This is a genomic window from Micromonospora sp. NBRC 110037 (assembly GCF_001652995.1).
GTDB classification, from domain to species: domain Bacteria; phylum Actinomycetota; class Actinomycetes; order Mycobacteriales; family Micromonosporaceae; genus Micromonospora; species Micromonospora chalcea.
Genome location: NZ_BBVA01000007.1, coordinates 1 through 369,090, shown reverse-complemented (window position 1 = coordinate 369,090; position 369,090 = coordinate 1). Strand labels below are relative to the sequence as shown.

At 72.8% G+C, this 369,090-nt stretch carries 336 protein-coding genes, 3 tRNA genes and 3 pseudogenes; 190 read left to right on the top strand and 152 right to left on the bottom strand.

Going from position 1 to position 369,090, the window contains the following annotated elements; all coding sequences use genetic code 11:
- Nucleotides 1-661 (bottom strand): transposase (locus A4R25_RS22130; protein ID WP_197494948.1); only part of this gene is annotated, 661 nt, incomplete at its 3' end.
- A gap of 616 nt (nt 662-1,277) precedes the next feature.
- Between A4R25_RS22130 and A4R25_RS22125 the strand changes: the two genes are divergently transcribed.
- A complete protein-coding gene (locus A4R25_RS22125) occupies nt 1,278-1,724 on the top strand; it encodes an MmpS family transport accessory protein (protein WP_197494947.1) in 447 nt (148 codons plus the stop codon).
- Between the two features lie 746 nt (nt 1,725-2,470).
- Here A4R25_RS22125 and A4R25_RS22120 read toward each other — a convergent pair.
- Nucleotides 2,471-2,980, bottom strand: a complete 510-nt coding sequence (locus tag A4R25_RS22120) for a hypothetical protein (RefSeq protein WP_157539143.1) — start codon at nt 2,978-2,980, stop codon at nt 2,471-2,473.
- A gap of 204 nt (nt 2,981-3,184) precedes the next feature.
- On the opposite strand from A4R25_RS22120, the gene A4R25_RS22115 reads away from it, so the two are divergent.
- Both A4R25_RS22115 and A4R25_RS22110 read left to right on the top strand, forming a co-directional pair.
- A complete protein-coding gene (locus A4R25_RS22115; RefSeq protein WP_064447927.1) occupies nt 3,185-3,430 on the top strand; it encodes a hypothetical protein in 246 nt (81 codons plus the stop codon).
- 235 nt (nt 3,431-3,665) lie between these two features.
- Nucleotides 3,666-4,190, top strand: a complete 525-nt coding sequence (locus tag A4R25_RS22110; RefSeq protein WP_157539141.1) for a hypothetical protein — start codon at nt 3,666-3,668, stop codon at nt 4,188-4,190.
- A gap of 75 nt (nt 4,191-4,265) precedes the next feature.
- Here the strand turns inward: A4R25_RS22110 and A4R25_RS22105 are convergent, their stop codons facing one another.
- The 10 genes from A4R25_RS22105 to A4R25_RS22060 form a co-directional block, all read right to left on the bottom strand.
- Nucleotides 4,266-4,715: an NUDIX domain-containing protein gene (locus A4R25_RS22105; RefSeq protein ID WP_082931091.1), complete on the bottom strand. Its 450-nt coding sequence runs from the start codon at nt 4,713-4,715 to the stop codon at nt 4,266-4,268.
- Nucleotides 4,716-4,721: 6 nt separating this feature from the next.
- Complete coding sequence (locus A4R25_RS22100) at nt 4,722-5,441, bottom strand: DinB family protein (protein WP_064447925.1); 720 nt, start codon at nt 5,439-5,441, stop codon at nt 4,722-4,724.
- A gap of 143 nt (nt 5,442-5,584) precedes the next feature.
- On the bottom strand, nt 5,585-6,280 hold the full coding sequence (locus tag A4R25_RS22095; RefSeq protein ID WP_064447924.1) for a hypothetical protein: 696 nt from the start codon (nt 6,278-6,280) through the stop codon (nt 5,585-5,587).
- Nucleotides 6,277-7,155 carry an ATP-binding cassette domain-containing protein gene (locus A4R25_RS22090; RefSeq protein ID WP_043328404.1) on the bottom strand — a complete coding sequence of 293 codons (879 nt, stop codon included), beginning with the start codon at nt 7,153-7,155 and terminating at the stop codon, nt 6,277-6,279. The genes A4R25_RS22095 and A4R25_RS22090 overlap by 4 nt, the downstream gene beginning before the upstream one ends.
- Nucleotides 7,152-7,511, bottom strand: a complete 360-nt coding sequence (locus tag A4R25_RS22085) for a GntR family transcriptional regulator (protein WP_043328406.1) — start codon at nt 7,509-7,511, stop codon at nt 7,152-7,154. Before A4R25_RS22085 ends, A4R25_RS22090 begins: the two co-directional genes overlap by 4 nt.
- A 495-nt stretch (nt 7,512-8,006) precedes the next feature.
- Nucleotides 8,007-8,501, bottom strand: a complete 495-nt coding sequence (locus tag A4R25_RS22080) for a GNAT family N-acetyltransferase (protein WP_064447923.1) — start codon at nt 8,499-8,501, stop codon at nt 8,007-8,009.
- 84 nt (nt 8,502-8,585) lie between these two features.
- Entirely contained in the window at nt 8,586-9,317 is a 732-nt protein-coding gene (locus A4R25_RS22075; RefSeq protein ID WP_043328408.1) for a class I SAM-dependent methyltransferase, read from the bottom strand.
- 206 nt (nt 9,318-9,523) lie between these two features.
- Nucleotides 9,524-10,237 (bottom strand): vancomycin high temperature exclusion protein, encoded by a 714-nt coding sequence (locus A4R25_RS22070; RefSeq protein ID WP_064447922.1) that lies wholly within the window; start codon nt 10,235-10,237, stop codon nt 9,524-9,526.
- A gap of 23 nt (nt 10,238-10,260) precedes the next feature.
- A complete protein-coding gene (locus A4R25_RS22065) occupies nt 10,261-10,623 on the bottom strand; it encodes a PH domain-containing protein (protein WP_018784695.1) in 363 nt (120 codons plus the stop codon).
- Nucleotides 10,624-10,654: 31 nt separating this feature from the next.
- A complete protein-coding gene (locus A4R25_RS22060; protein WP_018784696.1) occupies nt 10,655-10,963 on the bottom strand; it encodes a 4a-hydroxytetrahydrobiopterin dehydratase in 309 nt (102 codons plus the stop codon).
- Between the two features lie 184 nt (nt 10,964-11,147).
- Between A4R25_RS22060 and A4R25_RS22055 the strand changes: the two genes are divergently transcribed.
- A complete protein-coding gene (locus A4R25_RS22055) occupies nt 11,148-11,591 on the top strand; it encodes a (deoxy)nucleoside triphosphate pyrophosphohydrolase (protein WP_197494946.1) in 444 nt (147 codons plus the stop codon).
- A gap of 80 nt (nt 11,592-11,671) precedes the next feature.
- Here the strand turns inward: A4R25_RS22055 and A4R25_RS22050 are convergent, their stop codons facing one another.
- The 6 genes from A4R25_RS22050 to A4R25_RS22025 form a co-directional block, all read right to left on the bottom strand.
- On the bottom strand, nt 11,672-12,781 hold the full coding sequence (locus A4R25_RS22050; protein WP_043328414.1) for a succinate dehydrogenase/fumarate reductase iron-sulfur subunit: 1,110 nt from the start codon (nt 12,779-12,781) through the stop codon (nt 11,672-11,674).
- The gene (locus A4R25_RS22045; protein ID WP_043328415.1) at nt 12,771-14,693 is read right to left on the bottom strand and encodes a fumarate reductase/succinate dehydrogenase flavoprotein subunit; all 1,923 of its coding nucleotides are present in this window, start codon (nt 14,691-14,693) and stop codon (nt 12,771-12,773) included. The genes A4R25_RS22050 and A4R25_RS22045 overlap by 11 nt, the downstream gene beginning before the upstream one ends.
- A 10-nt stretch (nt 14,694-14,703) precedes the next feature.
- A complete protein-coding gene (locus A4R25_RS22040; RefSeq protein WP_043328416.1) occupies nt 14,704-15,525 on the bottom strand; it encodes a hypothetical protein in 822 nt (273 codons plus the stop codon).
- Between the two features lie 228 nt (nt 15,526-15,753).
- A complete protein-coding gene (locus tag A4R25_RS22035) occupies nt 15,754-17,163 on the bottom strand; it encodes a TldD/PmbA family protein (RefSeq protein WP_064447920.1) in 1,410 nt (469 codons plus the stop codon).
- Between the two features lie 76 nt (nt 17,164-17,239).
- Nucleotides 17,240-18,676, bottom strand: coding sequence for a TldD/PmbA family protein (locus A4R25_RS22030; RefSeq protein ID WP_043328418.1), 1,437 nt, complete (start codon nt 18,674-18,676; stop codon nt 17,240-17,242).
- Nucleotides 18,677-18,823: 147 nt separating this feature from the next.
- A complete protein-coding gene (locus A4R25_RS22025) occupies nt 18,824-19,372 on the bottom strand; it encodes a Uma2 family endonuclease (protein ID WP_043330945.1) in 549 nt (182 codons plus the stop codon).
- Nucleotides 19,373-19,612: 240 nt separating this feature from the next.
- On the opposite strand from A4R25_RS22025, the gene A4R25_RS22020 reads away from it, so the two are divergent.
- The 5 genes from A4R25_RS22020 to A4R25_RS22000 all read left to right on the top strand — a co-directional run bounded on the left by A4R25_RS22020 (nt 19,613) and on the right by A4R25_RS22000 (nt 25,589).
- Nucleotides 19,613-20,716 (top strand): ABC transporter ATP-binding protein, encoded by a 1,104-nt coding sequence (locus A4R25_RS22020; protein ID WP_064447919.1) that lies wholly within the window; start codon nt 19,613-19,615, stop codon nt 20,714-20,716.
- On the top strand, nt 20,713-21,735 hold the full coding sequence (locus A4R25_RS22015) for an ABC transporter ATP-binding protein (protein ID WP_064447918.1): 1,023 nt from the start codon (nt 20,713-20,715) through the stop codon (nt 21,733-21,735). The genes A4R25_RS22020 and A4R25_RS22015 overlap by 4 nt, the downstream gene beginning before the upstream one ends.
- On the top strand, nt 21,732-22,736 hold the full coding sequence (locus A4R25_RS22010; RefSeq protein ID WP_064447917.1) for an ABC transporter permease: 1,005 nt from the start codon (nt 21,732-21,734) through the stop codon (nt 22,734-22,736). Before A4R25_RS22015 ends, A4R25_RS22010 begins: the two co-directional genes overlap by 4 nt.
- Nucleotides 22,737-22,749: 13 nt before the next feature.
- Nucleotides 22,750-23,736 (top strand): ABC transporter permease, encoded by a 987-nt coding sequence (locus A4R25_RS22005; protein ID WP_043328426.1) that lies wholly within the window; start codon nt 22,750-22,752, stop codon nt 23,734-23,736.
- A 107-nt stretch (nt 23,737-23,843) separates the two neighbouring features.
- Nucleotides 23,844-25,589: an ABC transporter substrate-binding protein gene (locus A4R25_RS22000; protein ID WP_043328427.1), complete on the top strand. Its 1,746-nt coding sequence runs from the start codon at nt 23,844-23,846 to the stop codon at nt 25,587-25,589.
- An 84-nt stretch (nt 25,590-25,673) separates the two neighbouring features.
- On the opposite strand, the gene A4R25_RS21995 is transcribed toward A4R25_RS22000, so the two are convergent.
- Nucleotides 25,674-27,818 carry a prolyl oligopeptidase family serine peptidase gene (locus tag A4R25_RS21995; RefSeq protein ID WP_064447916.1) on the bottom strand — a complete coding sequence of 715 codons (2,145 nt, stop codon included), beginning with the start codon at nt 27,816-27,818 and terminating at the stop codon, nt 25,674-25,676.
- A gap of 85 nt (nt 27,819-27,903) precedes the next feature.
- Between A4R25_RS21995 and mshB the strand changes: the two genes are divergently transcribed.
- The 3 genes from mshB (at nt 27,904) to A4R25_RS21980 (ending at nt 29,868) form a co-directional block, all read left to right on the top strand.
- The gene (gene mshB, locus A4R25_RS21990; protein WP_187693636.1) at nt 27,904-28,827 is read left to right on the top strand and encodes an N-acetyl-1-D-myo-inositol-2-amino-2-deoxy-alpha-D-glucopyranoside deacetylase; all 924 of its coding nucleotides are present in this window, start codon (nt 27,904-27,906) and stop codon (nt 28,825-28,827) included.
- Nucleotides 28,824-29,318 (top strand): hypothetical protein, encoded by a 495-nt coding sequence (locus tag A4R25_RS21985; protein ID WP_043328433.1) that lies wholly within the window; start codon nt 28,824-28,826, stop codon nt 29,316-29,318. The genes mshB and A4R25_RS21985 overlap by 4 nt, the downstream gene beginning before the upstream one ends.
- A gap of 85 nt (nt 29,319-29,403) precedes the next feature.
- Nucleotides 29,404-29,868 (top strand): hypothetical protein, encoded by a 465-nt coding sequence (locus A4R25_RS21980; protein ID WP_043328434.1) that lies wholly within the window; start codon nt 29,404-29,406, stop codon nt 29,866-29,868.
- 12 nt (nt 29,869-29,880) lie between these two features.
- On the opposite strand, the gene A4R25_RS21975 is transcribed toward A4R25_RS21980, so the two are convergent.
- On the bottom strand, nt 29,881-30,915 hold the full coding sequence (locus A4R25_RS21975) for a GNAT family N-acetyltransferase (protein WP_064447914.1): 1,035 nt from the start codon (nt 30,913-30,915) through the stop codon (nt 29,881-29,883).
- Between the two features lie 78 nt (nt 30,916-30,993).
- On the opposite strand from A4R25_RS21975, the gene fdxA reads away from it, so the two are divergent.
- Genes fdxA through A4R25_RS21950 form a run of 5 tightly spaced genes read left to right on the top strand, consistent with a single transcriptional unit; the run spans nt 30,994 to nt 34,741 of the window.
- A complete protein-coding gene (fdxA, locus tag A4R25_RS21970) occupies nt 30,994-31,320 on the top strand; it encodes a ferredoxin (protein WP_007464872.1) in 327 nt (108 codons plus the stop codon).
- Nucleotides 31,317-32,426, top strand: coding sequence for a succinyldiaminopimelate transaminase (gene dapC / locus A4R25_RS21965; RefSeq protein WP_043330946.1), 1,110 nt, complete (start codon nt 31,317-31,319; stop codon nt 32,424-32,426). The genes fdxA and dapC overlap by 4 nt, the downstream gene beginning before the upstream one ends.
- A gap of 1 nt (nt 32,427) precedes the next feature.
- Nucleotides 32,428-33,444 carry a prephenate dehydrogenase/arogenate dehydrogenase family protein gene (locus A4R25_RS21960; RefSeq protein ID WP_064447913.1) on the top strand — a complete coding sequence of 339 codons (1,017 nt, stop codon included), beginning with the start codon at nt 32,428-32,430 and terminating at the stop codon, nt 33,442-33,444.
- A gap of 5 nt (nt 33,445-33,449) precedes the next feature.
- Complete coding sequence (locus A4R25_RS21955) at nt 33,450-34,094, top strand: SIMPL domain-containing protein (protein ID WP_064447912.1); 645 nt, start codon at nt 33,450-33,452, stop codon at nt 34,092-34,094.
- The gene (locus tag A4R25_RS21950; protein WP_064447911.1) at nt 34,094-34,741 is read left to right on the top strand and encodes a nucleoside/nucleotide kinase family protein; all 648 of its coding nucleotides are present in this window, start codon (nt 34,094-34,096) and stop codon (nt 34,739-34,741) included. Before A4R25_RS21955 ends, A4R25_RS21950 begins: the two co-directional genes overlap by 1 nt.
- A 42-nt stretch (nt 34,742-34,783) precedes the next feature.
- Here the strand turns inward: A4R25_RS21950 and A4R25_RS21945 are convergent, their stop codons facing one another.
- Together A4R25_RS21945 and A4R25_RS21940 are read right to left on the bottom strand one after the other, a co-directional pair.
- Nucleotides 34,784-37,369, bottom strand: coding sequence for a hypothetical protein (locus A4R25_RS21945; protein ID WP_064447910.1), 2,586 nt, complete (start codon nt 37,367-37,369; stop codon nt 34,784-34,786).
- A gap of 83 nt (nt 37,370-37,452) precedes the next feature.
- A complete protein-coding gene (locus A4R25_RS21940) occupies nt 37,453-38,019 on the bottom strand; it encodes a sugar O-acetyltransferase (RefSeq protein ID WP_064447909.1) in 567 nt (188 codons plus the stop codon).
- Between the two features lie 140 nt (nt 38,020-38,159).
- On the opposite strand from A4R25_RS21940, the gene A4R25_RS21935 reads away from it, so the two are divergent.
- A complete protein-coding gene (locus tag A4R25_RS21935) occupies nt 38,160-41,534 on the top strand; it encodes a S8 family serine peptidase (protein ID WP_064447908.1) in 3,375 nt (1,124 codons plus the stop codon).
- A gap of 51 nt (nt 41,535-41,585) precedes the next feature.
- On the opposite strand, the gene dapD is transcribed toward A4R25_RS21935, so the two are convergent.
- Nucleotides 41,586-42,545, bottom strand: a complete 960-nt coding sequence (gene dapD, locus A4R25_RS21930; RefSeq protein ID WP_064447941.1) for a 2,3,4,5-tetrahydropyridine-2,6-dicarboxylate N-succinyltransferase — start codon at nt 42,543-42,545, stop codon at nt 41,586-41,588.
- Between the two features lie 105 nt (nt 42,546-42,650).
- Between dapD and dapE the strand changes: the two genes are divergently transcribed.
- Nucleotides 42,651-43,724: a succinyl-diaminopimelate desuccinylase gene (gene dapE, locus A4R25_RS21925; protein ID WP_043328442.1), complete on the top strand. Its 1,074-nt coding sequence runs from the start codon at nt 42,651-42,653 to the stop codon at nt 43,722-43,724.
- 46 nt (nt 43,725-43,770) lie between these two features.
- Here the strand turns inward: dapE and A4R25_RS31550 are convergent, their stop codons facing one another.
- Nucleotides 43,771-43,932, bottom strand: a complete 162-nt coding sequence (locus A4R25_RS31550; RefSeq protein WP_166457212.1) for a hypothetical protein — start codon at nt 43,930-43,932, stop codon at nt 43,771-43,773.
- 154 nt (nt 43,933-44,086) lie between these two features.
- Here A4R25_RS31550 and A4R25_RS21920 point away from each other — a divergent pair, with 154 nt between their 5' ends.
- The 7 genes from A4R25_RS21920 to A4R25_RS21890 all read left to right on the top strand — a co-directional run bounded on the left by A4R25_RS21920 (nt 44,087) and on the right by A4R25_RS21890 (nt 54,983).
- The gene (locus A4R25_RS21920) at nt 44,087-44,968 is read left to right on the top strand and encodes a TIGR00730 family Rossman fold protein (protein WP_043328443.1); all 882 of its coding nucleotides are present in this window, start codon (nt 44,087-44,089) and stop codon (nt 44,966-44,968) included.
- Between the two features lie 2 nt (nt 44,969-44,970).
- Nucleotides 44,971-45,516 carry a TIGR00730 family Rossman fold protein gene (locus A4R25_RS21915; protein ID WP_043328444.1) on the top strand — a complete coding sequence of 182 codons (546 nt, stop codon included), beginning with the start codon at nt 44,971-44,973 and terminating at the stop codon, nt 45,514-45,516.
- A 241-nt stretch (nt 45,517-45,757) separates the two neighbouring features.
- Nucleotides 45,758-49,393, top strand: coding sequence for an ATP-dependent helicase (locus A4R25_RS21910; RefSeq protein WP_064447940.1), 3,636 nt, complete (start codon nt 45,758-45,760; stop codon nt 49,391-49,393).
- Nucleotides 49,390-52,794 carry an ATP-dependent helicase gene (locus A4R25_RS21905; RefSeq protein ID WP_064447907.1) on the top strand — a complete coding sequence of 1,135 codons (3,405 nt, stop codon included), beginning with the start codon at nt 49,390-49,392 and terminating at the stop codon, nt 52,792-52,794. The genes A4R25_RS21910 and A4R25_RS21905 overlap by 4 nt, the downstream gene beginning before the upstream one ends.
- Nucleotides 52,795-52,998: 204 nt before the next feature.
- Entirely contained in the window at nt 52,999-53,202 is a 204-nt protein-coding gene (locus A4R25_RS21900) for a cold-shock protein (protein WP_013288421.1), read from the top strand.
- 178 nt (nt 53,203-53,380) lie between these two features.
- The gene (locus A4R25_RS21895) at nt 53,381-54,634 is read left to right on the top strand and encodes a DEAD/DEAH box helicase (protein ID WP_030503654.1); all 1,254 of its coding nucleotides are present in this window, start codon (nt 53,381-53,383) and stop codon (nt 54,632-54,634) included.
- A gap of 163 nt (nt 54,635-54,797) precedes the next feature.
- Nucleotides 54,798-54,983: a hypothetical protein gene (locus tag A4R25_RS21890; protein ID WP_064447906.1), complete on the top strand. Its 186-nt coding sequence runs from the start codon at nt 54,798-54,800 to the stop codon at nt 54,981-54,983.
- A gap of 150 nt (nt 54,984-55,133) precedes the next feature.
- On the opposite strand, the gene A4R25_RS21885 is transcribed toward A4R25_RS21890, so the two are convergent.
- From A4R25_RS21885 to A4R25_RS21870, 4 genes are read right to left on the bottom strand one after another with little or no spacing between them, the layout of a single operon-like run.
- Entirely contained in the window at nt 55,134-55,577 is a 444-nt protein-coding gene (locus A4R25_RS21885) for an Rrf2 family transcriptional regulator (RefSeq protein WP_043328446.1), read from the bottom strand.
- 4 nt (nt 55,578-55,581) lie between these two features.
- Nucleotides 55,582-56,466 carry an ABC transporter permease gene (locus tag A4R25_RS21880; RefSeq protein WP_030503657.1) on the bottom strand — a complete coding sequence of 295 codons (885 nt, stop codon included), beginning with the start codon at nt 56,464-56,466 and terminating at the stop codon, nt 55,582-55,584.
- Complete coding sequence (locus A4R25_RS21875) at nt 56,456-57,235, bottom strand: ABC transporter ATP-binding protein (RefSeq protein ID WP_030503658.1); 780 nt, start codon at nt 57,233-57,235, stop codon at nt 56,456-56,458. Before A4R25_RS21875 ends, A4R25_RS21880 begins: the two co-directional genes overlap by 11 nt.
- Nucleotides 57,232-58,293, bottom strand: a complete 1,062-nt coding sequence (locus A4R25_RS21870) for an ABC transporter substrate-binding protein (protein WP_064447905.1) — start codon at nt 58,291-58,293, stop codon at nt 57,232-57,234. The genes A4R25_RS21875 and A4R25_RS21870 overlap by 4 nt, the downstream gene beginning before the upstream one ends.
- A 148-nt stretch (nt 58,294-58,441) precedes the next feature.
- On the opposite strand from A4R25_RS21870, the gene A4R25_RS21865 reads away from it, so the two are divergent.
- The 3 genes from A4R25_RS21865 to nudC are packed head-to-tail and all read left to right on the top strand — an operon-like array spanning nt 58,442 to nt 62,036.
- Nucleotides 58,442-59,752 carry a pitrilysin family protein gene (locus tag A4R25_RS21865; RefSeq protein ID WP_064447904.1) on the top strand — a complete coding sequence of 437 codons (1,311 nt, stop codon included), beginning with the start codon at nt 58,442-58,444 and terminating at the stop codon, nt 59,750-59,752.
- The gene (locus A4R25_RS21860) at nt 59,749-61,092 is read left to right on the top strand and encodes a pitrilysin family protein (protein ID WP_043328450.1); all 1,344 of its coding nucleotides are present in this window, start codon (nt 59,749-59,751) and stop codon (nt 61,090-61,092) included. The genes A4R25_RS21865 and A4R25_RS21860 overlap by 4 nt, the downstream gene beginning before the upstream one ends.
- The gene (gene nudC, locus A4R25_RS21855; RefSeq protein WP_064447903.1) at nt 61,089-62,036 is read left to right on the top strand and encodes an NAD(+) diphosphatase; all 948 of its coding nucleotides are present in this window, start codon (nt 61,089-61,091) and stop codon (nt 62,034-62,036) included. The genes A4R25_RS21860 and nudC overlap by 4 nt, the downstream gene beginning before the upstream one ends.
- A 195-nt stretch (nt 62,037-62,231) precedes the next feature.
- On the opposite strand, the gene A4R25_RS21850 is transcribed toward nudC, so the two are convergent.
- The 3 genes from A4R25_RS21850 to A4R25_RS21840 form a co-directional block, all read right to left on the bottom strand.
- Nucleotides 62,232-62,501 carry a hypothetical protein gene (locus A4R25_RS21850; protein WP_064447902.1) on the bottom strand — a complete coding sequence of 90 codons (270 nt, stop codon included), beginning with the start codon at nt 62,499-62,501 and terminating at the stop codon, nt 62,232-62,234.
- 196 nt (nt 62,502-62,697) lie between these two features.
- Complete coding sequence (locus A4R25_RS21845) at nt 62,698-62,937, bottom strand: DUF397 domain-containing protein (RefSeq protein ID WP_064447901.1); 240 nt, start codon at nt 62,935-62,937, stop codon at nt 62,698-62,700.
- 71 nt (nt 62,938-63,008) lie between these two features.
- Nucleotides 63,009-63,989 (bottom strand): helix-turn-helix transcriptional regulator, encoded by a 981-nt coding sequence (locus tag A4R25_RS21840; protein WP_030503665.1) that lies wholly within the window; start codon nt 63,987-63,989, stop codon nt 63,009-63,011.
- Between the two features lie 205 nt (nt 63,990-64,194).
- On the opposite strand from A4R25_RS21840, the gene A4R25_RS21835 reads away from it, so the two are divergent.
- Nucleotides 64,195-65,448: an MFS transporter gene (locus tag A4R25_RS21835; RefSeq protein WP_043328456.1), complete on the top strand. Its 1,254-nt coding sequence runs from the start codon at nt 64,195-64,197 to the stop codon at nt 65,446-65,448.
- A 58-nt stretch (nt 65,449-65,506) separates the two neighbouring features.
- Here A4R25_RS21835 and A4R25_RS21830 read toward each other — a convergent pair whose 3' ends face one another.
- Nucleotides 65,507-65,749, bottom strand: a complete 243-nt coding sequence (locus A4R25_RS21830; RefSeq protein WP_043328458.1) for a mycoredoxin — start codon at nt 65,747-65,749, stop codon at nt 65,507-65,509.
- A gap of 91 nt (nt 65,750-65,840) precedes the next feature.
- On the opposite strand from A4R25_RS21830, the gene A4R25_RS21825 reads away from it, so the two are divergent.
- The 3 genes from A4R25_RS21825 (at nt 65,841) to A4R25_RS21820 (ending at nt 68,845) form a co-directional block, all read left to right on the top strand.
- Nucleotides 65,841-67,964 carry an ATP-dependent DNA helicase UvrD2 gene (locus A4R25_RS21825; RefSeq protein WP_064447900.1) on the top strand — a complete coding sequence of 708 codons (2,124 nt, stop codon included), beginning with the start codon at nt 65,841-65,843 and terminating at the stop codon, nt 67,962-67,964.
- A gap of 129 nt (nt 67,965-68,093) precedes the next feature.
- A complete protein-coding gene (locus A4R25_RS30755; protein ID WP_082931090.1) occupies nt 68,094-68,348 on the top strand; it encodes a hypothetical protein in 255 nt (84 codons plus the stop codon).
- A gap of 131 nt (nt 68,349-68,479) precedes the next feature.
- Nucleotides 68,480-68,845 carry a WhiB family transcriptional regulator gene (locus A4R25_RS21820; protein WP_030503670.1) on the top strand — a complete coding sequence of 122 codons (366 nt, stop codon included), beginning with the start codon at nt 68,480-68,482 and terminating at the stop codon, nt 68,843-68,845.
- A gap of 317 nt (nt 68,846-69,162) precedes the next feature.
- Here A4R25_RS21820 and A4R25_RS21815 read toward each other — a convergent pair whose 3' ends face one another.
- From A4R25_RS21815 to A4R25_RS31890, 3 genes are all read right to left on the bottom strand, one after another.
- A complete protein-coding gene (locus tag A4R25_RS21815) occupies nt 69,163-70,509 on the bottom strand; it encodes an AarF/ABC1/UbiB kinase family protein (RefSeq protein ID WP_030503671.1) in 1,347 nt (448 codons plus the stop codon).
- Between the two features lie 10 nt (nt 70,510-70,519).
- A complete protein-coding gene (locus tag A4R25_RS21810) occupies nt 70,520-71,632 on the bottom strand; it encodes a TOMM precursor leader peptide-binding protein (RefSeq protein WP_146074852.1) in 1,113 nt (370 codons plus the stop codon).
- Between the two features lie 169 nt (nt 71,633-71,801).
- Nucleotides 71,802-71,969: a DUF5679 domain-containing protein gene (locus A4R25_RS31890; protein ID WP_007464795.1), complete on the bottom strand. Its 168-nt coding sequence runs from the start codon at nt 71,967-71,969 to the stop codon at nt 71,802-71,804.
- Between the two features lie 471 nt (nt 71,970-72,440).
- Here A4R25_RS31890 and A4R25_RS21805 point away from each other — a divergent pair, with 471 nt between their 5' ends.
- Nucleotides 72,441-72,962 carry a M48 family metallopeptidase gene (locus tag A4R25_RS21805; RefSeq protein WP_043328464.1) on the top strand — a complete coding sequence of 174 codons (522 nt, stop codon included), beginning with the start codon at nt 72,441-72,443 and terminating at the stop codon, nt 72,960-72,962.
- A gap of 107 nt (nt 72,963-73,069) precedes the next feature.
- A complete protein-coding gene (locus A4R25_RS21800; protein WP_064447898.1) occupies nt 73,070-73,690 on the top strand; it encodes a hypothetical protein in 621 nt (206 codons plus the stop codon).
- A gap of 180 nt (nt 73,691-73,870) precedes the next feature.
- Here the strand turns inward: A4R25_RS21800 and A4R25_RS21795 are convergent, their stop codons facing one another.
- Nucleotides 73,871-75,142: a zinc-dependent metalloprotease gene (locus A4R25_RS21795; protein WP_082931089.1), complete on the bottom strand. Its 1,272-nt coding sequence runs from the start codon at nt 75,140-75,142 to the stop codon at nt 73,871-73,873.
- Nucleotides 75,143-75,257: 115 nt separating this feature from the next.
- Here A4R25_RS21795 and A4R25_RS21790 point away from each other — a divergent pair, with 115 nt between their 5' ends.
- From A4R25_RS21790 to A4R25_RS21760, 7 genes are all read left to right on the top strand, one after another.
- The gene (locus tag A4R25_RS21790; RefSeq protein WP_176722737.1) at nt 75,258-76,271 is read left to right on the top strand and encodes a PDZ domain-containing protein; all 1,014 of its coding nucleotides are present in this window, start codon (nt 75,258-75,260) and stop codon (nt 76,269-76,271) included.
- 127 nt (nt 76,272-76,398) lie between these two features.
- The gene (locus A4R25_RS21785; protein ID WP_231915599.1) at nt 76,399-79,389 is read left to right on the top strand and encodes a UPF0182 family protein; all 2,991 of its coding nucleotides are present in this window, start codon (nt 76,399-76,401) and stop codon (nt 79,387-79,389) included.
- A gap of 148 nt (nt 79,390-79,537) precedes the next feature.
- Complete coding sequence (locus tag A4R25_RS21780; RefSeq protein ID WP_043328470.1) at nt 79,538-80,047, top strand: RNA polymerase sigma factor; 510 nt, start codon at nt 79,538-79,540, stop codon at nt 80,045-80,047.
- Entirely contained in the window at nt 80,037-80,966 is a 930-nt protein-coding gene (locus tag A4R25_RS21775) for a hypothetical protein (RefSeq protein WP_064447895.1), read from the top strand. The genes A4R25_RS21780 and A4R25_RS21775 overlap by 11 nt, the downstream gene beginning before the upstream one ends.
- Nucleotides 80,967-81,016: 50 nt before the next feature.
- A tRNA-Met gene (locus A4R25_RS21770) sits at nt 81,017-81,090 on the top strand.
- A gap of 136 nt (nt 81,091-81,226) precedes the next feature.
- A tRNA-Met gene (locus tag A4R25_RS21765) sits at nt 81,227-81,300 on the top strand.
- A 108-nt stretch (nt 81,301-81,408) separates the two neighbouring features.
- Nucleotides 81,409-81,657, top strand: coding sequence for a hypothetical protein (locus tag A4R25_RS21760; RefSeq protein ID WP_043328474.1), 249 nt, complete (start codon nt 81,409-81,411; stop codon nt 81,655-81,657).
- 115 nt (nt 81,658-81,772) lie between these two features.
- Here A4R25_RS21760 and A4R25_RS21755 read toward each other — a convergent pair whose 3' ends face one another.
- Entirely contained in the window at nt 81,773-83,098 is a 1,326-nt protein-coding gene (locus A4R25_RS21755; RefSeq protein WP_043328476.1) for an ABC transporter substrate-binding protein, read from the bottom strand.
- A 124-nt stretch (nt 83,099-83,222) separates the two neighbouring features.
- On the opposite strand from A4R25_RS21755, the gene A4R25_RS21750 reads away from it, so the two are divergent.
- Nucleotides 83,223-84,056 (top strand): phosphoribosylaminoimidazolesuccinocarboxamide synthase, encoded by an 834-nt coding sequence (locus A4R25_RS21750; protein ID WP_043328477.1) that lies wholly within the window; start codon nt 83,223-83,225, stop codon nt 84,054-84,056.
- Nucleotides 84,057-84,059: 3 nt separating this feature from the next.
- Here A4R25_RS21750 and glpK read toward each other — a convergent pair whose 3' ends face one another.
- Nucleotides 84,060-85,544 (bottom strand): glycerol kinase GlpK, encoded by a 1,485-nt coding sequence (glpK, locus tag A4R25_RS21745; RefSeq protein ID WP_197494944.1) that lies wholly within the window; start codon nt 85,542-85,544, stop codon nt 84,060-84,062.
- 64 nt (nt 85,545-85,608) lie between these two features.
- Between glpK and A4R25_RS21740 the strand changes: the two genes are divergently transcribed.
- Nucleotides 85,609-86,547 (top strand): ribose-phosphate pyrophosphokinase, encoded by a 939-nt coding sequence (locus tag A4R25_RS21740; RefSeq protein WP_064447893.1) that lies wholly within the window; start codon nt 85,609-85,611, stop codon nt 86,545-86,547.
- Here the strand turns inward: A4R25_RS21740 and A4R25_RS21735 are convergent.
- Nucleotides 86,528-86,983, bottom strand: a complete 456-nt coding sequence (locus A4R25_RS21735) for an ATP-binding protein (protein WP_043328481.1) — start codon at nt 86,981-86,983, stop codon at nt 86,528-86,530. The two genes, A4R25_RS21740 and A4R25_RS21735, sit on opposite strands and share 20 nt — an antisense overlap.
- Nucleotides 86,984-87,098: 115 nt before the next feature.
- On the opposite strand from A4R25_RS21735, the gene macS reads away from it, so the two are divergent.
- Together macS and A4R25_RS21725 are read left to right on the top strand one after the other, a co-directional pair.
- Complete coding sequence (macS, locus tag A4R25_RS21730; RefSeq protein WP_064447892.1) at nt 87,099-88,220, top strand: MacS family sensor histidine kinase; 1,122 nt, start codon at nt 87,099-87,101, stop codon at nt 88,218-88,220.
- Nucleotides 88,221-88,231: 11 nt separating this feature from the next.
- On the top strand, nt 88,232-88,864 hold the full coding sequence (locus A4R25_RS21725) for a response regulator transcription factor (RefSeq protein ID WP_176722742.1): 633 nt from the start codon (nt 88,232-88,234) through the stop codon (nt 88,862-88,864).
- Here A4R25_RS21725 and A4R25_RS21720 read toward each other — a convergent pair whose 3' ends face one another.
- The 3 genes from A4R25_RS21720 to A4R25_RS21710 all read right to left on the bottom strand — a co-directional run bounded on the left by A4R25_RS21720 (nt 88,865) and on the right by A4R25_RS21710 (nt 91,244).
- The gene (locus A4R25_RS21720; RefSeq protein WP_043328485.1) at nt 88,865-89,437 is read right to left on the bottom strand and encodes a DUF5709 domain-containing protein; all 573 of its coding nucleotides are present in this window, start codon (nt 89,435-89,437) and stop codon (nt 88,865-88,867) included.
- 80 nt (nt 89,438-89,517) lie between these two features.
- Nucleotides 89,518-90,165, bottom strand: coding sequence for an ATP-binding protein (locus A4R25_RS21715; RefSeq protein ID WP_231915598.1), 648 nt, complete (start codon nt 90,163-90,165; stop codon nt 89,518-89,520).
- 80 nt (nt 90,166-90,245) lie between these two features.
- On the bottom strand, nt 90,246-91,244 hold the full coding sequence (locus A4R25_RS21710; RefSeq protein WP_043328486.1) for an SDR family oxidoreductase: 999 nt from the start codon (nt 91,242-91,244) through the stop codon (nt 90,246-90,248).
- A 194-nt stretch (nt 91,245-91,438) separates the two neighbouring features.
- Between A4R25_RS21710 and A4R25_RS21705 the strand changes: the two genes are divergently transcribed.
- A complete protein-coding gene (locus A4R25_RS21705; protein WP_064447891.1) occupies nt 91,439-92,707 on the top strand; it encodes a glycosyltransferase in 1,269 nt (422 codons plus the stop codon).
- Here A4R25_RS21705 and A4R25_RS30750 read toward each other — a convergent pair.
- The 5 genes from A4R25_RS30750 to aroA form a co-directional block, all read right to left on the bottom strand.
- Nucleotides 92,590-93,555: a hypothetical protein gene (locus A4R25_RS30750; RefSeq protein ID WP_176722743.1), complete on the bottom strand. Its 966-nt coding sequence runs from the start codon at nt 93,553-93,555 to the stop codon at nt 92,590-92,592. The genes A4R25_RS21705 and A4R25_RS30750 overlap by 118 nt on opposite strands.
- A gap of 60 nt (nt 93,556-93,615) precedes the next feature.
- On the bottom strand, nt 93,616-94,434 hold the full coding sequence (gene hisN, locus A4R25_RS21700) for a histidinol-phosphatase (protein WP_064447890.1): 819 nt from the start codon (nt 94,432-94,434) through the stop codon (nt 93,616-93,618).
- A 68-nt stretch (nt 94,435-94,502) separates the two neighbouring features.
- Nucleotides 94,503-95,195 carry a DUF6348 family protein gene (locus tag A4R25_RS21695; protein ID WP_064447889.1) on the bottom strand — a complete coding sequence of 231 codons (693 nt, stop codon included), beginning with the start codon at nt 95,193-95,195 and terminating at the stop codon, nt 94,503-94,505.
- 55 nt (nt 95,196-95,250) lie between these two features.
- Nucleotides 95,251-96,144: a ribosome small subunit-dependent GTPase A gene (gene rsgA / locus A4R25_RS21690; RefSeq protein WP_231915597.1), complete on the bottom strand. Its 894-nt coding sequence runs from the start codon at nt 96,142-96,144 to the stop codon at nt 95,251-95,253.
- A 204-nt stretch (nt 96,145-96,348) separates the two neighbouring features.
- A complete protein-coding gene (gene aroA, locus A4R25_RS21685; RefSeq protein WP_064447938.1) occupies nt 96,349-97,650 on the bottom strand; it encodes a 3-phosphoshikimate 1-carboxyvinyltransferase in 1,302 nt (433 codons plus the stop codon).
- Between the two features lie 102 nt (nt 97,651-97,752).
- On the opposite strand from aroA, the gene A4R25_RS21680 reads away from it, so the two are divergent.
- The 5 genes from A4R25_RS21680 to rsrA all read left to right on the top strand — a co-directional run bounded on the left by A4R25_RS21680 (nt 97,753) and on the right by rsrA (nt 101,098).
- Nucleotides 97,753-98,460, top strand: coding sequence for an SOS response-associated peptidase (locus A4R25_RS21680; RefSeq protein WP_064447887.1), 708 nt, complete (start codon nt 97,753-97,755; stop codon nt 98,458-98,460).
- A gap of 212 nt (nt 98,461-98,672) precedes the next feature.
- On the top strand, nt 98,673-99,065 hold the full coding sequence (locus A4R25_RS21675; RefSeq protein ID WP_030503699.1) for a WhiB family transcriptional regulator: 393 nt from the start codon (nt 98,673-98,675) through the stop codon (nt 99,063-99,065).
- Nucleotides 99,066-99,161: 96 nt separating this feature from the next.
- Complete coding sequence (locus A4R25_RS21670; RefSeq protein WP_064447886.1) at nt 99,162-99,773, top strand: alpha/beta family hydrolase; 612 nt, start codon at nt 99,162-99,164, stop codon at nt 99,771-99,773.
- A 228-nt stretch (nt 99,774-100,001) separates the two neighbouring features.
- Nucleotides 100,002-100,808, top strand: a complete 807-nt coding sequence (locus A4R25_RS21665; protein WP_043328498.1) for a sigma-70 family RNA polymerase sigma factor — start codon at nt 100,002-100,004, stop codon at nt 100,806-100,808.
- Between the two features lie 2 nt (nt 100,809-100,810).
- Nucleotides 100,811-101,098, top strand: a complete 288-nt coding sequence (gene rsrA, locus A4R25_RS21660; protein ID WP_043330951.1) for a mycothiol system anti-sigma-R factor — start codon at nt 100,811-100,813, stop codon at nt 101,096-101,098.
- 83 nt (nt 101,099-101,181) lie between these two features.
- On the opposite strand, the gene A4R25_RS32245 is transcribed toward rsrA, so the two are convergent.
- The gene (locus A4R25_RS32245) at nt 101,182-101,256 is read right to left on the bottom strand and encodes a 50S ribosomal protein bL37 (RefSeq protein ID WP_369752275.1); all 75 of its coding nucleotides are present in this window, start codon (nt 101,254-101,256) and stop codon (nt 101,182-101,184) included.
- A 238-nt stretch (nt 101,257-101,494) separates the two neighbouring features.
- Here A4R25_RS32245 and A4R25_RS21655 point away from each other — a divergent pair, with 238 nt between their 5' ends.
- Nucleotides 101,495-101,710 (top strand): biotin/lipoyl-binding carrier protein, encoded by a 216-nt coding sequence (locus A4R25_RS21655; RefSeq protein ID WP_043328500.1) that lies wholly within the window; start codon nt 101,495-101,497, stop codon nt 101,708-101,710.
- On the top strand, nt 101,707-102,219 hold the full coding sequence (locus A4R25_RS21650; RefSeq protein ID WP_064447885.1) for a GNAT family N-acetyltransferase: 513 nt from the start codon (nt 101,707-101,709) through the stop codon (nt 102,217-102,219). Before A4R25_RS21655 ends, A4R25_RS21650 begins: the two co-directional genes overlap by 4 nt.
- A gap of 6 nt (nt 102,220-102,225) precedes the next feature.
- Here A4R25_RS21650 and A4R25_RS21645 read toward each other — a convergent pair whose 3' ends face one another.
- Entirely contained in the window at nt 102,226-102,801 is a 576-nt protein-coding gene (locus A4R25_RS21645) for a TetR/AcrR family transcriptional regulator (RefSeq protein ID WP_064447884.1), read from the bottom strand.
- Between the two features lie 119 nt (nt 102,802-102,920).
- Here A4R25_RS21645 and A4R25_RS21640 point away from each other — a divergent pair, with 119 nt between their 5' ends.
- Complete coding sequence (locus A4R25_RS21640; RefSeq protein ID WP_064447883.1) at nt 102,921-104,513, top strand: MDR family MFS transporter; 1,593 nt, start codon at nt 102,921-102,923, stop codon at nt 104,511-104,513.
- A gap of 224 nt (nt 104,514-104,737) precedes the next feature.
- Here the strand turns inward: A4R25_RS21640 and A4R25_RS21635 are convergent, their stop codons facing one another.
- On the bottom strand, nt 104,738-106,336 hold the full coding sequence (locus A4R25_RS21635; RefSeq protein ID WP_043328508.1) for a tetratricopeptide repeat protein: 1,599 nt from the start codon (nt 106,334-106,336) through the stop codon (nt 104,738-104,740).
- 184 nt (nt 106,337-106,520) lie between these two features.
- Here A4R25_RS21635 and A4R25_RS21630 point away from each other — a divergent pair, with 184 nt between their 5' ends.
- Entirely contained in the window at nt 106,521-107,549 is a 1,029-nt protein-coding gene (locus A4R25_RS21630; RefSeq protein WP_043328510.1) for an SIS domain-containing protein, read from the top strand.
- Nucleotides 107,550-107,574: 25 nt separating this feature from the next.
- The gene (locus A4R25_RS21625) at nt 107,575-109,164 is read left to right on the top strand and encodes a PAS domain-containing sensor histidine kinase (protein ID WP_064447882.1); all 1,590 of its coding nucleotides are present in this window, start codon (nt 107,575-107,577) and stop codon (nt 109,162-109,164) included.
- Here the strand turns inward: A4R25_RS21625 and A4R25_RS21620 are convergent.
- Nucleotides 109,139-111,010, bottom strand: coding sequence for a glycosyltransferase family 39 protein (locus tag A4R25_RS21620; RefSeq protein ID WP_064447937.1), 1,872 nt, complete (start codon nt 111,008-111,010; stop codon nt 109,139-109,141). The genes A4R25_RS21625 and A4R25_RS21620 overlap by 26 nt on opposite strands.
- A gap of 657 nt (nt 111,011-111,667) precedes the next feature.
- On the opposite strand from A4R25_RS21620, the gene A4R25_RS21615 reads away from it, so the two are divergent.
- Genes A4R25_RS21615 through A4R25_RS21605 form a run of 4 tightly spaced genes read left to right on the top strand, consistent with a single transcriptional unit; the run spans nt 111,668 to nt 115,009 of the window.
- Nucleotides 111,668-113,377, top strand: coding sequence for a nitrite/sulfite reductase (locus tag A4R25_RS21615; RefSeq protein ID WP_043330952.1), 1,710 nt, complete (start codon nt 111,668-111,670; stop codon nt 113,375-113,377).
- Complete coding sequence (locus tag A4R25_RS31545) at nt 113,374-113,532, top strand: hypothetical protein (protein WP_013288361.1); 159 nt, start codon at nt 113,374-113,376, stop codon at nt 113,530-113,532. The genes A4R25_RS21615 and A4R25_RS31545 overlap by 4 nt, the downstream gene beginning before the upstream one ends.
- Nucleotides 113,529-114,278 carry a phosphoadenylyl-sulfate reductase gene (locus tag A4R25_RS21610; protein ID WP_043328516.1) on the top strand — a complete coding sequence of 250 codons (750 nt, stop codon included), beginning with the start codon at nt 113,529-113,531 and terminating at the stop codon, nt 114,276-114,278. Before A4R25_RS31545 ends, A4R25_RS21610 begins: the two co-directional genes overlap by 4 nt.
- Nucleotides 114,260-115,009, top strand: coding sequence for a sirohydrochlorin chelatase (locus tag A4R25_RS21605; protein WP_181373784.1), 750 nt, complete (start codon nt 114,260-114,262; stop codon nt 115,007-115,009). The genes A4R25_RS21610 and A4R25_RS21605 overlap by 19 nt, the downstream gene beginning before the upstream one ends.
- A gap of 63 nt (nt 115,010-115,072) precedes the next feature.
- On the opposite strand, the gene A4R25_RS21600 is transcribed toward A4R25_RS21605, so the two are convergent.
- Together A4R25_RS21600 and A4R25_RS21595 are read right to left on the bottom strand one after the other, a co-directional pair.
- Entirely contained in the window at nt 115,073-115,330 is a 258-nt protein-coding gene (locus A4R25_RS21600; RefSeq protein ID WP_013288358.1) for a WhiB family transcriptional regulator, read from the bottom strand.
- 448 nt (nt 115,331-115,778) lie between these two features.
- Nucleotides 115,779-116,729 (bottom strand): diacylglycerol kinase family protein, encoded by a 951-nt coding sequence (locus A4R25_RS21595; RefSeq protein WP_043328518.1) that lies wholly within the window; start codon nt 116,727-116,729, stop codon nt 115,779-115,781.
- A gap of 43 nt (nt 116,730-116,772) precedes the next feature.
- Between A4R25_RS21595 and A4R25_RS21590 the strand changes: the two genes are divergently transcribed.
- Nucleotides 116,773-117,174, top strand: a complete 402-nt coding sequence (locus A4R25_RS21590; protein WP_064447880.1) for a hypothetical protein — start codon at nt 116,773-116,775, stop codon at nt 117,172-117,174.
- 37 nt (nt 117,175-117,211) lie between these two features.
- Here A4R25_RS21590 and A4R25_RS21585 read toward each other — a convergent pair whose 3' ends face one another.
- Genes A4R25_RS21585 through sodN form a run of 3 tightly spaced genes read right to left on the bottom strand, consistent with a single transcriptional unit; the run spans nt 117,212 to nt 118,577 of the window.
- Nucleotides 117,212-117,619 (bottom strand): ATP-binding protein, encoded by a 408-nt coding sequence (locus A4R25_RS21585; protein ID WP_030503230.1) that lies wholly within the window; start codon nt 117,617-117,619, stop codon nt 117,212-117,214.
- A gap of 32 nt (nt 117,620-117,651) precedes the next feature.
- Nucleotides 117,652-118,176, bottom strand: coding sequence for a GNAT family N-acetyltransferase (locus A4R25_RS21580; RefSeq protein WP_064447879.1), 525 nt, complete (start codon nt 118,174-118,176; stop codon nt 117,652-117,654).
- A complete protein-coding gene (sodN, locus tag A4R25_RS21575; RefSeq protein WP_043328527.1) occupies nt 118,173-118,577 on the bottom strand; it encodes a superoxide dismutase, Ni in 405 nt (134 codons plus the stop codon). Before sodN ends, A4R25_RS21580 begins: the two co-directional genes overlap by 4 nt.
- A gap of 78 nt (nt 118,578-118,655) precedes the next feature.
- Here sodN and A4R25_RS21570 point away from each other — a divergent pair, with 78 nt between their 5' ends.
- The 3 genes from A4R25_RS21570 to A4R25_RS21560 all read left to right on the top strand — a co-directional run bounded on the left by A4R25_RS21570 (nt 118,656) and on the right by A4R25_RS21560 (nt 121,366).
- Nucleotides 118,656-118,994: a S24 family peptidase gene (locus A4R25_RS21570; protein WP_064447878.1), complete on the top strand. Its 339-nt coding sequence runs from the start codon at nt 118,656-118,658 to the stop codon at nt 118,992-118,994.
- A gap of 157 nt (nt 118,995-119,151) precedes the next feature.
- Nucleotides 119,152-120,327, top strand: a complete 1,176-nt coding sequence (locus tag A4R25_RS21565; protein WP_064447877.1) for an NADP-dependent malic enzyme — start codon at nt 119,152-119,154, stop codon at nt 120,325-120,327.
- An 85-nt stretch (nt 120,328-120,412) separates the two neighbouring features.
- Nucleotides 120,413-121,366, top strand: coding sequence for a zinc-binding dehydrogenase (locus A4R25_RS21560; protein ID WP_030503225.1), 954 nt, complete (start codon nt 120,413-120,415; stop codon nt 121,364-121,366).
- Between the two features lie 115 nt (nt 121,367-121,481).
- On the opposite strand, the gene A4R25_RS21555 is transcribed toward A4R25_RS21560, so the two are convergent.
- From A4R25_RS21555 to A4R25_RS21545, 3 genes are all read right to left on the bottom strand, one after another.
- Entirely contained in the window at nt 121,482-122,447 is a 966-nt protein-coding gene (locus A4R25_RS21555; protein ID WP_064447876.1) for a chlorophyllase, read from the bottom strand.
- A 41-nt stretch (nt 122,448-122,488) separates the two neighbouring features.
- The gene (locus tag A4R25_RS21550) at nt 122,489-123,022 is read right to left on the bottom strand and encodes a nucleotidyltransferase domain-containing protein (protein ID WP_064447875.1); all 534 of its coding nucleotides are present in this window, start codon (nt 123,020-123,022) and stop codon (nt 122,489-122,491) included.
- 113 nt (nt 123,023-123,135) lie between these two features.
- Nucleotides 123,136-124,209 (bottom strand): alpha/beta hydrolase, encoded by a 1,074-nt coding sequence (locus A4R25_RS21545; RefSeq protein ID WP_064447874.1) that lies wholly within the window; start codon nt 124,207-124,209, stop codon nt 123,136-123,138.
- Between the two features lie 181 nt (nt 124,210-124,390).
- Between A4R25_RS21545 and A4R25_RS31540 the strand changes: the two genes are divergently transcribed.
- Complete coding sequence (locus tag A4R25_RS31540) at nt 124,391-124,564, top strand: hypothetical protein (RefSeq protein WP_166457193.1); 174 nt, start codon at nt 124,391-124,393, stop codon at nt 124,562-124,564.
- Nucleotides 124,565-124,708: 144 nt separating this feature from the next.
- Here A4R25_RS31540 and A4R25_RS21540 read toward each other — a convergent pair whose 3' ends face one another.
- Together A4R25_RS21540 and pta are read right to left on the bottom strand one after the other, a co-directional pair.
- Nucleotides 124,709-125,821, bottom strand: coding sequence for an acetate/propionate family kinase (locus tag A4R25_RS21540; protein ID WP_064447873.1), 1,113 nt, complete (start codon nt 125,819-125,821; stop codon nt 124,709-124,711).
- Entirely contained in the window at nt 125,818-127,893 is a 2,076-nt protein-coding gene (gene pta, locus A4R25_RS21535) for a phosphate acetyltransferase (RefSeq protein WP_140946433.1), read from the bottom strand. The genes A4R25_RS21540 and pta overlap by 4 nt, the downstream gene beginning before the upstream one ends.
- A gap of 94 nt (nt 127,894-127,987) precedes the next feature.
- Here pta and A4R25_RS31535 point away from each other — a divergent pair, with 94 nt between their 5' ends.
- Both A4R25_RS31535 and A4R25_RS21525 read left to right on the top strand, forming a co-directional pair.
- Entirely contained in the window at nt 127,988-128,506 is a 519-nt protein-coding gene (locus tag A4R25_RS31535; RefSeq protein WP_069087363.1) for a hypothetical protein, read from the top strand.
- Nucleotides 128,499-130,835, top strand: a complete 2,337-nt coding sequence (locus A4R25_RS21525; protein WP_064447871.1) for a bifunctional polysaccharide deacetylase/glycosyltransferase family 2 protein — start codon at nt 128,499-128,501, stop codon at nt 130,833-130,835. The genes A4R25_RS31535 and A4R25_RS21525 overlap by 8 nt, the downstream gene beginning before the upstream one ends.
- Before the next feature lie 21 nt (nt 130,836-130,856).
- On the opposite strand, the gene A4R25_RS21520 is transcribed toward A4R25_RS21525, so the two are convergent.
- The 5 genes from A4R25_RS21520 to A4R25_RS21500 all read right to left on the bottom strand — a co-directional run bounded on the left by A4R25_RS21520 (nt 130,857) and on the right by A4R25_RS21500 (nt 137,662).
- Nucleotides 130,857-131,036, bottom strand: a complete 180-nt coding sequence (locus A4R25_RS21520) for a DUF6104 family protein (protein WP_030503218.1) — start codon at nt 131,034-131,036, stop codon at nt 130,857-130,859.
- Between the two features lie 63 nt (nt 131,037-131,099).
- Nucleotides 131,100-134,843: a multifunctional oxoglutarate decarboxylase/oxoglutarate dehydrogenase thiamine pyrophosphate-binding subunit/dihydrolipoyllysine-residue succinyltransferase subunit gene (locus A4R25_RS21515; RefSeq protein WP_064447870.1), complete on the bottom strand. Its 3,744-nt coding sequence runs from the start codon at nt 134,841-134,843 to the stop codon at nt 131,100-131,102.
- A gap of 258 nt (nt 134,844-135,101) precedes the next feature.
- Nucleotides 135,102-135,929: an ABC transporter permease gene (locus A4R25_RS21510; RefSeq protein ID WP_064447869.1), complete on the bottom strand. Its 828-nt coding sequence runs from the start codon at nt 135,927-135,929 to the stop codon at nt 135,102-135,104.
- Nucleotides 135,926-136,867, bottom strand: coding sequence for an ABC transporter ATP-binding protein (locus tag A4R25_RS21505; protein WP_369799327.1), 942 nt, complete (start codon nt 136,865-136,867; stop codon nt 135,926-135,928). Before A4R25_RS21505 ends, A4R25_RS21510 begins: the two co-directional genes overlap by 4 nt.
- Before the next feature lie 138 nt (nt 136,868-137,005).
- The gene (locus A4R25_RS21500) at nt 137,006-137,662 is read right to left on the bottom strand and encodes a hypothetical protein (RefSeq protein WP_064447936.1); all 657 of its coding nucleotides are present in this window, start codon (nt 137,660-137,662) and stop codon (nt 137,006-137,008) included.
- Nucleotides 137,663-137,837: 175 nt separating this feature from the next.
- On the opposite strand from A4R25_RS21500, the gene A4R25_RS21495 reads away from it, so the two are divergent.
- From A4R25_RS21495 to A4R25_RS21455, 9 genes are all read left to right on the top strand, one after another.
- Entirely contained in the window at nt 137,838-138,611 is a 774-nt protein-coding gene (locus tag A4R25_RS21495; protein ID WP_064447868.1) for a GNAT family N-acetyltransferase, read from the top strand.
- A 50-nt stretch (nt 138,612-138,661) separates the two neighbouring features.
- Nucleotides 138,662-139,636, top strand: a complete 975-nt coding sequence (locus tag A4R25_RS21490; RefSeq protein WP_082931087.1) for a 1-acyl-sn-glycerol-3-phosphate acyltransferase — start codon at nt 138,662-138,664, stop codon at nt 139,634-139,636.
- 87 nt (nt 139,637-139,723) lie between these two features.
- Entirely contained in the window at nt 139,724-140,563 is an 840-nt protein-coding gene (locus tag A4R25_RS21485) for a DUF4097 family beta strand repeat-containing protein (protein ID WP_064447867.1), read from the top strand.
- Complete coding sequence (locus A4R25_RS21480) at nt 140,560-141,180, top strand: PadR family transcriptional regulator (RefSeq protein WP_030503210.1); 621 nt, start codon at nt 140,560-140,562, stop codon at nt 141,178-141,180. The genes A4R25_RS21485 and A4R25_RS21480 overlap by 4 nt, the downstream gene beginning before the upstream one ends.
- A gap of 64 nt (nt 141,181-141,244) precedes the next feature.
- A complete protein-coding gene (locus tag A4R25_RS21475; protein WP_043328553.1) occupies nt 141,245-141,946 on the top strand; it encodes a response regulator transcription factor in 702 nt (233 codons plus the stop codon).
- Nucleotides 141,943-143,499, top strand: coding sequence for a cell wall metabolism sensor histidine kinase WalK (locus tag A4R25_RS21470; protein ID WP_043328554.1), 1,557 nt, complete (start codon nt 141,943-141,945; stop codon nt 143,497-143,499). Before A4R25_RS21475 ends, A4R25_RS21470 begins: the two co-directional genes overlap by 4 nt.
- A 62-nt stretch (nt 143,500-143,561) precedes the next feature.
- The gene (locus A4R25_RS21465; RefSeq protein ID WP_064447866.1) at nt 143,562-145,082 is read left to right on the top strand and encodes a trypsin-like peptidase domain-containing protein; all 1,521 of its coding nucleotides are present in this window, start codon (nt 143,562-143,564) and stop codon (nt 145,080-145,082) included.
- A gap of 133 nt (nt 145,083-145,215) precedes the next feature.
- Nucleotides 145,216-145,887: a BON domain-containing protein gene (locus A4R25_RS21460; protein WP_043328556.1), complete on the top strand. Its 672-nt coding sequence runs from the start codon at nt 145,216-145,218 to the stop codon at nt 145,885-145,887.
- Between the two features lie 139 nt (nt 145,888-146,026).
- Nucleotides 146,027-147,088 carry a glycosyltransferase family 4 protein gene (locus A4R25_RS21455; protein WP_176722745.1) on the top strand — a complete coding sequence of 354 codons (1,062 nt, stop codon included), beginning with the start codon at nt 146,027-146,029 and terminating at the stop codon, nt 147,086-147,088.
- 4 nt (nt 147,089-147,092) lie between these two features.
- Here A4R25_RS21455 and A4R25_RS21450 read toward each other — a convergent pair whose 3' ends face one another.
- Nucleotides 147,093-148,547 carry a serine/threonine-protein kinase gene (locus tag A4R25_RS21450; RefSeq protein WP_064447865.1) on the bottom strand — a complete coding sequence of 485 codons (1,455 nt, stop codon included), beginning with the start codon at nt 148,545-148,547 and terminating at the stop codon, nt 147,093-147,095.
- Between the two features lie 178 nt (nt 148,548-148,725).
- On the opposite strand from A4R25_RS21450, the gene A4R25_RS21445 reads away from it, so the two are divergent.
- Genes A4R25_RS21445 through A4R25_RS21430 form a run of 4 tightly spaced genes read left to right on the top strand, consistent with a single transcriptional unit; the run spans nt 148,726 to nt 154,409 of the window.
- Nucleotides 148,726-149,559, top strand: coding sequence for a patatin-like phospholipase family protein (locus A4R25_RS21445; protein WP_043328558.1), 834 nt, complete (start codon nt 148,726-148,728; stop codon nt 149,557-149,559).
- Nucleotides 149,559-150,581: a 1-acyl-sn-glycerol-3-phosphate acyltransferase gene (locus A4R25_RS21440; protein WP_064447864.1), complete on the top strand. Its 1,023-nt coding sequence runs from the start codon at nt 149,559-149,561 to the stop codon at nt 150,579-150,581. The genes A4R25_RS21445 and A4R25_RS21440 overlap by 1 nt, the downstream gene beginning before the upstream one ends.
- A 55-nt stretch (nt 150,582-150,636) precedes the next feature.
- Nucleotides 150,637-150,957, top strand: a complete 321-nt coding sequence (cutA, locus tag A4R25_RS21435; protein WP_030503202.1) for a divalent-cation tolerance protein CutA — start codon at nt 150,637-150,639, stop codon at nt 150,955-150,957.
- Between the two features lie 47 nt (nt 150,958-151,004).
- Nucleotides 151,005-154,409, top strand: coding sequence for an SCO7613 C-terminal domain-containing membrane protein (locus A4R25_RS21430; RefSeq protein ID WP_064447863.1), 3,405 nt, complete (start codon nt 151,005-151,007; stop codon nt 154,407-154,409).
- A gap of 59 nt (nt 154,410-154,468) precedes the next feature.
- Here A4R25_RS21430 and A4R25_RS21425 read toward each other — a convergent pair whose 3' ends face one another.
- Nucleotides 154,469-155,248, bottom strand: a complete 780-nt coding sequence (locus tag A4R25_RS21425) for an SDR family NAD(P)-dependent oxidoreductase (protein ID WP_082931086.1) — start codon at nt 155,246-155,248, stop codon at nt 154,469-154,471.
- Nucleotides 155,249-155,535: 287 nt separating this feature from the next.
- Between A4R25_RS21425 and A4R25_RS21420 the strand changes: the two genes are divergently transcribed.
- Together A4R25_RS21420 and A4R25_RS21415 are read left to right on the top strand one after the other, a co-directional pair.
- Nucleotides 155,536-156,588 carry an acyl-CoA desaturase gene (locus tag A4R25_RS21420; RefSeq protein ID WP_064447862.1) on the top strand — a complete coding sequence of 351 codons (1,053 nt, stop codon included), beginning with the start codon at nt 155,536-155,538 and terminating at the stop codon, nt 156,586-156,588.
- Nucleotides 156,589-156,708: 120 nt separating this feature from the next.
- Nucleotides 156,709-157,857: an FHA domain-containing protein gene (locus A4R25_RS21415; protein WP_064447934.1), complete on the top strand. Its 1,149-nt coding sequence runs from the start codon at nt 156,709-156,711 to the stop codon at nt 157,855-157,857.
- Between the two features lie 56 nt (nt 157,858-157,913).
- On the opposite strand, the gene rocD is transcribed toward A4R25_RS21415, so the two are convergent.
- The 5 genes from rocD to A4R25_RS21390 all read right to left on the bottom strand — a co-directional run bounded on the left by rocD (nt 157,914) and on the right by A4R25_RS21390 (nt 163,404).
- Complete coding sequence (gene rocD / locus A4R25_RS21410; protein ID WP_181373782.1) at nt 157,914-159,128, bottom strand: ornithine--oxo-acid transaminase; 1,215 nt, start codon at nt 159,126-159,128, stop codon at nt 157,914-157,916.
- Nucleotides 159,128-159,943 carry a dimethylargininase gene (gene ddaH / locus A4R25_RS21405; protein WP_181373781.1) on the bottom strand — a complete coding sequence of 272 codons (816 nt, stop codon included), beginning with the start codon at nt 159,941-159,943 and terminating at the stop codon, nt 159,128-159,130. Before ddaH ends, rocD begins: the two co-directional genes overlap by 1 nt.
- Before the next feature lie 289 nt (nt 159,944-160,232).
- A complete protein-coding gene (locus tag A4R25_RS21400; RefSeq protein ID WP_064447861.1) occupies nt 160,233-161,096 on the bottom strand; it encodes a DUF4190 domain-containing protein in 864 nt (287 codons plus the stop codon).
- A gap of 113 nt (nt 161,097-161,209) precedes the next feature.
- A complete protein-coding gene (locus A4R25_RS21395) occupies nt 161,210-162,649 on the bottom strand; it encodes an RICIN domain-containing protein (RefSeq protein ID WP_064447933.1) in 1,440 nt (479 codons plus the stop codon).
- Between the two features lie 5 nt (nt 162,650-162,654).
- Nucleotides 162,655-163,404: a cellulose binding domain-containing protein gene (locus A4R25_RS21390; RefSeq protein WP_064447860.1), complete on the bottom strand. Its 750-nt coding sequence runs from the start codon at nt 163,402-163,404 to the stop codon at nt 162,655-162,657.
- A gap of 277 nt (nt 163,405-163,681) precedes the next feature.
- Here A4R25_RS21390 and A4R25_RS21385 point away from each other — a divergent pair, with 277 nt between their 5' ends.
- Entirely contained in the window at nt 163,682-164,491 is an 810-nt protein-coding gene (locus tag A4R25_RS21385; protein ID WP_064447859.1) for an Fpg/Nei family DNA glycosylase, read from the top strand.
- A gap of 1 nt (nt 164,492) precedes the next feature.
- Here A4R25_RS21385 and A4R25_RS21380 read toward each other — a convergent pair whose 3' ends face one another.
- From A4R25_RS21380 to A4R25_RS21355, 5 genes are all read right to left on the bottom strand, one after another.
- On the bottom strand, nt 164,493-165,365 hold the full coding sequence (locus A4R25_RS21380; protein ID WP_064447858.1) for an aminoglycoside phosphotransferase family protein: 873 nt from the start codon (nt 165,363-165,365) through the stop codon (nt 164,493-164,495).
- Between the two features lie 545 nt (nt 165,366-165,910).
- Nucleotides 165,911-167,215 carry a hypothetical protein gene (locus A4R25_RS21370; protein ID WP_157539136.1) on the bottom strand — a complete coding sequence of 435 codons (1,305 nt, stop codon included), beginning with the start codon at nt 167,213-167,215 and terminating at the stop codon, nt 165,911-165,913.
- Between the two features lie 155 nt (nt 167,216-167,370).
- Nucleotides 167,371-168,792: a WGR domain-containing protein gene (locus A4R25_RS21365; RefSeq protein WP_064447855.1), complete on the bottom strand. Its 1,422-nt coding sequence runs from the start codon at nt 168,790-168,792 to the stop codon at nt 167,371-167,373.
- 131 nt (nt 168,793-168,923) lie between these two features.
- Nucleotides 168,924-170,303 (bottom strand): FAD-dependent oxidoreductase, encoded by a 1,380-nt coding sequence (locus A4R25_RS21360; protein WP_064447854.1) that lies wholly within the window; start codon nt 170,301-170,303, stop codon nt 168,924-168,926.
- A 41-nt stretch (nt 170,304-170,344) separates the two neighbouring features.
- Nucleotides 170,345-171,493, bottom strand: a complete 1,149-nt coding sequence (locus A4R25_RS21355; RefSeq protein WP_043328575.1) for a glutamate--cysteine ligase — start codon at nt 171,491-171,493, stop codon at nt 170,345-170,347.
- Between the two features lie 185 nt (nt 171,494-171,678).
- Here A4R25_RS21355 and A4R25_RS21350 point away from each other — a divergent pair, with 185 nt between their 5' ends.
- The 4 genes from A4R25_RS21350 to A4R25_RS32115 all read left to right on the top strand — a co-directional run bounded on the left by A4R25_RS21350 (nt 171,679) and on the right by A4R25_RS32115 (nt 176,043).
- Nucleotides 171,679-171,954, top strand: coding sequence for a DUF6412 domain-containing protein (locus tag A4R25_RS21350; protein WP_043328576.1), 276 nt, complete (start codon nt 171,679-171,681; stop codon nt 171,952-171,954).
- 131 nt (nt 171,955-172,085) lie between these two features.
- A complete protein-coding gene (locus A4R25_RS21345; RefSeq protein WP_043328577.1) occupies nt 172,086-172,832 on the top strand; it encodes a membrane protein insertase YidC in 747 nt (248 codons plus the stop codon).
- Between the two features lie 78 nt (nt 172,833-172,910).
- On the top strand, nt 172,911-174,335 hold the full coding sequence (locus A4R25_RS21340; RefSeq protein ID WP_064447853.1) for a carbohydrate-binding protein: 1,425 nt from the start codon (nt 172,911-172,913) through the stop codon (nt 174,333-174,335).
- 142 nt (nt 174,336-174,477) lie between these two features.
- Complete coding sequence (locus tag A4R25_RS32115; protein WP_064447852.1) at nt 174,478-176,043, top strand: cellulose binding domain-containing protein; 1,566 nt, start codon at nt 174,478-174,480, stop codon at nt 176,041-176,043.
- 13 nt (nt 176,044-176,056) lie between these two features.
- Here A4R25_RS32115 and A4R25_RS21330 read toward each other — a convergent pair whose 3' ends face one another.
- A complete protein-coding gene (locus tag A4R25_RS21330; protein ID WP_043328580.1) occupies nt 176,057-176,719 on the bottom strand; it encodes a DedA family protein in 663 nt (220 codons plus the stop codon).
- A gap of 70 nt (nt 176,720-176,789) precedes the next feature.
- Nucleotides 176,790-177,380, bottom strand: coding sequence for a DUF1349 domain-containing protein (locus tag A4R25_RS21325; RefSeq protein ID WP_043328581.1), 591 nt, complete (start codon nt 177,378-177,380; stop codon nt 176,790-176,792).
- Between the two features lie 53 nt (nt 177,381-177,433).
- On the opposite strand from A4R25_RS21325, the gene A4R25_RS21320 reads away from it, so the two are divergent.
- Nucleotides 177,434-179,086: an alpha-amylase family protein gene (locus A4R25_RS21320; protein WP_064447851.1), complete on the top strand. Its 1,653-nt coding sequence runs from the start codon at nt 177,434-177,436 to the stop codon at nt 179,084-179,086.
- A gap of 60 nt (nt 179,087-179,146) precedes the next feature.
- Entirely contained in the window at nt 179,147-179,905 is a 759-nt protein-coding gene (gene fabG / locus A4R25_RS21315) for a 3-oxoacyl-ACP reductase FabG (protein WP_043328584.1), read from the top strand.
- On the opposite strand, the pseudogene A4R25_RS21310 reads toward fabG, so the two are convergent.
- Together A4R25_RS21310 and A4R25_RS21305 are read right to left on the bottom strand one after the other, a co-directional pair.
- Nucleotides 179,878-180,355: pseudogene (locus A4R25_RS21310) on the bottom strand (hypothetical protein). The gene fabG and the pseudogene A4R25_RS21310 overlap by 28 nt on opposite strands.
- Entirely contained in the window at nt 180,348-180,761 is a 414-nt protein-coding gene (locus A4R25_RS21305) for a hypothetical protein (RefSeq protein WP_082931094.1), read from the bottom strand. The pseudogene A4R25_RS21310 and the gene A4R25_RS21305 overlap by 8 nt, the downstream one beginning before the upstream one ends.
- A 131-nt stretch (nt 180,762-180,892) precedes the next feature.
- Here A4R25_RS21305 and A4R25_RS21300 point away from each other — a divergent pair, with 131 nt between their 5' ends.
- Nucleotides 180,893-181,789, top strand: a complete 897-nt coding sequence (locus A4R25_RS21300) for a Gfo/Idh/MocA family protein (protein WP_043328587.1) — start codon at nt 180,893-180,895, stop codon at nt 181,787-181,789.
- Nucleotides 181,790-181,848: 59 nt separating this feature from the next.
- On the opposite strand, the gene A4R25_RS21295 is transcribed toward A4R25_RS21300, so the two are convergent.
- Entirely contained in the window at nt 181,849-182,046 is a 198-nt protein-coding gene (locus A4R25_RS21295; protein WP_043328589.1) for a DUF2795 domain-containing protein, read from the bottom strand.
- A gap of 159 nt (nt 182,047-182,205) precedes the next feature.
- Between A4R25_RS21295 and A4R25_RS21290 the strand changes: the two genes are divergently transcribed.
- Nucleotides 182,206-183,462, top strand: a complete 1,257-nt coding sequence (locus tag A4R25_RS21290) for an erythromycin esterase family protein (protein ID WP_064447850.1) — start codon at nt 182,206-182,208, stop codon at nt 183,460-183,462.
- A gap of 35 nt (nt 183,463-183,497) precedes the next feature.
- On the opposite strand, the gene A4R25_RS21285 is transcribed toward A4R25_RS21290, so the two are convergent.
- From A4R25_RS21285 to A4R25_RS21275, 3 genes are all read right to left on the bottom strand, one after another.
- On the bottom strand, nt 183,498-185,678 hold the full coding sequence (locus A4R25_RS21285) for an MMPL family transporter (protein ID WP_064447849.1): 2,181 nt from the start codon (nt 185,676-185,678) through the stop codon (nt 183,498-183,500).
- A gap of 28 nt (nt 185,679-185,706) precedes the next feature.
- Entirely contained in the window at nt 185,707-186,252 is a 546-nt protein-coding gene (locus tag A4R25_RS21280) for a TetR/AcrR family transcriptional regulator (RefSeq protein WP_043328594.1), read from the bottom strand.
- Between the two features lie 92 nt (nt 186,253-186,344).
- Nucleotides 186,345-186,746 carry a helix-turn-helix domain-containing protein gene (locus A4R25_RS21275; protein ID WP_043328596.1) on the bottom strand — a complete coding sequence of 134 codons (402 nt, stop codon included), beginning with the start codon at nt 186,744-186,746 and terminating at the stop codon, nt 186,345-186,347.
- 91 nt (nt 186,747-186,837) lie between these two features.
- Between A4R25_RS21275 and ligD the strand changes: the two genes are divergently transcribed.
- On the top strand, nt 186,838-187,797 hold the full coding sequence (ligD, locus tag A4R25_RS21270) for a non-homologous end-joining DNA ligase (RefSeq protein ID WP_064447848.1): 960 nt from the start codon (nt 186,838-186,840) through the stop codon (nt 187,795-187,797).
- A 95-nt stretch (nt 187,798-187,892) separates the two neighbouring features.
- Here ligD and A4R25_RS21265 read toward each other — a convergent pair whose 3' ends face one another.
- The 5 genes from A4R25_RS21265 to A4R25_RS21245 form a co-directional block, all read right to left on the bottom strand.
- A complete protein-coding gene (locus A4R25_RS21265; RefSeq protein WP_231915596.1) occupies nt 187,893-188,867 on the bottom strand; it encodes a hypothetical protein in 975 nt (324 codons plus the stop codon).
- 158 nt (nt 188,868-189,025) lie between these two features.
- Nucleotides 189,026-189,100: transfer RNA gene (locus tag A4R25_RS21260), tRNA-Arg, on the bottom strand.
- Between the two features lie 75 nt (nt 189,101-189,175).
- Nucleotides 189,176-189,871, bottom strand: a complete 696-nt coding sequence (locus A4R25_RS21255; protein WP_064447847.1) for a winged helix-turn-helix domain-containing protein — start codon at nt 189,869-189,871, stop codon at nt 189,176-189,178.
- Nucleotides 189,872-190,763: 892 nt separating this feature from the next.
- On the bottom strand, nt 190,764-191,438 hold the full coding sequence (locus tag A4R25_RS21250) for a DUF305 domain-containing protein (RefSeq protein ID WP_043328618.1): 675 nt from the start codon (nt 191,436-191,438) through the stop codon (nt 190,764-190,766).
- Between the two features lie 13 nt (nt 191,439-191,451).
- On the bottom strand, nt 191,452-192,288 hold the full coding sequence (locus A4R25_RS21245) for a DUF3105 domain-containing protein (protein WP_043328620.1): 837 nt from the start codon (nt 192,286-192,288) through the stop codon (nt 191,452-191,454).
- A 99-nt stretch (nt 192,289-192,387) separates the two neighbouring features.
- On the opposite strand from A4R25_RS21245, the gene argS reads away from it, so the two are divergent.
- From argS to prfA, 12 genes are all read left to right on the top strand, one after another.
- On the top strand, nt 192,388-194,055 hold the full coding sequence (argS, locus tag A4R25_RS21240) for an arginine--tRNA ligase (protein ID WP_064447846.1): 1,668 nt from the start codon (nt 192,388-192,390) through the stop codon (nt 194,053-194,055).
- Between the two features lie 2 nt (nt 194,056-194,057).
- Complete coding sequence (lysA, locus tag A4R25_RS21235; protein ID WP_043328622.1) at nt 194,058-195,443, top strand: diaminopimelate decarboxylase; 1,386 nt, start codon at nt 194,058-194,060, stop codon at nt 195,441-195,443.
- Entirely contained in the window at nt 195,440-196,744 is a 1,305-nt protein-coding gene (locus tag A4R25_RS21230) for a homoserine dehydrogenase (protein WP_043328623.1), read from the top strand. Before lysA ends, A4R25_RS21230 begins: the two co-directional genes overlap by 4 nt.
- Nucleotides 196,745-196,856: 112 nt before the next feature.
- Nucleotides 196,857-197,906, top strand: coding sequence for a threonine synthase (thrC, locus tag A4R25_RS21225; RefSeq protein WP_043328624.1), 1,050 nt, complete (start codon nt 196,857-196,859; stop codon nt 197,904-197,906).
- Nucleotides 197,907-198,195: 289 nt separating this feature from the next.
- Nucleotides 198,196-201,441 carry an efflux RND transporter permease subunit gene (locus tag A4R25_RS21220; protein WP_064447845.1) on the top strand — a complete coding sequence of 1,082 codons (3,246 nt, stop codon included), beginning with the start codon at nt 198,196-198,198 and terminating at the stop codon, nt 201,439-201,441.
- 115 nt (nt 201,442-201,556) lie between these two features.
- On the top strand, nt 201,557-202,375 hold the full coding sequence (locus A4R25_RS21215) for a polysaccharide deacetylase family protein (protein WP_064447844.1): 819 nt from the start codon (nt 201,557-201,559) through the stop codon (nt 202,373-202,375).
- Nucleotides 202,376-202,384: 9 nt separating this feature from the next.
- On the top strand, nt 202,385-203,629 hold the full coding sequence (locus A4R25_RS21210) for an MFS transporter (protein WP_043328629.1): 1,245 nt from the start codon (nt 202,385-202,387) through the stop codon (nt 203,627-203,629).
- Between the two features lie 64 nt (nt 203,630-203,693).
- Nucleotides 203,694-204,596, top strand: a complete 903-nt coding sequence (thrB, locus tag A4R25_RS21205; protein WP_064447843.1) for a homoserine kinase — start codon at nt 203,694-203,696, stop codon at nt 204,594-204,596.
- A gap of 338 nt (nt 204,597-204,934) precedes the next feature.
- Nucleotides 204,935-207,007, top strand: a complete 2,073-nt coding sequence (gene rho, locus A4R25_RS21200) for a transcription termination factor Rho (RefSeq protein ID WP_064447842.1) — start codon at nt 204,935-204,937, stop codon at nt 207,005-207,007.
- A gap of 144 nt (nt 207,008-207,151) precedes the next feature.
- Entirely contained in the window at nt 207,152-210,604 is a 3,453-nt protein-coding gene (locus A4R25_RS21195) for a phosphodiester glycosidase family protein (RefSeq protein WP_064447841.1), read from the top strand.
- 353 nt (nt 210,605-210,957) lie between these two features.
- The gene (gene rpmE, locus A4R25_RS21190; RefSeq protein WP_030504744.1) at nt 210,958-211,182 is read left to right on the top strand and encodes a 50S ribosomal protein L31; all 225 of its coding nucleotides are present in this window, start codon (nt 210,958-210,960) and stop codon (nt 211,180-211,182) included.
- Between the two features lie 89 nt (nt 211,183-211,271).
- A complete protein-coding gene (gene prfA, locus A4R25_RS21185; RefSeq protein WP_064447840.1) occupies nt 211,272-212,360 on the top strand; it encodes a peptide chain release factor 1 in 1,089 nt (362 codons plus the stop codon).
- 66 nt (nt 212,361-212,426) lie between these two features.
- On the opposite strand, the gene A4R25_RS21180 is transcribed toward prfA, so the two are convergent.
- On the bottom strand, nt 212,427-213,980 hold the full coding sequence (locus A4R25_RS21180) for a diguanylate cyclase (RefSeq protein WP_064447839.1): 1,554 nt from the start codon (nt 213,978-213,980) through the stop codon (nt 212,427-212,429).
- A 130-nt stretch (nt 213,981-214,110) separates the two neighbouring features.
- Between A4R25_RS21180 and prmC the strand changes: the two genes are divergently transcribed.
- The 4 genes from prmC to A4R25_RS21160 all read left to right on the top strand — a co-directional run bounded on the left by prmC (nt 214,111) and on the right by A4R25_RS21160 (nt 218,478).
- The gene (gene prmC / locus A4R25_RS21175; protein WP_043328636.1) at nt 214,111-215,001 is read left to right on the top strand and encodes a peptide chain release factor N(5)-glutamine methyltransferase; all 891 of its coding nucleotides are present in this window, start codon (nt 214,111-214,113) and stop codon (nt 214,999-215,001) included.
- A complete protein-coding gene (locus A4R25_RS21170) occupies nt 215,001-215,645 on the top strand; it encodes an L-threonylcarbamoyladenylate synthase (RefSeq protein WP_043330966.1) in 645 nt (214 codons plus the stop codon). Before prmC ends, A4R25_RS21170 begins: the two co-directional genes overlap by 1 nt.
- Nucleotides 215,646-216,257: a phosphotyrosine protein phosphatase gene (locus A4R25_RS21165; RefSeq protein WP_043328639.1), complete on the top strand. Its 612-nt coding sequence runs from the start codon at nt 215,646-215,648 to the stop codon at nt 216,255-216,257.
- A gap of 112 nt (nt 216,258-216,369) precedes the next feature.
- Nucleotides 216,370-218,478 (top strand): transglycosylase domain-containing protein, encoded by a 2,109-nt coding sequence (locus A4R25_RS21160; protein ID WP_064447838.1) that lies wholly within the window; start codon nt 216,370-216,372, stop codon nt 218,476-218,478.
- Between the two features lie 3 nt (nt 218,479-218,481).
- On the opposite strand, the gene A4R25_RS21155 is transcribed toward A4R25_RS21160, so the two are convergent.
- Nucleotides 218,482-219,108: a TetR/AcrR family transcriptional regulator gene (locus A4R25_RS21155; RefSeq protein WP_043328643.1), complete on the bottom strand. Its 627-nt coding sequence runs from the start codon at nt 219,106-219,108 to the stop codon at nt 218,482-218,484.
- A 109-nt stretch (nt 219,109-219,217) separates the two neighbouring features.
- On the opposite strand from A4R25_RS21155, the gene A4R25_RS21150 reads away from it, so the two are divergent.
- A complete protein-coding gene (locus tag A4R25_RS21150; protein WP_064447837.1) occupies nt 219,218-220,000 on the top strand; it encodes an SDR family NAD(P)-dependent oxidoreductase in 783 nt (260 codons plus the stop codon).
- Here A4R25_RS21150 and A4R25_RS21145 read toward each other — a convergent pair.
- Entirely contained in the window at nt 219,997-221,463 is a 1,467-nt protein-coding gene (locus tag A4R25_RS21145; RefSeq protein WP_064447836.1) for an SDR family oxidoreductase, read from the bottom strand. The two genes, A4R25_RS21150 and A4R25_RS21145, sit on opposite strands and share 4 nt — an antisense overlap.
- A gap of 35 nt (nt 221,464-221,498) precedes the next feature.
- On the opposite strand from A4R25_RS21145, the gene glyA reads away from it, so the two are divergent.
- The 14 genes and pseudogenes from glyA to A4R25_RS21075 all read left to right on the top strand — a co-directional run bounded on the left by glyA (nt 221,499) and on the right by A4R25_RS21075 (nt 234,017).
- Nucleotides 221,499-222,785, top strand: a complete 1,287-nt coding sequence (gene glyA / locus A4R25_RS21140; protein WP_064447835.1) for a serine hydroxymethyltransferase — start codon at nt 221,499-221,501, stop codon at nt 222,783-222,785.
- A complete protein-coding gene (locus tag A4R25_RS21135; RefSeq protein WP_064447834.1) occupies nt 222,782-223,219 on the top strand; it encodes a hypothetical protein in 438 nt (145 codons plus the stop codon). Before glyA ends, A4R25_RS21135 begins: the two co-directional genes overlap by 4 nt.
- Nucleotides 223,220-223,378: 159 nt before the next feature.
- The gene (locus tag A4R25_RS21130) at nt 223,379-223,600 is read left to right on the top strand and encodes a hypothetical protein (protein ID WP_030504733.1); all 222 of its coding nucleotides are present in this window, start codon (nt 223,379-223,381) and stop codon (nt 223,598-223,600) included.
- Between the two features lie 42 nt (nt 223,601-223,642).
- Nucleotides 223,643-224,422 (top strand): F0F1 ATP synthase subunit A, encoded by a 780-nt coding sequence (gene atpB / locus A4R25_RS21125; RefSeq protein ID WP_043328655.1) that lies wholly within the window; start codon nt 223,643-223,645, stop codon nt 224,420-224,422.
- A 93-nt stretch (nt 224,423-224,515) separates the two neighbouring features.
- A pseudogene (gene atpE / locus A4R25_RS21120) lies at nt 224,516-224,739 on the top strand (ATP synthase F0 subunit C).
- Between the two features lie 29 nt (nt 224,740-224,768).
- Nucleotides 224,769-225,296 carry a F0F1 ATP synthase subunit B gene (locus A4R25_RS21115; RefSeq protein WP_030504731.1) on the top strand — a complete coding sequence of 176 codons (528 nt, stop codon included), beginning with the start codon at nt 224,769-224,771 and terminating at the stop codon, nt 225,294-225,296.
- On the top strand, nt 225,296-226,117 hold the full coding sequence (locus A4R25_RS21110) for a F0F1 ATP synthase subunit delta (protein ID WP_030504730.1): 822 nt from the start codon (nt 225,296-225,298) through the stop codon (nt 226,115-226,117). Before A4R25_RS21115 ends, A4R25_RS21110 begins: the two co-directional genes overlap by 1 nt.
- Before the next feature lie 72 nt (nt 226,118-226,189).
- The gene (gene atpA, locus A4R25_RS21105) at nt 226,190-227,839 is read left to right on the top strand and encodes a F0F1 ATP synthase subunit alpha (RefSeq protein WP_064447833.1); all 1,650 of its coding nucleotides are present in this window, start codon (nt 226,190-226,192) and stop codon (nt 227,837-227,839) included.
- 4 nt (nt 227,840-227,843) lie between these two features.
- A complete protein-coding gene (locus A4R25_RS21100; RefSeq protein WP_030504728.1) occupies nt 227,844-228,773 on the top strand; it encodes a F0F1 ATP synthase subunit gamma in 930 nt (309 codons plus the stop codon).
- Entirely contained in the window at nt 228,773-230,218 is a 1,446-nt protein-coding gene (atpD, locus tag A4R25_RS21095; protein ID WP_043328657.1) for a F0F1 ATP synthase subunit beta, read from the top strand. Before A4R25_RS21100 ends, atpD begins: the two co-directional genes overlap by 1 nt.
- Before the next feature lie 216 nt (nt 230,219-230,434).
- On the top strand, nt 230,435-231,580 hold the full coding sequence (locus tag A4R25_RS21090; RefSeq protein WP_064447832.1) for an LCP family protein: 1,146 nt from the start codon (nt 230,435-230,437) through the stop codon (nt 231,578-231,580).
- A gap of 109 nt (nt 231,581-231,689) precedes the next feature.
- Nucleotides 231,690-231,968 (top strand): F0F1 ATP synthase subunit epsilon, encoded by a 279-nt coding sequence (locus tag A4R25_RS21085; protein ID WP_043328661.1) that lies wholly within the window; start codon nt 231,690-231,692, stop codon nt 231,966-231,968.
- A 12-nt stretch (nt 231,969-231,980) separates the two neighbouring features.
- The gene (locus A4R25_RS21080) at nt 231,981-232,436 is read left to right on the top strand and encodes a DUF2550 domain-containing protein (protein ID WP_043328663.1); all 456 of its coding nucleotides are present in this window, start codon (nt 231,981-231,983) and stop codon (nt 232,434-232,436) included.
- A gap of 1,005 nt (nt 232,437-233,441) precedes the next feature.
- Nucleotides 233,442-234,017: a hypothetical protein gene (locus tag A4R25_RS21075; RefSeq protein ID WP_064447831.1), complete on the top strand. Its 576-nt coding sequence runs from the start codon at nt 233,442-233,444 to the stop codon at nt 234,015-234,017.
- 57 nt (nt 234,018-234,074) lie between these two features.
- Here the strand turns inward: A4R25_RS21075 and A4R25_RS21070 are convergent, their stop codons facing one another.
- Together A4R25_RS21070 and A4R25_RS21065 are read right to left on the bottom strand one after the other, a co-directional pair.
- Nucleotides 234,075-234,491: a VOC family protein gene (locus tag A4R25_RS21070; protein ID WP_064447830.1), complete on the bottom strand. Its 417-nt coding sequence runs from the start codon at nt 234,489-234,491 to the stop codon at nt 234,075-234,077.
- Nucleotides 234,467-235,039 carry a cob(I)yrinic acid a,c-diamide adenosyltransferase gene (locus A4R25_RS21065; RefSeq protein WP_043328669.1) on the bottom strand — a complete coding sequence of 191 codons (573 nt, stop codon included), beginning with the start codon at nt 235,037-235,039 and terminating at the stop codon, nt 234,467-234,469. Before A4R25_RS21065 ends, A4R25_RS21070 begins: the two co-directional genes overlap by 25 nt.
- Between A4R25_RS21065 and murA the strand changes: the two genes are divergently transcribed.
- Together murA and A4R25_RS21055 are read left to right on the top strand one after the other, a co-directional pair.
- Nucleotides 235,038-236,459, top strand: coding sequence for a UDP-N-acetylglucosamine 1-carboxyvinyltransferase (gene murA / locus A4R25_RS21060; RefSeq protein ID WP_064447829.1), 1,422 nt, complete (start codon nt 235,038-235,040; stop codon nt 236,457-236,459). The genes A4R25_RS21065 and murA overlap by 2 nt on opposite strands.
- 69 nt (nt 236,460-236,528) lie before the next feature.
- Nucleotides 236,529-237,377: a 3-hydroxyacyl-CoA dehydrogenase family protein gene (locus A4R25_RS21055; RefSeq protein WP_064447828.1), complete on the top strand. Its 849-nt coding sequence runs from the start codon at nt 236,529-236,531 to the stop codon at nt 237,375-237,377.
- Nucleotides 237,378-237,417: 40 nt separating this feature from the next.
- On the opposite strand, the gene A4R25_RS21050 is transcribed toward A4R25_RS21055, so the two are convergent.
- The 3 genes from A4R25_RS21050 to A4R25_RS21040 all read right to left on the bottom strand — a co-directional run bounded on the left by A4R25_RS21050 (nt 237,418) and on the right by A4R25_RS21040 (nt 240,004).
- Nucleotides 237,418-238,227, bottom strand: coding sequence for an alpha/beta hydrolase family protein (locus A4R25_RS21050; protein ID WP_064447827.1), 810 nt, complete (start codon nt 238,225-238,227; stop codon nt 237,418-237,420).
- Nucleotides 238,228-238,313: 86 nt separating this feature from the next.
- Nucleotides 238,314-239,159, bottom strand: coding sequence for an ABC transporter permease (locus tag A4R25_RS21045; protein ID WP_043328679.1), 846 nt, complete (start codon nt 239,157-239,159; stop codon nt 238,314-238,316).
- Nucleotides 239,156-240,004 carry an ABC transporter ATP-binding protein gene (locus A4R25_RS21040; protein ID WP_043328681.1) on the bottom strand — a complete coding sequence of 283 codons (849 nt, stop codon included), beginning with the start codon at nt 240,002-240,004 and terminating at the stop codon, nt 239,156-239,158. Before A4R25_RS21040 ends, A4R25_RS21045 begins: the two co-directional genes overlap by 4 nt.
- 86 nt (nt 240,005-240,090) lie before the next feature.
- Here A4R25_RS21040 and A4R25_RS21035 point away from each other — a divergent pair, with 86 nt between their 5' ends.
- From A4R25_RS21035 to A4R25_RS21020, 4 genes are all read left to right on the top strand, one after another.
- Entirely contained in the window at nt 240,091-240,615 is a 525-nt protein-coding gene (locus tag A4R25_RS21035) for a PadR family transcriptional regulator (RefSeq protein WP_064447826.1), read from the top strand.
- Nucleotides 240,612-241,292, top strand: coding sequence for an ABC transporter ATP-binding protein (locus A4R25_RS21030; RefSeq protein WP_043328688.1), 681 nt, complete (start codon nt 240,612-240,614; stop codon nt 241,290-241,292). The genes A4R25_RS21035 and A4R25_RS21030 overlap by 4 nt, the downstream gene beginning before the upstream one ends.
- Nucleotides 241,289-243,442: an FtsX-like permease family protein gene (locus tag A4R25_RS21025; protein ID WP_064447825.1), complete on the top strand. Its 2,154-nt coding sequence runs from the start codon at nt 241,289-241,291 to the stop codon at nt 243,440-243,442. Before A4R25_RS21030 ends, A4R25_RS21025 begins: the two co-directional genes overlap by 4 nt.
- A gap of 103 nt (nt 243,443-243,545) precedes the next feature.
- On the top strand, nt 243,546-245,549 hold the full coding sequence (locus A4R25_RS21020; RefSeq protein WP_064447824.1) for a protein meaA: 2,004 nt from the start codon (nt 243,546-243,548) through the stop codon (nt 245,547-245,549).
- A gap of 105 nt (nt 245,550-245,654) precedes the next feature.
- Here A4R25_RS21020 and A4R25_RS21015 read toward each other — a convergent pair whose 3' ends face one another.
- Together A4R25_RS21015 and A4R25_RS21010 are read right to left on the bottom strand one after the other, a co-directional pair.
- Entirely contained in the window at nt 245,655-245,951 is a 297-nt protein-coding gene (locus tag A4R25_RS21015; protein ID WP_043328704.1) for a DUF1540 domain-containing protein, read from the bottom strand.
- Between the two features lie 59 nt (nt 245,952-246,010).
- Nucleotides 246,011-246,628, bottom strand: coding sequence for a DUF4126 domain-containing protein (locus A4R25_RS21010; protein WP_043328707.1), 618 nt, complete (start codon nt 246,626-246,628; stop codon nt 246,011-246,013).
- Between the two features lie 71 nt (nt 246,629-246,699).
- Here A4R25_RS21010 and nucS point away from each other — a divergent pair, with 71 nt between their 5' ends.
- Nucleotides 246,700-247,359 carry an endonuclease NucS gene (gene nucS / locus A4R25_RS21005; protein ID WP_030503891.1) on the top strand — a complete coding sequence of 220 codons (660 nt, stop codon included), beginning with the start codon at nt 246,700-246,702 and terminating at the stop codon, nt 247,357-247,359.
- A gap of 9 nt (nt 247,360-247,368) precedes the next feature.
- On the opposite strand, the gene A4R25_RS21000 is transcribed toward nucS, so the two are convergent.
- Nucleotides 247,369-248,871, bottom strand: coding sequence for an aldehyde dehydrogenase family protein (locus A4R25_RS21000; protein ID WP_064447823.1), 1,503 nt, complete (start codon nt 248,869-248,871; stop codon nt 247,369-247,371).
- 218 nt (nt 248,872-249,089) lie between these two features.
- On the opposite strand from A4R25_RS21000, the gene A4R25_RS20995 reads away from it, so the two are divergent.
- The 7 genes from A4R25_RS20995 to A4R25_RS20965 all read left to right on the top strand — a co-directional run bounded on the left by A4R25_RS20995 (nt 249,090) and on the right by A4R25_RS20965 (nt 255,887).
- Complete coding sequence (locus A4R25_RS20995) at nt 249,090-249,536, top strand: FHA domain-containing protein (RefSeq protein ID WP_043328712.1); 447 nt, start codon at nt 249,090-249,092, stop codon at nt 249,534-249,536.
- A gap of 453 nt (nt 249,537-249,989) precedes the next feature.
- Nucleotides 249,990-251,054 carry an alpha/beta fold hydrolase gene (locus tag A4R25_RS20990; protein ID WP_064447822.1) on the top strand — a complete coding sequence of 355 codons (1,065 nt, stop codon included), beginning with the start codon at nt 249,990-249,992 and terminating at the stop codon, nt 251,052-251,054.
- Nucleotides 251,055-251,177: 123 nt separating this feature from the next.
- Complete coding sequence (locus tag A4R25_RS20985) at nt 251,178-252,968, top strand: 3-hydroxyacyl-CoA dehydrogenase family protein (RefSeq protein WP_064447821.1); 1,791 nt, start codon at nt 251,178-251,180, stop codon at nt 252,966-252,968.
- Nucleotides 252,969-253,009: 41 nt separating this feature from the next.
- A complete protein-coding gene (locus A4R25_RS20980) occupies nt 253,010-253,504 on the top strand; it encodes a SigE family RNA polymerase sigma factor (protein WP_064447820.1) in 495 nt (164 codons plus the stop codon).
- Nucleotides 253,501-254,580: a hypothetical protein gene (locus tag A4R25_RS20975; protein ID WP_064447819.1), complete on the top strand. Its 1,080-nt coding sequence runs from the start codon at nt 253,501-253,503 to the stop codon at nt 254,578-254,580. The genes A4R25_RS20980 and A4R25_RS20975 overlap by 4 nt, the downstream gene beginning before the upstream one ends.
- A 97-nt stretch (nt 254,581-254,677) precedes the next feature.
- Entirely contained in the window at nt 254,678-255,010 is a 333-nt protein-coding gene (locus tag A4R25_RS20970) for a hypothetical protein (RefSeq protein WP_064447818.1), read from the top strand.
- A 67-nt stretch (nt 255,011-255,077) separates the two neighbouring features.
- A complete protein-coding gene (locus tag A4R25_RS20965; RefSeq protein ID WP_064447817.1) occupies nt 255,078-255,887 on the top strand; it encodes an alpha/beta hydrolase in 810 nt (269 codons plus the stop codon).
- Nucleotides 255,888-255,891: 4 nt separating this feature from the next.
- Here the strand turns inward: A4R25_RS20965 and A4R25_RS20960 are convergent, their stop codons facing one another.
- The 5 genes from A4R25_RS20960 to mce all read right to left on the bottom strand — a co-directional run bounded on the left by A4R25_RS20960 (nt 255,892) and on the right by mce (nt 263,166).
- Complete coding sequence (locus A4R25_RS20960) at nt 255,892-256,989, bottom strand: AI-2E family transporter (RefSeq protein ID WP_197494949.1); 1,098 nt, start codon at nt 256,987-256,989, stop codon at nt 255,892-255,894.
- A gap of 273 nt (nt 256,990-257,262) precedes the next feature.
- Nucleotides 257,263-259,359, bottom strand: coding sequence for a hypothetical protein (locus tag A4R25_RS20955; protein WP_064447815.1), 2,097 nt, complete (start codon nt 259,357-259,359; stop codon nt 257,263-257,265).
- A gap of 172 nt (nt 259,360-259,531) precedes the next feature.
- Entirely contained in the window at nt 259,532-260,782 is a 1,251-nt protein-coding gene (locus A4R25_RS20950; protein WP_043328731.1) for a DivIVA domain-containing protein, read from the bottom strand.
- A 263-nt stretch (nt 260,783-261,045) separates the two neighbouring features.
- Nucleotides 261,046-262,401, bottom strand: a complete 1,356-nt coding sequence (gene ccrA / locus A4R25_RS20945; protein ID WP_043328733.1) for a crotonyl-CoA carboxylase/reductase — start codon at nt 262,399-262,401, stop codon at nt 261,046-261,048.
- 300 nt (nt 262,402-262,701) lie between these two features.
- Nucleotides 262,702-263,166: a methylmalonyl-CoA epimerase gene (gene mce, locus A4R25_RS20940; protein ID WP_064447814.1), complete on the bottom strand. Its 465-nt coding sequence runs from the start codon at nt 263,164-263,166 to the stop codon at nt 262,702-262,704.
- A gap of 62 nt (nt 263,167-263,228) precedes the next feature.
- Between mce and A4R25_RS20935 the strand changes: the two genes are divergently transcribed.
- The 3 genes from A4R25_RS20935 (at nt 263,229) to A4R25_RS20925 (ending at nt 266,140) form a co-directional block, all read left to right on the top strand.
- Nucleotides 263,229-264,422: an acetyl-CoA C-acetyltransferase gene (locus tag A4R25_RS20935; RefSeq protein WP_043328737.1), complete on the top strand. Its 1,194-nt coding sequence runs from the start codon at nt 263,229-263,231 to the stop codon at nt 264,420-264,422.
- A gap of 78 nt (nt 264,423-264,500) precedes the next feature.
- Nucleotides 264,501-265,436, top strand: coding sequence for a methylmalonyl Co-A mutase-associated GTPase MeaB (gene meaB / locus A4R25_RS20930; protein WP_240925857.1), 936 nt, complete (start codon nt 264,501-264,503; stop codon nt 265,434-265,436).
- Between the two features lie 299 nt (nt 265,437-265,735).
- Complete coding sequence (locus tag A4R25_RS20925) at nt 265,736-266,140, top strand: Asp23/Gls24 family envelope stress response protein (protein WP_030503875.1); 405 nt, start codon at nt 265,736-265,738, stop codon at nt 266,138-266,140.
- A gap of 15 nt (nt 266,141-266,155) precedes the next feature.
- Here A4R25_RS20925 and A4R25_RS20920 read toward each other — a convergent pair whose 3' ends face one another.
- On the bottom strand, nt 266,156-266,572 hold the full coding sequence (locus tag A4R25_RS20920; protein WP_030503874.1) for a winged helix-turn-helix domain-containing protein: 417 nt from the start codon (nt 266,570-266,572) through the stop codon (nt 266,156-266,158).
- 265 nt (nt 266,573-266,837) lie between these two features.
- Here A4R25_RS20920 and A4R25_RS20915 point away from each other — a divergent pair, with 265 nt between their 5' ends.
- The 5 genes from A4R25_RS20915 to A4R25_RS31200 all read left to right on the top strand — a co-directional run bounded on the left by A4R25_RS20915 (nt 266,838) and on the right by A4R25_RS31200 (nt 270,396).
- Nucleotides 266,838-267,164: a DivIVA domain-containing protein gene (locus A4R25_RS20915; RefSeq protein ID WP_373888012.1), complete on the top strand. Its 327-nt coding sequence runs from the start codon at nt 266,838-266,840 to the stop codon at nt 267,162-267,164.
- Nucleotides 267,161-267,418 carry a hypothetical protein gene (locus tag A4R25_RS20910; protein ID WP_043328742.1) on the top strand — a complete coding sequence of 86 codons (258 nt, stop codon included), beginning with the start codon at nt 267,161-267,163 and terminating at the stop codon, nt 267,416-267,418. The genes A4R25_RS20915 and A4R25_RS20910 overlap by 4 nt, the downstream gene beginning before the upstream one ends.
- A 152-nt stretch (nt 267,419-267,570) precedes the next feature.
- Nucleotides 267,571-268,287 (top strand): FadR/GntR family transcriptional regulator, encoded by a 717-nt coding sequence (locus A4R25_RS20905; protein WP_223201326.1) that lies wholly within the window; start codon nt 267,571-267,573, stop codon nt 268,285-268,287.
- 191 nt (nt 268,288-268,478) lie between these two features.
- Nucleotides 268,479-269,930: a P1 family peptidase gene (locus A4R25_RS20900; protein WP_064447813.1), complete on the top strand. Its 1,452-nt coding sequence runs from the start codon at nt 268,479-268,481 to the stop codon at nt 269,928-269,930.
- Nucleotides 269,931-270,195: 265 nt separating this feature from the next.
- Nucleotides 270,196-270,396, top strand: a complete 201-nt coding sequence (locus A4R25_RS31200) for a hypothetical protein (protein ID WP_124778966.1) — start codon at nt 270,196-270,198, stop codon at nt 270,394-270,396.
- 156 nt (nt 270,397-270,552) lie between these two features.
- On the opposite strand, the gene A4R25_RS20895 is transcribed toward A4R25_RS31200, so the two are convergent.
- From A4R25_RS20895 to A4R25_RS20885, 3 genes are all read right to left on the bottom strand, one after another.
- On the bottom strand, nt 270,553-272,073 hold the full coding sequence (locus A4R25_RS20895; protein WP_064447812.1) for an ABC transporter substrate-binding protein: 1,521 nt from the start codon (nt 272,071-272,073) through the stop codon (nt 270,553-270,555).
- 124 nt (nt 272,074-272,197) lie between these two features.
- Complete coding sequence (locus tag A4R25_RS20890; protein WP_064447811.1) at nt 272,198-273,154, bottom strand: formylglycine-generating enzyme family protein; 957 nt, start codon at nt 273,152-273,154, stop codon at nt 272,198-272,200.
- A gap of 7 nt (nt 273,155-273,161) precedes the next feature.
- Nucleotides 273,162-274,250 carry a 3-isopropylmalate dehydrogenase gene (locus tag A4R25_RS20885; RefSeq protein ID WP_064447810.1) on the bottom strand — a complete coding sequence of 363 codons (1,089 nt, stop codon included), beginning with the start codon at nt 274,248-274,250 and terminating at the stop codon, nt 273,162-273,164.
- A 185-nt stretch (nt 274,251-274,435) separates the two neighbouring features.
- Between A4R25_RS20885 and A4R25_RS20880 the strand changes: the two genes are divergently transcribed.
- From A4R25_RS20880 to A4R25_RS20840, 9 genes are read left to right on the top strand one after another with little or no spacing between them, the layout of a single operon-like run.
- Nucleotides 274,436-275,962: a PLP-dependent aminotransferase family protein gene (locus tag A4R25_RS20880; RefSeq protein ID WP_064447809.1), complete on the top strand. Its 1,527-nt coding sequence runs from the start codon at nt 274,436-274,438 to the stop codon at nt 275,960-275,962.
- An 11-nt stretch (nt 275,963-275,973) separates the two neighbouring features.
- A complete protein-coding gene (locus A4R25_RS20875) occupies nt 275,974-277,209 on the top strand; it encodes a M20 family metallopeptidase (protein WP_043328753.1) in 1,236 nt (411 codons plus the stop codon).
- A complete protein-coding gene (locus A4R25_RS20870) occupies nt 277,206-278,648 on the top strand; it encodes an aldehyde dehydrogenase family protein (RefSeq protein WP_064447808.1) in 1,443 nt (480 codons plus the stop codon). The genes A4R25_RS20875 and A4R25_RS20870 overlap by 4 nt, the downstream gene beginning before the upstream one ends.
- Before the next feature lie 22 nt (nt 278,649-278,670).
- Nucleotides 278,671-279,615 (top strand): ABC transporter permease, encoded by a 945-nt coding sequence (locus tag A4R25_RS20865; protein ID WP_064447807.1) that lies wholly within the window; start codon nt 278,671-278,673, stop codon nt 279,613-279,615.
- Nucleotides 279,612-280,496, top strand: coding sequence for an ABC transporter permease (locus A4R25_RS20860; protein WP_043328759.1), 885 nt, complete (start codon nt 279,612-279,614; stop codon nt 280,494-280,496). The genes A4R25_RS20865 and A4R25_RS20860 overlap by 4 nt, the downstream gene beginning before the upstream one ends.
- Before the next feature lie 5 nt (nt 280,497-280,501).
- Nucleotides 280,502-281,488 carry an ABC transporter ATP-binding protein gene (locus tag A4R25_RS20855; protein WP_231915594.1) on the top strand — a complete coding sequence of 329 codons (987 nt, stop codon included), beginning with the start codon at nt 280,502-280,504 and terminating at the stop codon, nt 281,486-281,488.
- The gene (locus tag A4R25_RS20850) at nt 281,485-282,309 is read left to right on the top strand and encodes an ATP-binding cassette domain-containing protein (protein ID WP_030503861.1); all 825 of its coding nucleotides are present in this window, start codon (nt 281,485-281,487) and stop codon (nt 282,307-282,309) included. The genes A4R25_RS20855 and A4R25_RS20850 overlap by 4 nt, the downstream gene beginning before the upstream one ends.
- Nucleotides 282,306-283,061 carry an SDR family NAD(P)-dependent oxidoreductase gene (locus tag A4R25_RS20845; protein ID WP_064447805.1) on the top strand — a complete coding sequence of 252 codons (756 nt, stop codon included), beginning with the start codon at nt 282,306-282,308 and terminating at the stop codon, nt 283,059-283,061. The genes A4R25_RS20850 and A4R25_RS20845 overlap by 4 nt, the downstream gene beginning before the upstream one ends.
- A gap of 8 nt (nt 283,062-283,069) precedes the next feature.
- Nucleotides 283,070-285,370 carry an arylsulfatase gene (locus tag A4R25_RS20840; RefSeq protein ID WP_064447804.1) on the top strand — a complete coding sequence of 767 codons (2,301 nt, stop codon included), beginning with the start codon at nt 283,070-283,072 and terminating at the stop codon, nt 285,368-285,370.
- A gap of 75 nt (nt 285,371-285,445) precedes the next feature.
- Here the strand turns inward: A4R25_RS20840 and A4R25_RS20835 are convergent, their stop codons facing one another.
- The 5 genes from A4R25_RS20835 to A4R25_RS20815 form a co-directional block, all read right to left on the bottom strand.
- Nucleotides 285,446-286,741 (bottom strand): dihydrolipoamide acetyltransferase family protein, encoded by a 1,296-nt coding sequence (locus A4R25_RS20835; RefSeq protein WP_064447803.1) that lies wholly within the window; start codon nt 286,739-286,741, stop codon nt 285,446-285,448.
- Nucleotides 286,742-286,755: 14 nt separating this feature from the next.
- Nucleotides 286,756-287,730, bottom strand: coding sequence for an alpha-ketoacid dehydrogenase subunit beta (locus A4R25_RS20830; protein WP_064447802.1), 975 nt, complete (start codon nt 287,728-287,730; stop codon nt 286,756-286,758).
- 27 nt (nt 287,731-287,757) lie between these two features.
- Entirely contained in the window at nt 287,758-288,888 is a 1,131-nt protein-coding gene (locus A4R25_RS20825) for a thiamine pyrophosphate-dependent dehydrogenase E1 component subunit alpha (RefSeq protein ID WP_064447801.1), read from the bottom strand.
- 116 nt (nt 288,889-289,004) lie between these two features.
- Nucleotides 289,005-290,336 carry an aspartate aminotransferase family protein gene (locus A4R25_RS20820; RefSeq protein WP_064447800.1) on the bottom strand — a complete coding sequence of 444 codons (1,332 nt, stop codon included), beginning with the start codon at nt 290,334-290,336 and terminating at the stop codon, nt 289,005-289,007.
- Nucleotides 290,337-290,356: 20 nt separating this feature from the next.
- On the bottom strand, nt 290,357-291,889 hold the full coding sequence (locus A4R25_RS20815) for a CoA-acylating methylmalonate-semialdehyde dehydrogenase (RefSeq protein WP_051611371.1): 1,533 nt from the start codon (nt 291,887-291,889) through the stop codon (nt 290,357-290,359).
- A gap of 106 nt (nt 291,890-291,995) precedes the next feature.
- Between A4R25_RS20815 and A4R25_RS20810 the strand changes: the two genes are divergently transcribed.
- A complete protein-coding gene (locus A4R25_RS20810) occupies nt 291,996-293,639 on the top strand; it encodes a PucR family transcriptional regulator (RefSeq protein WP_064447799.1) in 1,644 nt (547 codons plus the stop codon).
- A 3-nt stretch (nt 293,640-293,642) separates the two neighbouring features.
- Here the strand turns inward: A4R25_RS20810 and A4R25_RS20805 are convergent, their stop codons facing one another.
- On the bottom strand, nt 293,643-294,011 hold the full coding sequence (locus A4R25_RS20805) for a hypothetical protein (protein ID WP_064447798.1): 369 nt from the start codon (nt 294,009-294,011) through the stop codon (nt 293,643-293,645).
- A gap of 319 nt (nt 294,012-294,330) precedes the next feature.
- Between A4R25_RS20805 and A4R25_RS20800 the strand changes: the two genes are divergently transcribed.
- The 3 genes from A4R25_RS20800 to A4R25_RS20790 all read left to right on the top strand — a co-directional run bounded on the left by A4R25_RS20800 (nt 294,331) and on the right by A4R25_RS20790 (nt 298,449).
- Nucleotides 294,331-296,019, top strand: coding sequence for a methylmalonyl-CoA mutase (locus A4R25_RS20800; protein ID WP_064447797.1), 1,689 nt, complete (start codon nt 294,331-294,333; stop codon nt 296,017-296,019).
- Nucleotides 296,020-296,198: 179 nt separating this feature from the next.
- Nucleotides 296,199-297,116, top strand: coding sequence for a tetratricopeptide repeat protein (locus A4R25_RS20795; RefSeq protein ID WP_043328779.1), 918 nt, complete (start codon nt 296,199-296,201; stop codon nt 297,114-297,116).
- Between the two features lie 58 nt (nt 297,117-297,174).
- Nucleotides 297,175-298,449 (top strand): arginase family protein, encoded by a 1,275-nt coding sequence (locus A4R25_RS20790; protein ID WP_043328780.1) that lies wholly within the window; start codon nt 297,175-297,177, stop codon nt 298,447-298,449.
- Nucleotides 298,450-298,461: 12 nt separating this feature from the next.
- Here the strand turns inward: A4R25_RS20790 and A4R25_RS20785 are convergent, their stop codons facing one another.
- The 4 genes from A4R25_RS20785 to A4R25_RS20770 form a co-directional block, all read right to left on the bottom strand.
- The gene (locus tag A4R25_RS20785; protein WP_064447796.1) at nt 298,462-299,346 is read right to left on the bottom strand and encodes a hypothetical protein; all 885 of its coding nucleotides are present in this window, start codon (nt 299,344-299,346) and stop codon (nt 298,462-298,464) included.
- A 2-nt stretch (nt 299,347-299,348) separates the two neighbouring features.
- Nucleotides 299,349-300,647 carry a methyltransferase domain-containing protein gene (locus tag A4R25_RS20780; RefSeq protein ID WP_043328781.1) on the bottom strand — a complete coding sequence of 433 codons (1,299 nt, stop codon included), beginning with the start codon at nt 300,645-300,647 and terminating at the stop codon, nt 299,349-299,351.
- On the bottom strand, nt 300,644-301,957 hold the full coding sequence (locus A4R25_RS20775) for a prenyltransferase/squalene oxidase repeat-containing protein (protein WP_158629869.1): 1,314 nt from the start codon (nt 301,955-301,957) through the stop codon (nt 300,644-300,646). The genes A4R25_RS20780 and A4R25_RS20775 overlap by 4 nt, the downstream gene beginning before the upstream one ends.
- 274 nt (nt 301,958-302,231) lie before the next feature.
- Nucleotides 302,232-304,196, bottom strand: a complete 1,965-nt coding sequence (locus A4R25_RS20770; protein WP_064447795.1) for a penicillin-binding transpeptidase domain-containing protein — start codon at nt 304,194-304,196, stop codon at nt 302,232-302,234.
- A gap of 288 nt (nt 304,197-304,484) precedes the next feature.
- Between A4R25_RS20770 and A4R25_RS20765 the strand changes: the two genes are divergently transcribed.
- Nucleotides 304,485-309,551 carry an NAD-glutamate dehydrogenase gene (locus A4R25_RS20765; RefSeq protein WP_064447794.1) on the top strand — a complete coding sequence of 1,689 codons (5,067 nt, stop codon included), beginning with the start codon at nt 304,485-304,487 and terminating at the stop codon, nt 309,549-309,551.
- Between the two features lie 64 nt (nt 309,552-309,615).
- Here A4R25_RS20765 and A4R25_RS20760 read toward each other — a convergent pair whose 3' ends face one another.
- Together A4R25_RS20760 and A4R25_RS20755 are read right to left on the bottom strand one after the other, a co-directional pair.
- Entirely contained in the window at nt 309,616-310,443 is an 828-nt protein-coding gene (locus tag A4R25_RS20760; protein ID WP_064447931.1) for a class F sortase, read from the bottom strand.
- Nucleotides 310,444-310,522: 79 nt separating this feature from the next.
- Nucleotides 310,523-311,806, bottom strand: coding sequence for a hypothetical protein (locus A4R25_RS20755; protein WP_064447793.1), 1,284 nt, complete (start codon nt 311,804-311,806; stop codon nt 310,523-310,525).
- 710 nt (nt 311,807-312,516) lie between these two features.
- Between A4R25_RS20755 and A4R25_RS20750 the strand changes: the two genes are divergently transcribed.
- Entirely contained in the window at nt 312,517-314,325 is a 1,809-nt protein-coding gene (locus A4R25_RS20750; RefSeq protein WP_043330970.1) for a glycoside hydrolase family 6 protein, read from the top strand.
- Between the two features lie 106 nt (nt 314,326-314,431).
- Here the strand turns inward: A4R25_RS20750 and A4R25_RS20745 are convergent, their stop codons facing one another.
- The 5 genes from A4R25_RS20745 to A4R25_RS20725 form a co-directional block, all read right to left on the bottom strand.
- Nucleotides 314,432-314,815: a hypothetical protein gene (locus tag A4R25_RS20745; RefSeq protein ID WP_043328785.1), complete on the bottom strand. Its 384-nt coding sequence runs from the start codon at nt 314,813-314,815 to the stop codon at nt 314,432-314,434.
- Nucleotides 314,816-314,884: 69 nt separating this feature from the next.
- Nucleotides 314,885-315,208: a hypothetical protein gene (locus tag A4R25_RS20740; RefSeq protein WP_043328786.1), complete on the bottom strand. Its 324-nt coding sequence runs from the start codon at nt 315,206-315,208 to the stop codon at nt 314,885-314,887.
- A gap of 17 nt (nt 315,209-315,225) precedes the next feature.
- A complete protein-coding gene (locus tag A4R25_RS20735; protein WP_064447792.1) occupies nt 315,226-316,884 on the bottom strand; it encodes a sodium:solute symporter family protein in 1,659 nt (552 codons plus the stop codon).
- A 135-nt stretch (nt 316,885-317,019) separates the two neighbouring features.
- Nucleotides 317,020-318,117: a hypothetical protein gene (locus tag A4R25_RS32240; protein ID WP_064447791.1), complete on the bottom strand. Its 1,098-nt coding sequence runs from the start codon at nt 318,115-318,117 to the stop codon at nt 317,020-317,022.
- A gap of 13 nt (nt 318,118-318,130) precedes the next feature.
- On the bottom strand, nt 318,131-318,748 hold the full coding sequence (locus A4R25_RS20725) for a hypothetical protein (RefSeq protein ID WP_064447790.1): 618 nt from the start codon (nt 318,746-318,748) through the stop codon (nt 318,131-318,133).
- 304 nt (nt 318,749-319,052) lie between these two features.
- On the opposite strand from A4R25_RS20725, the gene A4R25_RS20720 reads away from it, so the two are divergent.
- The 7 genes from A4R25_RS20720 to A4R25_RS20690 all read left to right on the top strand — a co-directional run bounded on the left by A4R25_RS20720 (nt 319,053) and on the right by A4R25_RS20690 (nt 327,560).
- Nucleotides 319,053-321,407 (top strand): nitrate- and nitrite sensing domain-containing protein, encoded by a 2,355-nt coding sequence (locus A4R25_RS20720; RefSeq protein WP_064447789.1) that lies wholly within the window; start codon nt 319,053-319,055, stop codon nt 321,405-321,407.
- The gene (locus tag A4R25_RS20715) at nt 321,407-321,829 is read left to right on the top strand and encodes a roadblock/LC7 domain-containing protein (protein ID WP_064447788.1); all 423 of its coding nucleotides are present in this window, start codon (nt 321,407-321,409) and stop codon (nt 321,827-321,829) included. Before A4R25_RS20720 ends, A4R25_RS20715 begins: the two co-directional genes overlap by 1 nt.
- Entirely contained in the window at nt 321,819-322,208 is a 390-nt protein-coding gene (locus A4R25_RS20710) for a DUF742 domain-containing protein (protein WP_030502282.1), read from the top strand. Before A4R25_RS20715 ends, A4R25_RS20710 begins: the two co-directional genes overlap by 11 nt.
- On the top strand, nt 322,189-322,791 hold the full coding sequence (locus tag A4R25_RS20705) for an ATP/GTP-binding protein (protein ID WP_043328792.1): 603 nt from the start codon (nt 322,189-322,191) through the stop codon (nt 322,789-322,791). The genes A4R25_RS20710 and A4R25_RS20705 overlap by 20 nt, the downstream gene beginning before the upstream one ends.
- Nucleotides 322,792-322,897: 106 nt before the next feature.
- On the top strand, nt 322,898-323,932 hold the full coding sequence (locus tag A4R25_RS20700) for a lactonase family protein (RefSeq protein WP_176722729.1): 1,035 nt from the start codon (nt 322,898-322,900) through the stop codon (nt 323,930-323,932).
- 178 nt (nt 323,933-324,110) lie between these two features.
- Nucleotides 324,111-325,865 (top strand): substrate-binding domain-containing protein, encoded by a 1,755-nt coding sequence (locus A4R25_RS20695; RefSeq protein ID WP_051611375.1) that lies wholly within the window; start codon nt 324,111-324,113, stop codon nt 325,863-325,865.
- A gap of 213 nt (nt 325,866-326,078) precedes the next feature.
- Nucleotides 326,079-327,560, top strand: a complete 1,482-nt coding sequence (locus tag A4R25_RS20690) for a sugar transferase (protein ID WP_043328795.1) — start codon at nt 326,079-326,081, stop codon at nt 327,558-327,560.
- 10 nt (nt 327,561-327,570) lie between these two features.
- On the opposite strand, the gene A4R25_RS20685 is transcribed toward A4R25_RS20690, so the two are convergent.
- Nucleotides 327,571-328,701, bottom strand: coding sequence for a PP2C family protein-serine/threonine phosphatase (locus A4R25_RS20685; protein WP_064447787.1), 1,131 nt, complete (start codon nt 328,699-328,701; stop codon nt 327,571-327,573).
- Nucleotides 328,702-328,796: 95 nt separating this feature from the next.
- Between A4R25_RS20685 and A4R25_RS20680 the strand changes: the two genes are divergently transcribed.
- Nucleotides 328,797-329,312: a MarR family winged helix-turn-helix transcriptional regulator gene (locus tag A4R25_RS20680; protein ID WP_064447786.1), complete on the top strand. Its 516-nt coding sequence runs from the start codon at nt 328,797-328,799 to the stop codon at nt 329,310-329,312.
- A 2-nt stretch (nt 329,313-329,314) separates the two neighbouring features.
- On the opposite strand, the gene A4R25_RS20675 is transcribed toward A4R25_RS20680, so the two are convergent.
- The 3 genes from A4R25_RS20675 to A4R25_RS20665 form a co-directional block, all read right to left on the bottom strand.
- Nucleotides 329,315-330,295, bottom strand: a complete 981-nt coding sequence (locus tag A4R25_RS20675) for a B12-binding domain-containing protein (RefSeq protein ID WP_064447785.1) — start codon at nt 330,293-330,295, stop codon at nt 329,315-329,317.
- Nucleotides 330,292-331,881 carry a PP2C family protein-serine/threonine phosphatase gene (locus A4R25_RS20670; protein WP_231915593.1) on the bottom strand — a complete coding sequence of 530 codons (1,590 nt, stop codon included), beginning with the start codon at nt 331,879-331,881 and terminating at the stop codon, nt 330,292-330,294. Before A4R25_RS20670 ends, A4R25_RS20675 begins: the two co-directional genes overlap by 4 nt.
- A gap of 210 nt (nt 331,882-332,091) precedes the next feature.
- Nucleotides 332,092-333,351, bottom strand: coding sequence for an ROK family protein (locus tag A4R25_RS20665; RefSeq protein ID WP_064447784.1), 1,260 nt, complete (start codon nt 333,349-333,351; stop codon nt 332,092-332,094).
- Between the two features lie 52 nt (nt 333,352-333,403).
- Between A4R25_RS20665 and xylA the strand changes: the two genes are divergently transcribed.
- The 3 genes from xylA to A4R25_RS20650 all read left to right on the top strand — a co-directional run bounded on the left by xylA (nt 333,404) and on the right by A4R25_RS20650 (nt 337,597).
- Nucleotides 333,404-334,591 carry a xylose isomerase gene (gene xylA, locus A4R25_RS20660; RefSeq protein WP_043328799.1) on the top strand — a complete coding sequence of 396 codons (1,188 nt, stop codon included), beginning with the start codon at nt 333,404-333,406 and terminating at the stop codon, nt 334,589-334,591.
- Between the two features lie 11 nt (nt 334,592-334,602).
- Nucleotides 334,603-336,057, top strand: coding sequence for a xylulokinase (gene xylB / locus A4R25_RS20655; protein WP_064447783.1), 1,455 nt, complete (start codon nt 334,603-334,605; stop codon nt 336,055-336,057).
- Nucleotides 336,058-336,166: 109 nt separating this feature from the next.
- Nucleotides 336,167-337,597 (top strand): MFS transporter, encoded by a 1,431-nt coding sequence (locus tag A4R25_RS20650; RefSeq protein WP_043328800.1) that lies wholly within the window; start codon nt 336,167-336,169, stop codon nt 337,595-337,597.
- 58 nt (nt 337,598-337,655) lie between these two features.
- Here the strand turns inward: A4R25_RS20650 and A4R25_RS20645 are convergent, their stop codons facing one another.
- From A4R25_RS20645 to A4R25_RS20625, 5 genes are all read right to left on the bottom strand, one after another.
- Nucleotides 337,656-339,302 (bottom strand): alpha-amylase family glycosyl hydrolase, encoded by a 1,647-nt coding sequence (locus tag A4R25_RS20645; RefSeq protein WP_064447782.1) that lies wholly within the window; start codon nt 339,300-339,302, stop codon nt 337,656-337,658.
- A 43-nt stretch (nt 339,303-339,345) separates the two neighbouring features.
- Nucleotides 339,346-340,416 (bottom strand): LacI family DNA-binding transcriptional regulator, encoded by a 1,071-nt coding sequence (locus A4R25_RS20640; protein ID WP_043328803.1) that lies wholly within the window; start codon nt 340,414-340,416, stop codon nt 339,346-339,348.
- Between the two features lie 62 nt (nt 340,417-340,478).
- A complete protein-coding gene (locus tag A4R25_RS20635) occupies nt 340,479-341,438 on the bottom strand; it encodes a carbohydrate ABC transporter permease (RefSeq protein ID WP_064447781.1) in 960 nt (319 codons plus the stop codon).
- Nucleotide 341,439: 1 nt separating this feature from the next.
- A complete protein-coding gene (locus A4R25_RS20630) occupies nt 341,440-342,486 on the bottom strand; it encodes a carbohydrate ABC transporter permease (protein WP_030502266.1) in 1,047 nt (348 codons plus the stop codon).
- Nucleotides 342,487-342,557: 71 nt separating this feature from the next.
- On the bottom strand, nt 342,558-343,898 hold the full coding sequence (locus tag A4R25_RS20625) for an ABC transporter substrate-binding protein (RefSeq protein WP_064447780.1): 1,341 nt from the start codon (nt 343,896-343,898) through the stop codon (nt 342,558-342,560).
- Nucleotides 343,899-344,134: 236 nt separating this feature from the next.
- Here A4R25_RS20625 and A4R25_RS20620 point away from each other — a divergent pair, with 236 nt between their 5' ends.
- The gene (locus A4R25_RS20620; protein ID WP_043328805.1) at nt 344,135-344,911 is read left to right on the top strand and encodes a M23 family metallopeptidase; all 777 of its coding nucleotides are present in this window, start codon (nt 344,135-344,137) and stop codon (nt 344,909-344,911) included.
- A gap of 43 nt (nt 344,912-344,954) precedes the next feature.
- Here the strand turns inward: A4R25_RS20620 and A4R25_RS20615 are convergent, their stop codons facing one another.
- The 5 genes and pseudogenes from A4R25_RS20615 to A4R25_RS20600 form a co-directional block, all read right to left on the bottom strand.
- On the bottom strand, nt 344,955-345,452 hold the full coding sequence (locus tag A4R25_RS20615; RefSeq protein WP_043328806.1) for a TspO/MBR family protein: 498 nt from the start codon (nt 345,450-345,452) through the stop codon (nt 344,955-344,957).
- A gap of 139 nt (nt 345,453-345,591) precedes the next feature.
- The gene (locus tag A4R25_RS31530; RefSeq protein ID WP_013288160.1) at nt 345,592-345,738 is read right to left on the bottom strand and encodes a GPGG-motif small membrane protein; all 147 of its coding nucleotides are present in this window, start codon (nt 345,736-345,738) and stop codon (nt 345,592-345,594) included.
- Nucleotides 345,729-346,509: pseudogene (locus tag A4R25_RS20610) on the bottom strand (metallophosphoesterase). The gene A4R25_RS31530 and the pseudogene A4R25_RS20610 overlap by 10 nt, the downstream one beginning before the upstream one ends.
- A gap of 10 nt (nt 346,510-346,519) precedes the next feature.
- Nucleotides 346,520-346,729 (bottom strand): hypothetical protein, encoded by a 210-nt coding sequence (locus tag A4R25_RS20605; RefSeq protein ID WP_225319459.1) that lies wholly within the window; start codon nt 346,727-346,729, stop codon nt 346,520-346,522.
- Between the two features lie 56 nt (nt 346,730-346,785).
- A complete protein-coding gene (locus tag A4R25_RS20600) occupies nt 346,786-347,367 on the bottom strand; it encodes a nucleotidyltransferase (protein ID WP_043328811.1) in 582 nt (193 codons plus the stop codon).
- 148 nt (nt 347,368-347,515) lie between these two features.
- On the opposite strand from A4R25_RS20600, the gene A4R25_RS20595 reads away from it, so the two are divergent.
- Complete coding sequence (locus A4R25_RS20595; protein WP_043328813.1) at nt 347,516-348,247, top strand: dTMP kinase; 732 nt, start codon at nt 347,516-347,518, stop codon at nt 348,245-348,247.
- On the opposite strand, the gene A4R25_RS20590 is transcribed toward A4R25_RS20595, so the two are convergent.
- On the bottom strand, nt 348,232-348,909 hold the full coding sequence (locus tag A4R25_RS20590; protein ID WP_043328814.1) for an SDR family NAD(P)-dependent oxidoreductase: 678 nt from the start codon (nt 348,907-348,909) through the stop codon (nt 348,232-348,234). The genes A4R25_RS20595 and A4R25_RS20590 overlap by 16 nt on opposite strands.
- Nucleotides 348,910-349,177: 268 nt before the next feature.
- Between A4R25_RS20590 and A4R25_RS20585 the strand changes: the two genes are divergently transcribed.
- The 3 genes from A4R25_RS20585 (at nt 349,178) to A4R25_RS20575 (ending at nt 352,498) form a co-directional block, all read left to right on the top strand.
- Complete coding sequence (locus A4R25_RS20585; protein WP_051611377.1) at nt 349,178-350,092, top strand: MurR/RpiR family transcriptional regulator; 915 nt, start codon at nt 349,178-349,180, stop codon at nt 350,090-350,092.
- On the top strand, nt 350,089-351,036 hold the full coding sequence (locus A4R25_RS20580; RefSeq protein WP_051611378.1) for an N-acetylmuramic acid 6-phosphate etherase: 948 nt from the start codon (nt 350,089-350,091) through the stop codon (nt 351,034-351,036). Before A4R25_RS20585 ends, A4R25_RS20580 begins: the two co-directional genes overlap by 4 nt.
- Nucleotides 351,037-351,508: 472 nt before the next feature.
- Complete coding sequence (locus A4R25_RS20575) at nt 351,509-352,498, top strand: RNA polymerase sigma factor RpoD/SigA (RefSeq protein WP_043330973.1); 990 nt, start codon at nt 351,509-351,511, stop codon at nt 352,496-352,498.
- Nucleotides 352,499-352,570: 72 nt separating this feature from the next.
- On the opposite strand, the gene A4R25_RS20570 is transcribed toward A4R25_RS20575, so the two are convergent.
- Entirely contained in the window at nt 352,571-353,536 is a 966-nt protein-coding gene (locus A4R25_RS20570) for a C40 family peptidase (protein WP_043328816.1), read from the bottom strand.
- 406 nt (nt 353,537-353,942) lie between these two features.
- On the opposite strand from A4R25_RS20570, the gene A4R25_RS20565 reads away from it, so the two are divergent.
- Nucleotides 353,943-354,452 carry a DUF6232 family protein gene (locus A4R25_RS20565; RefSeq protein ID WP_043328818.1) on the top strand — a complete coding sequence of 170 codons (510 nt, stop codon included), beginning with the start codon at nt 353,943-353,945 and terminating at the stop codon, nt 354,450-354,452.
- 7 nt (nt 354,453-354,459) lie between these two features.
- Here A4R25_RS20565 and A4R25_RS20560 read toward each other — a convergent pair whose 3' ends face one another.
- A complete protein-coding gene (locus A4R25_RS20560) occupies nt 354,460-354,789 on the bottom strand; it encodes a DUF3817 domain-containing protein (protein WP_043328820.1) in 330 nt (109 codons plus the stop codon).
- Between the two features lie 25 nt (nt 354,790-354,814).
- Nucleotides 354,815-355,246 carry a hypothetical protein gene (locus A4R25_RS20555; protein ID WP_064447779.1) on the bottom strand — a complete coding sequence of 144 codons (432 nt, stop codon included), beginning with the start codon at nt 355,244-355,246 and terminating at the stop codon, nt 354,815-354,817.
- Between the two features lie 125 nt (nt 355,247-355,371).
- Between A4R25_RS20555 and A4R25_RS20550 the strand changes: the two genes are divergently transcribed.
- The 3 genes from A4R25_RS20550 to A4R25_RS20540 are packed head-to-tail and all read left to right on the top strand — an operon-like array spanning nt 355,372 to nt 356,555.
- The gene (locus A4R25_RS20550) at nt 355,372-355,665 is read left to right on the top strand and encodes a DUF6158 family protein (RefSeq protein ID WP_030502251.1); all 294 of its coding nucleotides are present in this window, start codon (nt 355,372-355,374) and stop codon (nt 355,663-355,665) included.
- Nucleotides 355,665-355,982, top strand: a complete 318-nt coding sequence (locus tag A4R25_RS20545) for a hypothetical protein (RefSeq protein ID WP_064447778.1) — start codon at nt 355,665-355,667, stop codon at nt 355,980-355,982. Before A4R25_RS20550 ends, A4R25_RS20545 begins: the two co-directional genes overlap by 1 nt.
- Before the next feature lie 33 nt (nt 355,983-356,015).
- Nucleotides 356,016-356,555 (top strand): DUF1360 domain-containing protein, encoded by a 540-nt coding sequence (locus A4R25_RS20540; protein ID WP_030502249.1) that lies wholly within the window; start codon nt 356,016-356,018, stop codon nt 356,553-356,555.
- 62 nt (nt 356,556-356,617) lie between these two features.
- Here A4R25_RS20540 and A4R25_RS20535 read toward each other — a convergent pair whose 3' ends face one another.
- The 3 genes from A4R25_RS20535 to A4R25_RS20525 are packed head-to-tail and all read right to left on the bottom strand — an operon-like array spanning nt 356,618 to nt 358,225.
- Nucleotides 356,618-356,827, bottom strand: coding sequence for a hypothetical protein (locus tag A4R25_RS20535; protein WP_043328824.1), 210 nt, complete (start codon nt 356,825-356,827; stop codon nt 356,618-356,620).
- A 26-nt stretch (nt 356,828-356,853) separates the two neighbouring features.
- Complete coding sequence (locus A4R25_RS20530) at nt 356,854-357,087, bottom strand: hypothetical protein (RefSeq protein WP_018786980.1); 234 nt, start codon at nt 357,085-357,087, stop codon at nt 356,854-356,856.
- 40 nt (nt 357,088-357,127) lie between these two features.
- Nucleotides 357,128-358,225 (bottom strand): 3-deoxy-7-phosphoheptulonate synthase, encoded by a 1,098-nt coding sequence (locus A4R25_RS20525; RefSeq protein WP_064447777.1) that lies wholly within the window; start codon nt 358,223-358,225, stop codon nt 357,128-357,130.
- Nucleotides 358,226-358,481: 256 nt separating this feature from the next.
- Here A4R25_RS20525 and A4R25_RS20520 point away from each other — a divergent pair, with 256 nt between their 5' ends.
- Nucleotides 358,482-358,703 (top strand): hypothetical protein, encoded by a 222-nt coding sequence (locus A4R25_RS20520; protein ID WP_013288141.1) that lies wholly within the window; start codon nt 358,482-358,484, stop codon nt 358,701-358,703.
- Here the strand turns inward: A4R25_RS20520 and A4R25_RS20515 are convergent.
- Nucleotides 358,678-359,391: a hypothetical protein gene (locus A4R25_RS20515; protein WP_064447776.1), complete on the bottom strand. Its 714-nt coding sequence runs from the start codon at nt 359,389-359,391 to the stop codon at nt 358,678-358,680. The genes A4R25_RS20520 and A4R25_RS20515 overlap by 26 nt on opposite strands.
- A gap of 85 nt (nt 359,392-359,476) precedes the next feature.
- Here A4R25_RS20515 and A4R25_RS20510 point away from each other — a divergent pair, with 85 nt between their 5' ends.
- The 7 genes from A4R25_RS20510 (at nt 359,477) to A4R25_RS20480 (ending at nt 367,073) form a co-directional block, all read left to right on the top strand.
- Complete coding sequence (locus A4R25_RS20510) at nt 359,477-360,766, top strand: pitrilysin family protein (protein WP_043328830.1); 1,290 nt, start codon at nt 359,477-359,479, stop codon at nt 360,764-360,766.
- Entirely contained in the window at nt 360,766-362,109 is a 1,344-nt protein-coding gene (locus A4R25_RS20505) for a pitrilysin family protein (RefSeq protein ID WP_064447775.1), read from the top strand. The genes A4R25_RS20510 and A4R25_RS20505 overlap by 1 nt, the downstream gene beginning before the upstream one ends.
- A gap of 97 nt (nt 362,110-362,206) precedes the next feature.
- A complete protein-coding gene (locus A4R25_RS20500; RefSeq protein ID WP_064447774.1) occupies nt 362,207-363,229 on the top strand; it encodes an aspartate-semialdehyde dehydrogenase in 1,023 nt (340 codons plus the stop codon).
- A 101-nt stretch (nt 363,230-363,330) separates the two neighbouring features.
- Nucleotides 363,331-363,999, top strand: coding sequence for a TMEM175 family protein (locus tag A4R25_RS20495; protein ID WP_064447773.1), 669 nt, complete (start codon nt 363,331-363,333; stop codon nt 363,997-363,999).
- A gap of 65 nt (nt 364,000-364,064) precedes the next feature.
- Nucleotides 364,065-364,481, top strand: coding sequence for a CBS domain-containing protein (locus A4R25_RS20490; protein ID WP_043328834.1), 417 nt, complete (start codon nt 364,065-364,067; stop codon nt 364,479-364,481).
- A gap of 160 nt (nt 364,482-364,641) precedes the next feature.
- On the top strand, nt 364,642-365,013 hold the full coding sequence (locus tag A4R25_RS20485; RefSeq protein WP_043328836.1) for an SCP2 sterol-binding domain-containing protein: 372 nt from the start codon (nt 364,642-364,644) through the stop codon (nt 365,011-365,013).
- A complete protein-coding gene (locus A4R25_RS20480) occupies nt 365,013-367,073 on the top strand; it encodes a glycogen debranching N-terminal domain-containing protein (protein ID WP_043328837.1) in 2,061 nt (686 codons plus the stop codon). Before A4R25_RS20485 ends, A4R25_RS20480 begins: the two co-directional genes overlap by 1 nt.
- A 1-nt stretch (nt 367,074) precedes the next feature.
- On the opposite strand, the gene A4R25_RS20475 is transcribed toward A4R25_RS20480, so the two are convergent.
- Nucleotides 367,075-367,464 (bottom strand): VOC family protein, encoded by a 390-nt coding sequence (locus tag A4R25_RS20475; RefSeq protein WP_043328838.1) that lies wholly within the window; start codon nt 367,462-367,464, stop codon nt 367,075-367,077.
- Nucleotides 367,465-367,603: 139 nt separating this feature from the next.
- Between A4R25_RS20475 and A4R25_RS20470 the strand changes: the two genes are divergently transcribed.
- Nucleotides 367,604-368,356 (top strand): 1-acyl-sn-glycerol-3-phosphate acyltransferase, encoded by a 753-nt coding sequence (locus A4R25_RS20470; RefSeq protein WP_030502236.1) that lies wholly within the window; start codon nt 367,604-367,606, stop codon nt 368,354-368,356.
- Between the two features lie 110 nt (nt 368,357-368,466).
- Here A4R25_RS20470 and A4R25_RS20465 read toward each other — a convergent pair.
- A partial coding sequence (locus A4R25_RS20465; protein ID WP_197494943.1) for an integrase core domain-containing protein occupies nt 368,467-369,090 on the bottom strand: 624 nt, incomplete at its 5' end.

Here is a 369,090-nt window from a genome sequence, read left to right as displayed (position 1 = left end):
CGAGGACGGTGATGTGGTCGGCGGTGGTGTTCGACCCGGCCCGGCCCTCCCGCAGCAGGCCGGACAGGGCCTCGCGGGTGTTGTCCAGGAAGCAGAACAACGGGTGGTAGCCGAAGGTCTTCTTCCAGGTCGGGGTCGCTGATTCCTTGTCCGAGTGGCACAGCACGATCGAGGCGTCCAGATCGAGGACCAGGCCGGGGACCGGCTGGCCAGCCGCGGTTGTCTGCGGGAGCCCGCCGCGGGTCTCGGCCAGCTGGGCCCAGGCCAGCTGGCGAGCCCGTGCCCGAGCGTCACGCAACCGACCCAGTGCCTCACCGTCCACGCCGGACAGGAGTCGCCACGCCGTCGGGTCCGACGCGACCGGACCGAACAAGTCCGCCTGGTCACGCAGCACGGCCAGGTCCGAGATCGCTTCACCACCGTCGGCGAGCATCACCGCCAGGTCCACCGCGACCCGGCCCGGGTCGTGCTGGCCACGCCGCCGCCGCAGACCGGCGAGGGCGTCGCCGAACGCCTCGGTCAGCCCGGTCACCTCCGCGACATCAGCCAGGAGACGAGCGCCGGCATGGCCGACCACGCCACGCCCGTCGGCACTCACGATGATCTTCGGGCGCGCTCCGGTAGCCTTCACTCGGTAAGTGCCTTCCGTGCGGGCGATCATGGGCCTTCGACAAGCCAGATCATCCCAGATCGGGAGGCACTTCCTCATTTCTGATCATGAACCACAGGCGGCCTTACTGAACGGCCGAGGCTAACAGCGTAAGCCCAAGATGTGGCGTGACAAGCCTGCCGACTGGATCGCCGCCGGTCATGCGAGCGCCCGTCTATGTTCCGCTTCAACGTCTGAGGCGGTGACGTCATCACTTCCGCTTCTCAGGCCGCCCGGCCGCCCACATCGCTGCGACGATGCACAGCAGCAGCAGACAACTGAACCCGCCGCAGAGCAGTGCCCCGACGGCGAAGAGACCTTCCATGCGCATGATCGTAGAGTCGGCACAGCGCCACAGCGGCGATGGAGCTCAGGAAGATCAGCTTGGCGTTTCTGGGCCGTTCGGGCCGCCGAGGGCCGACCGGAGATGACCGACGACGACCAGCATTGCCCAGAAAAGAGCAGGTCAACCGCCACGTAGAGGCGGCTGACCTGGTGGGCGACGGACGAGTCGGCCTGTACGCACCGCTAGCAGTTGGCCGGCGAGGGAGAGACGCACCGGACGATCAGCCACCGCGGCCCTAGTGACGGATGACCAGAACGTGCCTGACATGCGCTAATCTGCCCCGTGATCAACAACCCTACCGATGCCAGCCGTCGTCGCCGGCGTGCCGCCATCCCCATCACTGTGGGCGTCGCACTGTGCCTGGTCGGGCTCGGTGTCTGGCTCACCTTCGCCGTGCGCGGCGAGGATGGGCGTGGCGAGGACGCTCGTGAAATCGAGCTGGAAGTCACCTCAGGGGCCGGTCAGGTGAAGGGCATTGTCTGGCGGTACCCGGATGACGGGAACAAGATCCATGACGTGAGCGACTCTTCTGGCATGATCAAGACGCCCTGGTCACGGCGGATCGACGTCAAGTCTCTGAAGGGGCCGATCATTCTCAACGTCATCCATGACCCGGACTCCACCGGGGCGACCTGCCGGATACTGGTCAACGGCAAGGTGACGGAGGAGCAGAGCGGCGTCTTTCCGCATTGCATGACCACGATCCAGCGGGCGTTCCCGGCGTCGTGACTTGTCAGCCTGCTTGGTCAGGCATGGCCGGGTCGCGCCCGTTGACCCCGGGGGCGAAGGCCGCACAGGTGAAGCTGGACATACTCGCCCGAGGTGAGACGGGGAGCTTGCAAGCGAGGGATCAGCGCGGGCCGGGGCGCACCGGCTGCGGCGGGTCGACGAGGACCAGCTCCAGGCCGCCGGATGTCGATCCAGAGTGGCCAACGACGATCACTGGTGACGACGTCTGCCCAGGTGACAAGGCGTGATGGGCCCGCTAAGCAGGGTTGGCCGGGGCCTCCTTGCCTGTAGTTGGTGAACTGGTGGGGCGCGTCGAAGGTGTACGGGCCAGCGCTCAAGGCGAGACAGGGGTGCAGATCCGGCACCAGTCCCAGCTCACAGCGCGGTTGGCTCGTAGGTCAATGCCTCTTCGATGAACCATGTAGTCGGCGACGTGCGGGCATTGAGGATGGTTCGAGTTCTTTGACCTTGTTGCCTACCTCCTCGTCGGGCGTGTGCAATAGCTCAGCCATGAGCGCCAAGGCGCGCTGTCGAGCCTGCGGGCGAAAGTCCTCACGCCAGCTTCCGCCTCCGGCAAAGGTTGGCAAGCAGCCGGCAGTACTGCGAGGTACCAACACCTCTTGACCTGGACCGCAGGCATGTCGGTGCAGGCCATCGGCGAGCCGGTCCAGGTTCCGCTTCGACGTCTGAATCCGGCCCGCTTTCTCAGGAACCAGGCTGCCGAACGGGCCGCAGGTGACGTCCGACTATGACGTGCCCGACGCGGCGAACCTCTTCACGTCCTGGAGCAGGCGGTCGAGGAAGGTGGCCAGGTCCGGGGCGGCCACGTCGAAGCGCGGGTCCTCCGAGGTGTAGACGCCGTCGAGGACGAGGTCGGGAGGGAGCCGGTAGACGGGCGACCCGTCCGGCATCGCCAGCGCGTACTGCGTGCCGCCGCCGTCGCTGGCGAACACGACGACATCGGCGTCGTGGCGGCCACGTACGTGCCAGAGGTCCCGTGCCTCGTGGACGTGGACCACGTGGGCGGCGCTGTGCAGGAAGAAGCCGTTGTCGATGTCGGCCAGGTCGACGGCGTCAACCACCGCGTACAGGTCGGCAAGGACAGCGGGAACGGCGGGACGGGCGGCGGCGATCAGCGCGGCGGAGGTCGTCGTGGGCTCACTGACGGCATTCTCGCCGGGCGGGTATCCGTAGCGGTCCTCGAAGTCGAGCACCGCGGAAGCGACAGCATTCCGCAGATCCTCTCGCCAGGTCACCAGGTCTCGTTGCATCACGGCAGGACACTGCCACCCTGAACCAGATCTGACCAGGAGCGCTGGGAGCGGGACGACCGTCCGACCTGTCAGACGTCCGTACGCCGGATTTCGGGTCTTTGATCTCTGGGCCGGCACTGCGACGATGCAGGCCGTCGGAGGCGGCCGTGTGCGGACGTCTCGTGTCTCACCGACCGAGGAGCCGATGTGCGTCTGCCCCGTGAGCCCCACCCGGTTGACCGGCCGGGCCTGCTCATCTCCATGATCGTCTGTGGTGGCCTCGGGACTCTTGCGGCGAGCGGATGGAACGGCGACGCAGGGCGGTTCCAGCCGATCGCGGCGGTGCTCGCCGTGGTGCTGTTCGCGTGCTTCCTGATCTTGTTCGCGGTGTTCTGGGTCGGCTGGCTGATGCGTGGGCACGAGTTGTGGCGCGAGGCGCGACGTGAGCGCTGACCGGGACCGTTACCGGCATGACCGCCCGGTGGCTCGAACATGCGGTGCACGAGCTTCCGGCCGGGGTGCTGTGGGGCGCCGACGGCGCGACACCCACTACCTGAGCCGCCGCCGTCATTTCGCGGACCACGCGACGTACATCAGGGACCGTCGCGCACCGATGCGGGTCTCGCCGCCGCCGCCGGACTGGCTACGACGTCGCTGACCACCGCCGGGCCCGTGCAACGATGTGGGCGTGTCGGGCACGGCGGTGGACAGGCTGGCGGCGCTGGTCGGCTGGAACGGCAGGTCCTCCCAGCGCCCGGACTGGTCGTCGTTGCACGCCGCGTTCGGCCACCGGTTTCCCACGGACTTCCAGCAGTACGTGGAGCGGTTCCCTCCGGGCGCCGTCGACTTCGTCCAGGTGTTCCACCCGTACGAACGGGCCTTCCAGGGGGATCCGGCTGTCTATGTCGAGCAGCTTCTGGCGCGCACCGATCCGGCCAACGACATCGAGGACTGGTACCGGTTCGGCAATGCGCCGGGGGAGCTGTTCTCCTGGGGCACGGTGAACGGCGAGTTCGAGCTCTGCTGGGAGCTGACCAACGGGTCGCCCGACACCTGGACGTGCGTGGTGGCCGACATCCGCTGTCAGACCGGGGAACGCCATCCCGGCGGCATGGTGGACCTGCTGCTGGACGTCCTGGGCGGCACCGGAAGGGTCAGCTCCCTGGACTATCTCCGTGAGATCCTGCCGACCGCCTTCGAGCCGTACCTGTAGTCGCGTGCCCACCCAGGCGACGACGCTTTTTTCAACGTCTGGTCCCAGCCTCGTGCCGAGACGTGTCCGTCGTGGTCAGGCGCGACGCTCAGCAAGAACCCTGCGGAACAGGGCGGGGTAGCTGGCATGAGCCAGCGGCAGCGCTCCGAGCGCGTCTTCGGTGAACCAGCCGATGGCGTCGTGTTCCTCCGGCGCGAGGTTGGCCGGATACCCCGTCCACGCTTCGACCAGCCAGATCCGCATGGAGAACGTGTCGGCGTGAACCTCGTGCACTGGTGGACCCGACGGCAACGCCGCGTCGACGCCCAGTTCCTCTCGAAGCTCACGGGCAAGTGCGACACGGGGCGGTTCCCTGGGCTCGACGTGCCCGCCGGGCAGGTCCCAGACGTCGGGCAGCACACGACGCAGGGGAGAGCGGTGGCACAGGAGTATCCGGTTGCCGTCGCACAGCAACCCGGTGACGATGCGCGCCTTGGGAGATCCGTCCGCCGAGGCCTCCGATGCGGGGCCGGTCCACGTGGACACCGGACGCTACGCCTGCGCGTCCAGGTCGCGCACCGCGAAGCGGAGGTGTTCCCACTCCTCGTCGAAGATGACGTGGAGGCAGTGCAGGACCGGCTTCTCGTGTTCGGGTGACCAGGCTGACGGCCGAGGCTCGGTGAGCAGCTCCGGAGTGACGCCCGTGAGGAAGTCCCGCACCATGGCCTGCCGCTCGGCGCGCAGATCGAGCACCTGGGCGAGACTCGGCCGCGCCGCGGGGAAGATCGACATGTCGAGTCCGTCCGTCTCGTACTCGGCGTGCGGCTGCCCGAGCGGATGGAAGGGCTGCGGCAGGCGCAGGATCGCCTTGCCGAGCCAGGCGTCGGTGGCGAACGCGAGGTGGCGCAGGGTCTGCGCGAACGACCACTCGCCGTCGATCGAGATGTCGGCGGCACCCTCGGGCATGGACACGACCCGGTCGACCGCGGCCGCCCAGGCTCGTTCGAGCGCCGCCCACGCCGCGCGCAGGCCGTCGGGATCCTCGGCACGCCTCAGCTCGCGCCCGGGGAACCGCCGGTTGAGTTCGGCCTCGACGAGCGGCACGACGTCGACACCGTTGACCAGCAGCGCGCCGTCGGTGAGCCACGGCGCGTCGATGTCGAGCCCGCGCACGTCGACGCCGCGCATCACCGCGCCGGCCAGCGTCGACCTGGTGAAGCGCGCGCCTTGCAGGTTCCGGTCCACGAACGTCGTGAGGTCGCTCTGGTCCACGGCGCACCCCTCTCGTCGGCGATCGCGGCAATGCTAGCGAGCAGGTCCGACAACAGCTGTCGATGCGACCGGACCGGGAAGCTGCTGGTGGCGGCCGACGACCCGCATCGCGCGGATCGTCGGCCGACCATCCGTGCCCGCCGTCAGGCGTTGGCCCGGCGGATGGCCGCCATCCCCCCGAGGGCGGCCACCGCGGCGATCAGGGCGGGCCACCCCACCAGCAGGCTGACCTGGTGCTGGCTGCTCAGCCACTGCCAGATGTCACCGAACCATCCCTGCCAGGTGATCAACGCGACGAGCAGGCCGGTCACCAGGATCAGGGCCGCGCCGGCCCCGAACAGGCCGTTCATGCCGAACCGGACGTACCAGACGGCGACGAAGACGGAGACGAAGTTCAGGAACAGGAACGGCACCGCGTAGACGGCGATCTGCAACAGCCCGTTGTCGACGTCGACGTACGGGATTCGGAAGAACCGCAGCTGGATCCCGAAGCCGCCGGTGGCGCCCTCGATCAGGTTGAGCAGGTAGAGCAGGACGCCGTAGACGACCGCCTGCACCACGTTGACGAGCACCGTGGCGAGGTAGAAGGTGCGCCGGGTGACGCCCATGCCGAGCGCGAACGGGAACACCTGGCTGATCGAGGTGGCGGCGACGATCGAGCAGACGATGTAGATACTGACCAGACCGCCCGTGGTGTTCTTGCCCGGCGCGGCCTCGTCGATCGAGGCGAAGATCAGCAGGTTGACGCCGAGCGAGATGGCCATGATGCCCCATGGCCAGGCCAACTGGCTGACCCAGGCGATGGTGTGCATCCGGGCGACGTCGAGGATACGAGTCATCGCGCGTTCGTCCTTTCCGTCGTCAGGCGCACCACGGCCTGTTGGAGCGACACCGGTGCCAGGTCGATGCCGAGCTTCTTGGCGCGCGTCCGTTCGGCGTCGTCGAACGACCCGCGCAGCGACGCGCGGACCGCGCCGCCGAGTTGCTCACGATGCAGCGCCTGGTGCGCGGCGGCGAACTCGTCCACCGCAGCGGCCGGGCCGGACGCCTCCACCACCTCGCCGCGCAGCTCGTCGCTGGGCGCGTCGAGCAGCAGCTTTCCGCGGTCGAGCAGCAGTACGTGCTCGATCAGGTCGGCCACCTCGTCGATGAGGTGTGTGGAGAGCACGACGGTGCGCGGGTTCTCGGCGTAGTCGGCGAGCAGCCGGTCGTAGAAGAGTTGCCGGGCGACCGCGTCGAGACCGAGGTACGGCTCGTCGAAGAAGGTCAGCGGCGCGCGTGCGGCCAGGCCGATCGTCACGCCCAGCGCGGACAGCATGCCGCGGGACAGTTTGCGCACCTTGCGCTTGCGCGGCAGGTCGAAGTCGTCCACCAGGGACTGCGCGAAGTCCTCGTCCCAGTTGGGGAACAGCCGCTTGGCCAGGCTCAGCACGTGCCGGACCTGGTACGCGGTCGGGTACGTCTGACTCTCCTTGATGAAGACCACCCGCGACAGCACCCGCTCGTTCTCGTACGGCCGCTCACCGAAGAGCATGAGGTCGCCGCTGGTGCCGCTGTTCTGGCCGGTGATCAGCTGCATCAGCGTCGTCTTGCCGGCGCCGTTGCGGCCGAGAAGCCCATAGATCTTGTCGCCCGTCAACGTGAAGGTGACGTCATCGAGAGCGGTCACCTCGCCGAACCGCTTCGTGAGCCCGGCTGCCGCCACGACGCTCATCGCTGTTCCTCCCCTGTGTCGATGAGCTTCTTCAGCTCCTCGGTGCCGATGCCCAACTTGCGTGCCTCCTCGATGAGGGGCCGCACGTACTGGTCGGAGAACTCGCGCCGGCGGCGTTCCCGGAGTGTTTCGACGGCGCCCGTTGCCACGAACATTCCGATCCCCCTGCGCTTGTAGAGAAGCCCGTCATCGACCAGGCGGTTGATCCCCTTGGCGGCGGTCGCCGGGTTGATCCGGTGGAACGCCGCAAGCTCGTTCGTCGACGGCACCTGGGTCTCCTCCGCGTACGTCCCGTCGATGATCGAGTTTTCGATCATCTCCGCGATCTGGACGAAGATCGGCCGGCCGTCATCCATCCTGGTTCTTTGGTTCATTACTCATGTAACTAACCTTGGCGCTCGCGGGCCGGGGCGTCAAGTCTTCTTCGGTACGCGTGGCCGATTACGGCTCGATCGAGTTCGCGCCGTGACACTGACGATCGACGAGAGCACCCGCCAGGTACGGCAGTCCGTCTGCGGCTGTTGCGACACCGCCGCGGAGCGGACCTGGGCCGACATGCATGCTGACGACGCGTCACCTTCGGCTGCCGGGTCGGGCCGGTGGCCGGCTCGCCGGGGCCGGCCGCGACGCTCGTCAACGGCGGTGAGGTCGCGGGGGGACAGCCCGATCTTCGGCCGCAAGCTCCCCGAGTTCCGGCAGATGGTTGACCTGATCCTGGAGCGTGTCCTGCCGCGACCTCACCCGGTGATCAAGGGGTTTACGTCTCCCGGACCGCGCCGACCGGACACAAACTCCTTGATCACCAGGCGGGCCGGGGCGGGCCCGGGCCGGGGCGGGCGGGGCGGGGAGCGTCAGGTGACGTGCGGGCTGCGGCGTTCGAGCAGGGTCACGTCGCGCCAGGTGCCGTAGTGGCGGCCCACCCGCTCGCGGGTGCCGACGACGCGGAAGCCGCACGTCGCGTGCAGCGCGAGACTCGCCGTGTTCTCCGGGAACACGCCGGACTGGATGGTCCAGATCCCGGCCGCCTCGGTCGAGGCGATCAGCGCCTCCAGCAGCGCCCGGCCGACCCCGCGCCCGCGCCCCCGCGGGTGCACGTAGACGGAGTGCTCGACCACACCGGCGTAGACGCAGCGGTCGGAGACAGCGGAGCAGGCCACCCAGCCGAGCACGTCGCCTGCCTCGTCGAGCGCCACCCAGCGGTGGCCGGGCAGCCGGGTGGCGGTGAACCGCGCCCAGTCCGGCGGCTCGGTCTCGAACGTGGCGTTGCCCTCGGCGATGCCCAGACGGTAGATCTCCAGCACGGCGTCGGCGTGCGAGTCGTCCATCGCGACGACGGTGACAGTCATCGGTTCCCCCTGTCCGGACCGGCGGTCGTCAGCGTAGTCGCGCGTCGAGGGGCCGGGACGACGCCCGGCCCCTCGACGTGAGCGCTACCGCCGCCGGTAGACGGAGATGTGCGAGCGGCTGTCCGCGTCGAACGGCGACCGGTCCCAGTCGGCGTACCGCTCGGTGAGCCGCAGCCCGGCCCGCTCCGCCAGCTCGTCGACCTGATCCGGCCAGGCGTAGCGCATGGCGAACGGCTTCAGGTGCACGCCGGAGGCGTCGAACGTGACGGTCTGCCGCACGAACGTCTGCGCCGCGCGGTCGTACCGGTGCACGCGGATGGTGGCCGAGTCCTCGGTCACCTCCCGCACCTGGACCTGCTCGTCCCGGTCGAAGTCCGCCGGGTCGGGCACGAACGTCTCGATGACGAACGCCCCGCCGGGCGCGAGCACCCGGGCGACGTTGCGGAAGCACGCCGCCTGGCGTTCCTCGGAGACCAGGTTGAACAGCGTGTTGAACACCAGGAAGACCAGACGGTACGGCCCGGCGACCGGGACGTCCGCCATGTCGCCGATGGTCACGGGCAGGTCCGCGCCGCCCGGCTTGGCGCGCAGGTGCGCGACCATCTCCGGGGACGCCTCGACGCCCTCCACGGTCAGACCGCGGGCGGCCAGCGGCAGGGCCACCCGGCCGGTGCCGACCGCCAGTTCGAGCACCGGGCCGCCCTCGGCCAGCGGTGCGAGGAAGTCGACGGCCGGGGCCGGGTCGGGATTGCCGGGGCCGTCGTAGGTGTCGGCCCAGAGCCGGCCGAACAAGCCGGGATCGTCGAAGACGGACATCACACGCCCTCCCGCCGGGCGGAAGGGACAGGACGCGGCGCGAGGTCAGCGACCTCCGCCGGAATGGGGTACGGAAACACGAAGCCTCGTTTCGGCAAGGGTGACGACGGGTCGGTTGGGCTTCGCAGCGTGTGACATGGCGGTGCTCCCTCCGGTCGGCTTCGAGGGGTCCAGCAGACCAGCAGCCGACCGGGGCGACAACCGGATTACGCCCGCAGCGCGTCGTCCACAGCGGTCTCCCGGCGGCCGAGGTGCACCGGTTCGCGCCCGCTGAGCACGTCCACGGCGGCCTTGACGCAGGCGGCGTGCTCCCGGGTGGAGCTGATCCGCCACTGGCCGGCGTACCGGCGGGCGGTGTCGTCGCCGACGCCGACGGTGTCGATGCCGGCGTCCCGGCAGAGCGCCACCGCGCGCGGCAGGTGGAACGACTGGGTGACCACAGTGGCCCGCCGGACCCCGAAGACGCGGTGCGCGCGCACGCACGAGTCGTACGTGTCGAAGCCGGCATGGTCCAGCACCGTCTTCTCCGCCGGGACGCCCCGCTCGACGAGCCAGCGCCGCATCGCGTCCGGCTCGTCGTAGTCCCAGTCCATGTGGTCGCCGGAGAGCAGGAGCACCTTGACCTTGCCGGCGGCGTACAACTGGCGGGCGATCTCCAGCCGGCCGGCGAGGAACGGCGCCGGGGTGCCGTCCGGGTCCACCTTGGTGCCCAGCACCAGCGCGACCGGCGTCTCGGGCACGTCCGCGGCGCCGAACAGGCGGCCCTCGGCGGCGCCGCGGACCCAGGTCACGCTGGCGGTCGTGGCGGCGCCCAGCAGCACCACGGCGGCCGTGGCGAGCAGCAGGAGCCGGCGGACCAGGCGTACGACCCGGCGACGGTCGCCCCGCCAGGCCCGCCAGCGCGCCGTCAGCCCTCGCATGGCGGCGATTGTGCCAGTGCGGGTCAGGAGATGTGGTGCAGGATCACGTTGTGCACGTGGTGGCTCTTCTCCGCGCCCCGGAACTCGACCTCGTAGGTGTGCGTGCCGACGTGCACGGCGATCGACCCGGTGGAGAAGAACGAGCCACCCCAGGACTTGTTGCTCACCACGCTCACGCTGGTGATCTTCGAGTACGGGATGCTGGTGATGGCGTACCGCTTGCCGACGAAGGAGCGGTCCTGGATGATCACCCGCCGGTCGGTCAGGCCGATGAAGCCGGTGCCGGTGCCCACCGCGTCGTAGACGGCGATGATCTGCTCACCGGGCAGCAGCCCGCTCTGGATCTGCTGGAACTGTTCCTTGCGGTCGTACGTGGGGCCAGACATGCATCTGAGGGTAGGCGGGGCGCGCCAGCGCTCAGGGCTCGGTGACCGCGCGGACCGCGTCCTCGATGCGCGCCGCGAGCAGCACCTCACCTTCGGTGAGTGGCTCGCCGTCGCCGTGGCCCAGCCGGATCTGGGTACGATCGGCCCGGCGGCTGATCTCCGGGCGCAGCCGCAGCGCGTCGGCGACCACCGCCACCCGTTCGGTGAGCGCGGCGTGCTGGGTGTCGTCGAGGACGATCGTGCGGCGGATCTGTTCGCCCTCGCGCGTCCATCCCGACAGCAGGGCCAGTGCGTCGCTGAGGTAGTCGTGCTTCGCACGGCCGCTGAACAGCACGCGCATCACCGCACCTCCCAGGCGTCGTTGCCGGCTTGTGGCCAAATCGTCGCCATCCCGTGTCCCAGTCGACGCTCTCTAGTCTCTCGCCACTCAGATGGTGTGTCCACGCCCACACTTCCGTGTTCTGCTGACCTGACGGCCGACGCAGCTACCCAAACCGCCGATTGATCTGGCACGCTGGTGGCCCGTGCGGACCGAACGGATTAGCGGGGGCGGACACGCCGACCGGCGGGAGCCGAGGGTGGTCGTCGGGGCCGCGATCATCGAGGGCGGCCGGGTGCTGGCGTGTGAGCGCTCCGCGCCCCCCGAGGTGGCGGGCCGGTGGGAGTTCCCCGGCGGGAAGGTCGAGCCGGGTGAGGCCGAGACCGACGCGCTGGCCCGCGAGTGCGCCGAGGAGCTGGGCGTACGGGTGGCTGTCGGCGCCCGCGTCGGCCGTGACGTACGGATGGCGCACGGCCGGTCCGTGCTGCGCGTCTACGCCGCCCGCCTGCTGCACGGCGACCAGCCGAAGGCCCTGGAGCACGCGGAGCTGCGCTGGCTCTCCGCCGCCGAGCTGGACAGCGTCGACTGGCTTCCGGCCGACGTGCCGATCGTGGCCGCGCTGCGCCCGCTGCTCGCCACGTCCGACTGAGGCTCCGGACCGGACAACCGGGCCGGAACGGGACGGGGGCCGGCGGCGTGTGCCGCTGGCCCCCGTCGTCGTGCTGTCGTTCAGTGCTTCGGCTCGTCCTGCTGCGGGTGGGCGAAGTTGAGGTGCTCCGGGGGCAGCGGGAACGTCACGTCGTCGCCGAACGGCGACGGCGCGGCGGCCCGGTTGAACGTCAGTTCGGTCAGCGGCAGCTTGCCGTTGGCGTCCACCGCCGGGGCGGTCGGGTGCGGCACCTCGCGGTGCCAGTTGACGCCCTGCTGGGCCTGACGCTCGGCGGCGCTGTCGTGCGAGCCGCCCGCGTGCGAGTGCACCCCGCCGTGCGAGTGCGTTCCGCCGGAGTGCGCGTGCGCCCCGCCGTGCGCCCCTCCGGACGTGACGGCACCGCTGGAATGCCCGCTGGTCGCGCTGGTCTGAGGCACCTGACCCCTCCGGAAGATCTTGTTACCGAGCCACACAAGGGGATCGTACCTGCGGTCGACGACCCGTTCCTTCATGGGGATGATCCCGTTGTCGGTGATCTTGATGTGCTCGGGGCAGACCTCGGTGCAGCACTTGGTGATGTTGCAGAAGCCGAGTCCCATGTCGGACTGCGCGTACTCCCGGCGGTCGGTACGCGCGTCCAGCGGGTGCATGTCCAGCTCGGCCGCCCGGATGAAGAACCGGGGGCCGGAGAACGCCGGCTTGTTCTCCTCGTGGTCCCGGATCACGTGGCAGACGTTCTGGCACAGGAAGCACTCGATGCACTTGCGGAACTCCTGCGAGCGCTCCACGTCGACCTGCTGCATCCGGTAGTCGCCGGGCGCCACGTCGGCCGGCGGCGCGAACGCCGGGGTCTCCCGGGCCTTCTCGTAGTTGAACGAGACGTCGGTGACCAGGTCCCGGATCACCGGGAACGTGCGCAGCGGGGTGACCGTGACGGTCTCGGACTCCTCGAACGTCGACATCCGGGTCATGCAGCCCAGCCGCGGCTTGCCGTTGATCTCCATGGAGCAGGAGCCGCACTTGCCGGCCTTGCAGTTCCACCGGCACGCCAGGTCCGGCGCTTCGGTGGCCTGCAGCCGGTGGATCACGTCGAGGACCACCTCGCCCTCGTTCACCTCGACCGTGTAGTCCTTCAGGTCGCCGCCGGTCTCGTCGCCCCGCCAGATGCGGAACTGGCGCTTACTTCCCATCAGTGTTCGCCTCCTCGGTGAGGGCGTCGAACTCGGCGAGTTCCTCGTCGGTCAGGTACTTGGCCAGCTCGGCCCGGTCGAACAGCCCGATCAGCTCCGGCCGCATCTTCGGCAGCGGCTTGTGGGTCAGCCGGACCGCGTCCCCGTCCAGCGAGCAGACCAGGTTGACCCGCCGCCACTTCGGGTCCATCGCCGGGTAGTCCTCCCGGGTGTGCCCGCCGCGCGACTCCTGCCGCTCCAGCGCCGCCATCGCGGTGCACTCCGAGACCACGAGCATGTTGCGCAGGTCCAGCGCCAGGTGCCAGCCCGGGTTGTAGCGCCGGCCGCCGACCGCGCTCACCTTCGCCACCCGCTCCCGCAGCTCGGCCAGCCGGCGCATGGCGTCCGCGAGCTCGCCCTCGCGCCGGATGATGCCGACCAGGTCGCCCATCACCGCCTGGAGGTCCTGCTGGAGCTGGTACGGGCTCTCGCCGGTGTCGCGCTGCAACGGCGCCAGCGCCGTCTCCACGGCGGCCTCCACCGCCGCCACCGACACCGCCGGGCGGCTGGTGAGCTGATCGGTGTACGTGGCCGCGTGCCCGCCCGCGCGCTTGCCGAAGACCAGCAGGTCGGACAGGGAGTTGCCGCCGAGCCGGTTGGAGCCGTGCATGCCGCCGGACACCTCACCGGCGGCGTAGAGCCCGCGCACCGTGCCGTACGCCGCGCCGGAGTCCGGGTCGACCTCGACGCCGCCCATCACGTAGTGACAGGTCGGGCCGACCTCCATCGGCTCCTTGGTGATGTCGACGTCGGCCAGCTCCTTGAACTGGTGGTACATCGACGGGAGGCGGCGGCGGATCTCCTCGGCCGACTTGCGGGAGGCGATGTCCAGGTAGACGCCGCCGGCCGGCGTACCCCGGCCCTCCTTGACCTCGCTGTTGATCGCGCGGGCGACCTCGTCACGGGGCAGCAGCTCCGGCGGACGCCGGTTGTTGTCCGGGTCGGTGTACCAGCGGTCCGCCTCCTCCTCGGTCTCCGCGTACTGCTTGCGGAACACGTCCGGGACGTAGTCGAACATGAACCGCTTGCCCTCGGAGTTCTTCAGCACCCCGCCGTCGCCGCGCACCGACTCGGTGACCAGGATGCCCTTCACCGAGGGCGGCCAGACCATGCCGGTCGGGTGGAACTGGAGGAACTCCATGTTGATCAGCGTCGCCCCGGCGCGCAGCGCCAGCGCGTGGCCGTCCCCGGTGTACTCCCAGGAGTTCGAGGTGACCTTGTAGGACCGTCCGACGCCGCCGGTGGCGAGCACCACGGCGGGCGCCTCGAAGAGGATGAACTCGCCGGACTCGCGGTAGTAGCCGAACGCGCCGGCGACGCGGTCGCCGTCGAGCAGTAACTCGGTGATCGTGGTCTCGGAGAAGACCCGGATCCGCGCGTCGTAGCTGCCGAACTCCTGCTTGTCCTCCTGCTGGAGCGAGACGATCTTCTGCTGGAGCGTACGGATCAGCTCCAGGCCGGTCCGGTCGCCGACGTGCGCCAGGCGCGGGTACTCGTGGCCGCCGAAGTTGCGCTGCGAGATCTTCCCGTCCTTGGTGCGGTCGAACAGCGCGCCGTACGTCTCCAGCTCCCAGATCCGCTGCGGCGCCTCCTTGGCGTGCAGCTCGGCCATCCGGAAGTTGTTCAGGAACTTGCCGCCGCGCATGGTGTCCCGGAAGTGCACCTGCCAGTTGTCCCGCGAGTTCACGTTGCCCATCGCGGCGGCGGCGCCGCCCTCGGCCATCACCGTGTGCGCCTTGCCGAACAGCGACTTCGAGATGATCGCGGTCTTCTTGCCGGCCAGCCGGGCCTCGATCGCCGCGCGCAGGCCGGCGCCGCCGGCCCCGATCACGACGACGTCGTAGTGGTGTCGTTCGATTCGCGTCTCAGTCATGTCCAGGCTCTCAGTTGATGAACCGCAGGTCGTTGATCCAGCCGGCGGCGACCGCCATCACGTAGAAGTCGGTGAGCGCCAGGGTGCCCAGGGTGATCCAGGCGAGCTGCATGTGCCGGACGTTCAACCAGGACACCCCGGTCCACGCCTTGTAGCGCATCGGGTGCTTGGAGAAGTGCTTGAGCCGCCCGCCGATGATGTGGCGGCAGGAGTGGCAGGAGATCGTGTACGCCCACAGCATCACCACGTTGCCGACCAGGATGATGTTGCCCAGGCCGAAGCCGAAGCCGTCGGGGGAGTGGAAGGCCAGGATCGCGTCCCAGGTGTTGATCAGCGAGATGATCGCGGCGGCGTAGAAGAAGTAGCGGTGCAGGTTCTGCCCGAGCAGCGGGAACCGCGTCTCACCGCTGTACGACTGGTGACCGTCCGGCACCGCGCAGGCCGGCGGCGACAGCCAGAACGACCGGTAGTACGCCTTGCGGTAGTAGTAGCAGGTCAGCCGGAACAGCAGCAGGAACGGCAGGGTGAGCGCCGCGTCCGGGATGATCCACCAGCCGGGCAGGAACTGGCCGAAGTGCGAGGAGCCCTCGACACAGCGGTCGGTGACGCAGGGGGAGTAGAACGGTGTCAGGTAGTGGTACTGCTCCACCCAGTACCACTTGTGCATGAAGACCCGGACCGTCGCGTAGATGACCCACGCGCTGAGCCCGACCACGGTGATCAGCGGAGCGAACCACCACCGGTCGGTCCGCAACGTCTTCGCCGCGATGGCGGCGCGCGCCCGCCCTCCCCGCGGCTGCGATCTCGGCGTCTTGGCCGACGTAGTTGTCATTCGAGTCATCTCCCTGACGTCACTGTCACGTCTTGCGCACGCACGAGGCCACACCGGCGAACCGGTGCGGCTAAGTGACACACGTTACGCCGATCTTCACGGCCCGGCCGCGCAACGCAGTGTCCCGTGTGTCCCGCAGCTTGGAAAGAGTCAGTTCATGATCAATGTGGCGGGTCGGTCGAACGGTGCGCCGACCGGCGCCGCGGGTGCGCCCGGCGACGCGCCGGATCACCCGGACGCGCCGCCGGTGAAGTGCCAGGAGGACAGCCGCAGCGTCGGCGCCTCGTACCAGGACCCGTCGACCCGGCCCGGCTGCCGGACCGGCGCCCGGCCCAGGCCCAGCACCCGCCCCGGCCCCAGCGCCCGCGGGTACGACTCGGTGAACCGGAAGTCGCGCACCGCCCGGGTCGGCACGCCGTCCTCGACCAGCCACACCCCGTTGCGCGTCAGCCCGGTGACCACCAGCTGCTTCGGGTCCAGCACCCGCGTGTACCAGAAGTCGCTCACCAGCAGCCCGCGCCGCATCCCGGCCACCAGCGCGGCGGTGTCCGGGTCGCCCACCGCTCCGGTGACGCCAGCGCTCACCGGCCCGGCCGCGACTGTCGTGCCCGCATCGGCGACGCCCGGATCCGCCAGCAGGCGGATGTTGTGCGGGATCGGCCCGAACGTCGCGCTACCCGGCATGCCGTGGCCGGTCGACCCGCTGCCCGCCTCCGCGCCGCCGCGCCTGTCGTACGCCACCGCCCCGGTGATGCCGCCCTCGACCAGCGGCAACGCCCGCCGCGGCGTGCCCTCCAGGTCGAACGGCAGAGTACCGGCGTGCAGCGGGTCGTCCACCAGCGTCACCAGCGGGTCGAACTGGGCGGTGCCCGGCTCGGCGAACGACTGCCGTTCGGCGTACCGCTTGCCGTTGAAGCCGAACCAGGCGAGGTTCTGCAGCAGGTCGGCGACGGCAGCCGGTTCGAGCACCACCTCGTAGTGCCCGGGCGGCAGCTCGACCGGGTCGGCCGCGGCCCGTGCCTTCGCCGCCGCGTGCGCGCCGAGCGCCGCGCCGTCGAGGTCGGCGAGCCGGTCGGCGCAGAGCCGCGCCACCCCGTCCGCGGCGCCGGCGCGGGCGATGCCGTCCATGGCCGCCTCGGCCGCGCTTCCGGCCGCCGTGTGCCCGGCCGAGTTGGCGAACGCCCCCGACCGGTACGCGGTGCGGCAGTAGCCGGCCGCCTCCAGCCCGTCGACCGCGTCCACGAACGCGCGTACCCGCTCGGCCCGCTCGCCGGGCGAGGCGAACGCGGTGGCCTCGTCGGTGGCCGGGCCGGACGGCACGGGCGTCGGCGCGGTCAGTCCCGGCCAGGCCGGGTCGGGCGGCGCGAGCCGGGCCGCGGCCCGGGTCCGCTCGACCAGGGCGGCCAGCCCGTCGGCGTCGACCCGGCTGCCGCTGCCGGTCGCGGTCCGCCCGTCCACGTGCAACCGCAGGTGTACGGAGACACCGGTCTCGGACACGTTCTGATGGATGAAGGAGTTGGCGAACCGGGTCAGGGCCAGGTCGGTGCGGGTCACCAGTACCTCGGCCTCGGCATCCGCCCCGGCGGTACGCCGGACCAGGTCCACCACCCCGGCGGCGATCCCCAGTTCGGCGCTCATGCCGGCACTCCGCTTCGCTCCGTGCCGTCATGAGGCACTGTCGCCCTGAGCCTACTGATTCGCTCGCTGCGCTCGCTCATGCCCGCACCCCCACCCGGACGCCGCGGAACCGGGCCGGCGCGGCCGGATGGCCGGTGTGCCCGACCTGGCCGGGCTGCCCCTTCCCGCAGTTGGGCGTGCCCCAGGCGACCGTCTCCGAGGAGAGCATGTCCATCGAGCGCCAGAAGACCGGCCCGATGCCGGTGTACGTCGGGTTGCGCAGCATCCGCCCCCGGCGGCCGTTCTTGACCTCCCAGCCGACCTCGCAGCCGAACTGGAAGTTGAGCCGCTTGTCGTCGATCGACCAGGACCTGTTGATGTCCATCAGCACCCCGTCGTCGGTGGCCGCGATGATCTCGTCCAGCGTGTGCGGGCCGGGCTCCAGGCCCACGTTCGTCATCCGCACCATCGGCAGCCGGGCCCAGCCGTCGGCCCGTACGCTGCCGCCGTAGTCCAGGCCGGCGACGGCGGCCGAGTCCCGGCCGGCGAGCACCCCGACCCACCGCCCCTCGCGGACCGCGTCCCGGGCCACGGCGGGGGAGCCCTCGTCGTCGTAGCCGAAGCTGCCCAGAGCCCCGGGGATGGTCGGGTCGATGGTCACGTTCATCAGCTCGGAGCCGTAGCGCAGCGAGCCGAGGCGGGCCAGGTCGAGCCAGGACGTGCCGGCGAAAGCCGCCTCCCAGCCGAGGATGCGGTCCAGCTCGATGGCGTGCCCGACCGACTCGTGGATCTGCAGCGCGAGCTGCTCGCCGCCGAGGATCAGATCGGTCTCGCCGGCCGGGCAGAGCGGCGCGGTCAGCAGCTCGCGGGACTCCTCGGCGATCCGGGCGGCGTGCGCGGCCAGGTCCAGCGAGGTGACCAGCTCCCAGCCGGTCGTGCCGTACTGCCCGCGGTAGCTCGGGTAGGACCGGCGCTGCGTCTCGCCGTCGCCGATCGACGTGGCCGAGATGCCGCCGCCGCACTCCCGGATGTGCTGGTCGATCCGGTGGCCCTCGCTGGAGACGAACCATTTCGTGGTGTCCCAGATCTGGTAGAGCCCTTCGGCCAGGTCGGCGCCGTGCTCGCGCATCGTCGCGGTGGCGCGGACCAGCAGGTCGCCCTTGTCCGACAGCGGCACCCCGAGCGGGTCGACGGCGCACTCCGAGGCCCAGCTCGCCACCGCCGCCTCGGAAGGCACCAGGTCGATCGGCGGGCCGGGAACCCGCGCGCTCGCGGTGGCGATCGCCGCGGCGCGCCGGCCGGCGTCGCGGGCCGCCGCGTCGGACAGATCGGGTACGGCGTGGAAGCCCCACCCCGAACCGACGAGCGCGCGTACGCCCAGCCCGATGCTCTCGTCCTGGCTCAGCTCCTCGATGTCGCCGTTGCGCGCAGACATCGACTCGTAGCGGCGGTGCATGACCCGGGCGTCGGCGTAGCGGGCGCCCGCGTCGAGGGCGGCTTGGACGGCGGCGGTCGCCGCGTCGAACTCGCTCATGCTGGCACTCCGTTGCCCTGCTGACGCTCGCTCATGCCGGCACTCCGCTGCGCTGCGTGCCGGCATGAGGCACCTTTGCGCTGCCCCGATGATTCGCTCGCTGACGCTCGCTCATGCGCCGACCCTAGGCGAGCCCACCGACATCCGTCAGGGGACGAGATCCTCCGGCCGGATCGTGGCGCGGACGGGCTCGGTCAGCTCCAGCAGGGAACCGGGCTTTGTCACCGACACCTCCCGGTAGTGCCGACCCTGCCGCCGGTGGAGGTGCAGCGTGCCTGTCTCCTGCTCCACCAGCAGGTACCACTCGATGCCCGCGGCGGCGTAGTAGTGCATCTTGAGCACCTTGTCGGTTGCCGCGTTACCAGGTGAGATGACCTCGCACACGAGCCGAACGTCCCGCGCCTCGATCATCGGCTGGTCGAAGTCGATCGGCTCGGTGACGACCAGGTCGGGAATCGGTATGCGGCCTGGCCGGAGCCGGACGTTCACCGTCTCCAGCAGTTCCAGGCCGACGTGCCGGGCCGCGGCCTCCAGCAGGTTGCCGAGGTTCCGCTGGATTCGCTGGTGCCGCGGAGTCGGTGCCGGTGTCACGTGCAGGCTCCCGTCGAAGAGTTCGACGCGTTGCCGCGTCTCGCCGAGGGCGAGGTACTCCTCTTCGGTCCACGGGCCGTCGTGGCCGAACACCGCCGCGGTCATGGTCGCCTCCACCTCGTGCCGACGGGAATCGTCCCTTCGTCGCCGGCACCATCGTCGCACTCCGGGTGCGGCGATGAGGCCGCGACGGCCAGTCGCGAGTGTGGATGTCCCAGGTGACGGGCGTGCGAGACGGAAACCCAGTCGTTACGCTCAGGCCGCTGACAGACCGCTCGATGTAGCTTATTTTCGCCTCCTGGGTTTTCCTGTAGGTTCTCTTCATCACCGAAGGGGAGGCGGTCAATGGGCAGGTCGGAGGCGGTGCCGTCCGGGGAGCCGGACCGCCCGGAGGTGCCGGAGCAGCGCTCCGGCGACGGGCCCTATCTCCAGGTCCGGGATCTGCGGGTGCGGTTCGACACCGAGGACGGTGTGGTGCGGGCCGTGGACGGGGTGTCGTTCGCCGTCGAGCGGGGTCGCACGCTGGGGATCGTGGGGGAGTCCGGGTCCGGCAAGAGCGTGACGTCGCTGGCGATTCTCGGTTTGCACAACGCGAAGCGGACGACCATCTCGGGGGAGATCTCGGTCGGTGGGCGTCAGTTGGTGGGTCTGCGTGAGGAGGAGATTCGTCGGTTGCGGGGCCGGGACATGGCGATGATCTTTCAGGATCCGTTGTCGGCGTTGCATCCGTACTACTCGGTGGGCAGGCAGATCGCGGAGGCGTACCGGGTGCACCACCCCAGAGCCGGAAAACGGGAGGCCCGCAGCCGGGCGGTGGACATGCTCGGCCGGGTCGGCATCCCGCAGCCGGCGAAGCGGTTCGATCAGTATCCGCACGAGTTCTCGGGTGGGATGCGGCAGCGGGCGATGATCGCGATGGCGCTGGTGAACGATCCGGAGCTGTTGATCGCGGATGAGCCGACGACGGCGCTTGATGTGACGGTGCAGGCGCAGATCCTGGACCTGCTGGCGGATCTGCAGGCGGAGTTCCGGTCGGCGATCATTCTGATCACGCATGACCTGGGTGTGGTGTCTCAGGTGGCTGATGACGTGTTGGTGATGTATGCGGGTCGGGCGGTGGAGCACGGGAGTGTCAAGCGGGTGTTGCGGGCGCCGCAGCATCCGTACACGTGGGGGTTGTTGTCGAGTGTGCCGTCGTTGCACGGTGACGCGGACGCGGACCTGGTGCCGATCCCCGGTAACCCGCCCAGCTTGATCAATCTGCCGTCGGGGTGTGCGTTCCATCCGCGGTGCCGGTGGGCCGGCGTGAACGGCGACCGGTCCCGCACCGAGATCCCGGAGCTGGGCCCTGCTGGTGCGCCGGGTCACCTGGTCGCCTGCCATCTGCCGGCGGGTGACCGGGAGCGGATCTACCGGGACGAGGTCGCGCAGGTGGGGGTGGCCCGATGAGCGCCGAGACCGAGCCGCTGCTGTCGGTGCGGGGACTGACCAAGCACTTCCCCGTCCGGCAGGGCCTGCGTAGCACGGGTGCGGTGCGGGCGGTCGACGGGCTGGACTTCGACGTGCGGCCGGGCGAGACGCTCGGCCTGGTCGGGGAGTCCGGGTGCGGGAAGACCACGACCGGGCGGATGCTGGTGCGTCTGCTGGAACCCACCGCCGGGACGATCGAGTTCGCCGGGCGGGACATCACCCACGGCGGACGCCGTGAGCTGCGCGCGCTGCGGCAGGACCTGCAGATCATCTTCCAGGACCCGTACGCCTCACTGAACCCCCGCCACACGGTCGGGCGGATCGTGGCCATGCCGTTGCAGGTCAACCGGATCACCCCGCCCGGCGGCGTGAAGAAACGGGTCCAGGAGTTGCTGGAACTGGTCGGGCTGAATCCGGAGCACTACAACAGGTACCCGCACGAGTTCTCCGGCGGGCAGCGCCAGCGCATCGGCATCGCCCGCGCCCTCGCGTTGAAACCGAAGCTGATCGTCGCCGACGAACCCGTCTCGGCGCTGGACGTGTCGATCCAGGCGCAGGTCATCAACCTGCTCCGCGACCTGCAACGCGACCTCGACCTGGCGTTCGTGTTCATCGCCCACGACCTCGCCGTCATCCGCCACTTCTGCCACCGCGTCGCCGTCATGTACCTCGGCACAATCGTCGAAATCGGCGACCGCGACGACATCTACACCCGCCCCCAGCACCCCTACACCAGGGCCCTGCTGTCGGCGATTCCGGACGTCACCACCCTCGGGCCCGCCGGCCGGATCCGCCTCACCGGCGACGTCCCGACCCCGTTGAACCCGCCATCGGGCTGCCGCTTCCGTACCCGCTGCTGGAAAGCCACCGACCACTGCGCCACCGAAGAACCCGCCCTGACCACCCGGGACGACGGCGGGCAGCTCACCGCTTGCCACTACCCGGAGAGCGGACCGGTCGGCATGCCGACCGGCGAACCCGTGGAGGTGTCGAAATGAGCCTGTCGCCGGTCGAGGGCGCGGCGCTCGCCGAGATCGAGTCCTCCGATCAGGAGCCGGACGAGAAGAAGCGGCTGGTCGGCCGCTCACCGGGCCAGCTCGTCTGGGCCCGGCTGCGGCGCGACCGTACCGCAATGGTCAGCGGTGTCGTGCTGGCCCTGTTCATCCTGGCGGCGGTGGCCGCGCCGCTGATCCAGCGGCTGTACGGCGTGTCGCCGAACCAGCAGTTCGGTGACCTGTTGGACGCCACCGGCATGCCGCTGGGCTACGTGGGCGGCGTCAGCGGTGACCACTGGTTCGGGCTGGAACCGGGCCTGGGCCGGGACATCTTCATCCGGATGATCTACGGCATCCGGACGTCGCTGCTGATCGCGCTCGGCGCCGCGCTGGTCACCACGACCATCGGCGTGGTGCTCGGGATCGTCGCCGGCTTCCTGGGCGGCGTGGTCGACTCGGTGATCAGCTGGATCACCGACGTCGCGCTGGCGCTGCCGTTCCTCATCTTCGCGCTGGCCGTGGTGCCGACGTTCTCGCTGCGCTTCTACGGCCCCCGGGACGCGGTGCCGACGTGGTTCGCGGTGACCACGCTGATCGTGGTCTTCGCCGCGTTCGGCTGGACCGGAACGGCCCGGCTCGTCCGGGGCCAGGTGGTGTCGCTGCGCGAACGGGAGTTCGTGGAGGCGGCGCGGGCCAGCGGCGCCGGGCTCGGGCACATGCTGTTCCGGCAGTTGCTGCCGAACATCTGGGCCCCGATCCTGGTGGCGTTCTCGCTCGCCGTGCCGTCGTACGTCACGGGCGAGGCGGCGCTGTCCTTCCTCGGCGTCGGGCTGCCCGAGTCGGTGCCGAGCTTCGGCCGGATGATCTACCGCAGCATCGACTACCTGCAGACCGACCCGGCGTACGTCTTCTTCCCCGGCATCACCATCTTCGCGCTCGTGCTGGCGTTCAACCTCTTCGGCGACGCGCTGCGCGACGCGCTCGACCCGAAGTCGTCACGGTAGGGGGTTCGACGACATGGTGCGGTTTCTGCTGAAGCGGCTGCTGCTCGCGGTCTCGGTGCTGCTCGCGGTGAGCATCGTCAGTTTCCTCATGTTCTTCGCGCTGCCCCGCGACCCGGTGACCGGCATGTGCCCGAAGAACTGCAACGCCGAGCGGCTGGAGCGGGTACGCACGGAGCTGGGGCTCAACGACCCGAAGCCGACGCAGTACGTCAACTACATGAAGGGCATCTTCGTCGGCCGTGACCTGGGCAGCGCGCAGGGCGGCAAGTGCGAGGCGCCGTGCCTCGGCTACTCGTACGTCAACAGCGAGGCGGTGACCGACACGTTCGCCCGGGTGCTGCCGGTGACGCTGAACATCGTGCTCCCGGCGGCGGTGCTCTGGCTGGCGCTCGGCGTGGGGCTCGGGATGATCTCCGCGCTGCGGCGGGGGTCGCTGCTCGACCGCATCTCGATCGGGTTGACGCTGACGTTCGCCTCGCTGCAGCTCTACTTCGTCGGCGCCGTGCTGCTGCTGGTCTTCGTGTACTCGCTGAAGATCCTGCCGACACCCCGCTACGTGCCGTTCCTGGAGAACCCGATCGAATGGGCGCGTGGCCTGGTGCTGGCGTGGGTGACGCTCGCGCTGCTCTTCTCCGCGATCTACGCGCGGCTGTCCCGGGCGCAGATGCTGGAGACGCTCTCCGAGGACTTCGTGCGGACCGCGCGGGCCAAGGGCGTGGCGAAACGCAATGTGTACGGACGGCACGCGCTGCGCGCCGCGATCACGCCGATCGTGACGATCGCCGGGCTCGACGTGGGCGCGGCACTGGGCGGCACCGTCATCACCGAGACGACGTTCGGCATCCAGGGGCTGGGGCGTACGGCGGTGGAGGCGGTACGCCAGGGCGACCTGCCGACCATCATGGCCACCGTCCTGGTGTCGGCGCTGTTCGTGGTGGTGGCGAACATCGTGGTCGACCTGCTGTACGCGTTCATCGATCCACGGGTGCGTCTGGGCTGATCCGGGCGTCGCCGGTGGTCGATCGTTGTGCCCCCGTTATCTGCTCGAAATTTACCGCGAGTGAAAGCTAGGCGAAGCTTTCCTTCATCGGACCCGAGGAGTTGAGTATGCGAGCAAGACTCGCCACCGCCGTGGGCGGTGCGATGGCACTGGTGGTCGCCCTCAGTGCGTGCAGCAAGAACACCGGCGACAACGGCGACACCGCGGACACGAACAAGCCCCGCAGCGGCGCCATCGCGACCGACCCGAAGGACTCGCTCGGCCCGGCGGCCGAGGTGCCCGGCGCGGCCAAGGGCGGAACCTTCTACATCCTGCGCGAGAGCAAGATCTCCCACCTGGACCCGCAGCGGGTCTACTCGTTCGCCGGCCTGATGGGCAGCCAGCTCTACGCCCGGTTCCTCACCACCTTCAAGGACGACGGCAAGGGCAACGTCACGCTGGTCGGCGACCTCGCCGAGACGCCCGGCAAGAACGTGAACAACGACTGCAAGGTCTGGGAGTTCACGATCAAGGAGGGCGTCAAGTTCGAGGACGGCCGCCCGATCACCTCCAAGGAGATCGCGTACGGCATCGCCCGCTCGTTCGACCCGGACCTGACCGGCGGCCCCACCTACCTGCAGGAGTGGCTGGCCGACAGCCCGCAGTACGACACCAAATGGGACTTCAAGAAGAACAAGACCTCGCTGCCGCCCGGCCTGACCACGCCGGACCCGCGCACGCTGCGCTTCGAGTTCAACAAGCCCCGCTGCGACCTGCCGTTCGCGGTGTCGCTGCCGGCCACCGCGCCGCTGCCGCCGGACAAGGACACCGGCGTCAACCTGGACAACATGCCGTTCTCGTCCGGGCCGTACCGGTTCACCAAGATCCAGCCCGGCGTGGAGATGGTGCTGGAGCGCAACACGAACTGGGATCCGGCCACCGATCCGGTGCGGCACGCGTACCCGGACAAGTTCGTCTGGTCGCTCGGCTCGGACAACACCACCCAGACCAACCGCGTCCTCGCCGGCACCGGCAACGACGCGGCGGCGGTCGCCACCGGTGGCGTGCCGCCCGAGCTGATCGCGAAGGTGACCGGCGACCCGGCGCTCAAGGCGCGGATGATCGTCGCGGCGACGCCCAACGCCTACCGGCTGAGCATCAACACCACCCGGGTCACCGACCTGTCCGTGCGGCAGGCGATCAACTACGCGATCGACCGCAGCAGCATCACCAAGAACCTCGGCGGCCCGTACGGCGCGGTGCCGCTGACCACGCTGCTGCCCCCGACCACGCTCGGGTACAAGAAGTTCGACGCGTACCCGGCCGGTGAGAGCGGCGACCCGGCGAAGGCGAAGGAGACGCTGGGCGGCAAGTCGGTGAACCTGGTGCTCGGCACCTCCGACGACACCGCCTCGCAGGAGACCGCCACCCAGGTCAAGAACGCGCTGGAGAAGGCCGGCTTCACGGTCACCGTCAAGCCGATCCCCGAGGACGGCTACCTCGACTTCGTGAAGAAGAAGAGCAACCCCTGGGACCTGTGGGTCGACTCGTGGGCGGCCGACTGGCCCAGCGGCGCCTCGATCCTGCCGGTGCTCTTCGACGGCCGCAGCCTCAAGGCCGAGGGCAACAGCAACACGTCCCAGCTCAACAACGAGGCGATCAACGCCGAGTTCGACCGGGTGCTGGCCCTCGACCCGGCCAAGCAGGCCGAGGAGTGGAGCAAGCTGGACGAGAAGCTGATGAAGGAGTCCGCGCCGGCGGTGCCGCTCTACAACGAGGTGGTCTCCGTGGCGCACGGCGAGAAGGCCGGTGGCATCTTCATCGGCAGCATCTTCGGCTGGCCCAGCTTCGTCAACGCGTACGTCAAGCAGTAGCTCTGCAAGGAAGGGCCCCTTGTTAACGCGCGGCGTTAATAGGGGGCCCTTCCTCTACCGCAGGCGTTAACAGGGGGCCCTTCCTTACAAGTAGCGGCGGAGGAAGTCCAGCTCCAGCCGGAGCAGGCGCTCGGACACCCCGCCCGCGGCCAGGTGGCTCGCCCCGGTCAGCGGCAGCACCGCGTGCGGGCGGCCCGTCGCCAGCAGCGCCGCGGACAGCCGCAGCGTGTGCGCGGCCAGCACGTTGTCGTCGGCCAGGCCGTGCACCAGCAGCATCGGCCGGGCCTGCGCCGGGTCGCCGAGCGGCTCGGCGGCCAGCTCGACCAGCGAGTGGTGGGCGTAGACGTCCATGCCGTCGTCGGGCATGCCGAGGTAGCGCTCGCTGTACGCGGTGTCGTACAGCGCCCAGTCGGTGACCGGCGCGCCGACGATCGCGCACTTGAACAACTCCGGGTGGCGCAGCACCGCGAGCCCGGCCAGCCAGCCGCCGAACGACCAGCCGCGCACCGCCACCCGTTCCAGGTCCAGGTCGGGGTGCTTGTCGGCGAGCGCGGTGAGCGCGTCCACCTGGTCGGTGAGGATCACGTCGGCGACCCGGCGGTGGATCGCCTTCTCGAACGAAGGTGCGATGCCGGGGGTGCCCCGGTTGTCGATGGTGACCACCGCGAAGCCCTGCTCGGCCCACCACTGCCGCTCCAGCCAGACGCTGCGGGCCGCCACCACCTCCTGGTGGCCGGGGCCGCCGTAGATGTCCAGCAGCACCGGCAGCCGGGTGCCTTTGACGTGCTCGGCCGGGTAGAGCACCGCGCTTGGCAGCCGCCGGTCGGTGACCCGGACCATCGTCGGGCGCGGCGCGTACGAGCAGGTGGCGGCCAGCGAGCGCAGCTCACCCACCTCGCGGTCGCCGTGCCAGACCCGCCAGCGCACGCCGGGGTGCTCCAGCGACGCGATGCCCACCGCCAGCGTGGAGCCGCCGATCGAGGCGGTGTGCCAGCCGGGGTCGCTGCCCATCCGGCGGGCGTCCATGCCGCCGCCGATGGTGGTCCGCACCCGGTAGAGGTGGCGCTGGCTCGGCTCACCCTCACTCGCCTCGACCAGCAGGTCCGCGGTCGTGCCCGGGCCGTTCGGCAGCCGCCCGACCACCCGCCGCACGTACAGCGAGGGCGGGGTGAGCAGCGTGCCGTCGGCGAACAGGCAGCGTGCGTCGTACCCGTCGTGGGCCAGCTCGCCGCCGACCAGCACCCGCCCGTCGGGCAGGTGGGCGGGGGTGCCGGGGATCGGTTCCACCCAGCGCGGGTCGGCCAGCTCGGCGTGCACCTGCGTCTCCCCGGTGCGCGGGTCCACCGCCAGCACCAGGCCGTGCTGCTGCGAGCGGCGCAGCACCGTGATCAGCGGCCCGCCGTCGGACCAGTCCGCCGAGCTCAGGTAGGGGTAGGTCTCCCGGTCCCAGTGCACGTCGACCCAGCCGCCGTCGAGGTCGAGCAGGTGCAGGCTGACCTCCGCGTTCGGGCCACCCGCGACGGGGTACGCCAGCGACGTCGGCGGGCTCGCCGGGTCGGCCGGGTCGTGCAGGTACCAGCGTTCCAGCCGGGACTCGTCGACCCGGGCGGCCAGCACGCTGCGCCCGTCCGGCGCCCACCAGTAGCCGCGGTAGCGGTCGAACTCCTCGGCGGCGATGTGCTCGGCCAGCCCCCAGGTCACGCCGCTGTCCTCACCGGCGAGCAGGTTGTCGGTACCGTCCGGCTCCACCACCCGCAGCTGGCCCCGGCGTACGTCCTCGGCGGCGTCGGTGACATAGGCCAGCCGCTCGCCGGTCGGGTCGGGCCGGGGGTCGATCACCGGCCCGCCGGTGGCCACCTCGACCACGTCGCCGTGCACCAGGTCGGCCCGGAACAGCCGCCCGGCCAGCGCGAACGCGGCCACCCGGCCGGCCGCGTCCAGGGCGTACGAGCCGATGCCGCCGGAGCTGAGCCGCAGCCGCTCGCGCAGCGCCCGCTCACCCGGGGACAGGCGGGCCGGATCGGCGTCCGCGCCCAGCAGCACCGCCGGATCGGCGACCAGGCGTTCCTCGCCGCTGTCGATGTCGAGCAGCCAGAGCGCGTCGGCCGGGTCCTCCGGTCCCGCGGAGCGCAGGAAGACGACCCGGGAGCCGTCGCCGGAGACGGTGACGGCGCGCGGCGCCCCGTGGCTGAACCGACGGGTACGGGCGGCCAGCTCGGGAAAGTCCACGCCTGCAGCGTAGGCGCGCGCCGGAGGTGATGTGGCCGACCTGAGCGGACGCATCACCGTCGAGCGGGCAGGACCGCCGGTTAGAGTGACGGGCGTGACGACGCTGCCCGACCGACGCCTTCTGCTGGTCCACGCGCATCCCGACGACGAGTCGATCGGCACCGGCGCGACGATGGCGCACTACGCCGCCACCGGCACCCACGTCACGCTCGTCACCTGCACGCTGGGCGAGGAGGGCGAGATCCACGTCCCGGCGCTGGCCCAGCTCTGCGCGGCCGAGGCGGACCAGCTCGGCGGCTACCGGATCGGCGAGCTGGCCGACGCCTGCGCCGCGCTCGGCGTCACCGACCACCGGTTCCTCGGCGGCGCGGGCCGCTACCGCGACTCGGGCATGATGGGCATGGCCACCAACGAGCACCCGCGGGCGTTCTGGCAGGCCGACCTGGACGTCGCCGCCGGGCACCTGCTGGAGGTCATCCGCGAGGTCCGTCCCCAGGTGCTCGTCACGTACGACCCGAACGGCTTCTACGGCCACCCGGACCACATCCAGGCGCACCGGGTGGCGATGCGCGGCGTGGAGCTGGCCGCGGCCGAGGGGATCGCCCCGGCGAAGGTCTACTGGACGGCCATGCCGCGCAGCGTGCTCGACGCCGGGCTGGAGACGTTCACCGAGTCCTCGGACAACCCGTTCGCCGGCATCGAGAGCGCCGACGAGCTGCCGTTCGGCACGCCGGACGCGGAGATCGCCGCCCGGATCGACGGCACCGAGCAGCACGCCGCCAAGGAGGCGGCGATGCGGGCCCACGCCACCCAGATCCCGGCCAACTCGTGGCTCTACTCGATCGCCGGCAACTTCGGCGGCGAGTTCATGGGCGTCGAGTACTTCACGCTCGCGGTGGGCGAGAAGGGGCCCGGCCATGGCCCGTACGGCTGGGAGGACGACCTCTTCGCCGGGATCGCCCCGGACGCCGCGGATCGGTCCCCGGTCGCGGCGACCGGTGTCCGGTGACGCTGCCGGCCGTACCCGTGTCGACAGTTGCCGAGCCGCCACCGGAGGCCGCGCCGCCGAGCCGGGCGGAGCGGACGCTCGACCGCGCGCTGCGGGTGACCGGCGGCGTGCTGACGGTCTGGGGCGGCGTGCTGCTCGCGCTGCTCGAACTGATCTTCTCGACCTGGGCCTGGGAGCTGGTGCAGGGCCGCTCCGGCGCGGCGCAGGCGCTGGTCGGGGTGGGCGCGGTGGTCGTCGGCGTGCCGGTGGTGGTGGCGGCGACGGTGCTGCTGGGCTCGTTCGGGCACCGGTCGACAGGGGGCCGCTGGGCGGTCGTGCTGGCCGCGCTGCCGTGGTTCGTGGTGATCGTGGCGGGCGGTGTCCGGACCGTCGAGGGTGATCTCGCGCTGGTCGGCGACAACGTGCTCGGCCTGGCGCTGATCGTGGCCGGCGCGGTCACGTTCGCGGTGGTCGGTTTCCGGCACCTGGTGACGCCGCCCCCTGTCCGGTGAGGTGCTGACGCCACACAGGCGACGGTGGTAGACATTCCTGCCAGAGGCCCGCCGAGGGAGCGGGCGGTACGGCGGGAGGCGTGCGATGGGTCAGCGGTGGCGTGCGGTCGGAGTGCTGGCGGCCGCGTTGTTCGCGGTGAACGTGGTGGCCCGGCTGGTCACCAGATTCGCGTTCCCGGACGACGACGCCGCGTCCGACCGGGTGTCGCTGGCGATGTTCCTGGTGATCGGGCTGATCCTGGCGGGCGTCGCGTTCCGGTGGGGGGCCGACCGTCCGCTCGGCCGCCTGGCCGGTGACCTGGCCGCCGCGGTGGGGGTGGCGCTGGCGCTCACCGTGTTCGTCGGTCCGCTGGTGGTCGGGGAGAACCCGTTCGGCGGTGGCGCCGGTCTCTTCTTCGCCCAGATCTGGCTCTATCTCGCCGCCACCGCCGCCGGTGTGCTGGTCGGCTACCTGATCCTCACCGCGCTCGGCCGGGACTACCGGTCCCGCCAGCTCAAGCGGTACGCCGAGATGAAGCGGTCCCGGCCGCGCCGGGTCGTCCGGCGCTGACCCTCCGGCCGTTCAGGCGGCCGGGGCGACCCGGGTCAGGTAGGTGTGGTGGGTGGTGAACCCGAGCCGGCGGTAGAGCTCGACCGCGCCGGTGTTGCTCTGCTCCACCTGGAGGAACGCCCGCGTGGCGCCCTCGGCCGCGCCCCAGCGGGCCAGGGCGCGGACGACCGCGACGGCGAATCCGCGCCGACGCGCCTCGGGCAGCACTTCGAGCAGGCTGACGCCGAGCCAGCGGCCTTCGCCGGTCACCGTGCCCCGGCCGACCGCGAGCAGCCGGCCGTCGATCCGCAGCTCCGCGAAGCGGACCCGGTCGACGGCCGTGAGCACGTGCCGCGCGGCGTCCGGCAGGCCTCCCTTGCGACCCGCGGCGATCGCCAGCCAGTCGTCGGCGGGCGCGCCGGCCAGCGTCACCGGCGGCGTGCCGTCCGGACCGGCGAGCGGCGGCGGGCCGTCCGGGCCGGCGGTCGGCGTGTCGGCATCCGGCGGCGTGTCGGCGAGCCCGGCGTCCGGCGGCGCGGCCAGGGCGCGCAGCGGCACGGTCTGCACCAGCACCGGGGGCCGGGCCGTCCAGCCGCGCGCGTCCAGTTCGGCGCCGACCGGGGCGGCCAGCGGCAGCGGGGTGTTCACCAGCGCGGTGCCGCCCCGCTCGGCGTACCAGCGCTGCACCGCGTCCAGCGCGGCGGGCAGGGGCCGGTCCGGGTCGCCGACCGGCAGCGCGCTGTTGGCCCGACCGGTCCAGCCGTCGGCCCAGCGCAGCCGCCAGTCGCCGAGCCGTCCGCGTACCGGTGCGGGCCACGCCTCGTCGGCGGCCAGCTCCAGCGCGACCACGGCGGCGGCGGTGGGGCGGCGGGCCGGCGGCACCCGCTTGGCCCGGTGCACCTCGGCGACCGGTACGCGCAGCGGGCCGGCGTCGGTGGCGAGGGTGATGTGGGTCTCGCTCAGCTCGACGAGTTCGCCGAGCGCGTCGGAGAACAGCGTGCGGCCCTCACGAATCCCCACAATCCGGCGGACCACGATCCGGTGTCCCACGTCCTGCTGTCGGAGCACGATCGACCCCCTCCCCGGCGAGATACTAGGCTCTTACCGTTGCGGGTGATCGCGACGAGTCTGCGGAGGAGAAGACCGGTGACCTACATCATCGCCGAGCCGTGCGTGGATGTGCTCGACAAGGCATGCATCGAGGAGTGCCCGGTCGACTGCATCTACGAGGGCAACCGGATGCTCTACATCCACCCCGACGAGTGCGTCGACTGTGGTGCCTGCGAGCCGGTCTGCCCGGTAGAAGCGATCTTCTACGAGGACGACGTCCCGGAGCAGTGGAAGGACTACACCGGGGCCAACTACGAGTTCTTCGAGGACCTGGGCTCGCCCGGTGGCGCCTCGAAGATCGGCAAGGTGGAGAAGGACGCCACCTTCGTCGCCGCGCAGCCGCCGCGCGGCGAGGGCCACTGAACCGGCGCTCGCCGGTCTCGGCACGGCTGCCCGACTTCACCTGGGACACCCTGGACGCCGCGGCCGCCACGGCCGCGGCGCATCCGGACGGTCTCATCAATCTGTCGATGGGCACGCCGGTCGACCCGGTGCCACAGCTGATCCGGCAGGCGCTGGCCGACGCGTCGAACGCGCCGGGCTACCCGCTGACCGCCGGCACCGCAGCGCTGCGGGACGCGATCGCGGCGTGGGTCGCCCGGGCCTGCGGCGCGGGCGTCGACGGGCTGGGCGTGCTGCCCACGATCGGCTCCAAGGAGCTGGTGGCGTGGCTGCCCACGCTGCTCGGGCTCGGCCCCGGTGACGTGGTGGTGGTGCCGTCGGTGGCCTACCCGACGTACGAGGACGGGGCGCGGCTGGTCGGCGCGACCACCGTACGCACCGACTCGCTGACCGCGCTCGGCCCGGATCCCCGGGTCCGGCTGGTCTGGGTCAACTCGCCGGGCAACCCGACCGGCCGGGTGCTGCCCGCCGCCCACCTGCGCAAGGTGGTCGAGTGGGCGCGCGAGCGCGGGGCCGTGGTGGCCAGCGACGAGTGCTACCTGCCGCTGGGCTGGGACGCCGAGCCCGTCTCGGTGCTCTCGCCCGAGGTGTGCGGCGGCTCGTACGACGGCGTGCTGGCGGTGCACTCGCTGTCCAAGCGCTCGAACCTGGCCGGGTACCGGGCCGGGTTCGTCGCCGGTGACCCGGCGCTGGTGGCCGAGCTGCTCAAGATCCGCAAGCACGCGGGTCTGATCGTGCCCGCGCCGGTGCAGGCCGCGATGGTGGCCGCGCTCGGCGACCAGGAGCACGCCGACGCCCAGCGGGAGCGCTATCGCGTCCGGCGGGAGAAGCTGCGTGCGGCGTTCACCGGGGCCGGCTTCACGGTCGAGCACTCGGAGGCCGGCCTCTACCTCTGGCTGACCCGCGACGAGGACTGCTGGGACACGGTGGACTGGCTGGCCCGCCGGGGCATCCTGGTCGCGGCCGGGATCTTCTACGGCCCGGCCGGCGCCCGGCACGTCCGGGTGGCGCTCACCGAGTCCGACGAGCGTGTCGACGCGGTGGCCGGGCGGCTCGCCGGGTCCTGACATGGCGGGCGAGCTGGCACGGGCGGCGGTGGTCGGCACCGGGCTGATCGGCGGTTCGCTGCTGCTCCGGTTGCGCGACGCCGGGCTCGACGTGACCGGCTGGGACCCGGACCCGGAGACCCGCGGGCGGGTACGCGAGCGGGGCGTCGTGGTGGCCGACACGGTCGAGGACGCGGTGGCCGGCCGGGACGTGGTGTTCCTCTGCGGCCCCCTGCCGACGTTGCCGGCGACGTTGGCCCGGGTCGCCGCCGTCACCGACGACAGGTGCGTGCTCACCGACGTCGGCAGCGTCAAGGCCGAGGTGAGCACCGTCGCCACCGTGCAGGGGCTCGGGCACCGGTTCGTGCCGGGCCACCCGATGGCCGGGGCCGACCGGGCCGGACCGGACGCGGCCGAGCCGGGCCTGCTCGACGGCGCCGCCTGGGTGCTCTGCCCGGGGCCGACCGGGCTGGACGCCTTCCGGCGGCTGGCCTCGCTGCTCGTGGACGTCTTCCACGCCCGGGTGGTGCCGATGTCCGCCCCGGAGCACGACGGAGCGGCGGCGCTCGCCTCGCACGTGCCGCACGTGCTCGCCGGGGCGCTGGCCGGCACCGTGCACCGGTCGGCGCTGCGGGACGCGGTTCTGACGCTCGCGGCCGGGAGCTTCTCCGACGGCACCCGGGTCGCCGGCGGGCCGCCCGAACGGACCGCGAACATGCTGCTCGGGAACCGCGACCGCGTCCTCGCCGAGCTGGACGCGCTCGGCGTCTTCCTGGGCGAGCTGACCGAGGCGCTGCGCGCCGGCGACGCCGACGCGCTGGCCGAGCGCCTCGCCGAGGGGCGGCAGACCCGGTCCACGCTGCGGGCGCGCGAGTTCACCGCGCACCGGCGGGAGTTCCCGTGCGCCGCCGACCACGTCGGCGAGCTGGCGTACCTGCGGGAGCTGGGCGCCGCGGGCGGTCACCTGACCGGGGTACGCGAGGCGGGCGGCGCGGTCACCTACACGGGGCACCTGCCGGCCACGCCGCCGTTAGGCTGAGCGGCATGGCGGACGCACCGGTCGTGGCGGTACGCGGTGAGGCGTACCGGGAGGTGGCGCCCGAGCTGGCGCGGTTCACGGTGACGGCGACGGCCCGGGACCGGGATCGCGAGACCACGCTGACCCGGCTGGCCGAACGGGCCGCAGCGGTGCGGGCGCTGCTCGACGCGGCCGAGCCGGCGGTGGAGCGCCGGGAGACCGGCCAGGTGCACGTCTGGCCGGTGACGAGGCGTTCCGGCGACCGCGTCGTGGCATACCAGGGCAGCGTGAGCACCACTGTCACGACGAGCGACTTCACCGCGCTGGGCGAGCTGATGCTCCGCCTGGCCGACCAGGAGCAGGTCGAGGTGGCCGGCCCGGTGTGGTCGCTGCGGCCGGACAGCCCGGCCTACCGGGAGGCGCGGCAGGCGGCGATCGCGGACGCGCTGGTCCGGGCCCGGGAGTACGCCGAGGCGCTCGGCGCCCGGGTGATCGCGTTGCGCGAGCTGTCCGACACCGGGCTGAGCGCGTCCCCGCCGATGATGGTCAAGGCGGCGTACGCGCGCTCCGGCGAGCAGCCGGAGCTGGAGTTGGAGCTGGACCCGGCGCCGCAGCCGGTGCAGGCGGCGGTCGAGGCGCGGTTCACCATCAGCGAGCCGGTGCTGGACTGATGCCGGCGGCGGAGGTGCTCGGGCTCGACGACCTGGTCGCCCGGGCGCGCGCGCTGGCCGAGGCCGGCCCGCGTCAGCTGCTCGGCATCGCCGGGGCACCCGGTGCGGGCAAGTCCACCCTGGCGGAAGGGATCGTGGCCGCGCTCGGCCCGGTCGCCCGGCTGGTCCCGATGGACGGCTTCCACCTGGCCGGGACGGCGTTGGAGCGGCTCGGCCGGTCGGGGCGCAAGGGCGCGCCGGACACGTTCGACGTCAACGGGTTCGCCTCGATGCTGCGCCGGTTGCGCCGGCTGGAGCCGACGTCGGTGTGGGCGCCGGAGTTCCGCCGTGACCTGGAGGAGCCGGTCGCCGGGGCGATCGAGGTCCCGCCCGAGGTGCGCCTGGTGGTCACCGAGGGCAACTACCTCCTGCTGCGGGACGACCCGTGGGAGGAGGTGCGGACGCTTCTGCACGAGGCCTGGTTCCTCGATCTGGAGGCGGAGGTGCGGGTGCGCCGGCTCACCGCGCGGCACGAGGCGTACGGGAAGTCGCCGGAGCAGGCCCGGGCCTGGGCGCTGGGCAGCGACGAGGAGAACGCCCGGCTGGTCGCGGGCACGGCCGTGCACGCCGACCTGGTGGTCCGCCTGGCCGACCCGCCGCCGGCGTGACGCCGGGCGCTGCCGCAGACCCGCCGCCGCACCGGCGCACGGTCAGCCGGCCCGCTGCCGGGGCGACGGCACGGTGCGGCGCAGCAACCGGGCCACCACGGCGCGCTCGCGGGTGAACTCCGCCGCCTCCGGGTAGCCGCTGTGGCTGCGGATGGGCGGGTCGGCCACCTCGCCGCCGGTCGGGTGCAGCGCCTCCGGGTCCGCCACCGGCACGTCCCGCTGCCCGGCGCTGACCTGCCAGCCGAGCGGATCCGTGTCCCGCCAGAAGTTCGTCCAGGCCACGTGGCCGCCGGGCCAGGTGAGCGCGCCGGCCAGCGTACGCAGCCGCTCCGGGCCGAAGTAGGACGGGAAGACCCGCCCGTAGAGCCGGGTGAGCTGGCAGCCGTAGGAGAAGAACCAGGTACGCAGCCGCCACCGGCGGGGCAGTTGCAGAAGCACTGCGGCGCAGATGACGGTGCCCTGGCTGTGCCCGGAGAGGATGACGCCGTCCATCCGGTCGCTGTGGTGCGGCGGTAGCGCCAGCAGGCCCGCGACCCGGGTCTGGAGTTCCGGTACGGCGCGCTCGGCGTAGCTGGGCGGGGCGAGCGGGTGCGCGGCCCGGGGCCAGAACGTGCACACGTCCCAGATCACGCCGACCGAGCGGCGTACCGAGTCGGTGCGGTAGACCAGCAGCCCGAGCGCCGCCATCACCACCGGCAGCCAGCCGAGGATGGCGTCTCCCCGTTCGGCGGTCCAGTGGATGGCGGTCTGCCAGCCGGAGGGGGACAGCGGGCTCGGCCGTTCGCCGGAGAGCGCGGCGGCGCAGCAGAGCGTGACCAGGACCGCGCAGAACGCGGCGTAGCAGCCCATCAGCCGGACCGCGTGCTCGCCGACCAGCCGGTGCAGCGCCCGGTACGTGCTGACGTCGCGGCAGCGTCGCCGGTCGTGCGCGGACAGGCCGGGGGCGGCGGTGAGCCGGGCGTACTCCACCCGGCGCAGGCGGTGCAGCAGGACCGCGACCCGGACCAGCAGCCCGATCAGCGCGAGCAGGCCGACCGCGCAGGCCAGCCCGGCCCAGAAGACGGCGAGCGGAGGTATCACCCGGCTCGGGCCGCTCGGCTCGGCCGACGCGTCCAGCCGGTCGCTGACCCAGTAGAGCAGTCCGGCGCAGTAGGCCGCCGCCATCATCCAGCCGAAACCGGCGATGACCGCCGGGGCGCAGCCCCGCCAGGCCAGATCGGTGTACGCGCCGAGCGGCTGGGTCGGCACCGTCGGGCGCAGGCGGGGCAGGAGCAGTCCGATGCCGGCCAGCACACCGGCCGGGCCGACGAGCATCCAGGTGCGCAGCGCGTCCGGCGCGTCGGGCAGGCCGGGCAGCCCGCGTTCGATCCAGGTCGCGCCCAGCGGCAGCAGCAGCGCCCCGGCGGCCGGACCGGCCAGTGCCCGCCGGCCGGAGCGGTTCGCCGCGGCGATGGCCACCAGCAGCAGCACCTGGTAGGCGACGAGCCAGGCGATGGCGGTGTCGTACCCGGGCAGTGACCGGTCGGCATGGCAGCCGGCGATCTCCGGCTGCGCCGCGCACCCGAGCGGCGGCCGGTACGCCGACAGCGGCTGGCCGGCCGGGCCCTCGGGCAGCAGCAGCAGGACGAACGTGCCGACCAGACCGAGCGCGGTGAGCGCCGCGACGGCGATGCTCCACCGGCCGAGCGGGGTGGCGCCCTGGCGCCGGCTCAACCAGGGCCGGGCCACCGCGATCACGGCGATCGTCACCACGGCGGCGAGCAGCGCGACGGTCGGCCAGGCGACAGCGGCCCGCAGGCCGCGCGGCGGATCCATGATGAGAACCGCGGTGACGGGTACGGCGGCGGCGGTGACCGCGCCCGTGCACAGGTGCAGCACGGCGGCGCGGCGCAGTTGCCCTTCCCCGTTCCAGAACGTCGGATCCTGGAGCGGGTTCTGCGGCGGCTCGCGCGGCTCCGGTGGTTCGACCGGCTCACCGTCTTCCTGGACGGGCGCATGGTGGTGCGGGTCGGCGGGCATCTGCGCCTCGTACTGGTAGGTGCGGAAGGCGACGAGTCCGATCGCGGCCAGCACGAGCAGCGGCAGCAGCAGTCCGAGCGCGAGCGCCCGGGTGCCCTGCCGCCACCAGGAGTCGCCGAGGAACTGCCACGGCCCGGGGAGCCGGCCGAGGCAGTCCGCCTCCACGCACTGCCAGCCGATCAGGTCCACGCCGACGCCGGTCACGGTCATGACGAGCGTGCAGGTCAGGCTCAGGCAGAACAGGCGGATGAGCCAGGCGGTGATGCCGGACCGGCTGGCCCAGCGCTCCTGGTCCGGGTCGGGCGGGATGCCCGCGCGGGCGTGCAGCGCGACGTTCGCCAGGGCGAAAGGGAGCAGCAGCGTCCACAGCGCCCGTTCCACGTCCCGCCGGGTCCGCGCGCCGGAGGTCAACTGCCCCCAGCTGTACGCCTCGACGGTGATCGGGTCGTCCCGGCCGGCTGTGGTGGACCGGTAGAAGCCGGTCACCTGACCGCCGGCGACGAGTGCTGGTTGCCCACCGTCACCGTTCGCGCCTGCCTTCAGGCCGAGCAGCTGATCCGGCGGGGTGTTCGACACCCCGTGCACCCGTAGTTCGAGGACCCGCTCCATAGTGCCTCCCGGTGAACGCCCTACTACTCAGAGTGCACGCCGGGGCTGGAGTCCGCATCCGCTGGAGCGGTTGTTCCCGCAGCTCAGGATGGCTGAGTCAGGCTTCTGATCGGACGAGCGGGGTTACCCACCGCCACCACATTGGCCGGCAGGTCGCGGGTCACGACAGCGCCGGCGCCGACCACCGTGTTCTCGCCGATGGTCACCCCGGCCAGGACGATCACTCCGCCGCCGAGCCAGACGTTGTCACCGATGGTGATCGGCTGTGCGGATTCCCACTTGGCCCGGCGCGCCTCCGGTTCGACCGGGTGGGTGGCGGTGAGCAACTGCACGTTCGGTCCGATCTGGACGTCCGCGCCGATGGTGATGCGGGCGACGTCGAGGAGGACCGCGTTGAAGTTGACGAACGTGCGCGGGCCGATGTGCGTCTGGTGTCCGTAGTCGCAGTGCAGTGGCGGCCGGACCCAGGCGTCCTCGCCGAGTGAGCCGAGCAGTTCGCGCAGCGCGGCGAGGCGGCCCGCCGGATCGTCGGCGGAGCTGCGGTTGAAGCGTTCGCTGAGCCGGGCCGCACGCGCCAGGTCGGCGATGATCGCGGGATCGTCGGCGATGTACTGCTCGCCGGCCAGCATCCGGTCCTTCATGGAGGTCATCGCTCGATCGTCCCGGCCGGTTCGGGAGTGTGGTGGCGGTTCCGTCGGATCGGCGACTTCCCGATGCATACGCGGTATGCAATGCTGATACCCGCATCGATGTGTCCCTCATCGATGAAACGTTCGACGAAGGAGGAAGGTTGCTCCGGAATCGCAGAAAACTGGGCGCGCTGGGCATGGCCCTGGCGCTGGCGCTCGGTCTGCCGGTGCCCGCGCGGGCTGCCGCGCCCACCGGCCCGACCGCGCCCACCGGCCCGACCGCGCCCACCGGCCCGACCGCGCCCACCGGCCCGTCCGAACAGGCCGGCAACCGCACGGCCACCGTCACCCTGATCACCGGGGACCGGGTCACCGTCACCGGCGGCCACGCCGCGGTACGCCCCGGCGCCGGGCGTACCGGCATCGAGTTCCTGGTCCGCCGCGAGCGCGACCGCCTCACCGTGCTGCCGCAGGACGCGCTCCCGCTGGTCCGCGCCGGCAAGCTCGACCGGCGGCTGTTCGACGTCACCGGGCTGATCGAGGCCGGCTACGACGACGCGCGGCGCGACACCGTACCGCTGCTCGTGACGTACCGGCCGGGGGTGGCCCGGCGCGCGGCGGCTCCGCTCGCCGGCGCCCGGGTGACCCGCGACCTGCCGGCGATCACCGGCGCGGCGGTCGTCGCGTCCAAGAGCGACACCGGCGCGCTCTGGAACGCGGTCAGCGCCGACAGTTCCGGTGCCCGGCTCGACGCGGCGGGGGGTGTCGAGCGGATCTGGCTCGACGGCCGGCGGCGGGTGACGCTCGACCACAGCGTGCCGCAGATCGGCGCGCCGACCGCCTGGGCCGCCGGATACACCGGCAAGGGCGTCCGGGTCGCGGTGCTCGACACCGGCGTCGACCTCACCCACCCGGACCTGGCGGGCAAGGTCGCCGAGTCGCGCAACTTCACCGAGGAGACCAACCCGGACGACATCGTCGGGCACGGCACCCACGTGGCCTCGACCATCGCCGGCAGCGGGGCCGCCTCCGGCGGGAAGTACCGGGGCGTCGCGCCGGACGCCACGCTGCTGTCCGGGAAGGTCTGCGAGGTCTACGGCTGCACCGAGTCGGCCATCCTGGCCGGCATGCAGTGGGCCGCCGCCGAACAGCACGCCACTGTGGTCAACATGAGTCTCGGCGGCGGCGACACGCCGGAGGTGGACCCGCTGGAGGAGGCGGTGGGGACGCTCACCGAGCAGCACGGGACGCTCTTCGTGATCGCCGCCGGCAACGACGGCGCCGACGGCTCGGTCGGGTCGCCGGCCAGCGCCGACGCCGCGCTGGCGGTCGGCGCCGTGGACCGCGACGACGCGCTCGCCGACTTCTCCAGCCGTGGCCCCCGGGTCGGCGACGGAGCGATCAAGCCGGACATCACCGCGCCCGGCGTGGAGATCGTGGCCGCCCGGGCCGCACACGGCGAGATCGGCGACCCGGTGGGCGACAAGTACGCCGCACTGTCCGGCACGTCGATGGCCACGCCGCACGTGGCCGGCGCGGTCGCGCTCCTCGCCCAGCAGCACCCCGGCTGGACGCCCGCCAGCTACAAGGCGACGTTGATGGCCTCGGCGAAGCCGCACCCGGAGCAGACCGCGTACCAGCAGGGCGCGGGCCGGGTCGACCTCGCCCGCGCGATCACCCAGCAGGTGACCAGCGACCCGCCGTCCGTCTCGTTCGGCGTGGCGACCTGGCCGCACACCGACGACCAGCCGATCAGCCGGACCGTCACCTACCGCAACGGCGGGACCGCCCCGGTCACGCTGGACCTGAGCACCGAGTTCACCGGGCCGGGCGGACGGTCCGCACCGGCCGGCATGCTCACCCTCAGCGCCCCCCGGCTCACCGTCCCGGCGGGCGGCAGCGCCCAGGTGACGGTGGTCGTGGACACCCGGCTCGGCGGCGCCGACGGCTACTGGACCGGCCGCCTGGTCGCCCGTGCCGGCGACGCGGTGGCGGTGACCCCGCTCGCGGTCGACCGCGAGGTGGAGAGCTACGACCTGACGGTGACGCACCGCAACCGCTCCGGCGCTCTGACCGGTGACTACTTCACCAGCCTGCTCGGGCTCGACGACGCCAGCTACCGCGACGTGTACGACGCCGACGGCGAGGCCCGGCTGCGGGTGCCAAAGGGCCGGTACGGCGTGCAGAGCCTGATCTTCGCAGCCGGCGACGAGGGCTGGTCGGAGGTCTCCTTCCTCGCCCAGCCGGAGCTGGTGGTGACCGGCAACCAGCGGCTCGTGCTGGACGCGCGGGCGGCGAAGCCGGTCCGTACCACGGTGCCGCAGCGCGGCGCGGCACCGCTGCTGATCGACCTCACCGCGGCCTGGAAGCTTGACGACTTCCAAGCCAGCTTCGGGCTCTGGGCCGACAAGTTCGACGGTCTCTACTCGGGCCAGGTCGGCCGCAACGTCTCCGCCGACCTCTTCGTCGGCGCGGTCGCCAGCCAGTGGACCGAGGCGAAGGCGCCCGAGCGCAGCCCGTACTTCTACGGCCTGAACGAGCAGTTCCCGGGCCGGTTCCCGACCGGTTTCGTCAGGCACTACCGGCCCGCCGACTTCGCCACCGTCACGAGCCGGTTCGCCGCCGGCTACACCGGGATGGACAACGAACGGGTCGTGTTCCCGGAGTCCGACTACGACATCGGCGGCTCGGCGATCGTCCTGCCGGTCCAGGTGCCCGGCAAGCGGATCGAGCACCTCTCCACCGCCAAGACCCGCTGGAGCGCCGAGCTGGACTTCGGTGAGCGGGGCGAGGACGGCTGGCTGGAGGCGCGGGCGGTGCTGCAGTCCGTGCCCACCCGCTACCGGGCCGGGCGCACCTACACCGAGGAATGGAACAAGGGCCCCTTCGGCCCGTCGTTCCCGCAGCCGCGCTGGCCGGAGGAGAGCATCACCCGCATCGGCGACAGCATCGTGGTCTCGCTGCCGGTGCACAGCGACGCGGCCGGCCACCCGGGCGGTTCGCTCAACGACACCGAGCAGACGCGGCTGTTCCGCAACGGCAAGCTGCTCGGCGAGTCGCCCTACCCGGGCTACGGCGAGTTCACGGTGCCGCCGGGCGCGGCGAACTACCGGCTGGAGACCACCGCGACCCGGGGCTTCACCGACCTGAGCACCGAGGTCTCGGCGAGCTGGACGTTCCGCTCCAAGCGGGTTCCGGGCGACGTGCCGGCCCGGCTGCCGGCCATGGCGGTCCGGTTCACCCCGCCGCTGGCGGTGGACAGCTCGGCACCGGCGGGCCGGACGTTCACCGTGCCGGTGGCGGTGCAGCGCCAGCCCGGCGCGCCGTCCGGCCGGGTCGTCGCGCTCACCGTCGACGTCTCCTACGACGGCGGGAAGACCTGGCGCAAGGCGACGGTGAAGAAGCAGGGCGGGGCGTGGACGGCCACCGTCCGGCACCCGGCCGGCCCGGGGTACGCGTCGCTGCGGGCCACCGCCCGTGACGACGCCGGCAACACCGTGACCCAGCGGATCATCCAGGCGTACCGCCTGCGGTGAGCCGGCCGTCCGGGTCCGCGCGGTGGGCGCGGACCCGGACGGGGGTACGGCTCAGTCGTTGGCGTGCAGCGCGGCGTTCAGTTTGATGCCCTGCCCGGTGCGGGGCTTCGCCTCCAGCGCGCCGGTCACCGAGTTGCGCCAGAACAGCAGCCCGTCGACGCCGGACAGCTCGCGGGCCTTGACCGTCCGGCCGTCCGGAAGGGTGATCTTCGAGGCGGCGGTGATGTAGCAGCCGGCCTCCACCACGCAGTCGTCGCCGAGCGTGATGCCGACACCGGCGTTCGCGCCGATCAGGCTGCGCTCACCGATGCGCACCCTCTCCGTGCCGCCGCCGGAGAGCGTGCCCATGATCGAGGCGCCGCCGCCGACGTCGGAGCCGTCGCCGACCACCACGCCCTGCACGATGCGGCCCTCGACCATCGAGGTGCCCAGCGTGCCCGCGTTGAAGTTGACGAAGCCCTCGTGCATCACGGTGGTGCCGGAGGACAGGTACGCGCCCAGCCGGACCCGGTCCGCGTCGGCGATTCGCACCCCGGACGGCACCACGTAGTCGGTCATCCGGGGGAACTTGTCGACCCCGTACACGGCCAGGTGGCGGCCCGCCGCCCGCTCGATGACACGCAGCTCGTCCACCCGCTCCGGCGGGCACGGCCCGGCCGACGTCCAGGCCACGTTCGCCAGCTTGCCGAAGATGCCGTCGAGGTTCAGCTCGTTCGGCCGCACCAGGCGGTGGGAGAGCAGGTGCAACCGCAGGTACGCGTCGGCCGCGTCCTTGATCGGGTCGTCCAGCGAACCGATCACCGTGGTCACCTCGACCGTGCGCAGACCGGGCAGCGCCCGCTCGCCGATCGCGCCCGGCGGCAGGTCGAGCACGTCGGCCTGGTCCTCGCCGGGCACCAGCGGCAGCTCGCCCAGACCCAGCTTGCCGGTCGGGTACCAGGTGTCGAGCACCTGGTCCTCGGCGGTGACGGTGGCCAGGCCGATGCCCCAGGCAGATGGTGCGGACGTCACGATGTCACCCTTCTCCTCCGGCAACGGCGTCCGCCGCTGCTCGCGGCCGCGGGCCTCGCCGAACGTGTTCCCTGGCCCGCCGAGGTTGACGGTACCGTGCGAGACATGCAGAACCCGTTGACCCCCGAGGTCCTGGCCGATCCGGTGGCGCTGACCCGCGCCCTGGTCGACATCGAGTCGGTCTCCCTCAACGAGAAGGCGATCGCCGACTGCGTCGAGGAGGTGCTGCGCCGTGTGCCGCACCTGACCACGTACCGGCACCAGAACACCGTCATGGCCCGTACCGACCTGGGCCGGGCCCAGCGCGTGGTGCTCGCCGGCCACCTGGACACCGTCCCGCTCAACGGCAACTTCCCCTCGACCATGCGCGGCGACCTGATGTACGGCTGCGGCACCTCCGACATGAAGTCCGGCGTGGCGTTCGCCCTGCACCTGGCGGTCACGCTGCCCGACCCGCGCTACGACGTCACGTACTTCTTCTACGAGGCCGAGGAGATCGAGTCGAAGTACAACGGCCTCACCCTGGTCGCGCAGACCCACCCGGAGTGGCTGGAGGCCGACTTCGCGGTGCTGCTGGAGCCGACGTACGGGATCGTCGAGGCGGGCTGCCAGGGCACCATGCGGGCGGTGATCACCACGCACGGGGAGCGGGCCCACGCGGCGCGTTCCTGGCACGGGGTGAACGCCATCCACGGCGCGAGCGAGGTGCTGCGGCGGCTGACCACGTACGAGGCGCGCCGGGTGACGATCGAGGGCTGCGACTACCGCGAGGGCCTCAACGCGGTACGGATCACCGGCGGGGTGGCCGGCAACGTCATCCCCGACCGGTGCGAGATCGAGATCAACTACCGGTACGCCCCGGACCGCGACCCGGCGGGCGCCGAGGCGCACCTGCGCGAGGTCTTCGCCGGCTTCGACCTGGCGGTCACCGACGCGGCGGCCGGCGCGCCACCCGGGCTGGACAACCCGGCGGCGCAGGAGTTCCTGGCGGCGGTGGGCGCCGCCCCGATCGGCAAGCTGGGCTGGACGGACGTGGCGCGGTTCGCGGCCATGGGCATCCCGGCGCTGAACTTCGGGCCCGGCGACCCGAACCTGGCGCACCACAAGGACGAGCACGTCGAACTGACCAAGATCCGGGACGGCGCGGCCACCCTGCACCGCTGGCTCGCCCCGGCCTGACGCGCCGCGATCCGGGGCCCGCACCCGCCTGGCGGGCCCCGGATCGTCAGACGCTGGTCGTCAGGGGCGCGTCCGCCTCGCCGGTCTCGCCGGTGAGGTCGGTGCGGTGGGTCTCCATCATCCGGGCGCGGCGGCGCTCGGCCACCACGTCGCGGATCCGCCGCTGCATCTGACGGCGAATCCGGATCATCTCGCTGTTACTGATCAACGCTGGCTCCTCCCCCGAAGGCGCGTCGCCCGGGGTATACCGGGTATGTGAATAGTAAGACGTACGAGCCAGCGATTTAGTTGCCCGTATCCCAGATTTTCTTCGGCTCCCGGGCCAGCGCGTCCCGCCGGATCCGCTCCATTACGGTGACCACATGGGCGAGAGCAGCGGGAAGACGGCTGGGCAGGGGCAGCGGGGGGAGACGCGTCGGGCGGAACGGCACCGCGGTGCGGTGACGCTGCGCAACCGGGCGATTCCGACGAGTACCGCTGATCAGCGACTGCTCGACTCCCGGGGACGCAGCGACTGGAAGACCAAGGACGCCTGGCGGGCCCTGCGGATCCTGTCCGAGTTCGTCGAGGGCTTCGACACCCTCGCCGACCTGCCCCCGGCGGTGAGCGTCTTCGGCTCCGCCCGCAGCAAGCCGGACAGCCCGGAGTGCCGGATGGCCGAGGAAGTGGGCGCGGCACTGGCCCGGGCCGGCTACGCGGTGATCACCGGGGGCGGCCCCGGCGTGATGGAGGCCGCCAACCGTGGCGCCGGCGAAGCCGGCGGCCTCTCCGTCGGGCTCGGCATCGAGCTGCCGTTCGAGCAGGGCCTCAACGACTGGGTCGACCTGGCCATCGACTTCCGCTACTTCTTCGCCCGCAAGACCATGTTCGTCAAGTACGCCCAGGCGTTCGTGGTGCTGCCCGGCGGCTTCGGCACCCTGGACGAGCTGTTCGAGGCGCTCACCCTGGTGCAGACCGGCAAGGTGACCCGGTTCCCGGTGGTGCTGATGGGCACCGACTACTGGCGCGGACTGCTCGACTGGCTGCGTACGACGATGGCCGCCGAGGGCAAGATCGGCCCGGCCGACCTCGACCTGATCCGGCTCACCGACGACGTCAACGAAGCGGTCCGGCACATCGTGGAGGCCGAGGCGGTGCTCTCCGCCGAGCAGGAGGCGGTACGCGAGGAGGCGGTCGCCCGGGTCGCCGCCGACCAGCGCGCCGCCGCCGAGGCCGCCCCCGAGGGCCCGGCCGGACGGAGCTGAACGTGGCGAACGTCTGTGTCTTCTGCGCGTCCTCCCGTACCCTCGACGACCGCTGGCTCGCGCTGGCCACCGAGACCGGCGAGGAACTCGCCCGGCGCGGTCACACGCTGGTGAGCGGCGGCGGCTGCGTCGGCATGATGGGCGCCGTGGTGGAGGGCGCGCGGGCGGCCGGCGGCCGCACCATCGGCGTCATCCCGCAGTCCCTGGTCGACCTGGAGGTCGCCGACCTGGACTCCGACGAGCTGCTGGTGACCGACAGCCTGGCCGACCGCAAGACGCTGATGGACGAGAAGTCCGACGCGTTCGTGGCGCTGCCCGGCGGCCTGGGCACGTTGGACGAGCTGTTCGAGGTGTGGACCACAGCCACCCTGGCCCTGCACGCCAAGCCGATGGTGATCGTCGACGTGGACGGCTTCTACCGGCCGCTGCTCGACTGGATCCGCGGGCTCGGCGAGCAGCGCTTCCTCAAGCCGGCCGCGCTGGACCTGCTGATGGTCGCCGACAGCGTGCCCGCCGCGCTCGACCTGATCGACGCCCGCCTCACCTGACGCGCGCCCGGCCACCCGTGCTTGTTCACCACCGTCTCGGCGTGCTTGATCGACACTACTTCGGGGAGGTGGTGGTGTCCGGGCGCGCGTGATGCGGCCACTTCGCCGAGGTGGCGTGAACGCATGGAGCCGGGCGTGGGGCGGAGCCGGCAATGGTGCGCGCCGCGGGCAAGGTGAGCTGGTGACGGGCGGGACGACTGTCGGTTTCCGGGTGTCGTACCGGCGTGGTGGGATGTCGGTGATGCAGGCGTACCGGTTGGTGCGCCGGCCCGGCGGCGCGGGGGCGGGGGTCACCCACGACGCCGGGGCGGGGCAGGGGGTGGGTCGGTCCGGTGGGCCGGCCGAGGCGGAGCCGCGATCCGGGGGGTCGGCGGGCGATGCCGCGCACCCACAGACCGCCACGCCGCACGACAGCGCTTCGCCGCAGACCGGGACCGGGGCGTTGTCACCGTCGGCCGCTTCGGCGGGGACCGGGGCCGGGGCGGGCACGAACGTCTCGCGCCGGGTCGATCCGGTGCAGGCCGAGGTGGTCGCGCACACCGACGGGCCGATGCTCGTCGTCGGTGGTCCCGGCACCGGCAAGACGTCCACGCTCGTCGAGGCGGTCGCCGCCCGGGTGGCCGAGGGCGTCGACCCGGAGCGGATCCTGGTGCTCACCTTCGGCCGGCGGGGCGCCACCGAGCTGCGCCACCGGATCGAGGCGCGTATCGCCGGGGACGGACACCGCGTGGTCCGCGAGCCGCTGGTGCGCACGTTCCCGGCGTACGCCTTCGGGCTGCTGCGTCGTGCCGCGGCCGAACGCGGCGAGCCCTCGCCGCGGCTGCTCACCGGCCCGGAGCAGGATCTGATCATCCGCGAGCTGCTCGACGTGGTGGGGGAGGAGCCCGGCGACGACCCGGTCGGCTGGCCGGAGGATCTGCGCCCCGCGCTGCGTACCCGGGCGTTCGCCCAGCAGCTGCGCGACCTGCTGATGCGGGCCGCGGAGCGCGGCGTCGGGCCGGTGGAGCTGGCCCGGCTGGGCGAGAAGCTGGGCCGCGCCGACTGGCCGGCCGCCGCGCGTTTCCTGCGGGAGTACGTCGCCGTGCTCGCCCTGCGCGACGTGAGCAACCGGGGCTCGGTCGCGTACGACCCGGCGGAGCTGGTGCGCGCCGCCACCGGCATGCTGCTCGACGATCCCGACCTGCTCGCCGCCGAGCGCCGCCGCCTGGCCCACGTGTACGTCGACGAGCTGGCCGACACCGACCCGGCGCAGCTCGACCTGCTCGCCGTGGTGGCCGGAGGCGGGCGGTCCCTGGTGGCGTTCGCCGACCCGGACTCGTCCACGTACGCCTTCCGGGGCGCCGACCCGGCCGGCGTCGCCACGTTCCCGCACCGCTTCCGCACCGCCTCCGGCGCGCCGGCGGCCCAGGTCACGCTCACCACCTCCTACCGGGCCGGGCCGGAACTGCTCGCGGCCACCGCCCGGCTGGCCCGGCGGCTGCGCGGCCCGGCGGCGCACCGGCGGCTGCGCCCGCTGCCCGATGCGCCGGCCGGAACGGTGGAGGTACGGACGTTCCGCTCCGCCACCAGCGAGTCGGCCTGGCTGGCGCACGCGTTGCGCGAGGCGCACCTGCTCGACGGCGTGCCGTGGTCCCGGATGGCGGTGCTGGTCCGCTCCACCGGCCGGCAACTGCCGTCGCTGCGGCGCGCGCTGCACACGGCCGGGGTGCCGACCGTCGTGCACGGCGAGGACCTTCCGCTGCACCTCCAGCCGGCGGTCGCCCCGCTGCTGCTCCTGCTGCGCTGTGCGCTCGAACCGGACCGGCTGGACGAGGAGGCCGCTGTCGCGCTGCTGCACTCGCCGCTGGGCGGGGCCGACCCGCTGGCCGAGCGGCGGCTGCGTCAAGGGCTGCGGGCGCTGGCGCTGGCCGGCGGCGACCGCCGTCCCTCCGGCGACCTGCTGGTGGAGGCGCTGCGCGACCCGGCCGAACTGTCCACCATCGAGCGCCGCTGGGCGGCCCCCGCGCAGGCCGTGGCGCACCTGCTGGAGACCGCCCGGCAGGCCGCCGCCACCCCGGGCGCGACGGTCGAGGACGTGCTCTGGGCGGTGTGGCGGGAGAGCGGGCTGGCCGAACGCTGGGCCGGGGCGATCACCAGGGGGCGGGCGGCCACCGGCGAGCACGAGACCGCCCAGCGGTGGCGGGCCGAGGCCGCCGACCGGGACCTGGACGCCGTACTCGTGCTGTTCGACGCGGCGGCCCGGTTCACCGACCGGCTGCCCGGCGCGCGTACCGAGGTGTTCCTCGACCACGTTCTCGGGCAGGAACTGCCCGCCGACACGCTCGCCGCCGCCGCCGACCGGGGCGACGCGGTACGCCTGCTCACCGCGCACGCCGCGAAGGGCCTGGAATGGGATCTGGTCGCGGTGGCCGGGGTGCAGGAGGGCGTCTGGCCGGACCTGCGCCTGCGCGGCAGCCTGCTCGGCTCGGAGCGCCTGGTCGACGTGCTGGCCGGTCGCGCCGACGGGGCCGGCCTGCGGGCCAGCCTGGTCGGGCAGACGTCGGCGTTGCTGGACGAGGAGCGGCGGCTGTTCCACGTGGCGATCAGCCGGGCGCGGCGGCGGCTGCTGGTCACCGCTGTCGCGTCGGCGGCGGTCGGCGGGGACGACCACGAGGAGCAGCCGAGCCGCTTCCTGCACGAAATCGCAGCCGCCGACCCACCCGCCACCGGCGCAGGCGGCACCGCCCCGACCGGCCCGGACCCGACCGGCCCGGACCCGACCGGCCCCGGCCCGGCCGGGAACGGACCGACCGGCCAGGTCACGCGCGGGCAAACCGCTGACGGGCCGGTGCCGCACGGGGACGAGCATCCGCAGGACGGGCCGCCCGCCGTACTCCCGGTCACGCTGCCGCCACGCGGTCTCACCCTGTCCGCGCTGGTGGCGGAGCTGCGTACCGCTGTCACCGACCCGGCGGCGCCGATCACCCGGCGGCACGCGGCGGCGGGTGAGCTGGCGCGGCTGGCCGCCGCCGGGGTGCCCGGCGCGCACCCGGACGACTGGTGGGGGCTGCGCGGCCTCTCCGACGACCGGCCGCTGGTCGACGAGGGCGAGCCGGTGCGGGTCACGCCGTCGGCGATGGAGAGCGCGTTGCGGTGCAGCCTGCGCTGGCTGCTGGAACGGCACGGCGGTAGCGGGCCGGCGAGCGCCGCGCAGGGCGTCGGCAACCTGGTGCACGCCGCCGCGATGCTCGCCGAGGACGCCAGCGTCGACCGGGAGGCGTTGCTGGAGTACGTGGCCGCGCGGTTCGACGCGATCGAGCTGGCCGCCCGGTGGATGGCCGGCCCGGAGCGGCAGCGCGCCGAGGCGATGGTGGACAAGCTGCTTCGCTGGCTGGCCGGAAACCCGCGCCGGCTGCTGGCGATCGAGCACGAGTTCGCGGTCCGCCTCGACGATCCGTCCCGCCCGATCGAGCTGACCGGCCGGGTCGACCGGCTGGAGGTCGACGCCGAGGGGCGGCTCGTGGTGATCGACCTGAAGACCGGCAAGTCGACGGCGGTCACCGAGCGGGAGGTGGCCGAGCATCCGCAGCTCGGCGCGTACCAGGCGGCGGTGGAGGCGGGCGGGTTCGCCGAGTTCGGCGAGGAACCGGGCGGGGCCGCGCTGGTGCAGCTCGGCACCGGCGCGCGGGACGCCAAGGAGCAGACCCAGGCCGCGGCCGGGGAGGGCCCGGAGGCCGGGTGGGCCACCGCGCTGGTGCGCCGTACCGCCGACACGATGGCCGCCTCGACGTTCGCCGCGGTGGCCAACTCCAAGTGCCGGGTCTGCCCGGTGCGCACCAGCTGCCCGGTCTCCGGCCAGGGCCGCCAGGTGGTCGAGCCGCCCCCGGAGAACTCATGAGCGTTCAGCCGGCGCTGTTCGGCGCCTCCGCCACGCCTGCGCCGCGCGCGGCCGACGCCGGGCCCCGCTACACGCCCGTCGAGCTGGCCCGGCTGCTGCGGCTGCCGGCGCCCACCCGGGAACAGGCCGCGATCATCGCCGCGCCGGTGGAGCCGCTGCTGGTGGTCGCGGGTGCCGGCTCCGGCAAGACCGAGACGATGGCCGCGCGGGTGGTCTGGCTGGTCGCCAACTCCTACGTGCGCCCCGAGCACATCCTCGGCCTCACCTTCACCCGCAAGGCGGCCGGCGAGCTGGCGCACCGGGTCCGCACGCGGCTCGACCAGCTCATCCGGCGGCTCGGCCGGCAGGGGCGGGACCCGCACGACGACCCGCTGGCGGGCGAGCCGACCGTGTCCACGTACCACTCGTACGCCGGGCGGATCGTCACCGAGCACGGGCTGCGCGCCGGGTACGAGCCGACCACCCGGCTGCTCACCGAGGCGTCCCGCTGGCAGCTCGTCGACATGCTGGTGCGCAACTACGACGGGGACATGTCCGAGGTGGACCGGATGCCGTCCACCATCACCGACGCGGTCCTGGCGCTCGCCGGTGAGCTGGACGAGCACCTGGTCGACCCGGACGAGCTGGCCGGCTGGACCGGCCGGTTCTTCGCCGAGGTGCAGTCGCGTCCCGGCCGGGTCTACGCCGACGTGCGCAAGGCGCTCCAGCTCCAGCGGACCCGGCTGAAGCTGCTGCCGCTGGTGCGCGCGTACGCCCGGCGCAAGGACGACTTCGAGGCGATGGACTTCGCCGACCAGCTCGCCCGCGCGGCCCGGGTGGCCCGCGACCACCCCGGCGTCGGCGTGATCGAGCGGGACCGGTTCCGGGTGGTGCTGCTCGACGAGTACCAGGACACCAGCCACGCCCAGGTGGTGCTGCTCAACGCGCTGTTCGGCGGCGGCCACCCGGTCACCGCCGTGGGCGACCCGTGCCAGTCCATCTACGGCTGGCGCGGGGCCAGCGCCGGCACGCTGGACCGGTTCCCGGCCGAGTTCGCCCGCACCGACGGCAGCCCCGCCGACGTGCTCAGCCTGACCACGAGCTGGCGCAACCGGCCGGAGATCCTCGGTGTCGCCAACACGCTGTCGGTGCCGCTGCGGGCGGCCGGCGCGCGGGTGCCGGAGCTGCACGCCGCGCTCAGCGTCCGCGACCCGATCCCGCACCGCACCCCGGGCGGGCAGGCCGCCGGCACCGTGCACTGCGCGCTGCTGGAGACGTACGCCGACGAGGCCGACTGGATCGCGGACAGCGTGCTGGCGGCCTGGCGGGGCGCGGCCGGGATGCCCGGCGCGCTGCCCGAGCACATCCCGGCCGACCGCCGCCCGACCACCGCGGTGCTGGTGCGGCTGCGCAGCCAGATCCCGGCGATCGAGGCGGCGTTGCGCGCCCGTGGGCTTCCTGTCGACGTGGTCGGCCTGGGCGGGCTGCTGGACACCCCCGAGGTACGGGACGTGGTGTGCACGCTGCGCGTGCTCGCCGACCCGACCGACGGGGCGGCGTTGCTGCGACTGCTCACCGGCGCGCGCTGGCGGATCGGCCCGCGTGACCTGGTCGCCCTGCACCGCCGCGCTCGCGCGATCGCCCGCAGCCGCCGGGAACTGACCGGCGACGAGGGCCCGGAGATCACCGTGGACGTGCTGGACGAGGCGACGCTCGTGGAGGCGCTGGCGGACCTGGGGCCGGCGCAGGCGTACTCGGCCGAGGGCTACGCGCGGCTGCGCTCGTACGGGATGGAACTGGCGCTGCTGCGCTACCGCCTGGACCAGTCGCTGCCGGAACTGATCGCGGACATCGAGCGGACCATCGGCCTCGACGTCGAGGTGGCGGTCCGGGCCGGCCGGGACGGCGCGGGCGACGCCGGGCTGGCCCGCGCGCACCTGGACGCGCTCGGCGACGTGGCGGCCCGGTTCAGCGGCGAGACGCCCGGCGCGACGCTCGCCGGTTTCCTCGCCTACCTGGCCGCCGCCGAGGACGAGGAGCGTGGGCTGGCGCCGGGCGAGGTCGAGGTGGTGGCCGGCGCGGTGCAGGTGCTCACCTCGCACGCCGCCAAGGGCCTGGAGTGGGACGTGGTGGCGGTGGCCGGGATGACCCGGGGCGTCTGGCCGGGGCCGGTGCGCAACTCCGACCACTGGCTGGGCGGGCTGGGCGTGCTGCCGTTCCCGCTGCGCGGCGACGCGGACGGGCTGCCCGAGCTGGCCCTGCCGGAGGCGGAGGACCAGCGCGGGGTGGCCCGGGCGCTGACCGAGTTCACCGACGACTGGCGGGCGCACGACGAGCGGGAGGAGCGCCGGCTGGCGTACGTGGCGGTGACCCGCCCCCGCCGCCTGCTGCTCTGCTCCGGCTACTGGTGGGGGGAGGGGACCAAGCGGTTCCGCGGCCCGTCGGTGTTCCTGCGGGAGGTGCACGACGCCTGCCTGGCCGACCCGGACGGCCGTGTGGTCGACGCGTGGATGCCCGAGCCGGCCGGGGACGCGGTGAACCCGACCACCGAGACGGTGCTGCGGGCCGAGTGGCCGGCCGACCCGCTGGGCGCCCGCCGGCCCGCGCTGACCGAGGCGGCGGCGCTGGTCCGCCGGTACCTCGCCGACCCGGAGGTGGCCCGGCGCGAGGCGGCGTTGCTCGCCACCACCGGCGCGGCGGAGGACGCCGAGGTGGCCCGCTGGCGGCGTGAGGCCGAGCTGCTGCTCGCCGAGCGGGCGGAGCTGGCCCGGCAGGCCGAGGCGGTCGAGGTCGAACTGCCCGGCCATCTCTCGGTGACCCAGCTGGTGGCGTTGCGCCGCGACCCGGAGGCGCTGGCCCGTACGCTGCGCCGCCCGATGCCCACCGAACCGACGCCGTACGCCCGGCGCGGCACCGCGTTCCACGCCTGGCTGGAGCAGCGCTTCGGCGCGGACCGGCTGCTCGACGTGGACGAGCTGCCCGGCGCGGCGGACGAGGACGCGGCCCCGGACGAGGCCCTGGTCGAGTTGCAGGAGCGCTTCCTGGCCAGCGAGTGGGCCGACCGGGTGCCGGTGGAGGTGGAGGTGCCGTTCGCCACTGTCGTCGCCGGGGTGGTGATCCGGGGCCGGATGGACGCCGTGTTCGCCCGCCCGGGCGGGCGCTACGACGTGGTCGACTGGAAGACCGGGCGGCAGCCCACCGGCCGGGAGGCCGACGCGGCGGCGGTGCAGTTGGCGGTCTACCGGCTGGCCTGGGCGGAACTGGCCGGGGTGCCGGTGGAGCGGGTCGGCGCGGCGTTCCACTACGTCCGGGACTCGGTGACCGTCCGCCCGGCCGACCTGCTCGACGCGGACGGGCTGGCCGATCTGGTGGCCGCCGTGCCGGAAATCCCGGGGGATCTACCGCAGCGCACGAGTCCGTGATACGCTGTCCGGGTTGCAGTTTTGGTTTCCAGAGACTCTGTGTGCGCCTGGCGGATTGTGGCCCCAGGCGCTCTTTGTTGTGTCCGGAGTTCTCCGGGCGGGGCGACCAGCAGCGACAGGCACGCCGCGTATTCCACGCGCGGGGTGCTCCTCTCCGGCCCGCAACACGTGCGGGCCGACCGTTCCGTCAAGGAGACGAAACACATGGCAATTGGCACCGTCAAGTGGTTCAACGCTGACAAGGGCTTCGGCTTCATCACCCCGGACGACGGCGGCGCCGACGTCTTCGCCCACTTCTCGGCGATCCAGACCTCCGGCTACCGGAGCCTGGACGAGAACCAGCGGGTCGAGTTCGAGGTGACCCAGGGCCAGAAGGGCCCGCAGGCGGAGAACATCCGCCCGCTCTGATCTTCGGATCAACCGGCACCACCACCGCGCCCTCTCGGGCGCGGTGCACGGGCCGGCCCGCCTCTGCCGGGCCGGCCCGTCCCTTTCGGTTCGTGCTTGTGACCACCGGTGACGCCGGTGACGCGCCGCAGCCCGGCGCCCTTCCTCGACACGTGCCGCCTCGAGGAAGGCTTTCCGCATGACCACGACCCTGCCCACGTTCGCCGCCACCGGCCTGGCGCCGGCGCTCGTCTCCGAGCTGACCGCGCAGGGCATCTCCGCGCCGTTCCCGATCCAGGCGGCCACGCTGCCGGACTCGCTGGCCGGCCGCGACGTGCTCGGCCGGGGCCGCACCGGCTCCGGCAAGACGCTCGCGTTCGGGCTGCCGCTGCTGCACCGTACGGCCGGCCGCCGGGCCCGCCCGGGCCGTCCGCTCGCGCTGGTGCTCGTACCCACCCGGGAACTGGCCGCGCAGGTCACCGCCGCGCTCACCCCGTACGCTGCCACGCTCGGGCTGCGCTGCGCCACAGTGGTCGGCGGGCTCTCCCTGACCCGGCAGGCGGCCGCGCTGCGCGCCGGCGCCGAGGTGCTGGTGGCCACGCCGGGCCGGCTGCACGACCTGATCGACCGCGGGGACGCCCGGCTGGACCAGGTGACCATCACGGTGCTGGACGAGGCCGACCAGATGGCCGACATGGGCTTCCTGCCGCAGGTGACGAAGCTGCTGGAGCAGGTCGCGCCGGGCGGGCAGCGGATGCTCTTCTCGGCCACCCTGGACCGGGGCGTGGACCGGCTGGTCCGCCGATTCCTGGCCGACCCGGTGACGCATTCCGTCGACCCGGGCACCGCCACCGTCACCGCGATGACCCACCACGTGCTGCACCTCGAGGCGGACGACAAGCAGGCCGCGCTGGCCCACATCGCCGCCCGCGAGGGCCGCACCATCGTCTTCATCGCCACCAAGCACCGCGCCGACCGGGTGGCCCGGCAGTTGCTCGCCAAGGGCGTACGCGCCGCGGCGCTGCACGGCGGCAAGTCGCAGCCGCAGCGCACCCGCATCCTGGAGCAGTTCCGCACCGGGCAGGTCACCGCGCTGGTGGCCACCGACGTGGCGGCCCGGGGCATCCACGTCGACGGGCTGGACCTGGTGGTCAACGCCGACCCGCCCGCGGAGGCCAAGGACTACCTGCACCGGGGTGGCCGGACCGCGCGGGCCGGCGAGTCGGGCACCGTGGTCACGCTGGTGCTGCCGGAGCAGCGCCGCGACGTCGCCCGGCTGATGAGCACCGCGGGCATCAACCCCAAGACCACCCGGGTACGCCCCGGCGACAGCGAGCTGAGCCGGCTCACCGGCGCCCGGGAGCCGTCCGGTGTGCCGGTGACCATCGCCGCGCCCGCTGCCGCGCACCCCGCCCCGGCGACCCGTCCTCGCCGGCGTCCGCGCCGCCGCTGACCGCGCCTGACCGGCTCGGCTTCGAGCGGGCCGGCCGACCGTCCCTGAGTCGGGAATCAGTCGACGTTCGGTCGGCTGTCCGACTGTCCGGCCTCGCCGTGGCGGCGATGCTGTCGGGCGGGGGACCGGTCGGGGGGTCGGCCGGACGCGGAGGGAGCGGTTCATGGCGGGGGAAGCCGGATCGGGTGGTGCACGGGAAGTGCTGCTGGTGCTCGCGGTGGCGGGGGCCGGCCTGGCGCTCGCCGCGGTGGCCGCGTTCGCGCCCTGGCGGCCCTCCGACGGCGGCTCGCCGGATCGCGGCGCCGCCCGCAGCTTCACGCCCGGGATGAGCGCCCCGCACGCTCAGTAGCCGCGCCGGGCGGATGATGCCCGGAAAGCGATATGACTCTCAGGTATAAATATGCCCGAGAGTCATATCGGCCAGGAGTCATGCCCTCTGTGGCCGACAACCGGCCGGGTCCGCGACGCCGCGCGCCGTCGCCCTGTGACCGGACGCGCGTCAGGGTGCCGTCGCCCGGTCGCTCAGCAGGTCGGCGAGCGTGGTCCGGTCCACGACCAGGGCGATCGCGCCGTCCACCGCCAGCCACACGTCCCGCAGGCCGGTGGCCACGCCGTGGTATCCGGCCCGGTCGGCGGGGATGCCCCGGACGCTGGTGATCGCGCCACCCACCGCGCGGAGCACGTCGCCCACGCTGATCTCGTCCGGCGGGCGGGTCAGCGCGTACCCGCCCTCGGTGCCGCGATGGCTGTGCAGCAGCCCGGCCCGCCGCAGGTCGAGCAGGATCCCCTGGAGGAAGCTGAGCGGGATGTCCTGGCTCTCGGCCAGGCTCGCCGCCTTGACCAGCTCGCCGCCGCCGGTCACCGCGTCGCCGGGGGTACCGGCGGCGTCGGCGACGGCGAGCATGGCCCGGAGCGCGTAGTCGGCGCGCGCGGAGATGTACACGACGTCAGTTGCCGGCCTGGTCCAGCACGCCCCAGCGGCGGCGGATCGCCTTGTCGGCGGCACCGAACGCGGTGTCCACGAGCAGGCCCACCACCAGGATGACGATCATGATGGCCATCAGCCGGGGCGCCTCGCTCAGTTCACGCGCGTACGTCAGCTGTGCGCCGATCGAGGTGCGGGTGGCGATGACCACCAGCAGCTCACCGGCCATCAGGCTGCGCCAGGCGAACGCCCAGCCCTGCTTGAGCCCGGCCACGATGGCTGGCAGCGCGGCCGGCGCGATCACGTACCGGTAGAGGTTGAGCCCCCGGGCGCCGAGGTTGCGGCCGGCGCGGACCAGCAGCGGCGGCACGTAGTCCACGCCGTGGATGACGCCGTTGGCGACCGACGGCGCGGCGCCGAGCACCACCACGAAGAAGATCGCCTGCTCGCTGAGCTGGAACAGCAGGATGGCCAGCGGGAACCAGGCGATCGACGGCATGGTCTGCAACGCGGTGATCATCGAGCCGAGCGCGGCCCGGAGCACCTTGACCCGGGCCACGCCGAGGCCGAGCAGCAGGCCGACCGCGACCGCGGCGGCGAACCCGACCGCCGCCCGCCGGGCCGTGGTGGCGAGGCCCTCCCAGAGCGCCGAGCTGAGCAGGTACTCCCCGAGGTCGCCGAAGACCACGGCCGGGCCGGGCAGCGCCCACGGCTCCTTCCACCCGGACCAGACCACCGCCTGCCAGATCGCCACCGCGAGCGCGAGCGCGGCGAGCTTGGGCCAGGTGGCCGACCACAGGCGGCGTACCCGGGACGGGCCCTTCTCCCGGCCGGCGATCTCCAGCGCGTCGAGCCCGGAGATCTCCGCGTCGGCCCGCGCCGACGCGGACAGGGTGTCACTGGCCATGCCGGCCCACCTCCTTGCGCAGCCGGTCGGTGACCTCGGCGGCGATGGCCGAGACCTCCGGCGAGTCGATCCGCCGGGGGCGCGGCACGGCGACCTCGGTGGAGTAGATGATCCGGCCGGGCCGGCTGGAGAGCAGCACGATGCGGTCGGCGAGCCGGGCCGCCTCGCGGACGTTGTGCGTGACGAACAGGACGGTGAGCTTGCGCTCGGTCCAGATCCGCTCCAGCTCGTCGTGCAGGATGTCGCGGGTCATCGCGTCCAGCGCGCCGAACGGCTCGTCCATCAGCAGCACCGGCGTCTCCAGCGCGAGCGTGCGGGCCAGCGCGACGCGCTGCCGCATGCCGCCGGAGAGCTGGTGCGGGCGCTTGCGGCCGAACTCCGACAGGTGGACCGTGCGCAGCAGCTCGGCCACCCGCTCCTTGCGCTGGTCGCGGGGGAGACCGCGCAGCTTCAGCGGCACCTCGACGTTGCCCTCGACGGTGAGCCATGGGAAGAGCGCCGGCTCCTGGAACATGAGCCCCGGGTTGACCCCCTCGCCCAGCTCGATGGTGCCGCCGCTGGCCCGGTCCAGGCCGGCGACCAGGTTGAGCAGCGTGCTCTTGCCGCAGCCGGACGCGCCGACCATGCAGACGAACTCGCCGGGCGCGATGTCCAGCGACAGTCCGTCCAGCGCCAGGACGGCCTGGTCGCCCTGGCCGTACACCTTTGTGACGCCGCGCAGCGCGACCGAGCCGGTCGCGCTGCGCGGGGTCGTGGTCGTCGACGTCACGGCTGGCTGACCTCGGCCTTGCCCTGCGCCTTGAGGACCTCGTTGAGGTACTTGAGGTCGTACAGGCCGTTCAGGTCGACCGGCTGGGTCAGCCCGACCGCGACGGCGTGGTCCAAGCCGGTCTTCAGTGAGGCCGGGATCGGGTCGTTTGTGAACTCCAGCGTCGGCCAGGCCTGCTTGATCAGCTTGAGGTCCAGCGGCTTGCCGGTGATCTTGCCGATGTGGTCGGAGATGGCCTGCTGCGCCTCGTCCGGCTTGGTGTTGACGAACTCGTTCGCCGCGACCTGGCCCTCGACCAGCTTCTTCACCACGTCCGGGTGTGCCTTGAGGAACTTGGTGCTGACCAGCAGGTTGGTGATGACGAACTTCTTGTCCGGCCAGAGGTCACGCTCGTCGACGAGCACCTTGCCGCCGGCGTTGACCAGCCGGGAGACGAACGGCTCGGGCACCCATGCGCCGTCGATGGCGCCGCTGCCGAACGTCTCGATCGTCTGCGCGTTCTCCTGCGGCACGATCTTGACGTCGCCGCCGCCCTCCTTGGTGGTCTCCAGGCCCTTCTCCTTGAGCCAGAAGCGCAGCGCCACGTCCTGGGTGTTGCCGAGCTGCGGAGTGGCGATCTTCTTGCCGCGCAGCTGCTCCACCGAGGTGATGCCGGGCTTGACCACGAGCGCGACGCCGCCGGACGCCGCGCCGGAGATGACCCGGACCGCCTCGCCCTTGGACTTGGAGAAGGCGTTCACCGTCGGGTTCGGGCCGATGTACGTGGCGTCGAGCGCGCCGGAGAAGACCGCCTCGATGGCGGCCGGGCCGGCGTTGAAGGTCTTGGTGTCCAGCTCGACGTCGCTGCCGAGTTTCTCCTTGAAGATCCCCTTCTCCACGCCGACCACGGCCGGGGCGTGCGTGATGTTGGGGAAGTAGCCCAGGCGCAGCGTGACCGGGCCGGACCCGCCGGCGGCGTCGCTGTCCTCGCCGCAGGCGGCGGTGGTGCCGAGCGTGGCCGCGCCGACCGCGGCCAGGGTCGCCAGGGTGACCAGGCGGCGCAGGGGAAGCCCTCTCATCGAATGTCCAATCCGCAGTATTCCTATTTAGTTGGTAGGAAGAGTGGGGCAAGTGGCCGTCGGCGTCAAGACCCGTCCCGCAACAGTCCACCGTTCGGCCAGGGCACACCGGCGATAGAGCCGGTACGGAAGCGCTAATGTCGATCTCGTGTCCACGCGGAGAGCGAAGATCCCAGCGACGAAGTACCCGGCCGAACGGTTCACCCTCGACAACGGCCTGCGTGTGGTGCTCACGCCGGACCGCAGCGCCCCGGTCATCGGGGTGGCTGTGGTCTACGACGTCGGCATCCGCTCCGAGCCGGAGGGACGCACCGGCTTCGCCCACCTCTTCGAGCACCTGATGTTCCAGGGGTCGGAGAACCTGGAGAAGCTGGCCCACTTCCGGCACGTCCAGGGCGCCGGCGGGACGTTCAACGGCTCCACCCACCTGGACTACACCGACTACTTCGAGACGCTGCCCGCCAACGCCCTGGAACGCGCGCTGTTCCTGGAGGCCGACCGGATGCGCGGCCCCCGGCTGACCGAGGAGAACCTGCGCAACCAGGTCGACGTGGTCAAGGAGGAGATCCGGGTCAACGTGCTGAACCGGCCGTACGGCGGGTTCCCCTGGCTCACGTTGCCCCCGGTCATGTTCGACACCTTCCCCAACGCGCACGACGGCTACGGCTCCTTCGACGACCTGGAGTCGGCGACAGTGGCCGACGCCGCCGACTTCTTCCGCCGCTACTACGCCAGCGGCAACGCCGTACTGGCGGTCAGCGGCGACATCGACGTGGCCGAGGCGACCACGCTCATCGAACGGCACTTCGGCGACGTCCCGGCCCGTCCCGCCCCGCAGCGGCCCGACTTCGCCGAGCCCGACCTGACCACCGAGCGGCGCAGCACGTACACCGACGCGCTGGCGCCGCTGCCGGCGGTGGCCGGCGCGTGGCGCGTGCCCGACCCGGTCGACGACTTCGCCGGCTACCTGCCCTACGTGGTGCTGGCCGAGGTGCTCACCGACGGCGACGCGTCCCGGCTGGTCGAGCGGCTGGTGCAGCGCGACCGGTCGGTCACCAGCCTCGGCGGGTACGTCGGTTTCATGGGCGACCCGTTCGACGTGCGCGACCCCACCGCGCTGCTGCTCCAGGCGCACCTGCCGCCCGGCGGCGACGTGGACAAGGTGCTGCGCACCATCGACGAGGAACTGGACCGGCTGGCGACCGACGGGCTGACCGACGGAGAGCTGGCGCGCACCCAGGCCCGGATGGCCACCCACCTGCTGCGCGACACCGACGCGGTGCTCGGCCGGGCGCTGCGGATGGCCGTGCTGGAACAGCAGCGCGGCGAGCCGGGCCTGCTCAACGAGCTGCCCCGGCTGGTTGGCGCGGTGACCGAGGACCAGGTCCGCGCCGCCGCCGCCACCCTGCGGCCCGAGCGCCGCGCGTCCGTCGAGGTCGTCGCCGGAGGAGCCCGATGAGCACGAGTACGACCACCGCCACCGCCGTCCGGCCGCTTCCGGCGCTGCGCCCGAACCGCCGTCTCAAGGTGCCCAAGCAGGCCGAGCGCACGCTGCGCAACGGCCTCACCGTGATCGCGGTACGCCGCTCCGCCGTACCGCTGGTCGAGCTGCGACTGTGGATGCCGTTCGGGCGCACGCACCTGGCCCGCGGCGCGATGCTGGCGCAGACCATGCTCGCCGGCACGCAGGCGCACAGCGCCACCGAGATCGCGGCCGAGCTGCAGAAGGTCGGCGGCGGACTGACCGCCGGGCTCGACCCGGACCGGTTGATGCTCTCCGGCGCGGGCCTGGTCACCGGCCTGGACCGGATGCTGGAACTGCTCGCCGAGGTGCTCACCGGCGCCAACTACCCGGCCGACTGGGTGGAGACCGAACGGGACCGGCTGGTCGACCGCATCCAGGTCGCCCAGAGCCAGCCCTCGCACCTGGCCCGGACCGCCCTGCTCAAGCGGGTGTACGGCCGCCACCCGTACGCCGTGCAGACGCCCGACCCGGACCAGGTCCGGGCGGTCCGCCCGGCCGCGTTGCGCCGGCTGCACGCCGAGCGGGTGCACCCGGCCGGTGCGGTGCTCGTGCTCGTCGGCGACGTGGCGCCGGAGCGGGCGCTGGACGCGGCCGAGCAGGCGCTCGCCGGCTGGCGCGGCGACGGCCACGTCGCCGAACTGCCGCCCGCGCCGCCGCTGGAACCCGGGCCGCTGCTGCTCGTCGACCGGCCCGGCTCGGTGCAGTCCTCGGTACGCCTCGCGCTGCCCGCGGTGCCCCGTACCCACCCGGACCACGCCGCGCTGCAACTGGCGAACCTCATCTTCGGCGGCTACTTCTCCTCCCGCTGGGTGGAGAACATCCGCGAGGACAAGGGCTACACGTACGGGCCGCACTCGCTCGTCGAGCACTCGGTGGCCGGTTCGGTGCTCATCGCCGGCGCCGAGGTGGCCACCGAGGTGACAGCGGCGGCGCTGGTGGAGACGAACTACGAGCTGGGCCGACTCGCCACGGTGCCGCCGAAGGCCGACGAGCTGGAGCAGGCCCGCCAGTACGCGCTCGGCACGCTCCAGCTCGGCATGTCGACCCAGGCCGGGCTCGCGTCGCTGACCAGCGCGTACGCCGGCAACGGGCTGCGGCTGGACTTCCTCGCCGAGCACGCAGCCCGGCTCGCCGCCGCGACTGTGGACGACGTGGCCGAGGTGGCCGCCCGCTACCTGGCGCCGGCCCGCGCGGTCACCGTCGTGCTCGGCGACGCCGAACGGGTGGCCGACTCGCTCGCCGCGCTGACACCGGTGCGTACGGAATCCGCATGAGCGGCGAGCCCGCGCCGCCGCTGGCCCGGTCCACGCTCGACCGGGCCGCCCACCGGCGTACCGACCCGGCCTGGCTGGCCGAGGCGTGGGAGCGGGCGCGGGTGCTGGTGCTCGACTCCGCCGCCGAGGGGCGTGCCCTGGTCCGGGGCGTGGCGAGCCCACCCGAACTGGTCCTGGTCGGCCCCGGCGACCTGCCCGAGGTGCCCCGGTCGGTGCCGATGTTCCTCGGCGTCGAGCCGGACGGCGTGCCGGTCTTCGCGGTCGACGGGCCGCTGCCGGCGCTGCCGGAGACCCGCCCGGCGCACCTGCGCGAGGTCGGCCACCTGATGACCGACCGGGACGCGGGCCTGTTCACCACCGCGCTGGCGCTGCTCAACTGGCACCTGCGGCACGGCTACTCGTCCACGACCGGGAAGGCGACGCAGGCCGACGAGGCCGGCTGGTCACGGATCGACCCGGGCGGCGACCGGGTCTGGCCGCGTACCGACCCGGCCATGATCGTGCTGGTGCACGACGGCATGGACGGCGCGGACGGCCGCTGCCTGCTCGGCAACAACGCGGCCTGGCCGCGCACCCCGGGACAGCGCCGCTACTCCTGCCTGGCCGGATACGTCGAGCCCGGCGAGTCGGCCGAGGCCGCCGTGCTCCGCGAGGTCCGCGAGGAGGTAGGCGTCCCGGTCGAGGAGATCGCGTACGTGGGCAGCCAGTCCTGGCCGTTCCCCGGCTCGCTGATGCTCGGCTTCCTGGCCCGCGCCGACGCCGACGCGCCGATCCGGGTCGACCTGGCCGAGATCGCGCACGCGCGCTGGTTCACCCGCCGGGAGATCGGGGCCGCGCTGGCCGGCGAGCCGGTGCCGGTGGGCGGGGGAGACCGGCTGATCCTGCCGCCGCCGTCGTCGATCGCGCTGTTCCTGGTGCACCGCTGGCTCGACGGCCACTGCTGACCCGCCCTGGTTCCGCCCGCCCGCCCGTCGGGTTGGGGCGTTTCGGCTGGCGGGCACAGGGCCGGGCGGGCACGGTCCCGGCCCGGACCGTCGTTGCCGCGACGGTCGCGGGCCGGGAACACGGGCCGTCGTGGCCGGGTGAGGCGATGATCGGCGGGGGAAGCCGGTCCGGCCACGACGGACGTCAGCGTCCGGTCATCCACCGTGCCAGCGGTACGGCTGCCCCGGTGCGGGCTCCTCGATGGGCAGCACCTTGACCCGGTGCCGGCCGGCGCGTACCGCCCCGACGGCGGACAGCGCTCGGGCGAGCAGGAGCGCGGCGTCCCGGTCCTCGGCGTGGACGACCTGGCGGCGGGGTTCCGGCGTGCTCGTCTCGTCCCGCAGGCGGCCCCCACCGGCCCAGGCGGCGGCGATGTCGGCGTCGGCGGCGGTACGGATCTCGGTGCGGACGATCAGGAACCGCATGGTGTCCCCCGGAGAGTGGACGGTTACCCGCTGGAACTTCCACGTCACTCCCGCGTCATGTTACGCCGATGTGTCCTCCCGACAAGTGGAACGCGCCACCTCGACCGATCGGGGGATGCCAGGTCAGCACCGTTGTCGGGGCCGGACACGCGAGGGGCCGCCGGCGTGACGCCGACGGCCCCGAACGTTCGCCGGATCAGTCCAGATCGAACTGACCGTTCTTCGCTCCGGCGAGGAAGCCGAGCCAGCCGGCCCGGTCGAACAGCAGGACCGGCCCGCTCGGGTCCTTGCTGTCCCGCAGCGCCATGGTCGCCGGCCCGGTGCCGAGCGGCGCGACCTCCACGCAGTTGGAGGTCTGGCTGCGGGTGCTCTTGCGCCAGGCGGCGCCCACGAGCTGCCCCGAGAGGGCGGTCGTGCTGGTACGGATCTCGTTCATGGTGCTTGCTCCTGGTGAGGTGCTCCGATGGGACCGAGCGACGCCGGAGCGCGGACGGTGTCCCTACCGGATCACCGCTCCGTGGTGAGGCGCCCCGAGTCCCGGCGGCGCTGGGTCGGCGCCGTTGCCGGCCCGTACACCGCCGTGGACTCGACTGCCGTGCCGGTCAGCCGTCCTGTCGCCTCGATCAACCAGGAGAGGGTGTCCGATGCGGAGAGTGCCGACGAGCATAGCCACTCGAACACCACTTTATAGCGATTTAGGGTGTTCACCTCGGTCGACATGACGTCGGTGAACCCACCTTCGATGGCCAATGTCTCCGGATCGAGCGGATCGGCGAACCGGTAGACCGAGAACGCGGTCGGCGGAAGGTACCAGTCGCCGACCCGGGTGTCCCGCAACAGCAGCAGCAACGTCACGTTCGGGAGCAGGGCCATCTCGCACAGGTGGACGAGCTGGTCGTGCAGCACCTCCGGCGGGCCGGCCCGCCGGCCGAGGGCGGCCTCCTCCAGCACGGCCGTGTACCGGGGCACGTCGGGGGAGCGGGTCAGCAACGACTGGCGGGCCTGCCGCGCGCGTACCTCGGTCTCCGGGTCCTCGTGCTCCTGGTCGCCGGCCTGGGCGGCGACCTGCGCGGCCGACATGATCCGGTGCCGGGCGTACCCCGGCGTCTGCAGCAGCCCCGGGACCAGCACCGGGTTGTACTCGGAGATCTCCGCGCAGCCGGCCTCCAGCTCGGCGAAGGCGCGCTGCTGCTGGGTCATCACCGGGAAGTTGCGCAGCCAGCCGCGCATGTCGCCGGCCTCGTGGGTGATGCCGGTCAGCTCCGCGCGCTGCTCCTCGTCGGCGCCGTAGAGCGTCAACAGCACGTCCACGTCGTCCGGGTCGGGCCGGCTGCGGCCGTTCTCCAGGCGGGACAACTTGGATGCGGAGGCCCAGCCGATCCGCTCGATGACCTGGTCACCGGTCAGACCGGCCTGTTCGCGGAGCCGGCGCAGCTCGATGCCGAGTCGACGGCGGCGCAGAATCGGGCCTGGTACGGCAGGAGGCACGGCGTCCTCTTTCCCGTCGACCGTCGCAGGACGCGACGGTAACTGTATGAAATTCGCCCCCCACGGTCAGTATGGACGTCGCGACCGGCGTCGGAGGTTCCGGCACGGGCGTGTCACGAGACAAAAAGAGGACTGTGGAGGGTGTCTTCACCAGCGCCCACCCCCGACGCGCCCCTGGTGGCGCACCCCTGCCGGAGGCAACCCGATGCGCACCGTCCTGCGCCGCCCCGACTTCCGTCTCCTCTTCGCCGCAGTGGTGGCGAGCATGGCGGCGGAGTCGGTGCTGCTGCTCGCCCTGGCCGTCTGGGTCAAGGATCTGACCGGGTCGGACAGCATGGCGGGGGCGACCATCTTCGCGGTCATCGCACCGATGGCCCTCGCCCCGCTCGTCGGCTGGGTGGTCGACCGCTACCGCCGGAAACCCTTCTTCATCGCCGCCAACCTGGTCGCCGCGGCGCTGCTCAGTCCGCTGCTCACGGTCCGGGACCGCTCCGACGTCTGGGTGATCTACGTGGTCGCGGCGTTCTACGGACTGTCGTACATCACCCTCGCCGCCGTGCTCAACGGACTGATCCGGCATCTGGTTCCGGCCGAGTCGCTGGCCGACGCGAACGGACTGCTGCAAACGGTCCGGCAGGGCCTGCGGCTGATCGGGCCGCTCGCCGGCGCGGGCGTCTACGCCGCCGTCGGCGGCTGGCTGCTCGCCGTCCTGGCCATGACCGGATTCCTGGTGGCCGCGGCGGTGGTCGGCCGGCTGCGGGCGCAGGAGCGGGAACCGTCCCGGTCCGGCCGCCGCGGGCCGTCCGAGCTGAGCGCCGGGCTGCGCCACCTGACCGGCGAGCCGGCGCTGCGCCGGGCGCTGCTCGGGTACGGGCTCGGCTCGCTGGTGATGGGCTTCACCGAGTCGCTGATCTTCGCGTACGTCGACCTGGGTCTGCGCCGCGAGGCCGCGTTCGTCGGCGTGCTGGTCATGGTGCAGGGCGTCGGCGGCCTGGTCGGCGGCCTGTTCTCGGCCGCCGTGGTCCGCCGGTACGGCGAAGTCGGGGCGCTGGCCGCCGGGGTGACGTTCTTCGGACCGGCCGCGCTGGCGCTCGCGTACCCCCGGTTGTGGCTCGGGGTGGTGGCGCTGCTGCTGGCCGGCCTGTCGCTGCCGCTGACCATGGTGGGGTTGAACACGCTGATCCAGCGGCGGACGCCGCCGCGGCTGCTCGGCCGGGTCACCGCGGCGTCGGAGGCCCTGGTCAGCGGTCCGCAGGCGCTCTCCATCGGCACCGGCGCGCTGCTCGTCGGGGTGTTCGACTACCGGCTGCTGTTCGCAGTGGTCGGGGCGGTCACCACGGCGGCCGGTCTCTACCTGTGGCGGGGCCGCGGGCTGAGCGCGCCGGTCGCCGGGCCGGTGCGGATCCCGGGGCCCCGGAAGCCGGCCGACGACGGCGTGCTCAGTCGGGGCGGCTCCTGAACGACGGCGAGCGGCCGTACCCCGGGTCGGGTACGGCCGCTCGCAGTGTCGCGGGAGATCAGCCGGGCAGCGCGGCAAGGTGCTGCTTGACCTGGTTGATCGAGGGGTTGGTCAGGGCGCTGCCGTCGGCGAAGCGCAGCGTCGGGACGGTCTGGTTGCCGCCGTTGACGCTCATCACGAAGTCCGCGGCCGCGGGGTCCTGCTCGATGTCGACCACCTCGTACGCGATGCCCTCCCGGTCGAGCTGCGACTTCAGCCGGTGGCAGTAGCCGCACCACGGGGTGGAATACATCGTCAGCATGGTCTGGTCCTCCAAGGGGTGGCTCGCGCCCGGTCCGATCAGGCCAGGCTAACCGCTGCAACGTCACACGATGCTGGGATGATTCCCTGCTGTGGGCGTTCACTCAGGTGCGGAACGGGTGCTGGCCGGGCTGGATCCGGAGCAGCGGTCCGCGGTGACCGCCCCGGCCGGGCCGGTCTGCATCCTGGCCGGCGCCGGCACCGGCAAAACGCGGGCGGTGACGTCGCGGATCGCGTACCGGGCGCTGACCGGCGACATCGCCGGCCGGCACGTGCTGGCGGTCACGTTCACCGCCCGCGCCGCGGCCGAGATGCGCAGCCGCCTCACCGTGCTCGGCGTGCAGGGGGTGCAGGCGCGCACGTTCCACGCGGCGGCGCTGCGGCAGGTCCGCTACTTCGCGCCCCGGCTGCTGGCCGGGCGGGCCATGCCGGAGCTGCTGGACAGCAAGGTGCGGGTGGTCACGCTCGCCGCCGCCAAGGTCGGGCTGCGCGCCGACCGGGCCGCCGCGCGCGACCTCGCCGCCGAGATCGAATGGGCCAAGTCGTCGCTGGTCGAGCCCGGGGAATACGTCGTCGCCGCGGCCAAGGCACTGCGCGAGACGCCGTACGAGCCGGCCCGGGTGGCCGACGTGTTCGACGCGTACGAGCGGCTCAAGCGCGGCAACGGGGTGATCGACTTCGAGGACATGCTGCGCGCCGCGGTCTGGGGCATCGAGGAGCATCCGGACGTCGCCGAGCAGGTGCGCAATCAGTACCGGCACTTCGTGGTCGACGAGTACCAGGACGTCAACCCGCTCCAGCAGCGGCTGCTGGAGGCGTGGCTGGGTGGCCGGGACGACCTGACAGTGGTCGGCGACGCCAGCCAGACGATCTACTCGTTCACCGGCGCGACCTCGTCGTACCTGGTCGACTTCCCCCGGCTGCACCGGGGCGCGACAGTGGTCCGGCTGGTCCGCGACTACCGCTCCACCCCGCAGGTGGTCGGGCTGGCCAACGCGGTGATCTCCCAGGCGCGGGGCACCGAGGCGCGGCTGCGGCTGGAGCTGCACGGCCAGCGCCAGCCCGGTCCGGAGCCGGAACTGCGGATCTTCACCGACGAGCCGGCCGAGGCGAACGCGGTCGCCGCCCGCTGCCGGGCGCTGGTCGCGGGCGGCACCCCGGCGCGGGAGATCGCTGTGCTGTTCCGCACCAACGCGCAGTCCGAGGCGTACGAGAAGGCGCTTTCCGAGGCCGGCGTGCCGTACGTGCTCCAGGGCGCGGAGCGGTTCTTCGAACGGCCCGAGGTGCGCCAGGCGATGATCGCGCTGCGCGCCGCCACCCGGTCGGCGTCCGTCGACACGCCGCTGCCGGCCGCCGTGGTCGAAGGGCTCTCGGCGGTCGGCTGGGCGCCCGACGCGCCCCCGCCCGGCGGCGCCGCGCGCGAGCGGTGGGAGGCGCTCGCCGCGCTGGTCCAGCTCGCCGAGGAGTACGCCGCCGACGCCGAGGCGGAGCCGGGGCTGACCGGGTTCACCGAGGAACTGGCCCGGCGGGCCGCCCAGCAGCACGTGCCCACCGTCGAGGGGGTCACGCTCGCGTCGCTGCACTCGGCGAAGGGGCTGGAGTGGGACGCGGTGTTCCTGGTCGGGCTGGCCGAGGGCACGCTGCCCACCACGTACGCGAAGACCATGGAGCAGGTCGAGGAGGAACGGCGGCTGCTCTACGTCGGGATCACCCGGGCCCGGGAGTGGCTCTGGCTGTCGTACGCCACGGCGCGCTCGCCGGGTGGGCGGGCCCGGCGGCCGTCGCGCTTCCTGCCGCAGCTCGACCGCTCCGGCGGCGGCGAGCGGGCCGGCGGCGGCGGACCGGCGCGGCGGGCCGAGCGGCGCCGGCCGCAGGTGGTCTCGTGCCGGATCTGCGGCGCGACGCTGCTCGCCGGCGCGGACCGCAAACTGGGCCGCTGCCCGACCTGCCCGTCTGACATCGACGAGGAGCTGTACGAGCGGCTGCGCGATTGGCGGCAGCGGGTCGCGGGAGCGCAGAAGGTGCCGGCGTACGTGGTCTTCACCGACGCCACGCTCACCGCGCTGGCCGAACGGAAGCCCGGTCGGACCGAGGAACTGGTGGCGATCGCCGGGATCGGGCCCCGAAAAGTCGGGCTTTACGGTGATACGGTCCTCGCCCTGGTGGCGGGCGCCACGGTGGACGAGGTCTGCTCACAGAAAACTTCTGAAAACTAGCCGTAAATCGTTTGCCCTCGCCCGAGGGCGAGGAATAGCCTCATGACACACCTCGCGAGCGGCGCTGTTCTGGCTGCTCAACGGGGATGAGTCCACGGTCGGCACGAGGAGAGTAGGGAGGTGGCACCAGTGAAGATCTTCAACTATGAGCGTCTCGCGGCGATGCCGTCTGCCGTCGCTCCGCTGTCGGCTGTCCGGGTGGCCCTCGCCGCTCGACCGTCGGCTCCGCAGGTGCACCAGGTCCAGGTTCAGGCCGAGCTGAACCTGACCGTTGCGCCGATCGCCGGAGTCGAGGGGACCAGTGGCTTCGCGGGCAAGGGCATCGATGGCGCCAAGAAGCGCACGGATGTCCGCGGCGTTCCACCTCGAGGTAGACCGGTCTGATCCATCAGACGCCGGCTCACCTCGAGGCCGCGGAACCCGCACACCGGGATCCGCGGCCTCAGTTTTTTGTCCCGCCGAAGTACGTCGGAATGCGATCCACGAGATCGAAGTGAGAGAGAGGTGACCGGAGGATGAGTCTGGCGTTGGCCCCCCTCGACGTGAGCGTCGACGTGGAGGCGAACCTGCCCTGCCGGAAGTTCGACCCCGACCTGTGGTTCTCCGACTCGCCCGCCGAGCTCGAGCTGGCCAAGTCGCTCTGCGGGGACTGCCCGCTGCGCGTCGAGTGCCTGGCCGGGGCGGTCGAGCGAGCCGAGCCCTGGGGCGTCTGGGGCGGCGAGATCTTCGAGCGTGGCGCGGTCGTTCCGCGCAAGCGGCCCCGTGGCCGTCCGCGCAAGGAGGACCTCGCCCGCGACGCGCAGCTCCGGGTCGAGGCGGAGGCGCGACTGGCGGCCAGCGGGCTGTCCGAGTCGCGTAGCGCCGTCCGGCTGGCAGCCTGACACACCTACGTTCCAAGACCGACCGATGCCGGTGTCCCTCCACCGGCCGACCTGAGAGAGAAATTCTGATGCTGAACCTGCCGAACGGATTCGAGATGCAACTACTCCACGAAGCGTTGTCCAGGGCCCGAATGCGCCGGCCTCAGGCCGGTCGCACCACCACGAGCACTGAGGCAACCCGTTCCGCCCGTACCGTCGCCATGCGGAGTCGCAGCCAGTCGGCACGCGACCTGGGCGTCCTGTAGAACGATCGCGTGAGGAAGGGGCGGTGACCTGCTGGTCACCGCCCCTTCGCCTGCTCCGTGCCCAGCCGGTGCTCAGGGCACCGGCGCGAAGCCGGGCAGCCAGCGTTCCAGGATCGACCGGTAGGACGCCTTCGCCTCCAGCTGGCAGAGCACGCCGATCGAACCCAGCGTGACCCGATGGATCATCAGATACGACGGGGGCAGGTTGAGCTGGCGGCTGAGCTGGTACGCGGGGGAGCGGGGACTGGCCAGCCGGGTCGCCTCGGCGCGCAGCCAGGCCCGGGTGAAGCGGAACTCGTCGGCCGCGATCGGCTCCAGCATCGGACGCAGGAAGTCGAGCACCGCCGGGGCGTCGATCGACTCGGTGCGGCTGACGAAGCCCTCGGCACGCAGCCCCTCCACCACGGCGTCGGCGTCGCCGTTCAGCGCGAGCGCCGCGATCCGGCCGATCGGCTCCGGCGTGCCCTGCGGCATCCGGGCCACCGCGCCGAAGTCGATCACACCGAGCCGCCCGTCCGGCAGCAGCCGGAAGTTGCCCGGGTGCGGGTCGGCGTGCAGCAACCCGGCCCGCTCCGGCGCGGAGAGGTGCAGCTCGGCCATCAGCCGGCCGGCCTCGTCGCGCTGCTCCTCGGTGCCCTCCCGGATGATCTGGGACAGCGGGATGCCCTCGACCCACTCGGTGATCAGCACCCGGGGCGCGGCGTCGAGCACCTCCGGGATGAAGATGTCCGGGTCGTCGGCGTACGCGGCGGCGAACGCGCGCTGCGACTCCGCCTCCAGCTCGTAGTCCAGCTCCTCGGTGATGCGCTCGCGCAGCTCGGCCAGGAGCGGCTTCACGTCCAGCCCCGGCTGGATCGCCCGGAACATGCCGCCGAGCCGGGAGAGCTGCTTGAGGTCGGCGAGCAGGGCGTCACCTGCGCCCGGGTACTGGATCTTCACGGCCACGTCCCGGTGCTGCGGGCCGCCGTTCGGGCCGTACCCGGGGTCGCGCCAGAGGGCGCGGTGCACCTGGCCGATGCTGGCCGCCGCGGCCGGGGTGTCGTTGAACTCGACGAACCGGTCGCGCCAGTCCGGGCCGAGCTGCTCGGCGAGCACCTTGTGCACCGTCGCCGCCGGCAGCGGCGGGGCGGCCTCCTGGAGCTTGGTGAGCGCCTGCCGGTAGGGTGCGGCCACCTCCTCGGGCAGCGCCGCCTCGAACACCGACAGGGCCTGGCCGAACTTCATCGCCCCGCCCTTGAGCTGCCCGAGCACGCTGAACAGCTGCTCGGCGGTGCGCTGCTGGATCTCGGCGGAGATGACGTCGGACGCGAGCCCGGTCACCCGCTTGCCCATGCCGAGGACGGTTCGACCGGCGAATCCGAGCGGCAGGGCGGCGAGTTTGGCGGTGCGGGACACGGCCCGGCGCGGGATGTCGGTCACCCGGCCATTGTTACCGACTCGGGGCCCTCGCTGCTGCCGTGCGGCCGGGAGCGGCCGGGGCCGACCGGATCGGGCGACGCCGGCAGCAGCCACAGGAGGGGTGCGGCGGCCACCGTCGGTGACGCACCCGGCCCGGGGCTGCGACCTCCACCGCGCCGCCGAGCGTCTCCGGGTGGCCGCCGTCGAGCTGGGCCAGCGCCTCGGCCGTGGCGAACGCGGCGGCGGCGAGCCGGGTGGTGGCGGCGCAGGCCCGCTCGCCCCGGTCGGCGGCGAGCTGGGCGGCGAGCGCCGGCCAGTCCGGGTCCCGGTCGCCGCGGTGCAGGTCGAGGCAGCGCAGGCACGGACCGACGGGTGGGCGGACCAGCGGGCCGATCACGGGTACGCCGCCGCGCAGGTCGAGCAGCAGGTGGGGCTGGCGTCGGCGGGCGTACCCGGTGGCCAGCAGCTCGGCCGGCCGGTCCACGCCGAGCTGCACCACCAGGTCCGGCCGGGCCGCCCGGATCGGGGTCGTGGCAGTGCCCGGCGCGCACCGCTCCAGCGCCGCGCGTACCGCCGGGCCCAGCGGCCGGCCCAGCTCCGCGGCGGTCAGGCCGGTCCCGACCAGGTCGCCGGCGCCGACCGGGCCGGCCAGATCGGGTACGACGTGCCCGACGCCGGCCTGGGCCAGCGCGACGGCGACCGCCGCGCCGAGTCGTCCCGTGCCGGTGACCAGCACCCGGGCGGACCGGCGGCGGCGCAGCAGCCGGGCCGGTGTGCCGGGCAGGTCGGGGCAGGTCAGCGCCAGCGCGGCGGCCTCGGCTGCCAACCGGGTCCGGGCCGCGCCGGCGAGGTCACGGGGGAACAGGGCCTGCGCGGGCACCACCAGGCCGGCGTCGCGGAGCGTGTCGAGCAGCGCGCGTGCCTCGTCGGGCGGCACCCGGGCGGCGCCGGCCTCGGCCAGCACGGCGCGTTCGCTGCGGGTGCCGTCGAGCAGGTCGAGCAGGCGGGCCGTGCCCGGCGAGGACATCTCCAGCAGCACCGCCCGGCCGGGCAGCTCACCGAGTTGGAGCGTGTGGCGGTCGCGCCAGAGCCGGGTCAGGCCGGGCAGCAGGATCGGACGGACGAGCGGTGTCGGATCGGTCACGCCACCGATAGTGACCGTCTCCAAGCGCTCCGTCGTTCGTTGTCCACAGGTGCGGCGAGCCGTGGCCAGCCTTGTCCACAGGATCTCGCCGGTTTTCCACAACTGGCGGGTAACTGTGTCGGTTACCCGACGGGGAGGGCGGCCGAGGGCCGCCCTCCCCGTGGAGCGGTCAGACCTTGGCCTTGCCCAGGATGCGGTTCACTGTTGTGCCGCACACCGGGCACTTGCCCTTGGCCATGTTCATGCCGGTCTTCGAGACCTCCACGTGCCCCTCGAAGTCCCGCTTCTCCTTGCACTTGACGCAGTAACCGTTGTAGGTCTGGGCCTGGTCGGCCACGGTAGCCTCCTCGTCTCGTCCGCCGGAGGTTGTCCCGGCGGTCTCCCTGCGGCCGAACGTGACGTCGGCGCCGGGGGGTTCTCCGCGATCAGTCACCTGACCGTGGTTGGCGGACCCTACCCAGGTCTGGGCGGTTCCATGTCAGCTGTACGCCGACTCTGTGAGCTAGTCGACGTCGAGAGTGTGCATGCCGAGTTACGTCGGATAAGTCAGTTTCGCGCGGACACGCCGGGTAAAAGCGCCCAGATCCCCTTCGTGTGCCCCTGACGCCGGTCACTCACCGTAGATCACTTAACGTTGCAGAGGGTCGGTTGGTGATGGTCATCTACCAGCGCAAAGAATTTTTTCTGGACTCCTGACAATCAACCGCCATTTTCCGGGCGCGTGTCGTCGTGTTGACTCTTGCGGAGTCCTGGTCAGTACGCATTAGCTTTCCATCGTGACAGTCAACCGAGGCTGCGCGGGCCGGTAATGGCCGTGACGCGGAAGCCCGTCGTCGAGGTACGGCGCAGTCAGCGCCGGCGGCGCACGGTGTCCGCGTACCGGGACGGGGAGCGCGTCGTCGTGCTGATCCCCGATCAGTTCTCCCGGGCCGAGGAGAGCGAGTGGGTCGACCGGATGCTGGCCCGGCTCGCCGCCCGCGAGGGCCGGCTCGCCCGCTCGGACGCCGAACTGCTCGCCCGCGCCCGCCGCCTGATCGACAGCTACCTTCCCGAGTACGGCTCGGCCGCCGTGCCCGCGAGCGTGCGCTGGGTGACCAACCAGAACGGCCGCTGGGGCTCCTGCACCCCCGCCGACCGCACCATCCGGATCTCGCACCGGATCCAGGACATGCCCGACTGGGTGATCGACTACGTCCTCCTGCACGAGCTGACGCACCTCATCGTGCCCAGTCACAACGCCGAGTTCTGGGCGCTGGTCGCCCGGTACCCGCGCTCGGAGCGGGCGCGCGGCTACCTGGAGGGCGTGGCCGCCACCGCCGCCATCCCCTGACCGCGCCCCCGGCCGTGCGCGGTTGATCATGAGGTTGGCCTGGTGATCCGTCCGTTTCGTCACCGTCAACTTCATGATCGCGTGTGGGGTGGGGTTAAGGTCGGCGGGTGTCCCGACGTGTGGTGGTGGCGTTGCTCGGCCCGGTGACCTGGACGCCGCCCGGAATCGAGCCGGCGCGATGGCGTACCGCCCTCGCCGAGGACGTGGTCGACCTGCTGGCCACGCTGAACGAGGTGGAGACCGCCGTCGCGGTCGCCGCACCGGACCGCTGGCTGGCCGACGCCGTGGTCTGGCCCGGCACCCCGGTGTACGAGGTGCCGGAGCCGACGCCGAACGCGGTGTTCGCGACGCTCGCCGCTGCCGGCCCGGAGGCGGTCTACGACCAGGTGGCAGTGGTGGCGGCGGACGCGCCGGACGTGCCGGGGCTGACGCTCGGCAAGCTGCTGCGGCCGCTGACCACCCGGCCGGTGGCGGTGGCCCCGGTCGAGGGAGGCGGAACCGGGCTGCTGGGAGTGGCTGCTCGACTGCCCGTACCGGCGTGGTTGCCGGCGCTGGACCTGGACACGACCGCGCCGGCCGAGGTGCGCCGGGCCGCGCCGAGCCCGGGGGACGTGGCGGTCACCGCCGGCTGGCGCCGGATGCGCGGTCCCGCCGACCTGGCCGCGCTCGACCCGGCCGTCGAGGGCTGGGAGGCCACCCGGGCCCTGCTGTCCGGCCGCCCCGTCTGACCCCTGTCCCTACTGCCTCGCCGCGCATCCGGCCTCGCCGCGCATCCGGCCACTCCGCCGATCTTGGAGTTGTGGTGCCTGACAAACGTCGCTACTCGGGCATCCTGGGCGCCACAACTCCAAGATCGACGGGCCGGGCCGGGCCGGGCCGGGCCGGGGCGGGCCCGGGGGTGTACTGCGTCAGCGCTTGTCGTCGTCCTCGCCGGGGGACTTCTCCTCCGGGGCGCCCGGCGCGGAGAAGTCGAAGTTCGCCAGCTCGTCGTCGAGATCGGTGCTGGTCGTGGCGAACGCCTCCGGCGCGGCGAAGTCGTCGTCGGAGGGCAGCAGGTCCGGGTGGCCCCAGATCGCGTCCCGGCCGGCGATGCCGCGGTGCTCGGTCAGCGCCGCCCACAGCACAGTGGCCTCGCGCAGCCGGCGGGGCCGCAGTTCGAGACCGACGAGCGCGGCGAACGTCTGCTCGGCCGGGCCACCCGCGGCGCGGCGGCGGCGGAACGCCTCGCCGAGGCGTACGACGTTGGGGAGGCGGTCACCGGCGGCGCTGTCGACGACGTGGCAGACCCAGCCCTCGACCAGGGCGAGTACGGTCTCCAGCCGGGCCAGCGACGCCTTCTGCGCGGGAGTGTCCTCGGGCGTGAAGATGCCCTCCAGCGCGATCGCCTGCATCGACTCCGGGTCGGTCGGGTCGACCCGGCCCATCGCCTCCTCGATCGCCTCCCGGTTGACCCGGATGCCCGCGGCGTAGTTCTCCACCGCGGTCAGCACGTGCCCGCGCAGCCACGGCACGTGCTGGAACAGCCGCTGGTGGGCGGCCTCGCGCAGGGCCACGTAGAGGCGTACCTCGTCCTCGGGCAGCTCCAGGCCCTCGCCGTACGCCTTGATGTTGGCGGGGACGAGCGCGGCGGTGCCGGCGGGGCCGAGCGGCAGGCCGATGTCGCCGGCGGAGAGCACCTCGGCGGCGAGCGAGCCGAGCGCCTGGCCGAGCTGGCCGCCGAAGAGCGCGCCGCCCAGCGTGGCGACCATCGACTGCATCGGGCCGAGCTGGGCGCGGGCCTCCGGCGGCACCAGGTCGCCCATCGCGCCGACCATCCGGCTGGCGACCGGGTCGCAGAGCTTGCGCCACACGTCGAGCGTCTTGAAGATCCACTCGTTGCGGTTCCAGGCGACCGAGGTGCGGATGCCGGAGGGCCACGAGGTCGCCGGCTCCAGCCAGAGGTCGGCGATACGCAGCGCCTCCTCGACCGCGTTGCGTTCGAACGGCGACACCGCCGGGTCGCCGGCGGCGGCGAGCTGGCTGGCGGCTACCTGCCGGGCGAGGTCCCAGTTGACCGGCCCGCTGCCCGGCGCCGAGAGCAGGTGCTGCAACTGCGACATGAACTGCTGCATCGCCGCGGGATCGTTGGGGTCCGGTGGTTGACCACCCGGGAGCGCGAAACCGAACGGAATATCAGGCACGACGTCTACGGTACGCGGGCCCCGCCGCAGGTCGTGCCACTCGGCGTTGCGCTGAGGGCGAAGTCCTCGGGTCACCGCGCCGGGCGGCGGGGCGCGGATCGGTACGCTCTGGCGCATGAGACGTCGCGGCGTGACCGTCCTGCTCGGTGCCCTGCTCACCGCACTGCTCAGCGTCGGTGTGCTGAGCGTGCCGCTGCCGTACGTGGTGCTCGGCCCGGGTCCGACGGTGAACACGCTGGGCAGCGAGGACGGCAAGGAGGTCATCCAGGTGACCGGCCGCTCGACGTCGACGTCCGCCGGTCAGCTCCGGCTCACCACGGTCGGCGTGCAGCCGACGGTGCGGCTCCGGTCGGCGCTGGCCGGATGGTTCTCCTCGGACGAGGCGGTGGTGCCGCGCGAGCTGGTCTACCCGCCGGGGCAGTCGCAGGAGGAGGTCGAGAAGCGCAACGCGGAGGACTTCCAGAACTCGCAGACCAGCGCCGAGACGGCGGCCCTGCGTGAGCTGGGCTACCCGATCAAGGTGCTGGTCAAGGCGGTCACGGCGGGCGGGCCGTCGGCCGACGTGCTGCGCCCCGACGACGTGCTCACCTCGGTCGACGGGGTGCCGGTGACGAGCGCGGCCAAGCTGACCGAGCTGATCCGGTCGAAGCCGGCCGGCACCGCGCTGCGGATCGGCTACACCCGCGGCGACACCCCCGGCACGGCCACGGTGACCAGCCAGGAGCAGGACGGCCGGCCGCGGATCGGCGTGGAGATCGACCAGCAGCAGCCGCACCCGTTCACCCTCAAGATCGACCTGGGGGACATCGGCGGGCCGAGCGCCGGGCTGATGTTCTCGCTCGGCATCATCGACAAGCTGGAGCCGGCCGACCTGACCGGCGGCAAGATCATCGCCGGTACCGGCACCATCGACGACGAGGGCCGCGTCGGCCCGATCGGCGGTATCGCGCAGAAGCTCGTCGGCGCCAAGGAGGCCGGCGCGAACGCGTTCCTGGTGCCCGCCGACAACTGCGCCGAGGCCGTCCGCAACCCGCAGCCGGGCCTGCCGATGCTGAAGGTCGCCACGCTGGACGAGGCATTGAAGGCGCTCGAGGCGCTGCGTACCGGGGGGCAGCCGACGCGCTGCTGAACCGGCCGGGACCACGACTGCTGTGCCGATCGTGACGTGACCTTGACCCGACGTGCTCAGGATGACCCCGTACTCTTGGTGCCTGGTCGGAGCCGATCACATCGAGCGTGCGGAGCCAACAGTGGTCATGCGTAGCAGTCCCTTGCCGAGGATGAGCCGACGCGGACGCGTCACCATCGGTGTCCTGATCGGGGTGTTCGTCTTGTTCACCCTGCTCGGCTGGGGCGTCAACGCATGGACGGACTGGCTCTGGTTCAACGAGGTCCGCTACACCCAGGTCTTCACCGGCGTGCTCGCCACCCGGCTGCTGCTGTTCCTGGTGGTCGGCGTCGGCATGGCGCTGATCGTGGCCGGCAACCTCTGGCTCGCCTACCGGCTGCGACCCCGGATGCGCCCGCACTCGGCCGAGCAGGCCACGCTGGAGCGCTACCGGATGCTCCTGAGCCCTCGCCTCGGCACCTGGATCGCGCTCGCCGCCGCCGTCGTCGGGCTGTTCGCCGGCCTGTCCGCGCAGAGCCGGTGGAGCCAGTGGCTGCTGTTCCGCAACGGCGGCGACTTCGGCGTGAAGGACCCCGAGTTCGGCATCGACGTCGGCTTCTACGTCTTCCAGCTCCCGTTCTGGCGCTACCTGCTCGGCGTCGGCTTCACCGCCGTCGTGCTGTCCCTGCTCGGCGCGCTCGCCGTGCACTACATCTTCGGCGGGGTGCGGCTGCAGGGCGTCGGCGACCGGATGACGAACGCCGCCCGCGCCCACCTCAGCTCGCTGGTCGCGTTCTTCGTGCTGCTCAAGGCCGTCGCGTACGTGCTGGACCGGCGGGCCATGCTGTTGGAGTACAACGACAGCGCCAAGCTCTACGGCGCCGGCTACGCCGACGTCAACGCGCTGCTGCCGGCGAAGGAGATCCTCGCCTGGATCTCCGTCCTGGTGGCGCTGGCGATCATCGTGTTCTCCAACGCGGTCATGCGGAACCTGGTTTGGCCGGGCATCTCGCTCGCCCTGCTCGGCGTCTCCGCGGTCGCGATCGGCGGCATCTACCCGTGGGCCGTGCAGACGTTCGAGGTCAAGCCGAGCGCCCGGGACAAGGAAGCGCCGTACATCGAACGCAGCATCAAGGCCACCCGCACCGCGTTCGGCCTCGAAGGCACGAAGACCACACCGTACGCGGCGAGCAACCTCGTTCCACCCGCCAGCCTGGCCACCGACACCTCGGTGGTGCAGAACATCCGGCTGCTCGACCCGCAGCTGGTCTCCGAGACGTACACCCAGCTCCAGCAGGTACGTGGCTTCTACGACTTCGGCTCGAAGCTGGACATCGACAGGTACTCGGTCAAGGACAAGACCTCCGACTACGTGGTCGGCGTCCGTGAGATCAACTACGGCGAGCTGACCGACCAGCAGAGCAACTGGATCAACCGCCACACCGTCTACACCCACGGGTACGGCCTGGTGGCCGCCCCGGCGAACCAGGTGGTCTGCGGCGGGCAGCCGTACTTCGTCTCCGGATTCCTGGGTGAGAAGGCGCAGGAGGCGTGTTCCTCGCCGGCCGAGGAGATCCCGGCCCAGCAGCCGCGGATCTACTACGGCGAGCGGATGGAGCCCGGGGACTACGCGATCGTCGGCCAGAGCGGCGACCGCAACGTCGAGTTCGACCGGCCCACCTCCACCGGTGGCGAGCAGTACTACACCTACAGCGGCGAGGGCGGCGTCAAGATCGGTTCGTTCCCGCGCCGTCTGCTCTACTCGATCAAGGAGCAGGAGCCGAACTTCCTGCTCTCCGAGGCGGTCAACGAGAACTCGAAGCTGCTCTACGTGCGCAACCCGCGTGACCGGGTGGAGAAGGTCGCCCCGTTCCTCACGCTCGACGGCGACCCGTACCCGGCGGTCGTGAACGGCCGGGTCCTGTGGATCATCGACGGCTACACCACGGCGGCGACCTACCCGTACGCCGAGCGGGTCAACCTCCAGGCGGAGACCGCCGACGAGCTGACCGGCCGGGGCACGTTCCAGCTCGCCCGGGAGAACGTCAACTACATCCGCAACTCGGTGAAGGCGACGGTCGACGCCTACGACGGCACGGTCAAGCTCTACTCGTACGACGACACCGACCCGGTCCTCAAGGCGTGGAACAAGGCGTTCGGCGGTGACCTGGTGCTGCCCAAGGGCGACATCCCGGCCGAGCTGGCCGAGCACTTCCGCTACCCGGCGGACATGTTCAAGGTGCAGCGCAACCTGCTCACCAAGTTCCACGTCACCGACCCCGGCGACTTCTACTCCGGCCAGGACTTCTGGCAGGTGCCGAACGTGCCGGACGCGCCGGACAGCGGGCAGAAGCAGCCGCCGTACTACCTCTTCACCCAGTTCCCCGGGCAGGAGGGGCCACGCTTCCAGCTGACCTCCGCGGTCACTCCGAACGGGCGGCAGAACCTCGCCGCGCTGGTCTCCGGCTCGTACGTCGACGGCAAGCCACAGCTGGAGGTGCTGGAGCTGCCGGACCAGACCCGGATCTCCGGGCCGACGCAGGTGCACCAGCAGATGACGAACAACGGCGACATCCGGCAGCAGCTCAACCTGCTCTCCTCGAACCAGGCCCAGGTGCAGTACGGCAACCTGCTCTCGCTGCCGTTCGCCGACGGCATGCTCTACGTCGAGCCGGTCTACGTGAAGAGCAGCAACCAGGACGCGTACCCGCTGCTGCAGAAGGTGCTGCTCTCCTACGGTGACGGCGGCTCGTACGTGGTGCTCGCCAACAACCTCAACGACGGCATCAAGCAGCTCGTCGAACAGGGCAAGCGGGCGCCGAACAACAACCCGCCGCCGAGCACCGACGACAACGAGACGCCGACGCCGACGCCGACCGGGGGTGACAACAACACCCCGCCGGCGACCGGCGAACTGGCCCAGGCGGCGGCCCGGGTGCAGACCGCGATCAGCGAGGTCAAGGCCGCGCAGGCGTCCGGCGACTTCGAGCGGTACGGGCGCGCGCTGAAGGCGCTGGACGAGGCGATGAGCGCGTTCCAGCAGGCACAGTCCGCGGCCGGCGGCTCGGGCAACCCGGCGCCGTCGGGCAGCGCCTCACCGCCGGCGCCCACGTCGCCCGCGCCCACGCCGAGCGGCTGACGCCGAGCCGACACCACGAGCCCGTGGTCCGGGACCGCAACGGTCACCGGACCCCGGGCTCGTGTCGTCTTCCGGACTCCCCGCCCGCAACCCCGGACCGCACTGCGCCGTCAACAGTGCAGGTGGACGTGTGGGGGCGGGAGGGCACATGCGGGACGCGAACAGCTTCGACGACTTCTACCGCAGCACGTCGGGGCGGGCCATCCGGTACGGCTACGCGGTGGCCGGCGACCCGGCCGAGGCCCAGGACCTCGTGCAGGAGGCGTACGCGCGGGCCTGGCGGCAGTGGGCGAAGCTCGCCGCCCATCCCGCTCCGGAGGCGTGGCTGCGGCTGGTGATCAGCCGGCTGGCGGCCGACCGGTTCCGGCGGCTGCGCGGGTGGCGCCTCGCGGCCAGCCGCACCGGGCCGCCGCCCGACGTCGGGCCGCCGGGCGAGGACACCGTGCTGCTGGTCGGGGCGCTGCGGCAGCTTCCGCCCCGGCACCGGCAGGCGCTCGCCCTGCACTACCTGTTCGACCTGCCGGTGGAGGAGATCGCCCGGGAGGCCGGGGTTCCCGCCGGCACTGTGAAGTCCTGGCTGTCCCGGGGACGGGCCCGGCTGGCCGAGCTGTTGCCCGGCGTCGCCGCCGAGGAGCTGGAGGTCAACGATGTCGCCTGAACTGCACCGCTACTACCGGTCCCTCGCCGCCGACACGGACGAGCGGGTGCTGCCGGCGCCGGACCGGCTGCGCCGCAGCGCCGACCGCTGGGCCCGCCGCCGGGCCGCGCTGACCGTCCTGGCCGCCGCCGGGCTGGTCGCGGGCACGGTGGCCGGCAGCCAGCTGGTGCTCGCCGCCGGGCCGGGCCCCGACCCGGCTCCACCGCCCGCGGGTACGCCCACCCCGCGGCCGTCGTCCGTCGCGCCTTCGGTCGTGCCGTCGTCGCCGCCCCCGCCGTCGCCGTCCGTCGGCCGTACCCCCGGCTCGCGGAGCCCGGCCGTGACCACCACGCCTCCGGCCGCGGCGACCCCGACCACGATCCCGGACCGGGCGTTCTTCGTGCTGCCCGCCGCGAACGACGCCGGTACCGGCAACTACTTCGGCCCGGGGCCGGTGCTGCCGGTGCTCTGCGGCGCGAGCCCCGGCGACGAGCGGGTGGTGGCGCGGCGGGCCCGGTCGCTGCCGTACCGGCGGGCCGGGGCCTCGGCCGACGAGGTGCCGTCGGGCAACTACCGGCACAGCATCACGATCTACCGGTCCGGCGGCGCCGGCGCCGCGCTGGCCGAGCTGCGCGCGGCGGTGCGGGCCTGCCCCGAGCAGCCCGCCCGGGGTACGCCGCCGGTGACGGTGCGGCAGCGTCTGCTGCCCGACAGCGGGTACGGCGACGAGTCGGTGCTGTTCGAGACGCGGACGCCGTACCGGGACGCGAACGGCGATCCGAGCGGCGGCGACGAGGTGCACCTGATTCGGGCGGTCCGCGTCGGTGACGTGGTGTCGCTGCTGTGGGAGCAGGGCTGGGAGAGCACCTCGACCGAGCGCGCCCAGTTCGACGCGGACAGCCGCCGGGCGGTCGAGGCGGTCCGGCGGTGGCTGGACTGAGTACCCGTTTTGCGCCTCCCCGGGTCGGTGCGCTACGGTTGTCGAGCCGACGCGGGGTGGAGCAGCTCGGTAGCTCGCTGGGCTCATAACCCAGAGGTCGCAGGTTCAAATCCTGTCCCCGCTACTCGTGACGAAGGGCCCCGGAGTTCTCTCCGGGGCCCTTCGCCGTTTCCGCCTGCCGCCGGTCCGCGCGGGCCGGCGGCAGGATCGGGGACCCGGCTGATCTCCGGGATCGGAGTGCGATAAGCTTTACGAGCCGACGCGGGGTGGAGCAGCTCGGTAGCTCGCTGGGCTCATAACCCAGAGGTCGCAGGTTCAAATCCTGTCCCCGCTACTCGTGACGAAGGGCCCCGGAATTCTTTCCGGGGTCCTTCGCCGTGTCCGGCGACATCCGCCCTCATCCGCCGTGCCCCGGTTGCGGGTCTCGGCGAGGATGGGGGGCATGTCTGCATGGAACAAGTGGTGGGGCCGCCTGGGCGCGGTCCTCGGTACGGTCGTGCTCTCGGTGTTCGTGCCGGTCGCGGCCTGGGCGTCGTCGGGCACCGGCGAGATCGTGGTGGAGGCGGCGCGCCGGCGCGGTCGCGGCGGGTTCGGCTTCCTCGGCCTGCTCTGCTGCCTCGTGGTGGTCGGCGGCATCGTGCTGCTGGTGCTGCTGCTCACACGCGGACGCCGCAACCGCCCTCCGCGCTGACCCCCGGGCCCGCCCGCCCCGGCTGATCATGAAGTTGGCGGTGCGCCGCGTCCGATTTGTCGCCGCCAACCTCATGATCACCGGGCAGGGCGGTCGGTCGGGCGCGGCGGGCGGGTCAGCTCGCCAGGGCGGCGTTGGCCTGGGCCATGAAGCGCGAGGTGGCGGTGCGGGCGCCGGAGCGCTTGCCGCGGATGCTCTCGGCCGCGTCGATCAGCAGGGTGCGGACCTTGGCGTGTCCCTTGGGCGGCGGCGCGGGTGACGGACCGGCCAGCCCGTCCAGTTCGGCGCCGAGCGCGGCCATGCGCTTCTCGGACCGGTCGGTCAGCTCGCCGGCGACGAACGAGCGCACCTGCTTGCTGGCGTTGAGGCCGCGCTCCACGCCGAGGAGCCGGCCGGCCGCCACGTTCGTGGTCAGGAAGTCGATCACGTTCGCCACCACCTCCGGGTGGCGGGTGCCCTGGAAGCCGGCCCAGTACATCGACGCCCGGGGCCACTGGGCGGCGGGCGTGCCCGGAAAGGCCACCGCCGCCAGCTCGTCGTCGGTCAGGCGTTGCAGCTCCGGCAACTGGTGCGACCAGGCGAACGAGGCCGCGGTGTGCCCGGTGACCACGAGCTGGCGGGCCAGCTCGCCGCTGTCCGCCTGCTCGACCAGCGCGGCGCTCGGGGTGGCCCGGCCGAAGCGGGCCACCTCCCAGAACTCGAACCAGTCGAGCAGCTCGGCCGAGCTGAAACCGAGCTGCCGCCCCCGGTACATCTCGCTGCCCTGGCCGCGCAGCCACAGCCAGAGCGCCCGGTAGTCGCCGGAGGCGTCCATGGTGCCAGCCACCCGGTTGCCGGAGGCGCGGGTCACGCGGGCGGCCCAGGCGACGTACTCCTTCCAGGGCATCCCGGTGCGCGGCTCGGGCTGGCCCAGCCGGCGCAGCAGCGCGCGGTTGAACACCAGCGCCGCGCTGGTCTGCGCGGCCGCCACGCCCACGGTCCGCTCGTCCACCTGGCCGTAGCGGGCCAGCTGCGCCGGCACCTCGCGCAGGTCGATCCGCCCGTCGGTGGCGTACGGGCTGAGGTCGAGCAGGATGTCCCGGCCGGCGTACTCGGCGAGCAGCGTGTCGTCGATCTGGAACAGGTCCGGCGGGTTGCCGCCGGTGGCCTGGGTGGCCAGCCGGTCGTAGTAGCCGCTCAACCCCTGCCAGGTGACCCGGAAGCTGACCCGGGGGTTCTGCTGCGAGTACAGGCGCAGCGCCTGCTCGGTGGCCGCCGCCCGCCGGTCGCCGCCCCACCAGAACACCGACAGCTCGACCGGGCCGTCGTCGACGGCCGCCTCCTCCGGGCTGCACCCGGCCAGTGCCGGCAGCCCGCCGCCGAGCAGCGGCAGCCCGGCGAGCGCGCCGAGAAGCCGTCGCCGGTCCAGGCCGGGACGGGGTACGGACTGCGCAGCGGGCACGGATCTCTCTCCGAACGTCGGTGGACGGATCATTTCACCGGCCCCTACGGCGGGGTGTCAACGCCGGGCGGGACCTCCGGTGGGCGCGCCGGGCGGCCCTCGCCGGTCATGGTGTACTAGCGCCGTGGAACTTCTGCATTCGGGCAAGGTCCGGGACGTCTACGCCGACGGCGAGGACCTGATCCTGGTCGCCACCGACCGCGTCTCCATCTACGACGTGGTGCTGCCGACCCCGATCCCGGACAAGGGCCGCCTGCTCACCGCGCTGTCGCTGTGGTGGTTCGAGCAGCTGTCCGACCTGGTGCCGAACCACGTGATCTCGGCGACGGACGTGCCGGCGGAGTTCGCCGGCCGGGCGATCCGCTGCCGCCGGCTGGACATGGTGCCGGTCGAGTGCGTGGCCCGGGGCTACCTGACCGGCGGCGGCTTCGCCGAGTACCAGCGCACCGGCTCGGTCTCCGGGGTGCCGCTGCCGCGCGGCCTGGTCGAGGCGTCGATCCTGCCCGAGCCGATCTTCACGCCGTCGACGAAGGCGCCGAAGGGCGAGCACGACGAGCCGATCACGTACGAGCAGGTGGTCGATAAGGTCGGCCCGGAGGTCGCGGAGCGGCTGCGGCAGATCACCATCGACGTCTACCGGCGCGGCGCGGAGATCGCCGCCGAGCGGGGCATCCTGATCGCGGACACGAAGCTGGAGCTGGGCTGGGCGGCGGACGGCACGCTGGTTCTCGGCGACGAGGTGCTCACCTCCGACTCGTCCCGGTTCTGGCCGGCCGAGTCGTACCAGCCGGGCCGCGCCCAGTTCTCCTACGACAAGCAGTACGTGCGGGACTGGGCCACGTCCAGCGGCTGGGACAAGCAGCCGCCCGCGCCGGAGGTGCCGGCCGAGGTGATCGAGGCGACCCGGGCCCGCTACGTCGAGGTGTACGAGAAGCTCACCGGCAACCGCTGGGACTGACGCTCACTCGGCCCAGTCGAGCGTGCGCTGGACCGCCTTGTGCCACTGGCGCAGCTCACGCTCCCGGTGCGCCGGGTCCATCGTCGACTCCCACTGCGCGTCCGAACGCCACTTCTCGCGCAGCGTGGCCAGGTCCGGCCAGAACCCGACGGCCAGGCCGGCGGCGTACGCGGCGCCGAGGCACGTCGTCTCGGTGATCCGGGACCGTACGACCGGCACGGCCAGCACATCGGCGAGGAACTGCATGAGCAGCTCGTTGCCGGTCATCCCGCCGTCGACCCGCAGCCGGCGCAGCGCCACGTCGGAGTCGGCGTTCATCGCGTCGACCACCTCGCGGGTCTGGAACGCTGACGCCTCCAGCACCGCGCGGGCCAGGTGCCCCTTGGTGATGTAGCCGGTCAGCCCGGCGATCACGCCCCGGGCGTCGCTGCGCCAGTGCGGGGCGAACAGGCCGGAGAAGGCCGGCACCACGTAGCAGCCGCCGTTGTCGTCGACGGTGCGGGCCAGCTCCTCGACCTGCGGGGCGGTGGAGATCAGGCCGAGGTTGTCGCGCAGCCACTGCACCAGCGAGCCGGTGACCGCGATGGCGCCCTCCAGCGCGTACACGGCGGGCTGGCCCTCGATCCGGTACGCCACGGTGGTGAGCAGGCCGTGCCGCGACGGCACCGGGCTGGCCCCGGTGTTGAGCAGCAGGAAGCTGCCGGTGCCGTAGGTGCACTTGGCCTCGCCGGGCTGGAAGCAGGTCTGCCCGAACAACGCGGCCTGCTGGTCGCCGAGCGCGCTCGCCACCGGCACCCCGGCCAGCACCCCCTGGGCGGTGCCGTACACCTCGGCCGAGCTGCGGATCTCGGGCAGCACGGCGGCCGGGACGCGCAGCGCGTCGAGCAGCTCCGGGTCCCAGTCGAGCGTCTCCAGGTCCATCAGCATGGTGCGGCTGGCGTTCGTCACGTCGGTGACGTGCCGGCCGGTCAGCTTCCAGATCAGCCAGCCGTCCATGGTGCCGAACAGCACCTCGCCGCGCTCGGCCCGCTCGCGCAGCCCGTCGACGTGGTCGAGCAGCCAGCGCAGCTTCGGCCCGGCGAAGTAGGTGGCCGGGGTCAGGCCGGTGCGGGCCCGCAGCCGCTCCTGGTCGTACGTCTCGGTCAGCTCCCGCAGCAGCGGGCCGGTGCGGGTGTCCTGCCAGACGATCGCGTTCGCCACCGGGCGGCCGGTCTCCCGGTCCCACACCACAGTGGTCTCCCGCTGGTTCGTGATGCCCACCGCGGCCAGCGACTCGGTGCCGATGTCGGCGCTGGCCAGCGCCTCGCGGACCACGTGCTCGACGTTCGTCCAGATCTCCTCGGCGTCGTGTTCCACCCAGCCCGGCCGGGGGAAGATCTGCCGGTGCTCGCGCTGGGCCACGGCGACGATCTCGCCGGCCCGGTCGAAGACGATGCAGCGCGACGACGTGGTGCCCTGGTCGATGGCGGCGACGAACTCTGCGGTCACGGCAGCACCGTACCCGCCGCGAGTGTCCACCGTCTCCTCCCGGCGGCCCGTACGATCATCAGACGTGCGTGACATTGCCGTGTTCAGCGGGTCGGCCCATCCGGTCCTCGCCGCCGAGATCTGCGCCCACCTCCACGTCCCGTTGCATCCGGTGCGGGTGTCCCGGTTCGCCAACGACTGCCTGGAGGTGCAGTTGCAGGCGAACTGCCGGGAGCGCGACGTCTTCCTCATCCAGCCGCTGGTGCCGCCGGTGCAGGAGCACCTGGTCGAGCTGCTGCTCATGATCGACGCGGCCCGGGGCGCGTCGGCCGCCCGGATCACAGTGGTGCTGCCGCACTACGCGTACGCCCGGTCGGACAAGAAGGACGCGCCGCGCATCTCCATCGGCGGCCGGCTCGTCGCCGACCTGCTCACCTCCGCCGGCGCGCACCGGGTGCTGGCCATGACGCTGCACTCGCCGCAGGTGCACGGCTTCTTCAGCGTCCCGGTGGACCACCTGCACGCGCTGCGGGAGCTGGCCGCCCACTTCAAGGGGCACGACCTGGGCAACGCGGTGGTGGTCTCGCCGGACCTGGGCAACGCCAAGGAGGCCGCCGCGTTCGCCCGGATGCTGGGTACGCCGGTGGCGGCCGGCGCGAAGCAGCGCTTCAGCGACGACCGGGTGCAGATCAGCACGATCATCGGCGACGTGACGGACCGGGACGTGATCGTGCTGGACGACGAGATCGCCAAGGGCAGCACCGTGATCGAGCTGATCTCGCACCTGCGCGAGCGGCGGGTCCGTTCGATCCGGCTGGCCTGTACGCACGGCCTGTTCTCCAGCGGGGCGCTGGAGCGGCTCAGCGCGCAGGAGGGCGTACTGGAGATCGTCTGCACCAACACCGTGCCGATCCCGGCGGAGAAGCGGGTGCCGAAGCTGGAGGTGCTGTCGGTGGCGCCGGCTCTGGCCGAGGCGATGCGGCGGATCCACAACGGGGAGTCGGTCAGCGCCCTGTTCGCCTGACGGTGGCGAGCGCGGCGGTGATCCGGACGACGGTGCCGGCGTCGCCGGTCTCCACCTCCATCGTGTCGCTCAGCTCCCGGGCCAGCCAGAGGCCCCAGCCGCCGGCGGTGTCCGGCGCCGGCCGGTCACGGTCGCGCAGCCGCCGCTCGCTGATCCCGGGCCCGTGGTCGGCGACCTGGCAGACCAGCTCGCCGTCGCGCTGCCAGAGTCGCAACCAGCCCTGCCCGCCGCCGTGCCGCACCGCGTTGGTGATCAGCTCGTTGACCGCCAGCACGAAGTCGTCCAGCCGTTGACCGGACAGGCCGGAGTCCTGCGCGCAGGAGGTCACCGAGTGCCGCAGCTCGGTCACCTGCGCCTGACCGAAGGCCGTGGCGAGAAGGAGGGAAGGTTCGATGGGCACAACCGTACGCGGTGCGGGGAGTTCTGCGTCTGTCATGACCCCGTCCCGACGATGGCTCTCGACGACTTTCGCGGCATTTCAACCGTACGTCAGGGTTTCTCGGGCCGCACCGGCCGGGGTCCCCTCGACCGGCTGTGACAGGGTGACGCACATGCCGTCGTCCTCCGGCCTCGAGGGCCCGTTCTGGCGCTCCATCGCGGTGTTCCGGTTCGCCGCGCTCGCGTACGTCGGGCTGGTCGTGCTGCGCGACGCGGACCGCTACGCGCACCCGGTCGCCGCGGGCGGCGTCCTGCTGGCGATGCTGGCCTGGAGCGGCGTGACGGCGGCCGGCTACGGCCGCCCGGCCGGGCGGCGCTGGCCGCTGCTGCTGGCCGACCTCGGCGTGGTGCTGGCGATCATCCTGGTCACGCCCTGGGTGGTCGGGCGTGCGGCGCTCGCCGCCGGCGTGCCGATGCTGACCGCCGCCTGGCTGGCCGGGCCGGTGCTCGCCTGGGCGGTCTCCGGCGGGCGGCGGCGCGGCGCGGTGGCCGCGCTGGTGCTCGGCGGCGCCGACCTCGCCACCCGGGACCGGATCAGCCCGTCCGCGCTGACCGGGGCGATCCTGATGTTGCTCGCAGGTGTGGTGGTCGGGCACGTGGCGCGGCTGGCGGTGCAGGCGGAGGAGCGGTTGCAGCGGGCGGTGGAACTGGAGGCGGCGACCCGGGAACGGGAGCGGCTGGCCCGCGACATCCACGACTCCGTGCTCCAGGTGCTCGCGCTGGTCCGGCGGCGCGGCGCGGACCTGGACGGCGAGGCGGCCGAGCTGGCCCGGCTGGCCGGCGAGCAGGAGGCCGCGCTGCGGGCGCTCATCGGCCGGGCGGGCGCGCCGCCGGACCCGGCCGGGGCCGAGCAGGACCTGCGCGACCTGATCGACAGGTACGCCTCGGCCACCGTCGTGGTGTCCGCGCCCGCCACCCCGGTGCCGTTGCCCGCGCGGACCGCCGGTGAGCTGGGCGCGGCGGTCGGCGCGGCGCTGGACAACGTGGCCCGGCACGCCGGTGGGCGGGCCTGGGTGCTGATCGAGGACGAGGAGGAGACGGTGACCGTCTCGGTACGCGACGAGGGGCCGGGCATCCCGGACGGGCGGCTGGCGGAGGCCGCCGCGCAGGGGCGGCTCGGGGTGGCGCAGTCCATCCGGGGCCGGGTGGCCGACCTGGGCGGCGAGGTGCGGATCGCGTCCGCGCCGGGCGCCGGCACCGAGATCGAGCTGATCGTGCCGAGGAGCCGCGGGTGAGCATCCGGGTGATGGTGGTCGACGACCACCCGATGTGGCGCGAGGGCGTGGCCCGCGACCTCACCGAGGCGGGTCACCAGGTGGTGGCGACCAGCGGCGAGGGGCGGCAGGCGGTACGGGTGGCCGCGGCGGCCCGCCCCGACCTGGTCGTGCTCGACCTCCAGCTGCCGGACATCTCCGGCGTCGAGGTGATCCGGGGGCTGCGCGCGGCGTTGCCCGAGGTGCGGGTGCTGATGCTCTCGGCCAGCGGCGAGCCGCAGGGCGTGCTGGACGCGGTCAAGGCCGGCGCCACCGGCTATCTGGTCAAGTCGGCCGCCCCGGCGGAGTTCCTGGACGCGGTGCGCCGCACGGCGGCCGGCGAGCCGGTGTTCACGCCGGGCCTGGCCGGGCTGGTGCTGGGGGAGTACCGGCGGCTGGCCGCGGCGCCGCCCGCCCCGGACGACGACGCACCCCGGCTCACCGAGCGGGAGACCGAGGTGCTGCGCCTGGTCGCCAAGGGGCTGTCCTACAAGCAGATCGCCGACCGGCTGGGCCTGTCCCACCGGACCGTGCAGAACCACGTGCAGAACACCCTGGGCAAGCTCCAGTTGCACAACCGGGTCGAGCTGACCCGGTACGCCATCGAGCGGGGCCTGGACGGCTAGCTAGCGGGCGTCCGGCGGGCGGGTCTCGTGCACCGCCAGCTCCTCCGCGCTGGCCCCGCCACCGGCCGCGCCCGCGTCGTAGGCGACGTTGTCGGTCTCCTGGTCGGTGTGCGCGCCCTCGTCCGGCTCGACCAGCCGGCCCACCTGGTGGTCGGCGACGGTGCCGAGCTGACCGTGGTCGTACACGGAGACGGGGGAGTCCGGGTCGGATACCGGGCCCGGGTCGATCACGTCGGCGTCGAGCTGGGCCTGCGCGGCGGCCTCCTCGCTGTCCGCCTCGGCGGCGATGTCCGGGTCGACCGGGCCGGCCAGCGGGTCGTCGGCGGGACGCTCGTACTGCTCGCGCTGGAGCTTGTAGTCCAGCGACTCGCCGTCGAGCTGCTCCTCCGCCGTGGTGCCGAACTCGTCCACCGCGACCGGCGTGCGGTCGCCGGGGAGCTGGGCCGGCTCGGGGCCGTCCGCCTCGCGCCCGGTCAGCACGTCGTCGTTGGCGGTGGAGTCGTCGTCGGCGGTGTCGGGCAGGCCCGCCGCCTCGGGATCGGACACGGGGGTGGGGTACTCGTCGTCGCGCATGCTCGGGAACTACCCACTGCGCTCCCCGCCCTAACCGCGACCGGCCGGGTGGATCGGGAGCAACAGGGCGAAAGGGCACCTCAGTTGCGGACCGCCGCCTCGTCCTCGACGTACAGCACGCACCACACCACCTTGCCGTCGGGCAGCGGAGTGCTGCCCCAGCGCCGGGCCACCGTGTCGATGAGCAGCAGCCCGCGCCCGCCCAGCGCGTCCGCCGCCGCCGGACCCGCGTACGCGGGCTGCCCGGCCGAGTGGTCGCGGACGGCCACGTGCAGCGCGTTGCCGCGCGGCGCCAGCCGGAGCGTCATCGGGGTCAGCGCGTGCGCCACCACGTTGTTGACCATCTCGGTGACCGCGATGCAGGCCGGTTCGACCAGCTCCGGCAGGCCCCACCGGAGGCACCCGGCGGAGACCAGCGACCGTGCCTCGCGCGCGGCCTCGACCACCGGGGGCAGTTCGACGCCGAGCGGGTCCGGCGGCGGGTCCGGCGGCGTGGCTTCCGGGTCGAGCAGCATCTCGCTGGCCGGCCAGTCGGACACCGCCCGGCAGACCTCGTCCAGCGCGTCGCGGGCCAGCGGGTCGGCGATACGCACCCCGGACAGGTCCACGAGCAGCAGGCCGGGGCGCTGCCACAGCCGGGCCAGCAGCGCGTCCCGCACGGCCTCCACCTCGGCCCGGTCGAGCACGCCGGTCAGCCGGACTCTCGCGGAGGAATCGTCGGTCTCCACCAGGCAACGCGCATCCGTCGGCATGATCGCCCCATTGTGCACCTCGGCCGCCGCCCGCGCACCGGTCCGGTCGGCGGGACTCACGGCCGGCCCGTCCGGGACCGGCGGCTGATCGCCGCCGCCGTGCCGACAGCGGTGCCGGCCGCCAGACCGACGGCCGCGGTGAGCCGCAGCAACTGACCCCGCCGCCCGGACCAGCCGTCGGTCCGCTCCGCCGCCGCGCCGGGGGTGAAGACGGCGCCGGTGGAGTCGGCGCGTACGCCGGGCCCGAACTGGGTGCGCGCGGTGTACCAGCCCATCACCCGCTCGGCCAGCGCCGGGGCGAGCCGCCACTGGAGCCCGATCAGCCGGGCCGCGCCGCCCGCGTACGCCTCCCGCCGGGGCCGGCGCAGCAGCTTCACGATCGTCTCGGCGACCATCTCCGGCGGGTACACCGGCGGTGGCGGGGTCAGTTCCCGGCCGGTGTGGTTGGCCGCGTGCCGGAAGAACGGCGTGTCGATGGTGGCCGGCAGCACCGTGCAGATCGAGATGTTGCCCCGCCCGGTCACCCGCAGCTCCTGCCGGACCGTGTCGGCCAGGCCGCGGATCGCGTGCTTCGTAGCGTTGTACGCCGACTGGTACGGCATCGCCACCTCGGCCAGCACCGAGGCGTTGTTGACCAGCACCCCGCCACCGGCGGCGGTCAGCCAGGGCAGCGCCGCGCGTGTCCCGTACACGGCCCCCAGCAGGTTCACGTCCACCACCCGGCGGAACTCGGCCACCGGGATCTCGTCGAACAGTCCCACGGTGCCGACCGCCGCGTTGTTGACCCAGGCGTCGATCCGGCCGAACTCGGCCACCGCCCGCGCCGCGAGCTGCTCCACCGCCTCCGGGTCGGTCACGTCGGTGGGCACCACCAGGGCCCGTCCGCCCAGTTCCCGGCAGCTCGCCGCCACCCGGCGCAGCGCCGACCCGGTCCGGGCGGCGAGCACCACGTCGGCGCCCCGCTGGGCCAGCGCGTACGCGGTCGCCGCGCCGATCCCGCTGGAGGCGCCGGTGATGACGACCGTGGCGTCGGAGAGGCTGCGGGTTAGCGGCATTCTCCGGCGGTACCCCCGGGCCGCCCGGTCATGCCGACCGATTTCGACGGTGATCGGGTTCGGTCGGCCGTCCCGCTCGCGGGACAGCGGTGGCCCGGTGACCCCGATCTGCCAGGTTTGGGCGCGCCGGACCTGGGTTAATGGGACGCTCTGACCGGAGACCCCGCTACGCGAGAAACGCATGGAGGTGCACCATGCGCGTCGGCCTTGTATGCGCGCACGCCGGCTCGTCCACCGACGGTCCCACCGTCGGGACGCAGGAGCACATTGCGCGCGTGGCGGCGGAACTCGCCGCCCGGGGCCACGACGTCCGCGTGTACGAGCGCCGTGCCGCCGCCGCCCAGCCCGCCCTGACCGAACTCGACGGCTACCGGGTGGAACGTGTGCCGGTCGGCCCGCCCGACGTGCTCTCCACCGCCGAGCTGGTGCCCTTCGTCGCCGAGTACGGCCGCTGGCTGGCCGGGCAGTGGGCCGGTGACTGGACCCCCGACGTGGTGCACGGCCACTACTGGGTCGGCGGGCTGGCCGCCGCCCACGCGGTACGCGCCACGGACATCCCGGTGGTGCAGACGTTCCACTCGCTCGGCGTCGAGCAGCTGCGGCACCTCGGGCCCCGGTACGGCGGCCCGGGCGAGCGCATCCCGCTGGAACGGGCGCTGACCCGGGCGGTGGACGTGGCGGTGGCCCAGTGCAACGACGAGGTGGACGAGCTGACCCGGATGGGCCTGCAGCGCACGTCGGTGGCGATGGTGCCGACCGGGGTGGACACCGGCCAGTTCCATCCGGACGGCGAGGCGGCGCCCCGCGACCAGCGGGCCCGGATCCTCTCCGTCGGCGGGCTCGCCCCCGGACACGGGCAGGACGACCTGATCCGGGCGATGCGGCTGGTCGGCGACGCGGAGCTGGTGATCGCCGGTGGCCCGCCGGCCGAGCGGCTGGACGGGCACGCCGAGGCGCGCCGGCTGCGGGAGCTGGCCGAGCGGGCCGGCGTGGCGGAGCAGGTGAAGCTGGTCGGCGCGGTGCCGCACGACCAGATGGCGACCTGGTACCGCTCCGCCGACGTGGTGGCCTGCACGCCGCACTACGCGTCGGCCGGGCGGGTGTCGCTGGAGGCGATGGCCTGCGGCGTGCCGGTGGTCGGTTACGCCATGGGCGGCATCGCCGACGCGGTGGTGGACGAGGTGACCGGCAAGCTGGTGCCGCCCGGTGACGTACGCACGCTCGGGGTCACGCTGCGCCGGCTGCTGTCGGACAACGCCGGGCGGTTCGCGTACGGGCACGCCGCGGTGGACCGGGTCCGGTGCAGCTACACGTGGGAACGTACCGCCGCCGCGCTGGAACGTCTCTACGAGCGGGTGATCGGGCGTCGCCGCCCGGCCACGCCGATCGAGCCGACGCCGGTCGAGGTGACGCCGCCGGTCGAGGTGGCCGTCTCGGAACGGGGACCGGTCGAGGCGGCCTGAACCGGCACCATCCCGGCGCCCACTATCGCCTTCTGGCGGGCGCTGGCGTGGTGGTGCTGCGGTTCGGCGTACCGGGTCAGGCCGACCACCGCCGCGAGCGTGACCAGGAAGCCCAGACCGGCCAGCCACTCCCGGCCGGGCCAGATCTTGTCGTTGAGCAGCAGCAGGCCGACGATCGCCGCGGGCACCGCCCCGGCGGCGTCCATCGCGGCCACCGCCGCCGTGGTCGACCCGCGCTGCATGGCCAGGCCGAGCAGCAGCTGGCCGATGACCGAGTGCACGATCAGCAGGTAGAGCAGCGGGTCGCGGACGAACGCCTCCACCGATCCGGCCGAGGCGAGCGGGCGCGCCGCCACCGCGGCGGCGGAGAACGCCATCCCGGCCAGCGAGCCGAGCACCACCGACCCGAGCGCGCCGTGCAGCCGGGCGGCGAAGAACCCGGACCCGGCGATCGCGAACACCGCCACCGCCAGGCCGACCAGCCCGGCGGTGCCGAGCTGCCGCGACGGCGCCGGCTGGGCCGACAGCACCAGCGCGGTGATGCCGGCGAACAGCAGCACCAGCAGCACCACCTCGGCGGCCGGCAACCGCCACTTGAGCACCAGCACGCCGAGTACGGCGGTCACCCCGAGCCCGGCCGCCACGCTCGCCTGCACCAGGAACAGCGGCAGGTCGCGGCGGGCCAGGAACGCCAGCACGAAGCCGACCACCTGGCAGGTCAGGCCGATCAGGTACGTCCGGTGCCCGGCCAGGCGCAGCAGCAGTCCCGGGTCGAACGTGTGGTGCACGGTTGTCCGCGCCGCGGCGACCGACTGGAGAAGGTTGGCGAAGCCGTACGCGACGATCATCGCTGCCAGGAAGCACCAACCGGAGGAAACCACCTGGCGAGGATAGAGGCTCTTCCCGGTTCAGCGCTCGGCTGGACGGCCGAGCCGGGCCAGGATGTCGTCGTGCAGCGCGCCGTTGCTGGCCACGGCGCTGATGTCGGCGGAGTCCGCGCCCGCCGGGGCCGGCCGGCCGGCCAGATCCGTGATCACGCCACCCGCCTCGGTGACGATCGGCACCAGCGCGGCGATGTCCCACAGCGACAGCTCCGGCTCCACCATCACGTCCAGCGCGCCCTCGGCCAGCAGCATGTAACCGTAGAAGTCGCCGTACGCGCGGCTGCGCCAGGTGTCCCGCATGAGCTGGAGGATCGCGTCCAGCCGGCCGGCCTGCTCCCACCCGGTCAGCGACGAGTAGCAGATGCTCGCGTCGCCGAGCGCGGTGACGCCGGAGACCCGGATCGGCGTGCCGTCCGCCGGTCCGGCGCCGGCGAACGCGCCCGCGCCGAGCGCGCCCCACCAGCGGCGGCCCAGCGCCGGGGCGGAGACCAGGCCGAGCACCGGCCGGTCGTGCTCCAGCAGCGCGATCAGGGTGGCCCAGACCGGTACGCCCCGGACGAAGTTCTTCGTGCCGTCGATCGGGTCGATCACCCAGCGCCGCCCGTCCGGACCGGCCGGCGGCTGCTCGCCGTACTCCTCGCCGAGCAGGCCGTCGCCGGGACGGTGGGTGGCCAGCAGCGCTCGGATCTCCCGCTCCACGGCGGTGTCCGCGTCGGAGACCGGGGTCAGGTCCGGCTTCGACTCGACGCGCAGGTCCAGCGCGCGGAACCGGGCCGAGGAGACCGCGTCCGCGGCGTCGGCGAGCAGGTGGGCGAGGGCGAGATCGTCGGCGTACCCGGTCATGACGGACACGCTAGTGGCGTGACCACGACCGTCGGTCGTCGGGGCGTCACCCGAGCGCTGTCACCGCCTCAGTCGGGGCCGACCAGGAGGACGAAGGTGCGTGCCAGGCCGGAACGGTCGGTGCGCGGCCAGTCCAGAGCGGCGAGCGCGGCGGCGGACGGCTCGTGCCGCCGGCCGTTGATCCGCACCTCGCACTCGGTGACGTCGCCACCCTGGCCGACCAGCATGCGAACGCCGTTGAGATGTGGACGGTCCAGCCCGGCCGCGATCACCGGCGCCAGGGTCGACCACGGCATCGCCTCGGCGAACCACTCCTGCTTGTGCTGCGATCCGTCGGCGGACCATCCGGTCACGCCGCCGACGATCGCATGCCAGCCGGCGAACCCGCCCTTGTCGCCCGACCTGAAGTGGCTCGCCAGTCGCCCTCGCTGCTCGATCATCTCCAGGACCGTCACCAGGCAGGTCTCGATCCACGCCCCGATCGCCTGACGGGCCGCCTCGACCGGGTCGGCCGCCAGGCCGAGCGTGCAGTCGACGATCGTCGGCACGTCCGGCCGGTCCGCGTTCAGCAGGAGTTCCAGGTCCAGGTGGCGGTAGTCGTCGCTGTCCGGTGGAAGGACCCGGACGCCCAGCGATCCCGACCGCAGCATCGGCCCGTCGGTCATCCGCCACTCGCCACCCACCTCGGTGAGCATCGGCGCGGCCAGCTCCAGCACCCGCTCGGCGGGCAGAGGCCGTGGGGTCGGCCGGGGATCGATCATGGTGGGTCAGCGTACCGGCGAGGCCCGGCGCCGTGGGCCCGGCCGGCGACGCCGGTCAGGACCCGGCGAGCGGATCGCCGGGGTTGCGCTCCGGCTCGCGCGGGTCGCCCTCGCCGCTGCGGGAGGCCAGCAACCGCCGGTACGAGGCGAGCCGGCGCGCGTCCGCCTTCCCGGCGGCCACCCAGGCGTCCAGCGCGCAGTCCGCCTCGTCGGCGGTGTGCGGGCAGTTGGCCGGGCAGTCCACCGTCGCCTCGACGAGGTCCGGGAAGCCGTGCAGCAGGCTCTCGGCGGACACGTGGGCCAGCCCGAAGCTGCGTACCCCCGGGGTGTCGACGATCCAGCCGGTGTCGCCGTCGGCGCCGGGCTCGGCGGGCAGCCGCAACGCCACCGCGCTGGTCGAGGTGTGCCGGCCCCGGCCGATCGCGCTGACCGTGCCCACCGCGCGTGCGGCGTCCGGGACGAGGCGGTTGACGAGCGTCGACTTGCCCACGCCGGAGTGGCCCACCATCACCGAGACCCGGCCGGCGAGCAGCGCGCGCAGCGCGGCCAGGTCGGAGTCCGGGCGGATCAGCACGTACGGCAGCTCCAGCTCGGTGTAGTAGCCGAGCACCGCCTCCGGGCCGCCCAGGTCGGCCTTGGTGAGGCAGAGCAGCGGCTCGATGTCGGCGTCGTACGCGGCCACCAGGCAGCGGTCGATGAACCCGGTACGCGGCGGCGGGTCGGCGAGCGCGCTGACGATCACCAACTGGTCGGCGTTCGCCACCACCACCCGTTCCAGCCGCCCCTCGGCGGTGGTCTCGTCGTCGTCCGCGGTACGCCGCAGCACCGAGGTCCGTTCGGCGATGCGCACGATCCGGGCCAGCGCGCCCGGCGCGCCGGAGGTGTCCCCGACCAGACCCACCCGGTCACCCACCACCACCGACTTGCGTCCCAGCTCGCGGGCGCGCATGGCGGTGACGAGCGGGGCATCCGGCCCGGCCCCGGGCAGCACGCAGGTGTAGCGGCCCCGGTCGACGGCGATGACGAACCCGTCGACGGCGTCGGCGTGCCGAGGGCGGGTGCGCGTACGCGGCCGCGACGACCGGCCCGGTCGGACCCGGACGTCGTCCTCGTCGTACTCGCGCCGCTTCGTCGCCAGGACGTCCCCCCGCTGTCAGTTCTTGCCGGTCACCATCCCCGACCATAGTGCCGGGAACTCCGGCATGGTCTTGGAGGTGCACGCCACGTCGTCGACCTCGATGCCGGGGACGGCCAGCCCGGCCACCGCCGCCGCGTGCGCCATCCGGTGGTCGGCGTACGTGCGGAACGTCCCGCCGCGCAGCGGGCGGGGCCGGATGTCCAGCCCGTCGGGGGTCTCGGTGATGTCCGCGCCGAGCGCGGTGAACTCCTTGGCGAGTGCGGTGACCCGGTCGGTCTCGTGGCCCCGGATGTGGCCGATGCCGGTGAGCCGGGACGGGCCGTCGGCCAGTAGCGTGAGCGCGGTCAGCACCGGGGTCAGCTCGCCGACGTCGGAGAGGTCGGCGTCCAGCCCGCGTACCGTGCCGGTGCCCCGCACGGTCAGGCCGTCGGTGCCGAGCGTCACCTCGCCGCCCATCCGGTGCAGCAGCTCCCGCAGCCGCTCGACCGGCTGGAGGCTGCTGCGCGGCCAGTCCTGCAACGTCACCTCGCCGCCGGTGACCAGCGCGGCGGCGAAGAACGGCGCGGCGCCGGAGAGGTCGGGTTCGATCTCCCAGCCCCGCCCGGACAGCGGGCCCGGCTCGACGGCCCAGACGTCCGGCGTGGTGTCGTCCACCGCGGCGCCGGCGGCGCGCAGCATCTGCACCGTCATCCGCAGGTGCGGCGCGGACGGGACCGGGGGACCCTGGTGCCGGACCACCACGCCCCGGTCGAACCGGGGCGCGGCCAGCAGCAGCCCGGAGACGAGCTGGCTGGACGCGGAGGCGTCGATGACCACGTCGCCGCCGGTCACCTGCCCGGCGCCGAGCACGACGAGCGGCAGGCTGCCCGTCGGCGGGGCGTCGATGCGGACGCCGAGCGCCCGCAGCGCGCCGATCAGCGGGCCGAGCGGGCGGGTGCGGGCGTGCGGGTCGCCGTCGAACGTGACCCGGCCGGCGGCCAGCCCCGCCACCGGCGGCAGGAAGCGCATCACCGTGCCGGCCAGGCCGACGTCGACGTGCGCCGGCCCGGCGAGCGGATGCGGGCGGACCAGCCAGCGGTCGTCGTCGGAGATGGACATGTGCGCGCCCAGCTCGCGCAGGCCGCCGGCCATCAGCTCGGTGTCCCGGGCGCGCAGCGGCCGGGCCAGTGTCGACGGCCCGCTGGCCAGCGCGCCGAGCACCAGGGCCCGGGCGGTCATCGACTTGGAGCCGGGCAGGCGCAGTGTCGCGGCGACCGGGTCGCTGGCGGTCGGCGCGGTCCACGGTTGCGGCTGACGGGTAGCGATCGGATTCCCCACGGTCACATTCTGCCAAGTTCCCGGCCCGGTGGAACCGTCCGTGGCCGCTGCTCCCGTTGGGCGGGACAGCCGAAACGTCCGGATGGGGCTAGCGTGGGCGCCATGTGCGGGAGGTACGCCACGACCCGGAGCGCCGGTGACCTGAGCGCGCTGTTCTCCTCGGCTGACGAGACCGGCGGGGTGGCGCCGGACTTCAACGTCGCCCCGACCGATCCGGTGCCGCTGGTCCGGCTCGCTCCGGAGGGGCACCGGCTGCTCTCCCTGGGCCGCTGGGGGCTGTTGCCGGGGTGGTCCCACAGCGCCGCCGGCGCCGCCCGCATGATCAACGCGCGGGCCGAGACGGTCGCGACCAGCCGGGCGTACGCGCCGTCGTTCGCCCGGCGCCGGTGCCTGGTGCCGGCCGACGGGTGGTACGAGTGGGTCCGGCTCGCCGGTGGCGGGCGGCAGCCCTACTTCATGACGCCCCGGGACGGCTCGGTGCTCGCCTTCGCCGGCATCTGGTCGGTGTGGGAGTCGGCCGGGGTGGCCCGGCTCACGTTCAGCGTGCTCACCACCGCTGCGGTCGGCGAGCTGGCCGAGGTGCACGACCGGATGCCGCTGCTGCTGGCGCCGGATCGCTGGGCGGATTGGCTCGGCCCCGCCGACGACCCGGCCGGATTGCTCGCGCCGCCCGACGCCGGCCTGCTCGCCGGGCTGGAGATCCGCCCGGTCTCCCGGGCGGTCGGCGACGTCCGCAACGACGGTCCCGAGCTGATCGCGCGGGTGTCTCCGGAGGGCGTGGAGGCGGTCTCCGGGCCGACCCTGTTCTGATCACGCTCCGCCACATCGACGCGCCCCGTTTGCCGGGGTTGCGCCGGAAAAGTCGCCCGGACGTTCAGTCAGTTTCATTGAAGACTCTTGTCCTTACGTATGCGAATGCGATAGAACACAGCGCCGGTGATGGGCGTTGGTTCGCACGGGGCGACGACACCCATCGATCTTGCTGAAAGATCTCTGCCGGTCCCACGGGGGAGGTGGGTGTATTGACACGGGCACGCATGCCCCGCCCGCACGAGGTCGCCGCGGCACGGCGCGACCCACGACTGCTGCGGGCTCTGCACGAACGACGCCAGGACGAGGCGTGGCGCACCAGAGGCACCTGTCAGAACGTCGATCCGGAGACGTTCTTCCCGGCGCCGAACGAGCCGGCCGACGCGGCGGTGGCGCTCTGCCGCACGTGCGACGTCCAGGGCTCCTGCCTGGCCTGGGCGCTGGAGGTGGGCGACTGCCACGGCGTCTGGGGCGGCACCACGCCGCGCGAGCGCCGAGCCATGCTCGTGGCCTGGCGCAGCGAGGTCCAGCCCGATCCGGACGCGATCGACGACGCCGGCCCGCCGGTGCGTGACCGCCTGCTCACCCTGGTGCCGCTGAGCTGATCCCTCGTCGCCCGTGGCCCGTCCGCGGGCCACGGGCGACGACCGGTTCGGCCCGTCCCGGCGCCGCCGGCCGACCGGCACGCGCAGAATGGGCCGGTGCGGCACGACGACGAGATCGACACACCCCGGGGACGGGCGCGGTTCCGCTTCCACCCGCCCGCAGACGGCTCGACAGTGCTGGTGCTGGGCCACGGGGCAGGCGGCGACGTGGACGCGCCGGACCTCACGGCGGTCCGGGACGCGGTGCGCGACGCCGGGGCCGGGGTGGCCCTGGTGACCCAGCCGTACCGGGTCGCCGGGCGGCGCGCGCCCGCTCCCGCCGGGCACCTCGACGAGGCGTGGACGGCGGTGCTGGCCGAGCTTCGCCAGCGCGCCCCGCAGGTGCGCGACTGGGTGGTCGGCGGCCGGTCCAGCGGCGCCCGGGTGGCCTGCCGCACCGCCGCCGCCGTCGGGGCGGCCGGAGTCGTCGCGCTGGCGTTCCCGCTGCACCCGCCGGGCCGGCCGGAACGCTCCCGGGCCGCGGAACTGCTCACCGGGCTGCCCACGCTCGTGGTCAACGGCGACCGGGACCCGTTCGGCGTGCCCGAACCCGGCCCGGGGATCGAGGTGGTGGTCCGGCCGGGACAGCGGCACGACCTGCGGGGCGACCCGGCCGGCACGGCCGCCGTGGTCCGGGACTGGCTGCGCGTACACGGATGGTTGTCCTGAGCGGCGGCGCGCGCCGTGACCGTCGCCCGCGGCGGGTCGTTGCACCGGTTGGTGCCGGCCGCCCGGTTCGGGTGCGCCGGGGCCACCCTCCCAGGCCCTTCCTGGTCCCAGCGGCGGTCGCGGCCGCCGCCGGGGCCAGGATCGGGTGGGACCGGTGGAATGCCGCACCCCGTACCTCGCGTTACCTCCCTGTGGACGACGACAGTGCCAGCGCGAGGGGGGTGACCGGTGCCGATACAGACACGGAGCCGGGAACGGGACGAACGGGACGAGCGGCAGCTCAGGCGGCTGCTCGACGCGCCGGAGTGGCCCGCGGCGTCGGTCGTGAGCACCGGCACAGACTCCGGAAGTGAATCTGCCGGAAAGTGGGTACGCGTATCCTCAGCGGGAAAGCATCCGACGCGAGGGGATGTGCGGTTGACCACCGAGAAGACGGACGAGCGCAGGGCCCGCTTCGAGCGGGACGCTATGCCCTTCGTCGACCAGCTCTACGCCGCCGGTCTGCGGATGACCCGCAACCCGGCCGACGCGGAGGACCTGGTTCAGGAGACGTACCTGAAGGCGTACGCCGCCTTCCACCAGTTCGAGCAGGGCACGAACCTGAAGGCCTGGCTCTACCGGATCCTGACCAACACCTACATCAACACCTACCGTAAGCGGCAGCGGCAGCCCATTCAGGCGCCGACCGAGGAGATCACCGACTGGCAGCTCGCCGAGGCCGAGTCGCACACCTCCAGCGGCCTGCGCTCGGCCGAGACGGAGGCGCTCGACCGGCTCCCGGACAGCGACGTCAAGGAGGCCCTCCAGCAGTTGCCGGAGGAGTTCCGCCTGGCCGTCTACCTGACCGACGTCGAGGGCTTCTCCTACAAGGAGGTCGCCGACATCATGGGCACGCCGATCGGCACCGTGATGTCCCGTCTGCACCGTGGCCGACGTAATCTGCGGAAGCTGCTCGAGCAGTACGCGGCGGAGCGCGGTTTCAGCGCCGCCTCGTCGAAGAAGGGTTCGACCGCCGCCGCCAGCCGGGAGGTGTGACCGTGAGCTGTGGACAACCGCACGAGACGGACTGCCGCGAGGTGCTCGCCGAGGTCTACCTCTACCTCGACCTGGAGTGCGGCGAGGAGCGCCGGCTGCTGATCCGGCACCACCTGGACGAGTGCGGGCCGTGCCTGCGCGAGTACGGCATCGAGCAGGAGGTCAAGGCGCTCGTGGCCCGGTGCTGCGGCAACGACTCGGCGCCGGAGAAGCTGCGTGAGCGGCTGCGTCTGCGGCTGACCGAGCTGGTGGTCTTCGAGACCACCGAGTCCCGCGAACTGGCCGACTGAACAAGCGACGGAACGGCCCGGGTCCGAATGATCGGACCCGGGCCGTCACGCGTTTCCGGCAGGTGCCGCGCTGTTCCCGATGATCAGGAGTTGGGGCGCTTGCCGTGGTTGGCGCTGCTCTTCTTCCGGGCCTTCTTCTTGCGGGCCTTCTTCGCCATGCTCTGCCTCCTTGTGCTGGTCACGGTTCCGTCCGCGGCTGGCCGCGGCGGAGGTCGCGGTGTGGCTCCCCGGCTCGCCGGTGGCCGACCCGCACGATGCTAGTGCCGACGCAGCCCGCCGGAGCGCGGTGGGGCGCATCGCGTGCCCGGTGGTGCGCGGCCCGGCGTGACCGGCGTCATGATTGGATACCGTTCGCAGGACTGTCGGGGAGTCGTCGGGGAGAGGGAGGGCCGGAAGATGGCCGAGGAGATCCGCGCCGAGATGGTGGCGAACGTCTGGAAGGTCGTGGTGTCGGCCGGCGACACCGTGTCCGAGGGCGACACGCTCGTCATCCTGGAGTCGATGAAGATGGAGATCCCGGTGGTCGCCGAGTCCGACGGCGTGGTGCAGCGCCTCGCCGTCAACGAGGGAGACGTGGTGCAGGACGGCGACCTGATCGCGGAGATCGGTTGACCGCCCTGCTGGTGCGCCGCGCCGAGCCGGCGGACTTCCCGGCCGTGGCGCGGCTGACTGTGGCCGCGTACGAGGCGGACGGCCAGCTCAAGGACGAGAGCGGGTACGCGCCGGTGCTCGCCGACGTGGCCACCCGCGCCCAGACCGGCGAGGTGCTGGTGGCCGTCGACGACACCACCGGCCAGGTGCTCGGCGCGGTGACGTTCGTGCTGCCCGGCACCCCGTACGCCGAACTCGCCGGCCCGGGCGAGGCGGAGTTCCGGATGCTCGCGGTGGATCCGGCCGCGCAGGGCCGGGGCGCCGGCGCCGCGCTCGCGGCCGCGTGCGTGACGCGCGCGACCGAGCTGGGATGCACGGCGGTGGTGATCTGCGTACGCGCCGGGATGGCGGCGAACGCGCACCGCCTCTACGAGCGGCTCGGGTTCGTCCGGCTGCCGGAGAAGGACTGGTCGCCGCTGCCCGGCATCGACCTGCTCGGTCTGCGACTGGACCTGACCGCGGCGGGCTGAACCGGCTCAGCCCTGGCCGGTCTCGCCGATCTTGGCGAGCAGCTCGTCGGCCACCTCGAGCGCGATCCGCTTCCGCTCGTCGTCGGTGATGCCGGGCGCGCGGACCGCGAACCAGCTGGTGTGCACCGCGAACAGCGTCAGCGTGGCGCGCAGCTGGGCGGCCGGCGAGTCGTCACCCCGGCACAGCTCGTGGGCCAGCCGCATCATCCGGTCCCGCATCTGCTGGCCGGCGACCAGGCTCTTGAGCACCGTCTGGTTCTGCTCGAAGAAGCGCATCACCTGGGGCAGGTCGCCGGCGAACATGCTGTCGGCGTACCGCCCGAGCAGGGCGCGGCGGGTCGCCAGGGTGGGTGGCTGGTCGGCGGCCCAGGCGATCAGCTCGTCCATCCGGCGCAGCCGGTCGTCGACGAAGCTGGTGACGATCTCGTCCTTGCTCTTGAAGTGGTAGTAGAGCGCCGCCTTCGTGACGCCGAGCCGCTCGGCGATCTCCCGCAGTGACGTCTTCTCGTAGCCCTGCTCGGTGAAGAGTTCCAAGGCGACGGCCTGGATGCGCTGCCGTGTGCCTCCTGTGGTCTCCCTCACCAGCCGACTTCCTTCCAATCCGCTTGACGTCCGACCGTCATCAGCTTACCGTCCGGCTAGTAAGCAAACTAGCCGGGCGGCAAGTAAGTTGATCACATGATCTGCGGGGGAGCCTACCGATGAGTCAACAAGCCCCGGTCGTCGCGAGACCGAACATCCGCGTCGTCCTGTTCGGCCTGATGATCGCGATGATGCTCGCGATGCTCGACAACATGATCGTCAGCACCGCGCTGCCGCGGATCGTCTTCGAGTTCGGGGGCGCCGACCACTTCACCTGGGTGGTCACCGCGTACGTGCTGGGCACTACTGTCTCCACGCCGATCTGGGGCAAACTCGGCGACCTCTACGGACGCAAGGCCGTCTTCCTCACCGCCGTCGTCGTGTTCCTGGTCGGCTCGGCGCTGTGCGGCATGTCCGGCTCCGGAGTCTTCGGCGGCGCCGACAGCGGCATGATCGAGCTGATCGCGTTCCGCGCCGTGCAGGGCCTCGGCGCCGGTGGCCTGATGGTCGGCGTCATGGCGATCATCGGTGACCTGGTGCCGCCCCGCGAGCGGGGCCGCTACCAGGGCATGATCGCCGGCATCATGGCCATCGCCATGGTCGCGGGGCCGCTGGTCGGCGGCTTCATCACCGACAACCTCTCCTGGCGGTGGGCGTTCTACGTCAACCTGCCGCTGGGCGGCGTGGCGCTGCTGGTCCTGGCCACCACCATGCACCTGCCGAAGTACCGCACCGAGCACAAGATCGACTGGCTGGGCGCGGCGCTGCTGTCCGTGGGCATCACCGCGATCGTGCTGGTCACCACCTGGGGCGGCAACCAGTACGACTGGGCCTCGCCGCAGATCCTCGGCCTCGCCGTGCTGGCGGTGGCCGCGCTCGGCGTGTTCGCTCTCGTCGAGCGGCGCGCGCCCGAGCCGATCCTGCCGCTGAGCCTGTTCGCCAACCGCAACTTCGCGCTGATCTCGGTGATCGGGTTCCTGCTCGGCTTCGCCATGTTCGGGGCGATGAACTTCCTGCCGCTCTACCAGCAGACCGTCCAGGGCGCCTCGGCCACCAACAGCGGCCTGCTGCTGCTCCCGCTCATGTTCGGCATGCTCGTGGTCTCGCTCGTGGTCGGCCGGACGATCACCAAGACCGGCCGCTACCGGGCCTTCCCGATCGTCGGCGGCGTCGTGATGGCCGCCGGGATGGGCCTGCTCAGCCTGCTCGACGTGGACACCAGCAAGGCGCAGTCCTCGCTCTACATGGTCGTGCTCGGCGTCGGCATGGGCTTCCTGATGCAGACCTCGATGCTGATCGCGCAGAACAGCGTCGAGCAGAAGGACCTCGGCGCCGCCAGCGGCGCCGCCACGTTCTTCCGGTCCATCGGCGGCTCGTTCGGCGTCTCCCTCTTCGGCGCGATCTTCGCCAACCGTCTCGCCGACTCGGCGGCCGGCCCCGCGTTCGCGGGCTCGGGTGGCGGCGAGGGCGGCGCGATGAACCTGGAAGCCCTCAAGAAGCTCACCGGCCCGATGCGCGAGGCGGTGCTCGGCGGCCTCGCCGACGCCATCTCGCACGTCTTCTTCTGGGCGGTCCTCTTCACCGTGGCCGTGCCGGTGCTCGCCTGGTTCATCAAGGAGGTGCCGCTGCGCGCGACGAACGACGTGCGGCCGGCCGGCCCCACGCCGGAGGACGAGGCCGAGGCCGCGCTCGGCAAGGCCCCCGTCGCCTGACTCACCCGCCGCAGCCCCGCGCCCCCACCCCGGGGGTACGCGGGGCCGCCGCGTATCCACCCCAGCGAGGCACCCGGTGCCTTCCGCCCGCTGCCCGCCACATCGGGGGAGTGGTGGGGTCGGAGGGGAGTTGATCGCGCCACCTCGGCGAAGTGGCGGCGCTCGGCTGGGTGGTGGGGGCCGGGGAGCCGGCCGGAAATGGGGCCCCGGAACGGTCCCGGCGCTCAGCCTCTGCGGAACAGGGCGGTGAGGCGTCGCCAGAGGCGGCGCAGCGGGCCTCCGCCGGCGCCGGCGATGAGCGAGTCGGCGGTGGCGCGGGCGGCCGGGTCGAGGGCCGGGGTCGCCCGCGCCAGATAGGCGAGCGACACCGCCACCGGGGTACGCCGGGCGGCGCCGGATGCCACCTCGGTGAGCCGCCCGGCCACCACGGCGGCCACGTCGGCGCGGGTGGCCGGGTCCACCCAGGCGGCGGTGACCAGGGCGAACAGCGCCGCCTCGGCGGCCGGGCCGGGATCGGTGGCCAGTTCGTGCAGCACCCGCCGCCGGGTCGACGACTCCCACGGCTCGTCGGTGCGGTGGTGCAGCAGGCCGAGGCAGGCCCAGACCTGCGCGCAGCGTCTCCACAGTGCCGGGTCCTGCCCGCCGAGCACGCGGCCCAGCGCGGTGGCGGGTGCCTCCGGCGGGTGCGCCAGCAGTGCGAGCAGGTCGGCGAGGTCCAGTGTGGCCAGCCCGACGGCGGCGTCGTACGCGGCCGGGGGGTGCGCCCACGCCGGGTGCGCCAGGTGCTGGAGGCGGCGTACCGCGGCTGCCGAGGGGGCGGGCCCGTCGGGGGACGGGAAATCGTCGTCTGCCGGTGTGACCTGACCCAGCCAGGGCCGCCCCCGGCAGCATTCGGCGAGGTCGCCGTGCTCGTGCGTGTCGTCCGGATGTTCCCGGACGAAATCGGCGAGCGCCACCAGGTGGTCCACGTCGCCGTCGCGCAGGTAGCGCAGCCGGTGCGCGGTGTGCACGGCACAGTCGAAGGTGGGGTCCTTCGCCAGCGCCCGGTCGATCCAGCCCAGCGCCGCGTCGAGCCGGCCGTTGTCGGCGAGCGTGCCGGCGATGTCCGCGTAGACGGCGAGGTCGTCGGGGTCGAGCGCGACAGCCCGTTCCAGCGCCGCCAGCGCCTCGCCGGTGCGGCCGGCGCTGCGGTACGCGTACCCGAGCCACACCTCGCCGAGTTTGGTGGGCTGTGCGCGTACCCCCCGGGTGGCCCAGGTGACGGCGAGGGTGACCTCGCCGAGGCGCCGGGCCAGCGCGGACGCCGCGCCCAGCAGCAGCGGGTGGGCCGGATGCACGGTGATCGCGTTGCGGGCCAGCGTGAGGTACGGCGCCAGCGGCTCGCGCAGCCGGCGCGGCGCGGGGTCGGGCGCCGCCGCGCAGACCTGCATGAGGATCCGGGCGGTGCGTTCGGGGTCGAGGCGTTCCGGCAGGTCGGTGGCGGTCACCCAGGGTACGGCGGCCCACGGCGCGGCGGGCGCGTAGCCGGTGGCGGCGGCCAGCAGGTCGAGCCCTTCGGCGGGCCGGCCGGCGGCGGCGAGCAGGTGCGCGCGGGCCACCACGGCGCCGACGAACGCCTGCTGACCGAGCGGGAAGAGGTCCAGGTCGCCGCCGCTGGCCGCGTCCAGCCGGGCGAGCGCTTCGTGCGCCTCGGGCAGCGTGGGGGAGCGGACCAGCGCGGCGGCGATGTGGTCGGCGGCGTGCCGCAGGTCGCCCTCGCCCAGCGCCAGCCGGGCCAGCGCGAGTTCCTCCTCCGCCGAGAGCGCGGCGTCGTCCTCGGGCACGTCGTCCTTCCGCCGGTCGGGGTCGGTCAGCCGGGCAAGCCTAGGGGATCTTCCGTCAATTAGTGATCCACTGCGCACTCCTGCTCGTTGCGTTGATTGAGGCTGCTGAAACGTGCAAGACTGAGCATCGAACGCGCGAGAAACGCGCAGAAGGAGGTCTGGAGTGACGCGAGCAGGGGCCGGTATGGCCGCCGACATCGACGAGCAGCCGGCCGGTTACGAGCGTCTGCTCTCCGCCGAGCACGCCGCGGCGATCGCCGAGGTCGCGGCCGTCGTCGCGCAGCGGCGCCCCCGGCACGTGGTGTTCACCGCGCGGGGCACCTCCGACCACGCCGCGCTCTACGCGGCCTACCTGACCGAGATCCGCCTCGGACTGCCCGCCGGGCTGGCCTCGCCCAGCGCGATCACCGTCTTCGGCGCCCGGCCCGACCTCTCCGACGCGCTCGTCGTCGGCGTCAGCCAGAGCGGCGGCTCGCCCGACCTCGCCGAGGTGCTGCGGGTCGCCCGCGCCTCCGGCGCGCTCACCCTGGCCGTCACCAACAACCCCGGCTCGCCGCTGGTCGAGACCGCCGAGCTGAGCGTGGACATCGCCGCCGGCCACGAGCGGGCGGTCGCCGCCACCAAGACCTACACCGCCGAACTGCTCGCGCTGCTCATGCTGATCGAGGGGGTACGCGCCGGCGACGGCGTGCTGCCCGCCGAGGAGCGCGCCGCGCTGAGCCGGCTGCCCGAGCTGGCCGCGCAGACGCTCGCCGACGACACCCCGGCCCGGCTCGCGCCGCGCTACCGGTTCGCCGCCCAGCTCGTCACCACCGGCCGGGGGTACGCGTACCCGACCGCGCGCGAGGCGGCGCTGAAGCTGATGGAGACCTCGTACCTGCCGGCGCTCGCCTTCTCCGGCGCCGACCTGCTGCACGGCCCGCTCGCCATGACCGACCCGGACGTACCGGTGCTCGCCGTCGTCGGCTCCGGCCCCGGCGGCACGTCGATGCGCGAGGTGCTGCCCCGCCTCGGCGAGCGCCGCGCCGACGTGGTGGTGGTCGGCTCCGCCGACGTCGGCGAGACCCGGATGGCGGTGCCCGAGGTCGACGAGCGGTACGCGCCGCTGCTCGACATCCTGCCGCTGCAACGGCTCGCGCTGGCCCTGGCGCTGGCCCGGGGCGAGGACCCGGACGCGCCGCGCGGCTTGAAGAAGGTCACGGCGACGATGTGAGGCCCGGCGTGGCACGCTGTGTGGCGTGTCCACCCTCCGTGACCTCGCCGAGGAGCACACCGCGCTCCGCCCGGCCGACATCGACCACCTGCACCGGATCGCCGGCGACTGGCAGCTGCTGTCCGACCTGTCCTTCGCCGACCTGCTGCTCTGGGTGCCGGTGGACGGCGACGGCACGTTCCTCTGCGTGGCCCAGGTCCGTCCCACCACCGCCCCGACCGCCTACCTGGACGACCAGGTCGGGCGGATCGTCGGCGGGGCCGAGGTGGCCCACCTGGAGGTGGCCTACCGGCAGGGACGGATCTGGCGCGAGGGCGACCCGGTCTGGTACGGCGACGTCCCGGCCCGCCACGAGGCGATCCCGGTCCGGCTGCGCACCGGCGACGGTGAAGCCGGCGAGGTGATCGCCGTGGTGGGCCGGGACACCAACCTGTCCACCGCGCGCACCCCCAGCCAGCTCGAACTGAACTACCTGACCACCGCCGACGACCTGGCCCAGATGATCGCCGATGGCACGTTCCCGCCGCCCCGGCACCCCGGCGAGACCACCTCGGCGCCCCGGGTCGGCGACGGCCTGGTGCGGCTCGACGCCAACGGCAAGGTCACCTACGCCAGCCCGAACGCCCAGTCCGCGTACCGCCGCCTCGGCTACGCCTCCCACCTCGTCGGCGAGGACCTGGCCAAGCTGCACCGCCGGCTCGCCGGCGACCCCCTCGAAGGCACCGACGCGGGCAACGCCGTGCTCGCCGCGCTGCGCGGCGAGGCGCCGCCCCGGCGGGAGATCGACGCCCGCGGCGCGACCATGCTCACCCGGGCGCTGCCGCTGATGCCCGCCGGAGTGCCGATCGGCGCGCTGGTGCTGGTCCGCGACATCACCGAGGTACGCCGCCGCGACCGCGCCCTGATCACCAAGGACGCCACCATCCGGGAGATCCACCACCGGGTGAAGAACAACCTCCAGACCGTCGCCGCGCTGCTGCGCCTGCAGGCCCGGCGGGTCTCCATGCCCGAGGCCCGGGTCGCGCTGGAGGAATCGGTACGCCGGGTCGCCTCGATCGCGCTGGTGCACGAGACGCTCTCCATGTCCAGCGACGAGGCGGTCGAGTTCGACGGCATCGTGGACCGGGTCGCCAGCGCCGCCACCGAGGTCGCCGCCACCGAGGTGAGTGTCGGCATGCGCCGCCGCGGCACGTTCGGCGTCCTGCCCGCCGAGATCGCCACCTCGCTGGTGATGGTGCTCAACGAGCTGCTGCTCAACGCCGTCGAGCACGGTTTCCCGTCGGCCGAGGAGGAGGCGGCCGCTCCTCCTGTGGACGTGCCCCGGCCGGAGGCGGGGGTTTCCGCGCCCCGGCCCGAGGTTGTGGTCTCCGCGCACCGGGCGCGCAAGCAACTGCACGTCACGGTGACCGACAACGGCCGGGGGCTGCCCGAGCAGTTCGACGCCGAGCGCGGCGGCAACCTGGGCCTGCAGATCGTCCGGGCGCTGGTCACCGGCGAGCTGCGCGGCACCATCGAGCTGCGTAACGGCGCCGACGGCGGCACCGAGGCGGCCATCGTCGTACCGCTGGCCCGCGGCACCACCGACCGCCTCACCGGACGAGCAGGGCCACTGTGATCCCCGGACGCGGCCACACCTGCCGCACCGTGTAGCCCGCGCGCAACGCGTCGCCCTTCGCACCCGGCACCGCCGCCAACGGGTCCGCGCGCCGGCCGGTGACCACCAGCCACACCCGGTCCACCCCGGCCAGGCACCGCGCCGGGTCGTCGCACTCCACGGCCCAGAGGCTCGCGTCCTGACGCTGGTCGCGGACCACCAGTACGTCGCGTGGCAGCCTCGACCCCAGGTGGTACGCCATGCCGAGATCCGGGAACAGCCAGCCGTCCCGGGGCGAGTAGACGATCGCGTCGCCCGGCCGCTGCCCGGCGCGGATGATCCCGGCCGCGCCCGCGTAGTCGACGGGTGCGCTGCGCGGCCACTCGTGGGTGCGGCGCAGCGCCACCTGATCGGGCAGCCCGAGCAGTCCGGCCAGGACCACCACCGCGATTCCCGCCGCGACCCGTCCGCGCGGCGACGTCGGCCCTTGCTCTGCTTCCGTGGGCGCGGCAGTGCGGCCGGCTGCGGCGGGTGTCGCCGTGCGCGCTGGTCCAGCGGGCGTTGCTTCAGCGGGCGCTGGTCCAGCGGGCGTTGCTTCAGCGGGCGCTGGTTCAGCGGGTGTTGCTTCAGCGGGCGTTGCTGTTGCCGGCGTTCGGGCCGGTGCGGGAGTGACCCGCGCGGCAGCCAGCGCGGCGCCGGCCAGTACGCAGGCGAACGGCACGGTGAAGACCAGGTAGCGGGTCACCCAGAGCGGCACCATCGTTCCGGCGGCGAACATCAGCAGCACCGGCAGCAGCACGGCGGCGGCCGGCAGCAGCGCCCGGCGACCCAGCCGGGCCACGCCGAGCGCCGCGAGCGCGAGCACGAAACCGCCGACGACGCCGCTCTGCGCCAGCGCACCCGGTAGCGCCGCCAGGTCGGGCAGGCGCGCCGGGTCGACCCAGTCGAGCTGTCGACCGCGCTGCCCCCGGGCGACGAGCGCCAGTGGGGTGACGAGCACGACGGCCGGCACCAGCGCCAGCAGCCACCCGGCCAGCGCCTCCCGAGCCTCGCCGGTCACGTTCTGCGGTTCCGCTTCCGGCGCGTCCCTGCCATGCTCCCTGCTCCCGGGATGCGGTGACACCCGTGGCGTTCCACCGGCGTTCGATCTCGTGGCTGGGTGGAACGCCGTGGGTGTCTGCGGGGCGTCGTGACACCCGTGGTGTTCCACTCGCGTTCGATCTCGTGGCTGGGTGGAACGCCACAGGTGTCTGCGGCGTGGCCGGCTCGCGTCGGGCATCTGGGCTCGGGACTGGCCGGGCGGATCGACGACCCCCGCAGGGCCATGTGCGGCGGTCAGCAGCACCACCACGGCGTGCGCGGCGAGCAGGGTGAGCGCGACCAGGTGGAGCAGGCCGAGCGCGGCGACCGCAGCGGCGTACCCGGCCCAGCGTCGCCAGGTCGGCCGGCGCAGCGCCTCGACCAGCAGCAGCGTGGCCAGCACGGCGAGCAGCGTGGCTAGGGCGTACGGGCGGGCCTCCTGCCCGTACCGCGAGGTGACCGGCAGGACCGCGAACAGCAGTCCGGCCAGCAGCCCGGCGCGACGGCCGACCAGCACCGCGCCGAGGCGGGCGGTGAGCGCGGCGGCCACGGCCATGGCGAGCGCGGAGGGCAGTCGCAGCGCCGTCGGCGACGTGCCGGCAATCGCCGTCCAGCCGTGCATGAGCAGGTAGTACGGCCCGGTGGCGGCGTCGATGGTGCGGGTCATCCGGGCCAGGTCGGATAGCGGGCGGGTGGCCGCGCTCCAGGTGGCCAGCTCGTCCCGCCACGGCTGGGCGTGCCCGATCCCGGCCAGCGTCACCACGAGCGTGAGCAGCCCCGGCGTCATCCACACCGCCCAGCCGGGAAGGGCGCGAACAGACGCGGGCCCGAACCTCCTCACCCCCGCAGCGTCACACGCCCGCTCCCGCTCACCCCCCAGCTCCCCCATTTCCCACCCACCCGGCCCACCCCCGCCCGGCCCGGCCCCACCCCGGCCCCCGCCCCGTCGATCATGAGGTTGACGGCACTCACCGTCCCTTTTGCCCCCGCCAACTTCATGATCAACGGTGCGGTGACGGGGGTGGACGGGGGCCGGCGGTGTCGACCAAGGAGATTGCGGCCTGATGTGGCGGGTTGGGGGACGTCAACTCCTTGATCAACGGGAGAGGGCGGGGAGGGAGGGCGGGGGACAGGGATGGGAGTCGATCCCGGTTGGGGCCCGTGATGTGGGATCACAGTGCGGAGCTGTGGTCCGGCCGGGCGTGGTGTGGCAGCATGAGGCACATGACCGCCGCTGTCGTCCGCCGCTTCGTGGCTCGCCGCCACGTCGATTACGGCCGCGTGCGCAGCGCGATCTGTCCGGCCCACTGACGACGCCCGACCCTTCCGTCTCGGGCGCGCACTCGCGCCGGCCGTCATCGACATCGCCGTCCACGGCCCACTCCCGGGCCGGCCGCCGCGTCCGCGCTCGCAGGCACCGCAGCAAGCAATGGAGGACGCCGCGATGGCGGTCAGCAGCACCCCGACCCGTCCCGACTCCCCGGCGCCCGCCGCCCGTGCGCCCCGCCGGCCACGCGGCGAGGGCCAGTGGGCGCTCGGGCACAAAGAGCCGCTCAACCCCAACGAGCGGATCAAGAAGGACGACGACCCGCTGAACGTGCGGGACCGGATCGAGAACATCTACGCCCATCGCGGTTTCGCCTCGATCGACCCGCAGGACCTGCGCGGCCGGTTCCGCTGGTGGGGCCTCTACACCCAGCGCAAGGCCGGCATCGACGGCGGGCGTACCGCAGTCCTGGAGCCGCACGAGCTGGAAGACGAGTTCTTCATGCTCCGCGTCCGGGTGGACGGCGGCCAGCTCAACCTGGCCCAGCTCCGCGTGATCGCGGACATCTCCCGCGAGTTCGCCCGGGACACCGCCGACATCACCGACCGGCAGAACATCCAGTACCACTGGATCCGGGTCGAGGACATGCCGGAGATCTGGCGCCGGCTGGAGGCGGTCGGCCTGCAGACCACCGAGGCGTGCGGCGACTGCCCCCGGATCGTGCTGGGCAGCCCGGTCGCCGGGGTGGCCCGGGACGAGGTGCTCGACCCGACTCCGGCGATCGACGAGATCGTCCGCCGGTACGTCGGCGACAAGGCGTACTCCAACCTGCCCCGCAAGTTCAAGACCTCGATCTCCTGGCTGGTCGACACCCCGTACGAGGCGAACGACATCGCGTTCCTCGGCGTGGAGCACCCGGAGCACGGTCCCGGCTTCGACGTGTGGGTGGGCGGCGGGCTCTCCACCAACCCGATGCTCGCCAAGCGGCTCGGCGTCTGGGTGCCGCTGAACGAGGTGCCGGACGTGTGGGCCGGTGTGGTCGGCATCTTCCGCGACTACGGCTACCGCCGGCTGCGTAACCGGGCCCGGCTGAAGTTCCTGGTCGCCGACTGGGGCGTGGAGCGGTTCCGGGAGGTGCTGGAGAAGGAGTACCTGGGCCGCACGCTGCTGGACGGCCCGGCCGCGGAACTGCCGGCGAAGCCGGTCGACCACATCGGTGTGCACGCCCAGCGTGACGGCGCGAACTACGTCGGCGCGGCCCCGGTGGTGGGCCGGGTCTCCGGCACCCAGCTGGCGCAGCTCGCCGACGTGGTCGAGGCGCACGGCAGCGGCCGGGTGCGGCTCACCCCCTACCAGAAGCTGCTGGTGCTGGACGTGGCGCCGGAGCGGACCGAGGAGCTGGTCACGGCGCTGCGCGGGATCGGCCTGGAGGCCCGGCCGTCGGCGTGGCGGCGCGGCACGATGGCCTGCACCGGCATCGAGTTCTGCAAGCTCGCCATCGTCGAGACCAAGCGGCGCGGCGAGGAACTGGTCGCGCGCCTGGAGGAGCGGCTGCGCGACTTCGACGCGGACATCTCCATCCACCTCAACGGCTGCCCGAACGCCTGCGCCCGCACCCAGGTCGCGGACATCGGGCTCAAGGGCCAGCTCGTGGTCGGCCCGGACGGCCGGCAGGTCGAGGGTTTCCAGGTGCACCTCGGCGGCGGCCTCGGCATGGCCCAGGGCCAGACCGCCGGTTTCGGCCGCAAGCTGCGCGGCCTGAAGACCACCGCCGAGGAGCTTCCGGAGTACGTGGAACGGCTCGCCCGCCGCTACCTGGCCGGCCGGACCGAGGGTGAGACGTTCGCCAACTGGGTGATCAGAGCCGACGAGGAGGAGCTCCGATGAGCGATGCCCGATCTGCGCCTCTCTACTGCCCGTACTGCGGGGAGGAGGACCTGCGACCGCACGAGGCCGGACACGGCGCCTGGGAGTGCCACGCCTGCGCGCGGGTCTTCGCGGTCAAGTTCACCGGTCTGCTGAGCCGGGCGGTGACCCGGTGAGCGGCCTCGTCTCCGCCGCCGGCCTCGGCCTGATCGGCGAGGCCGGGCCGGCCCGCCGGGACCCGGAGGAGTTGCGCGCGCTGGCCGAGGAGGCCGGCCGGGAGCTGGCGGACGCGCCGGCGATCGAGATCGCCCGGTGGGCGGCCGAGACGTTCGGCGAGCGGTTCTGCGTGACCAGCTCGATGGCCGACGGGGTGGTGGCGCACCTGGTCTCCCGGGTCGCGCCCGGCGTCGACGTGGTGTTCCTGGACACCGGGCTGCACTTCCCGGAGACGCTGCGGGTGCGCGACGAGGTGGCCCGCCGGATGCCGGTGCGGGTGCGCTCGATCCGGCCGCGGATGACCGTGGGCCAGCAGGACGGCCAGTACGGTCCGCGGCTGTTCAACAGGTCCCCGGACGACTGCTGCCAGCTGCGCAAGGTGGAGCCGCTGGAGCGGGCGCTGTCCGGGTACGACGCGTGGGCCGCCGGGCTGCGCCGGGACGAGTCGCCGACCCGGGCGAACACGCCGGTGGTGGGCTTCGACGCGCGGCGCGGCAAGGTCAAGGTGAACCCGATCGCGGCGTGGACGCAGCGGGAGGTGGACGCGTACGTGGCCCGGTACGACATCCCGGTCAACGAGCTGTTCGCGCGCGGCTACGGCTCGATCGGCTGCTGGCCGTGCACCCGGCGGACGAAGGCGGGGGAGGACCCGCGGTCCGGTCGCTGGGCGATGTTCGAGAAGACCGAGTGCGGCCTGCACACCTGAGGGCCGGGCCACCCGTGGTGCTGGTGGCGCACGGGAGCCGTGACCCTCGGGCGGCGGAGGCGACCCGGGCGCTGGCCCGGGCCGTGGCGGACACCTGGCCCGGTCGTGCGGTGCTGCCGAGCTGGCTGGACCACACCGATCCCGGCCCGGCCGAGGTGCTGCGCGGGCTTGCCGCCGCCGGCCACTCCCGGGCGGTTCTGGTGCCGCTGCTGCTGACCGCCGCGTACCACCGGAAGGTCGACATCCCGGCGGCGGTCGCGGCGGCCGGCGCCGAGATCGAGGTACGGGTGACCGACGTGCTGGGCCCGGCCGGCTCCGGCGTGGACGGCGGGTTGCTGGACGGGCTGCGCCGCCGCCTGGCGGAGGCGACCGGCGACGGGCCGGGCGGGCTGGACGCGGTGGTGCTGGCGGCGGCCGGTACCCGGGATCCGGCCGCTCGTGCTTCGGTGGGCCGGGTCGCGGCGGCGTTCGGCGCCGGGCTGGGCGTGCCGTGCCGCGTGTCGTACGCCTCGGCGGCGCCGCCGGAGGTCGGCGGCGCGGTGGCGCGACTGCGCGCGGCGGGGGCCCGCCGGGTCGCGGTGGCGGCCTACTTCCTGGCGCCGGGCCGGTTCCACGACGGGGTACGCGCGGCGGCCCGGTCGGCGGGCGCGGTGGCGGTGGCGGAGCCGCTGAACGACCTGCCGGAGTTGGCGGATCTGGTCCGGCGGCGCGTGGACACGGTTGCGGCCTGACGGGTGAGGACAACGCAACGCCCCGGCCGGAATCCCGGCCGGGGCGTTGTCGTGTGGTACGGGTCAGGCGGAGTGAGCGCGCAGCACCCGGAGACCGCCGCGGCGCTTCACCGCGCGGCGCTCCTCCTCGCTCATCCCGCCCCAGACGCCGGCGTCCTGACCGGACTCCAGCGCCCACTGCAGGCACTGGTCGGTCACGGGGCAGCGCCGGCAGACGGCCTTCGCCTGCTCCACCTGAAGGAGGGCCGGGCCGGACGTCCCGATGGGGAAGAACAGCTCCGGGTCCTCGTCGCGGCAGACCGAATCGTGGCGCCAGTCCATGGCGGCAACACTCCTCATTCTTAGTGGGTGGCCAGTAAACGCTTCGTTGCTATTCCTATTTGCGTCCGCATTGCCGAAGGGTGACGGTCAGCATCCATCAATTCGGCGCAGCGTGAGCAGGCTGTGGGGTGCCTGGACCTGCTGGAACAGCTCAACCGAACGAGCATATCCAGGCAATGTCCCGGCAACACGAGTTCGCTTGTGAATACTTTCACGAACTACAGCGATGTCAAGGGTGCCGCTCGGAAAAACTCCGAACAGTGAGCGGGCTCACCACCCATTTGTCCGGGTTTACCAGGGTCCTGGTTACCCGGCGTGCCACAGTCGATAATCAATGTAGTACGGTCTGCGTGACGTTGCTGACATTTCCGGCACCCTTCCTCGGCGTGGCGGCCACCGCGCCCGCGCGGCGGGGGGATCCGCGTCAACCGACTGGAGTACCCGAGACCTAGCAGATTACTCTCAGTGCCGCCGGCACGGAGGTGAATCGGACTTTCTCCCGCTCGCCGAGGTAGTCCCCGTCCATCTGGAACGGCAGTGGGCGCTCCGAGCGCAGGGTGAACTCCGCCAGGTCGTGCAGGCGCAGCACCTGCTTGCCGTGCGGGTCCGGCTTCCGGGAGAAGAACTGCGCCGCCGTACGGGCCGTGCTGGCCACCCGCAGCCGCCGCAGCGCGAGCACGTCGAGCCCGAGATCGAACGAGGCTTCCGGGTTCGGGTTGATCTCCCGGTCGCCCAGGTACGTCCACGGCGCGGTGTTCTGGATGATCGCCGTGGCCAGCTCCGTGTCCGGCGCCTCACCCGGACGCTCCAGCGTGATCGACGGGTGGCGGCGGTCCGAGCCGACGAAGTACTGGCTCGCGGTGGACCGGAAGTAGAGCGCCGGCGTGGAGACGCGTCCCTTCCTGCGGGACTGTTCCACCCGGCGGATGACCGCCGCGTCCAGCCCGAAGCCGGCGCAGAACGTGAAGTAGCGGTCGTCGGCCCGGCCCAGCCCGATCGTGCGGGACCGGCCCAGCCGCAGTCCCTCCAGGATCATGCTGGTGCCGTCCGGCCATTCCCGGGGCAGCCCGAGCGCGCGGGCGAAGACGTTCGTCGAGCCGCCGGGCACGGTGGCCAGCGCGGGCAGCCGCTCGGCCGAGGTCTGCCCGGTCCGGAACGTCGGCGGCTCCGCCGCCATCAGGCCGTTTACCACCTCGTTGACGGTGCCGTCGCCACCGAGCGTGACCACCAGGTCGACGCCCTCCTGGGCGGCCTCCCGGGCCAGGTCCATGGCATGGCCCCGCCGGCGCGTGTAGCGCACCGACAGGTCGACTTCACTGCGCAACGCCCGGACCAGCACGTCCCGGCTGCGCTCGCTGGTGGTGGTGGCCTTCGGATTGACCACCAGGACGGCCCGCATGGGCGGCACTGTACCGCGACTACCCACCGGTATCGTGGCGCCCGTGACGATCGACTCCGACCCGGTCCCCGGCACGCTGCGCGCCGCGGTGCTCCTGCTACGCGCGGAGGCGGTGGCGCTCGGGCTGATCGCGGTGTGGCTCATCTGGTCCGACCTCACCGCTGAGACGACAGACCTGGTCTCGGCGCTGTGGGTGACCGCGTTCGCGATCGGCGGCGCGGTGGCGCTCTGGGCGCTCGGCGGCGCGTTGTCCCGCCGTCGCGCCGGCGCACGCGCGCCCGCGATCGTGCTTCAGCTCATGCTGCTGCCGGTCGGCTGGTTCATGATCGAGGGCGGCATGGGCTGGCTCGGGCTGCCGCTCATGGCGTTCGGCATCGGCATGGTCGGGTTGCTGGTGAGCGGCCCGACCAACCGCGCGCTCGGCTTCGGCGACCCGGCCCGCTGAACGCCGGACGGCCGCCGGAGCGGTGGCCGCGACCCGGTCAGTAGCCGCCCGCGCGGCGGGTCAGCAGCGAGATGGTGGCCCGGCCGTCGGTCGCGTGGGCGTTGGCCCCGGTGGTCAGCGCGGTGAGCACCTTCCAGGCGAACGACGACTCCGACGGCAGCGTCGCGCCCCGGACCGTCGGCACCGTGACCTCGACGGTGAGCGCGTCCTCGGTGACCGCGAACCGGCACTCCAGCTCGGCGTCGCGGGTGGCGATGGCGAGCAGCATGGCGCACGCCTCGTCGACGGCGATGCGCAGGTCCTCGATCTCGTCGAGGGCGAACTGCAGCCGGGCCGCGAGGCCGGCCGTGGCGGTGCGGAGCACGCCGAGGTAACCACCGTCGGCGGGCACGGTGAGGTGGACGACGTCGTCGTCAGTCGTCGGGTGCCCGGTCAGTTGAGTCACGGCTCCTCCCCCCGGTGCGGGACTCTACCCGGTCAGGGGGCCGACCGCGTGGGCGCGGCCGTCGCGTGCGTGGCGAGCTCGCGCAACGCGGGCCCGGCCAGGCGGTACGGGGTCCACTCGTCCATCGGCGTGGCGCCGATCGCGGCGTAGAAGCGGGCTGCCGGGTTCCAGTTGATCATCCACCACTCCAGCCGCTGGTAGCCGCGCTCGACGCAGATCGCGGCGAGGGTGGCCAGCAGCATCCGGCCCGCGCCGGTGCCCCGGGCGGACGGGCGGACGTACAGGTCCTCCAGGTAGATGCCGTGCACGCCGGCCCAGGTGGAGAAGTTGAGGAACCAGAGCGCGAAACCGATCGGCTGGTCCGCCGCGTCGACGGCCACGTGACCGAAGAGCGCCGGCGCCGGCCCGAACAGGGCCGCCTCCAGCTGCTCGGCGGTGAGGTGGCACTGCTCCGGGGCGCGCTCGTACTCGGCGAGTTCGTGCACCATGGTGACGACGGCCGGTACGTCCCCGGGACGTACCGGCCGGATCGTCGGAGTGCCGTCGGGCGACGTCACGCCTGCTTGGTCTCCCAGAAGATCTTCGAGATCTCATCGATCTTCGCCAGCAGCTCGTCCGCCTTGGCCGGGTCGGTCGCGCCCTTGGCGCCGGCCGCGCCGGCCAGCTTGGTGGCCTCGTTGAACAGCTGGTGCAGGTGCGGGTACTTCTCGAAGTGCGGCGGCTTGAAGTAGTCGGTCCAGAGCACCCACAGGTGGTGCTTGACCAGCTCCGCCCGCTGCTCCTTGATCAGGATGGCGCGGGTGCGGAACTCCGGGTCGGTGTTGGCCTGGTACTTCTCACAGATCATTTTGACCGACTCGGCCTCGATCCGGGCCTGGGCCGGGTCGTATACGCCGCAGGGCAGGTCGCAGTGAGCGCTGGCCGTCACCCGGGGCGTGAGGATGCGGGGAAGGCGCATCAGGGTCCTCCATGGGTTGTTTGCGATGATCCAAGACGACATTACTCCTGGAGACGCCCTCGGGGGCTGGGAGGTGACATGGCGCCCACCGGCGAACCTCCGGCGCTGCGCGGCCCGCTGACGCCGGTGCTGGTGACCGGCCCCTCCATGTCCCCCACGCTGCGGCACGGCGACGCGGTGCTGGTCCGCACCGGCGGCCGGGCGGTGCGCCCCGGTGACGTGGTCGTCGCGGTCTTCCGCAGCCGTCCCGACCTGCTCGTCGTCAAGCGGACGGTGGAACCGCGCGACGGCGGCTGGTGGTTGCGCGGCGACAACGAGTTCGTCGCCGACGACTCCCGCGCGTACGGGGTGGCCGACGTCCGCGGCCGGGTGGTGGCCCGCTGGTGGCCGCGTCCGGGACTGGTCAGGGGCCGGTAACGACCGGAGCGGATATGACCCCGCTCACATACTGGCTGCCGAAGCGTGACTATGCTCGGAAAGTGCCCGGGTGACCCCCGCACCGCCGCGCCGCCGGTCGCTGACCACCGCTGACCACGCCGGCCGGTCCGTCTGCTCGACAGATCCTGGAGTCACCATGTCTTCGCCCACCCCGGACCCCGCCGATCCCGTCTTCCGCCTGCACGTCGGCGGCAAGATGGCAGTCGCCTCCACCGTCCCGCTGACCAGCCGCGAGGACCTCTCCCTCGCGTACACCCCGGGGGTTGCCCGGGTGTGCGAGGCGATCGCCGCCGACCCCGCGCTCGCCGACACCTACACCTGGGTGTCGCACACCGTCGCGGTCGTCACCGACGGCTCCGCCGTACTCGGTCTGGGCAACATCGGCCCGCGCGCCGCGCTGCCCGTGATGGAGGGCAAGGCGGTGCTGTTCAAGCAGTTCGCCGGCGTCGACGCGGTGCCGGTCTGCCTGGACACGCAGGACGTGGACGAGATCGTCGCGACGGTCAAGGCTCTCGCGCCCTCGTTCGGCGGGATCAACCTGGAGGACATCAGCGCGCCGCGCTGCTTCGAGGTGGAGCGGCGGCTCGACGAGGCGCTGGACATCCCGGTCTTCCACGACGACCAGCACGGCACCGCGATCGTGGTGCTCGCCGCGCTGCGCAACGCCGCCACGCTGCTCAACCGCAAGCTCGGCGACCTGCGGGTGGCCGTCAGCGGCGCGGGCGCGGCCGGCGTCGCGGTGACCAAGATGCTGATCGCCGGCGGCGTCGACCCGTCCGGGGTGGTGGTGTGCGACTCGCGCGGCATCATCGGCCGGCACCGCGAGCTGACCGGCACCAAGGCCGAGCTGGCCGAACTCACAAACGCCGAGGGGCGCCAGGGCGACATCACCGAGGCGCTGCGCGGCGCGGACGTGCTCATCGGCGTCTCCGGCGGCCAGATCCCCGAGGCGGCGGTGGCCGGCATGGCGCCCGGCGGCATCGTGTTCGCGCTGGCCAACCCCACCCCGGAGGTGCACCCCGAGGTGGCCGCCCGGCACGTGGCAGTGGTCGCCACCGGGCGCAGCGACTACCCGAACCAGATCAACAACGTGCTCGCGTTCCCCGGCGTGTTCCGGGGCGCGCTGGACGCCGGCGCCACCCGGATCACCGACTCGATGAAGGTGGCCGCCGCCGACGCCATCGCGAACGTGGTGGCCGAGTCGCTCACCGCCGACGCGATCGTGCCCTCGCCGCTGGACCCCCGGGTCGCGCCGGCGGTGGCCGAGGCGGTCGCCGAAGCCGCCCGCCGCGACGGCGTCGCCCGCCGCTGAGATGTAAGGAAGGGGCCCTTCTTAACGCCTCCGGTAGAGGAAGGGCCCCTTCTTAACTGCTGCTCAGCTTGTTACCGTGCCGATCATGCGTGCTGCCTTCGCCTCGGCCTTCGACACCGACAACCCGCTTGCCGCGCTCGCCGTCGGCGACCGTCCCGAGCCGACCCACCCGCAGGACGACTGGGTCACCGTGCGGGTCCGGGCCAGCTCGCTCAACCACCACGACCTCTGGTCGCTGCGTGGCGTGGGCCTGACCGCCGACCAGCTCCCGATGATCCTCGGCTGCGACGCGGTCGGCACCGACCCGGACGGCAACGAGGTCGTCATCTACCCGGTGGTGCCCACCCCGGGCGACCCGCGCGGGGTCTCCATCCTCTCCGAGCACTACCAGGGCACGTTCGCCGAGCTGGTCGCCGTACCCCGGATGAACCTCCTGCCGCTGCCCGACGGCCTGTCGGCCACCGACGCGGCGTGCCTGCCCACGGCCTGGCTCACCGCCTGGCGGATGCTGACCACCAAGGGCCGGGTCGCCGACGGCGAGTCGGTGCTGGTCCAGGGCGCCGGCGGTGGCGTGGCCACCGCGGCTGTCGCGCTCGGCGTCGCGCTCGGCAAGCGGGTGTACGCGACCAGCCGCGACGCCGCCAAGCGGGAGCGGATCGCCGAGCTGGGCGCGACCGCGCTGGAGCCCGGCGCGCGGCTGCCGGAACGGGTCGACGTGGTGATCGAGACGGTCGGCGCGGCCACGTTCGACCACTCGCTGAAGTCGGCCGCGCCGATGGCCCGGATCGTGGTCTCCGGCGCCACCTCCGGCCACGAGCCGAAGGTCAACCTGCGCCGGGTCTTCGCCATGCAACTGGAGATCCTCGGCACCTCGATGGGCACCCCCGACGAGCTGACCGAGCTGCTCGCGTTCTGCGCCGAGCACGAGGTGCGGCCGGTGGTCGACCGGGTGGTGCCGTTCAGCGAGATCACCGAGGCGTTCGCCCGGCTGCAGTCCGGCGACGTCTTCGGCAAGGTGGTCGTCGACCACACCGCCTGAGGCGCGCGGCGCGGATGGTGCTCGGCGCTGGCGGCGCTCGGCGCTGGCGGCGCGCGGCGCGGCGTGTTAAGAAGGGGCCCCTTCTCTACCGGAGGCGTTAATAAGGGGCCCTTCCTTACAGCCGGTCGTCGAGCGTGGCCACACCGCCGCGGGCCGCGGCGGCGGGGAGGCGCTCCTTCGCCGCCGGGTCGCCGTAGAGCGTCCAGCGGAGGAACTCGATCGTGGTGTCCGCGACCACGCCGAGCGCCTTGCCGTCGCCGAGCAGCGCCCGGCCGTGGTCGCCCTTCGGCAGGCTGAGCATCGCCTTCGGCCACGGCACCGCGTCGAAGACGGCCTTGCCTGCGGCGTACGACACCACCTCGTCGGCCTCACCGTGCACGTACAACTGCGGCGCGACGGTGCCGGCGAACGCGGTGCCCACGCCGAGCGCGGTGCCGGCGAAGACGATGCCCGCGTCCAGCCGCGCGTCCCGGCCCGCGGTGAACAGGCCGATAGTGGTCACGCCACCGGCGCTGTGCCCGGTCGCGGCCACCCGCTCCGGGTCCAGCCGGCCACGCAGCGGATCGCCCGCCTTCTCGCCGAGCGCGAGCACCCGGGTCAGCACGTACGACACGTCGGCCGGCTGGTTCAGCACGTCCAGCGCGTTGCCGTCGGTGCCCCGAGAGGTGTGCGGGAAACGTGGCGCGGCGACCACGAAACCGGCCGCCGCCCAGCGCGTGAGCAGCACCTGGTAGTCCTCCGGCCGGGCGGTCAGCCCGTGGCTGAACAGCACCACCGGGAACCGTCCGGCCGCCGCCGGGGCGGAGCGCTCGACCGCGCCACCGGCCGCGCCCGCCGCCGGGTACCAGAGCGTCACCGGCAACGGCCGGTTGCCGTCCCGGTTGAGCTTCACCTGGCGTACGCCGACCGCGAAGCTCTCCGTGGGCGCCTTGCCGGCGGGTACGCGCGGGGTCGGTGTGACGCTTGTCGGTGCGGTGTCCGGAGCGGGCCGCCCGGCCGGGGCGGCGGGCTGCTCCGAGCAGCCGGCGAGGGCGGCGCCGAGGACGGCGGCGGTGAGCAGGGCGACGGGACGACGGCGCATGAACTGAATTGTGCCTCGCGATCGCCTGTGACCCCGCCCGGTCAGCCGGTCGGGTGGTCGCACGCCGATGCCCGGAGCCGGGCCAGGTCGGCGGCGTCCTTGGCACGGCGGGGCCGCTCCGGCATCCAGACCGGGAACATCTCCTTGAACTCGATCTGCGTGGCGACGCTGATCACCGGGGCCGCGAGCGGACCGATCCGGCCGGGTGGGGCGCTCAGCATGCCCTCGGGCAGGACGGTGCCCGCCCACGGTCCGGCGCCCACGACGACCCGGCCCGCCGTGTCCCGGTCGAGGTACGCGAAGCTCAGCTCGACGTCGTCCCGGACCAGGTCGAGCTGGAGCGTTGCCGGCATTCGGGGGTCGGGCCGCCAGCTGAGCGCGCCGAGCCGGTCGGCCAGCAGGTCGGCGTCCCGCCGCCAGCAGTACCAGTCGACATCGACGTGGGGGCGGCTCACCGCTCCGAGGTGGAAGTCCATCGCCCAGCCGCCGCGCAGCCAGACGTCGATCCCGGCCGCTCCGGCCACCTCGACGACCTCACGGATGGCGCCCAGTTGCCGCCCTTCCAGCCCGTCCACGCCCGGACCCTACCCACCCCTGCCCCGGCTCGCGTCGATCATGAAGTTGGCGGCATCTGCTGTCCGGTTTGTCGCCGTCAACCTCATGATCAACGGCGCTGGGCCGGGTGCGGTCACGTGGGGAGGGAGTGGGTCGTGAAAGTTGTGCCGGGGGCTGTCGCGTCGGCGGGGAGGCGACGCAGCGCCGCCCGGTCGGCGTAGAGCGTCCAGCGCAGGAAGTCGGTGGTGGTGGCGAGCACCTGGGGGAAACCGGCCCGGCCCGGCGTCAGATACTCGCCGTGGCCCTGACCGCGCAGGCTCAGGAAGGCGGCCGGTCCGAGGCAGCGGGCGTACGCGGCCCGGCCGATCGACTCCGGCACGATCCGGTCGGCGCTCCCGTGCACGAACAGCATCGGCGCGAGCGGACGGGAGAAGCCGGCGACCATCCGGCCACCGGCGATCACGATCCCGGCCCGTAGCGGGGTCGGTTGCCCGGAGGCGAACATTCCGAGGCTGGTGTGACCACCGGCCGAGTGCCCGGCGGCGGCGAACCGGTCCACGGCCAGGTGCGCGCCGAGCGGGTCACCGGGGCGGGTGCCCAGACGGACCAGGTGACGGACCAGCCGCCAGGCGTCGGCCGGCTGGTTGCGTACGTCGTCGCGGGTGTAGCTGCGGGCGCGCAGGCTCGTACGCGGGTAGGTGGGCGCTACCACCACGAACCCGGCGGCCGCCCAGCGGCTGGTCAGGGCGGCGTGCAGCGCGGGCAGGCTGCGCAGCCCGTGGCTGTAGAGGACCACCGGGAACCGGCCCGCCGCGAACGGCGCGCCCGGCCGCACCCGTGGCCCGTCCAGCGTGCCGGTGCCGGACGGCCCGGCGGCGGGGCCGGTCGAGGTGGCGGCGGGGCCCGGCGAGAGGGCGGCGTCACGTGCGGGGGCGGAGCCGGGTAGCGCGGTGGTGTGGGCCGGTGCGGCGGGACCTGCGGAAGTAGACGGGGTCGCCTGCGTGGGCAGGTCGGCCGGGTACCAGACGGTGACCGGCAGCGGCCGCGCGCCCTCCGGGTCGAGCGTGAACTGGCGCATCCCCACCGCGTACTGGCGATCGGGCGCGGGCCGGACACCGGCCGGTACGGGATCGGTGGTGGCGACGGCCTGGCCGCAGCCGGCCAGCAGCGCCGTCATCAGCGCGGCCACCAGCCGCTGCCCCCTCACACCTGCACGGTAGGCAGCCGAGTGGTCGGTCCGCGCCCGCCGTCCGGATCGGCTGCCGTCACCACCCGGCCGGGCGACGCCTCCACCGGCCGGGCGGGTTTGCGCGGGCCGGGTGAGCCGGATGTCGAGCTCCGGCCTGGCGGGGCGGCCTGGTCCGGCCGGTTTCGCTAGGGTCACCCGCATGGCTGAGAACTACACCGACCCGAGTGGCAACACAGCGCAGTTCCGCGCGTTCGTCGATTCGCCCGAGCCGGCCGCGTCGGCGTCGGCGCCGTCCCGGGTGCCGCTGATCGCCGGTGTGGCTGTCGCCGTCGTCGTGGTGGTCGCGCTGGTCGCCTGGATCGCCCTGGGCTGACCCGGCCGCCGCGCGCCGGTCGCCGGCAGCGGCAGGGTCGGGTTTGGAAGCGCTGGGGTCACGCCACCTCGCCGAGGTGGCGACATCGGGCGCACCGGGTCACGCCACCCCGCCGAGGTAGCGGCACCGTCGCCCCGAACGCGGTCAGACGCCCAGCACCTCGCGGGTCTCGCGGGCGATCTCCCGCTCCTCGTCGGTGCCGACCACGAGCACCGCCACCTCCGCGCCGTCCGGCGAGACGATCCGGTCGCCGTGGCCGTCGTTGCGCGCCGGATCGACGGCGATGCCGAGCCGCTCCAGCCCGGCCAGCGACGCGGAACGCACCGGCGCGGCGTGCTCGCCCACCCCGGCGGTGAACGCGATCGCGTCGACCCGGCCGAGCAGCGCGTAGTACGCGCCGACGTAGCCGGTGATGCGCCGGCAGTAGACGTCGAAGGCCAGTGTCGCGTCCGGGTCACCGGCGGCACGCCGGGCCAGCACCTCACGCATGTCGTTGGCGCCGGTCAGCCCGAGCAGGCCGCTGCGGTGGTTGAGCAGGTCGTCGATGTCGTCGACGCCCATGCCGCCCTCGCGGCGCAGGTGGAAGATGACTGTCGGGTCGAGGTCGCCGCTGCGGGTGCCCATCACCAGGCCCTCCAGCGGGGACATGCCCATCGAGGTGGCCACGCTGCGCCCACCCTGGACCGCGCAGGCGCTCGCCCCGTTGCCCAGGTGCAGCGTGATGGTGTTGAGCTGGTCGTACGGGCGGTCGAGCAGGTCCGCCGTGCGCCGCGAGACGTACGCGTGCGAGGTGCCGTGGAAGCCGTACCGGCGGACGCCGTACCGCTCGGCGGTGGCCTTGTCGATCGCGTACGTGGCGGCGGCCTCGGGCAGCGTGTGGTGGAACGCGGTGTCGAAGACGGCCACCTGCGGGACGTCCGGCAGCGCCTCCCGCGCGACGCGGATGCCGGCCAGGTTGGCCGGGTTGTGCAGCGGGGCGAGCGGCACCAGGTCCTCGATGGCGGCGACCACCGCGTCGTCGATGCGTACCGGCTCGCTGAACTTCCGCCCGCCGTGCACCACCCGGTGGCCGACGCCGGCCAGCCCGGTCAGGTCGAGCCGACCGATGATCTCCCGGACCGCGCTCTCGTGGTCGGCCGGCCCGCCGCCGGGTTCGCCGATCCGTTCGACGGTGCCCTTGTCCAGGACGTCGTCGCCGTCGTACAGCCGGTACTTGACCGACGAGGATCCGCTGTTGAGGACCAGGATGCGGCTCATTCCGACGCCTCCGCGGCGGCCTGGATGGCGGTGATCGCCACCGTGTTGACGATGTCGGGCACGGTGGCGCCGCGGGACAGGTCGTTCACCGGCCGCCGCAGGCCCTGCATGACCGGCCCGACCGCCACCGCGCCGGCCGACCGCTGCACCGCCTTGTACGTGTTGTTGCCGGTGTTCAGGTCCGGGAAGATGAACACCGTGGCGCGCCCGGCGACCGGGCTGTCCGGCAGCTTGGTGGCGGCCACCTGCGGGTCGATCGCCGCGTCGTACTGGATCGGGCCCTCGACCAGCAGGTCGGGCCGGCGTTCCCGGACCAGCTTGGTGGCCGCCGCGACCTTCTCCACGTCGGCGCCCGCGCCAGAGCTGCCGGTGGAGTAGGACAGCATCGCCACCCGCGGCTCGATGCCGAACCGGGCCGCGGTGTCGGCCGACGAGATGGCGATGTCGGCGAGCTGGTCGGCGTCCGGGTCGGGGTTGACGGCGCAGTCGCCGTAGACCAGCACCCGGTCGGCGAGCAGCATGAAGAAGACGCTGGAGGCGACCGAGACGCCCGGTACGGTCCGGATGATCTCGAACGCGGGCCGGATGGTGGCGGCTGTGGTGTGGGTGGCGCCGGACACCATGCCGTCGGCGTGGCCGGTCTGCACCATCATCGTGCCGAAGTAGTTGGGCTGCGCCACGATGTCGTGCGCCAGTTCCACGGTGACGCCGCGGTGGGCGCGCAACTGCGCGTACGCCTGCGCGAACTCGTCCCGCCACGGGCTGGTCGCCGGGTCGACCACCTGCGCGTCGCCGAGGTCCACGCCCAGTTCCCGGGTGCGGCGGGCGATCTCGTCCGGGCGGCCGAGCAGCGTGATCTCGGCGACGCTCCGGCGCAGCAGCACCTCGGTCGCGCGCAGGATCCGTTCGTCGGCGCCCTCGGGGAGCACGAGCCGGCGGCGCTGGGCGCGGGCCCTGTCGATCAGGTCGTTCTCGAACATCAGCGGGGTGACCCGCGCGGACCGGCTGACCCGCAGCCGGCGGGCCAGGTCGTCGGTGTCCACGCAGCGTTCGAACGCGCCGAGCGCTGCCTCGACCTTGCGCGGGTTGGCGGTGCTGGGGCGGCCCTCGATCCGGCTGGACGCGGACACCGTGTCATAGCTGTCGCTGGGCACCGACAGCACCGGGAGCCCGGTGTTCATCCGTTCGACCAGGCGCATGGCCCGCGGGTCGGGCTGTTCGCCGAGCGTGAGCACCAGCCCGGCCAGCGACACCTGCCCGGCGACGTGCGCGGCTCCGGCGGCCACCAGCAGGTCGGCGCGGTCGCCCGGGGTGATCACCAGCGCCCCGTCGGTCAGGTGGTCCAGCAGCGTCGGCACGTGCGCCGCGCCGACCACGTAGTCGAGCACGTCACGGTCGAGCGCGGTCTCGTCGCCGGTGAGCACGGTGCCGCGCAGCGCCGCGGCGACCTCGGCCACCGTCGGCGCCGACACGGTCGGCACCTCCGGGATCGCGTACGCGGGCACCGGCAGCTCGGGCAGCGTCATCGGCTCCGGCACGCGGTTGGCCAGCGCCGCGATCACCGTCGCGCCGAGGTCGACCAGATCGTGGTACGCGCCGCGCAGCGCCGCCGCGATCGTCTCGGGCGTCTGCCCGAAACCGTCGACCACCGGGACCACGACGCTGCTGAACTCGGTCGCGAGCCGGGCGTTGAAGGCCAGCTCACGCGGGCCGGTGCCGTCGCCGTAGGCGAAGTCGCTGCCGACCACCACTATCGCCGGGCAGCGGCGTTCGACCTCCCGGTAGCGGGTGACGATCCGGGAGATCAGCTCCTCCCGGCGGCCGTCCGCGACGAGCGCGCTCGCTTCGGCGTACGTGGCGCCGTACAGCTCGTCGACCGGCAGATCCATCCGGTAGCGCTCGGTGAGCAGGGCCAGGATCGGGTCGGTGCCGTCGCCGGTGACGAGCGGCCGGAACGCGCCGATTCGTTCCACCTGGCGGGACAACAGCTCGGCCAGCCCGAGCGCCACTGTCGATTTTCCCCCGCCCGAGCCAACGCCGGTCAGGTACACGCTGCGCGCCACGGCACCCAACCTACAAGATCGAGGTCGGTGCTGTCCGTTCTGCCTGGTCAGCACGGCTAGCCGGGGGAGAAGGTGGAAGTTTCTCGCATCTACACTTGGCCGTGTGGAAGGCCCGACAGCACTGATTCCCGTCGTACCGGAATCGCCCCCCGTCTTCGTCGACCCGAGCGGGCGGCGACGTCGGCGGCTGCGCCGTCTCGCCTACTGCGCCGGCGCGGCCGGCGTGATCTACACGGTCATGGTGGGGGTCAGCTTCGCCGGCGGGCCGATCACCCCGGACACCGTCATCCCGTTCGTCGAGCCGACCAGCGAGCAGCGGCTGCCCTCGCCGAAACCGTCGGACACTCCCGCGCCGACCCGTGCCACGCCGGACACGCCCACCGACATCCGCACCGCGCCGGTGCGGGTGCCGGCAACCTCCGTCGCCCCCGCCGCCACGGTCCCGCCGAGCCCTCGGTATCCCCGGCCGACCCGGACCGCACCGACCGCGCCCCGGCCCGTCCAGACGCCGGCCACCACCGCGCCGCCCACCGCCCCCACCGCCGAGGTGCCGCCGCCCGTTGTCGACCCGCCGGCGGTTGTCGACCCGCCCGCCGCGCCGGTCGCGCCCGCCGATGAGTGACCAGGCGCCCGCCCGCCCGAACCCGCGGACAAGTGAGCAGCCCACAGTCACGCTGGACCGCCGCCGTGTGCGGGCCGCCCGCGGGCACCGGGCCGGGCGGCAGCCGGACGACGCGCCCACAGCCGTGCTGGACGTCCGGCAGATCCCCGGCGTGCGGCAGATCCCCGGCGCGCGCCGGTCCCGTGGGCGGCGTCTCCTGCCCCGGCCGAGCTGGGCCCTGGTCGCCATGGTCGTGGTCGTCCTGGGCGGTCTGCTGGTCGTCGAGGCGTACACGAACGCCGCGTTCGTACCGGACAACCGGGTGACGCCCGGCAGCCAGCGGGAGGTCCCCAGCTCGGTGGTCGGCGGCGGCCCGATCGTCAACGTCGGCGCGGAGGGCCGGACCCAGTCGCACCGCCTGCCGCCGCGGACCGTCGCGCTCACCTTCGACGACGGACCCGACCCGCGGTGGACGCCGGAGGTGCTGCGCGTCCTGGACAAGTACCAGGTCAAGGGCACCTTCTTCGTCATCGGTTCGCAGGTCGTCAGAAACCCGGAGGTGACCCGCCGGCTGGTGGCCGAGGGCCACGAGCTGGGCGTGCACACGTTCACCCATCCCGACCTCGCCGCGCTGCCGGAGTGGCGGCGCGAACTGGAGTACGCGCAGACGCAGCTCGCCATCGCCAGCACCACAGGTGTCCGGACGTCGCTGCTGCGCTTCCCGTACTCGTCCCGGGCGGACGCGTACACCGACCGGGACTGGCCGATGCTGCGGCAGGCGGGCGAGCTGGGCTACCTCACGGTCGTCAACGACGTGGACAGCCGGGACTGGGAGCTACTCCCGGTCGAGGAGATGATCGCGAACGCCACGCCGGACGGGACGGCCGGCACCATCGCGCTGTGGCACGACTCGGGCGGCGACCGGGCCGGCACCGTGGCCGCGCTGGACCGCTACATCCCGGCGATGCTGGAACGCGGCTACCGCTTCACCACCGTCAGCGAGGGACTCAACCAGACGTTCGCGGCCGCGGGTGTGTCCGGCCCGGTGGGCGGGCACACGGCGGTCCCGCTCGACGAGCGGTTGCGGGGCCACGTGCTGGTCGGCGCGGTACGCGTCGCCGACGGCATGTTCGGGGTGCTCGGCGTCTTCTTCGTTCTCGTCGGGGTGCTCACGATCGGCCGTACCCTGCTGCTGTTCGTCGTGGCCCCGCGGCACGCGCGCCGCCGCCGTCGCCGCGACTGGTCCTGGGGCCCGCCGGTCACCGAACCGGTCTCGGTGATCGTGCCCGCGTACAACGAGCGGGAGGGCATCGCCGCGGCGGTCCGCTCGCTGGCCCTGGGCGACCACCCCGGCGGCATCGAGGTGGTGGTGGTCGACGACGGCTCGACCGACGGCACCGCCGACATCGTCGCGGCGCTGCGCCTGCCGAACGTGCGGGTCGTGCGCAAGCCCAACGGCGGCAAGCCCAGCGCGCTGAACACCGGCGTCGCGCTGGCCCGGCACGACCTGATCGTCATGGTCGACGGCGACACGATCTTCGAGCCGGACTCGGTCCGCCGGCTGGTCCAGCCGTTCGCCGACCCCCGGGTCGGCGTGGTCGCCGGCAACGTCAAGGTCGGCAACCGCCGCGGCCTGATCGCCAAGTGGCAGCACATCGAGTACGTCATCGGCTTCAACCTCGACCGCCGCCTCTACGAGACGCTGCGCTGCATGCCCACCGTCCCCGGCGCGATCGGCGCGTTCCGGCGGCAGGCGCTGGAGCAGGTGGGCGGCCTGACCGACGACACGCTCGCCGAGGACACCGACGTCACCATCGCCGTCGGCCGCGCCGGCTGGCACATCGTGTACGAGGAGAGCGCCCGCGCCTGGACCGAGGCGCCGACCACCATCGGCCAGTTGTGGAAGCAGCGGTACCGGTGGAGCTACGGCACCATGCAGGCGATGTGGAAGCATCGGCGCTCGGTGATCGAGAGCGGTCCGTCGGGCCGGTTCGGCCGCCGGTGCCTGTCGTTCCTGACGCTGTTCGGCGTGCTGCTGCCGCTGGCCGCCCCGGTGATCGACCTGCTCGCTATCTACGGGCTGATCTTCCTGGACCGCAGCGACACGGTGGTGGCCTGGCTGGTGATGCTCGCGCTCCAGTTCCTCACCGCGGTGCTCGCCTTCCGGCTGGACCGGGAGAGGCTCGGCGTGCTCTGGGTGCTGCCGTTGCAGCAGTTCGTCTACCGGCAGGTCATGTACCTGGTACTGCTCCAGGCGGTCGGCACCGCGCTGACCGGCGGCCGGCTGGGCTGGCAGAAGCTGCGGCGTACCGGGGACCTGCGGGTCGCCGGGCGGGGCGCGGCCGGCTGAGGCCGCGCCCGGCCGCGCGCGTCAGTCGTCGTCCGGGTCGTCGAGGCGGGCCAGCCAGGTGGCGAACCGCTCGATCGGGGTCTCGAACTCCGGGTTCAGGTCGACGAAGTCACGCAGCCGCTCGCCCAGCCACTCCAGGCTGACCTGCTCGTCACCCCGGCGCTCGACCAGCTCCTCGATGCCACGGTCGGTGAAGTACACGGTGTTCCTCTCGTCGTACGGCAACGGCCCGCCCCGGGTCGGGACGGGCCGCTGCCGGTGGTGTCACGGGCGGGGGAGAGCCGCCTCGATCAGCGCGTTCTGCTCGACCTCGTGCATCTTCGCCGAGCCCACGGCCGGGGCGGCGGCGGCCGGCCGGGAGATGCGGCGCAGCCGGACCTCGGGCAGGTGCTCCAGCAGGTTGAGCGCGACGAACGACCAGGCGCCCTGGTTGGCCGGCTCTTCCTGGACCCAGGCGAAGTCCTCGGCGTTCGGGTACTGCGCGAGCGCGGCCCGGACCTCCTCGACGGGCAGCGGGTAGAGCTGCTCCATCCGGATGATCGCGGTGTCCGTCACGCCCCGCTCCTGCCGGGCCTGGAACAGGTCGTAGTAGACCTTGCCCGAGCAGAGCAGCACCCGCTTCACCTGCTCCGGCGCCGGAGCCGCGGTGTCGGCCAGCACGGGCTGGAACGTCCCGGTGGTGAAGTCCTCGACCGGCGACACGCAGAGCTTGTGCCGCAGCAGCGACTTCGGCGTGAACACCACCAGCGGCTTGCGCTTGGGCGACATGGCCTGGCGGCGCAGCAGGTGGAAGTAGTTCGCCGGGGTGGTCGGGATGGCCACCCGCATGTTGTCCTCGGCGCAGAGCTGGAGGAACCGCTCCGGGCGGCCGGACGTGTGGTCCGGGCCCTGGCCCTCGTGGCCGTGCGGCAGCAGCAGCGTCACCGCGGAGCGCTGACCCCACTTCACCTCGCCGGACGAGATGAACTCGTCGATCACCGACTGGGCGCCGTTGACGAAGTCACCGAACTGGGCCTCCCAGGCCACCAGCGCGTTGATGTTCTCCACCGAGTAGCCGTACTCGAAGCCCATGGCCGCGTACTCGGAGAGCAGCGAGTCGTGGACGAAGAAGCGCGACCGCTCGCCGTCGGCGGTGAGCGACATCAGCGGCAGGTAGTCCTCGCCGGTCTTGGCGTCGACCACCGAGGCGTGCCGCTGGACGAACGTGCCGCGGCGCGAGTCCTGCCCGGCGAGCCGGACGGTGACGCCGTCGTGCAGCAGCGTGCCGAACGCGATGATCTCGGCGAAGCCCCAGTCGATGCCGCCCTCGACGGACATCTTGCGGCGCCGCTCCAGCAGCTGCTGGATCCGCTTGTGCGGGGTGAAGCCCTCCGGCAGGTTGACGTGCGCCTCGCCGATCGCCTTGACCACCGCGGCGTCGGTGGCGGTGTCGACATGCGGCTCCGGCTCCTCCTCCCGCGGCGGGCGGCTGAGCTGACGCGGTGTGGTCGCGGCGTCCCGGGTGGCCTTGAAGACCCGCTCCAGCTGCCCCTGGTAGTCGCGCAGCAGCTCCTCCGCGTCCTCCACGGTGATGTCGCCGCGCCCGATCAGCTCCTCGGTGTAGAGCTTCCGGACCGACCGCTTGGAGTCGATGATCTTGTACATCTCCGGGTTGGACATCGACGGGTCGTCGCCCTCGTTGTGCCCGCGCCGGCGGTAGCAGACCATGTCGATCACGACGTCCTTGTTGAACGCCTGCCGGTACTCGAACGCGAGGCGGGCCACCCGGACCACTGCCTCCGGGTCGTCGCCGTTCACGTGGAAGATCGGCGCCTGGATCATCCGGGCCACGTCGGTGCTGTAGAGGCTGGACCGGCTGTACTCCGGGGCGGTGGTGAAGCCGACCTGGTTGTTGACGACCACGTGCACGGTGCCGCCGGTGCGGTAGCCGCGCAGCTGGGACAGGTTGAGCGTCTCGGCGACCACGCCCTGGCCGGCGAAGGCGGCGTCACCGTGCACCGCCAGCGGCAGCACGGTGTAGCCCTCCAGCTTGAGATCGATCCGGTCCTGCTTGGCCCGGACTATCCCCTCCAGCACCGGGTCGACGGCCTCCAGGTGCGACGGGTTCGCCACCACCGACACCTTGACCGCGTGCTCGCCGTCCGGAGTGGTGAACTTGCCGTTCTGGCCGAGGTGGTACTTCACGTCGCCCGAGCCCTGGGTGGAGCGCGGGTCGAGGTGCCCCTCGAACTCGGAGAAGATCTTCTCGTACGGCTTGCCGACGATGTTCGCCAGCACGTTGAGCCGGCCGCGGTGGGCCATGCCGATGACGACCTCGTCCAGCCCGGCCTCGGCGGAGCACTCCAGCACCTCGCCGAGCAGCGGGATCAGCGACTCGCCGCCCTCCAGCGAGAAGCGCTTCTGGCCGACGTACTTGGTCTGCAGGAACGTCTCGAACGCCTCGGCGGCGTTGAGCCGGTTCAGCACGTGCTTCTGCTCGTCCTGGCTCGGCTTCTCGTACTTGCGCTCGACCCGCTCCTGGATCCAGCGCCGCTCCTCCGGGTCCTGGATGTGCATGTACTCGATGCCGACGCGGCGGCAGTACGAGTCGCGCAGCACGCCGAGGATCGAGCGCAGCTTCATCCGCTGCTGGCCGGCGAAGCCGTTGACCGGGAAGACGCGGTCGAGGTCCCAGAGCGTGAGCCCGTGCTGGAGGACGTCCAGGTCCGGGTGCTTCCGGATCTTGAACTCCAGCGGGTCGGTGTCGGCCATCAGGTGGCCGCGCACCCGGTACGCGTGGATCAGCTCGTGCACCCGCGCGGTCTTGTTGATCTGGCCTTCGCTGTCGACTGCGACGTCGCGCATCCAGCGCACCGGCTCGTACGGGATGCGCAGCGAGGTGAAGATGTCGTCGTAGAAGCCGCGCTCACCGAGCAGCAGCTCGTGCATGACCTTCAGGAACTCGCCGGACTGCGCGCCCTGGATGATCCGGTGGTCGTACGTGCTGGTCAGCGTGATGACCTTGCTGACCGCGAGCTGGGCCAGGGTGGCCTCGCTCATGCCCTGGTAGGGGGCCGGGTACTCCATCGCGCCGACGCCGATGATGGCGCTCTGCCCCTGCATCAGGCGCGGGATCGAGTGCACCGTGCCGATGCCGCCCGGGTTGGTCAGCGAGATCGTGGTGCCGGAGTAGTCCTCCATGGTCAGCTCGTTGCGGCGGGCGCGCCGGACCACGTCCTCGTACGCCTGCCAGAACTGCCGGAAGTCCATCTGCTCGCAGCCCTTGATGGACGGCACCACCAGGTTGCGCGAGCCGTCCGGCTTGACCAGGTCGATCGCGATGCCCAGGTTGACGTGCTCCGGGCGGACCATCGCCGGCTTGCCGTCGACCTCGGCGAAGGAGTTGTTCATCTCCGGGTGCTCGACGACGGCGCGCACGAGCGCGTACCCGATCAGGTGGGTGAAGCTGACCTTGCCGCCGCGACCCCGGGTGAGGTGGTTGTTGATCACGATGCGGTTGTCGACGAGCAGCTTGGCCGGGACGGCGCGCACGCTGGTGGCGGTCGGGACCGACAGCGACGCGTCCATGTTCTGCACGATCTTGGCGGCGACGCCGCGCAGCGTCGTGGTGCCGGCGGCGCTCGCGGTCGGTGCCTTGGCGGCCGGCTTGGCCGGGGCGGACTTCTTGGCCGGCTCAGGCGCCTTCGCCGCCGGCTTCGCCGCGGGCCTGGCCGGGGCGCCCGCCTTCGGCTCGGCCTTGGCGGGGGCCGCCTTGGCGGGCTGCTCCTTGACCGTGGTCACTGCTTCCTGCTGCTCGGCCGGCTCCGGCTTCGCGGCCGGCTTGGCCTGCCCCTCCGGGCGCGGCGTGGCGGCGCCCGGGGCCGGCCGGTAGTCGGCGAAGAAGTCGTGCCAGGCCGAATCGACGCTCGAGGGGTCGGCGAGGTAGCGCTGGTACATCTCCTCGACGATCCACTCGTTCGGGCCGAAACCCGCCAGTGGGTTCTCCTGCGAAGTCTGCTGGGTCGACACGGCCGCTAATCGCCTCTTTCACGCGGTTGTGAATGTCACGGTGGCCCCCGGTGACCCCCGGTTGCCGACGCTGGGTAAACCGATGCCAAGGCTACGCCGTGCGCTGAGCGCAGGCATTCTCGCCTCCGGCTGGTGGTCCGTTTCACAGAAGATGCCAGAAGTTCGGCAAACGCTGCGTGATCCGGCGACTCCTGCTAGACGGCGAAGGCCCCGGCCGGTGACGGGTGTCACCGGCCGGGGCCCGGCCTGAGCGCGAGGTCAGGAGATGTCGCGCTTGCGGATCGTGGCGACGCCGATCGCGCCAGCCACCACCGCGTACCCGATCAGCACCAGCGCGCCCGCCCACTGCGGCGGGTTGCCCGGGATGTTGGTGTCGCCGCCCACCATGAGCCCGGAGGCCAGCGACGGAACCAGCAGCTGGAGCTTGTTGATCCAGTCGCCGTACCGCGAGGCGAGCAGGCTCAGCACGATCGCCGCGCCGATCGCGCCACCCAGGTAGAACAGGATGCCGGTCACGGTGGCGCCGATCTGGCTGCGGATCAGCACGCCGAGCCCGACGCCGAGCACCGACCAGAGCACGTAGGCCAGGCCGTTGAGCGCGATCGCCCGCCAGATCGCCCCGCTGCCGAGCTGCGAGCCGACGTCCACCGAGCTGAGGATCAGCGGCGCGGTGATCAGGTTCAGCACCGTGGTGACGACCCAGAACAGCAGCGCCAGCACGCCGGCCGCGGCCAGTTTGGCCAGCATCACCGCGGTGCGGTGCGGCGCTGTGAGGAACGTGGTGGTCACCGTCTGGTGGAAGAACTCGCTGGTCACCACCACGATGCCGAGCAGCAGCACGATGAGCAGGCCGAAGAACTGGCCGTTGGTGTAGAGGTTGGCCGCCAGGTTGTCGGCGGCCGAGATGGCCTGCAACTGGTCGGACTGCTCGGCCGGCACCTCGCCGAAGTCCCCGCCGGCCAGCGCCTCGGTCTGCAGCCAGTTGAAGAACAGCGTGAGCGCCCACAGCGCCAGGCTGATCAGCCCGAAGATCCACCACGTGCTGGTGGTACGGATCTTGAGCAGTTCGGATCGGACAAGCGTCATCGGATCTCCGCCTTTCCGGCCGTCAGCTCCAGGAAGACCCCTTCGAGGTCGGGCCGCTCGGTGGTCAGCTCGTGCAGCTCGACCTTGGCGGCCAGCGCGAGGCGGCCCACGGTCGGGGCGTCCACGCCGCTGACCAGCAGCGCGCCGTGCGGGTCGGCGTCGACGGTGGCGGACTGCTCGCGCAGCACCGTGGCCAGCTCGTCGGCCTGCGGGGTGCGCACCCGCACCCGGACGCCGTGCGTCATCGACGCCATCACCTGGTCGACCGGACCCTGCCGGACCAGCTTGCCGGCCGCGATGATCACCACGTCGTCGGCGAGCAGCTGCATCTCGGAGAGCAGGTGGCTGGAGACCAGCACCGTACGACCCTCGGCGGCGAGACCCTTGAGGAAACCGCGCATCCAGCGGATGCCCTCCGGGTCCAGGCCGTTGGCCGGCTCGTCCAGGATCAGCACCTGCGGGTTGCCGAGCATCGCCGCGGCGATGCCGAGGCGCTGCTTCATGCCCAGCGAGTAGCCCTTGAACTTGCGCTTCGCCGCGGGCGAGAGCCCCACCAGGGCGAGCGCCTCGTCGGCGCGCTCCTTCGGCAGCCCGGCCGCCGCGCAGATCACCCGCAGGTGGTTGATGCCGGTGCGGCCCTTGTGCGCGCTGGACGCCTCCAGCACCGCGCCCACCGTGCGCAGCGGGTCGGGCAGGTCGGCGTACCGGCTGCCGCCGATGGTGGCCGTGCCGGCACTCGGCGTCACCAGGTTCAGCAGCATGCGCAGCGTGGTCGTCTTACCGGCGCCGTTCGGGCCGAGGAAGCCGGTGACCCGGCCCGGCTCGACGGTGAACGACAGATTGTCCACCGCGCGGACGGTCTTGTATTGCTTGGTCAGGCCGGACACGATGATCTGGCCGGTCCCGGCACTGGGGCGTGGCTGCCCGTCGGACATCATTCTCCTCTCCTGCCCCGGCGGGCATGACGCGCGCCGGTGGGGGCGCCGTTGCGGGGGCGCCCCGCAACAGCCTTCCAACCCGGCGCAAGGGGGTCAATCAGGCGGGACGTGTACGCGCCGTCCTCCTCAGGTAGGACATCAGGCGGTCGCCAGCGCCACCCAGGTGGCCCGGGCGCGGCCGAGCAATGCGCCGTCCGCACCGTACAGGCTGGTGTGCACCTCCGCCTTCCGCCCCTCGCCGCCCACCGCGAGGCCGGTCACCACGCATTCGTCGCCGGGTCGTGGCAGCGCCGTGACCTGCGCGGCGATCCGCCCCAGGACGTACGGGCGGCCGGGCGCGAGCACCGCCCAGCCACCGGGGCAGTCCAGCGCCGCCCACACCGTCGCGGGCGTCACCTCGGCCGGGGCGCGGAACGGCGCGGCGGTCCGCCCGTCCGGCAGCCGCCCCGGGAAGATCCGCAGGCCGTCCGGGTGCGCCGGGCCGCAGACGAAGCAGCGGGGAAACGGGTGGTCCAGCAGACCGGGGTACGCCCGCGCGGCGTCGGCCGCCGTCGCCCGGTCCACCGGCGGCACCACCGCCTCGACCGGCTCCACCCGGCGTACCTGGGCGATCAACTGGCCGTCCGGGTCGCGTACCTCGCCGTCGGCGGCGGTCAGCGGGGTCTCCAGCGGCGGCGGCCGGCGCAACGTGATCTCCACCGGCCCCCGGTCGTCGATCAGCGCGGCGAAGATCCCGGCGCTCCAGCCGCCGTTGCCCGAACCGTCCGGTCCCTGGAACCGGGCCTCGACCAGCATGCGCACCTCCGGGTTCACCTCCGCCGGCGTCCTCGCCGGCGGTCCGTCCGGCAGCCTCGCACACCCCCGCGCCGCACCGGCCGTCCCCGGTGCGCACGACGCCGCCGACCGGCGTTCACCGGATCGACACCCCTCACCCCGCCCGGTGGCAACCCACGGCACCTACACAGGAGCCATGGCCGTTCTGCACGCCGCTGGCGCACCGCTCACGACCAGCGGTTACACCCTGCTGATCGCCGACGACCCGACACTGGTCGCGGCCGCGCAACGCCTGCGCCACGAGGTGTTCGCCGGCGAACTCGGCGCCACAGTGCCGAGCGCCGTCACCGGGCTCGACTCCGACGAGTTCGACGCGCACTGCGACCACCTGGTGGTGCTGCGCGAGGGCACCGGCGAGGTCGTCGGCACGTACCGGCTGCTGCCACCCGGCCGCACCGCACGCCGGTACGCCGACGGCGAGTTCGACCTGCGCCCGCTCGCCCCGCTCCGCGACGACCTGGTCGAGGCGGGCCGCTCGTGCGTGCACCCGGACCACCGGACCGGCGCGGTGATCAACCTGATGTGGGCCGGGATCTGCCGCTACCTGCATCTGCGCGGCTCCCGCTGGCTCGGCGGCTGCGCCTCGGTGCCGGTCACCGACGGCGGGGTCGCCGCCGCCGCGGTGTGGGCCGAGGTCAGCGCCCGGCACCTGGCCCCGCCGGCGCTGCGGGTCACCCCGCGCCGACCCTGGTTCGCCGAGGCGCCCGCCGCCGACCCGGGCGCGCTCACCCCCGCCGGGGGCCGGGCGCTCGTGCCGCCGCTGCTGCGCGGCTACCTGCGGCTCGGCGCCTGGGTGGCCGGTGAGCCGGCGTACGACAGCGACTTCGGCTGCGCCGACTTCTACGTGCTGTTCTCGCTCGACCGGATGAACCCGCGCTACCTGCGGCACTTCCTCGGCGGCGGCTCGTGACCGCGGATGCTCCTCCGCGTGGCAGGGCCGCGGCCGGTCCCGTCGGGGGCGTGGCCGGTCGTGCCGGGGGCGGGCCGGGGGAGGGCCTGTGGCGGCCCGCGTCGGGCTGCGGGCCGGACTGCCTGCCGCCCACCACCCCGGACGTGTCGCGCCTGCGCCGGGCGGGACGGCTGCTCGGCGTACTCGGAATGCTGCTGGCCGGGGCCGGCCTGGCCGCGCTCCTGCCGCTGCTGTCGGCGGCGCGTGGGCGGGCCGCGACGCGCGGCTGGGCGCGGTGGGGGCTGCGTACCCTCGGGGTGCGGCTGGTGGCCCGGGGCCGGGCGCCGCGCGGCCGGGCGCTGCTGGTCGCCAACCACGTCTCCTGGCTGGACGTCCTGGCGGTGCTGGCGGTCTCGCCGGCCCGGATGCTGGCCAAACGCGAGGTGCGGCGCTGGCCGGTGGTGGGTGCGCTCGCCGCCGCGGCGGGCACCGTGTTCGTGGACCGGTCCCGCCCGCGCGACCTGCCCGCCACCGTCGCGCGCGTGGCCGAGTCGCTGCGCTCCGGGCGGCCGGTGGCGGTCTTCCCGGAGGGTACGACCTGGTGCGGCGCCGCCACCGACTGTCGCCCGGCCGGTGGCTTCCGCCCGGCGATGTTCCAGGCCGCCGTGGCCACCGGCACGCCGGTGGTGCCGCTGGACCTCGCCTACCGGTACGGCGGTGACCCGGGCACGCTCGCCGCCTTCCTCGGCGAGGAGACGCTGTGGGCCTCGGTGCGCCGGGTGCTCGCCGCCCGGGACCTGACCGTGGTCGTGACGGTGCGGGCCGCGCTGTACCCGGCGCCGGGGGCGGATCGTAGGGCGCTGGCCCGGGCCGCCGAGGCCGCGATCCGCCCGGCCCCGCCCGTCCGCAGGCCTGACCGGCGCGCGCGTCGCGCCGGACCGTCAGAGATCTTGGAAGCAAACGGCCGTCATGGGGACCTTTTGCTTCCAAGATCTACCGGCTGCGGGCGGACGAGCGGCGTCGGAGACGCGACACAGTCGCGATAGGCGCTTGTTCAGTCGCGATGTATCGCGTTACGCTCCTCGTGTTACTCGACGTGCCGTCGGTCGGTACGTCGTCGAGGGGAGGACGCCATGACCAACTGGACGGTCGACAGCCCGCAGCGGATCGCGGTGGACGAGCCGGTCACCCGGCTCGACGTCCGGCTGGTCAGCGGCCGGCTCAACGTGGTCGCCGCGGACGGCCCGGCGCGGGTCGACGTCACCCGGATCGGCCGGCGGCCACTCCTGGTCGAGATGCGCGACGGCCGGCTGACCGTCCAGCACGAGCGGCCGACCCGGTGGCCGGGCGTGCTCTGGTCCTTCGGCGGCTTCCACCGCCGGTATCGCGCCGAGGTGTCGGTCGCCGTACCGGCCGAGGTCCTCGCCGACCTGCACCTGGTGGACGGCACGCTCGTCGCCTCCGGCCTGCGCGGGGACACCAGGGTCGACGTCACGTCCGGCGAGGTCACGCTGCGGGGGTTGCGGGGACGCACCAGCGCCAAGGTCATCTCCGGCCCGGTCGAGGCGCTCGGCATCGGCGGCGACCTCGACCTGGAGACGGTCTCCGGTGAGCTGATCCTCGCCGACAGCGCGCCCGAGCGGGTACGCGCCCACGCCGTCTCCGGCTCGATCACCTGCGACCTGGACAACCCGCGGGGCAGCGAGATCCGGCTCAGCGCCATCTCCGGCAGCATCACCGTACGGGTTCGCGAGGACAGCGACCTCACGGTGCACCTGCACACCACCGCCGGCAAGATCACCAGCGGCTTCCCGCAGGTGGACGGCGGGCAGCGGGGCTTCGGTTCGATCAAGGACAGCCACGGCGTGCTCGGCGGCGGTACGGGTAGGCTCTGGGCCTCCGCGACCTCCGGCAGCATCGCGCTGCTCGCCCGCCCGGTCGCGACCGCCGAGGACGTGGAGGAGCTGCCGTGACCGCCGTGTTCAGCCACGGCCGGCTCCGGCTCTACCTGCTGAAGCTGCTCGACGACGGCCCGAAGCACGGATACGAGCTGATCCGCCTGCTGGAGGACCGCTTCCTCGGCCTGTACGCGCCCAGCGCCGGCACCATCTACCCCCGTCTGCAACGGATGGAGGCGGAGGGCCTGGTCACGCACACCGCCGTGGGCGGCCGCAAGGTCTACGAGATCACCGAGGCTGGCCGTGCCGAACTGCGGCAGCGCGCCGACGAGCTGTCGACCCTGGAGGCCGACATCGGTGCCGCGGTCGAGGACCTGTCCGCGCTGGCCGGTGAGATCCACAACGAGGTACGCGGCTCGGTCCGCGACCTGAAGCGCGAACTGCGCGAGGTGGCCCGGCAGACCCGGCAGGGCGCGTGGACGGCCTCCGCCACGGCCCGTCCGGCGGGCGACGGGGGATCGGCCCGTCCGGACGACTCGCCGCTGCTCGCCGAGTTCGACAAGCGGCTGGCCGCGTTCACGGTCGAGGTCGGCGCGCTGGTACGGGCGCGGCGGCTCAGTGACAACCAGCTCCGGACCGCGATCCGGATGCTCGACGGAGCGGCCGAAGGGCTGCGGCGACTGTTCCGCTGATCTCACAGGTTGTTTCCAGGGTCCACCCAGCGTGGCCGCAGCCGGAGCGCGGATGATGGGGCCCATGGCGGCTACCCAGACGGAGGCTCGACTGCTCGTGGTCGAGGACGATCCCAACATCCTCGAACTGCTCTCCGCGAGCCTGCGTTTCGCGGGCTTCGACGTGGCCACCGCGACCAGCGGCAGCGCCGCGCTGAACGCGGCCAAGGACCACCGGCCCGACCTGGTGGTGCTGGACGTGATGCTGCCCGACCTGGACGGCTTCGAGGTCATCCGGATGCTCCGCGAGGGCGGCACCCGTACCCCGGTGGTCTTCCTGACCGCGCGCGACGCCACCGACGACAAGATCCGCGGGCTCACCCTGGGCGGCGACGACTACGTCACCAAGCCGTTCAGCCTGGAGGAGTTGACCGCCCGGATCCGGGCCGTGCTGCGGCGCACCGCGACCGGCGACCAGACCCCGTCCCGGCTCACCTTCGCCGACTTGGAGCTGGACGAGGAGACGCACGAGGTGCACCGCGCCGGTCAGCGGGTGCAGCTCTCGCCGACCGAGTTCAAGCTGCTGCGCTACCTGATGCTCAACGCCAACCGGGTGCTCAGCAAGGCGCAGATCCTCGACCACGTCTGGAACTACGACTTCCGCGGTGACGACAACATCGTCGAGTCGTACATCTCGTATCTGCGCCGCAAGGTCGACAACACCCAGCCGCGGCTGATCCACACGCTCCGGGGAGTGGGTTACGTGCTACGCAAGCCGGCGGCGTGAACGTCGTCCACGACGCGAAGGGCAGGCTGCGCAGCGTCCCGCTCCGGCTGAAGCTCGTCGCCGCCGTCCTCGCGCTCGTGGCCGCGGCCCTGGTCGTGATCAGCGGCCTGACGGCGTTCCTGCTGCGCAACTATCTGATCGGCCAGGCGGACGACCAGCTGCGCGGCGGGGCGCTCACGGTGGCCAACACGCTCGACAAGCCCCAAGGCGACCAGATCAAGATCACCATTCCGTCGGACTACGTGGCGTCCGTGATCGCGCCGAGGTCGCTGCCGGAGGGGCCGTACCGCTACGAGGGCCTGCGCGACGAGGAACTGCCGCGGTTCCCAGCCGACTACGCCGGATACCGGGAGCGGGTGGGTGACCCGTTCACCGTGCGCTCCGAGGACGGCCGCAGCCGGTGGCGGATGCTCTACGCCGACCTGCCCGACGGGCGGATCATCGCGTTCGGGCAGCACCTCACCGGTGTCGACTCCGCCGTCCGACAGTTGGTGTGGATCGACCTTCTGGTCGGGGGCGCGGTGCTGATCTCACTGGCGTCCGTCGGCGCCGGAATCGTCCGTACCAGCCTGAAGCCGCTGGTGGAGATAGAGCGTACGGCGGCGGCCATCGCCGGCGGCGACCTGACCCGGCGCGTGCCCGACCCGGAGATGGGACGGCCGTGCCCGACCTCGGAGCTGGGTCGCCTGTCCCGGGCGCTGAACGCGATGCTGGCGCAGATCGAGGCCGCGTTCACCGCGCGGGCGGCCTCCGAGGCGGCGGCGCGCAGCGCCGAGATGGGCGCGCGGGACGCGGCCGCGTACGCGCAGGCGTCGGAGGCGCGGGCCCGCCGGTCCGAGGAGCGGATGCGGCAGTTCATCGCCGACGCCTCGCACGAGCTGCGGACGCCGTTGACCACGATCCGGGGCTTCGCCGAGCTGTACCGGCAGGGCGCGGCGCGCGCGCCGGAGCAGACCGCCGACCTGCTGCGCCGCATCGAGGACGAGGCGGCCCGGATGGGGCTGCTGGTGGAGGACCTGCTGCTGCTGGCGCGGATGGACCGGGAACGGCCGATCGCGCTGGCCCCGGTCGAGCTGCCGGTGCTGGCCTCGGACGCGGTGGAGGCGGCCCGGGTGGTCGCCCCGGACCGGCGGATCGAGCTGGAGCGGGACCCGGGCGCGGGCCCGCTGGTGGTGCTCGGCGACGACGCCCGGCTGCGCCAGGTGATCGGCAACCTGATGACGAACGCGCTCACCCACACCCCGCCGGACGCCTCGGTGACGCTGCGGCTGCGGGCGGAGGCGGGCAACCTCGCCGTGGTGGAGGTGGCGGACACCGGTCCCGGCCTCACGCCGGAGCAGGCCGAGCGGGTCTTCGAACGGTTCTACCGGGTGGACGCCGCCCGTACCCGGCGGGCCGGCGGGCCGATCAGCACCGGCCTCGGCCTGGCCATCGTGGCCGCGCTCGTGGCCGCGCACCACGGCACCGTCGAGGTGGACAAGACCCCCGGCGGCGGGGCGACGTTCCGGGTGAAGCTGCCGCTGCTGCCCGAGGCGCCCGAGCCGGGCGAGTGACGTTCAGAAAACTTCCAGGCGGATTCCAGGCTGATGACAGTGCCACAGGGAAAGCTGGGGGCATGACCGACCACGAGACCGATCCGCAGCGGTCGCCGGCCCCCGCCGACGCCGAGCCGTCGCACCACACCGCCGAGCTGCCCCGCGTCGAGAGCGGGACGTCGGACTCCTCGAACACCTCGAACACACCGGCCGCCGCGCCGGTTCCGGCCGACTCCCCGGCCGCCGGAACCACGGCGCAGGCCGGAACCACGAACCCGGCCGCTCCGCCGGCCGGCCCGTACCCGCCGCAGGGCGGGACGCCGTACCAGGCCGCGGCGCAGCAGCAGCACCCCTGGTACGGGCAGCAGCACCAGCAGCACGGCTGGGCCCAGCAGCAGAGCGGCTCGGGCTACCAGTCGGCGCCGCACAGCGGCGGGCCGGTCCCGTCGTACCAGGCGCAGCCGTACCAGGGACAGCACGGGCAGCACGGGCAGCACGGCTACCAGCCGTACCAGGCCGGGCAGCCGACCCCGCCGTGGGGCACGCCGCAGCCGGCGCGGCCCAGCCGGGCCGGGAAGGTCGTCGGCGTGGGCGCGCTGGCGCTGGCGCTGATGTTCGGCTCGGGCGTGGCCGGCGGCGCGCTGGCGCTCGCGCTCGACGGGGACGGCCCGACCCGCACCTACTCCGCCGCCCCGATCATCAACAGCGCCGACCTGCCCAAGATCGCGGCGTCCGTCCAGGACAGCATCGTCACGATCATGACGGGCAGCGGTGAGGGATCCGGGGTGATCCTCAGCGCCGACGGGTTCGTGCTGACGAACAACCACGTGGTCGCCGGCGCCGGTGGCGACACCGTCCGGGTGGTCTTCGCCAACGGCAAGAGCGCGACCGCCAAGATCGTCGGGACCGACCCGAAGACCGACCTCGCGGTGGTCCAGGCGAGCGGGGTCAGCGACCTGAAGGCGGCGAAGTTCGGCGACAGCGACGCCATGCAGGTCGGTGACCAGGTGCTCGCCCTGGGCAGCCCGCTCGGCCTGCAGGGCTCGGTCACCGCCGGCATCCTCAGCGCCCGCGACCGCACCATCCAGGCGGGCAGCGGCCAGCAGAACCCGCAGCAGGGCGCCAGCTCGATCTCCGGCCTGCTGCAGACCGACGCCCCGATCAACCCGGGCAACTCCGGCGGCGCGCTCGTCAACACCCGGGGCGAGGTGATCGGCATCAACACCGCCATCGCCACCGCCGGGCAGGGCAGCACCGGCAACATCGGCGTGGGCTTCGCCATCCCGAGCAACAAGGCCAAGGACGTGGCCGAGAAGCTCCAGCGCGGCGAGAAGATCAGCCACCCCTCGCTCGGGGTGAGCGTGAACGGCGCCGAGGACGGCGGCGCGCTCGTCGCCGCCGTCACTCCGGGCAGCCCCGCCGAGAAGGCCGGGCTCCAGCGCGGCGACGTGATCACCAAGTTCGGTGACAAGGTGATCAACGACTCGAACGATCTGGTCGGCGCGGTGCAGGCCGGCAAGGTCGGCGACCGGGTCGAGGTCGAGTACAAGCGAAACGGATCCGCTGAGACCGCAACCGTGACGCTCGCCGAGACGTCATAGTCCCAAGACCTGCCTCCCTCCTGGGCGGCGGGCGACGGAGCCAAGGGGGTTGGCTCCGTCGCCCGCCGCCCGTCCTCTTTCTCACCCGGTGCGGGTGAGACCGGCTCACCCGCGACCGGGCCACGCTGGGGGCATGACCACCACGTCCACCGTGCGTACCGACCAGCTGATCCAGCGCGACGTCCTCGCCGAACTGGACTGGGATGCGCAGACCCGGGCCACCGACGTCGGCGTGACGGTCGCCGACGGCGTCGTCACGCTCACCGGGCGGGTGGACAGCTACGCGCGGCGGTGGGCCGTCGAGCGCTGCGCCCACCGGGTACGCGGGGTGCGCGCGGTCGCCAGTGACCTGGAGGTCGACCTGACCGCCACGGACCGGCGTACCGACGCCGACATCGCGATCGCGGCCGGCCGGGCGCTGGAGTGGGACAGCTTCGTGCCGGCCGAACGGCTGGACGTGACGGTCGCCGACGGCTGGGTCATGCTCCGGGGCGAGGTCGAGTTCGGCTTCCAGCGCCGTACCGCCGAGCGTGAGCTGCGCCGGCTGCGCGGCGTACGCGGGGTGACGAACCTGATCGAGGTACGGCCCCCGGCCCCGCCCAGCGACGAGCAGCAGCGCCTCGACCTGCGCCGCCTGCTGCTGCGGCGGACCGGCACCGAGCGCATCGACGCCCGGGTCGACGGCGACACTGTGGTGCTCGACGGCGTCGTGGGCGCCTGGTGGCAGCGCGAGGAGGCGGAACGGGCGGCGTGGGCCCTGCCGGGCGTACGTGAGGTGCACGTCGGGATCGTGGTGTCCGGCTGAGCCGACGGCGTGTCGTTTACCGCGGGCCGGGCCGGGAACCCGCGACCCAGCGGGTACGCCGGGGACCGAGCGGGGAGGACTCGTGGCCGTGAACCAGCAGTCCTCGGAGCGCTGGCGGGCCGGGCCGCTGCGGATCGCGATGGTGGTGCCGCCCTGGCTGTCGGTGCCGCCGCCCGGCTACGGCGGGCTGGAGACGCTGGTCGCGGGACTGGTCGACGCGCTCGTCGAGCGGGGGCACGCGGTGACGCTGTTCGGGGCGGGGACCGGGCACGGCACCTCGGCCGACTTCGTCTCCACCTGCGACGAGCTGCAGTACGAGCGGATGGGCGAGTCGCTGCCCGAGCTGGCGCACCTGGCCCACGTCGACCGCCTGATCGGCCCGGCGGACTTCGATCTGGTGCACGACCACAGCACGATCGGCCCGCTGGTGGCCGGACGCCGCCGGGTGCCCACTGTCGCGACCGTGCACGGCAACCCGGTGGGCGAGTACGGCACCGTGCTCGGCAACACCGACCGGGGGGTGGGCCTGGTCGCGATCTCGCACGCGCAGCGCCGGGCGAATCCGGGGCTGCCCTGGGCCGGCACGGTGCACAACGCGATGCCGCTGCGGGACGTCCCGCGCAAGCGGGCGCCCGGGACGGGACCGGTGCTCTGGCTGGCCCGGTTCAGCCCGGACAAGGGCCCGGACGTGGCGATCGCGGCGTGCCGGGCGGCCGGGCTGCCGCTCACGCTGGCCGGCAAGTGCAACGAGCCGGCCGAGCGCCGCTACCTGGAACAGGTGGTACGGCCGCTGCTGGGCGACGACGTCACGCTCGTGCTGAACGCCGACCGCGAGGCCGCGTGGCGGCTGCTGCTGGAAGCCCGTTGCCTGATCATGCCGATCCAGTGGGCGGAGCCGTTCGGCATGGTGATGGTGGAGGCGATGGCGACCGGCACCCCGGTGGTGGCGCTGCGCCGGGGCGCGGTGCCGGAGCTGGTCCGCTCCGGGGTCACCGGGTTCGTCTGCGACGACGCCGACGAGCTGCCGGCGGCGTTGTCGGCGGCAGCCGGCCTGGATCCGGCGGACTGCGTCGCCCATGTCGCGGAGAACTTCTCGGTGGAGCGGATGGCCGCCGACTACGAGGCGGTCTACCGGGGCTTCCTGGCCGCGCGAGCGGGCGCACGGGCACCCCGGGCGGTCGCGCCCGCGGTCGCGGGCTGACCGGTCAGGTCTGCCCGGCCACGAGTTCCGCGGCGGCCGCGTCGAGCCGCCGCGCGTACCCGGGGGTGATGCTGCCCTCGCGGCGGCGTTCGTCGATCTTGTCGCGGAGCCGGTCCACGGCGGCGGTCACCTCGCCCTCACCGCTCGCGGCGACCGCGTTGCGCAGCAGGTTGCGCAGGTCCACCCCGACGTCCTCGCGGATCTGACCCTCCGCCAGCCCGGCCTCGATCAGCCCGTCGACCCGTTCGGCGGCGTCGGGCTGGCCGGTCGCGGGCGGACGGTTGCCGCCGGTGGCGGGCGCGCTCGACGGTGTGGCCGGCGCCGTGACGACCGGCGGCTCCGGCGCGGGCGCGACGGTGGACGGCGGCTGGACCGGCCCGGCGGTCGGCAGCACCCGGGGGTCCTCCGGCCGGTCCGGTGTCAGCGTGGGCACGAGCAGCGCGGCGGCGGCGACCACCGCCACGCCGGCCGCCGCGAGCGCGAGGACGCGCCGCCGGCTTGGCGCGGCGGCCGGGTTGCCCGGCGGGACCGGGTCCGCGGCCGGCCCGGGCGGCGGGGGAGCAGACGACGGCGGCAGCGCGGGCAGCGTCATGGTGGGCGCCAGCATGGTGGCGGCCTGCGGGTCGGCGGGCAGCATCTGGTCGCGCAGCACGGCCGCCACCCGGTGCGCGGTGGGCCGCTGTCGCGGGTCGCGGGCCAGGCAGCGCAGGCAGATCTCCGCGACCGGTCCCGGCAGCCCCGGTACGCCGTCCAGGCTGGGCTCCGGGCTCTCCGCGAGCGCGGCGCTGAGCTCCTCCCAGGTCTCCGCCGGGTACGGCGGGTGCCCGGTCAGCGTCTCGAACAGCAGCACGCCGAGCGAGTAGACGTCGGTGGCCGGCTGGGCCGGCGCCCCGTCCAGCCGTTCCGGCGCCACGTACGCGGGGGTGCCGAACGTGCCGCCGTCCTCGTCGTCGTCCGGCGTCCCGACCCGGGTGGCGATGCCGAAGTCGAGCACCTTCGCCCCGGTGCCGGTCATCATCACGTTGGCCGGGGTCACGTCCCGGTGCACGATGCCGAGCCGGTGCGCGGCGGCGAGCGCCTCGGCCACCTGCGCGCCGGTCTCCACCGCCTCCGGCCAGGGCAGCGGCCCTTCGGTGAGCCGGTGTTCCAGCTCCTCGCCGGCGAGCAGTTCCATCACCACGAACGAGGTGATCGAGCCGTCCGGCGCCACCGTCTCGCCGTAGTCGTGCACGGCCGTGACATGTGGATGGTCGAGCTGGGCGGCCGAGCGGGCCTCCTCGCGCACCATGTCGCGGAACCGGGCGTCGGCGGCGAGCGAGGGCGCGAGCACCTTGACCGCCACCACCCGGTCGAGCACCTCGTCGCGGGCCCGCCAGATCACCGACATGCCACCGGCGCCGATCCGGTCGATGAGCCGGTACCGACGGGCCAGCAGGCGGCCGGCCTGGAGTGTCGCCATCAGCTCGCACCTGCCTGGGCTCGGGAGCGCTATCAGGTTGCGTGAATGTGTCTTACCTGTCAACAGTCCGCGCGGCGCCGATCGCGCGGCGCGCATCCGTGATGGCTCCCGGTCACCGCCGGGACCAGCGGGGACGGTCCGCCCGGCCGGCTGTGGGCCGCGTGCCAGGATGAACGTCATGGCAGCAGGTCCGGTGGCGTTCGTGCTCGGCGGCGGGGGAGTGCTCGGCGCGGTCGAGGTGGGGATGCTGCGCGCCCTGTTCCGCGCCCGGATCAAACCCGACCTGGTGCTGGGCACCTCGATCGGCGCGGTCAACGGCGCCCTGGTCGCCGCCGACCCGACCGAGGCGGTCACCGACCGGCTGGTCCGGCTCTGGGCGTCGCCCGAGGCCAGCGAGGTGTACGGCGACTCGGTCGCCCGCCAGTTGCGCCGGTTCGCCGCCCGTACCCACCTGCACTCGCCCCGGCCGTTGTACCGCCTGCTGGAGAGCACACTGGGCGAGGACACCACCTTCGCCGACCTGGCCGTGCCGTTCCGCTGCTGCGCCGCGAACATCGAGCGCGCCGCCGAGCACTGGTTCCACAGCGGGCCGCTGGTGCCGGCCGTGCTCGCCTCCGCCTCGGTGCCCGGGCTGCTGCCCCCGACCCAGATCGACGGCCAGCACTACATCGACGGCGGCGTGGTCAACTCGATCCCGGTCGGCGAGGCGGTGCTGCTCGGCGCGAAGCAGATCTTCGTGCTCCAGGTGGGCCGGATAGAGCGTGAGCTGAGCCCGCCGCGCCGCCCCTGGGAGATCGCCCAGGTGGCGTTCGAGATCGCCCGCCGGCACCGGTTCGCGCGGGAGATGGCGGCGCTGCCCGAGGACGTGGAGGTACACGTGCTACCCACCGGCGGGCTGGAGCCGCGCGACGACAGCCCGTGGGCGTACCGGGACACCGCGGCGGTGGGCCGGCGGATCAGTCGCGCGTACACTGCCTCCCGCCGATACCTGGACACCGCGCTGGAGCGCTGATGCCGTTGCCGCCCCGCTGGCTCCGCCGGCTGGTGCTCGCGCCCGGAGTGGTGCTGCTCGCCTTCTTCGTGGTGACCACGCTGCCGGCCTGGGCGCTGCTCGCGCTCGCCGCGTCGCCGCTGGTGCCGGGACGGCTACGCCCGCTGCGGCTGCTCTGGTTCGGCACCGTCTACCTGGTCTGGGACGCCGCCGCGCTGCTCGCCCTCTTCCTGCTCTGGCTGGCCTCCGGCTTCGGCGTCTACAAGCGTGCGCCGGCCTTCCAGCGGGCCCACTACGTGCTCGCCGGATGGTTCCTGCGGGTGATGTTCTGGCAGGCCCGGTGGACGCTGCGGCTGAGCATCGACGTGGTCGGCACCGACCCGGACACCGCCCTGCCCGGCCGCCCCGAGCTGGTGGTCTGCCGGCACGCCGGGCCCGGTGACTCGTTCATCCTGATCCACGCGCTGGTGAACTGGTTCAACCGGGAACCCCGGATCGTGCTCAAGGAGACGCTCCAGTGGGATCCGGCCATCGACGTGCTGCTCAACCGGCTGCCCAACCGGTTCATCGCGGCCGGGCCGGACGGGCGCGACTCGGTGGTGCGGCAGATCGGGCACCTGGCCACCGGCCTGGACGACGACGACGCCTTCGTGATCTTCCCGGAGGGGGGCAACTTCACCCCGTCCCGGCGGCTGCGCGCGATCGACCGGCTCCGCGGGCTCGGGCTGGAGCGGATGGCGCGCCGCGCCGAGCGGATGCGGCACGTGCTCGCCCCGCAGCCCGGCGGGCTGCTCGCCGCGCTCGACGCCGCGCCGGACGCCGGAGTGATCTTCGTGGCGCACACCGGCCTGGACCAGATGCTCACCGTCGCCGACGTGTGGCGCGAACTGCCGATGGACAAGCGGATCGTGATGCGGTTCTGGTCGGTGCCGCCGGAGGAGATCCCGGCCGGCGAGCAGGAACGCATCGACTGGCTGTTCGACTGGTGGGCCCGCATCGACAGGTGGATCGCGGACAACCGCAACGGCACCGTCGACGCCTGATCCGATTCCCCGCGCCTGTTCGGCGCGCCGGCCGCGCGCCGCGTAAGGTGCGCTGGTGGAGCAGATCTGCGTGGTGACGACTGTGGTGGACGCCCGCGGGGTCGCGGACGTGCTGGCGGCCGCGGCGGTCGCCGGCCGGCTGGCGGCGTGCGCCCAGGTCGGCGGCCCGGTGGACAGCACCTACTGGTGGCAGTCGGCGATCCAGACCACCGCCGAGTGGCAGGTGCGGTTCAAGACCGCGCCGGACCGGGTGGACGCGCTGGTCGACCAGCTCCGCGCCAACCACCCGTACGAGGTGCCGGAGATCCTGGTCAGCCGGGAGGACAGCGGCAACCCCGGTTACACCGCCTGGGTGCGCGAGCAGACCCGGCCCTAGGTACTCCTACTCTGTCCGCCCGCCCCGCCGCCCGCGAAGCTGGCCGGGTGGAGAACACCGGCTACCCCTGCCCCGGTTGCGGCGCCCCGGCCGACCTCGTCGCCGGATGCCGCGGCTGCGGCCGTCCGCCCTACCCGCCCGCCGCCGAGGTGATCCGGCTGGACCGGGAGATCACCGAGCTGGCGCCGCGCGTCGAGGCGGCCCGGCTCGCGTACCACGATCTGTCCGGCCGCCTGTCCACGGCCCGGCAGCGGCGGTCGGCGCTGGCCGCCCGGATCCGTCAGGAGATCCCCGTGCCGGGCGCCGCCGGTCCCGCGCAGCTCCCGGCGCCGCCGCCGCGTCAAATCCCGCAGGCCCCCGCCCCGGTACGCCCCGGCGGCGCGGAAACCTCCACCCGGGCGGTGCAGGGGCTGCTGTTCGTCCTGGGTGGACTGCTGCTCGGCACCGCCGCCGTGGTGTTCACCGCTGTCGCCTGGGCCACGTTCGGGGTGACCGGCCGGGCGCTGGTCCTGCTGGCGGTCACCGCGCTTGCTCTGGCCGCGCCGCTCGTCGCCCGGGCGCGCGGGCTGCGCGGCACCGCCGAGACGCTCGCCTCGGTGGCGTTGCTGCTGGTGGTCCTGGACGGGTACGCCGCCTGGTCGGTGGACCTGTTCGGGGTGACCGGCCTGCCCGGCAGCCGGTACGCGGCGCTGGTCGCTGCCGTCAGTACCGCGGTGGCGGCCGGATACGCGCTGGTCAGCCGGCTCACCGCACCCTGGTTCGCGGCGTGGCTGCTGGCGCAGCCGGTGCTGCCCCTGGCCGTGGCCGCGTTCCGGCCCACCGCCGCCGGCTGGGCGCTGGTGCTGACCGCCGTGGCGCTCGGCGACCTCGCGGTGGTGGTGGCGCTGCGCCGCCGAACCTCCGGCAACCGCGCCGCGGTGGCGGCCGGGCTGGTGCTGGGCTGGACCGGGCACGGCGTGGCGCTGGTCCTGGCGGCCGGCTGCGCGCTGGTGCCGCTGGCGGTCGGCCACGCGGCGGGCACGCCGCTGCTGGCCGGTGGCCCGCTGCTGCTGGTGGTGCTGGCAGCGGTCGCGGGCGCGGTCGCGGCCGGCGGCCGGTTCTGGCGCGCGACCACCACCGGACTGCTGGCACCGGTGCTCGCGGGCGCGTTGATCCGGCCGGTCGCCGAGCTGCGTTCCGGGCTGCTGCTGATCGCCGCCGGCCTCGTGGTGGCGGCGCTCGCCGGTGCGGTCCGGGCGCTGCCCGCGCCGGTGCGGACCGGTCCGCTCGTGGGCGTGCTCGCGGTGGCCGCCGCGCTGGGCCAGGTCACGGTCGTGCTCACCGGCGTGGTCGGCGCGGCGACCGCGAGCGCCTCGTTCCCGGCCTGGCAGGGCGGGCGGGACGTGCCGGTCCCGTCCTGGGGCTGGCAGCTCCCGGCGGCCCTGCTGCTGACCGCCGGCGCGGTCGCGCTGCTGACGCCCCGGGCCGGCCGGCCGCTGGTCGGTGTGATCGCCGCCGGGCTGGTCGCGCTCGCCGCGCCGGCCGTGACGGCCGTGCCGTGGCCGCTGGTGCTGGTGGTGGACCTCGGGGCGGCCGCCGCGCTGCTGCTGGCGGCGGTGGCCAGGCCGCGCCCGGGCCGGGTTGTCGTCCCGGTCGCCGCGTCGGCCGCCGCGGTGCTGTTCGGGCACGCGCTGCTGGTCGGCGTCGCCGCGCCCGGCGGGGCGGTGGCGGTGCTCGCCGTGACGGCGCTGCTCGGCGTGACGGTGGCCGGGCTGGGCCGGCGCGGGCTGGGCGCGCAGCCGGTCGTCGGCGGCGTCGCGCTCGCGGTGGCGCTGGTCGCCGTACCGGCGGCGGTGGCCGTCGCGCTGTTCGGCCTCGGCGCGCCGCCGTGGTGGCAACTGCGGGGTGCGGCCGCCGCCGTCGTGGTGCCGGTGGTCGTCGTCCTCGCCGTCCGTCGCCTGTGGACCGACCTGAGCGGGTACGCCTCGACCGGGCTCGCCGTGGCGCTCGCCGGGACCGGCCTGGTGCCGCTCGTCGCGCCGGGCGGGGAACCGGTGGCGCTCTACGCGGCGGCGGGGGTCCTGCTGGCGCTTGCCGCCGGGGGTGGCTCCCGGCCGGCGGCCGCCCCGCGCGCGGTGGGCGCCGCGCTGGCCGTGGTGGCGTTGCTGGCCAGGGCGCGGACCGTGCTGCTGGTGCTCGCGGGCCTGCCGGTGCGGCCCGGGTCCGGGGTGCCCGCCGCCGCGGCGGCTTCCGCCGGGACCGCCCGCGCCGGGCTGGTGCTGCTGCTCCTGGGCGTCGCCGCCGGGGCGTACGCCGCGACGGGTCGCCGCGTCGCGTGGTGGGTCGCCGGGGCGCCGTTCGGCGCGGTGGCGCTGCCGGTGCTGGCCGAGGCGGCCGGCGCGCCCTGGCCGGTGGTGCCGGCGACGGCGTTCGGGATCGGGCTGGCCGCGTTGCTGACCGCCGCGCTGACCGGGGCGTACCGGGCGGTGCTCGTGCCGCTGGCCGTGGTGCTGGCCGTACCCGGGTTCGGTGGTCTGCTCGCCACCCGGGCCGGGACGCTCGCTGCGCTCGGTGTGCTGGTGGTGGCCGGGGCGGTGACCGGGGTGGCCGGACGGCCGGCGGTGGTCCGGATCGTGGGGTGGCTGGGCGCCGTCGCGGCGGCCACCGGGTTCGCCCTGGTCGCGTCGCTGACGGCCGGGCAGTCGCTGCGTACCGGGGCGTTCGCGGTCCTGGCCGTCGCGGCCGTGACGCTGCACGCGGCGCCGCTGCTGCGCGTGGTCCGGTCCGGCGGTCCGGGCGGCGTCGGGCGGGCCGGCACGTGGGCGCTGGAGGCGGCGGCGCAGGCGGTGGCGCTGCTCGCGCTGCTGCTCACCGGCGGCTCGTTGCGGCACGCGGCGGCGGTCTGCGTGCTGTGGGGCGTGGCCGTCGCGGTCCGGGTGCTGCGCCGGAGCGAGTCGCCGGGCGGGCGTCGCGTGCTGGCCGCGGTGGCCGCCGGCAGCGAACTGGTCGGTGGGTGGCTGGTGCTGGCCGCGCGCGGGGTGGTCGTGCTGGAGGCGTACACGCTGCCGGCGGCGGCGCTCGCCCTGGGCGCCGGGCTGCTGGCGCTGCGACGCCGGCCCGGGCTGACCAGCTGGCTGACGTTCGGTCCGGCGCTCGGCGCGGCGTTCCTGCCGAGCCTCGTGTCGGTGCTCGTCTCCGGTGAGCCGCAGCCGTGGCGGCGGCTCGCGCTCGGCGCGGCGGCGGTGGCGGTGGTGCTGGGCGGGGCGGCCCGGCGCTGGCAGGCGCCGGTGGTGCTGGGCGCGGCCACGCTGGTGCCGCTGGCGCTGCACGAGCTGGCCCGGGGCTGGGACCTGCTGCCCCGCTGGCTCTTCCTGGGCGTGGGCGGGCTGCTGCTGATCGGGCTGGCCGCCACCTACGAGCGGCGCCGGCGTGATCTGGTCCGGCTGCGCGAGGCCGTGGCCCGGCTCGGCTGACCCGAGCGGCGAGCCCTCTCACCGACTGTGGTGAGAGGGCTTCGCTGCGCCGGTGCGCCTCACCTGATCGGCGAGCCGCCGTCGACCGGGATGGTGTGGCCGTGGATGAACGACGCGTCGTCGCTGGCGAGGAAGCAGACCGCGCGGGCGATCTCGTGCGGTTCGCCGTACCGGCCGGCGGGCGCCTGCATGGTCAGGTCGTAGAACGGGAAGTCGCTGGTGATCTCCGCGCCCTCGAAGGCGGCGGTCTTGATCACGCCGGGGCCGATGCCCACAGCGCGGATGCCCTGGTGGCCGTAGTCGTAGGCGATCTGCTTGGTGAGCCCGATGACGCCGTGCTTGGCGGTGGTGTACTCCGCGCCGACCTCGCTGGCGACCAGGCCGGACGCCGACGACACGTTGATCACGACACCCTTGCCGCGCTCCAGCATGTGCGGCAACGTGGCCTTTGTGGCGAGGAAGACGCCCTTCAGGTCGACCTCCATGACGCGGTCCCACTGCTTGTTCTCGATCTCCAGCAGCGGCACGTACGCGCCGAACACGCCGGCGTTGTTCACCAGCACGTCGATGCGCCCGTACGCGTCGAGGGCGGCGCTCACCATGGCGCGTACCGAGTCCTCGTCGGTGACGTCGGCCGCCACCGCCACCGCGTCGCCGCCGGCCTCCTTGACGCGGGTGACAGTCGCCTCGGCGCGTTCCAGGGAGAGATCGGAGACGACGACCTTCGCGCCTTCGGCGGCCAGCTCGACGCACATGGACATGCCGAGTCCGGAGCCGACCTGGTCGGGGCTGAAGCCGCCGCCCGTCACGAGCACCACCTTGTCTGTCAATCCACGCACCGTGATGTCTCCCGTCTGTCGATGACCGTGCGTCCGGCACGGCTGACCGTTCGGATGAACGGCACTCATCTTTACGTACAGATTAGCTGGTCAGAGGGGGTGCGCCCACCGATGCGTGGGCTCGCTGCGGTGTGACGAAGATCGTTTGCCCGGGTCCGGCCCGGCGGGGTAGGGACAGCACCACCCCCGAGCCGGGGGTCTGCGGGATTACCCACGGCGACGATCGTCGCCAGAATCGGTGACGGAGAGTCGCGTACGAGAGCGTGGCTCGCGCATCGGGGGGCGACATGACTTCTTCCACGTCGACGGAACCCGCGGCACGGCGGGGCAGCGACTACGCGCGGCTGTCCCGCCGCATCGCCGAGGCGGGACTGTTCGAGCGGCGGCCCGGCCGGTACGCGCTGCGGATCGCGCTCACGCTCGGCGCGTTCCTGGCCGGCTGGGCCCTGGTGGCGCTCGTCGGTGACTCGTGGTGGCAGGTGCCGCTGGCAGTGGTGATGGCGGTGGCCACCACACAGGTGGCGTTCCTCGGCCACGACGCCGGGCACCGGCAGATGTTCCGGCGGCGCGGGCCCAGCGAGGCGGCCGGGCTGGTCGCCGGCAACCTCGCCGTCGGGCTCAGCTACGGCTGGTGGGTCGACAAGCACAACCGCCACCACGCCAACCCGAACCACACCGACGAGGACCCGGACGTCGGCGCGGGCGCGCTGGTGTGGACGTACGAGCAGGCGAGCGCCACGCGCGGCCTGGGCCGGTGGATGGCCCGCCGCCAAGCGTGGCTGTTCTTCCCGCTGCTGCTGCTGGAAGGGCTGGCGCTGCACGTGGCGAGCGTGCGGGCGCTCGTCGACCGCGAACCGGACGGGCGGTGGCGGGTGCCGATGCGGCACCGCGCGGTGGAGGCGCTGCTGCTCGCCGCCCACGCCGCCGGCTACCTCGGTCTGCTGTTCGCGGTCATGTCACCGGCCAAGGCGCTGGTGTTCGCGGCCGTGCACCAGGGGCTGTGGGGCCTCTACATGGGCTGCTCGTTCGCCCCGAACCACAAGGGCATGCCGATGCCGACCGACGAGGACGGCCTCGACTACCTGCGTAAGCAGGTGCTCACCTCGCGCAACGTACGCGGCGGCCGGCTCGTCGACCTGGCGCTGGGCGGGCTCAACTACCAGATCGAGCACCACCTGTTCCCGAACATGCCCCGCGCCAACCTGCGCCGGGCCCGGCCGCTGGTGATGGCGTACTGCGCGGAGCAGGGCGTCCCGTACGCGGAGACCGGGCTGATCGAGTCGTACCGGCAGGCGCTGGCGCACCTGCACGACGTGGGCCGCCCGCTGCGCGCGGGCTGACCCGGCCGGCTGCCGGTAGGGTCGTCGCTTGGTGGAGGGCGCGCCACGGTGGTGGCGCGCGGCACGGCGGGGCGTACCACCCCGACCGCGTCACGGGACGACATCGTGCGGAGCTGCGGCATGAGATTCGAGATCAGCAAGGTGCTCGACGCCATCGAGGGACGGGTCTGCACCGATCCGTCGCTGGCCCGGGCCGTGGTCGACCTGGCCGAGGTCATCCGCTGGCAGAACCTGGACGGCGGTCGGCCGGCCAGCCTGCTGCGCCTCGGCATGGTCATCGACGCGCTGTCCCGGCAGATCGGTGAGGACAGCGTCCCGGTCTACGCGATCGTGCACCGGGCGCTGCTGTCCGACGCCGACCTGACCTCCAACGAGCGGATGGTGGTCCGCCGCTGGGCCGACGACGGCCTGGTGGAGGTGCTCGACCAGCCCGGTGACCGGATGCTGGAGGTGGCCGACCTGCTCGGCCTGCCGGTGCTCACCCGGGCCCGGCTGGACGGGCTGGTGGGCCGGTACCCGTGGCTCGGGCAGGCCGGGCGCGTGCTCGCCCCGGTGCCCGGCGCCGGTGGGCCGGTGTTCATCGCGCACGTCGGCGGCGGCCAGGACCCGGCCACCGGCAGCCGCTCACCGGCCGGCGTCAAGTTGCTCTCCCGGCAGTGGCGCTGCCCCGAACCGGGCTGCGCGCTGTTCGGCGGCGGCGGGGGCGGCGGCGCGTTCGCCGACCTGGCCGCCGTGGACCGGGCGCCGGCCGAGCAGCCGCCGCCCACGCTGCGCACCGGCGCCCCGACCTGCCCCCGGCACGGCGCTCGGCTCTCCGACGCCGGTCCGCGCCCGCGTACCGAGGTGCTCGCGGTGCGCATCGGCGGGCTGGTGCGCAAGCGGTTCGCGCTCACCGAGACCGAGCCGGTGCAGGTCGGCCGGGCGCCGGAGGGGCCGGGCGCGGTGACGCTGGGCCAGTGGCTCAACGACGAGGCCCGGCGCTGGATCAGCCGCAGCCACATCCGGCTGGAGCTGCGCGTGGGCGAGGTGGTGGTCACCGACACCAGCACCAACGGCTCCGGCGTACGCCCGGGTGGCTCGATGGCGGAGAACGAGCGGATCGCGCTGGCGCCGCAGCAGTCCCGGGTGCTCGCCGAGGGGGACCTGATCGAGCTGTACCCGGGCGTGCAGGTGGGCCGCGCCGCCAAGATGAGCAGCGACGCCACGTACACCCCGAACTCGGTGATGGCCGAGGCGCCGACGATGGCGATGCGGCTGCCACGTCAGTGACCCGCACGCGAAGGCGCCAGGACCGTCGCGGTCCCGGCGCCTTCTCGCGTACGGCCTCAGCCGGCCAGCACGGCGGCGAGCTGCGCCACCGCGTGGTCGATCTCCTCTTCGGTGATCACCAGCGGCGGGGCGAGCCGGATGGTCGAACCGTGCGTGTCCTTGGCGAGCACACCCCGCTCCATCAGCAGCTCGCACGCCTGCCGGCCGGTCATCAGCGCCGGGTCGATGTCCAGCCCGGCCCACAGGCCGCGACCGCGTACCGCCACCAGGCCCTTGCCGATCAGGCCGCGCAGGCCGGCGTGCAGCCGCTCGCCCAGCTCGGCCGAGCGGCGCTGGAACTCGCCGGTCGCCAGCAGCCGGACCACCTCGGTCGCGACCGCGCAGGCAAGCGGGTTGCCGCCGAACGTCGAGCCGTGCTGGCCCGGCTGGAGCACGCCCAGCACGTCGCGGTTCGCGGCCACCGCCGACACCGGCACGATGCCGCCGCCGAGCGCCTTGCCGAGCAGGTACATGTCCGGCTCGACGCCCTCGTGCTCGCAGGCGAACGTCGCGCCGGTACGCCCCAGGCCCGACTGGATCTCGTCGGCGACGAACAGCACGTTGCGCTCGGTGCAGACCCGGCGCACACCCGGCAGGTAACCCTCCGGCGGCACCACGACGCCCTGCTCACCCTGGATCGGCTCCAGCAGCACGGCCACCGTGTTCTCGTCGATCGCCTCGGTCAGCGCGGCCAGGTCGCCGTAGGGGACCACAGTGAAACCCGGGGTGTACGGCCCGAAGTCGGCGCGTGCGTCCTCGTCGGTGGAGAAGCTGACGATGGTGGTCGTACGGCCGTGGAAGTTGCCCTCCGCCACCACGATGTTGGCCTGGCCCGGCGTGACGCCCTTGACCTGGTAGCCCCACTTGCGGGCCACCTTGATGCCGGTCTCCACCGCCTCGGCGCCGGTGTTCATCGGCAGCACCAGGTCCTTGCCGCAGAGCGCGGCCAGCTCGCGGCAGAAGTCGGCGAACTGGTCGTGGATGAACGCGCGGCTGGTCAGCGTGAGCCGGTCGAGCTGCGCGTGCGCGGCCTCGATCAGCTTCGGGTGCCGGTGGCCGAAGTTCAGCGCCGAGTATCCCGCCAGGCAGTCCAGGTAGCGGCGGCCGTCCACGTCGGTCAGCCAGGCGCCCTCGGCCGACGAGATCACCACGGGCAGCGGGTGGTAGTTGTGCGCCGTGTGACGCTCCGCGTCCCGGACCGCGGACGGAGTCCGCAGCATGTCGTCGATGATCACTTGCTCGCCTTTCCCTGACGGAGTCGCAACGTGCAGCACTTCGGTCCGCCGCCGGCCTTGCGCAGCTCGGACAGGTCGATCCCGATGGTCTCGTAGCCCCGGTCGCGCAGCTTCGCGGCCAGGTCGGTGGCCTGCGCGGGCAGCACCACGTGCCGGCCGTCGCTGACCGCGTTCAGGCCCAGCACCTCGGCGTCGGCCATGGTGGCGTGGATCGCGTCCGGGAACAGCCGGCGCAGCACCGCCCGGCTGCCGGGGGAGAACGCCTCCGGCAGGTACGCCACGGTGCGCTCGTCGAGCACGGTGAGCGCGGTGTCCAGGTGGTAGAAGCGGGGATCCACCAGCTGCATGGTGACCACCGGGTAGCCGAAGACCTCCTGGAGCTGCGCGTGCGAGGCGTGCGCGGTGCGGAACCCGGTGCCGGCGAGCAGGTGGTCACCGGCCAGCAGGATGTCGCCCTCGCCCTCGTTGACGTGCTTCGGGTCGTACATCTCGAAGCCGGCGGCCTCGAACCAGGCCCGGTACGCGGGCGCCTCGTCGGCGCGCTGCGGGTCGCGGAACTGCACCGCCATGGCCTTGCCGTCGATCACGGTGCCGCCGTTCGCGGCGAAGACCATGTCCGGCAGGCCGGCGACCGGCTCGATCAGGTCGACCTCGTGGCCCAGGTCGAGGTACGTGCGCCGAAGCTGCTCCCACTGCCGGATCGCCAGGTCGGCGTCGACCGGGGCGGTCGGGTCCATCCACGGGTTGATCGCGTAGTCGACGGCGAAGTACGTCGGCCGGCACATCAGAAAGCGCTGGCGGATGGCGTCCATCGTCATGTCGTGCTCCCAGGGTCGGGCGCGCCCGGCCACCGTCGGCCCACGGGCTGGCGCCGTGGTCCAACGTTATGCGGCCCGGGTAGACGACATCCACCGCGAGAAGTTGCGTTGAGCAGCGAATCGTTGCGTTGAGCCAGTGGGCGGCGAACGATCGTTGCGTCGACGCCGGACACACTTCGGGGGCGGCGAACCGCCGCCCCCGAAAGAGGTGTTGCCCGGCCGGTGAACCACCGGAGCTGATCAGGCTGCCGACGCCCTGCGTCGGCGATCGGGACAGTGCCCGTCAGAACCAGTTGGCAAACTGTGAGTCGAGCCACTCGCGGAAGCGGCCCACCCAGTCGCCGTCGGTGGTCGGCCAGTCGAACTGGCCGGTCATCGCCACGATGCCGAGCACCACCGCGGCCAGGCCGACGGCGATGCCGATCAGCGCGTCGGTCTTGCCCGCCACGTGCCGGCGACGGGTCGCGATCAGGCCCAGCACCGCCAGCACCGCGCCGGCCGCGCCGACGCCGATGCCGTACCCGGCGAGCGTGCCGGAGAGCACGAACAGCGCCCCGACCACCGAGACGATCAGGCCGAGCGTGGCGAGCAGGCTGGCCCGGGGACGCTTCGTGGTGTACGGCTCCGGCCGGTCCACCCGACCGTCGCCGTCGGTGTCCGTACCGTCGGGGCGGCCGTCCCGGTCGAGGTCGGCGCGGCCGTCGCGGTCCAGGTCGGTGGTGCGCTCGGCGACGGGCGCCGCGCCGGCGGTCCGCGCGTCGGTCACCGGAACGGTCCGCGTGTCGGCGTCGACCCGGCGGCCGGTGACCGCACGCGCCGCCGCGCCCCGGTCCGCGGCCCGCCGCCGTGCCTCCGCCTCCCGCTCGTCGTCGGCCGCCACGGTCCGGCGGCCGGTCGTCGTGGTCGCCGTCCGGCCGTCGGTGGTGGCGTCGAGGTCGCGTGCGTCCCGGTCGGTCGCCGCGTCCCGGGCGCGCTCGTCGTCGGTGGCGGTGGCGGCGCTGCGGTACGTGGTCCGCTCCTCGTCGCGGTCGGTGACCACCGGCCGGTCGGCCGGCTGCTCGGCGGTCCGGTCGCGTTCGTCGACGACACCGTCGCCGTTGGTATCGGTACTGGTCGCCGGAGCGTTCCGGCGGGACAGGATCTTCACTGTGGCACCTCCTGATCCAGGCGCGGAGGCCGCGCATGACATGCAGGAAGTACCCAGGGGTGCCGAAATCGACACCCCTGGGCTCGCTCCGCACGCTCAGGCGTGCCGTCCGGTCACGCCACCGTGCGTGACCACTGCTGGTTGGTGCCCGAACCGCAGGTGTACTGCTGGACGTCCGCGCCGTCTCCGGTGCCGGCGTTGACGACGTCCAGGCACTTGCCGCTGTGCCGGGCCCGCAACTGGAACCAGCCGTCGCGCGCGGCCCACTGCCACTGCTGGTTGGCGCCGCTGCCGCAGGTGTACTGGATGATGTTGGCGCCGTCGGCGGTGCTCGCGCTGGCGACGTCGAGACACTTGCCGCTCGCGGCGTTGACGAGGCGGAACCATCCGCCGCCGGCGTCCTGGAACTCCCACCTCTGGTTCCCGCCGCCGTTCCAGCTCCACTGCTTGACCTCGGCGTTGTTCGCCGTGGAGCCGTTGATCACGTCCAGCACCCGGCCGCTGTGCCGGGCGGTGACGCGGTAGTACGCGGGCGAGTTGCCGGTGACGGTGCCCGCCGCCGCGTCGATGGTGACCGACGGGTACCAGGTCAGGCTCATGCTGGTGGCGGTCGGAAAGGCGATCGGCAGCCACACGTACTGGGAGTCGTTGGCCGGGCCGCCCCACGCTCCGGCCCACCTGTCACCCAGATAGAGGTAGCTGGTGCCGGACGTGCCCTGGATCGGCAGCACGAACGCCGGCTGCGAGTTGAACGTGGTGCCGTTGCCCACGTCGGTCCAGCCGCTCCACGGTCCCGAGATGCTCGGCGCGGTGGCGTACCGGGCCTGGTTCGGGCTCCACCCCGTCGCCCCCGACGTCAGCAGGAAGTAGGTGCTGCCCCGCTTGAACATCGCCGGCGCCTCGCGGTGCGCGCCGTCCCAGAAGTTGCCCACCAGGGTGGCCACGTTGAGGTAGTCCGACGTGAGCCGGTAGATGTTCAGGTCGTAGTTGTCGTCGGCGGCCGAGATCATGTACGCGGTGCCGTTGTCGTTGTAGAGCGTGATGTCCCGGGACATGTGCTGCCCGAGCGGCCGGAAACTGCCGTGATAGGTGTAGCTGCCGTCCACAGTGGCCGAGGAGGCGACAGCCGCCCGGGCCTCGTTGTAGTCGGACCCGTTCTCCTTGTGCATCCACATCACGAACCGGCCGGTGGCGGCGTTGTAGATGACCTTCGGCCGTTCGATGTTGGCGACCCGCAGCTCGGCCGCCGACGACTGGGTGAGCACGTTGTTGCGAAACTCCCAGGTGCGCAGGTCCGTCGAGCGGTAGACGGAGACCGCCCGGAACGTGTTGTCCGGGTTGCGGTTCTCGCCGAACCAGTAGTAGTAGTCGCCGACCTTGAGCACGCCGCCGCCGTGGGCGTGCACCACGGCGCCGCTCGTGTCGGTGAACTGGGTGCCGTTGGTGACTGTCACCGGCGCCGCCAGCGCGCCCGCCGCCGGTCCCAGCACCGTCGCCGCGAGAGCCACCGCGAGCGCCACCACGACCGCGCCGTACCGTGTCGTCCCTCGCACGGCTGTCACCTGCCGCACTTCGGCGTGATGGTGCCGGGCGTCGCGCCGGCCGCCACGAGCAGGCCGAACGTCGTCGAGCCACCCGGCGGCAGCGTTCCGTTCCAGGAGGCGTTGCGGACCGCGACGTCCTGGCCGGTGCCCTCCGCCACCCCACCCCAGACCGACTGGATGCGCTCGTCACCCGACCAGCGCCAGGAGACGAGCCAGCCCGGTGCCGGTTCGGCGCCGTCGTTGCGCACCGTCACCGTGGCGACGAAGCCACCGCCCCAGCTGGCGTCGATCGTGGCCGTCGCGGAGCAGGTTCCCGACGTCCGGGCCGGCCCGCCGATCACGTACGGGTCCCGTGTGCCGTGGGTGTCGCCGAACCGGAACCAGTAGTCGGTGTCGGGGGCCAGGCCGGTGACTGTCACCTTTCCCTGGCGCTCCGGCCCCGTGACGGCTTCGGCCACCGGGTTGCGCCACGCGGTGGCGTCCTCGCGGCTGGTGAAGAGGCTGACGAGGAGCGGCGGGTCGTAGCCGCAGGGCGGGCTGAGCACCATCCAGTAGGTGATGGTGACGCTGGTCGCGGTGGCCCCGGTCACCTGGCCGGTGACCGGTAGCGCCGGCGGGCAGGCGAAGGTGGGCGTGGGAGTGGGCGTCGCCGTGGCGGCGGCCGTCATCGCCGTGGCGGCGGGTGACTGGTCGGCACCGGCCGAGGCGGTCAGGCCGGTCAGGGTGAGGGTGGCGGCCAGTGCCGCGCCGAGCGTACGGAGCATGTGTCTCTCCCGAGCTGGGGGCGCCGGGGGCGGTCGGCGCCGGAGTGGTGGTGGACCGCGATGTCGCCGCCGTAGCGGCACGGCGGAGCGCCGGAGACGACTGCCCGGCACCGGGGTGGCACATCACCCCGCGCTTGTCCCTCCGGCGAGAGCGAGCGGCTCGCACTGGCTCCCGAGCGCTACCGCCGCCAGTCTTTCAGTCGACGAACATCGATTCAACGTCGTCTCAGGACCCGACGTCGCCGGCGGTCCGATCCGCTGGCTACGCTTGGTCGTTGTGCCAGAGGGACACACCATCCACCGCCTCGCCGCCCGGCACGCCGAGCTGTTCGCGGGCGACAAGGTGCACGCAGACAGCCCGCAGGGGCGCTTCGCCGAGGGCGCGGCCCGCCTCAGCGGCACCGTCCTGGACGGCACCGAGGCGTACGGCAAGCACCTGCTGCACCACTACGCCGGCGAGCTGACGCTGCACGTACACCTGGGTCTGTACGGGAAGTTCGCCGACGGGCCCGGGGAACCGCCGTCCCCGGTCGGGCAGGTGCGGCTGCGCCTGCACAGCGACCGGAACTGGCTGGAGCTGCGCGGCCCGACCGCCTGCGAACTGCTGACCCCGCCCGAGGTGACGGCGCTGCGCGAGCGGCTCGGGCCGGACCCGCTGCGCGCCGACGCCGACCCCGACCGGGCGTACGCGCGGATCCGCCGCAGCCCCACCCCGCTCGCCGCGCTGCTGCTGGACCAGTCGGTGGTGGCCGGCACCGGCCTGATCTTCGTGACCGAGGCGCTGTTCCGGGCCGGCCGGCCGCCGCTGCTGCCCGGCCGCGACCTGAGCGCGGCCGGCTGGGCCGAACTCTGGATGGACCTGGTGACGCTGATGACCCGCGCGGTCGAGCGGGGCCGGATCGACACGGTGCGCGACGCCGACCTGCCCGAGGTCACGGGCCGCGCGCCGCGCGTCGACCGGCACGGCGGCGAGGTGTACGTCTACCGCCGCCCCGGCGCGCCCTGCCACGTCTGCGGCACCGAGGTGAGCCGGGGCACGCTGGCCGGACGCAACCTGTACTGGTGCCCCACCTGCCAGGCGGGCTGACTCACATCTCGTCGAGCAGCCAGCGGGCCGCCTCGACGTTGCCGGGGAAGACCTGGTCGCCGCCGATGCACCAGGCCGCCGTCTGGCCGATCGCCCAGCCGCGTACCCGCTCCCGGTCCAGGCCCAGCTCGGCGCTGAGACGGTCGAGCCGGTGCCGGACCGCCGCGGGGGAGTGGCCCAGCTCGGCGCCGCGCACCAGCGGTACCACCGCGAACTCCCGCTCGCCGACCAGCGGCTTCGGGTCGATCACCAGCCACGGTTCGCGTCCCGCCGCCAGGATGTTGCCGGCGTGCAGGTCCTGGTTGACCAGCACCTGCTCACCCTGGCTCGGCGCCAGGTCGGCGAGCAGCCCGAGCGCGGCGTCCAGCAGCCGCCGCTCGTACGGGCGGTTGGCCTGCTGCCAGTTGCCCGGCATCCGCTCCGCCCAGCCGGCCGCCTCCTCGGCGAGCGAAGTGAACGGCGGTCCGGCCGGCACCCCGAGGCGGGGCAGCAGCTCGACCGCCACGTCGAGCGCGGCGTCGGGCGGCAGGCCGTACAGCGGGGTGCCGGGGTCGCAGCGCTCGACGAGCAACGCGCGCCGGCCCGGATCGTGGGCGAGCAGCCGGATCGCGCCCCGGCCGTCCCAGTGCGCCAACGCGGTGGCCTCGTGACGGCTGTCGTCGTCCGGGTACTGCAGCTTCAGCACCGCCCGCGTCCCGTCGGGCAGCGTCGCGGGCAGCGCCAGCGACGCGAACGCGTACCCGAACGGCGGCCCGACCGTCAGCTCCCACCGTGCGACGCACGTGGCGAGCCGGTCCGGCAGCTCCGCGAGCCAGGCCCGCCCGGCTTCCGTCCGCTCGACCCAGCGCAGGCTCTCAGGAATGTCACACCGCATCCGGTCATCCTGGCCGAGCGAGGCGACCGGCCGTGCACCGCGGCGTCCTCGACGCGCACGCCGACGAAGTGACGCTCATGGCCGTCCCGGCCCTCGCCGAGCGGCCTGACGAAGACGAGATGGATCAACCGGACGGTGCTCATCTGCCCGAGATCACCGCCGACGCCGGTCCCACCCTTGACGCATGCACGCCTCCCACCAGCTCGCCGAGGTGGCGGCATCATCAGCCTTGATCAACACCAGCTCGCCGAGGTGGTGGTGTCGCGGAGCCGTTGATGCCACCACCTCGGCGACCTGGTGTTGATCAAGCTGGGCCGTGGCTGTCAGTCGGCGGGCAGCATTCGGCACCCGGTGTTGACCAAGGAGTTCGCGTCACCGGAGCGCCAAAAATTCGCCGCAAACTCCTTGATCAACTGGCAGGAGTGGAGGGTTCGGCGCGGGACGTCAGGTGCCGGGTGTGGTTGGGGAAGGGGCGCCGGTGTGATCCGCGGTCAGGGGAGCCGGGCCGGGGCAGTCGTCGTGCCCGGCCCGGTGCCCGTCCGGATCTACCGTCCGTCCGGGGTCGGTCGGCGGCGGCGGGCCAGCAGCATCAGGCCGGCGCCGACGATCAGGAGAGCCCCGCCGCCAGCCACCAGCGGCGCGGTGGCGGGACCGGTGATCGGAAGCCCTCCGGTGCCTCCGCCTCCGACGGTGCCACCGCCTCCGCCGCCGCCCGGCGAGGGCTCGCCGCCGGGTGTCGACACGCGTACGGTGACCACCTCGGACACGCCGACCGTCGCCGGGTCTTCACTCGGGACGACTACGCGGTAGCGCAAGGTGCCGGGTGTCTTCGGCGTGATGGGGATGCGGTACGCGCCGCGGTCTCCGCTCGTCAGGTCGGCGGCCACCTTCCGCCACGTCCTGCCCTGGAGTTGCTGTAGTTCGATGTTCCAGCCGGCGTCGGGCTTCACCTCGCCGGTGATGGTGACTGTGGTGCCGGGCGTGACGGTGGTGCGGTTCGCTTTCGCCGTGACTGTCGGCTTCAGCCGGGGATGGTCTGCCGTGACGACGATGTAGGACGGTGCGACCCTCGAGTTGGACGGACGGGTGATGCCGACGCACTTGAGGTAGCTGTCGCCCTTCGGATAGGTCCGGGAGAACGTGCCGTCGGCCTTGGTGGTGCCGTTGGGCTCGCTGTGATATTCAACGCAGAGGTTGTCGGTGCCGAAGAAGATGGGCTGGTTACCGATGCCCTCGCCGGTGTCCTCGTAGTAGAACCGTCCCGCCACGGTCAGCGGTCCGTCACCGACCAGCGGGTTCGGGGTGAGACGCATGGTGACCGCGGGCCGGTGTGTGCCGGTGACCTCCAGCCTGGTGTCCGCCGAGGCGGGCGGGTCGACGTCGAGCCGGTTCCAGGCGGCGTCCGTCGCCACCAGACGGTGGACCTCCCAGGTGCCGTTCCAGGTCGACGGCACGTGGATCGTCGCGCTCCAGGTGCCGTCCTGCGGGGTGCCAGCGGTGAGCGACAACTCGGCGCCGTCGGTGCGGTCCGTGCCGACGAGGCGCAGACCGACGTAGGGCAGGGAGCCGCCGTCCATCTCGGAGGCCTCGACCACGCCGGTGTCGTCGGTCAGGTGCACCGTCACCGTCACCGGCACCAGGTCGACGCCCGAGACGGAGACCGCGTCGGGTGAGACCGTGACGTCCACCAGCACCGGTGGCGTCTGGTCCGCCGCGGCCGCAGGGGAAGGCGTGGCGGTTGCGGAGGGCGTGGCGGTTGCGGAAGGTGCGGCGGTTGCGGGCGGCGCGGCGACGAGGACACCGCCGGGCAGCAGGAGAAGAGCCGTCGCGGCCATGCGCCACACTCGCATGTCGGTGCCCCTTCCGAGGTTGACCGGTAACGGAGAGTTCTCCTGTCGGTACCGTACTCCGTCGATGTGTTGCCGGCTGCCCCGTCGGCCTGTCGATTCGCCGGGACGGTCGGCCGAGGACCCCGGCCGACCCGCCCTCCGACTCGGCCGGCGGCTCAGCGCAGCCGGCGGATGTCCCCGTACGCCCGGTAGAAGCCGCCCCGGCCGGACTCGCGGATCTCGGTGACCAGGAAGCGCGCGCCCGGCTCGCGGATGCCCTTGGGGAACTGCACCGGCCAGTCCCGCCGGTAGCCGTCGGCCAGAACGTGGACGCGCAGCCGGCCGCCCTGCTCGACGCACTGCACCAGCACGCCGTCGCGGTCGTCGGTGGTCACCTCGACGGAGGTCCAGGCGGCCGGCTCGGGCAGCCGGGCCGGCGCCTTCACGTCGACCACGTCCGGCACGCTGCCCGCCTCGGCCGCCCGGATCGCCGCCTCGCTCGCGTCGATGCAGGCTAGGTGGCCGCTCGTGGTGACCACGTAGAGCCGATTGTCGTGGTACTGCATCGAGTACGCCGAGCCGCAGCCGGTGCCCAGCTTCCACAGCCGGTTGCCGGCCTGGTCGAAGCAGTAGATCGAGGACGCGCTGTCGCCCGCGAACACGTACCGGCCGCCCTCGGCGGTGGCGCAGGAGAAGACCGCGGCGTCACAGCGGTACGTCTGCTCGGCCCGCCCGTCCTTGCGCAGGCGGACCACCTCGCGGGTGCCGGTGCCGGCGAACACGGCGTCCCGTTCCTGCCAGCCGAACAGGACCGCCCCGGTGCCGGTGTGCCACAGTTCCCGCCCGGTACGCCAGTCGTAGCCGGTGACCCCCTGCGAGTGGCCGTGGTAGATCGCGTCGGCGTCGCAGCGCACCATCCACGCGGACCGGCCGCGCCCCGGCCGGCGCCAGAGGAACTCGTCCTCGTGGTCGACCGCCGAGATGCCGCCGTCGCGATCGGACACGCCCAGCACGCCGTCGTGGATGTCCAGCCAGTAGATGTCGATCTCGGGCGCGATCGCGTACGCCGCGCGCGGCACCTTGCCGGACAGGTCGTAGACGTTGCCGTCGTCGCAGCCGGCGTAGACCCAGGCGTCGTCGGCGACGATGCACTTCACCCCGTCGGGGAGCCGGACCTGGTTGACCAGCCGGGCGTCGTGGTCGAGCGTGGTGATCACGCCGTGCTCGTTGCCGACCATGCAGTGCCGGTCGTCGACGAAGATGCCGAAGGCGGGCGCGCCCGAGGCGTACCGCCAGAGGACCGGCGCGGTGCGGGCGGTGGAGCGGGTGCTGACGATCTGCCGGCGCGAGACCGTGCGCTTCTGGCGTACGCCGCGCACCGCCGGGGCGTACCCCTTGCGGACCTTCTCGCCGATCTTCTTCGCGGCGGCGGCGCGGGCGCGGGCGTTGTCCGGGAAGGTGCTCGTCTTCACCTGGCCCTGGTCGCCGATGCGCCCGTAGCGCACGGTCATCGCGGTGTCGTCGACCACCACCTCGTAGAACTTGTGCGCTCCACCGTCCACTTCGGACAGTTCGAGGTAGGTCGTCTCCTGTGACATGGGGGTTTACCTCCGAGGGGAAGTGCCGGACCGGCAACGCGCACACGCTAACGCCGAGCACCGACAAACCCGGGTCTCGGTGTTAAGAAGGGGCCCTTCCTCTACCGGAGGCGTTAATAGGGGGCCCTTCCTTACACAGCGGCGGCGAGGGCGTCGACTGCCTTGCGGGCGGCGATCAGCACCGGGTCCCACACCGGGGCGTACGGCGGCGCGTAACCCAGGTCGAGCGCTGTCATCTCGTCCACCGTCATGCCGTTCCACAGCGCCACGGCGAGCGCGTCGATCCGCTTGGCCGCCTCGGACCAGCCGACGATCTGCGCCCCGAGCAGCCGCCCGCTGGGCCGCTCGGCGATCAGCTTGACGGTCATCGGACGCGAGCCGGGGTAGTAGCCGGCCCGGTTCGTCGACTGGGCCAGCACCGTGACGAACTCGAAGCCGGCGTCCAGCGCGTCCCGCTCGCGCAGCCCGGTGCGGCCCACCTCCAGCTCGCAGACCTTGGTGACGGCGGTGCCGATCACGCCGGGGAAGGTGGCGTAGCCGCCGCCGATGTTGATGCCGGCGACGCGGCCCTGCTTGTTGGCGTGCGTGCCGAGCGGGATGTGCACCGGCATGCCGCTGACCCGGTGCAGCGACTCCACGCAGTCGCCCGCCGCCCAGACACCGGGCACGCCGGGCACCCGCATCCGGCGGTCGGTCCGCACCGCGCCGGAGGGACCGATCGGCAGGCCGGCGGCCTCCGCGAGCGCGGTGTTGGGGCGTACCCCGAGACCCAGGACCACGACGTCGGCCGGGACCGGTCCCTCGTCGGTGACCACGGCGGAGATCCGGCCGTCCCGCTCCTCCAGCCCGGTGACGGTGAGGCCGGTGCGGACGCCGATGCCGGTGGCACGCATCGCGTCGGCCACCAGCTCGCCCATGTCCGGGTCGACGGTCGACATGGGTTGGTCGGCCTGCTCCACCAGTTGGACGGAGAGCCCGCGCTGCACGAGCGCCTCGGCCATCTCCACGCCGACGTAGCCGCCGCCGACCACCACCGCGCGCCGGGGCCGGGGCTCGCGTTCCAGCCAGTCGATCAGCGCCGCGCCGTCGCCCAGCGTCTGTACGCCGAACACGCCCGACACGTCGTCGCGCGCCCAGTCCGGCTGCACCGGGGACGCGCCGGTGGCGTACACCAGGGTGTCGAAACCGGCGCGGACCTCGCCGCCGCCGTCCAGGTCCCGCGCGATCACCTCGCGGCGGTCCAGGTCGACGGCGGTGACCTCGTGCCGGGTACGGACGTCGATGCCGAAGTCGTCGCGGAAGGTCTGCGGATCGCGGCTGATCAGCTCGTCCCGCTCCTCGACCAAGCCGCTCACCCAGTAGGGGATGCCGCAGGCCGAGTAGGAGGTGAAGTGCCCCCGCTCGAACGCGACGATCTCCAGGTCGGACCGGTCGCGGCGGCGGCGACGCGCCTGCGTCGCCGCCGACATGCCGGCGGCGTCGCCGCCGATGACGATCATGCGCTCCGCCACGCCGCCCATCCTGTCACGCCGGGACACGGCCGTGCGGCCGCTCAGCCACGGGTCTGGCGTGCCACGTCCGTGACCACGTCGACGAGCCGTCCGGTACGCGCGAACACCGCCCGCTGCCGGGCCGCTCCGCTGCCGTGCCGGCGCAGCCCGCCCAGCAGATCGGTCACCCGGTCCAGGTCGCCGTGCCGATCCAGTTCCGGGCGCAGCCGGTCGACGAGCCGGTCCAGCAGCTCCCAGGCCGGGCGCAGCTCACCGTCGGTGAGGTCGACGCCCTCGCCCTCCAGCCCGTCGTGGGCGGCCCGCCAGTGCGCCGCGACGAGCAGGTGGTGGTCGGTGTTGACGGCGGGACGGCCGGCGGCGATGTCGGTGAGGGCGGTCGCCACGAGCGCGCGGACCAGCGCGGCGACGAGCACCGCGTCGTCCACGGTCGGGCAGACGTCGCCGATCCTGATCTCCACGGTGGGGTACTTGGCGGAGAGCCGGGCGTACCAGTAGAGCATTCCCTCGTCCAGCATCACGCCGCTGGCGATGAGCTGCCGGATGAGCCGCTCGTAGTGCTCGTGCGACTCCAGGTACGGGGTGGGCGCGACCGACGGCCAGCGTTCCCACTCCACCGAGCGCCAGCTCGCGTACCCGGTGTCCTCGCTGCGGGAGAACGGGGAGTTCGCGGTGACCGCCTGCAGGATCGGCAGCCACGGCCGGACGTGGTTGAGCACCTGCACGCCGGTGTCCGGGTCGGGGATGCCGACGTGCACGTGCATGCCGTTGTTGCCGGGACCGGGCACCAGCAGCCGGAACCGCTCGATCATCCGGTCGAAGCGGGGCTTGTCCACCACCGGCGGCACCGGCCCGTCGACCGGTCCGGTGCCGATCGCGAGCAGCCGTACGCCGGCCCGCTCGGCCGCGTCGGCCAGTTCGGCGCGCAGCATCGACAGCGAGTGCCGGATCGAGGACAGGTCCAGCCCGGGCGGGCTGCCGATCTCGATCTGGCTGGTCTGGAACTCGCGCTCCACCTGACCGCGCAGCTCCGCCGGCACCTGCTCCATGACCAGGTCGACGGCGGGTACGGCGGTCCCGGTGTGCGGGTCGGCGAGCAGGAACTCCTCCTCGACGCCGACTGTCAGCAGGTCGGTTCCGCCCGACGCGGCGCTCCGCTCCCGCTCCGCCACTGAGCCGCTCATCGCCACCACCGTCTCCTCCGGACCACTCGCGGCACGGTGCCGCGTGGCCGAGGATCTGTTACCCACCGTGTCCGTTCCGGAAAACGTGCCGGTGGGCGTGTCGGCGCCGGTTCGCCCGTTCGGGTCGGTCGAGTGCGTTCGCGCACGGGGCAGCAGGGCGTGACACGGCGGGATACCGTGGTCGCGTGGCGGGGATGCTGGCGGTGCTGACGGGGGCGTGGGCGTACGCGCTCGCCCTGTTCGCCGACCGGCCGGCCGGGCTGCTCGCCGGCGCGGCGGTGGTCGCCGCGCTGCTGCTCGCCACCCTGCTCGCGCTGCGGGTCCGCGCGCTGCCCACGCCGCCCGGCACCCGGTTCGCCGCCGCGTTGCGGGCCCGCGCCCGCCGTCGCGGCGTTCCCCGCCAGGTCGACCCGAACGCGCCGGGGCGTCCGCGCCCCCGCGCCCCCGGCCTGCGCCCCTCGGCCGCGTAGCCACCCTCCGGCCCGCGCCGGCGGGCCGCCGTTTCCTTCCCGGCTTTCGCGGCCGATTCCGTCGTCATCCGTCCCGCCGTGCGGCACGTCGCCGCCCGGGACACCCGGAATCGCCACCGAGGGGTCCACCCATGCTCGCCTTCGCACCGTTGCACTCCGCGGCGTCGGCCGCGGCCACCGTCGTCACCTGGCTCGCCGACGTGCTCGCCCCGCTCACCGGCGGCGCCGCCACGGCGGCCGCCATCGTCCTGTTCACCGCCGCGGTCCGGCTGCTGATCTCGCCGCTGACAGTGGCCCAGGTCCGCGGGGAGCGGCGCCGGACCGCACTCGCCCCCGAGGTACGGGAACTCCAGCGCCGGTACGCCGACGACCCGGCCCGCCTCCAGACCGAGCTGTTCGCGCTCTACCGCAACGCCGGGGCCAGTCCGGTCGCGGGCTGCCTGCCGGCGCTGTTGCAGGCGCCGTTCTTCCTGGTCATGTACCGCCTGTTCGCCACCGGTGACGGCGCGCCGCAGCTGCTGGGGGAGCGGCTGGCCGGCGTACCGCTGGGGTGGCACCTCGGCGACGGCCTGGCCGGCCCGGTGCCGCTGGTGTTCGGCGTGCTGCTGGCCGCGTTGCTCGCGCTGGCCTGGTGGTCGTCGCGGCGGATGCGCCGGGCGGCAGCCGCCACCGGCACCGTGGCCGGGACCCCGACCGAGGGTCCGGGCGCGGCGGTGCTCGGCCGGCTGCTGCCGCTGCTGCCGTACGGCACGGTGCTGGTGGCGCTGGTGGTGCCGCTGGCGGCGGTGCTCTATCTGGTGACCACCACGGCGTGGACGGCGCTGGAGCAGGTGGTGCTGCGTCGCCCGCAGCCGGCGGCAGCCATCGACAAGCGTTGACAAGTGCGGGGGCGGGCGCGTAGAAATCGCTCTCAGAGAGCGCTCTCCCGGACCCGTCCCCGCAGAGAGGCACCCCGAATGAACCCGATCCCGGCGGCTCCGGCCGCCTCCGCCACCGTGCCCCGATCGCGCCGCCGCTTCGCCCTGGCCGCGGGTGTGCTCGCGCTCACCACAGCGCTCGCGGGCGTCTCGATGACCGCCCAGGCCGCGGTGCCCCCGACTCCCTCCGGCTGGAGCCTGGTGTGGAGCGACGACTTCACCGGCTCGGCCGGCACGCTGCCCTCGTCCGCCAACTGGATCATCGATACCGGCACCAGCTACCCGGGCGGCCCGGCCAACTGGGGCACCGGCGAGATCCAGACCTACACCTCCAGCACCGCCAACCTGGCCCACGACGGCTCGGGCAACCTGCGCATCACGCCGCTGCGGGACTCGGCCGGCCGCTGGACCTCGGCCCGGATCGAGACGGTACGGGCGAACTTCAAGCCGCCGTCGGGCGGCGTGCTGGCCCTGGAGGGCCGGATCCAGATGCCGAACGTGACCGGCGCGGCGGCATCCGGGTACTGGCCGGCGTTCTGGGCGCTCGGCTCGCCGTACCGGGGCAACTACCAGAACTGGCCTGGTATCGGCGAGTTCGACGTGATGGAGAACGTCAACGGGATCAACTCGGTCTGGGGCGTGCTGCACTGCGGTGTCGCGCCGGGCGGCCCGTGCGGGGAGTTCAACGGCATCGGCGCGTCCCGGGCCTGCCCGGGCAGCACCTGCCAGTCGGCGTTCCACACCTACCGGTTCGAGTGGGACGCCTCGATCAGCCCGCAGCAGCTGCGCTGGTACGTCGACGGCCAGCTCTTCCACACCGTCGGGCAGAACCAGATCGGTGAGCCGTACTGGAGTCAGATGACCAACCACGCCGGCTACTTCCTGCTGCTCAACGTGGCGATGGGCGGCGGCTTCCCGGACGGCGTAGCCGGGTCGGCGACGCCGACCGCGTCGACGGTGTCCGGCCGGTCGATGCTCGTCGACTACGTGGCCGTCTACACCCGGGGTGGCGGGAGCAACCCGTCGCCGACCCCGACCACGCCGCCGCCGGGCGGGGTGCGTGACGCCTACTCGACGATCCAGGCCGAGTCGTTCAACGCGCAGAACGGCGTGCAGGTGGAGACGTGCTCCGAGGGCGGCCAGGACATCGGCTGGCTCGCCAACGGCGACTGGGCCCGCTACGACAACGTCGACTTCGGCTCCACGCCGCCGCGCGACTTCGTGGCCCGGGTGGCCTCCGGCGCGGCGTCCGGGGTGAGCGGGCTGGTGGAGGTCCGGGTGGACAGCCCGACCGCGCCGCCGATCGGCAGTTTCGCGATCGGCAACACCGGCGGCTGGCAGACCTGGCGCTCGGTGCCGGGCAACGTCGGCGCGGTGACCGGGCGGCGCACGGTCTACCTGACGTTCAGCAGCGGGCAGCCGTCCGACTTCGTCAACGTCAACTGGTTCACCTTCCGCCGCTGAGGCCGATGGGGGCGCGACCCGGATCCCGGTCCGGGTCGCGTCGAACCGGTGCTGGACAGAAACAGTTAACACTCCTAATAATAGGCGCACGTCGACGGTTGTGAATCCCTCTCCACCCCCCGCCCGTCCCCTGGAGGACGCCGTGAGACTCCGCCCCCGCCTGGCGACGCTCGCCGCCGCGCTGACCACCGCCGTGGTCGCCGGCGCGCTGCTCGCCGCCCCGCCCGCCTCCGCCGCCACCGCGGCCTTCGTCCGTACCTCCAGCTGGAGCAGCGGGTACGAGGCCCGGTTCACCGTCACAAACGACAGCTCCGCCGCCATCTCCTCGTGGAACGTCCAGTTCGACCTGCCGTCCGGCAGCACGCTCGGCTCGTTCTGGGACGCCCGCCTCACCACCTCCGGCCAGCACGTCACCGCCGTGAACCAGTCCTGGAACGGCGCGCTCGCCCCGGGCGCCAGCACCAGCTTCGGCTTCGTCGTCAGCGGCACCGGCGACCCGGTGAACTGCACCGTCAACGGCGCCTCCTGCGCCGGCGGCGGCAACCCCAGCAACCCGGGCGCGCCCGCCACCCCCGGCGGCCTGCGGGTCACCGGCACCACCGCGTCGTCGGTCTCGCTCGCCTGGAACGCGGTCTCCGGCACCGTCACCGGCTACCGGGTCTACGAGGGCAGCACGGTCAAGGCCACCGTCACCGGCACCTCGGCCACCGTCTCCGGGCTGGCCGCGTGTAGCGGGCACAGCTACACGGTGACCGCGTACAACGGCAGCGGCGAGTCGGCGAAGTCGGCGGCGGTCGCGGCCACCACCAGCGGCTGCACCGGTGGCGGCGGGGGCGCGATGGCCGCCGCTCCCTACCTCTACCCGGGCTGGGGCGACCCGCCCGCGCCGTCCACCGTGATGGGCGCGACCGGGATCAAGTGGTTCACCATCGCGTTCGTGCTCTCCGGCGGCGGCTGCACCCCGGCCTGGGACGGCAGCGGTCCGCTGACCGGCGGCACGCACGCCGCCACCATCGCCGCGATCAAGGCGGCCGGCGGCGACGTCATCCCGTCCTTCGGCGGGTGGAGCGGCAACAAGCTCGGCCCGAACTGCTCGTCCGCCGCCGCGCTGGCCGGCGCGTACCAGCAGGTCATCAACGCGTACGGGCTGAAGGCCATCGACATCGACATCGAGAACAGCGACGAGTTCGAGAACGAGGTGGTGCAGGACCGCATCCTGGACGCCCTGAAGATCGTCAAGCAGAACAACCCGGGGATCAAGACGATCATCACGTTCGGCACCTCGACCACCGGGCCGTCGTACTACGGCACCCGGCTGATCAACCAGGCCGCGGCCAAGGGCGCCGGGATCGACGTGTTCACGATCATGCCGTTCGACTTCGGCGGCGGCGCGAACATGTACCAGAGCACCGTCAACGCGGCCGAGGGCCTGAAGACCGCGCTCAAGAACGCGTTCGGCTGGTCCGACGCCACCGCGTACGCCCACATGGGCCTGTCCGGCATGAACGGCCTCTCCGACCAGCAGGAGCTGACCTCGCCGGCCACCTGGACGCAGATCCGCGACTGGGCCAAGGCGCGCGGCCTGGCCCGGTTCACGTTCTGGTCGGTCAACCGGGACCGGCCCTGCCCCGGCGGCGGCGTGGTCGCCAACTGCTCCGGCATCGCGCAGAACACCTGGGAGTTCACCGGCATCACCGCCGGCTTCTGAGCCCGCGACGCGGTCAGCGCCCGGCGGTCACCGACTGCCGGGCGCGCCGCCGGCGCACCTTCTTCACCGCCCAGCTCACGATCATGAAACCGAAGACGGCGAAGATCGCGTAGTTGAACCACGAGCTGTACCTGTCGACGTCCTCCCACCGCGACCCGAGGGTGAACCCGGCGCCGACGATCAGCGCGTTCCACACCCCGCTGCCGAGCGTGGTGAGCAGGATGAACTCACCGAGCGGCATCCGGTTCGCGCCGGCCGGGACGGAGACCAGGCTGCGGACCACCGGCACCACCCGGCCGATCAGCACCGCCCACCGCCCGTGCCGTTCGAACCAACGGTCGGCCTTCTCCAGATCCTGCAGGTCGACCAGCGGGATGTGGTCCAGCCAGCGCTTGAGCCGCTCCTCGCCGAGCGCCGCGCCGAGCCAGTAGAGCACCAGCGCGCCGAGCAGCGAGCCGACCGTCGCGGCGAGCACGATGAACACCACGTTGAACCGGCCCTCGGCGGACAGGTAACCGGCCATCGCCAGCACGATCTCGCTCGGGATCGGCGGGATGATGCTCTCCAGCGCCACCAGCAACGCCACGCCGACCGCGCCGAGCGAGTCGATCACGCTCGCCACCCAGCCGGTCAGCCCGGTGAACTGGTTCGGGTCGACGTCCTGGGCCAGGGCCATGTCGGTCCTTCCACGCGAGAGCCGGAGATCCGAAAGTGTTACCCGGACCGGCCGGTGTCACACCTGTGACTCATCCCTCCGGGTGCAGCGCGGCGTCCGCCGGACCCCGTCGCCAGCCGGTGAAGCGGACCCGCAGCCCGCCCCGGCTGGGCGAGCAGCAGTACGGCCCGGCCGACGCCTGCGCCGCCGGGTCGAGCGGGGCGACGCGGACCAGCCGCCACGGCTCGTCGTCGCACCGGGCCCGGACGGTCAGCGCGTCCCCGGCCCGGCTCACCCGGACCGTCACCTCCCGGCCCGACCACTGCGGCACCGGCGCCACCGACCAGTCCGAGAACTCGTCGGTGACCACGGCGCCGACCTGCGGCGCGCCGTCGCTCACCTCGACCCCGGCCTTGGTCCACCGCCGCTCGTCCACCCGGACCAGCACACCGGCCTGATCGAACTGCTCCGAGTAGTCGAGGAGGAAAGACACCTCCACGGCGCTGCCCGCGCCGAACGGTGCGAGCAGTGCCGAGCCGTCGTCGTGCACGAAGCCGTAGCTGGTGCGCCGCCAGAAGTCGCTGCCGCCGTGCGGCTCGACGAGCAGGCCGCCGTCGACCGGCTCGGCCCGCTCGGGCGGGTTCAGCCAGTGGCCGGCGGACCAGTCGTACGCCTCGTTCATCCCGGCACCGTACCGGGTTTGACGGCGCGCACGTTCGGAGAAGTAGTCCTCGCATGGGTGACAGGTGGTATCAGGAGGCGGTCGTCTACTGCCTCGACGTCGACACGTACGCGGACTCCGACGGCGACGGAGTGGGTGACTTCCAGGGGCTGATCGGCCGGCTGGACTACCTGGCCCGGCTCGGCGTGACCTGCCTGTGGCTGAACCCGATCCATCCCTCGCCCAACGAGGACGACGGGTACGACGCGACCGACTTCTACAACGTCGACCCGCGACTGGGCACGCTCGGCGACTTCGCCGAACTGCTGCACCAGGCGAGCAACAGGGGCATCCGGGTGATCATCGACCTGGTGGTCAACCACACCTCGGACCAGCACCCGTGGTTCCAGTCCGCCCGGTCCTCGCCGGACTCGCCGTACCGGGACTGGTACGTCTGGGCCGACCACGAGCCGGCCGACCGCCACCAGGGCATGGTCTTCCCGGGCGAGCAGCACGAGACGTGGACCTACGACCGGACCGCGAAGGCGTGGTACTACCACCGCTTCTACAAGTTCCAGCCGGACCTGAACATCGAGAACCCGAAGGTCCGCGCGGAGATCAAGAAGATCACCTCGTTCTGGCTCCAGCTCGGCGTCTCCGGCTTCCGGATGGACGCCGTGCCGTTCATCATCGAGCGCACCGAACCGGGCAACCCGAACTCGCCGAAGGACTTCGACTTCCTCACCGACCTGCGTCAGCACGTGCAGTGGCGACGTGGCGACGCGGTCCTGCTGGCCGAGGCGAACGTGGAGCCGGACGAGCTGCCCGTCTACTTCGGTGACGGCAGCGGCTCGGGCAACCGGATCCACATGCTGTTCGACTTCATGCTCAACGGCCGGCTGATGCTCGCCCTGGCCCGGGAGGACCCGGAGGTGATCATCGAGGCGTTGCGGGACACCCCCAAGCTGCCCACCGGCGGTCAGTGGGCCACGTTCCTGCGCAACCACGACGAGATCGACCTGTCCCGGCTCACCGCCGACCAGCGCAACGACGTGCTGGCGAAGTTCGGCCCGGACGAGAACATGCAGCTCTACGGCCGGGGCATCCGCCGTCGTCTCGCGCCCATGCTCGGCAACGACCGCCGGCACATGGAGCTGGCGTACTCGCTGCAGTTCTCGCTGCGCGGCACGCCGGTGCTGCGCTACGGCGAGGAGATCGGCATGGGGGAGGACCTGTCGCTGGACGGGCGCGACGCGATCCGCACGCCGATGCAGTGGTCCTACGCGGACAACGCCGGCTTCTCCACCGCCGAGCCGGAGAAGCTGGTCCGCCCGGTTATCGACAAGGGCGAGTACGGCTACCAGAAAGTAAACGTCACCGCCCAGCGCAAGGACCCGCGCTCGCTGCTCGGCTGGTTCGAGCGGATGATCCGGACGCTGCGGGAGGCGCCGGAGACCGGCTCGGGCAGCACCACCCACATCGACGTGCCGATGCCGCCGGGCGTGCTCGCGCACCGCGCCGACGGGCGTACCGGGACCATGGTCTTCCTGCACAACCTCGGCACCGAGGACGTGGAGGTGGACCTGAGCACGCTGGCACCGGAGGCGGACCTGCCGATCGACGTGCTCAGCGACCGCAACTACGAGGACGTGGGCAAGCTCGACCGGCTCAAGCTCGGCGGGTACGGCTACCGGTGGATCCGGCTCTGCCGGGGCCACGGGCGGTAGGCGCGGCGTACCGGCGGGTTAAGCTCCTTCGATCGAGCCACAAGTTACCGGGAGGTAAGCATGTCGGAGGAGCCCCGCATCGCCGTCGTCACCGGAGCCGCGCGCGGCATCGGGGCGGCGACCGCCCGCCGGCTGGCGGCCGACGGCATGGCCGTCGCCGTGGTCGACATCGACGAGTCCGCCACCAAGGAGACGGTGGACGCCATCGGCTCGGCCGGCGGCCGGGCGCTCGGCGTCGGCGCCGACGTGTCCGACCGGGCCCAGGTCGAGGCAGCCGTGGAGCGGATCGCCGCCGAGCTGGGCGCACCGACAGTGCTCGTCAACAACGCGGGTGTGCTGCGCGACAACCTGCTGTTCAAGATGACCGAGGGCGACTGGGACACGGTCATGGGCGTGCACCTGCGCGGCGCGTTCCTGTTCAGCCAGGCCGCGCAGAAGCACATGGTCGAGGCGAAGTGGGGCCGGATCGTCAACCTGTCCAGCACGTCCGCGCTCGGCAACCGGGGCCAGGCGAACTACTCGGCCGCGAAGGCCGGCCTCCAGGGCTTCACCAAGACGCTGGCGATCGAGCTGGGCCCGTTCGGGGTGACTGTCAACGCGGTCGCGCCGGGCTTCATCGTCACCGACATGACCGCCGCCACCGCGGCCCGGATGAAGGTCGACTTCGACGCGCTCCAGAAGCACGCCGCCGCCGAGATCCCGGTACGCCGCCCCGGCCGCCCGGAGGACGTCGCGCACACCATCTCGTTCCTCGCCAGCGAGGGCGCGTCGTTCGTCTCCGGCCAGGTCATCTACGTCGCCGGCGGTCCGAAGGACTGACCGGCCCCCGACCCGGCGCGGGCCCGCTCAGGCGGGGTCGCGCCGGGTGCGCCAGAGCCAGAACAGACCGAGCACCGGCAGCACCAGCGGCACGTAGCCGTAGCCGCTGCCGAAGCCGGACCAGACCGTCTCGTCCGGGAACAGCTCCTTGTCAGCGATGCTCAGCACACCGACGCCGAGCACCCCGACCAGTTCGACGGCGCAGCAGGCCAGCGCGACCCGGCGGCCGGCGTGCCCGGCCCGGGCCAGCCCGACCGCCGCCACGATGTAGATCAGCGCCGCCACCGCGGACAGCAGATACGCCACCGGCGCCTCGTCGAACTTCGTGGCGATCTGCAGGCCGGCCCGCGAGGTCGCGGCGATGGCGAAGACGATGTAGACGGCGATCAGCAGCCGGCCCGGGCCGCGGTTGGTGGCGCGATGCTCGTGCGCGGTCGTGGTGTCAGCCACCGAGCGCCTCCCAGGTCTGCTGGAGCCGGACCGCCACGACCGGCGTGACAAGGCAGATCGCGCAGACGATGCCCGAGCCCCACCGGGTCGGCTCCATCCGCGCCAGCACCCAGGCCAGCGGCGGCAGGCAGACGAGCGTCGCCAGGTAGCCGAAGAACGCGCCCGGCTCGCCCGGCCGCTCGCCGCCGCCGAGCGCGACGAGCGCCACCACGGTCAGCGCGAGCAGCGCCACCTCCAGCACGGCCAGGCCGACGAACTGGATCCGGTCCGGCGGCCGGTGGCGTACCGCCGCCACCAGGGCCCAGAGCGCGACCGCCAGCGAGATCACGATCGCGACCGTGGCGAGCGGCCCGTCCACCGGCGATCCGGCGGCCGCCGCGACGGTCGTCGACACAGTGTCGTTCACCGGCACAGCCTACTAACCGGTGTAGTAGCGGCCCGCCCGCCGGGTCGAGGCGCGCCGGACCGGCCGGAGGACTAGCGTGGATCACGGTCCCGGCGTACGCCGGTGGCGGACGTCGACGGCAGGGGGTCCGGGTGCGGTTCGGGTTGTTCGGCACGGGTTACTGGGCGGCGCAGACACACGCGGCGGCCATCGAGGCGCACCCGCGGGCCCGGCTCGCCGGCGTGTGGGGACGCAACCCCGCCAAGGCGGAGGAACTGGCCACCCGGCACGGCGTACCGGCCTTCACCGACGTCGACGCGCTGATCGACGCCTGCGACGCGATCGCCGTGGCGCTCCCGCCGGACGTGCAGGCCGACATCGCCGTCCGCGCCGCCACCGCCGGGCGGCACCTGCTGCTGGACAAGCCGCTGGCGCTCGACCTCGCCGGCGCCGACCGGGTGGTCGACGCGGCCCAGGCGTCCGGTGTGGCCTCGGTGGTCTTCTTCACCCAGCGTTTCCACCCGAACGTCACCGGGTTCCTCGCCTCGACCGCCGCGGCCGGCGGCTGGCAGCACGCCCGGGCCACCATGTTCGCGTCGATCTTCCAGCCGGGGAACCCGTACGGCGACTCGACCTGGCGGCGGGAGCGCGGCGCGCTCTGGGACATCGGCCCGCACGCGCTGTCGCTGATCCTGCCGGTGCTCGGCCGGGTCACCCGGGTCGCCGCGATGGACGGCCCGAGCGGCCTGGTGCACCTGCTGCTCACCCACGACGGCGGCGCCACCAGCTCGCTCTCGCTCACGCTGGACGCGCCGTCCGAGGCGGTCACCCGGGACTTCGTCTTCTTCGGCGAGAACGGCACCGAGACCGTCCCGCCCGGCGACGGCAGCGCGCTCCAGGCGTTCTCCACCGCGCTCGACCAGCTGCTGGAAGAGGTCGACGCGGGCACCCGCGACCACCGCTGCGACGTGCGGTTCGGCCGCGAGGTGGTGGCCGTGCTCGACGCCGCCGAGACCGCAAGGTCGCAGGGCCGCACCGTCGAGCTGTAAGGAAGGGCCCCTTATTAACGCCTCCGGTAGAGGAAGGGGCCCCTCTTAACACCCGCAGGTCAGGCGCCGGCCAGCGTGACGATCGCCTCGCCCAGTTCGGTGGGGGACTGGAACTCCTCGGCCGGCAGGGACCGCAGCGCCTGCAGCGCCTCGGTGCTGGCACCGTTCTCCTGGCCCCAGCGGACCAGGTCCTCCCGGGAGACCGGGTAGTCCAGCCCGGCCAGGAACTCCTGCAACTGCGCGCCGGTGACGGTCATGCCGCCCGGCTACCCAATGAGCCCGGCGCCATGCCCCCCGCCGGGCCCACGTCCGCCGCTACGCCCGCCCCGCCGACCCGGGCCGCAGCCGCCGCCGTACGCCCGCCGCCCGACTCGACGGCGGCGGTTTGCCCCGGCGGGCCCCGGGTAGCCGCGGACATGCTGGTACAGCGGCTCGGCGCGCCGAGCGACTTCGACCCGCTGCTGGAGCGCGTCCGGGACGCCCGCGTGGTGATGATCGGCGAGGCGACGCACGGCAGCTACGACTACTACCGGCTGCGGGAGCAGTTGACCCGGCGCCTCATCGCCGAGCAGGGGTTCGACTTCGTGGCGGTGGAGGGGGACTGGCCGGACTGCGACCGGGTGCACCGGTCGGTGGTCGGCGCGCCGGACGGGCTCGCCGATCCGCTGGTCGCGCTGGAACGGTTCGAACGCTGGCCCACCTGGATGTGGGCGAACGCCGAGGTGGCCCGCTTCTGCCGCTGGCTGCGGGCGTGGAACCTGGAACGCCCGGAGGGGGAACGGGCCGGCTTCCACGGGCTGGACGTGTATTCCCTCTGGGAGTCGATGCAGGCCATCTTCGACTACCTGGGCGAGGAGGACCCGGCCTCGCTGGAGGCGGCGCAGGAGGCGTACCGCTGCTTCGAGCCGTACGGCAAGCGGCCCGAGGAGTACGCGATGGCCAGCCGGTTCGTCTCCGCCCGGTGCGAGGAGGAGGTGGTCCGGCTGCTGGCGCGTACCCGGGAACAGGCCGCCGCGGACGGCCCGGACCGCTTCTCGGCCTGGCAGAACGCGGAGGTGGTGGCCGGCGCGGAGCGGTACTACCGGGCCATGGTCGGCGGCGGCCCCGAGTCGTGGAACGTGCGCGACATCCACATGGCCGACACGCTCGACCGGCTGCTCGACCGGTACGGGCCGGGCTCGCGGGGAATCGTGTGGGCGCACAACACGCACGTCGGCGACGCCCGGGCCACCGACATGGCGGCGGACGGGATGGTCAACATCGGGCAGTTGGGCCGGGAACGGCACGGCCGGGACACGGTGGCGCTGATCGGCTTCGGGAGCTGGCGCGGCAGCGTGATAGCCGCTCCGCGCTGGGGTTCCCCGGCCGAGGCGATGGTGGTGCCGCCGGCCCGGAAGGGCTCGGTGGAGCACCGGCTGCACGAGCTGATGCCGGACCGGGCGGTGCTGGTCTTCGGCGGCGACGACCAGCCGGAGTGGGTGACCGGCGAGGCGGACCACCGGGCCATCGGGGTGGTGTACGACCCGAGCTTCGAGTCCTGGGGCAACTACGTGCCGACCCGGCTGGGCGAGCGCTACGACGCGTTCATCTGGTGCGACGAGACCACGGCGCTGCACCCGCTGCCGGCGCACGTCACGCCCGGCGAGATGGAGACGTACCCGGCGGGGGTGTGACCGGGTGGGGCCCGTCGGACCCCACCCGGTACGGCTCACACCTGGGCGTGCTGCTTCTCGGCGAGGTGGGCGCGCAGGCCCTCACCCTCGACGTCCACGTTGGGCAGGATCTTGTTCAGCCAGCGCGGCAGCCACCAGGCGGCGTTGTTCAGCAGCGACATGACCGCCGGCACGATGGTCATCCGGACCACGAACGCGTCGATGGCGACGCCGATCGCGAGCGCGAAGCCCATCGACTTGATGATCGGGTCCTCCAGGAAGACGAAGCCGCCGAACACCGAGATCATGATGAGCGCGGCGGCGGTGACCACCCGGGCGCCGTGCCCCATGCCGTTGATGGTGGCCTGCTGCGCGGTGTCGCCGTGCACGAAGTCCTCGCGCATCCGGGAGACCAGGAAGACCTCGTAGTCCATGGCCAGGCCGAACAGGATGCCGATGAGCAGGATGGGCAGGAAGCTGACCAGCGGGGCCGGGGTGTCCAGGCCGACCAGGTCGGCCAGGTGGCCCTGCTGGAACACCGCCACGGTGATGCCGAACGTGGCCGCCACGGTGAGCAGGAAGCCCAGCGCCGCCTTGACCGGCACCAGGATCGACCGGAACACCAGCATCAGCAGCAGGATCGACAGGCCCACCACCAGCAGCAGGTAGACCGGCAGCGCGTCGGAGAGCTTCTCGGACACGTCGATGCCGACCGCGGTGACGCCGGTGAGCAGCACGTCGGCGTTCTGGATGCCGGCGACCTGCTTGCGGATGTCCTGCACCACCGTCTCGGTGGCCTCGTCGGTCGGCCCGCTCTCCGGGATCACGCCGAGCAGCGCGGTACGCCCCGACGGGTCGACCTGCGGCGGGGCCACCGCGAGCACCCCGTCGGTCTTCTGGATCAGCGCGGTGACCTGCGGGATGGCGGCCTGGGTCGCCTGCGGCGAGTCGGCGGTCACCACGACCGCGAGCCGGCCGGTGAAGCCGGGGCCGAAGCCCTCCCGGATCAGGTCGCTGCTGACCCGGGCCGGGGTGCCCTCGGCGGCGGCGGAGGCGTCCGGCAGCGCCAGGCGCATGTCCTGGGCCGGGATCGCGAGCAGGCCGAGGCCGAGCAGCCCGACCAGGATCACCGGGATGCGCAGCTTGGTGACCCAGTTCGCCCAGCGGAAGCCGAAGCCGGTGCGGTCCTCCGAGCCGGTGGCCGGGTCCTCGACCGCCTTGCGGTCACGCAGCTTGCGCGGCAGCACCTTGTAACCGGCGAAGCCGAGCAGCGCCGGGGCCAGCGTGATCGCCACCAGCACGGCGATCGTGACGGTGCCGGCCGCGGCCAGGCCCATCACGGTGAGGAACGGGATGCCCACCACGGCCAGGCCGGCGAGCGCCACCACCACCGTGGCGCCGGCGAAGACCACAGCCGAGCCGGCGGTGCCGACCGCGCGGCCGACCGCCTCCTCCGGGGAGAGCCCGTCGAGGAGGTTCTGCCGGTGCCGGGAGGTGATGAACAGCGAGTAGTCGATGCCGACCGCGAGGCCGAGCATCAGCGCCAGGATCGGCGCGGTGCTGGTCAGCTCGACCGCGCCGCTGAGCGCGAACAGACCGGCCATGCCGACGCCGACGCCGATCAGCGCGTTCAGCATGGTCATCCCGGCCGCCACGAGCGAGCCGAACGTGATCACCAGGACGATCGCCGCGACCAGCACGCCGATGGCCTCGGTCGAGCCGACCTCCGGCTCGGCGTTCAGCACCTCGCCGCCGGGGGCGATCTGCCAGCCCTGCGCCTCGGCCTGCTCGCCGACCTTCTCGTACGCGTCGCGCTGCTCGTCGGTGATCTCGTCGACCCCGCCGGCGAACTGCACCTGGATCAGCGCGTAGCGGCCGTCCGGGGTGAGCGCCTGCGCCTGGTACGGGTCGACCGCGCCGACCACGCCGGGCAGCGTGGCCGCCTCCTGCGTGACCTGCTTGACCAACCCCTGGCCGGCGGGCGTGGTGAGCGCGCCGTCCTGTGGCGCCTTGATCGCGATCGTGCCGGTGGCGCCGCTGGCCGCCGGGAAGCGGTCGGCGAGCAGGTCGATCGCCTTCTGCGACTCGGTGCCGGGCATGGTGAAGTTGCTCGCCGTCGGGCCCCGCAGCGTGGCCGCGGCCAGGCCGAGGCCGACGAGTACGACGAGCCAGATGACGGCGACGAGTCGCCGTCGGCGCAGAGATGCCCGGCCGAGCCGGTACAGCAGGGTCGCCATGGACCTTCCTTGTCCTCGCAGGTTCGGATCAGATGGAGACTTCGAGCGCGCGGTACGCCACGGCGAGCAGCGCGGGTCGCAGCTGTTCGTCGGGGATGTCCAGGAACTCGCCGCAGGTCTCGGCGATGCCGGCGAGCACGACGAGCGCCGCGACCCGGGCCTCGGGCCGGTCGGAGAAGCCGGCGAACGCCGCGACCAGCCGTTCGGAGATCTGCTGGATGTGCATGAACGTGGGCTGCTGGAGCAGGTCGGAGAACTCGCCGCGGAGCAGCGCGATCTCGCGGCGGAAGCGGACCGCCAGGTCGACGAAGCCCTCCGCCGCGACGCGCTGGGCGTCCGCGCCGGTGTGCTCGGCGATCCGGGTGTCGAGTTCCTCCAGCACCGCGATGGCCGGCGCCATCAGCTCGCCGAGCAGCGCGTCCTTGCTGGCGAAGTGGTAGAGCACTGTGGCTTTGGAGCAGCCGACCTCACGGGCGATGTCCTGGAGTGAGGTGCCCTTGTAGCCGGTGACGGCGAACCGCCGAGCCGCCGCGGTGAGCAACTCGTCGTGGGTGGCCGGGGTGGGGCGCGCCATGACATCAAGCATGCCTGACCGATCGGTCAGGTGCTGACCGATCGGTCAGATGGAGCGCGTGGTGTTCGCCACATAAGGGCGATTTCAGTTGTTCAGGCCGGTGGGTGGCCGTGCCTACGGTCGTACTCGGCCCGGGCCGCGCTGATCGCCTCGCGGTGCCGTTCGGCCCAGCTGGTCAGCGCCACCAGCGAGTCGTACAGCTCGCGGGCCATCGGGGTGGCCGTGTACTCGACCTTCGGTGGCACGCAGGGGTGGACATGCCGGTCCAGCAGCCCGTCCCGCTCCAGGTTGCGCAGCGTCAGCGTGAGCATCCGGCGGCTGATCCCCTCCACCCGGCGCTCCAGCTCGGTGAAGCGAACCGGGCCGGCCGAGGCGGCGATCAGGATGCCGATGGCCCACTTCCCGCCCACCCGGTCCAGCGCCTCCCGCACGGTGCAGGCGCTCGCCTGCTCCGCCGCGCCCGATCCGCACCGGTCCGCCTCTGCCTCGCCCACGCCCCGATCGTCGCAGGTGCCGGCCGGTGAGGCGCGCGCCGGGCACCGTGTCGGGGTTGCCGAGCCGGGCCCGGCCCGGGATGGTGGTCCGATGGGCGCCGCCGACGAGACCCGGGCCGGAGTGTCGCTGACCAACCTCGACCAGCCGCTGTTCGACAGCGCCGGGGCGACCAAACGCGACCTGGTCGACTACCTCGACGCGATGGCTGACCGGATCCTGCCGGAACTGCGGGACCGGCCGCTGTCGGTGCTGCGGGTGCGGCCCGGCCAGGAGCCGTTCATGCAGAAGAACCTGCCGAAGTACACGCCCGACTGGGTGCGCCGCACCGAGGTGTGGGCCGAGGCGTCGCGCCGGCGCATCTCGTACGCCCTCTGCGACGACCGGCGGACGCTGCTCTGGTTCGCCAACCAGCGGGCAGTCGAATACCACCCGACGCTCGGCCGGGCCGCGCAGCCCGAGCACCCGACCCACCTGGTGCTCGACCTCGACCCGCCGGAGGGCGACTCGTTCCCGGCCGCCGTGCGGGTCGCGCTGCTGGTCCGGCAGGCGCTCGCCGACGCCGGGCTGGCCGGCGCGGTGAAGACGAGCGGCGCGAAAGGGCTGCACGTGATCGTGCCGGTCGACCCGGCCACCACGGCGGAGGAGGCCGCCGCCGCGACCCGGGCGCTCGCCGTCCGTACCGAACGGCTCGACCCGGCGGCCGCGACCACCGCGTTCATCGTCGCCGACCGCCGCGGCCGCGTCTTCGTCGACTCCACCCGGGCGTACGGGGCGACTGTGGTGGCCGCCTACAGTCCCCGGATCCGGCCCGGCGCCCCCGTGTCGTACCCGGTGGGCTGGACCGACCTGGAGAGCGCGAGCCCGGCCGACTTCACCGTGCGGACCGTGCCCGCGCTACTGGGCGACCGGGATCCCTGGGCGGAGGCGCTACCCGCGCCGCAGCGGCTGCCGGCGGACCTGGTCGAGCAGGGACGGACCATCCCGGTGGCCCGGGTGCAGGCGATGCACGAGGGCAAGCGACGCGCCAAGGCCCGCCGCGAGGCCGGGTGAGCCCGGTCCGCGTCAGCGCCGCCCGGTCCTCGCCGCCGGCGGGTGCTTGCCCCAGGTGAACGCGATGAGCACCACGGCCAGGGCCCAGGTGACGATCATCGTCCAGATCGGGCGGGTCTCGGTGGCCGGGCGGCGGGCTCGCCCGCGTCCACCTCCCGCAGGATCCGCGCGGCGCGGGGCAGGTCGCCGCAGGCGGTTGCGCGGGCCGCGTTCGCCAGGGCCAGCCGGATGGCGCCGCCGGGGGAGGGGCTGCGCTCGTGCGCCCGCTGGGCCGCCGCCACCAGCTCGGCGGCGTCGGGGTGCCCGAACCGGGCCGCCAGCGACGCCAGCATGGTGAGCGTCCAGCTCCGCCCCGCGACGTCCAGCTCCTGGTTCAGCGCCCGCCCGAGGTACGTCAGGGACAGCGAGGGACGCTGGGTCGCGTAGTAGGCGCCGAGCCGCCCGAGCAGCATCGCCCGCTGGCGTGGCCCGTACCGGTCGGCGGCGACCTCCCGGTGCAGCATCCGCAGCGTCTCGTCCACCCGGCCCGCCAGGTAGAGGTTGTCGGCGACGTCGACCAGCCAGGCCAGGCGCGCCTCAGCCGCCCCGGGCGCGGGGGCGGCCAGCAGCAGATCAGCGGCCAGGCTGGGACCGACCGCCGGGTCGACCGCCAGCCGCGCGGCCAGCGCCGAGGCGGACCGGCTCACCGCCGGCAGGACCCGCAGCAGCTGCCGGGCCGCCTGGGCCGGGTGCCCGGCGTCGGCGAGCACCTCGGCCGCCGCCTCGCGCAGCGCCTGCCGCACCGAGGGCGGGGTGTCCCGCAGTACGTCGTCGCGCAACGCGATGGAAGACAGCCGCAGCCCGGCGGCGGTGTCGACGAGGAACCCGCGCGCGATCAGCTCCTCCACCGTCGCGTCGATCCGCTCGTCCGACGTGGTGCCGGTGTGCGCGGCCACCGCTTCGAGGAACCACAGCCCGCAAGGGGCGTCCGCGACGGCGACGGCGCGCATCATCGATCGGTGCGCGGTGGTCAGCGAGGAGGGTACGCCCGTGTGCATCTTGGGGCGGTTGGTCAACGGAGTCTCGGGCAACTGGCTCACCTTCGCAGGTGCTGGGGTTCGACCCGTTCACCGCGAGGTTAGCCACCTCGTGACCTGCCCATCCCCGAATTCGGGGACACTGCTGCGCACGCCGGGGACACGACGAAGGCCCCTGACCGGGCTGGTCAAGGGCCTTGCGATGACTGCTCTGGTGCCCCCGGCAGGATTCGAACCTGCGCTCCCGCCTCCGGAGGGCGGTGCTCTATCCCCTGAGCTACGGGGGCTCAGCGACCCGAGAAGAGTAGCAAACCCCCTCCCGGATCACCGAATCGGTACCCCGCGAGTCGATCTTCGTCGGATCAGGCGGCGGCGACGGCGCGACCACAGCTCGGCAGCGGATGCAGCACGACGCGCCGGGGCAGCCGACGGGGCCATTCGTTGCGCGGCCACGAGCCGTCCACGATCAGGTGCACCGTGCGCTCCTCGGCGCCGCTGAGCCGCAGCACGAAGTCCCGGGGCAGCGGCGGATCCACCGACGGCGTGGTGACCATGAACCGCACCCGTCCCCGCGACGAGACCGCCGAGACCACGTCGGCGGCGGGCATGGTGCCGCGCAGGCGTACCCGGCCGATCCAGTAGACCTCCGCGGCGTGCTCCTGGGCCGCCCGCGTGATCGTCGGGTACTCGCTGCGTACCCACCGCTCGACCGCGCTGACGCACAGGCCGCAGGCCCGCTCGCGCGGCTCGCGCGGCCCCAGACCCCAGGCCCGCAGGTACGCCCCGACGGTGCCGGCGTCCATCGCCAGCCCGAACCGGCGCTCGATGAGGGCGGTCAGGCTCTGCCGTGTCCAGAGCTCCTCGTCGAGGCCGAACTCGTCGGGGTGGACCCCCCGGAGCACGTCGATGAGTTCGAGTTCCTGTTCGCGGCTGAGCGTTCCCGGCTCGCCCTGCCGCAGTCCGCGACGGACGGCTGCCACCGCTCCGTCACCGCCGATGGTGTGGCGTCGGCACCAGCTGGTCACCGACCGCCCTGCGTCTCTGAGTGCAACCCCCACGTCTTGGGCAACGAGCCCGAATCGCAACTGGTCACGATATGTGGGTAGAAAACTCTCCAACCCCCACAATGACCCGTTAACCCCAAACCGTTACAAACCCCCAAACCGGGATGTATCGCCCCCGGCCCCAACCTTCGACGTGGCCTCTCCGTCCCACCTCGACCGGCCCGCCTGCCCCGAACACATCACCCCGGGTCACGAGCCCACCCTTGATCGACTCCATCTCGCCGAAGTGGTTGCATCCCACCCACCCTGATCTCGCCACCTCCCCGAGCTGGAGTGGATCAAGGGCAGGGATGCCGCCACCTCCCCGAGCTGGTGTCGATCAAGCACCGAGCCGGAAGCGCGGGTACGCGAGGCGGGCGGGGTGCCCGGTCGGGCCGGCCTTCGGCCACCAGCCGACCCTCGGCACGGCCACCCCGTCCCACCTCGTCCTACCTCGACCGGCCAGCCTGCCCGAGCACATCACCCTGCTCTTGATCCACTCCACCTCGCCGAAGTGGTTGCATCCCACCCACCTTGACCCCGCCACCTCCCCGAACTGGTGTCGATCAAGGGCGGGGATAACGCCATCTCCCCGAGCTGGAGTGGATCAAGAGCGGGGAGGCGGCCGCTTCCCCGAGCTGGTGTCGATCAAGAGCCAGACCGGAAGCGCGGACGCGCGAGGCGGGCGAGGATGCCCTGTCGGTCCGACCCGGGCCGTCCTCACCAATCCTCCCGCGATCTTGCACTTGCGGCCCTCGCGTAACGGGGCGAATCCGGCATGGCCGGGGCAGTAACTGCAAGATCGCCGGGGCGGGCGGGCGGGCGGGTGAGGGCGGGGACGGGGGAGGCCCGGTGCCCCTGGGAAGGGGGACCGGGCCTCGGGGGTCGTGCGGGGTGGCGGGTGGTGTTACGGGGTGCCGCCCAGGCGCTTCAGCGCCGCGCTCAGGTTGGTCAGGTCGTTCTGCTGCGTGTTCTTCATGACCTGCGCGACCGCCAGCACGTCGTCGTCACGCCCCTGCTCGAGGATGCCGTCGATCATGTGCACGCCGCCGATGTGGTGGCGGATCATCATCTGCAGGAAGAGCACGTCGAACTCGCGGCCGCTCGCGGCGCGCAGCTTCGCCATCTCCTCCGGCGTGGCCATGCCCGGCATCAGGCCGTCCTTGATCAGCCCGCCGCCGTCCTTCATCCACGCCATCGGCGCCTGCCCGCCGGTCGGGTCCAGCTTCCAGGACCGCAGCCAGGTCTGCATGGTGCCGATCTCGCCCTGCTGGCCGGTGGCGATGTCCACGCCGACCTGGCGTACCTCAGGGTCCTGCCCCTGGTTGAACGCGAGCAGCCCCATGGCCACGGCCTGGTTGTGGTGGGCGGTCATGTCCCGGGCGAACCCGGCCTCCGCCGAGTTCTCACCCGGCCGGGTGAGCGTGGGGGTGAGCAGACCGCCGGCGTACCCGAGGAGCAGCCCGACCACGAGGGCGGCGACCACCGCCGGCAGGCCGTAGCGGCGCATCGCGCCCCGGCCGCCCTGGTCGGCGGCCGGAGCCTCGTCCAGCTCGCTGTCGGTGGTCACCGGAGCGGTCATCGCGGCGTCGTCCTTACTGGGTGGGCTGCTGGGGCATGGTGTTCTGCAGGTTGTCGCGCGGAGCGGTGCCGGTGGCCGTGACGCCCTGGTCGCAGAGCGCGTTCGGGCCCTCGATGGAGGCGTTCACCCGCAGCGTCTTGATGAAGTCGTCGATGCGGCCGTCGTCGGCGTTGTCGACCTTGAGCTGGTAGCCCCAGGCCTGCAGCGAGATCGGCTTGTCCAGCCCCTCGAACGGGCTGAGCATCAGCTTCTCCTTGCCCTGCACCTTGCTCTTGAGCTTCTCCACCTGGTCGGCGGGCAGGTCCGGGCGGTAGGTGATCCAGACCGTGCCGTGCTCCAGGCTGTGCACCGCGTGCTCGTTGGCGATCGGGGCGTCGTAGACGTCACCCATGCAGTTCTGCCAGGCCTGGTTGTGCGGGCCGCCGACCGGCGGGAGGACGTCGTACTTGATCGCGCCGGGCTGGTGGTTGCCGCCCTTGACCAGGTCCTTGTCCTTCTCGCGGTAGTCGACGATGCCGTTGATCGCCTGGGCCCGCTTCTCCCACGGCTGGCCGCCCTGGTAGACCGCCCAGGCGCCGACGCCGATGATGCCCACGGCCAGCACGCCGACCGCGACGAACAGGGCGATCGGGCCCCACGAGCGACCCTGGCTCACCTTCACCGGGGCGATCGGCTTGCGGCCCTTGCCGCCGGCACCGGGCCGTGGCGTGCCCTTGCCGCCCCCGGCCTTGCCCGCGCCGGCCTTCGCGGCTGGCTTGTCGGCAGCCGCGGGCCGGCCGGCGGCCGGCTTCTTGCCGGTGCTGACCACGGTGGGACGGCGCTCCGGGCCGCCCGGGGTGCTGATGCTCATCGTGCCTCGTCAGGTCGGTCGGTCAGGGGGACCGCGGGGCCGGTTCACATGCTGGGTCGCCGCCGCGGTGCCCGAGTCTACCCCCGATAACATGGATCAGTGACTCCCGCAGAACTCGCCGAGGTCGTCCTCGCCGCAGCCCACGCCGTCTTCGACGAGCGCGGGCTGGACCGCGCCGCGCTGCCCGCGCAGACCACCGTCGAGCGACCCCGTAACCCGGATCACGGCGACTACGCCTCGACGCTGGCGCTCCAGCTCAGCAAGAAGGTGGGCGTACCCCCGCGGGAACTGGCGACCGCGCTGGCCGACGAGCTGGCCAAGGCGCCGGGGGTCAAGTCGGTGGAGATCGCCGGGCCGGGCTTCCTGAACGTCCGCCTCGACGCGGCCGCCGCCGGTCAGCTCGCCAAGCTCATCGTCGAGGCCGGCCCGGCGTACGGGAGCAGCGACACCCTCGCCGGGCAGCGGATCAACCTGGAGTTCGTCTCGGCGAACCCGACCGGCCCGGTGCACATCGGCGGGGTCCGCTGGGCGGCCGTCGGTGACGCGCTCAGCCGACTGCTGCGCGCCACCGGCGCCGAGGTCGGCACGGAGTACTACTTCAACGACGCCGGCTCCCAGATCGACCGGTTCGCCCGCTCGCTGCTGGCCGCCGCGCAGGGCCAGCCCGCGCCGGAGGACGGCTACGGCGGCGCGTACATCGCGGAGATCGCCGCCGAGGTGGTCCGCCGCCGGCCGGACGTGCTCGACCTCACCCCGGACGCCGCCGAGGAGGTCTTCCGGACCGAGGGCGTCCAGCTCATGTTCGCCGAGATCAAGTCCTCGCTGCGCGACTTCGGTGTGGAGTTCGACACCTACTTCAACGAGAAGGACCTGCACGACCAGGGCGCGCTGGACGCGGCGCTGGCCCGGCTGCGGGAGCAGGGGCACGTCTTCGAGTCCGAGGGCGCGACCTGGCTGCGCACCACCGAGTTCGGCGACGACAAGGACCGGGTGCTGCGCAAGTCCAACGGCGAGTGGACGTACTTCGCCGCCGACTGCGCCTACTACCTGAACAAGCGGGAGCGCGGCTTCGACCGGGTCGTGATCATGCTGGGCGCCGACCACCACGGCTACATCGGCCGGATGAAGGCGATGTCGGCCTGCTTCGGCGACGACCCGGCGCGCAACCTGGAGATCCTCATCGGCCAGCTGGTCAACCTGGTCCGCGACGGCGCCCCGGTGCGGATGAGCAAGCGGGCCGGCACCGTGGTCACGCTGGAGGACCTGGTCGACGCGATCGGCGTGGACGCGGCCCGGTACGCGCTGGCCCGCTACTCGGCCGACTCGCCCATCGACATCGACGTGGAGCTGTGGACCCGGGCGAAGAACGACAACCCGGTCTACTACGTCCAGTACGTCGCGGCGCGTACCGCCGGGGTGGCCCGCAACGCGGCCGAGATCGGGCTGACCCGGGGTGACGCCGCCGCGTTCCAGCCCGAGCTGCTCGGCCACGACAAGGAGAACGAGCTGCTCAAGGCGCTCGCCGAGTTCCCCGCGGTGGTGGCCACCGCCGCCGAGCTGCGGGAGCCGCACCGGGTGGCGCGCTACCTGGAGGAGAGCGTCGCGCAGGCGTACCACCGGTTCTACGACAACTGCCGGATCGCCCCGCAGGGCGACGAGAAGATCACCGACACCCACCGGGCGCGGCTCTGGCTCAACGACGCGACCCGGGTGGTCATCGCCAACGGCCTGCGCCTGCTCGGGGTGTCCGCGCCGGAGCGGATGTAGTCATGCGGGCGCATGAGGCAGGAGCGCTGCACGGCGAGATCGGCAGCCGGGGGCCGGCCTGGCTGCGTACCCCGGTCGACGTCAACGCCCTGGTGCCGCAGCTGTGGCCGCGCAACGTGGTGCGCGGCCCGGCCGGCGCGCTGACCGTCGCGGGCCTGGACGTCCGCGACCTGGCCGCCGAGTACGGCACCCCGGCGTACGTGCTGGACGAGGACGACCTGCGCGAGCGCTGCCGCGAGTTCCGCGCGGCCTTCCCGGACGCGGACGTCTACTACGCCGGCAAGGCCTTCCTGTGCCGCGCGGTGGTCCGGATGATCGCCGAGGAGGGCCTGTTCCTCGACGTCTGCACCGGCGGTGAGCTGGCCACCGCGCTGTCGGCCGGGATGCCGGCGGAGCGGATCGGCTTCCACGGCAACAACAAGTCGGTCGCCGAGCTGACCCGGGCGGTCGACGCCGGGGTGGGGCGGATCATCGTCGACTCGTTCACCGAGATCGACCGGCTCTCCGAGCTGGCCCGCGAGCGCGGGGTACGCCCGAAGGTGCTGGTCCGGGTCACCGTCGGCGTGGAGGCGCACACCCACGAGTTCATCGCCACCGCGCACGAGGACCAGAAGTTCGGCTTCTCGCTCGCCGGCGGCGCCGCCGCGGCGGCCGCGTTCAAGATCCTCGACGAGGACGTGCTGGAGCTGCGCGGCCTGCACTCGCACATCGGCTCGCAGATCTTCGACGCCAGCGGCTTCGAGGTGTCCGCCCGCCGGGTGCTCGCGCTCCAGTCGCAGATCCGCGACGCCCGCGGCGTGGAGCTGCCCGAGCTGGACCTGGGTGGCGGCTTCGGCATCGCGTACACCACCCAGGACGACCCGGCGTCGCCGCACGACCTGGCGAAGCGCCTGCGCAAGATCGTCGACGGGGAGTGCGCGGCGGAGAACCTCGCCGTGCCGCACCTGTCGGTCGAGCCGGGCCGCGCGATCGTCGGCCCGGCCGTGTTCACGCTCTACCAGGCCGGGACCGTGAAGGACGTGGACGGCCTGCGCACCTACGTGAGCGTGGACGGGGGGATGAGCGACAACATCCGTACCGCGCTCTACGACGCCTCGTACTCGGCCACGATGGCGAACCGCACGTCGACGGCGCAGCCGATGCTCGCCCGCGTGGTGGGAAAGCATTGTGAGTCCGGGGACATCGTGGTGAAGGATGAATTTCTGCCCGCCGACGTGCAGCCCGGAGATCTTGTTGCGGTGCCCGGCACCGGGGCGTACTGCCGGAGCATGGCCAGCAACTACAACCATGTCCCGCGGCCCCCGGTCGTCGCCGTCCGTGACGGTCGGGCGCGGCTGATCGTCCGCCGGGAGACCGAAGACGACCTGCTGGCATTGGATGTGGGATGACCTCACCGGTTCGCTTGGCGCTGCTCGGCTGTGGCACGGTCGGTAGCGACGTGGTCCGACTGCTGCACGAGCAGTCGGCCGACCTCGCCGCCCGGATCGGCGCCCCGCTGGAGATCGCCGGGATCGCCGTACGCCGGCTCGGCCGTGACCGCGGCGACCTGCCGGTCGACCCGGCGCTGTTCACCACCGACGCGCTCGGGCTGATCAAACGCGACGACGTGGACGTGGTGGTCGAGGTGGTCGGCGGCATCGAGCCGGCCCGCGGTTGGCTCGTCGAGGCGCTGCGCGCGGGCAAGAGCGTGGTCACCGCCAACAAGGCGCTGCTCGCCGAGGACGGCGCGACGCTGCACGACGCCGCCGCCGAGGGCGGCGCCGACCTCTACTACGAGGCGAGCGTCGCCGGGGCGATCCCGCTGCTGCGCCCGCTGCGCGAGTCGCTGCACGGCGACCGGATCACCCGGGTCACCGGCATCGTGAACGGCACCACCAACTTCATCCTCTCCGCCATGGACGCCACCGGCGCCGGCTTCGCCGAGGCGCTGGAGGAGGCCACCGAGTTGGGGTACGCCGAGGCGGACCCGACGGCCGACGTGGAGGGCTTCGACGCCGCCGCCAAGGCCGCCATCCTCGCCTCGCTGGCGTTCCACACCCGGGTGACCGCCGCCGACGTGCACCGCGAGGGCATCACCGAGGTGACCGCCGCCGACGTGGCCAGCGCCAAGGCCATGGGCTGCACGATCAAGCTGCTCTGTATCGCCGCCCGGGGCGTCGACCCGGAGGGCCGGGAGACGGTGAACGTCCGGGTGCACCCGGCGATGATCCCGCTGACCCACCCGCTCGCGAGCGTCGGCGACGCGTTCAACGCGGTGTTCGTCGAGGCCGACGCGGCCGGGCAGCTCATGTTCTACGGCCGGGGCGCCGGTGGCGCGCCCACCGCCAGCGCGGTGCTCGGCGACGTGGTGGCGGTGGCCCGCAACCGTCTCGCCGGGGTACGCGCGGCGAGCGAGTCGGCGTACGCCGACCTGTCGGTGCGGCCGATGGGCGAGGCGCTCACCCGCTACCACATCAGCCTCGACGTGGCCGACCGCCCGGGTGTGCTGGCCGGGGTGGCGGGGGTCTTCGCCCGGCACGAGGTGTCCATCGCCACGGTGCGGCAGGGCCCGGCCGGCGGCGACGCGGAACTGGTTATCGTCACCCACGTCGCGCCCGACGCCGCGCTCGCGGCCACCGTCCGTGAGCTGCGCGGACTGGACATCGTCCGCTCGGTGACGAGCGTGCTGCGGGTGGAGGGCGGCGCGTAACCGGCGCGTCCCGCCTGATGGTTAAGGCAGGGTGTGCCGGTGGCCGGCCGGGCAGGCTGGTCCACGCTGTTGGCAGGCCCCGGAGCGGGGCGACAGAGGCGAGGAGCGCGACATGTGGCGGGGACTGATCGAGGCGTACCGGGACCGGCTGCCGGTCACCGACGCGACTCCCGTCGTCACCCTGCACGAGGGCAACACGCCGCTGCTGCCGGCACCGGTGCTCTCCGCCCGGGTCGGCGCGGACGTCTGGCTCAAGGTCGAAGGGGCCAACCCGACCGGCTCGTTCAAGGACCGGGGCATGACGGTCGCCGTCTCCAAGGCCGTCGAGGCCGGTGACAAGGCGATCATCTGCGCGTCCACCGGCAACACCAGCGCTTCCGCCGCCGCGTACGCGGCCCGCGCCGGGATCACCTGCGCGGTGCTGGTGCCGCAGGGCAAGATCGCGCTGGGCAAGCTGGCCCAGGCGCTCGTGCACGGCGCGAAGCTGCTCCAGGTGCAGGGCAACTTCGACGACTGCCTCGGGCTGGCCGGCAAGCTCGCCCAGGACTACCCGGTCGCGCTGGTCAACTCCGTCAACATCGACCGGCTGCACGGCCAGAAGACCGCCGCCTTCGAGATCGTCGAGGCGCTCGGCGACGCGCCCGACATCCACTGCCTGCCGGTCGGCAACGCCGGCAACATCACCGCGTACTGGATGGGCTACTCCGAGGACCTGCGCGACGGCAACGCCACGAAGGCCCCCCGGATGTACGGCTTCCAGGCCGCCGGCGCGGCCCCCATCGTCACCGGCCAGGTGGTGCCGGAGCCGTCCACGATCGCCACCGCCATCCGGATCGGCAACCCGGCGAGCTGGACCAAGGCCCTCGACGCGCGGGACGCCTCCGGCGGCCTGATCTCCGCCGTCACCGACCGGGAGATCCTGTCGGCGTACCGGCTGCTGGCCCGCGAGGTGGGCGTCTTCGTGGAGCTGGGCAGCGCGGCCAGCGTCGCCGGTCTGCTCCAGCAGGCCGCCGCCGGCAAGGTGCCGGCCGGGTCGCGGGTGGTCTGCACGGTCACCGGGCACGGTCTGAAGGACCCGGAGTGGGCCATCTCGACCGCGCCCGCGCCGGTGACGATCGCCAACGACGCGCTGGCCGCCGCGCGCTCCCTCGACCTGGTCTGATCCCTCCGTCTCCCGCGGTGTTCCCGGACCGGCCGGCGCCCTCCGCGCTCGACCCATGCCAGTTCGGGGAGGTGGCGGTATCCCCGTCCTTGATCGACACCAGTTCGGGGAGGTGGCGGGATCGGAGGGGGTGGGATGCAACCACTTCGGCGAAGTGGAGTCGATCAAGGCGGGCGCGGGCGACCCTCAAGCACGGCAATGTCATCGGCTGGGGCGGATGCCGGGAGTGTCGGGCCGTGCGGCAGACTCAGGGCCCCGCAAACCCCCTCTTCAGGAGTGAGTAACGCCGATGTCGCTGCTCGCCAGATTCAGTCTCGCCAACCGGGGCCTGATCGCCCTCGTCGCGTTGGTGACGACGGCGTTCGGGCTGTTCGCCGTGCCGTCGCTGAAGCAGCAGCTCCTGCCGTCGCTGGAGTTTCCCGCCGCGTTCATCGTGGCGACGTACCCGGGCGCCGCGCCGGAGATCGTCGAAGCCCAGGTCGCCGAGCCGATCGAGAACAGCCTCAAGGGCATACCGGGCCTGGACACGGTCACCTCGACCTCGCGCGAGGGCTCGGCCACGGTCCAGGTGCAGTACGAGTTCGGCACCGACCTGGACGACGTGGTCAACAAGATGGAGACCGCGCTCAACCGGATCGACGCCCAGTTGCCCGAGGGCGTCGACCCGCAGGTGATCGCCGGCAGCACCGACGACCTGCCCGCCGTGGTGGTCGCCGCGACCGGTGACGGCGACGAGCGGGCGCTGGCCGAGAAGCTGCGTACCGCCGTCGTGCCGGAGCTGGAGGCGCTGGACGGCGTCCGGTCGGTGGACGTCACCGGCGCCCGGGACCAGATCGTGACGATCACGCCGGACCCGGCGAAGCTCGCCGCCGCCCGGGTGGCGCCGACCGCCATCGCGTCGGCGCTCAAGAGCAACGGTGTGGCGGTGCCGGCGGGCGCGCTCGCCGACGGCGACCGGTCGCTGCCGGTGCAGGTGGGCACGCCGATCCGTACGCTCGACGACCTGCGCGGCATCGTGCTCACCACGGCGCCCGCCGCCCCGGTACGCCTCGGCGACGTCGCAGCGGTGGAGCAGCAGCTCGCCCCGGCGACCTCGTTGACCCGTACCAACGGCAAGCCCAGCCTGGGAATCGCGGTGACGGCCGCTCCGGACGGCAACGCGGTGGAGATCTCGCACGAGATCCGGGACCGGCTGGACGAGCTGGGTGACGCCGCGGGCGCCGAGCTGACAGTGGTCTTCGACCAGGCACCGTTCGTCGAGAAGTCCATCGAGAGCCTGACCACCGAGGGCCTGCTGGGCCTGGTCATGGCGGTCGTGGTGATCCTGGTGTTCCTGCTGTCGGTGCGTTCCACGGTGGTCACCGCGGTGTCCATCCCGCTGTCGGTGCTGGTCGCGCTGATCGTGCTCTGGTCCGGCGACTACTCGCTCAACCTGCTCACCCTGGGCGCGCTGACCATCGCGGTGGGCCGGGTGGTGGACGACTCCATCGTGGTGCTGGAGAACATCAAACGGCACCTGGAGTACGGCGAGCCGAAGCGGGACGCGATTCTCACCGCGGTCCGCGAGGTGGCCGGCGCGGTGACCGCGTCCACGCTCACCACTGTCGCCGTGTTCGCGCCGATCGCCCTGGTGGGCGGCTTCGTCGGGCAGCTCTTCGCCCCGTTCGCGATCACCGTGACGGTGGCGCTGCTCGCCTCGCTGCTGGTGTCGCTCACTGTCATCCCGGTGCTGGCGTACTGGTTCCTGCGGCCGCGCGGCGGCGCCGACGACGCCGCGGCCCGGCGGGAGGCCGAGGAGAAGGAGCTGCGCAACCCGCTGCAGCGGGCGTACCTGCCGGTGATCGACTTCGCCACCCGCTCCCGGAAGACCCGGTGGGCGACCGTCGGCCTGGGCCTGCTGGTGCTCCTGGGCACGTTCGGGCTGGCACAGAAGCTGGAGACGAACTTCCTGGACGACTCGGGCCAGGACACGCTCGCCATCCGGCAGGAGATGCCGGCCGGCACCTCGCTCGCCGGCACCGACCGGGCCGCCGCGCGGATCGAGGAGGTGCTGCGGCGTACCCCCGGGGTGGAGACCTACCAGGTCAGCGCCGGTGGTGGCGACAACCCGTTCGCCGGCGGCGGCAGCGACCGGGCCACCTGGTCGCTGTCGCTCTCCGACGACACCGACGCCGCGACGGTACGCCAGGGTCTGCGCAAGGAGTTCGACGCGCTCGGCCCGGAGGTGGGCGAGCTGACGTTCGGCGGCGGGCAGAACGCCTCGGCCAACCAGGTCGAGGTGGTGGTGCAGGCCGCCGACCAGGAGACGCTGACCCGGGCGGCCGAGGCGGTACGTGCCGCGATGGCCGACACGCCGGGCGTGGAGGACGTCACCAGCAGCCTGGCCACGCGGGTGCCCCGCGTCGAGGTGACTGTGGACCGGGTCGCCGCGGCCCGCGCCGGGCTCACCGAGGCGGCCGTCGGGCAGCTCGTCGCGCAGGTGTACCGGGGTGCGCCGCTGGGCCAGGTCACGCTCGACGGCACGGCCCAGACCGTGGTCCTGAGCAGCGGCGCCCGGCCGCCGCTGACCGTGGCGGAGCTGCGGGCACTGCCGGTCGGCGCGGTGCCGCTGGACGCGATCGCGGACGTCAACCAGGTCGAGGGTCCGCAGCAGGTGACCCGGATCGACGGCGAGCGCAGCGTCTCGGTCACCGGCACGGCGACCGGCTCGAACCTCGGCGCCACCACGCAGGAGCTGCAGAAGCGGCTGGACGCGCTGGACGTGCCGGGCGCCACGTACGAGATCGGCGGCGTCAGCGCCGACCAGGCGGACGCGTTCGCGGACCTCGGGCTCGCGGTGCTGGCCGCCATCGCGATCGTCTTCCTGATCATGGTGGCCACGTTCCGCAGCCTCACCCAGGCGCTGATCCTGCTGATCTCGGTGCCGTTCGCGGCGACCGGGGCGATCGGGCTGCTGCTGGTCACCGGGACGCCGCTGGGCGTGCCGGCGCTGATCGGCGTGCTCATGCTCGTCGGCATCGTGGTGACGAACGCGATCGTGCTGCTGGATCTGATCAACCAGTACCGGGCGCAGGGCATGGACGTGACCGAGGCCGTGGTGGAGGGCGGCCGGCGCCGGCTGCGGCCGATCCTGATGACAGCCGTCGCGACGATCTTCGCGTTGCTGCCGATGGCGCTCGGCCTGACCGGTGAGGGCGGCTTCATCTCCAAGCCGCTGGCGATCGTGGTGATCGGCGGCCTGCTCAGCTCGACGTTGTTGACGCTGGTGCTGGTGCCGACGCTCTACACGATGGTGGAGCACACCAAGGGCTCGTTCCGGGCCCGGCGCCGGGGCGCGGCGGCGCCGGTCGAGCCGGAGCCGGCGGCCGATCCGGTGCCGGTGCCGGTCGGCGGCGGCGAGGAGCGCGTCGAGGAGCGGGCTCAGGTCGCGCCGCCACCGGCCCGCCCGTCGGGCGCGCTGATCGACGGTACGGACCAGTTCGAGGTGCTCCGCCTGCCCAAGAGCCGCCGTTCCCCGCTTCCCCCCACCGAGTGACGGGTCGGGAGGGGCCCGCGCGGCCCCTCCCGACACCTCGACGCACGGGACACACCAGAAGCGCATCCGGCGGTACGCTCGGTGAGCTGATGCCTACTTTCGGTGCGGGGGCGCGATGGGGGTCGCGGGCCAGTGGAATCGACGTACCGTGCTGCGCCGGTCCGCGCTGCTGTTGGGCGGCGCCGCGCTCGGCTCCGCCGCCACCGTGGAGAGCACCTGGGTGGCCGACCGCCGCCTCCCGCTGGCGGGCGGCCCGGCCAGCGCCACGCTCGGCAACCGCCACCAGGACGTCGGTCGCGGCGGGGTCCAGGTCGTCTGGGGCGTACGCACCGACGAACCCCTGGTGGCGCTCACCTTCGACGACGGCCCCCGCCCACAGTGGACCCCGATGGTGCTGGACACGCTGGCCGAGCACCGGGTGCCGGCCACCTTCTTCCTGGTCGGTGAGCGGGCGCGCCGGCACGCCCCGCTGGTCCGGGACCGGATGGACGGCCACGAGGTCGGCAACCACAGCTGGGCGCACCGCGACCTGGCCCGGATGGACGCCGCGACGGTCTACGACGACCTGCGCCGCAGCCACGACGCGATCACCGCGGCCACCGGATCGTCCCCGCGACTGCTCCGCCCGCCCTGGGGACATCTGGGCGGCGCGGTGCTGTACGCCTCGGCCCGGCTGGACTACCGGCTGGTGCTGTGGACGCTGCAGATGGTCGAGAGCGAGTTCCCGCACGACCCGGCCGGGCACGCCCGGCGGATCGTGGCCGACGTGCGCCCCGGCACGATCGTGCTCGGGCACGACGTGGGCGACGACCGGCGGCTGGTCGCGCTCCGCGGCCTGCCCGACATGATCGACGGGTTGCGGGCCCGGGGATACACCTTCGTCACGGTCTCCGACCTGCTGCGCCGAGCTGCCGGTGGGGGAGCGGCCCGATAGGGTGCCCGCGTGTCGCCCACCCTCTCCGTCCTCGTCCGCAACCGCGACTTCCGCCATCTGTTCATCGCCGAGCTGGTCGTGTTCGGCGCGGACTGGTTCGTCATGGTGCCGCTGCTGGTGCTGCTGCCGGAGCTGACCGGCAGCGGGGTGTGGGGCGCGCTGGTGCTGGCCGTGGACACCGGCACCACCGCGTTGCTGCTGCCGTACGCCGGGACCGTGGCCGACCGGTTCGACCGCCGCAAGGTGATGATGGCGGCGAACATCGCGGCCCTGGCCGGTGTCCTGCTGCTGCTCGGTGTGCGCGGCGCCGGCACGGCCTGGCTGGCGCTGGCGGCGATCGCGCTGGTGGCGGTGGCGAAGGCCTTCTACTCGCCGGCCGCCCAGGCCGCGCTGCCCAACGTGGTCGACCCGGCGGACCTGGCGGCGGCGAACGCGGTCGCCGGCTCGGCCTGGGGCACCATGACAGTGGTCGGCGCTTCACTCGGCGGCATCCTGAGCGCCGCGTACGGCCCGTACGCCAGCTTCTGGGTGGCCGCCGCGGGCCTGCTCGCCGCGTTCGGCCTGGCCGCGCTGATCCGCCGGCCCCTGCAGGCGCCGCGCGACCCGGCGGCGGCCGTGCCGCGCACGTGGGCGGCGATCCGGGAGGCGCTGCGCTACATCGTCCAGCGTCCGCGCGTGCTCGCGCTGGTCACCGTGAAGTCGGCGGTCGGCCTCGGCAACGGCGTGCTGACCGTCTTCCCGCTGCTCGCCGGCGTGTACGGCGTCGGCCCGGTCGGCGCGGGCCTGCTCTTCGCCGCCCGGGGCGCCGGGGCCCTGGTCGGTCCGATCCTGATGCGCCGGGTGCTCAGCAACCGGGCCTGGCTGCTTACCGGTCTGGCGCTGTCCATGTCGCTGTACGGCCTGGCCTATCTGGGCGCGTCGGTGGTGTCCTGGTTCCCGCTGGTGCTGGTCCTGGTCTTCCTGGCCCACCTGGGCGGCGGCAGCAACTGGGTGCTGTCCAACTACGCGTTGCAGGGCGAGGTGCCGGACCGGCTGCGCGGCCGGGTCTTCGCCACCGACATGATGCTGGCCACGCTCGCCATCGCGGTGAGCCAGCTGGTCGTGGCGCTCGTGGTGGACCGGGTGGACGAGCGCACCGTGCTGGTCGGTTGCGGCCTGGCCACCGTCGTCTACGCGCTCGGCTGGCGGTTCGCCACCCGGCGGCTCTCGCTCACCGACCCGGTCGACGCGCCGACCCCGGAGCGCACCGGCTGACACGCCGGTCCCACGCTCCGGGCGGTCCGGCCGGGCTGTCGGGGTGACGTCCTAGCATGAGCCGGTGCCGACGACCTTCCTCCCCGGCCCGGTCCGGGTCCGGGTGCCCGCGACCAGCGCCAACCTGGGCCCCGGCTTCGACGCGCTCGGCCTGGCGCTGGGCCGCCACGACGACGTCACGGCCGAGGTGACCGGCGGCGGCGTGCGAGTGGCGGTCACCGGCGAGGGTGCCGGTGAGCTGCCGGCGGACGAGCGGCACCTGATCGTGACCGCCATGCGGGCCACCTTCGACGTGCTCGGCGCGCAGCCGGCCGGCCTGGCGCTGGAGTGCGAGAACCGCATTCCCCAGGCGCGTGGGCTCGGCTCGTCCTCGGCCGCGATCGTGGCCGGGGTGCTGGCGGCCCGCGCCCTGGTTGCAGACGGCGAGCAGCGGATGGACGACGACGCCGCGCTGCGGTTGGCCGCCGAGCTGGAGGGGCATCCGGACAATGTCGCGCCCTGCCTGCTCGGGGGCTTCACGATCGCCTGGACGGAGCCGGGCGGCGCGCGGGCGGTGTCGCTGCCGGTGGCGCCGGCCGTGCGCCCGACCGTCTTCGTACCCGCCGAGCGGGGCCTGACCTCGGTGGCCCGGGCCGCCCTGCCGGCCACCGTGCCGCACGCCGACGCGGCGCTCAACGCGGGCCGGGCGGCCCTGCTGGTGCACGCGCTGACCACCGATCCGGCGCTGCTGCTGCCGGCCACCGTCGACCGGCTGCACCAGGAGCAGCGGGCGTCCGGGATGCCCGCCACCGCGGCGCTCGTCGGCGCGCTGCGTGCGGCTGGTGTGGCGGCTGTGGTCAGTGGGGCGGGGCCGACGGTGCTGGCGCTTTCCCAGGTCCCGGTGGGATTTGAGCCGGGAACAGATTGGCGCCGGTGGGAGTTGCCGATAGATGTCAGCGGTGCCCGGGTCATCCGGGGTAGACTTTGACACGCCGAGCGGGGCCCTGTTGCCGCAGGTCGGAAGAGTTGATTACGCTCTAGACCTAGCACAGCCGCGAAGCATGCGATCTTCCTGCGGTTCGGCGCACCCCCGAAGCTCTCGGCGGTCAGCCCGTCACCCCTGCCCAAGGCCCACGCCGCACCGCAGTTTCCACAGGTCGCCGCAGGCGGCGAGACCTGCTCACCGATGGTGGTGAGTCGGGAAACCACCGGCTGCTGTGTCACAGACTCCCGCGACGCGTCCATGCGAGGCGGGTGCACCGAGGCCGCCCGGCCACCTGGCTCCACGACTCCGGGCAGCTCCGGCCTATCGAGGGAAGGAATCCATTGAGCGACACCACCGACGTGACGTCGGATGTTTCCAACGTCGCTGGCGATGCCACCACCGCCGCCCCCACGCGCCGCCGCCGGAGCGGCACCGGCCTGTCGGCCATGCTGCTGCCGGAGCTCCAGAGCCTGGCCGCGTCGCTCGGCATCTCTGGTACGGCCCGCATGCGCAAGGGCGAGCTGATCAGTGCCATCACCGAGCGGCAGCAGGGCGGCGCCGCCGCCGGAACCCCTCGACCGCGCGCCGAGGTAGCGGCCGCGGCTGCTGCTCCCGCCCGTGAGGAGGTGCACGCGGAGGTCCGTGAGGAGCGGGCCGAGGCGCGCCCCGCCGAGCAGGCGCCCGCCGCCGAGGCGACCGAGGGCCGTACCCGTGGTCGCCGCAGCCGGACTGCGGCCGCGACCACCGAGGCCCGCCCGGCCGAGACGCCGGCGACCGAGGTGCGGCCGGCCGAGACGCCGCGCGCCGAGGAGGCGCCCGCCGAGACCGGCGAGCGGACCGACCGTGCCGAGCGCGGTGAGCGCAACGAGGGCCGGGGCCGTGAGCGCGGCGGCGAGCGTGCCGAGCGTGGCGGCGACCGGGCCGAGCGCGGCGACCGGGCCGAGCGCGGCGACCGCAACGACCGGGGCGACCGCAACGACCGGGGTGACCGGGCCGAGCGGGGCGACCGTAACGAGCGTGCCGACCGGGGCGAGCGCGCCGAGCGCAACGACCGGGGCGACCGGAACGACCGTGGCGACCGCAACGACCGGGGTGACCGGAACGACCGGGGCGACCGCAACGACCGTGGTCAGCGCGCCGAGCGGGACAACGACGGCGACGACGACGGCGAGGGCGGCGGCCGGCGGGGCCGGCGCAGCCGGTTCCGGGACCGTCGTCGCGGCCGCGGCGAGCGGGGCGAGGGCGACAGCGGTGGCGGCCGCGAGCCGCAGGTCGGCGAGGACGACGTGCTCGTCCCGGTCGCCGGCATCATCGACGTGCTCGACAACTACGCCTTCGTCCGGACCACCGGCTACCTGGCCGGCCCGAACGACGTGTACGTCTCGATGTCCCAGATCAAGAAGTACGGCCTGCGCCGCGGTGACGCGATCACCGGCGCCGTGCGGGCCGCGCGGGACGGCGAGCAGCGGCGCGACAAGTACAACCCGCTGGTCCGACTGGACACCATCAACGGGATGGAGCCGGACGAGGCGAAGCGCCGGCCGGAGTTCTACAAGCTCACCCCGCTCTACCCGCAGGAGCGCCTGCGGCTGGAGACCGAGCCGCACATCCTCACCACCCGGGTGATCGACCTGGTCATGCCGATCGGCAAGGGCCAGCGGGCGCTCATCGTGTCGCCGCCGAAGGCCGGCAAGACGATGGTGCTGCAGGCGATCGCGAACGCGATCACCCGCAACAACCCGGAGTGCCACCTGATGGTGGTGCTGGTCGACGAGCGGCCCGAAGAGGTCACCGACATGCAGCGCTCGGTGAAGGGCGAGGTCATCGCGGCCACGTTCGACCGTCCGCCGCAGGACCACACCACGGTGGCGGAGCTGGCGATCGAGCGGGCCAAGCGCCTGGTCGAGCTGGGGCACGACGTGGTCGTGCTGCTCGACTCGGTGACCCGGCTCGGCCGGTCGTACAACCTGGCGGCGCCGGCCAGCGGCCGGATCATGTCGGGTGGTATCGACTCCACCGCGCTCTACCCGCCCAAGCGCTTCCTCGGCGCGGCGCGCAACATCGAGAACGGTGGCTCGCTGACCATTCTCGCCACCGCGCTGGTGGAGACCGGGTCCATGGCGGACACGGTCATCTTCGAGGAGTTCAAGGGCACGGGTAACGCCGAGCTGAAGCTGGACCGGAAGATCGCCGACAAGCGTGTCTTCCCGGCGATCGACATCAACCCCTCCGGCACCCGCAAGGAGGAGGTCCTGCTCGCGCCGGAGGAACTGGCGATCATCCACAAGCTCCGCAAGGTGCTGCACTCGCTGGACTCGCAGGCGGCGCTCGACCTCCTGCTGGACCGGCTCAAGCAGTCCCGCACCAACATCGAGTTCCTGATGCAGATCGCGAAGTCCACTCCGGGCGAGTGAGCTGACGGATCCGACGAACGAGGGGCACGGCCGAACGCGGCCGTGCCCCTCGTCGCGTACCAGGCACCGCCGATGGTGAAGTTTTCCTACGGTTCAGTCGCTAGGTATTGAAACTTCTGTTCATCGTCGGGTTGACTGTCGTCCATGCGAACCCGCAGTCGACCCGCCCGCCTCGCCGGCGTCCTGCTGCTGACGCCGTTGCTGACCATCACCGCGCCGACGCCGTCCGCCGCGACGGCCGCCGGGCCGTCGCCCGTCGCGCCGCCGGCCGCCACCGCCGCCGAGGACGCGCCACGCGCCTCGTCCCGCCCCGACCCCGCCGTCGCGCTCGCCGGTCTGGAGCCGGCCGGCGGCCTGGAGACCGCCAAGAGCACCCGGCCGGTCGCGCCCGGCCTGAGCCTGACCTCCTTCGACAGGTACGACGCGGCCGGCTGGCTGCGCGCCGACGCGCTCACCGCCGACCTGGGCGGCGGGCTGACGGTGGACTACGTGAACTCCGGCGAGGTGACCAGGGACGAGCCGCTGCGCGCCGCGGTGGACCGGTCCCGCGCGGTCGCGGCGGTCAACGGAGACTTCTTCGACATCAACAACTCCGGCGCCGCCCAGGGCGTCGGCATCCGCTCCGGCGAGCTGGTGCAGTCGCCGATCGCCGGGCACCCCAACGCCGTCGGGATCAGCGCCCAGGGCATCGGCCGGGTGGTCGAGGTCGGCTTCGAGGGCGCCGCGACGCTGCCCGCCGGCCCGGTGCCGCTCACCCAGTTCAACAACATGGTGCAGCGCGACGGCGTGGGCGTGTTCACGCCGCTCTGGGGGTCGTACACCCGCAAGCGGGCCGTGGAGGGCGCGGCCCGGACGGTCGAGGTGACGCTGACCGGCGGCCGGGTGGCGAGCGTGGCCACCACGGCGGGCGAGGGGCCGATCCCGGCCGGCAGCACCGTGCTGCTGGGCCGCGAGGCCGGTGCCGACGCGCTCGCCGCGCTGCGGCCCGGCGACGCGGTGGACGTGACCTGGCGGCCGCGGGCCTCCGACGGCGGTGACCTGCGCGCCGCCGTGGGCGGCGGCAACGTGCTGGTCCGCGACGGCGTGGTGCAGACCATCGCCGACGCGTCGCTGGCCCCGCGCACCGCTGTCGGTTTCTCCGCCGACGGACGCAAGATGATCATGATGACGGTGGACGGCCGGCAGGTGGACAGCCGTGGCGTCACGCAGACCGAGATGGGCCGCATGATGGCCGAGCTGGGCGCCGCGAACGCGCTCAACCTCGACGGCGGCGGCTCCTCCACGCTGCTCGCCCGGGAGCCGGGCGCGGCCACGGTCCAGGTGGAGAACAGCCCGTCCGACGGCAGCGAGCGGCCGGTACCGAACGGGCTCGCCGTCTACGCGCCGAAGGGCAGCGGCCGGCTCACCGGCTACTGGCTGGAGACCGCCAGCGACCCGACCGCCGCGCCGGGCGTCGCACCGGTGCGCGGCGGCCGGCCGGACCGGGTCTTCCCCGGCCTCACCCGCCGGCTCACCGCCGCCGGATACGACGAGACGTACGGCCCAGCCGCCGGCGAGCCGCGCTGGCACGCCACCCACGGACGGGTCGACGGCGACGGCGTGTTCCGGGCCGCCCTCCCCGGCCGCAGCACCGTCACCGCCGCCCGCGGCCGGGCCCGCGGCACCATCGAGCTGACGGTGCTCGGCCCGCTGCAGCGGATCGACGGCACCGTCGACCGGGTCGGCCTGGACCGCGCCGGTGACAGCGGCCTGTTCGGCGTGGTCGGCTACGACGCCGAGGGCAACACCGCGCCGATCGAGCCGGCCGACCTGAAGCTGGAGTACGACAGGGACCTGCTCTCCGTCACCCCCACCGCCGACGGCAACCTGTCCGTCAAAGCGCTCGCCGCGACCGGCTCGGCGCTGGTCACCGCACGGGTCGGCAACCACAGCACGGTCCTGCCGGTGACCGTCGGGCTCACCGACGTGCCGGTGGCCGGGTTCGACGACGCGGCGTCCTGGAAGTTCAGCCAGGCCCGCGCCTCCGGGTCGGTCGCACCGGCCGAGGGGCACACCGGGAGCGGGCTGCGGATGTCGTACGACTTCAGCCAGTCCACCGGCACCCGCGCCGCGTACGCCGACCCGCCCGCGTGGATCGACGTACCGGGCCAGCCGCAGGCGTTCGGCATGTGGATCAAGGCCAACGGCACCGGCGAGTGGCCCAGCCTGCACCTGCACGACGCGCAGGACACCCAGTTCGTGCTGCGCGGCCCGTACCTGGACTGGACCGGCTGGCGCTACGTCGAGTTCGCCGTACCGCCGGGCGTGCAGTACCCGGTGCGGGTGCGCCGGTTCTACGTGGCCGAGACCGACCCGGCCAAGCAGTACCGCAGCGAGGTCGTGATCGACGACCTGGTGGCCCGGGTGCCGCCGGACGTGCAGGCGCCGCCCGAGCCGAACCGCACCGACCGGGTGGTGCTGCGCGACGGCACTGTGGACGGGGCGCCCTGGCGCTTCGCGGTGCTCTCCGACGCCCAGTTCGTCGCCGCGAACCCGGACAGCGACCTGGTCGCCCAGGCCCGCCGTACGCTGCGCGAGGTCCGCGCCGCCCGGCCGGACTTCCTGATCATCAACGGCGACTTCGTGGACACCGCCTACCCGGCCGACTTCGCGCTGGCCAAGCGCATCCTGGACGAGGAGCTGGGCGGCGAGGTGCCGTATCACTACGTGCCGGGCAACCACGAGATCATGGGCGCGCCGATCGACAACTTCCGCAGCGTCTTCGGGGACACCTCGCGCGTCTTCGACCACCGGGGCACCCGGTTCCTCACGCTCAGCACGGCCACCGGCTCGCTGCGCGGCGGCGGGTTCGACCAGGTGGAGCTGCTGCGCCGGACGCTCGACCAGGCCGCCGGCGACCGCTCGGTGGGCTCGGTGGCGGTGCTGTTCCACCACCCGCCGCGCGACCCGAGCCCGGCCAAGGCCAGCCAGCTCGGCGACCGGAAGGAGGCGGCGCTGGTCGAGCAGTGGCTGGCCGACTTCCAGCACCGCACCGGCAAGGGCGCGCTGATGGTCAACGGGCACGTCGGCACGTTCCATGCCGACCGGGTGGACGGCGTGCCGTACGTGATCAACGGCAACTCGGGCAAGGACCCGTCCACCCCGGCGGCGCTCGGCGGGTTCACCGGTTGGACCGAGTTCGGGGTGGACCCGGTGACGCCGGGGGAGGCCGAGCGGGCCCGCCGCGACCCGCTGGCCGAGGGCCCGACGTGGGTGAGCGCGGAGATGCACGCCCACGTCGACCGGCTCGCGCTGACCGCGCCCGCGCAGGTGCGCCAGGGTTCGCCGGTGGACGTCACGGCCACGCTCACCCAGCCCAGCGGCCGGCAGGTGCCGGTGGCGGCGCCGGTCAGCGCCGACTGGTCCGGTTCGCCGAACCTGCACATCGGCGGCGCGACGGGCGTACGGCCGTGGCACGTGGCCCGGTTCGACCCGGCCACCGGCCGGCTGACCGCGCTGCGCCCGGGGGCGCAGGTGCTGCTGGCGGTGACCGTCAACGGCGTGAAGGCCGAGACGACTGTCACCACGGCCGCCGCGGTCCGCGCCCCCGCCGCCTGACCCGGAGGCCGGGGCTCCTCATCCTGGGGGAGGAGCCCCGCCCTCCCCGCCCCCGGCCCCCGCCCCCGCCCCCGCCTCGCTCCGCCGCTCCGCTCCGTTGATCATGAAGTTGACCTGGACAAAAGTGACAGGAATTGCCGCCAAGTTCATGATCAGCAGGGTGGGGGGCGTGGGGGTGGGAATGCGGGAGTGTGGGCGGGCGTTGCGGGTGGCGGACCTCCTGTGCCGGGTGGAAGACGCCCGTGGCAGACTGGTCAATCGGCCACCGGTTCCGGTTCACGCCCGAGCCCGTCGCGGACGACGGGGAGCATCGACGGCGACCCGGCGACCACCGACGAAAGGACCGAGGCGACATGAAGCCCAACATCCACCCGGAGTACGTGACCACCGAGGTCCGCTGCTCCTGCGGCAACACCTTCACGACCCGCAGCACCGCCAAGGGCGGCGCCATCAGCGTCGAGACCTGCAGCGCCTGCCACCCGTTCTACACCGGTAAGCAGCGCGTGCTGGACACCGCCGGTCGGGTCGCGAAGTTCCAGCAGAAGTACGCCAAGGTTCAGGGCAAGAAGGCCAAGTAGCTCCGTCGACGACGCCCGTGTCCGGCTCCTGCCGGGCACGGGCGTTCGTCCGTTTGCGCCGGTTTTCACACCCAAGGAGCATCCGCAGCATGAGCAGTGAGCGCCTGGCCGCCCTCCTCGACGAGTACGCCGAGCTGGAGCGGCGGCTGGCCGACCCGGCCATCCACGCCGACCAGGGCACCGCCCGGCGGGTCGGCCGCCGGTACGCCGAACTGGTCCCGCTGCACAAGGCGGCCGGCGAGCTGGAGCAGGCCCGCGCCGACCTGGCCGCCGCGCGCGAGCTGGCCGCCGAGGACCCGACGTTCGCCACCGAGGCGGAGGCCATCGCCGCCTCCCTGCCGGCGCTCGAGGAACGGCTCGCGGAACTGCTCATCCCGCGCGACCCGCACGACGCCAAGGACGTGATCGTCGAGATCAAGGCCGGCGAGGGCGGCGAGGAGTCGGCGCTGTTCGCGGGGGACCTGCTGCGGATGTACACCAGGTACGCCGAGCGGCACGGCTGGGTCACCGAGGTGATCGACGCCCAGGACTCCGACCTCGGCGGCGTCAAGGACGTGTCGCTGGCGATCAAGAGCAAGGGCGTGCCGGAGGGCGGCAACGGGGTCTGGTCCCGGCTCAAGTGGGAGGGCGGCGTGCACCGGGTGCAGCGCGTCCCGGTGACCGAGTCGCAGGGCCGGATCCACACCAGCGCCGCCGGCGTGCTGGTGCTGCCCGAGGCGGAGGACGTTGACGTCACCATCGACCCGAACGAGCTGCGCATCGACGTGTTCCGCTCGTCCGGCCCCGGCGGGCAGTCGGTGAACACCACCGACTCGGCGGTACGGATCACCCACGTGCCGACCGGCATCGTGGTGTCCTGCCAGAACGAGAAGTCGCAGCTGCAGAACCGCGAGCAGGCCATGCGCATCCTGCGGGCCCGCCTGCTCGCCGCGGCCCAGGAGCAGGCCGACGCGGCGGCGTCGGACGCCCGCAAGGCGCAGGTCCGCACCGTGGACCGGTCCGAGCGGATCCGCACCTACAACTTCCCGCAGAACCGGATCACCGACCACCGCATCGGCTACACCGCGTACAACCTGGACCTGGCGCTGGCCGGCGAGCTGGACGGGGTGCTCGACGCGCTGGCCGAGGCGGACCGCGCGGCCCGCCTGGCCGGCGAGACGGAGCTGTCCCGCCGCTGACCGTTGGGTGTTAACAGGGGGTCCTTCCTCTACCGGAGGCGTTAACAGGGGGCCCTTCCTTACCGCTCAGCTCGCGCGTGGTCGCGCCTTGGCGCGCAGCATCTCCCGGTCGGCCAGCTCGAACGCGGTGCCGAGCGCCTCCCGGACGCTGACAGTGGTGCTGCCGTCGACCTCGGCGAAACCGATCGTCACCCCGACCGGCGTGCCCGGGACCAGGGACTCCCAGTCCTCGGTGCGGACGGCGGCCTCGATCCGCCGGGCCACCTCGACCGCCTCCGGCATGACGGTGTCGGGCAGCACCACGACGAACTCGTCGCCGCCGTAGCGGGCCACGAAGTCGCCCCGCCGCATCACCCGGTTGATCACCCCGGCGACCCGTTGCAGCACCAGGTCGCCGGAGTGGTGGCCGTGGCGGGTGTTCACCGCCTTGAACCCGTCGAGGTCGCAGACGCCGATCACCACGCGCTCGCCCCGGGACACCACGGCCCCCAGGTAGCGCTCCAGCCGGCGCCGGTTGGGCAGGCCGGTGAGCGGGTCGGTGAGCGCCTCGCCCTCGTACCGGGCCGCCTCGCGGCGCATCTCCTCGTGGTCGATCCGGGCGGCGATGCCGTCGATGTAGACGTCCCGCAGCCGGTCGCTGCGCCGCGCGGCCAGCCGGAACGCGTGCCGGTCGGCCCGGTGCGCGCCCGCGTGGTCGCCGGCCCGGGCCAGCGCGACGCTGCGCAGCCGGGGTGCCTCGGCCGCGCCGAGCGTCTCGTCGGAGACCTGGAGCGCGTCCAGCCGGGTGACCGCCTCGATCGGGCGGTTGGCGGCGACGGCCAGGCAGACCTGACCGAGCTGGCGCAGGTCGCGGGCGCGGGCGCTGTCGCCGCCGTGGCCGAGCAGCCGTTTCGGGTCGGCGTCCCCGGCGGACTCCACCCGGTCGCCGAGCGCGGCCCGCCGGGCGGCCGCGTAGCCGTACGCGGCGAGGCTGCTGGGGCGCAGGTTGCCGGCCCGCCCGCCGCGCAGGAAGCGGGCCAGGTCACCGGCGACGTCGCGCAGCACCCGCAGGCAGCCGTCGCTGTCGCCGTTGTGGTCCAGCGCCACCGCGTTGCGCAGCCGGATCCCCGGCGCGGCGAACGTCTCCTCCGGGATGCCGGCGCTGAGCCCCACCTCGCGGGCCCGCTCGATCGCGCCCAGCGCGTGGCCGTGGAAGCTCAGGTACGAGTACGCCATCGCGAGGTCGTGCCAGCCCCACGCGGTGTCCCGGTCCGGCGTGTCGTCGGCGCCCAGCGCGCGGGCGGCCCGGACCAGGTGCATCACGCACCGGTCCAGCGCGCCCTGGTGGTGGGCGGCGAGCGCGGCGAGCGCGTTGAGGTGCCCGTGCAGGTAGGGCTCGGCGAGGTCGCGTACCGCGGCGGAGGCGTCCTCGACGGCCCGGGTGAACTCGGCGGTCCGGCCGAGGTTGATCAGCGCGGACAGGCGCTGCACGAGCGCGTCGGCGCGGGCGTACGGGTCGCCGGTGGTGCGGATGACGCGGTCGAGCAGGACGCACGCCTCCGCGGACCGGCTGGCCTCCTGCAGTGACCGTGCGCGTCGGAGAGCGTCAACCTGGTCCTCGACCTGGTCGAGCCAGCCCACTCGCGACCTCCCTGCGGTGTGCGCCCGGACGCACCCGCTCGTGAGGTGAGCCGCGACGCCTCATGATTATTGCGTGACCGCACTCCCGCAACACCCGTCCGAAGGGACAGAACGCGAACGCGCCTCGCTGGTGATCAACCGGGTGGCGCGCGCGCTCGCCGCGGCGGGCGTCGAGGCGCCCCGCGCCGAGGCCGAGCAGCTGGCCGCGTACGTCCTGGACGTGCCACGCGGCCGGCTGGCGCTGGCCGACGGTTTCACCCCGGCGCAGCGTGACCGCCTGGACGCCCTCGTCGGGCGGCGGGTGACCCGGGAGCCGTTGCAGCACCTGCTCGGCTCGGCCGGTTTCCGGCACCTGGAGCTGGCGGTCGGGCCGGGCGTGTTCGTGCCGCGGCCGGAGACCGAGCTGCTGGCCGGGTGGGGGATCGAGCGGGCCCGGGAGCACGCCGCGCCGCTCGTGGTCGACCTGTGCAGCGGCTCCGGCGCGATCGCCCTGGCGGTGGCGCAGGAGGTGCCCGCGGCCCGGGTGGTGGCTGTGGAACGGTCCCCGGCCGCGCTGGCCTGGCTGCGGCGCAACGCGGCCGACCGGGCTGCCGCCGGGGACCGGCCGGTCGAGGTGGTGGCCGCCGACGTGACCGGTCCGGAGCTGCTGGCCGGCCTGGCCGGGCGGGTCGACGTGCTGCTGTGCAACCCCCCGTACGTGCCGAGGTCGGTGGCGGTGCCGCCGGAGGTGGCCGGGCACGACCCGGACGAGGCGGTGTTCGGCGGCGCGGACGGGCTGGACGTGATCCGCCCGGTGGTGCGCCGGGCCGCCGAGCTGCTGCGCCCGGGCGGCGCGATCGGGATCGAGCACGACGACACGCACGCGGCGGCGGTGCCCGCGCTGCTGCGCGGCGACGGCCGCTACGACCGCGTCGAGGAGCACCGGGACCTGGCCGGGCGGCCCCGCTGGGCGAGCGCGTCCCGGCGGGCGGACGGCACCCACGCCGAGACCGCCCGGGCGTGGCAGACTGACTCCTCGTGATGCTCTACGACTGTCGGTCGCCCGCCGACCGGGACCGCGGCATCGCCGCTGCCATCGAGGCGGTCAAGAACGGGGAACTCGTCGTCCTGCCGACCGACACGGTCTACGGCATCGGGGCGGACGCGTTCACGCCGTACGCGGTGAAGGCCCTGGCGGACACCAAGGGCGGCGCCCGGCAGGCGCCCCCGGTGCTCATCGGCTCCCGGCACACGCTCGACGGCCTGGTGTTCTCGCTGCCCGGCGCGGCCCGCGACCTGGTCGAGGCGTTCTGGCCGGGCGCGCTGACCATCGTCGTGGAGCACTCGCCGAGCCTGGCCTGGGACCTGGGCGACACCAGCGGGACGGTGGCGGTGCGGATGCCGCTGCACCCGGTGGCGCTGGAGGTGCTGCGGGAGACCGGGCCGATGGCCGTCGCGTCGGCCAACAAGGTCGGCCAGCCGGCCGCGCTCACCGCCGAGGAGGCGCGCGACCAGCTCGGCTACGGCGTGCGGGCCTACCTGGAGGCCGGGCCGGCGGTGGACCCGGTGCCGAGCACGATCGTCGACCTGACCGGCGAGGTGCCGCGGGTGCTGCGTGAGGGCGCGGTGACGTTGGCGAAGCTGCGGGAGGTCGTGCCGGGCATCCTCGACGAGCGGGGGATCTGAGTGCCGCCCTTCACCGTCCTGCACGTCTGCATGGGCAACATCTGCCGGTCGCCGATGGCCGAGCGGCTGCTGCTGCTCGCGGTCCGGGAGCGGCTGGCCCGCCTCGGCGTCGACCCGGCCGGGTCGGACGCGCTCGTGCACAGCCACAGCGCCGGCACCGGCGGCTGGCACGCGGGCGAGGAGATGAACCCGCCCGCGGCCCGCCAGGTGCTCTCGCGCGGCGGCGACACCGAGGGGTTCGCCGCCCGGCGGCTGCGCTCGGACCTGATCGACGCCGCCGACCTGGTGCTCACCGCCACCGCCGACCAGCAGGAGTACGTGGTGGCGCTGCGGCCGGACGCCGCCGCGCGCACGTTCGTGCTGGGTGAGTTCGGCCGTCTGCTCGGCGGGCTGGACCGCGCCGCGCTGCCGCCGGCCGAGCCCACGCCGGACGCCGTGTACGCGCGCGGCGTCGCGCTCGTGGCGGCTGTCGACGCGGCCCGGCAGAACGCCTCCGCGCTGCCCACCGACGATCTGGACGATCCGTGGGGCCGGGGCGACCAGTGCTTCAGCCGGGTCGCGGACGAGATCGAGGAGACGGTGCAGCCGCTGGCTGCCGCGTTGTTGCCCTGAGATTCATCCTTCCTCGCGAACTTTCTGCGCCTTTCTCGGAAGGTGTCGGCTAAAGCGAACATTCGGGTCATTCTGAACTGGTCCGTACGGCCGGCTCCTGCGGGGAGAGCTGATGAACCGGGCCTATCTCGACAAACTGTTCACCGTTGTGCTCGCCGGCGTGCTCGCCGGGCTGGTCCTGGCCGTCGCGGCGCTGCCGGCCGCGCTGGTCTTCGGGCTGGGCCTGAAGAACCTGATGCCGTACACCGCGCTGCCGGAAGCGCTCAAGACGCCGCAGCCGGCACAGCGGTCCAACCTGTACGCCAACGACGGGCGGACGCTCATCACCTCGTTCTACGTCGAGGACCGGGTGGACGTGCCGGTCGCCGAGGTGGCGCCGGTGATGCGCGACGCCATCGTGGCCGCCGAGGACGTGCGCTTCTACGAGCACCACGGCGTCGACGTGCGCGGCGTCGCGCGGGCGTTCACCGCCAACCGCCGCGAGGGCACCCGCCAGGGCGCCTCCACGCTGACCATGCAGTACGTGCGCAACGCGCTGGCCGGGGACCCCCGGCTGACCGAGGAGCAGCGCGCCGCCGCCACCGAGATCACCGTCGGGCGCAAGATCCGCGAGATGCGGTACGCGCTGACGCTGGAACGGCAGATCGGCAAGGACGAGATCCTCGGGCGCTACCTGAACATCGCGTACTTCGGCGCCGGGGCGTACGGCATCGCCGCCGCCAGCAAGCGCTACTTCTCCACCACACCGGACCGGCTCACGCTGGCCCAGGCCGCGCTGCTCGCCGGGCTGGTCCGGTCCCCGGCGGACGACCCGATCAACGGCGACGCCGATTCGGCCCGGCAACGGCGGGCGTACGTGCTGGACCGGATGGTGGAGACCGGCCGGGCGAGCGCGGCCGACGCCGAGGCGGCGAAGGCGGCGGAGCTGGCGCTGGCGCCCAACACCACCCCGAACGACTGCGCCGCGGTGCCCGCCGACCACAACGACTGGGGCTTCTTCTGCGACTGGTTCACCCAGTGGTGGAACGCCCAGCCGGCGTTCGGCGAGACGGTGGACGAGCGGCAGCGCACGCTGCGCCGCGGTGGCTGGTCGATCGTGTCCTCGCTCGACCCGGACGTGCAGGCCAAGGCGAGCGAGCAGGTGCGGGAGATCTACCCGGAGACGATCGCGCGCGCCGCGCCGACCGCTGTGGTGCAACCGGGCACCGGGCGGGTGCTGGCGATGGCGGTGAACCGCACGTACGGCGTGGCCGCGAACCCGGACGGTCAGCAGAACTACCCGAACACGGTCAACCAGCTGGTGGCCGGCGGTGGCGGCATCACCGGCTACCAGGCGGGCTCGACGTTCAAGCTGTTCGCCCTGCTGGCCGCGTTGGAGTCCGGGCTGCCGCTGGACACGGTGTTCGACGCGCCGCGCGTCTACGTCACGCAGTACCCGGTCGGCGCCGGCCCGGCGAGCTGCGGCGGCCGGTGGTGCCCGGCGAACGCCAACACCTACTGGATGGACGGCGACCGGGACATGTGGGACGCGTTCGGCCGGTCGGTGAACACGTACTTCGCCTGGCTCACCGAGCGGGTCGGCGCGGACCGGGTGGTCGAGATGGCCCAGCGGCTGGGCATCGTGTTCCGCGCTCCGGCCGACGCGAAGATGGCCCACGACGGCGCGAAGAGCTGGGGCCCGTTCACGCTCGGCGTCTCCGCCACCACGCCGCTCGACCTGGCCGGCGCGTACGCCGCGGTGGCCGCCGAGGGCACCTGGTGCCGGCCCACGCCGGTCACCTCGATCACCGACCCGTCCGGCCGGAAGATCCCCGCCGGGAACACCGACTGCCGGCAGGTGCTCGACACCGAGGTCGCCCGCGCGGCGGCCGACGCCAGCCGCTGCCCGGTCGGCGACCAGTCGATGTACCGGCGTTGCGACGGCGGCACGGCCGAGGAGCTGGCTCCGGGCCTGCGCCGTCCGGTGGCCGGCAAGACCGGCAGCTCGGAGCGGAACGCCACGGAGACGGTCGTCGCGTTCACGCCGCAGCTCTCGGTGGCGACGATCGCGGCGAACCCGGACGACCCCCGGGACGCGGTCGGCGGCGGCGTGCAGAAGCGGCAGATCGCCGCGGTGGGCCGCATCCTCGCGTGGGCGTTGCGCGACGAGCCGGTACGCGACTTCGTCCCGCCGGGCCAGGCGGTCGCCTTCCAGCACACCAGCCCGCGCACCGGCAACTGAGGGTCAGCTCGCCGGCCTGCCGTATCGCGCGACCATGGTTCGGACGGCTTCGTCGACGACCGCTGTCGTGCGGTCCGGGGTGACCGTCCAGTCCGGGAGGACCAGGCGCGGCCAGAGCAGGTAATTGGAGATCATCCCGAGGAAGTGCGTGGCGGCCATCTCCGGGTCGGCGACGTCCGCGGCTCCCGCGTCGTGCTCGGCCGAGAGGTAGATCCGGACGGACTCGAAGTACGGCAGTTTGCCCTGCGCGAAATGTGCTCTGGCCAGCTCGGGAAAGCGTGGCAGCTCGGCGATCACGATGCGGAACAGGTCGGTCATCTCCGGCCGGCTCAACAGCGTCGCGTAGTGCCGTCCGAGGACCGTCAATCCGGCCGTCAGGTCACCGGCAGGTGGCACGTCGGCGACCTCGTTGCGGGCCCAGGAGTCGATGACGATGGCGTCGAACAGAGCCGCCTTCGTCGGAAACTGCTTGAACAGCGTCGCCTTCGACACGCCGGCACTGGCGGCCACACGCGCCAGTGAGGCCCGGTCGTAGCCCAACTCCAGGAAGAGCTCGGTGGCGGCCTGCACGATCAGCGCGCGCTTCTCCTCCGCCACACGCTGGTGATAGGCCGACGGCGCTGGGGTCATGCGGCCATCATAGCGAGGCGAGTGGGTTGACTCACCATTCGCCCAGGGCGTAGCGTCGGCATGGTGAGTCGCCCGACTCGCCATCCGTCTCGCGTCACCGGAGGATCCGATGTCCCGCTTCGCCAATCAGACAGTTCTCGTCACCGGCGGCACCGGTGGGCAGGGGGCCAGCCACGTTCGCGCCCTGCACGCCGAGGGCGCCAACGTCGTCATCGGCGCCATCGACGCCCAGCGGGGCGCCGGCCTCGCCGCCGAGCTGGGACACCGGGCGCGGTCCGTCCGCCTGGACGTCTCCCGGGAGGAGTCGTGGGTCGCCGCCGTCGCGGAGACCGAGAAGGCATTCGGCGCGCTCACGATCCTGGTCAACAACGCCGGGGTGCAGAACCCGCCGGCCCTCATCGAGTCCACCGACCGGGCCACCTGGGCTCGTATCCTCGACGTCAACCTCACCGGCACTTTCCTCGGCATCAAGGCGGCCGCCCCGGCGCTGCGTCGCGCGGGGGGAGGAGCGATCGTCAACATCGGCTCCACCATGGGGATGGGCGGTACCGCCCTCTACGCGCCCTACGTCGCCGGTAAGTGGGCGGTGCGTGGGCTCACCCGGACCGCCGCCCTGGAGCTGGGTCGCGACAACATCCGCGTCAACGCGATCCACCCCGGCGTGATCGAGACTCCGTTCATCACCGAGCCGGCGGCCGGCAGCGACGCCCCGATCGCCGACTTCTACTCGCCGGAGCCGTTCGCCGTCCCGCGACTCGGGCAGCCCGCCGACATCACCGCGCTGCTGTTGTTCCTCACGTCGCCGGACGCGGCCTTCATCACCGGCGCCGAGTACGTCATCGACGGGGGACTGCTCCTCGGCCCCGCACTGCGGGGCGACTCTCCCGCCTAACCGGCCGGGTGTTCGGCGCCCTTGGCGATGTTGCGGGCCATGCCGCCGAAGACGACGGCGTGGAACGGGGCCACCGAGGCCCAGTAGAGATGGCCGGGCAGGCCGCGCGGGAGGAACACGGCACGCTGCACGTACCTGCTGCCGCCGTTACCGTCCGGTTCGGCGCGCATCTCCAGCCACGCCCGGCCGGGCAGCCGCATCTCGGCGCGCAGCCGCAGCAGCTCGCCCGGGACGATCTCCTCGACCCGCCAGAAGTCCAGCGCCTCACCGACCTGGAGGCGGTGCGGGTCACGCCGCCCCCGGCGCAGCCCGACGCCGCCGACCAGCCGGTCCATCCAGCCGCGGACCGACCAGGCCAGCGGGAACGAGTACCAGCCGTGCTCGCCGCCGACGCCCTCGATGACCCGCCACAGCGCCTCCGGTGGCGCGTCCACCGCCCGCTCCCGCATGTCGGTGTACGCGGTGCCGCCGGACCAGCGCGGGTCCGACGGCAGCGGCTCGGCCGGCGCGTCCGGCCCGCTCGCGTTCGACCAGCGCGTCTCCACCTGCGCGTCGCGCACCTTGGACAGCGCCAGCGCCACCGCCTGGTCGAAGCCGGTCAGCCCCTCGGGCGGGTCCGGCACGTACTCGGCGATGTCGTGCTCGTGCGCCACCGCCTCGTGCACCAGGCTCTCCACCAGCGGCCGGGCGATCGCGTTCGGCACCGGCGTGATCAGGCCGACCCAGTGCGAGGACAGCGACGGGGTGAGCGGGCGCACCGGCAGGATGACCCGGGGCCGCAGCCCGGCCACCCGGGCGTAGCGCTGCATCATCTCGGTGAATGTCAGCACGTCCGGGCCGCCGATGTCGAAGGCCCGGTTCACCTCGGCCGGCAGGTGCGCGCAGCCGACCAGGTAGCGCAGCACGTCCCGGACCGCGATCGGCTGGATCCGGTTGCGCACCCAGCGCGGGGTGACCATCGCCGGCAGCCGCTCGGTCAGGTACCGCAGCATCTCGAACGAGGCCGAGCCGGATCCGATGATCACCGCGGCGCGCAGCACCGCCGTCGGCACGCCGCTGTCCAGCAGGATCCGCGCGACCTCCGCCCGGGAGCGCAGGTGCGCCGAGGGCAGGCCGTCACGCTCCGCCGGCTCCGGCCCGCCGAGGTACACGATCCGGCGTACGCCGGCGGCGCGCGCCGCCTCGGCGAAGTTGGTCGCCGCCTCCCGGTCGGCCGCCTCGAAGCCGCGCTGGCCGAGCGAGTGGACCAGGTAGTACGCGACTTCCACGCCCTCGAACGCGGACGGCAGCGTCTCCGGGCGGCGCAGGTCGCCCTCGACGATCTCCGCGTCGGCCGCCCAGGGCACGTCCCGCAGCCGCCCGGCCGTGCGGGCCAGGCAGCGTACGGTGTGTCCCTCGGCCAGCAGCCGGGGCGCCAGGCGCCCGCCGATGTAGCCGGTCGCGCCGGTGACGAGGCATCTCACGGCCTCCAGTCTGCGGCTCCGTAGACTCCTTCGCTGTGGAGAACGCGAGGGACACCTTCTGGGGGCCGGACTTCCAGCAGCTCAGTACCGTCGACCCGGAGATCGCCGAGGTGGTGCTGGGGGAGCTGGACCGGCTGCGCGGCGGTCTGCAACTGATCGCCAGCGAGAACCTCACCTCGCCCGCGGTGCTGGCCGCGCTCGGTTCCACGCTCACCAACAAGTACGCCGAGGGCTACCCGGGCCGGCGCTACTACGGCGGCTGCGCCGAGGTGGACCGGGCCGAGGAGCTGGGCATCGCCCGGGCGAAGGACCTGTTCGGCGCCGAGCACGCCAACCTCCAGCCGCACTCCGGGGCGAGCGCCAACCTGGCCGCGTACGCCGCCCTGGTGCAGCCCGGTGACACGGTGCTGGCCATGGACCTGCCGCACGGCGGGCACCTGACCCACGGCAGCCGGGTGAACTTCTCCGGCAAGTGGTTCCACCCGGTCGGCTACACCGTCCGGCCGGACACCGAGACGATCGACTACGACGAGGTACGCGACCTGGCCCGGGCGCACCGGCCGAAGCTGATCATCTGTGGCGCGACCGCGTACCCCCGGCTCATCGACTTCGCTCGCTTCCGCGAGATCGCCGACGAGGTCGGCGCGTACCTGATGGTGGACGCCGCCCACTTCGTCGGCCTGGTGGCCGGCGGCGCGATCCCGTCCCCGGTGCCGCACGCCGACGTGGTCACCGCGACCACGCACAAGGTGCTGCGCGGTCCGCGCGGCGGCATGATCCTGTGCCGGGAGCCGCTGGCCGCGCGGATCGACAAGGCGGTCTTCCCGTTCACCCAGGGCGGCCCGCTGATGCACGCGGTGGCGGCCAAGGCGGTCGCGCTGCGCGAGGCCGCGCAGCCGGAGTTCCGCACGTACGCCGCCCAGGTGGTGACGAACGCGCGGGCGCTCGCCGACGGCCTGGCCGCCGAAGGCCTGCGGCCGGTCTCCGGCGGCACCGACACCCACCTGGCGCTGCTCGACCTGCGCGAGACGGGCGTGACCGGCGCCGAGGCCGAGGCCCGCTGCGATGCCGCCGGCATCACGCTGAACAAGAACGCGATCCCGTACGACCCGCAGCCGCCGCTCGTCGCCTCCGGCATCCGGGTGGGTACGCCGAGCGTCACCACCCAGGGCATGCGCGAGGGGGAGATGGGCCGGATCGCCGGGCTGATCGCGCGCGCGGTACGCACCGATCCCGGCGCCCCCGGTGGCGCCGACGCGCTGGCCGGGGTGGCCCGCGAGGTCGCCGAGCTGGTCGCCGCCTTCCCGGCGTACCCCCGATGACGGCGCCACGGGCGGGTGAGCCCGGCGCGATCCGATCCCGGCTGAACCACCTGCGGCTACCGTTGCTGGCGTGCGCGGCCCTCGCGGTGGTGGGGGTGCCGGCGGCGGCGCTGCTGCGCGGCCCGACCGGGGCGGCCGGCTTCGCGGCCGGGGTGGCGCTGGTGATCGTCAGCTACCTGATCTCCAGCCTCTCGGTCGCCTGGGCGGACGCCATCCACCCTCGGATGATCATGTCGGTCGGGCTGGTCACCTACGCCACCAAGATCGTGATCCTGGGCGTGGTGATGGCCGCCGTGGCGGCCACCGGCTGGCCCGGCCTGCCGGACATGGGCGTGGCGATCATCGCGGCCGTGGTGGCGTGGACCGGTGCCCACCTGACCTGGGCGATGAGATCACCGCTGCCCACATTCGAGCGTCGCGACGACAGCGAGTGACTTTGCTGAATCGTGTCCGGTACGGCGGGTGCCCTGACGGGCGCGACAGGAGTAACGTGGCGCCAGGTTGACGCGCCCGCAGTACGGCCCGCACGCTGTCCGCAGTGTGGGGGGTGCCGCACATCCCCGCGCGCCCCTGCTGATATTGTTCGCCACGTCATGGCCGATGACCCCCACTCCCACAAGTCCGACGAGCACTCGTCGGAGGGTGTGGCAGGCGCCGTCGTGGGTTACCTGCTCGCCGGCATTCTGGTGTGGGGTGGCCTCGGCTGGTTGGCGGAACGGTTCCTCGGTCTGCCAGCCGGCATCGGGGTCGCCGTCGGCATGATGCTCGGCGCGGCCGGGGCGATCTACCTGATCATGAAGAGGCTCAGTGCCTGAGTTCCGGCACACGCGGGTCTGTTGAGTGCGGAGGATGACACGGTGAGCGGACAGCTGGTCGTCGCCCAGGACCTTCCCTGGCCCCCCAGCGTCGGGGATTTCTACCCGCCGGACGTGGCCGGCCCCTGGGTCACCAAGTTCAGCATCATGATCTGGATCGCCGTCGCGCTGCTGATCATCTTCTTCGTGGCCGCGTACCGGAAGCCGAAGCTGGTGCCGGGCAAGGGCCAGTGGGCCGCCGAGGCCGTCTACGGGCTGGTCCGGGACAACATCGCCCGTGAGCAGATGGGCAACGCGGGCATCCGCTTCGCGCCCTACCTCACCGTGCTGTTCAGCTTCATCCTGCTGACAAACATCTTCAGCATCGTGCCCGGCCTGCAGATCTCGCCGAACTCGCACATCGCGTTCCCGATCGTGCTCGCCGCCATCTCGTACGTCATGTACAACTACGTCGGCGTCCGCAAGCACGGCCTCGGCAAGTACCTCAAGCAGAGCCTCATCCTGCCCGGCGTGCCGTGGCCGATGCACTTCCTGCTGATTCCGATCGAGTTCCTGCAGAACTTCGTCGTCCGGCCGGTCACCCTGGCACTGCGACTCTTCGCCAACATGTTCGCCGGCCACCTGCTCCTGCTGGTCTTCACCGTCGGCGGCTTCGTGATGCTCGGGTCGAGCAGCGTCTTCGTGCAGGCGACCTCGGTCTTCTCCTTCGCGATGGCGATCGTGATGGCCTTCTTCGAGGCGCTGGTGGCGGTGCTGCAGGCATACGTCTTCGTCACGCTGAGCGCCAACTACATCGGCACGTCGCTGGCCGACGAGCACTGAGATCCGGCTCGGCGGGCACCCGGCCCGGCCAAGCATCTGGTACCGACCGCGTACACGTGAGCCCTCACGTGTGAACTAGGAGGAATACCCGCAATGAACGTTCTTGCCGAGATCGGTGGCAACGTCAACACCATCGGCTACGGCCTCGCCGCCATCGGCCCGGTATCGGTGTGGCCCTGGTCTTCGCGGCCTACATCCAGTCGAGCGCCCGCCAGCCCGAGTCGGCCGGCTACAACCGCACCTGGCTGGTGCTGGGCTTCGCCCTGGTCGAGGCGCTGGCGCTGTTCGGCCTGGTGCTCGCCTTCGCCGTTAGCTGACGCGAGCTCTCCCGATCCGGAGGTCTGACATGTATCTCGCCGCCGAAGGCGCGCACAATCCGATCTTGCCGATCTGGCAGGAGATGGTCGTCGGAACGATCTCCTTCGCCCTGCTCGTCTTCGTCCTGCTGAAGTTCGTCATGCCCCGCATGGAGGCGATGTACCAGGCGCGGGTCGACGCGATCGAGGGTGGCATCAAGCGCGCCGAGGCGGCCCAGGCCGAGGCGAACAAGCTGCTCGAGCAGTACCGGGCCCAGCTCGCGGAGGCGCGTACCGACGCCGCCAAGATCCGCGACGACGCACGGGCCGACGCCGACGGGATCCGCCAGGACATCCTCGCCAAGGCGCGTGAGGAGTCCGACCGGATCATCGCCGCCGGCAAGGAGCAGCTCGCCGCCGAGCGGGCCACCATCGTGCGCGAGCTGCGTACCGAGGTGGGCACCATCGCGGTGGACCTGGCCAGCAAGATCGTCGGTGAGTCGCTCGCCGACGAGGCGCGTCGCAAGGGCACCGTCGACCGGTTCCTGAGCGGTCTCGAGAGCACGGGGGCCCGCTGATGCAGGCCGCCAGCCGGGAGTCGTACCGGGCCGGGGCCGAGCGCCTCGACGCGTACGTCCGCGGCGCGGAGCCGTCGGCGGTGGCTGCCACCGCCGACGACATCCTCTCCGTCGCCGCCCTGCTGCGGCGTGAGCCGCGGCTGCGCCGGGCGCTCTCCGACCCGGCCCGGGCCGGCGCCGACCGCTCCGGCCTGCTCGGCGACATGCTGCGCGGCCGGGTCGGCGCGGAAGCGCTCGACCTGCTCGCGTCGATGGTGTCCGGCCGCTGGTCGGCCCCGTCCGAGCTGCTCGACGGTGTCGAGCGCCTCGGCGTGGAGGCGCTGCTGGCCAGCGCCGACCTGTCCGGCGACCTGGGCGAGGTCGAGGACGAGCTGTTCCGCTTCGGGCAGGTCGTCTCCGGTTCCGCCGAGCTGTCCAACACGCTCTCCGACCCGATGGCGTCGGTCGAGCGGCGGGCCGAACTGGCCCGGCAGCTGCTCGCCGGCAAGGCCCAGCCGGTCACCGTCAGCCTCGTCGAGGCCGCGCTCGCTGGTTTCGGTGGACGCTCCTTCACCGGTGCGCTCACCCGGCTGGTCGAGCTCGCCGCCGACCGGCGGGACCGTCAGGTCGCGTACGTGACCGTGGCGGCTCCGCTGACCGAGGAGGAGGAGCGACGCCTCGGTGCCCGCCTCTCGGAGATGTACGGTCGGGAGGTCTCCGTCAAGCAGACGGTCGACCCCGACGTACTCGGCGGGGCGCGCGTACAGGTCGGCTCCGACCTGTACGACGGCACCGTCCTGCGCCGCCTCAACGAGACCCGCAACGCGCTCGCCAAGCGCTGAGCCCTGATTCGTCGCCACCGGACCGGTCGGTACCAGGTATCCCGGGCCCTGAGATACTTAAGGAAGCAGAGGATGGCCGAGCTGACCATCTCGACGGAGGAGATCCGCGGCGCCCTGGAGCGCTACGTCTCCTCCTACACGGCCGACGTCTCCCGCGAGGAGGTCGGCACCGTCGCCGACGCCGGCGACGGCATCGCCCACGTCGAGGGCCTCCCCTCGACCATGACCAACGAGCTCCTGGAGTTCGAGGACGGCACGCTCGGTGTGGCGCTGAACCTCGACGTCCGGGAGATCGGTGTCGTCGTCCTCGGTGACTTCGGCGGGATCGAAGAGGGCCAGCGCGTCAAGCGCACCGGCCGGGTGCTCTCCGTGCCGATCGGTGACGCGTTCCTCGGCCGCGTGGTCAACGCGCTCGGCGAGCCCATCGACGGCCTCGGCGACATCGCCAACGAGGGCTACCGCGAGCTGGAGCTCCAGGCCCCGAACGTGATGTCCCGCAAGTCGGTCGACGAGCCGCTGCAGACCGGCATCAAGGCCATCGACGCGATGACCCCGATCGGCCGCGGTCAGCGTCAGCTGATCATCGGTGACCGGAAGACCGGCAAGACCACCGTCGCGCTGGACACCATCCTCAACCAGCGCGAGAACTGGCGCTCCGGCGACCCGAAGAAGCAGGTCCGCTGCATCTACGTCGCGATCGGCCAGAAGGCCTCCACCATCGCCTCCATCAAGGGGACGCTGGAGGAGGCGGGCGCGATGGAGTACACCACCATCGTCGCCTCCCCGGCCTCCGACCCGGCCGGCTTCAAGTACCTCGCCCCGTACACCGGCTCGTCCATCGGGCAGCACTGGATGTACGGCGGCAAGCACGTCCTGATCGTCTTCGACGACCTGAGCAAGCAGGCCGAGGCGTACCGGGCCGTGTCGCTGCTGCTGCGCCGCCCGCCGGGCCGTGAGGCCTACCCGGGTGACGTCTTCTACCTGCACTCGCGTCTGCTGGAGCGCTGCGCCAAGCTCTCCGACGAGCTGGGTGGCGGCTCGATGACCGGCCTGCCGATCATCGAGACCAAGGCGAACGACATCTCGGCGTTCATCCCGACCAACGTCATCTCCATCACCGACGGCCAGATCTTCCTCGAGACCGACCTGTTCAACCAGGGCGTCCGGCCGGCCATCAACGTCGGCACCTCGGTCTCCCGGGTCGGTGGCGCCGCGCAGGTGAAGCCGATGAAGAAGGTCGCCGGCTCGCTGCGGCTGAACCTGGCCCAGTACCGCGAGCTGGAGGCGTTCGCCGCCTTCGCCTCCGACCTGGACCGGGCCTCCCGCGCCCAGCTGGACCGCGGTTCCCGCCTGGTCGAGCTGCTCAAGCAGCCGAACTACTCGCCGTACCCGGTGCAGGAGCAGGTCGTCTCCGTCTGGGCCGGCACCGAGGGCAAGCTGGACGACGTTCCGGTCGGCGAGGTCCGCCGCTTCGAGTCGGAGTTCCTGCAGTACCTGCGGCACAAGCACGAGGGCGTCCTGGCCTCGATCGCGGACCACAAGTGGGACGACGACATCATCGCCTCGCTCGACTCGGCGATCACCGAGTTCAAGCAGCTCTTCCTGGGCAAGGAGGAGGAGGTCCGGATCAACGAGGCGCCGGCCAAGCCGCTGGAGGGTGAGCAGTCCCGCGAGACGGTGACCCGCCTGCGCGACGGCGCCGACCGCCCGGCCGAGAGCTGATCCGATGGCCGCCCAGGTACGCGTTCTCCGGCAGCGGATCCGTTCCGCCAAGGGGATGAAGAAGATCACCAAGGCGATGGAGCTCGTCGCGACGAGCCGCATCGCCAAGGCCCAGGCCAAGGTGGCGGCCTCGCTGCCGTACGCCGAGGCGATCACCGGCGTGCTGACGGCGCTGGCCTCGAACGCGCGGATCGACCACCCGCTGCTCACCCCGCGCGAGCGGGTGCGGCGGGCGGGCGTCCTGCTGGTGACGGCCGACCGGGGTCTGGCCGGCGGCTACAGCTCGAACGCGATCCGGACCGCCGAGTCGCTGATCGCCCGGCTGCGCGCCGACGGCAAGGAGCCGGTGCTCTACGTCATCGGCCGTAAGGGCGTGGCGTACTACCGGTTCCGCAGTCGGCAGATCGCCGGAAGCTGGACCGGCTTCTCGGAGCAGCCGACGTTCGCCGACGCCCGCGAGGTCGGTGACACGCTGATCAAGGCGTTCACCGCCGGCGCGGACGACGTGGACGGGGATGCCGGCGCCGACGGGATCCTCGGCGTGGACGAGCTGCACATCGTCTACACCGAGTTCAAGTCCCTGATGACGCAGAACCCGGTGACCCGGATCATCGGCCCGATGCAGGTCGAGGACCGGCCTCGGACCGAGGGCGCGCTGCCGGCGTACGAGTTCGAGCCGGAGCCGGAGTCGCTGCTCGACGCCCTGCTGCCGAAGTACATCAACACGCGGATCTTCGCGGCGTTGCTGGAGTCGGCGGCGAGCGAGTCGGCCGCCCGCCGGCGGGCGATGAAGAGCGCCACCGACAACGCCGAAGAGATGATCGAGAAGTACACGCGCGAGATGAACTCGGCCCGTCAGGCCGGGATCACCCAGGAGATCAGTGAGATCGTCGGCGGCGCGAACGCGCTGGCCGCGTCGGGAAGTGAAGTGTGATGACTGTATCCGCAGTTGAGACCAAGACGGCCACGGGTCGCGTGGTCCGGGTCATCGGCCCGGTCGTCGACGCCGAGTTCCCGCGCGACGCCATGCCGGAGCTGTTCAACGCTCTGCATGTCGACGTGACCCTTTCGGGTGGTGAGAAGACGCTGACCCTGGAGGTCGCCCAGCACCTGGGTGACAACCTGGTCCGTGCCATCTCGATGCAGCCGACCGACGGTCTGGTCCGCGGCGCCGACGTGCGTGACACCGGGGCGCCGATCAGCGTGCCGGTGGGCGACGCGGTCAAGGGCCACGTGTTCAACGCGATCGGCGAGTGCCTCAACCTCACCGAGGGCGAGACGATCGAGGCCGACGACCGGTGGGGCATCCACCGCAAGGCCCCGGCCTTCGCGGACCTGGAGCCGAAGACCGAGATGCTGGAGACCGGCATCAAGGTCATCGACCTGCTCGCCCCGTACGTCAAGGGCGGCAAGATCGGCCTGTTCGGCGGCGCCGGCGTGGGCAAGACGGTGCTCATCCAGGAGATGATCACCCGGGTGGCCCGGAACTTCGGTGGTACCTCGGTCTTCGCCGGCGTGGGTGAGCGCACCCGCGAGGGCAACGACCTCATCGCCGAGATGACCGAGTCGGGCGTCATCGACAAGACCGCGCTCGTGTACGGCCAGATGGACGAGCCGCCGGGCACCCGTCTGCGGGTCGCGCTCTCCGCGCTCACCATGGCGGAGTACTTCCGCGACGTGAAGAAGCAGGAGGTGCTGCTCTTCATCGACAACATCTTCCGCTTCACCCAGGCCGGTTCCGAGGTGTCCACGCTGCTCGGCCGTATGCCGAGCGCCGTGGGTTACCAGCCGACCCTGGCCGACGAGATGGGCGAGCTCCAGGAGCGGATCACCTCCGTCCGGGGCCAGGCCATCACCTCGATGCAGGCGATCTACGTGCCCGCCGACGACTACACCGACCCGGCGCCGGCCACCACGTTCGCCCACCTCGACGCGACCACCAACCTGGAGCGGTCGATCTCCGACAAGGGCATCTACCCGGCCGTGGACCCGCTGGCGTCCTCGTCCCGGATTCTCGCCCCGGAGTTCGTCGGCGAGGAGCACTTCGCCGTCGCCACCGAGGTGAAGCGGATCCTGCAGCGCTACAAGGACCTGCAGGACATCATCGCCATCCTCGGTATCGAGGAGCTCTCCGAGGAGGACAAGCTCACCGTCGGCCGTGCCCGCCGGATCGAGCGGTTCCTCTCGCAGAACACGTACGCGGCGGAGCAGTTCACCGGCGTCCCCGGCTCGACGGTCCCGATCGCCGAGACCATCGACGCCTTCCGCCGGATCAGCGAGGGGGAGTTCGACCACTTCCCGGAGCAGGCGTTCTTCATGTGCGGCGGCCTGGAGGACCTCAAGGCCAAGGCCAAGGAACTGATGGGTGAGGAGGGCTGAGAGCCCGCTCACACAGGGGAGGGCCGTCCCGGCGAAAGCCGGGGCGGCCCTCGCCGTTTCCGACCATTGCACTACCAGATGCCCGGATCTCCGGCAAGCAGTTCGCCGAATCGCGCGGTACCGTTCCTGACACGACTTTCACATCCCGGCCGTTGATCTCTGCAACCAAACGGACCCCCGCGCCCGTCTTCCTACCCGTGGGCGTGACGATTGGAGATGCTCGTGGGCGGTAAGGGCGGCACGGACCGCGGCAAGCGGTCCATGTGGCGAGGCGTGCCCCGGTGGGCCCGCGTGTGCACGATCCTGGGCATCGTCATGGTGGTGCTCAGCGGCTCCGTGCTGCTCGGCTCCCGCGCCCTCGTCGCCCGCTACGAGGGCTCGGTCGGCAAGGCCGACCTCTTCGGTGACCAGGCCGCCGGCGCCAACGAGAAGAAGAGCGACATCAAGGGTCCGCTCAACATCCTGCTCGTCGGCGTCGACCCGCGTACGTCGACCGCCCGGCCGCTCGCCGACTCGATCATGGTGCTGCACGTGCCCGCCAGCATGGACCGGGGTTACCTCTTCTCGCTCCCGCGCGACCTGCGGGTGGACATCCCGGCCTTCGCCAAGGCCGACTACTCCGGCGGCAACGACCGGCTCAACGCCGCCATGTCGCACGGCAGCAACGTACCGGGGCAGAATCCCAGCACCGCGCAGGGCTTCGAACTGCTCGCCAAGACCGTGCAGGACGTCACCGGCATCAAGCGCTTCGACGCCGGCGCGATCATCAACTTCAGCGGCTTCAAGAAGATCGTCGACGCCATGGGCGGCGTGGACATGTACATCGAGCGGGAGGTCCGGTCCGAACACCTCCAGCCGGACGGTACGCCCCGCCAGCTCCGGCCCGGTGGCGGCGGCTACCTCGGACCGCAGGCGGTGTACAAGAAGGGCAACGCCCACCTCGAAGGCTGGCAGGCGCTGGACTACGTCCGGCAGCGCTACCCGAAGAACGGCGTGCCGGACGGCGACTACGGCCGGCAGCGGCACCAGCAGCAGTTCGTCAAGGCGATGGCGAGCCAGGCGGTCAGCGCCGACGTGGTGACCAACCCGGTCAAGCTCGACCGGGTGCTGCGGGCCGCCGGCAAGTCGCTCGTCTTCAACGGGCGCGGCAACAGCGTGGTGGACTTCGGGCTGGCGCTGAAGGACATCCGTCCGAACGCGATCGAGACGATCAAGCTGCCCGGCGGGGCGATCGGCGCCGGCAGCGCGTACCGGGGTGAGCGGCTGCTCGAACCGGCGGAGGACTTCTTCACCGCCCTGCGCACCGAACAGCTCGATGCCTTCCTGCTGGAGCACCCCGATTTCATTCAGAAAACCAAGTAGCCTGGGCGGGTGCGGGGCCGTGGTGGTCCGGCTCTCACCACCCGCGTTGGGTGGGCCGCGGGGGCGCGACTAGACTTTCGGCAATCCGCCGCCGCAGCAAGGAGACAGCGTGGCACAGCAGCTTCACGTCGAGCTCGTAGCCGTCGAGGAGAAGGTCTGGACCGGCGAGGCCGAAATGGTCGTCGCGCGGACGACCGAGGGTGAGCTCGGTGTGTTGCCGGGGCACGCGCCGCTGCTCGGCCAGCTCGCGGAGCCCAGCCAGGTACGCATCAAGCAGGCCGGTGGCCAGCAGGTCGTCTTCGACGTGCCCGGCGGCTTCCTGTCGGTGACCAGCGAGGGCGTCACGGTGCTCGCCGAGAGCGCGACCCCCGCCACCCCGGCCCGCTGAGCAGACCCGCCGATGGAGATCGTCGAAGGGTTCGGAATCGGCGTAGCGGTAGTCGTCGTCGCCATTCTGATCCTCTTCATCCGGCGGGCCCTGTTCACACGTAGCGGTGGCACCATCCGGCTGAGCGTGCGGGTCTCCACGATCCTCGACGGTCGCGGCTGGTCACCCGGGTTCGGTCGCTTCGTCGGCGACGAACTCCGCTGGTACCGCATGTTCAGCTTCGCGCTGCGCCCCAAGCGGGTACTCTCCCGCGAGGGGCTTGCGGTCGAGCGACGCCGGCTTCCCGAGGGCCAGGAGCGCATGTCCATGCCGGCCGAGTGGGTGATCCTGCGCTGTACCAGCCACCACGCGCCGATCGAGATCGCCATGGCGCGTTCCACGGTCACCGGATTCCTGTCCTGGCTCGAGGCCGCCCCACCCGGGGCGGTCTCGCCGCGTCTGGCCTCCCAGGACTGGCCCGCCGCCTGACCTCGGCCGCTTGATCGACTCCACTTCCCCGAAGTGGCGGCACCCCCGCACACCTTGGCCGGGCTGAATCCGGCACCCGGTTCGCCCAGTCCGGCTGCCCCCGCACGACAGCCCTCACCTCGCCATCGATCTTGGAGTTGTGGCGCCCACGATGCCCGTTTGACGAGGTATGCGAGGCACCACAACTCCAAGATCGCCGAAGTCCCCAGGAGTTCGGGACGGGTTGCCGCCCCCTAGCTCCTGATGCCCCGCGCGATCTTGCACTTAGGTGCCCCATAAATCCGGCGAATCGGGTGTTCCGAGGGCTCAAAGTGCAAGATCGCGCGTGCGGACCTGCGGCGGGGCGGCCGCCTCGGGTCAGCCCCCCTCCGATAGCGTCGATCATGAACTTGGCGGCACTTGGTGTCCGTTATGTCGCCGCCAACCTCATGATCAACCCTGTGGCGGGTGCCCGGGGAGGCTTCTTCGAGGGTGATCAAGGGGTTTGTGTCCTCGTGGGTGCCGGAAAGGGCCGCAAACTCCTTGATCACTGGGCGCAGAGCGAGGCGGCCGGGCCGGGGCGCGGAGGGGGTTTGGCGTGTGTGGGCGGGGGTGTCGGGTTCGGGGGTGGTGGGCGGCACTCTGGTGGTGGAATCGTGGGCGGGCCGGTGGCGTTGTAACCGGGTGAACGACCGAGCAAGGCCGCGCCCCCGAGCGCGTCGGCTGTGGGAACAGACCTCAGGCCGTTGAGTACGTGCGGCGGCGTGAGCCGCGGGGAATCATCCCGCTCGGCTGGTCGTTGAACACGGTTCCGACGACGTGAACCCCCGCCGCCCCCGGCGGCGAGCTGGCCCGGGAATGATGCCGGGTCGACGGTCGTTGGACATCCTTCCGGCGCCGCGGAGAGGCCCACCAGCCCCCGCGAGCAGCCGAGATCCCCCTTGAGACTTTCTTGAGCGCCTGACGGTGCCCACGCACCCCCGGTCCCCCCGGGGGGTGTGTCGACCCCCGAATGGAGCCCCCATCATGAACACGATTCTGCGTAAGAGCATCCTGGGTATTGCTGGTCTGGCTTTCACCGGTGGCGTGTTCGCCGGCCCGGTCGCCGCCCACGCGGCCGACACCACCCACGCCGCCAAGCCGGTCACCGCCACGGTGCAGTCCGACAAGCTGATCCCGCACGGCGTGCAGGGCGACCAGTCCCGCATCGACCTCAATGACGAGCAGACCAAGAACGTGAAGGCGATCATCGCGGCGACGAAGAAGGCCGGCATGGACGAGCGTGCCGCGGTCGTGTCGATCGCTACCGCCCTGCAGGAGTCGAAGCTGGAGAACCTCGGCCACCTCGGTGACCGTAACGACCACGACTCGCAGGGCCTGTTCCAGCAGCGCCCCTCCTCCGGTTGGGGCACGGTGGAGCAGATCACCGACCCCGAGTACTCCACGACCGCGTTCCTGAAGGGTCTGAAGCAGGTCGACGGCTGGCAGGACATGCCCCTGACCAAGGCCGCCCAGACCGTCCAGGTCTCCGCCTACCCGGACCACTACGCCCAGTGGGAACAGCAGGCCGCCGACCTCGTCGCCAAGCACTGGAACAGCTAAGACGAGGTAAGACACAGCGAAAGGCCGGCACCCCGAACCAACGGGGTGCCGGCCTTTTCACGTCTCCGCTACCAGCTCGACCTCGTACCCCTGCCCGTCGGTGAGGTAGGCGGCGTAGCTGTCCGGGCCGCCCGCGTGCGGGTGCCGGTCCGGGAACAGCAGCGTCCAGCCGTACTCTCCGGCGGCAGTGACCAGCCGCTCGACGGCGGCCGGCGGGCCGGCGTGGAAGGCCAGGTGGTTCAGGCCGGGCGCGCGCCTGTCGTGGGTGCGGCCGGTGAGCGCGGGTGACTCCTCCAGCACGATGTAGGTCGCGCCGAGCCGCCAGGAGCGGCCGGCGGGCCAGTCCTGGTAGAGCGTCCAGCCCAGCTCGCCGAGAAGCCAGCCCCACGAACGACTGGCCGCCGCCAGGTCGGGTACCCACACCTCCACGTGATGGAGGCCGCCGATGGTCAGCGTTTCCCGCCCGGAACCCATAGCACGTCGCCGTTCGGATTTGCCGTTCTTGACAGGATAAAGAGCAAATCGGAGAGCCGGTTGAGATACTTTGCCGGGAGGGGACTGGTCCGATCGGGGTCGTGTGCGACCAGCGCCCATGCCGCACGCTCGGCGCGCCGGGCGGTCGTCCGTGCCACGTGCAGCAGTGCCGCACCAGCGGTGCCGCCGGGGAGGATGAAGGAGTCGAGCTTGCTCAGGCGCGCGTTGTACTCGTCGCACCAGCCCTCGAGGCGCTCGACGTACTCCTCGGTCACCCGCAGCGGCGGGTACTTCGGGTCCGGCTCGACCGGCGTCGCCAGGTCCGCGCCGACGTCGAACATGTCGTTCTGCACGGACTCCAGCACGGCCCGCAGCTCGTCGGAGAGCTGCCCCAGGGCGAGCGCCACGCCGATCGAGGCGTTGCACTCGTCCACGTCCGCGTACGCGGCGATGCGCGGATCGGTCTTCGGCACCTGCTCGTTGTTGCTCAGCCTGGTCATGCCGGCGTCGCCGGCCTTGGTGTAGATGCGCGTGAGGTGGACGGCCATGACGCACAGCCTACGGATACCGGACCTGACCATCCCGGCCCGGCCGAGTCCGGTTGGGCCGGGGGACGCGAGCGATCCGGCGGTCAGCGACGTCGACGTCATCCGGGTACGCGGTGACGCCCGGCTCGACGGCACCGTGCACGTGGTGGGTGCGAAGAACTCCGCGCTGAAGCTGATGGCGGCGGCGCTGCTCGCGCCCGGCCGCAGCCTGATCACCAATGTGCCCCGGATCACCGACATCGCGATCATGGGCGAGGTGCTGCGGCGGCTCGGCTGCGGCGTACGTTTCGGGCCGGACGACCCGGTCGACCCGATGGTGGCCCACGGCGGTGTGGAGCGGTCCCGCTCGGTGCTCATCGACGTGCCGGAACGGCCGGGCGCGGAGGCCGACTACGACCTGGTGCGGCGGCTGCGCGCGTCGATCTGCGTGCTCGGTCCGCTGCTGGCCCGCCGGGGGTACGTGCGGGTGGCGCACCCGGGCGGCGACGCGATCGGCTCACGCGGCCTGGACATGCACATCGCCGGGCTGGCCCGGATGGGCGCGGAGATCTCCGGTGAGCACGGCTTCGTCATCGCCGAGGCCCCGGACGGGCTGCACGGCGCGGACATCGTGCTGGACTTCCCGAGCGTGGGCGCGACCGAGAACCTGGTGATGGCGGCGGTGCTGGCCCGTGGCGCCACGACTATCGACAACGCGGCCCGGGAGCCGGAGATCGTCGACATCTGCACCATGCTGAACCGGATGGGCGCCCGGATCGAGGGGGCCGGCACGTCGACGCTGCACATCGTCGGCGTACCCGGGTTGCAGCCGGTCCGGCACGCCACGGTGGGGGACCGGATCGTGGCCGGGACGTGGGCGTTCGCCGCCGCGATGACCCGCGGCGACGTGACGGTGACCGGCCTGGACCCGGCGTACCTGGAGGTCGCGCTGGACAAGCTGGTCGCGGCCGGCGGCCTGGTCGAGACGCGGGGTGACGCCTTCCGGGTACGCATGGACGACCGCCCGAAGGCGGTGGACGTGGTGACGCTGCCGTACCCGGGTTTCGCCACCGACCTGCTGCCGATGGCGATCGGGCTGGCGGCGGTCAGCGAGGGCGGCTCGCTGATCACCGAGAACATCTTCGACGGCCGGTTCATGTTCGCCAACGAGATGATGCGGCTGGGCGCGGAGATCCGTACCGATGGCCACCACGCGCTGGTGTGCGGCCGGGAGCGGCTGTCCGGCGCCCCGGTACGCGCGACGGACATCCGGGCCGGCGCCGGCCTGATCATCGCCGGGCTCTGCGCCGACGGGTTGACCGAGGTGTCGCACGTGCACCACGTCGACCGGGGCTACCCGGACTTCGTGGCGGACCTGCGGGCGCTCGGCGTCGAGGTGGAACGCGGGACCGCGCCGGAGGAACCGGACCTGGCCATCTGACAGCCGGTGCTTATCCGTCGTTAAGTAGGGTTCTGGCAGACGTTGCAGAACACGGCGAGGGAGAAGCAGATGGCGGGTCGACTCGCGGTCGTCGGTGCCGGGCTGATGGGCTCGGGCATCGCCCAGGTGGCGGCGCAGGCGGGCTGGCAGGTGACGCTGCGCGACATCGACGACGCGGCCACGAAGCGCGGTGTGGACGGCATCCGGAAGTCGCTGACGAAGTTCGCCGAGAAGGGCAAGATCGAGGCGTCCGACGTCGAGGCGACGCTGGGCCGGATCACCCCGACCACCGAGCTGGAGGCCGCCGCCGACGCGGACATCGTGGTCGAGGCGGTCTTCGAGAAGATCGAGATCAAGCACGAGGTGTTCCGCGCGCTGGACAAGATCTGCAAGGCGGACGCGGTGCTGGCCACGAACACGTCGGCCATCCCGGTGACCCAGATCGCGACCGCCACCGAGCGCCCGGAGTCGGTCGTCGGCACGCACTTCTTCTCGCCGGTGCCGATGATGAAGCTCTGCGAGCTGGTACGCGGCTACAAGACCAGCGACGCGACCATGGACACGGTCAAGTCGTTCGCCGAGGGGATCGGCAAGACGGTGGTGGTGGTCAACCGGGACATCGCCGGTTTCGTCACCACCCGGCTGATCTGCGCGCTGGCGATGGAGGCGGTCAAGCTCGTCGAGGCCGGCGTGATCTCCGCCGAGGACCTGGACACCGCCTGCAAGCTGGGCTTCGGCCACGCCATGGGCCCGCTCGCCACCGTTGACCTGACCGGCGTGGACGTGCTGCTCAACGCCACCCGCAACATCTACACCGACACCGCCGACGAGAAGTTCTTCCCGCCGGAGCTGCTCCAGCGCATGGCCACCGCCGGCGACCTGGGCCGCAAGACCGGCCAGGGCTTCTACTCGTACTGACCGGCCCGTCCCGCCCCCGGCCCGAGCGGCCGGGGGCGGTTCACGTCCGGGGCGGGCTGAGCGCGGCGCCGACCAGCGCGAACGCGTCCGGGATGACAGTGCCCCAGTAGCCGAAGTTGTGCCGCCCGTCGGCCCAGGCGGCGCGTACCGGCTCCTCCGGCAGCGCCCGGGCCAGCGCACGGACATCCTTGAGGAAGTTGTCCTGCCGCCCGCACCAGAGCCCGACCGGCGTGCCGCGCAGTTTGTCCACACCGGTGAAGACCGCGTCGCCGGGGCTCACCGCGGGGGAGAAGGCCGCCGCCATCCGCAGCCATTTCGGGTACGTCTCGGCGAGCAGCAACGCGCCGAAGCCGCCCATCGACCAGCCCCACACGGCCAGCCGGCTGCTGTCGAACCCGCGCCGGGCGCACCAGGTGGGCACCTCCTCGCGCACCATCCGCTGCGGGTCGTCGTCACCGGAGGCGCGCCAGGACAGCCGCCCGCCGGTGGCGCCCGCGAGCGCGAACGGCGGGGCGCCCCGGCGTACCGCGTCGGTGAGGAAGCGGGCCAGGCCGAACCGGCCGTAGTCGCGCGGGGTGGCCGACGCGCCGTGCAGCACCAGGCATACGGGCAGGCCGCGGCCGTCGCCGTACCCGTCGGGCACCGCCGTCCAGAAGTCGACCTCGCGGCCGCGCGCGCCGGAGGCGATGCGGATCAGACGTTCGTCGCCGGCCGGGGCGTCCGGCAGGGCCGGGGCCGGTCCCGGGCGGGGGCCGGCCAGTTGCCGGGCGGCCAGACCGCCGACCACCGCGGCGCCGGCCACGCCGGCGGCGGCGCCGAGCAGGGTACGCCGGGTCAGCGTGGGTGCCATGCCGGCGAGTGTGCCACCGCCGGGCGCGTGTTAAGAAGGGGCCCTTTCTCTACCGGAGGCGTTAAAAGGGGGCCCTTCCTTACACCTCAGCCGTCGCGTTTGGTGGTCCAGCGGAACGTGGTCAGGCAGAGCACCAGGCCGATGACGCACCAGGCGCCCAGCACCAGCGCGACGGTGCCCAGCTCGAACGACCCGCCCGGCTCCCGCGCGCCGAAGCTGTCCGGCAGGAACACCGAGCGCAGCCCCTGGCACATCCACTTGAGCGGGAAGATCGCCGCGACCTGCTGCATCCAGGTGGGCAGGCTGGTGAAGACGAAGAACACGCCGGAGATGAACTGGAGCACCAGCGCGACCGGGGTGACCACCGCCGAGCCGCTGCGGGCGGTACGGGCCAGCGACGAGATGGCGATGCCGCAGAGCGTGCAGGCGGTGACGCCGAGGACGGAGACCCAGGCGAACGTCAGCCACTTGGCGGTGGTCTGCGGCAGGTCCAGGTCGAACATCGCCACCGAGACGGCGAGCAGCAGCACGGTCTCGGCGATGCCGATGACCACCACCATGATCACCTTGCCGGCGAACCAGACCCACTTCGGCATCGGCGTACCGCGGTAGCGCTTGAGCACGCCCCGGTCGCGCTCGATCGGGATCCAGATGCCGAGGTTCTGGAAGCTGACTGTCATCAGGCCGGTCGCGATCATGCCGGTGATGAAGTACTGGGTGTAGCTGACCCCGGGCGCGATCTCGTCGCTGAAGATCGCCGCGAAGATCAGAATCATGATGATCGGGAAGCCCATCGTGAACACGACGGACTCCCGGCTGCGCAGGAACTGGGTGATCTCCAGCCGCCCCTGGCGCAGCGCCAGCGCGCCCGCGCCGGGTCGCCGGGCCGCGGCGGCGGTGACCGGGGCCGCGGGGTTCGTCGTGGTGGTCATGAGTGTCCGATCATCCGCAGGTAGACGTCTTCCAGGGTCGGCCGGGTCACGGTGAGGCCGGGCACCTCGCCGCCGAAGCGCGCGGCCAGGTCGTACACCAGCGCCGTCGGCGTCGCGGTCTCCGCCGAGGCCAATGTCCCGTCGGGGGTACGCCAGGAGACGGTCGCGAGCGACTCCTGCCGGTTGCCCAGCCGGTTGGGCGGCGCGACCTCGATCACCCGCCCGGCGGCGATCACGCCGACCCGGTCGGCGAGCGCCTCGGCCTCGTCCAGGTAGTGGGTGGTGAGCACGATCGTGGTGCCGGCGGCGGACAGGTCCCGGATCAGCTCCCAGAACTCACGCCGGGCTTCCGGGTCGAAGCCGGTGGTCGGCTCGTCGAGGAAGAGCAGCTCGGGGCGGCCGATGATGCCCAGCGCCACGTCCAGGCGGCGCTTCTGCCCGCCGGAGAGCGTGTGCGTACGGGCCTTGGCCTTGGCGCCCAGCCCGACCCGCTCGACCACCTTGTCCGGGTCGTCCGCGCCCGGGTAGAAGCCGGAGAAGTGCCGGACCACCTCGATGACGCTGAGCTCGTCGAACTCGCCGGTGCCCTGGAGCACGATGCCGACCCGGGAGCGCCAGGCGGCGTCGGGGTGGGCGGGGTCGGCGCCGAGGACGCGCACCTCGCCGGCGTCGCGCTGCCGGTAGCCCTCCAGGATCTCGACCGTTGTGGTCTTGCCGGCGCCGTTCGGGCCGAGCAGGGCGAACACCTCGCCCCGGTGGACGTCCAGGTCCACCCCGGCCACGGCGACGTTGTCGCCGTACGCCTTGCGCAGCCCTCGCACGGAAATCGCGAGCTCGTTCTCCATGCCGTCAAGTGTGCGTCGTGCGGTGGCCCGTTCCGCTGCCGGGTCAGCTATATACGCGAGGTATACACTCGGTGTAGTCTCTGCTCATGACGGTTCCCCTTACCCTGCTCGGGCTGCTCGAACGCGAATCGAGCCACGGCTACGACCTCAAGCGCGACTACGACACCTTCTTCGGGCGCGGCAAGCCGCTGCCGTACGGGCAGGTCTACTCGACGCTGAGCCGGCTGGCCCGCGACGGCAAGGTGGTGGTCGGCGACGTGGCTCCCGGCGCGGGGCCGGACCGCAAGCGCTACGTGATCACCGACCTGGGCGCCACCGAGGTGGAGCACTGGCTGACCGAGCCGGTCGAGCCGGAGCCGCACCTGCAGACCCTGCTGTTCACCAAGGTCGTGCTCGCGCTGATGCTCGACCGCCCGGCCGAGGAGTACCTGGACACCCAGCGCGCCGCGCACCTGCGCCGGATGCGCGAACTCACCGAGATCAAGCGCAGCGGCGAACTCGTCGACGTGATGCTGGCCGACCACGGCCTCTACCACCTCGAGGCGGACCTGCGGTGGATCGAGACGACGGGCGCCCGGCTGGACGCCCTGAGAAAGGCGGTACGGCCATGAGCCCGATGATCGAGGCACGTGACGTCACGTACGCGTTCGGCGAGACACCCGCCCTGCGCGGCGCGAACCTCGCCGTGGCCGCCGGCGAGGTGGTCGCCGTGATGGGACCGAGCGGCTCCGGCAAGTCGACGCTGCTGCACTGCCTGGCCGGCATCCTGCGCCCCGACTCCGGCGAGGTCCGGTTCGACGGCGCCCGGATCGACACGCTCGGCGAGGCCGACCGGAGCACGCTGCGCCGCGACAGCTTCGGCTTCGTCTTCCAGTTCGGGCAGCTCGTGCCGGAACTCACCGCGGCCGAGAACGTGGCGCTGCCGCTGCTGCTGCGCGGTGTCCGCCGCACCCCGGCGCTGCGCGCCGCGCGGGGCTGGTTCGAGCGGCTCGGCCTGGCCGGCATGGAGCACCGCCGCTCGGGCGAACTGTCCGGCGGGCAGGCCCAGCGGGTCGCGCTGGCCCGCGGCCTGGTCGCGGAGCCCCGGGTGCTGTTCGCCGACGAGCCCACCGGCGCGCTCGACTCGCTCACCGGCGAGGAGGTGATGACGCTGCTGGTGGACGCCGCCCGCGAGAAGGGCACCACAGTCGTGCTGGTGACGCACGAGGCGCGCATCGCCGCGTACGCCGACCGCGAGGTCATGGTGCGGGACGGCCGGGTCAACGCCCCCGCCGGGGTCGCCTCGTGATCGGGCTCGCGCTCCGGCTCGCCGTCGCCGGTGGCCGGGAGGCGCTGGTCCGGCTGGTCGCCATCGCCGCCGCCGTCGCGGTCGGCACCGGCCTGCTGCTCACCACGCTCGCCGGTGTGAACGCCACCGACGCCCAGCTCACCCGCTACGCGTCGATGTACCCGCAGGAGACGGCGGGCGGGTCCGCCGACCCGTTGCTGTGGTCGACCCGGTTTGACTACTTCCGGGGCGACCAGATCGTCCGCGTCGACGTCGCCGCGACCGGTCCGGACGCGCCCACGCCGGTCGGCGTTCCCCGCGCGCCGGGGCCCGGCGAGTTCTACGCCTCCCCGGCGCTGCGCAAGCTGCTGGCCACCACCCCCGCCGACCAGCTCGCCGACCGCTACCCGGGCCGGGACCTCGGCGAGATCGGGCCGGCGGCGCTCACCTCACCGGACACCCTGCTCGTTCTGGTCGGCGGCACCCCGGAGCAGGTCGGGAAGCTGGACCAGGTCAGGAAGGTCACCCGGCTCGACGGCAACAGCGCTCCGCTGCCCGGGGCCGCGGTCGACCTCATCCTCGGCGTGGTGGCGGGCGGACTGCTGTTCCCCGTACTCGTCTTCATCGGCACGGCGACCCGGCTCGGCGCCGCCCGCCGGGAGCAGCGGTTCGCCGCGATGCGGCTGGTCGGGGCCACGCCCCGGCAGATCTCGGCGGTCGCGGCCGTCGAGGCCGCGCTCGCGGCGGCGGCCGGCGCGTCGGTCGGCTTCGCGGTGTTCTTCGCGTTCCGCAGCCAGCTAGCCGGCATCCCGTTCACCGGCATGCCGTTCTTTCCCGGGGACATGGCCATCGGTGCGCCGGAGGCCCTCCTGGTGGCCCTCGGCGTGCCGGCGGGCGCGGCGGCCGCGGCCTGGGTCGCGCTGCGCCGGGTCCGGATCTCCCCGCTCGGCGTCACCCGCCGCGTCACGCCCCGGCCGCCCCGGGCGTACCGGCTGATCCCGCTCGCGCTCGGCCTGGCCGGGCTCGGCTTCGCCCTGGTGTACCGGCCGCCCACGTCGGACGGTCAGACCGCGCTGTTCCTGCCCGCGCTGCTGCTGGTCATGGTCGGGCTGATCACCGGCGGCCCCTGGCTGACCATGGTCGGCGCCAAGGTGCTGGCCGCCCGGGCCGGCCGCCCGGCCGCGCTGATCGCCGCGCGCCGGCTCGCCGACAACCCGGCAGCCGGTTTCCGGGCGGTCAGCGGGGTGATGCTCGCGCTGTTCGTCACCACGGTCGCCGTGGGCGTGATGGGGACGATCACGTACGAGCGCGGTCCGGCGCCCCGGGGTTCCCTGGAGGCCGGCCGGCTGTCGATGGTGCTCACTGACGACCCGCCCGTGCCGGGCACGCTGCTGGCCGACCTCGCCGCGACTCCCGGCGTCCGCAACCCGGTGCTCGTCCGGGAGAACCCGGTACGCGGTGACGGCCGCGACTCCGGGGTGATCGCCTGCGCGGACATCCCGCCCGCGTACGGGCGGTGTGCCGCCGGGGCGAACGTCGCCGAGGTGCCGCCGGACCTGATCCCCTGGCGGGAGTCCGCCTCGGCCGACCGGATCTGGCCGTCGTCCCCGGTGGACCCGGCTGCCCTCGCGGGACTCCCGGCGGGTTCGGTGGCGGTCGAGGCGGAGGATCCGGTCGCGGTGGAGCGGGCCCGGACGGTCCTCGAAGCCGCGTTCCCGACGTTCTACGTGGCGCCGAACGTGCCCGGCGACTTCGAGGCCGACTTCGCCGACACCATGCGGGGCTGGCAGCGGCTGGCCGACATCGTCGTGGTGGCCGGTCTCGTGCTCGCCGGGTGCAGCCTGGCCGTGGCCGTGGCGGCCGGCCTCAGCGAACGGAAGCGGCCGTTCAGCCTGCTGCGGCTCAGCGGCGCCCCGGTTCGGCTGCTGCGCCGGGTGGTGGCCCTGGAGAGCGTGGTGCCGCTGCTGACCGTCGCCGTGGTGGCGGTCGGGATGGGACTGGTCGCCGCGCACCTGTTCCTGCGCGCCCAGATGCAGTACGACCTGCGCGTACCGGGGATCGGGTTCGCCGCTGTGGTGGCCCTCGGCGTGCTGGGCTGCCTCGCGGTCATCGCGGCCACGCTGCCGCTGCTGGAACGGATCACCGGCCCGGAGACCGCCCGCAGCGAATGACTCGTACGGTGGGCCGGTGTGTGCGGCCGGCCCACCGTCGCGGGCCTGGGGTTGTGTGGTTTTCCACACTCTCTTTTACTAAACGGTAACTTAAACTCCGGCCATGGACGACGCGATGCCGGGACGGCTGCCCGAGCGGGACCGCCCGTGGGTGATGCGCACGTACGCCGGGCACTCCTCCGCCGCGGCCACCAACGCGCTCTTCCGCCGCAACCTGGCGAAGGGGCAGACCGGCCTGTCGGTCGCCTTCGACCTGCCCACCCAGACCGGGTACGACCCGGACCACGAGCTGGCCTCCGGTGAGGTGGGCCGGGTCGGCGTGCCGGTGGCGCACCTGGGCGACATGCGGGCGCTGTTCGAGGGCATCCCGCTCGCCGAGATGAACACCTCGATGACCATCAACGCCCCGGCGATGTGGCTGCTCGGCCTCTACGGCACCGTCGCCGCCGAGCAGGGCGCGGAGCTGAGCCGCTGCGCCGGCACCACGCAGAACGACATCATCAAGGAGTACCTGTCCCGGGGGACGTACATCTTCCCGCCGGCGGCGTCGCTGCGGCTGACCGCCGACGTGATCGCGTACACGCTGCGCGAGATGCCCCGGTGGAACCCGGTGAACATCTGCTCGTACCACCTCCAGGAGGCCGGGGCGACGCCGGTGCAGGAGGTCGGCTTCGCGCTGGCCACCGCCGTCGCCGTGCTCGACACCGTGCGCGACTCCGGCCAGGTGCCGCCCGAGCGGATGGGCGACGTGGTCCAGCGGATCTCGTTCTTCGTCAACGCCGGGGTGCGCTTCGTCGAGGAGATCGCCAAGATGCGCGCGTTCGGCGCGCTCTGGGACGAGATCACCCGCGACCGCTACGGCGTGGCGGACCCGAAGCAGCGCCGGTTCCGCTACGGCGTCCAGGTCAACTCGCTGGGCCTGACCGAGGCGCAGCCGGAGAACAACATCCAGCGCATCGTGCTGGAGATGCTGGGCGTCACGCTGTCCCGCGACGCCCGCGCCCGGGCCGTGCAGCTGCCCGCCTGGAACGAGGCGCTGGGCCTGCCCCGCCCGTGGGACCAGCAGTGGTCGCTGCGCATGCAGCAGGTGCTGGCGTACGAGTCGGACCTGCTGGAGTACCCGGACCTGTTCGCCGGTTCGCACGTGATGACCGCGCTGGTCGACGACATCGTCTCCGGCGCCCGCGTCGAGCTGGAGAAGGTGCTGGAGATGGGCGGCGTGGTCACCGCCGTCGAGTCCGGCTACCTCAAGAGCGCGCTGGTGGCCTCGCTCGCCGAGCGCCGTCGCCGGATGGAGTCCGGTTCGGACGTGGTGGTCGGCGTCAACCGGTTCACCGAGACCGAGCCGTCGCCGCTCACCGCGGCGGGCGCCGAGGCGATCGAGCAGGTGGACCCGGCCGTCGAGGAGGCGGCCACCGACGGCGTACGCCGGTGGCGGGCCGACCGGGACGCGGCGGCTGTCGAGGCGGCGCTGGACCGGCTGCGCGCCAACGCCGCCACCACGGCGAACCTGATGCCGGCGACGCTTACCTGTGTACGGGCCGGGGTCACCACCGGCGAGTGGGCGGGCGCGCTGCGCCAGGTGTACGGCGAGTACCGCGCGCCGACCGGCCTGGCCGGGGCGGTCGGGACGGCCGGTGACGCGACCCTCGCCGGGGTGCGGGAGCGGGTCGCCGCCACCGCGCGGGAGCTGGGCAGCGGCCGGCTGCGGCTGCTGGTCGGCAAGCCGGGGCTGGACGGGCACTCCAACGGCGCGGAGCAGATCGCGGTACGCGCCCGCGACGCCGGGTTCGAGGTGGTCTACCAGGGCATCCGGCTGACCGCCGGGCAGATCGTGGCGGCCGCCGTGGAGGAGGACGTCGACCTGGTCGGGCTCTCCGTGCTGTCCGGCTCGCATCTGGCCGCCGTGCCGGCGGTGCTGGACGGGCTGCGCGCGGCCGGTCGGGGCGACCTGCCGGTGGTGGTGGGCGGGATCATCCCGGCCGCCGACGCCGAGGCGCTGCGGGCCGCCGGGGTGGCCCGGGTGTTCACGCCGAAGGACTTCGCGCTCACCGGCATCATCGACGAGCTGGTGACGGTGATCCGCGAGGCCAACGCCCTGTCGTGAAAGGAAGGGCCCCTTATTAACGCCTCCGGTAGGGAAGGGGCCCCTTCTTAACACCCGCGCGCGAGAGCGGCGCCTCCATGCGGACGGCGCCTCCGGACGGGTGGGTCAGCGGCTCTGGTAGGTCATGCAGTCGGCCATGTCCATGTCGGGACCGACGGTGATGGCCGGGGCGTGGCACTCCAGGTCGGCGTTGTGCCGGCAGTCGGCGCGCGAACACGCGCCGACCTGGGCGACCAACTGGTCGAGGCCGCCGCGCACCGGCATCTCCACGAACGTGTGGCAGTGGGCGTGGTCGCTGCTGCCGATCGTGATGGCGAACGCGTGGCAGTCGTTCGTGTGGTTGTAGGCGCAGGACCGGACGGCGCACTCCTGGACCCGGGGCATCTCCAACGACGCGGTCATCTCCCGTACCTCCTTGGGTTTCTTGCCCCGATTTTAGAGGTTTCGGGAGCCCGCGCGGGTCAGACGCGGAAGCCGGCCGCGCGGGCCGCGGCGCGTTCCCGTCGCCGCTCCCGGCGGCGGCGGAACAGCCACGGTACGAAGAACACCAGGCCGAGCAGGAACACCAGGACCAGCACCGGTAGCAGCAGCGCCACCACCGACATGACCACGCTCGTCGCGTCCTCGGCGGTGCTGGCCACCGGCGCGCCCACCCCGGCGGTGGTCGCGTTGATGACCGGCCGGGCGGCGGCCTTGAGCAGGTGCACGCCGAGCGCGATGAGCACGCCGACCACGACCGGCACCCACTGGTGCGAGGAGAAGAACGTGTCCGGGTCGCTGACGGTGACGGTCTCCGAGCCGGCGCCCGCGCCGAACGCGAGCCCGCCGGCGGTCGGCCGGACCACCGTCTGCACCACGTCGTTTACGTGGTCGACCACAGGCACCTTGTCGGCCACCACCTCGACCGCGAGCAGGACGGCGAGGATCAGCACCACCCAGCCGTTGCCGAGCCACTGCCAGCCGCTGGGCAGCTCGACCAGGTCGGTGTAGCGGGACAGCAGCCCCATCAGCAGCAGCGGGATGTAGGCGTTCAGGCCCGCCGAGGCGGCCAGACCGGAACCGGTGAGGACTTCGAGCACGATCTCAATATGGCACCGGTACGCCAGTGGCGCTCGTCGGCGTCCGCCGGGGCCTCGGCTACCCTCGGCGGGTGCGGTTGGTGATTGCGAAGTGCTCAGTGGACTACGTCGGACGGCTCTCGGCCCACCTGCCCCCGGCGACCCGGTTGCTGATGGTGAAGGCGGACGGCTCGGTGTCGATCCACGCGGACGACCGGGCCTACAAGCCGTTGAACTGGATGAGCCCGCCCTGCCGGCTGGAGGAGGCGCCAGGCGTCTGGCGGGTGGTCAACAAGGCCGGCGAGGAGCTGCGCATCACGCTGGAGGAGATCTTCCAGGACACCTCGTACGAGCTGGGCGTGGACCCGGGCCTGCGCAAGGACGGCGTCGAGGCGCACCTGCAGGAGCTGCTCGCCGCGAACCCGGAGACGCTGGGGGAGGGCTTCACGCTGGTCCGCCGCGAGTACATGACCGCGATCGGGCCGGTCGACCTGCTCTGCCGCGACGCGGTCGGCGGCGCGGTGGCGGTGGAGGTGAAGCGGCGCGGCGAGATCGACGGCGTGGAGCAGCTCACCCGCTACCTGGAGCTGATGAACCGGGACCCGCTGCTCGCGCCGGTGGCCGGTGTGTTCGCCGCGCAGGAGATCAAGCCGCAGGCCCGGGTGCTCGCCACCGACCGCGGTATCCGCTGCGTGGTGGTCGACTACGACAAGCTGCGCGGCATCGAACGCGACGAGCTGACGCTGTTCTGAGGCGCCGCCTCAGCGGCCCCGGCCGTACATCAGCTTGGCGATCTTGACGATGCGGGCGATGTCGGCCGGGGTGCGCTCGAACGTCATCGCCGGCAGCAGCGACCGGGCCCGGCGGCGGGTGACCGACTTGGGCCGGCCGAACTCGCGCAGCCCCTCCTCGCCGTGGATGCGGCCGATGCCGGACTCGCCGACGCCGCCGAACGGCAGCGTCGACATGCCGGCGAAGGTCAGCGCCGAGTTGACCGAGGCCATCCCGGAACGCAGCCGCCGCGCCACCGCCACCGCCCGCGCCCGGCCGAAGACCGAACCCCCGAGCCCGTACGGCAGCGCGTTGGCCCGCTCGACCGCCTCGTCCACGTCCCGGACGCGATTGACGACGAGCGTCGGGCCGAACGTCTCCTCCTGCACGGCGGCCGAATCCTCCGGCACGTCGACCAGCACGGTCGGGTGCACGTACGGCGGCTGGACCGCCTCCGGGCCGCCCAGCACCGCCCGGCCGCCCCGGCTGAGCGCGTCGTCGATGTGCCGGCGGATGATGTCGATCTGCGACGGCATGGTGATCGGGCCGAGGTCGGTCCCGTCGGGGCCGACAGTCAGCCGCCCGGCCTTCGCCACCACCTTCTCGACGAAGGCGTCGTAGACCTGGTCGACGGCGTAGACCCGCTCGATGCCGATGCACGTCTGGCCGGCGTTGGTCATGCCGCCCCACACGCACGCGTCAGCGGCGGCGTCCAGGTCGGCGTCGCTGTCCACGATCATCGCGTCCTTGCCGCCGGCCTCCAGCAGCACCGGGGTGAGCGTCTCCGCGCAGGCGGCCATCACCCGCTTCGCGGTGGCGGTCGAGCCGGTGAACGCGACCTTGCCGACGCCGGAGCGGCACAGCGCCGCGCCGACCGCGCCGAACCCGTGCACCACCTGGAACACCGGCTGCTCCGGCACCACCTCGGCGAACCTGTCGACCAGCCACTGACCGACCGCCGGGGTGTACTCGCTCGGCTTGAAGACCACCGCGTTGCCGGCCGCGAGCGCGTACGCGGCGGAGCCGATCGGGGTGAAGACCGGGTAGTTCCACGGGCCGATCACGCCCACCACGCCGTACGGCTGGTATTCCAGGTGGCCGGAGAACTCGGCGAGGACCAGCCGGGAACGGACCCGGCGCGGCCCGAGCACCCGCTGCGCGTTGCGGGCCGCCCAGTCGATGTGCTCCAGCGCGGTGAGGATCTCCACGACGGCGTCACCGACCGGCTTGCCGCCCTCGGTGTGCATCAGGTCGGCCAGTTCCTCGATCCGCCGCGCGAGCACGCCACGCCAGCGCTGGAGACGGTCGCGCCGGCCGGCGAAGCCGAGCCCGGCCCACCAGTCGCCGGCCGCGCGGGCGCGGTCGACCGCGGCACGCACGTCCGCCTCGGAGGCCAGCGGGAAACTGCCTGCCTCGGCGCCGGTGGCCGGGCTGGTCGACACCAGCCGACCCTCGGAGATGAGCGGGGCGCCCGGCACATGCACAGCGGTCATGGCCGAAGTCTAGACCCGAGGATTACTCGCCGGTAGGTGTCGCACGCGCCGTACGCTGCGCGGACGATCAGCCCTCGCATCGACGGAGATGCCGTCCGAAACGGCGAACGGGAGATGACCGGCCGGGGTCGCGGGGGTGACCGCGCGGTGGTGCAAGCCACTACGGTGAGGTGGCAGGCTGACGCCGCGGGGCGATGTGGGGTGGAGGTCGACTGTCCATGGAGGAGCATCCTGAGCTGATGCCGTTGCTGACGGTGTCCGGCGGGGCGATGCGGGGGCTCACGTTCCGGGTCGGCCAGGACGCGCAGGTGATCGGCCGGGCGCCGACCGCCGACATCGTGCTCGCCGATCCGCATCTGAGCCGGCGGCACGCCACCGTCCGGGCCACCCCCGAGGGGGTGCTGCTCACCGACCTCGGCTCGACCAACGGCACCTGGCTCAACGACACCCGGGTCACCGGCAGCGTGGCGATCGCCGACGGCGACGTGGTCCGGCTCGGCCGCACGGATTTGCGCCTCTACGACCCGGGCGTGGCCCGCACCGACCCGGTCGGGATGAGCTTCGGCGCGCTGCGCCGCGACCAGCGTCCCACCCTGCCGCTGCCGGTCCCGGCGCCCCGCCGGCCGATCGAGGCGCGCGAGGCGCAGCCGGCCGACGTGAGTTAGACCTCGGGCATCCGCTGGACCCGGGGGCCACTGAGTGCCGCCGATTCCCGGGCCCCGCTGACCCCTCACGCCCGCGCCGCCCCCGGCCGCGCACCCACCACCCACCACCCACCACCCGCCACCTCCCCACCCTCCCCGCCCCACCCACTCGCGGTGATCAAGGAGTTTGGGTACGGAAACGGCTCCCGCGGTGACGCAAACTCCTTGATCACCGCCGCGCCGCGACCGCCGCGCCGCGACCGCCGCGCCGCGACCGGCGGAGGGTGGGCTGGGGCGGGTTGGCGCTCCCAGGCCCGGTCGATCATGAAGTTGGCGGTGTTCTGCGTCCGATTTGTCGCCGCCAACTTCATGATCGACGCGGTGGCAGGGCGGGGGTGCGCGCCATGGTCGGGTGGGGCGGTGTGGGGGTGGGGGACATGGACCGGGGGCGGGCGGGCGTGCCAGCATGCGCGGATGCGCAGCGCACGGCTCACGGTCCAGGCCAACGGCATCACCCAGGCGGTCCGCGTGGCCGGTCCGCCGGACGGCGTACCGGTCCTGCTGGTGCACGGCAACGTCTCCTCCTCCGCCTTCTGGGAACCGCTGCTCGCCCGGCTGCCGGACACGCTCCGGGTGGTCGCCCCCGACCTGCGCGGCTACGGCGAGACCGACACCGCACCCATTGACGCCACCAGGGGGCTCGACGACTTCGCCGACGACGTGGCCGCGTTGCTGGACGTCCCGGGGCTGTTCCCGCCCGGCGCCCGGCCGGTGGTGGCCGGGCACTCGCTCGGCGGCGGCGTGGCGATGCGGCTGCTCGTCGGCCACCCCGAGCGGGTATCCGGGCTGCTGCTGGAGGCGCCGGTGTCCCCGTACGGCTTCGGCGGCACCCGGGACCTCGACGGCAACCCCACCACGCCCGACTTCGCCGGGACCGGCGCCGGAGGCGCGAACCCGGACTTCGTGGCGCGGCTCGCCGCCGGTGACCGGAGCGCCGACGGCCCGACCAGCCCGCGGGCGGTGCTGCGCGCCGCGTACGTGGCCGACCCGGCCTCGCTGGGCGAGCACGAGGACCTGCTGCTGGACAGCATGCTGACCACCGCCACCGGGGACGACAACTACCCGGGCACCGCGGTGGCCTCGGCGCACTGGCCGGGGACCGCCGCCGGGCCGCGCGGCGTCCTCAACGCGTTGGCCCCGGCCCACTTCCGGCTCGCCGACGAGCTGGTCGCCGTGCCGGTCAAGCCGCCGGTGACCTGGGTACGCGGAGACGCCGACGTGATCGTCTCGGACACCTCGCTGTTCGACCTGGCGTACCTCGGTCAGCTCGGCGTGGTGCCCGGCTGGCCGGGCCCGCAGGAGTGCCCGCCGCAGCCGATGGTGGGGCAGACCCGCGCGGTGCTGGACCGGTACGCGGCGGCCGGCGGGACGTACCGTGAGGTGGTGCTGCCCGGGTGCGGGCACAGTCCGCACCTGGAGCGGCCGGCGGAGTTCGTCGCCGAACTGCTGGCGCTGGCCGGGGAGAACGCCACCGGCTGAGGCGCGGTGCGTGAAATATCCCACGGCGTCTCGACAACACAGCGTCACGTGGCAGACTCCGGCGCATAACCTTAGCGGCCGTTCATGTCGCGGACGGCGGAGTCGAGCCAGGGGAGGCCGGTCGTGGCGCGGGAGTTCACCAGGGTGGGCGTGGTGGGTCTGGGCACCATGGGTGCCGGCATCGTGGAGGTGTTCGCCCGCAACGGCCTCGACGTCACAGCCGTCGAGATCTCCGAGGCCGCCCTGGAGCGGGGGCGGGTCACGCTGACCGGCTCCACCGACCGGGCCGTCGCCAAGGGCAAGCTCGCCGAGGCCGAGCGGGACGCGCTGCTGGCGCGCGTCGACTTCCGGGTCGGGCTGGACGCGCTGCACGACGTGGACCTGGTGATCGAGGCGGTGCCCGAGCACCTGGACCTCAAGCAGCGGATCTTCGCCGAGCTGGACCGGGTCTGCAAGCCCGAGGCGATCCTGGCCACCAACACGTCCTCGCTGAGCGTCACCGAGATCTCCGTCGCCACCTCCCGGCCCAACCAGGTCATCGGCATCCACTTCTTCAACCCGGCCCCGGTGATGAAGCTGGTCGAGGTGGTCCGCACGGTGGTCACCTCGGCCGACGTGGTCGCCGACGTGGAGGCGCTCTGCGAGCGGCTCGGCAAGGTCGACGTGACGATCAGCGACCGGGCCGGCTTCATCGCCAACGCGCTGCTGTTCGGCTACCTGAACCACGCGGTCGGCATGTTCGAGGCCCGCTACGCCACCCGCGAGGACATCGACGCCGCCATGAAGCTCGGCTGCGGCCTGCCGATGGGCCCGCTGGCGCTGATGGACCTGATCGGTCTGGACACCGCGTACGAGATCCTCGACACGATGTACCGGCGCGGCGGCCGGGACCGCCGGCACGCCCCGGCCCCGCTGCTCAAGCAGATGGTCACCGCCGGGCTGCTCGGCCGGAAGTCCGGTCGCGGCTTCTACACCTACGAGCGGCCGGGCTCGCCGAAGGTCGTACCCGACGAGTACACGCCGCCGGCCGGTGACGCCGCGCTCGCCGACGGCGCCCGCGCCATCGCGAAGGTCGGCGTGGTCGGCTCCGGCACCATGGCCACCGGCATCATCGAGGTCTTCGCGAAGGCCGGCTACGAGGTCATCTCGGTGACCCGGGGCGCGGAGAAGTCCGCGAAGGTCTGCGAAACGGTGAAGACCTCGCTCAACAAGGGCGTGGTGCGGGGCAAGCTCAGCGAGACCGACCGGGACGCCGCGCTGGGCCGGATCACCTGGTCCGCGACGCTGGACCACCTGGCCGACGTCGACCTGGTGGTCGAGGCCGTGATCGAGGAGCTGAGCGTCAAGAAGGCGCTGTTCGCCAGCCTCGACGAGATCTGCAAGCCGGGCGTCGTGCTCGCCACCACCACCTCGTCGCTGCCGGTGATCGACGTGGCGATGGCGACCCAGCGCCCGGCCGACGTGATCGGCCTGCACTTCTTCAACCCGGCGCCGATCATGCCGCTGGTGGAGATCGTGCGGACCATCCGCACCTCCGCCGAGACGTCGGCCACCGCCCGCGCGGTCTGCGCGACGCTCGGCAAGACCGGCGTGGTCTGCGGCGACCGGTCCGGCTTCATCGTCAACGCGCTGCTCTTCCCGTACCTGAACGACGCGGTGCGGATGCTGGAGGCCAGCTACTCGACCGCCGACGACATCGACTACGCGATGAAGCTCGGCTGCGGTTACCCGATGGGCCCGTTCGAGCTGCTCGACGTGGTCGGCCTGGACGTCTCGCTGGCCATCCAGCGGGAGCTGTACCTGGAGCTGCGCGAGCCCGGCTTCGCCCCGGCGCCGCTGCTGGAGCACCTGGTGACGGCCGGCTACCTGGGCCGCAAGTCCGGCCGCGGGTTCCGCGACCACACCCGGCGCTGACCGTCGTCAACAGCCGGGCCCGGTGACGGCGTCTTCGAGGTGTGACCTTCGAGGAGTACGTCGGCAGCCGCGGCCCGGCTCTGTTGCGTCTGGCCCGGCTGCTGACCGGCGACGCGCACCGCGCCGAGGACCTGACCCAGGACGTGCTGGCCCGCGCGTACGTGCACTGGCGCAAGATCGCCCGGGCCGACCGGCCCGACGTGTACGTGCGCCGGATGCTCGTCAACGCCAACACGTCCTGGTGGCGGCGGCGGTCCAGCCATGAGCTGGCCGTCGACACGTTCGCCGACCGGCCCGAACGCGGCGACCTCGGCGGCGAGGCGGCGGACCGGGACGAGATGTGGGGGCTGATCCGCGCCCTCCCGGACCGCCAGCGCGCCGTACTGGTGCTGCGCTACTACGAGGACCTGGACGACGCCACGATCGCCCAGATCCTCGACTGCTCCCCGGTCACCGTCCGCACCCACGCGATGCGGGCGCTCGCCCACCTCCGGGAGCGCTGCGGCGTCCCGATGACAAAGGGGAGCCGGCTGTGACCGACCTCGACCAGCGAATCGTCTCGGTGTTGCGGGAGCACGCCGAGGGGGAGACAGACACCGGACGCCTGCTGCGCCGCTCGCGCGCGCTCGGCCGGCGCCGGCAGGTACGCCGCCGACTCACCGCCGGCACCGCGCTCGCCCTGGTCGGCGTGCTCGGCTTCGTCGGCGTGGTACGCGCGGACGTGGGCGGGCTGGCCGAGCGGATGCCCTGGACGGCCGCGACGCCGGAGGTGGCGCCACCCCCGGTGCCGCCGCTCGCCGACGGGGTGCCCGGGGCGCTTCAGCGTCCCGATCTGGTCGGTACCGATCCGCAGGTGCTGCACCTGGGCGTCGACACCACCCGGGCCCGCTATCTGGGCTGGTCCGTCCACAGCTCGAACGCGGTCGAGTCGATCCGGTTCAGCGCCGACGGCGGACAGCCGGTCCTGCTCGAGGTGAGCCCGATGGCGAAGGCGCTCGACGACACCTCGATCGAGGGTTTCCCGGTGCAGGCCGTCAGCGGCCGGCTGAAATTCGACGGTGGCGTGCTGCGCGTCGCCGGTACCGACGGTCTGGTCAAGTCATGGCAGCCCTTCCCCGGTCTCTACGCCCGGGCCGCCACGCTTCGCGGTGACGTGGCCGCCTTGGACCGGGTCGCCGGCCTGGTGCGCTGGGACGAGGCCCGGCGATGCACCGGGCCGGTGCGGCTGGCCACGTTGCCGGCGAACGCGGCGGTGACGGCATGCGCGGTGGACGCGGCCGCCTTTCCGAAGAGCCTCACGGTTCAGCTCACCGTCGCCCGGGCGCCCTCCTCGACCATGTGGTTGCGGCTGATCTACGGGGCGGAGATGGGGGAGGACAAGGGCCGCGCCAGCAACCGTGACCTGGGTGGCCGCCCGGGCTTCCGCTATCCGAACGGCAACCGCCTGGAACTGCTCGGCCTGCCCAAGGTGCGCTTGACAGTCGACTTCGCCTGGCCCTTCCCCGGCGAGGGACCCCCGGGGCAGGTGAACTTCACCGAGGCCGACGCGGCGACCGTGCTGACCGGAGCGAAGGTGGCGGCAGACCTCACCCGTTCGCAGACCTGGCCCTGACCGGCCACCCGAGCGATCTTGGTACGGAACGGCCCTTGGAAGGGCGTACCCGTACCAAGATCGCTCGGGCCGGTCCGGCCGGCGGCCCGTACGCTTGGTGACCGTGAGCCCCCGTCGCAACCGCCCCCGCCGGGACGAGATCGCCGCCTTGGACGGCGAGCGTGCCCGCCACGGCGTACCGACAGTGCAGCAGTGGCGCGACGGCGACTGGCAGGTACGCGCGATCAGCGGCGGCGCATCGGTCAAGACGTACCGTTGTCCCGGCTGTGACCAGGAGATCCGGCCGGGCGTGGCGCACCTGGTGGCCTGGCCGGCCGACGACCGGGGCGACCTGACCGACCGCCGGCACTGGCACTCCGGCTGCTGGCGGGCCCGGGACCGGCGCGGCCCGAACCTCCAGCGCGGCCGGGGCGCCCCGCGCTACGGCTGAGCGATCTGGATCACCCGGTTCCCGTCCCACTGGGCGGCCGGGCCGCCGACGCGGGAGACTGGCAGGCGTGAGCACTCCGATTCGCGCGTCGTCGATCCTGCCCGGCCGCCGGGAGGACATCGAGCTGCACACCGCCGACGGGCTGACGCTCGTCGGTGAGCTGGCCCGGCCGCTGGAGGGTGAGCCGTCCGCCACCCTGGTCTGCCTGCACCCGCTGCCCACCCACGGCGGGATGATGGACAGCCACGTGTTCCGCAAGGCGGCGTGGCGGCTGCCCGCGCTGGCCGGCCTGGCCGTGCTCCGGTTCAACACCCGGGGCACCAGCAGCGTCCGCGGCACCAGCGAGGGCGCCTTCGACGGCGCCGTCGGCGAGAAGTTCGACGTGGCCGCCGCGATCGAGTACGCCGAGTTCCACGAACTGCCGAACATCTGGTTGGTCGGGTGGTCGTTCGGCACCGACCTGGCGCTGAAGTACGGCTGCGACCCGGCGGTGGCCGGCGCGATCCTGCTCTCCCCGCCGCTGCGCTACTCCGCCCCGGAGGACCTGGCGGTCTGGGCCGAGACGGGCAAGCCGCTCACCGCGCTGGTCCCCGAGTTCGACGACTACCTGCGGCCGGAGGAGGCCGGGCAGCGGTTCGCCGCCGTCCCGCAGGCCGAGGTGGTCGGCGTGGACGGCGCCAAGCACCTCTGGGTCGGCGACGCGGAGAAGGTGCTGGACGAGATCGTCCGGCGGGTCGCCCCGGGCGTACCGCTGCCGCTGCCCACCACCTGGGACGGCCCGATGGAGACCGGCGACGTCAGCGCGTACGCGGACCGCACTGTCGCCGCGTTCGCCGACACCCCGGTGCCCGGCCCGGCCCAGCGGCGCGCCGAGTAACGGCTCAGCGGGCGTCCTGGCGGGGTAGCACCACCTCGCGCAGGATCAGCTGCAACGCGGCCACCGTGGGAATCGCGATGAGCGCGCCCACCACGCCCAGCAGCGCCACCCCGAGCAGCGCGGCCAGCAACGCGGCCACCTCGTTCACCGAGACCGCCCGGCGCATGATCTTCGGGTAGATCAGGTAGTTCTCCACCTGCTGGTAGACCACGAAGAACACCAGGCAGGCGATGCCCACAGGCAGGTCGGTGGCGAGCCCGACGAGCGTCACCACCACCGCGCCCAGCGTCGCGCCGATCTGCGGGATCAGGTCGGTCACCGCGACCACCACGGCCAGGGCGAACGGGTACGGCAGGCCGACCGCCAGCGCGAACACGAACGTGCTGACCCCGGCCAGCACCGCGATGGCGAGCGCGCCCACCATGTACGCGCCGACCCGGGTCAGGATCTCGTCGCCGATCAGCCGGACCCGCTCCCGGCGCGAGCGCGGCACCAGCGCGTACCCGAGTTCGCGCAGCCGGTCGAAGTACGCCAGGAAGTAGATCGTCAGCACCAGCACGGTGAGCAGGCGGAAGAGCGTCCCGAAGATCAGTTGCGCGCCGCCGAGCACACCGCCGAGCGCCCGCCCGACGTTGTCCGCGTTCGCCGCCGCCTGGACCCGCTCCATCACGTCGTAGCGGATCACCAGGTCGTTGACAGTGGGGTTGCGGCGCAGCTCCTCGACGTACCCGGGTAGCTGCTGGATGAACTGGCCGGACTGGGTCACCACCGGCGGCACCAGCGCCAGCAGCCCGGCGACGATCAGCAGCAGCAGGGTGAGTGTCACGACCGCCACCGCCAGCCCGCGCGGCAGGCCCCAGTTGCGCAGCCGGACCACCGCCGGGTGCAGGCCGACCGCGAGGAACAGCGCGATCACCACGAGCACCAGGATGCCGGCCGCGTTCCGCACGCCCAGGAACAGCGCGTACGCCAGCAGCACGCCGAGCGCGCCGGTGAAGCCGATCAGGAAGGCGCTGCGCCGTAGCGGGCGCCCCGGCACGCCGAACCGGCCGCTCGGCTCGAACTCGGCCGGCTCGACGTCGGTCGGCCGCTCGCTGCCCATGTCCGTGCCGGCTCGCGGGTTGCCGACGGCGGTCGTGGCGTCGCGCGCGGGTTCCGCCTCGCCGGTAGGGTTCACGGCCGCCGCCTCGTCATCAGGGGCGGCGGAGACCTCCTGCGACACCCGTGCCTCCCGGCTTCCGCGCTGCCGGCTCGCCCGCCGGTGCCGTCCACGGCCGACGCGCGGCCCTCTGCCCGCAGGGTAGTCCTCGCCGTCCGCCCCGACCATCCCACCACCGCTTCCGGCCGGGCCGTCCCGCCGGGTGCGGCGGGTGGGTCAGTCCTTGTCGACCGTCACCGTGCTGGGCTTGGCGCTGCGCTCGTCGGTGGTCGGCTTGGTCGGGCGCTTGCCGTTCTCACCGGTGCTGGTGATCTTCGTGGGGGTGGCGCCCCGCCCGCCCTCACCCGGCACGGCGGCAACAGTGGGCTCGCCGTCGACGCCCGCCCCGCCGGGGGAGTCCATCGTGGTCACCGGCTCGCCGACCGGCTTCGCCTTGCCCGCCTCGGCGGGCTCGCCGTCACCAGTGGCCGGCCCGGCGCCGTTGGGGACCGCGGTGGCGGTGCCCTTCGCGGCCACCGGCGCACCTCCGCCGGCCGGGGTGTCGCCGGCGCTCTCCGCGCCGCTGGTGACCAACGTGCCCTCGGCGGCCGGCGTGCCGTCGTCCGTGGACCGGCCGGTGGAGGCGGCGGCGAGGTCGTCCGGGTCGACCGGGGTGGCCGTGATGCCGGCCGAGTCGGCGTCGCGCCGCAGATCCGCGAGCTGCCGCTGCAGGTCGTCGGACTCCTGCCGCGACTTCCACGTCTCGGTACGCAGGTCGGCCAGCTCCTGCTGCGCCTTGGCGATCTCCAGCATCACACCGGCGAGCTGCTGCCGGCCGGCGGCCACCTCCTGCTGGGTCGCGGCCAGGTGCTGCTGGGTGGTGGCGAGGTGCTGCTGGGTGGTGGCCGCGTACTCCTCGAACTGGCGGCGCGAGGCCGCGACGTGCTCGTCGGCCTTGCGGCGCTGCGCGCCGGCGTCCGCCTCGGCCCGGCGCAGCAGCTCGGCGGCCTCCAGCTCGGCCTGCTGCCGCATGCTCAGCGCGTCGGCCTCGGCGGCCTGCCGGACGTCGGCGGCGGTGCGCTCGATCTCGTCGCGGCGCGTGGTGTACGCCTGTTCCAGCTCCTCCTGCCGCTTGGCGTGCTGCTTGTCCAGCTCGTCGCGGCGCTTGGCGAACTCCTGCTCGGTGGCGGCCCGGCGCTGGGCCAGCTCCTTCTCGGCGCTGTCCCGCCGCTCGGCGACCTCCTTCTCCACCCCGGCCCGCCAGGCGCCCAGCTCCTGCTGGGTCTGGGCGCGGGACTGCTGCACGTACGCCTCGGTCTCGGTGCGCATGCGCTGCACGTACGCCTCGACCTCGGCGCGGTTGCGCTTGCCGGCCTCGGCGGCCTCGGTGGTGAGCCGGTTGGCCTCGGTGCGGGCCCGGCCGCGGGTGGCCTTGGCCGCCTCCTCCGCGTCGTCCACGATCTTCTTGGCCTCGGCGAGCGCCTTGGCGTGCGTGGCCCGGCCGGCCTCGGCGGCGGCGTCGGTGAGCCGCTTGGCCTCCTGCTGGCCCTTGGCGTGCACCTCCTTGGCCGCCTCGCGGAGCTGGTTCGCCTCCTGCTGGGCCTTCGCCAGCGCCTCCTTGGCCGTCTCGCGCAGCCGGGCGGCCTCCTGCTGTGCCCGGGAGTGGATCTCCTTGGCGGTGTCGCGGAGCTGAGTGGCCTCCTGCTGGGCCTTCGCCAGCGCGTCCTGGGCGGTCCGGCGCAGCTTCTCCGCCTCGTCCCGGGCGGCGGCGCGCATCTTCTCCGACTCGTCCTGCGCGCTCTTGCGCAGCGTCGCCGACTCGTCCTTCGCGGCCTTCAGCGTGGCCTCGGCCTCGGCCTTGCGGGCGGCGGTGTGCCGCTCCTCCTCGCTCCGGCGGGCGGCCAGCGCGATCTCGAAGTCCTTCAACGCCTGGGCGGCCTGCTCCCGGGCCTCCTCGACGATGTGCTCGGCGGCGGCCCGGCGGGCCTCGATCTCCTCGTTGGCGGCGGCGAGGATGTCGTCGGCCTGCTCCTCGGCCATGGTGAGGATCTGCTCGACACGCGGGCCCAGGTGCCGGAACGACGCCCGGTCCACCACCGCCGCCTGCTTGCGCACCTGGGCCAGGTCGCGCTGGAGCACCTCGACCTGACCGGCCAGCTTGTGGATCTGCGTGTACGCCTGTTCCCGCTCGGTCGTCAGCGCCGCGATCTCGTGCTCCGCGCGAGCGACGTAGCGGTCGACCTGCCGTTTCTCGTACCCCCGCAGGGCGGACTCGAAGCTGGGCTCCGTCGTCACGTCCCCGCCGAGCGCGAACAGTTCCTCGCCGTGCGACATGACCCCATCCTCACACGCATCCGGCTCTGCTGGGGCGATACGGACGCCCCTTCTGGGAGCTACTTCACCCTCCCGGCGAAACGGGCCCGCACAGCATGACGGCGCGAGGCGACACCGGTCACCCGGTGTCACCCCGCGCCGTGGCTCATGCCCCCGACAGCGGGTGTAACGGTCAGCCGGCCGACTCGGCCGTCACCTTCTGCCCGGAGGCGTCGGCCTTCGGGGTGTCGCCCTTGCCGCCGGCCGGCACGCCCGGCACGATGCCGGCCAGGCCGGACAGCATCTGCCCGAGCTGCGAGGTGACCGCGTCCTTCTGGCGGGTGAGGTCCTCGACCTCGCGGCGGGCCGCCTGCGTGGTCAGCTCGGCCTCGGTACGGGCCTCGTTGAGCACCCGCTGCGCCTCGGCGCGCGCCTCGTTGAGCGTCTTGTCGGCCAGCGCCTTGGCCTTGTCGACGGTCTCGTTGGCGGTGCGCTCGGACTCGACCCGGCGGGCCTCGGCCCGCTGCTCGATCTCCTTGGCCCGCTCCTGCGCGGCGCGGGCGCGCTGCTCGGCCTCGTTCACCAGCTTCTGGGTCTGCGCGACCTGGGCGGCGTGCCGCTCCGACTCCTCGCGCTCGGCCTTCTCCCGCCGCTCGGCGAGCTGGAGCTCCAGCGCCTGCAGGTCCTTGTCGCGCTTGTCGCGCGCGTCGGTGAGCAGCTTGGTCGCCTCGGCGCGCTTCTCCTCGGCCTCCCGGGCGGCCTTGGCCCGCTGCTGGGTGATCTCCCGCTCGGCGGTGGCGCGCAGCGTGGCGACCTCGCGCTCGACAGTCGACTTCAGCTCGGCCACCTCGTGCGCGGTGACCGTACGCAGCTGCTTGGTCTCGCGGTCGGCGTCGGCGCGCAGCGTGTCGGCCTCGCGGCGGGCCTGCACCCGGACCTCGGCGGCCTCGCGCTCGGCGGCGGTACGGACGCTGCCGGCCTCGCGCTCGGCGGTCGCCTTCATGGCGGCGGCCTCGGCGCGGGCCTTGTCGGTGATCTCACGCGCCTCGAGGCGGGCGGCGGAGAGGATGCCCTCCGACTCGCGCTTGGCCTCGTTGCGGTGGTCGTTGGCCTGCTCCTCGGCCAGCCGCAGGATCTGCTCGACGCGAGTGCCCAGGCCGGACAGGGTCGGCCGGCTGTTCTCCTCGAGCTGCTTGTTGGTCTCGGTGAGCTTCTGCTCGAGCGCGCTCTGGCGCTGCTCGGCCTGCCGCAGCCGGCGCTGAGCGTCGTTCATCCGCTGCTCGGCCTCGGCGCGGGCCTGCTCGGACTGGCTCAGGGCGGCGGTGAGGCGGCCGATGAAGTCGTCCACCTGGTTGGTGTTGTAACCGCGCAGGCCAACGGTGAAATCGGGCTGTGAGTTCGCGTTATCGAAGAACGCAAGAGGGGAGGACTGCTGCTGGGGCATTGGGACATACTGGCAGACGCCCCAGGGTGGTTCGCAAGAGCGGTCGGCACCTTTCGCGTCCTGTTTACATGGTCAACTCGGCCGCCCGGCGGGACCGGACCAATAGGCGATCTTGGCAGCTCCCGGGCGGGTCGGGCGGGTCGGGCTTCTGCGGGGAAGGCGGCGCGAAAAGGGCCGCGGGTTCGGCACCCACGGCCCTTTGTGCGTACGCCGGTCGAATGGCGCCCGGGTCGTCCGAAAGGCAATCCGGGACGACCGTACGGTCAGTGACCGCGGAAGCGGTTGATCGCGCTTTCGTGCCGCGCGCGCATCTCGGTGTCCCGGACGCCCAGTCCGTCGGCGGGGGCGAGGCACCGCACGCCGACCTTGCCCTGGTGCGCGTTGCGGTGCACCTCGTACGCGGCCTGGCCGGTCTGCTCCAGCGCGTACGTCTTCGACACGGTCGGGTGCACCTTGCCGAGCGCGACCAGCCGGTTGGCCTGCCACGCCTCGTGGTAGTTGGCGAAGTGGCTGCCGACGATCCGCTTGAGGTGCATCCACAGGTAGCGGTTGTCGTACTGGTGCATGTAGCCGCTGGTGGAGGCGCAGGTGACGATCGTGCCGCCCTTCTTGGCGACGTAGACGCTGGCGCCGAACGTCTCCCGGCCCGGGTGCTCGAAGACGATGTCCGGGTCCTCGCCGCCGGTCAGCTCGCGGATGCGCTCACCGAAGCGGCGCCACTCGTCCTGGTCCTGGGTCTGCTCGTCGGACCAGAACTTGAACCCCTCGGCGGTACGGTCGATGACCAGCTCGGCGCCCATCTTGCGGCACAGCTCGGCCTTCTCCGGCGAGGAGACCACGCAGACCGGGATCGCGCCGCCGTTGAGCGCCATCTGGGTGGCGTACCCGCCGAGGCCGCCGGACGCGCCCCAGATCAGCACCACGTCGCCCTGCTTCATGTTCGCGCCGTGGTGCGAGACGAGCTGCCGGTACGCGGTGGAGTTGACCAGCCCCGGGCTGGCCGCCTCCTCCCAGCTCAGGTGGCGCGGCTTCGGCATCAGCTGGTTGGCCTTGACGATCGCCAGCTCGGCCAGGCCGCCGAAGTTGGTCTCGAAGCCCCAGATCCGCTGCTGCGGGTCGAGCATCGTGTCGTCGTGACCGGCGGAGTCCTCCAGCTCGACCGACAGGCAGTGCGCGACCACCTCGTCGCCGGCCTTCCACTTGGTCACGCCCGGCCCGGTGCGCAGCACGACGCCGGCGGCGTCCGAGCCGACCACGTGGTACGGCAGGTCGTGGCGGCGGGTCAGCTCGGAGAGCCGGCCGTAGCGCTGGAGGAACTTGAACGTGGGCAGCGGCTCGAAGATGCTCGTCCACACCGTGTTGTAGTTGATCGCGCTGGCCATCACCGCGACGAGCGCCTCACCCGGGCCCAGCTCGGGGGTGGGCACCTCCTGCACGTGCAGCGCCTTGCGCGGGTCCTTGTCGCGGGTGGCCATGCCCTCGAACATGCGGGTGTCCTCGGCGCGCACCACCACGCCCCGGTAGCTCTCCGGCACGGGCAGGCCGGCGAGCCCGGCGAGCTCCCGCTCCGGCTGCGACGAACCCTCCGCCGCCATGATCGCTTCGAGGATGTCCTGCACGGTGACCTCCCGTTTGTCCGCACCCGCACACCGCGGGCAGGGGTGCTGCCATCGTCGGCGCCGGTGCGACGGGACCGCCATGTCGGCAATCGACACATTCGGCACCGGTCGCCGCTGCTGTTCGGGCGGACGTTACTTAACGGTAGCTAAAGCAGGAACCCCTCTGTGAAAAACTGCATCGGCCGATGCGTGGAGGTGTACGTGGGAACGTGCAAGCGCGCACTGCCGCGCGCGTTCCCACTTGTTAGGAAGGGCCCCTTCTTAACAGACGTCTGTTAAGAAGGGGCCCTTCCTTGCGCGTCAGGCGGGCTGGACCAGCTCGATCAGCACGCCACCGGCGTCCTTCGGGTGCACGAAGTTGACCCGGGAGTTCGACGTGCCGCGCCGCGGAGCGTCGTAGAGCAGCCGCACGCCACGCTCGCGCAGCGCCGCGCAGGCCACGTCGATGTCCGCCACCGTGTACGCGACCTGCTGGATGCCCGGGCCGCGCTTGTCCAGGAACTTGCCGATCGTGGTGTCCGGGGACAGCGGCGCGAGCAGCTGCACCATGCCGCCGGACGCGTCCGGCCCGACCGCCAGCATCGCTTCGCGTACGCCCTGCTCCTCGTTCGTCTCGGTGTGCACGCAGCGCATGCCGAAGGTGCGCTGGTAGAAGTCGATCGCGGCGTCCAGGTCGCCGACGGCGATCCCGACGTGGTCGATGCGGCGCAGCCCGATGTCTGTGACAAACTCGGCAGCGGGCTCGACGGGGGAGTTCTCAGCCATGACGCTAGTCTGACCGAACAATCGTTAAGGCGTACAGGTCGGCACCCCCTCGGAGGCAGGCAATGGCTTCGGTGATCGTCAGCGGCGCGCGGACCCCGATGGGGCGCCTGCTGGGCAACCTCAAGGACCTCCCCGCGACCAAGCTCGGTGGCATCGCGATCAAGGCGGCGCTGGAGCGCGCCGGCGTCGCGCCCGAGCAGGTCCAGTACGTGATCATGGGGCAGGTGCTCCAGGCCGGCGCCGGGCAGATCCCGGCCCGGCAGGCCGCCGTCGAGGCCGGCATCCCGATGTCCACCCCGGCGCTGACCATCAACAAGGTCTGCCTCTCCGGGCTGGACGCGATCGCGCTGGCCGACCAGCTCATCCGGGCCGGCGAGTTCGACGTCGTGGTGGCCGGCGGCATGGAGTCGATGACCAACGCCCCGCACCTGCTGCTCGGCCAGCGCTCGGGCTACAAGTACGGCGACGTGGCGGTCAAGGACCACATGGCGCTGGACGGCCTCACCGACGCCTGGGACTGCTGCTCGATGGGCGAGTCCACCGAGCGGCACGGCGCGAAGCACGGCATCACCCGCGAGGAGCAGGACGCGTTCGCCGCGGCCAGCCACCAGCGCGCCGCCGCCGCGCAGAAGAACGGCCACTTCGCCGACGAGATCACCCCGGTGGTCATCCCGCAGCGCAAGGGCGAGCCGCTGGTGATCAGCGAGGACGAGGGCATCCGGCCGGACACCACCGCCGAGTCGCTCGGGAAGCTGCGCCCCGCCTTCACCAAGGACGGGACCATCACCGCCGGCAGCTCCTCGCCGATCTCCGACGGCGCCGCCGCGGTCGTGGTGATGAGCAAGGCCAAGGCCAAGGAGCTGGGGCTCACCTGGCTGGCCGAGATCGGCGCCCACGGCAACGTGGCCGGCCCGGACAACTCCCTGCACTCGCAGCCGTCCAACGCGATCAACCACGCCCTGAAGAAGGGCGGCCTGAGCATCGACGACCTCGACCTCATCGAGATCAACGAGGCGTTCGCGGCGGTCGGTATCCAGTCCGCCCGTGACCTCGGCGTCGATGCCGACAAGGTGAACGTCAACGGCGGCGCGATCGCGCTCGGCCACCCGATCGGCATGTCCGGCGCCCGGCTCGTGCTCACGCTGGCGATGGAGCTGAAGCGCCGGGGCGGCGGCACCGGCGCGGCGGCGCTCTGCGGCGGTGGCGGGCAGGGCGACGCGCTGATCATCCACGTGCCGACCGGTGACGAGAGCTGATAGCTGATACCTGTGAGTGACGTACAGAACGCCCCGGCGGCGGCCACCGGCCCGGTGCGCCGCAGCCGGGACGTACCCATGCTTGTCGAGCGGGCCCGCGCGGGCGACCCCCGCGCGGTGGCCCGGCTGATCACCCTGGTCGAGTCCGGCGACGAGGTGCTGCCGCAGGTCGCGGCGGCGCTCGCGCCGTACGCCGGGCAGGCCCAGGTCGTCGGCCTGACCGGCTCGCCCGGGGTGGGCAAGTCGACCACCACGAACGAGCTGGTCCGGGCGTTGCGGGCGCGCGGTCACCGGGTCGGCGTGCTGGCGATCGACCCGTCCAGCCCGTTCACCGGCGGCGCCATCCTCGGCGACCGGGTCCGGATGCAGGACCACGCGACCGACCCGGGCGTCTACATCCGCTCGATGTCCAGCCGGGGCCACCTGGGCGGGCTCTCCGCGGCCACGCCGCAGGCGGTGCGGGTGCTGGAGGGCGCGGGCTGCGACGTGGTGCTGGTCGAGACCGTCGGCGTCGGGCAGGCCGAGGTGGAGGTGGCCTCGCTCGCCGACACCACGCTGGTGCTGCTCGCGCCGGGCATGGGCGACGCGATCCAGGCGGTCAAGGCCGGCATCCTGGAGATCGCCGACGTCTTCGTGGTCAACAAGGCCGACCGGGACGGCGCCGACGCCACGGTCCGCGACATCCAGGGCATGATCGCGCTCGGCGAGCGCGGGCCGGGGGAGTGGCGTCCGCAGGTGGTGCGCTCGATCGCCGCCCGCGCCGAGGGCATCGACGACATCGCCGCCGCGATCGACAAGCACCGCGACTGGCTGGAGCGCCACGGCGAGCTGCGCCGCCGCCGGGAGACGCGGGCCGCCGCCGAGATCGAGGCGATCGCGCTGGGCGTCCTGCGCGCGCGGATCGGCTCGCTGCGCGACGGTACGCAGCTCCCGACGCTCGCCGCCAAGGTGGCCGAGGGCGCCATCGACCCGTACGCGGCGGCCGACGAGCTGCTGGCCCAGCTAGGCTCCTGACCCGCCCCGCCCCGCCCCGCCCCGCCCCGCCCCGCCCCGCCCCGCTCCCGCCGAGATCTTGGTATGAAACGGCCCCCATAGGGGCCCTTTCGTACCAAGATCTCCACCGCTCCCACCTGGCGGAACGCCGATCTCGCGTGACGGGAGGCGCTCGCCGAACCTCGGGCCCACGCCACCCCACAACCCCGCGATCTTGCAGTTGCGGCCCCGGAGGCGCCTGCTTCGCGGCTTCTGTCGGGGCCGCAACTCCATGATCGACGGTCGATGTACGCTCCCCCGGACGAGGGAGGGTGGGACGCGTGGAGCACGACGCTACTCAGGAGCTGCCGGTGACACCTGGCGTGGTCGCGGGCGGGAGCACTTCGGTGTCGGACGAGGTGGTCGAGAAGATCGCGGTGGCCGCCGCGAAGTCGGTGCCCGGGGTGGCCGAGCTGGGCGGCGACATCGCCCGCTTCTTCAACGCCGTGCTGGACCGGGTCGGGCTGGACCAGGTCGGGGACGCGCGGCGCGGCTGCTCGGCGCACGTCACCGACGGGTCGGCAGTGGTCAACCTCGTCCTCGTGATCGATGCCGGCCACCCGGTGCCGCAGGTGACGAACGAGGTGCGGGCCGCTGTGGCGTCCGCGATCGAGGCGTACGGACTGCGCGCCGCCGAGATCAACATCCGGGTCGACGACGTGGCGATGGGTACGCCCACCGTCTGACGAGCGCCGCCCGGCTCAGTCGTGTGCCGGGCGGGTCAGCTCCACCTCGTCGCCCGGCAGCAACTCCACGTCGCCCTCCGGGCCGTGGATCTCGAGCACCGGTACGCCCTCGTCCAGCAGCATGTTCCGGCGCTCGGCGCCGGTAGGCATCCGCGCGACGACTCTCGCGCCCGCGGCCAGCTCCACCTGCCTGCGTTGCGGCGTCTCCCGGACCCGCGTGCCGAGCGGACGGCTGGTGGTGACGAGCCCTTCCGATCGCAGCAGCGAAATCGCCATCCGGACCGCGTCGCGGCCGATCTGGTGTTCCTGGCTGAGCCGCGACTCGCTGCCGACACTCGCCCCGGGCGGCAGCGCGCCCGATTCGATCTGCTCCCGGATCAGGTCGGCGAGCTGGACGTAGACCGGCGTGTGCGAGCGCGGATCGATGGTCATGACGTAAGCCTTGTGCCCCGATAGATCTGACCCATCAAGGCTTTATGGCAATGATGGATTGTAGCCATGTTGGATTCTTGCTATGGTCGGAGCGTGTTCGCGCGGTAACCGGCGGACATGACTCCTTCGAGTGCGCTCAATCTCGACTGCCCCGGTGCCGTACCGCGAAGTGACGCTGCGGTGGCGGGGCGGGCGGGTCCGCCCGCGCGCGGCGGGCGGGTGGTCCCGCCCTTCCAGTCCCTTCGACCACGAGAGGCAGGCGTTCGTGCGGTGGAACATCCGGTGGCCCGGTCGGCGCGCGCGAGCCGGTCGCGGCACCACCCAGCCGGGCTGCTACCGGGCGGCCAACTACACGCCGTTGCGCCCCTGGCAGGTGCGGGAACGGCGGTTCCGGACGACGCGGCTGGGCCGGCGCGGGCTCGACCCGGCCGAGGTGCACGAGTTCCTCGACCGGGTGGCGCTCGACCTGGCCGACGTCTACCGGGCGCTCGGCGTCAGCCGGGAGGAGACCGCGCGGGTCCGGAACGCGCTGCGGCGCTGGCAGTCCGAGCAGGCGCAGATGCGGATGAACGCGGGAGCGTACCGTCGATGAGTCCCCGCGAGCGGTTCGTCATCCACCTGCCGGTCGTCGCCGGTGACCTGGCCGGCGCCGTACGCCTGGCCCGGGTCGTGGCCCGCTGGTCGGGCGTGCTCGCCCAGGCCGACCCGGGCGAGACCACCGTCTCGGCCGAGGACGAGCAGGGCGTACGCCATCGGGTCTTCTGTGATCTGCGGATGGGCGACGGCCGGCGCTGCCTGCTGCGGGCCGACCACGACGGCCCGTGCGCCCGCCGGCCGCTCCGGTGACCCGCCGCCCGGCCTGCGCACTCGTCGCGACGGGCGGGGGCTGACCGCCGCACGGGTCGATGCACCGTACCGTTGTTCCCAGCGGCGCGAGGCCGCCGTGCGTCGGGAGGTTCGCCATGCCGAAGGGTGTCTCGTTCGCTCCAGTGCGAACCGTGAGGGCGTACGAGGGGATCGTCCGGCAGGTCGAGGAGCGGATCGCCGCCGGGGTTCTGCGGCCGGGGGACCGGCTGCCGAGCGAGCGCGAACTGACGACGCAGTTCGACGTCAGCCGGTCCACTGTGCGTGAGGCGCTGCGCGTGCTGGAGAGCAGCGGCCTGATCCGTTCGCGTCCCGGTGACCCGCTCGGGCCGCAGGTGATCGCCTCGACGGCCTCGGCGATGCGCAAGCTGTTCGCCCGGGTCGTGGACAGCCGGCGGCTCGGCGTGGCGGAGTTGCTCCAGTTCCGGATGATCATCGAGTCGGCGGCCGGTTCCGTCGCCGCCCGGATGGCGTCACCGTCCGAGCTGGACGAACTGGAGCAGGCGTTGGCGGGCATGCGGGACGCGGTGGCCGACGGCTACGAGGCGTTCAGCGCGGCCGACGTGCGCTTCCACGAGCACGTCGCCCGGCTGTCCGGGAACGAGTTGCTCGTGCTCTGCCTCGACGCGGTCCGGAGCATGGTGCTGGACCTGATCTCCACCAAGCTCGCCGAGTCGCCGGACCGCGAGGCCCTGATGGAGCGCACCCTGGCCCACCACCGCCGCGTTCTCGACGCGATGCGCGCCGGTGAGGCCGACGAGGTCACCCGGCTGACCCGCGAGGAACTGCACCGCTACTACGCCGAGTACGTGCCGGAGGCGCGCCGCTCGATGGTGGACGTATTGCTCTGAATCCGCCTGATGTGGCCTGACCTCGGATTATGAGAGTCGGCCATCAGCTGAGCAGGCTCTTCCCTTCAACTGGTCTGACCAGTAGCCTCCCCCACATCTCGTCGTGTACCACGGGGGACCACCAGTTGCCCAATGCATCGACCGCCCCGGATTGGGGCGGAGGTCGCACCGCTTCACATGGGAGAAGCTGCATGAAGTCGTCCAGATTCGCCGCGATCGCCGCGGCAGCCCTGGTCTGTCCGGGACTCGTGCTCGTCGGGTCGCCCGCGTCGGCCAACCCCGCCGCCGGCGCCCCGGGCGCCCACAACGCCATCACCGACGTTCCCGGAATCCAGGTCGGCCAGGTTCAGTCCGACACCGCCCCGTACCTGACCGGCACCTCCGTCGTGTACATGCCGCAGATGTCTGTGGCGAGTGTGGACCAGCGTGGCGGCGCCCCCGCCACCAAGGAGACCGACCTGCTCAGCCCGCTCAACTCGAACCCGGGCGTCAACGCGATCCAGCTCGGTGGCAGCAGCATGTACGGGCTGTCCGCCACCAACGGCATCATCCGCTGGCTGGAGGACCGCGGCGAGGGCGTACGCGTCGGCGCCGGCGGTGTGGCCCCGATCGTCCCGGCCGCGGACATCTTCGACCTCGGCCGCGGCGGTGACCCGAAGGCGCGCACCTCCGCCGAGTGGGGCTACCTCGCGGCGCAGGCCACTTCGGACGGTCCGGTCCGTCAGGGCGGCGTCGGCGGCGGCACCGGCGCCCGCGGCGGCGGCCTGCGCGGCGGCGTCGGCACCGCCAGCGTCCACCTCGGCGACGGCATCTACGTCGGCGCGATGGTGATCGTCAACCCGGCCGGCTCCCCGGTCGACCCGGCCGACTGCACCCTGTACGGCGTCAAGTTCGGCATCGGCAACGAGTTCGCCGGCTACAAGGCTCCGAAGAAGCAGGAGTGCAACCCGCCGAGCACCGCCGCGCAGCAGCCGGCGAACACCACGATCGCCGTGGTCGCCACCAACGCGCCGCTGGAGAAGGCCGCTGCCCAGCGGATGTCCGGCAACGCGCACGACGGCATGGCCCGCGCGATCAGCCCGATCCACACCCTGGGCGACGGTGACACCGTCTTCGCCGTCTCCACCGGCAAGGGCGAGGCGCTGCAGATCAACGACCCGGCCGACACCCGTCAGCTGAACGCCATCTTCAACGCCGGCGCCAGCACGCTGGCCCGTGCCATCGCCAAGGCCGTTCTCTCGTCCGAGAGCATCGGCAACACCACCAGCTACTGCGACCGCTACCCCTCGGCCTGCAAGGGCATGAAGCAGCTCAAGCAGTGGCGTACGCAGGGCAACGCCCCGGACGTGACCCCGGAGACCTTCGCCCAGGCCACGCAGGCGCTGGCGCAGACCCCGGTCCCCGCGCCGGCCGGTGCCGACAACGGCAAGCCCAAGCCCAAGCCGAAGGCCGCTCCGGCGGGCAACACCACGCAGCAGGAGTCGCAGAACGGCATGGTCCTCGCCTCCGACAACACCGGCGGTCCCGCGCTCTCCACGGGCGTGACCACGGGCCTGCTGGCCGCCGGCATCCTGGGCGTCGGCCTGCTGGGCATGCACCTGCGGGGTCGCCGCCGGGGGCAGGCGTCCGACCAGCTCGCCTGACACGCACGCCGTCTCACCCTCGCGCCGGTAGCTAGGCGCATGTGAACGATCGAGGCGGGTTCCGTCCACTCCGGACGGGACCCGCCTCGCTGCGTTCCTCACCCCACCCGCCCCGCGCGGCGCGCCCGGCGTGCGCCCGGCGTGCGCCTTGCCGATCTTGGACTTGTGGTGGCTCACGAAAGTCGCCACTCGGGCATCCTGGGCGCCACAACTCCAAGATCGGCGGAGTGGGCCGTCACGGCCCGCGCACCTCGAAGCAGGGCAGATGCTGGGCGCCCCGGACGCAGCCGGCCAGGCGTGGGGAGCGCGCCGCCTCGGCGGGTTGCTGCGCAGCGCTGTCGCCGGACTCCAGGGCCGGGCGTACGCAGTTCAGCCCCGGCTCGGCGACGATCGTCGACGTCCCGCGTCCGGGCAACGCGAACCCGGCTCGGCGATGCTCGTGCCGGTGCCCCGGGCGTTGCCCTAGAGGCCGTCGGCCGGCCCGAGCCGCTGCCGGGCCAGCCGGTGTCGGGGCGACCCGAGGCACGCCTGCACCATCACCTCGACCTCCTCGCGGGTGCAGGCACACGTAGAAGGACCTGGTGGGCGGAGCCCACCAGGTCCTTCTACGTCGTGGTGCTGGTTACTTCTTGGAGACCTTGGTGACGTCGAACGACTGGGTCACCGCGTCCTTCGGGTAGCCCTCGACGCCGTCGCGGATCACCGCCAGGTTCGGCAGCAGGAACAGCCAGTCGCTGGCCGCCTCCTGCGAGATGACCTTCGCGGCCTCGGCGAACTTCTTGTCCCGGGTGGCCGCGTCCAGGGCCGTGTCGGCCTCGTTCATGAGCTGCGTGACGGCCGGGTTCTTGTACCGGTAGTAGTACTCCGGCTGGCCGTAGCGGACCAGGTCACGGGGCTCGACGTGGGCGATGATCGACATGTCGTAGTTGGCCTTGCCGAGCACCTTGTCCAGCCACTGCGGCATCTCGACGTTGTTCTGGGTCACCTTGATGCCGACCTCGGCGAGCTGCGAGGCGACGAACTGCGCGGAGGCGCGGGCGTAGCCGGGCGGCGGGACGTCCATGGTCAGGGTGAGCCCGTTCGCGTGACCGGCGTCGGCGAGCAGCTGCTTGGCCTTGGCGGGGTCGTGCGGGAAGTCACCGGTGCGGTCCTCGTACCACGGGTCGCTCGGCGGCACCATGCTGCCGATCTTCGTGCCGTAGCCGGACCACACCGTCTTGATCAGCGCGTCGTGGTCGATCGCGTGGCGGATCGCCTGGCGCACCCGGACGTCGGCCAGCGGGCCCTTGCTGTTGTTCATCGACAGGACGACCTCACCGGTCGTCTTGCCCTCGATCACCTGGAACTGCTTGTTGCCCTTGAACACCTCGAGCAGCTGCGGCGCCTGGATGTTCGCCACGATGTCGAGCTGGCCGGAGAGCATCGCGTTGTTCAGCGCGTTCGCGTCGGTGATGTAGCGGAAGACGGCGGTGGCGACCTTCGCCTTCTCACCCCAGTAGCCGTCGTTGCGCACCAGGGTGATGCTGTCGCCCCGGTTCCACTTGTCGAACTTGAACGGGCCGGTGCCGTTCGGCTTGGTCCCCAGGTCGGTGGCGTTCTCCTTGAGCACCACGCCGACGCGGCCGGCGACGTCGAACAGCCAGCTCTGGCTCGGCCGCGACAGCGTCACCTCCACGGTGGACGCATCCGGCGCCTCGACGGTCTTCACGACCGTCATCTGGGACTTGAACGGGTTCGTCGAGCCCTCCGCGGTCACCCGCTTGAAGCTCCACACCACGTCCTGCGCGGTGAGCTTCTGGCCGTCGTGGAAGGTCACGCCGTCGCGGAGCTTGAACGTGTACTTGGTGCCGTCGTCGGACATCTTCCATTCGCTGGCCAGCAGCGGCTCCACCTCACCGGTGTCCGCGTTCTGGCGCACCAGGCCCTCGTACACGTTGTAGAGCAGGACCTGCGGGATCGCGGCGCCGGCCTCGGCGGTCAGGTCGAGGCTCACCGGCTCGAGGTAGGCACCGAGGGTGACCGTACCGTTGCCGGAACCGCCACCGCCGGTGGTGGTCTCGGAGTCACCATCGCTACTGCACGCGGTCAGAGCCAGCGCCGTGGCGAGCAGCACGGCGGGCAGCGTTATCTTCAGCCGATTCATTCGTGTGTCCCATCGCGAAGAACGCCAAGGGCGCTCGTAGCCTGTGAGGCGGGACACTAGGAGTGTGGTACCCGATGCAAAAGGGCCAGTTCAGCGGGGTCGGCAGGTACCAATCGGCGTCTGACTACCGGGCCACCCGGAATCCGGTGTTGCCACTTGAGGAGTCAACGGTGGTCCGACTCCGTGCGGCCACGCGGTAACGGTTGCAATAAGAGTCGTGGCAGAGGTACGAACCACCCCTGATGACGCTCTCACCTGGTGAGACGTGTCCTCGGCGGTCGCGCCAGGGTTCGGCCGTGAGTTCCCAAACGTTGCCCGCGACGTCGTACAGGCCGTAGCCGTTCGGCGGAAACGCGGTCACCGGAGAGGTGCCCACGAACCCGTCGTCCGCCGTGTTGACAGCGGGAAAGGCGCCCTGCCAGATGTTGCACAGGTGCCGCCCGCCCGGGGTCAGCTCGTCGCCCCAGGCGTAGCGGGCCTGGGACAGCCCGCCGCGTGCCGCGTACTCCCACTCGGCCTCGGCCGCCAGCCGCGTCCCCGACCACTCGCAGTACGCCTCGGCGTCCCGGTGGGAGACGTGGACGACCGGATGCCGCTCGCGTCCGGACAGGCCCGAGCCGGGCCCGTCCGGGGCCGCCCAGCGCACCCCCTCGACCGCCAGCCACCAGGGCGCGCCCGGCACCGTGGCGTCGAGCACCCACGGGTGCGCGGACGGGGCGAGCAGCAGGTGGAAGACGAAGGACCAGCCGTACCGTTCCGCGTCGGTGCGGTAGCCGGTGGCCTCGACGAAGCGGGCGAACTGCCGGTTCGTCACCGGTGTCGCGGCGATCTCGAACGGGGCCACGGTGACCGGGCGGACCGGCCCTTCCAGGTCCTCCGGGAAGCCCTCCGGATCGTCGGTGCCCATGAGGAAGGTACCGCCGGGCAGCGCGATCAGGTCGTCCGTACCGGCGGGGCCGGCGCGGACGGCACTGGGGCCGGCCGTCGATCCGGCGGCGGCGGGCGGGCGTTTCGGCGCGCAACACGGCGACGGCGGAGGGCTTCCTCCGCCGTCGTCCGGTTCAGCCGATTCGGTGCTCACATCCGCGCTACGCCGGCAGGGCGTCCGCCTGGTACGCGTCCTCGCTGATGGCGGCGGCGACGGCGTCCCCGAAGTCCTCCGTCGACATGCCCATCTCCGGCCCGCGCATCGCGCCCAGGCGCGGCAGCACCGCCTTCACCCCGTCCTCCAGGCTGCGGGCCGCCTCCGGGTGGCCCAGGTGCTCCAGCATCAGCGCGGCGCTGAGGATCGACCCGGCGGGGTTGGCCCAGCCCCGGCCCGCGATGTCGGGCGCGGAGCCGTGCACCGGCTCGAACATGCTCGGCGCCGACCCGGTCGGGTTGAGGTTGCCGCTCGCGGCCAGGCCGAGACCGCCCTGCACGGCCGCGCCGAGGTCGGTGATGATGTCGCCGAACAGGTTGTCGGTGACCACGACGTCGAACCGCTCCGGCTGGGTGACCAGGTAGAGGCACATCGCGTCGACGTGCACGTACTCCACCGAGATCTCCGGGTACTCCGCCGCGACCTCCTCGAAGGTCCGCTGCCACAGGTCGCCGGCGTACGTGAGGATGTTCGCCTTGTGCACCAGGGTCACGTGCTTGCGGCGGGTCAGGGCCAGCCGGAAACCGTGCCGGATGAGGCGTTCGACCCCCTTGCGCGTGTTGACCGACTCCTGGGTGGCGATCTCGTCCGGCCCGCCCCGGTGGATGAAACCGCCGGCACCGACGTAGGCGCCCTCGGTGTTCTCCCGCAGGATCACCAGGTCGCACTGCTCCGGACGCAGCCCGCCGATGGGCGAGGGCACACCTGGTAGCAGCTTGACCGGCCGCAGGTTGACGTACTGGTCGAAAGCGGTCCGCAGATGGATGACCAGGCCGCGTTCCAGCACCCCGGGTGGCACCGAGGGGTCGCCGACGGCGCCGAAGAGAATGGCGTCCGCCTTGGCCAGTTCCCGCTCCACGTCCGGCGGCACGACCTGGCCGGTGATCCGCCAGTAGTCCGCGCCGAGTTCGTAGTCTTCCCAGACCAGGTCCAGCCCGAACCGCTGGGCGGCGGCGTCGCACGCCTTGACCGCCTGCGCGGTGACCTCCGGTCCGATGCCGTCGCCGGGCACCAGCGCGATTCGCTGGGCGCTCATTAGTCCACCTCTGTCCGCGTGCAGGAGACCCTCACCTGCCATCGTCGGCCAAGAGTGGCGGGATCGGGCCCTCCGCAACAGGTCCAGGTCTCCGGCTAGGCTGGTACCAGCGGGATGCGGATGGTGTGCGCAGGAGTGCGACGACGGGACGAGGCGAGATCCCCGCGAGAGGTGGGGAGGTCGAGATGGCGGATTTTCTGCTGCCGGTCAACCCGCAGAGCTCGGTTCCGCTCTACGAGCAGATCATCACGGGGCTCGAGGACGCGATCCTCGCGGGGCAGTACGACGACGGCCCGCTGCCCAGCACCCGCCGTCTGGCCGAGGCGCTGGGCGTCTCCCGGAACACGGTGCTGACCGCGTACGACCGGCTCATGGAGCAGGGCCTGATCGCGACGATTCCCCGGCGCGGCCTCTACGTCTCCTCCGAGGCGGTGGTCCGGATGCGGGCCGCGCGCCGGACCTCCCGCTCCGCGACACGGCCCATCGACTGGGAGGCACGGCTGCCCGAGCCGCCGCCCACCCCCGTACACCGGGACCCGGCGTGGTCGCGGGCGCCGTTCCCCTTCGTCGTCGGCCAGCCGGATCCCGGCATGTTCCCCACCGGCGCGTGGGAGCGGGCGCAGCGCGAGGCGGTACGGCAGGACGGGCTGTCCCGGGTGATCGGGGACGCCGGCCAGGCCGACGACCCGCAGCTCGTCCGCCAGCTCTGTGAGCACGTGCTGCCGTCGCGTGGCATCTCGGCCGAGCCGAACCAGGTGATGATCACGCTGGGCTCGACGCACGCGCTGCACCTGCTGGCGAGCGTCCTGGTCCGGCCGGGCAGCGTCGTGCTGGTGGAGGACCCGGGCTACCCCGACGCGCGGACGATCATGCAGATGGCGGGCGCCGACGTGGTGCCCGGCCGGGTGGACGAGGACGGCCTCGTCGTGGAGGACCTGCCGGCCGACCTGCACGGCGCGGAGCTGGTGTACGTCACGCCGAGCCACCAGTACCCGACCGGCGCGACGATGTCGGCGTCCCGGCGTGAGGAGCTGCTGCGCCGGGCCGGCGCGGCGGACGCGGTGGTGATCGAGGACGACTACGACCCGGAGATGACGTTCCGGGGCATCCCGGCGGTCGCGGTGCGGGCGCTGGACGACGAGGACCGCGTGGTCTACCTCGGCAGCTTCAGCAAGCTGCTGGCGCCGGGCCTGCGGCTCGGTTACGTGGTGGCGTCCCCGGCGCTGGTGGAGGCGATGCGGGCCCGCTCCCGCTACGTGCTGCGCCACCCGCCCGGACCGATGCAGCGCGCCCTGGCCCGGATGATCGCCAGCCGGGACCTCGCCCGCCACGTGCGGCGTATCCGCGCCCACTACCAGGGGCTGTACGAGGAGATGACGCGCGCGATCGAGCGCCACGTGCGCTGGGGGCCGCAGCCGGTGCCGCGCGGCGGCCTGGCCCGGTGGATCACCGGCCCGCCCGGTCTGGACGCCGGGCAGCTCGCCGTCGACCTGCGCCGCCAGGGTGTCCTGCTCGACCCGGGCGAGCCGTACTGGACCACCCGCCCCACCCCGCGTCACCACTTGCGGCTGGGGTACCAGGTGATGCCGCTGGACCGGATCGACGAGGGGGTCCGGCGGGTCGCCGCGGCCGTAGAAGACCAGGTCCGGCCACGGCTGGTACCCCCACCGACCCGGAAACTGGACGTTCCCCTCCGGGGTCGGAGTTCGTAACCTCCGACGCCATGACGTCGGACACCCATGCCTCCCTCCGCGCCGGCCATCTCGTGGACGAGCAAGCCGTCGTGTCGCTCACCCAGGACCTGGTCCGCATCCCCTCGACCTGGGACGCCGCGCAGGGGCGGAGCGAGCAGCCAGTGGCGGAGCTCGTCGCGCAGGTCATGCGGGGCTTCGGCTGGCGGCCGGAGGTCACCGAGGTCGTTCCCGGGCGGCCCAACGTGGTGGCGGTGGTGGAGGGCGGCCTGCCCGGTCCGACGCTGATGTTCGAGGGGCACACCGACGTCGTCACCGAGGGTTCTCCCGAGGAGTGGACGGTCGACCCGTTCGGCGGCGACATCGTCGACGGGCGGCTGTACGGTCGCGGCTCCGCCGACATGAAGGCCGGCGTCGCCGCGATGATCCACGCGGCCCGGGCCGTCGAGCTGGCCGGACCGTTCCCGGGCCGGATCGTGGTGGCGGCCCTGGTGGACGAGGAGGGCCAGATGCTCGGCGCGAAGCACTTCACCACCACCGCGCTGGCCCGCGAGGTGGACGCCGCGATCATCTGCGAGCCGGAGGCGGAGGAGATCTGCGCGGTCGCCAAGGGCGCGGTCCGCCTGCTGGTCACCTGCACCGGCAAGATGGCGCACGGCGCGATGCCGCAGCACGGCCGCAACCCCGTACCGGCGGTGGCGGAACTGGTGGCCGCGCTCGGCCGGTACCAGAAGGAGCTGCAGGCCGACCCGGGGGAGCACGAGCACCTCGGCCTGACGTTCCTGACCCCCACGGTCCTGGACGCCGGCTCCGCCGACCAGCTCAACGTCATCCCCGGCCGCGCCGTGCTCGGCGTGGACTGCCGGACCGTCCCCGGCGTCGACCACGCCGCGCTCGCCGCGCGCGTGCGCTCCGACGCCGACGAAATCGGCGCCCGGCACGGCGTCAGCTTCGCCGTCGAGGTCGTCGACGACCGGCCGTGCGCGGTCACCCCGGAGGACCACCCGATCTCCCTGGCGGTGGCGCAGGCGCACAGCGCCGTCACCGGCACGGCGCCGGTCTTCGGCGGTGTGCCCGGCGCGACCGACGGCACCATCCTGTGGCGCGACAGCGGCATCCCGAACGTGGTGTACGGCCCCGGCCCGAAGTGGATCGCCCACCAGCCCGACGAGTACGTCGAGGTCGACGACATCGTCCGCAAGACCAGGGTCTACGCCGAGGCGGCGCTGGCCTTCCTCACCGGCGCCGCGACGGGTGCGGCGTCGTGACCGCGCAGGAGCTGCTGGGCGCGCTGCCCGCCGGACTGCCGATCGGCGCCGGCTGGGCCGCCACCGCGCAGACCGCGCCGGTCCGCTTCCCGTACGACGGCAGCACCGTGACCCAGGCGCCCTGGGGTGACACCGCCGACGCGGAAGCGGCTGTCGACGCCGCGCACGAGGTCGCCGCGGAGATGGCCGGCCTGCCCGGTCACCGGCGGCGCGCCATCCTCACGACAGTCGCCGCCGAGGTCCGCGCCCGCGCCGACGACCTCGCCGAACTGCTGGTCCTGGAGACCGGCAAGCCGCTTGTCGACTGCCGGGTCGAGGTCGCCCGCACGCTCGTCACGCTGGAGACGGCGGCCGAGGAGGTCGGACACCTCACCGGCGAGACGGTGGCACTGGACATGCAGCCGGCCGGCGAGGGCATGCTCGGCTTCTGGGTACGCCGACCGGTCGGCGTCGTCGTCGGCATCACCGGGTTCAACTACCCGCTGCTGCTGGCCGCGCACAAGGTCGCGCCGTCGGTGGCGGCGGGCTGCCCGGTGATCGTCAAGCCGGCGCCGAACACGCCGCTGGCCACGCTGGTGCTGATCGACCTGTTCCGCCGGGCGGGCTGCCCGGCCGCCGGCGTCCAGCTCGTCACCGGCGGTGTCGAGGTCGGCAAGCTCCTGACCACCCACCCGCGCGTCGCCGCCGTGTCGTTCACCGGGTCCGCGCAGGTCGGCCACCAGATCGCCCGCGCCGCGGCCCCGCGCAAGGTGCTGCTGGAACTCGGGTCCAACGCGGCGCTCGTCGTCGGCCGCGACGCCGACCTCGACCGGGCCGCGGAAGCGGTCGTACGCGGCGGGTTCTACGCCTCCGGCCAGGCGTGCATCAGTGTGCAGCGGGTGATCGTCGAGGAGCCGGTCCGCGAGGCGCTGCTGGACCGCCTCCGGCCGCTGCTGGCGAACGTCACCACAGGTGATCCCCGGTCCGCCGACACCCGCGTGTCCGCCCTGGTGGACGAGGCGTCCACCGAGCGGGTCCACTCGTGGGTGGACCGCGCGGTCGCCGCCGGGGCGCGCTGCCTGGCCGGCGGTACGGCGCAGGGCCGGGTGCTGCAGCCGACGGTGCTCGTCGACGTCCCCGAGGGCGCCGAGTGCTGGGCGGAGGAGATCTTCGGGCCGGTGGTCTGCGTCCGGTCGGTGCCGGACATGGACGCGGCAGTCGAGCTGGTCAACCGGTCCCGCTACGGGCTCCAGGCCGCCGTCTTCACCCGCGACCTGGCGGTGGCCCTCGACGTGGTGCGCCGCCTCGACGTCGGTGGCGTGCTCGTCAACGAGGTGCCCGGCTTCCGCGCCGACAACATGCCGTACGGCGGCGTCAAGGACTCCGGCATCGGCCGGGAGGGACCGCGCTTCGCCATGGAGGAGCTGACCGTGACCAAGATGGTGATGATCAGGCCATGATTCGGAGTGGGAGCACACAGGCATGGTGATCTACTTCGTCCGGCGGCTGGCCATCCTCGCGGTATCCCTGTTCGCCGCGTCGATCCTCGTCTTCACGATGCTGTCGCTGCTGCCGGGCGACCAGGCGCAGGCGATGCTCGGCGTGAACGCCACCCCGGAGGCGCTGGAGGCGCTGCGGGAGCAGTTCGGGACGAACCGCCCCTTCACCGAGCGGTACCTCGACTGGGCCGGCGGCCTGATCCGCGGTGACTTCGGCATCTCGCCGCTGAGCGGGGTGTCGGTCGGCTCGGAGATCGGCGACAAGCTCGGCGTCACGGTGCCGCTGATCCTGGCCGGGATGACGCTGGCGCTGCTCATCGCCGTACCGCTGGGCATCCTCGCCGCGGTGAAGAGCCGGACCGCGATCGGCACGGCGCTGTCCGCGCTGAGCCAGGTCGGCATCGCCGTTCCGTCGTTCTGGCTCGGCATCCTGCTCATCACCGTGTTCGCGGTGAAGCTGCAGTGGCTGCCCGCCGGCGGGTTCACCGGATGGGACGACTTCGGCGGCGCCGTGCGGGCCCTGCTGATGCCGGCGCTGGTCCTCGGCGTGGCCCAGGGCGCGATCCTGATGCGCTACGTCCGGTCCGCGGTGGTCGAGGTCATGCAGGAGGACTTCATCCAGACCGCGCGGGCCAAGGGACTCAGCCGCTCGCAGGCGCTGACCCGGCACGCGCTGCGCAACGCGGCCGTTCCGGTCATCACCGTCCTCGGTCTGCAACTCGCGACGCTGCTCATCGGCACCGTCGTGATCGAGAACGTCTTCGGCCTGCCCGGTCTCGGCCGGATGCTGCTGCAGGACGTGGGCAACCGCGACCTGCTGAAGGTGCAGGGCACGGTGATGGTGCTGACCGCCGCGGTGCTTCTGATCAACTTCGTCGTCGACGTGGTGTACCACGCGGTCGACCCCAGGCTGAGGAGCAAGGCATGACATCAGTCGCCGACGCCCCACCGGACGCCACCGCCGACGTCGTCGCGGCCGGCCCGGTCAAGCCGCGCCGCCGCTGGAACCTCACGCTGGTGATCGGCGCCGGCCTGGTGGGCCTGGTCGTCCTCACCGCGCTGGTGTCGTTCCTCTGGACGCCGTACGACCCCACCCGGGTCGACCCGTCGCAGACGCTGCTCTCCCCGGGCGGCGACCACTGGCTCGGCACCGACCACTTCGGCCGGGACATCGTCAGCCAGCTCCTCGTCGGCGCGCGGACCACACTGTTCGTCGGCGTCGTCGCGGTGGCGATCGCGGCCGTCGTCGGCGTACCGCTGGGTCTGCTCGCCGCCACCGGGCACCGCTGGCTCAGCGAGCCGGTGATGCGGGCGCTGGACATCGTGTTCGCGTTCCCGGCCATCCTGCTGGCGATCATCCTGGCCGCCGGCTTCGGCGCCTCCACGCTCACCGGCATGATCGCGATCGGCGTCGCCAACGTCCCGGTGTTCGGCCGCCTCACCCGGGCCGGCGCGATGCAGGTGCTGCAGAGCGACTTCGTGCTGGCCGCGCGCAGCTACGGCCGCCGGGGCGTGGTGCTCATGGTCCGGTACGTGCTGCCCAACATCGCGGCCCTGCTGATCGTGCAGGCGTCGGTGTCGTTCGCGCACGCGGTGCTCGCCGAGGCGGCGCTGTCCTACCTCGGGTACGGCACCCCGCCGCCGACCCCCACCTGGGGCCGGATGCTCCAGGAGGCCCAGAACTACTTCGTCGTGCAGCCGATGCTGGCCGTCTGGCCCGGTCTGGCCATCGCCCTGTCGGTGCTCGGGTTCAACCTCATGGGCGACGGGCTGCGCGACGCCCTCGACCCGCGGCTGAGAGGACGGTGACCGGCGTGAGCGGGCTCGTGGTGGAGGACCTCGTCGTCAAGGTCCACGACATCCAGGCCGTCAAGGGCGTCTCGTTCGAGATCGGGCGGGGCCGGCGGATGGGGCTCATCGGCGAGTCCGGCTGCGGCAAGTCCCTGACCGCGCTCGCGCTGATGGGCCTGCTGCCGCACGGTGTGACCGCGTCCGGCCGGGTGCTGCTCAACGGGCGGAACCTGCTCGACCTGTCCGACAAGCAGATGTGCGCGGTCCGCGGCAACGACATCGCCATGGTGTTCCAGGAGCCGATGACGGCGCTGAACCCGCTGATGCGGGTCGGCAACCAGGTCGCCGAGTCGCTGCGGCTGCACAAGGGGATGAGCCGCGCGGCGGCCTCCGCCCGCGCCGTCGAACTGCTCGAACGGGTCCAGCTGCCCGAGCCCGACCGGACCGCGCGCAAGTACCCGCACCAGCTCTCCGGCGGTCAGCGCCAGCGGGTCGTGCTGGCCATCGCGCTGGCGTGCGACCCGGCCGTGCTGGTCGCGGACGAGCCCACCACCGCGCTGGACGTCACGGTGCAGGCGGAGATGCTGCGGCTGATGGACACGCTGGTGCGCGAGGAGGGCGCGTCGCTGCTGCTCATCACGCACGACCTGCCGGTGGTCGCCAGCATCTGCGAGGAACTGCTCGTCATGTACGGCGGCTCGATCGTCGAGCACGGCGACGTGACGACGGTCTTCGACTCGCCCCGGCACCCGTACACGGCGGGCCTGCGGGCGTCGACGGTGCTGGAGAGCACCGACGGCAGCGGCCGACTGTCGACCATCCCGGGCCGCGTGCCGTCGCTCGGGTCGTTCCCCACCGGCTGCGTGTACCGCAACCGCTGCCCGCGCGCCGACGACGTCTGCGGCACCGTGCCGCTGCTGACAGCGCCGCCCGGCAGCACCCAGCGGGCCGCCTGCCACCACCCGATCGAGAGCGACCAGCCCCTAGGAAGCGGGAAGGCCAGCGCATGACCACCACCCCGTTGCTGGAAGCCGTCGACGTGGTGCGCGAGTACCGCGCCCCGCGGCGGTCGCTGCGTACGCCGGGCCAGCCGATCCGCGCGCTCGACGGCGTGAGCGTGCAGGTCCACGAGGGCGAGGCGTTCGGCATCGTGGGGGAGAGCGGCTCCGGCAAGTCGACGCTGTCGCGCATCCTCATGGCCCTCGACCAGCCGACGTCGGGCACCGCGTTCTACAACGGCCAGCGCATCAGTGGCGTACCGGAGCGGAAGCTCGCGTTCCTGCGGCGCGACGTGCAGATGGTGCTCCAGGACCCGATGTCGTCGCTGAACCCGCGGATGCGCGTCGCGGACATCATCGCGGAGCCGATGCGCGCGCTGCGCCTGCCCGGCGACCACCGGGCCCGGGTGGCCGAGCTGATGCACTCCGTCGGCCTGCCCGAGGAGGCGGTGACCCGCTACCCGCACCAGTTCTCCGGCGGTCAGCGGCAGCGCATCGCGATCGCCCGCGCCCTCGCGGCCGGGCCGAAGGTCATCGTCGGGGACGAGCCGGTCAGCGCGCTCGACGTGTCGGTGCGCGCGCAGATCCTCAACCTGCTCACCGACCTGGCCGAGCAGTTCAAGCTGACCCTGATCCTGGTCTCCCACGACCTGTCCGTGGTCCGGTACCTCTGCGACCGGATCGCGGTGATGAACCAGGGCCGGATCGTCGAGACGGGTGACACCGAATCGATCTACTCCGACCCTCAGCACCCCTACACCCAGAGGCTGCTGTCCGCGGTGCCCACCCTGAGCGGCGACCTCCTGGACCGATTCAACAGGAGCAGCACATGAGGTTGGTTGACCGCGTCGCCGTCGTCACCGGAGGCGCCAGCGGCATCGGACTGGCCACCGTCGGCCGGCTGGTCGAGGAGGGCGCGCGCGTCGTCATCGCCGACCTCGACGGCGACCGCGCCGCCGAGGCGGCCGCCGGCTTCGGGTCCGCCGTCGTCGGCGTGGCCTGCGACATCACCCGGGCGCAGGACTGCCGCGCCGCCGTCGAGACCGCCGTCGAGCGGTTCGGGCGGCTCGACCTCATGCACGCGAACGCCGGTACGCCGTTCACCGGACCGGTCGACGAGGTGGACCAGGCGACGCTGGACCGCGTGATCGACGTCAACCTCAAGGGCGCGTTCTGGACCGCGCAGGCGGCCGTGCCCGCGCTGATCGAGGCCGGCGGCGGCTCGATCGTGTTCACCGCGTCCCTGCAGGCCGTCATCGCCCGCCCCCGGTACGCGCCGTACACCGCCGCCAAGCACGGCGTCATCGGCCTGATGAAGGCGCTGGCGCTGGAACTCGCGCCGCACGGCATCCGGGTCAACGCGATCGCCCCGGCGGCGACCGAGACGCCGATGCTGTCGGCGTTCCTCGGTGGCATGGGCGACGTGCCGGACAGCGCCCGGGAGAACTTCCGCGCGTCGATCCCGCTGGGCCGCATGGCGACGCCACGGGACTCCGCCGACGCGGTGGTGTTCCTCGCCAGCGAGGAGGCGCGGATGGTCACGGGCCACACGCTCGTCCTCGACGGCGGCACGACGGCCGGCTGAGGCGTACCGTGACCAGTTCGCTGGCGGACCCTCCGTACGAGGGCACGATCGGACGCACCTACCACGACTCGACGGAGCACTGGAGCGCGCCGCCGTCGGCCGCCCCGGGCACCCCGAACGTGGTGTACGTGCTGCTGGACGACGTCGGGTTCGCCGACTTCGGCTGCTTCGGCGCCGAGATCGACACCCCGACGATCGACCGGCTGGCCGCGTCCGGGCTGCGGTACACCAACTTCCACACCTCGCCGCTGTGCTCGCCGACCCGGGCCAGCGTGCTCACCGGCCGCAACCACCACAGCGTCGGCATGCGCATGCTGTCCAACTTCGACAGCGGCTTCCCCAGCGGCCGGGGCCGGATCACCCACGCCGCCGCCACCGTCGCGGAGATGCTCGCCGACGCCGGGTTCAACACCATGGCGGTCGGCAAGTGGCACGTCGCGCCGCTGGAGCACACCACGCCGTCCGGGCCGTACGACCAGTGGCCGCTGGGGCGCGGCTTCGAGCGGTACTACGGCTTCCTGGAGGCGGAGACCGACAACTTCTATCCGGAGCTGGTCCACGACAACCACCAGGTGGACCCGCCGGCCACCCCGGAGGAGGGTTACCACCTCACCGAGGACCTGACCGACCGGGCCATCGGGTTCGTCCGGGACCAGACGTCGTTCACCCCGGAGAAGCCGTTCTTCCTCTATCTGGCGTACGCCGCGGCGCACGCCCCGCACCAGGCCCCGCCGGAGTACCTGGCGAAGTACCGGGGCCGCTACGACGCCGGCTGGGACGTCGTCCGCGCGGACCGGCACCGGCGGCAGATCGGGCTGGGCATCATCCCGCCGGACGCGCCGCTGCCACCGCACAACCCCGGCGTCGTGCCGTGGGACGACGTGCCGCCGGAGCAGCGCCGCCTGTTCGCCCGCATGCAGGAGGCGTACGCGGCGATGGTCGACCACACTGACGCCCAGCTCGGGCGCCTGGTCGACTTCCTGGAGCGGATCGGCCGCCTCGACAACACGATCTTCGTCCTCATGTCGGACAACGGGGCCAGCCCCGAGGGCACGCCGCTCGGCACGCTCAACCCCACCGCCTTCCAGAACCGGGTGCCGGAGAACCTCCAGGACAGCCTGGACCGGATCGACGAGATCGGCGGCCCGCGGGCGCAGAGCAACTACCCGCTGGGCTGGGCGCAGGTCAGCAACACCCCGTTCCGCCGTTACAAGCAGCACACCCACGAGGGCGGGGTCCGGGTGCCGTTCGTGCTGAGCTGGCCGGCCGGTGACGTGCCCGGCGGGCAGGTGCGCACGCAGTTCCAGCACAGCATCGACGTCACCGCGACGGTGCTCGACCTGGTCGGGGTGCAGCCGCCCGCGGTGCGCCGGGGCGTACCGCAGATGCCGCTGCACGGCCGCAGCTTCCGCGACGGGCTGCGCGACCCGGCGGCGCCGCCGTCGCGGGACCGCCAGTACTTCGAGATGTTCGGCCACCGGGGCATCTACCACCAGGGCTGGAAGGCTGTCGCGTTCCACGAGCGCGGCACCTCGTGGGACGAGGACCGCTGGGAGCTGTACCGGATCGACGAGGACCCGACCGAGAGCCGGGACCTCGCCGCCGAGTACCCGGAGGTGCTGCGGCGTCTCATCGAGGAGTTCTGGATCGAGGCGGCCCGCTACGACGTGCTGCCGCTGGACGACAGGGGATTCGCGGTCCGGGCCCGGGTGCCACGCCCCGGGTCGGTGCGGGACCGGCTGGTGTTCACCTACCTGGCGGGCGTACCGACTGTGTCCGGCGCGGCGGTGCCGCCGACGATGAACCGCTCGCACGCCATCACCGCGCGGGTGCGCCGCACCGACGCGGCGCAGGGCGGCGTGATCGTGGCGCTCGGCAACGTCAGCGGCGGCTACGTGCTGCACATCAAGGACAACCGCCTGGTGTACGAGTACAACTACCTCGGCGAGCACCACGTGCTGCGGTCCGAGGGCGAGCTGCCGCTGGGCCCGGTGGAGCTGACCTTCGAGCTGACCAAGACCGCCGACTGCCAGGGCGTCGGCCGGCTGTACGTGGACGGCGAGGCGGCGGGCGCGGCGCTGTTCCCGCGGTTGCTGCCGTTCTTCCACGGGTTCGCCGGCATGGACATCGGGCGCAGCATCCACTCGCCGGTGTCGCCGAGCTACCCGGCCCGGCACGAGTTCTCCGGCGAGCTGGAGTACGTGCGGTTCCGGCTGGCCGCGTCCGAGGAGGTCGGCGAGCCCATCGCGGCGGCGGACGACGTCGCGCCGCGACCGTCGGCCGGCGTGGGGTTCGAGGTCGTGGACTGACGCGCGCGGCGCGTACGGCGACGGCGCGTGGACGGACCTCGTTGTCCGTCCACGCGCCGTCTGTCTGCGGGGGCCTCAGCGCAGGGCCAGGCCCCACAGCGGGTCCTCCAGGAACCGCCCGACGTGGGCGAGCACCCGGCTGCCCAGCTCCCCGTCCACGAGCCGGTGGTCGAACGACAGCGACAACTGCACCGTCCACCGGGGAACGACCTGCTCGTCGACGACCCACGGCATGCGGCGCAGCGCGCCGAGGCAGAGGATCGCCGCCTCACCGGGGTTGAGGATCGGGGTGCCCGCGTCCACTCCGAACACCCCGATGTTGGTGATGGTGACGGTGCCGCCGGCCAGGTCGGCGGGACGGGTGCGGCCCTCCCGCGCGGTGGCTGCCAGCTCGTTCAGCGCGACCGCGAGGTCCCGTACCGGAAGGGTCTGCGCGGCCTTGACGTTCGGCACCAGCAGGCCGCGCGGCGTCGCGGCGGCGATGCCGAGGTTGACGTCGGCGAACCGGACGATCTCCTGGTTCTCCTCGTCCCACCGGGCGTTGACGTCCGGGTGCCGGCGGATCGCGTCCAGCAGCGCCAGCGACGCCACGAGCAGCGGGCTGACCTTGATGCCCTGGAAGGACGGGTCCTGCTTCAGCCGGTCCACGAACTCGACGGTGCCGGTCATGTCGACGGTGAGGAACTCCGTGACGTGCGGCGCGGTGAACGCGCTGGCGACCATGGCGGCGGCCGTCGCCTTGCGCACCCCGCGTACCGGCAGGCGCTCGTCCCGCCGGACGTCGGTCGCCGGCGCGGGGCCGGTGGTGTGGTCGAGCAGGTCCTGGCGCGTGATCCGACCGCCGGGGCCGCTGCCGCGCACGTCGGCCAGTTCCACGCCGAGGTCCTTGGCGAGCTTGCGCAGCGGCGGCTTGGTGAGCACCGGCGGCCGGGACGTGTGCGGCCGGCGGGCCGGCTCGGCCGGGCGGACCGACGGCGTGGCGCGGCGGGGCCGGCGGGTCCGCGCCTGGGCGGACACCCCGTAGCCCACGAGCACCGCGGTACGTTCCGCCGCCGGCTCGTCAACGGCCGGTTCGTCAGCGGTCGGCGGTGCGGCCGCGGGCTCGTCGGCGGGCGTCGCCGGGCCGTCGCCCGGCACCCGGATCGCGATGATCGGCGAGCCGACCTCGACGGTCTGCCCCTCCTCGGCGAGCAGGCGGTCCACCACCCCGGCGTACGGGCTGGGCAGCTCGACGACGGCCTTTGCCGTCTCGATGTCCACCAGGATGTCGTTGAGGCCGACCGGATCGCCCGGAGCGACCCGCCAGGTGACGATCTCGGCCTCCGTGAGGCCCTCGCCGACGTCGGGCAGGCGGAACTGCTGAACGCTCACTGGTACCTCTCCCTTCACGCGGCCAGGACGCGGTCGACGGCGTCGAGGATCCGGTCCAGGTCGGGCAGGTACTCCTCCTCGACCTTGGCCGGCGGGTACGGCAGGTTGAACCCGCCGACCCGCTCGACCGGCGCCTCCAGCGAGTAGAAGCACCGGCTCGTCACCTGCGCGACGACCTCGGCGCCGAACCCGGCGAAGGTGGGGGCCTCGTGGACCACCACCGCCCGCCCGGTACGGCGGACCGACTCCTCGATGGTCGCCACGTCCAGCGGGGAGATGGACCGCAGGTCGATCACCTCGATGTCGCGGCCCTCCTGCGCCGCGGCCTCGGCGGCGGCGACGCAGGTGGCGACGGTGCCGCCGTACGTCAGCAGCGTGACGTCGGCACCGGGGCGCACGACGCGGGCGCGGTGAAGCGGCATCGGCGGCCCGGCGTCCTCCGGTGTCACCTCGCCCTTGACCCAGTAGCGGCGCTTCGGCTCGTAGAAGATCACCGGGTCGTCACCGGCGATGGCCTGGCGGATCATCCAGTGCGCGTCGTCCGGGCTGGCGCAGTAGACGACCCGCAGCCCGGCGGTGTGCGCGAAGTACGCCTCGTTCGACTCGCTGTGGTGCTCCACCGCGCCGATGCCGCCGCCGACCGGGATGCGCACCACCACCGGCAGGGCGGTACGGCCGCCGGTGCGGGCCCGCATCTTGGCGAGCTGGGAGACGATCTGGTTGAACGCGGGGTAGACGAAGCCGTCGAACTGGATCTCGCAGACCGGGCGGTACCCGCGCAGCGCCAGCCCGATGGCGGTGCCGATGATCCCGGACTCGGCGAGGGTGGTGTCCACCACCCGGGCCTCGCCGAAGTCCTTCTGCAGACCGTCGGTGACCCGGAAGACGCCGCCGAGCCGGCCGACGTCCTCGCCCATCAGGAGGACCTTGTCGTCGTCCTCCATGGCGCGGCGCAGGCCGCTGTTCAGTGCCTGACAGAGAGTGAGCATGAACGAGTTCTCCGATCGGGGCGGACGTCAGTCGAGGAAGGAGCCGCGGTAGGCGACGAACGCGTCGCGCTCCTCCCGCAGAAGCTGGGGCACGTCGGACAGCACCGTGGCGAAGGCGTCCGCGAGGTCCGGCGCCGTCAGGGCCAGGCACTCCCGGCGGGTCCGGTCGGCGAGTTCGTCCGCCTCGGCCTGGATCTGGCCGAGGAACGTCTCGTCGCTCCAGCCCTCGGCGCGCATCAGCGCCTCGACCCGGGCCAGCGGGTCCCGCGCCCGCCAGGCTTCCAACTCGTCGTCGGTGCGGTACCGGGTCGGGTCGTCGGACGTGCTGTGCCCGCCCATCCGGTACGTGGTGGCCTCGACGATCGCGGGGCCGGCGCCGGCGCGGGCGTGCTCGGTCACCGCTGACGTCACCGCGTACACCGCCAGCACGTCGTTGCCGTCGACCCACTCGCTGCGCAGGCCGAACCCGGCGCCGCGCCGGTGGATCGGGGTACGCGTCTGCGACGCGGTCGGCGTGGAGATGGCCCACTGGTTGTTCTGGCAGAAGAACACCATCGGGGCGGCGTTGACGGCGGCGATGTTCATGGCCTCGCTCGCGTCGCCCTCACTGGCCGCGCCGTCACCGAAGTACGTCACGACCACCGTGTCGCTGCCGTCGCGCTGCACGCCGAGCGCGTACCCGGTGGCGTGCAGCAGCTGCGCGGCCAGCACCAGCGTGTAGATGTGGAACGAGTACGGCTCCGGGTCCCAGCCGCTGTGCGCGACGCCGCGCCACTGCCGGAGCAGGTCGGCCGGGCCGATGCCGCGCCACAGCGCCGCCGCGTGCTCGCGGTAGCTCGGGAAGACGTAGTCGTCGGCGCGTACCGCCGCGACGGAGCCGACCTGTGCGGCCTCCTGGCCACGGCACTGCAGCCACAGGCCCAGCTCGCCCTGTCGCTGCAACGCGAACGCCTCGTCGTCGAGGCGGCGGGCCAGCCGCATCCCCCGGTACAGGTCGCGGGTGAGGCGGCCGAGGGCGTCTCGGTCGACGTCCACGTCCGGGTGCAGGCGTCCGTCCGGGGTGACGAGCTGGGTCCAGCCCTCGGCGGCGCGCGGAAGGTCGGTGGTGCCGGTGAAGGGGTTGGTGACCGGTGGGTCGGCGAGATCTACGGTAGTCATTCGTCACCTTCTGGGTGCGTCGGTCTCCGCGTCACCGGGGTCGCCGGCCGTCTCGCGGATCTCGGATATGGGACCGCCCGCCGGGGTGGACCCGGCGGGCGGTGATGGGCGTACGTCTAGACCGTGTGCCGGTCGGCGAGTGTCAGCGCCTCGTCGAGGACCGCCAGTCCCGCCTTGGCCTCCGTCTCCGACACGGTGCAGGGCGGCACCACGTGGATCCGGTTGAAGTTGGCGAACACCACCAGGCCGCCCCGCTTGCACTCGGCCAGCACGTCGTTCATCTCCGGCGACGAGGCCCCGTACGGCGCCAGCGGCTCCCGGGTCTCGCGGTCGCGGACCAGTTCCAGCGCCCAGAAGACGCCGAGCCCGCGTACGTCCCCGACGCTCGGGTGCCGCTCGGCGATCTCGCGCAGCCCCGGGCCGAGCACGTCCGCGCCGATCCGGGCGGCGTTCTCGACGATGCCCTCGTCCCGCATCGCGTTGATGGTCGCGACGGCGGCGGCGGTGGCCAGCGGGTGGCCGGAGTAGGTCAGCCCGCCGGGGTAGGGGCGGGTGGCGAACGTGCCGGCGACGTGGTCGGCGATCACCACCCCGCCGAGCGGCACGTAACCGGAGTTCACGCCCTTGGCGAAGGTGATCAGGTCGGGCGTCACGCCGTAGTGGTCGATGGCGAACCAGGCGCCGGTACGCCCGAACCCCGCCATCACCTCGTCGGCGATGTAGAGGATGCCGTGCCTGTTGCACAGCTCGCGTACGCCGGCCAGGAAGCCCGGCGGCGGCGGCATGATGCCGGCGGTGCCCGGCACGGTCTCCAGCACGATCGCGGCGATGGTGGACGGGCCCTCCATCTCCACGACGCGTTCGAGGTGGCGCAGCGCGAGCCGGCTCTCCTCCTCCTCGGTCGTGGCGCCGAACTCCGACCGGTACAGGAACGGGCCGAAGAAGTGCACGACCCCGGCGGTGCCGTTGTCGCTGGGCCAGCGACGCGGGTCGCCGGTCAGGTTCACCGCGGTCTGGGTGCCGCCGTGGTAGCTGCGGTACTGGGACAGCACCTTCGGCCGGCCGGTGTGCAGCCGGGCCATCCGGACGGCGTGCTCGATCGCGTCCGCGCCGCCGTTTGTGAAGAACACCTTCTCCAGGCCCGCCGGGGTCCGCTCGGCGATCAGCCGGGCCGCCTCGCTGCGGGCGTCGTTGGCGTACGACGGCGCGATGGTGCACAGCTTGGCGGCCTGCTCCTGGATCGCCGCCACGACCGCCGGGTGCTGGTGGCCGATGTTGGTGTTGACGAGCTGGGAGGAGAAGTCCAGGTAGCGGTTCCCGTCGCCGTCCCAGAAGTACGAGCCCTCGGCGCGCTCGACGACCATCGGGTCGAGCAGGGCCTGGGCCGACCAGGAGTGGAAGACGTGGGCGCGGTCGAGTTCGTAGGTGCGGCGTGCGCTGGTGCTCATTGTCGCGTCTCTCCCGCTGCTCAGACGTTCTCGGGGAAGCCGAGGTTGATTCCGCCGTGGCTGGGGTCGAGCCAGCGGGAGGTGACGACCTTGCCGCGGGTGAAGAAGTGCACGCCCTCGGCGCCGTGGGCGTGGGAGTCGCCGAAGAGGCTGTCCTTCCAGCCGCCGAACGAGTAGTAGGCCATCGGCACCGGGATCGGCACGTTGACGCCGACCATGCCGACCTCGACCTCGTTCTGGTACCGGCGGGCCGCGCCGCCGTCGTTGGTGAAGATGGCGGTCCCGTTGCCGTACGGGTTGGAGTTCACCAGCTTGAGCGCCTCGTCGTAGCTGCCGACCCGCACCACGGACAGCACCGGCCCGAAGATCTCGTCGGTGTAGACGCTCATCTCCGGCGAGACCCGGTCCAGCAGGCTCGGCCCGAGCCAGAACCCGGACTCGTCGCCGTCGACCTGCACCTTCCGCCCGTCCACCACCAGTTCGGCGCCGGCCTCGACGCCCGCGTCCAGGTACGACGCGACCCGGTCGCGGTGCTCCCGGGTGACCAGCGGCCCCATGTCGCAGGAGCGGCGGCCGTCACCGATCTTCAGGCCGGCGATGCGCTCGCGGATGCGCGCCACCAGGTCGTCGGCGACGGGCTCGACGACCACCAGGGCGGAGATCGCCATGCACCGCTCGCCGGCCGAGCCGAACCCGGCGTTGACCGCCGCGTCGGCGGCCAGGTCGAGGTCGGCGTCCGGCAGCACCACCATGTGGTTCTTCGCGCCGCCGAGGGCCTGTACGCGCTTGCCGTTGCGGGTGCCGGTCTCGTACACGTACCGGGCGATCGGGGTGGAGCCGACGAACGACACGGCCTTGACCTCGGGGTGCTCCAGCAGCCGGTCGACAGCGACCTTGTCGCCGTGCACCACGTTGAACACACCGGCGGGCAGGCCGGCCTGCTCCCAGAGCCGGGCGACGAGCAGCGACGCGGACGGGTCCTTCTCGCTGGGCTTGAGCACGACGGCGTTGCCGGCCGCGATGGCGATCGGCACGAACCACATCGGGACCATCACCGGGAAGTTGAACGGGGAGATGACGGCGCAGACGCCGACCGGCTGCCGGATGGAGTAGACGTCCACGTTCGTGGACACGCCCTCGGAGTAGCCGCCCTTGAGCAGGTGCGGGATGCCGCAGGCGAACTCGACGACCTCCAGGCCGCGGGTGACCTCGCCCAGTGCGTCCGAGACGACCTTGCCGTGCTCGGCCGTGATCAGCTCGGCCAGTTCCTGCTTGTGCTGGTTCACCAGCTCCCGGAACGCGAACAGCACCTGGGTGCGCTTGGTCAGCGACGAGTTCCGCCAGGAGGCGAACGCGGCGGCGGCGGAGGCGACCGCCTGGTCCACCTCGTCGGCGGAGGCCAGCGGCACCTCCGTCCGGACCGTGCCCAGCGCCGGATCGTAGACTGGGGCCGTACGCTCGGTGACGCCGGCGAACGCCTTGCCGTCGATCCAGTGGGTCACCCGCTCCAGCGGGACGGGAGCGGGCACGGTGCCGGGTGCTGTCTGGGTCATGCCCGGATCATCTGCGCTTCCCCAGGCCCGGGCAATGGGCACTGTGTCGTTCCAGCCCGGGAGAAGCACACATACTGTGCGCCGGAGCGAGGAGGGAGACGGTCTGATGCCGATGACGGTTCGCGACGTGCTCGAACTGCCGGCGTTGCAGCAGGCCGGGCCGCGTGTCATGGCCGGGCGGGACCGCCTGGACGCTCCGGTGCGCTGGGTGCACGTGGCCGAGATCCCGGAGATCGCCGACCTGCTCCGCGGCGGGGAGCTGGTGCTGACCACCGGTATCGGCCTGCCGCCGGACGACGACGGGCTGCGCCGGTGGATCGACGGCCTGGCGGCGGTCGGCGCGGCCGGGGTCGTGGTCGAGCTGGGCCGCCGGTTCGGCGGGACGCTGCCGGCCGCGCTCGTCGAGCAGGCCCGCAGCCGGAACCTGCCGCTCGTCGCGCTCCAGCGGGAGATGCGGTTCGTGGCGGTGACCGAGGTGGTCCACTCGGTGATCGTCGAGGAGCAGACCGCCGAGCTGCTCGCGAAGGACGAGATCCACCGGATCTTCACCGAGCTGTCGGTGGAGGGCGCGGAGCCCCGGCAGGTGCTCCGCGAGGTCACCCGTCTGTCCCGGCGTCCCGTGGTGCTGGAGAACCTCTCCCACCAGGTGCTGGCGTACGAGACCGGCCCGCTGTCGGCCGAGGAGCTGCTCGACCGCTGGGAGACCCGCTCACGCGCGGTCGAGGTCCCGTCCGGCACCGGCTACGAGCCGCGTTCGGGCTGGCTGGTGACCGGGGTGGAGGCGCGGGGCAACAGGTGGGGGCGGCTGGTGCTGCTGTGCGACCAGGAGCCGCCGGCCCGGACGAGCGTCCTGCTGGAGCGCGCCGCGTCCACCATCGCGCTGAACCAGCTCGTCGCGCGGGACGACTCGTCTGTCGAACGGCAGGCGCGCAGCAGCCTGCTGTGGAGCATCGTCAACCACTCCGCGCCGACCCGGGACGTGGCGCTGCGGGCGCGCGGACTCGGTGTGCCGCTGGAACAGCGGCGGCTGCTCGGGGTGGTGGTCCGCCGGCGCCGGCCGGGCCCGGGGCCCGGCGCCGAGATGAACGCGCGCCGCCGGGAACTGCTGGACGCGGTGGAGACGGCGGTGCGCGACTGCGGGCTGTCGGCGCTGGCCGGGGACGTCGACGGGCTCGATGGTGCGGAGGTCACCGTGCTCGTCGCCCTCACCGACGCCGAGTCCGACGAGGCCGCGTTGCTCGGCCTGTCCACCGCGCTCACCCGGGCGGGCCTGCGGGCCGGGTCGGACGTCGTGGTCGCCGCCGGATCAGTGGTCAGGTCGCTGGACCTGGCGCGGCGCTCGCTGATCGAGGCGGCCCAGGTGGCCGACGCCACGGCGCACACCGCCGAGCCCCGGCCCTTCTACCGGCTCCTCGACGTCCGCCTCCGGGGCCTGCTGTACCTGCTGCGCGACGACGTGCGTCTGCAGACGTTCGTCGAGCGCGAACTGGGCCCGCTGCTCTCCTACGACGAGCGGCACGGCACGAACCACGTGGCGCTGCTGGAGGCGTACCTGGTCGAGGGGCGCAACAAGCGGCGTGCGGCGGAGGAGATGTCGCTGTCCCGCTCCGCGCTGTACCAGCGGTTGCAGTTGATCGAGCGGGTGCTCGGCGTCGACCTGGATTCGAGCGAGCGGCGCCTGTCGCTGCACGTGGCGCTCACCGCCCGCGACGTCATGCGCGGCGGCGGCATCTCCGGTGCCGCGGGCTGACTGTCACCTGCCGCGACGGGCCCGGGGGCGCCGCACACCGTCGCGGGTGGGCGAGGTGTGCACGCTGACGCTGACGACCGGGATCGCCCTCGCGACGCTCTTGCGTACCGTCTCCAGCGACGCCGTGGCGGGGGAGCACTCCACGATCATCACCGCCGACCGGTCCGGGCACTGCACGTACTGGACGTGCGTCACCGCGACCCGGCGTGAGTGCAGGACGGACAGCACCTTGAGCAGGCCGGTGGTGGAGTGCCCGGGGCCGAGGTGCACCACCATCGTGCACGCGCCGGCGGGGGAGTCGTCGTGCGGCCGGACGGCCGGGCCGGGAAGCCGGCGATCGACGGTGTCGGGGGGAAACGGGAACGTGGTCACGGGAGCCTCACAGTGTCGAGCCGACAGGGTGGCTTGGCCGGCGACGCACGCGAAGGCGTACGCCGCCTAGGTAATCGGCCCGATCGCGATGTGCATGCCCACGGCGGGGAGTGTGGCACGTCTCCGGGCCGCCGGGGAGGCTCCGGCGGCAAGCCGTCCGGCACGTGAGACAGCGCTCTGACCTGCGGATCGACGATCGTGGTGGGGCTTCGCGCCGGGCGCCTGCGAGTTACCAGCCGGTACGCATGCACTTAAGGATCGTTCAGGATCTCGCTCTACACTCGGGCTTGGGACGACGACTTGAGAAGGAGCTCCGCGCATGGACGCTGACGAGATCGCCGCCGGTCGGGCCCGCTGGCAGGCCCGCTACGACGCCGCCCGCAAGCGCGACGCGGACTTCACCACGCTGTCCGGCATGAGTGTCGAACCGGTGTACGGCCCGCCGGAGGGCGCGGCGTACCCGGGCTTCGACCGGATCGGCTGGCCGGGCGAGTTCCCGTACACCAGGGGTCTGTACCCGACCGGCTACCGCGGGCGGACCTGGACCATCCGGCAGTTCGCCGGTTTCGGCAACGCCCGGCAGACCAACGAGCGGTACAAGATGATCCTCGGCGCCGGTGGCGGCGGGCTCTCCGTCGCCTTCGACATGCCGACGCTGATGGGACGCGACTCCGACGACCCGCAGTCGCTCGGCGAGGTCGGCCACTGCGGTGTCGCCGTCGACTCGGCCGCCGACATGGAGGTGCTGTTCGACGGCATCGACCTGGCCGGCGTGACCACCTCGATGACCATCTCCGGCCCGGCCGTGCCGGTCTTCTGCATGTACCTGGTCGCCGCCGAACGGCAGGGCGCCGATCTGTCCACACTGGACGGAACGCTCCAGACGGACATCTTCAAGGAGTACATCGCGCAGAAGGAGTGGCTGTTCGACCCCGAGCCGCACCTGCGCCTCATCGGCGACCTGATGGAGTACTGCGCCCGGGAGATCCCCCGGTACAAGCCGCTGTCCGTCTCCGGCTACCACATCCGCGAGGCCGGCTCGACCGCCGCGCAGGAGCTGGCGTACACGCTCGCCGACGGGTTCGGGTACGTCGAGCTGGGCCTGTCGCGCGGGCTCGACGTGAACACGTTCGCCCCCGGCCTGAGCTTCTTCTTCGACTCCCATGTGGACTTCTTCGAGGAGATCGCCAAGTTCCGCGCCGCCCGCCGGATCTGGGCCCGCTGGCTGCGCGACGTGTACGGCGCCACCAGCGAGAAGGCGCAGTGGCTGCGGTTCCACACGCAGACCGCCGGAGTGTCGCTCACCGCGCAGCAGCCGGTCAACAACGTGGTACGGACCGCCGTGGAGGCCCTGGCCGCGGTGCTCGGCGGCACCAACTCGCTGCACACCAACGCCCTCGACGAGACGCTCGCCCTGCCCACCGACGAGTCGGCCGAGATCGCCCTGCGTACCCAGCAGGTGCTGATGGAGGAGACCGGGGTGACCAATGTGGCCGACCCGCTCGGCGGCGCCTGGTACGTCGAGGCGCTCACCGACCGGATCGAGGCCGAGGCGGAGGAGATCTTCGCCCGGATCAAGCAGCTCGGCGGCGAGGGCCCGCACGCGATCGGCCCGATGACCTCCGGCATCCTGCGCGGCATCGAGGACGGCTGGTTCACCGGGCACATCGCCGAGTCGGCGTTCGCCTACCAGCAGGCGCTGGAGAAGGGCGACAAGAAGATCGTCGGCGTCAACTGCCACACCGGCACCGTCGCCAAGGACCTGGAGATCCTGCGCATCTCGCACGAGGTGGAGTTGGAGCAGCGCCGGGTGCTGGCCGAGCGCAAGTCGGCCCGCGACGACGCCGCCGTCACCGCCGCCGTGGCGCGGATGGTCGAGGTGGCCCGCAGCGGCGAGAACATGATCCCCGCCATGCTCGACGCGGTCCGCGCCGAGGCCACCCTCGGCGAGATCTGCGACGCCCTCCGCACCGAGTGGGGCGTCTACCGCGAGCCCGCCCGCTTCTGACCGCCGCTTTGTAAGGAAGGGCCCCTTGTTAACAGCTGCTGTTAACAAGGGGCCCTTCCTCTACCGCAGGCGTTAACAAGGGGCCCTTCCTTGCGGGCGGGCTGAGCTGGGGGAGAGTGGTGACTGTCGCCGTCGCGGCTGGTCGGAGATCCGTCGCGTACGTGCGAGACTAGACAACCATGAGCGACCCACGGATCACCTCGTCGATCTTCACCCGCGGCGCGGTCGACCTCAGCGCGCTGCGCACCCCCGCACCTGCCGACACCTCCACCGCCACACCGTCTCCGGGCGGCACGCCCGCCGGGCTGCCGGGCAGCCCCGCCGGCTCCGCCGCCGTGATCGACGTGACCGAGGCGAACATCCAGTCCGAGGTGCTCGAACGCTCGCTCACCACACCGGTAGTGGTCTTCTTCGGCGCCGCCGGTTACCCGGAGAGCGACCAGTTCGCCCCGGTGCTGGAGAAGCTGGCCGCCGAGGGCGGCGGAGCGTGGCTGCTGGCCCGGGTCGACGTGCAGCAGCAGCCGCGGCTCGCGCAGATGTTCCAGCTCCAGGCGCTGCCCACCACGTACGCCATCGTCGGTGGCCGCCCGATCGACGCCTTCCCCGGCCCGGTGCCCGAGTCGCAGTTGCGACAGTGGCTCCAGGCCGTGCTCAAGGCCGGTGGCGTCACCGTCGCCGAACCGGAGGACCCGCGCCTCGACGCCGCCGACGACGCGCTGATGAGCGGTGACCTCGACGCGGCCGAGGCGGCGTACCGGAAGATCCTCGCCGAGTCCCCGGCCGACGCGGCGGCGGAGGCGGGCCTGGCGCAGGTCGGGCTGGCCCGCCGGGTCGCCGGCGCCGACCCGCAGGGCGCGCTGGACGCCGCGGCCGCCGCCCCCGACGACGTGGACGCCCAACTGCTGGCCGCCGACATCGAGGTGCTCAGCGGCCTCGCCGACCAGGCGTACCAGCGGCTCGTCGGCCTGGTCCGGCGCACCGCCGGGGACGACCGGGACCGGGTACGCCAGCACCTGCTCGGCCTGTTCACCATCGCCGGCCCGGACGACCCCGCCGTGGCCTCCGCCCGACGCGCCCTGGCCAGCGCGCTGTTCTGAGTCAACCCGCGCGGGCCGGCGCACCGCCGGCCCGCCCGACCACCGAGGACGGGAGCCCATGATGCGCCGGATCGCCGTCCTCGACGCGCCGACGAACCTCGGGCTGCGCCCACCCACCGCCAGCTCCGTGCCCGGATGCGCCAAGGCACCGGGCGCGCTGCGCGACCACGGCCTGCTCGCCCGGCTGCGGGCCCGAGACGCCGGCTGCCTGACCCCGCCCCGGTACGACCCGGGGGACTGGCGACCCGGCGACGGCGTCTGCCACGCGCCGGAGATCTCCGCGTACTCGCTGGCGCTCGCCGACCGGATCGGCGCGATCATCGACCGGGGCGAGTTCCCGCTGGTGCTCGGCGGCGACTGCTCGGTGCTGCTCGGCTCCGGGCTGGCCATGCACCGCCTCGGTGAGGCGGTCGGCGGGCGGATCGGCCTGGTCTTCGTCGACGGCCACTCCGACTTCCGGCACCCCGGCAACGCCTCCTACGTCGGCGCGGCGGCCGGGGAGGACCTGGCGCTGGTCACCGGGCGGGGGCAGCCCGACCTGGCGGCCATCGAGGGGCGGCGGCCCTACTTCCGGGACATCGACGTGGTGGTGCTCGGCATCCGCGCGCAGGACGAGTACCGCCTCGACCTGCAGGCCGCCGGCATCACCACCCGGCCGGTGCCGGCGCTGCGCGCCGAGGGCGCGGCCCGGACCGCCCAGTGGGCGCACGAGCAGCTCGTCGACTGCGCCGGCTACTGGGTGCACATCGACGTCGACGTGCTCGACCCGGCGGTGATGCCCGCCGTGGACGCGCCCGACCCCGGTGGCATCGCCTTCGCCGAGCTGGAGATCCTGCTGGCCGGGCTGGTCGACACCCCCCATTGCCTCGGCGTCGAGCTGACCGTCTTCGACCCCGACTACGACCCGGACGGGGCGTACGCGGCCGAGATCGTGAACACGGTGGTGGCCGGGCTCGCCCCGGTCGTAGCGCCGGGCGCCGTTCCGCCCCGTCTGCTGCCGCCCGGCCCGCCGCCCCAGCGCGCACGGTACGCGGAGGCAACCCGGGCGGGCAGCTTCCTATCGCCGAACGGCGACGCCGCAGAGCGGGACGCGGATCCGGCGGCCGGGACCGCCGGGCTCGGCTCCGGCCTGGCGGCGGACGAGCCGGATCTCGCCTCAGCGCCGACGTCCGGAGGGCTCGCCTCGGCGTCGTTGGAGACGCCGGTGCCGGCCGTCGCCGTTGAGCCGATCGGGCCAGCCGCCGCGGTCTCCTCCGGGCTGCTGCGTCGGGTGCCCCAGACCGACGAGGACGCACCGAAGGACACCCCGCCGTCGTCCGCGGGCATCGACTGATCGCGCGGCAGTTCAGCCCGGCCGTCGGAACACGAACGCCGCCGCCTTCCGCTGCACGGCGGTCACCTCGGCGACGCTCAGATGGAGCAGCCTCGCCGCCGACGCCATCTCCTCCGGAAGCGTAGCCCCGCTCTCCAACGGGACGTCCGTGTTGAAGCAGACCGGCACACCCGCGTCGAGGAAGGTCCGCACCGGGTGGGCGTGGGCCGCGTCGACCGCGCCCAGGGCCAGATTCGATGAGATCGACACCTCGACGAGCACACCGTCGTTTCCCAACCGCTTGAGCAGCGACGGGCTGCGGGCGGCGGCGACCGCGTGGCCCAAACGCTGCGCGCCGAGTTCGTCCAGGGCACGCCATACGCCATCCAGGTGCCCGAACTCCCCGGCGTGCACCGTGACGCCGAGCCCCGACTCGCGGGCGGCGCGGAACAGGCCCCGGAACGGAGCCGTGTCGTCGTACCTGCTCTCGTCGCCGGCGAGGTCGATGCCCACGAAGGTGGCCGGAAGGTCGGCCAGCGCGCCCGTGCAGGCGCGAACGAACTCCTCGTCGCTGTCCCGGTTGATCAGGAGAATCCCCCGGACCGACGGGCGCTCCAGCGACTCCATTGTGGTGTGCGCGACGCGGAGGAACGCGGCCAGTGGCATGCCGTCCCACACGAACCGCCGCGGCGAGAGCCGGAGTTCGACGTGATCCACCCCTTCCCGGCGCTGCTCCTCGTGCATCTGCCGGATGAACGATCGCAAGTCGTCCGCCGACACCGGGAGCCGTCCGCGATTGCCGACGTCGTGCGCGGCGAAGAAGGCCGCCGGATCCCGGCGATGCTCGGCGGGAGTCAGGCCCACCTGTAGACGTTTGCGCTGCTGGGGTTCGAGGTGCAGATGGAGGTGGGGCAGCACGGTCAGTACCTCCTCGTAGCCAGCACCTTTACCCAGCTCTGCGCGGATCGGCCCGAGTTGCTCTCCTCCTCGGTCCAGGCCCGGGTCACCTCGAAGCCGGCCTCCTCTACCAGAGCGCGCAGCTCGGGCAGCTCGTACAGGAAAAAGTGCCGGACCTCGCCCGATTCGCCCAGCTGCTCGCTGACGAGCCCTCGGCCCTCCTTGACCGAGATCTGCATGATGCCCCCGGGTCTCAGCACCCGGTGCAGCTCGTCGAGCGACCGTCGTACGTCCGCACCGCCGAGATGCAGCAGGACCGCCGAACACCAGATCGCGCCGACGGAGCAGTCGGCCAGTGGGATGTCCCTGATGTCGGCCACCAGCCGTGAGAACGGGGCGCTCCACTTGACCTGGGTGAGCAGGGAGGCAGAGGCGTCCATGGCGACGACGGGACGGCCCCTGGCCGCCATGTAGTGTGCGTCCCGACCCGCGCCCGCCCCGGCGTCCAGTACCGGACCGGTGGTCGCATCGAGCAGGTGGTCGATCTGGTGGGGAAGCGCGGAGTCGTCCGCGAACTGTTCGGTGTCCGCCGCGTAGCGCGCGGCGTTGTTCTCGTAGGTGGCCAGCGTCTCGTCCAGGACCTCGGCACCAATCGTCTCGTTCATCCGCGCCTCGTCCCGTCGGAGTTCCCTAATGGTGATGTGGCAGTTCTCAATATAGGGAAAAGCGGCCCAGTCCCAGGTGTCCGGCAGGCCCACGATTTCGGCCCAGACACGTCGCGCGTACTGCGAAACCGCAGGAGGTTCGAGGGTCAGATAGTGGAAGGACGGTGCCCACGAGCAGTAGTAGTAGTTCCTGCGGGCGTCGGCCGCCTTGATCAATGGGCCGAGGCCGTCGACGGGGTGGGCGCCGGGTGGAACCAGCGCGCGGGCATCCGCCTCCGGCGGGAGCGGAAACAAATGGATGTGACAGTGGGTGATGCAGCCGCCGCCGCGGTGACCGGCCTCCTTGCCCGACGAGCCGTGTTCGACCAGAGTCACCCGGCAGGCGAAGACGCGCTCGATCTGGGCGGCGACGGCGCGGGCCAGGACGTGCAGCCGGGACCGTTCCCCGGCGGGGAGGTCGCCGCTGCTCGGCGCGTGACGGTGCGGTACGACCAGGGCGTAGCCCGGAGTCAGGGAGCCGAGTCCGGCCATGACGTCGAGGCCCGACCACCGCATGACGAGCCGGGGCGGCGAGGGATCGTCGAGGCCGGACGCGCCAACGGTGTTGCGCCTGACCTCCCGGCACATCTCGCAGCTGTCGGCCGGTCCGCCCGTCACTGCCCTTGCCCTCCGCGCCGCCGGCGTGCCCCCCAGATCAGTTGGAAGATCAGCAGCAGCGCGGGGAGGATGAGACCGACCAGAAACTCGGTGCGATCGACGGCTCTGGTCAGGTAGAGGACCACCGCGCCGATCGAATAGACGACCCCGATCGACCACAGTGCGAGCGTCACCTTGCGTCGGCGTACCCAGTTCAGCAGGAAGTTGCGCATCAACAGGGCGCTGGTCAGCCTCCTCGCGCTCACCTGTGTCTGTACCAGGGCGCAACCCGGGTAGAGGAGCTGAGCCTCGCCGGTCCGTCCGGGGAACACCGCCTCCCGCATCTTCGACAGGGCCGAGACGAAGGGCCAGATCGCCCAGATGGACTCCCGTAACGGGCTGCGTGGCAGTTCCCAGGCGCCGGTCGGACCCTGATCCCGCATGATCGCGGAAGCCGCCGTGAACAGTTTGGGTTGCAGCGGGTCGACGCCGGCCGCCAGGAGAGCGGTGACGGCGATCGGGCCGGCGAAGTGCGGCAGGACATTCTGGAACACCGTCTGGCGGTCCCCGTCCGGGTACGGGACGTCGAACTCCTCCACCGTCGACGACCGCTCGACGTGCTCGCCCGCCTCCAGCCGTTCGAGGATCCAGTCGGTCGTCTTGCTGATCGTGTTGACGCTCAGCGCGCCCTCGAGTTGGGAGAGGGCGAGCAGTGCGAAGCTGGTGTGCAGGAGGGTGGGCGGAGCGCCGGGCAACGGGCCCCAGGCCGGCGCGTCGGGGCTCTGCGCCCCGATCAGCCACTTCTTGGCGTTGTCGATGACGTGCGGCGGGCCGCCGCACTCCTGGAGCGCCAGCATGCACAGCGCGGTGTGGAAGACTCGTGAGGGTTGACCGGCGTATGAGGCCCAACCGAAGTCGGTGTTCTGGTTCTCTTCCAGGAAGCGCACGCCACCCCGCAATGCGTCGGACGCGGCGAGCCGACCCGTGCCGGGAGGGCTCAGCGCGCGTACCACCCACGCGGTGGCCTCGATGATCGGGAAGCCGTTGGTGGTTCTCACGGCCCAGCCACCCGCTCCGCCGTCCGGATCGACGATCTGCTGGTCGACCAGGTATTTGATGATCTCGTCAGCCCGTTCGAACTCCTGACCCGCGATGCGGAAGGTGAACAGCCCGACGGCGGAGGCGGTGATTCCCGGATTGGGATCGTCCAGGAAGTGATACCAACCAGCCGTGCCCTCGGGCGACCGGAAGTTGACCCGAAGGCAGGACAAGGCGCGGTCGATGGATTCGGACAGGGATTTTCCCGAGAGCGCTGCTACTGGGTGTGCCAATTCATCTCCACAGCGATGATGGGCGGATCGCCGCCTGTGGGCGCGTGTCGGCACCGTACAGCGCTGTCTTGATGTTCACCACCCGTCATGACGGGAGTCGATGGCCGTCGGTTGCGGTAATGACCCGATCGACGACTGTCCGAGAAAAAGCGCAAGGGATTTGCGAGGGTGTGTCGGAGTTTCGTCGCCGCGTCGGCCGCCGCTTCCCCACCGCAAGTGAATGCCGGACATCCGACAGTGCTGCGCCCGGTGCGCGTACGGCGGGGCAGGCGGGCTAGCGGGCGAGGCCGCGCAGGAACTTCTCGGCGATCGGCGCCGCCACCTTCGAGCCCGCCCCGCCCTGCTCGACGAAGACGGCGAAGGCCACGTCACCCTGCCACCCGACGAACCAGGCGTGCGTGTTCGCCGGGTTGTTGTCGTACTCCGCGGTGCCGGTCTTGCCGTGCACCGGCTCGCCGGGCACATCCGCCAGCGCGCTGCCACTGCCCGCTGTGACCACCCCGCGCATCAGCGACTTCAGCGCCGTCACCGACTCCGGCTTGAGCGCCTCGCCGGCCGGCGCGGGCTTGGCCGGCGCCGGGTCGAGCAGCAGCTTGGGCTGCTCGAACTTGCCCCGGGCCACGGCCGCGGTGGCGCTCGCCATGGCCAGCGGGCTCACCAGCGTGGTGCCCTGGCCGATCGCGGCGGCGGCCTGCTCGGTGGCCGGGCCGTTGGCGGAGACCTTGCCGGTGAACGCGTCCGCGCCGAGATCCCACGCGGCCTCCAGGCCGAGCGTACGGCCGGCCTGCGCCAGCCCGTCCGGGCCGAGCTTCGGCGCCAGCGCCACGAACGCGGTGTTGCAGGACTTGGCGAAGTCGGTGGCGAACGGCACCGCGCCCAGCTCGAAATTGTCCGAGTTCTTGAAGCTGCGGCCCTCGACCGTCGCCGTCTTCGGGCAGTTCACAGTGGTCTGCGGGGTCACCGCGCCCCGGTCGAGCAGGCCGAGCGCGCTGACCATCTTGAACGTCGAGCCGGGCGGCACCTGGGCGGTGAACGCGAGGTTCTCGCCGGCCGCCCCGGGACCGTTCGCGGCGGCCAGCACCGCGCCGTCGCTGATCCGCAGCGCCACCAGCGCGGAGCGGCGGGTCTGCCCGCGCAACGCGGCGTCGGCAGCGTTCTGGGTCGCCACGTCGATGGTGGTCTTCACCGGCTGACCGGGCTTCGGGTCGGCGCGGTACAGCTCCGTGCCGGTCGGCTCGACCTTGCCGTCCGGGGTGGTCCGCTCGGTGATCACGGTGACGCCGGTGACGCCACGCAGCCGCTCGTCGTACCGGCCCTGGAGGCCGCCGTGGCCGACCAGGTCGCCGCGCGCGTACCGCTCGGGGTGGGCCTGCAGGTCGTCGGCGGTGGCCTGGTCGACCGAGCCGAGCAGCGCCCGGGCGAACTCGCGCGTCGGGGCCAGCATGAGCTGGTCGGTCGCGAACCGGGTGCCGGGCAGCTCGTAGATGCGTGGCTTGATCTGCCGGTATGCGTCCTCACGCAGCGTCACCACCTCGACGAGCCCGTCCGGCTTCGCCTCCTTGAGCCGCTTGGGCAGGTCGCCCAGGTCGACCGGCGGGCTGAGCGCGGGCCGGATCGCCTTGAACGCGGCGTCCAGCTTCTTGACCAGGCCGGGCACGTCGGTGACCTCGCCGGGAACGACCTGCACCCGGACCACCGGGCGCGGCGCGACGATCGGCTGGCCGGCGGCGTCCAGCACGCCGGCGCGCTGCGCCGGCTCCCGCCGCAGCGCGATCCGGTCGCCGCTCTCCAGCTTCTCGTGCACCACAGCCGGTTCCCAGATCACCTGCCACTGGTCGTCGCCGCCGCGCTTGAGGCGTACCGGGTTCTCGTAGGCCCAACGGGCGCCGCCGGGCAGCGCCCAGCTCACCTTGACCCGGGCGGTGGCGACGTCGCCCTTGGTGGTGATCTCGCCGGTGCGCGTCAACTCCGGCGGGTTGGCGGCCAGCTCACCGGCGAGCGCCTGGAGCTGCTTGGTCACCTCGCCGGCCGCCACCCGCCCGCCGGCCGGCTGGATGAAGCCGACCGCCTGCAGGTCGCCGGAGCGCCAGCCGCCGAGGAACGCCTCGACGGCCGCCTCCGGGCCGTCGTCGCCGGAGCAGCCGGTCAGCGCGCCCGCTGTGACCAGGGCGGCGGCCAGCCCCGCGAGGAGGCGACGACGGGTGTGACGGCTGGGGCGGACGGGGTACGACACGGGCATGAAGCGGTCCCTCCGGTGCTCAACTGCCCTGCACGCTAGTACGGCCCGGCGCTCGCCACCGCCCCGCCACGGCCTCCGGCAGCGCGGAAAGCCCCGTGTGGCAGTGTGATGAACATCGCCAGTCGGGGTACTCCGCGGGCGGCCGACCACGAACCCGCAACGGGTGAAAGGACAGAGTCCCGATCCGGACGTCCGGCCGGTGGTCCGCCGCGGGAGGTACCACGCGGTAGGGCCTAGGCTGGGCGGCAGAGTGACCCACAGTGCGGTGGGTCGAGGGGAGTGGCACCGATGGACCGGCGTCCGGCGATCAAACCGGGACCCGACCTCCGGCAGGCTGACACCGGCCGGGACGACGACAGCTTCGATTCGGCGACCGACGGGGACGGTTTCAGCCGTCTCGACACAGGAGTGACCGGGATGACCGGTTCCAGCATCGACACCCTCTACGACCTGGGCCTGCCCACGCAGGCACTGGCCGACGAGTCGGAGGACGCCGAGCTGGACGAGCCCGTTCCCAACGCGGAGCGGCTGGTCGCCCAGGCGGTCGCGCTGGCCGGCGACGACCACGACGCGGCCACACTCGTGGACCGCTTCTGGCGGTTCGCGCCGGACGAGGAGCTGATCGGCTTCACCGCCGAGGAGATGCTGGAGGCGGCCCGGGCCCACCGGGACCTGGCCCAGCAGCGGGTTCCGGGCGAGCTGAAGCTGCGCATCCACGAGCCGGACGCCGAGCAGCACCACACGGTCGTCGAGATCGTCACCGACGACATGCCGTTCCTGGTCGACTCGGTGACCGCCCTGCTCAACTCCCGTCACCTCGACGTGCACCTGCTGGTGCACCCGCTGGTCGTGGTGCGGCGCGAGCCGCTGGGCCGGCTCACCGAGGTCTCGGCGGACGTGGAGCCGGACGACGCCATCGCCGGTGACCTGGTCGAGAGCTGGATGCGGATCGAGATCGACCCGGTCCGCGACCCGGCCGAGCGGGAGGCGCTGCGCCGCGAGTTGCAGCGGGTGCTCACCGACGTGCGCGAGGCGGTCGAGGACTGGCCGAAGATGCGGCAGCGGGCCCTCGCGCTCGCCGACGAGCTGGCCGCCGCCCGGACGTCGGACAACCGCCCGCCGGTGCCGGAAAAGGACATCACCGACTCGGTGGAGCTGCTGCGCTGGCTGGCGCACGACCACTTCACGTTCCTCGGCTACCGCGAGTACCGCCTGGTCGACGCCGACGGCGCGCGCGGCGGCGGGCAGGCCCTGGAGGCGGTGCTCGGCACCGGCCTGGGCATCCTGCGCTCCGACTCGCCGGAGGCCCGGTCGCTGAACTCGATGACGCCCGAGGCGCACGAGAAGGTGCTGGAGAAGCGCCTGCTCATCATCACCAAGGCCAACTCGCGTGCCACCGTGCACCGCTCGGCGTACCTCGACTACATCGGCTTCAAGATCTTCAACGAGGCCGGCGAGGTGGTCGGGGAGCGGCGCTTCCTGGGCCTGTTCTCCACCGCCGCGTACCGGACCAGCGTGCAGGAGCTGCCGGTGGTCCGGCGCAAGGTCGCCGAGGTGCTCGACCGCTCGGGCCTGAGCCTGCGCAGCCACTCCGGCAAGGACCTGTTGCAGATCCTGGAGACGTACCCGCGCGACGAGCTGTTCCAGATCAAGACCGACGACCTCTACCACGCGGTGATCGGCGTGCTGCGGATGGCGGGCCGCCGGCAGCTGCGGGTGTTCCTGCGCCGCGACGCGTACGGGCGGTTCATCTCCTGCCTGATCTACCTGCCGCGGGACCGGTTCACCACGCAGAACCGGCTGCGCATGCAGGACATCCTGCTGCGCGAGCTGAACGGCGTCGGCGTCGACTACACCACCCGGGTGACCGAGTCGATGCTGGCCCGCGTGCACTTCATCGTGCGGACCGACCCGAACAACCCGCCCGGTGACATCGACGCCGACCTGCTCGCCGAGGAGCTGGCCGACGCGACCCGCCTCTGGGACGACGACTACCGGCTGGTGCTGGAGCGCAAGCTCGGCGACGAGCAGGCCAAGCACCTGTTCGCCCGGTACGCCGACGCGTTCCCGGAGGGCTACAAGGACGGGCACACGCCGTACGAGGCGATGAAGGACCTGGCGAAGCTGGAGTTGCTGGAGGAGCCCGGCCAGCTGGAGATGCACCTGTTCCGCAAGCAGGCGCCGCCGCGTCCGTACGCCGCCCGCGCCGCCGACGCCGACGAGGCGATGGACGTGCGGTTCAAGGTCTACCGGTACGGCGAGCCGATGATGCTCTCCGCCGTGCTGCCGGTGCTGCACTCGCTCGGTGTGAAGGTGGTCGACGAGCACCCGTACGAGGTGGAGCGCGTCGACGGCCGGATCTGGCTCTACGACTTCGGTCTGGAGCTGCCCGAGCGGCACCAGGACCTGGCCGAGGTACGTCCGCACGTGGAGAACGCCTTCGCCGCCGCCTGGCGGGGCGAGGCCGAGGTGGACGGCTTCAACGAGCTGGTGCTCCGGGCCGGGCTCACCTGGCGGCAGGTCGTCGTGCTGCGCGCGTACGCGAAGTACCTGCGCCAGGCCGGCACCGTGTTCTCCCAGGAGTACATGGAGCAGACGTTCATCGCGTACCCGCAGATCGCCGAACTGCTGGTGAAGCTGTTCGAGACCCGGTTCGCCCCGGGCGCCACCACGCTCGACGAGCGGCGGCAGCGCAGCGGTGAGCTGGTCGACGCGATCGGCGAGGCGCTGGACGAGGTGGCCAGCCTCGACCAGGACCGCATCCTGCGGGCCTACCTGACGCTGATCCAGGCCACGCTGCGCACCAGCTTCTACCAGAAGCCGGTGGGCGGGCGGCCCAAGCCGTACGTGGCGTTCAAGCTGGACCCGCAGGCCATCCCGGACCTGCCCGCGCCGCGGCCCAAGTTCGAGATCTTCGTCTACTCGCCCCGGTTCGAGGGCGTGCACCTGCGCTACGGGCCGGTGGCCCGCGGCGGCCTGCGCTGGTCCGACCGGCGCGAGGACTTCCGGACCGAGGTGCTCGGCCTGGTCAAGGCGCAGATGGTGAAGAACGCGGTGATCGTGCCGGTCGGCGCCAAGGGCGGCTTCGTGCTCAAGCAGAAGCCGGGCGACCGGGACGAGGCGGTGATCTGCTACAAGGAGTTCATCTCCGCGCTGCTGGACGTCACCGACAACATCGTCAGCGGCGAGATCGTGCCGCCCGAGGACGTGGTCCGGCACGACGGCGACGATCCGTACATGGTGGTGGCCGCCGACAAGGGCACCGCGACGTTCTCCGACATCGCCAACGAGATCTCCGAGGCGCACAGCTTCTGGCTGGGCGACGCGTTCGCCTCCGGCGGCTCGGCCGGCTACGACCACAAGAAGATGGGCATCACCGCCCGGGGCGCCTGGGAGTCGGTCAAGCGGCACTTCCGGGAGCTGGGGCACGACACCCAGACGCAGGACTTCACTGTGGTCGGCGTCGGTGACATGTCCGGCGACGTGTTCGGCAACGGGATGCTGCTGTCGAAGCACATCCGGCTGGTGGCCGCGTTCGACCACCGGCACATCTTCCTGGACCCGGATCCGGACTCGGCCCGGTCGTGGGAGGAGCGTAAGCGGCTGTTCGACATGCCGCGCTCGTCGTGGGAGGACTACGACCGCGAGCTGATCTCCGAAGGCGGCGGCGTCCACTCGCGTACGGCGAAGTCGGTGCCGATCTCGCCGCAGGTCCGCGCGGTGCTCGGCCTCGACGAGGACGTCACGCAGCTCAGCCCGCAGGAGCTGATGAAGGCGATCCTCACCGCGCCGGTGGACCTGTTCTGGAACGGCGGCATCGGCACCTACGTCAAGGCGTCCAGCCAGACCAACGCCGAGGTCGGGGACAAGTCCAACGACGCCATCCGGGTGGACGGCAAGAGCCTGCGCTGCCGGGTGGTCGGCGAGGGCGGCAACCTGGGCTTCACCCAGCAGGGCCGGATCGAGTACGCGTCGACCGGCGGCCGCATCTACACCGACTTCATCGACAACGCGGCCGGTGTGGACTGCTCCGACCACGAGGTCAACATCAAGATCCTGCTCAACACGGCGGTGGCCGACGGGGAGCTGGACCGGCCGGAGCGTGACGAGCTGCTGGCCCGGATGACCGACGAGGTCGCCGAGCTGGTGCTGCGGGACAACTACGACCAGGCGCGGGCGCTGAACAACGCCCAGGCCCAGGCCGCCTCGCTGCTCCCGGTGCACCGGCGGATGATCAACGACCTGGAGCGGTCCGGCGCGCTGGACCGGGCCCTGGAGGCGCTGCCGTCGGACGAGGAGCTGGCGGTCCGCACCGAGAGCGGGCTGACCGCGCCGGAGTTCGCGGTGCTGCTCGCGTACGTCAAGATCGTGCTGGAGCGCGAGATCGTCGGCGAAGGCCTGGCGGACGAGGAGTGGACGACCGACATCCTGGTCAACTACTTCCCGACGCCGTTGCGGCAGCGCTTCGCCGACCGGATGGGCCGGCACCGGCTGCGCCGGGACATCGTCACCACTGTCCTGGTCAACGAGGCGATCAACCGGGGCGGCATCTCGTTCGTCTTCCGGGTGGTCGAGGAGACGGCCGCCTCCGCGGCGGACGTGCTCCGGGCGTACGTGGTGGTCCGCGAGGTGTTCGGCCTGCGTGACCTCTGGGACGCGGTCGAGGCGCTGGACAACAAGGTCTCGCCCGAGTTGCAGACCGCCGTCTACCTGGACACCCGGCGGCTGCTCGACCGCGCGGTGCGCTGGCTGGTCACCAACCGCCGGTCGCCGATCGACGTGCCGGCGGAGATCGACCGGCTGCGCGACGGTGTGGCCCAGCTCCTGCCGGACCTGGAGCACCGGTTCTGGGGCACCGAGCGGGAGGCCATCGCGGCGCACATCGAGTCGCTGGTCGAGCGCGGGCTGCCGCGTGACCTGGCCGAGCAGGCGACCCGCCTGATGTACAGCTTCGGCCTGCTCGACATCGTCGAGACGGCGCAGGCGACCCGGCGGGACGTGGGCGAGGTGGCCTCGGTCTACTTCGTGCTCTCCGACCGGTTCCGGGTGGACGCGCTGCTGTCGAAGATCTCCCTGCTGCCGCGCGAGGACCGGTGGCAGACGCTGGCCCGGATGGCGCTGCGCTACGACCTGTACGCCGCGCTGGCCGCGCTCACCGCCGAGGTGCTCGGCTCCACCCCGGACGACGTGCCGCCGGTGGAGCGGGTGCAGGAGTGGGAGCAGGCGAACGCCACCTCGATCCACCGGGCGCACCGGGCGATGGGGGAGTTCGACGAGTCCCGCGCCGACCTGTCCGCGCTGTCGGTGCTGCTGCGCCAGATCCGTACCCTGGTCCGGACCTCGGCGGCGGCCTGACCGCAGACGCGCGCGTGGCCCGGTGGTCGGGGAACCGACCACCGGGCCACCGCCGTTTCCGCCCTCAGCTCGTCATCGGGGCGTAGACGACGATGTTGTTGAGGTAGCTTCCGGCCGTCTTGTCGAACACCCCACCGCAGGTCACCACGCGCAGGGCGGGCACGGCCGACGGACCGTAGACCTGCGCGGCGGGAAAGGCGGTCTTCGGGTACGATCCGACCTCGCGCACCGTGAACGTGGCGGACCTGCCGTCCTGCCGGGTGACCACTATCGTGTCGCCGGCCACCAGCGCGCCGAGGTTGAAGAACACCGCCGGGCCGAGCTGGGCGGAGTCGACGTGGCCCACGATCACCGCGTTGCCGGCCTCGCCCGGGCTGGCGCCGGGGGAGTACCACCCGGCCTTCATGGCCTGGTCCAGCGGGGGCACCTGGACCGTGCCGTCCGGGTTCGTGCCGAGCGACATGATCTCGGCCCGCACCCCGATACGGGGGATCGAGATGGTCGTCGGCGCGGACCGGGGCAGTGGAGCCGGGGCGGCGCCGTTCGGGCTCGTCGCGCCCGCTGGGCCCGTTGCTGCCGGAGCGCCCGGGACCGCTGCGGCCCCCGGGGCGGCTGCGGTGCCCGGGGCGGCTGCGGTGCCCGGGGCGGCGCCGGGTGGGCCGGTCGTCGGGCCGGGCGTCGCGGGGCCGACGGCGCCCCCGGCGGCGTCCGCCGTCGGCAGGCCGGAGGCGTCCGGCGTCAGCTGACCCTCGGCGTCCGGCCCCGGTTGGCCCTCGGCGTCCGGGTCTGCTTGGGGGCCGGTGGTGACCGGGGCCGCCTGCCCGAGCGGCTGCGGCGGGGACGGTGGCGGGACGGTCCGGACGGACGCGCCGATCAGACCGGCCCCGGCCATGGCGAGCAGGACGACGACGGCCGTGCCGGCGGCACGCCACGGACTTCCGTGACGGCCGCCGGCCCGGGTCGTCGTCCGGTCAGACCAGGTCACCGGCCCGCCGCCGGCGCAGCAGCACCAGGCCGCCCAGTGCCGCGGCGCCGATCATGCCCGCGCCACCGGTGGCGAGGGTACGGTCCACGCCGGTGGTCGTCATGCCGCCGTCGCCGCCGTCGACCCCACCGCGCGGCAGGACCACCAGCTCGCCCTCACCGCAGGAGCCCCGCAACTCGTACCGGCCCGGCCGGGCGTCGTGCGAGACGGTGGCCTCGCCGTAGTAGACGAAGTCCTTCCCGTGCTCCCAGCCGTCCTTACCGTCCTTGCCGTAGTCGCGCTCGGCGTCCTTGCCGTAGTCGCCCTTGTCGTCCTGCCAGGCGCCTCCGCTCGCCTGCCAGTCGTCCTTGCCGCCCGGCCAGTCGCTCTTGTCGCCCGGCCAGTCGTTCTCACCTTCCTGCCAGTCGTTCTTGCCGCCCGGCCAGGAGCCGTGCTCGTCCTTGCCGTCCTTGCCCTTGTCGTCCGGCCGGCCGCCACGGTCGTCCTTGCCGTGCTCGTCCTTGGCGTCCTTGCCGTGCTGTTCCTTGCCGTCGGGGCCGTGCGCGTCCTTGGTCCAGTCCGGCCCGCCCGGCTTCTCCTTCTCCCAGCCCGGCTCGGCGTCCTGGCCGTACTCGTCGTGCCCCTGCCAGTCGCCGGGGTCGACGGCCGCGCCGGCCCCCGCGCCGCCCGGCTGCGGCTGCCCTTCCGGCTGGCCGGCCGGCGGCTGGGGCTGGTCCGCCGGGGGCTGCGGCATGCCGTTGCCGCCGGGCCCGTTGCCACCCGGCCCGTTGCCACCCGGGCCGTTGCCACCCGGGCCATTGCCGCCCGGCCCGTTGCCGTCAGGCCCATTTCCGCCCGGCCCGTGTCCGTCCCCGCCCGGCTCGCCGCGGCCGTCCGGGCCCTTGCCGTGGTCGTCCTTGCCGTCCGGGCCCTTGCCGTGCTCGTCCTTGCCGTCCGGGCCCTTGTCGTCCCAGCCCCAGTCCTGGTCGCCGCCCCAGTCACCGCCCCGGTCGGCCCAGTCGCCGTGCTCGCCGTCGCGGGCCGGGCGCAGGTCGACCTTGCCGGTCACCTTCGACCAGACGGTGGCGTGCTGCTGCGGCTCGGAGCAGATCGCGAGCAGTTCGACGGTGTCCCCCGCCTTCACCACGTGCGGCTTGGCGATGACCTTGCCCTCGTCGTGCCCTCCCGCGTAGGCCATTCCCGGGGTGAACACGAGAAGGCCGGCGCCGCCGAGGGCAGCGCCCGCGACCACCTTCCCGAGCATCTTCTTAGCCATGACCAGCGTCTCCATCCCTGTTCGTCCTGAGCCCGACGTCAGTCGAGCTAAGGCCGACGCTAGACCTTTTCGCGACTTATTCGGGGAAAGATTCGCTTTTAGGAGTTTGTCGAGATCGGGCGTGTCCGCGCTGTCCCCGCCTCCGCGCGCCGATCGGCCCGACTTCGGCGACCCCGCGACCCGGATCCCGCTCGTACGGTTCCGACGGTCTCGCCTCCGCCGGTGGGTGGAACGCCATGGGTGTCATTTGGCCGTTTTGACACCCATGGCGTTCCACCCGGCCGAGGCGGAGGCGGGACGGTCCGCCGCCCGGCGTGAGGGGGAGCGCGGCGAGGTGGTGCCCGCGGGTGGTTGGCGGCGAGCCCGGCTGGTGTAGCGGGGTCCGGGCGCGCGGTGAGCGGGGCGGGGTCGGGGCGGGCGGTAGGGTGGGCCGCGAGGCGCATCGAGGCATTGCCATGGAAGCGCTCCCATGCAAGAATCGCTGCACGCGGTTCGGGGAGCCACACCGCGAGCTCAGACGTCGAGGGCAGCCGGTTGACCGGCCGACGTCCGGCTCCATCGGCCGGTCCTGCGGACCGGTCGGCACCACCACCCCCAACGCCCGTCCGGGTCGGGCGTCCCCCGAAGTAACCAGTGGCGCGCACGGTCGTTCCCGCAGGGCGACCGCCGCCGCCATTTGCGCCGGGCCGTACGCGGATCCGGTCTCGCCCAAGGAGATCAGTGGCATGAATCTGTGGAGAAGGCTGTCCGGCCGGAACCGGGCGCTCGCGCTGACCAGCGCCGGCGTCCTGGTAGCCGGTGGACTGGTGACCCTCCCGGTCACCGCGGCGCAGGCCGCCACCCAGTGCAGCGTGACCTACACGACCAGCGACTGGCCCGGTGGATTCACCGGCACCGTGACCATCAAGAACATCGGTGACGCGCTCACCTCGTGGAACCTCGGCTTCACCTTCCCGAACAGCTCGCAGCGGGTGGTGAACGGCTGGTCCGCGCGGTGGTCCCAGAGCGGCCAGAACGTCACCGCGCAGAACGAGTCGTACAACGGGGCGCTCGCCAGCGGCGCCAGCACCACCATCGGCTTCAACGGCTCCTGGAGCGGCAGCAACCCCAAGCCGACCCAGTTCACGCTCAACGGCACGGTCTGCAACGGCGGCACGCCGACCACCAGCACCCCGCCGACGAGCACGCCGCCCACCAGCACGCCGCCGACCAGCACCCCGCCCACGAGCACGCCGCCGACGTCGACCCCGCCGACGTCGCAGCCGCCGCCCGGGCAGCGGGTCGACAACCCGTACGCCGGGGTGAAGGGGTACGTGAACCCCGAGTGGAAGGCCAAGGCCGAGTCGGTGTCCGGCGGCAACCGGGTGTCGAACAACCCGACCGCGGTCTGGATCGACCGGATCGCCGCCATCAACGGCACGCCGGACAGCAGCTCCAACGGCGCGATGGGCGTCCGTGACCACCTGGACGCCGCGCTCGCCCAGGGCGCCGGCTACATCCAGTTCGTCATCTACAACCTGCCCGGCCGCGACTGCTCGGCGCTCGCCTCGAACGGCGAGCTGGGCCCGGACGAGCTGCCCCGCTACAAGGCCGAGTACATCGACCCGATCGCCGCGATCCAGGGCGACTCGAAGTACCGGAACCTGCGCATCGTCAACATCATCGAGATCGACTCGCTGCCCAACCTGGTGACCAACACCTCGGGCAACGCGGGCGGCACGGTCATGTGTGACACGGTGAAGGCCAACGGCGCGTACGTGAACGGTGTCGGCTACGCCCTGGCGAAGCTGGGTGCGATCGGCAACGTCTACAACTACATCGACGCCGCCCACCACGGCTGGATCGGCTGGGACAGCAACTTCGGCCCGGTCGCCGACCAGCTCAAGGCCGCCGCTGTGGCGTCCGGCAGCACCGTCGCCAACGTGGCGGGCTTCATCGTCAACACGGCGAACTACTCCGCGCTGAAGGAGCCGTACGTCAAGATCACCGACACGGTGAACGGCCAGACCGTGCGGCAGTCCAAGTGGGCCGACTGGAACCAGTACCTCGACGAGCTGTCGTTCGCCCAGGCGTTCCGGCAGAAGCTGGTCTCGATCGGCTTCGACAGCAACATCGGCATGCTGATCGACACCTCCCGCAACGGTTGGGGCGGCTCCGCCCGGCCGACCGGCCCCGGCCCGTCGACCAGCGTGGACGCCTACGTCGACGGTGGCCGGGTCGACCGCCGCTTCCACACCGGCAACTGGTGCAACCAGGCCGGCGCGGGTCTCGGCGAGCGGCCGCAGGCCAACCCGGAGCCCGGGATCGACGCCTACGTCTGGGTGAAGCCCCCGGGTGAGTCGGACGGCTCCAGCAAGGAGATCCCGAACAACGAGGGCAAGGGCTTCGACCGGATGTGCGACCCGACCTACACCGGTAACGCCCGCAACGGCAACAGCATGTCCGGTGCCCTGCCGGACGCGCCGATCTCCGGCGCGTGGTTCGCCGCCCAGTTCCAGCAGCTGATGCAGAACGCGTACCCGCCGCTCTCCTGAGCCGCGGCCGTACCACCCGCGGCGGCGGGAGTGAGGCACCGCCCGCGCGGGTTCCCCGGGCCCCTGGTCGACGCCCACGTCGACCAGGGGCCCTCGGGCGTCCGGGTCAGGGAACCGTACGCTCGATCGCGGCCCGGCCCAGCTCGTGCAGGTCGTGGCGGGCCCGTTCCAGGTTCTCCGGCGTCATGTCCTGGCCCCGGGCCATCACCAGGTCCTCCGGGTCCCAGGGCTGCTCGGCGCCGGTACGGATGCCGTCCGGCGCCGCGCCCGTGCCGGTGCCGGTCGCGCCGGTCCCGGCCGCGTACGGGTCACCGATGATGTTCGGCGAGCCGGTGTCGGCCACCGCGCCGTCGGGCTCGGTGAAGGTGGGGTTGTCCGGGTCGACGCCGCCGGCGCGCAACTGGGGCACCGTGCTGTCGTCGTCCACCGCCGCGGCCACCTCGGGGGTCTCCTCGAGCGGCCGCTCGCCACCGCGGTCACGATCGGTCATGCTGCTGCCCTCCTGTCGCTTCGCGTGATCCCCTGGGCGTACCCGGTGGGGGCCGCGCCATGCGGACGGTCAGGCGTCGTCGTGGCCGGGCTCCGGCGTCTCGGTCGGGCTCAGCCGTTGCCAGAGCAGCATCAGCAGGCCGAACACCAGCATCGCCGCGCCGGCCCACAGGTTGATCCGCAGGCCCTGTGCCTTGTCGATCTCGGCGGACGTGTCGAAGAGCCCCATCAGGCCGACGATCAGCCCGTACGCGACGAACAGGCCGCCGATGACCCGGCGGATGTCGAACAGCCGGGCCGCCGCCGAGCGGGCCTCGCGGGCGTCCTCGGTCTCGTCGACGAGCGGGTCGTGCGCCTCGCCGCCCTGGTAGTTGCGGTCCGCGTCGTCTGTCATGGCGTGCGTCCCCTCCTCTAGAAGACCGGGATGTAGAACAGGGCGGCGAGGATCACGGCGACGACGCCGAGCAGCACCGGGGAGCGGTACCAGGCGGCGTCGCCGGCCAGCGAGTCGTCGGCGAGCGCGGTGTCGCTGAGGCCGTACACCAGCCCGGTCAGCTGGTCGTCGGTCTTCGGCCGGGTCAGCGGCGTGACGATCGCGGCCACCACCGCGACGGTGGCGAAGGCCAGGCCCGCGCCCCAGAAGCTCTCCTCCAGGTCCGAGTTGAAGCTGATCACGCCGCCCTTGTAGAGCAGGTACGTGGCGGTGGCCACGACGGTGCCGGACAGCAGCGACCAGAACCCGGCCAGCGGCGTCATCCGCCGCCAGAACATGCCGATGATGAAGGTGCCGAAGAGCGGGGCGTTGAACACCGAGAAGAGCGCCTGGATGTAGTTCATGATGTTGCTGAACCCGGCCGCGATGAACGCGGTGCCGATGCCGATCACCACCGCGCCGACTGTGGCGAGCCGGCCCACCTTCACGTAGTGCTCGTCCGACTCGTTGCGCCGGAAGTACGCCTGCCAGATGTCGTACGTGAAGACGGTGTTGAACCCGCTGACGTTGGCCGCCATGCCGGCCATGAACGAGGCCACCAGGCCGGTGACCGCGATACCCAGCACGCCGTTGGGCAGCAGGTCGCGCATGAGCAGCGGGATCGCGTTGTTGTAGACCAGGTCGCCGTCGTCGGCGCCCAGACCTTTGACGGTGACCAGGGCGATCAGGCCGGGGATCACGGTGACCGCGGGGATGAGCAGCTTCGGGTACGCGGCGATGATCGGCGTACGCCGGGCGGCGCTCATGTTCCGTGCGGACAGCGCGCGCTGCACCTCGGCGAAGTTCGTGGTCCAGTAGCCGAAGGAGAGCACGAAGCCGAGGCCGAACACGATGCCCAGCCAGTGCGCGCCGAGCGGGTTGCCGGTGCTGCCGGTGCCCTCCCAGGCGTGCAGGCCGGCCTCGCCGAGCCTGGAGTCGCGGACCGCGTCCATCAGGCCGCTGACGCCGCCGACCTTGACCAGGCCGATGACCGTGATCGGCACCAGACCGGCGATGATCACGAAGAACTGGAGCACCTCGTTGTAGATCGCGCCGGAGAGCCCGCCGACGGTGATGTACGCCAGCACGATCACCGCGCCGACGATGATCGCGAACCAGAGCGGCCAGCCGAGCAGCGCCTGCATGATCAGCGCCAGCGCGTAGAGGTTCACGCCCGCGATCAGCACCTGGGCTACCGCGAAGCTGATCGCGTTGAGCAGGTGGGTGGGGCGGTTGAAGCGCAGCCGCAGGTACTCGGGAACGCTGCGGACCTTGGAGCCGTAGTAGAACGGCATCATCACGATGCCGAGGAAGACCATCGCCGGTACGGCGCCGATCCAGTAGTAGTGCACGGTCATGATGCCGTACTGGGCGCCGTTGGCGGCCATGCCGATGATCTCCAGCGCGCCCAGGTTCGCCGAGACGAACGCCAGGCCGGTGACCCAGGCGGGCAGCGATCGGCCGGAGAGGAAGAAGTCCACGCTGGTGCGGATCGCGCGCCGGGCGGCGAAACCGACGCCGAGCACAGTGACGAAATAGAGCGCGAGGATCAGGTAGTCCACCGCGTTCATGTCCAGACGCAGGCCGCCGCCGCCCATGCCCGTGCTCCCCTCGTGTGCACCGCTGCCCGCACGTACCCCGTTTGCGAAGTTTCATGCCTGCTGGCCGGTCCGGGCACGACGGAGCCCCGGCCGGGTCGCCGGCCGGGGCTCGGTGGGGTCCTGCGGCGGGCCTCAGCGCCCCAGTACGCGGTCCAGGAAGTCGCGGTAGCCGCGCACGGCCACCCGGAGCTGCTCGGTGTCGGTGGAGCCGGACTCCTGCCACGCGCCGAGCCGGGTGCGCTGCTCGCGCAGGGCGGTGGAGAGCGCCTCGATCGCCTCCTCGACGAGCGACTCGGCCTCGCCGACCGCGGCGCGCGGGTCGTCCACGAAGCGCAGCTGCACGTCGCGCCAGCGGTCCCGGAAGCCCTGCGCCGCCTCCGGCGCGAACAGCGTCGCGGCGTCGGCCGGTACCGCGCCCGGCGTGGGCCGGTCCGCCCCGCCCAGGGCCGTGCCGGCCGCTGCCGCGCCCGCCGCCGCGGTGCCCGCGTCGACGTGGTCGTGGCGCCGGTCGGCGTCCTCGTCGGCCGCGGGGACCGGCTCGGCGTCGGGGTCGACCAGGCCCGGCTCGGCGCTGCCGTACCCGACCGCGCCGTCGGCCGCCGCGTCGTCCCGGACGACACCGTTGGCCCGCGCGTCGCCGTCGGCCGCCGCGTCGCCGTCGGCGTGCTCGGCGTCCCAGCGGTCGCGGTCGTGCAGTCGGTCCCCGGCCGTCGGATCGGCCCGCTCGTCGTCCAGCGGGTCGGTCCGGCCCGGCGCGCCGTCGCCCGGCACGGCCGTGTCCTCGTCGCGGGCGTCGCGCTCGTCCTGCGGACGGCCGCTCGCCAGCGCCGACGCGGCGACCGCGTCGCCCACCGTGGCCGCGCCGAACGCCGTCGGCAGCGGCGCCGGCTCGTGGAACGGCGGACGCCCGTCGTCGTCGCGCCCGTCGTCGGTACGGTCGGCCGCGTCGCTCAGTTCGCCGGCGTCGTACGCGCGGGTCTCGTCGACCTCGTCTCCCCGGTCGTCGATTCCGTCGTGGCGCCGGTCGTCGGCGCCGAGTTCGCGCCGGTCGTCGGCGACGGCCGGGTCGTCGAAGGTGCCCCGGTCGTCGAGCGCGTCCTCGGGCACGTCGGCCCGGTCGGCGTCGTGCCGGCCGGGGCCGGCGTGGTCGCCCGGCTGTGGCACCGGTACCGGCGCGGACCGGACGGCCTCGGGGTGGTCCTGCGTGACCTGCTGCTCTTCCTGGCGCATGGCGGCGGCCTCCTCAGCGGCTCGTGACGTCGTGGTCGTGGTCGGGGTGGCGCTGCTCCGGCTGCTCCCGCTGCTCCGGCTGCGGCGTCCACGTGGGCACCGGGTCCTCACCGAGCAGGTCGGCGAAGAGGGCCCGGTAGTGCACGAGCGCCTGCCGGAGGTCCTCGGTGCCGGCCTCACCGCGCTCGTTGCGCTGCCGGATCTCGTGGGCGTCGCGGTAGTGGGTGAGCGTGCGGGCGTGCTCGACGGAGAGGTGGGCGATCTGGTCCGAGAAGTCCCCGGTGGGGTATCCGCGCTCGGCGATCAGGCGGCTGACCAGCTCGTCCGCCTCGCCGACGGTCTCGGCGGGCGAGTCGACGAAGCGCACCTGCAGCTCTTCCCAGGCGGCGGCGTAGCGGGCCCGGGACTCCGGGCTCAGCGGGGTCAGCTCCAGTTCGGCGTGCCGGCGCTCGCGCTCACGCAGCTCGCGTTCGGCCGCGCCGCGGCTGTCCTGCTCGGCGACGACCCGGTCGTACTCCGGGCCGAAACGCTCCCGCAGCGCCCGGCGGCGGCTGGCGACCACGGCGAACGCGGCGAGCGCGGCGATGACGAGGACGACGATGACTATGACGATTACCTGGGTGGACGACATGGCTCCTCCTTCGCCCGCTGGTATTCCCTCATGCGGGTGATCGCCAATCCCGTTGCGCGGCACTTTCCGCCCCGGTCGGGAAATAGGAGCGGTGTCGCGACCGCCGTCCGGTGCCGGTCCGGTGTCCGACTGCGCCCGCCGTGCCCGTCTCGGACCGTAGTGAGAGCCGAGACGGCCGGTAGTGCATCCGCCCCGGATTACGTATCCTGCCCAAGGCGTCCGGGCCGGGGCCCGGCGTCGTGGCCGGCGAACGTGACGGCCGCTGCCGGCGCCACCGAGCGACACCTTCCCGGGCGAGGTCTGATTGAACACCCGTGACTGGCCGATCCGCGCCAAGCTGACCGCGCTGGTCATCGGCCCGGTGACCGGGCTGCTGGCGTTGTGGATCTTCGCCACCACGCTCACCTTCGGGCCCGCGCTCGATCTGCTCTCCGCCCGTACCCTTCTCTACGACCTCGGCCGTCCCGGCGAGCGCGTGGTGGCGGAGCTGCAACGGGAGCGACGGCTGTCGGTGGTCCAGCTCGCCGGCCGCAGCGCCCTGCCGGCCCTGGCGGAACAGCGCGTACGCACCGACGACGCGATCGTCGAGCTGCGCCGCAAGGTCGACGGCAAGGCCCTGCGCGACGTCGCCGACGAGCAGCTCGACGGCCGCCTCGACCAGCTGGTCTCGGCACTGGACGCGCTGCCCGCCGGACGCGCCTTCATCGACGACCGGAAGGTGGACCGGTCCGGCGCCGTCGGCCTCTACAGCGGGATGATCGGTTCGGCGTTCCAGGCGTTCGGCGCGATGGCAGCGCTGCCCGACGCCCAGCTCAACCGGGAGGCGACGGCGCTCACCGCGCTGGGCCGCTCCCGCGAGCTGCTCGGCCAGGCCGACGCGCTGCTGGCCGGCGCGGTCATCGCGGGCCGGTACGCCGACGGCGAGCACGAGCAGCTGGTCCGGACCCTGGAGAACCAGCGTTTCCTGGCGGAGACGGCGGTCGCCGAGCTGCCTTCCGAGGAACGGACCTCGTACCAGCGGTTGACCGAGGGCGCCGGGTTCGTCAAGCTGCGCGCGCTCCAGGACACCCTGATCCGCTCGTCCGCGTTGCCGGCCCGGTTCGACATGGCCGGCTGGGAGGCCGGCCACGCCGAGGTGTGGCAGAGCCTGCGCGACTTCGAGCTGCGCGGCGCGGACGCCCTGGCCGAGCGGTCGGTGCCGATGGCCACCCGGATCCTCGTCCAGCTCGCCGCCGCCGGTGTGCTGGGTCTCGTCGCGATCGTCGTCTGCGTGCTGGTGGCGCTGCGGGTCGGCCGGTCGCTGGCCCGGCGGCTGACCGGCGTACGCACCGCCGCGACCGAGGTCGCCGAGCAGCGGCTGCCCGACGTGGTCGCCCGGCTGCGCCGCGGCGAGGAGGTCGACGTCGCCCGGGAGGCGCCCGAACTGGACCACGGCGGCGACGAGATCGGCCAGGTGGCGCGCGCGTTCAACGAGGTGCGGCGTACCGCGGTGCGCGCCGCGATCGACGAGGTCACCCTGCGCCGGGGGTTCAACGAGGTGATCCTCAACCTCGCCCGGCGCAGCCAGGGCCTGGTGCACCGGCAGTTGGCGCTGCTGGACCGGCTGGAACGGCGTACCGAGGACCCGGACGAGCTGGCCGGACTGTTCCAGGTCGACCACCTGGCGACCCGGCTCCGGCGGCACGCCGAGGACCTGGTCATCCTCGCCGGCGCCGCGCCCGGGCGGGGCTGGCGCCGGCCGGTCGCCGCGGTCGACGTGATGCGCGGCGCGATCTCCGAGGTCGAGGCGTACGACCGGGTCGACGTGGGTGAGGTGGCGTCGGCCGGGGTGCTCGGCCGGGCCGTCGGCGACGTGATCCACCTGCTCGCCGAGCTGATCGAGAACGCCACCGCGTACTCCCCGCCGGGTACCCGGGTGGACGTCACCGGCCGGACCGTGCCGGGCGGCTACACCATCGAGATCACCGACCGGGGGCTGGGCATGTCCGCGCCGGCCCTGGCCGCCGCCAACCGCAAGCTGGCCGAGCCGCCCGAGTTCGACCCGGCCGGCAGCGCCCGGCTGGGGCTGTTCGTGGTGGCGCGCCTGGCCGCACGGCACGGCGTGCGGGTGGAGCTGCGGCCGGCCCGTCCGGCCGGGATCGTCGCCGCGGTGTTCGTACCGTCGGATCTGATCACCGACGAGCCGCCGGTGGGCACGGACGGCCCCGCCGGGCCGGAGCGGCGGCGCCTGGCCAAGGTGACCCGGTTGACGACGGTGCCGCGTCCGGGGCGCCCGAACCGGCCGGGACGGGACCGGTCGGAGAGCACCGTGGTCCCGTTGCAGTCCGCGCGCGCCTCGACCGTGGAGCCTCCCACCGACGGCGACGGCCTGCCACGCCGGATCCGGCGGCGCGGCGCGTCCGCGCGTCCGCGCGCGGCGGTCGTGGACGCCCCGGCGTACCGCACGCCGGAGGAGGCACGCCGGGCCATGTCGGCGTTGCAGGCGGGCACCGCGCGGGGTCGCCGGGACGGCGCCCGCGCCACCGACCCGGCCGGTGACGCCGATCCGGCCACCACCGAAAAGCCTGACACCGGTACGCCGTCCGCCACGTCGGGGCCGGCCGTGGAGCCCGCCCTGCCGGTGGCGGAGGACCGAACCGCGACTGAGAGGGACGCCTAGTGGTGTACACGACGCGGCAGAACGCCGATCTCGACTGGCTGCTCGACGACCTGGTGGAGCGGGTGCCCGCCGCACGCCGGGCGGTGGTGCTCTCGGCGGACGGGCTCCTGCTCGGCGCCTCCGGCGACCAGGACCGCAGCGAAGCGGAGCACCTGTGCGCGCTGGCGTCCGGCTTCTCCGGCCTGGCCAAGGGCGCCACCCGGCACCTGGGCGGCGGCGCGGTCCGCCAGACCGTGGTGGAGATGGAGTCGGCCTATCTCTTCGTGACCGCCGCCGGACAGGGCGCCTGCCTGGCGGTGGCGAGCGACGCCGACGCCGACATCGGCCTGGTGGCGTACGAGATGGCGATGCTGGTGATCCGGGTCGGGGAGAACCTGGCCGCGCCGGTCCGCAGCGGCGGGGGGCCGGCCGATGCGCGCTGACTCGCCGGGGCCGCAGCACGAGTGGCTGGACGCCGACGCCGGTCCGGTGGTGCGCCCGTACACGCTCACCGGGGGCCGGGTGCGCCCGCCGGTGGACGGCTTCGACCTGCTGGCTTTCGTGCTCGCCACGCCGGACGCCGAGCCGGCCGGCACGCCCGGCCTCCAGCCGGAGCATCGCCGGCTGATCGAACTGGCCCGCCGGCCGAAGGCCGTGGCCGACCTCGCCGCCGACCTGGACCTCGCCGTGGGCGTGGTGCGGGTGCTGCTCGGCGACCTCCTCGCCCATGGCTTCGTCGCGGTGCACCGGCCACCGGCCACCGCGTACCTGCCCGACGACAACATCCTCAAGGCGGTGGTCAGTGGACTCCGTGCGTTATGACCGGGAGCCGGGGGCGCCCCAGGTGCCGCTGGCTCTGAAGATCCTCATCGCCGGTGGCTTCGGCGCCGGCAAGACGACGCTGGTCAGCGCGTTGAGCGAGGTCCGGCCGTTGCAGACCGAGGAGGTCCTCACCGGCGCCGGGCTCGACACCGACGACGTCTCCGGGGTGGAGCAGAAGGCGACCACCACGGTGGCGATGGACTTCGGCCGGATCACCATCAACGACGACCTGCAGGTCTACCTGTTCGGCACCCCGGGTCAGGACCGGTTCTGGTTCCTCTGGGACGAGCTGGCGTTCGGCGCGCTCGGCGCGGTGGTGCTCGCCGACACCCGGCGGCTGGCCGACTGCTTTCCCTCCATCGACTACTTCGAGCAGCGGGGCATCCCGTTCGTGGTGGGCGTCAACTGCTTCGAGGGCTCCCGGCGGTTCGGCCTGGAGGCGGTGCGCGACGCCCTCGACCTGGACCCGGACGTCCCGCTCGTGCTCTGCGACGCCCGGGACCGGCAGTCCGGCAAGCTGGTGCTGATCTCGCTGGTCGAGCACGTGGCGCGGCAGCGCGGCGAGCCGGTGCCGGTGGGCTGAGCCGCCCGCCGCGAATCTCGTCGGCCGTCGCGGGACTGATCGGACGCCTGACCGGGAAGCCTCTGGTTGGATCTGGCGGAGACAGGACCGACGGAAGGTGGGAGCGGTGACCGGGCAGGACGAGATCGTCCACATCGGCGGCTACACGGCGGAGACGGGCGGGCGGGGTGAGGGCGTCGTCGCGGCCCGGCGGGACCGGGCGACCGGCGGGCTGACGCCGCTGGGTGTCGTGGCGGTCACCCCGTCGCCGTCGTTCCTGGCCCGGCATCCGGCGCTGCCGGTGCTGTACGCGTGCAACGAGCTGCCGGACGGCCGGGTCGGCGCGTTCCGGGTGGCGCCGGACGGCGACCTCACGCCGCTGGGCGAGCGCCCGTCCGGCGGGGCCGAGCCCTGTCACGTGGCGGTGGCCCCGGACGGTCGGCACCTGTTCGTGGCGAACTACGGCGGCGGCAGCGTGGCGGTGTTCGGCCTGGACGCCGAGGGCGTGCCGGGGGAGCGCGCCGACCTGGTCCGGCACGAGGGGCACGGCCCGGACACCGACCGGCAGGAGCACGCGCACTGTCACATGGTGTCGCCGGATCCGGCCGGCGGCGCGCTGCTCGCCGTCGACCTGGGCACCGACTCGGTCTACCGGTACGACGTCGACGCCGGATCCGGCCGGCTGACGCCCCGGGAGCCCCGGGTGAGCACTCCGCCCGGCACCGGGCCCCGCCATCTGGCCCGGCACCCGGACGGGCGGCGCGCGTGGCTGGTCGGCGAGCTGGACGCCACTGTCACCGCGTACGACCTGACGCCGGACGGGCCGCGGGAGCGGGCGCGCGTCGACGCCAGCGGGCGGGCCGGGCATGTCCAGCCGTCCGAGGTGAGCGTGGGACCGGGTGGGCGTTTCCTCTACGTGGGCAACCGGGGCGTCGGCACGGTGGCGGTCTTCGCGCTCGACGGCGAAGCGCCGGAGCTGGTGGCCGAGGTCGACACCGGCGGTGAGTGGCCCCGGCACTTCGCGTTCGCCGGTGAGCACCTGTACGTCGCCGACGAGCGGGCCGACATGATCAGGATCTTCCGGGTCGATCCGGTCAGCGGCGTGCCCGAGGTGATGGGGGAGCCGGTGCCGGTGGCGAGCCCGACCTGCTTCCTGCCGTGAGCGGACGGTCACCGAAACGACCGTCCGCAGTGGACTTCATCACTCTGAAATGACTGACCAGTAACTTAGCGTATGAGTTAGGTGATCAACTGTTTCTGCTGCGTAACTTTCGTCCGAACGGTTGTGGTGGTAACCCCACGAGGTACGCAAGATGGTCACCGTGTCTGGCCGCCATCGCATGCGTTCCAACCTCCGTGGAGCAGGCGCCGCCGCTGTGGCGGTAGCCCTGGTCGCCGTCGTGGGCGGCTCCTGGTTCGGCTACCAGCAGCTGGCCGGCCCGAACTGTTCGGGCCGGATCGAGCTGTCGGTGGCGACCGCCCCGGAGATCGCCCCCGCGGTGCGCGGCGCCGCCGACCAGTGGGTCGCCGACGGCGCCGCGGTGGGCGGCACCTGCATCGCCGTCAACGTCTCCTCCTCGGAGTCGGTCGAGGTGGCCGCCGCGGTGGCCAGCAAGCACGGCGCCACGCTCGCCGGAGTCGGGCAGGCCAGCGGCACCGCTGTCACCCCGGACGTCTGGGTGCCGGACTCCTCGACCTGGCTGGTCCGGCTCAAGAGCGGCGGAGCCAGCGCCTTCGCGCCGACGAACGGCGCCTCGATCGCGCGCAGCCCGGTGGTGGTGGCGCTGCCCGAGCCGGTGGCCTCGCGCATAGGGTGGCCGGACAAGAAGCTCCGCTGGTCCGACCTGCTGACCCAGGTCACCGCGAGTAAGCCGCTGCGGGCCGGGATCGTCGAGCCGACCCAGGACGCGGCCGGCCTGTCCGGGCTGCTGTCGCTCACCGCCGCCGCCAGCTCCACCGGCGATTCCGGCTCGCCGAAGGCGCAGGAGGCGATGGTCGGGGCGCTGCGGGCCCTCGCCACGAACCGCTCCTCGCTGCGGCAGGACCTCCTCGCGCGGTTCCCGCGCTCGTCGGACCCGACGGCGATCGCCAACGGGCTGGGCGCGGCGGCGCTGTCCGAGGAGGACGTGATCGCCTACAACAGCACGAAGCCGCCGATCCGGCTGGCCGCGCTCTACCTGGAGCCGGTGCCGATCCCGCTCGACTACCCGTTCGCGGTGCTGCCCGGCATCGAGCCGGCCAAGGCGTCCGCCGCCCGGGTGCTCTTCGAGGTGCTGCGTACGCCGGACTTCAAGGACCGGCTGGCCGCGCAGGCGCTGCGCGCGCCGGACGGCAACTGGGGGCGCGGCTTCCAGGCCCCGACGGGCGCGCCGAGCCCGGCGAACGGCGGCGCGAGCCAGGTGCCGCCGTCCGGTCAGGGCGGCGCGGCCGACCTCGACCCGGGCGCCATCTCGACGGCGACCACCACCTGGTCGGTGGCCACGCAGTCGGGCCGGATGCTCTGCGTCATCGACGTCTCCGGCTCGATGAAGAAGCCGGTCGCGACGGCGAACGGCGCCAGCCGGGAGCAGGTCACGGTGGCGGCCGCGAGCCAGGGCCTCGGGCTCTTCGACGACTCCTGGTCGATCGGCCTGTGGACGTTCTCCACGAACCTTCAGGGCTCGCAGGACTGGAGCGAGCTGGTCGGGATAAAGCCGTTGTCGAGCAACCGGGGGGCGCTGCAGCGCGGCCTCGCCTCGATCAAGCCCTCCAGCGGCGACACCGGCCTGTACGACACCATGCTCGCGGCGTACAAGAAGGTGCAGCAGGACTGGGAGCCGGGCAAGGTCAACTCGATCGTGCTGTTCACCGACGGCAAGAACGAGGACGACAACGGCATCTCGCAGAAGGAGCTGCTGGACCAGCTGAAGAAACTGAAGGACGACGAGCAGCCGGTCCAGGTGGTCATCATCGGCATCGGCACCGAGGTGAACCGGGCCGAGCTGGAGTCGATCACCAAGGTCACCGGCGGCGGCGCGTTCGTCACCACCGACCCCAGCAAGATCGGCGAGATCTTCCTCCGGGCGATCGCGCTCCGGCCGCCCGCCCCGCGCTGACCTGAAGCTCAGCGCTAGTCTTCCGCCGTACCGGCAAATCCGGTACGGCGGAAGGCTTCCCGGGTCAAGACGCGGGATGAGAACTGACGGTAATGCGTCCGAATCAATCGGTAACCATAATTGTCCAGGCATGATGACCGGGTGCCTCGACCGCGGGCTCCACACCGGAGCCGGGCGGGGACGGGGCGGTCCTGAGCGAAGTGGGGAGGGCCGGTGACCTCGGCGACGCTGTTGACCCCTGCCACGTCGTCGCGACCCGGTGGTGAACGCCCGGGCAAGACGACACGAGCCGCGGAGCGGGCCTACATCCGGGTCCTGGTGGTGCTGGACACCACCGTGCTGGCGGTGGCCATCCTGGTCGGTTACCTGGCCCGGTTCGGCGACGAGGAGCCGACCGGGTCCGAGATCCCGTACGTCGTGGTAGCCCCGGCGCTGCTGCTGGTCTGGCTCGTCTCGCTCAAGGCGATGCGGTGCTACGACGACCAGGTGCTCGGGTACGGCGCGGACGAGTACCGCCGGGTCAGCGCGGCGAGCATGCGGCTGGCCGGCGGTATCGCGATCGCCGGGTACATCGCCGACGTCGGCGTCTCCCGGGGCTTCCTGGCCATCTCCTTCGCCGTCGGCACCGTCGGCCTGGAGGTGGCGCGGTTCGCGGCCCGCAAGCGGCTGCACCGGGCCCGCGACCGGGGCGCCGGCTGGTCGCGCAAGGTGCTCGTGGTGGGCGACACGGCACACGTGCTGGAGCTGGTGCACACGCTGCGCCGGGAGCCGTACGCGGGCTACCAGGTGGTCGGCGCGTGCATTCCGGACGCGCTGCTCGCCCCGGTGCCGCAGCGGCTGGGTGACGTGCCGGTGGTCGGCTCCTTCCGGGGCATCCCGGAGGCGGCCACGGCGATCGGCGCCGACACGGTGGCGGTCACCGCCTCCGGTGAGCTGACCGCGACCCGGCTTCGCCGCCTGGGCTGGCAGCTGGAGGGCACCGGGGTCGACCTGGTGGTGGCACCGGCGCTGACCGACGTCGCCGGCCCTCGCATCCACACCCGCCCGGTCGCCGGCCTGCCGCTGATCCACGTCGAGGCGCCCGAGTTCCGTGGCGCCCGCAAGCTGGTCAAGGGCTTCGTGGACCGGTCGATCTCGCTGATCGCGCTGCTCGTGCTGGCGCCGCTGCTGATCGTGATCGCGCTCGCCATCAAGATCGACAGCCGGGGTCCGGTGCTGTTCCGGCAGACCCGGGTCGGTCAGGGCGGCGAGGAGTTCGGCGTCTTCAAGTTCCGCACCATGGTGGTCAACGCCGACGCCCTGCTCGCCGAGCTGGCCGCGCGCAACGAGACCGACGGCCTGATGTTCAAGATGCGCGACGACCCGCGGGTGACCCGGGTGGGCCGGCTGCTGCGCAAGTGGTCGCTGGACGAGCTGCCCCAGCTCGTCAACGTGCTGCTCGGCCAGATGAGCCTGGTCGGCCCGCGCCCGCCGCTGCCGTCCGAGGTGGCCCGCTACGACGGCGACGTGGCGCGACGCCTCCTGGTCAAGCCCGGCATGACCGGCCTCTGGCAGGTCAGCGGCCGGTCCGACCTGAGCTGGGAGGACGGCATCCGGCTCGACCTCTACTACGTGGAGAACTGGTCGCTGGCCGCCGACCTGACCATCCTCTGGAAGACGTTCGGCGCCGTGATCAACAGCCGCGGCGCGTACTGAGCGGGCCGGGTCAGGGCTGCGGGCCCAGCCAGTCCAGGCACACCACCACCGCGTCGTCCACCAGATCGCCGGCGACGAAGGCCCGCAGGTCGCCGATCAGCGACCGGACCGCGTCCAGCGGCTCCATCGGCCCGGTCCGGCGCAGGAACCGGTCCAGCGCCGCCTCGCCGTAGCGCCCCTGCTCGGTGGTGGCGTCGATGACGCCGTCGCTGACCACGAAGAGCCGGTCACCGCGCTCCAACTGGAACGTCTGCTCCCGGTAGTCGGTGCCCTCGAACATGCCGAGCGGGAACTGCTCGTCCAGCGCCTGCTCGCTGATCTCGCCGGCCCGCAGCCGCAGCAGACGGGGCGAACCGGCGTCGACCACGGCCAGCGTGCCGGTGGCCAGGTCCAGTTCGACGAGCAGCACCGAGACATGCTGCTGGCCCCGGTGCTGCGCGTAGATCGCCTGGTCGGCCAGCGCGGCCTGATCGGCCAGGGGGAGCCCGGCCCGGCGCGCGTTGCGCAGCGCGTACGTGGCCAGCGAGGCGAGCAGCGCCGCGGCCACCCCCTCACCGAAGCCGTTCAGCACCGCCAGCCAGAGCCGGTGGCCGTCGTCGGACCAGTCGAAGCTGTCCCCGCGCACCGCGTACGCCGGTTCCAGCTGCCCGGCCAGGCTGAACGACGGCCGGATCCGGCTGCGCCCGGGCAGCAGCTCCCACTGCATCTCGGCGGCCAGCGTGAGGCGCCGGCTGCGCCGGGCGGTCCGGTAGATGTCGGTGGTCGCCATGACCGCGCTCAGCTCGTGCCCGAGCACCGTGGCGATGGTGTCCAGCTCGCGGCGCGCGTCCGGGTCGGCCGGTACCGGAGAGACCCGGAGGACGCCCCGGCGCTCGCCGCGCATGCCCACCGGGAACCAGCCCACCTCGTCGGCGATCACCGGCTCCTGATGGTCGAAGGCGCGCCAGGCCGGGTGACCGGGGCGGGCGAGCGCCTCGCCGTCACCCAGCGGCAGCAGCTCGGCGAGCCGGTAGTCGACCTGGTAGAGCTCGGTGCGGGTGATTCCGTACGTGCGCGCCAGCTCGGCGGCGAGCCGGTCCACGATGAGATCCGTCGGCGCCTCGGTCAGGACCCGGCGCGCGCGGCCCTCCGCTCCGCTCATCTTTGCTCCTTTGCACAGGTCGCCGGGCAGATCCGGGGGGTAGTCTCGGGCCCACCATGACCGAAGAGCCTGGTCCCCAGGGACCTGACACGAGTATGTCCGCCGCCCTGGACGAGGCGGCAGGCACCTTGCTCGCCGTCTGGGAGGCGGCCCGGGAGCGCACCACCAGCCGGCTGTCCAGTGCCCAGTTACGCGCGATCATGGTCGTCGAGCAGTATGACGGCATCAACCTCCGCCGGCTCGCCACCCTCACCGACATGCTGCTCTCCTCCGCCAGCCGGCTCTGCGACCGGCTGGTCGCGGCCGGCATGCTGGAACGCGAGCCGGGCCGCTACGACCGGCGGGAGATCTCCCTGCACCTCACTCCGGAGGCCCTGCGGCTCCTCGCCGAACTGCGCACCGACCGGCGGCGCCGGCTGGAGCGGATCCTGGACGGAATGAGCTCGGAGGGCCGGGTGGCACTGCTGCAGGGCATGCGCGAGTTCGACGTGGTCGGCCGGCGCGGGGAGGCGACAGCGGCCGAGGGCTGGCCGGTGCTGCAGCCCTCCGGGGAGCGGATCGGTGACCCGGTCCGCCCGTCCGGCGAGCCGCCGGTGGCCCGTACCGCCTGACTTCACCCGCGGACGGCCCGTAGCCGGGCCACCACCCGGGGATGCTCGGTCAGCGCCCGCTCCAGCGTGCCGAGCACCTCGTCCAGCAGCGCCCGCCCGCCCCGGGACGTCAGCGCCTCCGCCTGCCACTCGACGAAGTCCCGCAGCAGCCGGTCGTCGTCCACCCGCACGGCCGCGATCAGCGCGTCCACCAGGTGCGCGATGCCGGTGGCGGCGTCCTCGGCGGTCTCCTCGGGCGGGTCCACCGCGGTCAGCGCGAGCCGGACCAGCTCCCGCCGCCGGTGCAGCAGGGCGACGTACGAGTCGTCGGGCGGCGGTGGTGGCGCGCCGATGTGCGTGCCCGCGGACAGCGGCCGGTCCAGCAGCGCGACGGCGTCCCGGGCGCTGGCGCCCCAGGCCGCCGCGCCGATCGTGGCGGCCCACCGGCCCTCCGGCCCGAAGCCGGGGCCGCCCGCCAGTACCGGCACCCCGGCCGTGCGGCTCGCCTCCACCATCCGCGCCGCCCGGACCAGCCGGTTCGGCTGCACGCAGCTCAGCAGTACCGCGTCCGGGCCGGTCTGGTGCAGGTAGGAGACCAGGTGCCGGGCCGGCACGCTGGCGCCCAGGAACGTCACCCGCCAGCCGGCCGCCCGGACCACCTCGGCGACGATCCGGGCGGCCAGCGCGTGCCACTCACCCTCGACGCAGGCCATCACCACGTGCCCACGTCGCGGTGCGCCGATCGTCGCGCCCACCGCGCCGACCACGAGTTCGCTGACATGGGTGGCGGCGTGCTCCTGGGCCACGCTCCAGGAACCGGTGAGCCAGCGGCGGCCGATCTCCTGCTGCGCCACCGCGACGAGGTCCACCAGGATGTCCGCGACCGGCACGCCGTCGGCGAGCAGTTCCTGCGCCAGCGCGATCGCGCCGGCCCGGTCGGCCCGGTCCAGGTGATCGAGATACGCGGCGAGCGTCTCCGGCCCGATCCGGCGCTCCGGGCTCACCCGGCGGCCAGCGCCAGCATGGCGATGTCGTCGTGCGGCTGCCCGTCCAGCCACTCGTCGACGAGCTGGAGCACCCGCTCCACGAGCGCGGCCGGCGGGAGCCCGGCACCGGAGGCGACCGCCTGGCGCAACCGGTCCTCGCCGAACATGGCCAGCTCGGTCGGGCCGCCCCGGGCCTCGGTCACCCCGTCGGTGTACGCCAGCAGCAGGTCGCCCGGCGCCAGCCGTACCTCGGCGTCGACGAACCGCGCGTCGGTGAGCGCGCCCACCGGCATGCCGCCCACCCGGACGGTCTCGATCCCGCCGCCGGCGCGGGCGACGAGCGGGGCGGGGTGCCCGCCGCCGGCCACCCGGACCCGCAGCCCGCCGCCGGGCTCGCGGCGGACCGCGCCGAGCAGGAGCGTCGTGAACTGGGCCCGGCGGGCGGCGTCCGGCGCGTCCAGCAGCGCCCGGTTGAGCAGCTCCAGCAGTTCCCGGGGACGCTGCTCGACGAGGCGCAGCGTCTGCAGCGACTGGCGTACCCGGCCGGTCAGCACTGCCGCGCCGACGCCCTTGCCGCAGACGTCGCCGAGCGCGAGGAGGCCGCCCTCGCCGGTGGGGAACACGTCGTAGAAGTCCCCGCCGATGCGCAGGCTGTCCCCGGCGGCGCGGTAACCGCCGGCGAGCGTCATCCCGGGCAGGCGCGGCAGTTCCGGCGGGAGCAGGCTGTTCTGCAGCACGCGCGCCAGGTGGGCCTGCTCGCCGTACAGCTCGGCGGCGGCCAGCGCGGCGCCGGCCCGCCCGGCGAACTCCCGGGCCAGTGCGATCTCCCGCTGGTCGAAGCCGGGCCGTTCGGGGCGGCGGGCCAGCACCAGCGCGCCGGCCGGGCCGCCGGCGCTGGGCATCGGGCTGATCAGCACGGTGCCCGGCCGGCCGAAGCCGGTGGGCAGCACCTCGGCCAGGTCGGCCAGTTCGGCGTCGAGCCAGGGACTGGGCTCGGTGCGGTCGCCGTCGAGCGCCTCGACCAGCCCGGGGACGGACTCCACCGTGCGCCAGCCGGTCACGCCGGTGACCGGGCCGGAGTCGCCGGTGGCGTACCGGATCCAGTGCGGCGCGTCCTCGGCGGGCGGGGCCGGGCGGTGCACCACCACGGCGACATCGGCCAGGTAGGGCACCGGCAGCGTGACCGCGGCGCGCAGCGTCTGGTCCCGGTGCAGGGACAGCCCGAGCCGGCTGCCGGCCCGGGCGAGGAACGCGGTCCGGGAGCGTTCGGCGAGCAGCGCGTCGGTGCGTGCATGCTCCTCCGTGACGTCTCGGACGTACCAGGCGCCGCGCTCGGCGGCCAGCGGGCGCCGCAGCCCGCGCAACCGCCGGCCGTGGTGCTCGGTCTCGAACGTGTCCGATCCGGTGCGCGCCGCCTCGGCCAGCGCCGGCACCTGGCACCCCGCCAGGTCGACGCCGGGGGTCAGCTCCGGGAGCAGGTCGATGGCCATCGCGTTGATCAGGGCCACCACGCCGGCCGGGTCGACTGTCACGACCGCTTCGGCGAGCCCGTCCAGCAGCTCCTGGGCGAGCCGGTCGTCAGCCGGGAGCGCGGCCCCGGCCACCCGCCGGGGTCGCTTCCTCCAGGCGTGCCCCCCGCCGCTGACCGGCCCCGCGACACCGCCCCGGCGCGCGGCTGTCACCTCAGGTGGCCGGGCGCTTCGGTCAGTCGACCCCTGCGCATGCTGTCGGTGCACTCCTCGCTCGGCGGACAGGTTGCCTGGCGGCAAGCGTACCGAGCGCGGGCACGTAATGCCCGTCCAGGAACGGCCGGATCAGGCGCTGCGGGCCAGCCAGCCCACCGGCCGGTCGACGATCCGGCGGACCACCGAGCCGGCTCCGCCGACCGCCGCGGACTGCGCCCCGAGCACGGCCGGGCGCACCTCGACCGGTGCCCAGGCGGCGGTCAGCACCCGCCGGGAGATCTCCGCCACCACAGGCGGCCGCAGCCAGGGGGCGAGCGGGGCGTATCCGCCGCCGAGCACCACCGTGTCCAGGTCCAGCAGGTTCACCACGCCCGCCACGGCGACCCCGAGGGCGGCGCCGGCGTCGGCCAGTGCGGTCAGCGTGGCCGGGTCACCGGCGTCGGCCAGGTCGGCGAGCCGGGTGGCGGCGGTGTCGGCGGGCAGTTCCGCGCCGGGCAGCCCGGCGGCGGCCAGGATCGCCTCCTGGCCCGCGTACCGCTCCAGACAGCCCTGGCCGCCGCAGCGGCACGGCCGCCCCTGCGGCTGGACCGGGAAGTGACCGATCTCTCCGCTCCAGCCGCGCGCGCCCCGGTAGAGCGAGCCGTCCAGCACGATTCCGGCGCCGATGCCGATCTCGCCGGTGATGTGCAGGAAGCTGCGGGGGCCGGCCGGTCGGGCGTACAGCTCGCCGAGCGCCGCCAGGTTGGCCTCGTTGTCGACCACGAGCGGTGGCACCCCGTAGACCGGCTCGGCCAGCGAATGCCCAGCCAGCAGTGCCGGCACGTCCACGTCCCGCCAGCCGAGGTTCGGCGCGAGCCGGACCAGGCCGCCGTCGCCGACCAGGCCGGGCACGGCGAGCGCCGCGCCGGCCAGGGTCAGTCCGTCGCGTACGGCGGCGGCGCGCGCCTCGGCGGCCAGCGCGGCGAGCCGGGCGAGCGCGTCGGCGGGGGAGACCGGGCGCAGGTCGGCGCGGCGGACCAGGTGGTGCCGGACCGTGCCGGTCAGGTCGACGACGCAGGCCGCCAGGTAGTCGACGTTCACCTCCAGGCCGAGCCCGGCCGGGCCGTCAGAGGCGAGCACCAGCCCCCGGGCCGGCCGGCCCGCACCGGTACGCGGCTCCGGCTCCGCCTCGGCGACCAGCCGGCCGGCGATCAGGTCGTCGACCACGGCGGAGACGGTGGCCCGGGTCAGGCCGGTGTCGGCGGCGATCCCGGCCCGCGAGGGCGGGCGGTCGGCGGCGGCGATCCGCCGGAGCACCACTGCGAGGTTCAACTCGCGCAGGCTGCCCTGCCGGACCGCCCCGGCCGTGCTGGCGCTTGTCACCTCTTGACACTGCCACATCGCCGCCATTTAATTCAACCGCTGAACAAATCGCGGACGACACCACCACTGGAGGTCTGCCATGGCACCCCGTCCCACCCCCGCGGACAAGTTCTCCTTCGGCCTCTGGACGGTGGGCTGGCCGGCCCGTGACCCGTTCGGCGACGCGACCCGTCCCGAGCTGGACGCCGTCGAGGCCGTGCACCGGCTCGCCGAGCTGGGCGCGTACGGCATCACCTTCCACGACGACGACCTGGTCCCGTTCGGCGCGGACGCCGCCACCCGCGACGCCCGGCTCAGCCGCTTCCGCAAGGCGCTCGACGAGACCGGCCTGGTCGTGCCGATGGTCACCACCAACCTGTTCAACCACCCGGTGTTCAAGGACGGCGGCTTCACCAGCAACGACCGCGACGTGCGGCGGTACGCGCTGCGCAAGGTGCTGCGCAACATCGACCTGGCCGCCGAGATGGGCGCGAAGACGTTCGTCATGTGGGGCGGCCGGGAGGGCGCCGAGTACGACGTCGCGAAGGACGTCCAGGCCGCGCTGGACCGCTACCGCGAAGCGGTCGACCTGCTCTGCGAGTACGTCGTCGACAACGGCTACGACCTGCGCTTCGCGCTGGAGCCGAAGCCGAACGAGCCCCGGGGCGACATCCTGCTGCCCACCGTCGGCCACGCGCTCGGCTTCATCTCCACCCTGGCCCGCCCGGAGATGGTCGGGCTGAACCCGGAGGTCGGGCACGAGCAGATGGCCGGGCTGAACTTCGCCCACGGCATCGCCCAGGCGCTCTGGCAGGGCAAGCTGTTCCACATCGACCTCAACGGCCAGCGCGGCATCAAGTACGACCAGGACCTGGTCTTCGGCCACGGCGACCTGCTCAACGCGTTCGCCCTGGTCGACCTGCTGGAGCACGGCGGCCCGAACGGCGGCCCGGCCTACGACGGCCCGCGCCACTTCGACTACAAGCCGTCCCGCACCGAGGACATCGCCGGCGTGTGGGCCTCCGCCGAGGCGAACATGCGCACGTACCTGCTGCTCAAGGAGCGGGCCGCGGCGTTCCGCGCCGACCCGGAGGTGGTCGAGGCGCTCGCCGCCGCCCGCGTGGCCGAGCTGGCCACGCCGACGCTGAACCCCGGTGAGGGCTACCGCGAGCTGCTCGCCGACCGGACCGCGTTCGAGGAGTTCGACCCGGAGGCCGCCGGGGCGAAGGGCTTCGGCTTCGTCCGGCTCAACCAGCTCGCCGTCGAGCACGTGCTCGGCGCGCGCTGAGGCGGGCCGCCATGCCGCTCGTCGCGGGGGTCGACTCGTCGACCCAGTCCTGCAAGGTGGTGGTCCGGGACGCGGAGACCGGCGCGCTGGTCCGGCAGGGCCGCGCGCCGCACCCGCCCGGCACCGAGGTCGACCCGTACGCCTGGTGGGAGGCCCTGCGGGCGGCGGTGGCCGAGGCCGGCGGCCTGGCCGACGTGGCAGCCGTCTCGGTCGGCGGCCAGCAGCACGGCATGGTCTGCCTGGACGCCTCCGGTGAGGTGGTCCGGCCGGCGCTGCTGTGGAACGACACCCGGTCCGCCGACGCGGCCCGGGACCTGGTCGAGGAGGCCGGCGGCGGGGAGACCGGCCGCCGGTTCTGGGCCGAGGCGACCGGCGCGGTGCCGGTGGCCAGCTTCACCGCGACGAAGCTGCGCTGGCTGGCCCGGCACGAGCCGGACAACGCCGACCGGGTGGCCGCCGTGTGCCTGCCGCACGACTGGCTCACCTGGCGGCTCGCCGGCGCGCCCGGCCTGGACGCGCTGCGCACCGACCGGGGTGACGCCAGCGGCACCGGCTACTGGTCGCCGCGCACCGGCGAGTACCGGCTGGACCTGCTGGAGCGGGCCTTCGGCCGGCGCGTGACGGTGCCGGTCGTGCTCGGCCCGGCCGAGGCGGCCGGGCACCTCGACCCGGCGGTGCTCGGCGACGGCGCGGCGTCCGGTACGGCCGGAACCCCGGGAACCGGTGCCGCCGGCCCGGTGCTCCTCGGGCCGGGCACCGGGGACAACGCCGCCGCGGCGCTCGGTGCCGGCGCCGGTCCGGGCGACGTGGTCGTCTCGATCGGCACCTCCGGCACCGTCTTCGCGGTCGCGGACAACCCGGCCGCCGACCCGAGCGGCGCGGTGGCCGGGTTCGCCGACGCCACCGGCCGGTTCCTGCCGCTGGTGTGCACGCTCAACGCGGCCCGGGTGCTCGACGCCACCGCGACCCTGCTCGGCGTCGACCTCGACACGCTCGGTGAGCTGGCCCTGTCCGCGCTTCCCGGCGCCGACGGGCTGGTCCTGGTGCCGTACCTGGAGGGGGAGCGGACGCCGGACCGACCGCACGCCACCGGCGAGCTGAAGGGCCTGACACTGCGCACCTCGACCCCGGCGCACCTGGCCCGGGCCGCGGTCGAGGGGATGCTCTGCGGGCTGGCCGACGGTCTCGACGCGCTGCTCGCCCAGGGCGCCCGCGCCGACCGGATCATCCTGGTCGGCGGCGGCGCCCGGTCCGCCGCGGTACGGCGGATCGCGCCGCAGGTCTTCGGCCGCCCGGTGGTGGTGCCGCCGCCCGGCGAGTACGTGGCCGACGGCGCGGCCCGGCAGGCCGCCTGGGTCGCGCTGGGTGGCGACACCCCGCCCACCTGGTCGGTCGGCGACACCGAGGAGTACACCGGCGAGGCGGTCCCCGCCATCCGCGAGCGCTACGCCCACGCCCGGGGGTAAGGAAGGGCCCCTTCTTAACGCCTGCGGTAGAGGAGGGGCCCCTTCTTAACATGCGCGTCGGCCGGGGGCGGTGTCCCGGAACCCGCCCGCACCTGATTGGCTGCCCTGCATGACGGGCACGAAGGTCTCCCGGCGCGGGAACGCGGCACACCGGTTCTACAGCGTCGTCGTCTTCGTGGTGCTCGCCTCGCTGGACAACGTGGCGATCGGCCTGGTGCCCCCGCTGTACGGGCCGATCTCCACCGCCCTCGACGTACCCCAGCGGATGCTCGGCCTGGTCACCGCCGTCAGCTTCCTGGTCAGCGCGGTGGCGGCGGTGGGCTGGGCGTACGTGGGGGACCGCACCAACCGCAAGCCGCTGCTCATGGTCGGCACGCTGCTCTGGGCCGCCGGCACCGCCGGCAGCGCGCTCGCCGGGGGGTACGCGACGTTCCTGGCCGCGCAGTTCGTCGGCGCGGTCGGGCTGGGCGCGGTGGGCTCGGTCGGCTTCTCCGTGGTCACCGACCTGATCTCGCCGCGCCGACGCGGCCTGGTGATGAGCTTCTGGGGGCTGTCCCAGGGCGTCGGCACGCTGGCCGGGACGCTGCTCGGCGGCGTGCTCGGGGCGACCGACTGGCGGCGGCCGTTCCTGCTGCTGACCGGCGTGGGTCTGGCCGCCACGGTGGCGTACCTGTTCACCTACGACATCCGGCGCGGGCAGAGCGAACCGGAGCTGGCCGGGGCGATCGACGCCGGGAACGAGTACGACTACCGGATCAGCCGCGCCGACCTGCCCCGGATCCTGGCCCGCCGGACCAACCGCTGGCTGATCCTGCAGGGGCTGACCGCCCAGGCCGCGTTCGGCTCGCTGGTCTGGCTGCCGGTGCTGTTCAGCCAGCGGGCCGAGGCGCAGGGTTACTCGCCGGCGACGGCCGTGGTGGTGGGCAGCGTCTTCGCCACCCTGTTCCAGCTCGGCGGGGTGTTCTCGATCGTGGGCGGCCTGGTCGGCGACGCGCTGCAACGGCGTACGCCCAGCGGCCGGGCCACCGTCGCGGCCGTCGGCATCCTCGCGGCGCTGCCGTTCTACCTGGTCCTGTTCTTCGTGCCGATCCGCATCGACGTGCCCGACGGCGCCGGGGCGGGCGCGGTGGTGACGGCGGTGCTGTCCAGCGTGCTGACCGAGCCGACGGTGGGGCTGAGCCTGCTCACCGCCGTGGTGGCGCTGGCGCTGACGTCGGCGAACTCGCCGAACTGGTTCGCGCTGATCGCCGACGTCAACCCGCCCGAGCACCGGGGCACCGTCTACAGCCTGGGCAACCTCGTCAACGGCGTCGGGCGGGCGGCCGGCAACGGGCTGGTCGGGGTGGTGTTCGCCGCGCTGCGTACGGCCTTCCCGCCGCCGTTGAACTACGCGGTCGGGCTGGCCGCGTTCCAGCTCTTCTTCATCCCGACCGGGATCATGTACTGGCTGGCCGCGCGTACGTCGCCGCGGGACATAGCGCAGGTGCACGACCTGCTGCACGCCCGCGCCGACCGCCTGGAAGGAAGGGCCCCTTCTTAACGGTGAGTGTTAATAAGGGGCCCTTCCTATACCGGAGGCGTTAACAAGGGGCCCTTCCTTACACCACCCGGAACCAGACGGTGACGTCCGTCGGGACCGTGGCGTCGTCCAGCGGCGCGCTCGACACCAGCACCTGCGCGCCGGCCGGCAGCGGCGCCGGGTCGGCCCCGAAGTTCGTCAGCACGGTGAGGTCGCCGTTGGTGAACGTGAGCACCTCGTCGCCGGAGGACAGGAACCGCAGCGGGCCCCGGGCCAGCGCGTGCTCGCGGCGCAGCCGCAGCGCGGTCCGGTACAGCTCGTACGTCGACCCGGGCACGCCGCGCTGCCGGTCCAGCGCGTACTCGGCCCAGGTCGACGGCTGGGGCAGCCAGCTCGCGTCGGTCGGCCCGAAGCCGTACGACGGGGCGTCGGCCTCCCACGGGATCGGCACCCGGCAGCCGTCCCGGCCGCGCTCGGTGTGCCCGCTGCGCGCCCAGGTCGGGTCCTGGCGGGCCTCGTCGGGCAGCGTGGTGTGCTCCGGCAGCCCCAGTTCCTCGCCCTGGTAGAGGTAGGCGGAGCCGGGCAGCGCGAGCATCAGCAGGCTGGCCGCCCGGGCCCGGCGCAGACCCAGCGCGGCGTCCGGCTGCGGGTCGTCCACGCCGACGCCGTTGGCCCGGCCACCGGCGGTGCCCAGCCCCAGCCGGGAGGCGTGCCGGACCACGTCGTGGTTGGACAGGACCCAGGTGGTGGGCGCGCCGACGGAGTCGGTGGCCTCCAGCGAGCGGGTGATCACCGCGTACTGGGCCGGCGCGGTCCAGGCGGCCAGCAGGTACTCGAAGTTGAACGCCTGGTGCATCTCGTCCGGGCGCACGTACCGGGCCAGCCGCTCGGCCGGCTCCACCCACGCCTCGGCGACCAGGATCCGCTCACCGGGGTACGAGTCGAGGACCCGCCGCCACTCCCGGTAGATCTCGTGCACGCCGTCCTGGTCCCACATCGGCGGGCGCGGCTTGTCCACCTCGCTGCCGGAGAGGATCTCCTGCGGCTCCTGCCAGTCGGCCAGGTCGGCCTGCTTGATCAGGCCGTGCGCCACGTCCACCCGGAAGCCGTCCACGCCCCGGTCCAGCCAGAAGCGCAGCACGTCGAGGAACTCCGCGCGCACCTCCGGGTTGTCCCAGTTGAGGTCGGGCTGGCCGGAGTCGAACAGGTGCAGGTACCACTGTCCGTCCGGCAGCCGCGTCCAGGCGGGGCCGCCGAAGACGCTCACCCAGTCGTTCGGCGGCTCGGCGCCGTCCGGGCCCTTGCCGTCGCGGATGACGTAACGCTGCCGCTCCGGGCTGCCCGGGGCGGCCGCCACCGCTTCGGTGAACCAGCGGTGCGCGGACGAGGTGTGGTTGGGCACCAGGTCGACGATCACCCGTAGCCCGCGCGCCTTCGCCTCGGCGATCAGCTTGTCGGCGTCGGCGAGCGTGCCGAACAGCGGGTCGACGTCGCGGTAGTCGGCCACGTCGTACCCGGCGTCGGCCTGCGGGGACGGATAGAACGGGGACAGCCAGAGCGCGTCGACTCCCAGCTCGGCGAGGTGGTCGAGCCGGGAGGTGATGCCCGGCAGGTCGCCGATGCCGTCGCCGTCGGAGTCGGCGAACGAGCGCGGGTAGACCTGGTAGATCACCGCCTCGGTCCACCAGCCGGTGCCCGGGGCCTGCTGCGTCGCGTCGGTGTTCAGCGCCTTACTCCTGTCTGGGTGGTGCGGGGACGAGCAAGTTGGTTCAGTGTGCCCGCGGCGGCGCTGTCGATTCGCGCACCACCAGGCGAGTGGGCAGGATCACCGGGGGTGGCGTCCCGTCGTCGGTGCCGGCGCCGCGCGGCGCGGGCACCAGGCCGGGGTACGGCTCGGTGGCCCGTACGCCGAGCGGGTCGAGCAGGATGCGGGCGGCGAGCAGTCCCTGGTCGGCGGCGGGCTGGGCGATCGTGGAGAGCCCGAGCACACCGGCGAGGTCGTGGTCGTCGATGCCGATCACGCTCACGTCCTGCGGCACCCGTAGCCCGGCGTCGCGCAGCGCGGTGACCGCGCCCATCGCCATCTCGTCGCAGGCGGCGAAGATGGCCGTCGGCGGTTCGCCCCGGGCCAGCAGTTCGGCGGTGGCCCGGGTACCCCCGTCGATGGTGAATCGCGACTCGACGTCGAGGCTCGGGTCGGGCCGCAGTCCGGCGGCCCGCAACGCCTCCTGGTAGCCGCGCCGCCGGTCCAGGTGCGTGGTGAAGGCCAGTTCGTCGTCCGGGTCGCCGGAGATGTGCGCGATCCGGGTGTGGCCGAGGTCGAGCAGGTGGCGGGTGGCGGTCCGGGCGGCGGCCACGTCGTCGATCCGGACGCAGGGCCACCCGGGCACCTCGCTGCCGGAGCTGATCGTCACGCCGGGCAGGTCCAGGTTCGTCAGCGCGTGCACGTCCGCCGCGCGCAGCGGGGTGGCGACCAGGATGATCGCGTCCACGCGCTTGTGCAGGCTCGCCGTGCGCAGCACCCGCTGGCGGGTCTGCTCCCGGCCGCCGAGGTTGTAGAGCAGCAGGTCGTAGCCGCTGTCCTGGAGGAACTCCTCGACCGCCTCGACCACCGTGCCGAAGAACCACCTGGTGATCCGGGGCACCACCACCGCGACCGTGCCGGTCCGGCCGCCGGCCAGCCGGCTGGCGCTCGGTGACACCGCGTACTGGAGTTGTTCGGCGGCGGCGAGCACCCGGCGCCGGGTCGCGGCCGAGACCGTCGGCAGGCCCCGCAGCGCCCGGGAGACGGTGGCCGTGGAGACCCCGGCCAGCCGGGCGACGTCGTCAATTCTGGTCATCGTGTGGGCTCCCCGCCGTGACCCGGGCCCCGCCGCCGGCCGTGCCGGCGGCGGGGCGCGGATCAACCCTTGACGCTGCCGGCGAGCAGGCCTCGCACGAAGAAGCGCTGGAGGGACAGGAACACGATCAGCGGTACGACGATCGACACGAATGCGCCGGCCGTCAGCCGCTGCCACTCGTTGCCCCGGGTGCCGGCCAGTTCCGCGAGCCGGACCGTCAGCGGGGCGGTCTCGTCGCCGCCACCGGCGAAGATCAGCGCGACCAGCAGGTCGTTCCAGACCCAGAGGAACTGGAAGATGCCGAACGCCGCCAGCGCGGGCATGATCAGCGGCAGCACGATGGTGCGGAAGATCTTCGGGTGGGTGGCCCCGTCGACCCGGGCCGCCTCCATCAGGTCGCCGGGAAGCTGCGAGATGAAGTTGTGCAGCAGGAACACGGCGAACGGAAGCGCGAAACAGGTGTGCGCGAACCACACCTGGGCGAACTTCTGCTCGTCGACCAGGTCCCACGCGGGCAGGATCTGCACGCCGGCGATCGTGACGCCGGTGGAGAAGAACCGCAGTAGCGGCACCAGGGCCATCTGCAGCGGCACGATCTGCAGTGCGAAGATGCCGATGTAGACCCAGTCCCGCCCCTTGAAGTTCATCCACGCCAGCGCGTACGCCGCGAGCGACGCGAACGCGAGCGGGAAGAGCACCGAGGGGATGGTGATCGCCAGCGAGTTGATGAAGTAGCTGGCCAGCTGCCCGGACGAGCCGGAGCTGAACAGCACCTCCTGGTAGTTCTCCAGCGTGATCTGCGGGTCGCTGAAGAACGTCCACCATCCGGTGGTCTTGATCTCGTTCTCCGGCCGGAGCGAGGAGATGAACAGGCCGAAGGTCGGGATCGTCCAGAGCATCGCGATGACGACCGACACGAGCGTGGCGGTACGGCTGTTCAGACGCTTGCGCACCCGGGCGCCCCGGGTGGTCGGTTCGGTGGCCTGGGCGCCGACTCCGACGGTGGGCGTGGTGGTGGTCATCTCAGCCCTCCCGCTGCTTGCGCAGGTTGCGGATCTGGTAGATCACGATCGGGATCACCAGGACGAACAGGAACACCGCCAGCGCCGAGCCCTGCCCGTTCTCCTGGTAGCGGAACGCCTGGTTGTACATCTCGGTCGCGATCACGTTCGTGTCGTAGTTGCCGTTGGTGGCGGTGCGGACGATGTCGAAGACCTTGAGCGTGGCGATGGAGATCGTCACCACCACGACGATCAGCGCCGGCCGGATGCTCGGAATGGTGATCCGCCAGAACATCTGCCACGCGGTGGTGCCGTCGAGCCGGGCCGCCTCGACGATGTCGGCCGGGATGGCCTTGATCGCGGCGGAGAGCACCACCATCGCGAAACCGGCCTGGATCCACACCATGATCACGATGAGCAGGAACGTGTTCAGCGGCGAGTCCAGCAGCCACTGCTTCGGTTCTCCGCCGAGGCTCACCACGATCTGGTTGAGCAGGCCGATCTGGTCGCCCTCGCCCCGGTAGGCGTAGACGAAGCGCCAGATGATGGAGGCGCCGACGAACGAGATCGCCATCGGCAGGAAGATCAGGGACTTGGCGACCGCCTCGAACCGTGCCTTGTCCACCAGGACCGCGTAGATCAGGCCGAACGCGGTGGCCACCAGCGGCACCAGCAGCACCCAGATCAGCGTGTTGACCAGGACCCGGACGATCGAGTCCTCGGCGAACATCCAGCGGTAGTTGTCCAGTCCCACCCAGTTGCTGCTGCTGGAGTCCATGAAGGAGAGCAGCGTGGTGCGGATGGCCGGCACCACCAGTCCGACGGCGAGCAGCAGCAGCGTCGGCAACAGGAAGAAGAACGCGAACGCGCCCTCGCGCTGCTTGGGCCGGCGGGGCAGCGGCGTGCCGCTCACCGAGGCGGCGACCAGTTGCGCCTCCCGGCGCCGGGCGAAGTACGACGGCACCACGTCGAGGAGCAGGAGCAGCCCGCCCACCACCGCGACGAAGGCGATCAGCCCGTACATCAGCATGAGGAACTTCGGCTGCTCCGCCGCGAAGTCGAACTCCATCGACCCTCCTTCAAGGGTTCGGCTAGCAGAGGTGGCCCGGTCCGGGGAACCGGACCGGGCCACCTGCTAGATCACTTCCAGCTGCCCTCGATGTCGTTCAGGACGGAGTTGGTGTCCTTGCCGTTGATCCAGGCCACCATGCCCTTCCAGAAGGTGCCGGCGCCGACCGCGGCCGGCATCAGGTCCGAGCCGTCGAAGCGGAAGACCGTCTTCTCGTCCTGGAGGATGCCCACGGAGAGCTTGTCCACCGGGTTCGGCACGTTGTTGATGTCCAGCTTCTTGTTCGCGGACACCCAGTCACCGATCTTGGCGCGGCTGTTGGCGTACTCGCCGGAGGCCAGGTAGGTCTGCACCGCCTGGACCTCGGGACGGTCGGCGAACGCGCCGACGAACTCGCCGCCACCCAGCACCGGCTTGCCCTTGGCCGGGTCGATGGCCGGGAAGTAGAACGCGAAGACGTCGCCGTCCTCGGCCACCTTGGTGCCCTCGGGCCACTGGTTGGCGTAGAAGGACGCCTGGCGGTGCATCGCGCACTTGCCGGTGGTGATCGGCGTGCCGCCCTCCTGGAAGGCGGTGGTGGAGATGCTCTTGACGCCGCCGAAGCCGCCGTTCATGTACTTCTCGTTCTTCAGGATGGTGCCGGCCCGGTTGAGCGCGTCAGCCACCTGCGGGTCGTTGAACGGGATCTGGTGGGTGGTCCACTTGTCGTAGACCTCCGGGCCACCGGTACGCAGCAGCACGTCCTCGATCCAGTCGGTGGCCGGCCAGCCGGTGGCGTCACCGGACTCGATGCCGGCGCACCACGGCTTGGTGCCGCTGGCCGCGATCTGGTCGGAGAGCTTGATCAGGTCGTCCCACGTGGTGGGGACGGTCCAGCCCTTCTCCTTGAAGGTCTTCGGCGAGTACCACACGAAGGACTTCACGTTCGAGCCGAGCGGGGCGCCGTAGAGCTGGCCGTTGACGGTGCTGTACTTCAGCCAGTCGGGGGAGTAGTTCTGCTCGGCCATCGCCTTGGTGTCGGCGCCGACCGGCTTGAGCTTGCCCGAGTCGACGAAGCGCTTCAGCAGGCCCGGCTGCGGGATGAAGGCGAGGTCGGGGGCGTTGCCGCCGTCGACCCGGACCGGGAGCTGCGCCTCGAACTCGGCGTTGCCCTCGTGGTCGATCTCGATGCCGGTGCAGTCCTCGAACTGCTTCCAGGACTCGTTGAGGCGGTCGGCCTCGATCTCCCGGATGGAGGAGTAGATGGTCACCTTCTTGCCGTCGTGACCTTCGTACTTCTCGTATGCGGCGCATTCGGCCGATCCGGCCTTGTCGCTCTTCTTGTCATCGCCGGTGCCGCAGGCGGCGACACCGAGCGCCAGCCCCAGGACGCCGGCGACCGCGAGCGTCTGGCGCGATCTGGCAAACGCCATGCCGATCTCCTTCCTTGCCGGCGCGTGGGGGGATCGAACCCGCGCCGGTCCGATGGTCGTCCTCACATGTAAGCGCTTGCATCGTGTCGGGTCCACCCCTGGCCGGACACGGCCCGGTAACAATCCCGAAACCCTGGCCAGGGGCTTGGGTGCGCTCCCACGAATCTTCCCGGGAACGGAACTTTCTGTCAGGATGTCCGCATCACATTGAAGACTTTCAACATTGGAGGCAGTGGATGCGTAAGCGATGGCTCGCCCTCGGGGCGAGCGCGACGGTCCTGGCGGCGACCCTCGTGCCGGCCGCGCCGGCGATGGCCGCGCCGACGTTCAAGGTCCCGTTCCCCTGCAACCAGTCCTGGTCCGGTCAGACCCGGACCAACCACAGCCCGGCGAACGCCATCGACTTCAACCGCACCGACGACGCCGGCGACCCGGTCGTCGCCAGCGCGCCCGGCACCGTCGACGTGGTCACCAACCTCGGCGACACCAGCTACGGCAAGTACGTCCGGATCAACCACGGCGGCGGCCACACCACCTACTACGCCCACCTGAGCGCCTTCAACGTCTCCGTCGGGCAGACCGTCGGCTACGGCCGGGTGATCGGGTACGTCGGCACGACCGGCGGCTCCACCGGCCCGCACCTGCACTACGAGCAGCGCATCGACGGCAGCTCGGTGAAGATCAAGTTCAACGGCGTCCAGGCGCTCTACTGGGGCACCAAGACCTACACCAGCGACAACGGCTGCGGCGGGACGAACACCGGCCAGGGCACCGTGAACACGGCCGGCTCCCCGCTGACGGTCCGCTCCGGCCCCGGCACCGGCTACAGCTCGGTCGGCACGGTCGCCGACGGGGCGAAGGTGACCATCCAGTGCCAGACCAGTGGCACCAGCGTCAGCGGCACCTACGGCACCAGCTCGATCTGGGACCGGATCGGCTCCGGCCGGTTCATCTCCGACGCCTACGTCTACACCGGCTACGACGGCTACATCCCCGGCGTACCCCGCTGCTGAGCCCGGCGGGCGCGGGGGCGACCGGCCCTCGCGCCCGTACCGGTCAGGAGTTCAGCCGCCACACCGCGAAGTTCAGCGCGGACGCGAACGTCACCCACGCCCAGTACGGCAGCATCAGCAGCGTGGCCGGCCGGGAGACGCGCCGGAACAGGACCACGGTCACGCCGATCGCCAGCCACATCAGCACGATCTCGGCGAACGCCAGCCCGTACGCCCCGGCGCCGAAGAACAGCGGGGTCCAGATCGCGTTCAGCACGAGCTGCACCACCCAGGCCCAGAGGGCGGGGCCGAACCCGGCCCGGCGCCAGACCAGCCAGCCGGCGATCGCGATCAGCGCGTAGAGGACCGTCCAGACCGGGCCGAACAGCCACGACGGCGGCGCCCACGCGGGTTGCTCCAGGCTCTGGTACTCGGCGGAGGTGCCCTGCACACCCAGCCCGCCGATCGCGGCCGCGGCGAAGGTGGCGGCGCCGAAGCCGAGCAGCGCCCACCACTTCCGGGCGCCGGTGGTGCGCCGGGTGACACTCTGCGACGTCTCCATGGTCGAGATGTTTCCGCTCGACCGGCCCGGCAAACGCCGGCCCGGACGCGGAAAAGCCGGAGTCACCCGGCCCGGGTGTTCCGGTCCGGCAGGACGGAACACCCGGGCCCGGCGACCCCGGCGGGTACGAGAACCGCTGTTACGTGTTGAAGATGCTGACGCCACCCGGGCCGACCAGGAGGCCGACGACGATGAGGACGATGCCCCAGAGGATCTGCCGGCGGAACAGGGCGAGAATTCCGGCGACCACCAGTACGACTGCGAGAATCCAGAGAATCAGCTCCATGTCGGCTGAATACCCGTGCGCCCGATCCCGGAAACCTCCCGGTCAGTCGAGCTGGTCACCGCCCAGGTGGAAGACGCTGTACGCCTGCTTGATCACCGGGTGCGCCACGTTGCGGACCCGCACCCCGCCCGGCGTGGTGCCGCGCTCGGTGCCGTGGTGGGCGTGCCCGTGCAGCGCCAGCGCGGTGGGCGCGGCGTCGATCGCCTGCCCGAGCTGGTAGCAGCCGAGGAACGGGTAGATCTCCAGCGGCTCGCCGGCGAGCGTGTCCGGCACGGGGGAGTAGTGGGTGAGCGCGACGAGCGCGTCGCAGTCCAGCGAGAGCAGCGCGTCGGCGAGTGCGTCGGCGCTCTCCCGGGTGGTCCGTACGAACGCCTTCATCTCCGGCTCGCCGAAGTCGCTGGCGCAGCGCCCGGCGAACCCGCCGCCGAACCCCTTGACGCCGGCCACCCCGAGCCGCCCGCCCGGCGTGTCCACCACGACGCCGGTGCCCTCCAGCACCGTGATCCCGGCGTCCTCCAGCACCTTCACCACCTGCGGCACCTGGTCGCACTGGTGGTCGTGGTTGCCGAGCACGGTGATCACCGGTACGCCGAGATCGCCGAACTCCCGGGCCACGCAGCGCGCCTCGGCCTCGGTGCCGTGCCGGGTCAGGTCACCGGCGAGCAGCAGCGCGTCGGCGGAGCCGGGCAGCTCCTCCAGCGCCGGACGGAACCGGCCCACCACGTCCTCGTCCAGATGCACGTCGCCGACGGCGGCGATCCGGATCACCATCGAACCTCCCTCACGGCAGCTCCTCGACCTGGGTGGGCGCCTGCGTGCGGATCACCCCGATGTCGCTCGTCACGTGGGTGTCCGGGAAGCGCTCGGCCACCCGGCGCAGGATCTCCTCCCGCCGGTGCGGGCTCTCCACCTCGCCGTAGAGCACCAGCCCGTTCTCCCGCCGCACCACGGTGATGCCCTGCTCGGCCACCGTCGGGTCCTCGGCCAGCATGCTCTGGATCTCCGCCTCGACGTACTCGTCGGGGGGAACGTCGCCGGACAGTCCGGTCACAGGGTCTCCCTTCCGCCGGGCGCGCCGCCGGGCAGCACGTCCAGCCGGTCGAGCAGCACCAGGAACGCCTCCGCGTACGGCGAGTGCTGCGTCTCCTTCCGTACCCGTTCCCAGTCGATCTGTTCCCGCAGCGAGCGGGCCAGCGGCAGGGCGCGGGCGAAGTCGCAGTAGTGCTGCGAGAAGCTCAGCAGCTTGTGCACCATGAGCTGGCTGGCCGAGAGCACCGGCATGTGGATGGCGTCGACCGGGCGCACGATCGTGTCGGCGAACGTCTCCTCGGTCACCGGCGTCTCCACCGGCCGGTGGATCAGGTCCACCATCCGGTCCTCGTCGTAGACCTTGACCAGCCAGTCCTCCGGCGGGCGCTCGGCGGTGAAGCCGGCCTCGACGAGCGCCTCCAGGGCCCGGTCGACGTCCGCCTCGCGGAGCAGGAAGTCCACGTCGTGGTCGCTGGAGTGGCCGCCGTGCGCGTACACCGCGAAGCTGCCACCCAGCGCGAACGGGATCTCGGACTGTTTGAGCACGGCGGCGACCTTCTTCAGCGTGTGCACCAGGGTCTCGTCCCCGCGCTCGGCCATCTGCGGCTCCCTCGTCGTCATGGGCGGTGGGATCACGTTGCGTACCCGGCGGACGCTCCGGTCACACCTGTTGCGGCGCGATCGGCCCGCCAGGGCAGGAAAGCGACATACAGGCCGGTGTGGGCGTCGGTCGGATAACCTCGGGAGGGTGGCCAGTTCACTGCGGACGCGGCGGGGCAGGGCCCGACTGCGTGCCGTCGCCCTGATCGGCATCGACGGCTCAGGCAAGACCACCCAGGCGCACCGGCTCGCCCAGGCCCTCACCGCCGCCGGCCACCCCGCGACGTACCACCGCAACGCCGGTGGCCGCCGCTGGCTCGGCCGCGTCGCCCAACGGATCGGCCGTCCGGACGCGCAGCGGCTCGTCGGGCGTGACGGCCTGCTCGTGGTCGAGTCGGCGCTGCGCTGGCTGGCCATCGCGCTCGCGCTGCTGAGCTGCCTGGTCACTGGCCGTACCGCGGTGATGGACCGCTGGTCGTACTGCCAGTACGCGAGCATCCGGGCGCACGGCGGGCAGCGGTGGGAGCGGCTGGTCCGGGCCGGCTACCGGGTCTTCCCGGCGCCCGCTGTCACGTTCCTGCTCACCGTCGACCCGGCCGAGGCGTACCGCCGGATCGAGCGGCGCGGCACCGACCACGAGAGCATGGCCTGGCTGACCGACGCGGACACCGCCTACCGGAGGCTGCCGGAGTACGGCGGCTTCGTGGTGGTGGACGGCAACGGCCCACCGGAGGAGGTGGCCCGCCGGATCCGGGCGCACCTGAGCGAGTGGCTGCCCGACGATCCGTCCGCCGGTCCCGGCCCGGCTCCGGGCGGCCCTCCACGTCCGGCCGGCGGGGCGGGCCGCGACGGCCCGGTGCCGGTTCAGGCCCGGCCGTAGACCGGGATGCCGGCGCCGCTCGTGGGCGCCGACTCGGGGGAGGCCAGGAACCGGATCACGCCGGCGATCTGCGCCGGAGGCACCCAGCGCCGGTGGTCGGCGTCGGGCTGGGCGGCCCGGTTGGCCGGGGTGTCGATGACGCTCGGCAGCACCGTGTTGCACCGCACCCCGCGCTGGCGGTACTCGACCGCGACCGCGTCGGCGAACGCCCGCACCGCGGCCTTGGCGGTGACGTAGCCCGAGGCGCCCGGGAACGGCGACACCGCCGCCCGCGCGGAGACGCAGACCACGGCGCCGTCACCGGTTGCCACGAGGTGCGGCAGTGCCGCCCGGGTCACCAGGTAGGTCGGGCGCAGGTTGAGCCGCAGCATCCGCTCGAACTCCTCGACCGGGGTCTCGTGCACCAGGCCGCCCGCGGCGTACCCGCCGACCAGGTTGACCACCGCGCGCAGTGGCGCGGCCGGCTCGGCGGTCGCGACCTCGACCGCCCGCGCGGCCCCCTCGGGGGTCAGCAGGTCGGCCACGACCCGGACCGGGCCGTCGTCCGTCCCGGCCTCCCGCTGAGGTACGACCACCCGCCAGCCTGCGTCGAGGAAGGCGGCGGTGACCGCGCCGCCCAGCCCACCCGTGCCTCCGGTGACCAGCACCGTGCGTTCCGTCATGGACACACACGCTAGTCAACCGTCGTGCCGACCGACCGGTGACCCGCACGGGCCGTCCGGACCGTCCGGCCGAGGCCGACCAGGCAGGCCCTGCCGCGCGACGGCGGACCGGCACGTCGGGCGGCAGGAGTGACTCGACCGGACCGGTTGAGGCGGTGGGGCTGCGACAATGGGATCCTTGGCCCGGGGGCGGGCACGGAAGACGGTAAATTTCCCGATACGCGGTGTCATGGTTGACGCTCACGCGCTCTGAAAGTAAGTTTCATCCGTGGCGAAGAGTCCGAAGATTTCTGCGAGTCACGAGCCCGGTGGACTGATCGTCCACATCAGCGGCCTGCTGCCCTCGCTGTCCCCGGCCGAACAGCGGGTGGCCCGGCTGGTCGTCGCCGATCCGGCGGACGCGGCCCGGCGCACGATCACCGACCTCGCCACCGCCGCCGAGACGTCCGAGGCGACAGTGATCCGCTTCTGCCGCTCGGTCGGCATGGACGGCTACCCCCAGTTGCGTATCCGCCTCGCCGCCGAGGCCGCCCGCCGGGTCGAGCCGCCGGACGCGCGGGTGGTCGGTGGCGACATCCCGCCGGGCGCGGACCTGGCCCAGATCATCGCCACCATCGCCTTCAACGACGCCCGAGCCGTCGAGGAGACCGCCGAGCAGCTCGACCCGGCCGTCTGCGAGCAGGTGGTCGAGGCGATCGGCGCGGCCGGCCGGATCGACGTCTACGGCGCGGGCGCCAGCGGCTTCGTCGCCTCCGACTTCCAGCAGAAGCTGCACCGCATCGGCCGCATCGCGTTCTACTTCCCGGACGTGCACACCGCGCTCACCTCCGCCGCCCTGCTCGGGCGCGGCGACGTCGCGGTCGGCATCTCGCACACCGGCACCACGTCCGACGTCATCGAGGTGCTGGAGCAGGCGCGGGCCCGGGGAGCCACCACCGTGGCGCTCACCAACTTCCCGCGCTCGCCGATCACCGAGGTCGCCGACCACGTGCTCACCACAGCCGCCCGGGAGACGACCTACCGCTCCGGCGCGACGGCCAGCCGGCTGGCCCAGCTCACCGTCGTCGACTGCCTCTTCGTCGGGGTGGCCGCGCGCAGCCGGGCCCGGACCAAGAAGGCGCTCGAAGCCACGGCCGAGGCGGTCCAGTCGCACCGGGTCGGTCCCGGGCGGAGGCGGGGATGACGGCGGGCCGGGCGGAGCGCGACGGCGTGGCGGCGATCCGGCCGGTGGTGCGCGTCGGCGCGCCGACCGAGCGGCGCAACCCGCACAGCTTCGACCTCGACCTGATGTCCACCCGGGACGTGCTCACCGTGATCAACGAGGCGGACCGGCGGGTGCCGGCCGCCGTCGCCGCGGTGCTGGACGAGATCGCCGAGACCGTCGACCTCGCGGTGGCCGCGCTGCGCGACGGACACCGCGTGCACTACTTCGGCGCCGGCACCTCCGGCCGCCTGGGCGTGCTGGACGCGGCCGAGCTGGCCCCCACGTTCAACTCGCCCCGGCACTGGTTCTGCTCGCACCTCGCCGGTGGCCCGGACGCCATGTGGCGGGCGGTCGAGGACGCCGAGGACGACGAGCGCGGCGGCGCCGCCGAGGCCGCCGAGTGCGTGCGCCCGGGCGACCTGGTGGTCGGCCTGGCGGCCAGCGGACGCACCCCGTACGTCCTCGGGGCGCTCGCCGCGTCCCGGGAGCGGGGGGCCGCTACGGTGCTGCTCTGCGCGAATCCGGAGGCCCCGGCCGCCGCGTCGGTGGACGTCTTCATCGGCGTGGACACCGGGCCGGAGGTGGTCACCGGGTCGACCCGGATGAAGGCCGGCACCGCGCAGAAGCTGGTGCTCAACACGTTCTCCACGGCCGTCATGGTGCGTCTGGGCCGTGTCTACTCGAACCTGATGATCGACATGGTGGCCACCAACGCCAAACTGCGCGGTCGCATGATCTCGATCCTCGTGGAGGCCACCGGTTGCGCCGAGGAGGTCTGCCGGGTCGCGCTGCGGGAGGCCGACGGCGACCTCAAGACCGCGCTCGTCGCGCTGGTCTCCGGCGCGGAGGTGCCGGCCGCCCGGGCCGCGCTGGCCCGCTCCGCCCACCAGGTGCGCGGCGCGCTCGCCCTGCTCGCCTCCTGACCGCCCCCGCTCACCCCTTCTCCCGGCGATCCACCCGCCCGGCGCATCCGTCCGGCGGGTGCGACACGTATCACGTGCGGGAGGGGGACGTTCCCGCCCGTACGGATTGTTCAACGAGGCGGAGGGTAATCCTGAGCGTGGCTGAACCGACCGGTCCACGAGCGCGTATCTCGCAGTGACCAGGATCGCAACGACCCGGTGACGCGGCTCGCTGTGTTCATGGAACAGGCAATGGTGCCATTCCATGGGCGAATAGCGATTCAGCAGCTCCGGCGGGCCCCAAAAGCCGTGTCCGGAAGCCGTCCGAACCGGGCCGGTAACAGGAAACATGGACCGGGCTCTCAGCTAGTACTCAGGCATTCGTGACAGTTTCGACTCACGACATGGAATCCCCGAAGCGTCACATCTGTTGTGTAGGTGTCAGCACCTACGGGCACAGCGGAGGTTACGGGGAGGGCTGATGAACGTGGGGATGGCAAGGAACCGGGCAACCGGCGCGAGCGAGGGGACCGTGGCAATCGTGGACAAGAACATCGGCATGCGTACCGACGAGGTCGCCGAGGAGCGGGACCTGGTCGGCGTCTACCTGCACGAGATCTCCCGGACGCCGCTGCTCGACGCCGCCCGGGAGGTCGACCTCTCCAAGGCGATCGAGGCGGGCCTCTACGCCGAGCACCTGCTCGACGAAGACCGGATCCCCGAGGGCGTCGACCGGGAGGACCTGGAGCGGCTGGTCGTCGAGGGTGAGCGCGCGAAGGACCTGTTCATCCGCGCGAACCTGCGACTGGTCGTGTCCATCGCCCGGCGCTACGTGCGCTCCGGGATGCCCATGCTGGACCTGATCCAGGAGGGCAACACCGGCCTCGTCCGGGCGGTCGAGAAGTTCGACTACGAGCGGGGTTTCAAGTTCTCCACCTACGCGACCTGGTGGATCCGCCAGGCCATCAGCCGGGCGATCGCCCAGCAGGAGCGGACCGTACGGCTGCCCGTGCACCTGGTGGAGGACGTCAACCGGATGCGCAACGTGGCCCGGCAGCTCACCCGTGAGCTGGGCAGCGACCCGGAGCCGGAGCAGATCGCGACTGCCCTCGGCGTGACCGTCGAGCGGGTCAACGAGCTGGTCCGCTGGTCGCAGGACACCGTCTCGCTGGACACCCCGGTGGGCGACGACGGCGACACCAACCTCGGTGACCTGGTCGCCGACAGCGACGCGCCGTCGCCCGAGGAGATCGTGCTCACCGGCCTGGAGCGGCAGCGGATCGAGGGTCTGCTCAACCACCTCGACGACCGGTCCGCCGGCATCATGCGGGCCCGGTACGGCCTGGAGGACGGTCGCGAGCACTCGCTGACCGAGGTCGCGTCGCGGTTCTCGCTCTCCCGGGAGCGGATCCGCCAGCTGGAGATCCAGGCCCTCGGCCGGCTGCGTGAGCTGGCTCGCGCGGAGGGGCTGCAGGCAGCCTGACCTGGTAGTAATTGAGACAACGAACGGCCGGCGTCCGACAGGGGGACGCCGGCCGTTCGCCGTCCGCGTCGATCAGACCCGGCCGTAGCCGGCGATCGACATGATGTTCATACCGCGTTTGCTGACGTTGCGTCCGGCGCTGGGCGCGTCGATGATCTGGCCGTTGCCGACGTAGAGCGCGACGTGCCCGAGCCCGGAGTAGAACACCAGGTCACCCGGTTGCAGCTGGCTGCGGCTGATCCGCGTGGTTGCGTTCCACTGCCGTGCCGCGCTGTGCGGCAGCGACTTTCCGGCGGCCCGCCACGCGGCGAGCGTCAGACCGGAGCAGTCGTAGCTGCCCGGGCCGTCCTGGGCATAGCCGTAGGGCTTGCCGACCGCGCCGTAGGCGTACCGCACGGCCTTGCCGGCGTCGCCGGAGACGGCCGGGGGCTTGCCCGCCGAGCCGGCGTTGCCGGGCGCCTCGGTGGCCCGCCCGTACGCCCTGCGCCGCATCTCGTAGAGGTCGGCCAGGTCTCCCTCGATCCGCGTCTTCGCGGACTTGAGCTGCTTGGCCTGCGCCGCCTCCCGGGCGAGCGTGGCGTCCAGCCGGGTCTTCTGGTCGATCAGCCGCTGCTGGTCGGCGGTGAAGCTGGAGAGGGTGCGCTGGCGCTGGCGGGTGAGCTGGTCCAGTGTGCCCAGCCGCTCCGGCAGCGTGGCCTGGCCACCCGGGTCCAGCAGGGCCGCCGCGGTACGCATGCCGCCGGTCTTGTACGCCGTCGCCGCCAGCACGCCCACCTCGGCGCGGCTGCGCTCGGCCTGTTCCTGCAGCGGCCCGATCCGGGCCTCCAACGTGGCCGCCGTGGCCTTGTTGGCCTTGATGTCCTCGTTGAGCTTGTTGTAGGACTCGACGATTCGCTCCAGCTCAGTCGAGGACTTCTCGATCTGCTTCGTCAGCTCTGCGGGTGTGGGCTCGGCCCGGGCCACCTGCGCCGGGGCGAGCAGCGCGGCCGAGAGGCCGGCCACCGCGAGCGAGCGGAGCAGCATCCGTAAGGACGACAAGAGCGGAAAGCTCCTCTCCCACCGGTCGCCGGGCGCGTTCGCGACCCGGCGACACCGGCCCGGGGCCATCCGGGTGGATGGCTGTCGACCGGGCCGACCTGCACAACCTAACCCGTGATCGGAGTGGTCGGGAGTTCAAGCAGGGGCGAAAGTTGGCAAAGTGGCGGAAAGTGACGATGGTGCAGCATGGTGTGGCTCGCCCGATTGGTCGTTCTGGGCGGATGTCGTCAGCCACCGCCACGCAAAGTCATGACAAAGACTGAAATCGCTTCCTCTTTCCGGCGGGCCACCCGGGGCGGACCCGGAGGCCGATCGCCGAAAACCCGAGGTCAGGTGGCGGGCCCGCAACACAATGAAGCCCGGAACCGGGATTCCCGCACGGGATCCGCGTCCCCGGGAGGCCGCCGTGCAGACCGAACGCTCCGCCACCCAGCCGCCCCGACCCACCTCGCCCAAACTGCTCTACGCCCGCCCCGGCATCGTCGTCACCGCCGAGCGCTTCACCGTCGGCCGCAACAGCTGGCCGGTGGCCGAGATCACCCAGGTGCGGACCGATCGCGGCCCGCACGACCGGCTCGCGATCCGCGCCGTCGCCGTGTCCGCCGCGATGATCGCCGCGGTCGGGCTGCTGCTCGGCTTCACCGGCGGCCTGCACCGGCTCACCGCCGAGGCGTACCTCCTGCTCGGCGCGGTCGGGCTGGTGCCGCTGCTGCTCGTGCTGATCGGCGACCGCTGGCGGCCCCCGGCGCACGAGCTGTGGGGCCGGGTGCGGGGCACCGAGGTGCTGCTGTTCAGCAGCGACGACGAACGACAGTTCGGTCAGGTCAGCCGGGCGCTGCGCCGCGCCCGCGAGGCGGCGCGCATGGGCGGCTGGGCCGACCCACCGGCGGCCGAGCCGTGGCGACCGGCGCGGTGAGCGGCGCTCAGCCCGCGACCGGCTCCGGGGTACGCGGCTGCTGCTCGGCAGCCACCCACTGGCTGACCCGCCGCTCGGCGTAGAACGAGACGAACGGCACGGTCCCGGCGAGCATCACCAGCAGCATCCGCTTCAGCGGCCAGTTCGCCCGGCGGGACAGGTCGAACGTGAGCGCCAGATAGAGCATGTACAGCCAGCCGTGCGCCACGCCGACCACGCCCACCACGCTCGGGTTGTCGAAGCCGTACTTCAGCGGCATGCCGATCAGGACCAGCACCACGAGCGCCACGCCCACGATCCAGGCGATCACGCGGTACCGGGTAAGGGCTCCGCCCACCGTCGTCCGTCCTTCCGCACCGGCCTCAGCCGGGATAGTCGCCGGGCCGGGCGCCCGGATTGGCGTTCAACCAGGATAGATAGCGGTTGTACGCGGCCAGCTCGGCGTCGTCCGCCCCGTCGGCCGGGGCGGACGGCGTCCGCACGACGCGCACCGGGCGGCGTACCGCCGGGGTGGTGACGGCCGGCTCGGCGCCGGCGGCCGCCGACGGCGCCGGATCGGCCGTCGGCTGCGCGTCGCCCGGCGGCGTCGCCCGCAGCGTCTGGCGGACCTCCCGCCACCAGACGAAGATCACGAAACCGGCGAACACCGGCCACTCGATCGCGTAACCGAAGCTGATCGCGTTGCCCCCGGCGGCGCGGGTGACCTGCCACCAGCCCATCCCGAGGCAACCCGCCACCAGCACGACCATGGCCACGTGGCGGACGATCCACGCCGGTGTCCAGAGCCGTTCCATGCCCACGAGAGTACCGGGACTCCCCGGGCGTCTCCGACACGGCGTCGTAGTCCGGGCGGTGGTTTGGTGGCACGCCCGCTGGGCATCCGAACAGGTGCCAACCCGAACGAGACGAGGGGGCGACGATGACCGAATCGGTACGCCGGGACGCGAGCCCGGAACAGCGGGTCGCGGAGTGGGACGGCGATCACGCCCGCACCGTCGACGGCGAGCAGCTCGGGGTGGACCCGGTGGAGCTGGGCGACGAGGACCTGGTCCGGGAGATGCAGAGCCTGCACCGCACCCGGCTGGACACGCTGCGCCACGCCACCGACTCGGCGCTCGCCAACCACCTGCGGCGCACCGCCGAACTGGAGACGGAGTACCTGGCCCGGCACCCCGGCCGGGAGGTCGACCCGAGCCGCTTGCGGGACGCCTGATGGGCAGCCACGCCGAGCGCGGCATGTCCGCGCCCCCGGAGGTGGTGTTCAACACCGCCACTGATCCGGACCGCTCCTCGGCCTGGCTGCCCGAGCGGCTGCGCAACTCCGGCACCTGCCGGGTCGAGGTCGTCGACGCCGACGACATGCGCGCCCGGTGGAGCGCCGCGGACTGGTCCGCCGAGATCGACGTGGAACCGGCCGACGCGGGCGGCGCCCGGGTCCGGCTCGACCTGGCCGGCCCGGACCACGACCTGGCCGACGAGATCCTGGCCAACCTCGACCGCGAGGTGGCCGACAACCTGACCGCCGGCTGAGCCCGGCCGCACGACGAGCACGAGGAGGCCGGCTTGACCGGGAGTGGCCTGAAGCAGAAGGTGGCGCGCCTGCGCCAGGCGTACGCGCCGCACGAGCACCGGCCGCTGGAGGGCTACCTGAAGGCGATGGGCACGTACGCGGGCGTGACCGCCGCGCTCGTCGGCCTGGTCCGGGCGACCGGACGGCCGGTGCCCGAGCGGCCCACGCCGGCGGACGTGGTGCTGCTCTCGATCGCCACGCACAAGCTCAGCCGGCTGCTGTCCAAGGACGCGATCACCAGCCCGCTGCGGGCGCCGTTCACCCGCTACGACCACCCGATCGGCAGCGGCGAGGTGATGGAGCAGGTCCGCGACGAGGGCAGCCCCACCCGGCACGCGCTCGGCGAGCTGGTCAGCTGCCCGTTCTGCCTGGCGGTCTGGGTCGCCACCGGGCTCACCGGCGGGCTGGTGCTGGCGCCCCGGCTGACCCGGCTGGTCGCCACCGCGCTGACCGCGGTGGCCGCCTCCGACTTCCTCCAGATGGGGTACGCGGTCGCCCAGCAGGCGGCCGAGGGCGGTCACCACGAGGCGTGAGGGATGCGGACACGAAAAGGGGGCCGGCGCACGCCGGCCCCCTTTTCGCGCGTCTCCCACGGTCAGGTGGGGGTGGTGCCGTGGTCCTCGCCGGCCCAGCCGCGCGACGCCTCCGGCTCCCGCTCCTCCTCGTCCTCCCCGGTGACGATGTCCCGGTCCACAGCGGTGCGCTCGTGCTCGTTGGCGAAGTCCGGCTCCGGCAGCGTGTCGACGCCCTCCGGGGGCTGGCCGAGCGCCGCCAGGTGCTCGTGCTCGGGGTTGCGGTCGGTCATGTCGCGTCCTCTCGTCTTCCGGGGGCTCAGGCGACCGTGCCGCCCAGCAGATCGGCCGCCTCGTCCGCCGCGTACTCGCCCTGGGGGAGCGCGGCGATCCGGGTGAGCAGCTCCGCGGGGAGTTCGGCGGCCACCGCCCGGCGGTAGATGTCCGCCTGGGTGATCCGCTCCTGGCCGTGGTAGATGTCGTCGAGCAGGTCGTCGAGCGGCCGCGTGTCGGGCTGCTCGGTCACGGGCGCGTCATCGGTCACGCCGACCACCTACCCGGCGCCGAACCGGTCAAACCCGCCCCAACCCCGCTCAGGCCGGGGCCGGCAGCGTGGCCCGGCGGGCCCGGACGGCCTGGGCCAGGTGCTCCAGGACCTCGGCCGTGGTGTCCCACCCGATGCAGGCGTCGGTGACCGACTGGCCGTACGCCAGCTCCCGGGTCGGGTCCAGGTCCTGCCGACCGGGCACCAGGAAGCTCTCCAGCATGATGCCGACGATCCCGCGCTGACCGGCGGCGAGCCGGGCGGCCACGTCGGCGGCGACCAGCGGCTGGTTGCGGTGGTCCTTGCCGCTGTTGGCGTGGCTGGCGTCGACCACCACCCGCTCCGGCAGGCCCGCGGCGCGCAGCAGCTCCAGCGCCCCGGCCACCGACTCCGCGTCGTAGTTCGGCCGGCCGCCCCCGCCGCGCAGCACCAGGTGCCCGTCCGCGTTGCCCCGGGTGTGCATGATCGCCGGGGTGCCGGAGACGTCGATGCCGGGGAAGACGTGCGGCACCCCGGCCGCCCGGATCGCGTCCACGGCGGTGGCGATGCTGCCGTCGGGCCGGTTCTTCATGCCGATCGGCATGGACAGCCCGGAGGCGAGCTGCCGGTGCACCTGGCTCTCCACCGTCCGCGCGCCGATCGCGCCCCAGGCCACCGTGTCCGCGATGTACTGCGGGGTGATCGGGTCGAGGAACTCGCAGCCCACCGGCAGGCCCAGCCGCAGCACGTCGAGCAGGAGCGCCCGCGCGGTACGCAGACCGGTGTTCACGTCGCCGGACCCGTCCAGCGCCGGGTCGTTGATCAGGCCCTTCCAGCCCACCGTCGAGCGCGGCTTCTCGAAGTAGACGCGCATCACCACGAGCAGGTCGTCGGCGACCCGGGCGGCGGCCTCGCGCAGTCGGCCCGCGTACTCCAGGGCGGCGGCCGGGTCGTGCACGGAGCAGGGGCCGACGACGACGAGCAGCCGGTCGTCGTCGCGGTCCAGCACCCGGCCGACGGCACGGCGGCCCGCCACGACGGCCTCGGCCAGCGGCGTCTCGAGCGGCAGGTGGTGGTGCAGCAGGGCCGGGGTGGTCAGCGGCACCACACGGTCGATGCGCTGGTCGATGACCCGATGGGCGTCCTGGGACGTGGTCACGGTGGGGATTCCTTCCGCCGACCGTGCCCCCGTGCCGGGTCCGGGGGATCGAGCCGGCTGCTCGCATACGAAAGGGCAGGGAAAAGAATCCCTGCCCGGCCGGCTCGAAGAGGTAAGTGACGTCAGCTCATGGTCGAGTCACCCGGCTCCTCCAGCCGGCTGCCTAAACCATCGATACGACCGCGTCACATCGGCCAGCGTACCCGACGCGCGCCGGAAAGCCCGCTGTCGTTCCGAAGTGCGGAACACGGGGTATGTGATCGCCATGACCACCAGCCATGACCCCAGTGACCAGGAACGGATCGAGTCCCGGGCGCATCTGCTGCCGGAGGAGGCGGCGGCGGGCAGCGACGACGCGGAGGCGCAGGCCGACGCGATCCTCACCGAGTCCGACATCCGCGAGGCGGACCAGAACGCCGCCCCCGACACGGTGCTGGAGCACCGCACCTCCGAGCAGACCGTCACCCCCGTCGAGCCGCCCGACTGAGCGTCGCGCCCCGGGCCCGGCGGGAACCCCGGTAACTGTCGTCCCGCAACCGGGCCAGCGGGCCGGCCAGGCGCAACCCCGGCGGCACGTTGCCGGTCGGATCGAAGGCGAGCGCGGCGTCCTCGGCGGCGCCGCGCTCGCCTTCGAGGCGTACCTCGCCGAACGGCCGCCACCGGCCTGCCGCCGAGGCCACCGCCAGCACCAGCCGGGGCTCGTCGGCGGCCACCGCCGCGCCCGCCTCGGCCAGGCCGCGACCCAGGTCGGGTGACTCCGGGTCGGCCAGCACGGCCAGGAACAGCCGTCGCCCGCCGGCCCGGAACGGCATGATCGACGTGTACGTCCCGGTGAAGCGCCGCCGGGGCAGCGGCAGGTTCCGCAGCACCGGCGCTGCGCCGCTGGAACTGAACAGCAGGTCCACCGGCGGCTCCGGGTCGCGGCGCAGCCGTACCGCCACGCCCAGCACGTCCGGCCAGGCGCCCGGCGTCGGCACGCCCTTGGAGAGGCGGATCGTGGCCGGCCACCGGCCCGGCAGGTCGAGCAGCGGCACCCCGGTCGGCGGTCCCGGCGTACCCCAGATCCGGACCTCGCCGCCGAACGTGCGCCCGGCCGGGTGCAGCAGGCGGGCGTGCCGGAGCCGGGCCAGCGCGGCGGCGGCGCGCTCGACGGCGGACGGTGAGGTGGCGGCCATGCCCGCACGGGTACCCCGGCGCGCACCGACGATGCTCCGGCGCGCGTGTCACCTTTCCGCCTCCGGGATCGGATAGCGTCGTCTCATGCCCGACAGCGGTTTCCCCTGGCCGATCGAGACGACCCGACTGGACAACGGCCTGCGTGTGGTGGTGAGCGAGGACCGCACCGCCCCGGCCGTGGCGGTCAACCTCTGGTACGACGTGGGCTCCCGCCACGAGCCGGCCGGACAGACCGGCTTCGCGCACCTCTTCGAGCACCTCATGTTCGAGGGTTCGGTGAACGTGGCGAAGACCGAGCACATGAAGCTGATCCAGGGCGCGGGCGGCTCGCTCAACGCGACCACCAACCCGGACCGCACCAACTACTTCGAGACGGTCCCGGCCGAGCACCTGGAGCTGGCGCTCTGGCTGGAGGCCGACCGGATGGGCGGGCTGGTGCCGGCGCTGACCCAGGAGACGCTGGACAACCAGCGCGACGTGGTGAAGAACGAACGGCGGCAGCGCTACGAGAACGTGCCGTACGGCGACGCCTGGCTGCGCCTGCTGCCGCTGCTCTACCCGCCGGGGCACCCGTACCACCACGCGACGATCGGGTCGATGGCCGACCTGAACGCCGCCGACCTGGCCACCTTCCAGGAGTTCCACAGCACCTACTACGCGCCGAACAACGCCGTCCTCACCGTGGTCGGCGACACCACCGCCGCCGAGGTGTTCGGGCTCGCCGACAAGTACTTCGGCGGGCTCGCCGCGCGCGCCGACATCCCGGCCGCGCCGGACGGCCGTACCGTGCCGGCCACCGGCCGCCCGGCGGTGGAGACGGTCACCGCCGACGTGCCCGCCCCCCGCGTCTACGTCGCGCACCGCACCCACCCGTTCGGCACCCCGGGGTACGACGTGACCACGGTGCTGGCCACCGTGCTCGGCAGCGGCCGGGGCAGCCGCCTCTACCAGCGCCTGGCCGACGGCGAGCGGATCGCCCAGCCGGACCTCGTCGGCGCGTACGGGGTGGACCTGGCACACGCGCCCGCCCCGCTGATCGCCACCGCCACGGCCCGCCCCGGGGTGAGCGCCGAGCGGCTGCGCGACGGGCTGGCCGAGGTGGTCGACGAGCTGGCCACGGTGCCGGTGACCGCCGCCGAGCTGGACCGCGCCAAGGCGCTGCTGAGCACCATGTGGTGGCGGCAGATGTCCACTGTCGACGGGCGGGCCGACACGCTCGGCCGGTACGCCACCCAGTTCGGCGACCCGGCCCGCGCGGCCGACCGGCTGCCGGCCTGGCTCGCGGTGACCGCCGAGCAGATCGCCGAGCAGGCCGCCGAGCTGCTCGGCGCCGCCGACCGGGTGATCCTGACCTACCTGCCCGAGGAGAAGTGATGTCGCTGATCGCCACCCGTCCCGGCCCCGGCGCCGCCCGCGCCTACCGGTTCCCGCAGGTGGTCCGGCGGACAGCGGCCGGCGGCCAGGTGGTCGCCGCGCACCTGCCCGGGCAGAACCTCGCCGTCGCGTTGCTGCTTCTCGACGGCGGCGCGGGCCGGGAGCCGGTCGGCAAGGAAGGGCTCGGCGCGGTGCTGGCCAAGGCGCTGGAGGAGGGCACCGCGCAGCGGGACGCCACCGCGTACGCGCTGGCCATCGAGGCGCTCGGCACCGAGCTGTCGACCGGGCTGGACTGGGACTCGTTCCAGGTGAGCGTGCAGGTGCCGGTGGACCGGCTGACCGCCGCCGTGGAGCTGCTCGCCGAGGCGGTCCGTACGCCCCGGCTCGACCCGGCCGACGTGCGCCGGGTCCGCGACGACGAGGCGACGGCGCTGCGGATGGACTGGGCCAACCCGGGCCCGCGCGCCGACGCGGTGCTGCGGGCCGAGCTGTTCGGCGCGGAGCACCGGTGGGGCCGCCCGCTCTACGGCGACCCGGACAGCGTGGCCGCGCTGGAGGTGGACGACGTCACCGTCTTCCACTCCGAGTGGTTCATCCGCCCCGGCACCCTGATCGTCGCCGGTGACCTGGAGCGGATCGACCTGGACGCGCTCGCCGCGACGGCGTTCGCCGGCGCCGGCGGCGGCCCGGTGGAACGCGGCGGCCCGATCGACGTGCCGCTGACCGGGCAGCGCCGGATCATTCTGGTGGACCGGCCCGGCTCGGTGCAGTCCACGCTGCGGCTGGGCCACCCGTCCCCGCACCGCGCCCACCCGGACCACGTGCCGATGACGCTCGCCGGCACCGTGCTCGGCGGCGCGTTCACGTCCCGGCTCAACCACCTGATCCGCGAGGTGCGCGGCTACACGTACGGGATCCGGGGCGACTTCGCCTCGTCCCGGCGGTTCGGGCGGTTCGCGGTCAGCTCCGGCGTGCAGACCGCGGTGACCGCGCCGGCGCTCGTCGAGTCGGTGGGCGAGATCTCGCGCACCCAGCTGACCGGCGTCACCGAGGAGGAGCTGGAGGTGGCGCGTTCCTGGCGGGCCGGCCAGCTCTCGGTCGAGTTGCAGAGCCCCCGGGCGATCGCCGCGGCCCTGACCACGCTGGTCGTGCACGACCTGCCGGACGACTACCACGCGCGGCTGCGGGAGCAACTGCTCGCGGCGACCGTCGAGGACGTTTCCGCCGCCGCGGCGACCTACCTGCACCCCGAGTCGCTGACCATGGTGATCGAGGGGGACGCGGCGGTCATCCGGGACGAACTGGTCGCCAGCGGTCTCGGCGACGTGGTCGACCACACGTGACCGGACGGGGCGGCGGGCCTGTGATTCCCGTCGCCCCGCATCCGCGCGGTGGGAAACGTTTCCCACCCGCACCGCCCGGCTGGGTAGCCTCGCGGGCATGAGGATCGGCATTGTGGGAGCCACCGGTCAGGTCGGTGGCGTCATGCGGCAGGTGCTGGCGGAGCGCGAGTTCCCGGCGGAGCAGGTGCGCCTGTTCGCCTCGGCCCGGTCGGCCGGGCGCACCCTGCCGTGGCGCGACGGCGAGGTCACCGTCGAGGACGCGGCCACCGCGGACTACCGCGGCCTGGACATCGTGCTCTTCTCGGCGGGCAAGGCCACCGCGAAGGAGCTGGCTCCCCGGGTCGCCGAGGCCGGCGCCGTGGTGATCGACAACTCCTCGGCGTTCCGGATGGACCCGCAGGTGCCGCTGGTGGTCGCCGAGGTCAACCCGCACGCGATCGCCGACCGCCCGAAGGGCATCGTGGCGAACCCCAACTGCACCACGATGGCCGCCATGCCGGTGCTGCGTCCGCTGCACGACGAGGCCGGGCTGGTCAGCCTCGTCGTCGCCACCTACCAGGCGGTCTCCGGGGCCGGCCTGGCCGGCGTGGCGGAACTGGACGAGCAGGTCCGCAAGGTGGCCGGGGACGCCGCCGGGCTGGCCTTCGACGGCGGTGCGGTGGAGTTCCCGGCGCCGCGCTCGTTCGCCCGCCCGATCGCCTTCAACGTGCTCCCGCTCGCCGGCTCGATCGTCGACGACGGCTCGTTCGAGACCGACGAGGAGCAGAAGCTGCGCAACGAGAGCCGCAAGATCCTGGAGATCCCCGGGCTGAAGGTCTCCGGCACGTGTGTGCGGGTCCCGGTCTTCACCGGCCACTCGTTGCAGATCAACGCCCGGTTCGCCCGCCCGATCGACCCGGCCCGGGCCCGCGAGCTGCTCGACGGCGCGCCCGGCGTGGCGCTGCGCGACGTGCCCACGCCGCTGGAGGCGGCCGGCCAGGACCCGACGTACGTCGGCCGGATCCGGGCCGACGAGACCGTCGAGCACGGGCTCGCGCTGTTCTGCGCGAACGACAACCTGCGCAAGGGCGCGGCGCTGAACGCCGTGCAGCTCGCCGAGCTGGTCGCCGCCGAGCGCTGACCCCGCGGGCGTCCGTGCCGGGCCACCCGGCACGGACATCCGCGCAGCGGGTATGCCCGCCGGGTCGCCGGCCGCCCCGCGCCGGCAGGGCGGAGGTGCCGATGACGGCCGAAGGGGACACCGAGGCCGCCGGGATGCGTTCGGACACGGGCCGGGCGATCGGGTTCAGCGACGCGGTCTTCGCCATCGTCATCACGCTGCTGGTCCTCGACCTGCGGGTGCCCGAGACGGCGCCGGGCGGAATGCTGCGCGCGCTGCTCGACCAGTGGCCGGTCTACCTCGCCTATGTCACGTCCTACCTGTACGTGGCGGTCAACTGGCTGAACCACAAGGGGACGTTCCACCGGGTCCGCTGCGCCGACCGGGGACTGCACTGGGCCAACCTCGGCGTGCTGTTCAGCGTGGCGCTGCTGCCGTTCGTCACCGCGCTCGTCTCCCGCGCCGTGGAGGAGGGCGACGTCTTCGACGAGCGGGTCGCGGTGTCCGCGTACGGGCTGGTCGGCGTGATCCTGTCGATCACCTGGCTGTGGCTCTACCACTACCTGAGCCGGCACCCGGAACTGCTGGAGCCGCACGTCCCCGCCCGTTTCTTCGAGGCCGAACGCGTCCGGGCGCTGCTCGGCGTCCTCGCGTACGCGATCGCCGGTCTGGTGGGCGTGTTCCTGAGCGTGCCGGTGGCGCTCGTGGTGCTCCTGCTGCTGCCGATCTTCTACGGGCTGTCCAGCAACGGCTTCTACGACCTGCGCCGGCGCCTGAGCCACCGGCGGTGACGCCCCGCGTTACCCCGCCTCGGGCGGCGGGTAGACCGCCCTGCCGACACCGAGAGGGGAGCACCATGACAACGGTCGGAGAGTTCATGACGACCCGGTTGGTGACGATGGACGGCAACGACACGCTCACCGCCGCGGCGCAGGAGATGCGCGACAGCGCCATCGGCGACGTGGTGGTGACCGACGGCGACAACGTGGTCGGTATCGTCACGGACCGGGACATCACGGTGCGGGGCGTGGCCGAGGACATGGATCCCACCTCCACCCGGCTCAACCAGATCACCAGCAAGGACGTGGTGACGGTGAGCCAGTACGACGACGCGGTGGCCGCCGCCGACCTGATGCGCACGTACGCGGTCCGCCGGCTCCCGGTGGTCGAGGACGGCCGGCTGATCGGCCTCATCTCCATGGGTGACCTGGCGGTCGAGCGGGAACCCCAGTCGGTGCTCGCGGACATCAGCGCCGACGACCCCAACAACTGACCTGACCGACGCGGTGACGCCGGCTCCCGGTTCGGGGGCCGGCGTTCCGCGTCACGCAGGCGGCGCGGCGGTCACCCGGATCGGGCGAGGTTGACCGCGGAACGGGTGGGGACACCGCATCCCGGACGGAAGACCGCGGAACGCGGGAGGAGTCGCCCGGATGGTGGACATGGCCACAAGATTCTTCGAGGACCTGGACCGGCGGGGGTTCGAGCCCCTGTTGGTCAAGACATCCGGAACGCTGCGCTTCGACCTGCACGAGGGCCCGCACACCACGCACTGGCTGCTGGAGATAGAACGGGGCAACCTGCGGGTCCGGCAGGAGGACGGCGAGGCGGACACCGTGGTCGGCACCGAGCCGCGCCTCTTCGCCGAGCTGGTCGGCGGTGAGGAGAACGCCATCGCGGCGCTGCTGCGGGGCGACATGACTGTCGTCGGCGACCTCCGGCTGGTGTTGCAGGTCGAGCGGGTCTTCCCCGGTCCGCCGGACTCCCGGGGACCACGTCACACGTTCGGTGGGAGGGGCGCCTGATGCCCGGGCAGAACACCGTCCGCATCCTGGACGGCAACACGTTCGTGGTCAGCGAGGACAGCGGCGACATCGAGGCCACCCCGAACGAGCCGACGGGTCTCTTCTCGCTCGACACGCGCTACCTGTCGAAGTGGGTGCTCACCGTCAACGGCGAGCGGCTCAACGTCCTGTCCTACGACGACCTGCAGTACTACGAGGCCCGGTTCTTCCTGGTGCCCGGCATGGCCACGCACTACATCGACGCGAAGCTGTCGGTGATCCGGGAACGGGCGGTGGGCGGCAGCTTCCGGGAGACGCTGACCATCCTCAACCACGACGAGAAGGCGGTCGACCTGGAGGTCCGGATGGACGCCGGGTCCGACTTCGCCGACCTCTTCCAGATCAAGGACGAGATCCTGAACAAGAAGGGCGAGCTGTACGCCGAGGCCGAGTCGGACCGGCTGCGCCTGGGCTACCGGCGGGGCAACTTCCGGCGCGAGACCGTCGTCTCCGCCAACCAGCCGGCCCGCTACGACCAGCGCGGCTTCGCCTGGAGCCTGCGGCTGGAACCCAACGAGCAGTGGGACGCCGTCATCGACGTGCAGACGTTCGCCATCGGTCCCGGCGGCCGGGACCTGCGGATCGGGCTGCGCGCCCACGGCGTCGAGCGGCTCGCGCTCCAGCACGACCTGGAGGAGTGGATCAGCCGGGCCCCGAAACTGAACAGCGAGCACGAAGATCTCGCCGCGACCTACCGGCGGAGCCTGGTCGACCTCGCTGCGCTGCGCTTCTCGCCGCTGTCGCTCGGCGGGCAGACGCTGCCCGCGGCCGGCCTGCCCTGGTTCATGACCATGTTCGGCCGGGACAGCATCCTCACCTGCCTGCAGGTGCTGCCGTTCGCGCCGGAGATGTCGAAGACCACGCTGCGGATCCTCGCCGCGCTGCAGGGCACCCGGTTCGACGACTTCCGGGACGAGGACCCGGGCCGGATCCTGCACGAGATGCGCTACGGCGAGACCGCCGCGTTCGAGGAGCAGCCGCACTCGCCGTACTACGGCTCGGTGGACGCCACCCCGCTGTTCGTGGTGCTGCTCGACGAGTACGAGCGGTGGACCGGCGACGGGGCGCTGGTCAAGGAGCTGGAACTGGAGTGCCGGGCCGCGCTGAGGTGGATCGACAAGTACGCCGACCTGATCGGCAACGGCTACATCTGGTACGAGCGGCGCAACACCGACACCGGCCTGGAGAACCAGTGCTGGAAGGACTCGTGGGACTCCATCTCGTACGCCGACGGCACGCTGCCGCCGTTTCCCCGGGCCACCTGTGAGGTGCAGGGCTACGCGTACGACGCGAAGATGCGCGCGGCCCGGCTGGCCCGGGTGTTCTGGGGCGACCACACGTACGCCGACCAGCTCGAACGCGAGGCCGCGGAGCTGAAGCGGCGCTTCAACCAGGACTGGTGGGTCGCCGACCGCGGCTTCTACGCGCTCGCGCTGGACCCGGACGGGCGCCAGTGCGACGTGCTCAGCTCCAACATCGGCCACCTGCTGTGGAGCGGGATCGTGGACGAGGAACGGGCGTCGAGTGTCGCCGAGCACCTGGTGGGGCCCCGGCTCTGGTCCGGCTGGGGGGTGCGGACGCTGGCCGAGGGCGAGGTCCGCTACAACCCGATCGGCTACCACAACGGCACGATCTGGCCGTTCGACAACTCGTTCGTCGCCTGGGGCCTGCGCCGGTACGGCTTCAACGAGGAGGCGGCCACCGTGGCCAACGGCATCCTCGACGCGGCCGCCTACTTCGACGGCCGACTGCCCGAGGCATTCGGCGGCTACCAGCGGGAGCTGACGAAGTTCCCGGTGGAGTACCCGACCGCGTGCAGTCCGCAGGCGTGGTCCACCGGCGCGCCGCTGCTGCTGATCCGCACCATGCTGGGCCTGGAGCCGCACGAGGGGCACCTGGCGGTGGACCCGCGCCTGCCGATGGGCATGGGACGCATCGAGGTGCTGGACATCCCGGGCCGCTGGGGCCGGGTGGACGCGTTCGCCCGGGGCCGGCTCGACCTCGACGAGCTGGCCGAATGAGTCAGTGCCCGGGCGGACGCGCGGTGTGCGCCTCGTCCGGCGGCAGCAGGCAGAACTCGTTGCCCTCCGGGTCGGCCAGCACGGTCCAGCGCGGCAGCTCGCGTACCACTGTCGCGCCCGCCTCCAGCACGGCGGCCCGCTCCTCGGCGTCGCCGACCAGGTCGAGGTGGATCCGGCCGGGCGCGGGCAGCTCGGCGGCGGGGCTGATCCACAGGTCCGGCCGCCGGCCGTGCGGGTCGCGCAGCAGCACCGCCTCGGCCGGGGCGAGCGTGCCCTCGGCGAGCTTCACCCGGTCCTCCTCGACCACCGGCAGCCCGGTGACCGCGCTCCAGAACGGCGCGAGCAGGTACGGGTCGCGGCAGTGGATGACGATCGCGGCGAGGTCGGGCATGCCTCGAACCTAGTCGCCCGCGACGGCGGGCAGGACGTTGTCCAGGAACGCGGCGGACACCGCCCCCGGTACGCGGGCCCGGTCTGCCGAGGGCAGTCGGCCCTACGGTCGCGTAACCTACCCGGGGTAAAGTTTCGCCATGTCGGAACTCGTGTACCCACCCGTGATCACCGCCGCGAAGACGATGTTCCGGCTTCTCGACCTGCGCCTCGACGTGTCCGGCAGCGAGCACGTGCCGCCCACCGGCGGCGCCGTGCTCGCATCCAACCACGTGAGCTACCTCGACTTCATCTTCTGCGGCTACGGCGCGCACCCGGCCAAGCGGCTGGTCCGCTTCATGGCCAAGGACAGCGTCTTCCGGCACCGCGTCTCCGGGCCGCTCATGCGCGGCATGAAGCACATCCCGGTCAACCGGGCCGCCGGCGCCGGCTCGTACGCCGCCGCGGTGAGCGCGCTGCGCCGCGGCGAGGTGGTCGGCGTCTTCCCGGAGGCGACGATCAGCCGCTCCTTCGTCGTCAAGGACCTCAAGAACGGCGCGGCCCGGATGTCGCAGGAAGCCGGCGTGCCGCTGCTGCCGGTCGCGCTCTGGGGCACCCAGCGCCTGTGGACCAAGGGCCGCCCGCGCACGCTCACCCGCCGGCACACGCCGATCACCATCATCGTCGGCGATCCGATGGACCCGGCCGCCTACCCGGACGCCACAGTCATGACCGCCGACCTGCGTACCCGGCTGTCGGCGCTCGTCGACCGGGCCCAGCGAGAGTACCCGGACCAGCCGTCCGGCCCGGACGACACCTGGTGGCAGCCGGCCCACCTGGGCGGCAGCGCGCCCACCCCGGAGGAGGCCGTCGAGCTGGACCGCTCCGAGCGCCGCACCCGCAGCGCCTCCTGACCCCCGCGGTCCGCAGCTCGGCTCGGCTCGGTAGATCTTGGTACGAAAAGGCCCCCATGAGGGCTGTCATGTCCCGGGACATGTGTCAACGGGAAGTCCCGATAGATGTGTCAGGGGTTGTGGATCGTGGGGGTGGGGGTGAGGGGGATGTAGTTCTTGTCGGGGTTGAGGTGGAGGTAGCCGATGGGTTGGCCGTCGGGGTGGTAGATGGTGACGTGGTTGTTGTCGCGGATGGCGGTGACGGTGGTGCCGGCGTGGGTGGTGCCGACGCTGGTGCGGTGTCCGGCGACGGCGATGGCGCCGTTGCTGGCGACGGGGCAGTGGTGCAGGGTGGCGTCGGTTTGCAGGGGTGGGCTGGTGGGTCCGCCGAGGGTGGGTGCGTGGGTCCAGGCGTGGGCGGGTGTGGTGCGGTGGGGTAGGGCGCTGTGGCGGCGTTGGGTGTTGTAGTAGCGGCGGTAGGTGTCCAGGAGTGTTTGCAGGGCGGTGAGGGTCTGTGGTGGGGGTTGGGTGCTCAGCCATTTTTTGAGGGTTTGGTGGTGGCGTTCGACCTTGCCGCAGGTTTGTGGGTGGTAGGGGCTGGAGTTGATCGGGCGGGTGCCGTGGTCGATCAGGGTCTGCACGAAGGTGGAGATTGATCCGGGTCGGGTGCGGCGGCTGGTGAACGCGATGCCGTTGTCGCTGAGCACGATGGCCGGCACGCCGTAGGCGGTGAACGCCTGTCTGATCGCGGTGAT

Coding starts and splice junctions, on each gene's coding strand:
- A4R25_RS31530 (WP_013288160.1), bottom strand. CDS start 345,738: ATGGAGCTGATTCTCTGGATTCTCGCAGTCGTACTGGTGGTCGCCGGA.
- A4R25_RS20630 (WP_030502266.1), bottom strand. CDS start 342,486: ATGGAGTTCGACTTCGCGGCGGAGCAGCCGAAGTTCCTCATGCTGATG.
- A4R25_RS21040 (WP_043328681.1), bottom strand. CDS start 240,004: ATGGAGAACGAGCTCGCGATTTCCGTGCGAGGGCTGCGCAAGGCGTAC.
- A4R25_RS21555 (WP_064447876.1), bottom strand. CDS start 122,447: ATGCGCCGTCGTCCCGTCGCCCTGCTCACCGCCGCCGTCCTCGGCGCC.
- A4R25_RS21525 (WP_064447871.1), top strand. CDS start 128,499: ATGAGTGACCAGGCGCCCGCCCGCCCGAACCCGCGGACAAGTGAGCAG.
- A4R25_RS20885 (WP_064447810.1), bottom strand. CDS start 274,250: ATGAGCGCCCAGCGAATCGCGCTGGTGCCCGGCGACGGCATCGGACCG.
- A4R25_RS21345 (WP_043328577.1), top strand. CDS start 172,086: ATGCTCGCCTTCGCACCGTTGCACTCCGCGGCGTCGGCCGCGGCCACC.
- A4R25_RS21325 (WP_043328581.1), bottom strand. CDS start 177,380: ATGAACGAGGCGTACGACTGGTCCGCCGGCCACTGGCTGAACCCGCCC.
- dapE (WP_043328442.1), top strand. CDS start 42,651: ATGCAGAACCCGTTGACCCCCGAGGTCCTGGCCGATCCGGTGGCGCTG.
- A4R25_RS21890 (WP_064447906.1), top strand. CDS start 54,798: ATGGCGGGGGAAGCCGGATCGGGTGGTGCACGGGAAGTGCTGCTGGTG.
- A4R25_RS21655 (WP_043328500.1), top strand. CDS start 101,495: ATGGCCGAGGAGATCCGCGCCGAGATGGTGGCGAACGTCTGGAAGGTC.
- A4R25_RS20685 (WP_064447787.1), bottom strand. CDS start 328,701: ATGAGCGGAGCGGAGGGCCGCGCGCGCCGGGTCCTGACCGAGGCGCCG.
- A4R25_RS20800 (WP_064447797.1), top strand. CDS start 294,331: ATGGACGCTGACGAGATCGCCGCCGGTCGGGCCCGCTGGCAGGCCCGC.
- A4R25_RS21485 (WP_064447867.1), top strand. CDS start 139,724: ATGACCAACTGGACGGTCGACAGCCCGCAGCGGATCGCGGTGGACGAG.
- A4R25_RS21050 (WP_064447827.1), bottom strand. CDS start 238,227: ATGGCACCCACGCTGACCCGGCGTACCCTGCTCGGCGCCGCCGCCGGC.
- A4R25_RS21475 (WP_043328553.1), top strand. CDS start 141,245: ATGGCGGCTACCCAGACGGAGGCTCGACTGCTCGTGGTCGAGGACGAT.
- A4R25_RS20615 (WP_043328806.1), bottom strand. CDS start 345,452: ATGGAGACGTCGCAGAGTGTCACCCGGCGCACCACCGGCGCCCGGAAG.
- A4R25_RS21980 (WP_043328434.1), top strand. CDS start 29,404: ATGGGTCAGCGGTGGCGTGCGGTCGGAGTGCTGGCGGCCGCGTTGTTC.
- A4R25_RS21100 (WP_030504728.1), top strand. CDS start 227,844: ATGGCCGCCCAGGTACGCGTTCTCCGGCAGCGGATCCGTTCCGCCAAG.
- A4R25_RS21340 (WP_064447853.1), top strand. CDS start 172,911: ATGAACCCGATCCCGGCGGCTCCGGCCGCCTCCGCCACCGTGCCCCGA.
- A4R25_RS32240 (WP_064447791.1), bottom strand. CDS start 318,117: ATGCGCCAGGAAGAGCAGCAGGTCACGCAGGACCACCCCGAGGCCGTC.
- A4R25_RS21720 (WP_043328485.1), bottom strand. CDS start 89,437: ATGCGCGACGACGAGTACCCCACCCCCGTGTCCGATCCCGAGGCGGCG.
- A4R25_RS21950 (WP_064447911.1), top strand. CDS start 34,094: ATGCCGGCGGCGGAGGTGCTCGGGCTCGACGACCTGGTCGCCCGGGCG.
- A4R25_RS20515 (WP_064447776.1), bottom strand. CDS start 359,391: ATGGCCGCCACCTCACCGTCCGCCGTCGAGCGCGCCGCCGCCGCGCTG.
- A4R25_RS21035 (WP_064447826.1), top strand. CDS start 240,091: ATGACGGTTCCCCTTACCCTGCTCGGGCTGCTCGAACGCGAATCGAGC.
- nudC (WP_064447903.1), top strand. CDS start 61,089: ATGAGCGGCGAGCCCGCGCCGCCGCTGGCCCGGTCCACGCTCGACCGG.
- A4R25_RS20920 (WP_030503874.1), bottom strand. CDS start 266,572: ATGACCATCGATCCGCGCTCGCACACGCCGGTCTACGTCCAGCTCGCC.
- xylB (WP_064447783.1), top strand. CDS start 334,603: ATGCCGCTCGTCGCGGGGGTCGACTCGTCGACCCAGTCCTGCAAGGTG.
- A4R25_RS21330 (WP_043328580.1), bottom strand. CDS start 176,719: ATGGCCCTGGCCCAGGACGTCGACCCGAACCAGTTCACCGGGCTGACC.
- A4R25_RS22080 (WP_064447923.1), bottom strand. CDS start 8,501: ATGACTGTCACCGTCGTCGCGATGGACGACTCGCACGCCGACGCCGTG.
- A4R25_RS21450 (WP_064447865.1), bottom strand. CDS start 148,547: ATGGCGACACTCCAGGCCGGCCGCCTGCTGGCCCGTCGGTACCGGCTC.
- A4R25_RS21015 (WP_043328704.1), bottom strand. CDS start 245,951: ATGACCGCGTCGTTGGAGATGCCCCGGGTCCAGGAGTGCGCCGTCCGG.
- A4R25_RS22025 (WP_043330945.1), bottom strand. CDS start 19,372: ATGACCGCGGCGGTGTTCGGCCACGACGGCCCGTGGACCGAAGAGGAG.
- A4R25_RS21150 (WP_064447837.1), top strand. CDS start 219,218: ATGTCCCGCTTCGCCAATCAGACAGTTCTCGTCACCGGCGGCACCGGT.
- A4R25_RS20770 (WP_064447795.1), bottom strand. CDS start 304,196: ATGCCCGTGTCGTACCCCGTCCGCCCCAGCCGTCACACCCGTCGTCGC.
- A4R25_RS31540 (WP_166457193.1), top strand. CDS start 124,391: ATGGCTGAGAACTACACCGACCCGAGTGGCAACACAGCGCAGTTCCGC.
- A4R25_RS20625 (WP_064447780.1), bottom strand. CDS start 343,898: ATGGCGTTTGCCAGATCGCGCCAGACGCTCGCGGTCGCCGGCGTCCTG.
- A4R25_RS31200 (WP_124778966.1), top strand. CDS start 270,196: ATGCTGGGCGCCCCGGACGCAGCCGGCCAGGCGTGGGGAGCGCGCCGC.
- A4R25_RS21460 (WP_043328556.1), top strand. CDS start 145,216: ATGACCACCACGTCCACCGTGCGTACCGACCAGCTGATCCAGCGCGAC.
- A4R25_RS21640 (WP_064447883.1), top strand. CDS start 102,921: ATGAGTCAACAAGCCCCGGTCGTCGCGAGACCGAACATCCGCGTCGTC.
- A4R25_RS21195 (WP_064447841.1), top strand. CDS start 207,152: ATGCGAACCCGCAGTCGACCCGCCCGCCTCGCCGGCGTCCTGCTGCTG.
- A4R25_RS20935 (WP_043328737.1), top strand. CDS start 263,229: ATGGCTTCGGTGATCGTCAGCGGCGCGCGGACCCCGATGGGGCGCCTG.
- A4R25_RS20480 (WP_043328837.1), top strand. CDS start 365,013: ATGCCCGGGCAGAACACCGTCCGCATCCTGGACGGCAACACGTTCGTG.
- A4R25_RS20545 (WP_064447778.1), top strand. CDS start 355,665: ATGGGCAGCCACGCCGAGCGCGGCATGTCCGCGCCCCCGGAGGTGGTG.
- A4R25_RS21170 (WP_043330966.1), top strand. CDS start 215,001: ATGCTCTACGACTGTCGGTCGCCCGCCGACCGGGACCGCGGCATCGCC.
- A4R25_RS22060 (WP_018784696.1), bottom strand. CDS start 10,963: ATGCGCGTGCTGTTCAGCGGCCGTGCGAAGCACGACTACCTCAGCGAC.
- A4R25_RS21540 (WP_064447873.1), bottom strand. CDS start 125,821: ATGAGCCGCATCCTGGTCCTCAACAGCGGATCCTCGTCGGTCAAGTAC.
- A4R25_RS20650 (WP_043328800.1), top strand. CDS start 336,167: ATGACGGGCACGAAGGTCTCCCGGCGCGGGAACGCGGCACACCGGTTC.
- A4R25_RS21130 (WP_030504733.1), top strand. CDS start 223,379: ATGGCCGATGACCCCCACTCCCACAAGTCCGACGAGCACTCGTCGGAG.
- A4R25_RS22065 (WP_018784695.1), bottom strand. CDS start 10,623: ATGTCTGGCCCCACGTACGACCGCAAGGAACAGTTCCAGCAGATCCAG.
- A4R25_RS21705 (WP_064447891.1), top strand. CDS start 91,439: ATGCGCGTCGGCCTTGTATGCGCGCACGCCGGCTCGTCCACCGACGGT.
- A4R25_RS21285 (WP_064447849.1), bottom strand. CDS start 185,678: ATGGCGACCCTGCTGTACCGGCTCGGCCGGGCATCTCTGCGCCGACGG.
- A4R25_RS21505 (WP_369799327.1), bottom strand. CDS start 136,867: ATGATGTCCGACGGGCAGCCACGCCCCAGTGCCGGGACCGGCCAGATC.
- A4R25_RS21615 (WP_043330952.1), top strand. CDS start 111,668: ATGGCGGTCAGCAGCACCCCGACCCGTCCCGACTCCCCGGCGCCCGCC.
- A4R25_RS21565 (WP_064447877.1), top strand. CDS start 119,152: ATGTCTTCGCCCACCCCGGACCCCGCCGATCCCGTCTTCCGCCTGCAC.
- A4R25_RS21075 (WP_064447831.1), top strand. CDS start 233,442: ATGAACACGATTCTGCGTAAGAGCATCCTGGGTATTGCTGGTCTGGCT.
- A4R25_RS22000 (WP_043328427.1), top strand. CDS start 23,844: ATGCGAGCAAGACTCGCCACCGCCGTGGGCGGTGCGATGGCACTGGTG.
- A4R25_RS21910 (WP_064447940.1), top strand. CDS start 45,758: ATGCAGGCGTACCGGTTGGTGCGCCGGCCCGGCGGCGCGGGGGCGGGG.
- A4R25_RS21350 (WP_043328576.1), top strand. CDS start 171,679: ATGCTGGCGGTGCTGACGGGGGCGTGGGCGTACGCGCTCGCCCTGTTC.
- rpmE (WP_030504744.1), top strand. CDS start 210,958: ATGAAGCCCAACATCCACCCGGAGTACGTGACCACCGAGGTCCGCTGC.
- A4R25_RS20640 (WP_043328803.1), bottom strand. CDS start 340,416: ATGACCAGAATTGACGACGTCGCCCGGCTGGCCGGGGTCTCCACGGCC.
- A4R25_RS21710 (WP_043328486.1), bottom strand. CDS start 91,244: ATGCCGCTAACCCGCAGCCTCTCCGACGCCACGGTCGTCATCACCGGC.
- A4R25_RS21290 (WP_064447850.1), top strand. CDS start 182,206: ATGCTGGTACAGCGGCTCGGCGCGCCGAGCGACTTCGACCCGCTGCTG.
- A4R25_RS20605 (WP_225319459.1), bottom strand. CDS start 346,729: ATGCTGGCCGAGGACCCGACGGTGGCCGAGCAGGGCATCACCGTGGTG.
- A4R25_RS21020 (WP_064447824.1), top strand. CDS start 243,546: ATGGACGACGCGATGCCGGGACGGCTGCCCGAGCGGGACCGCCCGTGG.
- lysA (WP_043328622.1), top strand. CDS start 194,058: ATGCGGGCGCATGAGGCAGGAGCGCTGCACGGCGAGATCGGCAGCCGG.
- A4R25_RS21295 (WP_043328589.1), bottom strand. CDS start 182,046: ATGACCGTCACCGGCGCGCAGTTGCAGGAGTTCCTGGCCGGGCTGGAC.
- A4R25_RS21830 (WP_043328458.1), bottom strand. CDS start 65,749: ATGCTGACGATGTATTCCACCCCGTGGTGCGGCTACTGCCACCGGCTG.
- A4R25_RS21600 (WP_013288358.1), bottom strand. CDS start 115,330: ATGGACTGGCGCCACGATTCGGTCTGCCGCGACGAGGACCCGGAGCTG.
- A4R25_RS20590 (WP_043328814.1), bottom strand. CDS start 348,909: ATGACGGAACGCACGGTGCTGGTCACCGGAGGCACGGGTGGGCTGGGC.
- A4R25_RS21250 (WP_043328618.1), bottom strand. CDS start 191,438: ATGACCGCTCCGGTGACCACCGACAGCGAGCTGGACGAGGCTCCGGCC.
- A4R25_RS20910 (WP_043328742.1), top strand. CDS start 267,161: ATGAGTCCCCGCGAGCGGTTCGTCATCCACCTGCCGGTCGTCGCCGGT.
- ligD (WP_064447848.1), top strand. CDS start 186,838: ATGGGCGCCGCCGACGAGACCCGGGCCGGAGTGTCGCTGACCAACCTC.
- A4R25_RS21785 (WP_231915599.1), top strand. CDS start 76,399: ATGCGTAGCAGTCCCTTGCCGAGGATGAGCCGACGCGGACGCGTCACC.
- A4R25_RS20485 (WP_043328836.1), top strand. CDS start 364,642: ATGGTGGACATGGCCACAAGATTCTTCGAGGACCTGGACCGGCGGGGG.
- A4R25_RS21820 (WP_030503670.1), top strand. CDS start 68,480: ATGAGTCTGGCGTTGGCCCCCCTCGACGTGAGCGTCGACGTGGAGGCG.
- A4R25_RS20710 (WP_030502282.1), top strand. CDS start 321,819: ATGCGCGCTGACTCGCCGGGGCCGCAGCACGAGTGGCTGGACGCCGAC.
- A4R25_RS20555 (WP_064447779.1), bottom strand. CDS start 355,246: ATGGAACGGCTCTGGACACCGGCGTGGATCGTCCGCCACGTGGCCATG.
- A4R25_RS21220 (WP_064447845.1), top strand. CDS start 198,196: ATGTCGCTGCTCGCCAGATTCAGTCTCGCCAACCGGGGCCTGATCGCC.
- A4R25_RS20470 (WP_030502236.1), top strand. CDS start 367,604: ATGTCGGAACTCGTGTACCCACCCGTGATCACCGCCGCGAAGACGATG.
- A4R25_RS21365 (WP_064447855.1), bottom strand. CDS start 168,792: ATGTCACAGGAGACGACCTACCTCGAACTGTCCGAAGTGGACGGTGGA.
- A4R25_RS20900 (WP_064447813.1), top strand. CDS start 268,479: ATGAAGTCGTCCAGATTCGCCGCGATCGCCGCGGCAGCCCTGGTCTGT.
- A4R25_RS20825 (WP_064447801.1), bottom strand. CDS start 288,888: ATGACTACCGTAGATCTCGCCGACCCACCGGTCACCAACCCCTTCACC.
- A4R25_RS20745 (WP_043328785.1), bottom strand. CDS start 314,815: ATGACCGATCGTGACCGCGGTGGCGAGCGGCCGCTCGAGGAGACCCCC.
- thrC (WP_043328624.1), top strand. CDS start 196,857: ATGTGGCGGGGACTGATCGAGGCGTACCGGGACCGGCTGCCGGTCACC.
- A4R25_RS20575 (WP_043330973.1), top strand. CDS start 351,509: ATGGCAAGGAACCGGGCAACCGGCGCGAGCGAGGGGACCGTGGCAATC.
- A4R25_RS21860 (WP_043328450.1), top strand. CDS start 59,749: ATGAGCACGAGTACGACCACCGCCACCGCCGTCCGGCCGCTTCCGGCG.
- A4R25_RS20995 (WP_043328712.1), top strand. CDS start 249,090: ATGGAGGAGCATCCTGAGCTGATGCCGTTGCTGACGGTGTCCGGCGGG.
- A4R25_RS20960 (WP_197494949.1), bottom strand. CDS start 256,989: ATGGGCAGCGAGCGGCCGACCGACGTCGAGCCGGCCGAGTTCGAGCCG.
- rsgA (WP_231915597.1), bottom strand. CDS start 96,144: ATGCGCGCCCGCGAGCTGGGACGCAAGTCGGTGGTGGTGGGTGACCGG.
- A4R25_RS20505 (WP_064447775.1), top strand. CDS start 360,766: ATGTCGCTGATCGCCACCCGTCCCGGCCCCGGCGCCGCCCGCGCCTAC.
- A4R25_RS21065 (WP_043328669.1), bottom strand. CDS start 235,039: ATGGCCGTCCACCTCACGCGCATCTACACCAAGGCCGGCGACGCCGGC.
- A4R25_RS21920 (WP_043328443.1), top strand. CDS start 44,087: ATGGGCGAGAGCAGCGGGAAGACGGCTGGGCAGGGGCAGCGGGGGGAG.
- A4R25_RS20845 (WP_064447805.1), top strand. CDS start 282,306: ATGAGGTTGGTTGACCGCGTCGCCGTCGTCACCGGAGGCGCCAGCGGC.
- A4R25_RS21115 (WP_030504731.1), top strand. CDS start 224,769: ATGTATCTCGCCGCCGAAGGCGCGCACAATCCGATCTTGCCGATCTGG.
- A4R25_RS20600 (WP_043328811.1), bottom strand. CDS start 347,367: ATGGCCGAGCGCGGGGACGAGACCCTGGTGCACACGCTGAAGAAGGTC.
- A4R25_RS21445 (WP_043328558.1), top strand. CDS start 148,726: ATGGCAGCAGGTCCGGTGGCGTTCGTGCTCGGCGGCGGGGGAGTGCTC.
- A4R25_RS20520 (WP_013288141.1), top strand. CDS start 358,482: ATGACCACCAGCCATGACCCCAGTGACCAGGAACGGATCGAGTCCCGG.
- A4R25_RS20880 (WP_064447809.1), top strand. CDS start 274,436: ATGGCGGATTTTCTGCTGCCGGTCAACCCGCAGAGCTCGGTTCCGCTC.
- A4R25_RS21630 (WP_043328510.1), top strand. CDS start 106,521: ATGGCCGCCGACATCGACGAGCAGCCGGCCGGTTACGAGCGTCTGCTC.
- A4R25_RS22015 (WP_064447918.1), top strand. CDS start 20,713: ATGAGCGCCGAGACCGAGCCGCTGCTGTCGGTGCGGGGACTGACCAAG.
- A4R25_RS21440 (WP_064447864.1), top strand. CDS start 149,559: ATGCCGTTGCCGCCCCGCTGGCTCCGCCGGCTGGTGCTCGCGCCCGGA.
- A4R25_RS21155 (WP_043328643.1), bottom strand. CDS start 219,108: ATGACCCCAGCGCCGTCGGCCTATCACCAGCGTGTGGCGGAGGAGAAG.
- A4R25_RS21495 (WP_064447868.1), top strand. CDS start 137,838: ATGGCCGTTCTGCACGCCGCTGGCGCACCGCTCACGACCAGCGGTTAC.
- A4R25_RS21245 (WP_043328620.1), bottom strand. CDS start 192,288: ATGAGCATCAGCACCCCGGGCGGCCCGGAGCGCCGTCCCACCGTGGTC.
- A4R25_RS21215 (WP_064447844.1), top strand. CDS start 201,557: ATGGGGGTCGCGGGCCAGTGGAATCGACGTACCGTGCTGCGCCGGTCC.
- A4R25_RS20725 (WP_064447790.1), bottom strand. CDS start 318,748: ATGTCGTCCACCCAGGTAATCGTCATAGTCATCGTCGTCCTCGTCATC.
- A4R25_RS21680 (WP_064447887.1), top strand. CDS start 97,753: ATGTGCGGGAGGTACGCCACGACCCGGAGCGCCGGTGACCTGAGCGCG.
- A4R25_RS21775 (WP_064447895.1), top strand. CDS start 80,037: ATGTCGCCTGAACTGCACCGCTACTACCGGTCCCTCGCCGCCGACACG.
- A4R25_RS21280 (WP_043328594.1), bottom strand. CDS start 186,252: ATGGCGCGCCCCACCCCGGCCACCCACGACGAGTTGCTCACCGCGGCG.
- A4R25_RS21900 (WP_013288421.1), top strand. CDS start 52,999: ATGGCAATTGGCACCGTCAAGTGGTTCAACGCTGACAAGGGCTTCGGC.
- atpA (WP_064447833.1), top strand. CDS start 226,190: ATGGCCGAGCTGACCATCTCGACGGAGGAGATCCGCGGCGCCCTGGAG.
- A4R25_RS21760 (WP_043328474.1), top strand. CDS start 81,409: ATGTCTGCATGGAACAAGTGGTGGGGCCGCCTGGGCGCGGTCCTCGGT.
- A4R25_RS22040 (WP_043328416.1), bottom strand. CDS start 15,525: ATGACAACTACGTCGGCCAAGACGCCGAGATCGCAGCCGCGGGGAGGG.
- A4R25_RS21455 (WP_176722745.1), top strand. CDS start 146,027: ATGGTGGTGCCGCCCTGGCTGTCGGTGCCGCCGCCCGGCTACGGCGGG.
- meaB (WP_240925857.1), top strand. CDS start 264,501: ATGCTTGTCGAGCGGGCCCGCGCGGGCGACCCCCGCGCGGTGGCCCGG.
- A4R25_RS21135 (WP_064447834.1), top strand. CDS start 222,782: ATGACGGCGCCACGGGCGGGTGAGCCCGGCGCGATCCGATCCCGGCTG.
- A4R25_RS22050 (WP_043328414.1), bottom strand. CDS start 12,781: ATGGGAAGTAAGCGCCAGTTCCGCATCTGGCGGGGCGACGAGACCGGC.
- A4R25_RS21945 (WP_064447910.1), bottom strand. CDS start 37,369: ATGGAGCGGGTCCTCGAACTACGGGTGCACGGGGTGTCGAACACCCCG.
- A4R25_RS20815 (WP_051611371.1), bottom strand. CDS start 291,889: ATGACCCAGACAGCACCCGGCACCGTGCCCGCTCCCGTCCCGCTGGAG.
- A4R25_RS21725 (WP_176722742.1), top strand. CDS start 88,232: ATGGTGGTCGACGACCACCCGATGTGGCGCGAGGGCGTGGCCCGCGAC.
- A4R25_RS21845 (WP_064447901.1), bottom strand. CDS start 62,937: ATGAACGAGATCCGTACCAGCACGACCGCCCTCTCGGGGCAGCTCGTG.
- A4R25_RS22095 (WP_064447924.1), bottom strand. CDS start 6,280: ATGACTCGTATCCTCGACGTCGCCCGGATGCACACCATCGCCTGGGTC.
- A4R25_RS21465 (WP_064447866.1), top strand. CDS start 143,562: ATGACCGACCACGAGACCGATCCGCAGCGGTCGCCGGCCCCCGCCGAC.
- A4R25_RS21960 (WP_064447913.1), top strand. CDS start 32,428: ATGGCGGGCGAGCTGGCACGGGCGGCGGTGGTCGGCACCGGGCTGATC.
- A4R25_RS21415 (WP_064447934.1), top strand. CDS start 156,709: ATGAGATTCGAGATCAGCAAGGTGCTCGACGCCATCGAGGGACGGGTC.
- A4R25_RS20765 (WP_064447794.1), top strand. CDS start 304,485: ATGGACCGGCGTCCGGCGATCAAACCGGGACCCGACCTCCGGCAGGCT.
- A4R25_RS20510 (WP_043328830.1), top strand. CDS start 359,477: ATGCCCGACAGCGGTTTCCCCTGGCCGATCGAGACGACCCGACTGGAC.
- A4R25_RS20795 (WP_043328779.1), top strand. CDS start 296,199: ATGAGCGACCCACGGATCACCTCGTCGATCTTCACCCGCGGCGCGGTC.
- atpD (WP_043328657.1), top strand. CDS start 228,773: ATGACTGTATCCGCAGTTGAGACCAAGACGGCCACGGGTCGCGTGGTC.
- fabG (WP_043328584.1), top strand. CDS start 179,147: ATGTCGGAGGAGCCCCGCATCGCCGTCGTCACCGGAGCCGCGCGCGGC.
- A4R25_RS21780 (WP_043328470.1), top strand. CDS start 79,538: ATGCGGGACGCGAACAGCTTCGACGACTTCTACCGCAGCACGTCGGGG.
- A4R25_RS20535 (WP_043328824.1), bottom strand. CDS start 356,827: ATGACCGACCGCAACCCCGAGCACGAGCACCTGGCGGCGCTCGGCCAG.
- A4R25_RS21500 (WP_064447936.1), bottom strand. CDS start 137,662: ATGCTGGTCGAGGCCCGGTTCCAGGGACCGGACGGTTCGGGCAACGGC.
- A4R25_RS21380 (WP_064447858.1), bottom strand. CDS start 165,365: ATGCGGTGTGACATTCCTGAGAGCCTGCGCTGGGTCGAGCGGACGGAA.
- A4R25_RS20740 (WP_043328786.1), bottom strand. CDS start 315,208: ATGACAGACGACGCGGACCGCAACTACCAGGGCGGCGAGGCGCACGAC.
- A4R25_RS21420 (WP_064447862.1), top strand. CDS start 155,536: ATGACTTCTTCCACGTCGACGGAACCCGCGGCACGGCGGGGCAGCGAC.
- A4R25_RS20860 (WP_043328759.1), top strand. CDS start 279,612: ATGACATCAGTCGCCGACGCCCCACCGGACGCCACCGCCGACGTCGTC.
- A4R25_RS21850 (WP_064447902.1), bottom strand. CDS start 62,501: ATGCGGTTCCTGATCGTCCGCACCGAGATCCGTACCGCCGCCGACGCC.
- A4R25_RS21000 (WP_064447823.1), bottom strand. CDS start 248,871: ATGACCGCTGTGCATGTGCCGGGCGCCCCGCTCATCTCCGAGGGTCGG.
- A4R25_RS20750 (WP_043330970.1), top strand. CDS start 312,517: ATGAATCTGTGGAGAAGGCTGTCCGGCCGGAACCGGGCGCTCGCGCTG.
- A4R25_RS20475 (WP_043328838.1), bottom strand. CDS start 367,464: ATGCCCGACCTCGCCGCGATCGTCATCCACTGCCGCGACCCGTACCTG.
- A4R25_RS20490 (WP_043328834.1), top strand. CDS start 364,065: ATGACAACGGTCGGAGAGTTCATGACGACCCGGTTGGTGACGATGGAC.
- A4R25_RS20550 (WP_030502251.1), top strand. CDS start 355,372: ATGACCGAATCGGTACGCCGGGACGCGAGCCCGGAACAGCGGGTCGCG.
- A4R25_RS21940 (WP_064447909.1), bottom strand. CDS start 38,019: ATGACCTCCATGAAGGACCGGATGCTGGCCGGCGAGCAGTACATCGCC.
- A4R25_RS30750 (WP_176722743.1), bottom strand. CDS start 93,555: ATGATCGTCGCGTACGGCTTCGCCAACCTTCTCCAGTCGGTCGCCGCG.
- xylA (WP_043328799.1), top strand. CDS start 333,404: ATGGCACCCCGTCCCACCCCCGCGGACAAGTTCTCCTTCGGCCTCTGG.
- A4R25_RS20500 (WP_064447774.1), top strand. CDS start 362,207: ATGAGGATCGGCATTGTGGGAGCCACCGGTCAGGTCGGTGGCGTCATG.
- A4R25_RS22010 (WP_064447917.1), top strand. CDS start 21,732: ATGAGCCTGTCGCCGGTCGAGGGCGCGGCGCTCGCCGAGATCGAGTCC.
- A4R25_RS21695 (WP_064447889.1), bottom strand. CDS start 95,195: ATGATCGATCCCCGGCCGACCCCACGGCCTCTGCCCGCCGAGCGGGTG.
- A4R25_RS22020 (WP_064447919.1), top strand. CDS start 19,613: ATGGGCAGGTCGGAGGCGGTGCCGTCCGGGGAGCCGGACCGCCCGGAG.
- A4R25_RS21090 (WP_064447832.1), top strand. CDS start 230,435: ATGCTCGTGGGCGGTAAGGGCGGCACGGACCGCGGCAAGCGGTCCATG.
- A4R25_RS21735 (WP_043328481.1), bottom strand. CDS start 86,983: ATGACAGACGCAGAACTCCCCGCACCGCGTACGGTTGTGCCCATCGAA.
- A4R25_RS22030 (WP_043328418.1), bottom strand. CDS start 18,676: ATGAGCGAGTTCGACGCGGCGACCGCCGCCGTCCAAGCCGCCCTCGAC.
- A4R25_RS21390 (WP_064447860.1), bottom strand. CDS start 163,404: ATGCTCCGTACGCTCGGCGCGGCACTGGCCGCCACCCTCACCCTGACC.
- A4R25_RS22075 (WP_043328408.1), bottom strand. CDS start 9,317: ATGTCCGTCTTCGACGATCCCGGCTTGTTCGGCCGGCTCTGGGCCGAC.
- A4R25_RS21160 (WP_064447838.1), top strand. CDS start 216,370: ATGAACCGGGCCTATCTCGACAAACTGTTCACCGTTGTGCTCGCCGGC.
- A4R25_RS22070 (WP_064447922.1), bottom strand. CDS start 10,237: ATGCGAGGGCTGACGGCGCGCTGGCGGGCCTGGCGGGGCGACCGTCGC.
- A4R25_RS21030 (WP_043328688.1), top strand. CDS start 240,612: ATGAGCCCGATGATCGAGGCACGTGACGTCACGTACGCGTTCGGCGAG.
- A4R25_RS20865 (WP_064447807.1), top strand. CDS start 278,671: ATGGTGATCTACTTCGTCCGGCGGCTGGCCATCCTCGCGGTATCCCTG.
- A4R25_RS20895 (WP_064447812.1), bottom strand. CDS start 272,073: ATGAATCGGCTGAAGATAACGCTGCCCGCCGTGCTGCTCGCCACGGCG.
- ddaH (WP_181373781.1), bottom strand. CDS start 159,943: ATGGACGCCATCCGCCAGCGCTTTCTGATGTGCCGGCCGACGTACTTC.
- A4R25_RS20810 (WP_064447799.1), top strand. CDS start 291,996: ATGCCGATGACGGTTCGCGACGTGCTCGAACTGCCGGCGTTGCAGCAG.
- macS (WP_064447892.1), top strand. CDS start 87,099: ATGCCGTCGTCCTCCGGCCTCGAGGGCCCGTTCTGGCGCTCCATCGCG.
- A4R25_RS20955 (WP_064447815.1), bottom strand. CDS start 259,359: ATGTCGCACGGCGAGGAACTGTTCGCGCTCGGCGGGGACGTGACGACG.
- A4R25_RS31545 (WP_013288361.1), top strand. CDS start 113,374: ATGAGCGATGCCCGATCTGCGCCTCTCTACTGCCCGTACTGCGGGGAG.
- A4R25_RS21790 (WP_176722737.1), top strand. CDS start 75,258: ATGAGACGTCGCGGCGTGACCGTCCTGCTCGGTGCCCTGCTCACCGCA.
- A4R25_RS20580 (WP_051611378.1), top strand. CDS start 350,089: ATGACGGCGGGCCGGGCGGAGCGCGACGGCGTGGCGGCGATCCGGCCG.
- A4R25_RS21595 (WP_043328518.1), bottom strand. CDS start 116,729: ATGCGGGCCGTCCTGGTGGTCAATCCGAAGGCCACCACCACCAGCGAG.
- A4R25_RS20875 (WP_043328753.1), top strand. CDS start 275,974: ATGACGTCGGACACCCATGCCTCCCTCCGCGCCGGCCATCTCGTGGAC.
- A4R25_RS20620 (WP_043328805.1), top strand. CDS start 344,135: ATGCGTAAGCGATGGCTCGCCCTCGGGGCGAGCGCGACGGTCCTGGCG.
- A4R25_RS20990 (WP_064447822.1), top strand. CDS start 249,990: ATGCGCAGCGCACGGCTCACGGTCCAGGCCAACGGCATCACCCAGGCG.
- A4R25_RS20695 (WP_051611375.1), top strand. CDS start 324,111: ATGCGTTCCAACCTCCGTGGAGCAGGCGCCGCCGCTGTGGCGGTAGCC.
- A4R25_RS20735 (WP_064447792.1), bottom strand. CDS start 316,884: ATGGGCGGCGGCGGCCTGCGTCTGGACATGAACGCGGTGGACTACCTG.
- A4R25_RS21905 (WP_064447907.1), top strand. CDS start 49,390: ATGAGCGTTCAGCCGGCGCTGTTCGGCGCCTCCGCCACGCCTGCGCCG.
- A4R25_RS20635 (WP_064447781.1), bottom strand. CDS start 341,438: ATGACCACCACCACGCCCACCGTCGGAGTCGGCGCCCAGGCCACCGAA.
- sodN (WP_043328527.1), bottom strand. CDS start 118,577: ATGCGCCTTCCCCGCATCCTCACGCCCCGGGTGACGGCCAGCGCTCAC.
- A4R25_RS21080 (WP_043328663.1), top strand. CDS start 231,981: ATGGAGATCGTCGAAGGGTTCGGAATCGGCGTAGCGGTAGTCGTCGTC.
- A4R25_RS20495 (WP_064447773.1), top strand. CDS start 363,331: ATGACGGCCGAAGGGGACACCGAGGCCGCCGGGATGCGTTCGGACACG.
- A4R25_RS20820 (WP_064447800.1), bottom strand. CDS start 290,336: ATGAGCACCAGCGCACGCCGCACCTACGAACTCGACCGCGCCCACGTC.
- A4R25_RS21835 (WP_043328456.1), top strand. CDS start 64,195: ATGCGCACCGTCCTGCGCCGCCCCGACTTCCGTCTCCTCTTCGCCGCA.
- A4R25_RS21955 (WP_064447912.1), top strand. CDS start 33,450: ATGGCGGACGCACCGGTCGTGGCGGTACGCGGTGAGGCGTACCGGGAG.
- A4R25_RS20830 (WP_064447802.1), bottom strand. CDS start 287,730: ATGCTCACTCTCTGTCAGGCACTGAACAGCGGCCTGCGCCGCGCCATG.
- A4R25_RS20760 (WP_064447931.1), bottom strand. CDS start 310,443: ATGGCCGGGGCCGGTCTGATCGGCGCGTCCGTCCGGACCGTCCCGCCA.
- A4R25_RS21045 (WP_043328679.1), bottom strand. CDS start 239,159: ATGACCACCACGACGAACCCCGCGGCCCCGGTCACCGCCGCCGCGGCC.
- A4R25_RS20850 (WP_030503861.1), top strand. CDS start 281,485: ATGACCACCACCCCGTTGCTGGAAGCCGTCGACGTGGTGCGCGAGTAC.
- mce (WP_064447814.1), bottom strand. CDS start 263,166: ATGGCTGAGAACTCCCCCGTCGAGCCCGCTGCCGAGTTTGTCACAGAC.
- A4R25_RS21510 (WP_064447869.1), bottom strand. CDS start 135,929: ATGACGCTTGTCCGATCCGAACTGCTCAAGATCCGTACCACCAGCACG.
- A4R25_RS21570 (WP_064447878.1), top strand. CDS start 118,656: ATGGCGCCCACCGGCGAACCTCCGGCGCTGCGCGGCCCGCTGACGCCG.
- A4R25_RS22035 (WP_064447920.1), bottom strand. CDS start 17,163: ATGAGCGCCGAACTGGGGATCGCCGCCGGGGTGGTGGACCTGGTCCGG.
- A4R25_RS22045 (WP_043328415.1), bottom strand. CDS start 14,693: ATGACTGAGACGCGAATCGAACGACACCACTACGACGTCGTCGTGATC.
- A4R25_RS21070 (WP_064447830.1), bottom strand. CDS start 234,491: ATGGGTTCCGGGCGGGAAACGCTGACCATCGGCGGCCTCCATCACGTG.
- A4R25_RS21110 (WP_030504730.1), top strand. CDS start 225,296: ATGCAGGCCGCCAGCCGGGAGTCGTACCGGGCCGGGGCCGAGCGCCTC.
- hisN (WP_064447890.1), bottom strand. CDS start 94,434: ATGACCGGGTACGCCGACGATCTCGCCCTCGCCCACCTGCTCGCCGAC.
- A4R25_RS21870 (WP_064447905.1), bottom strand. CDS start 58,293: ATGAGAGGGCTTCCCCTGCGCCGCCTGGTCACCCTGGCGACCCTGGCC.
- A4R25_RS21370 (WP_157539136.1), bottom strand. CDS start 167,215: ATGCGAGTGTGGCGCATGGCCGCGACGGCTCTTCTCCTGCTGCCCGGC.
- prfA (WP_064447840.1), top strand. CDS start 211,272: ATGAGCAGTGAGCGCCTGGCCGCCCTCCTCGACGAGTACGCCGAGCTG.
- murA (WP_064447829.1), top strand. CDS start 235,038: ATGACGCACAGCCTACGGATACCGGACCTGACCATCCCGGCCCGGCCG.
- A4R25_RS21620 (WP_064447937.1), bottom strand. CDS start 111,010: ATGACGCCGGGGCTGCTCACGCTCGTGGTGACGCTGGCCGGGATCGGG.
- A4R25_RS22005 (WP_043328426.1), top strand. CDS start 22,750: ATGGTGCGGTTTCTGCTGAAGCGGCTGCTGCTCGCGGTCTCGGTGCTG.
- A4R25_RS20665 (WP_064447784.1), bottom strand. CDS start 333,351: ATGGCGGCGATGTGGCAGTGTCAAGAGGTGACAAGCGCCAGCACGGCC.
- A4R25_RS21320 (WP_064447851.1), top strand. CDS start 177,434: ATGGGTGACAGGTGGTATCAGGAGGCGGTCGTCTACTGCCTCGACGTC.
- A4R25_RS21895 (WP_030503654.1), top strand. CDS start 53,381: ATGACCACGACCCTGCCCACGTTCGCCGCCACCGGCCTGGCGCCGGCG.
- A4R25_RS21880 (WP_030503657.1), bottom strand. CDS start 56,466: ATGGCCAGTGACACCCTGTCCGCGTCGGCGCGGGCCGACGCGGAGATC.
- A4R25_RS21230 (WP_043328623.1), top strand. CDS start 195,440: ATGACCTCACCGGTTCGCTTGGCGCTGCTCGGCTGTGGCACGGTCGGT.
- A4R25_RS22090 (WP_043328404.1), bottom strand. CDS start 7,155: ATGAGCGTCGTGGCGGCAGCCGGGCTCACGAAGCGGTTCGGCGAGGTG.
- A4R25_RS20950 (WP_043328731.1), bottom strand. CDS start 260,782: ATGCCCCAGCAGCAGTCCTCCCCTCTTGCGTTCTTCGATAACGCGAAC.
- A4R25_RS20680 (WP_064447786.1), top strand. CDS start 328,797: ATGTCCGCCGCCCTGGACGAGGCGGCAGGCACCTTGCTCGCCGTCTGG.
- A4R25_RS21560 (WP_030503225.1), top strand. CDS start 120,413: ATGCGTGCTGCCTTCGCCTCGGCCTTCGACACCGACAACCCGCTTGCC.
- A4R25_RS20790 (WP_043328780.1), top strand. CDS start 297,175: ATGATGCGCCGGATCGCCGTCCTCGACGCGCCGACGAACCTCGGGCTG.
- A4R25_RS21055 (WP_064447828.1), top strand. CDS start 236,529: ATGGCGGGTCGACTCGCGGTCGTCGGTGCCGGGCTGATGGGCTCGGGC.
- A4R25_RS21805 (WP_043328464.1), top strand. CDS start 72,441: ATGGCCGTGACGCGGAAGCCCGTCGTCGAGGTACGGCGCAGTCAGCGC.
- A4R25_RS22085 (WP_043328406.1), bottom strand. CDS start 7,511: ATGGATGACGGCCGGCCGATCTTCGTCCAGATCGCGGAGATGATCGAA.
- A4R25_RS20755 (WP_064447793.1), bottom strand. CDS start 311,806: ATGGAGACGCTGGTCATGGCTAAGAAGATGCTCGGGAAGGTGGTCGCG.